Source organism: Actinocatenispora rupis, from assembly GCF_016861975.1.
Taxonomy (GTDB): Bacteria; Actinomycetota; Actinomycetes; order Mycobacteriales; family Micromonosporaceae; genus Actinocatenispora; species Actinocatenispora rupis.
In genome coordinates this window covers 1-325,008 of the sequence record NZ_BOMB01000023.1, presented here as the reverse complement: position 1 = coordinate 325,008, position 325,008 = coordinate 1, and the positions used below count along the sequence as shown (strand labels likewise).

General features: G+C 72.4%; 308 protein-coding genes, 3 tRNA genes and 2 pseudogenes. 156 read left to right on the top strand and 157 right to left on the bottom strand.

What is annotated here, in order from left to right:
- Nucleotides 1-413: 413 nt before the first annotated feature.
- From Aru02nite_RS21270 to Aru02nite_RS21255, 4 genes are all read right to left on the bottom strand, one after another.
- Nucleotides 414-1,037 carry an HNH endonuclease gene (locus tag Aru02nite_RS21270; protein WP_203660324.1) on the bottom strand — a complete coding sequence of 208 codons (624 nt, stop codon included), beginning with the start codon at nucleotides 1,035-1,037 and terminating at the stop codon, nucleotides 414-416.
- Between the two features lie 858 nt (nucleotides 1,038-1,895).
- A complete protein-coding gene (locus Aru02nite_RS21265) occupies nucleotides 1,896-2,156 on the bottom strand; it encodes a site-specific integrase (RefSeq protein WP_239076841.1) in 261 nt (86 codons plus the stop codon).
- Nucleotides 2,157-2,224: 68 nt separating this feature from the next.
- Nucleotides 2,225-3,349 (bottom strand): serine hydrolase domain-containing protein, encoded by a 1,125-nt coding sequence (locus tag Aru02nite_RS21260; RefSeq protein ID WP_203660322.1) that lies wholly within the window; start codon nucleotides 3,347-3,349, stop codon nucleotides 2,225-2,227.
- Nucleotides 3,350-3,358: 9 nt separating this feature from the next.
- Nucleotides 3,359-3,964: a TetR/AcrR family transcriptional regulator gene (locus Aru02nite_RS21255; RefSeq protein ID WP_203660320.1), complete on the bottom strand. Its 606-nt coding sequence runs from the start codon at nucleotides 3,962-3,964 to the stop codon at nucleotides 3,359-3,361.
- Between the two features lie 1,091 nt (nucleotides 3,965-5,055).
- Between Aru02nite_RS21255 and Aru02nite_RS21250 the strand changes: the two genes are divergently transcribed.
- Together Aru02nite_RS21250 and Aru02nite_RS21245 are read left to right on the top strand one after the other, a co-directional pair.
- Complete coding sequence (locus tag Aru02nite_RS21250; RefSeq protein WP_203660318.1) at nucleotides 5,056-6,036, top strand: ATP-binding cassette domain-containing protein; 981 nt, start codon at nucleotides 5,056-5,058, stop codon at nucleotides 6,034-6,036.
- A complete protein-coding gene (locus tag Aru02nite_RS21245) occupies nucleotides 6,033-6,824 on the top strand; it encodes an ABC transporter permease (RefSeq protein WP_203660316.1) in 792 nt (263 codons plus the stop codon). The genes Aru02nite_RS21250 and Aru02nite_RS21245 overlap by 4 nt, the downstream gene beginning before the upstream one ends.
- A gap of 11 nt (nucleotides 6,825-6,835) precedes the next feature.
- Here the strand turns inward: Aru02nite_RS21245 and Aru02nite_RS21240 are convergent, their stop codons facing one another.
- Together Aru02nite_RS21240 and ddaH are read right to left on the bottom strand one after the other, a co-directional pair.
- The gene (locus tag Aru02nite_RS21240; protein ID WP_203660314.1) at nucleotides 6,836-7,498 is read right to left on the bottom strand and encodes a tetratricopeptide repeat protein; all 663 of its coding nucleotides are present in this window, start codon (nucleotides 7,496-7,498) and stop codon (nucleotides 6,836-6,838) included.
- A 67-nt stretch (nucleotides 7,499-7,565) separates the two neighbouring features.
- Nucleotides 7,566-8,390, bottom strand: coding sequence for a dimethylargininase (gene ddaH, locus Aru02nite_RS21235; protein ID WP_345710119.1), 825 nt, complete (start codon nucleotides 8,388-8,390; stop codon nucleotides 7,566-7,568).
- A gap of 130 nt (nucleotides 8,391-8,520) precedes the next feature.
- Between ddaH and Aru02nite_RS21230 the strand changes: the two genes are divergently transcribed.
- On the top strand, nucleotides 8,521-8,979 hold the full coding sequence (locus Aru02nite_RS21230; protein WP_203660312.1) for an Lrp/AsnC family transcriptional regulator: 459 nt from the start codon (nucleotides 8,521-8,523) through the stop codon (nucleotides 8,977-8,979).
- Nucleotides 8,980-9,131: 152 nt separating this feature from the next.
- The gene (locus Aru02nite_RS21225) at nucleotides 9,132-9,740 is read left to right on the top strand and encodes a superoxide dismutase (RefSeq protein WP_239076840.1); all 609 of its coding nucleotides are present in this window, start codon (nucleotides 9,132-9,134) and stop codon (nucleotides 9,738-9,740) included.
- Nucleotides 9,741-9,898: 158 nt separating this feature from the next.
- Here Aru02nite_RS21225 and Aru02nite_RS36785 read toward each other — a convergent pair whose 3' ends face one another.
- The 4 genes from Aru02nite_RS36785 to mobA form a co-directional block, all read right to left on the bottom strand.
- The gene (locus Aru02nite_RS36785) at nucleotides 9,899-13,003 is read right to left on the bottom strand and encodes a helix-turn-helix transcriptional regulator (RefSeq protein ID WP_239076839.1); all 3,105 of its coding nucleotides are present in this window, start codon (nucleotides 13,001-13,003) and stop codon (nucleotides 9,899-9,901) included.
- A 49-nt stretch (nucleotides 13,004-13,052) separates the two neighbouring features.
- Nucleotides 13,053-14,105: a T3SS (YopN, CesT) and YbjN peptide-binding chaperone 1 gene (locus Aru02nite_RS21215; RefSeq protein WP_239076838.1), complete on the bottom strand. Its 1,053-nt coding sequence runs from the start codon at nucleotides 14,103-14,105 to the stop codon at nucleotides 13,053-13,055.
- 303 nt (nucleotides 14,106-14,408) lie between these two features.
- Nucleotides 14,409-14,660, bottom strand: a complete 252-nt coding sequence (locus Aru02nite_RS21210) for a DUF6457 domain-containing protein (protein ID WP_203660310.1) — start codon at nucleotides 14,658-14,660, stop codon at nucleotides 14,409-14,411.
- 7 nt (nucleotides 14,661-14,667) lie between these two features.
- Nucleotides 14,668-15,297, bottom strand: coding sequence for a molybdenum cofactor guanylyltransferase (gene mobA / locus Aru02nite_RS21205; protein WP_203660308.1), 630 nt, complete (start codon nucleotides 15,295-15,297; stop codon nucleotides 14,668-14,670).
- A 92-nt stretch (nucleotides 15,298-15,389) separates the two neighbouring features.
- Here mobA and fdhD point away from each other — a divergent pair, with 92 nt between their 5' ends.
- Nucleotides 15,390-16,214, top strand: a complete 825-nt coding sequence (fdhD, locus tag Aru02nite_RS21200) for a formate dehydrogenase accessory sulfurtransferase FdhD (protein ID WP_203660306.1) — start codon at nucleotides 15,390-15,392, stop codon at nucleotides 16,212-16,214.
- 50 nt (nucleotides 16,215-16,264) lie between these two features.
- On the opposite strand, the gene Aru02nite_RS21195 is transcribed toward fdhD, so the two are convergent.
- The gene (locus Aru02nite_RS21195) at nucleotides 16,265-17,260 is read right to left on the bottom strand and encodes a DUF4192 domain-containing protein (protein WP_203660304.1); all 996 of its coding nucleotides are present in this window, start codon (nucleotides 17,258-17,260) and stop codon (nucleotides 16,265-16,267) included.
- Nucleotides 17,261-17,417: 157 nt separating this feature from the next.
- The gene (locus Aru02nite_RS21190) at nucleotides 17,418-17,951 is read right to left on the bottom strand and encodes a GNAT family N-acetyltransferase (RefSeq protein ID WP_203660302.1); all 534 of its coding nucleotides are present in this window, start codon (nucleotides 17,949-17,951) and stop codon (nucleotides 17,418-17,420) included.
- 120 nt (nucleotides 17,952-18,071) lie between these two features.
- On the opposite strand from Aru02nite_RS21190, the gene Aru02nite_RS21185 reads away from it, so the two are divergent.
- On the top strand, nucleotides 18,072-18,938 hold the full coding sequence (locus tag Aru02nite_RS21185; protein ID WP_203660300.1) for a fructosamine kinase family protein: 867 nt from the start codon (nucleotides 18,072-18,074) through the stop codon (nucleotides 18,936-18,938).
- Nucleotides 18,939-18,986: 48 nt separating this feature from the next.
- A complete protein-coding gene (locus Aru02nite_RS21180) occupies nucleotides 18,987-19,718 on the top strand; it encodes an alpha/beta hydrolase (protein WP_203660298.1) in 732 nt (243 codons plus the stop codon).
- Between the two features lie 21 nt (nucleotides 19,719-19,739).
- On the opposite strand, the gene Aru02nite_RS21175 is transcribed toward Aru02nite_RS21180, so the two are convergent.
- Nucleotides 19,740-20,930, bottom strand: a complete 1,191-nt coding sequence (locus tag Aru02nite_RS21175) for a DUF8462 domain-containing protein (protein ID WP_203660296.1) — start codon at nucleotides 20,928-20,930, stop codon at nucleotides 19,740-19,742.
- 110 nt (nucleotides 20,931-21,040) lie between these two features.
- On the opposite strand from Aru02nite_RS21175, the gene Aru02nite_RS21170 reads away from it, so the two are divergent.
- Nucleotides 21,041-21,904, top strand: coding sequence for a GNAT family N-acetyltransferase (locus tag Aru02nite_RS21170; RefSeq protein ID WP_203660294.1), 864 nt, complete (start codon nucleotides 21,041-21,043; stop codon nucleotides 21,902-21,904).
- Between the two features lie 28 nt (nucleotides 21,905-21,932).
- On the opposite strand, the gene Aru02nite_RS21165 is transcribed toward Aru02nite_RS21170, so the two are convergent.
- Genes Aru02nite_RS21165 through Aru02nite_RS21150 form a run of 4 tightly spaced genes read right to left on the bottom strand, consistent with a single transcriptional unit; the run spans nucleotide 21,933 to nucleotide 24,452 of the window.
- A complete protein-coding gene (locus Aru02nite_RS21165) occupies nucleotides 21,933-22,508 on the bottom strand; it encodes a TetR/AcrR family transcriptional regulator (protein ID WP_203660292.1) in 576 nt (191 codons plus the stop codon).
- Nucleotides 22,501-23,301 carry an alpha/beta fold hydrolase gene (locus tag Aru02nite_RS21160; protein WP_203660290.1) on the bottom strand — a complete coding sequence of 267 codons (801 nt, stop codon included), beginning with the start codon at nucleotides 23,299-23,301 and terminating at the stop codon, nucleotides 22,501-22,503. Before Aru02nite_RS21160 ends, Aru02nite_RS21165 begins: the two co-directional genes overlap by 8 nt.
- A gap of 19 nt (nucleotides 23,302-23,320) precedes the next feature.
- Entirely contained in the window at nucleotides 23,321-23,773 is a 453-nt protein-coding gene (locus Aru02nite_RS21155; RefSeq protein WP_203660288.1) for a cytidine/deoxycytidylate deaminase family protein, read from the bottom strand.
- Nucleotides 23,766-24,452, bottom strand: coding sequence for a RibD family protein (locus Aru02nite_RS21150; protein WP_203660286.1), 687 nt, complete (start codon nucleotides 24,450-24,452; stop codon nucleotides 23,766-23,768). Before Aru02nite_RS21150 ends, Aru02nite_RS21155 begins: the two co-directional genes overlap by 8 nt.
- Nucleotides 24,453-24,538: 86 nt before the next feature.
- Between Aru02nite_RS21150 and Aru02nite_RS21145 the strand changes: the two genes are divergently transcribed.
- Together Aru02nite_RS21145 and Aru02nite_RS21140 are read left to right on the top strand one after the other, a co-directional pair.
- Entirely contained in the window at nucleotides 24,539-24,877 is a 339-nt protein-coding gene (locus Aru02nite_RS21145) for a hypothetical protein (RefSeq protein ID WP_203660284.1), read from the top strand.
- 56 nt (nucleotides 24,878-24,933) lie between these two features.
- Complete coding sequence (locus tag Aru02nite_RS21140) at nucleotides 24,934-25,158, top strand: cold-shock protein (RefSeq protein ID WP_203660282.1); 225 nt, start codon at nucleotides 24,934-24,936, stop codon at nucleotides 25,156-25,158.
- 358 nt (nucleotides 25,159-25,516) lie between these two features.
- Here Aru02nite_RS21140 and def read toward each other — a convergent pair whose 3' ends face one another.
- From def to Aru02nite_RS21105, 7 genes are all read right to left on the bottom strand, one after another.
- Entirely contained in the window at nucleotides 25,517-26,053 is a 537-nt protein-coding gene (def, locus tag Aru02nite_RS21135) for a peptide deformylase (RefSeq protein WP_203660280.1), read from the bottom strand.
- Nucleotides 26,050-26,826 (bottom strand): winged helix-turn-helix domain-containing protein, encoded by a 777-nt coding sequence (locus tag Aru02nite_RS21130; RefSeq protein ID WP_203660278.1) that lies wholly within the window; start codon nucleotides 26,824-26,826, stop codon nucleotides 26,050-26,052. Before Aru02nite_RS21130 ends, def begins: the two co-directional genes overlap by 4 nt.
- A gap of 632 nt (nucleotides 26,827-27,458) precedes the next feature.
- On the bottom strand, nucleotides 27,459-27,890 hold the full coding sequence (locus tag Aru02nite_RS21125; RefSeq protein WP_203660276.1) for a DUF6314 family protein: 432 nt from the start codon (nucleotides 27,888-27,890) through the stop codon (nucleotides 27,459-27,461).
- Entirely contained in the window at nucleotides 27,887-29,113 is a 1,227-nt protein-coding gene (locus tag Aru02nite_RS21120; protein WP_203660274.1) for an MFS transporter, read from the bottom strand. The genes Aru02nite_RS21125 and Aru02nite_RS21120 overlap by 4 nt, the downstream gene beginning before the upstream one ends.
- Nucleotides 29,114-29,181: 68 nt before the next feature.
- Nucleotides 29,182-29,913 (bottom strand): LppU/SCO3897 family protein, encoded by a 732-nt coding sequence (locus Aru02nite_RS21115; protein WP_203660272.1) that lies wholly within the window; start codon nucleotides 29,911-29,913, stop codon nucleotides 29,182-29,184.
- Between the two features lie 117 nt (nucleotides 29,914-30,030).
- Nucleotides 30,031-30,858, bottom strand: coding sequence for an LppU/SCO3897 family protein (locus Aru02nite_RS21110; protein WP_203660270.1), 828 nt, complete (start codon nucleotides 30,856-30,858; stop codon nucleotides 30,031-30,033).
- 173 nt (nucleotides 30,859-31,031) lie between these two features.
- A complete protein-coding gene (locus tag Aru02nite_RS21105) occupies nucleotides 31,032-34,427 on the bottom strand; it encodes a UvrD-helicase domain-containing protein (RefSeq protein ID WP_203660268.1) in 3,396 nt (1,131 codons plus the stop codon).
- A gap of 127 nt (nucleotides 34,428-34,554) precedes the next feature.
- Here Aru02nite_RS21105 and Aru02nite_RS21100 point away from each other — a divergent pair, with 127 nt between their 5' ends.
- Entirely contained in the window at nucleotides 34,555-35,139 is a 585-nt protein-coding gene (locus tag Aru02nite_RS21100; protein WP_203660266.1) for a GNAT family N-acetyltransferase, read from the top strand.
- A gap of 6 nt (nucleotides 35,140-35,145) precedes the next feature.
- Here the strand turns inward: Aru02nite_RS21100 and Aru02nite_RS21095 are convergent, their stop codons facing one another.
- The 9 genes from Aru02nite_RS21095 to Aru02nite_RS21055 form a co-directional block, all read right to left on the bottom strand.
- Nucleotides 35,146-36,057, bottom strand: a complete 912-nt coding sequence (locus Aru02nite_RS21095) for a hypothetical protein (protein WP_203660264.1) — start codon at nucleotides 36,055-36,057, stop codon at nucleotides 35,146-35,148.
- A 60-nt stretch (nucleotides 36,058-36,117) separates the two neighbouring features.
- Nucleotides 36,118-36,636: a hypothetical protein gene (locus tag Aru02nite_RS21090; RefSeq protein ID WP_203660262.1), complete on the bottom strand. Its 519-nt coding sequence runs from the start codon at nucleotides 36,634-36,636 to the stop codon at nucleotides 36,118-36,120.
- 124 nt (nucleotides 36,637-36,760) lie between these two features.
- A complete protein-coding gene (locus tag Aru02nite_RS21085; RefSeq protein ID WP_373324931.1) occupies nucleotides 36,761-38,164 on the bottom strand; it encodes a HAMP domain-containing sensor histidine kinase in 1,404 nt (467 codons plus the stop codon).
- 37 nt (nucleotides 38,165-38,201) lie between these two features.
- The gene (locus Aru02nite_RS21080) at nucleotides 38,202-38,882 is read right to left on the bottom strand and encodes a response regulator transcription factor (protein WP_203660260.1); all 681 of its coding nucleotides are present in this window, start codon (nucleotides 38,880-38,882) and stop codon (nucleotides 38,202-38,204) included.
- A 61-nt stretch (nucleotides 38,883-38,943) separates the two neighbouring features.
- On the bottom strand, nucleotides 38,944-40,026 hold the full coding sequence (locus Aru02nite_RS21075) for a 3-deoxy-7-phosphoheptulonate synthase (RefSeq protein WP_203660258.1): 1,083 nt from the start codon (nucleotides 40,024-40,026) through the stop codon (nucleotides 38,944-38,946).
- Nucleotides 40,027-40,221: 195 nt separating this feature from the next.
- Nucleotides 40,222-40,668 carry a hypothetical protein gene (locus Aru02nite_RS21070; protein ID WP_203660256.1) on the bottom strand — a complete coding sequence of 149 codons (447 nt, stop codon included), beginning with the start codon at nucleotides 40,666-40,668 and terminating at the stop codon, nucleotides 40,222-40,224.
- Nucleotides 40,669-40,732: 64 nt separating this feature from the next.
- Entirely contained in the window at nucleotides 40,733-42,439 is a 1,707-nt protein-coding gene (locus Aru02nite_RS21065; protein WP_203660254.1) for an IlvD/Edd family dehydratase, read from the bottom strand.
- 102 nt (nucleotides 42,440-42,541) lie between these two features.
- Complete coding sequence (locus Aru02nite_RS21060) at nucleotides 42,542-43,627, bottom strand: hypothetical protein (RefSeq protein ID WP_203660252.1); 1,086 nt, start codon at nucleotides 43,625-43,627, stop codon at nucleotides 42,542-42,544.
- A gap of 178 nt (nucleotides 43,628-43,805) precedes the next feature.
- Nucleotides 43,806-44,636, bottom strand: a complete 831-nt coding sequence (locus tag Aru02nite_RS21055) for a maleylpyruvate isomerase N-terminal domain-containing protein (protein WP_203660249.1) — start codon at nucleotides 44,634-44,636, stop codon at nucleotides 43,806-43,808.
- A gap of 300 nt (nucleotides 44,637-44,936) precedes the next feature.
- Between Aru02nite_RS21055 and Aru02nite_RS21050 the strand changes: the two genes are divergently transcribed.
- From Aru02nite_RS21050 to Aru02nite_RS21040, 3 genes are read left to right on the top strand one after another with little or no spacing between them, the layout of a single operon-like run.
- Nucleotides 44,937-48,626 carry a hypothetical protein gene (locus Aru02nite_RS21050; protein WP_203660247.1) on the top strand — a complete coding sequence of 1,230 codons (3,690 nt, stop codon included), beginning with the start codon at nucleotides 44,937-44,939 and terminating at the stop codon, nucleotides 48,624-48,626.
- Nucleotides 48,623-51,655, top strand: a complete 3,033-nt coding sequence (locus tag Aru02nite_RS21045; RefSeq protein ID WP_203660245.1) for a GTPase — start codon at nucleotides 48,623-48,625, stop codon at nucleotides 51,653-51,655. Before Aru02nite_RS21050 ends, Aru02nite_RS21045 begins: the two co-directional genes overlap by 4 nt.
- A 55-nt stretch (nucleotides 51,656-51,710) precedes the next feature.
- Nucleotides 51,711-52,973, top strand: a complete 1,263-nt coding sequence (locus tag Aru02nite_RS21040; protein ID WP_203660242.1) for a hypothetical protein — start codon at nucleotides 51,711-51,713, stop codon at nucleotides 52,971-52,973.
- Nucleotides 52,974-53,123: 150 nt separating this feature from the next.
- On the opposite strand, the gene Aru02nite_RS21035 is transcribed toward Aru02nite_RS21040, so the two are convergent.
- Entirely contained in the window at nucleotides 53,124-54,311 is a 1,188-nt protein-coding gene (locus tag Aru02nite_RS21035) for a hypothetical protein (RefSeq protein ID WP_203660240.1), read from the bottom strand.
- Between the two features lie 803 nt (nucleotides 54,312-55,114).
- Between Aru02nite_RS21035 and pdhA the strand changes: the two genes are divergently transcribed.
- The 7 genes from pdhA (at nucleotide 55,115) to Aru02nite_RS21000 (ending at nucleotide 64,636) form a co-directional block, all read left to right on the top strand.
- Nucleotides 55,115-56,296: a pyruvate dehydrogenase (acetyl-transferring) E1 component subunit alpha gene (gene pdhA / locus Aru02nite_RS21030; protein WP_203660237.1), complete on the top strand. Its 1,182-nt coding sequence runs from the start codon at nucleotides 55,115-55,117 to the stop codon at nucleotides 56,294-56,296.
- Nucleotides 56,296-57,309 carry an alpha-ketoacid dehydrogenase subunit beta gene (locus tag Aru02nite_RS21025; RefSeq protein WP_203660235.1) on the top strand — a complete coding sequence of 338 codons (1,014 nt, stop codon included), beginning with the start codon at nucleotides 56,296-56,298 and terminating at the stop codon, nucleotides 57,307-57,309. The genes pdhA and Aru02nite_RS21025 overlap by 1 nt, the downstream gene beginning before the upstream one ends.
- Nucleotides 57,310-57,318: 9 nt before the next feature.
- Nucleotides 57,319-58,713: a dihydrolipoamide acetyltransferase family protein gene (locus Aru02nite_RS21020; RefSeq protein ID WP_203660233.1), complete on the top strand. Its 1,395-nt coding sequence runs from the start codon at nucleotides 57,319-57,321 to the stop codon at nucleotides 58,711-58,713.
- Between the two features lie 218 nt (nucleotides 58,714-58,931).
- Nucleotides 58,932-59,069, top strand: a complete 138-nt coding sequence (locus Aru02nite_RS21015) for a hypothetical protein (protein ID WP_203660231.1) — start codon at nucleotides 58,932-58,934, stop codon at nucleotides 59,067-59,069.
- A 724-nt stretch (nucleotides 59,070-59,793) separates the two neighbouring features.
- Nucleotides 59,794-60,375: a hypothetical protein gene (locus Aru02nite_RS21010; protein WP_203660229.1), complete on the top strand. Its 582-nt coding sequence runs from the start codon at nucleotides 59,794-59,796 to the stop codon at nucleotides 60,373-60,375.
- 254 nt (nucleotides 60,376-60,629) lie between these two features.
- Nucleotides 60,630-62,468, top strand: a complete 1,839-nt coding sequence (locus tag Aru02nite_RS21005) for an NHL domain-containing thioredoxin family protein (RefSeq protein WP_203660227.1) — start codon at nucleotides 60,630-60,632, stop codon at nucleotides 62,466-62,468.
- Between the two features lie 182 nt (nucleotides 62,469-62,650).
- Nucleotides 62,651-64,636, top strand: a complete 1,986-nt coding sequence (locus tag Aru02nite_RS21000; RefSeq protein ID WP_203660225.1) for an elongation factor G — start codon at nucleotides 62,651-62,653, stop codon at nucleotides 64,634-64,636.
- A gap of 16 nt (nucleotides 64,637-64,652) precedes the next feature.
- On the opposite strand, the gene Aru02nite_RS20995 is transcribed toward Aru02nite_RS21000, so the two are convergent.
- From Aru02nite_RS20995 to Aru02nite_RS20985, 3 genes are read right to left on the bottom strand one after another with little or no spacing between them, the layout of a single operon-like run.
- A complete protein-coding gene (locus Aru02nite_RS20995; protein WP_203660223.1) occupies nucleotides 64,653-65,408 on the bottom strand; it encodes a LamB/YcsF family protein in 756 nt (251 codons plus the stop codon).
- The gene (locus Aru02nite_RS20990; RefSeq protein ID WP_203660222.1) at nucleotides 65,399-66,268 is read right to left on the bottom strand and encodes a 5-oxoprolinase subunit C family protein; all 870 of its coding nucleotides are present in this window, start codon (nucleotides 66,266-66,268) and stop codon (nucleotides 65,399-65,401) included. The genes Aru02nite_RS20995 and Aru02nite_RS20990 overlap by 10 nt, the downstream gene beginning before the upstream one ends.
- Complete coding sequence (locus Aru02nite_RS20985; RefSeq protein ID WP_203660220.1) at nucleotides 66,265-66,882, bottom strand: 5-oxoprolinase subunit B family protein; 618 nt, start codon at nucleotides 66,880-66,882, stop codon at nucleotides 66,265-66,267. Before Aru02nite_RS20985 ends, Aru02nite_RS20990 begins: the two co-directional genes overlap by 4 nt.
- Before the next feature lie 82 nt (nucleotides 66,883-66,964).
- On the opposite strand from Aru02nite_RS20985, the gene Aru02nite_RS20980 reads away from it, so the two are divergent.
- A complete protein-coding gene (locus tag Aru02nite_RS20980; protein ID WP_203660218.1) occupies nucleotides 66,965-67,315 on the top strand; it encodes a hypothetical protein in 351 nt (116 codons plus the stop codon).
- Between the two features lie 9 nt (nucleotides 67,316-67,324).
- Here Aru02nite_RS20980 and Aru02nite_RS20975 read toward each other — a convergent pair whose 3' ends face one another.
- From Aru02nite_RS20975 to Aru02nite_RS20940, 8 genes are all read right to left on the bottom strand, one after another.
- On the bottom strand, nucleotides 67,325-68,011 hold the full coding sequence (locus Aru02nite_RS20975; protein ID WP_203660216.1) for a GNAT family N-acetyltransferase: 687 nt from the start codon (nucleotides 68,009-68,011) through the stop codon (nucleotides 67,325-67,327).
- A complete protein-coding gene (locus Aru02nite_RS20970) occupies nucleotides 68,008-68,460 on the bottom strand; it encodes a histidine phosphatase family protein (RefSeq protein WP_203660214.1) in 453 nt (150 codons plus the stop codon). The genes Aru02nite_RS20975 and Aru02nite_RS20970 overlap by 4 nt, the downstream gene beginning before the upstream one ends.
- A gap of 43 nt (nucleotides 68,461-68,503) precedes the next feature.
- Nucleotides 68,504-68,818 carry a DUF6458 family protein gene (locus Aru02nite_RS20965; RefSeq protein WP_203660212.1) on the bottom strand — a complete coding sequence of 105 codons (315 nt, stop codon included), beginning with the start codon at nucleotides 68,816-68,818 and terminating at the stop codon, nucleotides 68,504-68,506.
- Between the two features lie 119 nt (nucleotides 68,819-68,937).
- Nucleotides 68,938-70,788 carry an acyl-CoA dehydrogenase gene (locus Aru02nite_RS20960; RefSeq protein ID WP_203660210.1) on the bottom strand — a complete coding sequence of 617 codons (1,851 nt, stop codon included), beginning with the start codon at nucleotides 70,786-70,788 and terminating at the stop codon, nucleotides 68,938-68,940.
- Between the two features lie 482 nt (nucleotides 70,789-71,270).
- The gene (locus Aru02nite_RS20955; protein ID WP_203660208.1) at nucleotides 71,271-72,389 is read right to left on the bottom strand and encodes a PP2C family protein-serine/threonine phosphatase; all 1,119 of its coding nucleotides are present in this window, start codon (nucleotides 72,387-72,389) and stop codon (nucleotides 71,271-71,273) included.
- Between the two features lie 126 nt (nucleotides 72,390-72,515).
- Nucleotides 72,516-73,073, bottom strand: a complete 558-nt coding sequence (locus Aru02nite_RS20950; protein ID WP_203660206.1) for a septal ring lytic transglycosylase RlpA family protein — start codon at nucleotides 73,071-73,073, stop codon at nucleotides 72,516-72,518.
- Nucleotides 73,074-73,351: 278 nt separating this feature from the next.
- The gene (locus Aru02nite_RS20945) at nucleotides 73,352-74,149 is read right to left on the bottom strand and encodes a polyprenol monophosphomannose synthase (RefSeq protein WP_203660396.1); all 798 of its coding nucleotides are present in this window, start codon (nucleotides 74,147-74,149) and stop codon (nucleotides 73,352-73,354) included.
- A gap of 187 nt (nucleotides 74,150-74,336) precedes the next feature.
- Nucleotides 74,337-75,374, bottom strand: coding sequence for a S66 family peptidase (locus Aru02nite_RS20940; RefSeq protein ID WP_203660204.1), 1,038 nt, complete (start codon nucleotides 75,372-75,374; stop codon nucleotides 74,337-74,339).
- A 108-nt stretch (nucleotides 75,375-75,482) separates the two neighbouring features.
- On the opposite strand from Aru02nite_RS20940, the gene Aru02nite_RS36780 reads away from it, so the two are divergent.
- The 4 genes from Aru02nite_RS36780 to Aru02nite_RS20920 all read left to right on the top strand — a co-directional run bounded on the left by Aru02nite_RS36780 (nucleotide 75,483) and on the right by Aru02nite_RS20920 (nucleotide 79,269).
- On the top strand, nucleotides 75,483-76,913 hold the full coding sequence (locus Aru02nite_RS36780; protein WP_239076834.1) for a questin oxidase family protein: 1,431 nt from the start codon (nucleotides 75,483-75,485) through the stop codon (nucleotides 76,911-76,913).
- Nucleotides 76,914-77,636: 723 nt separating this feature from the next.
- Nucleotides 77,637-78,155, top strand: a complete 519-nt coding sequence (locus tag Aru02nite_RS20930; RefSeq protein ID WP_239076833.1) for a GtrA family protein — start codon at nucleotides 77,637-77,639, stop codon at nucleotides 78,153-78,155.
- Nucleotides 78,152-78,769 (top strand): nucleotidyltransferase family protein, encoded by a 618-nt coding sequence (locus tag Aru02nite_RS20925; RefSeq protein ID WP_239076832.1) that lies wholly within the window; start codon nucleotides 78,152-78,154, stop codon nucleotides 78,767-78,769. The genes Aru02nite_RS20930 and Aru02nite_RS20925 overlap by 4 nt, the downstream gene beginning before the upstream one ends.
- Complete coding sequence (locus Aru02nite_RS20920; protein WP_203660202.1) at nucleotides 78,766-79,269, top strand: DinB family protein; 504 nt, start codon at nucleotides 78,766-78,768, stop codon at nucleotides 79,267-79,269. The genes Aru02nite_RS20925 and Aru02nite_RS20920 overlap by 4 nt, the downstream gene beginning before the upstream one ends.
- Before the next feature lies 1 nt (nucleotide 79,270).
- On the opposite strand, the gene Aru02nite_RS20915 is transcribed toward Aru02nite_RS20920, so the two are convergent.
- The 4 genes from Aru02nite_RS20915 to Aru02nite_RS20900 form a co-directional block, all read right to left on the bottom strand.
- Nucleotides 79,271-79,954: a GOLPH3/VPS74 family protein gene (locus Aru02nite_RS20915; protein WP_203660201.1), complete on the bottom strand. Its 684-nt coding sequence runs from the start codon at nucleotides 79,952-79,954 to the stop codon at nucleotides 79,271-79,273.
- Nucleotides 79,951-80,970 (bottom strand): acetamidase/formamidase family protein, encoded by a 1,020-nt coding sequence (locus Aru02nite_RS20910; RefSeq protein WP_373324932.1) that lies wholly within the window; start codon nucleotides 80,968-80,970, stop codon nucleotides 79,951-79,953. The genes Aru02nite_RS20915 and Aru02nite_RS20910 overlap by 4 nt, the downstream gene beginning before the upstream one ends.
- Before the next feature lie 145 nt (nucleotides 80,971-81,115).
- A complete protein-coding gene (locus tag Aru02nite_RS20905) occupies nucleotides 81,116-82,495 on the bottom strand; it encodes an APC family permease (protein WP_203660197.1) in 1,380 nt (459 codons plus the stop codon).
- 309 nt (nucleotides 82,496-82,804) lie between these two features.
- Nucleotides 82,805-84,019: a lipase gene (locus Aru02nite_RS20900; RefSeq protein ID WP_203660195.1), complete on the bottom strand. Its 1,215-nt coding sequence runs from the start codon at nucleotides 84,017-84,019 to the stop codon at nucleotides 82,805-82,807.
- A gap of 247 nt (nucleotides 84,020-84,266) precedes the next feature.
- Between Aru02nite_RS20900 and Aru02nite_RS20895 the strand changes: the two genes are divergently transcribed.
- Entirely contained in the window at nucleotides 84,267-85,229 is a 963-nt protein-coding gene (locus tag Aru02nite_RS20895; RefSeq protein ID WP_203660193.1) for a ketopantoate reductase family protein, read from the top strand.
- A 4-nt stretch (nucleotides 85,230-85,233) separates the two neighbouring features.
- Here Aru02nite_RS20895 and Aru02nite_RS20890 read toward each other — a convergent pair whose 3' ends face one another.
- From Aru02nite_RS20890 to Aru02nite_RS20855, 8 genes are all read right to left on the bottom strand, one after another.
- Complete coding sequence (locus tag Aru02nite_RS20890; RefSeq protein WP_203660192.1) at nucleotides 85,234-86,592, bottom strand: metallophosphoesterase; 1,359 nt, start codon at nucleotides 86,590-86,592, stop codon at nucleotides 85,234-85,236.
- Between the two features lie 48 nt (nucleotides 86,593-86,640).
- On the bottom strand, nucleotides 86,641-87,363 hold the full coding sequence (locus Aru02nite_RS20885) for a DUF4232 domain-containing protein (RefSeq protein WP_203660190.1): 723 nt from the start codon (nucleotides 87,361-87,363) through the stop codon (nucleotides 86,641-86,643).
- Nucleotides 87,364-87,406: 43 nt separating this feature from the next.
- Nucleotides 87,407-87,928: an RNA polymerase sigma factor gene (locus Aru02nite_RS20880; RefSeq protein ID WP_203660188.1), complete on the bottom strand. Its 522-nt coding sequence runs from the start codon at nucleotides 87,926-87,928 to the stop codon at nucleotides 87,407-87,409.
- A 262-nt stretch (nucleotides 87,929-88,190) separates the two neighbouring features.
- Nucleotides 88,191-88,430, bottom strand: a complete 240-nt coding sequence (locus Aru02nite_RS20875) for a MoaD/ThiS family protein (RefSeq protein ID WP_203660186.1) — start codon at nucleotides 88,428-88,430, stop codon at nucleotides 88,191-88,193.
- Between the two features lie 3 nt (nucleotides 88,431-88,433).
- The gene (gene moaA, locus Aru02nite_RS20870) at nucleotides 88,434-89,444 is read right to left on the bottom strand and encodes a GTP 3',8-cyclase MoaA (RefSeq protein WP_203660184.1); all 1,011 of its coding nucleotides are present in this window, start codon (nucleotides 89,442-89,444) and stop codon (nucleotides 88,434-88,436) included.
- Nucleotides 89,441-90,469 (bottom strand): alpha/beta hydrolase, encoded by a 1,029-nt coding sequence (locus Aru02nite_RS20865; protein ID WP_203660182.1) that lies wholly within the window; start codon nucleotides 90,467-90,469, stop codon nucleotides 89,441-89,443. Before Aru02nite_RS20865 ends, moaA begins: the two co-directional genes overlap by 4 nt.
- 123 nt (nucleotides 90,470-90,592) lie before the next feature.
- Nucleotides 90,593-90,802, bottom strand: coding sequence for a hypothetical protein (locus Aru02nite_RS20860; RefSeq protein ID WP_203660180.1), 210 nt, complete (start codon nucleotides 90,800-90,802; stop codon nucleotides 90,593-90,595).
- 227 nt (nucleotides 90,803-91,029) lie between these two features.
- Nucleotides 91,030-91,791 (bottom strand): GAF domain-containing protein, encoded by a 762-nt coding sequence (locus Aru02nite_RS20855; protein WP_203660178.1) that lies wholly within the window; start codon nucleotides 91,789-91,791, stop codon nucleotides 91,030-91,032.
- A 119-nt stretch (nucleotides 91,792-91,910) separates the two neighbouring features.
- On the opposite strand from Aru02nite_RS20855, the gene Aru02nite_RS20850 reads away from it, so the two are divergent.
- Both Aru02nite_RS20850 and Aru02nite_RS20845 read left to right on the top strand, forming a co-directional pair.
- The gene (locus Aru02nite_RS20850; RefSeq protein ID WP_203660176.1) at nucleotides 91,911-92,420 is read left to right on the top strand and encodes a DoxX family membrane protein; all 510 of its coding nucleotides are present in this window, start codon (nucleotides 91,911-91,913) and stop codon (nucleotides 92,418-92,420) included.
- Nucleotides 92,421-92,475: 55 nt separating this feature from the next.
- Complete coding sequence (locus Aru02nite_RS20845; RefSeq protein WP_203660174.1) at nucleotides 92,476-92,925, top strand: NUDIX domain-containing protein; 450 nt, start codon at nucleotides 92,476-92,478, stop codon at nucleotides 92,923-92,925.
- Between the two features lie 43 nt (nucleotides 92,926-92,968).
- On the opposite strand, the gene Aru02nite_RS20840 is transcribed toward Aru02nite_RS20845, so the two are convergent.
- The 5 genes and pseudogenes from Aru02nite_RS20840 to moaC form a co-directional block, all read right to left on the bottom strand.
- Nucleotides 92,969-93,280 carry a hypothetical protein gene (locus Aru02nite_RS20840; protein ID WP_203660172.1) on the bottom strand — a complete coding sequence of 104 codons (312 nt, stop codon included), beginning with the start codon at nucleotides 93,278-93,280 and terminating at the stop codon, nucleotides 92,969-92,971.
- Between the two features lie 433 nt (nucleotides 93,281-93,713).
- Nucleotides 93,714-94,142 (bottom strand): molybdenum cofactor biosynthesis protein MoaE, encoded by a 429-nt coding sequence (locus tag Aru02nite_RS20835; protein WP_239076831.1) that lies wholly within the window; start codon nucleotides 94,140-94,142, stop codon nucleotides 93,714-93,716.
- Nucleotides 94,139-95,335 (bottom strand): molybdopterin molybdotransferase MoeA, encoded by a 1,197-nt coding sequence (locus Aru02nite_RS20830; RefSeq protein ID WP_203660388.1) that lies wholly within the window; start codon nucleotides 95,333-95,335, stop codon nucleotides 94,139-94,141. The genes Aru02nite_RS20835 and Aru02nite_RS20830 overlap by 4 nt, the downstream gene beginning before the upstream one ends.
- Nucleotides 95,336-95,386: 51 nt before the next feature.
- Nucleotides 95,387-95,854 (bottom strand): annotated as a pseudogene (locus Aru02nite_RS20825) (MogA/MoaB family molybdenum cofactor biosynthesis protein); the annotation flags it as partial.
- A gap of 2 nt (nucleotides 95,855-95,856) precedes the next feature.
- Entirely contained in the window at nucleotides 95,857-96,351 is a 495-nt protein-coding gene (gene moaC, locus Aru02nite_RS20820; protein ID WP_203660170.1) for a cyclic pyranopterin monophosphate synthase MoaC, read from the bottom strand.
- 1,451 nt (nucleotides 96,352-97,802) lie between these two features.
- Between moaC and Aru02nite_RS20815 the strand changes: the two genes are divergently transcribed.
- From Aru02nite_RS20815 to Aru02nite_RS20795, 5 genes are all read left to right on the top strand, one after another.
- Nucleotides 97,803-100,286: a putative bifunctional diguanylate cyclase/phosphodiesterase gene (locus Aru02nite_RS20815; RefSeq protein ID WP_203660168.1), complete on the top strand. Its 2,484-nt coding sequence runs from the start codon at nucleotides 97,803-97,805 to the stop codon at nucleotides 100,284-100,286.
- Nucleotides 100,287-100,574: 288 nt separating this feature from the next.
- Nucleotides 100,575-101,936 (top strand): glycosyltransferase 87 family protein, encoded by a 1,362-nt coding sequence (locus Aru02nite_RS20810; RefSeq protein WP_239076830.1) that lies wholly within the window; start codon nucleotides 100,575-100,577, stop codon nucleotides 101,934-101,936.
- 9 nt (nucleotides 101,937-101,945) lie between these two features.
- Complete coding sequence (locus Aru02nite_RS20805) at nucleotides 101,946-102,608, top strand: phosphoribosyltransferase (RefSeq protein ID WP_203660166.1); 663 nt, start codon at nucleotides 101,946-101,948, stop codon at nucleotides 102,606-102,608.
- A 17-nt stretch (nucleotides 102,609-102,625) separates the two neighbouring features.
- Nucleotides 102,626-102,943, top strand: a complete 318-nt coding sequence (locus tag Aru02nite_RS20800) for a TFIIB-type zinc ribbon-containing protein (RefSeq protein ID WP_203660164.1) — start codon at nucleotides 102,626-102,628, stop codon at nucleotides 102,941-102,943.
- 47 nt (nucleotides 102,944-102,990) lie between these two features.
- Nucleotides 102,991-103,674 (top strand): FadR/GntR family transcriptional regulator, encoded by a 684-nt coding sequence (locus Aru02nite_RS20795; protein WP_203660162.1) that lies wholly within the window; start codon nucleotides 102,991-102,993, stop codon nucleotides 103,672-103,674.
- 157 nt (nucleotides 103,675-103,831) lie between these two features.
- On the opposite strand, the gene Aru02nite_RS20790 is transcribed toward Aru02nite_RS20795, so the two are convergent.
- Nucleotides 103,832-104,698, bottom strand: coding sequence for a helix-turn-helix domain-containing protein (locus Aru02nite_RS20790; protein ID WP_203660160.1), 867 nt, complete (start codon nucleotides 104,696-104,698; stop codon nucleotides 103,832-103,834).
- Between the two features lie 154 nt (nucleotides 104,699-104,852).
- On the opposite strand from Aru02nite_RS20790, the gene Aru02nite_RS20785 reads away from it, so the two are divergent.
- Both Aru02nite_RS20785 and Aru02nite_RS20780 read left to right on the top strand, forming a co-directional pair.
- The gene (locus tag Aru02nite_RS20785; protein WP_239076829.1) at nucleotides 104,853-105,920 is read left to right on the top strand and encodes an aldo/keto reductase; all 1,068 of its coding nucleotides are present in this window, start codon (nucleotides 104,853-104,855) and stop codon (nucleotides 105,918-105,920) included.
- A gap of 366 nt (nucleotides 105,921-106,286) precedes the next feature.
- Nucleotides 106,287-107,408 carry a Cmx/CmrA family chloramphenicol efflux MFS transporter gene (locus Aru02nite_RS20780; protein ID WP_203660158.1) on the top strand — a complete coding sequence of 374 codons (1,122 nt, stop codon included), beginning with the start codon at nucleotides 106,287-106,289 and terminating at the stop codon, nucleotides 107,406-107,408.
- A gap of 17 nt (nucleotides 107,409-107,425) precedes the next feature.
- Here Aru02nite_RS20780 and Aru02nite_RS20775 read toward each other — a convergent pair whose 3' ends face one another.
- Both Aru02nite_RS20775 and polX read right to left on the bottom strand, forming a co-directional pair.
- Nucleotides 107,426-111,451 (bottom strand): replicative DNA helicase, encoded by a 4,026-nt coding sequence (locus Aru02nite_RS20775; protein ID WP_203660156.1) that lies wholly within the window; start codon nucleotides 111,449-111,451, stop codon nucleotides 107,426-107,428.
- Nucleotides 111,452-111,831: 380 nt separating this feature from the next.
- Complete coding sequence (gene polX / locus Aru02nite_RS20770; protein WP_203660154.1) at nucleotides 111,832-113,583, bottom strand: DNA polymerase/3'-5' exonuclease PolX; 1,752 nt, start codon at nucleotides 113,581-113,583, stop codon at nucleotides 111,832-111,834.
- A 138-nt stretch (nucleotides 113,584-113,721) separates the two neighbouring features.
- On the opposite strand from polX, the gene Aru02nite_RS20765 reads away from it, so the two are divergent.
- Nucleotides 113,722-115,203 carry a vWA domain-containing protein gene (locus Aru02nite_RS20765; protein ID WP_203660152.1) on the top strand — a complete coding sequence of 494 codons (1,482 nt, stop codon included), beginning with the start codon at nucleotides 113,722-113,724 and terminating at the stop codon, nucleotides 115,201-115,203.
- Here the strand turns inward: Aru02nite_RS20765 and Aru02nite_RS20760 are convergent.
- Entirely contained in the window at nucleotides 115,187-115,933 is a 747-nt protein-coding gene (locus Aru02nite_RS20760; protein ID WP_203660150.1) for a metallophosphoesterase family protein, read from the bottom strand. The two genes, Aru02nite_RS20765 and Aru02nite_RS20760, sit on opposite strands and share 17 nt — an antisense overlap.
- A gap of 127 nt (nucleotides 115,934-116,060) precedes the next feature.
- On the opposite strand from Aru02nite_RS20760, the gene Aru02nite_RS20755 reads away from it, so the two are divergent.
- From Aru02nite_RS20755 to Aru02nite_RS20740, 4 genes are all read left to right on the top strand, one after another.
- On the top strand, nucleotides 116,061-117,575 hold the full coding sequence (locus tag Aru02nite_RS20755) for an FGGY-family carbohydrate kinase (RefSeq protein WP_203660148.1): 1,515 nt from the start codon (nucleotides 116,061-116,063) through the stop codon (nucleotides 117,573-117,575).
- Nucleotides 117,572-118,195: a histidine phosphatase family protein gene (locus Aru02nite_RS20750; protein ID WP_203660145.1), complete on the top strand. Its 624-nt coding sequence runs from the start codon at nucleotides 117,572-117,574 to the stop codon at nucleotides 118,193-118,195. Before Aru02nite_RS20755 ends, Aru02nite_RS20750 begins: the two co-directional genes overlap by 4 nt.
- A gap of 18 nt (nucleotides 118,196-118,213) precedes the next feature.
- Nucleotides 118,214-118,993 (top strand): DeoR/GlpR family DNA-binding transcription regulator, encoded by a 780-nt coding sequence (locus Aru02nite_RS20745; protein WP_203660143.1) that lies wholly within the window; start codon nucleotides 118,214-118,216, stop codon nucleotides 118,991-118,993.
- Nucleotides 118,994-119,103: 110 nt separating this feature from the next.
- Entirely contained in the window at nucleotides 119,104-120,099 is a 996-nt protein-coding gene (locus tag Aru02nite_RS20740; protein ID WP_239076828.1) for an NAD(P)-dependent oxidoreductase, read from the top strand.
- 28 nt (nucleotides 120,100-120,127) lie between these two features.
- On the opposite strand, the gene Aru02nite_RS20735 is transcribed toward Aru02nite_RS20740, so the two are convergent.
- The 6 genes from Aru02nite_RS20735 to Aru02nite_RS20710 form a co-directional block, all read right to left on the bottom strand.
- Nucleotides 120,128-120,952: a hypothetical protein gene (locus Aru02nite_RS20735; RefSeq protein ID WP_203660139.1), complete on the bottom strand. Its 825-nt coding sequence runs from the start codon at nucleotides 120,950-120,952 to the stop codon at nucleotides 120,128-120,130.
- A 205-nt stretch (nucleotides 120,953-121,157) separates the two neighbouring features.
- On the bottom strand, nucleotides 121,158-121,607 hold the full coding sequence (rplI, locus tag Aru02nite_RS20730) for a 50S ribosomal protein L9 (RefSeq protein ID WP_203660137.1): 450 nt from the start codon (nucleotides 121,605-121,607) through the stop codon (nucleotides 121,158-121,160).
- An 11-nt stretch (nucleotides 121,608-121,618) separates the two neighbouring features.
- Entirely contained in the window at nucleotides 121,619-121,858 is a 240-nt protein-coding gene (gene rpsR / locus Aru02nite_RS20725; protein WP_203660134.1) for a 30S ribosomal protein S18, read from the bottom strand.
- Between the two features lie 45 nt (nucleotides 121,859-121,903).
- Nucleotides 121,904-122,410 (bottom strand): single-stranded DNA-binding protein, encoded by a 507-nt coding sequence (locus Aru02nite_RS20720; protein ID WP_203660130.1) that lies wholly within the window; start codon nucleotides 122,408-122,410, stop codon nucleotides 121,904-121,906.
- Between the two features lie 116 nt (nucleotides 122,411-122,526).
- Nucleotides 122,527-122,817, bottom strand: a complete 291-nt coding sequence (rpsF, locus tag Aru02nite_RS20715) for a 30S ribosomal protein S6 (RefSeq protein WP_203660128.1) — start codon at nucleotides 122,815-122,817, stop codon at nucleotides 122,527-122,529.
- 237 nt (nucleotides 122,818-123,054) lie between these two features.
- A complete protein-coding gene (locus Aru02nite_RS20710; protein ID WP_203660126.1) occupies nucleotides 123,055-123,918 on the bottom strand; it encodes a hypothetical protein in 864 nt (287 codons plus the stop codon).
- A gap of 320 nt (nucleotides 123,919-124,238) precedes the next feature.
- Here Aru02nite_RS20710 and Aru02nite_RS20705 point away from each other — a divergent pair, with 320 nt between their 5' ends.
- Nucleotides 124,239-125,027: a deoxyribonuclease IV gene (locus Aru02nite_RS20705; protein ID WP_203660124.1), complete on the top strand. Its 789-nt coding sequence runs from the start codon at nucleotides 124,239-124,241 to the stop codon at nucleotides 125,025-125,027.
- A complete protein-coding gene (locus tag Aru02nite_RS20700) occupies nucleotides 125,024-127,171 on the top strand; it encodes a hypothetical protein (RefSeq protein ID WP_239076827.1) in 2,148 nt (715 codons plus the stop codon). The genes Aru02nite_RS20705 and Aru02nite_RS20700 overlap by 4 nt, the downstream gene beginning before the upstream one ends.
- 64 nt (nucleotides 127,172-127,235) lie before the next feature.
- Here the strand turns inward: Aru02nite_RS20700 and Aru02nite_RS20695 are convergent, their stop codons facing one another.
- The 3 genes from Aru02nite_RS20695 to Aru02nite_RS20685 form a co-directional block, all read right to left on the bottom strand.
- Nucleotides 127,236-128,195 (bottom strand): aminoglycoside phosphotransferase family protein, encoded by a 960-nt coding sequence (locus tag Aru02nite_RS20695; protein ID WP_203660122.1) that lies wholly within the window; start codon nucleotides 128,193-128,195, stop codon nucleotides 127,236-127,238.
- A gap of 169 nt (nucleotides 128,196-128,364) precedes the next feature.
- Complete coding sequence (locus Aru02nite_RS20690) at nucleotides 128,365-129,831, bottom strand: glycosyltransferase family 87 protein (protein ID WP_239076846.1); 1,467 nt, start codon at nucleotides 129,829-129,831, stop codon at nucleotides 128,365-128,367.
- A 199-nt stretch (nucleotides 129,832-130,030) separates the two neighbouring features.
- Nucleotides 130,031-132,319: a transglycosylase domain-containing protein gene (locus Aru02nite_RS20685; RefSeq protein WP_203660118.1), complete on the bottom strand. Its 2,289-nt coding sequence runs from the start codon at nucleotides 132,317-132,319 to the stop codon at nucleotides 130,031-130,033.
- A 31-nt stretch (nucleotides 132,320-132,350) separates the two neighbouring features.
- Between Aru02nite_RS20685 and Aru02nite_RS20680 the strand changes: the two genes are divergently transcribed.
- Complete coding sequence (locus Aru02nite_RS20680; RefSeq protein WP_203660116.1) at nucleotides 132,351-132,722, top strand: hypothetical protein; 372 nt, start codon at nucleotides 132,351-132,353, stop codon at nucleotides 132,720-132,722.
- A gap of 406 nt (nucleotides 132,723-133,128) precedes the next feature.
- Here the strand turns inward: Aru02nite_RS20680 and Aru02nite_RS20675 are convergent, their stop codons facing one another.
- On the bottom strand, nucleotides 133,129-133,536 hold the full coding sequence (locus Aru02nite_RS20675) for a DUF5318 family protein (protein WP_203660114.1): 408 nt from the start codon (nucleotides 133,534-133,536) through the stop codon (nucleotides 133,129-133,131).
- A gap of 236 nt (nucleotides 133,537-133,772) precedes the next feature.
- On the opposite strand from Aru02nite_RS20675, the gene Aru02nite_RS20670 reads away from it, so the two are divergent.
- Nucleotides 133,773-134,450, top strand: a complete 678-nt coding sequence (locus Aru02nite_RS20670; RefSeq protein ID WP_203660112.1) for a PadR family transcriptional regulator — start codon at nucleotides 133,773-133,775, stop codon at nucleotides 134,448-134,450.
- A 79-nt stretch (nucleotides 134,451-134,529) separates the two neighbouring features.
- Entirely contained in the window at nucleotides 134,530-135,609 is a 1,080-nt protein-coding gene (locus tag Aru02nite_RS20665; protein WP_203660110.1) for an inositol-3-phosphate synthase, read from the top strand.
- A 104-nt stretch (nucleotides 135,610-135,713) separates the two neighbouring features.
- Here Aru02nite_RS20665 and Aru02nite_RS20660 read toward each other — a convergent pair whose 3' ends face one another.
- Nucleotides 135,714-136,241: a methylated-DNA--[protein]-cysteine S-methyltransferase gene (locus Aru02nite_RS20660; protein ID WP_373324923.1), complete on the bottom strand. Its 528-nt coding sequence runs from the start codon at nucleotides 136,239-136,241 to the stop codon at nucleotides 135,714-135,716.
- Between the two features lie 151 nt (nucleotides 136,242-136,392).
- Between Aru02nite_RS20660 and Aru02nite_RS20655 the strand changes: the two genes are divergently transcribed.
- Entirely contained in the window at nucleotides 136,393-136,956 is a 564-nt protein-coding gene (locus tag Aru02nite_RS20655) for an NfeD C-terminal domain-containing protein (RefSeq protein WP_203660106.1), read from the top strand.
- 33 nt (nucleotides 136,957-136,989) lie between these two features.
- Entirely contained in the window at nucleotides 136,990-138,504 is a 1,515-nt protein-coding gene (locus Aru02nite_RS20650; protein ID WP_203660104.1) for a flotillin family protein, read from the top strand.
- Nucleotides 138,505-138,573: 69 nt separating this feature from the next.
- Here Aru02nite_RS20650 and Aru02nite_RS20645 read toward each other — a convergent pair whose 3' ends face one another.
- Nucleotides 138,574-140,148 (bottom strand): multicopper oxidase family protein, encoded by a 1,575-nt coding sequence (locus tag Aru02nite_RS20645; protein WP_239076826.1) that lies wholly within the window; start codon nucleotides 140,146-140,148, stop codon nucleotides 138,574-138,576.
- The gene (locus Aru02nite_RS20640; protein ID WP_203660102.1) at nucleotides 140,145-140,570 is read right to left on the bottom strand and encodes a hypothetical protein; all 426 of its coding nucleotides are present in this window, start codon (nucleotides 140,568-140,570) and stop codon (nucleotides 140,145-140,147) included. The genes Aru02nite_RS20645 and Aru02nite_RS20640 overlap by 4 nt, the downstream gene beginning before the upstream one ends.
- A gap of 160 nt (nucleotides 140,571-140,730) precedes the next feature.
- Here Aru02nite_RS20640 and Aru02nite_RS20635 point away from each other — a divergent pair, with 160 nt between their 5' ends.
- The gene (locus Aru02nite_RS20635; protein WP_203660100.1) at nucleotides 140,731-142,065 is read left to right on the top strand and encodes an MFS transporter; all 1,335 of its coding nucleotides are present in this window, start codon (nucleotides 140,731-140,733) and stop codon (nucleotides 142,063-142,065) included.
- On the top strand, nucleotides 142,062-142,718 hold the full coding sequence (locus Aru02nite_RS20630) for a cyclase family protein (protein WP_203660098.1): 657 nt from the start codon (nucleotides 142,062-142,064) through the stop codon (nucleotides 142,716-142,718). The genes Aru02nite_RS20635 and Aru02nite_RS20630 overlap by 4 nt, the downstream gene beginning before the upstream one ends.
- 4 nt (nucleotides 142,719-142,722) lie before the next feature.
- Here Aru02nite_RS20630 and Aru02nite_RS20625 read toward each other — a convergent pair whose 3' ends face one another.
- Complete coding sequence (locus tag Aru02nite_RS20625; protein WP_203660096.1) at nucleotides 142,723-143,394, bottom strand: hypothetical protein; 672 nt, start codon at nucleotides 143,392-143,394, stop codon at nucleotides 142,723-142,725.
- A 12-nt stretch (nucleotides 143,395-143,406) separates the two neighbouring features.
- Nucleotides 143,407-144,906, bottom strand: a complete 1,500-nt coding sequence (locus Aru02nite_RS20620) for a CCA tRNA nucleotidyltransferase (RefSeq protein WP_203660094.1) — start codon at nucleotides 144,904-144,906, stop codon at nucleotides 143,407-143,409.
- A 125-nt stretch (nucleotides 144,907-145,031) separates the two neighbouring features.
- Here Aru02nite_RS20620 and Aru02nite_RS20615 point away from each other — a divergent pair, with 125 nt between their 5' ends.
- A complete protein-coding gene (locus Aru02nite_RS20615; RefSeq protein WP_203660092.1) occupies nucleotides 145,032-145,982 on the top strand; it encodes an NUDIX hydrolase in 951 nt (316 codons plus the stop codon).
- 7 nt (nucleotides 145,983-145,989) lie between these two features.
- Complete coding sequence (gene murJ / locus Aru02nite_RS20610; RefSeq protein ID WP_203660090.1) at nucleotides 145,990-147,960, top strand: murein biosynthesis integral membrane protein MurJ; 1,971 nt, start codon at nucleotides 145,990-145,992, stop codon at nucleotides 147,958-147,960.
- A gap of 15 nt (nucleotides 147,961-147,975) precedes the next feature.
- Here the strand turns inward: murJ and Aru02nite_RS20605 are convergent, their stop codons facing one another.
- Together Aru02nite_RS20605 and Aru02nite_RS20600 are read right to left on the bottom strand one after the other, a co-directional pair.
- On the bottom strand, nucleotides 147,976-148,263 hold the full coding sequence (locus tag Aru02nite_RS20605) for a hypothetical protein (protein ID WP_203660088.1): 288 nt from the start codon (nucleotides 148,261-148,263) through the stop codon (nucleotides 147,976-147,978).
- A gap of 147 nt (nucleotides 148,264-148,410) precedes the next feature.
- Nucleotides 148,411-149,955 carry a helicase HerA-like domain-containing protein gene (locus Aru02nite_RS20600; RefSeq protein ID WP_203660085.1) on the bottom strand — a complete coding sequence of 515 codons (1,545 nt, stop codon included), beginning with the start codon at nucleotides 149,953-149,955 and terminating at the stop codon, nucleotides 148,411-148,413.
- A gap of 466 nt (nucleotides 149,956-150,421) precedes the next feature.
- Between Aru02nite_RS20600 and Aru02nite_RS20595 the strand changes: the two genes are divergently transcribed.
- The 6 genes from Aru02nite_RS20595 (at nucleotide 150,422) to Aru02nite_RS20570 (ending at nucleotide 156,291) form a co-directional block, all read left to right on the top strand.
- The gene (locus Aru02nite_RS20595) at nucleotides 150,422-151,867 is read left to right on the top strand and encodes a protein kinase family protein (protein ID WP_203660083.1); all 1,446 of its coding nucleotides are present in this window, start codon (nucleotides 150,422-150,424) and stop codon (nucleotides 151,865-151,867) included.
- Nucleotides 151,868-151,900: 33 nt separating this feature from the next.
- A complete protein-coding gene (gene sigM / locus Aru02nite_RS20590; protein ID WP_203660081.1) occupies nucleotides 151,901-152,521 on the top strand; it encodes an RNA polymerase sigma factor SigM in 621 nt (206 codons plus the stop codon).
- Nucleotides 152,518-153,411, top strand: coding sequence for an RsmA family anti-sigma factor (locus tag Aru02nite_RS20585; RefSeq protein WP_203660079.1), 894 nt, complete (start codon nucleotides 152,518-152,520; stop codon nucleotides 153,409-153,411). The genes sigM and Aru02nite_RS20585 overlap by 4 nt, the downstream gene beginning before the upstream one ends.
- 130 nt (nucleotides 153,412-153,541) lie before the next feature.
- Nucleotides 153,542-154,468, top strand: coding sequence for a thioredoxin-disulfide reductase (trxB, locus tag Aru02nite_RS20580; protein WP_203660077.1), 927 nt, complete (start codon nucleotides 153,542-153,544; stop codon nucleotides 154,466-154,468).
- A 24-nt stretch (nucleotides 154,469-154,492) separates the two neighbouring features.
- Entirely contained in the window at nucleotides 154,493-154,810 is a 318-nt protein-coding gene (gene trxA, locus Aru02nite_RS20575; protein WP_203660075.1) for a thioredoxin, read from the top strand.
- A gap of 338 nt (nucleotides 154,811-155,148) precedes the next feature.
- Nucleotides 155,149-156,291 carry an N-acetylmuramoyl-L-alanine amidase gene (locus Aru02nite_RS20570; protein ID WP_203660073.1) on the top strand — a complete coding sequence of 381 codons (1,143 nt, stop codon included), beginning with the start codon at nucleotides 155,149-155,151 and terminating at the stop codon, nucleotides 156,289-156,291.
- 4 nt (nucleotides 156,292-156,295) lie between these two features.
- Here the strand turns inward: Aru02nite_RS20570 and Aru02nite_RS20565 are convergent, their stop codons facing one another.
- Entirely contained in the window at nucleotides 156,296-156,928 is a 633-nt protein-coding gene (locus Aru02nite_RS20565) for a GNAT family N-acetyltransferase (protein WP_203660378.1), read from the bottom strand.
- Nucleotides 156,929-157,112: 184 nt separating this feature from the next.
- On the opposite strand from Aru02nite_RS20565, the gene Aru02nite_RS20560 reads away from it, so the two are divergent.
- From Aru02nite_RS20560 to Aru02nite_RS20550, 3 genes are all read left to right on the top strand, one after another.
- Nucleotides 157,113-158,420 (top strand): aminotransferase-like domain-containing protein, encoded by a 1,308-nt coding sequence (locus Aru02nite_RS20560; protein WP_203660071.1) that lies wholly within the window; start codon nucleotides 157,113-157,115, stop codon nucleotides 158,418-158,420.
- Nucleotides 158,417-159,415, top strand: coding sequence for a D-alanine--D-alanine ligase family protein (locus Aru02nite_RS20555; RefSeq protein WP_203660069.1), 999 nt, complete (start codon nucleotides 158,417-158,419; stop codon nucleotides 159,413-159,415). Before Aru02nite_RS20560 ends, Aru02nite_RS20555 begins: the two co-directional genes overlap by 4 nt.
- Before the next feature lie 165 nt (nucleotides 159,416-159,580).
- Nucleotides 159,581-160,711 carry an alpha/beta hydrolase gene (locus Aru02nite_RS20550; protein WP_203660067.1) on the top strand — a complete coding sequence of 377 codons (1,131 nt, stop codon included), beginning with the start codon at nucleotides 159,581-159,583 and terminating at the stop codon, nucleotides 160,709-160,711.
- Here the strand turns inward: Aru02nite_RS20550 and Aru02nite_RS20545 are convergent.
- The 11 genes from Aru02nite_RS20545 to rpmH form a co-directional block, all read right to left on the bottom strand.
- Nucleotides 160,686-161,441: a methyltransferase domain-containing protein gene (locus Aru02nite_RS20545; protein WP_239076825.1), complete on the bottom strand. Its 756-nt coding sequence runs from the start codon at nucleotides 161,439-161,441 to the stop codon at nucleotides 160,686-160,688. The two genes, Aru02nite_RS20550 and Aru02nite_RS20545, sit on opposite strands and share 26 nt — an antisense overlap.
- 17 nt (nucleotides 161,442-161,458) lie before the next feature.
- The gene (locus tag Aru02nite_RS20540) at nucleotides 161,459-161,977 is read right to left on the bottom strand and encodes a GNAT family N-acetyltransferase (protein ID WP_203660065.1); all 519 of its coding nucleotides are present in this window, start codon (nucleotides 161,975-161,977) and stop codon (nucleotides 161,459-161,461) included.
- 56 nt (nucleotides 161,978-162,033) lie between these two features.
- On the bottom strand, nucleotides 162,034-162,555 hold the full coding sequence (locus tag Aru02nite_RS20535; RefSeq protein ID WP_203660063.1) for a GNAT family N-acetyltransferase: 522 nt from the start codon (nucleotides 162,553-162,555) through the stop codon (nucleotides 162,034-162,036).
- A 772-nt stretch (nucleotides 162,556-163,327) separates the two neighbouring features.
- On the bottom strand, nucleotides 163,328-164,368 hold the full coding sequence (locus tag Aru02nite_RS20530) for a ParB/RepB/Spo0J family partition protein (protein WP_203660061.1): 1,041 nt from the start codon (nucleotides 164,366-164,368) through the stop codon (nucleotides 163,328-163,330).
- Complete coding sequence (locus Aru02nite_RS20525) at nucleotides 164,365-165,657, bottom strand: ParA family protein (RefSeq protein WP_275408677.1); 1,293 nt, start codon at nucleotides 165,655-165,657, stop codon at nucleotides 164,365-164,367. Before Aru02nite_RS20525 ends, Aru02nite_RS20530 begins: the two co-directional genes overlap by 4 nt.
- Before the next feature lie 245 nt (nucleotides 165,658-165,902).
- On the bottom strand, nucleotides 165,903-166,604 hold the full coding sequence (rsmG, locus tag Aru02nite_RS20520; RefSeq protein WP_203660372.1) for a 16S rRNA (guanine(527)-N(7))-methyltransferase RsmG: 702 nt from the start codon (nucleotides 166,602-166,604) through the stop codon (nucleotides 165,903-165,905).
- A 304-nt stretch (nucleotides 166,605-166,908) separates the two neighbouring features.
- Nucleotides 166,909-167,490 carry a Jag family protein gene (locus Aru02nite_RS20515; protein ID WP_203660059.1) on the bottom strand — a complete coding sequence of 194 codons (582 nt, stop codon included), beginning with the start codon at nucleotides 167,488-167,490 and terminating at the stop codon, nucleotides 166,909-166,911.
- 180 nt (nucleotides 167,491-167,670) lie between these two features.
- Entirely contained in the window at nucleotides 167,671-168,843 is a 1,173-nt protein-coding gene (gene yidC, locus Aru02nite_RS20510) for a membrane protein insertase YidC (protein ID WP_203660371.1), read from the bottom strand.
- Nucleotides 168,844-168,886: 43 nt separating this feature from the next.
- Complete coding sequence (gene yidD / locus Aru02nite_RS20505; protein WP_203660369.1) at nucleotides 168,887-169,171, bottom strand: membrane protein insertion efficiency factor YidD; 285 nt, start codon at nucleotides 169,169-169,171, stop codon at nucleotides 168,887-168,889.
- Nucleotides 169,172-169,188: 17 nt separating this feature from the next.
- A complete protein-coding gene (rnpA, locus tag Aru02nite_RS20500; RefSeq protein ID WP_203660057.1) occupies nucleotides 169,189-169,596 on the bottom strand; it encodes a ribonuclease P protein component in 408 nt (135 codons plus the stop codon).
- A gap of 23 nt (nucleotides 169,597-169,619) precedes the next feature.
- A complete protein-coding gene (rpmH, locus tag Aru02nite_RS20495; protein WP_203660055.1) occupies nucleotides 169,620-169,757 on the bottom strand; it encodes a 50S ribosomal protein L34 in 138 nt (45 codons plus the stop codon).
- A 570-nt stretch (nucleotides 169,758-170,327) separates the two neighbouring features.
- Between rpmH and dnaA the strand changes: the two genes are divergently transcribed.
- The 12 genes from dnaA to Aru02nite_RS20440 all read left to right on the top strand — a co-directional run bounded on the left by dnaA (nucleotide 170,328) and on the right by Aru02nite_RS20440 (nucleotide 184,034).
- The gene (dnaA, locus tag Aru02nite_RS20490) at nucleotides 170,328-172,208 is read left to right on the top strand and encodes a chromosomal replication initiator protein DnaA (RefSeq protein WP_203660053.1); all 1,881 of its coding nucleotides are present in this window, start codon (nucleotides 170,328-170,330) and stop codon (nucleotides 172,206-172,208) included.
- Nucleotides 172,209-172,997: 789 nt separating this feature from the next.
- Nucleotides 172,998-174,134: a DNA polymerase III subunit beta gene (dnaN, locus tag Aru02nite_RS20485; RefSeq protein WP_203660051.1), complete on the top strand. Its 1,137-nt coding sequence runs from the start codon at nucleotides 172,998-173,000 to the stop codon at nucleotides 174,132-174,134.
- A 150-nt stretch (nucleotides 174,135-174,284) separates the two neighbouring features.
- Nucleotides 174,285-175,160, top strand: a complete 876-nt coding sequence (gnd, locus tag Aru02nite_RS20480; protein WP_203660049.1) for a phosphogluconate dehydrogenase (NAD(+)-dependent, decarboxylating) — start codon at nucleotides 174,285-174,287, stop codon at nucleotides 175,158-175,160.
- A 41-nt stretch (nucleotides 175,161-175,201) separates the two neighbouring features.
- Complete coding sequence (recF, locus tag Aru02nite_RS20475) at nucleotides 175,202-176,371, top strand: DNA replication/repair protein RecF (RefSeq protein ID WP_203660048.1); 1,170 nt, start codon at nucleotides 175,202-175,204, stop codon at nucleotides 176,369-176,371.
- Nucleotides 176,361-176,930 carry a DciA family protein gene (locus tag Aru02nite_RS20470; RefSeq protein ID WP_373324922.1) on the top strand — a complete coding sequence of 190 codons (570 nt, stop codon included), beginning with the start codon at nucleotides 176,361-176,363 and terminating at the stop codon, nucleotides 176,928-176,930. The genes recF and Aru02nite_RS20470 overlap by 11 nt, the downstream gene beginning before the upstream one ends.
- Before the next feature lie 803 nt (nucleotides 176,931-177,733).
- Complete coding sequence (gene gyrB, locus Aru02nite_RS20465) at nucleotides 177,734-179,683, top strand: DNA topoisomerase (ATP-hydrolyzing) subunit B (protein ID WP_203660046.1); 1,950 nt, start codon at nucleotides 177,734-177,736, stop codon at nucleotides 179,681-179,683.
- A 79-nt stretch (nucleotides 179,684-179,762) separates the two neighbouring features.
- The gene (gene gyrA, locus Aru02nite_RS20460; RefSeq protein ID WP_203660044.1) at nucleotides 179,763-182,243 is read left to right on the top strand and encodes a DNA gyrase subunit A; all 2,481 of its coding nucleotides are present in this window, start codon (nucleotides 179,763-179,765) and stop codon (nucleotides 182,241-182,243) included.
- A gap of 3 nt (nucleotides 182,244-182,246) precedes the next feature.
- Nucleotides 182,247-182,870, top strand: a complete 624-nt coding sequence (locus Aru02nite_RS20455; protein ID WP_373324920.1) for a DUF3566 domain-containing protein — start codon at nucleotides 182,247-182,249, stop codon at nucleotides 182,868-182,870.
- A 353-nt stretch (nucleotides 182,871-183,223) separates the two neighbouring features.
- Nucleotides 183,224-183,297: transfer RNA gene (locus Aru02nite_RS20450), tRNA-Ile, on the top strand.
- Nucleotides 183,298-183,326: 29 nt separating this feature from the next.
- Complete coding sequence (locus Aru02nite_RS36775; protein WP_239076824.1) at nucleotides 183,327-183,455, top strand: DLW-39 family protein; 129 nt, start codon at nucleotides 183,327-183,329, stop codon at nucleotides 183,453-183,455.
- 138 nt (nucleotides 183,456-183,593) lie between these two features.
- A tRNA-Ala gene (locus tag Aru02nite_RS20445) sits at nucleotides 183,594-183,666 on the top strand.
- A 119-nt stretch (nucleotides 183,667-183,785) separates the two neighbouring features.
- Nucleotides 183,786-184,034, top strand: coding sequence for a hypothetical protein (locus Aru02nite_RS20440; protein WP_203660042.1), 249 nt, complete (start codon nucleotides 183,786-183,788; stop codon nucleotides 184,032-184,034).
- A gap of 11 nt (nucleotides 184,035-184,045) precedes the next feature.
- Here the strand turns inward: Aru02nite_RS20440 and Aru02nite_RS36770 are convergent.
- The 5 genes and pseudogenes from Aru02nite_RS36770 to Aru02nite_RS20415 form a co-directional block, all read right to left on the bottom strand.
- Nucleotides 184,046-184,393 (bottom strand): annotated as a pseudogene (locus tag Aru02nite_RS36770) (class I SAM-dependent methyltransferase); the annotation flags it as partial.
- Nucleotides 184,390-184,935: a GNAT family N-acetyltransferase gene (locus Aru02nite_RS20430; RefSeq protein WP_203660040.1), complete on the bottom strand. Its 546-nt coding sequence runs from the start codon at nucleotides 184,933-184,935 to the stop codon at nucleotides 184,390-184,392. The gene Aru02nite_RS20430 and the pseudogene Aru02nite_RS36770, both read right to left, overlap by 4 nt.
- Nucleotides 184,936-184,978: 43 nt before the next feature.
- Nucleotides 184,979-186,331: an FAD-binding oxidoreductase gene (locus Aru02nite_RS20425; protein ID WP_203660038.1), complete on the bottom strand. Its 1,353-nt coding sequence runs from the start codon at nucleotides 186,329-186,331 to the stop codon at nucleotides 184,979-184,981.
- A gap of 166 nt (nucleotides 186,332-186,497) precedes the next feature.
- Nucleotides 186,498-187,544 carry an amidohydrolase family protein gene (locus Aru02nite_RS20420; protein WP_239076823.1) on the bottom strand — a complete coding sequence of 349 codons (1,047 nt, stop codon included), beginning with the start codon at nucleotides 187,542-187,544 and terminating at the stop codon, nucleotides 186,498-186,500.
- Complete coding sequence (locus Aru02nite_RS20415; RefSeq protein WP_203660036.1) at nucleotides 187,541-188,287, bottom strand: SDR family NAD(P)-dependent oxidoreductase; 747 nt, start codon at nucleotides 188,285-188,287, stop codon at nucleotides 187,541-187,543. The genes Aru02nite_RS20420 and Aru02nite_RS20415 overlap by 4 nt, the downstream gene beginning before the upstream one ends.
- Nucleotides 188,288-188,342: 55 nt before the next feature.
- On the opposite strand from Aru02nite_RS20415, the gene Aru02nite_RS20410 reads away from it, so the two are divergent.
- Nucleotides 188,343-188,564 (top strand): hypothetical protein, encoded by a 222-nt coding sequence (locus Aru02nite_RS20410; RefSeq protein WP_203660034.1) that lies wholly within the window; start codon nucleotides 188,343-188,345, stop codon nucleotides 188,562-188,564.
- Between the two features lie 44 nt (nucleotides 188,565-188,608).
- Nucleotides 188,609-189,889, top strand: a complete 1,281-nt coding sequence (locus Aru02nite_RS20405) for an amidohydrolase family protein (RefSeq protein WP_203660031.1) — start codon at nucleotides 188,609-188,611, stop codon at nucleotides 189,887-189,889.
- Here the strand turns inward: Aru02nite_RS20405 and Aru02nite_RS37260 are convergent.
- The 3 genes from Aru02nite_RS37260 to Aru02nite_RS20390 all read right to left on the bottom strand — a co-directional run bounded on the left by Aru02nite_RS37260 (nucleotide 189,879) and on the right by Aru02nite_RS20390 (nucleotide 192,461).
- Nucleotides 189,879-190,799: an MFS transporter gene (locus Aru02nite_RS37260; protein WP_203660029.1), complete on the bottom strand. Its 921-nt coding sequence runs from the start codon at nucleotides 190,797-190,799 to the stop codon at nucleotides 189,879-189,881. The genes Aru02nite_RS20405 and Aru02nite_RS37260 overlap by 11 nt on opposite strands.
- Nucleotides 190,751-191,080, bottom strand: a complete 330-nt coding sequence (locus tag Aru02nite_RS20395) for a hypothetical protein (RefSeq protein WP_203660027.1) — start codon at nucleotides 191,078-191,080, stop codon at nucleotides 190,751-190,753. The genes Aru02nite_RS37260 and Aru02nite_RS20395 overlap by 49 nt, the downstream gene beginning before the upstream one ends.
- Before the next feature lie 616 nt (nucleotides 191,081-191,696).
- On the bottom strand, nucleotides 191,697-192,461 hold the full coding sequence (locus tag Aru02nite_RS20390; protein ID WP_203660025.1) for a phosphotransferase: 765 nt from the start codon (nucleotides 192,459-192,461) through the stop codon (nucleotides 191,697-191,699).
- 84 nt (nucleotides 192,462-192,545) lie between these two features.
- Between Aru02nite_RS20390 and Aru02nite_RS20385 the strand changes: the two genes are divergently transcribed.
- The 3 genes from Aru02nite_RS20385 to Aru02nite_RS20375 are packed head-to-tail and all read left to right on the top strand — an operon-like array spanning nucleotide 192,546 to nucleotide 193,991.
- Entirely contained in the window at nucleotides 192,546-193,028 is a 483-nt protein-coding gene (locus Aru02nite_RS20385; RefSeq protein WP_203660023.1) for a GNAT family N-acetyltransferase, read from the top strand.
- Entirely contained in the window at nucleotides 193,028-193,381 is a 354-nt protein-coding gene (locus Aru02nite_RS20380) for a VOC family protein (protein WP_203660021.1), read from the top strand. Before Aru02nite_RS20385 ends, Aru02nite_RS20380 begins: the two co-directional genes overlap by 1 nt.
- Before the next feature lie 52 nt (nucleotides 193,382-193,433).
- Nucleotides 193,434-193,991 (top strand): YbaK/EbsC family protein, encoded by a 558-nt coding sequence (locus tag Aru02nite_RS20375; protein WP_203660019.1) that lies wholly within the window; start codon nucleotides 193,434-193,436, stop codon nucleotides 193,989-193,991.
- A gap of 254 nt (nucleotides 193,992-194,245) precedes the next feature.
- Here the strand turns inward: Aru02nite_RS20375 and Aru02nite_RS20370 are convergent, their stop codons facing one another.
- Together Aru02nite_RS20370 and Aru02nite_RS20365 are read right to left on the bottom strand one after the other, a co-directional pair.
- Nucleotides 194,246-194,950 (bottom strand): DsbA family oxidoreductase, encoded by a 705-nt coding sequence (locus tag Aru02nite_RS20370; protein WP_203660361.1) that lies wholly within the window; start codon nucleotides 194,948-194,950, stop codon nucleotides 194,246-194,248.
- A 51-nt stretch (nucleotides 194,951-195,001) separates the two neighbouring features.
- Complete coding sequence (locus Aru02nite_RS20365; RefSeq protein WP_203660017.1) at nucleotides 195,002-195,421, bottom strand: MarR family winged helix-turn-helix transcriptional regulator; 420 nt, start codon at nucleotides 195,419-195,421, stop codon at nucleotides 195,002-195,004.
- Nucleotides 195,422-195,490: 69 nt separating this feature from the next.
- Here Aru02nite_RS20365 and Aru02nite_RS20360 point away from each other — a divergent pair, with 69 nt between their 5' ends.
- Both Aru02nite_RS20360 and Aru02nite_RS20355 read left to right on the top strand, forming a co-directional pair.
- Nucleotides 195,491-196,570 (top strand): ABC-2 transporter permease, encoded by a 1,080-nt coding sequence (locus Aru02nite_RS20360; RefSeq protein ID WP_203660015.1) that lies wholly within the window; start codon nucleotides 195,491-195,493, stop codon nucleotides 196,568-196,570.
- A 126-nt stretch (nucleotides 196,571-196,696) separates the two neighbouring features.
- Nucleotides 196,697-197,464, top strand: a complete 768-nt coding sequence (locus tag Aru02nite_RS20355; protein WP_275408676.1) for an SGNH/GDSL hydrolase family protein — start codon at nucleotides 196,697-196,699, stop codon at nucleotides 197,462-197,464.
- Here the strand turns inward: Aru02nite_RS20355 and Aru02nite_RS20350 are convergent.
- Nucleotides 197,461-197,700, bottom strand: a complete 240-nt coding sequence (locus Aru02nite_RS20350; protein WP_203660013.1) for a hypothetical protein — start codon at nucleotides 197,698-197,700, stop codon at nucleotides 197,461-197,463. The genes Aru02nite_RS20355 and Aru02nite_RS20350 overlap by 4 nt on opposite strands.
- 48 nt (nucleotides 197,701-197,748) lie before the next feature.
- Nucleotides 197,749-199,320 (bottom strand): FAD-dependent monooxygenase, encoded by a 1,572-nt coding sequence (locus tag Aru02nite_RS20345; protein WP_203660011.1) that lies wholly within the window; start codon nucleotides 199,318-199,320, stop codon nucleotides 197,749-197,751.
- A gap of 64 nt (nucleotides 199,321-199,384) precedes the next feature.
- Between Aru02nite_RS20345 and Aru02nite_RS20340 the strand changes: the two genes are divergently transcribed.
- The 7 genes from Aru02nite_RS20340 to Aru02nite_RS20310 all read left to right on the top strand — a co-directional run bounded on the left by Aru02nite_RS20340 (nucleotide 199,385) and on the right by Aru02nite_RS20310 (nucleotide 207,405).
- Nucleotides 199,385-200,098 carry a TetR/AcrR family transcriptional regulator gene (locus tag Aru02nite_RS20340; protein ID WP_203660009.1) on the top strand — a complete coding sequence of 238 codons (714 nt, stop codon included), beginning with the start codon at nucleotides 199,385-199,387 and terminating at the stop codon, nucleotides 200,096-200,098.
- Nucleotides 200,095-200,640 (top strand): VanZ family protein, encoded by a 546-nt coding sequence (locus Aru02nite_RS20335; protein ID WP_239076822.1) that lies wholly within the window; start codon nucleotides 200,095-200,097, stop codon nucleotides 200,638-200,640. Before Aru02nite_RS20340 ends, Aru02nite_RS20335 begins: the two co-directional genes overlap by 4 nt.
- The gene (locus tag Aru02nite_RS20330) at nucleotides 200,637-201,377 is read left to right on the top strand and encodes a hypothetical protein (protein ID WP_239076821.1); all 741 of its coding nucleotides are present in this window, start codon (nucleotides 200,637-200,639) and stop codon (nucleotides 201,375-201,377) included. The genes Aru02nite_RS20335 and Aru02nite_RS20330 overlap by 4 nt, the downstream gene beginning before the upstream one ends.
- Before the next feature lie 68 nt (nucleotides 201,378-201,445).
- Nucleotides 201,446-202,021: a TetR/AcrR family transcriptional regulator gene (locus Aru02nite_RS20325; RefSeq protein WP_203660007.1), complete on the top strand. Its 576-nt coding sequence runs from the start codon at nucleotides 201,446-201,448 to the stop codon at nucleotides 202,019-202,021.
- A gap of 148 nt (nucleotides 202,022-202,169) precedes the next feature.
- Nucleotides 202,170-204,563, top strand: coding sequence for an ATP-binding protein (locus Aru02nite_RS20320; RefSeq protein ID WP_203660005.1), 2,394 nt, complete (start codon nucleotides 202,170-202,172; stop codon nucleotides 204,561-204,563).
- Nucleotides 204,564-205,141: 578 nt separating this feature from the next.
- A complete protein-coding gene (locus Aru02nite_RS20315) occupies nucleotides 205,142-206,473 on the top strand; it encodes an acetyl-CoA carboxylase biotin carboxylase subunit (protein WP_203660003.1) in 1,332 nt (443 codons plus the stop codon).
- A 17-nt stretch (nucleotides 206,474-206,490) separates the two neighbouring features.
- Nucleotides 206,491-207,405, top strand: coding sequence for a hydroxymethylglutaryl-CoA lyase (locus Aru02nite_RS20310; RefSeq protein WP_203660001.1), 915 nt, complete (start codon nucleotides 206,491-206,493; stop codon nucleotides 207,403-207,405).
- A 35-nt stretch (nucleotides 207,406-207,440) separates the two neighbouring features.
- Here Aru02nite_RS20310 and Aru02nite_RS20305 read toward each other — a convergent pair whose 3' ends face one another.
- The gene (locus Aru02nite_RS20305; protein ID WP_203659999.1) at nucleotides 207,441-208,586 is read right to left on the bottom strand and encodes an ROK family transcriptional regulator; all 1,146 of its coding nucleotides are present in this window, start codon (nucleotides 208,584-208,586) and stop codon (nucleotides 207,441-207,443) included.
- 200 nt (nucleotides 208,587-208,786) lie between these two features.
- Between Aru02nite_RS20305 and Aru02nite_RS20300 the strand changes: the two genes are divergently transcribed.
- From Aru02nite_RS20300 to Aru02nite_RS20260, 9 genes are all read left to right on the top strand, one after another.
- On the top strand, nucleotides 208,787-210,073 hold the full coding sequence (locus tag Aru02nite_RS20300) for an ABC transporter substrate-binding protein (RefSeq protein WP_203659997.1): 1,287 nt from the start codon (nucleotides 208,787-208,789) through the stop codon (nucleotides 210,071-210,073).
- A 63-nt stretch (nucleotides 210,074-210,136) separates the two neighbouring features.
- Complete coding sequence (locus Aru02nite_RS20295; protein WP_203659995.1) at nucleotides 210,137-211,066, top strand: carbohydrate ABC transporter permease; 930 nt, start codon at nucleotides 210,137-210,139, stop codon at nucleotides 211,064-211,066.
- Nucleotides 211,056-211,952, top strand: coding sequence for a carbohydrate ABC transporter permease (locus Aru02nite_RS20290; RefSeq protein ID WP_203659993.1), 897 nt, complete (start codon nucleotides 211,056-211,058; stop codon nucleotides 211,950-211,952). The genes Aru02nite_RS20295 and Aru02nite_RS20290 overlap by 11 nt, the downstream gene beginning before the upstream one ends.
- A gap of 224 nt (nucleotides 211,953-212,176) precedes the next feature.
- Entirely contained in the window at nucleotides 212,177-213,511 is a 1,335-nt protein-coding gene (locus tag Aru02nite_RS20285; RefSeq protein WP_203659990.1) for an alpha-L-fucosidase, read from the top strand.
- 10 nt (nucleotides 213,512-213,521) lie between these two features.
- A complete protein-coding gene (locus tag Aru02nite_RS20280; RefSeq protein ID WP_203659988.1) occupies nucleotides 213,522-214,469 on the top strand; it encodes an asparaginase in 948 nt (315 codons plus the stop codon).
- 157 nt (nucleotides 214,470-214,626) lie between these two features.
- Nucleotides 214,627-215,922: a hypothetical protein gene (locus tag Aru02nite_RS20275; protein ID WP_203659986.1), complete on the top strand. Its 1,296-nt coding sequence runs from the start codon at nucleotides 214,627-214,629 to the stop codon at nucleotides 215,920-215,922.
- 168 nt (nucleotides 215,923-216,090) lie between these two features.
- Nucleotides 216,091-217,383: a chaplin family protein gene (locus Aru02nite_RS20270; protein WP_203659984.1), complete on the top strand. Its 1,293-nt coding sequence runs from the start codon at nucleotides 216,091-216,093 to the stop codon at nucleotides 217,381-217,383.
- 283 nt (nucleotides 217,384-217,666) lie between these two features.
- Entirely contained in the window at nucleotides 217,667-219,226 is a 1,560-nt protein-coding gene (locus Aru02nite_RS20265) for an acyl-CoA carboxylase subunit beta (protein WP_203660353.1), read from the top strand.
- A gap of 99 nt (nucleotides 219,227-219,325) precedes the next feature.
- Nucleotides 219,326-220,474: an acyl-CoA dehydrogenase family protein gene (locus tag Aru02nite_RS20260; protein WP_203659982.1), complete on the top strand. Its 1,149-nt coding sequence runs from the start codon at nucleotides 219,326-219,328 to the stop codon at nucleotides 220,472-220,474.
- Nucleotides 220,475-220,751: 277 nt separating this feature from the next.
- On the opposite strand, the gene Aru02nite_RS20255 is transcribed toward Aru02nite_RS20260, so the two are convergent.
- Together Aru02nite_RS20255 and Aru02nite_RS20250 are read right to left on the bottom strand one after the other, a co-directional pair.
- A complete protein-coding gene (locus Aru02nite_RS20255) occupies nucleotides 220,752-221,717 on the bottom strand; it encodes an ornithine cyclodeaminase family protein (protein ID WP_203659980.1) in 966 nt (321 codons plus the stop codon).
- A 7-nt stretch (nucleotides 221,718-221,724) separates the two neighbouring features.
- Nucleotides 221,725-222,261: a YbhB/YbcL family Raf kinase inhibitor-like protein gene (locus tag Aru02nite_RS20250; protein ID WP_203659978.1), complete on the bottom strand. Its 537-nt coding sequence runs from the start codon at nucleotides 222,259-222,261 to the stop codon at nucleotides 221,725-221,727.
- A 132-nt stretch (nucleotides 222,262-222,393) separates the two neighbouring features.
- On the opposite strand from Aru02nite_RS20250, the gene Aru02nite_RS20245 reads away from it, so the two are divergent.
- Both Aru02nite_RS20245 and Aru02nite_RS20240 read left to right on the top strand, forming a co-directional pair.
- Entirely contained in the window at nucleotides 222,394-223,233 is an 840-nt protein-coding gene (locus Aru02nite_RS20245; protein WP_203659976.1) for an acyl-CoA thioester hydrolase/BAAT C-terminal domain-containing protein, read from the top strand.
- 25 nt (nucleotides 223,234-223,258) lie between these two features.
- A complete protein-coding gene (locus Aru02nite_RS20240; RefSeq protein ID WP_203659974.1) occupies nucleotides 223,259-224,029 on the top strand; it encodes an MBL fold metallo-hydrolase in 771 nt (256 codons plus the stop codon).
- Between the two features lie 3 nt (nucleotides 224,030-224,032).
- Here Aru02nite_RS20240 and Aru02nite_RS20235 read toward each other — a convergent pair whose 3' ends face one another.
- Nucleotides 224,033-225,265, bottom strand: coding sequence for an MFS transporter (locus Aru02nite_RS20235; protein WP_203659972.1), 1,233 nt, complete (start codon nucleotides 225,263-225,265; stop codon nucleotides 224,033-224,035).
- 60 nt (nucleotides 225,266-225,325) lie between these two features.
- On the bottom strand, nucleotides 225,326-226,414 hold the full coding sequence (locus Aru02nite_RS20230) for a serine hydrolase domain-containing protein (protein WP_203659970.1): 1,089 nt from the start codon (nucleotides 226,412-226,414) through the stop codon (nucleotides 225,326-225,328).
- A gap of 100 nt (nucleotides 226,415-226,514) precedes the next feature.
- On the opposite strand from Aru02nite_RS20230, the gene Aru02nite_RS20225 reads away from it, so the two are divergent.
- The gene (locus Aru02nite_RS20225; protein WP_203659968.1) at nucleotides 226,515-227,603 is read left to right on the top strand and encodes an aminotransferase-like domain-containing protein; all 1,089 of its coding nucleotides are present in this window, start codon (nucleotides 226,515-226,517) and stop codon (nucleotides 227,601-227,603) included.
- A gap of 589 nt (nucleotides 227,604-228,192) precedes the next feature.
- Nucleotides 228,193-229,317: a magnesium/cobalt transporter CorA gene (gene corA, locus Aru02nite_RS20220; protein WP_203659966.1), complete on the top strand. Its 1,125-nt coding sequence runs from the start codon at nucleotides 228,193-228,195 to the stop codon at nucleotides 229,315-229,317.
- 2 nt (nucleotides 229,318-229,319) lie between these two features.
- On the opposite strand, the gene Aru02nite_RS20215 is transcribed toward corA, so the two are convergent.
- A complete protein-coding gene (locus Aru02nite_RS20215) occupies nucleotides 229,320-230,519 on the bottom strand; it encodes an alpha/beta hydrolase-fold protein (protein WP_203659964.1) in 1,200 nt (399 codons plus the stop codon).
- A gap of 118 nt (nucleotides 230,520-230,637) precedes the next feature.
- A complete protein-coding gene (locus Aru02nite_RS20210) occupies nucleotides 230,638-231,402 on the bottom strand; it encodes a hypothetical protein (protein WP_203659962.1) in 765 nt (254 codons plus the stop codon).
- A gap of 133 nt (nucleotides 231,403-231,535) precedes the next feature.
- Between Aru02nite_RS20210 and Aru02nite_RS20205 the strand changes: the two genes are divergently transcribed.
- Together Aru02nite_RS20205 and Aru02nite_RS20200 are read left to right on the top strand one after the other, a co-directional pair.
- On the top strand, nucleotides 231,536-232,060 hold the full coding sequence (locus Aru02nite_RS20205; RefSeq protein WP_203659960.1) for a peptidylprolyl isomerase: 525 nt from the start codon (nucleotides 231,536-231,538) through the stop codon (nucleotides 232,058-232,060).
- A 207-nt stretch (nucleotides 232,061-232,267) separates the two neighbouring features.
- On the top strand, nucleotides 232,268-233,164 hold the full coding sequence (locus Aru02nite_RS20200; protein ID WP_203659958.1) for a rhomboid family intramembrane serine protease: 897 nt from the start codon (nucleotides 232,268-232,270) through the stop codon (nucleotides 233,162-233,164).
- On the opposite strand, the gene Aru02nite_RS20195 is transcribed toward Aru02nite_RS20200, so the two are convergent.
- Nucleotides 233,102-233,647 (bottom strand): PH domain-containing protein, encoded by a 546-nt coding sequence (locus tag Aru02nite_RS20195; protein ID WP_203659956.1) that lies wholly within the window; start codon nucleotides 233,645-233,647, stop codon nucleotides 233,102-233,104. The genes Aru02nite_RS20200 and Aru02nite_RS20195 overlap by 63 nt on opposite strands.
- 66 nt (nucleotides 233,648-233,713) lie before the next feature.
- On the opposite strand from Aru02nite_RS20195, the gene Aru02nite_RS20190 reads away from it, so the two are divergent.
- Nucleotides 233,714-234,889, top strand: coding sequence for a thiolase family protein (locus Aru02nite_RS20190; RefSeq protein WP_203659954.1), 1,176 nt, complete (start codon nucleotides 233,714-233,716; stop codon nucleotides 234,887-234,889).
- A gap of 76 nt (nucleotides 234,890-234,965) precedes the next feature.
- Nucleotides 234,966-235,223: a hypothetical protein gene (locus Aru02nite_RS20185; protein ID WP_203659952.1), complete on the top strand. Its 258-nt coding sequence runs from the start codon at nucleotides 234,966-234,968 to the stop codon at nucleotides 235,221-235,223.
- 57 nt (nucleotides 235,224-235,280) lie between these two features.
- Here Aru02nite_RS20185 and Aru02nite_RS20180 read toward each other — a convergent pair whose 3' ends face one another.
- On the bottom strand, nucleotides 235,281-235,520 hold the full coding sequence (locus Aru02nite_RS20180; protein ID WP_203659950.1) for a DUF397 domain-containing protein: 240 nt from the start codon (nucleotides 235,518-235,520) through the stop codon (nucleotides 235,281-235,283).
- A 484-nt stretch (nucleotides 235,521-236,004) separates the two neighbouring features.
- Nucleotides 236,005-236,274 (bottom strand): cell division protein CrgA, encoded by a 270-nt coding sequence (locus tag Aru02nite_RS20175; protein ID WP_203659948.1) that lies wholly within the window; start codon nucleotides 236,272-236,274, stop codon nucleotides 236,005-236,007.
- Between the two features lie 65 nt (nucleotides 236,275-236,339).
- On the opposite strand from Aru02nite_RS20175, the gene Aru02nite_RS20170 reads away from it, so the two are divergent.
- The 4 genes from Aru02nite_RS20170 to Aru02nite_RS20155 all read left to right on the top strand — a co-directional run bounded on the left by Aru02nite_RS20170 (nucleotide 236,340) and on the right by Aru02nite_RS20155 (nucleotide 239,043).
- Nucleotides 236,340-237,140: a DUF881 domain-containing protein gene (locus tag Aru02nite_RS20170; RefSeq protein WP_203659946.1), complete on the top strand. Its 801-nt coding sequence runs from the start codon at nucleotides 236,340-236,342 to the stop codon at nucleotides 237,138-237,140.
- A gap of 91 nt (nucleotides 237,141-237,231) precedes the next feature.
- The gene (locus tag Aru02nite_RS20165; RefSeq protein ID WP_203659944.1) at nucleotides 237,232-238,017 is read left to right on the top strand and encodes a class E sortase; all 786 of its coding nucleotides are present in this window, start codon (nucleotides 237,232-237,234) and stop codon (nucleotides 238,015-238,017) included.
- A 1-nt stretch (nucleotide 238,018) separates the two neighbouring features.
- Nucleotides 238,019-238,240 carry a hypothetical protein gene (locus tag Aru02nite_RS20160; RefSeq protein ID WP_203660410.1) on the top strand — a complete coding sequence of 74 codons (222 nt, stop codon included), beginning with the start codon at nucleotides 238,019-238,021 and terminating at the stop codon, nucleotides 238,238-238,240.
- A 152-nt stretch (nucleotides 238,241-238,392) separates the two neighbouring features.
- The gene (locus Aru02nite_RS20155; protein WP_203659942.1) at nucleotides 238,393-239,043 is read left to right on the top strand and encodes an aminodeoxychorismate/anthranilate synthase component II; all 651 of its coding nucleotides are present in this window, start codon (nucleotides 238,393-238,395) and stop codon (nucleotides 239,041-239,043) included.
- A gap of 212 nt (nucleotides 239,044-239,255) precedes the next feature.
- Here Aru02nite_RS20155 and pknB read toward each other — a convergent pair whose 3' ends face one another.
- The 7 genes from pknB to Aru02nite_RS20120 form a co-directional block, all read right to left on the bottom strand.
- Nucleotides 239,256-241,019 carry a Stk1 family PASTA domain-containing Ser/Thr kinase gene (gene pknB, locus Aru02nite_RS20150; protein WP_203659940.1) on the bottom strand — a complete coding sequence of 588 codons (1,764 nt, stop codon included), beginning with the start codon at nucleotides 241,017-241,019 and terminating at the stop codon, nucleotides 239,256-239,258.
- Nucleotides 241,016-242,671, bottom strand: coding sequence for a serine/threonine-protein kinase (locus tag Aru02nite_RS37475; protein WP_203659938.1), 1,656 nt, complete (start codon nucleotides 242,669-242,671; stop codon nucleotides 241,016-241,018). The genes pknB and Aru02nite_RS37475 overlap by 4 nt, the downstream gene beginning before the upstream one ends.
- A 37-nt stretch (nucleotides 242,672-242,708) precedes the next feature.
- Nucleotides 242,709-244,172, bottom strand: coding sequence for a penicillin-binding transpeptidase domain-containing protein (locus Aru02nite_RS20140; protein ID WP_203659935.1), 1,464 nt, complete (start codon nucleotides 244,170-244,172; stop codon nucleotides 242,709-242,711).
- Nucleotides 244,169-245,647: an FtsW/RodA/SpoVE family cell cycle protein gene (locus Aru02nite_RS20135; protein WP_203660351.1), complete on the bottom strand. Its 1,479-nt coding sequence runs from the start codon at nucleotides 245,645-245,647 to the stop codon at nucleotides 244,169-244,171. The genes Aru02nite_RS20140 and Aru02nite_RS20135 overlap by 4 nt, the downstream gene beginning before the upstream one ends.
- A gap of 16 nt (nucleotides 245,648-245,663) precedes the next feature.
- Nucleotides 245,664-247,073, bottom strand: a complete 1,410-nt coding sequence (locus tag Aru02nite_RS20130; RefSeq protein WP_203659933.1) for a PP2C family protein-serine/threonine phosphatase — start codon at nucleotides 247,071-247,073, stop codon at nucleotides 245,664-245,666.
- A gap of 123 nt (nucleotides 247,074-247,196) precedes the next feature.
- The gene (locus Aru02nite_RS20125; RefSeq protein ID WP_203659931.1) at nucleotides 247,197-247,682 is read right to left on the bottom strand and encodes an FHA domain-containing protein FhaB/FipA; all 486 of its coding nucleotides are present in this window, start codon (nucleotides 247,680-247,682) and stop codon (nucleotides 247,197-247,199) included.
- Nucleotides 247,682-248,476 (bottom strand): FHA domain-containing protein, encoded by a 795-nt coding sequence (locus Aru02nite_RS20120; RefSeq protein ID WP_203659929.1) that lies wholly within the window; start codon nucleotides 248,474-248,476, stop codon nucleotides 247,682-247,684. The genes Aru02nite_RS20125 and Aru02nite_RS20120 overlap by 1 nt, the downstream gene beginning before the upstream one ends.
- 222 nt (nucleotides 248,477-248,698) lie before the next feature.
- On the opposite strand from Aru02nite_RS20120, the gene Aru02nite_RS20115 reads away from it, so the two are divergent.
- Nucleotides 248,699-248,781 (top strand) — tRNA-Leu (locus tag Aru02nite_RS20115).
- Nucleotides 248,782-249,094: 313 nt separating this feature from the next.
- On the opposite strand, the gene Aru02nite_RS20110 is transcribed toward Aru02nite_RS20115, so the two are convergent.
- The 3 genes from Aru02nite_RS20110 to Aru02nite_RS20100 form a co-directional block, all read right to left on the bottom strand.
- Nucleotides 249,095-249,586 (bottom strand): MarR family winged helix-turn-helix transcriptional regulator, encoded by a 492-nt coding sequence (locus Aru02nite_RS20110; protein WP_203659927.1) that lies wholly within the window; start codon nucleotides 249,584-249,586, stop codon nucleotides 249,095-249,097.
- A 245-nt stretch (nucleotides 249,587-249,831) separates the two neighbouring features.
- Nucleotides 249,832-251,463 carry an ABC transporter permease gene (locus Aru02nite_RS20105; protein ID WP_203659925.1) on the bottom strand — a complete coding sequence of 544 codons (1,632 nt, stop codon included), beginning with the start codon at nucleotides 251,461-251,463 and terminating at the stop codon, nucleotides 249,832-249,834.
- A complete protein-coding gene (locus tag Aru02nite_RS20100) occupies nucleotides 251,460-252,362 on the bottom strand; it encodes an ABC transporter ATP-binding protein (protein WP_203659923.1) in 903 nt (300 codons plus the stop codon). Before Aru02nite_RS20100 ends, Aru02nite_RS20105 begins: the two co-directional genes overlap by 4 nt.
- Before the next feature lie 88 nt (nucleotides 252,363-252,450).
- On the opposite strand from Aru02nite_RS20100, the gene Aru02nite_RS20095 reads away from it, so the two are divergent.
- The gene (locus Aru02nite_RS20095) at nucleotides 252,451-252,936 is read left to right on the top strand and encodes a GbsR/MarR family transcriptional regulator (RefSeq protein WP_203659921.1); all 486 of its coding nucleotides are present in this window, start codon (nucleotides 252,451-252,453) and stop codon (nucleotides 252,934-252,936) included.
- A gap of 63 nt (nucleotides 252,937-252,999) precedes the next feature.
- On the opposite strand, the gene add is transcribed toward Aru02nite_RS20095, so the two are convergent.
- A complete protein-coding gene (gene add / locus Aru02nite_RS20090) occupies nucleotides 253,000-253,986 on the bottom strand; it encodes an adenosine deaminase (RefSeq protein ID WP_203659919.1) in 987 nt (328 codons plus the stop codon).
- Nucleotides 253,987-254,053: 67 nt separating this feature from the next.
- Between add and Aru02nite_RS20085 the strand changes: the two genes are divergently transcribed.
- Nucleotides 254,054-254,566: a hypothetical protein gene (locus Aru02nite_RS20085; RefSeq protein WP_203659916.1), complete on the top strand. Its 513-nt coding sequence runs from the start codon at nucleotides 254,054-254,056 to the stop codon at nucleotides 254,564-254,566.
- 50 nt (nucleotides 254,567-254,616) lie between these two features.
- Entirely contained in the window at nucleotides 254,617-255,417 is an 801-nt protein-coding gene (locus Aru02nite_RS20080) for a phosphatase PAP2 family protein (protein ID WP_203659915.1), read from the top strand.
- A 435-nt stretch (nucleotides 255,418-255,852) separates the two neighbouring features.
- On the opposite strand, the gene pdxR is transcribed toward Aru02nite_RS20080, so the two are convergent.
- Nucleotides 255,853-257,253: a MocR-like pyridoxine biosynthesis transcription factor PdxR gene (gene pdxR, locus Aru02nite_RS20075; RefSeq protein ID WP_203659913.1), complete on the bottom strand. Its 1,401-nt coding sequence runs from the start codon at nucleotides 257,251-257,253 to the stop codon at nucleotides 255,853-255,855.
- Nucleotides 257,254-257,299: 46 nt separating this feature from the next.
- Between pdxR and Aru02nite_RS20070 the strand changes: the two genes are divergently transcribed.
- The 3 genes from Aru02nite_RS20070 to Aru02nite_RS20060 all read left to right on the top strand — a co-directional run bounded on the left by Aru02nite_RS20070 (nucleotide 257,300) and on the right by Aru02nite_RS20060 (nucleotide 260,933).
- Nucleotides 257,300-257,764, top strand: coding sequence for a carboxymuconolactone decarboxylase family protein (locus Aru02nite_RS20070; RefSeq protein ID WP_203659911.1), 465 nt, complete (start codon nucleotides 257,300-257,302; stop codon nucleotides 257,762-257,764).
- Complete coding sequence (locus Aru02nite_RS20065; protein ID WP_203659909.1) at nucleotides 257,761-258,516, top strand: isocitrate lyase/PEP mutase family protein; 756 nt, start codon at nucleotides 257,761-257,763, stop codon at nucleotides 258,514-258,516. Before Aru02nite_RS20070 ends, Aru02nite_RS20065 begins: the two co-directional genes overlap by 4 nt.
- Before the next feature lie 410 nt (nucleotides 258,517-258,926).
- Nucleotides 258,927-260,933, top strand: coding sequence for a multicopper oxidase family protein (locus Aru02nite_RS20060; RefSeq protein WP_239076820.1), 2,007 nt, complete (start codon nucleotides 258,927-258,929; stop codon nucleotides 260,931-260,933).
- A 4-nt stretch (nucleotides 260,934-260,937) separates the two neighbouring features.
- Here Aru02nite_RS20060 and Aru02nite_RS20055 read toward each other — a convergent pair whose 3' ends face one another.
- Nucleotides 260,938-261,237, bottom strand: a complete 300-nt coding sequence (locus tag Aru02nite_RS20055) for a hypothetical protein (RefSeq protein WP_203659907.1) — start codon at nucleotides 261,235-261,237, stop codon at nucleotides 260,938-260,940.
- A gap of 111 nt (nucleotides 261,238-261,348) precedes the next feature.
- On the opposite strand from Aru02nite_RS20055, the gene Aru02nite_RS20050 reads away from it, so the two are divergent.
- The 3 genes from Aru02nite_RS20050 to Aru02nite_RS20040 are packed head-to-tail and all read left to right on the top strand — an operon-like array spanning nucleotide 261,349 to nucleotide 262,798.
- Complete coding sequence (locus Aru02nite_RS20050; protein WP_203659905.1) at nucleotides 261,349-261,627, top strand: helix-turn-helix domain-containing protein; 279 nt, start codon at nucleotides 261,349-261,351, stop codon at nucleotides 261,625-261,627.
- Nucleotides 261,624-262,304, top strand: a complete 681-nt coding sequence (locus tag Aru02nite_RS20045; protein ID WP_203659903.1) for an ATP-dependent Clp protease proteolytic subunit — start codon at nucleotides 261,624-261,626, stop codon at nucleotides 262,302-262,304. The genes Aru02nite_RS20050 and Aru02nite_RS20045 overlap by 4 nt, the downstream gene beginning before the upstream one ends.
- 29 nt (nucleotides 262,305-262,333) lie before the next feature.
- Nucleotides 262,334-262,798 carry an RrF2 family transcriptional regulator gene (locus Aru02nite_RS20040; RefSeq protein ID WP_203659901.1) on the top strand — a complete coding sequence of 155 codons (465 nt, stop codon included), beginning with the start codon at nucleotides 262,334-262,336 and terminating at the stop codon, nucleotides 262,796-262,798.
- A 2-nt stretch (nucleotides 262,799-262,800) separates the two neighbouring features.
- On the opposite strand, the gene Aru02nite_RS20035 is transcribed toward Aru02nite_RS20040, so the two are convergent.
- Entirely contained in the window at nucleotides 262,801-263,070 is a 270-nt protein-coding gene (locus Aru02nite_RS20035) for a GlsB/YeaQ/YmgE family stress response membrane protein (RefSeq protein WP_203659899.1), read from the bottom strand.
- 91 nt (nucleotides 263,071-263,161) lie between these two features.
- Here Aru02nite_RS20035 and Aru02nite_RS20030 point away from each other — a divergent pair, with 91 nt between their 5' ends.
- Together Aru02nite_RS20030 and Aru02nite_RS20025 are read left to right on the top strand one after the other, a co-directional pair.
- Nucleotides 263,162-264,085, top strand: coding sequence for a GNAT family N-acetyltransferase (locus Aru02nite_RS20030; RefSeq protein ID WP_203659897.1), 924 nt, complete (start codon nucleotides 263,162-263,164; stop codon nucleotides 264,083-264,085).
- A gap of 91 nt (nucleotides 264,086-264,176) precedes the next feature.
- On the top strand, nucleotides 264,177-265,130 hold the full coding sequence (locus Aru02nite_RS20025; RefSeq protein WP_203659895.1) for a DsbA family protein: 954 nt from the start codon (nucleotides 264,177-264,179) through the stop codon (nucleotides 265,128-265,130).
- A 9-nt stretch (nucleotides 265,131-265,139) separates the two neighbouring features.
- Here the strand turns inward: Aru02nite_RS20025 and Aru02nite_RS20020 are convergent, their stop codons facing one another.
- From Aru02nite_RS20020 to Aru02nite_RS20010, 3 genes are all read right to left on the bottom strand, one after another.
- Nucleotides 265,140-266,618 (bottom strand): glutamate-cysteine ligase family protein, encoded by a 1,479-nt coding sequence (locus Aru02nite_RS20020; protein WP_203659893.1) that lies wholly within the window; start codon nucleotides 266,616-266,618, stop codon nucleotides 265,140-265,142.
- Between the two features lie 418 nt (nucleotides 266,619-267,036).
- Nucleotides 267,037-267,858 carry a right-handed parallel beta-helix repeat-containing protein gene (locus Aru02nite_RS20015; RefSeq protein ID WP_203659891.1) on the bottom strand — a complete coding sequence of 274 codons (822 nt, stop codon included), beginning with the start codon at nucleotides 267,856-267,858 and terminating at the stop codon, nucleotides 267,037-267,039.
- Between the two features lie 112 nt (nucleotides 267,859-267,970).
- Entirely contained in the window at nucleotides 267,971-268,546 is a 576-nt protein-coding gene (locus Aru02nite_RS20010; protein WP_203659889.1) for a YceI family protein, read from the bottom strand.
- A gap of 105 nt (nucleotides 268,547-268,651) precedes the next feature.
- On the opposite strand from Aru02nite_RS20010, the gene Aru02nite_RS20005 reads away from it, so the two are divergent.
- On the top strand, nucleotides 268,652-269,167 hold the full coding sequence (locus tag Aru02nite_RS20005; protein ID WP_203659887.1) for a MarR family winged helix-turn-helix transcriptional regulator: 516 nt from the start codon (nucleotides 268,652-268,654) through the stop codon (nucleotides 269,165-269,167).
- A gap of 22 nt (nucleotides 269,168-269,189) precedes the next feature.
- On the opposite strand, the gene Aru02nite_RS20000 is transcribed toward Aru02nite_RS20005, so the two are convergent.
- Nucleotides 269,190-269,606, bottom strand: a complete 417-nt coding sequence (locus Aru02nite_RS20000; protein WP_203659885.1) for a CBS domain-containing protein — start codon at nucleotides 269,604-269,606, stop codon at nucleotides 269,190-269,192.
- A gap of 99 nt (nucleotides 269,607-269,705) precedes the next feature.
- On the opposite strand from Aru02nite_RS20000, the gene Aru02nite_RS19995 reads away from it, so the two are divergent.
- From Aru02nite_RS19995 to Aru02nite_RS19965, 7 genes are all read left to right on the top strand, one after another.
- On the top strand, nucleotides 269,706-270,155 hold the full coding sequence (locus Aru02nite_RS19995; RefSeq protein WP_239076819.1) for an NUDIX domain-containing protein: 450 nt from the start codon (nucleotides 269,706-269,708) through the stop codon (nucleotides 270,153-270,155).
- Between the two features lie 124 nt (nucleotides 270,156-270,279).
- Nucleotides 270,280-270,999, top strand: a complete 720-nt coding sequence (locus tag Aru02nite_RS19990; RefSeq protein WP_239076818.1) for a phosphocholine cytidylyltransferase family protein — start codon at nucleotides 270,280-270,282, stop codon at nucleotides 270,997-270,999.
- Nucleotides 270,986-271,723 carry a CDP-alcohol phosphatidyltransferase family protein gene (locus tag Aru02nite_RS19985; protein ID WP_373324919.1) on the top strand — a complete coding sequence of 246 codons (738 nt, stop codon included), beginning with the start codon at nucleotides 270,986-270,988 and terminating at the stop codon, nucleotides 271,721-271,723. Before Aru02nite_RS19990 ends, Aru02nite_RS19985 begins: the two co-directional genes overlap by 14 nt.
- Nucleotides 271,720-272,958, top strand: a complete 1,239-nt coding sequence (locus tag Aru02nite_RS19980; protein ID WP_203659875.1) for an MATE family efflux transporter — start codon at nucleotides 271,720-271,722, stop codon at nucleotides 272,956-272,958. Before Aru02nite_RS19985 ends, Aru02nite_RS19980 begins: the two co-directional genes overlap by 4 nt.
- 51 nt (nucleotides 272,959-273,009) lie before the next feature.
- Nucleotides 273,010-273,786, top strand: a complete 777-nt coding sequence (locus Aru02nite_RS19975) for a hypothetical protein (protein WP_203659873.1) — start codon at nucleotides 273,010-273,012, stop codon at nucleotides 273,784-273,786.
- A gap of 87 nt (nucleotides 273,787-273,873) precedes the next feature.
- Entirely contained in the window at nucleotides 273,874-274,650 is a 777-nt protein-coding gene (locus Aru02nite_RS19970) for a hypothetical protein (RefSeq protein WP_203659870.1), read from the top strand.
- Nucleotides 274,651-274,708: 58 nt separating this feature from the next.
- The gene (locus tag Aru02nite_RS19965) at nucleotides 274,709-275,281 is read left to right on the top strand and encodes a YdeI/OmpD-associated family protein (protein ID WP_203659868.1); all 573 of its coding nucleotides are present in this window, start codon (nucleotides 274,709-274,711) and stop codon (nucleotides 275,279-275,281) included.
- A gap of 6 nt (nucleotides 275,282-275,287) precedes the next feature.
- On the opposite strand, the gene Aru02nite_RS19960 is transcribed toward Aru02nite_RS19965, so the two are convergent.
- Entirely contained in the window at nucleotides 275,288-275,629 is a 342-nt protein-coding gene (locus Aru02nite_RS19960) for a SemiSWEET family sugar transporter (protein ID WP_203659866.1), read from the bottom strand.
- 537 nt (nucleotides 275,630-276,166) lie between these two features.
- Nucleotides 276,167-277,369 (bottom strand): glycosyltransferase family 4 protein, encoded by a 1,203-nt coding sequence (locus tag Aru02nite_RS19955; protein ID WP_203659864.1) that lies wholly within the window; start codon nucleotides 277,367-277,369, stop codon nucleotides 276,167-276,169.
- A 103-nt stretch (nucleotides 277,370-277,472) separates the two neighbouring features.
- Between Aru02nite_RS19955 and Aru02nite_RS19950 the strand changes: the two genes are divergently transcribed.
- The 11 genes from Aru02nite_RS19950 (at nucleotide 277,473) to Aru02nite_RS19900 (ending at nucleotide 288,212) form a co-directional block, all read left to right on the top strand.
- Nucleotides 277,473-278,330, top strand: a complete 858-nt coding sequence (locus tag Aru02nite_RS19950; protein WP_203659862.1) for an Fpg/Nei family DNA glycosylase — start codon at nucleotides 277,473-277,475, stop codon at nucleotides 278,328-278,330.
- 152 nt (nucleotides 278,331-278,482) lie between these two features.
- On the top strand, nucleotides 278,483-280,051 hold the full coding sequence (locus Aru02nite_RS19945) for a sugar transferase (protein WP_203659860.1): 1,569 nt from the start codon (nucleotides 278,483-278,485) through the stop codon (nucleotides 280,049-280,051).
- 4 nt (nucleotides 280,052-280,055) lie between these two features.
- Nucleotides 280,056-280,586 (top strand): flavin reductase family protein, encoded by a 531-nt coding sequence (locus Aru02nite_RS19940; RefSeq protein ID WP_203659858.1) that lies wholly within the window; start codon nucleotides 280,056-280,058, stop codon nucleotides 280,584-280,586.
- 349 nt (nucleotides 280,587-280,935) lie between these two features.
- Nucleotides 280,936-282,135 (top strand): LCP family protein, encoded by a 1,200-nt coding sequence (locus tag Aru02nite_RS19935; protein WP_203659856.1) that lies wholly within the window; start codon nucleotides 280,936-280,938, stop codon nucleotides 282,133-282,135.
- A gap of 78 nt (nucleotides 282,136-282,213) precedes the next feature.
- Nucleotides 282,214-283,209 (top strand): LCP family protein, encoded by a 996-nt coding sequence (locus Aru02nite_RS19930; RefSeq protein WP_203659854.1) that lies wholly within the window; start codon nucleotides 282,214-282,216, stop codon nucleotides 283,207-283,209.
- Between the two features lie 82 nt (nucleotides 283,210-283,291).
- A complete protein-coding gene (locus tag Aru02nite_RS19925; RefSeq protein WP_203659853.1) occupies nucleotides 283,292-283,627 on the top strand; it encodes a rhodanese-like domain-containing protein in 336 nt (111 codons plus the stop codon).
- A complete protein-coding gene (locus tag Aru02nite_RS19920) occupies nucleotides 283,602-284,456 on the top strand; it encodes a glycerophosphodiester phosphodiesterase (RefSeq protein WP_203659851.1) in 855 nt (284 codons plus the stop codon). The genes Aru02nite_RS19925 and Aru02nite_RS19920 overlap by 26 nt, the downstream gene beginning before the upstream one ends.
- Before the next feature lie 208 nt (nucleotides 284,457-284,664).
- The gene (locus Aru02nite_RS19915) at nucleotides 284,665-286,110 is read left to right on the top strand and encodes a sensor histidine kinase (protein ID WP_203659849.1); all 1,446 of its coding nucleotides are present in this window, start codon (nucleotides 284,665-284,667) and stop codon (nucleotides 286,108-286,110) included.
- A 14-nt stretch (nucleotides 286,111-286,124) separates the two neighbouring features.
- A complete protein-coding gene (locus Aru02nite_RS19910) occupies nucleotides 286,125-286,517 on the top strand; it encodes an ATP-binding protein (RefSeq protein WP_239076817.1) in 393 nt (130 codons plus the stop codon).
- A gap of 134 nt (nucleotides 286,518-286,651) precedes the next feature.
- On the top strand, nucleotides 286,652-287,530 hold the full coding sequence (locus tag Aru02nite_RS19905; protein WP_203659845.1) for a DUF5926 family protein: 879 nt from the start codon (nucleotides 286,652-286,654) through the stop codon (nucleotides 287,528-287,530).
- Between the two features lie 43 nt (nucleotides 287,531-287,573).
- Nucleotides 287,574-288,212 (top strand): sulfotransferase family protein, encoded by a 639-nt coding sequence (locus Aru02nite_RS19900; protein ID WP_203659843.1) that lies wholly within the window; start codon nucleotides 287,574-287,576, stop codon nucleotides 288,210-288,212.
- Between the two features lie 182 nt (nucleotides 288,213-288,394).
- On the opposite strand, the gene Aru02nite_RS19895 is transcribed toward Aru02nite_RS19900, so the two are convergent.
- Nucleotides 288,395-289,591: an arginine deiminase gene (locus Aru02nite_RS19895; RefSeq protein ID WP_203660343.1), complete on the bottom strand. Its 1,197-nt coding sequence runs from the start codon at nucleotides 289,589-289,591 to the stop codon at nucleotides 288,395-288,397.
- A gap of 171 nt (nucleotides 289,592-289,762) precedes the next feature.
- Here Aru02nite_RS19895 and Aru02nite_RS19890 point away from each other — a divergent pair, with 171 nt between their 5' ends.
- On the top strand, nucleotides 289,763-290,419 hold the full coding sequence (locus tag Aru02nite_RS19890) for a transcriptional regulator (RefSeq protein ID WP_203659840.1): 657 nt from the start codon (nucleotides 289,763-289,765) through the stop codon (nucleotides 290,417-290,419).
- A gap of 6 nt (nucleotides 290,420-290,425) precedes the next feature.
- Here Aru02nite_RS19890 and larC read toward each other — a convergent pair whose 3' ends face one another.
- The 3 genes from larC to Aru02nite_RS19875 all read right to left on the bottom strand — a co-directional run bounded on the left by larC (nucleotide 290,426) and on the right by Aru02nite_RS19875 (nucleotide 294,021).
- A complete protein-coding gene (gene larC, locus Aru02nite_RS19885; protein ID WP_239076816.1) occupies nucleotides 290,426-291,613 on the bottom strand; it encodes a nickel pincer cofactor biosynthesis protein LarC in 1,188 nt (395 codons plus the stop codon).
- Between the two features lie 68 nt (nucleotides 291,614-291,681).
- Nucleotides 291,682-292,497 (bottom strand): nickel pincer cofactor biosynthesis protein LarB, encoded by an 816-nt coding sequence (larB, locus tag Aru02nite_RS19880; RefSeq protein ID WP_239076815.1) that lies wholly within the window; start codon nucleotides 292,495-292,497, stop codon nucleotides 291,682-291,684.
- A 45-nt stretch (nucleotides 292,498-292,542) separates the two neighbouring features.
- Complete coding sequence (locus Aru02nite_RS19875) at nucleotides 292,543-294,021, bottom strand: DUF2326 domain-containing protein (RefSeq protein WP_203659838.1); 1,479 nt, start codon at nucleotides 294,019-294,021, stop codon at nucleotides 292,543-292,545.
- 314 nt (nucleotides 294,022-294,335) lie between these two features.
- On the opposite strand from Aru02nite_RS19875, the gene Aru02nite_RS19870 reads away from it, so the two are divergent.
- Nucleotides 294,336-294,641: a hypothetical protein gene (locus Aru02nite_RS19870; RefSeq protein ID WP_203659836.1), complete on the top strand. Its 306-nt coding sequence runs from the start codon at nucleotides 294,336-294,338 to the stop codon at nucleotides 294,639-294,641.
- Nucleotides 294,642-294,810: 169 nt separating this feature from the next.
- Here Aru02nite_RS19870 and Aru02nite_RS19865 read toward each other — a convergent pair whose 3' ends face one another.
- The 5 genes from Aru02nite_RS19865 to Aru02nite_RS19845 all read right to left on the bottom strand — a co-directional run bounded on the left by Aru02nite_RS19865 (nucleotide 294,811) and on the right by Aru02nite_RS19845 (nucleotide 299,678).
- Nucleotides 294,811-295,593, bottom strand: a complete 783-nt coding sequence (locus tag Aru02nite_RS19865) for a methyltransferase domain-containing protein (RefSeq protein WP_203659834.1) — start codon at nucleotides 295,591-295,593, stop codon at nucleotides 294,811-294,813.
- A complete protein-coding gene (locus Aru02nite_RS19860; RefSeq protein WP_203659833.1) occupies nucleotides 295,590-296,576 on the bottom strand; it encodes a LysR family transcriptional regulator in 987 nt (328 codons plus the stop codon). Before Aru02nite_RS19860 ends, Aru02nite_RS19865 begins: the two co-directional genes overlap by 4 nt.
- A 128-nt stretch (nucleotides 296,577-296,704) precedes the next feature.
- Nucleotides 296,705-297,895 carry a S53 family peptidase gene (locus tag Aru02nite_RS19855; protein ID WP_203659831.1) on the bottom strand — a complete coding sequence of 397 codons (1,191 nt, stop codon included), beginning with the start codon at nucleotides 297,893-297,895 and terminating at the stop codon, nucleotides 296,705-296,707.
- A gap of 397 nt (nucleotides 297,896-298,292) precedes the next feature.
- Nucleotides 298,293-298,730 (bottom strand): hypothetical protein, encoded by a 438-nt coding sequence (locus Aru02nite_RS36755; protein WP_239076814.1) that lies wholly within the window; start codon nucleotides 298,728-298,730, stop codon nucleotides 298,293-298,295.
- Between the two features lie 189 nt (nucleotides 298,731-298,919).
- Entirely contained in the window at nucleotides 298,920-299,678 is a 759-nt protein-coding gene (locus Aru02nite_RS19845) for an IclR family transcriptional regulator (RefSeq protein ID WP_239076813.1), read from the bottom strand.
- Nucleotides 299,679-299,991: 313 nt separating this feature from the next.
- On the opposite strand from Aru02nite_RS19845, the gene pheA reads away from it, so the two are divergent.
- The 3 genes from pheA to Aru02nite_RS19830 are packed head-to-tail and all read left to right on the top strand — an operon-like array spanning nucleotide 299,992 to nucleotide 302,235.
- A complete protein-coding gene (gene pheA / locus Aru02nite_RS19840; protein WP_203659827.1) occupies nucleotides 299,992-300,924 on the top strand; it encodes a prephenate dehydratase in 933 nt (310 codons plus the stop codon).
- A gap of 2 nt (nucleotides 300,925-300,926) precedes the next feature.
- On the top strand, nucleotides 300,927-301,529 hold the full coding sequence (locus Aru02nite_RS19835; RefSeq protein ID WP_203659826.1) for a histidine phosphatase family protein: 603 nt from the start codon (nucleotides 300,927-300,929) through the stop codon (nucleotides 301,527-301,529).
- Between the two features lie 40 nt (nucleotides 301,530-301,569).
- Complete coding sequence (locus tag Aru02nite_RS19830) at nucleotides 301,570-302,235, top strand: class I SAM-dependent methyltransferase (protein WP_203659824.1); 666 nt, start codon at nucleotides 301,570-301,572, stop codon at nucleotides 302,233-302,235.
- A gap of 9 nt (nucleotides 302,236-302,244) precedes the next feature.
- On the opposite strand, the gene Aru02nite_RS19825 is transcribed toward Aru02nite_RS19830, so the two are convergent.
- Both Aru02nite_RS19825 and Aru02nite_RS19820 read right to left on the bottom strand, forming a co-directional pair.
- The gene (locus Aru02nite_RS19825; RefSeq protein ID WP_203659822.1) at nucleotides 302,245-303,657 is read right to left on the bottom strand and encodes a sensor histidine kinase; all 1,413 of its coding nucleotides are present in this window, start codon (nucleotides 303,655-303,657) and stop codon (nucleotides 302,245-302,247) included.
- Between the two features lie 19 nt (nucleotides 303,658-303,676).
- Nucleotides 303,677-304,348: a response regulator transcription factor gene (locus tag Aru02nite_RS19820; protein ID WP_203659813.1), complete on the bottom strand. Its 672-nt coding sequence runs from the start codon at nucleotides 304,346-304,348 to the stop codon at nucleotides 303,677-303,679.
- Nucleotides 304,349-304,553: 205 nt separating this feature from the next.
- Between Aru02nite_RS19820 and Aru02nite_RS19815 the strand changes: the two genes are divergently transcribed.
- Complete coding sequence (locus tag Aru02nite_RS19815) at nucleotides 304,554-305,693, top strand: LolA family protein (RefSeq protein WP_203659812.1); 1,140 nt, start codon at nucleotides 304,554-304,556, stop codon at nucleotides 305,691-305,693.
- Nucleotides 305,694-306,179: 486 nt separating this feature from the next.
- Here the strand turns inward: Aru02nite_RS19815 and Aru02nite_RS19810 are convergent, their stop codons facing one another.
- Complete coding sequence (locus tag Aru02nite_RS19810; RefSeq protein WP_203660335.1) at nucleotides 306,180-306,527, bottom strand: metallopeptidase family protein; 348 nt, start codon at nucleotides 306,525-306,527, stop codon at nucleotides 306,180-306,182.
- A gap of 68 nt (nucleotides 306,528-306,595) precedes the next feature.
- Nucleotides 306,596-307,027: an OsmC family protein gene (locus Aru02nite_RS19805; protein ID WP_203659809.1), complete on the bottom strand. Its 432-nt coding sequence runs from the start codon at nucleotides 307,025-307,027 to the stop codon at nucleotides 306,596-306,598.
- A gap of 652 nt (nucleotides 307,028-307,679) precedes the next feature.
- Between Aru02nite_RS19805 and serS the strand changes: the two genes are divergently transcribed.
- The 6 genes from serS (at nucleotide 307,680) to Aru02nite_RS19775 (ending at nucleotide 314,081) form a co-directional block, all read left to right on the top strand.
- On the top strand, nucleotides 307,680-308,939 hold the full coding sequence (gene serS / locus Aru02nite_RS19800) for a serine--tRNA ligase (RefSeq protein WP_203659808.1): 1,260 nt from the start codon (nucleotides 307,680-307,682) through the stop codon (nucleotides 308,937-308,939).
- A complete protein-coding gene (locus Aru02nite_RS19795) occupies nucleotides 308,936-309,772 on the top strand; it encodes an HAD family hydrolase (RefSeq protein WP_203659805.1) in 837 nt (278 codons plus the stop codon). Before serS ends, Aru02nite_RS19795 begins: the two co-directional genes overlap by 4 nt.
- Before the next feature lie 32 nt (nucleotides 309,773-309,804).
- Nucleotides 309,805-310,575, top strand: coding sequence for an HAD family hydrolase (locus tag Aru02nite_RS19790; RefSeq protein ID WP_203660333.1), 771 nt, complete (start codon nucleotides 309,805-309,807; stop codon nucleotides 310,573-310,575).
- Between the two features lie 75 nt (nucleotides 310,576-310,650).
- On the top strand, nucleotides 310,651-311,490 hold the full coding sequence (locus Aru02nite_RS19785) for a fumarylacetoacetate hydrolase family protein (RefSeq protein WP_203659803.1): 840 nt from the start codon (nucleotides 310,651-310,653) through the stop codon (nucleotides 311,488-311,490).
- Nucleotides 311,491-311,527: 37 nt separating this feature from the next.
- On the top strand, nucleotides 311,528-313,189 hold the full coding sequence (locus Aru02nite_RS19780; protein WP_203659801.1) for an Hsp70 family protein: 1,662 nt from the start codon (nucleotides 311,528-311,530) through the stop codon (nucleotides 313,187-313,189).
- A gap of 88 nt (nucleotides 313,190-313,277) precedes the next feature.
- Nucleotides 313,278-314,081, top strand: a complete 804-nt coding sequence (locus tag Aru02nite_RS19775; protein ID WP_203659799.1) for an HAD family hydrolase — start codon at nucleotides 313,278-313,280, stop codon at nucleotides 314,079-314,081.
- Between the two features lie 2 nt (nucleotides 314,082-314,083).
- Here the strand turns inward: Aru02nite_RS19775 and Aru02nite_RS19770 are convergent, their stop codons facing one another.
- Both Aru02nite_RS19770 and Aru02nite_RS19765 read right to left on the bottom strand, forming a co-directional pair.
- The gene (locus Aru02nite_RS19770; protein WP_203659797.1) at nucleotides 314,084-314,689 is read right to left on the bottom strand and encodes a bacterial proteasome activator family protein; all 606 of its coding nucleotides are present in this window, start codon (nucleotides 314,687-314,689) and stop codon (nucleotides 314,084-314,086) included.
- An 81-nt stretch (nucleotides 314,690-314,770) separates the two neighbouring features.
- On the bottom strand, nucleotides 314,771-315,574 hold the full coding sequence (locus tag Aru02nite_RS19765) for an enoyl-CoA hydratase-related protein (RefSeq protein ID WP_203659795.1): 804 nt from the start codon (nucleotides 315,572-315,574) through the stop codon (nucleotides 314,771-314,773).
- A 258-nt stretch (nucleotides 315,575-315,832) separates the two neighbouring features.
- Here Aru02nite_RS19765 and Aru02nite_RS19760 point away from each other — a divergent pair, with 258 nt between their 5' ends.
- Nucleotides 315,833-316,630, top strand: coding sequence for an alpha/beta hydrolase family protein (locus Aru02nite_RS19760; protein WP_203659793.1), 798 nt, complete (start codon nucleotides 315,833-315,835; stop codon nucleotides 316,628-316,630).
- 691 nt (nucleotides 316,631-317,321) lie between these two features.
- On the opposite strand, the gene Aru02nite_RS19755 is transcribed toward Aru02nite_RS19760, so the two are convergent.
- Complete coding sequence (locus Aru02nite_RS19755; protein ID WP_203660408.1) at nucleotides 317,322-319,655, bottom strand: hypothetical protein; 2,334 nt, start codon at nucleotides 319,653-319,655, stop codon at nucleotides 317,322-317,324.
- A gap of 100 nt (nucleotides 319,656-319,755) precedes the next feature.
- Here Aru02nite_RS19755 and Aru02nite_RS19750 point away from each other — a divergent pair, with 100 nt between their 5' ends.
- Genes Aru02nite_RS19750 through Aru02nite_RS19740 form a run of 3 tightly spaced genes read left to right on the top strand, consistent with a single transcriptional unit; the run spans nucleotide 319,756 to nucleotide 322,189 of the window.
- Entirely contained in the window at nucleotides 319,756-320,751 is a 996-nt protein-coding gene (locus Aru02nite_RS19750; protein ID WP_203659791.1) for a serine hydrolase, read from the top strand.
- Between the two features lies 1 nt (nucleotide 320,752).
- Nucleotides 320,753-321,514: a SecDF P1 head subdomain-containing protein gene (locus tag Aru02nite_RS19745; RefSeq protein WP_203659789.1), complete on the top strand. Its 762-nt coding sequence runs from the start codon at nucleotides 320,753-320,755 to the stop codon at nucleotides 321,512-321,514.
- A 57-nt stretch (nucleotides 321,515-321,571) separates the two neighbouring features.
- Nucleotides 321,572-322,189, top strand: coding sequence for a DUF1707 SHOCT-like domain-containing protein (locus Aru02nite_RS19740; RefSeq protein WP_203659787.1), 618 nt, complete (start codon nucleotides 321,572-321,574; stop codon nucleotides 322,187-322,189).
- A gap of 66 nt (nucleotides 322,190-322,255) precedes the next feature.
- Here the strand turns inward: Aru02nite_RS19740 and Aru02nite_RS19735 are convergent, their stop codons facing one another.
- Both Aru02nite_RS19735 and Aru02nite_RS19730 read right to left on the bottom strand, forming a co-directional pair.
- The gene (locus Aru02nite_RS19735; protein ID WP_203660331.1) at nucleotides 322,256-323,131 is read right to left on the bottom strand and encodes a transketolase family protein; all 876 of its coding nucleotides are present in this window, start codon (nucleotides 323,129-323,131) and stop codon (nucleotides 322,256-322,258) included.
- A 13-nt stretch (nucleotides 323,132-323,144) separates the two neighbouring features.
- Nucleotides 323,145-323,783, bottom strand: a complete 639-nt coding sequence (locus Aru02nite_RS19730; RefSeq protein WP_203660329.1) for a thiamine pyrophosphate-binding protein — start codon at nucleotides 323,781-323,783, stop codon at nucleotides 323,145-323,147.
- Nucleotides 323,784-323,917: 134 nt separating this feature from the next.
- On the opposite strand from Aru02nite_RS19730, the gene soxR reads away from it, so the two are divergent.
- Entirely contained in the window at nucleotides 323,918-324,355 is a 438-nt protein-coding gene (gene soxR, locus Aru02nite_RS19725; protein WP_203660327.1) for a redox-sensitive transcriptional activator SoxR, read from the top strand.
- 43 nt (nucleotides 324,356-324,398) lie between these two features.
- Here soxR and Aru02nite_RS19720 read toward each other — a convergent pair whose 3' ends face one another.
- A complete protein-coding gene (locus Aru02nite_RS19720; RefSeq protein WP_239076812.1) occupies nucleotides 324,399-324,644 on the bottom strand; it encodes a hypothetical protein in 246 nt (81 codons plus the stop codon).
- Nucleotides 324,645-324,761: 117 nt separating this feature from the next.
- A partial coding sequence (locus Aru02nite_RS19715) for a zinc-binding dehydrogenase (protein WP_203659783.1) occupies nucleotides 324,762-325,008 on the bottom strand: 247 nt, incomplete at its 5' end.

Below are 325,008 nucleotides of genomic sequence, written 5' to 3'. Positions count from 1 at the left end.
GGATCAAGGCGCCGCGCAAGCGCGGCGCGGCGCCGGCCCGACGGCGGTAAGGCCCGGCCCCGCCGGCTGACGCCTCTGGGGCCGGAGCGCCGCCGCCGAACCGGCGCCATACCGAGCACGACGAGAAGAACCACGAGACCGATGAGGGTTGCGGCCCACGATCGCCCTGTGCGGTCACCGCGGCCGGTAGTTCCGGGCGATCGACGCCAAGGTGGCCCAACCCCGGGGCCACCTTGCCACCGGACGCTGTCAGGCACCGTCGCCGCCAGCGTGGCGTAAGCCGGGCCGCCCCAGCCAAGCCAGCAGCTACACGATTGCGCCGATCGGCGCTCAGAATCACATCCATGGCCGAGCCGTTCGAGCTTCAGCGCGGCACCTCTCGCTGGCGAATCACGACGACTTTGGAACACGCGCTAGCTAACCAACCAGCTACCCTTGGCGCGATTACAGTCCCCGCACAAGATCTGGATGTTCGCTGCACTGTTACTACCACCGCGAGAGTACGGAATTATGTGATCAAACTGAAGATCACGGGTCGAGCCGCACTTGACGCACTGGCCGCCGTCGCGTTCGAAGACCTCTTCCTTCACCGGGTCAGAGATGTACCTTTTTGGACCAGGTATCTTGCGGTATGGCTTGTACAGAAATTTATGAAAAGCCTCCCTGCTGAGATAACTGATGCGTTGGAGCTCAGCAGACGGATCAGAGTCGTCAGCCACGATATGCCGCGATGCTCCAATTCCTTCCTCATAGAATCGGCTAACCTCGGCGGGCATCCACTGATCCAGGTTCCCCGGCTGCCGCATCGCGGCCTGGCGATCGCGTAACTCACACAGCCAGTCGAGGGTGACCGCCCTGGGTCTCAAGTACTTCCAGCACCTATGACAGAAAGGTGCAGTGTTCTCCGCAGTCGCCTTCTCGCCGAACATCAGGAGCAGGCCCGATTTAAACCGGACGTCACCGCGACCGTAAGGCGACCGATCTTCATCGAGATCATGGCCGTCTTCGGTCCAGGCTTCCCAGACCTCCGGAATCACGCCAAGAAACTGCCCGCATGCGATGCACTCAGGCTCGCCCGAGTCGGAGAACGTGTAGTACCGATAATGGTCGCGGTCTCGACAGGCATGGATGCAGTCGGGAGCTCGGCGACCTTCGCTGTTGGGCGAAGTGTTCTCCCAGCATGTCATACAGGCGAAGGTAGGTGCATCACACTGAAGACAGCGGTTGGCCCAGTAGCGGGCTACTTGAGTGATCGACGGAAGTTTCATAGCTCGCTAAGCTACAGCCCGGTACCGACATTTCAAGCCATGGGCGAGTTGCGGGAGAGGGTTCCTTCGGGAGAGGCAGCAACGGATCCCGGCGAAACAACAGAGGCACCCGCCGTCGGAACCGTCGGTCGATACCAGCGGTGCTCCTACTCGAATGGACACGGCGCGTCCAGGTCGCACCAGTGGCCGAAGAACCGAGCAACCGACGGACCTGACCACCCTGGCTACGCCGTGCCATTAGCGTGCCATTCGGGGTGGCCGCCGAGGGGTAGTCCAGGCCGTTACTGGCCGGTGAACGTGCAGGTCAAGGGTTATGATCGTTGATCTTGGTGCGATTCTCAAGCTGACAGTGCGGGTTCGATTCCCGTCACCCGCTCCACACCGAAAGGCCAGGTCACGGGCACTCCCCGGACCTGGCCTTCGTCGTTCCCAGCCCCCCTGTTGATCTTGCGGGCCATTAGGCCACCGGCACCAGCGCACCGGCCGCGTCCTCGTCCGGGTCGTCGCCCCGCCGGCCAGCCCGCTTCGACGCCGCCTTCTTGGATGACGCGCCACCCTTGCCCGCCGACTTCTTGCCCTTCTTCTTCGCGTCCTTCGTCTTCTTCTGTCGTGCCTTGAGCTGGCTGTTCAGCCCGGCCGCGATGGCGCGTCAGCCTCGCTGGTGGCGTGCTGGTAGATGAGCACGGCGTCCATCGAGTCGTGTCCCATTCGCGCCATCAGGTCCCGCGTACTGGCCCGGGTACTGGCTGCCAGCGTGTTGCCGGTGTGCCGCAGGTCGTGCAGGTGCAGACCGACCTTGCCGAGCGTGGCCAGCTTGTTGAAGTTGCCGCGCCGGATCGGGGCACCCTTCGGCCCGGTGAACACCAGGGCGGACGGCTCCTCGCCCACGTACTCCGACAGGTGACGCCGAAGCTCCGGTACGACCAGCGCTGCACACGCATTGACGGCTCAGGACGCTAGCGGGTCGCCTGCCGGAGCGCCGCCAGCAGCGCCATCGGTCGCTGGTCGGGCGCGGTGCGGGTCTCGTTCATGGCGTACGAGAAGCCGACGGCGTCGCCGGGCCACGCGCCGTGCCGGGAGCCGCCGAAGCCGGCGTGGCCGAAGGCGTCCGGCGCCGGGCCGAACGTTTCCAGCTCGGTGTTCAGCTCGAACCCGACCCCGTACGCCATCGGCGCGCCCCACATCGGGTCGACGCCGCGCCGCCGCTCCCATCGGCCGAGCTCCACTGTGGACGGTGCGAGCACGCGGACGCCGTCCAACTCGCCACCGGCCGCGAGGCACGCGTAGAACCGCGCCATGGACCGGGCGGTGGCGAACGCGCCGACCGCCGGGAGTCCGGCGCGCCGGAACATGGCGCTGTTCCAGAGCGTAGGCGCGTCCGCGACGGTCAGCGGGTTGTGGACCGAAACCAACAGCGGGTCGTCGGTATCCGGCAGCGGACCGGTCAGCACGCCGGGCGCGGCCGACATGACTGCGGCTCGGGCGTGGTGCTCGTCGGGGAGCCCGATCCAGACGTCGAGGCCCAGCGGCCGGGCGAACTCGTCGCCGAAGAACCCGCCGATGTCGCGCCCGTCGGTCCGCTGGACCACCTCACCGACGAGCCACCCGAAGGTGAGCGCGTGGTACATGAATTCCGCCCGCGGGTCGGTCTCCGGCGCCTGGGCGGCGAGCAGCCCCGCCATCGTCTTCTGGTCCATCAGGTCCCCGGTGGTGAACGGGGCGCGCAGGCCGGGCAGCCGGGACCGGTGCGTCAGCACGTCGGCCACCGTAATAGCCTGCTTGCCCTCGGCCGCGAACTCCGGCCAGTAGCGCGCGACCGGCGCGTCCAGGGCGAGCAGCCCGCGCTCGACGAGGAGCAGGACGCACGCGGTGACGAGGCCCTTGGTACCGGAGAAGATGAGCGGCAACGTGTCGGCCTGCCAGGAGCGGCCGGTCGCCGGGTCGGCCTCGCCGCCCCAGAGGTCCACGACAAGCTCGCCGTCGCGATAGGCGGCGAACGCGCCGCCGATCTCGCCCAGCTCAGTGAAATTGCGGTGGAACGCCTCGGCGACGGCTTCGAATCCGGGGGCGGTGAAGGTCAACGCGCCTACTCATTTCTGTCGATAGGTGACGGCGTGCAGCAGGTCCAGCGCCGCCTGTCTGGCGTCCGACGCGGCGGAACCGCGGGCGTCGGTGCCGGCGTGGTCGGCCAGGACCGTGGCGCCCTCGATGAGCATCAACAGTTGCCGCGCGAGGCGGCGCGGGTGATCGGCGCCGGCGCGTTCGGCGATGTCGATCAGCAGGTGCAGGTACCGGTCGAGGTGCCGCCCGGCGACCGCCCGCACCGGCGCCGCGTGGTGGTGCTGCACCGCCGAGTTGACGATGGCGCAGCCACGGAAGCCCGGCTCGGCGTACCAGCCGCCCAACGCATCGAAGATCGCGGCCAGTCGCGCGGCAGGGGCGTCGCCGGCCGCCTCCGCCGCGCCCGTCAGCCATCGGAGCACGCGCTCGCTGCGGGCCTCGAGGGCCGCCTCGATCAGCCCGTCCTTCGATCCGAAGTGGCGGTACAGCGTCTCCTTCGACGCACCGACCGCCGAACACAGGTCGGCCACGCCGGCGCCGTCGAGCCCGCGCTCGTACAGCAGTTCGGTCGCGGAGGCAAGAATCGCGTCCCGCGTGCGCGCTGGGTCGAGCGAGGTTCCCTTGGCCACAGGCATGCGGAAGATAGTACCGATCGGTTCGATGATTGGCCATAGTCTGTCGTAACGATCGGTTCGATCTCTGCGAGCCTTGCGATCACGCTGGTACCCCGTCGGTCCGCCCTCGGCACGGCTTCCGCGCTGGGCCTGGCCCCGGTTCGCGTACAGCCTCTTCGTCCCAGTCATGGGCAGGGCCATGCGCGGCTCGGCGTTCCCGCCGTGCGGCGACTGACACCGGGCCGACGAGGTCAGCTGGTCGCCGCCGTCGAGACGAGCTGATGTGCCCGCTGATACGACACGTCCAGCGCCGCGCCCACATCCCGCAGCGGCAGCCCCGCCTCGTGCAGCTCCTGCGCCGCGGCCCGCAGCTGTCGCGCCGCTTCGGCCTGCGACCGGGCGGGCTCCTGACGCGCTCGACTCTCGCCCGGTCTGCAGTCGTCCGCCCACGGGCGTGGCAGGAGGCTGGGGGGGTCGTCGGCCAGCGCGGATGGCAGGTTCGGCACGCCGGCGGTGTCGTCCGCAGGTACGCGGTGGTGACGGTCCCGGAGAAACGCTCGCTCTCGTTCCGTGTGCGGAACCTGCCCGACGGCCGGGTGACGTCGGGGTGGCGTCAGGCGGGGGTAGGTGGGTGGCGCGCCAGGCGGTGTTGCAGACGCCGTGGTCGCCGGGCCGGATGACGAGGCCGGGCGCGTACGGGATGCCGCTGCACCATCGGGCGTCGGTAGGTGGAACGCAGTCGAGGGCGGTACCGAGGTCGCGGACCATGCGGCCGAGCTGCCGCAGCCTGTCGTCGGCGCGGAGTACGCCGGGCCAGGGGCGTGCGGCGGGTTCGTACGTGTGGATCTTGCGGCCGTGGTCGTCGAGCACGCGCGGGGAGTACGGGAAGCCGGCGGTGAGCAGCGCGTGGACGGCGGGGGTTCAGGGGCCGGTGGCGCGGCGGACGGTGTCACCGGCGCGTACGGACGGAACCGCCGCTCAGCGGGGTCTCGACGGGCATAACTGCCGCTGCTGCCGCGCGGCCCGCGACGTACATGGAGGCCGGTTGACCGATGCCAGGGGCGACGTCATACTGACGTCACATGATGGCATTTCGACGGCAGGGAGATGACATGGTGACGACGTGGGCCGCTGACGGTACGGCGGTGTCCGCCCGCACCGCGATCGGCGTACGGGGTCTGCGGAAGTCGTACAAGGACAAGGTGGTGCTGGCCGGGATCGACCTGGACGTCCGGGAGGGCACGGTGTTCGCGCTGCTCGGGCCGAACGGCGCCGGCAAGACGACCACGGTCCGGATCCTGTCGACGCTGATCCGCGCCGACGGCGGTACGGCGCAGGTCGCCGGGTACGACCTGGACCGCGAGAGCGAGGCGGTCCGTACGGCGATCGGCGTGACCGGGCAGTTCTCGGCGGTGGACAACATCCTCACCGGCGAGGAGAACATGATCATGATGGCCGACCTGTGCCATCTGGAACGGCGCGCCGGACGTCGCCGGGCCGCCGAGCTGCTGTCCCGGTTCGACCTGGTCGAGGCGGCGAAGAAGCCCGTCCAGACGTACTCCGGGGGGATGCGGCGGCGGCTCGACCTGGCGATGACGCTGGTCGGCAGCCCGCGCATCATCTTCCTCGACGAGCCGACGACCGGCCTCGACCCGCGCAGCCGGCACACGATGTGGCAGACCATCCGCGGCCTGGTCGCCGACGGCGTCACGATCTTCCTGACCACCCAGTACCTGGAGGAGGCGGACCAGCTCGCCGACCGCATCGCCGTACTCGACCACGGGAAGCTGGTCGCGGAGGGTACGGCGGACGAGCTGAAGCGGCTGATCCCGGGCGGTCACGTACTCCTGACGTTCGCGGATCCGGTGGCGCTCGACACCGCGGCCGGGCTGGTCGGCGGGCAGCGTGACGACGAGGCGCTGACCCTGCAGGTACCGGGTGACGGGGACGTGCGGGCGTTGCGGGACCTGCTCGCCCGGCTCGACGGGGCAGCCGTCGAGGTCGACGACCTGTCCATCCACACGCCCGACCTCGACGACGTGTTCTTCGCCCTCACCGGGCATCCGACCAGCGACAAGGACGACGCGAAATGAGCACCCTCCCGTACGCGCTGCGCGACTCGACCACGATGTTCCGCCGGGACATGCGGCACGCGCTGCGGTACCCGGTGATGACGATCAGCGGGCTGGCCGTACCGATCTTCATGATGCTGATGTTCGTGTACGTGTTCGGCAACACGATGACCGCCGGGCTCGCGCACGTCAGCCCGGGGCTTCAGTACATCGACTATCTGGCGCCGGCGATCGTGATGATGGCGGTCGGGTCCGGCACCGCGGGCACCGCGATCAACCTGTGTACGGACATGACCGAGGGGATCATCGACCGGTTCCGGACCATGGCCATCACCCGTACGGCGGTGCTCACCGGGCAGGTCGTCGGCGGCGTCCTGCGTACCGCGGTGGCGTCGGTGCTGGTACTCGGGGTGGCGCTGCTGGTCGGGTTCCGGCCGACCGCGACGCCGCTGGAGTGGCTCGCCGCGATCGGCGTGGTCGTCATGTTCGCCGTCGCGCTGACCTGGTTCGCGGTCGCGTGCGGCCTGAACGCCGGCTCGCCGGGCGGCGCGAACAGCACCACGATGCCGGTGCAGTTCCTGTTGCCGTTCACGAGCAGCGCGTTCGTACCGACGGACTCGATGCCGGCGTGGCTGCGCGGGTTCGCCGAGTACCAGCCGTTCACGGCGGTCATCGACACGCTGCGCGGGCTGCTGCTCGGCACCGGCATCGGCGTACACGGGTGGCTGGCGGTGGGCTGGTGCGCGCTGATCACGGCCGTGTCGTACCTGTGGGCGCGGCGGACGTTCACCCGCAGGACGGCCGCCTGACGGTACGGGTGTCAGGTGTCGAGGTCGGTGCGGGCCTCGTCGAGCTGGCGAAGGATGCCGCGGGCGTCGCTGGCCTCGGCGAGTCGTACCCCCTCGTCCAGGTACGCGACGGCCTCGTCGGGCCGGCCCTGCGCCGCCGACACGTACGCGAGGCCGACGAGGTTCGCGGCGACGCCCGGGAGGAAGCCCAGTTCACGGCGGAGCCGGGTGGACTCGGTGAGCAGTTCCCGTGCGGCGTCGAGCCGGCCGGCGGTGTGCTCGGCGAAGCCGAGATGCCGCAACACGTACGACAGGGTGAGGCGGTCGCCGGTCTCGGTGGCGAGCGTCCGGGCCCGTTCCAGGTACGGCAGCGCCGCGTCCCCGTCGTCCCGTACGACCTGGTGGTACGCGCCGAGCCAGAATGCCGCCTCGCCTTCGCCGCGCACGTCGCCGAGCTGGCGGTACAGCTCGGCGGCGCGCTCGAAGCTGGCCGCCTCGCCCGGGTCGTCGCGGCCCTCACCGTGTTCGCGGGCGGCGAGGAACCGGGCGTGCGTGATGCGGCCCCGGGCCAGCGCCAGGTCGGCCTCGACCGCGTCCAGTTCCCGTTCCGCGGCCGGCAGCGCCGCGTCGTCCCCGCCGAACACGGCCGCCTCGTACCAGCCGTTGGCCAGTTCCAGCCTGTCCCGTTCCGTCATGCCCGCATCGTGCCGGGCGCGGGTGCCCGGTGTCAGCCGTTCATCCGGCGCGCCGCGTACGGGTGGGTCAGCGGCGGAGTTCGGCGATGCAGCACTTGACGCTGCCGCCGCCCTTCAACAGTTCGGCGAGTTCGACCGGGACCGGCTCGTACCCGCGGGCGGCGAGCTTGCCGACCAGCCCGGACGCCGCCGAGTTGAGGACGACGTGCCGGGAGTCGGACACGAGGTTCAGCCCGAACGCCAGCGCGTCCGCCTCGTCCGCGATCAGCGCGTCCGGGAACAGCTGCGCCAGCACCCGCTGCGACGCCGGCGAGAACGCGCCCGGCCAGTACGCGACGGTCTCGTCGTCGAGCGCGGCGAGCGCGGTGTCCAGGTGGTAGAAGCGCGGGTCGACGAGGCGGAGCGAGATGACCGGGCGGCCCAGCGCCTCCTGCGCCTCGGCGTGCGCGGCGACCGTCGTCCGGAACCCGTACCCGGCCAGGACCAGCCCGTTCGCGTACGCGAAGTCGCCCTCGCCCTCGTTCGTGTGTTCGGGGATGTGGAAGTCGCTCCACCCGTGCGCGAGGTACCAGGCGCGGTGGTGGGCGGCCTCGGCGCGGCGCTGCTCGTACCGGAAGCGGGCGCCGTAGACGTGCCCGTCGACGGTGAACGCGCCGTTCGCCGCGTACACCATGTCGGGGAGGCCGGCGACCGGGTCGAGGGTGTGCACCGTGTGGCCGAGCCGTACGAGCGTCTCGCGCAGCCCGCGCCACTGTTTGACCGCGAGTTCGGTGTCGACCGGGCGGTCCGTGTCCATCCACGGATTGATCGCGTACTCGACGGTGAACCGCTCGGGCGGGCACATCAGGTACTCGCGGGCGCGGGCGGTCCGGGTCTTGGCGCCGGCCAGCAGGTCGGCGAGCGGCGAGCCGGCCGGTACCACCTCGTACTGGCCGGGTCGTGGCGTCTCGATCACGCTCAGAACGGTAGGTACGCTGGAGCTTCACGGGCAGACGATTCCGTTGCGACCAGGAGGCGCTTCGTTGCGTCTTGACGACCTTGATCGGCGAATCGTTGCGCTGCTCTGCGAGGACGCCCGCTTCTCGTACGCGGATATCGGCGCGAAGGTCGCCCTGTCCGCGCCGGCGGTGAAGCGGCGCGTCGACCGGCTGCGCGCGACGGGCGTGATCCGCGGGTACACGGCGCTGGTGGATCCGGCGGCGCTGGGCTGGACGACGGAGGCGTTCGTCGAGCTGTACTGCACGGGGCGGACCACGCCGGCGCAGATCGAGCGGGCCACCCGGCGGCATCCCGAGGTGGTCGGCTCGTACACGGTGTCGGGCGGGGCGGACGCGCTGGTGCACCTGCGCGCGGCGGACATCAGCCACCTGGAGGAGGCGCTCGAACGGCTGCGCGCCGAGCCGTTCGTGACGCAGACCCAGTCGATGATCGTGCTGTCCCGGCTCGTCGACCGCCCCGCCTCGGGCCCCGCCACCTCCTGACCTTTCCCTTTCGTACCAACGGATCCGCCGTGTCGTGCCGCGGTGTCCGGGGTACGGATTCCGTCGTGTCCACCCCCCGCACCGGCGTGTCGCCCGTACTTGTTGCATAGAGTTTGCAAGAGCAAGGTACAGGCGATTGAAGAGGTGATCCCGTGTCCTACACGCTTCCCGACCTGCCGTACGACTACGGCGCGCTGGAGCCGTACATCTCGGGGCAGATCATGGAGCTGCACCACGCCAAGCACCACCAGGCGTACGTGCAGGGCAGCAACGACGCGATCGAGCAGCTCGCCGAGGCCCGCGACGGCGGCACCATCGGCCGCACGGTGAACCTGCTGGAGAAGAATCTCGCGTTCAACCTCGCCGGCCACGTGAACCACTCGGTGTTCTGGCCGAACATGTCGCCCGACGGCGGCGACAAGCCGGACGGCGAGCTGGCCGCGGCGATCGACGAGTTCTTCGGCTCGTACGACGGGTTCCGCGCGCACTTCACCGCGAACGCGCTCGGCATCCAGGGCTCCGGCTGGTCGATCCTCGCGTGGGACACGCTCGGCCAGCGGCTGATCCTCTGCCAGCTGTACGACCACCAGGGCAACCTGCCCGCCGGACTCCACCCGCTGCTCCTGCTCGACATGTGGGAGCACGCGTTCTACCTGCAGTACCGGAACGTGAAGGCGGAGTACGTGGCGTCCTGGTGGAACGTCGTGAACTGGGGCGATGTCACCGAGCGCTTCACCCGGGCCCGCGGCGTCCTGCTCTGACCCGCGCGGCGGGAGTGGCCCCGGCCGGCGTCGACCAAACGCCGACCGGGGCACCTGATCCGCGACTGCCGCGTCGTACGACCAGGGCCGGCGCGGGGCCGGCGTACGCCAGCCTAACCCCTTGTTGCCAGCAACTTGCAACAAGAGCGATGGGTACGTCAGTCGGCCTCGTCGGCCAGGATCGCCACCAGCGCGGCCCGCGACCGTACGCCGAGCTTGCGGAACATGCGGGTCAGGTGCGCCTCCACGGTCTTGACCGTGACGTGCAGGTGCGCGCCGATCTCGGTGTTCGTGGCACCCGCCGCGACCAGCCGGGCGATCTCGGCCTCCCGGCGCGTCAGCCGGCTCCCCGGAGTACCGCGGCCGGCGGCGCCGGCGAGCCGCCGCTGCTCCGACACGACCAGCCGCCGCAGCCACGCCCCACCCGTACGCTCCGCCAGCCGGCGCGCCTCCACCAGCTCCGGCTCCGCCGCCGACCAGCCCGACAACTCCGCCCGCAACGCCGCCGCGAACAGCCGGGCGTGCACCTCGTCGACGATCCACCCCACGTCCGCGAACCCGCGTACCGCCCGGGTGGCCGGCTCCTCCGCCAGCTTCGGCCGACCCGCCGCCAGCTCGTACCGCGCGCGGGCCAGCGCCAGGTACGCCTCCGAGCCGGTCAGGCCCAGCCCCGCCGCGTGCGCCTCGCCGCGGTCCAGCCAGTGCGCCGCCTCCGCGAAGTGCCCGGCCCGCACCGACATCTCCACCAGTACCGAGCACCAGTACGTCCGGTTGTACAGCTCGACCTCGGCCAGCTCCGGGCCGCCGCACGCGCGCACCATCGCCGCCGTCGGATCGGTCACGTCGTCCGCACTGTGCCGCAGCCGCGCCGCCACCCGCTGCCCGACCAGCGCGAACCAGTCGCCGTGCGGCGCGTCCGCGACCGCCTCCGCCGCCTCGTCCGCCACCGGACCCGCCGCGACCGGGCCACGCAGCCAGCACAGTACGACCGCCTGGAACGTCAACGCGAAGCCCAACATCGGCCGGTTGCCCAACGCCGCCGCCGCGTCCGCGCAGTCCTGCCCGGCGTCCAGCGCCGGCTCCAGCAGGCCCAGCCGACTCGCCGCCGAACACCGCCCCAGGTACAGGTACGGCAACGTGTCCGCCCGCCCGGCGCGCGCCGCCACCGCCAGGCCACGGTCGAAGTGCCGCAACGCATCCGCGTCCCGCTCGAACATCAACTCCGCCCACCCCAGCAGCGGCGTCGCATCGAGTACCTCGGCGAGTTCCGTGTCGCGCAAGGCATCCAGCGCGGCGCTCGCGGCGGCCACCTCGGCGCGCAGCGACGGACCCCCGCCGTACCGGATGCCGACGAACGCGGCGAGCGCGGCGACCAGCGCGTGCAACCCCGCATCCGGTACGCCGGCCACCTCGCGCCGCGCCCGCGCGAGGAACCGCGGCGCCTCCGGCGCACCGCAGAACGCCGCGCAGATCGCCGCCTCCACCGCCAGCGCCGTGATCTCCCGCCCACCCGGCCCAGCGGTCCCCGGCCCCGCGTCGTCCGGCCGCGTGGTCGTCGGCGGCGCGTTCGCCGGCCGCGTGTCGTCCGGGCGCGCGTCGTCCGGCCTCACGGTCGTCGGGCGCGCGTCGTCCGGGCGCGCGGTCGTCGGCCCCGCGGTCGCCGGTCCTGTCGGTACGCGGGCGAGGCCGGCGCCGTGCGGCCCCGAGGTCGCGAGTTCTTCGGCGACTGCGCGCTCCGGCGCGCCGACGGGATCGGTGGAGTCCAGCACGGTACGGGCGCGCTCCGGCGCGCCGACGGGATCGATCGAGTCCAGCACGGTACGGGCGCGCTGGCCGGTGGTGTCCGGGGTTTCGTGGTGCGCGGGACGTTCGGGGACGCGGTCGAGTTCGGCGCCGACCAGGCCGAGCGCCTGCCGGTGCAGGCCACGCAGCCGGTCCACCCGCGCGCTCACCCGCATCTGCCGGTACCGCCAGGGCGCGGCGGCGTCCGCGGGTGCCGGCGCGCGCAGCATCTCCCGGGCCGGTCCGGGCTGGCCGGCGGCCGCCCACGCCTCGGCGAGGCGTACGTCGAGTTCGAAGCGAAGGTCGGCGGGGGAGTCGGCGGGCAGCAGGGCGCGGGCGGCGGTCAGCCGGTCGGCGGCCAGCCGGGGTACGGCGTCGCGCGCGGAGTCCACGAGCAGTTCGGCGGCGGCGAGGTCACCGGGCTCGGCCGACCGCGCGAGATGCCGGGCGAGTACGGCGGCGGTCGCGCCACGGTCGCGGAGTTCGGTGGCGAGGTGGGCGTGCAGGGCCCGGCGCGCGCCCGCCGGCGTGTCCCGGTACACCGCGGCGCGCACCACCGGATGCCGGAACGTGAGGCCGGATCGCCCGTCCCGCAACAGATCCCGCCGGATCAGCGAGTCCAGCGCGGCACCCGCGCGTACGGCGTCGAGGCCGGCGGCGGACACTGCCAGCGACGGTACGACCTCGTCGCCGACGACCGCGGCGGCGGCCAGCAGCGCCCGCTCGTCGGCCGGCAGCCGCGCCAGCTCGGCGCGCAACTCGTACACGACGGTGGGGATCTCGGCCAGCTCCAGCAGTTCCGGATGGGACTCGTGCAGCAGCGCCGGGTCGATCTCGGCCAGCGCCCGCGCGAACTGCGGGTTGCCGGCCGACGCCGCGGACAGCCGCCGCAGCCGCGGCCCCGGCCGGATCCCCAGCAACGAAGCCAGATCCGACTCCGGCAGCGGATCCAGTTCGAGGCGGTGGTGCCAGCCGTCCGGGCGGATCAGGCGGAGCGCGGCGGCCAGCAGCGGCGGCAACTGCCGCCCCTGGTACGCCACGACCAGCAGCGCCGGCGGCGCCTCGTAGCAGAGCTGGCCGAGAAGTTCGAGCGACTCGGCGTCGGCGAGATGCGCGTCGTCCAGCAGCACCGCGTACCGCCGGGGGCCGGTGAGGCGCTCCACCAGCCGGGACGCCGTCGGCGCCGGGTCACCCAGCTCCCGCAGCAGCGGTACGAACAGGCCCGGCCGGTGGTCGGCCGCGGGCAGCGCGCCGGTACCGGTGACGACCCGGTGCCCCGCCTCCCGCGACAGCCGCCCGAACTCGGCCAGCAGCCGCGACTTGCCCATCCCCGGATCGCCCACGACCTCGACGTACGCCGGGCCCGGCGTGTCCAGGCCGGCGCGCAGCACCGCGAGCGCCGACGCCCGGCCGACGATCGCCGGGCCACCCGGCTCCGGCTCGGCCGGCTCGTGGACAGCGTGCGGACTCGTCCCGCTCATGATCACGCTCCGGACACGGTGGGTGTCCGATGCTATCGAGCGGAACGGGTCAGAGGTACATGCCGGTGCGCTCGGTCCGCGGGCCTGTCTTGTCGCCCTCGCCGAAGAACCGCTTGCCGCCGAAGTCGCCCTGCAGCCGGTCGTCCAGCTCGTCCGCCAGCCGGGTCATCACCTGCAACGCCAGCATCAGGTGCGTCGCCTGGAAGTCGCGCCCGAACACCGGCACCGACGCCCACACCGTGCCCTCGGTGCAGTAGAGCCGGCCGATCGGCATCCGGCGGGTGAGCTGCGACAGCCGCTCGTACAGCCGCTCGTCCGGCTCGACCTCCGTCAGGATCGGCGAGTACACGTCGACGAGCTGCGGGTTGTCGTTGATCCGCACGAACACCATCGCGGAACCGGCGCGCACGCTGAACTCGCCGTCCTCGTCGTGCTGCAACGACTCCGGATCCGTCTTCAGGAACCCGGCGACCACCGCCCGCACCTGCTCGTCCAGCGGGATCCCGATGGCCGCGATGGCCGTCGACGCCGACACCGCGCGCCCCGCCGGCAGCACCGTGCCCGCCGCGACCGGCCGCGCCGACGCCAGCGCCGGCACCACGTCGTCCCCCACCACCGTGTACGTCAGGAACGCCGGGTGCGGCGCCCCGTACACGTCGCGCAGGGTGCGGGTGACCACGCTCGCCACGCTCGGCGCGTCGTCCATCGACGCGCGCAGCCCGAACCGGTCCGCCGTCTCCTCGACCACCCCCGGCGGCGACCACCCCAGCGCCACCAGGTCACCCACCGCCACCCGATCCAGCCGGTACTCCTCCGGCAGCCCCGCGTTGCCCACCGCGTCGGCGTGCAGCCCGGTGTCCGAGAGCACCCGCAGGACCAGGTCGTACACCGCCTCGCCGGTGCCCGTGGCGGTCGGGTCGAGGGTCACCGTCAGCCGCGCGCCGACCGGCATCGCCGGCAGCGCGGCCTCCAACGACCGGCGGAAGTCCAGCCACGCCGCGTCGACCTTGGACCTCAGGTCCACGGTGTCCGGATCGTCGAGCAGGCTCGGGCGCCCCGTCACCGGCACGATCTCGCCGGACCGATCGTTCCGCTCCCCCACGTGGTCTCTCCTCCCGAGGCCGGGCACCACGCCGTCCACCGCCGGGCCGGGGCCCGAACGGGACGGTGCACCGCCGGATGGCCGTACCGCCGTTCTGGCGCCCACCCTATCCACTCCGTCGAATCGCCTCCCGTCGATCCACCGCAGCCGTGACGTCCCCACCAAACCCGACATACCGTACGGCCCGGCCTCGGCGCCCGCACCGGGCGTGTCAGCCCGCGGCACGTGCGGCTCGCCGCCCTCTCGGGGTGGGCGCCGGCGCCCGCTGCGCGACTCATGCACGGGCCCAGCCACCCACCGTGATCAGGTGTCGGCGGTTCCGGGCCAGCGTTCGATCAGGCCGCGTACCCGTGCCGCCACCGTCGCCGGCGGCTCACCGCGCCCGACCGCCACCCCCATCAGGTACGCCGTCAGTGGAGCCGCCGGCCGCATCACGCCGTGCGCCACGTCGCGGGCGACGTCGAGCACCGCGTTCCGGTCGATGCCGCCGGTGATGCCCAGCTCGCCGCACGCCGCCTCGACCCAGTCGTCCAGGGTCTTCCGCTCATCCGCCATGCGCCCATCATTCGCCCCCGCGCGCCCGTCGCGGCGCAACGCTCCGCGGAGCGCCCCGGGTACAGGCGGCCCAGTCGGCTTCGGTGTCGCAGTCGTACCAGGGGGGTGTGGTGGCGGTGGAGCGGACGGGGACGTACGGCAGGTCGGCGAAGAAGCGGCGGACCGGAAGGTCGGTGACCCGGTCGAGTTCGGTACGGCGGCGCGCGAGTGCGTCCATCCGCCAGAGCGAGCAGAGCAACTGCGGCCGTCCACCGTCGACGTACGCCGCGCCCACGTACGGCGGTCCCGCGGCGGCGAGCGCCTCGCGCAGCACGGCCATCGCCGCACCGGTGACGTACGGCTGGTCGGCGGCCAGGACCGCGACGTACCCGGGCGTCGGCGTGGGTGTGATCGCGGCGAGGCCGGCGGCGATGGCGGCGGCCGGGCCACCGTACGGCGGGTCCTCGCGGACCACGCGTACGCCGGGCGGGACCGGTTGTGGTGGGCCGACGACGACACGGGGCGCGGCGTCCACGACCGCGGCGAGTACCCGGTGGAGCATCGGGACGCCGTCGACGGGGAGCGCGGGCTTGTGCCGGCCGCCCATCCGTACGCTCCGGCCACCGGCCAGCACGATCGCCGCGTAACGCGGGTCCATGCACCGAGCGTAGGTCGTGGCCGGGCGTACCCGGGGGCGGTCCGGGGCGCGGGAGAGGGGGACGTGCGGCAGTGCGGCGTAGTGTCGGGCGGGTGGGCAGGGTGACCGATCGGCGGCCGACCGTCCGGATCTCGGACGGTGTGGTCGACCGGCGCGCCGACACGCTGGTGGTGGAGGAGCCGCTGGAGGTCCGGGTGGACGGCGCGCCGCTCGCGGTCACGATGCGTACGCCCGGGCACGACGTGGATCTCGCGGTCGGCTTCCTCTGCACCGAGGGCGTGATCGGTTCGACGGCGGACGTGGTGTCGGCGCGGCACTGTGCCGGCGCGGACGGCGAACCCAACACGTACAACGTGTTGGACGTGGTGTTGGCGGAGGGCACGCCGGCCCCGGACGTCGACCCGACGCGGAACTTCTACACCACCAGCTCCTGCGGGATGTGCGGGAAGGCGAGCATCGACGCGGTGCGCACCCGCAGCCGCCACCCGGTCGCCGACGATCCGGTACGGGTCGGGCCGGACGTGCTGACCGTGCTGCCGGACCGGCTGCGGGCGGCGCAACAGGTGTTCGACCGTACGGGCGGGCTGCACGCGGCGGGGCTGTTCACCGCGGCCGGGGAGCCGGTGTGCGTCCGGGAGGACGTGGGGCGGCACAACGCGGTCGACAAGGTGGTCGGCTGGGCCGTACGCGAGGGGCGGCTGCCGTTGGCGGGGCTGGTCCTGATGGTGAGTGGCCGGGCCAGTTTCGAGCTGGTGCAGAAGGCGTCGATGGCCGGGATCCCGGTGCTCGCCGCGGTGTCGGCGCCGAGCACGCTCGCCGTCGACCTGGCCGCCGAGGTCGGCATGACGCTGGTCGGTTTCCTCCGCGGCACCCGCATGAACGTGTACACCGGCCCGGCCCGCGTCGCCACCGGCTGAACGCCGGCGGCCCGCCCACCGGAGACCCGCGCGAAGACCGGTCCACCGGGTCACGGCAGGTCCGGGTCGGCCGGCGCGGGACTCCATGCCTCGGGCGGCATACCGGTGGCGAGCGCCTGCGAGAGCAGCAGCGCCATCCCGTACCCGGGGTCGACGGCGAGCGCCTGCCCGAGTACGAGGAGGCCGAAGCCGGTCTCGCCCTGGCGCCAGCACAGGAACCCGAGCAGCGATGCGGGCGCCGGCAGGTATGCCGGGTCGACGCGGCGGACCACGTCCGTCCACAGTGCACGGTGCCGGTCCGGGTCGCCGGTGTCGGCGAGCGACCACGCCTCGTCGCGGACCCGGGTGACGGACAGCGCCACGCCCAGCCAGGCCACCTCCTCGTCGGTGAGCCGGGCGGCCGGATCCTCCTGGTACCGGCGGATGGCGGTGCGGACCGCGGCGCTGCTCTCGGCGATGACGCGGGTGACGCCGTCGGACGGGTCGGCCGCGTCGTCCACCGTGGCGCGGGCGTGCGCCTCGGCGCCGCGGGTGGCGCGGGACATGGCGGCCCGCTCGGGTCCGGTCACCGGCGCGATCCTGCGGGCGATCTCGGCGCGGTCGGGCAGCTCGGCGGGTCCGGCGCCGAACCGTGCGGTCGACCGGTACGTGCGGCCCTCGGGCGGGCAGCAACCCGGGTCGGCGCACACGTACGACCAGTAGCGGTCGCGGGTGGCGCGCAGGCGGTCGAGGACGTGCTGCCCGGCGCCGGTGAGGATGGTGGCGAGGCGGCGCAGGGCGGGTCCGACGTCCTCGTCCGGGCCGAAGCCGACGAGGACGACACCGGTCAGGACCTGGGCGGACAGCGCGGCGGCGAGCCGGCCGGGGTCGGGGCCGGCGCGCAGGTCGGCGCGGTAGAGGAAGACGATCCGGGCGTCCCGCAGGCCGGCGACGACGAGGCTGTCGGTCGGGTGGAACCCCAGCAGGTACGGAACGAGGGCGAGCAGGTCGGCGGCGCCGTGGGCGCGGAGGGTCGGTGTGCCGCCGGGGGCGGGAGCGCGGGTCATGCGGCAACCGTCCGGGTCGCCGCGACGGTCGTCCAGCAGTACCCGGTGGGCTGTGGACGGGTTGTCCACAGCTGTTACGGCATGATCGGGCGATCCCCGGACCAAATACCCCAGGCGTACACGGAGGGCGACGGCACCGACCGTCCACAGAGGACGGTCAGTACCGGAAGCGCAGGCCGTGCAGGTCGACGCCGTCGCGGCGCGGCGGGGCGGAGTCGGTCAGGTCGAGGGTGAGCGTCACGTGCGCGAGCACGTCGTACCCGGCGCGGCGGAACGACCGGATCGCGGCCATGTTCCGGGTGGACGGCGAGACGGACAGCTGCCGCAGCCGGCGCCGGCGGGCCTCCGCGGCGACCCGGTCCAGCAGGGCGTGCCCCACCCCCGCCCCCCGGTACGGCTCGGCCACGACGATCGGGTCCACCTCGCCCCGCCGGCCGTGCAGTACCAGGCCCACGAAGCCGATCACGCCCGCCTCGGCATGGTCGGCGACCCACATCCCGGACAGGTCGAGCCGCGCCACGAAGTGCTCGAACCCGGCGCCCGGGTCGTTCTCGCGCGGCGCGTCGTAGCGTCGGCGGTCGTCCTCGGTCAGCTCGGCCCACAGCTCGCGGCACGCGCGGTGGTCCAGCGGGCGGAACGGGCGGACCGTGGTCTGGGTGGTGACCGGCGTCCCGGTCGCGGTGTCAGCCATGCCTTCTGCATACTCTTCCGACCGCCTCCGCGCCTCCCAATGCCCGCACCCACCTGCGGGTACGCCCGCGCGGCGGTGCGGTGACCCCGGGCGCCCGGCGCCGGCCAGTACGCTGCCGGGGTGGACCTCGGTTACCTGCGCGAGCACCCGGGCCAGCTCGCCACGTTCCTGAAGCACCAGCGGATCCGTACGACGCCGGTGTCCGGGGGGTCGATCTGCCGGGCCGAGCGCCTGACGCTGGACGACGGTACCGACGTGTTCGCGAAGAGCCGGGTGGCGGCGCCGGACGGGTTCTTCGACGCGGAGGCCGCGGGGCTGCGCTGGCTGCGCGAGGCCGGCGGCGCACCCGTACCGGAGGTTCTGGCGGTCACGCACGACATGCTCGTACTGGCGTGGATTCCGCAGGGCGAGCCGTCGCCGGCCGCGGCGGAGCGGTTCGGCCGGGAGCTGGCCGCGACGCACCGGGCGGGCGCACCACGGTTCGGCGGGGACCGGGACGGTTTCCTCGGCACGCTCCCGCTGGACAACCGCCCCGGGCCGGCGTGGCCGGCATGGTTCGCCGAGCACCGGCTCCGGCCGTACCTGCGGAGGTCGGTGGACAACGGCGCGCTGGACGGCGCCGACGCGGGCCGGGTGGAGGCGGTACTGGCGCGGATCGGCGCGCTGGCCGGGCCGCCGGAACCGCCGGCCCGGCTGCACGGCGACCTCTGGCCGGGGAACGTGGTGTGGGCGCCGGACCGCGCGTGGCTGGTCGACCCCGCGGCGTCCGGCGGGCACCGCGAGACGGACCTGGCGATGCTGCGCCTGTGGGGCGGCTCGCCGTACGTGGACCGGACCCTCGCCGCGTACGACGAGGTCTGGCCGCTGGCCGACGGCTGGGCCGAGCGTGTCCCGCTGCACCAGCTGCACCTGCTGCTCGCGCACACCGCGCTGTTCGGCGCCATGTACCGCGGGGAGGTTCTGGACGCGGTGCGCGCGCTGTCCTGATCCCGTTCCGTGACCGGGGTGCGACCGGGGCGGCCGTACCGTCGGCGGATGCGGAGACTGACGCTCGCGGTCCTCGTCGGGCTGGCCGGCTGCACGCTGACCGCCTGCGGCACGTCCCACCCGTCCACCCGCGCGAACCCGACCGCGACGGTACGGCCGAGTCCGTCGCCGAGCTGCCCGGAGGCGGGCGGCACCCGCATCACGTTCGGTGCCGATCACGCGCACGGCCCGCTGTACGGGTCGGGCACCAGCGGTGTCGTCCTCGTCAACCAGAGCGACCGGGACTGGTGCGGCTGGTTCCCGCTGCCGTCGGCGATCGGCGACGAACGGCATCCGACCCGCCGCTACCTGGGCTTCGACACCGCCCGGGACGGTACGGTCGCGGACGTCGCGCACGCGGTCGCCGAGCTGCGCCGGCGCGGCGTCACGCACGTCGTACTCGTCGGCGCGTCGGCCGGTGCCCGGGACGCGCTGGTCGCCGCCACGAGGATCACGCCGCGGGTCGACGCGGTCGTCGCACTGTCCCCCGAGCGCCGGGCGTACGTGCTGGCCGCGGCGCCGAAGCTGCGCGTACCGGTGCTCGTCGCGAGCGCCGCCACGGACACCTGGGTACCGGCCGCGGACGCACGGGCGATCGCCGCGGCGGTGCCGGCGGAGTACCGGCACGAGGTGGTGGTGCCGGGGTCGCGGCACGGCATCGACCTCGCCACGTACGACGCGCCGGCGGCGGGGCGGACGGCGATCACCGCGTTCCTCACCCGGTACGCGCCGGCCCGGTGATGTTTCACGTGAATCGAACGGTCAGACCGGCTGGGTCCGCAGGTACCGGCCGAAGTGCGGGACGGTGAAGGCGACGGTGCCGCGCTCGCCGGAGTAGATCAGGCCCTTCTTGATCAGCGAGTCGCGGGCCGGCGAGAGGCTGGAAGGCTTGCGCCCCAACGACTTCGCGATGTCCGATGTGGACACCGGGCCGTCCGTGTCGGACAGCTCGGCCATCCCCCGCATGTACTCCCGCTCGGCCGGCGTGGCCCGGTCGTACCGGGAGCCGAAGAAACCGACGGCGAGCTCGGCCTCGGCCTCCGGCGCGGCGACCATGACGTCGGCGGCGGTCACCGGCGACGCGGGCGCGTTGTCCCACGTCGCCTTCCCGTACGCCTGGACGAAGTACGGGTAGCCGCCGGACAGCTCGTACAGCCGGGCCAGCGCGGACGGCTCGAACTCGACGTCCTCGCGCTTCGCCGGCGCGGTCAGCGCCCGGTCGGCCGCGTCCGGCTCCAGCCGGTCGATCCGGGTGTACCGGAACAGCCGTTCCGAGTACGACTTGGAGGCGGAGAGTACGGCCGGGAGGTGCGGCAGGCCGGCGCCGACCACGATCAGCGGCCCGCCGAGCTGCGACAACTCGTGGCACGCCGCGCACAGCGCCGACGCGTCCGCCAGCCCGACGTCCTGCATCTCGTCGATGAACACCGCGATCCCGGTACCGACGTCGGTCGCGATCCCGGCCGCGTCGGTGAACAGCTCCACCAGGTCGATCTCGATGTCGCCGGAGTCCGCCCGCCCCGACGCCGCCGGTACGTCGATGCCCGGCTGCCACCGGTCCCGCAGCTTCGCGTTCGGCGGGTTGGACCGCAACGCGAACGCCTTGAGTACGCCGAGGAAGTCGTCGATGCGGTCCGGCGCGCGGTGCCGCGGCGCCAGCTCCCGCACCGCCATGTGCAGCGCGGAGGACAGCGGCCGGCGCAGCCCCTGGTCCGGCCGCGCCTCGATCTTCCCGGTACCCCACAGGCGGCCGATCGCCTGGCTGCGCAACGCGTTCAGCAGGACGGTCTTGCCGACACCGCGCAGGCCGGTGAGGACCAGGCTGCGCTCGGGCCGGCCGCGCGCGACCCGTTCGAGTACGACGTCGAACGCGGCGACCTCGCGGTCACGGCCGGCCAGCACCGGCGGCCGCTGTCCGGCACCGGGCGCGTAGGGGTTCCGCACCGGATCCACGTCTGGCACCGTATCGCGCGTTCTAGCGCGAACCGTAGATTCGCCCGGCGCGTCGACACCGTGCGCGAAACCGCGTTGCGCGGCGTACCCGGGGCGGCGAGGCTGGCGCGGTGATCCGTACGGACGGCGCGGACCTCCCCGTGATGCAGGCGTTGACGGCGCGGCTGTGGACGCCCGGCGCGCGGTGGCACGTGGGCGACGTGGCGTGGGGGCGCGCCGCGTACCGGGGCCGTGAGCGGCCGACCGCGCGGTGGGAGCGGGACGGCCGGACCGTGGCGTGGGCGTGGCTGGAGGCCGGCGAACTCTGCTGGCTCGCCGACCCGTCCGCCGACGCCGCCGACGTGGTACTCGACTGGGCGCCCGGCGCGCGGGAGACGATGGTGATGGCCGGCGACCGGCCCGCCGTCGACGCGCTGACCCGCCGCGGCTGGAGCGTGGCCGACGGCCCCTGGTTCGACCATCTGGTACGGGATCTGGCGGGGTTACCGCCGCTCGGCGCCGGCCCCGCCGTACGCCCGGTCGACCCGACCGACGACGCCGACGTACTGGCCCGCGCCGCCGCGCACCGCGCCGCGTTCGACCACCTCGTCGGCCACACCCCCGGTACGCCGGGCGAGCCGGACCCCGCGCGGCACCGGGCCGTCACCGGGACCTGGCCGTACCGGGCGGATCTGGATCTGGTGGCCGAGGTGGACGGCACGATCGCCGCGTACTGCCTGCTCTGGTTGGACGAGGCGAACCGGGTCGGGCTGCTCGAACCGGTCGGCACCGATCCACGGTTCCGGCGGCGCGGGCTGGCCCGCCGCGTCTGCCTCGCCGGCCTGCACGCGCTGCGCCGCGCCGGTGCCACGCGCGCGCTCGTCTGCCCGCGCGGCGACCCGGGATACCCGGTGCCGGGCGTGCTCTACCGGGACCTCGGCTTCACGTACGTGGACCGGACGGTCACGTACCTCGCGCCGTATCCGGCTGTCTAGCGTCACCGCTAGATCGGCGTAGAGCGCGCTACCGACCGGCGCGGTCGATGTGCGCGTGCAGGCCGGCGACCAGCGTGTCCACCAGGGCCTGGAAGCTGTCGTCGATCTTCTCCGGCCGCCCGAACCCGCCGCCGATCTCCAACTGCACGAAGCCGTGCGCGGCCGCCCGCAGCCCGCGGATCACGTGGATCGCGTCCGCGCCCTCGACGCCGTACCCGCGGAGCACGGCGGCGAACACCAGCACCACGCTCTCGCCGGCCCGGGTCAGCTCCGGATCGGTACCGGGCCGCTGCGGCAGCGCCGCGTACCGCTGCGGATGGTCCACCGCGTACGACCGGTAGGCGTGCAGGACGGCGGCGAGCGCGTCGTCCCGGCTGCGGCCCATCGCCGCGTCCGCGCAGCGGGCACCCAACTCGTCGAGCACCCGTACGCCGACCTGGTCGCGCAACGGCCCCAGCCCCTTGACGTGCTTGTACAGCGAGGGGGTGGCGACACCGGTGTGCGCGGCGACCGCGGCGAGCGTCAACCCGTCCACCCCGTGCTCGTCGAGTACGGCGAGGGCGGCGTCGACGACCGCGTCACCGTTCAGCCCGGCCCTAGGCATCGAACGCCGCCTTCAACAGCGCCAGTACGGACGGGGCGACGGCGTCGGGCGACTCGGCGGCCGGGTAGTGCTTCACGCCGTCGATGATCTCGACCGTGGCGTGCGGCAGCAACCGGCGGGCCTCCTCGGCCTGCGCGGCCGGGTCGGGGAAGTCGGGGTCCTTCGAGCCGTACAGCACCAGCGTGGGGCAGTCGACCGCGGCGATCGCGGCGTTCGCCTCGGACTTGTCGGCGAGGCCCATCGCCCTCACCGCGGTCATGCCGTTGCGCTTCAGCCCCGCCCGCACCATCCCCCGGTACTCCGCGAAGTCCGCCGGCAGCGTCGCGTACAGCGACTTGTAGTACGTGAGCCAGAGCGGGACGCGGCTCATGACCTGGCCGCTGATCAGGCGCAGCAGCGGGTTCATCGCCGGGTTCGAGGTGAACATGCTGATCAGGACCAGGCCGACGACCTTCTTCGGCTCGCGGGCGGCGGCCCACACCGCGCTGCTCGGCGAGTACGACGTGCCGACGAGGACGGCGGGGCCGCCGAGGTGGTCGACGAGGGCGAGCAGGTCGGCGCCGACGGCCTCCGGCGCGTAGCTGTCCCAGCGGCCGGTGGAGTCGCCGTGGCCGCGCAGGTCGACGGTCGCCACCCGGTATCCGGCGGCGACCAGCCGCGGCGTCAGGAACCGGTACATCTGCCGGATGTCGCCCATCCCGGGCGCGCACACCACCAGCGGCCCGTCGGCCGGGCCCTGCACGTCGTAGCCGAGCCGTCCGCCGGGCACCTCGAGGAACTGCGCGTTCGTCATAGCCATAAAGCTAATGTCATTAGCCAGTACTGTCAAGCCCCGGCAGATGCGCGTTGACCTCCCGTACCAGCGGCGCCAGCTCCGGCAGCTCCACCACCGTCAGGCCCGCCGCCGCCAGCTCCTCCGCGCCGTGACAGTCCACGAACAGCGCCGGCTCCCGCCACGCGAACACCACCCGCGCCGCCCCCGACGCCACGATCAGCTGCGTACACGTGCGCGGCCGCGACCTCCGCCGGCTGCACGGCTCCAGCGAGCTGTACACCGTCGCCCCCGGCGCCGACCCACCCAGCTTCGCCAGCGCCGACTCCTCCGCGTGCACGTGCTCGTCCACCTCCCGGGAGTACCCGCGGGCCAGTTCCGTGCCGTCCGCCGCGACGACCACCGCACCCACCGAGAACGCGCCCGTCGACGGCGGACAGTGCCGCGCCTCCTCGACCGCCACGCGCAGCCAGTACCGGTCCGCGTCACTCATCCGGCACCCCCAGCAGGAACCGCAGCAGTACGACATCGCCCAGCCGGCGCGTCTCCGCCAGCCGCATCCGGTGCTTCGCATCCCACCGGTACTCCCCGGGCCCGACGAACCGCGGCGCGTCCGCGTGCCCCACGAACAGCGGCGCCACGACCAGGTGCAGCTCGTCCGCCAGGCCAGCGGTCAGGAACCACGTGTGCACCGCGCCGCCGCCCTCCACCAGCAGCCGGCCCACACCGCGCGCCGACAGGTCGGCCAGGATCGCGCCGAGATCGACCTCCTCGCCCGCGTCCACCACCGTCGTCGACCCGGCCAGCGCGTCGACAAGGCGCGCCGCGACCGCACTCGGCGCGTACACGAGCTTCGAGGCGGGGCCGGCGGTGAAGAAGCGGGCGTCGGGCGGCAGCTCGCCGCGCCGGGTCACTGTGACCTTGAGCGGCTGCGGCGGCCGACCCTCCGCCGTACGATGCTCGGCCCGGACCGGCGTGACCATCAGCCGCGGGTCGTCCCGGCGTACCGTGTTCGCGCCGACGAGGATCGCGTCGCACTCCGCCCGTACCGCGTCGACCCGGTCCAGATCGGCCTCGCTCGACAGGACCAGCCGGGAATCGCCCGCGTCGTCCAGGTAGCCGTCGACGGACATCGCGGCGCTGAGCACCACGTACGGTCGGGAGTCAGGCATCACGACCACCCTCCGCCGGCAAACTCGGGGTCCTTTCAGGGTGCCAGCACCATGGCGGCACGGCTCCGGGCGCGCACACTGGACTCATGGGCTCCATCATCGACCTCATCGCGACGATCGTTGCCGTTGTCGGCCTGCTGGTCGCGCTCGGCCACGACGGATACCTGCTGGTTCTCGGGTCGGCCGCGAAGAAGCGGACCGGCGGCGAGCCGGTACAGCGGTTCGTACGCGGACGCTGGCCGGTCGCCATCCTCGCCACCGTCGGCGCGATCATCGGACTCGCCCTCACCGGTGGCGGCGCGTTCTCCGACATCGTCGGTCTGCTCGTCGGCGCCGGCAGCGGCTACGCGGCAGCCAAGGCGCTGTCCACCACCCGCAAGAAGTTCCTCGGCGGGCCCGGATACCCGGAGCTTCCCGGCAACTGACCCGTTCGGCGACCCTGGCATGATGCGGGGTCCGGACGGTTCTTGGGGGGTACACCGTGATCGACGGGACCGCGATGTTCTTCGACTCGGAGCAAGGCTGGGGCCTCATCACGGCCGACGCCCTGCCCGAAGGCGAACCCGCCTGGGTGCACTTCTCCGTCATCGAGATGGACGGCTACCGCGAACTGTCCATCGGCCAACCCGTGACCTTCGAGTACGAGAAGGCCGACCAGGACGGCTACCACTACCGCGCGACCCGCGTACTGCCCGGGTCGGGCTGACGCGCGCCTCGGGTGCGGTTCGGCTCGGGGTGCGGTTCGCGAAAACACCCCGTGGACAGCCCCCGCCCTCCCAAAGGGGGGCACCCCGGCGACAAGTCTAGTCGGGTTGGATCCCTTGCTGCACAAGGCTGTGGACGACGCACTGGGCCTGTGGACAACGGGCCCGCGGCACCACATCGGCCTGGGCCGGAGTGCGGGTTGGGGCGCCGCCCCGGGCCAAGGCGCCGCACCGGGGTGGGGCGCCGCTTCGGGTTGCGCCGTCGCCCGGCCGTGGCAGGAGATCAAGCACCTGCATGACCGGGACGGCCTCCGGTGACGAGCCCGAGCCGCCGCCGAGGTGCTGGGTCGAGCGGGAGTGTCAGCCCAGGCGCCAGGGGGCGCCGACCGGCTGCGACATGCCGGGCATGAACCAGTCCGCCCGGCGTACCTCCCGCATGGCGGAACGGCGGACCTGCGGCTCCAGCCGGTCCAGGTACAGCAGGCCGTCGAGATGGTCGGTCTCGTGCTGGAGACACTGCGCCAGCACGTCCACCCCGCGTACGACGACCGGCTCGTTGCGCAGGTCGACGCCGCGGCACACCGCCCGTACCGCACGGCGGGTCGGGAACCACAACCCCGGCACCGACAGGCACCCCTCGTCCAGCTCGTGCCACTCGTCCGACAGCTCGACGATCTCCGGGTTCAACACGTACCCGAAGGCGTCGTCGACGTTGTAGCTGAACGCCCGCACGTTCACGCCGATCTGGTTCGCGGCGAGCCCCGCCCGGCCCGGCTCCTCCACCGTCTCCAGCAGATCCGTGACCAACTCCGCCGTACGCCGGCCGAACGACGTCACCGGCTCGCACGGCGTCTTCAGCACCGGGTCGCCGAACGTACGGATCTCCTGGATGCTCATGCCTCGTCCTTCGTCCTGTTCTCGACGGAGTACTCCCCGGGCCGGCGCCCGGTGTGGTCGTCGTGGTCCCGCGACCGTTCGGCACGCCGCCCCGCGTCCAGCCGCTTCGCCTCGCCATCCGCCGTACGCTTCCGACCAGCGGACAGGCGCTTCGCCTGCTGCTCGCCCGGACGTTCGCGATCCGCGGGCAGGCGCTTGGCGGCGGCGCGGGGACGGTGGCCGGATGTGTCGTCGGCGTGCGGTGCGCCCGCGGTCCGGATCTCCGGTAGCAACGGGAAGAGGCGGGTGACGGCGCCGACCGGGCCGGCGCCGGTGGGCCGGGCGGCGGGATCGTGCTCACGCTCGGAGTACCGGTCGAGGACGGCGCGGATCTCGCCCGCCACCGCCGTCAGCTCGTCCGGCGTCAGGTACAGCACGGCACTGTCGGCCGCGTCCCGCCGCCAGCGACGCGGGGCATCGTCACGCCGAGCCAGCCACCGGCGGTACCCCTCGTCCTCCAGTTCGACGGACAGGGTGCCGAGACCAGCACCGACCGGAGCAGACCGCACCGTACGCAGGCGCCACGGTCGGATCCGCCCCCGGGCCGGCGCCTCCTCGATGTAGCCGAAACGCGCGAGTTGACGCAGGTGGAACGAACAGAGCCCCGTACTGTGCCCGAGCCGCCGCGCCGCCTCGGTCGACGTGACCGTGCCCAGCTCACGCACCAGATCGAGCAGCGCCGCCCGGACCGGATGCACCAGCGCGGCGTCCACCGGGCGGTCCTCCGTCGTCATGGTTTGCAAACGTACCAGCTTTGCAAACACCTGGCCGGCCTGGGCGGTGCCGCGGGCGCACGCCTGGGGGACGTCGCGTCAGCGAGCGGTACGGCACCGGCGGGCTGGGCGGGTAGGCGGGCCGGGCAACGGGCAACGGGCAACGGGCGGATCTAAATTGACACCTATCGATTGTTCAACTGTCCAATTGTTGAACAATTGAACTGTTGAACAATGAGACAATTGAACAATCGGCGGCGCAAGATCAACTCCCGCTCTCGTACCGGGCGCCGTACCCGGCCAACGACGTCCCCTTCGGCGTGGTTGGCCCCACTGTCAGCGACGATCCGACCGACGTCGCTGACGTGCCCGTACACCAGCCGAACGCCGCTGGCCGGCGACCGAGCCGAACGGGCTGGCCATACGTACAAGAGCCGAGAGACGAACATCATGCCGGCGTTCGGGCCGCAGTTCAGCAGCCGCCGAACCGGGCGGCACGCCAAACGAACACGTTTCCGGCCGGACCGCGCTCGGCCGGACCACAAGGCCGGCGACACACCAGACGAACACGGCCACGCGCCCACCGCCGGCCTGGGCGAAACACAGCCGCCCGGACCGCCGAGCCGTACCGCGCAGGGCGGCGGGAGCGCAGGTCAGGCGCGGGTGAACGTGGTGTGCAGGCGGAGGTCCTTCGCCGGGCCGGTGACGCGCCAGTCCTGTACCCAGTGGTCGGCGGACGTCACCCGGAACTCCCCGGCGTACGCGTCGGCGCGGCACGGGTGCGTCACCGTCCATGTGCCGGTACGGAGGTCGAGGTCGTGGAAGTGGCGGCCGTCGTCGAACTCGACGCGCAGCCCGTCGCCGCTGGCTCGGTACGTGAGGGCGCGCCAGGCGGGTCCGACGTGGCCGCCGAAGCGCAGTTCGCCGCGTTCGCTGTACGCGAGGTCGGGGCCGTCGGGGCGGAACTCGCCGATGCCGGTGAACGTGCCGGTGCCGCCGGTGGACAGGTCGGTGATGTGCCGGTCGAGCGTCCACCGCCCGGTGAGGTACGCGATCGGGTCGGCGACCGGGAAGGCTGTGCTCACCCGGCCAGCTTGCCACCGCTGGTGGCGGGGAGTGTCCGCACGTCCCGGCTGGCGAGTACGGCGGCGAGGACGAGGGCGAGCAGGACGGAGCCGGCGAGTACCAGGAGGCGGGGTGGGTAGGTGGCGCCGAGATGGCCGGCGACGACCTGCCCGAGCGGGAGGGCGAGGAGCGACCCGAGCCCGTCGTACGCGGAGACGCGGGAGAGCCGGTCGAGCGGGACGTGTGTGCCGAGCGCGGTCTCCCAGGCGACGTCGAACATGCCGATGCCGAACCCGGCAAGCAGCGACACCGGCAGCAGCACCCAGGTCGTGGGGTACAGCGCGAGGACGGCGAGCTGCGGAACCAGCGCGGCGATGCCGATGAGCCCGGCCCGCAGCGGTCGCGCGAACCGTAGCCGCAGCATGGCCAGCGTGGCGAGGACCAGCCCGATCGACTGGGCGGCAAGGACGAGACCCCACGCGCCGCGGCCGACGGTGTCGTCGGCGATGACGGGGCCGAGCGTGTTCCAGCCGCCGGCCTCGATCGCGTTGAGGACGCCGAAACCCAGCACCACCACCCACAGCCAGGTACGCGACCGGAACTCGCGCCAGCCGTCCCGCAGCTCCCGCAGTACGGTGCCGCCGGGGGCCGGTGCGTCGTCCGCGGGCGGGCGTACGCGGAGGAGCAGGAGCGCGGCCGCCCCGAACGACGCCGCGTCGACGGCCACGCCCCAACCGGATCCCAGTGCCGCGACCAGGATCCCGCCGAACGCGGCGCCCAGCACCATGCCGCCGTTGCGTACGAACCCGCCGAGCGCGCTGGCCTGCTGCAGCAGCCCCCGCGGTACGAGCTGGGGTACGACACCGGCCATCGCCGGCATGATGAACGCGCTGGCCGCGCCGTTGACGGCCTCCGCGACGAGGATCTGCCAGACGTACGCGTGCCCGCCGAGCAGCAGCGCCGCGGCGACGGCCTGCGAGGCGAACGAGACGACGCTGCCGGCGACCATCACCAGGTGCCGCGGCAGCCGGTCCGCCAGCACCCCGCCGAACAGCAGGAACACCACCAGCGGAACGCTGCGGGCGGCGAGTACCAGGCCGAGGTCGGCGGCCGACCCGGTGAGGTCGAGTACGGCGAAGGAGACGGCGATCGGCGCGACCGCGTTGCCCACGACGGCGACCAGCCGGGCCGACAGGTACCACCGGAAGGAGGTGATGCGCAGCGGTCCCCCGGCGTCGGTCACGGCCGGGATCCTACGAGCGGGGCGCGCCGGACGGCGATGCGATTACGGCCGTCGGCGCGCCCGCGCGGTCACTTCTGGGTGGCGAGGCAGAGTACGAAGGACTCCTTGTTGTCCTTCATGTCGTTGAACACGTAGTAGTAGTTCGTCTGCGGGGACGGGCACTTCTTCCGGTCGTTGGTGCCGTCGAGCCGGTCGATCACCTTGAGCGCGCCGCTCGCCGAGCACGCCGACGGCTGCACCGAGTTCTTCGCCTTGTCCGGGACGACGCAGTCGCCCTTCTTGACGGCGGCCGCCTTGCTGGCCGAACTCGGCGTCGGCGACGCCGACTTCTTGCCGTCGCCACCCTTGGCGCTCGTGCTCTTGTCGGACTTGCCGGGGCCGAGGAAGAAGTACCAGCCTGCGCCGCCGGCGCCGAGTACGACGACGACCACGATGATGACGATCGCGATCAGGCCGCCCTTGCCCTTCTTCGGCTCGGGCTGCGGCTGCCACGGCGGCGCCGATCCGGCCGGAGCGCCGGGGCCGTCGAACGGCGGCGAACTGAACGGCGGCTGTCCCGCACCGAACTCGCTCGTCGGGCTGAGACTCGGCACCGGCGAACCGAACGGGTCGCCGCCGGGCGGGGGCGGCGGGCCGCCGAAGCCACCGGCACCGCTCGGCCCACCGGAGCCCGGCGCCCCCGGGTACGGCGGCGGCTGGTCCGGCTGGCCGGGCTGACCCGGCTGCCCGGGCTGGCCCGGCCACGAACCCTCGGGCTGGCCGAACGGGCCGTTACCACCGGGCGGTCCGTACTGCGACATGGATCCTCCTCGCGCGAACAGGACAGCAACGGTAACGGGCCGGATCACGTGGCTGCGCACACACCGCCCGCCGGGGCCGAAACCTCGACGGGCGGTGGTGTGGCGACTACGACGCGGTCACTGCTTCTGCATGCAGAGCACGAAGTCCAGATCCGACATCGACGAGTCGTGCTTCAGGTAGTACGTCGTGTCGGAGCCCGACACGCTGTCGCACTTGCTGGTGTCGGCGGTGCCGTCGTACCGCTTCAGCACCTTGTACGTCCCCGACTTGCACGTGACGATGCGCAGCTCGGGGCTGCTGTCGGTGCCGTCGTTGGTGACGCACTGGCCCTCCTGGACCGTGTACGCGTCGGACGTCTCGCTCGGGCTCGGCGAGTCGGACGGCGACGGGCTGTCCGACGGCGACGGACTCTCCGAGGGCGACTCCGTCGCGGACGCCGACGGCGACGGGTCCGGCTTGTCACCGCCGCTGAAGATCGCGTACGCGCCGATGCCGCAGCCGGCGAGCACGACCAGGACGACGACACCGATGATGATGCCGATCAGCGGGCCCTTGCTCTTCTTCGGCGGCTCCTGGTACGGCCCGCCCTGCCAGCCGGGCGTCCCGTACGGCGGGGGGCCCTGCGGCGGCATCCCCGGGCCACCGGGCCCACCGGACATCGGCGGCCCCGACATGGGACCGCCGGGCGGGCCGGACATCGGGCCACCGGGCGGGCCGGACATGGGCTGGCCGTAGGGATCCTGGCCGTACTGCGGCTGACCGTACGGGTCCTGGCCGTACTGCTGGTACTGCTGGGGCTCCTGGTTGTACTGCGGCGGCTGGGGTTCGCCGTACGGCGCGCCGTAACCGCCGCCGGGGCCGGGCTGCCCCGGCTGCCCGCCCTGCTGCCACGGATCCTGCGGCTGGCCCGGGTACCCGCCGCCGGGCGGACCGTAGTTCGACATCGTTCCTCCTCGATCGGCCGCCGGCCATCGGCGCGGGCGCCTGCTCCGATATGACCGGTACGCCGGGGCGAGGCGTACGGCCGGTCCCGTCACGGTAACGTGGCCTGCCCAGTCCTGATCACTGTGGCCGGGGAACGCACCCGATCGTTCCCGGACCGTCACCGCCGGTCAGTTCAGATCAGACGCAACTGCCGCGCGCGGGGCCTACGGGGCGCCGGGTCCTCGCCGAGCCGGTCGTACAGTCGGGGGTCGATCGCGGACAGGTAGGGCGATTCCGGAGCCGGCTGGGGTTCGGCCGCGCCGCGCCGCTGCCGGCTCGCCGCGTGCGACAGGTAGAGCCGGTCCTGGGCGCGGGTGATGCCGACGAACAGCAGCCGGCGCTCCTCCGCGAGCTGCTCGGGCGTCGGTTCCCGGCCGGGCAGCCGCAGCGGCAGCAGCCCGTCCTCGCAGCCGACCAGGAACACCACCGGGAACTCCAGCCCCTTGCTGGCGTGCAGGGTCAGCAGCGTGACCCGGTCCGCGCGGGGATCCCAGGTGTCGACCTCGGCGCCGGTCGCCAGTTCCGACAGGAACATCGGCAGGTCGGCGCCGCACCGCGCGGCGAGCGGCATCAGCAGTTCGACCGCGTTGTGGATGTCCCCCTCGGTCACCGGCGGCCCCGCGTACGTGTCGTCGCCGGCGCGCATGGCGCCCGCCGCGGCGTGCCCGGCGAGTACCTGGGCGGTGAGGCGGACGCGGGCGGCGATGGCGCCGTCGATGCCCGTCGCGTACCGGAGCTCGTCGGCGATGGCGGCGACGCCGGGCCGGTCCAGCAACCGGTCGTGCGAGCGCTTCTGCACCGGTACGCCCGCCCGCGACAGCGCGTCGATCACCGGCGCGGCCTGCGCGTCCGTCCGGTACAGCACGGCGATGTCGGCGAACCCGACGCCGCCGAGCGGACCGTCCCGGCCGTCGACCCGGCCCGTGTCGATGGCGTGGAACGACGAACCGCCGACCAGCTGGTCGACGGTCCGGGCCACGTACTCGGCCTCGTCGGCCGGACTCGTCGCCACGTACCGCGTGATGCGGGCGCCGTTGATGGCGCCGCGCCGCGCGGGCGCCAACGTACGGTCGGCGACGAGGGTGCCGGGCGCGATCGCCTGCACGGCAGCGGCCAGGATCGGCGCCGTGGAGCGGTAGTTGCGGGTCAGCCGCACCACCGTCGCGGTCGGGAAGTCCTCCCGGAAGCGCAGGAAGTAGCCCACGTCGGCGCCGCGGAACGAGTAGATCGACTGGTCGGGATCGCCGATGGCGCACAGGTTCCCGGTCGGCGGGCACAGCAACCGCAGCAGCCGGTACTGCTGCTCGTCCACGTCCTGGTACTCGTCCACGAACACGTGCGTGAACCGCTGCCGGTACGCCGCGACCAGCGTCTCGTCCGCCGACAGCAGCTGTACCGGCAGGCTGACCAGCTCGTCCACGTCGACGAGGTCGCGCGCCCGCAACGCCTTCGTGTAGTCGATGAGCAGGTCGGTCAGGTCCTCGCCGGGCCGCTCGGCCCCGGCCGGCGCCGGCCGCCGGAACTCGTGCAGCTGACGCAGCAGCCGCCGCGCCTGCACCGTCTCGTCGTCGGGCAGCCCGGCCGCCTCGCCCACCGCGTCCAGCTGCTCGTCCGAGTCGGCGATCCGGAACTCCGGCGTCAGCCCCAGCCGCGGGGCGTGCTCGCGCAGGATCGACAGCCCCAGCGCGTGGAACGTCGACACGGTCGCGCCGTTCGCCTCGACGGCCGCGCGGGACCGGGACTCCGCCGACCGACCCGCGGACGTACCGCCGTCGGCGGCGAACCGGCCCGCCAGCAGGAACCGCAGCCGTTCCCGCATCTCGTCCGCCGCGCGCCGGGTGAACGTCACCGCCAGGCACTGCTGCGCCGGTACGTCGCACTCGGCGATGAGGTGGCCGAGCCGCTGGATCAGCGTCCGGGTCTTGCCCGTACCGGGGCCGGCGATGATGAGCACCGGGCCGTCGGTGACCTGCGCGGCGGCCTTCTGGTCCGGGTCGAGCAGGTCGAGCAGTCCGGTACCGAGACGCTCCATGCCGGTCAGTACCGGCTCGACGTGGCCGAGGCCGGTCAGCGCCTCCGGCGGCGCGGTGCCGTCCTCGGTCAGCAGCTCGTCCTGCTCGGGTACCGGCCGCTGCCGCGGTACGGGCCGGGGCTTCGGCGCGCCGGCGGTGAGCGGGCGGCGTACCCGGGGGCTCGGCGCCAGGTCGAACAGCGCGTCCGTACCGCCGCTCGCGCCGCGCAGCTCGCCCGGCTCGAACAGGGAGATCGTCCCGTACTCCCCGTCGTACCCGCCGGCGCGGTGCACCTCGCCCCGGCGCAGCCGGGACACCGCCTCGCCCAGCTCGACGCCGCCCACCCGCGCCACCTCGTCCACCGGTACCTCGGTCAGGATGGACAGCTCGGAACCCAGCTCGGCGAGCAGCGACACGACCTTGCCGTCGACGGTCTTGCTGCGCGGCCCGACCCCGTGGATCTCGCCCAGGATCTCCGGCAGCGGCACCAGGTTGTGGAAGCCCGCCGCCCCCTCCGGCCGGTACCCGGCGGGCCGGTCGGCGAGCGCCTCGACGCGGTGCAGTACGCCGACGGTCAGGGCCTTGCCGCAGGTCGGGCAGCGACCGTCGAGCCGCTTCGTCTCCGCCGGCTCCAGCCGTACGGCGCACTTGCGGTGCCCGTCCAGGTGGTACTTGCCCTCCTCGGGGAAGAACTCGATCGTCCCCGCCAACCCCTCCCGCGTACGCAGCGCGTCGCGGACCGCGCCGTAGTCGTACCCGGTGGTGAAGGTGGTGGCCTCCCGGCCGAGCGCCGGCGGCGAGTGCGCGTCGGAGTTGCTGACCAGCGCGTACCGGTCGAGGGCGGAGACGCGCCAGTTCATCGCCGGGTCCGACGACAGGCCGGTCTCGATCGCGAACACGTGCCCGGCGAGATCGCCGTAGCAGTCCTCGATCGCGTCGAACCCGGACTTCGACCCGAGCGCCGCGAACCACGGCGTCCACACGTGCGCCGGCACCAGGTACGCGTCGGGGCTGGCCGACAGCGTGACCTCCAGCAGGTCGCGCGGGTCGAGGCCGATGATGGGCCGGCCGTCGGCGGCGAGGTTCTTGCCCATGCCGGACAGCGCGGTGTTGAAGCGTTGCGCGGCGCCCAGGTCCGGCAGGTAGATCAGGTGGTGCACCTTGCGGGTCAGGCCGTCCCGCTTCTTGATGGTCGACACCTCGACCGACAGCATGAACCGGGTCGGCCCCTGGCAGGCCGGCGGCAGCTTCTGGTCGACCGCCCGCTCCAGTTCCGGACGCAGCCGGTACAGGCCGGGCTCGGCCTCGACCAGGTTCTCCGTGAGGTGCGCGTACCAGGCGGGGTGGGTGAAGTCACCCGTACCGAGCAGGCCGATGCCCTTGCGCCGGGCCCACCACGCCAGGTGCTCAAGGTCGCAGTCGCGGCTGCAGGCACGCGAGTACTTCGAGTGGATGTGCAGGTCGGCGTGGAAGCGACCGGCACCCGAGGCGTTCTCGCTGAGCGGCACGCCCGGCATCCTGCCACGAAACCCTCCGATACCACGCAGGGACACCCCGCGTACGAGCAGGTGGCGCCCGCGCCACCGCCACCCGGGGTACCTCGCCCGGTGCGGTACCCGGCGGGGCGTCGGGCACCATGGGCGGATGGACACGCTGGTCGACGGGGAGCTGGCGCTGCGGCCGATGCGCGCGGACGACTTCGCGACGATGGCGCGGTGGCTGTCCGACCCGCGGGTGCTGACCTGGTTCGGCGGGCGGGACCGGCCGATGTCGCTGCTCGACGTGACCGCGAAGTACCAGCCGCGGCTGGCCGCCGACTCGGCCACCACCTGCCTGATCGCCGAACTCGACGGCGTACCGGTCGGCTACGTGCAGTTCTACCGCTGGCGCGACCACGCCACCGACGCCTCCGTACTCGGACTGTCCACACTGGACAATCCGTACGGGCTGGACGTGTTCGTCGGGCGGCCCGAGCTGTGGGGCACCGGCCTCGGCTCCCGGATGGTCCGCCTGCTGCTCGGCCACCTCTTCGGTACGGTCGGCGCCCGCCGCGTCGCGCTCGCCGCCATGGCGCACAACTACCGGGCCCAGCGGGCGTACGCGAAGGTCGGGTTCCGGCGGGTGCGGCTGGTGCCCGGCGCGGAGGTGCACGAGGGCGTGGCGCGCGACGAGTGGCTGATGGTCGCCGACCGCGGCTCGTACTCCCGCGCCGAGGTCGGCACCGCCTGACCGCGCTCAGGAGCAGGCGAGCAGGGTACGGGCCGCGGGCGGGGCGGTGGCCAGGTCACGGCACGGGTACGAGCCGACGGCGACGACCCGCCAGCCGGTCGCCGCGTGCCGCATGACGACCCGTACGGTGCCGGCCTTCGGCGCGACCAGGTCGGCCACCAGGTAGTCGTCCGCGCAGCGCGGCGTACCGACGGTGGTGCCGGCGGGCAGCGAGCCGCCCGAGCGCTGCCTCGCCACCGCCAGGATCTCCCGCGCGGACGGCGATCCCGCCGGGCACGCCGTACTCACCGGCTGCGGCACCGGCTGCGTGACGCCCGGCGCCGGCGCCCCCGGTACGACGGGGTCCTGGCCGAGCGGTACCGAACCCTCCGGCGTACGGCACGGCTGCGCCGTCGTACCGCCGGGCCCCGTCGTGTCCCCGGGCGCTGTCGTGACCCCGGGCGCCGCCGTGTCCCCGGGCGCTGTCGTGTCGCCGGGCCCGAAGGTGGCCGTACCGCCGGGGGTGGCCGGATCGGCGGTGGGGGTGCCCTCGCCGCCCGCACCGCCGCCGGCGGGTCCGCGGAACGGGCCGCCCGTCGTACCGCCGGCGGGGCCGGGGAAACCGCCGCCCCTCGTACCGGTGCCGCCCGGCCGGACCGGTGTCCCGGACGGCAGGCCCGGCGTCGGCGCGGGTGCCGGCGCCGTGGCGGACGGCTGCGGTACGCCGGGGTTCGTGCCCGCGGTCGTCGACGGGCACCCGCCCGCGCTGGCGCTCGGCGCCGGGCTGCCGGTCACCTCGACCGGTTGCGCGAGCCGGTGGCGCGCGCAGCCGGCCACCAGTACGGGAACCGCGGCGAGTACTGCGACGGCGACGAGGCGTGACACGCCGGGGCGGGGCCGGCCGCCGGCGTACGGTGCGATGCGTCGCGGCCTCGGCATGGGTCGTGTCTACCGCATGGCGTACGCGGGGCGGAAGGGACGCCGACCCCGATCCGGCCGTTACTTCTTGATCACGACGACCAGCCGGGCGGTGTCCGTGTTGCCGCTCTGCCGGCCGGCGACGCCGATCTGCTCGCCCTTCGTGATGGCCGACCGGCTCGCGGCCTTCCGGTCCGCGCGCACCTTCGTACCGCCGGTGAGGGTCCACGTCTCCGAGAACCCGTCCGACGACCTCACCGTCATCGACGTGGCGCTGACCGACGTGACCTCGCCCCGCTGCACGGCCACGTCCACCGGGCCCTTCTTCGTCCGTACCGTCACGTCGCCGTGCAGGGTGTGCCGCAGCAGGTACCGGTTCAGCCGCGGATGCCGGTGCTTCCCGTCGTGCGACCTGTTGTCCGGCGACTTCGGCGTGGCCGAGCCCGACGGCTGCGGCTGCCCGGTGTCGGAGATGCCGAGCGCGTGGATCGCCTGGTCCTCCGCGCTGCCGGTCGTGCCCGCCGCGCTCGCCCCGCAGCCCGCGAGTCCGACCAGACCGACCGCACCGACGGCCACCGTCACCGCCCACCGACGCTTCATGTCAACCCCTCCGATCGCGTACGTCAGCGCCGCGTCCGCGCGGCCCCACGTACAGGCTCGTCCGGTTCGGCGCGAACCCCGTCAACGCCGTGTACGAACTCGGTAAGGCTTTCGGCCGGCGGCGTCAGAACGTGACGGTGAAACGGGAGCCGCCCTCGGCGGCGTGGTCGGCGGTGATCCGGCCGCCGAGCCGCGCGACGAGCCGGGCCGCCAGCGCGAGGCCCAACCCGGTACCGACCGGCCGCACCCCGCGGTACTTCGCGTACAGCCGGCCCCGCTCGAACGCGACGGCCAGGTCCTCGTCGGACAGTCCCGGCCCGCCGTCGCGTACCTCCACGGTGCCGGGCGCGCGGACCGCGACGACCAGCGGCGCACCCGCCGGTACCACCCGGAACGCGTTCTCCAGCAGGCCGTCGACCACCTGGCGGAGGCGGCCCGGATCGGTACGCAGGCGTACCGGATGGTCGGGCAGCTCGGCACGCAGGTCGACGCCCGCCTCCGCGCAGCGCGGCCGCCACGCCGTGACCGCCGCGCCGGCCAGCTCCACCAGATCCACGTCCACGACCTCGATCGGGAAGTCCTGCGCGGACAGCCGGGCCAGCGCGAGCAGGTCGGTGACCAGCCGGTCCAGCCGGCCCGCCTCCGCCAGTACGGTCCGGCCCGCCTCGCGGACGGGCGGCTGGTCCGAGCCCGGCAGTACGCCGTCGGCCAGCGCCTCCCCGTACCCGCGGATCGCGGTCAGCGGGGTGCGCAGCTCGTGCGACACCGACAGCAGGAAGTCACGTTGCCGCCCCTCGCTCTCGGCGAGCGCCGCGGCCAGCCCGTTCAGCGCGACGGACAGTTCGGCGACCTCAGCGGGCGCCTCGACCGGCAGGCGTACGGTCCGGTCGCCCGCGGACAGCCGGCGTGCCGCGCCCGCCGCGTGCCGGATCGGGCGGGACAGCCGGCGCGCCAGCAACGCGCCCGCCACCACCCCGGCGACCAGCCCGGCCAGCAGCGCCAGTCCCAACGACAGCACCGCACCGGCCGGGAGTACGCCGGGCGCCCGTTGCGCCAGGACCACACCCGTACCGTCGGCCAGCGGGCGGGCGGCGAGCAGGATGCGGTGCCCGCCGCGTACGCCGGTGGTGTCGACCGCGCGGCCGTCGGACACCGCCCGTGCCACCCGCGCCGGCACCCAGCGGCGGTCCGCCCGACCATCGCTGACCAGCGACAACTCCAGCCCGTACTGGCGCAGCCGGCGCGCCAGCGCCTCGGACCGTACGGGCTGGCCGACGCGCGGGCCGAGCAGCGCGGTCGCCAGGTCGGCCTGCTCCGCGAGGTTGTGCCGGTCCGCCCGGAGCGCGGCCGACCGCGCCAGCGGTACCGCGACGGCCGCGGTGACCAGCACGGAGATCAGCGCGACCAGGCACGTCACCAGCGTCGACCGCCACACGATCCCGCCCCGCGGCGCCGCGGGCCTCGGTCCCACGGCGGCGGGCGCGCGCGGGTTGGGGTTGCCGGCGGGCCGGGGCGGGCCGCCGGTCACGGCGCAACCTCCGCGGCGGGCGGGGGCGGGCCGCCGGTCACGGCGCTACCTCGGCGGCGTACCCGACCCCGCGGACCGTACGGATCGGGCTGGCCGCGCCGAGCTTCGCGCGTACCTGAGCGACGTGCACGTCGACGGTGCGGGTGCCGGCCTGCGCCGCGTACCCCCAGACGGCGGCGAGCAGCTCCTCCCGGGTGAACACCCGGCCCGGTCGCGCCATCAGGTGCGCCAGCAGGTCGAACTCGGTGGTCGTCAGCCGCACGTCCGCGTCGCCCGCGGTGACCCGGTGCCGCTCGGTGTCCACCGTGACCGGACCCACCCGGTACACCCGGTGCGCCGCCTGCGGCCCCGCGGTACGGCGGAGCACGGCGCGCAGCCGGGCCACGAGTTCGCGGGGGCTGAACGGCTTCGTGACGTAGTCGTCGGCGCCGAGTTCGAGGCCGACGATGCGGTCGACCTCGTCGTCGGCTGCGGTCAGGAACAGCACCGGGGTCCAGTCGTCGGCCGCCCGCATCCGCCGGCACACCTCGGTACCGTCGATGCCGGGCAGCCGGATGTCGAGCACCACCGCGACCGGCCGGTCCCGTCGTACGGCGGCCAGGGCGGACTCGCCGTCGCCGCAGCACGTCACCCCGAAACCGTCCCGGCTCAGGTACAGCCGGACCAGCTCGGCGATCGCCGGTTCGTCCTCGACGACGAGTACGAGTCCCTGTGCCACCGTCCCTCCCTGCGCGATCGTGACCGGGCCCGGTCTCGGCCCGGTCACGCCACCGTACGGGTCAGGTCAGGGCACCCGAACGCACCGCGCGGCGGGCCCGGACCGCGGCGGCCAGCTCGCGCAGTACGGGCACGGTCATGTCCCAGCCCATGCAGGCGTCCGTCACGCTCTGACCGTACGTCAGGTCGGTGGTGCCGCCCTCGATCCCGAGCGACTGCCGGCCGTCGACCAGGAAACTCTCCAGCATCACGCCGGCGATGCCGGTCTGGCCGGCGGCGAGCTGGGCGGCGATGTCGGCGGCCACGCCCGGCTGCCGGCGGTGGTCCTTGCCGCTGTTGCCGTGCGAGCAGTCGATGATCAGCCGCTCCGGCAGGCGCGCCGCGCGCAGGTCGGCGAGCGCCGCGTCCACGTGCGCCGCGTCGTGGTTCGGTCCGGACCGCCCGCCGCGCAGGATCACGTGGCAGTCCGGGTTCCCGGTGGTCTGCATGATCGCGGCGACACCGTGCTCGGTGATGCCGGGGAACACGTGCGGCACGGCGGCCGCGCGTACCGCGTCGATGGCGACCGCGATGCCGCCGTCGGTGCCGTTCTTGATGCCGATCGGCATGGACAGGCCGGACGCGAGCTGCCGGTGCACCTGGCTCTCCGCCGTACGCGCGCCGATCGCGCCCCAGCTCACCGTGTCCGCCAGGTACTGCGGCAGGATCGGGTCCAGGTACTCGCAGCCCACCGGCAGGCCCAGCGCCGAGATGGACAGCAGCAACCTGCGGCCGACCCGCAGCCCGGTGTTGGCGTCGAAGCTGCCGTCCAGGTGCGGGTCGTTCAGCAGGCCCTTCCAGCCGACCACGGTGCGCGGCTTCTCGAAGTACACCCGCATCACGATCGCGAGGTCGTCGTCCAGCTCCCGGGTCACCTCGGCGAGCCGCCCCGCGTACTCCAGCGCGGCGGCCGGGTCGTGCACCGAGCACGGGCCGACGATCACGAGCAGGCGGTCGTCCGTACCGGACAGGACGCCGGTGACGGCGCGCCGGCCGGCCCGTACCGTCTCGGCGGCGGCGTCGGTGAGCGGCAGCTCCTCGGCCAGGAGGGCGGGCTGCACCAGCGGGCGCACGGCCTCGATGCGGCGATCTCGGAGCGGTTCCATGGGTCTCGACCTTTCCGCAGACCGCACTGAGTGCCACCCGGCCGGCCTGCTACGGGGAAAGCGAAAGGCAGGGGAGTCGTCCCCTGCCTTCTGCCGGCTCTGGATGGTTGGTGGCGTCAGCCCACGGCGGCGCGCCCGACCCCATCCAGGGCCGGCGAGCTAAACCACCGATACAGACGCGACACGCTGGCGAGTCTAGCCCGCGGCGCGCTGGCGCGGGATCGGGGTCGAGGTGAACACCCGGTGGAACACGCCGGCGAGCCGGTCGAGCTGCCCCGGGTACGGCGCGCGTACCCACAGGTGGTGGGCCCGGTCGTCGGCCCGGAACGTGAAGTCGATCAGCGCGAGACGCTCGCGTACCTGCCAGGTCGCGTCGGACATCTCGGTCAGACCGACCGAGAGGTACGGGCGGACCCGGTCCAGGACGCGGACCCGGCGGGTGACGACGAGCCGGCACCGGGTGAGCAGCAGTACGAGGTCACCCTGGATGAAGCGGTTCGGCTCGGTGCACTGGGCGACCGCGAGCGTGGTGTCGTGCCGGCCGACGTCGCGCCGCAGTACCGGCACGTGCCGGCTCACGGTGATCGTGTCGAGTCCCGCCTCCGCGGCGGCGGGCAGCAGGGAAAGTCCGAACTTGTCCATGATCTCCTCCGGCGGGTACAACGTCGCCGGCGGCGCCACGTCACGCCCCCGTCACCGAACGGGGTCAGTGCGACTGCCGGGCCACCCCCGAACCGGACCCGCCGGCCAGGAAGTCCAGGTCACAGCCCCGATCCGCCTGGAGTACGTGGTCGACGTAGAGGCGCGCGTAACCCCGGTCGTACGACGGCTCGGGCGCCCGCCACTCCGCCCGACGCCGCGCCAGCTCCGCCTCCGGTACGTCCAGGTGCAGCCGCCGCGCCGGCACGTCCAGCTCGATCCGGTCCCCGGTACGCACCAGCGCGAGCGGCCCGCCGACCGCCGCCTCCGGCGCCACGTGCAGCACGACCGTCCCGTACGCGGTGCCGGACATCCGCGCGTCCGAGATCCGCACCACGTCGTCGATCCCCGCGTCGATGAGCCGCTTCGGCAGCTCCAGGTTCCCCACCTCCGGCATCCCCGGGTACCCGCGCGGCCCGGAGTTGCGCAGCACCAGCACGGTGTCCGCGTCGACCGGCAGCTCCGGGTCGTCCTTCGCCGCGTCGTACTCCTCGATCGAGTCGAAGACGAGCGCCGTCCCGCAGTGCCGCAGCAGCCGTTCCGAGGCGGCGGACTGCTTGACGACCGCGCCGTCCGGCGCCAGGTTCCCGCGCAGCACGGCCGTTCCGGCCCCCACCCCCAACGGCTCCGCGTACGGCCGGATGACCTCGCCGTACCGCGGGGCGGTGGCGACGTTGTCGGCGATGCTGCGCCCGGTGACGGTCAGCTGGTCGCCGTCGAGCACGGGCAGCAGCTCACGCAGCACCGCCGGCAGCCCGCCCGCGTAGTAGAAGTCCTCCATCAGGTACTTCCCCGACGGCTGAAGATCCACCAGCCACGGTACGTCCCGGGCCCAGCCGTCCAGGTCGTCCAGCGTGACGTCGATGCCGAGCCGGCCGGCGATGGCCAGCAGGTGGATGATCGCGTTCGTCGAGCCGCCGAGCGCGGCGTTCGCGCGGGCCGCGTTCGCGAACGACGCCCGGGTCACGATCCGCGACATCCGCAGGTCCTCGCCGACCATCGCGACGATCCGCTGCCCCGCGCGCTGCGCCGTCGCGTACCGCCGGGAGTCGACGGCGGGGATCGCCGCCGAACCGGGCAGTTGCAGGCCGAGCGCCTCCGCCAGGCACGCCATCGTGGACGCGGTACCCATGGTCATGCAGTGCCCGTTGCTGCGCGACATCCCGGACTCCGCGTCCAGGTACTCCTCCGGAGTCATCCGACCGGCGCGCAGATCCTCGGTCAGCTGCCACACCCCCGTACCGGAGCCGAGGTCGCACCCGCGGAACTTGCCGTTCAGCATCGGTCCACCGGTGACGACGACGGTCGGCAGGTCCACGCTGGCGGCGCCCATGATGGTGCCCGGGGTGGTCTTGTCGCAGCCGGACAGCAGCACCACGCCGTCGACCGGGTTGCCGCGGATCGACTCCTCGGTGTCCATCGACAGCAGGTTGCGGAACAGCATCGCGGTCGGCCGCAGCAGCGGCTCACCCAGCGACATCACCGGGAACTCGACGGGAAAACCGCCGGCCTGCCAGACGCCCCGCTTGACCGCCTCGGCCACCCGCCGCAGGTGCGCGTTGCACGGCGTCAGCTCGGACCACGTGTTGCAGATCCCGATCACCGGGCGCCCGTCGAACACCTCCGCCGAGAAGCCCTGGTTGCGCATCCACGAGCGGTGGATGAACCCGTTGCGGCCCTGCTCGGCGAACCACTGGTGACTGCGCAACTCCATGCCGACCCCCTCCAGACATCCGATCACCGACGTTAGCCGGTGATCGGATGCCGGGGCAGGGTCGCGCGCGCGGCAGTTGGATCCGTCGCGGCGCGGCGCCGCTCAGTTGCCGCCGAGCTTGTCGAGGGTGCCCTTGGCGGCCTGCTCCATCTGCCCGCGCACCTTGTCCAGGTCGCTGTCCGACCACGACCCGGACCCGGACTTCGTGACCATCGGCGTGAACTTCAGCACCAGGTTGCCGTCCAGCACGATCAGGTCGAGCCGGGAGATGCTGTCGCTCGAACTGCTGTCCTCCACGTACTCGAAGGCCTTCTCGCCGATCTGCACGTCCTTCTTGGCACCGGACTTGACCGAGCTGGAGCCCTGGTCGTGGTAGTAGTCGTACAGCCGGGAGGCGCCGTCGCCGTCGGTGTAGAACGCGCCGACCACGGACACCATCGCGGTGTCCCCGCTGTAGTCGCCGAACGACTGCGTCACCACGAGCAGCTTGCTGTCCCCGGTGGTCGAGTCGTCCTCGATCGGGTTGCCGTTGCCCTTGCCGTACCCGGACTCGAAGGGCGACCAGTCGACCTTGTCGGCGATCTTCGTCGGCGCCGTGTACGTCCCGCCGCCGCCCGAGGGTGCGCTGTCCGACTCGCTCGGCGACGGCGAGGCCGACGCGGACGGCGTCGACGATCCCGCGGCCTGGGTCGGCTTCGGATCCGGCTTGTTGCCACCGGAGAGCGCCACGACCGCGATCACCACGATGACCACGACCGCGAGCACGCCGCCACCGACCAGCCCGCCGATCAGCAGACCCCGGTTCCCACCGGACGGCGCGGGCGGCTGGTACGCCGGGACCGGCTGCTGCGGGTACTGCGGCGCACCGTACGGCGCGGCGCCGGGCTGACCGTACGGCGGGGCGCTCGGCTGCGCGTAGGGATCCGGGGCGGGGGGCTGCGCGTACGGGTCGTTGTAGCCGCCGCCGGAGATCGGGACGCTGGAGTACTGCTGGTTCGCGTCGCCGTAGTACTGCTGGCTCGGGTCGGGCTGCTGCCAGGACTGGTCGGGCTGCCCGTACGCCGGGTCGTAGCCGGGTTGCTGCGGCGGGCTGTAACCAGGCTGGGGCTGCTGACCGTAGCCGGGTTGCTGGCCGTATCCGGGTCCGTTGCCATAACCGGAGTACGGGTCGTACGGGGGTTGTGTCACGGCGGTACAGCCTTCCGGGCGGGTGCCTCGGCTGACGGAGGCGGGGGTGGCGCGAGGTCCGCGCGACTAGACAGTAGCCGCACCGGGCCACCGTCGACAGTCTCCGCGGACCGCCGGGCAGCGACGCGAACCCGTGCCGGCGCACCGATCCGCGCCGCCGATCAGCCGAACAGCGGAATCAGCCGAACAGCGGAAACCGGCTGCCGTCCAGGATCCGTTGCTCCGCCGGGGTCAGCGGCTCCCGCCCGGTGCCCTTCAACGCGTACTCCCGGTCCGGCCAGTCCGGTCGCGGTACGCCGGCGCCGAGCAGCCCGTCGAGCGTGCGCCGCACCAGCGCCAGCGGTACCGGATCGGGGTCGGACGCGTCGGGCAGGTCGACGGTGAGGTCGAGGCGGTGCACGCTGGCCTCGACCGCGAGCGTGGCCAGCAGGTCGGGCAGGGTCAGCACGTGCCGCTGGGTGACCAGCCGACTGTCCGCGGCCGTACTGCGGGCGGCGCGGACCACCGCCGACGACGTCTCGTCCCACAGCTGCACCAGCGTCCGCGGCCGGAACGCCGACGCGGCGATCCGTACGGCGCGGGCGTGCTCGCCGGGGCCGGGACCACCGGGGAAACCCCGCCAGTACGTGATGAAGTCGGTGTCGGCGACCCCGTCGTCGGGGGTGGCCAGGGCGATCAGCGCGCGCTGCCCGTCGAGCAGCACGTGGTAGAGCACGTCGACGACCGACCAGCCGGTGCACCGGGTCGGCCGCATCAGGTCCGCGTCCGGCCGGCCCGCCACCGTCTCCGTCAGCTGCCGGTACGCGGCGGCCAGCGCGGCGAGCCCCTGCTCGCGGGTGACCGCGGTCGGCTCGGCGGCCGGCACGACCCGTGGCGCGGGCCCGGACGCGTCGGTGCCCGCCGACGCGGTGTCGGCACCCGCCGCGGCGGGTACGGGCCCGGTGGGGCGCACCGCGACCGCGGCGTCCGCGACGCCGGAGCGTACCCTCGTGTCTCTTCTACCGTGCATTAGCTACCTATGCCCCGTTGAGATCGGTAAACACCGGTACGTGGAGAATAGTCCACAACTATCGTTCGACTCTCCCATACCGTCCCGTTGCACGATGTCGGCGGCGGGACAATCCGCGTTACCGGGCGGGCAGCGTACCGCCGGGAAAACGGGCCGTCTGGAGGACCCGATGCCAGCCATGCCTGAAAAGTACTCGGATGGGGTTGTTTTTCGGCATCCGAGGTGTTCCTCGGGCGAAACCCGGCCCGCTGTGGGGCGTGTGCGTTGTCGTCCGGATCATCGATCGGGCACCCTTGAGCCGTGACGACGCAGGGGGGTACCGGCGTCGCACCAGCCGGAGATCATCATTCCGCTCCGGGCGGCCGACCCGACCGCGCCCACGACGCGCGCGGCCGACAGGGCGGCCGGCCGGAGGACACCCGGTCGAGGTCCGCGCAGGATTCCGCGCGGTCGACGGAGTCTCCCGGCCTGGCGCGCGCGGTACCTGACGAACAGGAGACGCCGACGGGGCACGAGACCCCGCCGGCGTCCGGTGCTGTCCCCGGTCCACCGGCCGCGTCCGCCGACCTCGACGCCCTCGGTACGGCGGTGCTCGCCGAAGCCCTCCGCGGCGTACGGGACGCGGTGGCGGGCGCGCGCTTCGCCCTGACCACGGCCGGCGCCGAGGAGGCACGGCGGACGGCGCGGGAGATCACCGGGCAGCTCGACGCGTACCTGCGGCCGCGGCTGGACACCCTGTCCGGGCCGCTGCTCGTGGTCGTGTGCGGGCCGACCGGCGCGGGCAAGTCCACGCTGGTCAACAGCCTCGTCCGGGCGCCCGTCAGCCGGTCCGGCGCGCTGCGTCCGACCACCAAGGCTCCGGTACTCGCGGCCAGCGGCGCCGACGCCGCGTGGTTCGGCCGGCCACACCTGCTGCCCACGTTCGCGCGGACCGGCGGCAACCCGCCGGCCGGCCGGCACCTGCAGGTGGTGACCGCGCCGGCGCTGCCGTCCGGCCTGGCACTGCTCGACGCGCCCGACATCGACTCCGTCGTGGCCGGCAACCGGGACATCGCCGCCGAACTCATGGCCGCCGCCGACCTCTGGCTGTTCGTCACCACCGCCACGCGGTACGCGGACGAGACGGCGTGGCAGGTCCTCGACGCCGCGCGGGACCGGGACGTGGCCGTGGCGGTGGTCCTCGACCGGGTGCCGCCGGACGCCGGCCGGGCCGTACGACGGGATCTGCGGTCGTTGCTGGAGGACGCCGACCTCGCCGACGCGCCGGTGTTCGAGCTGGCCGAGTCGGCGACCGACGACGAGGGGCTGCTGCCCGACGACGCGGTCGCCCCGCTCCGCGACTGGCTGCTGCGGCTCGCCGGCGACGCGCACGAGTCGGCCGCCATCGCCCGGCAGACCCTCGACGGCGCCGTCGGTACGCTGCCCGAGCGGCTCGTCGCCCTCGCCGACGAGTCCGACGAGCAGCTCCGCGCGGCCGAGGAACTGCGCGCCACCGCACACGCCGCGCACCGTACGGCGGTGTCCACAATGGACGAAGCGATCCGGGACGGCGGGCTGCTCGGCGGCGAGCTGGCCGCCCGCTGGGAGGAACTCATCGCCGGCGGCGAGCTGCTGCGCGCGGTGCGGTCACGCTCCGGCCGGCTCTGGGACCAGCTCAGCGTGTCGCTCGCCGGGCGCTCCGAGCCGGGCAGCCGGTTCGTCCCCGCGGCGGAGGCCGCGCTGCGCACCCTGTTCACCGACACGCTCACCGACGCCGCGCGGCAGACCGCCGACGCCTGGTCCGCCACGCCCGCCGGCACCGCCCTGCTCCCCGACGTCGGCGACCCCGATCCCGACGACCCCGTGGCCACCTGGTTCGACGACCTGCTCGACTGGGTACGCACCGACTCCGGGCAGCGCTCCGTCGCCCGCCAGACCTCGTACACGTTGCAGGCGGTGCGGTTGCTCGTGCTCGTCGCGGTCCTCGTCGCGCCGGCACGTACCGCGGCGACCGGCACCGAGCGCGCCATGCTCGACACCGTCCTCGCCGACCCGGTCGTCCGGCGGCTCACCACCCGCGCCCGCGAGGAGCTGTCCACCCGCTTCCACGCGCTCACCGACACCCGGCGCAGGCGGTACGACGCGGTCCTCAACCGGGTCACCGTCGACGAGGCCACCGGCGAACGACTCCGTACCGCGGCGGTCGCGCTCGGGCCGGCGCGGACGGCCGCGGCGCTCGCCCCCGCGTACCACCCGCTGCCGGCACCCGTACCTCCGGCGCCGCCGGCACCGGCCGCGTCGTCCGTCGACCTGCCCGGCCCGGACGACCCGATCTTCCACCCCGCCGGTACGGACGACGCCGGGGTGGTCGACGGTGCGGGCACCGCGCCCGATCCCGGCGACGGCGAACGGCGGCGTTCCGAGGTGCTGTCCGACGGCGCCGCCCGTACGGACACGCACGATGCCGGCGTCGCGGATCCGGTGTCGACCGGCACGGCACCGGAGATCCCGGCAGAGTCCGGCTCCGACGGCGGCCCCGTGGCCGCGGCGAGTGCGGGCTCGGGTGACGGGTCCGGCGGTGCGGCGCCCGGACCATCGGCGAGTGCCGGTGCGGGCCGGGACGGCGATCCGGCCGAACCCGAGACCGCGCGTACGCAGCTGCTTCCGCCACGGCGGCCCGTTCCCGGTGCCGAGCCCGCCGGGGTGGCGGCCGATCAGCCGCACGAACCGGCGACGCACGCGGACGGCGACGGTTCGCCTGCCGTACAGGCGAACGAGCCCGACGCGGAACGGGTGACGTCCAGTGCCGGCCGGGCCGGGACTCCCGGTGGTGGCGGCCGGGAGTCGGACCGGGCCGGGACGGAGCCGGCTCAACCGGCGGACGTACCGGAAGGCGGGGCCGACGAGCCTGCGCCAACGGACCGGCCCGCATCGACCCACGAGCCAGAGTCGGCCGACGAGCCGGGAGCGACGCCCGAGCCGGTCGACGATCCGGAGCCGGCGCACGAACCGGACGACGGCCCGCAGGCTGCGCACGAGACCGTCCCGACCGAGAGGTACGAGGCGGCGCGCGATCCTGGGTCGACCGACGACGCAGGATCAGCGCACGAGCCGGACGCTGAGTCCGGAGCGGTACACGAGACCGAGGCCGGGCCGGCCGATGGGCCGGGAGCGGCGTACGAGTCGGAGGCGGCGCAGGGGCCCGGATCGGTTGGCGCAGTACGGAAGTCGGGCGCGGCCGGGGAGCCGCACGACCTCGGCGAGACTCCGAACGGCGACGGTCGGGCCGACGCGCTCGATGTCGACGGCGGGGCGTCGGAGCAGGCTGGGTCGGAGCCGACTCGACCGGCGGACGTACCGGAGGGTGGGGCCGACGGGGCCACGCCGGCGGACCACGACTCTGCCGACGGGCTTGCGGCGGCGGACGACGGTTCGCGCGACGAACCCGTGCCGGCGGACCGCGCTTCGACCGACGATGCTGTGCCGGCGGACCACGGCTCTGCCGACGAGCGCGCGGAGGCGGACCACGCTTCGAGCGACGAGCCTGCGTCAGCGGAACGCGCATCGGCCGACGAACCCGTGCCGGCGGACCAGGCTTCGGCCGACGAACCCGTGCCGGCGGACCAGGCTTCGAGCGAGGACCTCGTGCCGGCGGACCAGGGTTCCGCCGACGGGCCTGCGGCGGTGGACGAGCACGCATCGCCCGACGGGCCTGCGGCGGACGACGGTACTGCCGACCAGCCTGCCGCTGTGAACCGCGCTTCGACCGAGGAGTCCGCGGACGAGCACGTGACGACCGGGAAGCCCGGCGCGGCGCAGTCGGGCGGCGGGGCCGGGGACAAGGCCGAGGCGTACGACGAATCCGTTGTGGCGCAAGGGAACGAGACGGCGCAGCCGCCCGAGGCCACGGTGGACGCGGCGGTACGCGGGACGCAGGAGGCCGCCGAGCCAGCGGTGCGGCGGGACGAGCCGGCCGGTACGGGAGACACGACAGCGCGGGAGGGCGCATGATCCGGCCCGACTCGGCCGCACGCCGGGATGCCGGGGACAGCGACGCCGACGTGAAGGCGTGGCTTCAGCAACTGGCCTCGGACGACCCGATCGACCCGGACGACGCGCCGGCACCCGCGGCGGCGGACTCGACGGGGGGCGTACCGGAGGCTGGCGGTGCCGCGCAGGACGGCCCGTCCGACGACGCGGCGCCACCGGCCCGGCGGGGTTGGCGGGCCCGGCGTGCCAGTCGCCGCGCGGCGAACGAGGCCAGGAGCCAGGAGACCACGGATCAGCCCGACACGGGTGCTGCCGACGACGCCCACGGTACGGCCGACCAGCCTGGCGGTACGGCGGGTCGGGCCGGCGCGGTTGCGGCTCCGGACGGCGAGGTCGCGGGACGGGACGACGCTGACGCCAGCGGTACGCCCGGCGGCGTGGCCGGAGCGGACCACCCCGCCGGCCGGCCCCGCGGCGCGGCCGCGCGGAGCGCCGCACCGGATCCGGCCGGCACCACCTCCGGTCACGCTGGCGGCGCTGCCGGCCACGGCGACGGCGCCACCAGCCGTACCACCGGCGCGGCCCGGCGAGACGGCGTTGCGGGGCAAGGCGGCACCAGCCACGGGATCGACGCGTCGGGGGAAGCCGACACCGCGACCGGCGGGGCCGGACAAGGCGGCCCGACAGGCAACGCCGGTGGAGTACCGGGACGAGGCGACGGCACGGCGGACCACACCACTGCCGGGCAAGGCGACGCGACCGGCCATGTCTTCGACACGCCGGAGCACGGCATCGGCACGGCACGCAACGCCGGTGGTACGGCCGACCACGACATCGGCGCGGCAGGTAACGCCACCCGCAAGCCTGAGCACGGCGTCGGCGCCGCACGCAACGGTGGGCCGGCTGAGCACGGCGTCGGCGCCGCACGCAACGCGAGCCGCACGCCTGAAGATGGCATCGGCGCGGCAGGTCATGTCGGCGGCGCGGTCGAACAGGGCGGGGACGCGGGCGGAAACGGCGCTGAGCCGGGGGGCACCCAGGCAGCCGTACACGAGGCGGGCGGGAGTGACGCAGCGGCCGGGCGTAAGGGCGCGCGGCGGGCGCCCGGTACGCGGCGGGCGTCGAGTACGCGGAAGCCGTCGACGGCGCGGAAGCCGGCACGTACCCGGGACGGTCAGGCCGACGAGCACGTACTGCCGACCGGGCGGGCGGAGACGGGCGAGATCCCGCGCGTCACCGAGCCCGCCGACGCTGGCGCCGCGCCGACACAGACGGCACCGCAGCCGGCACAGACGGCACCGCTACCGGCGGAGACGACAGCGCTGCCGGCGGAGGCGGAGGCGGCGCGGCATGCTGCGTCGGCGGGTGGCGCGCACCGGGCGCCGGACCGCAGGCGGGCACCGGCGGGACCGCCCGCGGACGGTACGCGGGGTGTGGCGGCGCGGTTGGCGGCGCTGTCGGAGTTCGTGTCGGCGGCGGAGGAGCGGGTGCCGGCGCGGCAGTTGGCGGCGGCGCGGGAGCTGGTGGGCCGGGCGGGCGAGCGGCTGGAGCTGACCGACCAGTACACGGTGGTGGTGTTGGCGGGCACGACGGGCAGCGGCAAGTCGAGCCTGTTCAACGCGCTGTCCGGGCTGGACCTGTCCCGGGTCGGGGTGCGCCGGCCGACGACCGGCGAGCTGCACGCCTGCGTCTGGGATCCGGACGGGGCGGAGGAGTTGCTCGACTGGCTGGGCGTACCGGAGCGGCGGCGGACGGTGCGGGAGAGCGTGCTGGACGGCGACGCGCAGAAGGCGCTGCGCGGACTGGTACTGCTGGACCTGCCGGACTTCGACTCGATCGAGGAGGCGCACCGGGCGGAGGTCGACCGGCTGGTGGGCGTGGTCGACCTGGTGATCTGGGTGGTGGATCCGCAGAAGTACGCGGACCGCACGTTGCACGAGAAGTACCTGAGTCCGTTGGTGGCGCGGGAGTCGTCGACGGCGGTGGTGCTGAACCAGATCGACAAGCTGACGCCGGACGACGCGCAGCAGTGCGCGGCGGATCTGGGCCGGCTGCTGGTGGAGGACGGGCTGCGGGCGACGCCGCTGCACCTGACCTCGGCGCGTACCCGGGCGGGTGTGGCGGAGCTGCGCGGCGTGTTGGCGTCGGCGGTGTCCGACCGGCAGGCGTCGGTACGGCGGATCGAGGCGGATCTGGCGGCGGTGTCGGGCGGGCTGGCCGAGCTGACCGGGCCGGACGGTACGGACGCGCTCGCCGCGGAGGAGCGCGCGGGCGCCGAGCTGCCGGACCGGCTGGCGGAGCTGGCGGGCGTACCGGGGCTGCTGGACACGTCGGAGCAGGACTTCCGGCGGCGTGGCCGGCGCGCGACGGGCTGGCTGTTCGTACGGTGGGCGCTGGGTGGGCGCGACCCGAGCCGTCAGCTCGAACAGGAGCGGTACGACCTGGACTGGTTGGAGGATCCGGCGACGAAGCGCGCGGCGGCCCGGCCGGTGCCCGCGGCCGGGTCGGCGGAGCGCCGGGCGTCCCGCCGTCTCGGCCTCACCGGCGTGCTCCGCGGCTATCTCGACGCGGCGGCCGGCACGCTGCCCGCGACGTGGCTCGGCGCCGCTCGTACGGCGGTGGCGACGCACGCGTCGGCGCTGGTGGAGCGGCTGTCCCGGCTGGCGTCCCGGGCCCGCGCGACGCGTCCGGGCTGGTGGCTGGGCATGACGGTGGCGCAGTGGGTGCTGGGCGGCTGCGCGGTGGCGGGCGGTCTGTGGCTGCTGGCGGCCGCGCTCGCCGAGCCCATGGGCTGGCCCACCGTCCCCACGCCGTACGAGCTGCCCCTGCTGCTCCTGCTGGGCGGTCTGGGCCTCGGTGTGCTGCTCGCCCTGGTGTCGGTGCCGCTGGTACGTGCCGGTGCGCGGGAGTACCGGCGGACGACGGAGGCGGATCTGCGGCAGGCGGTGGCCGACGCGGCGACGGAGTGCGTACGGGGGCCGGTGCGCACGGAGCTGTCCGCGTACGAGCGGGCCCGCGCCGCGCTCCGTAACGTCCACAGTGGACAGTGACCGGTTGGCCGGGCCGCCGGTCACCCGGTGACCCGGCCCCGCGTACGCTTTGGTGATGTCAGCCTCACGAGGACGACCCGGCGGCGGCAACACCCGGCCCGGCCAGCCCGGCGCGCGACGCGCCCGGCCGACGCGGCGGGAGCCCCGTTCCGACTTCTTCGCCCCGATCCTCGCTGCCTGTGCCCCGATCGCCGATCTCGACACCGCGTACGACGCGGAACTGGCGGTGTCCGCCCTGCTCGGCGGGGCGTACGCGGCGGCCGACGAGGACCGTGCCGGCGCCGTGGCCCGCTTCTGCGACGACCTGCTCGCCGAGCTGGCCGGCCGGGACGACACGCTGTCCGGCGCGCTGCTCGCCGGCCTCGCCGCGGTCGCGCCGCCCGACGCCCGGGAACGGGCCGCCGAGCTGCTCGCCGGCCGCAAGGGCCCGGCCTGGGCCGCCGCGGCCGGGGCCGTCACGTGCACCAGCGCCTGGGCGATGAGCGACGTGTACGGCGACCAGACCGAATACATCCTCGCCTTCGAGTACGCGGACGGCACGCTCGGCGGACCGCCGCACGCCGTCTGCGTACTGGTCGACTTCAACCTCGGCATCGTGAAGGACTGCTGGGCGTCGCTGCACCCCGACGGCATCCTCGCGGACTGCCGGAAGAGCGCCGCCGAGGACGAGGACCTGCTGCTCGCCGAGGTCGACGCCGCCACCGTCGGGCTGCGCGTCGCCGAGCTGTTCGCCGCCACCGACCGGCTGCCGACACTGCCCGAGGCGCAGGGCCTCGCCGAGGAACGCTGCGCGGTGCTCGCCCGCCTCGCCGTACTGCCCGCGTTCGACGGCACGCCCACCCCGGACGCCTCCGACCTCGCCGGCATCGTCGAGGACTTCCTCGCCTCGCCCGAGGGCGAGCTGGAGGATGCGCCGCGCGCCGTCGTCGAGGCGTGCGCCCGCCTGATCGTCGAGTACTCCCTGGCCGAGCACCGCAACGACCCGCTGCGCTGGAGCCCCATCGCGGTCGAACTGTTCCTGCTCGACTGGGCGCCCCGGTCCGCGGTCATCGACGAGGACTGCACCCGCTGGCTGCCGACCGTCCTCATCGCCTTCGTCACGTACGCCGGGCGCCGCTCCGGCCTCCCCGACCACGCCGTACGGGCGACGCAGGACGCGGTCAGCGAGCACATCCCGGCGTTCGCCGAGTCGATGGTCGGCGCGGACACCGAGCACGTCACCGCCGCCCAGGTCGCCCGCGCCATGATCGCCGACGGCGTCGACCCCACCGACGACACCGCCGTACGCGCCTGGCTCGACGCCCGCATGCGCCCCTGACAGCACCGCGTACTCGCCAGGCGCGGTGCCGCGGCCAAAGATCCGGACCGTGGCCAGCGCCCGCGCGATGCACGGACCCGGTGGCGTACGGGGTGGTGGCTCGGTCAGCGGCGCACGAGATGGTGCGGTCAGGCGCGCAAGGTGGCGCGGTCAGTGGCGTACGAGGTGGCGCGGGCCGCGGGCCGTGGCGCGCCCCGCAGCGGACGCCCCGCCCGACCGCGCGGCCGGTACTGCGGCGTGCGCACCGTTCCGCCCCGCCTCCGCACGCCCCCGCCCGTGAGTACGCACCTGGACCGCGCCCGGCGCCCCGGAACGACCCGCCGCCTCCGCGGAACGACTGCCGGCCGCCGACGGGGACTCGGCCGCGGGCCGCGTCGCGGTACGGACGTTGGCCGCGGACCGCGCGGCCGCACGCCTGTCCGCCACCGACACCCCGACAGAACGGCTCTCGGCCCCAGGCACCGTCACGGAACGGCCCTCGCCCACGGGCACCGTGATGGAACGGCTCTCGCCCGCAGTCGGCGCCAGGGAACGGTCACGCGCCACGGGCGGGATCGCCTCCACGGGGCGCTCACCCCGCTCGGCGGGGCGTACGCGGGGCCTGGTGACCGGCGCGCTCCCGTACGAAGGCGCCGTGGTGACCGGCGCGCTCCCGTACGCGGGCGGGGTCGGGTCCGGCGGAAGCCCGCACGACGCGCCGGTCCCGGGCCCCGGCACCGGGGTGTGGAGGAAGTCGGACCAGTCCGGCAGTCCGGCGGGGGCCGGGATCACGACCGGCAGCCGGTACGCGGGTGCGTCCGGCAGCGGGACCGGGAGCGCGGTGCCGGGCGTACCGGCGGATTCGGGTGGGCGCGGGCCGGCGGGCGGCGGGACCGGGACGGACGGTGCCGGAAAACGCCATCCGGCCGGCGGGACGGGCACGGTACGCGGTGGCACGCGGTGCGCGACCTCCGGCGTCCGGGGCAGTCCGACGGGCCGGACCGCGGGACGGGCGGCGGGCCCGACGGGCGGCCCGACCGGCGGTACGACGGTGGGCCGGTCCTTCCGCGCCGTACGACGGGCCGCGCCGCCGGCGCCGTGTGGTGTGCCGTCCCGTGCCCCGTCGGGTACGACGACCCGTCCGGCACCGGGACGGTTCAGGAACGGTGTGGTGCTGGCGAGCGGCGCGCTGCGCAGCCGGTCCGTACCGGCGGCCATCAGGACGGTGGACGCGGCCACGGTGAGGACGGCGAGGCTGGCCAGGACGAGCGTGATGCGCCGGCCGTCGACCCGGTCGGATCCGCGCTGGACCGTGAGCCGGACGCGGGCGGTACGGACCAGGGCGATCAAGTCCGACATAAGGGGAAGCCGCGAGTCGGCGGCGGGCCCGAATCCGGTGGCGCGGCGTAACCGCGGCGCCTCGTTCGGCTCAGGCACGCCGGTGAGAGTAGCCCCCGATGTCACGTCCGCGGGAGCCCCGGAACGCCGGCTCGCGCGCCCGTACGCTCCGGACGTGGTGACCGTCACCCGCGCCATCGGCGTCTCCCTTCGCGTCGGCGCCGCGGTCCGGCCGGCCCGGGTTGCGGGCGGCCGAGCTGCGGCGCCCGGTTTGTCGCGTGGTCGATCGGCTCGGCCCGCCCGCGTCGACATGCTCGGTACGCACGCGACGCGGCCGTACCGATGGTGTGTCGGCTTGGTCTGGTCGTGTCAGGCGGTGGAGTACATGCCGCCCTACCTGGTCATTGTTGCACTTTGTGTCGACGTTGTATACACACAGTTGCCTAGATGGAGGAGGCTGCCACGGCCGGACAGCGCCGGCAAGCATGGCGATCGACACGCGCCGACCCCAGGCCGCCACCTGAACGCTGGTAAAGAAGGTTACGGTCGCGTAGGTTCTCCCCGGACCCCTGGACGGCCACCGAGCCGGCAGCGGCCGTTCGACCGCTTACCATGGCCGACAGGCTGTGGCCACGGTCACGGCTTCTGCCATGCTGGAAGGCAATCGGCAACGGGGCCGACCGTCGCGGCACACCCGCGATCCGGCCCTCTGCGCCGACGCTCCCGCCGGGCGTACCCCCAACCGGGGTCCGCGCGGCACTACGGACACGTCGCACGTGCGGTGACCCCGCACTGGCGGCACAGCGGAGGGAGAGGGATCGAACATGGGTGACAAACCCTCGACGAGGCCCCGCTCCGGCACCGGGCGCACGCGCCGGGCGTCGAAGCGGGACGACGAGGTGGCCCTCCAGGGGCCCACGCCGGACCCCGAGTTCGTGCAACTGCTCAGCCCCGACGGCGAGCGTGTGGACCATCCGGACTACTCCGTCGACTTCACCGACGAGGAGTACCGGGGGCTCTACCGCGACCTGGTGATCGTGCGGCGACTCGACCTGGAGTCGACGGCGCTGCAACGGCAGGGTCACCTGGCCATCTGGGCCAGCCTGGAAGGCCAGGAGGCCGCCCAGATCGGTTCCGGCCGCGCGCTGCGCAAGCAGGACATGGCGTTCCCGACGTACCGGGAGCACGGGGTGCTGTGGTGCCGTGGCGTCGACCCGACCGCGCCGCACGGGCTGTTCCGCGGCGCCGACCACGGCGACTGGGATCCCAGCGAGCACAACTTCAACCTGTACACGCTGGTCATCGGCGCGCAGACGCTGCACGCCGTCGGCTACGCGATGGGCATCGGGTACGACGGGAAGGTCGGCACCGACGACGGAGAGGCGGTCATCGCGTACTTCGGTGACGGCGCGTCGAGCCAGGGCGACGTGCACGAGGCGTGCGTGTTCGCCGGGGTGTACCACGCGCCGGTCGTGCTGTTCTGCCAGAACAACCAGTACGCGATCTCGGAGCCGGTGGAGCGGCAGACGCGGACGCCGATCTACCAGCGGGCCGCGGGCTACGGCTTCCCCGGCGTACGCGTGGACGGCAACGACGTACTGGCCTGCTACGCGGTGACGCGGCACGCGCTGGACGCGGCGCGGCACGGCCAGGGACCGACGCTGGTCGAGGCGTACACGTACCGGATGGGGCCGCACACGACGACCGACGACCCGACGCGCTACCGGAACGGCAGCGAGGTCGAGACGTGGAAGCAGCGCGACCCGATCGCCCGGGTGCGCACGTTCCTGGAGAAGCAGAAGATCGCCGACGACGCCTTCTTCGCCGCCGTCGACGCGGACGCCGACCGCATCACCGGCCGGCTCCGGGAGTACGTCATCGACATGCCGGACCCGACGCCCGAGATGCTGTTCGAGCACGTGTACGCGGAGGGCTCGCCGCTGCAGGACGCCGAGCGGGCCTGGTTCCGGGACTACCAGGCCAGTTTCGCGGGGGAGGGTCACTGATGGCGAAGCAGCAGATTCCGCTGACCGGGGCGCAGCAGCTCACCATCGGCAAGGCGCTCAACCTGGGGCTGCGCCGCGCGCTGGAGGACGACCCGAAGGTCCTGCTGATGGGCGAGGACGTGGGCCGGCTCGGCGGCGTCTTCCGGATCACCGACGGCCTCCAGAAGGACTTCGGCGAGGACCGGGTGCTCGACTCGCCGCTCGCCGAGTCCGGCATCGTCGGTACCGCGATCGGTCTGGCCATGCGCGGGTACCGGCCGGTCTGCGAGATGCAGTTCGACGGGTTCTCGTACCCGGCGTTCGACCAGGTCACGAACCAGTTGGCGAAGATGCACTACCGGTCCCGCGGCCGGATCACGCTGCCCGTCGTCATCCGCATCCCGTACGGCGGGGGCATCGGCTCGGTCGAGCACCACTCCGAGTCCCCCGAGACGTACTACGCGCACACCGCCGGGCTGAAGGTCGTCACGCCCGCCACCCCGCGCGACGCGTACTTCATGGTCCAGCAGGCGGTGCGGTGCGACGACCCGGTCGTGTTCCTGGAGCCGAAGGCGCGCTACTACGAGAAGGGCGAGGTGGACCTGGACGCGCCGGTCGCCTCCGCCGAGCCGCTGTTCGCGTCCCGGGTGTTCCGGGCCGGCACCGACTGCACGGTCGTGGGGTACGGGCCGACGATCCGGGTTCTGCGCGAGTCCGCGGACGCCGCAGCCGAGGACGGCCGCTCGCTCGAACTCGTCGACCTGCGCTCGCTGTCCCCGCTCGACCTCGACCCCGTGTACGAGTCGGTCCGGCGTACCGGGCGGCTCGTCGTGGTGCACGAGGCGCCGACGAACCTGGGCCCGTCCGCGGAGATCGCCGCGCGTGTCACCAGCGAGTGCTTCTACTCGCTGGAGGCACCGGTGCAGCGGGTCGGCGGCTTCAACACGCCGTACCCGGCGTCGAAGCTGGAGGAGCACTTCCTGCCCGACCTGGACCGGGTGCTCGACGCCGTCGACCGCACCTTCGCCTACTAGGAGCCGCGGATGTCGCGCGTCAAGCAGTTCCCCCTGCCCGACCTCGGCGAGGGGCTCACCGAGGGCGAGATCCTGAAGTGGTTCGTGGCGCCGGGTGACACGGTGTCGCTCAACCAGCCGATCGTCGAGGTCGAGACGGCCAAGGCGGCCGTGGAGATCCCGTCCCCGTACTCCGGCGTCATCGTGGAGCTGTTCCACGGGGAGGGCGCGACGGTCGACGTCGGCGCCCCGATCATGTCCTTCGACACCGACCCGGGTGCGGGTCCGCTGTCGGAGGCGGCTCCCGCCGAGGCACCGGCCGCGCCGACGACCGGGCCGCTGATCGGCGAGGAGTCCGCCGACGGGCGTACCGCTGTGCTCGTCGGGTACGGGCCGAAGGCGTCGGGCGGCAAGCGTCGCCCCCGTCGTACGGCGAACGGGGCGCCGGTGTCCGCGCCGGTCGCGCCGACCGTACCGGCCACGCCGCCCGCGGCCGTCACGCCGCCGGCACCCGTTGCGCCGCCCGTACCGGCGCACGCCGGCCCGGTGCTCGCCAAGCCGCCGGTACGCAAGCTGGCCAAGGACCTCGGCGTCGACCTGCGTACGGTCGCGCCGACCGGGCCGAACGGCACGATCAGCCGGGACGACGTGACCGCCGCACACGCCGCGGCCACGGCAACACCGGCGGCCGCCCCGGCGGTACGGCCGAGCTTCGGGCCGGACCGCGAGCAGCGCGTCCCGATCAAGGGCGTACGCAAGCTGACCGCCGAGAACATGGTGGCCAGCGCGTTCACCGCACCGCACGTGACGGAGTTCCTGACCGTCGACGCGACCCGTACCGTGAAGGCGGTCGAGCGGTTGCGGGCCATGCGCGACTGGCGGGACGTGCGGGTGTCGCCGCTGCTGCTGGTGGCCAAGGCGGTGCTGCTCGCCGTCCGCCGGCACCCGATGGTCAACTCGACCTGGGACGCCGAGCGCGGCGAGATCGTCGTCAAGGAGTACGTGAACCTCGGGATCGCGGCGGCCACCGACCGCGGCCTGATCGTGCCGAACATCGCCGACGCCGGCCGGCTGTCCATGCGGGAGCTGGCGGACGCGATGACCGACCTGGTCGAGACGGCCAAGTCGGGCCGTACGGCGCCGGCGGCGATGCAGGGCGGCACGTTCACCATCACCAACGTCGGCGTGTTCGGCGTCGACACCGGTACGCCGATCCTGCCGCCGGGTGAGGCCGCGATCCTGGCGTTCGGGGCGATCCGGCAGCAGCCCTGGGTACACAAGGGCAAGGTCAAGCCGCGGCACGTGACGACGCTCGGGCTGTCGTTCGACCACCGGATCGTCGACGGTGAGCTGGGTTCCCGGTTCCTCGCCGACATCGGCCGGTTCCTCACCGACCCGGAGGCGACGCTGCTCGCCTGGGACTGACCCACCGCTGTACCGCATCCGACGGCCGCGGCCCCCGCTCAGGGGGTCGCGGCCGTTACGTTTTCCCACGGTGACCGTGGACACAACGGCGCTTTCCCTTGTCGTACTGAATGATCGAAGGCATGTTAGCGACCTCACCGACGATTCGTTGGCATCGAAACGGTCAGTCGAGGTCTAATGGAGTCACACGACGACGAGCCAGCAGACGTGAGGCGGACATGAACACCCTGGTCGAGAAGTACCGGCAGCGGCGCACCGCGCACCGGCGGGCCCGCGCGATCAACCGCGCGCTGGAGCGCTGCCCCTCCCAGGCGATGCGGGACGAGCTCCTCACCATCGCCAACCGCGATTACTGAGACCTCAACTCACTCCCACCCGCTGCCCGGTCGGTCCTCCCGCGATCGACCGGGCAGCGCCCTGTCCGGGTAGCGTGTGGACCCGGATCCGTTGTCCGGTGAGGGAGGCGTGATGAGTCGCGACGGCGACGAGCAGCCGCAGGAAGGCGCCGGCAAGGCGCCGCGGCTAGGCCCGTTCCCGCCGGCCGGCCCGGTTCCGCCCCCCGAGACCGTGCCGACCGCCGACCCGCTCCCCGCACCGGGTCACGCCGCGGCGAACCGTCCACCGGCCCCCGGGTACCCCGCCCAGCCTCCGTACCCGGGGGCGCCTGTTCCCCGTCAGCCGCCGGTTCCCGGCCCGCCGGCGGTTCCTGGTCAGCCGGCGGTTCCTGGTCAGCCGGCGCCCGGGCAGCCGATGCCTGGTCAGCAGGCGCCTGGCCAGCCGGTTGCTCCGGGGCAGCCGGGGTACGCCGGGCCGGCGAACGTCGCGGGGCAGCCTGTGCCGGGCCAGCCGGTGTCCGAGCAACCCGTTCCGGGGCAGCCGGTGGCCGGGCAGCCCGTGCCGGGGCAGGGGATGGCGCAACCCGTTGCGGGACAAGGGTTTCCGGGGCAGCCGGTCACCGGGCAGCCCGGTACGGGTCAGGTTCTTCCGGGGCAGCCGGGTGCCGGGCAACCCGTCGCCGGGCAGGGGTTTCCGGGGCAGGTTCCGCCGGGTTCACCGGCCGGGGTCGTACCGCCGGGTCCGGTGAGCGGGGCGGGACAGCATCCGCCGCAGCCCGGCGCGCCGGTGTCCGGTGGGCAGGCCGGCGCGATGCCGCAGACCGGCGCGATGCCGGTACCCGGTGGGCAGACGGGCGCGCAGCACGTTCCCGGTGGGCAGACCGGCGCGCAGCACGTTCCCGGTGGGCAGACGGGCGCGATGCCGCAGACCGGCGCGATGCCGGTACCGGGTGGGCAGACGGGCGCGACACCCCAGGCTGGCGGGGCCGGTTGGCAGCAGTGGGGTGGGCAGCCGGCGCCGACGCCGCCGAAGGTGAACCGTCGGCCGATCGTGATCGGCGCCGTCGTCGCGATCCTGGTGATCGCGGTGGTGGCGGTCGTGGCCGCTCTGGTACTCAACGGCCGCGGCGGCGACGCGTACCCGGTGGGGTCGTGCGTCACGCAGCACGGCGGCAAGGCGGAGTCGGCGTCGTGCGACTCGCCCGGGGCGTACAAGATCACGAAGAGCGTGTCGGACCGCGGACGGTGCCCCGACCCGAACGGGCCGGTCGTCGAACTGGCCGGCGCGGACGGCAACCGCGTCCGGTGCCTCTCGCCGGCGAAGTGAGGGCGCCCCGTACCTGACGTCCCGTCGCCCGTTGGCCCCGGTCCGGGCGGCCGGCGGATCTGGTGCCTCGTCTCGGCGCAACGAACGTTCCGCACGCCTGAAGTCCCGTGGCGTGCGGTGTGGACGGCGACCGGGGCCGGCGCCGTTCCCGGGCGGAACGCACATCTGACGTCCCGGACAGTACGACCGCGGGTGAGGTGTGGGCCACGTCGGTTCGGGTCGGCGGGGACGGTGCGGCGACGGAGAATGGCGCCATGACCGAGGTACGGCAGGCCAGGGTGCGGGCGCCGGAGCTGCGCGGACGGCGCTGGCTGAACACGGGCGGGCGCGAGCTGACGCTGGCCGATCTGCGCGGACGGATCGTGCTGCTCGACTTCTGGACGTTCTGCTGCATCAACTGCCTGCACGTACTGGACGAGTTGCGGCCGGTGGAGGAGAAGTACGCGGACTCGGTGGTCGTGGTGGGTGTGCACTCGCCGAAGTTCGAGCACGAGAAGGCGCCGGGGGCGGTGCGGGACGCCGTCGAACGGTACGGGGTGGGGCATCCGGTGCTGGACGACCCGGAGCTGGTGACGTGGCAGCAGTACGCGGCGCGGGCGTGGCCGACGCTGGTGGTCGTCGACCCGGAGGGGTACGTGGTGGCGACGATGGCCGGGGAGGGCCACGCGGACGGGCTGGACCGGCTGCTCACCGAGCTGGTCGCGGAGCACACGGCGAAGGGCACGCTGGTCCGCGGCGCCGGGCCGTACGTGGCGGACCGGGACGCGGGTGGCGCGGCGCAGACGCTGCGGTACCCGGGGAAGGTCGTGGCGCTGCCGGGCGGGTCGCTGCTGGTGTCGGATTCGGCGCAGCACCGGCTGGTGGAGTTCGAGGCGGACGGCGCGACGATGCGGCGGGTGATCGGCACGGGCGCGCGCGGCCGGGCGGACGGCGCGGAGCCGACGTTCAGCGAACCGCAGGGCCTTGTCGTACTCCCGGGCGACGTCGCCGCGGCCGTCGGGTACGACGTGGTCGTCGCGGACACGGTCAACCACCTGCTCCGCGGCGTACGGCTGGGTGACGGGGCGGTGCGGACGGTGGCGGGCACCGGGGCGCCGTGGCGGTCCGCGCCGGAGACGGACGACGCGCTCGGCGTGGACCTGTCGTCGCCGTGGGACCTGGCCTGGTACGACGGGGCGGTGGTCGTCGCGATGGCCGGCATCCACCAGCTGTGGCGGTTCGACCCGGTGCGCGGCACCGCCGCGGTGTACGCGGGGACGACGACGGAGAGCCTGCGGGACGGGCCGCTGGCCGAGGCGTTCCTGGCGCAGCCGTCCGGGTTGGCGGCCGACGGGCGGCGGCTGTGGCTGGCCGACTCCGAGTCCTCCGCCCTGCGGTACGTCGAGGACGGCGAGCTGCACACGGTGATCGGTACCGGCCTGTTCGACTTCGGGCACGCGGACGTCGAGGGCACGGCCGGCGACGGTACGGTGCCGCGGGTCGCGGACGGCGCGCTGCTCCAGCACCCGCTCGGCGTCGGCGTGGCGGCGGACGGCGCCGTGCTCGTGGCCGACACGTACAACGGGGCGGTCCGGCGGTACGAGCCGGCGACCGGTGCGGTGTCGACCGTGGCGTCCGGGCTGGCGGAGCCGTCCGACGTACTGGTCGTCGACGGTGAGGTACTGGTCGTCGAGTCGGGCGCGCACCGCCTCACCCGTCCCGTACTCGCCGCACGCCGCGCGGCCGCCGAGCGGTACCGGACGGACCGGCCGGTGACGCCGCTCGCGCCCGGCGCGGTCACGCTCGACGTGGTGTTCACGGCGCCGCCCGGTACGAAGCTGGACGACACGTACGGCCCGCCGACCCGCCTGGAGGTCTCGGCTAACCCGCCCGAGCTGCTGGTCGAGGGCGCCGGCGTGGGCACCGACCTGTCCCGGCGGCTGGTCCTCGCCGACCTCCCCGGCGTACTCCAGGTGACCGCGCAGGCCGCCACCTGCGACGCCGTCGGCGAGAACCCGGCGTGCCACCTGAGCCGGCAGGACTGGGGAGTACCGGTCGCGGTGTCCGCGGGGGCGCCGGACCACCTGGACCTGATCCTCGTCGGCATGACCTGACGCGCCCGCCCCTCCGGCCAGCGCTCCCCCCGCCGCGATTCCGGTACTGCGCGGCTAATCCGGTTGCCGGGGTGGGGGTGCCGGCATAGCGTGCGCGGCAGGTCGACTGAGAGGACGTGTCATGCGGCAGCTTTCCGTTTCGCCTTGGTTCATCGACCGGCCGGACGGAAGGCACCACACGCATGGCACTGCTCAATCTCGGGATCCTGGCGCACGTCGACGCGGGTAAGACCAGCCTCACCGAGCGGATCCTCTTTCATACCGGCGTACTGGCCCGTCCGGGTTCGGTGGACGCGGGCAGTACGGTCACGGACTCGATGGCGCTCGAACGGGAGCGCGGCATCACGATCCGTTCCGCGGTGGTGTCGTTCGAGCTGCCGGACGGGCTGAAGGTCAACCTGATCGACACGCCGGGGCACGCCGACTTCATCGCCGAGGTCGACCGCGCCCTCCGGGTACTCGACGGCGTCGTGCTGGTGGTGTCCGCGGTGGAGGGCGTGCAGCCGCAGACCCGGCGGCTGATGCGGGCGCTGCGCGCGGTGGGCCTGCCGACGGTCCTGTTCGTGAACAAGGTGGACCGCGCCGGTGCGCGGGAGTACGAGGTGCTGCACGGGATTCGGGCGCGCTTGAGCCCGGACGTACTGCCACTGTCCACTGTGGACAACATTGGTACCCGGGGCGCCACGGTGCGCCCGGTGGGGCCCGACGCCGCGGCCGTGGAGCGGCTGGCGGAGCTGCGGGCGGACCACGACGACGACTTCCTCGCGGCGTACCTGGCGGAGGGGTGGCGTCCGTCGGCGGCGGAGGTCGACGCGGAGCTGCGGCGGCAGTCCCGCGCCGGCCGCGTGCACCCCGTGTACTTCGGGTCCGCGATGACCGGGGTCGGCGTCGACGCGCTGCTGGCCGGCGTCTCGGCGTACCTGCCGCGGGCGGGTGGCCGGGCCGCGGATCCGTTGTCCGGCACGGTGTTCGCGATCCGGCGGGGCGCGCGCGGCGAGCGCCTGGCGTACCTGCGGCTGTTCGGCGGAACGTTCCGCAACCGGGTCGCCGTACCGTTCCACCGGGACGACGGTACCCGGCGCGAGGTGCGCCCGACCGCCGTGGAACTGTTGGTACGCGGTGGATCCCGGCCGGTACGCGAGGCGGGCGCCGGCGAGATCGTCCAGGTCACCGGCCTGACCGGGGTACGCATCGGGGACCGTGTCGGCACGCCCGGTGCCGCGGCCGGGTCGCTCGTACCGCCGCCGACGCTGGAGAGCGTGGTGACGGCCGATCCCGTCGGGCTGCCGGTCCGCGGTCGCCCCGGCGGCCACCCGGTCGGCCGCGCCGACCTGTGGGGGGCGCTCGGCGAGCTGGCCGAGCAGGACCCGATGATCGCGGTACGCACCCGCGGCGACGGGATCTCCGTGTGCCTGTTCGGCGAGGTGCAGAAGGAGGTACTGACCGCGACGCTGGCGGCGGAGTACGGGATCGGGGTGACGTTCGCGCCGACCAGCGCGATCTGCGTGGAGCGACCGGTCGGCAGCGGCGCCGCGCACGAGCTGATCACCGACCCCGCCAACCGGTACTTCGCGACCGTCGGGCTGCGCGTCGACCCGATCGACGGCGAGGAGGTCGAGTACCGGCTGGAGGTGGAGGCGGGGAGTCTGCTGCCGGCGTTCCGGCACGCGGTCGAGGAGACGGTGCGGGACGTGCTGCGGCAGGGGCCGTACGGCTGGCGCGTCGTCGGCTGCCGCGTCACGCTCACGCACTCCGGCTACTGGGCGCCGATGAGCGCCGCCGGCGACTTCCGCGGGCTCGTCCCGCTCGTCCTCGCGAACGCCCTGCGCGAGGCCGGAACCGTGGTGTACCAACCGGTCCGGCGCTTCGAGGCGACGGTACCGGTGGACACGGTCGGGGAGGTGCTGGCCGCGTTCGCCGCGGCGGGCGGCACCCCGGGCGACATCACCGCCGACGACGGTACGGCCCGGATCGAGGGCACGATCGGCGCCGACGCGGTGCACACGATCGAGCAGCGGCTGCCGCGCATCACCCGCGGCGAGGGCGACCTGACCACCACCCCGCACGGGTACTCCCCGGCGGTGGGCGCGCCACCGCGCCGGCCGCGTACCGGGCCGGATCCGTTCTCCCGCAAGGACTACCTGCGCGAGGTGATCACGTCGCGCTGATCCGGCGGCGGGACGGTCAGGGGGCGGCGAAGGGGGCGAGGAGCAGGCCGGCGTCGGCGAGCGCGGTACGCAGGCGGCCGGCCAGCGCCACCGCCCCCGGCGTGTCCCCGTGTACGCACAGCGAGTCGACCGCGATCGGGATGGTGGCGCCGTTGACGGCGACGACCTCGCCCTCGACGACCATCCGGAGCGCGCGGGCGACCACCTCGTCCGGGTCGGTGACCAGCGCGCCCGGCTCGCCGCGCGGCACCAGCGACCCGTCCGCCGTGTACCCGCGGTCCGCGAAACCCTCCGCGACCGTACGCAGGCCGGCGTCGGCGGCGTGCCGGAGCAGCGCCGACCCGGGCAACCCCAGCACCGGCAGCGCCGGGTCGTACTCGCGGACCGCGCGGACGACGGCGGCGGCCTGCGCGTCGTCGCGTACCGCGGTGTTGTAGAGCGCGCCGTGCGGCTTCAGGTACGTGACGCGCCCGCCCGCGACGCGGCAGAACCCGTCGAGCGCGGCGAGCTGGTAGAGCACGTCGTCGGTCAGCTCGGCCGGGTCGTACGCGATGTGTCGGCGACCGAAGCCGGCCAGGTCGCGGTAGCCGACCTGCGCGCCGACGGCGACGCCGCGGCCGAGCGCCGCCGCGCACACCCGGCGCATCGTCGACGGGTCACCGGCGTGGAAGCCGCACGCCACGTTCGCGCTGGTCACGACCGTCAGCAGGGCGTCGTCGTCGCCGAGCGTCCAGCGCCCGAACCCCTCGCCCAGGTCACTGTTCAGGTCCATCCCGACACCCCCTCTGTGAACCGTACGGCCGTGCCGGGCCGGGCCTGCGCGACCCGCGGTACGTCGGCCGGGTCGACCACCGCGATCACCGGGTACCCGCCGGTCGTCGGATGGTCGGCGAGGAACACGAGCGGCTGGCCGTCCGCCGGCACCTGCACCGCGCCGAGTACGACACCCTCGCTCGGCAGTTCGGCGTCGACCGCGCGGGCCAGCGCCGGCCCGGTCAGCCGCGCGCCGACCCGGTTGCTCGTCGGCGACACCGCGTACTCCCCGGCCAGCAGCGTCCGCACCGCCGCCGCCGTGAACCAGTCCACCCGCGGCCCCGGATGCACCCGCAGCACCACCGCACCGCCCAGCTCGTACAACGCGGGCACGTCGACCGCCGCCGGCGACCCGTACGGTGGCCCGACGGGCAGCGTGTCCCCGCGTCGCAGCGGCGCCGGCCCCAGCCCGGACAGCGTGTCGGTCGCGCGCGAGCCGAGTACCGGTGGCACGGTCACCCCGCCACCCACCGCCAGGTACGTGCGGAGCCCGGTGCGCGCCGGGCCCACCGCCACCTCCGCGCCCGACGGTACGGCCAGCGGCAGGCCGACGTCGGCGTCGCGGCCGCCGACGCGTACCGGGGCGGGGGCGCCGGTGACGGCGACGGTGAGCGCCGCCTCCGCGCGGAGCGTCACGCCGGTCAGCGTGCACTCCAGCCCGGCCGCGGACTCGTCGTTGCCGACCAGCCGGTTCGCCAGCTCCAGCGCGGGCAGGTCGGCCGCCCCCGACCGCGGCACCCCCAGGTACGCCAGCCCCACGCGCCCGCGGTCCTGCACCGTCGTCAGCAGGCCCGGTTTCAGCACCGTCAGCGCCCTCATGAGCGCATCGCCGTGAACCGCACGCGGGTGCCCGGGACGAGCAGTGCCGGCGGCGACGCGTCCGGGTCGAACAACACCCGTCCGGTACGCCCGATCAGCTGCCAGCCGCCCGGCGACGGCGACGGGTAGACCCCCGAGTACGCCCCGGCCAGGCCGACGGAACCGGCCGCCACCCGGGGCCGCGGCGTGGGCCGGCGCGGTACGGCCAGCTCCGGCGGCAACCCGGTCAGGTACCCGAAGCCCGGCGAGAACCCGCAGAACGCCACCCGGAACTCGGTACCGGTGTGCCGCGCCACGACCCCGTCGACGCTCGTACCCCAGAGGTCGGCGACGTCGGCCAGGTCGGGCCCGTCGTACACGCAGGGCAGCTCGACCGAGCCGGCGTCGGCGATCTCGGCAACCGGCGCGACACGTTGCGCCGCAAGGGTTTCCGCCAACGCGACGGGATCGTCCACGCCGTCCACCAGTACGGTGCGGGCGGCGGGGACCAGGTCGGTCGCGGCCAGTTCGCCGGCGTCCCGGCGCCGCACCAGCTCGGCGTGCCACGCCGCCACCTCCGCGGCGTCCGCGCACTCCAGCAGGACCGCCCGCGGCCCGGCCCGATGCGTCAACATCCCGTCACCCTACGACCCGCGCCGCAGGTCAGCACCCGTGGTCGCCCGCCCCGCGCCGGCCCACAGCCTCTACAGTTCCAGGATGCGGATTCGACTCGTGGCGCTCGCCGCCGCCTGCCTCGCGCTCAGCGCCTGCTCCGGTTCGGGCTCGTCGGGCGGGGACGGCGACAGCCGGGCAAGCTCCGACGCGAAGGCGGCGTGCGCGACGCTGGACCGGATGGGCACGTACGACATGCAGAAGGAGGCGTCGTCCAGCGAGTTCGGCGCCGCGGTCGGGCTGGCGACGGCGGCGGCCGCGCTGGACGCGAAGTACGAGCCGCTCAAGAAGGCGCTCACGCAGGCGTCGAGCGCCGCGGCGCGCACCTTCAAGTCGGACAACCCGACCACCAAGGAGAGCATCAAGAAGGCCAAGGACCTCTGCGCCAAGATCTGACCCGCCTGCTCAGCGCGGCGCCAGCAGTACGTGCCGGTCGACCGGCACGTACCCCAGTCGGCGGTAGATGCCGGCCGCGCCGTCCGCGGCGTGCAGCCACACCGGCCCGGTCGTGAGCCGCCGCGCCACGCCGGTCGCCGCCGCGGACACCGCCGCCCCGATCCCCCGCCTCCGGTACTCCGGCGCGACCGTCACCGCCGACACGTACGCGGTGTCCGCGGCGCGGCGGACCTGCGCGCACGCCACCGTCACCCCGTCGAGCCGCCCCACCAGGAACCGGTACCCGGGGGCGCGCAGGTGCCGGTCGGTGACCAGCGGCGCCAGTTCCGTGCCGTACACGCCGAGGAACTCGGCCGGATCGCGTGGCGCGCCGACCGTCAGCCCCGGTACGTCCGGCGCGGCGACCGGCTCGTCCAGCACGTACACGGGCAGCGTCAGCCACTCCGCCAGCCCCCGGTACGCCGGCGCCGAGACGTCCGCCGCCGACACCTTCACCGTCCACGTACCGGCGCGCGCGGACAGCCACCCGACGACCGGCGCCAGGTCGTCCGGCGGTACCACCGGGCGCGCCCACGTCGCCCACGGCTGGTCGATTCCGTAACTGGCGCAACGGATCCCGGCCACGACGGCACCGTCACCGTCCACATCGGACAGATCGGCCAGCGCCGCCTCCGCGCGCGCCAGCCGCGCGTTCACGCCGGCCACCCCGACACGTACCGCCAGCCGTCCGCGTCGTACTCCACCAGCGCCACGTCGCCGGGCCGGAGCGGCGCCGCGTACACCCGGGCCGGGGTGAGGCCGGTGCACAGCGCCGCCAGCGGCAGCTCCACCGCGCCCGACACCACCGCCACCGTGTACCCCCGGTTGCGTTCGGCGATGTCCGTCAGCGCGTCCGCGAACCGGTCGAGCAACTGCCGGCCCGACACGCCGTCGCCGGACGGCGCGTCCAGATCGCCGTCACGGAGCCAACTCCCGCGCGGTACGCCACCCGGACAGGCCAGCCCGGCGTGCTCCTCGACCGTCACCCCGTACGCCCCGCCGTCACCCGGCGCGACGAACACCCGCACCGGCCGGTACGGCAGCAGCGCCGCGGCGTCGCCGGCCACCAGGCAGGCCACCCGCGCGGGACACATCAGGTCGGACACGGCGCCAGCGTACGACCCGGCGCCGCGCCGCGACCAGCGTCTTTCAGGCCCGCCGGGCCGGCCTGGGCGCCCGCGTACTGCCGCCCGGACCGGTCTCCGGCGCCACCGACGGATCGTTGACGCTGCGCCGTTCCGTCACCGTGGTCGGATGGCCGTCCTGGTACACCTCGCGCTGCGTCACCGTGGTCCCGCGGCGCCGCCGCGACCACACGGCCAGCGTGATCACCAGTTCGACCGCGCCCGCGAGCAGCAGGATCCATCCGACCACGCGTACGTCGAGCCAGCCCAGGTCCGCATGTACGGCGAACGCCAGGATCGCGCCGAGTACCAGCAGGAAGATGCCGATTCCAATACCCATGAGCCACCTCCTGACCCGTACGTACCCGGAACGCGCCGGTCGACACGTTCCGGACACACGAACGGTCCCCGGGCGGGAGGGCCGGGGACCGTTCGTGTCAGGGGGTTTCTCGGATCAGGTCAGAAGGCGGCCTCGGGCAGGTCCATCGCGTCGAGGTTGGCGCCCTCGACGATGGCCTTGTCGCTGGCCAGCCGCGGCAGTACCTCGGCGGCGAAGAACGACGCCGCGGCGACCTTGCCGGTGTAGAACAGCCGGTCGTCGTCGGAGACCTCGCCCGCCAGCTTCGCCAGCGCCACCTCGGCCTGGCGCGCCAGCAGCCAGCCGATGACCAGGTCGCCCATGGCGAGCAGCAGGCGACGCAGGTGCAGCGCTGCCTTGTAGATCGACCGCGGCTCGCCCTGCTGGGCGGCCCCCGCGTACTCGAAGATCTTGCCGAGGATGCCCTGCACGTTGTCCAGGGCCGTACCGACGGCGGCGCGGACGACCTTGAGTTGCTCGTCGCCGCCCTCGGCGTCCACGAACGCCTTGATCTCGCCGGCCACCGCGAGCAGCGCATTGCCCTGGTCCTTCACGATCTTGCGGAAGAACAGGTCCTGGGACTGGATCGCCGTGGTGCCCTCGTACAGGGTGTCGATCTTCGAGTCGCGGATGTACTGCTCGATCGGGTAGTCCTGCAGGAAGCCGGACCCGCCGAACGTCTGCAGCGACTCCGACCCGAGCAGCTCGTACGCCCGCTCCGAGCCGCAGCCCTTCACCAGCGGCAGCAGCAGGTCGTTGACCCGCTTCGCCAGCTCCTCGGCGTCCGCGTCACCGGTCGCGACCGCGATCTTCACCGCGTCCTGCCAGTTCGCCGTGTACGCGACCAGCGCCCGCAACCCCTCCGCGTACGACTTCTGCATCAGCAGCGAACGCCGCACGTCGGGGTGGTGCGTGATCGTCACGCGCGGCGCGGACTTAGACGGGTTGGTCAGGTCGGCGCCCTGCACCCGCGACTTCGCGTACTCCAGCGCGTTCAGGTACCCGGTGGACAGCGCCGACATCGCCTTCGTACCCACGAACATCCGCGCGTACTCGATGATGTGGAACATCTGCCGGATGCCGTCGTGCACGTCGCCGACCAGGTAGCCCACGCACGGCTCGCCGTCACCGAGGGTCAGCTCGCAGGTCGTTGAGACCTTGAGGCCCATCTTGTGCTCGACGTTCGTCACGTACGCGCCGTTGCGCTCGCCCAGCTCACCCGTCTCCGGGTCGAACCGGAACTTCGGCACCACGAACAGCGACAACCCCTTCGTACCGGGGCCGCCGGCGCCCTCGACGCCGACCGGCCGCGCCAGTACGTAGTGGATGATGTTCTCGCTCAGGTCGTGCTCACCCGACGTGATGAAGCGCTTGACGCCCTCGATCCGCCAGGTGCCGTCCTCCTGCTTGTACGCCTTGGTGCGGCCGGCGCCGACGTCCGACCCGGCGTCCGGCTCGGTGAGCACCATCGTCGCGCCCCAGCGCTTCTCCGTGAACAGCTTCGCCCACGCGCGCTGCTCGTCCGTACCGTCGGCGTAGAGCGCGCCGGCGAAGGACGGACCCGCGGCGTACATGAACGCGGCGGGGTTGGCGCCGAGGATCATCTCGGCGGCCGACCACCAGAGGGCGCGCGGCGCGGACGTGCCGCCCATCTCCTCCGGAATGTCCATCCGCCAGTACTCCGCGTCCATCATCGCGAGGAACGGCTTACGGAAGGACTCGGGCAGCTTCACCGTGTGGGTGGCCGGGTCGAACACCGGCGGGTTGCGGTCGGCGTCCGCGTACGACGTGGCGAGTTCCTCGCGGGCGAAGCGGTCGATCTCGGCCAGCAGGCCGCGGGCGGTGTCCTCGTCGATCTCCTCGAACGGCGGCTTGGCCAGCCGGTCGGCCGTGCCGAACACCTCGAACAGGTTGAATTCGAGGTCCCGCAGGTTGCTCTTGTAGTGACCCATGTGCAAGCTCCCCGGACTACCGTCTGGCGCCAGCGTCGGCGGCAGTCTCACCCGTCGCCGACCCGTACTCTTCAGTAACCAACTGTATTACCCATGGGTAACCAGAGGCAAGCCAGCCTTGTCGGATCGCCGACACTCACACTCTCAGTGACGTGCGTCACCGCAGGTCGTGACCGTCGTTGACCCCCACGACGGGCCGCGAGGTCCGCGTCAGCCTGCCGCCCGCCCCCTGCCGCGGGCGGCTGGATGGGAAGGGGCCGGGACATGTTGACCAGCCTGCTGAACAGGTTCGCCAGCAAGAGCCGCTACGTCGGCCGGCACCGCGCCGGGAGTACCGAATCGGGCGGCACGACCACGACCGACGCCGAGTCCGCCGAGAGCTGAGCACCACCGGCAACCACGTCTGAGGGGTACGTGGATGCCGCGCCGTCGGGGCGGCCGGGACGATCCGGCCGCCCCGAGGCGTATCCGGAGCGCGGCGCCTACGTGGCGTTCGCCGCGCCGTCGCCCAGCTCCCAGCTCGGCGTCGACCCGCCCACCGTCCGCGACGCCCCCGTGTACTCCAGCAGTACCAGCGCGATGTCGTCGTCGAGGATCCCGTTCACCCACTCGATCAGCGCGGCCTCCAGCGACGCCAGGCCGTCCTGCACGGTACCGTGCCCCAGCAGCCCCCAGGCGCGCTCCTCGATCGGGAAGAACTCGCCGTTGCGCCGCGCCTCCGCCAACCCGTCCGTGTACAGCAGGATCCGGTCGCCCGGCTCCAGCCGCTGTACCCGCGGGCGCGCCAGCGGCATGAACCCGAGCGGCGGCGCCGGCGCGGGCGGATCGAGCGGGATGGCCTGGCCGCGGCGCAGCAGCAGCGGGGCGGGATGCCCGCAGTTCAGTACGGTCAGGGTGCCGCCGCGTTCCTCCAGCAGGGCCGCCGTGACGAAGTCCTCCAGACCGACCGACCGCGCCACCGCCCGGTCCAGGTCGGCGAGGATCGCCCGCAGGTCCGCCCGCTCGTACGCGACGTGCCGGTACGAGCCGAGCACGATGCTGGCCAGCCGTACGGCGTCGAGGCCCTTCCCGCGGACGTCACCGATCAACAGCCGCACCCCGTACGTCGTGTCGACCGCCTCGTACAGGTCACCGCCGATGTCGGCCTCGGCGCTGGCCGAGACGTACCGGGCGGCGAGGGGGAGGTTGCCGACGCGCGGACCGAGCGGGCCGAGAATCGCCTGCTGGGCCACGGACGCCAGGCGCGACAGCGCGGCGAACCGTTCGACCTGACGTTGTCGTACGGCGCCGACGGCGGCGGCGATGCCGCTCGCGAACAGCACCGCGACCACGTTCACCGCCACCGCGGTGTCCGGGCCGGTCGGCGCGGTCAGCCAGAACATCGTCGCCAGGACGACCGAGACCAGCCCGACGGGCAGCACCGTACGCCAGGAACCGAACGCGGCGGCCAGGAACGGCGGGGTCGCGAGCAGTCCCACGTAACTGGGATTGCGGCCGTCGGCGAGTTCGACCGAGACGATCAGGACGAGCAGGACCAGGGCAGCGCCGAGGCCGGCACGGGCATCGGGGCGCATCACACGACGCGCCGGGTTACGAGGCATCGCTCATCTCAGGTCCCGGGGCGGATCGGATGGACACAGGATGCCCCGTGCCCGCGCGGTACGCGAGGCCCAGGGGGCGTTTCGTGGATCTTCCTGGCCCGGGTGGCGCGGCGCCGCCCCGAATTGTCAGGAGATGACCTGGTACTCGACCTTCACCGAGCTGTCCGACAGCGACGCGATCTTGCCGTACGCGGAGCTGGTGAGGTCGAAGCAGCGGGAGCCCGAGTACGGCCCGCGGTCGTTGATCCGGATCTCGACGGACTTGCCGTTGTCCGGGTTGGTGATGAGGACCTTGCTGCCGAACGGCAGGGTCAGGTTGGCGCCGGTCATCGCGGTCGCGTCGAACGACTCGCCGCTCGCGGTCTTCGTACCGGTGGCGACGTAACCGACCTGGCAGCTGCCGCTGTTCCCGGTGGTGGGCGCCTGGCCCCCCTCGTCGGACGACGAGTCGGCCTTGCCGGCCGCGTCGGACCCGGCGGCACTGCCACCCGCGGCGCTGCCACCCGCGGCGCTGCGCGGTTTGCCCCGCGAGGCGCGCTGCTCGGCCGCCTGACGCTCGGCCGACGTCGCGGCGGCGGACTTGGTGTTCGGCGACTGGGCCTCCGCGTCGTGCCCGGCGAGCGTCAGGGAGACGGTGCCTGCGGCGACGGCGGCCACGACGAGGCCGGCAGCGATGGGGAGCACTGGGCGAGCAAACCGCCGGCGTACGTGCCTGCCGTTCAACGCAGCTCCCCTTCCTGTCGACCGATCCCGCGGAACATAACGAACGGGTTACCCGGCAGGCAACCCCGCCTCCGTGGTCTGTTCACCGCAGCCCGTAAGGATCGCAGGGTATGTCCGGGTAGCGACCCGTCTGGAGGAGCGCGAATGTTCCGTACGTCACGCCCACTCGGGGAAAACTCCCTAGGGGCAGGACGGCCCGCCGTTTCCGGTCGTGACAGGACGACCCCGTACGGTGCGGGTCAGGGGCGCAGGTCGCGCCGGCGCCGACGCAGCCGTAGCGGCATGAGGGCGGACTCCCACTGCACGGCGAAGCTCATCTTCGACGCGCCGCGCTGCCGCTCCTCGAACCGGATCGGCACCTCCATCACCTTGTGCCCGCGCAGAACAGTCCGGTAGTTCATCTCGACCTGGAAGCTGTAGCCGTTGCTGCCGACCGACTCCAGGTCGATGTCCCGCAGCGTCGACGCGCGCCACAGCTTGAACCCGGCGGTCACGTCCCGGATCCGCAGCGACAACAGCCGCTGCACGTAGAAGTTCGCCCAGCCGGACAGCAGCTTGCGGTGCAGGCCCCACTCCTCCGCCAGTACGCCGCCGGTGACGTAGCGGGAGCCGATGACGACGCCGGCGCGGGTGGCGAGCAGCGTGCCCAGCATCTCCGGCAGGTACTCCGGGGAGTGCGACAGGTCGGCGTCCATCTGTACGACGAAGTCGGCACCGGCGTCGAGCGCGCGGGTCATGCCGTCCACGTACGCCCGGCCGAGGCCCTCCTTGGCCGTCCGGTGCACCACCGACAGGCGGCCGTCCAGCTCCTCCGCGAGCTTCTCGGCGACCTCACCCGTACCGTCGGGGCTGTTGTCGTCGACCACCAGGATCCGCAGCGCGGACAGCGGCAGGGCGAGCAGCGCGCGGGTGATCACCGGCAGGTTGTCGGCCTCGTTGTACGTGGGCAGCACGACCGTCACGGCCGAGTCGCACCAGGGCTCGGGCAGCTCGACCGCGCGGGCGGCCCGCTCGATCGCGGGATCAGACGACGACATGTCCTGATCGTCCACCACGTCACTCGCCATCGGCCGCCCTCCTCGATGCACCCCGTACGCTGCCAGCCGGCAGCATCAGTCTCCCACCGAGCGTCACCGACGAGACCGGCAGCGTAGGGCATCCCGGCCAGACGGCGCAGGACGCCCCGCCGTTCTTACCGACGTCGAACCCTGGCCGGGGCGCCGGTCAGTACCGGACGGTGATGCGGCGGGCAGTCGGGTCCACGGTGACCTGGCCGCCGATCGGCACGACGAGCTGCGGGTCCGTGTGGCCGAAGTCGACGTCGAACACCACCGGAACCCCCGGGTGGTACTCGTCGAGCGCGGTGCGGAACGCGTCCCGCTGGGCCTCCGCGTACGCCGTCTTCTGCTCGGGGGTGTTCCGGTTGTCGAGCGCCCAGCACTTCGGGCGGCCGACGAGGACCGCGGCGAAACGCTGGAGCATGCCGCGCTCGCCCATCCCCGACAACACCCGGTAGACGTCCTGCGCGCGGGGCATCTCCTCCGAGGTCTCCAGCAACAGCACGGACCCGTCGTACGCCTCGGGGGAGCGGATCCAGCGGCCGGCGCGCAGGTTCCAGTCGACGATCTCCAGGCAGCCGCCCCACGCCGGGCCGGTCACCGTCGTCGCCGGGCCGTGCCAGGTCCAGCCGCCGGCGGGCAGCATCGGCGGCTCGGTCGCCAGCGTCGCCGGCTCCGTCCACTCCCGGTCCACGTCGGTGTACTCCGCCGCCGGACGCAGCTCGTACTCGTCGTGGGTGAAGAGGGCGGCGCGCAGCGACTCGGTGGTGTGCGGGTTCATCGAGCCGCCACGGCCGAGCGCCGTCATCACCGTGCCGCCGTAGTACGAGACGATGCCGAGGTTCCAGAGGAAGACGTGCAGGTTCGTGTTGTCGCTGAGCCCGAAGAACGGCTTCGGGTTGGCGCGCAACAGATCCGCGTCCAGATGCGGCAGTACCTTGATCTGGTCGGCGCCGCCGATGCTCGTCACGATCGCGGCGATGTCCGGGTCGGCGAACGCGGCGTGCACGTCCGCGGCGCGCTCCGCCGGGCTCGCACCGAACTTCCGCGTCGTCGGGTACTCCACCGGGACCAGGCCGAAGTCGTCCCGCAGCCGCTCCAGCCCCAGCTCGAACGGGCCGGGGAAGATCGCGGGCAGCGCCGCGGCGGGGGACAGCACGGCGACCCGGTCACCGGGCCGTGGCTTCGTCGGGTACGTGTGCACGGGTCGAGACGCTAGCAGCCGGGATCCGCCGCCACATCCGGGATTCACCGCTTGACCTGAAGTCCGGTTCAGCGTGCAGCATCGTGGAACCGAGCCGAGGAGGACACGATGGCCGACGGAATCCTGGACGAGGCGTACGAGCGGCTGCACCGCACCGGACCCGAACGCCAGGGCTGGCTCTCCAACCACGCACCCATGGCCGTCGAGGCACTCGCCCGGCACGGCCACGACACGGACATCCACCGCTGGATCGACTGGTACGCACCGAAACTGGAAGACATGCCCAGCCGGTACGAGCCCATCGACGCCGGCCGGTGGCGGGACGCGCTCGGCGACCCCCGCCGCATCGCCGACTGGGTCGACCTGCTCACCGGCGAGACCACCGAGCGACCCTGGCGCGACGTACTGGTGACCTGGTGGCCACGGCTGCTGCCCGGCATCGCCGCCGGCGCCACCCACGGCGTCATCCGCGTCGGCCACGCCGTCCGTACCCTGCTGTCCGGCGACGAGTCGCCCGCCGCCGTCGCCGAACTCGGCCACGCCCTCGCGTACTGGGCGGCACGCTGGCAGGCCGTACCCGGCGTCGAACTCGGTACCGTCGGCGGCACCCTCACACCCGACGCCGCCCTCGACCACGTCCCCGTACTCCCCGACCAGACCGGCGGGATCCGCGACCGGCTCGCCCGCCTCGACGGACTCACCGGTACGGGACGCGCGGTCCCACCGTCCGTACCGGGACCGGGTTCCGGGTCTACGTCTGCGTCTGCGGCGGGCCTGGGATCGGGTTCCGGGTCGGCGTCAGCGGCGGGGCGGAGGTCGGGGGCGGGTTCGGGATCGGGTTTCGGGTCGGTGTCTGGATCGGAGCCGGGGGCCGGTTCCGGGTCTACGTCTGCGGCGGGGCTGGGATCGGAGTCGGGGTTCGGGGCGGGCCCGGGCCTGGCATCGGGGTCGCGGTCCGGGCCTTCGGGCCATGACTCCGGGATTTCACGTCGGGAACCTGGAGTCTCGGGGGTCGGGGCTTCGGGGGTTGGGGCGTCGGCGGTCGGGCCTTCCGGGGCTTCGGGAGCTGCGGTTTCCTGGCCCGACTCGCTCGCGGCCGGTGCGCCGCCGGACGATCCCGAATGGGCCCGCGACTGGCTCGCCGACCTCGTCGACGCCGCCGTCCGCCGCTATCGGTACTTCGGGTACGGCGAGCCCGTCATGCTCGTACACTCCGCCACCGCACCCAACGCCGTACTGCGTACGCTGCCCGCGCTGCCGCCCGAGCTGTGGGTACCCAGCGTCGGCGCCGCCTGGGCCGCGTCCGCCGCCGTCACCTCCGTGTACACGCCCGACCGGCCCGTACCGGTCGGTGATCTGACGGCGCCGCCGGGCGGGACCGATCCCGTACGCGAGGTGCTGGACCGGGCCGCGGCGCACCGGGGCGAACACGTGATCAAGCTCGTCGACACGGCGGTCGACGTGCATGCGCGTACCGGTGATCCGGACGCGTTGGCGGCGGCCGCGACGGCGATCGAACTGATGAGCGAGGACTCCTGAGCGGCGGGGCTCAGGGCTCCTGACAGTGGGGTTCAAGGCTCCTGACGGTGGCGCTCAGGACTTCTGAGCGTGAGTCCTGACCGGGGGGCTCAGGGCTCCTGGCGGTGGCGCTCAGGACTCCGGAGCGTGAGATCTGAGGGGCTCGTGACAATGGGGTTCAAGGCTCCTGACGCTCGGGCTCGGGGCTCCCGAGCGTGGGGCTCGGGAGCCTGACGGTGCGGCCCGGGACTCCCGAGCGCGGGGCTGTGGATGGTTGTCCACAGGGCGGGGTGGTTGTCCACAGCCCCCTTCAACGGGGTTCGGAGCGGACTATCGTGGTTGCGGGGTCGCCCCCCGGAGAGGGTGGGGGAGTGTTCCGGGGCGGGCGGGCTGTTTCACGCCTTTGGCTCAGTGATGGGGAACTGGTGGGCTGCGGGCCTCGCTCCACCTCCGCCGTCCGAGTCCCGCCGACCGCGTCATGCTTGCGCGGGCGCCGCATCCTTGGCCTGACCCGTTCCGCTCCCGACCGGCCGCCCGCCCCCACGCCACAGCCCACCCACCACGCCCCGGAGACCATGCGTACGAACGAGAGCCCGCCCCGGCCACGACCACCCGTGCCGACCACCGCCCACCCCGCGTACGACGGTGTCCGTTGTGGGTGGTGCATGGTGCCCGGTGGGCATCGGGGGCGGTGCGGTGCGTAGGCTGCGTCGAGTGTTCGTGGTCAACAGTGCGCTGAGGCGCGTGCCGGAGCCGATCCGCTCGCTGCTCATCAGGCACCACGAGTCGCTCAAGTTCCTGATCGTGGGTGGCACGTGTTTTCTCATCACCACGGCGATCAACTACGCGTTGAAGTTGACGATCCTGCATGACAAACCGGTCACGGCCCTGACGATCGCCACGATCATCGCGACGGTCATCTCGTACGTGTTGAACCGGGAGTGGTCGTTCCGTACCCGGGGTGGGCGTGTGCGGTCGCACGAGGCGCTGCTGTTCTTCCTGGTGAGCGGCCTGGCGGTGGGTGTGAACGACGTTCCGCTGCTGATCGCGCGGTACGTGTTGGAGCTGCGTACGCCGGTGGTGAGCCTGTTGACGCAGGAGATCTCGGACTTCACCAGCGGCATGATCCTGGGCACCTTGCTGGCGATGGTGTTCCGGCTGTGGGCGTTCCGGCGGTTCGTGTTTCCGACGGCGGACGCGCGGCCGCGGCCGGAGCGGCGCGCGGAGGTCGCGACGGTGGGCGCGGACGACGAGGTGGCGTGACGGCGGTCCGGCGTGCGGGTGAGTTGCGCGCGCTGGTCGCGGCGAGCCCGTGGCTGATGTCGGTGCTGGTCACGGTACGTGCGGTGGCTCTGCCGGACGCGTGGGTCGGTGCGGGCGTACTGCGTGACCTGGTCTGGTGCGAGCGGTACGGGGACGGTTTCGTTCCGGCGGCCGTACGGGACGTGGACGTGGCGTACCACGAGGCGGCGGAGGTGGGCCGGGACGGTGACGCGCGGGCGACGGCACGGCTGCACGGTCTGCGCCCGGACGTCCCGTGGGAGGCGACGAACCAGGCGGCGGTGCATCTCTGGTACGCGGAGTTCTTCGGCGCGGACGCCCCGGAGCCGCTGGCGTCGACGGCGGCGGGCATCGCGACCTGGCCGGAGACCGCCACCGCCGTCGCCGTACGCCTCAGCGACGGTGACCACGTCGACGTGTGCGCACCGTACGGGCTGGACGATCTGCTCGACGGGGTGTGGCGGCGCAACCCGGCCCGGGTGACGGTGGCGGAGTCGCGGCGGCGGCTGGCGCGGCAGCGGGGCAGGTGGCCGCGGGTCCGGTTCGTCGAATCCGATGGACAGGGCCCGGCGCGGCCGGAACCATCCGGCGCATGACACGTACCGATGTGCCGCCGACGTGGGACGAGCGCGCGATGCTCACCACGTTCCTCGACTACACGCGGGAGACGGTGCACGCGAAGTGCGCCGGCCTGCCGGACGACCTCGCGTGGCGCGCGCCGCTGGCCACGTCCCCGCTGACCACGATCGCCAGCCTGGCCAACCACCTGCGCTGGGTCGAGTACTGGTGGTTCCAGGTGGTGTTCCTCGGCGAGCCGGACGAGGGCCCGTGGACGGACGAGGACCCGGACCGGGAGATGCGCGTCGCGCTGGAGATGCCGCTGGCGCAGATCCTCACCGAGTACGAGGAGCAGTGCGCGCGCTACCGCGAGCTGGTGGCCGCGACGGACCTGGACACCCGTGCCGTCCGGGCGCGGGACGGCGCCGAGCCGGTCACGCTGCGCTGGATCCTGCACCACCTGATCGAGGAGACCGCCCGGCACAACGGGCATCTCGACATCCTGCGCGAGATGGCGGACGGCACCCGCGGCGACTGACCTACTGGTACGCGCCGAACGCGGTGGCGGTGATCGCGGCGTGCGTGGCCGAGACGATGCGGCGTACCGGGTCGTCCATGGCGGCGACGATGACGGTGCGGCGGTGCCGGCGGTGTTCGACCGGCAGGTCCGCGTACGCCGGGGGCGGCGCGCCCATCTCGCGGCCGAGCGAGGCGAGCACCGCGTCCTCCTGACCGAGGTCGTCGGCCCAGGCCAGCGCGTGCGTGAACCACGCCTCGGTACGCCCGAGCACGCTCGGGTCCGCGTACCTGATGCGCACCTCGCGGAACAGCCCGAGCCGGCGCGCGGTGAACCGCCGGCACAGGCCGGCCCGTTCGAGCGACTCACCGGTACGGGCGGACGCGTCCGGGGCGAGCCGCGCGAGCCACTCGTCCACCGCGTACCGCCCGGGGGTGTTGGCGACGGTACGCAGCACCGCGAGTTGCAGGTCACGCACGTTCCGCGGCTCGCCGGCCACGTCGAGGCCGCCGTCCGCGACCTTCAGCGCGCCGGTGATCGTCGGCTCGGCGAGCAGCGCCCCGGCGATCACCATGTCCAGCAACCGCTGGTGGTACCGGGGGCGGCCGGTCTCGTCGTGCCCGAGTACGAACAGGGCCTCGGGCAACGGCAGGTGGCCGCGGGCCGATACGTCCCGCGGGTCGTGCCGGCCCGGCGGGAAGCTCATCGGCCCGACAGGTACCGCCGGCCGAGCGCGCGCAGCCGCTCGTGCACCCCGTCGTACGCCACCGGACCGCCCAGGTACTCCTTGGCGACCTTGGCGACCATCGTGTAGTTGGTGTCGACGACGTTGCCGACCGGCGCCTGCCCCGCCTGCGCGACCAGCTGGTACGCGTCGAGCGTGTCCAGCCCGGTCAGGCCCGCGGTCCAGGTGACCAGGTCGTGCTGGCTGATCCGGAACGCGTCCTCCAGCGGCCGCGCCGACCCGGTCGACATCAGGTGCCCGTCGGACTCCAGCCGCGGCCACGGCGTCCCGACGCCCTTGATGAGGTCGACCGCGACGACGGTGTTCATCGCGGCCTCGACGGCGGCGCCGGTCACCTCGCCCTCGCCCTGCCGGCAGTGCCCGTCGCCGATCGCGAACAGCGCACCGTCCACGTTGACGCCCAGGTACACGGTGACGCCGGCGCGCAGCTCGGGCGTGTCCATGTTGCCGCCGTGCGCGTCCGGCGTGATGGTCAGCTTCGCCTCGCCCGCCGCGGGTGCCACGCCGACGGTGCCGTGCATGGGATCCAGCGGCAGCTCGACGGTGAAGTCCGACCGGCTCGCCCGGTACCGCACCGTCCCCGCCGCCGCGTCCACCTCGTACTTCCAGACGCGTTCCTCCAGCGGCTCCTGAAGGGTCGCCGTGGTGTGCGTGCCGGTCAGCGCGCCGAAGTGCGGCAACGTGGTGGTGACCGCCCAGTCGCGCGCCGGCGCGATCTCCACGAAGTGCAGAGCCAGCGTGTCGCCCGGCTCGGCGCCCTCGACGTGGAACGGCCCCGTCACCGGGTTCAGGTACGGAAAGTTGCAGACGGCCGACGGCAGATCGGTGACGTCCCGGACCACACCGCCGAAGCAGTCCTCCGTGTACAGCGAGACCAGGTCGCCGGGCCGGACCCGGCGCACCGCCGCCCGCCCCCCGAACGTGTACGCGTACTCCTCCGACAAGGGCCGGTACTCGATCAACTCCCCACCGCTCATGCCCATGATTCGCTCCGACCTCCGGCAAGTGGCGCGGCCCCGGGCTCCGGCCGCTGCCTCCGGTCTGCGCACAACAACCCGGATTCGCTCCGACCTCCGGCGGGTGCTGCAGCCCCGGGTCCAGGCCGCCGCCTCCGGTCTGCGCTCATGCCGTCTCCTCTGCGAGGCTCGGGACCGTGGGCCGACGGCCGAGCACGTACAGCGAGGCGAGCACGATCAGGCCGAGGCCGAGCCACACGATACCGAGGATCTGGGCGGAGTGGTCGGCGAAGATCTCGACGACGGCGAGCAGCGCCGCGCCGATGACCGGTACGACGAGGTGCGGCAGGATCCGCTTGCTGCGCTGCCGGATCAGGTAGTAGACGACGACGCTGACGTGCAGCAGCAGGAACGCGGTGAGCGCGCCGACGTTGATGAGCGAGCTGAGCAGCGCGATGCCGTTGGCGCGGGTCGACATGTACAGGCCGACGGCGAGGGTGAGCAGCGCGGTCAGGAAGATCGCGTTGGTCGGCACCATCCGCTTCGGCGACACCCGCGCCAGGAACTTGGGGAACTGGCCGTCCCGGCCCATCGCGAACAGCAGGCGGGAGGTGGCGACCTGCGCGACGAGCGAGTCGGCGAAGCCCCAGGCGATGGCGGTGGTGACGGCGGTCAGGGTGGAGAGCCATGGTCCGCCGGCCGCCTTGGCCGTGTCGTAGAAGGCGTTGTCCACATTGGACGCGACGGCGTGCGGGCTGCTGACGTACATGGAGGCGACCCAGGTCTGCGCCATGAACAGCAGGCCGGCGAGGACGAGCGCGCCGATGACCGCGCGGCCGACCTGGCGTGCCTCACCGCGGTGCTCCTCGGCGAGCATCGAGATGCCGTCGAACCCGAGGAACGACAGCGCCGCGACCGACACCGCCCCGAACACGACCGATCCGGAGAACGTGTGCCCGTTGTACAGCGGGGTGAGGGGGTCGCCGTGCGCCTTGCCGGTGGCCACGCCGTACAGGCCGACGGCGAGGAAGATGGCCAGCACGATCAGTTCGCCGATGAGCAGGATCCGGGTGGTGATCGCGGTGAGCTTGATGCCGAAGAAGTTCACCGTCGTGTTGAACGCCAGGAACACCACGAGCCACACCCACACCGGTACGCCCGGCACGAACGTCGTCATGGCGCTGCCGGCCACCAGGTACAGCAGGCTCGGTACGAGGATGTAGTCGAGCAGCACCATCCAGCCGGCGACGAAGCCGACCGGCGGGGCGATGCCACGCCCGGCGTAGGTGTAGACGGAACCGGCCATCGGGAACGCCTTGACCATCTGCGCGTACGACGCGGCGGTGAAGACCATCGCCACCATGCCGATCGCGTACGCCAGGACGACCATGCCGCCGGACGTCTGGAACACGTTGCCGAAGATGCCGAAGGGGGCGATCGGCACCATGAAGATCAGACCGTAGAACAGCAGGTCGGGGAAGCTCAGCGACCGCCTGAGCTCCTGCTTGTACCCGAACTGGCGGAGGGTGTCCGGCTCGAAGACCACGGCGCGGACAGTAGATGACGCTCGCTCGTCGTCGGGGGCATCGATCCGCCCCGATCGGGTGGGTCGTTGTGTTCCGCAGGTTGCTGTCACGATCGGTGATCGTTTCGGCCGGTTCGGCGGGAAAGCTGGCCCCGTCTGGGCGGTTACTCGTATCGCTCCGTGAGATTTATGATCTAGGCCACACTATGATCACGATGCGATCGGGGCCTCACTCCACGTGTCCCGCCCGGCCCTCCGGCGGTCGTTCGGGCCGGTCACGGCCCCACCCGGGTACGGGCGCGCGACGCCTCCCGTACCCGGGGCGTGTGGTCAGCGCAGCGACGCGAACCAGCGGACGGTGGCCGCCGTCGCCGCGACCGCCGACCCCAGGTGCCGCGACCCCTCGTACTCCGGCGTGCCGAGTTCGACGACCGTCGGGTGCTCGCCGTACGCGGCGAACGCGGTCGTGCAGCGGTCGGTGTTGACCGTGGGGACCTGCTCGTCGCCGGTCGCCCGGTACAGCCGCGTCGGGACGCCGGGGTGCCAGTCGCAGACCGCGTCGGCGACGCGCAGCGCGGCGGCGAACCGCGGGCTCGGGTGCCGCAGCAGCGCGAAACCCTTGTCCGTCAACAGTTCCCGCAGCGAGTCGGGGAGCTGGTCGAGCATCACGTTGCCCGGCGTGTCCCCGTCGAACAGCGCGTCGACCCGCCCCGCGTACGGCGCGCGGAAGATGTCGGCCGGGTCGCGGTAGAGGTGGTGCAGCCGGTTCCACGACACCAGCAGGTACGTGGTGTAGGCGACGGTCGTCTTGTCGTCGCCGGACGACAGGATCGCCGGCAGCTCCACCCCGCTGAAGTCGTACGCGCCGCTGACCGGGGCCAGCGCCGTCAGCCGGAACCAGTCGTCCGCGCCGCCGCGCAGCGCGCGCCCGAGGCCCAGCGCCGCCGACGCGCCCTGCGAGAACCCGGTCGCCAGCACGTCGCGCCGCAGCGTACGGCCGTGTCGGGCGGCGACGTCGCGGGCGGCGCGCAGCAGGTCCAGTGACGCGGTCGTCTCGGACGGCACGTCCATCCACGGGTGCGTGCCGGGCCCCTCGCCCATGCCCAGGTAGTCGGGCGCCACCGCCGCGAACCCGGCCGCCGCGTACGTCACCGGCGGCGACGTCACGAACGGTTCGGTGTTCGTGGACGGCACGTCCGGCCGGAAGCTCTCCGTACCGTGCGCGAAGGACACGGTGCGCAGCGACCGGTCACCGCCGCGCGGGAGTACGAGCAGGCCGCTGGCCGTGGTGGGGCGGTGCCGCGGGTCCACCGTCCGGTACACCACCTGGTACTCGTCCACGCCCCGGCGTACCGCGGACGCGTCGAAACCGTTGGTACGCAAGGAGGTCCGGGTCTGGTCGGCGGACATCCCGGTCAGGTGCCGCACCGACACGACCGTCCCGCGCTGCGCCGAGCTGGCGTACGCGGGGGCCGCGACCGGCACCGCCGCGGCGAGTACCGCGGCCGCCGCCACCGCTCCCACCGTTCTCTTCGTACGTGTCATGCCGCAGACGCTAGGCGCGCGCCGGGCCCGGCACCCGCCGGCCAGCACGCCGAACCGTCCTGGTGCTGTCCCCACCCCACCACCGTCCACTCTGGACGGATGGCGGCCGGATCCCTTGCCGGGCAACACAACCACGCAGTCACGACCACCGGACTGCGCCACCACCGGCGCACCGACCGCGGCCCGCACGCGGGCGTACGGCACCCCGCGGGTGGGGCGGGGTGATCGGCCTGGCAGCCTGCGTGTCATGCGCTTCATCGTGTACGGCGCCGGCGCGATCGGCGGGGTGCTGGGTGGCCGGCTGCACCAGGCCGGCCACGACGTGGTACTGATCGCCCGCGGTACCCATCTGGACCGGATCCGGGACACCGGGCTCACCGTGGAGGACCCCGAACACACCGCCGTACTGCCGATCCCGGCCGTCGCCGGCCCGGAGGAGATCGACTGGCGCCCGGGCGACGTGGTGCTGCTGACCGTCAAGAGCAACGCCACCGCCGAGGTGGTCGGCCGGCTCGCCGCCACCGCACCGCCCGACACCCCGATCCTCTGCGTACAGAACGGGGTGGCGAACGAGCGGACCGCGCTGCGCCACTTCGCCGCCGTGTACGCGGTGTGCGTGATGATGCCGGCGGGGCACCTGTCGCCCGGCGTCGTCCAGGCGTACTCCGAGCCCACGACCGGCATCCTCGACATCGGCCGGTACCCGAGCGGCGCGGACGCGGGCGCGGCCGACCTCGCGAAGGCGTTCTCGGCGGCGACGTTCGTGTCCGAGGCGCGGCCGGACATCATGCGCTGGAAGTACCGGAAGCTGGTCATGAACCTGGCGAACGCGGTGGACGCGATCACCCGGGAGGACGCCGCGCAGGACGAGCTGGTCGACCGGCTGCGCGCCGAGGGCGAGGCCGTACTCGCCGCCTCCGGCATCGACGTGACGCCGCTGGCCGAGGACACCGAGCGGCGGGGCAGCATCATGCGGATCACCCGGTTCGGCGCGCAGCGGCCGGGATCCTCGTCGTGGCAGAGCCTCCAGCGCGGCACCGGCTCCATCGAGGCCGACTACCTGAACGGCGAGATCGTGCTGCTCGGCCGGCTGGCCGGCATCCCCACCCCAGTCAACGAACTGGTCCGCCGGCACGCCAACCGGATGGCCGCGCACGCCATGCCGCCCGGCGGGCTGTCCGCCGACGACCTCCTCGCCCGCCTCGACTGAACGGTCAGGCCGACGTGGTCGCGCGCAACGTCACGACGGTGATGTCGGGCGTCGCGCCGACCCGTACCGGTGGGCCCCAGGCACCCGCGCCGTTGGTCACGTACAGCCAGGTGCGGTCGACGCGGGCAAGGCCGGACAGGTAGCCCTGCTGTGCCCTCGCCGCGTACTGCACCGGCCACATCTGCCCGCCGTGGGTGTGCCCCGACAGCTGGAGATCCACCCCGCGCTTCGCCGCCTCGTGTACCTGGATCGGTTGGTGCGCAAGGAGAAGCACCGGGTTGGCCGGGTCGCGGCCGCGCAGCGCGGCGTCGTAGTTCGGCGCCTCGCGGGCCGACACGGACGCGCCGGTCGCGTCGTTCACCCCGGCCAGGGTCAGCGCCGAACTCTGCCCGCCGAGGATGTCCTGGTGCTCGTTGCGCAGCGGGTGCACGCCCAGCGACCGCACCTCGTCCACCCACTGCGTCACCCCCGAGAAGTACTCGTGGTTCCCGGTCACGAAGTACGCCCCGTGCGGCGCGCTCAGGTGCCGCAGCGGCTGTACGGCCGGCCCCAGGTCGGCGACGCTGCCGTCCACCAGGTCGCCGACGATCGTGATGAGATCCGGGCTCTGCCGGTTGATCTCGGCGACCACCCGCTCGGTGAAGCCACGCTGCAGGATCGGCCCCAGGTGCATGTCCGACACGACCGCCACCCGGAACCCGTCCATCTCCGGACTCAACCGTGCCAGCGGTACGGTCACCCGCTTCACCACCGGCCCGCGCAGCTCCGTCGCCAGCCCGTACCCCACGGTGCCGGCCGCGGCGGCACCCGCCACCAACGCCAGCGAGCGCGCCAGGAACAGCCGCCGCGCCGGATCGATCGGCGTACCGGTCGGCCGGTCCGCGGGCGCCTCCGCGTTCGTGGCCGCCGCCGTCCCGGCCGCGCCGGTGTCCGGGGCGGTCGCCGGGTCCGCGGTCGCACCTGCTTCGCGGCCCGGCCCGGTCTCGGCGGCCGGCCCGGTGTGCGCGGCCGGATTCGGCTCTGTCCCGCCGTTCCCGGTCGCCGGGGCGGGGCGGCACAGCCAGCGGCGGACGAGGGCACGCGGGACCTCCAGTACGGCGACCGCGATCGTCAGGTACAGCAGCAGCGCGATCCACAGGTACCCGGGCCAGGCGAGGACGCGGCCCGCCCCGGCCGGCGACAGCACCCGCGTACCGATGAGCGTCGCCGGCACCAGCAGGCCGAGGACGACGGCGAGCACCGTGCCGACCCGCCGGTACCACCCGCCGGGCCGGGACACGTCGGCGACCAGCCGCCTCCACAGGTACCAGTGCACGGTGGCGACCAGTGCCACGGCGACGACGCCGACGACCACGAGAACCATCCGTGGAACCTAGCCGACCGGCATGCCTGCCGGCCGGTCAGCCCCGCGTCATCCCGCCTGCACGTACCACTGGCTCACCGAGACGCCGCCAGTGCTCTCGAACGGTCCGCCATCGATCAGCGGCTGGGTGTCCCGGTCGATCACGACGCGGACGGCGGAGTACGTCTGCTTCTCTCCGGCGGTCGGTTCGGACACCGTGGCGAGGTCGAAGTACACGGCGCCGCCGGGTTGGACGGTCCCGCCGTACTCCTTCTTCGGGCCGCCGTCGAACCAGGTGCCCCGCCGTGCCGGCAGTACGCAGTGCTTCTCGCCGGTCTGCTCGTTGCCGCCGCAGAGGTAGGTCAGCGTCGGGTACCCGGTGAGCGTGCACGGCTGCGCGCCGGTGTAGCCCAGTCGTACGACGTTGAGGCTGTGGCCCCCGCCGACGCCGCCGTCCACCACCGTGGGGTCACGCAGGTCCCCGAGGCTGCACTGCCGGGTCGACGACGCGCTCCCGGTCGGGTCCGGCGACTCGGGCTGCTCGCTCATGCCGCCGTCGGCGCGGTGCGACGGCGCCGCGCTCCGGCTGGGCGAGGGACTGTGCGACGGCGCGGGGGACCGTGTCGTCCCGGCCGGCGGCGCCGACGACGGTCCCCAGCCCGTCGCGTACGCGGTGCCGCCGAGCCCGGCGACCGCGAGTACGACGGCGGACGCGACGACCGCGATCCTGCGTCGCCGGCGCCGCTCGCCACGGGCCCGTACGTCGTGTGGTCGTTCGATGTCGGTGTTCATCGCGAATCGTGCGGATCCGGCGCGAAGGGCCTGCTCGAAGCGGTCAGCCATGGTGGGCCACCTCCGGCTCGGGCGCGGACAGTTCCGCCGCGTACTCGGACAGGTGCGGGGCGAGGGCCTGTCTGCCCCGGGTGAGGCGGGCCCGGACCGTACCGACGGCGACGCCGGTCTCGGCGGCGATCTCCGCCACCGACAACCCGACCAGGTGGAACAGCACCACCGCGCGCCGCTGCTCGGGCGTGATCAGCCGCAGCGCCGCGACGATCGCCACGTAGTTCGGGTCGGCGCCGGGCAGGCTCTCCGGCGCCCCGTGCCGCCGGTGCGCCGTGAACCGGTTGATCGCCTTGCGCCACGTACTGACCGCGATCCGGAACGCGATCGTCCGTACCCATGCCTCCGGGCTGTCGTACCCGGACACCTTGTCCCAGTACTGCCAGGCCCGCGCGTACGCCTCCTGCACGATGTCCTCGGCGTCCGCGCGGTTGCCCACCATGGCGTACACCTGGCTGGTGACGCGCGGAGCGGTGCCCAGGTAGAAGGAGTCGAAGTCGCGCGGATCGCGCACGCGCTCCCCTCTCAGGACTCGGGCCGGGTCCTCTGGCCGCCGGCCTCACCCCTTGTCACGCCCGGCAGGGGGAGACGCTGCACGCGTCGCGCCATTTTTCCGCCGATCCGCCACCCATCGCCCGATCGGCACCGATCCGTCGCCCGCAGCGCCCGGCCCTCGTCACCCACCGCCTCCGCGGGCGCCGGCCGCGGCACGTCGCCCGACCGCCATCACCCGACGCCTCCGCGGGCGCCAGTCGCGGTGCGTCGCCGGACCGCCGTCACCCGCCGGCGAACGGTGGCAGCACGTCCACCGTCGCACCCGCACCCAGCGGTACCGCACGGTCGTGCGCGGCGACCCCGTCGACCAGGAACGACGCCGCGGACAGCACCCGGGTCAGCGGTGCGCCGTGCCGGTCGGCGAGGTCGGCGAGCAGCTCGGCCAGCGTCCCCGCCGGTACCTGCTCGCTGGAGACGCCGGAGGCGGCGCGGGCGCCCGCGAAGTACCGCACGGTGGCCACGCGTCAGCCGCCGATCGCCGACATCGGCCGCGACGGTTGGAGGAACGACGGGTCGTCGATCGCGTGCCCCGGCGCCTTCCCCCACATCGCGGTACGCCACCGGTCGGCCAGCTCGCCGTCGTCCGCCCCGGCCCGCATCGCGCCGCGCAGGTCGGCCTCGTCCTGGCTGAACAGGCAGGACCGGACCTGCCCGTCGGCGGTCAGCCGGGTCCGGTCGCAGTCCCCGCAGAACGGCCGGGTCACCGAGGCGATGATCCCGACGCGCGCCGGCCCGCCGTCCACCAGCCACGTCTGCGCCGGCGCGCTGCCGCGTTCCCGCGGGTCGGGGGAGAGGCGGTGCCGCGTCGACAGCCAGGCGAGGATCTCGTCGGCGGTGACCATGGTGTCCCGGCGCCAGCCGTGCTGCGCGTCCAGCGGCATCTGCTCGATGAACCGCAGCTCGTACCCGTGGCTCAGCGCGAAGTCCAGCAGCGCCGGCGCCTCGTCGTCGTTGTGCCCGCGCAGCAGTACGGTGTTGATCTTGACTGGTGCCAGCCCGGTACCCGCCGCCGCCTCGATCCCGGCCAGTACGTCCGGCAGCCGGCGCCGGTGCGCCAGCTCGAAGAACCGCTGCTCGTCGAGGGTGTCGAGAGAGACGTTGACCCGGTCGAGCCCGGCCGCGGCGAGCGGCGCGGCCAGCCGGGCCAGGCCGATGCCGTTCGTGGTGATCGCCAGTCGCGGGCGCGGCGTCAGCTCCGCCAGCCGCGCCACGATGTCCACCAGGCCCGGCCGCAGCAGCGGCTCACCACCGGTGAGCCGTACCTGCGTCACGCCGAGCCCGGTCACCGCGATCCGCACCAGCCGTACGACCTCGTCGTCGGTGAGCAGCTCCGCCTTCGGCAGCCACGGCAACCCCTCGACCGGCATGCAGTACGCACAGCGCAGATTGCACCGGTCGGTCAGCGACACCCGCAGATCGGTCGCCATCCGCCCGAACCGGTCGCGCAGCCCGGTCGTCCGCGCCTCAACCGTCACGTCCCGACCGTATCTCGTCCGCCGACCCGCGGCGCCGCTTCGACCGGCACGTACGCGTCGAGCCAGCGCGCGGTCTCCGCGTACACCCGTTCGCGGACCGGTTTGGCGGACAGCACCAGGTCGTGCATGCCGTGCTCGATCCGGATCAGCGTCACCTGCCGGCCCAGCTTCGGCGACCAGCGGGCGATCTGGTCCGCCTCCAACACCGTGTCGAACTGCAGCGCGTCCTCGTGCCAGTTGCGCGGGAAGCGGCTGCCGGTCGAGCACATCACCAGTACCGGGCAGCGGATGTCCAGCCCGTAGTGGATCCAGCGGTGCGCCCGCCGGATCGCGCGGAACCAGCCGGCCCGCACCGGGAACCCACCGAGCGGCTTCCACGTCAGGTCGAAGTCCCACTCGCCATGGTGGTCCCGGTGCAGGCTGTAGCCGTACACGCCGGTGCCGTTCGCCCGGATCACCGCGTTCGGCTTGAGCTTGCCGATCACATCCAGCGCTTCGGTCCCCGGCGTACGCACCAGCCACGAGCCCTGCATGTCCAGCCACGGACTGTTGAGTACGACGGCGTCGACCAGCCCGCGGTCCCGCACCCAGTGCGCCCAGATCGCGCCGATCAGCCCGCCCGTGGAGTGCCCGTTCAGTACGACCCGCCGCGCCCCGTACTCCTCGCGGATGATCCGCACCGCCTCGTCCAGCTCCGCGAAGTAGTCACGCATGTCCGTGACGTACCCCGGGGTCTGGTGCGGCAGCAGCGACCGCCCGTACTTCCGCAGGTCGAGCGCGAAGAACTGGCTGCCGCGCGCGGTGTGGAAGTCGGCCAGCTCGGTCTGGAAGAAGTAGTCGGAGAAGCCGTGCAGGTACAGCACCGCGTCGCCGGTGGGGGGACGCTCACCACTCGGCCCCCGCCGTACGAGGGTGGCGACGACCTCGCCCTCGTCGTCGTCCGGCAGCGGGATCGTCCGCACCTCGTACCCTGGGCCCAGCACGTCCTCGGCCCCGACCCCGTCGCCCTCCGGCACGCCGCTCATGCGCCACATACTGCCACCGCGGGACGACACCGCCCATTCCCCGGCCGTACCCCCGGCGGGCGGATCCCGGACACACCACGAGCCCGCCGGAACCCTGGTACCGACGGGCGCGCGAAACCGTTGCTACGAGCTGAAACCCAGGATGCGCAACAGCGGGGAGCGGCGCGCCGCACGGCGGGCCTGCCTCTCCGACAACTCCTCTTGGACGTCGTCACGTGCCTTGCTGCCGGCCCACCGCCGGGCGTCGGCGAAGTATCCCTTCGGGTCGCGCACCAGCTTGGCGACCCTGTCCCGAGGGCTCGGGTCGGTCGACTCGCGACGTCCGTCGTCCATCCAGTCGTACACGCGTGACGTTCCGATCTGGCTCGACACTGGGGACCCCCATCCAGAACCGGTTCGGCTCCAAGCCTGCCATGAGGTCGGACAGGTCGCCATCGCAAGGAGTTTCGTTACGGGGTTCCAGCGAACACTAATGGACCGTTCTGGATACGACTGTCCGAGATCTGTCAGACCTCGTCCTTGAAATCCGTCCGATCGTGTGAGCCGGTCCCGACGACCGGTCATCGGTTCAGACCGGCGGCCAGCAGCTCACCGAGCAGCCGTACCAGCTCGACGTCCTGCTCGCGGAGCGCGCCGCACTCCTCCGCGTCGATGGTCAGGATCCCGAACTGCTCCCGCTCCGTCACCACCGGTACGACGGCCAGCGAACGGTGCCGGTGCGCGTCGGTGACCCAGCCGGGCGGCGCGTCGACCAGCAGGTCCGGGTAGAACCCGTCGCGGTCCTCGTCCATCAGCCGGAACGCCTCGTCGCCGAGCGGCGTCCCCGCGACGAACTCGATCGTGCCGGGCTCGGCGCGCCCGTAGTAGCCGACGAGCTCCAGGCGGCGCAGCCGGCCGCCGATCGCGCGGAAGAAGCAGGCCCGCACCCCGTCGGCGTCGACCAGCTCGGTCGCCGCGGACAGCACGACCGACAGCGCCTGCCCCTGCAACCGGTCCAGCTCACCGGTGCGGGTCCGCGCGTCCGAGATCTCCCCCAGCAGGTACGCCAGCGGCGTGAGCACGCGGCCGACGACGAGCCGCATCTGTTGCTTGGACCGCTCCGCCACCTGGCGCGCGTCGGCGGCCCGGCCGGACGCGGTCCGCTCGGCGAACATGGGCAGGCCGACCGAGGCGGCGGTGAACACGGCGGCCAGGGCGAGCACCACCCAGAACCACGGCCCCTTCGTACGGCCGGCGAGCGACCCGAAAGCGAAGGCGCCGACCGCACAGGAGACCGCAACGACCCGGTAACGGCGGACAAGCCAGGACGAAAACAGCGACATGGTCCACTTACGGTAGCGGCCCGGTACGACAAGAGTCAGTCCCGAATCGGTGCGACGAGCCTCACTCGTCTTCCGCATTGTGCGAATCGACCTGCACCCATGCGGGTATGAACACAGTTATGAAGCCGGTACGCACACTCGCGCACGCCATGCTCTCGTCGGTCTTCATCACGGGCGCCGCGCACACGCTGCTGCACCCGGAGCACGCCGCGAAGGCGGTGACCGACGTGAGCGACCGACTCACCGTCGCCACCGAGCACGCCGCGCCGTGGCTGCCGACCGGCCCCGTCGCCGTCGTACGAGCCAACGCCGCCGTACAACTCGCCGGCGGCGTACTGCTCGCGACGGGTCGGCTGCCCCGGCTCGCATCACTGGCGCTGGCCGCCACCCTCGTACCGACGACGGTGGTCGGCCATCCGTTCTGGCGGGTGGAGGATCCGGCGCAGCGCGCCAACCAGCGCAACCACTTCCTGAAGAACCTGAGCCTGATCGGCGGGCTGCTGCTGTCCGCGGTCGACACGCAGGGCCGGCCCGGGCTGAGCTGGCGCGCCTCCCGCGCCACCGAACGCGCGGCGAAGAAGGTCGGCGAGGCGCGCCGCGACGCGACCCGCAAGCTGACCGGACACTGACCGCATCGGCCGCGACTCTCGGCAAGGCGCAGTGTTTCGACTACGCTTCGCGGGCATGGCGACAATCGGGCACCGGATCGCGCTGGTGGTGGTCGTCGGCCGTGGCGGCGCGCTGCTGATGCAGCTCCGCGACGCCGACGCCCGCGCCGACCCGAACCGCTGGTCCCCGCCGGGCGGCCACATCGAGCCCGGTGAGACACCCGACCAGGCGGCGCGCCGGGAACTGACCGAGGAGACCGGCCTGGTCGCCACCGGCCCCATGCGGCAGCTCTGGCACGGCACGAGTCCCGACCGCATCCACGGCGAGCGCCTCATCGAGTGGTACGCGTTCGCCACCGCGGTGCCGGCCACCCAGCAGGACGTGACCCTCGGCGAGGGTCAGGCGCTGGAGTTCGTGGCCGCCGACAAGGTGGCGGAGCTGGACCTCACCGACGTCGCCGCCCTGGTCCTGCTGCCGTTCCTCGAATCCGCCGAGTACCAGGCACTCGCCGGTACGACAGAGTGACCGCGACGCCGGTTCGGGCCGCGGTCGAGAAGAGTGTCGAAGGTCAGCTGACCGGGGGTTCCGGGGTCGGCCACAGCGGCGGGAACGCCTTGTCCTCGTCGAGGTAGTCGGCGACCGGACGGTTGGCGCTGCGCAGCATCGCCGCGTAGTCCTGACGGGCCCGACGCTCGCCGTCCATGGTCTGGGTGACCTCGTCGGTCGGCGCGATGCCGACCTCCAGCATGGTGTGCACCTTCTGGACCGACTGCCACCACTTCCGGTACGCGTCCATCAGGCCGCTGGTGATCAGCGGAGTCTCGTCCGATACGGCATTGGCCACCGCGCCACCGGCAGCCTGCGTCGCCACGATGCTCATCTGCGCTCCCCCCACATGCATCCCGATCGTCGGTCGGACCGGGTGATGGTGCCGGTGCAGCTCCGCCCCCGGAACCGCGGGAATCCGGTACACCGTCGCCCGGACACTCTTCCAACACCGAACCATGTGCATTGTTCCGTCGACACCCGGAAGACCCGGGCGACATGCGGCATCGTACGTCGTGCCGACCAGCGCCACCATAGGGCAGCCGACGGCGCGAGAGGTAACACAATGACACTTTGGAGGGAACGGAACGCCGAGTGTCAGATTTCCGACTGATAATGACGTACTCGTGCGATAAAGCGATGCCGCATCGTTATGGCACTAGCAAGGCTAAACGAAACAGCGCCGTACCAGTCGGTAGCGTACCCGGCGCCGACGGTCGCGTTCATCCCACCCACCGTCCGAGTTGGACAGTGCACAGTGGAATGAATCACGGGCAGTTGACCCATTCCTCGGTACCGTCGGCGAACACCTGGTGTTTCCAGATCGGCAGCCGCGCCTTGACCTCGTCCACCAGGCGGCGGCACGCGTCGAACGCGGCGCCCCGGTGCGCGCACGACACCGCCACCACGAGCGCGGCGTCACCGATGGCGAGCGCGCCGATGCGGTGACCGAGCGCCACCGCGTACAGGTGCTTGTCGTCGGCGACGGCGTCGGCGGCCACCTTCGCGAGTACGTCGGGGGCGCTCGGATGCCCCTCGTACGTGAGGGTCCGCACGGTGCGGCCACCGTCGTGATCGCGTACCACACCGGCGAAGGAGACGACGGCGCCGGCGGACCGGTGCGCGACGGCCGCCTCGTACTCGCCGGCCACGAGCGGGCGGTCGGTGACCTCGGCCCGGACCACGACGCCGGTCACGGCCGCTCTCCCGGATGCAGCGGAAACGCAAGCAGCTCAAGGGAATCCCCGGCCCGCGCCTCCGACCCCGGCGGTACGACGAGGAAACCGTCGGCGCGCGCCAGCCCGCGCAGCATGGCGGAACCGTTGTGCGGCAACGGATACGCCAGGCCGTCGAGTTCGATGCGGGCGAGCGCGAGATGGGTGTCGTCGCCGCGGCCGGGGACCGGTGCGCCGGTGCGTACCCGGTGGAGTCGGGGGAGCGGGCGGCCGGTCAGCCCGGCGACCAGCGGCCACACCACGGTCAACAGGCCGATCACCGCGGACTGCGGGTTGCCGGGCAGGCCGGCGACGAAGCGGCCGCCGGGCAGCCGGGCCAGGAGTACGGGGAAGCCGGGGCGGACGGCGACCGTGTTCACCACGTACTCCGCGCCGAGTTCGGACAGGGCGGCGTGCAGGTGGTCGACGGGGCCGCGCATCGTGCCGCCGGTGGTACAGACGATTTCGGCGGTGCCGGCGGCGGTGGCGATCGCGTCGACGTGCGCGGCGAGGGTGTCGGCAACCGGCTCCAGCGGGGCCGGAACCGTTGGTACCGCGCCGATCCGGCGCAACCAGCCGGGGAGCTGCGGGCCGAGCGAGTCGCGTACGTGGCCGCGGCCGGGCACGCCCGAGGTGACCAGCTCGTCGCCGAAGACGAGGACGGTGGCGCGCGGCGGCCGGCGTACGAGAAGGGTGTCGTGGCCGCACTGGGCGGCGATGCCGACGACGCCCGGGGTGACGGGGGTGCCGGCGGGCAGCAGTTCCTCGCCCTCGGCGGCCTCCTCGCCGGGCGTACGCCACTCCGGCGTGTCGCGGCGCGGGCGGCCGTCGACCGTACCGTCGGGGCCGCGGGTGGCGTCCTCGACGCGGACGATCTGCTCCGCGCCGGGCGGCACCACGGCGCCGGTGGCGATCTCGACCGCGGTGCCGGGCTGGCTCGCAACCGGCACCTGACCTGCGAGTACGCGACCGGCGAGGCGCCAGGGGCCGGGGCCGCGCACCGCGTACCCGTCGACGCTGGCGGTGACGAACGCGGGCAGCGCGGTCCGCGTGCGCAGCGGCTCGGCCAGCGTGCAACCGTCCACATCGGACAGTGGCAGGGTGACCGGCTCGGGCGCGTTGGCACCGGCGGCATGCGCGGCGACCCGCGCGGTGTGCCAGTCCGGGCGAGTCAGCGGACCGCGCGGAACCTCTTGTACCGCAACGGTTTCCGTCGGCGCGGGACCGTGGTCGTGGCCGCGCAGCTGGTCGACCGTGTGCGGCAGAATGCCGGCCAGTACGGCGATGCCGTCCTTCGCGGCGCCGCGCGACCCGGCCAGGTTGACCACCAGCGTGCCACCGGCGACCCCGGCGATCCCGCGGGACAGCACCGCGGTGGGCACCTTCGCCGCGCCGAAACTCCGTACGCTCTCGGCGATCCCGGGCACCTGGTAGTCCACCACCCGGGCCGTCATCTCCGGCGTACGGTCCGTCGCGGAGACCCCGGTGCCGCCGCTGGTGACGACCACGTCGACGTGCTCGGCGACGGCCCGGCGGAGCGCGTCCTCGACCGGCTCGCCGTCCGCGACGACGACCGGATCGCCCACCGTGGCGCCCATCGCGCGCAGCCCGTCGACCAGGACCGGCCCGCTGGTGTCCTCGTACACCCCGGCGGACGCCCGGCTGGACGCCACGATCACCCGCGCCGTGAACATCGCTACCCCCTGTCCTCGGGCCGGATCCACGTACCCGTCTTCCCGCCCTCCTTGCGTAACACGCGCACCGCGTCCACGCTCGCCGCGGGGTCGACCGCCTTGACCATGTCGACCAGCGCCAGCCCGGCCGCCATCACCGCGGTCAACGCCTCCATCTCGACACCGGTACGGTCCGCCGTGCGTACCGTGGCGTGAATGTCCACTGTGGACTCATGCGGGGTCAGCTCGACGGCGACGCCGTGGATCGCGATCGGGTGGCAGAGCGGCACCAGGTCCGGTGTGCGTTTCGCGGCCATGATCCCCGCGATCCGCGCCACCGCAAGGGCATCGCCCTTCGGCAGGCCGTCCGCACGGATCAGGTCCACCACCTCCACCGTCGTCTTCAGTACGCCCGCGGCGGTGGCGGTGCGGGCCGACACGTCCTTGCCCGAGACGTCGACCATCCGGGCGGCGCCGGTCTCGTCGACGTGGGTCAACTGGGTACTGCGCTGCGTCACGTGCCGAGCCTACTGAGCCACGCCGGTCGGCGGGCCCGCAGGGACGAACACGCTGCGCGTTCGCCAGCCGTACCGATGGGTGCGGGCCGTCGCCGTCCGCGAATGGCACAGCCGCCGGAGTAATGGGAACCGGTGATACCGGTGCGTACCCGGAAGAACATCGATGCGCGGGAGAATACGCACCCATCGCCAGATTGCCGGCGAGTTCTCCAATGGCCGCCGCATCGACGCCTCTCTATTCTGGCGATGTTCCTCCCACGCACGACGTCGACGCGCCGAGACGTCAGGTCCGGGCACGGCGCCCTGCGTGCATCTCGTTGGAGGCGCGGCTATGGCGGCAGCCGAGTACCACCGCGACCCGCGTACGGCGCCCGGGTTGTGGACGGTCACGGTGCGCGCGCCCGGCACTTACATTCCGCATTCGTCTGGGGGTCGCTCATGCGCGAGCACAACTGGTCCTGAGCCACACCACCCGATCCGTACCACCCGGAAGGAGAACGCGAATGCGCGAGCACAACTGGTCCTGAGTACCGCGAAGGAAACGTGGACGACGAACCCGGAAGGAGAAGCACATGCGCGAGCACAACTGGTCCTGACCGCACCGCACCACCGTCGAACCGAAGTGGAAAGGAGAGCGACATGCGCGAGCACAACTGGTCGTGAGCGACGGGAAACGGTTCCACGCCGCACGGAGAGGAGAACGCACGATGCGCGAGCACAACTGGTCCTGATGCACGCCACCCCGGTCCTACCGCCGGAAAGGAGAACGCAAATGCGCGAGCACAACTGGTCCTGAGTATCGCGAAGGAAACGTGGACGACGAACCCGGAAGGAGAAGCACATGCGCGAGCACAACTGGTCCTGACCGCACCGCACCACCATCGGACCGAAGCGGAAAGGAGAACGCGACATGCGCGAGCACAACTGGTCGTGAGCGACGGGAAAACGGAAGGGCGCACGGAAAGGAGACGCACGATGCGCGAGCACAACTGGTCCTGAGTACGCGACGGCAACCGTTCGGCGACGCACGGAGAGGAGCGCGGGATGCGCGAGCACAACTGGTCGTGAACCGGAGTGTCCGGCGGTCGGAGCGCGAGAAGGGAGTACGCCGGTGCGCGAGCACAACTGGTCCTGAGTCGATGTTCGGCGCGTACGAGAAAGGAGGGTCGGCGATGCGCGAGCACAACTGGTCGTGACCACCGACAGCGGCACACACGAAGCGGGAACACCCGCAGCAGGCGTTTTCCCGATACGCGGCCCGTACCGAGGGGGTGTCATGCGCGAACACAACTGGTCCTGACGGCGCCGGCGGAGCGGTTCCGCAAGCCGGACGGAAAGTACCGGAGGTGCCCGGTGAACCATCGTGACCGGCACGTGTCCCGACGTCCCACCCGCGCGTATAGGATTGCGTCACCTGTCATGCGCTTCCCCTCCCCCGCGGACTGGTCACCGTGAGCACATCCAGTACCGAAGTGCCGAACCGCCGCCTGAGCCGCTACATCAGCGGGTACGGGGCAGTGGCGTTGAGCGTGCTGCTGATCGCCACCGCGAAGCTGCCCGGGCCGTCCCACCTCGCGTGGCAGGCGGCCGGACTGGTCGCGCTGTACGCCGTGGCCGGGCTGGCCAACCTGGAGATCCGCATCCGCAGCCAGGGCATCCAGTTCGCCTGGGGTGAGGCCGCGCTGATCATCGGGTTGGTGATGCTGCCGTCCAGCGAGGTCGTCTGGGCGGCGATGATCGGTCGCCTGATCGCCGAACTGATCGAGCGGCGCGCATTCTCCAAACTCGTACTCAATGTGGGAAAGCAGATCGTCGCGGTCAGTGCCGCCGCCGTCGTCTGCTATTTCGTCGCCGGTAGCCGGGTCGACCCCTTCACGCTCCGCGGCGCGCTCGCACTCGTCGCCGCCGCCGTGGTCTACGCACTGGTCGCGAACATTTCCGTCGGCATCGCCGTACGACTCGCCAGCGGGGCCAAGGTGCCGCTGCTGCCGATGCACCGGGTCGAACTGATCGCCATCTGCGGAAACATCGGCACCGCATTCGTCGCGCTCGCCATGCTGCGATTCGACCCGCGGTTGCTGCTCGCCCTGCCGCCGCTGCTGCTCAGCGTGCGGCTCATTTCCACCAACCGGTTGCGTACCCGGACCGAACGGGCCACGTGGCAGCGGATCGCCGCCGCGACCGACCGGTTCTCCAACGTCGACCTCGAATCGGTCCTGAGTACCGCGGTGACCAGTGCCGCCGAACTGTTCTCCGCCGACCAGGTCGAGGTCCTCGTACGTCTCGGCGACGAGCCCGCCGGCATCGTCCGCGGCGACCAGCAGGGCGTCGACTGGGCCGGTCAGGCCGACGAGGCGCCCGACGCGGCACCCGGCGAGACCATCGCCATCCCGCTCGGCGGCCAGCGCGACCACGACGAAGGCCCCGGCGAGCTGCGGCTACGGTTCCGCGGCCGGGTCCGACTCACCGAACGCGAGCGGTACGCGCTGCGTACGTTCGCCGCCGCGCTCGGTACCGCGCTGCGCAACGCCTACGCGTACGCCGAGGCGCAGCACCGGGCCGCCCGGCACGCGCACGACGCCGCGCACGACCCGCTCACCGGCCTCGCCAACCGGCGGTACCTGCTGCGACAGGGCGAGGAGATCCTGCGCCAGCGGCCCGTCCGCGGCACGCACGCGATGGTGCTGATCGACCTCGACCACTTCAAGGAGGTCAACGACACCCTCGGGCACTCCGCCGGTGACGAGGTGCTGACCGCCATCGGGCGCCGGCTCGCCACCGCCGCCGGCCCCGACGACATCGTCGTACGGCTCGGTGGTGACGAGTTCGCGGTGCTGTTCGTGGCACTCGCCGCGCCGGCGCTGGCCGTGCACCGGGCCCGGCAGATGCTCGCCACGCTCGACCCGCCGATCGAGGTCGACGGCATCCGCATCACCGTCGGCGGCAGCGCCGGCGTCGCGCTCGCCCCCGTACAGGGTGGGGTCGGCGAACTGCTGCGACGCGCCGATGTGGCCATGTACCAGGCGAAACGCGAAGGAGTACGGCTCGCTCAGTACGCCCGGACGCGAGACACCGCCGACGTGACCCGGCTCGCCCTCGGCGGCGACCTGCGCTCCGCCCTCGCCGACGACCAGTTCGCCGTACGGTTCCAGCCGATCGTCGACCTCAACTCCGGCCAGGTCACCGCCGCCGAAGCGCTCGCCCGCTGGCACCACCCGTACCGCGGAGACCTCAACCCGCACCACTTCCTCACCGCCATCGAACGCAGCGACCTGCTCCCCGAGTTCACCGAAGTGGTCCTCGACGCCGCGCTCGACGCCGCGCAGGACTGGGCCGGCGCCGGGTACCCGATCGGCGTGTCCGTCAACGTCTCGCCCCGCAGCCTGCTCGACCCCGGCTTCCCCGACCTCGTGTCGCGGCGGCTCGCGCGCGTCGACGTACCGCCCGAGCGGCTCACCCTCGAACTCACCGAGACGCTCAACCTGTCCCGTCTCGACGTCGTCGACGAGATCCTCCTCGCCCTCCGCGAACTCGGCGTACGGATCGCGCTCGACGACTTCGGTACCGGCACGTCGTCGCTCGCCATGCTCGCCCGCGTCCCCGTCGACGAACTCAAGATCGACCGCAGCTTCGTCGCCGGACTCACCACCTCACCCGAGTCCGCCGCCGTCGTACGCAGCGCCATCGACCTCGGGCGCGGCCTCAACCTCGCCGTCGTCGCCGAAGGCGTCGAAAGCCAACAACAGCGCGCCCTGCTCTTCGAACTCGGCTGCCCCACCGGGCAAGGCCACCTGTTCAGCCGGGCCGTGTCCGCCGAGAAAGTCCGCGACGTACTCGGCGCCGGCGGTGCCCTCGCGCCGTCCATGTCGTCCGACGCTCAGGTCATCCGGATACCGGCGGCGCGGTTGGTACGGGGGAACCGGCACCGGCTCTGAGCCGGGGCGTGTATGGCCGGGCGTGTCGGGTCGGCGTGCGTCGGCTCGGGCACGTGTCGAGTCGGGCGTGTGAGGCCGGGTGCGTGTCGTTCGGGCGTGTGAGGCCGGGTGCGTGTCGAGTCGGCGGGGCGGTTTGTGGATCTTGGGCACCTATCGATTGTTCAACTGTCACATTGTCCAATTGTTGAACAGTTGAACAATGCGACAGTTGAACAATTGGACAATCGATAGCGGCCAAGATCAACACGGGCGCGACAGCCCGTACTCCGCAGTGACACACTCTCCGTCGTGACCTTGACCCGACTCGCCCGCTCGGTACACCGGGCCGGCCGTGGCACCGTCGCCGACCTCGTGCTGTACGCGGGTTCCACCGTGTACGCGGGGATCATCGCGGTGACGTCGAACTTGCCGGCGCACAAGGCGTGGGGCACGATCGCCGTCTTCGGCTATGCCGCCCTGACGGTGTTGTCCCTGGTCCAGCGGCTGACGATAGGCCGGGCAACGGCACACCGCGCGACGACCCACCGCCCAACGGCCCCCGCGGTACGCATGGCCGTGGTGTTCGTGGGTTGGGTGGCGACGACGCTGGTGCCGTTGGTGGTGGAGTCGGCGCAGCGTGCGACGGGGATGCCGGGGCGGGCGCAGGACGAGGTGGGTGTGGTGGAGGTGGCCGCCGCCCGCCTCGTGGACACGGGCAGCCCGTACCTGTCGCATGACGGGATCCTGGCCGCGCTGCCCGCGCAGGGCTACCTGGCGTACGTGCCGTACAACCCGGGGATCGCGGTGTTCGGTCTGCCCCGGCGGTACGGCGGGGACGTCTGGTGGGCGGACGCGCGGGTGTGGTTCGCGGTGGTGACGGCGGTTGCGCTGGTGGCGGCGCTGGTGCTGCTGCGCCGGGTCGCGCCGGCGACCGTCCTGGTACGTGCCGCGCAGGCGGTGACGGTGCTGCCGATCTGTGCGCTCACGTTGGCCACCGGCGGTGACGACATGCCGGTACTGGCGTTGACGTTGCTGGCGCTGGCGTTCGCGGTCCGGGGCCTGCGGGACGGGAGCGGCGGCACGGTGTGGTGGCTGGCGGCGGGGCTGGTCGTGGGGGACGCGGCGGCGATGAAACTGTTCGCCCTGCCGGTACTGGTGATCCTCGCGGTCGTGGTGGCCGTACGGGGCGGCGCCGGGCGCGTCGCGTGGCGTCCGCTGGGCTGGTACCTGCTGCCGGCGCTGGCGATCCCGGTCGTCACGCTGGGCCCGATCACGCTGCGCGATCCGGACGGCGTGGTCGAGAACCTGGTCCGCTACCCGCTGGGCCACGGCCTGGCGAAGAGTCCCGCGGCGAGCAACCTGCCGGGCCACCTCATCGCGGTACTCGTACCGGGTGGTGGGGTGGTGGCGAGCGTGCTGCTCGTCGTCGCCGGCCTCGCCTTCATGGTGTACCTGCTGGTCAGGCCGCCGGTGGACGTGGCGGCGGCGGCCCGGCGCGCGGCGGTGGCGATGCTGCTGGCGATCATGCTGGCGCCGGCGACCCGGTTCGGCTACCTGCTCTACCCGGCGGCGTACGCGGTGTGGTCGGTCGCGTTGTACGCACGGAGTGACGAGACGGACGTCACCGAGGGTGCCGGCGTTCGAGTCGCGGCGGCGTCGGATCTGGCGTAGACAGGAGGGGTGCGCAGCCGAGCGTGGGGACCGGCCGACGCGCAGGTCACCGCCCGGTCGTACCGGGATCGCCGGGAGGCCGGCGCGGCGCTCGCCGCACGTCTCGGCTGGTACGCGGGCCGGGCGGACGTGACGGTGCTGGGGTTGGCGCGCGGCGGTGTGCCGGTGGCGGCGGAGGTCGCGGGCCGGCTGGGCGCCCCGCTGGACGTACTCGTGGTGCGCAAGCTGGGTGTGCCGTGGGCGCCGGAGGTGGCGTTCGGCGCGATCGGCCCGGAGGGGGTCGTCGTCTTCACCGACTACGTCGAGCGTCTGGCGCCGTGGGACATCGCCGCCGTCCGCGCCAACGAGCAGGCCGAACTCGACCGCCAGGACGCCGAGTACCGGGGGGACCGGCCGCCGGCGGACCTCGCCGACCGCGTCGCCGTACTCGTCGACGACGGGCTCGCGACGGGGGCGACGGCGCGCGCGGCGGTCGAGGTGGCGCGACGCCGGGGCGCGGGGCGTGTCGTGCTGGGCGTACCGGTGGGTGCGCGGCAGGCGGTGACGGCGCTGGGCGGGGTCGCGGACGAGGTGGCGTGCCCGCTCGTACCGCGGAGATTCGACGCCGTGGGCCAGTTCTACCAGGACTTTCGGCAGGTTTCGGACGCGGAGGTCCGGGGACTGCTCGGCTGACCGGCTACCGTTGCTCGATGGAACTCATCTGCCCCAAGTGCCAGGGCCGCATGCGCCAGTACGAGCGGAACGGCGTCACGATCGACCAGTGCACCGAGTGTCGCGGTCTGTTCCTCGACCGGGGCGAGCTCGAAAGGCTCGTCGACGCCGAACGCGGCTGGCACGACCAGTCCCAGCGCCACCCCGACCACCGCCAGCAGTACGACCCACGGTACGAGCAGCGCCACGAGCAGCCCAGGTACGACGACCACCGCCGGTACGATGACCGGCATCATTCGGACTACGGCCGCCCGAAGAAGCGTCGCAGTTTCCTGGAGAACCTGTTCGACGACTGAGGACACGTCCCGGAGCGCTCGGCACGGTCGGCATCAGGAGGGCCCGCATGGCGCTGACCGACGAGGCGATCGACCGGATCAAGAGCATGATCACGTCCGGCGAACTGCGCCCCGGCGACAAGCTGCCCAAGGAGGCCGACCTGGCCGAGCGGCTCGGACTGTCCCGCAACTCGTTGCGCGAGGCGGTCCGGGCCCTCGCGCTGATCCGCGTCCTCGACGTACGCCAGGGCGACGGCACGTACGTGACGAGTCTGGAACCGCAGCTGCTGCTGGAGACGATGAGTTTCGTGGTGGACTTCCACCGCGACCACAGCGTCCGGCAGTTCCTGGAGATCCGGCACATCCTCGAACCGGCGGCGACCGAGCTGGCCACCCGCCGGATGACCGACACCGACCTGGACCGGCTCGGCGCGATCCTGGCCGAGCTGCCCGCCGAACCGACCGTGGACGAGCTGGTCGCCAACGACCTGCGGTTCCACCGGGAGATCGCGGTCGGTGCCGGCAATCCGGCGCTGGCCAGCCTGCTGGAGAGCCTGTCCGCCCCGACCGTACGGGCGCGGGTCTGGCGCGGGCGTACGCAGGAGGGTGCGGTCGCGCGGACCCGCGAGCAGCACGCCGCGATCTACCACGCGATGCGCGGGCGGAACGCCGAGGTCGCGCGGTCGTGGGCGACCGTACACGTGGCGGGTGTGGAGGAGTGGCTGCACCAGGCGCTCGCCGAGACGGCCTGACACGCAGGCGGGCGGTGGGCCCGCACACCCGCCGCCCGCGACCCGGCCTCACCGGGCGCGGCGGATGCACTGCCACGGCGCCCCGCTCGCGACGCACCCGAGCTACACGACGCACCCGGCAGGTACACCGGCGGGTGGTGCACGCCGACCCGGTGGGTCAGACGCCGACGGCGCGCAGCCGGCCGGCGTCCAGCGCGACCGCGTCCCGGGCGATCGCGTCCAGCGCGACCTGCGACGGCTCGTCCGCGGCGCGGTAGATGACCAGCCGCAGGTCCGGATCCTGCAACGGGCACAGCACCTCGAACTCGATCGTCACCGGCCCGTACCGCGGGTGGCGCAACGGTTTGCGGCCCCGGCCGTTGACGCGTACGTCGCGCTCCTCCCACAGCCGGGCGAACTCGGCGCTGCCGGCGCGCAGCTCCGCGACCAGCTCCGCCAGCGCCGTGTCGTCCGGATGCCCCGCCCACGCCGCGCGCAGATCCGCGACACCCTCCCGGATCACGCGCTCCCGGTCCCGGTAGAACCCGTGGAACTCCGGCGCGAGCAGGCACAGCCACAGCGAGTTGCGCCGCACGGGCGGCAGTACGGCGAAGTCGACCATCAGCCCGGCCATCTCCGCGTTCCACGCCAGGATGTCGAACCGGTGGTTCAGCAGCATCGCCGGCAGCGGCGACAGGTCCCGTACCAGCCGCGACACCGGCTCGGCCGCCGCCGACTCCACCGGTACGGGCCGGTCCGCGGGACGCTGCCGCGCCAGGTCGAACAGGTACAGCCGCTCGTCGGGGCTGAGCCGCAACGCCCGCGCCAACGCCTCCAGTACGTCGGTGGACGGGCGCAGGCCACGCGCCTGCTCCAGCCGTACGACATAGTCGACGCTGACGCCGGCCAGCTCGGCGACCTCCTCGCGACGCAGCCCCGGAGTACGCCGGCGGGTGCGCACCGGCAGGCCCACCTCCGCCGGCGTCAGCCGCTCCCGCCGGGCACGCAGGAACGCCGCCAGCTCGCCCGCGCCGTCCACACTCATCGCCCCCGATCCTACGGCGCAGCCTGGGAACGCCGGTCCCAGGACAATCCTTCCCTTACCCAGCGCCGTTCCCGCCGGCACGCTGGGTACCGGCGACGCACCGGTCACCCCGGACCCGCCGAGACACCCACGAACCAGCAAGAAGGAGTCCGCCGTGACTGGCAGCCTTTCCCTCGACCGGTACCGCCTGCTCGGGCGCTCGGGCCTGCGGGTGTCGCCGATCTCGCTCGGCACCATGACGTTCGGCCCGGACTGGGGCTGGGGCGCCGACCGCGACGAGGCGCGCCGCATCTTCGACGCGTACGTGGACCGCGGCGGCAACTTCGTCGACACCGCCAACCGGTACACCAACGGCACCAGCGAAACCCTGGTCGGCGAGTTCGCGGCGGGCCGGCGCGACCGGCTCGTCATCGCCACCAAGTACACGATGACCGAGCGGCCGGACGACCCGAACTCCGGCGGCAACCACCGCAAGAGCATGGTCCGCTCCGTCGAGGGCAGCCTCCGCCGCCTCGGCACCGACCACATCGACCTGCTCTACCTGCACGCCTGGGACTTCACCACCCCGGTCGACGAGGTCATGCGCGCCATGGACGACCTCGTACGCGCCGGCAAGGTCCTCTACGTCGCGATCTCCGACACCCCCGCCTGGCAGGTCGCCCGCATGCAGACCATCGCCGACCTGCGCGGCTGGTCCCCGCTCATCGCCCTGCAGATCGAGTACAGCCTGCTCGAACGTACCGTCGAACGCGACCTCATCCCGATGGCCGCCGAACTCGGCCTCGGCGTCGTACCGTGGTCGCCGCTCGGCAGCGGCGTACTGACCGGCAAGTACACCCGGGGCGACCTCGACGCGGACGGCGGCGCCGCGACGCCGGAAGGTACCCGGAAGAACGTGGCCGCCGCCAACGGCGCGCTGACCGCCCGCGGACTCGACATCGCCGACGTCGTCACCAAGGTCGCCGCCGAGATCGGCACCACCCCGTCGCGCGCCGCGATCGCCTGGACACTCCGGAACCCGGCCGTCACCGCACCCATCATCGGCGCCCGCACGCTCGCGCAGCTCGACGACAACCTCGGCGCGCTCGACGTCACGTTCACCGCCGACCAGCTCGCCGCCCTCGACGCGGCCAGCGCCGTCGACCTCGGCTTCCCGCACGAGTTCCTGAACCGGCCGATGACCCGCTCCGTCATCCACGGCACCGTCACCGTCGACCGCTGACCGCTCAGCCCGACCGCTGGTTCCCGCCCGGCAGGCCGTACCCACGACCTGCCGGGCCGCCGCGTGTCGCCGGCAGCCCATCGCTTGTCGGGGGTATCCGCTCGCCCGCCCCTGGCCGGGAAACGCGCTCGACACGGCGTACTGCCGGCGGTTAGCGTGCACGCCATGGCCAGCCCGGAATCCGACAGACTCCGGCCACCGGTGTTCCGGTGGCTGCCCGGGCCCGTACGCCGCGACCGCTGACGTCGCCGCGTCCCTTCGCCGACCACCTGTACACCGGACCGACCCGGCGCCCCCGTGCGCCAGTCCGGTCGCGCGCGCACCGCCGCGCCGACGTACGCCGATCGACGGTCTGCGGAGTCCGCTGTGCCCTACGCTCTCTACCTGCTCGCCCTGGCCGTGTTCGCCCAGGGCACGTCCGAGTTCATGCTGTCCGGCCTGATCCCCGCCATCGCCACCGACCTGCACGTGTCCGTGGCTGCCGCCGGGTCGCTGACGTCGGTGTTCGCGGTCGGCATGATCGCCGGCGCGCCACTGATGGCCGCGCTCGGCCGACGCTGGCCACGCCGCCGCGCGCTGCTCGTGTTCCTCGTCGCGTTCCTGCTCGCGCACGTGGCCGGCGCCGTCACCACCACCCTCCCGGTACTCCTCGCCACCCGGCTCGCCGCCGCCGTGGCCAACGCCGGCTTCCTCGCCGTCGCCCTGTCCGCGGCGACCGCCATGGTCCGGCCCGACCGCCGCGCACGCGCCACCGCCGTACTCCTCGGCGGCGTCACCCTCGCCTGCATCGTGGGCGTACCCGCCGGGGCGCTGCTCGGGCAGTACCTCGGCTGGCGGTCGGTGTTCTGGGCGGTCGCCGCGCTGTCCGTACCGGCGCTGGTCGGGCTGCGGTCCGTGCCGACGGCCGCACCCGACCCCGCCGCCGCGGGCGTACGCACCGAACTGCGCGCCCTGCGCGACCCGCGACTCGCCCGCACCCTGGCCCTCGCCGCGCTCGTCAACGGCGCCACCTTCGGCACCTACACGTACCTGGCGCCCGTCGTCACCGGCGTCGCCGGCCTCGCGCCCGGCTGGGTGCCGGCCGTACTCGCGCTGTTCGGGCTCGGCTCGTTCGCCGGGGTCACCATCGCCGGCCGGGTCACCGCCCCCCTCGCCCCCGCCTGCGCCGTACTCCTCGGCGGCTGGCTCCTGCTCGCGCTCACCGCAGGCGCTCCCGCCGCGCTGCTCGCCCTCGTACCCGTGCAGGCCACGCTGTCGTTCGCGGCCGGCGCCACCCTCATCGCCCGCGTACTCCGGGCCGCGACGACCGCGCCGACCATGGCCGGCGGGTACGCCACGGCGGCGCTCAACCTCGGCGCCGCCGCCGGACCATGGCTCGGCGGCGCCGCCCTCGCCGTCGGGCTCGGCCCCCACGCCCCGCTGTGGACCAGCACCGCACTCGCCGCCCTCGCCCTGGCCCTGGCCGTACGCCGGCGAGCCGACGCGTGACCGCCGGTGGAGACCGGTCAGTCGACCGCCATGTCCACGAACCGCGACAGGTGCAGCTGCGCCGCGACCGTCACCGTGTCCGTCGGCCCGTTACGGTGCTTCGCCACAATGAAGTCCGCCTCGCCCGCCCGCGGCGACTCCTTGTCGTAGTAGTCGTCCCGGTGCAACAACAGCACAACGTCCGCATCCTGCTCGATCGAGTTGTGCACCGCGATGCCGTTCGCGACGAAGTTGTGCGTGCCGAGGACCGTCGCGTCGTACACCGGCTTCTCGCCGAGCGGCACGATGCTCACGACCTCGTCCCAGTACATGTCGTTCGTGGCGAGGATCTCCAGGTCGGCGTCGTCGAGGACGGCGGCGACCTTCGCCAGGCGACCGCGGCTCGGCGCGTGCTTCCAGAGCGTGCTCCCACAGAACTGCGTGCCCATCGACTTCGCGAACTCGCGATGCGACATGCCACGCTCGGCCAGCGTCGAACGCACCCGCGTCCACACCTCGCGCGGAACCGTGTCGCGGTTGGTGTTCCGCTTCCGGCTCTCGACGCCCACGCGGCACTGCGCCGCACCCGCCGCCCGCGCGCCGTGCACCCCGATCTCCCGGAGGAACCGGAGCTGGTCGTCCCCGCCCGAGATGACCAGCTGGTACCCGTCGCGGTACCCGGCCTTGCGGACCGCCTTGATGTGCGTCTGGATGCCGAAGCGCAGCAGCAGCAGGGCGAGCTGGTCGACGAGCCGTCTGCTCGTCGACGCGTAGTAGATGCGCGCCTGGTCGTTCCGCTCGTCCCACCAGGCGCACCCGTCCGTCGCCCAGAGATGGCGCACGAACAGCGCGATCTGCCTCTTGGGCAACGAGAAGACGCCGTCCGGAACGAACTTCTCGTGGCTCCGCAGACCGAACAGGCCGAGTCCGTCGAGCCACTGCGCGATCGGGTTACGGCGCCCTCGGGCGAGCGGGAACGGTGCGGGCAGACGCAGGCTCGTGCACCGCGAGGTGGCGTGGTCGTCCCGCACGGCGGTGATGCCGAAGTGCCGGGCCGCCCGCGTCACCGCGGTGAGGTTCTCCTCGTCGACGCTCGCGTACCGGATGGGCTGCCGGCGCACGAACGAGCCGTCACCGATGAGGTGCGCCAGCATCACGACCTCGTCGTCCGGCCATTCGGTGGTGACGAGTGGGGCCGGCACATGTCGCGGAACCGCCAGGCGGGATCCGGCCGACAGCTCACCGAGCGGCCGCCAGCCGTCGAACGTCAGGAACGGATGGTTCGCCGTCGCCTCCACCGTCCGACCCGACGCCAGCGTCAGCCGGAAGACCTCGCGTACCCCACTGGGAAAGGCGTGGGTCAGTGTCCGTGCGTGGTAGCGCAGCTTCTCGTCGACCGACCACACCGGAACGTCGGTACTTCCTGAGGCCAGCAGCTCACCCAGGCTGATCTCGGCACCGGTGTCCGCACGGAGAATGCGCGTGTCGGCCGTCAGGCAGCCCGACTCACGCAGGTCGGACAGCTGCGGGCGCTTGTCCGTGCGCTGTTCCGGGCCACGGTTGAGCTGACAGGCGGCGATCACCGGGCAGTGGATCTCCTTCGCGAGCAGCTTCAGCCCGCGGGACAGCTCGGCGACCTCCTGCTGCCGGCTCTCCGCCTTCTTCGGGCCGCTCATCAGCTGCAGGTAGTCCACCACGATCAGTTTGATGTCGTGCCGCTGCTTGAGCCGGCGCGCCTTCGCCCGTACCTCCATCAGCGTCATGTTCGGCGTGTCGTCGCAGAACAGCGGCGCCTCGGAGATCTCGCCCATCCGCCGCGCGAGCTTCGTCCAGTCGTCGTCGGACAGCTGGCCGGACCGCAACGTGTGCAGCGGTACGCGCGCCTCCGCGGACAGCAACCGCATCACGATCTCGACCTTGCTCATCTCCAGGCTGAAGATGACGCTGGCCATGTTGTTCTTGATCGAACACGCCCGCGCGAAGTCCATCGCGACGGTCGAGTTGTGCGTCGGGATCCAGGACTCGCTCGCCAGGTACATGTGGTCGACGCTGTCGACCTGTACGCAGCGCACCGGCACGCTCGGCACCGGCCGCACGGCCACGACGTACCGCGGGCGGGTCGTGACGCGTCCGGTGGTCACCTGGCGGGAACGCTTGCGGGACAAGCGAAACACCGGGTCCGCCGGCGTGAACGTCAGCACGTGGCAGGTCGAACTGCCATCGGTGCGCCCCTTGACCCGCGTGGTCGTCAGCGAGACCTGGTACCCGAGGCTCAGGATCAGCTCGCGGGTGTCCATCGCGAGCCGCCGGTTCGTGACGGCGAACTGCACCGTTCCGTCGGGCATGGCGTACCCGTCGGTGTCGAGCAGGCCGGCGAGCAGCGCGCGCCGCTGCCGCTCCGACGCGCGCAGGTACCCGGTCGGGATGTGCTTGTCGTCGAGGACGCCGAGGTCGCGGAGCACGGTGGTGAGCGCCGGTCGTCCGGTCGGGTCGGCCCACGTGACGGCGTACACCATGGGGCCGGCGCCGGGGACCATGCGGAAGCCGTCGCGCTCGATGCCGGTGACGATCTCCGCGTCGGCGGTGGTGATCCGGGGGCCGGCGCTGTGCCCGTCGCCCAGCCACGCGCCCAGCGTGTACGCCGGGATCGGCAGGTCACGGTCGGGCAGATCGGCCGGGCCGGCGACGTCGACGGCGTGGTTGGGCCGCCCGTCGGGGCACCGTACGGTCGCGGCGATCTGCTCGGTGGTGACGATCGGCCGATGTACCGCCGTGGTCGCCGCGTTCACGGGCCGGAGCGCAGGGTCGACCAGGGCGCCGAGCAGCGCCTGGCGCGAGTACGTGGGGATCTGCCGGGTCCAGGGCTGCCCGCGCCGCACGTACTCCCGGGGCACGGTGCCGGTGGCGCCGACGGCCTTCCCGACCGTGTGCAGGACGTGCCGGACCTCTGCGCCCGCCTCGTCGGGCATGGTCACCGCGCGGTCGGGGCCGGCACACACCGCCGCGTACGTCGCCCGGAGCCGGTCGGCGGAGCCGTCCGCCCAGTACCGCCGGGTGCGGGTCTCGGACTGCTGCCGCCGGCTCGCCCGGGTACTCGTCCGCCACTCGTGCTGCGCGTCGGCGACGATGACCGTGCCGTCCGAGAACTCCACCTCGTAGCAGGGGCGGTCGTGCATGACGTCGGTCGCGGCGACGACCCTGGTGGGGCGGCCGTCGGCGCCGATGAGCCGGTCACCGGGCCGGACCTCGCCCATCGTGGTCCAGCCGGTCGGCGTGGGCAGCGGTGTGTCGAGCGCGAGCGCCTTGCCGAGGCCGGGTCGGCCGGCCACGATCACGAGTTGGCCCGCGTGCAGGCCGTTCAGGAGGCGGTCGAGGTCGGTGAAGCCGGTGGGTACGCCGGTCATGACGCCGCCCGCGGCGCCGATCGCCTCGATCTCGTCGAGGGTCGGCTGGAGCAGTTCGTTGAGCGCGGCGAAGTCCTCGCTGACGCGACGCTCGGTGACGTCGTACACGGCCTGCTGGGCCATGTCGACGATGTCGTCGATGTCGCGGCCGGCGCCGTTGGCCGCACCGTACCCGAGCTGGGTGACGCGGGTGCCGGCCTCGATGAGGCGGCGCAGGACGGCGCGGTCGGCGACGATGCGTGCGTAGTACGCGGCGTTGGCGGCGGTGGGGACGGTGGCGGCGAGGGTGTGCAGGTACGGCGCGCCGCCGACCTTGTTGATGTCGCCGGAGTCGATGAGCGCGGCGGCGACGGTGACGACGTCGGCGGGCTCACCCCGCCCGTACAGGTCGAGGATGGCGTCGAAGACGATGCCGTGTTTGGGCTGGTAGAAGTCGTTGGTCTTGAGGATCTCGACGACGTCGGCGATGGCGTCCTTGCTCAGCAACATGCCGCCGAGGACGCACTGTTCGGCCGCGACGTCCTGCGGCGGGGTGCGTTCGAAGTCGCCGCCGGGACCGCCGGCGCCGCCGGAGTTCCTGCCACCGCCGGGCGGGCGGGAGCGCCCCGGCTCGTCCTCGTCCGGGCCGCCGGGCGGTCGGACTTCCTCGGAGATCGACATTCAGCCCCCCTGCTGCGCGATCACCCGCAGCGAACCACACACCTCCGACAACCTGCCGGGCGACGCGCGGGTCGCCAGACGACCTTAGAAACCCACCTGCCCGGGTACCAAATCCACCGGTGGACAAGCCGGGGGACAACCTGTGGATAACTGGCCGGTGCTTGTGCACAGGGCTGTGCACAGCCTGGGGACAACGACTGGGGATAACTGTCCACAGGGTGTTGACCTGCGATAACACCGTGAACAGGTGTGGACGGCAAGAAACTTGGGGGTGAACCTCCGAAGACCCGGGAGGTCCGCCGGCGCCGTCCACAGGCAACCGCTGTCCACAGCCCGTACGGTCACGGGGCCCGGCGTAAGGGAAAGCGCTCGCCGAACGGTCAGGTGGCGGTGAGGAACGCGAGGACCTTCTCGTACGGCCAGGCGTTGAGGACGCGGTCGGCGGTGAGCCAGCCGCGTTGCGCGGTGAGCGTGGCGTACCGGACGAAGTCGAGTTGCGGGACGGCGTGCGCGTCGGAGTCGATGACGAACGTGACGCCGCGCTCCTTCGCCCACAGGATGTGTTCGTCGCGGAGGTCGAGCCGGTCCGGCCCGCCGTTGATCTCCAGCGCGGTCCCGGTACGCGCGGCGGCGTCGAACACCGCGGGCAGGTCGAGGTCGATCGGTTCGCGGCGGCCGATGAGCCGGCCGGTGGGGTGCCCGATGACGTGCACGTACGGGTTCTCGCAGGCGCGGATGAGCCGGCGGGTCTGTTCGTCGCGGGACAGCGTGAAGTGGCTGTGCACGCTGGCGACGCAGATGTCGAACTCGGCGAGCACGTCCTCGGGCCAGTCGACGGATCCGTCGGGCGCGATGTTCAGTTCGGTGCCGTGCAGCAGCCGCATCGACCGGTACGTCCGGCGCAGCTCCTCGATCCGCGCGCGTTGGGCGAGCGCCTTGTCGAGGGTCATGCGCTGCATGAAGAGTTCGGGTGCGTGGTCGGTGACGGCGTAGTACTCGTAGCCGCGGGCGGCGGCCGCGGTGAGCATCTCGTCGAGCGTGGACACGCCGTCGGTGAGGTCGGTGTGGGTGTGGAGGTCGCCGCGCAGCGACTCGACGGTGACGAGGTCGGGCAGGTCCCCGGTACGCGCGGCGGTGACCTCGCCGCGGTCCTCGCGCAGCGTCGGCGGTACCCAGTCGAGGCCGAGCCGCCGGTACACGTCCTCCTCGGTGGCGGCGACGATCAGCTCGCCGGTGTCGGCCTCGAACAGCCCGTACTCGGAGAGCTTGAGGCCGGCGTGGACGGCCATCTCGCGGGTGCGGACGTTGTGTTCCTTGGATCCGGTGAAGTACTGGAGGGCGGCGCCCCAGACCTCGACGGGGACGACGCGCAGGTCGACCTGGAGGCCGGCCGACGTACTCCCCTCCGCGGAGGCCGCGGTGGGATGGGCGCGGGTGCGGATCGAGGTCTTCTTGTCGCCGCGTACGAGGACGCTGTCGACCTCGGGCATCTCGACGAACGCGGCCATCAGCGGCCCGGAGTCGGGGGAGGCGGCGAGGATGTCGATGTCGCCGACGGTCTCCCTGCCGCGCCGCAGCGACCCGGCGTACGTGCAGCGGTCGGCGAGCGGGGCGAGTCTGTCCACGATGGACTCGGCGAGTTCGAGGGCGGTGGCCATGAGGACGCGGCCGGCGCCGCCACGGACGAGCGCGATGCCGGTACGGATGACTTCCTCGGTACGTTCGCCGAAGCCCTTGAGTTCGCGGAGCCGGCCGGCGTCGACGGCGGCGAGCAGCTCGTCGGTGGAGCTGATGCCGAGCTCGCGGTACACGGTGAGGGCCTTGGCGGGGCCGAGGTTGGGGATGCGCATGAGGTCGAGGACGCCGGCGGGGATCTTCGCGCGCAGCTCCTCCAGCTGCGGGAACGTGCCGGTCCGTTGCGCCTCGACGACCTTGCCGGCGATGGACTTGCCGACGTTGGGGATCTGCTGCACGCCCGCTTCGTCCAGTGTGGACAGATCGGTGGCGTGACCGCCGACCGCGCGGGCGGCCTTCTCGTACGACCGGATCTTGAACCGGTCGCCGCCGGTGATGGACAGCAGCTCGGCGTACTCGGAGAGCAGGCCGGCCACGACGTCGTTCGCCCGTGCCACCCGGCCGAGTCTATGCCGGATTGGCCGTCACTGTCCGTACCGACACGGGGTGATGGCGGTACGGCCACGACTCGGCCACGTACGGATCCGGGCCGGGGCGTGGCGCGTCGGAGGGGGAACCGACGCAGGGAGGTTCCGATGCGGATCAGACGGAGCGTCACGATCGTGGCCGGAGTGGCCGGTCTGGCGCTGCTCGCCGGGTGTACGGCCGCGCAGCACTCGTCGAGCAACGGCGGCGCGGCGCAACCCGTACGGCCGGCGGGCCCGACGGGTGCGGCGACGGAGGCGCCGGCCGAGGCACCGCCGGTGGACGCCCGGACCACGCCGAAGTCGACGTTCGCCCTGGATGTCGACACCGCCTCGTACTCGTACGCGCGGCAGCGGTTGCGGGCGGGCGCGCTGCCGGCCGCGGCGACCGTACGGCCGGAGGAGTTCGTGAACGCGTTCCGGCAGGACTACCCGGAGCCGGCCGGGTCGGGGTTCACGGTGAGCGCGGACGGGGCGCGGCTGCCCGCGGCGGACACCCGGCTGGTACGGATCGGGCTGCGCACCCGGGGTGAGGATGCGGCGTCGCGGCGGGACGCGGCGCTGACGTTCGCGATCGACACGTCGGGGTCGATGGCCGAGACGGGCAAGCTCGACCTGGTCAAGGACGCGCTGCACACGCTCGTACGGCAGTTGCGGCCGACGGACCGGGTGGCGATCGTGGCGTACGCGGACGAGCCGAGGGTGTTGCGGGAGTTGACGCCGGCGCGGGACCGGGACGCGCTGGACGGCGCGATCGACGACCTGTCCGCGGACGGCAGTACGAACCTGGGCAGCGGGGTGGAGACGGCGTACCGGGTGGCGCGCGAGGGGTACCGGTCGGGGGAGACGAACCGGGTGGTCCTGCTGTCGGACGGGCTGGCCAACCAGGGCGACACCGATTCGAGGACGATCCTGCGGAAGGTGTCGGAGCAGGCGGGCGACGGGATCACGCTGCTGTGCGTGGGGGTCGGCGGCGACTACGGCGACGCGCTGATGGAGCAGCTCGCCGACCACGGCCACGGCATGGCGGTGTACGTCGGGGACCGCGCCAACGCCCGTCGCGTGTTCACCACCCAGCTCCCGGCGAACCTGGAGGTACGGGCGCGGGCGGCGAAGGCGCAGGTCACGTTCGATCCGAAGCAGGTGCGGCAGTACCGGCTGATCGGGTTCGACGACCGGCGGCTGGCCGCGAACGACTTCCGGAACGACGCGGTCGACGGCGGCTGGGTCGGTCCGGGCCACAGCGTGACCGCGCTGTACGAGGTGACGCTGGCGCGGGGAGCGTCCGGCCGGCTGGCCGAGGCGCGGGTGCGGTGGCAGGACCCGGGTTCGGGCCGGGCGAGGGAGGCCGCGCGTACGGTGTCGGTGTCCGATGTGGACGGTCCGTTGGCGGACGCGGCGCCGCGGTTGCGGGCGGACCAGGCGGTCGCCGCGTTCGCCGAGTGGCTGCGCAACGGCCGCTACGCCGAGGGCGTACGGCCGGACCGGCTCGCGGACACCGTGGCCGCCGTGGCCCGGTCGACCGAGGACGCCGACCTGCGCGAACTGGCCGGGCTGATCCGTACCGCGGCGCGGCTCAGGCCAACGCGGTGAACACCTCCAGCGCCTCCGCGTCGGACGGGGTCGCGCGCACGTTCTCCCGGACGAAGTCCTCGATGCCGGGGTACTCGGGGGCGGCGGCGAGCAGCTGCGCCGCCGCCCGCTCCGTGTCGTACGGGGTGTGGCGCAGGACGACGGTGGGCCCGAGCACCACCCAGTACGCACCGGTCCCGCCGTACGGCATGCCGACGCTGCCGGGGTTGACGAAGCGGCGCCGGTCGGCGAGCCGGTCGAACGGCATGTGCGTGTGCCCGAGCACCACGGTCGGCGCGGTCCGCCCGTCGAACGCCGCCCGGTACTTCTCCATCGGCGAGTCGACGAGCAGCATCTCGGTGTCGCTGCGCCCGGTGGCGTGGCAGAACGTGACCCGGCCGAGCCCGTCGACGTCCAGGTCGACCGTCAGCGGCAGCCCGTCGATGAGGTCGCGGTGCCGCCGGTCGAGCCGACCCGCCCCGTACTCGGTGGGCAGTCGTACGAGGTCCGGCAGGGTCGGGTCGAGCCGCCCGTCGTACGCCGCGACGAGTTCGCGCTCGGCGTTGCCGTGTACCCAGACGGCGCGGTCGCCGAGGTCGGCGAGGCGGTCGAGGGTCTCGGCGGGCATCGGGCCGGTGGCGATGTCGCCGTTGAGCACGATGCGGTCGATACCCTCGCGGTCGATCTCGGCGAGGACGGCGTCGAGGGCGGGCAGGTTTCCGTGGATGTCCGCGAGGACGGCGGTACGCATATCAGAAACGCTATACCGACGAGGGCGGCTGCGACCAGCGGCCCATATCTTCACCTCTTGTTTGCATTGATCTGTGTTAAGTTCACATCGTCAATCGCATGAACGTCGAGGCGGAGGCGCCGTACCGATGGGCGACACGCAGACGGGCCCGGACGGCCTCTGGGCCGGCGTCGACGTCGGCACGCAGAGCGTGCGGGTCACGCTGGTCGACGGCACCGGCACCACCCGCGGCACCGGCAGCGCACCGCTGACCAGCAGCCGCGCCGACGGCCGGCACGAGCAGGACCCCGAGTCCTGGTGGCGCGCGCTCGGCGACGCCTGCCGCGCGGCGGTACCGGCCGGCGGTGCCCCGGTGCGCGGCCTCGCCATAGACAGCACGTCCGGCACGTTCCTGCTGACCGACCGCGACGGCCACCCCCGCACCACCGCCCTCATGTACGACGACGCCCGGGCCGGCGACGAGGTCCGCGACGTGCTCGACGCCGGCGACGGGCTCTGGGCCACCCTCGGGTACGCGATGCAGCGGACGTGGGCGCTGCCCAAGCTGGTGTGGCTGCTGCGGCACGACGCCACGCTGCGCGCGGACGCGGCGGCCGGCCGGCTGCGGTTCGCGCACCAGGCCGACCACCTCGCCGCGCGGCTCACCGGCGGACCGGTCGCCACCGACTGGAGCCACGCCCTCAAGACCGGGTACGACCTGGACGCCGGCGACTGGCCCACCGCCGTACTCGACCGGCTCGACGTACCGGGTTCGCTGCTGCCCGCGGTCGTACGGCCGGGGACGGACCTCGGCGTGCTGAGCGCCGAAGCCGCCGAGTACACGGGGCTGCCGGTGGGGATTCCGGTCCGCGCCGGCATGACCGACGGGTGTGCCGCGCAGCTCGCCGCCGGTGCGCTCACCGAAGGCGCCTGGAACGCCGTGCTCGGCACCACCCTCGTACTCAAGGGCGTCACCGCGCAGCGCCTCACCGACCCCGGCGGCGCCGTGTACTCGCACCGGCACCCCGACGGCGGGTGGCTGCCCGGCGGCGCGTCGAGTGCCGGCGCGGGTGCGATCGCCGCGGCGTACCCGGGGCTGGGGCACGCGGAGTTGGACGCGCTCGCCGACCGGGCCCGGCGGTACGAGCCGGCCGGCGCGCTCAGCTACCCGATCGCGGTGCCGGGGGAGCGGTTCCCGTTCGTCGACCCGGCCGCGGAGCCGTTCGTCGTCGGTGACCTCGCCGACGACGCCGACCGGTACGCCGCGCTGCTGCAAGGCGTCGCGTTCGTCGAACGGCTCTCCTACGCGTACCTGCGTGCGCTCGGCGCGCGCACCGACGGGCCGATCACGCTCACCGGCGGCGGCGCGCGCAGCACGTACTGGAACCAGCTGCGTGCCGACGTACTCGGCCGGCCGCTCCGGGTACCCGACGGGGCGGAACCCGCCGTGGGAATGGCGGTACTGGCCGCCGCCGGCACCGGTTCCGTCGCCGCGACCGCCGCGCACATGGCCCGGCCGTACGTCGAGGTCACGCCGCGGGACGGCGGACCCGAACGCTTCGCCGGTGCGTACGCGGGATTCGTGCGGGAACTCGCGCGGCGCGGCTCCATCGACGGCACCCTCGCCGACGCCGCGCTCCGCGACGCGGAGGTGTCCGCGTGACCACCGTCGTCCTCGCCCGCCACGGGCGTACCGGATGGCACTCGCCCAACCGGTACACCGGATCCAGCGACATCGACATCGACGACGTCGGCACCGGGCAGGCCGCCCGGCTCGCCGAATGGGCCAGTACCGCCGGGATCACCAGCCTCGCCTGCACCGACCTGCGACGTACCCGACAGACCGTCCGGCCGGTCGCCGCCGCCGTCGGCCTCACCCCCACCGTCGAACCGCGGCTGCGCGAACTGCACTTCGGCATCGCCGAAGGCCACACCCTCGACGAACTGCGCGCCAGCCACCCCGACGCCGTCGACGCGTTCCTCCGCGACCCCGTCACCCACCACTTCCCCGACGGCGAACACCCCGCCGACGCGGTACGCCGGGCCCGCGCCGGACTCGCCGACCTCGTCGCCGCCGACCCCGACGGCACCATCCTCGCCGTCGCACACTCCACCCTGATCCGGCTGCTCGTCACCGACGTGATGGGCGCGCCGCTGAGCAGGTACCGAGCCCTGCTGCCCGACCTGGTTCCCACCTCGCTCACCACCTTTCTGGTACGACCGGGAAACATTGCCCTGGCGGCGTTCAACGTGCCGCCCGTGCCGTACCGACCCGAACCGTGACCCGGCAGCGAGGAAGCCATGACCACAGATGAGCGGAGCCGGCCAGCCCAACGGCAGTCCGAGATCGCCGAACACGTCCTGGCACACGGCTCCGTCTCGGCCGCCGACCTGGCCGAGATGTTCCACGTCAGCCTCATGACCATCCACCGCGACCTCGACGAACTCGAACGCCAAGGCGTCGTACGCAAGTTCCGCGGCGGAGTCAGCTCCCAACCGTCCAGCGTCTTCGAAAGCAACGTCGCGTACCGGATGCGTGCCGCCCACCAGGAAAAGCAGGCACTCGCCCGGCACGCCCGCGACCTCGTCGAACCCGGCATGGCGATCATGCTCGACGACTCCACCACCACCCTCGAACTCGCGCGCCTGCTCACCGACATCACGCCGCTCACCGTGGTCACCAACTTCCTGGAGACCATCAAGCTGCTCACCACCAACCCCGGGATCCGGCTCATCTCCCTCGGCGGCGAGTACTACCCGACCCACGACTCGTTCCTCGGCGTGCCCTGCATCGAAGCCATCGAATCCGTACGGGTCGACGTCCTCTTCGCCTCCACGTCGGCGGTCTCCGGCGAGTACGCGTACCACCAGGAGCAGGAGATCGTACTGGTCAAGCGCGCCATGATGCGCTCAGCGCAGCGCTCCGTACTGATGGTCGACCACACGAAGCTGCGGCGCGTCGCCCTGCACCGGCACGCGCACGTCACCGACTTCGACCGGATCATCACCGACGACCAGGCCACCGAAGCCGAACTGGCCGACCTGGCCGAGCACGGCGCGCGCTACGAGGTAGCGAGTTGATCTTGTGCCTATCGATTGTTCAATTGTCGCTTTGTTCAACTGTTCAACAATTGGACAGTTGAACAATCGAACAATCGATAGTGCGTCCCAAAATGCGAGAGGAGCAGTCCGTGAGTCCGACCCAGGTACTGATCGCCGGGGACCACTTCGTCACCGACGCCCTGGTACTCGATGCGCTGCGGGCCGAGCTGGGCCCCGACGCGGTCACGCCGTCGGTGCTCACGCTGCCCTGGCCGTACGAGCCGTATGGTCCGATCGCGGAGGTGGACGAGGCGTCCGGGGACGAGGACGAGCTGATCGCGGCGTTGTCGGGGGTGGAGGTGGCGATCACGCAGATGGCCCCGTTCACGTCCCGCGTACTGGCCGCCGCGGACTCGCTCAAGTTGATCGTGTGCTGCCGCGGCGGCCCGGTGAACGTCAACGTGGCGGCGGCCGCGGAGCGCGGCATCGAGGTTCGCACCACGCCGGGTCGTAACGCGGTGGCGGCGGCGGAGCATGCGGTGGCGCTGCTGCTGGCGGCGCTCCGTCAGCTCCCGGCCCGTCACGCCTCGGTACGCGCGGGCGAGTGGCGCAGCGATCTCTACGCGCTGTCCGAGTGCGGTACGGAGCTGGGCGGCGCGACGGTCGGCCTGGTCGGGTACGGCGCGATCGGCAGTCGGGTGGCGCGGATCCTGCGCGCGTTCGACGCCGAGGTGCTGGTGCACGACCCGTACTTGACGGATCCGGCGGAGACGTCGGTGCCGCTGCCGGAGTTGTTGTCACGGTCGACGGCGGTGAGCCTGCACGCGCGTCTCACGGACGAGACGCGCGGCATGATCGGTGCGGCGGAGTTGGCGCGGATGCCGCGCGGCGCGACGCTGGTGAACACGGCGCGCGGCGGCCTGGTGGACTACGACGCGGTGGTGGACGCGTTGGAGAGCGGCCAGTTGGGCGCGGCCGCCTTCGACGTGTACGAGACGGAGCCGGTCGCCACCGACTCCCGCCTGCTCTCCGCCCCGCGTACGGTGCTGACGCCGCACCTGGCGGGGGCGACCGTACAGACGGCGGAGCGTGCGGCGCGGCTCGCCGCCGAGGCCGTGGCGTCGTACCTGAAGGCGAACGCCTGACGGAGCACCGTGCGCGCCCGGCGCCGGCTCACCTGCTGGCGCTGGGCGACGGGCTGCCGGACGACCCGGGCGTCGGCGCGAGCACCGTGTAGAGCTGCTGCGGCGCGTCGCGCACCGTGCCGGCGGGCGGCGCGCTGACGCGCACCGGCGTACCGAAGTCGTGGTACCGGGTGGTCACGGTGGTCGTCGCGGTGCTGCCCTTCGGCGTCACCGTGACGGACAGCTCGGTCAGCCGTCCCGCGCCGTCCACGGTCGCCTCGAACGTGGCCTTGTCCGGGTCGTTTCCGAGCAGCGTCAACAGTTCCTGCGCGCCACGGTCGGACCGCGCGGCGCGGGTCAGCTTCGCCACGTCGACACTCCCCGCGTACTGCCCGGGTCCGGTGCGGCGCGCGGACTCGACGAGCGCCAGATACCCCGTCGGTACGGTCGGGTCGGTCGCCTCGGACAGCACGTTGCCGGGCGCCAGCCGGGTGGTGTCGATGCGCAGCCACACGTCGGGATCCTCGGCGACACCCTTGACGTACAGCGTCGTGCCGATGACCAGGGCCTGGCCGGCACCGATGCCGAACGACCCGTCGAACGTCCCGGTGCGGTGGACCGGGTCGTACGCGCCGGTGACCCGGGCGATGCCGGACCCGCCGTCGAACTGGAAGCTCGTCGTACCAAGCTTGCGGACGGCCGCGGCGAGCGTGGCGGTGGCCTGCCGGGTCTGCGCCCGGCCGGTGGTCGGTCCGGGCTGGGCGCTCGTGGCCGCCGGGCCGGGAGTCGGGGCGGAACTCGGCGCCGATCCCTTGCAGCCGGTCAACGCCAGGCCGGCGGCACACACCGCGGCGGCGGCGATCATGCGGCGCATGACGGTCCCCTCGTGGGGCCCGGAACGTCGGGGGTGACCGGTCCGTACCCACTTGGTTGGTTGGTGGTGCATCCACCCGGAGCCTAGTCAGCCCGAGCCGGATGGAACAGCGGCGGAGTCCCGCGAAGTGTTGAACCACCCGCGGCGTCCGGGCCGGGTCACCGCCCGGCCCGGACGCACGACCGCGTCACCGCGGCCACGGGTACTACTTGTCGGCCACCACGTCGAGGGTCACCGTCGCGGCGACCTCGGGGTGCAGTCGCACCTGGACCTGGTAGCTGCCCAGCGACTTGATGTGGCCGGCCAGCTGCAGCCGGCGCCGGTCCAGCTCGGGACCGCCGGCGGCCTTCACCGCGTCGACGATCTCGGCCGGGGTGACGGAGCCGAACAGCCGGCCACCGTCACCGGCACGCTCCCGCAGCGTGACCTTGAGGGCCTCGATCTGGGCCTTGACCTCCTGGGCCTGGTCCACGTTGCGGATCTCGCGCGCCGTACGGGCCCGCTTGATCGACGTGATCTGCTTCTCGGCACCCTTGGTCCACGGAATCGCGAAACCCTGGGGCAGCAGGTAGTTACGGCCGTAGCCGTTCTTCACGTCGACGATGTCGCCCGGCTCGCCGACACCGGAAACGTCCTGAGTGAGGATGATCTTCATGTCACGCCCCCTCAGCGGTTCTGCGCGGTGTACGGCAGCAGAGCCATCTCCCGGGCGTTCTTGATGGCCCGGGCGATCTGCCGCTGCTGCTGGGCGTTGACACCGGTGACCCGGCGCGCCCGGATCTTGCCGCGGTCCGAGATGAACTTCCTCAGCAGCGCGGTGTCCTTGTAGTCGACATAGGTGATCTTCTCCTTGTCGAGAGGATTCACCTTCTTCTTCGGCTTGCGCAAAGACGCAGGCTTCGCCATTTTAGTGTTGCCTTTCACGTACGTGTGCCGGGCGCGGACGTCCGGCTAGAACGGGGGCTCGTCGTCAAAGCTGCTGTTGTTACCGCCGCCGGAGCGGGCGCCGGCCGGAGTGGCCGAGGCCCACGGGTCGTCGGCCGGTGCACCGCCGCCGGAGGCGCCGAACCCGCCGCCGCCACCGCCGCCGCTCCGCGACATCTTCTGCACCTTGGCCGTCGCGTACCGCAGGGAGGGGCCGATCTCGTCGACCTCCATCTCGATGACGGTGCGCTTCTCGCCCTCACGCGTCTCGTACGACCGCTGCTTGAGGCGGCCCTGCACGATGACCCGGCTGCCCCGCTGCAGCGACTCGGCGACGTTCTCCGCCGCCTGGCGCCACACGGAACAGGTCAGGAACAGCGCCTCGCCGTCCTTCCACTCGCCGGACTGGCGGTCGAAGGTGCGGGGCGTCGACGCGATGCGGAAACTGGCGACCGCGGCGCCGGAGTTGGTGAAACGCAGCTCAGGGTCGTTGACGAGGTTGCCGACGACCGTGATGACGGTCTCTCCTGCCATGACTCACTCCAGAAAACTCGTACCGTTCGCGATCTCCGACGACCGTGGTCGTCCGAGCTGGCTCGCACCGAAGGATCGCACCGGAGTGCGACACAAACGGCCAGAGTCGGTACTTCTCAGTGAAGTTCGGGGCGGAGGACCTTCGTACGCAGGACCGACTCGTTGAGTCGGAGCTGCCGATCCAGCTCGGCCACCGCGGCGGGCTCGGCCTGCAGGTCGATGACGGCGTAGATGCCCTCGGTCTTCTTGTCGATCTCGTACGCGAGGCGGCGGCGGCCCCACACGTCGGTCTTCTCGACCGATCCGCCCGACGTGCGGATCACGTTGAGGTACTGGTCGAGCGACGGTGCGACGGTGCGCTCCTCAAGATCAGAATCGAGGATCACCATGACTTCGTAGTGACGCAAGACAGCTCTCACCCCCTGTGGACTCAGGCGGCCACGGACTTTCCGTGGCAGGAGGTCTGCGCGTCGTCCGGTGACGAAAAACCGCGGGGATCGACCCCGCGGCGAGGTACCGAACTCTGGAACGATAACAGCCGCGGGGCGCCCGGTCCGAATCCTTACCTGGGTGGGACCTGGGGAGGAACGACCACACCGATGAGGTGGGAGCCGGAACGCCCCGCGGAGACTATGTGAGTTGGATCAAGCTGCCGACCCCTGGTGGCGCTGGGCCAGCACGGTGCGGACGGCGGCGGCACCGACGCCGACCAGGCAGACCGCCGCGATCAGCGCGAGCACGCTGGTCGCGCTGGACGGCCCGTTGTCGCTCACCGGCTTGGCCGCGACCGGCTGCGGCGGCTCGGGGATCGAGGTGCCGGAGATCTCGCCGCCACCGCCGCTGGTACCGGAACCGGCACCCGGCGCGGCGGCCTCCGACGGTACTGCGCCGCGGGCCACCGGCTGGTGCACCTTCGGCACGGTCCCGCCGTTGGGCTGGTGGCCGGGGACCGGGGCCTTGGTGTCCGTGCCGCCGGTCGAACCGCCCTGGTGGCCGGACGACCCCGAGCCGCTGGTACCGGAGCCGCCGGACGACGAACCGCCACCCGAGGACGAGCCGCCACCCGTACTCGGCTGGCTCGGCTTGGCCGCGGTGACCGTCACCGTCGCCGCCTTGAACCCGGTCTCGTTGCCGCCGAGGAGGCCGCACTGCGGCTCCATCTTCGGGTGCACGGTGCCCTGGTCCATGGTGACCGACTTGCCGTCACCGGGCGCGATGTCCTTGTACGTGTCCTGGCCGATGACCAGCGTCGCCTTGACCGACATCTTGTTGACGAACACGACCGAACTGCCGTCGGGGACCGTCACCGGGTCGGTGGTGTCCGGCTTCGACTGGCTCAGCAGGCCGGCGACGCCGCAGTTGCCCGTGTAGTTGATCGTCGCGGCGGGCGACGGGCCGGCGCTGGCACCGGAGGCCAGGACCAGCGCCGCGCCGACGCCGGCGACACCGGCGGCCAGCGCCGTGACGGCGACGAACGGGCGGCGGAATGGTCTCGACTTGATTCGCACGTTTCTGATCTCCCCAGGTCGATGAGGCGTCCGCGTCGCGCGCGAACCTACCTTGTCAACGAAGCTCATCACGGTCAGTGACGCGGGTTCTCGTGAATTTCGGCCGTCGAAGCCGACGCGGGCGCTCCCACGACGCCGGGTCGGCTCGGCAAGATTTCCCCTATCTTGCTACCCCGCGGTAAGCCACACAACCCGGTGCCTTTCCCCTTTTCCGTACGCGACGGCGACACTCGCCGCGCGTGACCGGCACCCGACCGTACGGATGCGGTGGGGTCGGTTCGGAGCGCGCGATGTCGGACCGACGCCGTAGGCTCGCCCCCATGCGTATCGGGGCACATGTGGAGTCCGACGATCCGTTGGCCGCGGCGAAGGCGGTCGGTGCGGACGCGGTGCAGTTCTTCCTCTCCGATCCCCAGGCGTGGGAGACGCCCCAACCGCACCCGAGAGCCGCGGAGCTGCGGGCGGCCGCCGACGCCGGCGAGATCGAGCTGTACGTGCACGCGCCGTACCGGATCAATCTGGCGTCGACGAACAACCGGCTGCGGATCCCGAGCCGGAAGCTGCTGGCCGAGCACGCCGAGGCGGCCGCGGCGATCGGCGCGAAGGGGCTCATCGTGCACGGCGGGCACGTGACCGCCAAGGACGACATCCAGGTCGGCTTCGACAACTGGCGCAAGGCGTTCCAGGGTGCGGCGAAGACGGGTGGATACCCGCTGCCGATCCTGATCGAGAACACCGCGGGCGGCGATCACGCGTGCGCCCGGCGGTTCGAGAACCTCGCCCGGTTGTGGGACGCGATCGGCGAGTTCGAGCCGGGCTTCTGCCTCGACACCTGCCACGCGTACTGCGGGGGCGAGGACCTGACGGGCATCGTGGACCGGCTGCGCGGTATCACCGGCCGGGTGGATCTGGTGCACGCCAACGGGACCAACGACGGGTTCGACTCCGGCCGGGACCGGCACGCCAACATCACCGACAGCGCGCTCGACCCGGAGCTGGTCGTCCACGTCATCGGATCGTCCGGCGCCACCGCCGTCGTCGAGAACCCGAACGGCGCGGCCGCCGTCACCGCCGACGTGGCGTACCTGCGGGAGAGACTGGCCTCATGACCGACGACCGGACGGCGGGGCCCGCGTCCCGGGACGGCGACGGCTCGGGCCCGACCGGGCCGGCGCGGGCGAACCCGGGGCTCGCGGCCAACCTGACCCTCCGCAAGGCCGCGCCGGACCAGGACGACGACGCGCCCGTTCCCGGTCGGGACTCCGAGACGTTGCGCGACGGTACGGCCGTGCGTCCGGGCACCGACCGGGACGGTGGCGTCTCGACGCCGGACACCGACCGGGACGGGTCCGTCGCGGAACCGACGCGCGCGGACTCGACCGCACAGCCGGCGACCGCTCAGCCAGCGACCGGGAAGACGGACGCCGGGAAGGTGGACTCCGGGAAGGGCGGGGGCGGCGCGGATCCGGAGGGGCGGTGGTCGCGCTTCGCCCCGGTGGAGCCGAAGCAGCCCGGCCGGGGCCGGCGGGTCGGCGCGGCGCTCGCGCGTTTCGCCGGGCACGAGTGGACGGTGGTGAGCGTCGCCGGGCTGCTGCTGGCCGTGGTGCTGACCTGGCCGACGATGCTGCACCCGGCGAGTACGGTCCCGCAGGACATCTACGATCCGCTGCTCCAGACCTGGCAGGTCGCCTGGGACGGGCACGCGCTGCTGACCAACCCGCTGCACCTGTGGGACAGCAACACGTTCTATCCCGAGCACGACACGCTGGCGTACTCGGACAGTCTGTTGGGGTATGCGCCGCTCGGGATGATCGGGAGCGGTCCGGTGGCCGCCCTGGTCCGCTACAACGTGCTGTACGTGCTGGTCCACGCGCTGGCGTTCGTCGGGACGTACGCGCTGTGCCGGCAGGTCGGGGCGCGTCGGGCGGCCGCCGCGATGGCCGCCGCCGCGTTCGCGTACGCGCCGTGGCGGCTGGCGCACGGCGGTCACCTCAACATCCTGTCCACCGGCGGGATCGCGCTCGCGCTGGCGATGCTGGCCCGCGGGCACGGCGTGACGCTGCGCCGGGACGCGCCGCCGCAACGCCGGATCCGGTGGGGTTGGGCGCTCGGCGGCTGGCTGGTCGCCGCCTGGCAGGTCACCCTGGGCTTCGGCCTCGGCCTGCCCTTCGCGTACGTGCTGGGCTTGGTCGTGGTGGTCGGCTGCGTGATCTGGCTGGTGCGGCGGATCCGGCGGCGCGCCGGCGCGTTCCACGTGTCGCTGCTGGTCGGCAACCTGGTCGGCCTGGTCGTGTTCGGCCTGACCTGCCTGTACATGGGGCTGCCGTACCTGCGGGCGGTGAACGCCCACCCGTACGCGCGACGCGGTGCGGCCGAGCTGGCCTGGTTCTCGCCGCCCTGGCAGGGCTACTTCATCGCGCCGGAGCAGTCGTCGCTGTGGGGTGACGCGCACGCGAAGGCGCGCGAGGCGCTGCCGTTCCAGCCGGAGATGACGCTGCTGGTGGGCATGGTGCTGCTGGCGTTCGCGCTGCTCGGCGTGGTGCTGTCGACGTGGTCGGTGCGTACCCGGGTGCTGCTGGTGGCGGGCGTCGCGGTGAGCGTGGTGCTGGGCATGGGCACCCGCTTCCCGGGCGGCGGGAGGTACACGTACCTGCTGCTGCACGACCATCTGCCCGCCTGGGACGCGATCCGTACGCCGGGGCGGCTCGTGGTGTGGACGACGCTGCTGCTGGCGCTGCTGGCGGCCGGCGCGGTCAGCGCACTCGGCGACCGGGCCGGCGAGGTCGCGCTGTCCCGCGGACGCAACCCGCGCCGGCTCGGCCCCGCGCTGCGGGTGCTCGTGGCCGTACCGCTGCTGCTGGTGCTGGTCGAGGGCTGGAACCGGACGCCGCACCCGGTCGTACCGCCGGAGCCGCACGAGCTGCGCGGCGTCGCCGGCCCGGTGCTGATCCTGCCGACCGACCAGCTCACCGACGAGCGCTACATGTACTGGTCGACCGACGGCTTCCCGACGATGGTCAACGGCGGCAGCGGGTTCCAGCCGGCGCGGCAGGACCAGATCCGCAAGGTGGCCACCGCGTTCCCGGACCAGAGCAGCGTCGCGTACCTGCGGGATCTCGGGGTGCGGACGGTCGTGGTGTTCCGCGACGGCCTGCCCGGCACGCCGTACCAGGACGCGATCTCCCGGCCGGTCGCCGGCCTCGGCGTGTCGGTACGTGACACCGGCGCGGCGGTCGTCTTCACGCTGCACTGACCGATCGGGGTGCCGGCACCGGCACCCCGACGGATCAGCGGCTCCACTCCGCGGGCGGGCCGGATCAGGTGGCGGACAGGGCGGCCGCGCCATCCGCGTACGGCTGGGCGACGCCCGCGGCGTACGCCCACGAAATGTTGTCGACGGCGCGGATCAGCGCCCAGCCGCGGACGCGTTCGGCGTCGACGGCGAGCCCGTCGGCGATGCGGTCGACGAGGTACCGGGCGCGCGTCCGGGTCGGTTCGAACCGGAGCAGGTCCCAGAGCAGGTGCCCGGCGTCGAACGCGGCGTCGCCGACCATCGGCTTCGGGTCGATGAGCAGCCACTCCCTGCCACCGCGGCCGGACAGTACGTTGCCGGTGTGGCCGTCCCGGTTCACCAGTACGTCGGGGCCGTCCGCCTCGGCGTACTCCGCGCACAGCCGCGCCGCCTCGGCGAACAACCGGTGCTCGAACGGGCGGCCCAGCTCGTCGTGGCGGCTCTCCAGGGTGGCCGCCCAGCGCCGGGCCAGGTCCCGTACCCGCGGAAACGGCACGCCGGGGGCGAGGGTGCCGGTGCCGTTCGGCGGCGGACAGCTCAGGTCACCGGTCGGCGGGCGACGCAACCGCCGGAGTACGCCGGTGGCCAGGTCGACGACCTCGCCCAGCTCCCGGCCGCCCCCCTCGTACTCGGCGAGGAGGGCGTGGCCGGGGTCGGCGCGTTCGAGCAGCAGGGCGCCGGTGGTGAGGTCGGCGCGGTGCAGGCGTACGGCACCGTCGCCGGCGTAGCAGCGCAGCGCCGCGCACTCGGCGAAGTTCTCGTCGTCCAGTACCGGCACCTTCAGCACGTACGTGGTGCCGTCGTGGCGCACGGGCGCGACGTACGAGTGGGTGCCGCCGGGGAGGGCGGGGCCGGCGACGGTGAGATCCCAGGCGGCGCAGGTGTCGGCGACGAGCGCGGGCAGGTCGGCGACCCAGTGGCGGCCGCGGTCGCCGAAGATCTCGGCGACGTTCGCCGCGAGGTCGGGCGGAAGCAGTGTGTCCATGGGCTTTCGGTACTCCTCGGGTTGCGACGGATCCGGATCGGAACGGTCGGCAGCCCGGCGGCGCCCGCGCCCGTACGGCCCCGGTGCGTGCGCGTGTTCCCGACCGTGGACGTACCGCGGCCGGGGGAGCCGCGCGGCCGGTCGACCGGCCGCGCGAACGTCGGCAAGGTCAAGAAGGCACGGGCACGTGGAACCTGTCGACGCGACGCCGGTTCGGCAGCCACGCCGCGTCCGGCGCACCGTCGAGTACGCCGCCGTCGGGGTCGTCGGCGCCGTCGGCGCGGACCGCGTCACGGTCGGGGCGCAGCACGTCGCGCACCACGTACCCGACGAGGACGGCGAGGGTGATCAGCCGCGCGACCGCGAAGAACACGAACACCCACTCCGGGATGACGCCCTTGCCGCTGGCGCCCATGAGTTCCGCGTAGAACGCCAGGAAGTAGCCGACCTCGGCGAGCTGCCACGCCAGGAACGCGCCCCACCGCGGGCGAGCCAGTACGGCGAGCGGGATCAGCCACAACACGTACTGCTGGGACCAGACCTTGCCGGTCAGCAGGAAGCACGCGACCACCAGGAACGCGAGCTGCGCCAGCCGCGGCCGGCGCGGCGCCAGGATCGCGAGCGCGGCGATGCCCAGGCAGCACACCGCGAACAGCACGCCGTACAACAGGTTCAGCGCCGGGATGTGCGTGCTCAGCCACGTGAACGGGAAGAAGCCGGCACCGTCCCGGCCACGCGGGAAGTGCGCCCCGATGTACCAGAAGGTGCCCCAGTCGACCCCGCGCGTCGAGTTCAGCCGGAAGAACTCCAGCCACGCGTCCCGGAAGAAGACCGCGAACGGCAGGTTGACGACGAGCCAGGTCGCCGCGGCGGTCAGTACCGTCATGCCCGCCTGGCGCAGCTTCCCGGACCGCAGCGCCAGCACCAGCAACGGCCCGAGTATCAGCAGCGGATAGAACTTCGCGGCCACGCCCAACCCGAGCAGCAGGCCGGCGAGCGCCGGTTTTCGCCGCGCCCACGCCACGAGCGCGCCGACCGTCGGTGCGATCGCGAGCAGGTCCCAGTTGACGGTCGCGGTGAACAGCATCGCCGGCGCCACCGCGAGCAGCAACGCGTCCCACGGTCGTCGGCGCCGCAACGCCAACACCATCGCGACCGTACCGACACCGAGCCCGCACAGGATCAGCGCGTTCGCGTCGTAGAACCACTTGCCCTGGTTGAACGCCGGGCCGAGCGCCTGCCCGACCGCGTGCACCGGCAGCCCCACCGCACCCATGAACAGACCCGTCAGCACCGGGTACTCGACCTTGTGGTCGGCGTACGGCACCTGGCCCTCGCCAAGCCCCTCCGCGTAGTACAGCGCGACGACGTCCGTGTAGCACAGATCCTTGTACTGCTTCAGGTTCACCCACGCGCCGTCCCGGCACGGCGACTTCTGCACCCAGTGCAGCGCGAACAGCAGACACGCCAGCGCCAGTACGATCCGCACCGGAGTCCAGAACCCGCGCCGCGGCGGCCGTACCGCGTGGTCACCGAGCGGCCCGCCGACCGCCTCCGACACACCGCGGACGAACCAGTCCTCCCGGGCCGGCTCGTCCGCGTACGGATCGATCCGCCCGGCCCGGGCGACGGCCACCTGACCGCCGCCCCCGGCCACGGGCAGCCGCTCCCCGGCGACCACCGGATCCCCGGGTACGGGCCGCTGCCTCCGGTCTGCGCCCGACACGCCCCGCTCGCTCCGACCTCCGGCGACCACCGGATCCCCGGGTACGGGCCGCTGCCTCCGGTCTGCGCTCATAGCGACCCATCCTGCCCGATGACCGCGGGGCCGCGCGCTACCCGGTGGCTGTCGGTTGGACGTTGTTCGGCTGGACGTTGCCGTTACCGGGTTTCGTCCGACAGGTCGGATCCCACGGGCTGCACGAACTCTGGCCCGGGTTCGGCGAGTTGGGGTCGCCACCCCAGCCGCCCGGGATCGAGTTCGACGGGCTCGGGCCGCTCGGCGTCGGCGACGGCGACGACGGGGTCGGCGACGGCGACGGGGACGGGGAGTGCATCTGCCCCTTGTCGACGGAGCCGCTGAACGTCGGCGTCGGGAAGTTCTGCGCCGGCTTGTTCATGTCCCGCAACGCGTTGCTCATGAACCGCGCCCAGATGTCGGACGGGAACTCCGAGCCGTACAGCGGGGCGCCCCAGTCGTTGTAGATCGGACCGTCCTTGTCCTTGCGGCCCATCCACACGACGCTCGCGAGCTGCGGCACGTACCCGCACATCCAGGCGTGCGAGTTCTCGTTCTTGTTGTCCTTGTTCGGGAACTCCCAGGTACCGGTCTTGTTCGCCTGCTGCCGGTACGGCTGGATCATCTGGCTGCTCTTGGTCGCGACCTTGCGGAGCACCCAGTCGACGTCGGCGGCGGTCGTCTTGCTGAACACCTGCCGGTGCTCCCGCTTCGGCGTGTACGCGACGTTGCCGTCCTGGTCGGTCATCTTCTTGACGAACGTCGCCTGCGTGTACCGGCCCTCGTTGGCGAAGGTCGCGTACCCGTTGGCGTGGTCGAGCGGCGTCACCGGGTACTGGCCGAAGCCGATCTCGTTGCCGATGCCGCCCTTGTCGACGATGTCCTGCGCGGACTGCTCGTCCGTCACGTTCGCCAGGCTGTACTTCGTCGGCGCGTTGCCGTTCACGCCGTCGCTGGTGATCGAGTTGATGCCGGCATCGTGCGCCAGCTTCAGCACGTTCGCCTTGCCGACCTTGTCGGCGAGCGCGTAGAAGACGGTGTTCAGCGACATGGCGGTGGCGTTGTACAGGGTGCAGACGTTGTGGCCGTCGATCTTGCCGGCGTCGTGGCAGACCTCGCCGTCGGAGTTGTGCACCTTGCCGTCGCCGCCGCGGTCCGGGAACGCCTCGTCCGCGTCACCGTTCCAGTACGACTTGACCGAGACGCCGGAGTCGACGCCCGCGGCCAGCGTGTACACCTTGAACGACGAACCGGGCTGGTGCGGGTTGCCGGCCATGTCGTACCCGGTACCGTTGTCGCCGCCGTAGTACGCGATGACGTTGCCCGTGCCGGGCTCGACCGCGACCAGCGCGGCGGCCATCTTCGGGTTTCTCGCCTTCGCTTCCTTCAGGCCGTAGTGCGCGGCCTCGATGGCGTCCTTCTGCGCGGCCGGGTTGATCGTCGTGGTGATCTTGTACCCGCCGGTCTCCAGCGCCTGCTTGGTCTGCTCGTACCGCTTGGTCGGGTCCGGGTCCTGGCTGAGCGCCTTGTTGTTGGACAGCTCGCGGATCACCTGCTGCACCACGAAACCGGTCGACTTGTCCAGGCCGAACGTGGCGCCGTGACTGTTCGGATCGTCCGGATAGACCTTGGGATAGTTCTTGACGCTGATGGGCTTGTCGTACACGCCGAGCTTCTTCATGCCCTCCAGCACGTACTCCCAGCGCCCCTCCGCGGCCTTCTTGTTCACCGAGGGGTCGAAGTTCGTCGGGTCCTTGATGACCGCGGCGACGACGGCCGCCTCCTCGGGCGTCAGCTTGGTCGCGTCCTTGTGGAAGTACGCCCGCGCCGCGGCCTGGATCCCCGTCGCCCCGCGGTTGAAGTACACGAGGTCGAGGTAGAAGCCGAGGATCGTGTCCTTGTCGTACTTCTGGTCGAGCTTCATCGCGATGACGGTCTCTTTGAGCTTCTCCGTGTACGTCCGGTTGCTCTGCAACCGGTCCTGGATCAGCTTCGCGTACTGCATCGTGATGGTCGACGCGCCGCCGGCGTCCTCGTTGCCGGTCACGTGACCCCAGGCGGCCCGCAGGATGCCCTTGAAGTCGACGCCGGAGTTCTTGTAGAAGCTGCGGTCCTCCGCCGACACCACCGCGTACTTCACGTACTTCGGCAGCTTGCTGACGTCCACGTGGCTGCCGTTCGACGCGCCGATCCGCGCCATCTGGCTGCCGTTGCTGTAGTAGAAGGTGCTGGGCACCTGCGCCTTGATCTCGTTCGGCAACGGCACCGACGTGAAGTAGTACGCCCCGCCGATCGTGCCGATTCCCGCCAGCAGCAACAGAACCGCGATGCCGGCGATGATGCGGCGGCGCCGGGCCCGCTTCTTGCCGCTCGGCGACTTCGCCACGCGGCGGCGCTCGGAACGGTCGCGACGCTCGATGTCGTCGAAGCTGTCGGAGAAGAAGTCGCCGCCACCGTCGCCGCCGCCCGGACCGGCCGGTCGCACCGACGCGCGCCCGCTCGGCCCGCCGACCGACGCGCTGCCGACCGACGCGGAGCCCACGGACGCCGAACCGACCGACGCGCTGCCGACCGAGGCGCTGCCCATCGATCCGGTACGCGGGCCGCCGACGCGGGCGCTGCCGGTCGCGCCGCCCGGTACGCTGTGCCGCCCGGTGCCCGGCTCCGGTACGGAGTGCCGACCGCTCGGCGGCTCGTCCGTACGAGAAGGTCCCGACCCGTACTCGGATCGGGACCGTCCCCGGGACGGCTCGCCACGGCGGGGCGGGGCGGACTCGGGTGCCGGGTAGCGGTCCGGGGACGCCGGACGCGCGCGGCCGGAACCGGTGGGCTCACCGTACGATCCGGCGCTGTGCCGGCCCGTCCGCTCGCCGCCGATCGGCGCACCGGGGCTCCGGTAGGGCGAGGAGCCCTGGTCGGGACTGCCGTGCCGGCCGGTGCCGTAGTCGCTGGACCCGTGCTGACCCGACCGGTGTCCGCTGGGTTGGCCCGGCTCGCGGGCACCACCGGGACCGTCGGGAGTCGGCCCGGGAACACGGGCCGAGCCGCGCGGGCGGTTCGGGGGGCTCGTCATTCGTCACACCATGCCGTCGGGGACGGCGAGAACCAAGCCGCCGTCCGGTTCGTGTGAGCTTCGCCGCACCATGTAACGCGCCCACTCCGCTTGCACACCGCCGTGTTCAGCGGTATGCGCGCTCACTCCGCCGCCTCACGACGGTGCTGTGGGTCGGGGTCCGTCACCCCGTCGCGACCGAGCAGGAACTGCTCGGCGAGATGGTTCCAGCCGCAGCCCCGGCAGACCTCCACCACGTACACACTGAACTCGCGGTAGGTCATCGCCAGCACCGGCAGCTCGGCCCTGCGTCGGGCCTGGCCGGCGGACTGCTTCAGCTCGTCGCCATATATGTAGTGCACGTGCCAGAGGTTCTCCCGGGAACACACCGGGCACCGCTGGTCCGTCTGCTCCCCGTGGTAACGCGCGGCATTCATCAGGTACGGCGAGGCGTCGCACGCCTCGTACGTCCCGATCCGGCCGGTACGCAGCTCGCGCAGGGTCGCTCGCTTCTGAAGCGAGTAGTCGACGACCTGCCGCTGCGTGCGCATGGGCACGAGAGTACGCGCCGACGACCGGACCGCACAGTCGTGCGAGGTTAAATCGGTCGTTACTCGGCGTAATTCCGCTGCGGAGCCCGATCGGCGACAAAGCGGCCCGCGGTCCGGACGCTTCCCGCCTGCCAACGCTGCTGTTATGGTTGCGATGTATCGGGCCGATACATCGCGGCAACCCGTCGCGGATCGCTCCGAGTGATTGACGTGCGGATCGGGACGGAGGTGGCGGGGTGCTGGAGCTGGCGATCCTCGGCCTCCTGCACGAGTCCCCCATGCACGGGTACGAGTTGCGCAAGCGGCTCACCACGATGCTCGGCGCGTTCCGGGCCGCGTTCAGCTACGGCACGCTCTACCCGACGCTCCGCCGCCTCCGCGAGGCCGGCTGGATCGAGGACGCACCGGACTCGGCGGCGTCGCCGACGACCGGGGAGGTGCCCGCGGCCAGGGCGCCGCGCGTCAAGGGCACCGGGCTCGGCAAGCGCGGCAAGGTGGTCTACCGCCTGACCGCCGAGGGCAAGGAACGCTTCGGCGAACTGCTCGCCCAGGCCGGTCCGGAGACGTGGGAGGACGCCACGTTCGGCGTGCACTTCGCGTTCTTCGGGCGTACCGACGCGGCGACGCGGCTGCGGATCCTCGAAGGGCGACGGCGCCGGGTCGAGGAACGCCGGGAGGGTCTGCGCGATGCGCTCGACAGAGCCGCCGAGCGGATCGACGCGTACACCCAGGAGTTGCAGCGGCACGGCCTCGAAGCGGCGGACCGGGAGGTCCGTTGGCTGGAGGAGCTGATCGCGCACGAGCGGACCGGTCAACCGCCCACCGTCACCACGCAACGACCCGAGACCCGGGCCGGTGACAGCGCACACCCCGCCACCGGGGCCGACCGGGACGGCGACCGCCGCACCGACTAGGCCCTGACAAGCAAGTACCGCCCCGGGCGCCACGTCGTGGCACCGAGACCCGGTGCGGCCGTGAGAGAAGGAGGCAGACATGGGTTCTGTCCGCGTTGCGATCGTCGGAGTCGGCAACTGCGCGGCGTCCCTGGTCCAGGGCGTGCACTACTACCGCGACGCCGACCCGAACGACCGCGTTCCGGGACTCATGCACGTCCGGTTCGGTGACTACCACGTCGGTGACGTGGAGTTCGTCGCCGCCTTCGACGTGGACGCCAAGAAGGTCGGCCGCGACCTGTCCGAGGCGATCGTCGCGAGCGAGAACAACACGATCAAGATCTGCGACGTACCGCCGTCCGGCGTGACCGTTCAGCGTGGCCACACCTTCGACGGCCTCGGGGAGTACTACAGCGAGACGATCGAGGAGTCCGACGAGGCGCCGGTCGACGTGGTCTCTGCGCTGCGTGCGGCGAACGTCGACGTGCTCGTGTCGTACCTCCCGGTGGGGTCCGAGGAGGCGGACAAGTTCTACGCGCAGTGCGCGATCGACGCCGGCGTGGCGTTCGTGAACGCGCTGCCCGTGTTCATCGCCTCCGACCCGGTGTGGGCGAAGAAGTTCACCGACGCGGGCGTACCGATCGTCGGCGACGACATCAAGTCGCAGGTCGGCGCGACCATCACGCACCGCGTACTGGCGAAGCTGTTCGAGGACCGCGGCGTCCGGCTGGACCGCACGTACCAGCTGAACTTCGGCGGCAACATGGACTTCATGAACATGCTGGAGCGCAAGCGGCTGAAGTCCAAGAAGATCTCGAAGACGCAGGCCGTGACGTCCCAGATCCCGCACGAGATGCGCACCGCGGACGTCCACATCGGACCGTCCGACTACGTGCCGTTCCTGGAGGACCGGAAGTACGCGCTGGTCCGGCTGGAGGGCTCGGCGTTCGGTGACGTGCCGCTGCAGCTGGAGTACAAGCTGGAGGTCTGGGACTCGCCGAACTCGGCCGGCATCATCATCGACGCGCTGCGCGCCGCGAAGATCGCCAAGGACCGCGGCATCGGCGGCCCGATCCTCTCCGCCTCCTCGTACTTCATGAAGTCGCCGCCGGAGCAGTACGACGACTCGACGGCGCGCGACGCGGTCGACAAGTTCATCGCCGGCGAACTGGAGCGCTGACCTCCCGCACCTCCGACGACGGTGGCCGCCCCGCGCGGCCACCGTCGTCTGCGTACCGGGGCCGGATCGTCCGCCGGTGTCGCCGGCCGGAATCGTGGCCCGGCTCAGGGGGCGAAAAGGCCGGCGGTGGTGAGCTGGACGCGGGCCTCCAGTTCGAGCAGGAAGACCTTGCGGTCCAGGCCGCCGCCGTACCCGACGAGCTTGCGGTTGGCGCCGACGACCCGGTGGCACGGGACGATGACCGCGACCGGGTTGTGGTTGTTCGCGATGCCGACCGCGCGGGAGGCGCCGACGTCGCCGGCCACCGCGCGGGCGACGTCCCCGTACGACCGGGTCTCGCCGTACGGGATGCGGGACAGTTCGGCCCAGACGGCGCGCTCGAACTCCGATCCGGCCATCGACAGCGGCAGGTCGAACTCGGTGAGCCGACCCGCGAAGTACGCCTGCAGCTGTTCGGCGGCGGCGGCGAGGACCGGCTCGTCCGGGCTCGGCGGGCCGACGACCCGCGGACCGCGCCCGCCGGACTCGCCCGCCCGGCGCTGCCGGGCACCGAACTCCAGCCGGCTCAGCCGCCCGTCGTCCGCCGTGAGGACCAGATCGCCGATCGGGGAAGGCACACTCATCCACCGCACCCGACCATCCTCCCAGCCGGCTCCGACATTCTCTGGCGAGAATCGGACCAGGACGGCGCCGGGTGGCGGTCGTCGCCAGTGGCGTTGCGGCGCAACGGATCCGACGTTTCACCACGGAATGGACGGGTGCGCGGCACGGCTACGCTTGATCATGCCGGTACGAGGCGGGGAGGCCGCGGTGGACTGGGTGACGATCACCTTCCTGGTCGTCGGCGCCGTCGGCGTGGTGGTGCTCGCCGCGTCCCTGCTGCTCGGCGACCTGCTGCACCTCGGCCACGCCGACGCGGACGGGCCGTTCTCGGTGCCGGCGATCGCCGGTTTCGTGGGCGCGTTCGGGTTCGCCGGGCTGATCGTCGCGTCCCTCGTACCGGGTGGTGTCGTGGTCGAGGCCGGTGCCGGGATGCTCGGCGGGCTTCTCGCGGCGCTGCCGACCGGGTGGCTGGCGCTCCGGCTGACCCGGGCGGTGGCCGACATGCCGACCGACGCCACCCTCTCCAGCGCGGACCTGATCGGCGTCACCGGCGTGGTGATCACCCCGATCCGGACCGGTGGGTACGGCGAGGTCAGCCTCACCGTGTCCGGGCAGCGCCTGAAGTACAACGCGCGGGCGGACGCGCCGCTCGCCACCGGCACCCCGGTGCTGGTCATCGAGACACCGAGCGCGACCAGCGTGGTGGTCGAGGAGACCGCCGCGCTGCCGCCCGAGCTCGGCTGAGATCCCCACCAACCCTCCACAAAGGACGGATTGATGACTCCCATCCTCATCGGGATCGCCGGCATCGTCGTGCTGGTGATCCTGATCGTCGCCCTGATCCTGTCCCGGATCAAGGTCGCCGGGTCGAACGAGGCGTTCATCGTGACGGGCCGCAAGGGCAAGTCGACGACGAGCGCCGACGGCCGGCGTACCACGGATCTGTCGGGCCAGAAGGTCGTCATGGGCGCGTCGGTGTTCGTGATGCCGGTCGTGCAGCGGCTCCAGATCCTCGACCTGTCGAGCCGGCGGATCCCGGTGACGGTGACCGGCGCGATCAACAAGCAGGGCATCACCTGCAACCTGGACGCGGTGGCGATCGTCAAGGTCGGCGGCACCGAGGACGCGATCCGCGCGGCCGCCCAGCGGTTCCTGGACCAGCAGGACGAGATCGAGAACTTCACGAGCGAGGTGCTCGCCGGTGCGCTGCGGTCGATCGTGGGCCGGCTGACGATCGAGGAGATCGTACGGGACCGCGCGGCGTTCGCGTCGGAGGTCGCGGAGGAGGCGGAGAACTCCCTGACCAACCAGGGCCTGGTGCTGGACACGTTCCAGCTGCAGGACATCCGTACCGAGGGCGACTACCTGAAGAACCTGGGTCGGCCGGAGGCGGCGCGCGCGGTCAAGGAGGCCGCGATCGCCGAGGCGACCGCGCGGCAGTCGGCCGAGCAGGAGCGGCTGCGCGCCGAGGAGGTCATCGCCGAGTCCGAGCGGAACCTGGCGCTGAAGAAGGCCGGTATCCAGGCCGAGATCGACGCCGCGACGCAGAAGTCCGCCGCCGCCGGCCCGCTGGCCAAGGCGGAGCGCGACCAGGCGATCCTCGCCGAGCAGCAGAAGGTGGCGCAGCGCAACGCGGAGCTGAAGGAACGCCAGCTCGACACCGAGGTACGCAAGCCGGCGGACGCCGCCCGGTACAAGGTGGAGCAGGAGGCGGAGGCGGCGAAGAGTGCGGCGATCGCCCGCGCCGAGGCGGAGCGGCGGGCGACCGTCGAGGCCGCGCACGCCGACGCCGAGCAGGCGCGGCTGACCGGTGAGGGTGACCGGGCCCGCCGGGCGGCCCTCGCCGAGGCGGACGCGATCGAGGGTGCGAAGCGCGGTGAGGCGGAGAAGCTGCGCCGGCAGGCGGTCGCCGACGCGGTGCAGCGCGAGGGTGAGGCGGAGGCGTCCGCGATCCTGGCCCGCGGTAAGGCGGACGCCGAGGCGATGCGGCTCAAGGCCGAGGCGTTCGACAAGTACGGCGAGGCTGCCGTACTGGAAATGCTGGTGAAGATGCTGCCGCAGGTGGTCGAGGCCGCCGCGAAGCCGATCGCGGGCATCGACAAGATGACGGTGATCTCCACCGACGGGGCGAACGCGGTGACCAAGTCGGTCGCGTCGACGGTGGCGCAGGGCCTCCAGCTCGGTACCGACCTGACCGGGATCGACGTGGGCGCGCTGCTGGCGAAGCTGGGCGCGAAGGCCAACGGCGGCAACGGTACGGCGCAGATCGCCGAGGCCACGCCGGAGTCCTGACGTACCAACGGATGACGGTGCCGCGCCGACCCACCCGGGCCGGCGCGGCACTGTCGTTCCCGCCCCGGGTCAGACGATCCGGAAGTTGGCCATCATGGCCATGTCCTCGTGTTCCAGGTTGTGGCAGTGCAGCATGTACCGGCCGCGGAAGCCGCTGAACCGTACGAGCACCTCGACCACCTCGTACGGGCGGACGTCGACGGTGTCCTTCCAGCCGGCGTCGGTGGGCGCCGGGTCCTTGCCGTCGCGGCTCACCACCTGGAAGTGCGCCAGGTGGGTGTGGATGGGGTGGTGGAAGTCGCTGGAGAACCGCCACAGTTCCACGGAGTTCAGGGCGGGCCGGGCGAGGACCGTACTCGGGCTGAAGTACTCCTTGTTGACGGACCAGCCGCCGTCGGTGAGCCGGAAGTCGAACTGCCGGGTCACGCGCGCCTCCGACCGCCGCAGCGTCCGGTACGTCGACAGGTGTGTCGGGATGCGGCTGTCGTCGGACGCCCGGCGCGTCACCCGGAACCGCATGACGCTGCCGGTACGGCCGGCGCCGAGCGCGTTCGTCATGGTGACCGTCGAGCCGGGCTTGTGCCCGGAGAAGTCGATGACGACGTCGAAGCGTTCGCCGGGGGTGACGAGGATCGAGTCGTGGCGTACCGGTGCGGTGAGCAGCCCCTGGTCGCTGCCGACCTGCACGAACCGCGCCCCGCCGGTCAGCCCGAGCTGGTAGCGCCGGGCGTTGGAGGCGTTGACGATGCGGAACCGGTACCGGGTGGCGGTGACCTCCATCTCCGGCCACGGCGCGCCGTTGACGAGGATGACGTCCCCCTGCACCCCCTGCATGTACCTCGCGGTCACGCCGGGCGTCATGGTGAGCGACGGATCCTTTGCGGGGTAGGCGAAGGAGCCGTCGGCGGTGAACGACCGGTCGCAGATCAGCAGCGGCACGTCGCGCTCGCCCTTCGGCAGCGGCAGCGCGTCGTCCTCGTCGTCGCGTACGACGAACGCGCCGGCGAGGCCGCGCCACACCTGCGGCGCGCTGAAGTCCATCCGGTGGTCGTGGTACCAGAGGCTCGCGGCGCGCTGGCCGAGCGGGTACCGGTAGCTCTTCTGTCCTTTGTGGAGGGTCCAGTCGCCGGGCCGGACCGTCATCTTCATGCCGGACGAGTGGTGCATCGACGGATCGAACGTGCCGCCCACCGGTACGACGAGGTCGGTGGGGTAGCCGTCGGAGTCCGGCGGCGTGACCCCGCCGTGCAGGTGGGTGGACGTCGGCTGGGGGAGTTCGTTGCGGATCGTCACGGCGATCTCGCGCCCGGCGCGCGCCTCGAACGTCGGCCCCGGGAACGTCCCGTCGTACCCCCAGACCTTGGTACGGGTGCCGGGGACGATCTCGGCGGTACCGATCCGCTCGGTGATCTCGTACCGGTCGACGCCGCCGTCGGTGCCGACCGGCCGGGCGACCCGCGGGACCGGCAGCGGCACCCGGAACTGCGGCGGCAGCGGCGCCGTACTCGGCAGCGTCACCGCCGAACTCTCCTTGCCGCAGCCGGCGAGCGTGCCGCCGGCCGCGACCGCCACACCCGCCACGCCGACCAGCCCGAGGAACCGGCGCCGGTCCACCCCGAACGTCCCGCGCCGCGCCGTACTCACGACTCCGCCCGGCGGGCCGCGGCGGGCGTGCACGCCCACACGGCGTACAGGAGGGTGACGCCGAAGAGGGCGACGCCGAGCGGGATGTGCAGGCTCAGCGCGCGGCTGGCACCGAGGCCGGCCTGGGCGACGACGAGGACGACCTCGACGACGGCCATGAGTACGGGCTGGCTCGTACCGCCGCCGGGCTTCCAGCGCAGGACGGCGGCGACGAGCGTGGCGATGACGAGCAGGCCGGCGAGCATCGCCCCGTATCCGTGCATGTCCAGGAACGAGACCTGTCCGGTGACGAACAGCCCGGCGGAGACCGCTTGCAGCAGCACCACCACCGAGGTGGCGACCGCCACGATGCGCAGTGCGGTGATGAGGCCGGGTCGGATCCTGGCCGGCGCGACGGCGCCGGCCCGTGTCGTGGTGTCCACGTCTGATTCCCCCTGTGCGGTCCCGTGACGGCCCTCATCATGTCGGTACGCGGCGCCCGGGTCGTCCGCCGCCGGAGGGCACGTGAGCTGCGTCCCGCGCGGTAGGCGCTGCGCGCCCGCTACCGCCGCTGCGGTACCGGCAACGGATAGGCTCGCTGTCGTGTCGGGCAAGCGGAACGTGCGTACCCTGCTGGCCAGTCGGGGGTTCCGCAGGCTCCTGGCGGCGCGGCTGACCAGCCAGTTCTCGGACGGGCTGTTCTCCGGCGCGCTGGCCGGATCGATCCTGTTCAACCCGGACCGGCAGGCGAACCCGGTCGCCATCGCCACCGGCTTCGCCGTGCTCCTCCTGCCGTACTCGGTGCTCGGCCCGTTCGTCGGCGTGTTCCTGGACCGCTGGCCGCGCCGCAACGTCCTCGTGTACGCGAACCTGGTGCGTACGCTGCTCGCGCTGCCGGCCGCCGCGCTGCTCGCCACCCGGCACGACGGTGTCGCGTTCATCCTGTTGGCACTGCTGGTGATCGGGATCAACCGGTTCATCCTGGCGGGGCACTCCGCGGCCCTGCCGCACGTGGTCGACGGCCAGCGCCTGATCACCGCGAACGCGCTCGCCCCCACCCTCGGTACGGTCTGCACGTCGCTCGCGCTGGGTGTCTCGGCGCTGGTGCAGTTCGCGGTCCTCACCGGGCCGCACGCGTACGGGGCGCTGGCGTGTGCGGCAGGCGTCGGCTTCCTGATCGCCGGGCTGCTCGCCCGGGCGTACTTCCGGGTTCCGGAGCTGGGGCCGGACGCGTCGACCCGGCGTGGCGGCTCGGTACCGGCGGAGCTGGTGATCGTGGCGCGCGGGATGGTCGCCGGCGCCCGCCACCTGCTCGCCCGGCCGAACGCTGCGACCGTGCTCGCCGCCCAGTCCGCGTACCGGGTGCTGTACGGGGTGCTCACCGTCGCCGCGCTTCTCCTCTACCGGAACTACTTCGCCGCCGGCGCGCACTTCACGCACTCGATCGTCGGCCTGGCGCAGGTGGTCGTGGCGGGCGGCGCGGGTTCGTTCGTCGGCGCGATGGTCACCCCGCCCGGCGTACGGCGGTTCGGCGGTCGGGCCTGGGTGACGCTGCTGCTCACCGCCGCCGGCGTCCTCGTGGTCCTGCTCGGCGCGCCGTTCGCGCAGCCGCTGCTGGTCCTCGCGGTCTTCGCGATCAACATCGCCTCGCAGGGTACGAAGATCGTCGTGGACACCACGCTGCAACGCGAGTGCACCGACGAGTTCCGCGGGCGGGTGTTCAGCGTCAACGACACCACGTACAACGTGTGCTACGTGCTGGGCCTGTTCGTCGCGGCCCTCGTACTCCCGGCGGACGGGCACTCGCTCGTCATGGTCTTCGTCATCGGCCTCGGGTACGCCGCGGTCGGCCTCGGCTACCGGGTACTGTCCGGCGCCCTGGCGCACCGCGACCCGGCCACGACCGGTACCCCTTCTGTCCACAGTGGAGAGTCATGAGCAGGTTCGTCGAGCTGTCGCACGGCATCCGGGACGGCATGGTCACCTACCCGGGCATGCCCGAACCCCGGCTGTCCACGTACAAGTCGCGCGCGCAGAGCGGCGCCGAGTTGGGCACCGGCGTGTCGTTCGACATCGCCCGGATCGAGCTGGTCGCCAACACCGGCACGTACCTCGACGCGCCGTACCACTACCACGCCGACGGCGCGGACGTCGCCGCACTGCCCGTCGAACGGCTCGCCGACGTACCGCTGGTGGTGGTCCGGGCGGTCGACGCGCCGCACGTCGACGCCGCCGCGCTCGGCGATCCCGGGCGGTTCTGGGGCCACGCCGTCCTCATCGAGACCGGCTGGTCCCGGCACTGGGGCACCCCCGCGTACCTGACCGGCAGCCCCTACCTGACCGCCGACGCCGCCCGCGTCCTCATCGACGCCAACGCCGCGCTCGTCGGCGTCGACACCCTCAACATCGACGATGTCACCGACCCGCACCGCCCCGTACACGACGGGTTGCTGGGGGCCGGCATCCCGATCGTCGAGCACCTGACCAACCTCGCCGCGCTGCCCGACACCGGCGCCCGGCTCACCGCGCTCCCGGCTCCGGTGCACGGCATGGGCACCTTCCCGGTCCGCGCGGTGGCCCGGCTCGCCTGACCCGTCAGTACTGCGGGTTCTGGTTCGGGTACTGCTGCCCGGGAACGCCGGGCTGGCCGGGCTGCGTCTGGCCGGGCTGGGCCTGGCCGGGCTGGGCGCCGTACCCGGGCTGGGTGGGGCCGCCGGGCTGGGCGGCGCCGGGGAAGCCGGGCTGCGCGGGCTGTACCGGAGCGGCCGGCTGGCCCGCCGCGGGCGCCTGGCCGGGAGCCGGGGCCTGGCCGGCGGGCTGGGCCGGGAACCCTTGCGGCGTACCGAATCCCGGCTGCGCCGGAGTGCCGGGCTGCGCGCCGAACCCGGGCTGCGCCGGGGTGAACGCCGGCTTCGGCGTCGCCGGTGCGTCGCCGGTCTTCTTGAAGATGCCGACGAGCAGCAGCGCCCACCCGACGAGTTCGAACAGGGTACGCACCGCGCCGGTGATCCCCAGGTACGCGGAGATCTGGCCGTAGCTCATGTGGTTGTCGGCGGCGATCGACGGCATGAACGCGGTCAGCGCGGACGTGACCACCGCCGCGATCGCGGCGAGCAGCATGGCCACGAACCCGAGAAGGGTGAACAGGGAACGGTTCCCCAGCCGTTTCCGGAGGACCAGCGACAGCACCAGGCCGACGCCGATGATCAGTGCCTGGGGGATGGTAAGCAGCAGGTTGACGATCAGGGACGTGGCCGCGCTGTCCATAGGGCGGTCCTCTCAGTTCTCCGGTGGCAGGAGGCCATTGTCCCGGGCCCACCGGAACAGTTCGGCCTCCGCCTCGTCAGGGGGCAGGGGACCGCGCTCCAACCGCAACTCCTTCAGGTACTTCCACGCGGCACCCACGGCGGGGCCGGGTGGGATCCCCAGCAGCTTCATGATGGCGTTCCCGTCCAGATCCGGGCGTACCCGGGCGAGGTCCTCCTCGGCCTGGATGCGCGCGATCCGCTCCTCCAGCGCCTGGTAGTCGGCGGCGAGCGCGGCCGCCTTGCGCCGGTTACGGGTGGTGCAGTCGGACCGGACCAGCTTGTTCAGCCGCGGCAGCAGCTCGGCCGCGTCCGTCACGTACCGCCGGACGGCGGAGTCGGTCCACTCGCCGCGGCCGTACCCGTAGAAGCGGAGGTGCAGCGCGACGAGCCGGGAGACCTGCGCGATCGTCTCCTTCGGGTACTTCAGGGCACGCATCCGCTGCCGGGTGAGCCGCGCGCCGACGACCTCGTGGTGGTGGAAGGACACGCCGCCGTCCGGGCCGACCGCCTTCGTCGCCGGCTTGCCGATGTCGTGCAGCAGCGCCGCGAGTCGGAGGATCAGGTCGGGACCGTCGGACTCCAGCCGCACCGCGTTCTGTACGACGGTGAGGGTGTGCTCGTACACGTCCTTGTGCTGGGCGTGCTCGTCGATCTGCATCCGCAGCGCCGGCAGTTCCGGCAGGAACGTCTCGGCGAGTCCGGTGTCCACCAGCAGCCGCAGCCCGGCCACCGGGTCGGCGCCGATCATCAGCTTCGACAGCTCGTCCCGGATGCGCTCGGCGGTGATGCGGCCGAGGTCGCCGGCCATCGCCGTCATCGCGGCCCGGACGGCCGGGTCGACGGCGAACCCCAGCTGCGCGGCGAACCGCGCGGCCCGCAGCATCCGCAGCGGGTCGTCGGCGAACGACTCCTCCGGCCGCCCCGGCGTACGCAGTTGCTTCGCGGCCAGGTCCACGAGCCCGCCGTACGGGTCGGCGAACTCGTGCCCCGGTACGGAGAACGCCATCGCGTTCACGGTGAAGTCGCGGCGTACCAGGTCGTCGTCGAGGCTCGTCCCGTACCGGACGATCGGGTTGCGGGTGACCCGGTCGTACGCCTCCGCCCGGTACGTGGTGATCTCGATGCGCAGGCCGCGCCGCATCGCACCGATCGTGCCGAACGTGATGCCGGTGGTCCAGGTCGTCTCGGCCCAGCCGGTGAGGATCTCCAGCGTCTGGTCCGGATGCGCGCTGGTGGCGAAGTCGAGGTCCTGGTCGGTGAGCGCGGTACCGCCGGCGAGCAGCGCGCCGGGGCGGCGCAGCAACGCGTCCCGGACGGAACCGCCCACCAGGTACAGCTCGTGGCCGGCGGCGGCGAAACGGCGGCCGAGCTCGTCGGCGAGCGGTGGCACGGTGATCAGTTCGGCGACGGCCCGGCGCTGCGCCTCGGTGGGTTCGCGTCGCTGCACGGCGTACGGTGTGGACTCGGTCATGGCCCGGCCAGCCTAGCGAGCCGACCGCGACGCGGGGTAACGGGCAGGTCGGCGCCCGGGTCGTGAGCCGCACGACCCCGGCGTTCCCGTCAACCCGCCCCGGGGGCGGGCGCTAGGGTCGTCACATGTCAAGCCATGACCGCTCGCCCTCCGCCGAGCAGGGTTCCCCTGCCGAGGGTTCGACCGCGCGGCCAGGCAACGGGACAAACCAGCCCAACGCGTCGGGCGCCGGCCCGGCCGAGTCCGGTGGTGGCCGCCGCAGGCGTCGCCGTCGCCGCCGCTCCGGCCGCCGCCCCGGCGCGACCGCACCCACCGCCGACAGTCCGGACGTACCGGCCGGCGAGGCACCGGCCCAGCCGGACGCGACCCGTACCAACGGGTCGGCTCCTGCCCACACCACGGGGCCCGAGCCCGCCGACAAGCCCGCGACCAGCGAGGACACCGGTGGGAAGGCACGCCGGTCCCGGCGCCGTCGCCGCCGCGGCGGCAGCGGTACCAGCGCGCACGCCGGTACGGAGGGCGCTGCCGAGGCGCCGGCGCGTACCGAGGAGGCGGCGCGACCGAAGCAGGCCAAGCGGCGCAAGCGTCGGGTGGAGACGCCGCCACCGGGCCAGATCCGCGGCCGCCGGCGTACCCGGTCGGGTCGGATCGAGGAGGTCTCGTCGGGCGGGCTGGTCATCGACGACAGCGGCGCCGAGGTGCGCGGCGTGCTGATCGGCAAGCACGACCGGCGCGGGCGGCTGGTGTGGTCGCTGCCGAAGGGTCACGTGGAGCTGGGTGAGACCCTGGAGCAGACGGCCGTACGGGAGATCGAGGAGGAGACCGGGGTCCGCGCCGACGTGCTGCACCGGCTCGGCGAGGTCGACTACTGGTTCATGCTGCACGGCGAGAAGATCCACAAGACCGTGCACCATTTCCTTCTCCGGTTCACCGGCGGCGAGCTGTCCGACCGGGATGTCGAGGTAGTGGAGGTCGCGTGGGTGCCGCTCGACGAGATCCCGACCAGGCTGGCGTACCCGGACGAGCGCCGGCTCGTCGCGCAGGTGCCCGGTCTGCTGTCCCGTCGGTCGGCGTGAGCGCCCGATGAGCGAGCCGCAGGGCCGCGTCTACCGCAGCGGCGACGACCCCCGCATCCAGCACCCGGCGCCCACCGCCGACGACCCTTCCCGGTACGAGCCGGCCACCGACGACCGCACCGCCGCGTACTCCCCGGACGGTCACGCCGAGCCGACCGCGGCGTACGGCGAGCCGACCGCGGCGTACCCGGGGGTGGTGGAGCCTGTGCCGCCCGCGCCGACCGCCGCCGGCGACGGGCTGTACCGGTCGTCGTACGCGGCGGCGCGCGAGGCGACGGGCCTGATGGCCCCGGTGTCGACGACGGTCGCCGACCCCGCCGCCACCGGTACGCTGCCGCCCCAGGCCGGCGAGCCCGACATCGACGAGGGCGGCACGGACGCGGGCGGCCGCGCCGGCGTGTTCCGCAACAGCGCGGTGATGGCCGGGTTCAACCTGCTCAGCCGCCTCCTCGGGTACGGCCGCACGGTGGCGATCGGCGCCACCCTGGGCCTCACCATCGGCAACGCGTACACGACGGCGGTCTACTCGCCGCAGATGCTGTACGAGCTGCTCATGGGCGGCACGCTGACGAGCGTCGTGGTGCCGCTGCTGGTCCGGGCGCGCAAGCGCGACGCGGACGGCGGCGAGGCGTTCACGGAGCGGTTCGCGACGCTCGCGGCGACGATGCTGCTGCTGGTCGCCGGGCTGGTCACGCTCGCCGCCCCGGCCATCTCCTGGTACCTGACGCGCGGGCTGCCGATCCACGGTGTCGTCACGTCGCTCAGCTACGTGATGCTGCCGGCGATCTTTCTGATGGGCATGTCGGCGCTGTTCCAGGCGATCCTGAACACGCGCGGTTCGTTCGCGGCGCCGACCTGGGCGCCGATCCTCAACAACCTCGTCATCATCGGCTTCTTCCTGACGTTCGGCTGGATCTGGCCGGACGAGCCGACCGTCGACTCGATGACGACGCCGAAGATCCTGGTGCTCGGCCTCGGCTTCACCATCGCGATGGCGGTACAGGTCGTGGCGCTGGTACCGGCGCTGCGCAAGGTGAAGTTCCGGTTCCGGCCGCGGTTCAACTGGCGCGGCATGGGTCTGCGGCACATCGCGAAGCTGTCCGCCTGGGCCCTCTGCTACGTCGCGATCAGCCAGATCGGCATGACCGTCGTCATCCAGATCGCCGGCTACGCCTCGAAGTCCCACGCCTCCGGCACCATCGTGTACGACTACGGCTTCCTGCTGATGATGACCGTCAACGGGATCGCCGCCGTGTCGGTGATGACGGCGCTGATGCCGCGGATGTCGGCCGCCGCAGCCGACCAGCGGTACGCCGACGTCGCCGCCAACCTCTCCCTCGGTACGCGGCTGTCGTCGGTGCTGCTCATCCCCGGCACCGCCCTGCTCGCCGTACTCGGGCCGGACATCGCCATGGTGCTGTTCCGGTACGGGCACTTCGACCACGCCGCCACCGTGTCGACCGGCCTGGCCGTCGCGATGGCCGGCTTCGGCCTCGTCCCGTTCGCGGTCAGCCAGCTCCAGATCTTCACCTTCTACGCCCTGCCCGACACGCGTACGCCCGCGCTGGTGAACGTGCCGGTCGTCATCGTGAAGGTGGCGTTCGACCTGCTGGCGTTGCAGTTCGCCCCGCTCGACTGGCTGGTTCCGCTGCTGTTGCTGGGCAACGCGGTGTCGTTCGTGGTCGCCGCCGTCGTGTCGTACGCGCTGCTGCGGCGCCGGATCGGCCCGCTCGGCCTCCGCCAGGTGGCGAGCACCCTGGTACGGCTGACGGCGGCCGCCGCGATCGCCGCGGTACCGGCCTGGCTGGTGGACCGGCTGCTCAGCGACGCGCTGGGGACGGGCCGGCTGGCGAGCCTGGCCGCGATCGCCGCGGGCGGCGCCGTCCTCGGCATCGTCTACTTCGTGCTCGCGTACCTGTTCCGGGTGCGTGAGGTGAGCGAGGTCGTCGGGATGGTGCGCCGCAAGCTGGGCCGCTGACCGCCGTCGGTGCGGTCAGTTCGCGTGGTAGGTGGCGCGCAGCAGGTCCTCGGTGCCGGCGTACATCTCGCGGACGACGGCGCCGTCGTGCCGCATCAGATAACCCCGCCCCGTACGGCGGACCAGCAGGGCGTCGGAGCGCGCGTCCGGTGCGGGCCGCAGCGCCTCGGCGTCCGGGTACGCCAGCCACGCCTCGTACACGGAGGTGCCGAGGCCGACGCCCTCGACGGTGCGGTCGGCCGGACCGAACGGCCAGAGCAGCACCAGCCGGTCGTGCCTGAACACCGTCCTCCCCGGAACCATGCGGCCAAGCATGCCGAGTCACCGACCCGACTGCCATCCGATTTGCCGCGTTACCGTCTGGTAGTACTGTTTCCCCGCCGGCTATGGGCGACTATCACCGCATTGACGGACGCTTCGATGGAGTGAGAGGCGCGCCACAGACGGCGATCAGCGCCGCCGCCGGGCCGTACCGAAGAGGCTGCGCATGACCTCGCGCCCGGCGCTGGACGCCGCCGACCGCAGGAAGCTCTTCACCTCGCTACGCCCCAGCACCTGCTGGACGAGCCCCTGGTCCTCGTGCTCCTTCGCCGCCGGCCGGCGCTTCCCCGCCGCCTCGTCCTCGGCCTTCTCCTCGTCCGGCGCGGGTGCCAGCCTCGCCGCGAGCATCTCGTACGCGGACTCGCGGTCCACGGCCTCCGCGTACCGGGGCCAGAGCGGTGAGCGGTGCACGCGGTCGGTGAGGTCGGCGGGGTCGAGCGGCCCCATCCGGGAGGTCGGCGCGGCCAGCCGGGTCCAGGCGACGGGGGTCGGCGCGCCGGTCTCCGACAGCACCGTGACGACCGCCTCGCCGATGCCCAGCGTCGTCAGCAGCTCGGCCAGGTCGTACGACGAGGTCGGGAACGTGGAAACGGTGGCGCGCAACGCTTTCGCGTCGTCCGGCGTGTACGCCCGCAGCGCGTGCTGCACCCGGTTGCCGAGCTGCCCGAGTACGTCGGGGGCGACGTCCTTCGGGGTCTGCGTCACGAAGAACACACCGACGCCCTTGGACCGGATCAGCCGTACCGTCTGCGTGATCGAGTCGAGGAACGCCTTGCTCGCGCCGTCGAACAGCAGGTGTGCCTCGTCGAAGAAGAACACCAGCTTCGGCTTGTCCACGTCGCCCACCTCGGGCAGATCGTGGTAGAGGTCCGCCAGCAGCCACATCAGGAACGTCGCGAACAGTCGCGGTTTGCCGGCCAGTTCGGACAGTTCCAGCACGCTGACCACACCGCGCCCGTCCCCCTCGGTACGCAGCAGGTCACGCGTGTCGAACTCCGGCTCGCCGAAGAAGTCCTCGGCGCCGTCGTCGGCGAACGCGACGAGCTTGCGCAGCAGTACGCCCGCGGTCTGCTTGGAGAGCCCGCCGAGCGCCGCGAGTTCGGCCGCGCCCTCCGGCGACGTCAGGTACGTCACGACGCTGCGCAGGTCCTTCAGGTCGAGCAGCGGCAGCCCGTGCTCGTCGGCGAAGTGGAACACCATCGACAGCGACGACTCCTGCACCTCGTTCAGGTCCAGTACGCGGGACAGCAGCAGCGGCCCGAACGCGGTGACCGTCACCCGTACCGGCACGCCCGTCCCGCGTCCGCCCAGGCTGTAGTACTCGCCGGGGGTGCCGGCAGGTCGCCAGTCCTGACCGATCGACTCGGCCCGCGCGGTGAGCTTCGCGTTCGCCTCGCCCGGCTCGGCGATCCCGGACAGGTCGCCCTTCACGTCCGCCAGGAACACCGGTACGCCGGCGGCGGCGAGCTGCTCGGCGAGTACCTGGAGGGTCTTGGTCTTGCCGGTACCGGTGGCTCCGGCGACGAGGCCGTGCCGGTTGAGCATGCCGAGCGGGATCCGTACCTTGGCCTCGGTCGCGACGGTGTCCGGACCGGTGAGCAGGGCACCCAGGTCGAGGCAGGGCCCGTCGAACGCGTACCCCGCGGCGACGTCCCGGACGTGGTCGGCCGTCATGTCGCACCCCCCAGTGACGTTCGCCTCGGGTTCGTAACGAAGCGTAGGGAGTTCACGACGGTTGTGCGTGGGAGATCACGAAGTCCGCGGAACGCCGCAACCACCGGCCGTCCGGCCGCGTGTATGGCTGTCGGTGCCGTCGTCGGTGCGACGTCGGGAGAGTTCGTGGGCGACGTGCCGGTCACCGCGAGTGGTCGCGGAGTTTGACAAACAGGGAAACCGGCAACAAAAGACATCTCATCCATCGAGTACTGAACAGAGACGCGATACGGTGGCACGGGCCCGGACCACCGCCCGTCACGGCGGTGCGTTACGGGTCGTAGTGGCCGGGATTACCGACACATCATCAACACGCTGGAGTTGAGCAGGGTGCTGCTTGCGCGCGTCCCGGAGGACCTAGGCTGTGAGTGAACGTCGGGTCGCACTTGAGCCTGCCGTTGTCGAAGGCCCCGGAGGGAGGACTGGGTTGACCCAGGTCGGAGCCCCCGCGGTCGGCGAGGTGCTGGCTGACAGGTACCGCCTTGAGGAGCACATTCACGACGACTCCACGGGGCGGCAGGTCTGGCGCGGGGTCGACGTCATCCTCCGGCGCGCGGTCACCATCGTCCTGAAGTACCCCGGCGGCGCGGACGCCGAGGACATGTTGCAGGCCGCCGTCGCCGCCAGCCGCGTCGTCCACCCGCACACCGTCGGCGTGTACGACGCGGTCGACGAGGGCGACCGCGCCTACGTGGTCCGGGAGTACGTGGACGGGCGGTCGCTGCGCGAGATCGTGCAGACGGACGGGCCGCTCACCGCGGAACGTGCGACCGGTGTCGCCCACGCCATCGCCGACGCGCTGGCCGCCGTACACGAGACCGGTGTGGCGCACGGGAACGTGCACCCCGGCACCGTGCTGCTCGGCGGGCCGGACGACCGGATCGTACTGGCCGACGCCCGCGCCAGCGACGAGGCCAGCCCCGAGGCGGACATCCGCGGACTCGGCGGCGTGCTGTACGCGGCGCTCACCGGCTACTGGCCGGAGGACCTGCCCGGTGACTACGGTCTGCCGGCCGCGCCGCGGGTCGACGGCAAGCTCGCGCCGCCGCGCCAGGTCCGCCCCGGCGTACCGAACTATCTCGACGCGCTGACCATGGACCTGCTGGACGACCAGCTCCCGCCGCCCACCGCGGCCGAGCTGTCCGCCGAGCTGGGCCGGCTCAACGTGGCGAACGAGGTGAGCGGCCCGCTCGACCTCGTCACCGTGGAGCCGCCGAGCCAGCAGGAGCGCCGCCCGGTCTGGAAGAAGCTGGCCGTCGGGATCGCCGCGCTCGCCGTGATCTCGCTGGTCGGCCTGCTCCTCGGGACCAAGTGGGTGAGCAGCAACACCAACGACGGCGGCGGGCCGGACAGCACGCCGACCGGCCAGAGCACCCAGGCGTCCGCACCGACCGCGATCAAGCCGGTCGGCGTCCGCGTCGTCGACCCGAAGGGCGGCGACCGTACCGAGCTGGACGGCGCGCAGAGCACCGTCGACAGCAGCCAGACGACGCTGTGGAAGACCCAGGCGTACAACGACGCGCGGTTCGGCCGGCTCAAGGAGGGCATGGGCATCCTGCTCGACCTGGGCAAGGCGCACGACGTCAACACCGTCTCCGTGGTACTCACCGACAGCGGCGCGACGCTCGGCCTGCGGATGGGCAGCAGCGACCCGGCCAACGGCGGCGCGGGTACGACGGACACCGACACCACCGTGATGGACACGTACAAGGCGGTGCCCGGGGCGGGTCAGCAGCAGGTGCAGGTGACGAAGTCGTGGACGCTGAGCGGCGTCAAGACGCGCTACCTGATGGTCTGGATCACCGGCCTCCCGCAGAACTCCGACGGCAAGTACCAGATCGGCATCAAGGACATCAAGGTTCGCGGGCAGTGAGCCGGCCCGGTTCGGCAGGCAGGTAGCGGCACCGTGCGGCATGACCCCTCCGTCGCTGGTCCCACGGACCCGCGGGACGACGCCGAACTGCTGCGCGCGCACGTCGCCGGTGACCCCGCCGCCTTCGAGACCCTGGTACGCCGGCACGCGGACCGGCTGTGGGCCGTGGCCCTGCGTACTCTCGGCGACCGGGAGGAGGCGGCGGACGCGGTCCAGGACGCGCTGCTGTCGGCGTACCGGAAGGCGGACCGGTTCCGCGGCGAGTCGGCGGTCACCACCTGGCTGCACCGGATCGTCGTCAACTCCTGCCTCGACCGGGCGCGGCGCCGGCAGGCCCGCCCGACCGTTCCGCTGCCGGAGCAGGGCGCGGGGGAGCCGGTCGCCGGCGGCGAGGACCGCGACACCACGCTGACCGTACGGGCGGCGCTCGCCGAACTGCCGCCCGACCAGCGCGCCGCCCTCGTCCTCGTCGACGTGTACGGGTACCCGGTGGCGGACGCGGCGCAGATCCTCGACGTGGCACCGGGCACGATCAAGAGCCGGTGCGCCCGCGGCCGGGCGAGACTCGCCGCACGTCTGGGTCACCTTCGGAACCAGGAGCCGTCCCCGGACGTCACATCGGGGACGGCACGCCCGCGAAAGGAGGCCCCGTGAGCGACACCGCGCGCCCCGACGACGCCTCCACCGGGGTGGACGTCGATCTCGTCGCCGACTACCAGGCCGGCGTCCTCGCCGGTACGCCGGAGGAGGCTCGGGTCGCCGAGCTGATCGCGACCCGGCCCGAGTGGTCGGACGCGGCGCAGGCGCTCGCCGACGCCGACCGTGTCGTACTGGAGGATCTGGCGGGGTTGGGTGCCGAGCCGGCGCCGATGCCCGCGGACGTGCTGTCCGGGCTGGTCGAGGCGATCCGGGCGGAGCGGTCGGCCCCGTCGTCGGCTGCGGCCGGCGGCGCGGTGGTCGGGTTCGACGCCGCCCGACGCCGCCGCGTACGGCGGGCCCGGTGGGTGCTGGGCGCCGCGGCCGCGGTCGTGGTGGTGGCGCTGCTCGGCCTGGTCGGTACGAGCGTGCTGCACGACGACTCGGCGAAGCAGGCGAGTTCCGCGAGGTCCGGCGCCGCGCCGACCAGTACGGCGCCGCATCCGGACCTGGGCCCGAACAACCAGCCGCGCCCGGGTCTCGCCGGCCCGACCCTCGGCGCCAGCGGCACCGACTACACGCCGGCGACGGTGGTCCGGGTGGTGCGGGCGTCGGGCGGCTCGTCGCTGGGGGCGGCGGCCCGCGGCCAGGTCCCGGCGCAGCTCGACCGCCTGACCCGGCCGGACCAGCTCGACGGGTGCCTGCGCGCGATCGCCGCCGGCCATCCCGGTACGCCCCGGACCGTGGACTACGCCCGGTTCCGCGGCGCCCCGGCGATGGTGGTGTGGCTGGTACAGAACGGGTCGTCGGGCATGATCGTCGCGGTCGGGCCGGAGTGCGGCCCCGACGACCCGCACCTCGTGTACGAGACGGTCGTCCTCGGGGCCCACGAGACCACGCCGAAGTAGGCGGGTGCGCCCGGGGTGACACGCACCGCAACCGGGAATCCTGGTCCGTACGATGGCGTTCTGCCGGCTGAGAGCACCGGCCGGGGCCGTCAGGTCCCGCACCGTACGGAGCAAGGAAGAGGGTCGTGTGGTGGCAGACGTCCGTAACCTGATCATCGTCGGGTCCGGGCCGGCCGGATACACCGCAGCCGTGTACGCGGCGCGGGCCAACCTCAACCCGTTGGTCATCGAAGGTGCCCAGTCCGGCGGTGCGCTGATGACGACCACCGAGGTGGAGAACTTCCCGGGCTTCCCGGACGGCATCGACGGTCCGGACCTCATGGACAACATGCGCAAGCAGGCGGAGCGCTTCGGCGCGGAGCTGCTGACCGACGACGTGTCCCGGGTGGAACTGTCCGGCGCGGTCAAGCGCGTCTGGGTCGGCGACACCGAGTACCAGGCGAAGGCCGTGATCCTGGCGACCGGCTCCGCGTGGCGTCCGCTGGGCGTACCGGGGGAGCAGGAGCTGCTGGGGCACGGGGTGTCGTCCTGCGCGACCTGTGACGGGTTCTTCTTCCGCGGGCAGCACATCGCGGTCGTCGGCGGCGGCGACTCGGCGATGGAGGAGGCCAGCTTCCTGACGAAGTTCGCCGACACGGTGACGATCGTGCACCGGCGCGACGAGTTCCGGGCGTCGAAGATCATGGCGGACCGCGCCCTGGCGAACCCGAAGATCAAGGTCGTCTGGGACTCGGTGGTCACCGAGGTACTCGGCAAGGACAAGGTCGAGGGTGTCCAGCTCAAGAACCTGAAGACCGGCGAGACGTCCACGCTGGACGTGACCGGCCTGTTCATCGCGATCGGCCACGACCCGCGCAGCGCGCTGTTCGAGGGCGAGGTCGACCTCGACGACGAGGGGTACGTGCGGGTCGACGCGCCGACCAGCCGTACGAACGTGACCGGTGTGTTCGCGTGCGGCGACCTGGTCGACCACACGTACCGGCAGGCGATCACGGCCGCGGGCACCGGGTGTGTCGCGGCCCTCGACGCCGAGCGCTTCCTCGCCGCCAGCGAGTGAGTTTTCCCAGAGAGGGGTAGGTAGATGGGCAAGGCTGTCACGGACGCGAGCTTCACCGCCGACGTCCTGCAGGCGGACAAGCCGGTACTGGTCGACTTCTGGGCCGAGTGGTGCGGTCCGTGCAAGAAGGTCGCCCCGGTGCTCGACCAGCTGGGCGCGGAGTACGCGGACCAGATCGAGATCGTCAAGCTGAACATCGACGAGAACCCGAACGTGACGCGGGAGTACGGGGTGATGTCGATCCCGACGCTGACCGTGTTCAAGGGTGGCAAGCCGGTGCAGTCCGTCGTCGGCGCGCAGCCGAAGAGCCAGCTCACCAAGCTGATCGAGTCGGCGCTGTAACGCTTCATCTGTTTCGTACTAAGTCGTAGTTGGGACCGGGTCGCCAGTAGGGCCGGTCGGGGTCACGTGGACGGGCGCCCTGTTGTCTTGGCCACGTGATTCCGAGCGGGGCACCCGGTCCCGACCGCGTTTCCGGCCGGCTGTGTCGTCACGACGCACCCGGGTACGGAACGGGCAGGCGGGAACGGCCGATCCCGTACTGGACCAACCTGGGCCACGGAGTACGCTCCGATGTCTGTGGTGCTCACGGCACGTGGTTTCCGCCGTCGACGCTGGGCACCCGCGGCCGGGTCCTTCCGAGCGCCTGCCGTCCAACCGCCGTGAGGGAGGCACCACGTATGCGTCCGATCCGACCGGGTGATCGCGGTCCGGCCGTTGCCGAGATCCGCTCCGTCCTCGCGAGGCTCGGGCTGCTGGGTGATACCACCTCCGACGAGTACGACTCGTCGACCGTGCACGCGGTCCGTGCGTTCCAGCAGTCCCGCGGGCTGACCGCGGACGGCGTCGTCACCGACGAGACCTGGCACGTACTGGACGGTGCGCGCTGGCAGCTCGGCGACCGTACGTTGTTCGCCGCCCGCCCCGAGCAGCTGACCGGCGACGACGTCCGGCAGCTCCAGGAGCGCCTGCTGGAGATGGGGTACGACGTGGGTCGCGCCGACGCCGTCTTCGGCGACCGGACCGCGCACGCGCTCGGCCAGTTCCAGCGGGAGGTCGGCCTGACGTCGGACGGCGCGTTCGGGCCGGCGACGATGGCCGCGCTGCGCCGCCTCGGCCGCAAGGTGACCGGCGGCCGGCCGCAGCTGCTCCGCGAGTCCGCCGCGCTGCACCACGCCGGCCCCGCGCTCGTCGGCAAACGGATCGTGATCGACCCGGGCCACGGCGGCGACGACCAGGGCGTCGTCGTACCGGACGGGATGCTCCGCTGGACCGAGGCCGACCTGGTGTACGACCTGGCCTCGCGGCTGGAGGGCCGGCTCGCCGCGGCCGGCGTACAGGTGCATCTGACGCGGAGCCGGGAGACGTGGTTCTCCGAGCGGGACCGGGCCCGCTTCGCGAACGAGCTGGGTGCCGACCTGCTCGTGTCGCTGCACGCCGACGGCCACCCGAACCCGGCCGCGCAGGGCGTCGCCACGTACCACTTCGGCGGGGCGCACGGCGTCGCGTCGACGGTGGGGGAGCTGCTCGCCGGGCTGGTCGAGCGCGAGGTGGCCGCGCGTACCGGGATGCTCGACTGCGGCAGCCACGCCAAGGGCTGGGACCTGCTGCGACTCACCCGGATGCCCGCCGTACGGGTCGAGGTCGGCTACCTGACCTCCCCGGAGGACCGCGCCCGGCTGATCGACCCGGTCTTCCGGGACCGCGTCGTCGAGGCGATGGTCGCCGCCATCCAGCGCATGTACCTGACGAAGGAGTCGGACTACCCGACCGGGACGTTCGACGTCAGTTCGCTGCGTGCCGCGGTGGCCGCGGCGCACTGACCGGTCAGACCGCGGCGTGGGTCGCCGGACGCAGCAGCGACTCCGGCGACATCGAGCCGAGCAGCTTGTCCAGCGCGGCCTCGACGTCCGACTTCCACGACAGCGCGGTCCGCAACTCCATCCGTAGCCGCGGGAAGCGGGGATGCGGGCGCACGGTCTTGAAGCCGACGGCGCGGAAGTAGTCGGCGGGCGCGACGCAGTGCGGCTGGTCCCACTGCGCGTCGCCGAACGCCTCGATCGCCTTGATGCCGCGCCGGGTCACGTCCCGCGCGACGCCCTGGATCAGCATCCGGCCGAGCCCGCCGCCGGCGAAGTCCGGCACCACGTGCGCCGCCATCAGCAGTACCGCGTCGGGGCTCACCGGACTCGTCGGGAACGCCACGGACCGCGGCACGTACGCCGGGGGCGCGAACATCACGTACCCGGCGGGGGCGGAGTCGACGTAGATCAACTTGCCGCAGGAACCCCACTCCAGCAGGGTCTGCGAGACCCACGCCTCCTTCTCCAACTCGGTGTCGCCGCTCGCGCGGGCCCGGTCGGCAGCGACGGGGTCCAGCTCCCAGAACACGCACCCGCGGCACCGCCGCGGCAGGTCCTCCAGCGTGTCGAGGGTGAGACTCACCAGGCGCCGGGACACCACACCCCCTGGTACGTCGGTCGTCACGGGCCAAGGGTGATCGTACGCGTTCTGCGTCACGAACCGGCGCGATCGCGGTTGACCTGCCGGTACACTCGGCCGAACCCGTGCGCCGCAGGTGCGGACCCGCCATCGCCGCCGTCGTTCGTGCCGCACCGGCGCCGTTTCCGGCAGAGGGGGCGCCGTGTCCGGCACGACACTGGACGACTACACCGATCTGTATGCGCAGCGGGTCCACGGCATGAAGGCCTCCGAGATCCGCGCACTGTTCTCCGTCGCGAACCGTCCCGAGGTGGTCTCCCTCGCCGGCGGCTCGCCGTACACGGCGGCTCTGCCGCTCGACGCGATCGGCGAGATGGTCGCCGAGCTCATCCAGCGGGAGGGCGCACCGGCGCTCAACTACTGCGTCGGGCAGGGCGAGGCGGCGCTGCGCGAACAGATCTGTGCGGTGATGGCCGAGGAGGGCGTGGACGCGTCCGTCGGTGCGTCGCCGGACGACGTGGTCGTCACGACCGGTTCGCAGCAGGCGCTCGACCTGGTCGCGCGGGTCTTCCTCGACCCCGGTGACGTGGTCCTCGCCGAGGCCCCGAGTTACGTGGGGGCGCTGGGTGTCTTCCAGGCCGCCGAGGCCGACGTGGTGCACGTACAGATGGACGACGACGGTCTCGTACCGGAGGCGTTGGAGGAGGCGATCGCCGCGGTCGCCGCGTCCGGCCGCCGCGCCAAGTTCCTGTACACGGTGCCCGCGTTCCACAACCCGGCCGGCGTGACGCTGGCCGAGGAGCGGCGCGAGCGGATCCTGGAGATCTGCCAACGTCACCATCTGCTCGTACTCGAAGACAATCCGTACGGGTTGCTCGGGTTCGAGGAGCAGCCGCCGGCGCCGCTGCGTTCCCGGGCCCGGGACGGGGTGCTCTACCTGGGCACGTTCTCGAAGACGTTCGCCGCGGGCATCCGGCTCGGCTGGATCCTCGCGCCGCACGCCGTCCGCGACAAGATCGTGATGGCGTCCGAGGCGTCGATCCTCTGCCCGCCCACGTTCAACCAGCGCATCGCCACGCGCTACTTCACGACCATGCCGTGGCGCGAGCAGCTCAAGGTCTTCCGCGAGCTGTACCGGGAGCGGCGGGACGCGACGCTCGCCGCACTCACCGACTTCATGCCCGACGGCGTCCGCTGGACGCACCCCGGCGGCGGCTTCTACGTGTGGCTCACCCTGCCCGAGGCGCTCGACTCGAAGGCGATGATGCCGCGCGCCATCAACGCCCGCGTGGCGTACGTGCCGGGCACCGGGTTCTACGCGGACGGATCGGGCACCTCGCACCTGCGCCTGTCGTACTGTTTCCCGCCGCCGGAACGGCTGCGCGAGGGGGTCCGTAGGCTCGGGCACGTGATCGAGGAAGAACTCTCCCTGCGCAGCACGTTCGGCGCGACCGGCTCGGCCGGCGCGCCCCGGCGCGTGGCCGGCGACGTACCGCCGGGCATCGCATGAGCGCAGAGCGCGGGCAGGCTCCGGCAGCGCCCGCCGACTCCACCAGCGGTACGCCGACGCGCGTGCTCGTCCTCGCCGGCGGCCTGTCGTACGAGCGGGACGTGTCGTTGCGGTCCGGGCGCCGGGTGCTGGACGCGCTGCTGGGCGCCGGGTTCGAGGCCGAGCTGCGCGACGCCGACGTGACGCTGCTGCCGACGCTGACCGCGGACCCGCCGGACGCGGCGTTCATCGCGCTGCACGGCAGCCCGGGGGAGGACGGCTCGCTCCAGTCGGTACTCGACCTCGCCGGCGTGCCGTACGTGGGGTCCACGCCGCACGCGGCGCGCCTCGCCTGGGACAAGCCGACCGCGAAGACGATCCTGCGCGAGGCCGGCATCCCCACCCCCGACTGGGTGACGCTGCCGCAGACCACGTTCTCCGAGCTGGGCGCCCAGTCCCTCCTCGACCATGTCGTACGGCGGCTCGGCCTGCCGCTGATGATCAAGCCGGCGCACGGCGGGTCCGGCCTGGGCGTCCAGCGGGTGACGTCCGCCGACGCGCTGCCGGCCGCGATGGTCGGCGCCTTCGCGTACGCGCCGACCGCGCTGATGGAGCGGTTCGTACCGGGGATCGACGTCGCGGTCAGCGTGGTCGACCTGGGCGACGGTCCGCAGGCGCTGCCCGCGGTGGAGATCGTCCCGCCGGACGGCAACTACGACTTCGCCGCGCGGTACACGGCGGGCATCACCACCTGGCACTGCCCGGCCCGCCTGCCGGAGAAGGTCCTGGACGAGGCGGCCCGGATCGCGGTCGCCACGCACACCGCGCTCGGCCTGCGCGACCTGTCCCGCATCGACCTGATCGTCGGCCCCGACGGCGACATCCAGGTACTCGAAGCGAACGTCGCGCCCGGCATGACCGAGACGTCGCTGCTGCCGATGGCCGTCGAGGCCGCCGGACGCAAGCTCGGCGCCGTACTCGAACGGCTCGTCTCGGCGGCGACCGCCCGCGGCTGACCCGCCACCCCGTCCGGCCCGGCCTGTACCTACAGGCCGGGCCGCGTACTTTCCGAGGTTCGTCACGCCGCCCGCGGTCGGTCCTCCGTACCCGGAAGCGCCTGACAGCGGGATCACAGGATCTTGGCGACGGGCGCGACGTAGCGTGGAGTGCGGGGGGAACGCATGCTCGACGCGGAACGGGTCGGTCCGAGCGCACCGCTGGAGTCCTGGTGGGTGCCGACCAGTGTGCTCGCCGGCACGGCAATCCTCGTGACGCTGATCCTGGTCGCCCGGCGCCGCGGCTGGCTGCGCCGGCGTACCGGGGCGCTCGCGGTGGGGGTGGTGGGCGGGCTGCTCGGCCTGCTGACCGGGCTGAACAGCTACGCCGGCTACCTGCCGACGCTGCGGTCGCTGCCGGCGATGGTCGGCTACCCGGGCGACACGCGGGTCAGCGGCGACACGGACCTGCCGCGCGGCAGCGGTTCGCTCGTGGCGTCGATCCGGCTCGGCTCGTCGGCCCTCCGCGTCCCCACCCAAACCGTCTACCTGTACCTGCCGCCCGGCTACCGTTCCGGCGCGACCCTCCGGTACCCGGTGCTCTACCTGTACGGCGGCTGGCCGGGCCGGAGTACGGACTGGCTGGCGGCGGGGCGGCTGCCCGAGATGATGGATGCGCTGATCGCGCAGCACCGGATCCAACCCATGATCGTCGTCATGCCGGACACCACGCTCGGCGGCTTCCGCGACACCGAATGCCTCGACGCGGTCGGCGGGCCGCGCCTGGAGTCGTTCCTGACCGGCCCCCTCGTCAAGTACGTCGACAGCCACTTCCGTACGGTCGCGGACCGGTCCGGGCGGGCGCTCGGGGGCATGTCCTCCGGCGGTTTCTGCGCGCTCAACCTCGGCCTGCACCACACCGGTCAGGTCGGCGCGATCGCCGCGCTGGAGCCGTACCCGTCGCCCGGTGGCGGTCCCGAGTCGTCCGCGCTGCACAACGACCGCACCCTGGTACGCCGCAACACCGTCACCGAGTACCTGCCGACGATGCGGTTCGCGGGTCGGGTGCCGGTGTTCCTCGACTGGCCAGGGCGCGCGTCCGGCTCCGAACGCGCCGACAACCTGCGCATCGCGGCGCTGCTGCGGCAGCGCGGCCAGCCGGTCGTCACCACGACCGAGCCGACGTTCCACACCTGGCGCGAGGCGCAGTACGCGGAGCCGGCGATGCTCACGTTCGTCGGCGGGCACCTGGGCCAACCGACCCGTACGCCGGTGTCGGCGGCCGGGTCCGCTACCCGGCCCGGCGCGCCGCGGTGACCACGTAGCTGACCTCGTACCGGAAGGGGCCGTGCAGGGCGGCCTCCCACGCGGCGCGCTCGGCGGCGGTGATTCGGCCCGCCGCCTCGATCAGCTCGCCCCAGCCGGTCACCCCGAATGCCAGCGCCGGATCCGTCAACACCAACCGGTACGCGTCGCTGACCACGTCCACCAACCCGAGCGCGGTGAGTCGACCGGCGAGCCGCCCGGCCAGATCGGGGTTACGGATGCTCCGCCGACGGAACGCGACGACCTCGGCGACCAGCGCGGCGCCCGACCGTACGCCAACCGGCTCCGCCTCGATCGTCAGCGTCGACTGGTCCGGATCGGCGAACACCAGCCGGCCGCCGGGACGTACCACGCGGGTCGCCTCGGCGAGGGCGGTGTCCGGGTCGGGCACGTGTTGCAGCACCCGGTCGGCGCGCACCGCGTCGAACGACCCAGCCGCGAACGGCAGGCGCCCGGCGTCCGCGACCACCGCCACCCGACCGCGGTCGTACGCCCGGCGCGCCATCGCCATCGAGTTGTCGACCCCGACGTACGTCGTCTCGCCGCCCGGCCCGGCACCCACGTCCAGCGCGCGACCGCCACCGACCAGCTCCCGCATCCGCTCCCGGTACGCCCGGACCACCGGCCACCGTTCGAGGTCCTGCTGGACCGTGACCATCTCGTCGGGGTCCTCGGTGTCGTCCACCCGGTCCCACACGTACGGCTCCTGCGGCTCGGACACGGCGGCCTCCGGAACGGTCAGGCGACAGGCAACCACATGATGATCTCGTCCCGGTCGTCGTCCGCGCCGACCCGGATCGCCGCGGGCAGCCGCCCCACCTCCCGGTACCCGTGCCGGCGGTAGAACTTCTCGATCCCCGTACCGCCGCGGACCGCCAGGTGCAGCGCGGCCAGGCCGAGATCGCGGGCCACCTCCCCGACCGCCCGCATCAGCCGGTCGCCGAGCCCGGTGCCCTGACGTTCCGGATCGACCTGGACGCGGACCACGGTGCGCCAGTGCCGCCGCAACCCGCTCGACCCCTCTTCCAGTACGCACCAGGCGAGGACACGGCCGTCCTCCACCAGCGCCACGAGCACATCCGTACCGGCCGCGACGGCGGCCAGGGTGCGCTCGGCGGTCGGCCGGATGTCGTCCACGGTGACCGGCGGTACGAAGCCGACCGCCCCGCCCGCGTTCGTCACGCGCACCCAGAGTTCGGCGATCTCGTCGACCAGGTCGGCGGTCACGGTCGGGTTCACCCGCGTCTCGATGGCCATGCGGTCATCGTCCGGGTGCCGCGCCGGCTCCACTCGCCCGGGCGCCCCGGAGTACCTCAGGCCACACCCACCCCGCGCTCCAGCCACAGCACGTCCCAGTACCGGCCGAACTTGCGGCCCACCTCCCGGAAGGTGCCCACCGGCGTGAACCCGAAGCGGAGGTGCAGCCGCTCGGACGCGGCGTTCGGCAACGCGATCCCGGCGTACGCCCGGTGCACGTCCTCCGTGGCGAGCGCCGCGAACAGCGCCTCGTACAGCCGGCTCCCGACACCGCGCCCCACCGCGTCGGGGGAGAGGTAGACGCTCGTCTCCACCGACGGCAGGTACGCCGGTTTCGGCCGGAACCGGCTGCTCGTCGCGTACCCGAGGATCGTGCCCGCCTCCTCCGCGACGAGCAGCCGGTGCGGCCCGGTCGGCGGATGCGCGTCGAACCACGGCCGCCGCTCCTCGACCGTCGACGGCGTCAGGTCGAACGTGATCGGCGTCGACGTGACGTAGTGGTTGTAGATCGCGGTCAGCTCCGGCAGATCCGACTCCTCGCCCGTACGGATCCGCCCGCTTGCCCCGGTACTCGACATGCCCCCACCCCACCACGCCGATGTGTCCCGCACATTTCCTCGTATGTGCTGGCGCCCGTGTCATGGGGCGCTTGTTTCACGTGAAACGGGACGCGGTGGGTGCGAGGTCCCAGACATGTTGGAGCACCCCCACACCCTCGCGTCGGTACGGATGCGGCGGCTCCGCTGTGCTCGTCGCCGTTCGAGCTGCTCGGGTGTGGCGCCCGTTGTTGAGCCGCCCGCCCTGCGGTCAGTTAATGGATCGGCCGAGCATTCTCGCTCTCGGCCTCGCCGACACTCGGCTGCGCCCCTCGCGTTCTGGCCCCGAGTTCAACGGGCTCAGGTCCGCCGGGCGCAGGATCGCTCGGTTCGGGTTCACTCGCTCGGCAGCCACCGGGCTCTGGGGGTTCGCCGGGCTCGCCGTACGCGGGCGTGGGCTACCAAGGTGGCTTGGGAACAGACGGCGGGCGCGCTCGGGCAACGCCATGAGTCGGACGTGGTGGCTCGTGACTCACGCGCTCCCGCGCACGAGGAGCCGTGCGTGTGTGGCAGCGCCGCCGAGTCGACCGACCAGGGGAGCGTGGATGCCGCTGCTGTCCGCCGTCACGACCCTCGTCCAGCATCGGACGGCCAGGGAAGCCGCGGCGGCTCACCCGCGCTAACCGACACCCAGTCCCGCCGTCGGCGGCGCCTTCACCCGCCGCCCGTGGTACGCCAGCGCGGCGCCGATGTTTCCCGTGAAACGGCGGAGCGGCGGCCCACCCGGGCCGCCGCTCCACCGTGCGGGTCGTACTCAGTCGTCGGCGCGGCCGGCGATCCCCATGACGCCGACGATGCGCTCCAGGTCGTCGACGGTCGCGAACTCGACGACGATCCGGCCCTTGCGCCGGCCGAGGTCGACCTTGACCCGGGTGTCGAACTTGTCGGAGAGCCGGTCGGCGAGCTCGGACAGCGCCGGCGCGTGTGGCTTGGCCTTGCGGGCGGCCGGCGCCTTCGCCTTCGGCTCGTCCTCGTCGGTGAGGTTGACGATCTCCTCGGTGGCGCGTACCGAGAGGCCCTCGGCGACGATCCGCTTCGCGAGGTCGAGTTGGCGGGTGGCGTCGGTGAGGCCGAGGAGCGCCCGCGCGTGCCCGGCGGACAGTACGCCGGCGGCGACCCGGCTCTGCACAGTGGGCGGCAGGTTCAGCAGGCGGATCGTGTTGGAGATCTGCGGGCGGCTGCGGCCGATCCGCTTGGCCAGTTCCTCGTGCGTCGCCCCGAACTCCTCCAACAACTGCTGGTACGCCGCGGCCTCTTCCAGCGGGTTGAGGTTTGCGCGGTGGATGTTCTCCAGCAGGGCGTCGCGGAGCATGTCGTCGTCGCGGGTGTCCCGGATGATCGCGGGGATCGTCTCCCGGCCGAGCGCCTGCGCAGCGCGCCAGCGACGTTCACCCATCACCAGCTCGTACGCCCCGGCGGACAGTTCACGCACCACGATCGGCTGCAGGAAGCCGACCTGGTCGATCGAGGTCTTGAGTTCCTCCAGCGCCTCCTCGTCGAACACCTGGCGCGGCTGCTTGGCGTTCGCCTCGATCGCGTGCACCGGGATCTCCCGGAACCGCGCCCCGGGTACCGGCGCGAGCGTGTCCTCGTCGGGCGACGGCGCGGCCTGCGCGGGTACCGGTGTCGGAGCGGGCGCCGGCGCGGCGGCGGCCGGCGGGGGAGCCGTCGGCGCGGCTGCCGGTTCGACCGGCGCAGCAGGCTGATCCGGTACCACCGCGGGCGCGGCGTCGGTCAACCCGGTGGGGATGAGGGCCCCGAGCCCGCGCCCCAGTCCGCCTCGGCGATTCTTCATGCTTCCCCTCCCGCGGCTGCACCGCGCTGCGCCAACTGCTTGGCGGCATCGAAGTAACTCGTTGCTCCCCGCGACCCGGGGTCGTAGGTCATCACCGACTGGCCGTACCCGGGTGCCTCGGACACCCGCACGCTCCGCGGGATGACCGCCTCCAGTACGACGTCGCCGAAGTGCTCGCGTACCTCCTGCGCCACCTGGTCCGCCAGCTTGGTACGCCCGTCGTACATGGTCAGCAGGATGGTGGAAATCCAAACCGCCGGGTTGAGGTGCGCCTTGACCAGCTCCACGTTGCGGAGCAGCTGCCCCAGCCCCTCCAGCGCGTAGTACTCGCACTGGATCGGGATCAACACCTCTTCGGCCGCGACGAGCGCGTTGACCGTGAGGAGCCCGAGGGACGGCGGGCAGTCGATGAACACGTAGTCCAACGGCTCTGGGTACGACTCGATGGCGCGCTTGAGGCGCTGCTCGCGGGCGACGACGGAGACGAGTTCGATCTCCGCGCCGGCGAGGTCGATCGTCGCCGGTACGCACCAGAGGTTCGGGATTCCCTCGACCTGCTGGGTGGCCTCGGCGAGCGGGAGTCCGTCGGTGAGGCAGTCGTACACGCTGTTGAGTCCGGTGTGGTGCTCGACGCTGAGCCCGGTCGACGCGTTGCCCTGGGGATCGAGGTCGACCACCAGTACACGGCTGCCGTGGAGCGCCAGCGCGACCGCCAGGTTGACCGCCGTGGTGGTCTTGCCGACGCCGCCCTTCTGGTTGGCGATGCACATGACGCGCCGCTTCGCCGGGCGGGGGATCAGCGCCGCCCCCGACGGGTTGAGAATCTCGACCGCCCGCCGAGCCTCCATGGCGAGCGGCAGATCGTCCTCGGGTTCGGTTTCACGTGAAACCGGCGCCTCGTCCGGCGCGGTCACCGGTACCGCAGTGGTCGTGTCGGCGGCCAGTGGCGCCGGTCCGGTGGCCGCCGCCCGACCCGGCGGAGTCGCCCCCAGTACGGGCGCGGCCTGACCACTCGACGGGTCGTCGTACTCATCCGGCCGGCGTCGGGTTCCGTACACCGTGCCGGTGGAACGTGGCCTCTCCCGTTCCCGTTCCCGTTCCTGCGACACTCGCTCGGCCTCGACGGACTCGGTTTCACGTGAAACCGGTACCTCGGCCAGCGCCTGTCGGATCCTCTGCTGGCTCACGTCGTACCCGGCCGTCGGCTCGGCAGGTCGGTCCTCGCGCACCATGCTGCCCTCGTCTATTCGGTTGGGGGAATCACCGGTACCAACCGAGGAGACTGCCACAGGGTCGCCACTTCGCCGGGGTGCCGGCGTCCTTCTCCGGCGCGAGGCGCGGGAAGCCCGTCGCGTGGAGCCCCCCGCCGCGGTCCCGCGGTCAGTCTCCGTCGATTCGGTGTTCGTTCCGGTGTGCGGCAAGCCTACGGCGGTCCGATCGATGGAGCCATGGCGGGACTCCGTATCGTTCGTGACAACCTGTCCGAGTGGGCGATGACCCAACCCGCCCCCGGCTCCCGCGTGCCCCCCGGCATTCATGTCCTGACCCGCCCCCGTTTCTTCGCGGAACCTCCGGCCCGACTCCGGACCACCTCGATCACCGTGGTCGCCGGCTCCACCAGGCCGACCCCGCAGCGCAGAACCTGCGGCTGTTCACCGCCGGCTCGTCGTACCTCCTTCTCGTGCTCGGCGACCTCTTCGGTGGCCGACGCACCCTTCATCGCCAGCAGCCTTCCGCCCACGGGCAGCAGTGGAAGGCACCACCGAGCGAGGCGATCGAGTGGAGCAACGGCGCGAGCCGTCACGACGTCCACCGGGCCGAGCCGACCGACCAGTTCCTCGGCGCGCCCCCGCACCACGGAAACCTGGATCAGTTCCAACTCGTCGACCACCTCATCGAGGAAGGTGGTACGTCTGGCCAGCGACTCGATCAACACGACCCGCAGATCAGGTCTGGCCACTCCGAGCACGATACCGGGCAGACCCGCGCCGGACCCGACATCCGCCACAACCGACCCCGACGGGAGCAGCTCACCCAGTACGGCGCAGTTCAGCAGGTGCCGGTCCCACAGGCGCGGCGTCTCGCGCGGGCCGACCAGGCCCCGTACCGTGCCTTCGGTCGCCAGCAACTCGGCGTACCTCTCGGCGAGCGGGAGGCGGTCGCCGAAGACGCGGCGGGCGGTGTCGGCGAGTTCGACCGGCAGCGCGGCGGCACCGGGATCCGTGGAATCAGCCATGTAGAGATTTTCGGCAACGCCACCGCCGACCGCTCGACGCCGTGCCGGGGGAGTCGGCAACATCTCAACGCGTCTTCGGGGCCGGATCAGGCCCGTCGTACGTGATCGGAACCGTGGTCGAGCCGTACCGGCCAATGGTGACGAATCGGGCGCGTAGTTGCTGCATACCGACCTATGGGCGTTGGATTCGACACTGACGAAAGTCCTCAGCCCGAAATGTCAACACCCACCAAGCCCCAAGTACGAAAAAGGCGCCGGCCCGGAGCTGCTGCCCCTGGCCGGCGCCCACGAACGGCGCGGTCGCCTACTCCACCGCGCGGACGACGATCTGGCGGTGCGGCTCGACGCCCTCCGACTCGCTCTCGACGTCGTCGAGCTCGTTGATCACGTCGTGCACGCACTTGCGCTCGAACGCGGTCATCGGCTCCAGCTTGATCGTGCCGCCGTGCTCGCGGATCTTCTCCACCGCGTTCTTGGCGATCGCGGCCAGCTCCTTGCGACGCGCGGCGCGGAAGCCGCCGACATCCAGCAGCAGCCGGCTCGGCGAACCGGTCCGCTGAAACACCGCCAGCCGCGCCAGCTCCTGCAGCGCCTCCAGCGTCGCGCCGCGCTGGCCGATCAGCGGATCGAGCCCGTCGCCGACCAGCTCGACGAGCGGGCGACCGCTCTGGACGAGTTCGTCGATGTCGCCGTCGTAGTCGAGGATGTCGAGGAGGCCCTCGATGTAGTCCGCGGCGATCTCGCTCTCGCCGAACAGCGCCTCGGAATCGCGCGAACCCGCGGAACCCCCGCTGGCGCCCGCGGTCTCCTTGGTACCGGCCTCGGTCTCGGTCTCGTCGCCGGACGTCTCGCCGGCGTCCACCGGGTTGGTGCTCGTGTCGGTCACGGCTGTACTACTCCAAGATCCAGGGCGTCCCGCCCGGAACGCCGGTCACAGTCTCATTATCGACGGGCCGTCGTGTGCTGCGTCCGCATTCGGACCGCGTCGACGTCGCCCGCCCGCCCCCTCACAGATACCGCCGGACCCTAGTCCAGGATCCGGCGGTACTTGCCGGCGGGCTCAGTCTCACGACCCGCCTTTCCGCTTGCCGACACTGCCGGCCTGCGAACCCGACGATCCGGGTAGCTTCTTCGCTCCGTTCGCGGAGCCCTTCGCGGTCCCCGTCGTACGTTTCGCCGGGGTGGCCTTCTTCGCCGCCGTCTTCTTGGCCGGGGTGGCCTTCTTCGCCGGTGCCTTCTTCGCCGGGGTGGCGCCGGCGGCCGCGGGCTTCTTGCCGTTCGCCGCGACCTCCGAACTGGTCGTACCGGCGGCGTCGGCAGCGGTGCGCTTGCGTACCGGCTTGGCGCCGGGCTTCGGGGCGAGCGCCTTCGCGGCGGCGGCACGCTCGGAGGCAGCCTTCCGCGCCTCCTCGGCGGCCTTGCCCTTGAGCGGCTTGCCAGCGGCCTCGGCGGCCTTCGCGGCGTTCGGCGGCGGCGGGTACTTGTGCAGGATCCAGCTCTGCTGGCCGAGCGAGAAGAGGTTCGACGTCACCCAGTAGATGACCACACCGATCGGGAAGATCGAGCCGGACACGAGCAGCATGACCGGGACGCCGTACAGCATCACGCGCTGGATCATCTTCTGCTGCGGGTCCGTCGCGTACCCGGTGCGGGCGATCATCTGGCGCTGGGTCAGGAACGTCGTGATGATCATGATCGCGATCAGGATGCCGGCCACGATCTTGACGTGCAGCGACGACGAGCCCAGCACGCTCAGCATGGCGCTGTCGGACTTGAAGCTCGCGGCGATCGGCGCGCCGAACAGGTGCGCGTGCGACGCGCTGTCGAACAGCGGCACGGTCCAGCCGTACAGCTCCTTGAACGCCGTGCTGTGCTCGCCGGTGACCTTGCTCAGGTGGCGCAGCACGTGGAACAGGCTCAGCAGTACCGGCGCCTGCAGCGCGAGGGGGAGGCAGCCCATGATCGGGTTCGCCTTCTCCTTGCGGTAGAGCTCCATGAGCTCCTGCTGCATCGCCTGCTTGTCGCCGCCCTTGTACTTGGCCTGCAGCTCCTTGATCTTCGGCTGCAACGCCTGCATCGCCCGCTGCGACTTGATCTGCTTCACGTACAGCGGGAAGAGGACGACGCGGATCGTGATGACCAGGAAGATGATCGAGAGGACCCAGTCCCAGTTGGTACCGAGGAACTCGTTGTCCCCGCCGAGCCCGATGTACACCCACAGGTCGTGCCAGCGCAGCATGACCCACGAGATCGCCGTGTAGAGAAAGTCCAGACTCACAGCTTCAGGCTCCAGTCACATCGGCACGGCGCCGCGCCGGCGGCACCGGGTCGTACCCGCCCGGGTGGAACGGTTGACAACGCAGCAGCCGCCAGATCGCCAGGCCGATCCCACGGACCGCGCCGTGCACGGCGATGGCCTGGAGGGCGTACGCACTGCACGAGGGGTAGAACCGACAGCGGGCCGGCAGTGCCGGGCTTATCCATCGACGGTACGCGACGATCGGGCCGATCAGCAGCCGGCCCACCCTGCCGGCCGGCTGGGAACCGCCCGAACTGTCGGCGATCATGACCGTGTCGGCCGCGTTCATGATGCTCCGCCCGATCGACGCGCCTTCATCCCGGTACGCCCCGGTTGGCGGGGGCCGCCGCGGCGGGGTTCGCGGGCCGCGGTGAGGGCGGCGTCGAGGTCTCGGGCCAACTCCTGAAACGTACGCTCAGCGGCGGCCGGGAGCGCGCGGACCACCAGCGTCGAGCCGTCCGGAAGGGTGTCGAGCCGGTCGCGGACCAGGTGCCGGAGCCGCCGTCGTACCGTGTTGCGGACCACCGCATTGCCGACAGCCCGCGACACCGCGAATCCGACACGCGGCACAGTCGCGTCGCCATCGGGCGGCGCCAGGTGTACGACGAGGGAACCCCGGCCAGCACGACGCCCGCCGCGGGTGGTCGCGGCGAACTCGGCGCGGCGACGCAGCCGCGCGGCGGGCGGCAGCATGATCGGCTCGGCGTGATCCGGCGTCAGGCCGAGAGGCGGGCGCGGCCCTTGCCGCGGCGGGCCGCGAGGATGGCGCGGCCGGCGCGCGTGCGCATGCGCAGCCGGAAGCCGTGGGTCTTGGCGCGCCGACGGTTGTTCGGCTGGTAGGTGCGCTTGCTCACGTCACGTTCTCCAAGATCAGTATGGTCCGGGGTGCAGGTCCGCACACCGTCGCCGGATCCGGCCCGGCCGACTCGCCCCCAACCCGCCGACGGCCCCGGACCGAGGCCGCGCCACGAGGCCGGGCGCAGACATGCTTTCCTACCGTACCAAACGGCCAGGGCAGGCCCGCGGACGCTACGCCCCGGCCGGAATGCAGTCAACCACCCGTGTGTCGACACGCCGCGAGGTCACGCTCCACCTCGACCATCTCGCTGCCGGTATCTTGTACCGGTACCGCCCGCGCTGTTAGCGTCGCCGGTTACCGGTACACCCGGGCCGGTGTCGGGGCACGGCGGTGTGCGACCGTGTATGCGATGTGACCGTCGTGCGGCGGCGCGGTGTCTCACCCGGCTCCGAGGATCCGCACTCGTACGGTTCGTCCCTGGTTGATACTGGAAGCTTCACTGTATCCACAGGCTGTGGACGGTCCTGTGGATAACCCGCGGGATCGCTGGTCGCCGACCGGCTGTCGCCAGCAGGTACGAGGCGCGGCGTGGGGTTGGCGCGGGGAGGCGAGGGGGTGCGCGACGGTGACCGATGATGCGGTCAACCTCGCGGCGGTCTGGGTGGCGGCCACCGAGGAGCTCGCCAACGAGACGCTCTCCCCCCAGCAACAGGCATGGTTGAGACTGACGCGGCCGCTGGCCCTCGTCGAGGACACCGCGTTCATCGCGGCACCGAACCCGTTCACCCGGGACGCGATCGAGTCGCGGCTGCGGCCGGCGATCACCGAGGCGCTGTCCCGCCGGCTCGGCCGGTCCATCCAGCTCGCCGTCGCGGTCCAGCCGTCCGACGACGGTGACCAGCTCGCCGGCGAACCCGTCCCGGGAGTACCGGCGCCGGTGTCGGCGGCGCCGCCGGTGGAGTACCGGATGGGGGAGAGTCCGGACTATCGGGAGAGCGTCGACTATCGGATGACCGACCCGGCGGAACCGCGCGACACGGCGGGGCGCGGCGAGTCGGGCCCGCGGTACCAGCCGGCGGAGTACCCGGCGCAGGGCTACCCGACGTTCTCCGAGACCTCCTTTCCGGGAACGCCGTTTCCGCGCGCGGACGGCGCGGAGTACGCGGCGCGGCAGGGCACCGGGGTCCGCCCGGCGGACGGGCAGCTGCCGCTCGGCGAGATGCCGGCGCCGCCGCTGCCCGGACTGGACATTCCCGTCGCGCCGCAGCAACCGCCGCGGCACCGGGGTCCGGCCGAGCCGCTCCGGCGGGTGGAGGTGAACGAGCCGGCGCCCGTGGACAACGGCCCGAGCCGGGTGGGCAACACGCGGGGCGACGCCGGGCGTCCGGTGTCCCGCCCCGACACCAACGACCGCGTCGACACCGCGCCGGTACGGCCGGCGGGGCCGGTGCGCGAGTTCGGCGGGGCACGTACCGACAGCCGGTTGAACCCGAAGTACACGTTCGAGACGTTCGTGATCGGGTCGAGCAACCGGTTCGCGCACGCGGCGGCGATCGCGGTGGCGGAGTCGCCGGCGAAGGCGTACAACCCGCTGTTCGTGTACGGCGGGTCCGGGCTCGGCAAGACGCACCTGCTGCACGCCATCGGGCACTACGCGGCGAGCCTCGGCAACGCGCGCAGCGTGCGGTACGTGTCGACCGAGGAGTTCACGAACGACTTCATCAACTCGCTGCGGGACGACAAGACGCAGGCGTTCCAGCGGCGGTACCGGGACGCGGACATCCTGCTGATCGACGACATCCAGTTCCTGGAGAGTCGCGAGCGGACGCAGGAGGAGTTCTTCCACACGTTCAACACGCTCCACAACGCCAACAAGCAGATCGTCATCACGTCGGACCGCTCGCCGAAGCAACTGTCCACTTTGGAGGACCGGCTGCGTACCCGGTTCGAGTGGGGGTTGCTGGCCGACATCCAGCCGCCGGACCTGGAGACGCGGATCGCGATCCTCCAGAAGAAGGCCGCGCACGAGCGGCTGTACGCGCCGCTCGACGTGCTGGAGTTCATCGCGTCCCGGATCCAGAACTCCATCCGCGAACTGGAGGGCGCGCTCATCCGCGTCACTGCGTTCGCGAGCCTGAACCGCGCGGCGGTCGACCTCGGCCTGGCCGAGGAGGTCCTGCGCGACCTCATCCCGGACGGCGCCGGGCCGGAGATCAACTCCGAGCAGATCATGACGCTCACCGCCGACTACTTCGGCGTCAGCATGGACGACCTGCGCGGCCACTCCCGTTCCCGAGTACTCGTGAACGCGCGGCAGGTCGCGATGTACCTGTGTCGGGAGCTGACGGACCTGTCGTTGCCGCGGATCGGGCAGGCGTTCGGCGGTCGGGACCACACGACGGTCATGCACGCGGACCGGAAGATCCGGCGCCAGATGGCGGAGCGACGCTCGCTGTACAACCAGATCGCCGAGCTGACGAACCGGATCAAGCAGCAGGAGCCGTAGACCGAGCGGTACGTCGAGGGCCGGGGCCGGGTGCTCCGGCCCTTTTTCGTACCTGTGGACGGGTGTGGACACGCCGTTCTGAGCGTCGGATGGGGTGGGCGACGAGTCTCACACCCCCGAAATCCACAGGCGTTGTCCCCATCCTGTGCACAACCATTGTGGACAAACCGGTGGATGACCTGTGGTCAACGGGCGGTTTTCTGGGGACGGCGTGTGGACGGGCCGTGGATAACCATCCGGAGGGGTCTGGAGGGGTCCGATCGCCCTGGGGACAACCCTGGGGATTACCGGTGGACGAGCCCGTGGATAAGCCGGTTTCCCTCTGGACAGAGAGTGGACAACGGTGGTGGACGACGGGGCCCTGTGGACGACTCGCCGGTTCATCAACCGATGGCCACACAGCTTTCCCACACCCGCACAACCTGGTCCACCTGGGAAAACGAGGGTTCTCCACAGTTTCCACAGGCCCTATGACGATGATGGTTTGGATCTTCTAAGAGAACAAAGACCAATCGTCTGGTTGCCGGGTCGGGTCGGGTCCGGGTCGACATGGGAAGCTGTGCACCCACAGCGGGGAGAACCGTCCGCGACCGTTCGGCCGGGCACCTAGAATCAGACGCCCAAGGCAACCCGTACCGGATCAGGTGAGGGTTCGCCGACTGTCGGACGGTCCCCGTATGGTCTGACCGAGTCCGCGATCGGCGGGCCGACCGAGCCTGACCGCCGGCCCGCCGCGGCGCCGGCAACCGCCGCCGCCACGCACACCGACGTTCTCCCAGGGGGGATCGCATGAAGTTCCGGGTCGAGCGGGACGCGCTCGCCGACGCCGTGGCGTGGACCGCCAAGAGCCTGCCGAACCGGCCGCCGGTGCCGGTGCTCGCCGGCGTGATGCTGGAGGTGGGCGACGGTCGGCTGACCGTGTCCGGGTTCGACTACGAGGTGTCGAGCCAGGTCCAGGTCGACGTGCAGGCCGACGCGGACGGCACGGTGCTGGTGTCGGGCCGGCTGCTCGCCGAGATCACCCGGGCGCTGCCGGCCAAGCCGGTGGACGTGGCGACCGAGGGTTCGCGGGTCGAGATCACCTGCGGCAGCGCGCGTTTCACGTTGCCGACGATGCCGGTCGAGGACTACCCGACGCTGCCGGAGATGCCGCGTTCGGCGGGACGGATCGACGCCGGGCTGTTCGCCACGGCCGTCGCGCAGGTCGCCGTGGCCGCCGGCCGGGACGAGACGCTGCCGATGATCACCGGCGTCAAACTGGAGCTGGAGCGCAACACGCTGACCCTGCTCGCCACCGACCGGTACCGGGCGGCCATGCGCGAGCTGGAGTGGCAGCCGGACGAGGCGGACACGAGCCTGACCGCGCTCGTACCGGCGCGGACGCTGAGCGAGACGGCGCGGGCGCTCGGGCCGCTGGGCGGTTCGGTCGGGGTCGCGCTGTCCGCGGCCGGTGCCGGCGAGGGGATGATCGGGTTCACCGGCGGCGAGCGCCGCACCACCAGCCGCCTGCTGGAAGGGGAGAACTACCCGCCGCTGCGGTCGATCTTCCCGCCCGAGTTCGTCGCGCACGCGCGGGTTCCCGCCGCGGCGCTGGCCGAGGTGGTCAAGCGCGTCGCGCTGGTAGCCGAGCGGAACAACCCGGTCCGGCTGTCGTTCTCGACCGACGGGCTGGTCGTCGAGGCCGGCGCGACCGAGGACGCGCGCGCCTCCGAGGCCCTGGAGTGCGAGTACTCGGGGGACGAGATGACCACGGCGTTCAACCCGCAGTACCTGCTGGATGGGTTGGGGCAGTTGGGGAAGCCGATCGCGCGGCTGTCGTTCGTCGACCCGATGAAGCCGGCGGTCATCTCGGGCAGCACCGAGGACGGCGAGGACGACACGTCGTACAAGTACCTGATCATGCCGGTGCGGTTCGCGAACCAGTAGCGGTCGTGGCGCCCGCCATCCGTTTCCGGGTCGCGGCCCGGCCGGTTGGCGGCGCGCGTACCGTCATCGCTGGGCGGGCGGGGCGGTTCGCGGGGGCCGCCACGTGACCGCACACCGGACGTACGACCAAGGGTCGAATCGGGAGGGGACATGCAACTCGGGCTCATCGGTCTCGGCAAGATGGGCGGCAACATGCGCGAGCGTGTGCGCCGGGCCGGGCACGAGGTCGTCGGGTACGACCGGAACCCGGAGGTCGCCGACGTGGCGAGCCTGGCCGAGCTGGTCGAGAAGCTGTCCGCGCCGCGGGTGGTGTGGGTGATGGTCCCGGCCGGCGACCCGACCCGGGAGACGGTCGAGCAGCTCGGCGAGCTGCTGTCGCCGGGCGACGTCGTGGTGGACGGCGGCAACTCGAAGTTCACCGACGACAAGCTGCACGCCGATCACCTGGCCCCCAAGGGCATCGGGTACGTCGACTGCGGTGTCTCGGGCGGCATCTGGGGCCTGCAGAACGGGTACGCGCTGATGGTCGGCGGCAGCGACGAGGACGTGGCGAAGGTGCAGCCGGTCTTCGACGCGCTGAAGCCGGAGGGCGAGTTCGGCTTCATCCACGCCGGCGGCGTCGGCGCGGGGCACTACACGAAGATGGTCCACAACGGCATCGAGTACGGGATCATGCAGGCGTACGCCGAGGGCTACGAGCTGCTGTCCAAGTCGGAGATCGTGGACGACGTGCCGGGCACGATCAAGTCGTGGCGCAAGGGCACGGTCATCCAGTCGTGGCTGCTGGACCTGCTCGACCGCGCGCTCGACGAGGACCCCACGCTGGCGAAGATCGCGGCGTACTCGGCGGATTCCGGCGAGGGTCGGTGGACCGTGGACGAGGCGGTCCGGCTGGCGGTGCCGCTGCCGGCGATCTCCGCGTCGCTGTTCGCCCGCTTCGCGTCCCGGCAGGACGACTCGCCGACGATGAAGGCGGTTGCGGCGCTGCGCAAGCAGTTCGGCGGGCACGCGGTCAAGGCCGAGTGACGCCGGGGTACGCCCGGGACACGACACCGTAGGGGACGAGGATGTACGTCCGGCAGGTCGAGCTCGTCGATTTCCGCAGCTACCCGCAGGTGTCGGTGACGCTCGACCCCGGCCCGAGCGTCTTCGTCGGGCCGAACGGGCAGGGCAAGACGAACCTCATGGAGGCCCTCGGCTACCTGGCGACGCTGGGCAGCCACCGGGTCTCGTCGGACGCCCCGCTCGTCCGGGCCGGCGCCGAGCGGGCGGTGGTCCGGGCCGTGGTCGTGAACGACGGCCGCGAGCTGCTGGTCGAGCTGGAGTTGGTGCCCGGCAAGGCGAACCGGGCCCGGCTCAACCGTTCGCCGGTGCCGCGGGCCCGCGAGATCCTCGGCGCCCTGCGTACGGTGCTGTTCGCGCCGGAGGACCTGGCGCTGGTGCGCGGCGACCCGGCCGAGCGCCGGCGCTACCTGGACGAGTTGCTCGTCGCGCGCTACCCGCGGTACGCCGGGGTCCGCGCCGACTACGAGCGGGTTCTCAAGCAGCGCAACGCTTTGCTGCGCACGTCGTACCTGGCGCGGCGGGCCGGCGGGCGGCGCAAGGTGGACTCGGGTGACCCGGCGGTCGCCGCCGACCTGCGCACCCTGGACGTGTGGGACAGCCATCTGGCCCGGCACGGCGCCGACCTGGTCGCCGGCCGGCTGGAGCTGGTCGCCGGGCTCGTCCCGCACCTGGAGAAGGCGTACGACGCGGTCAGCCAGGGCAAGGGCCGCGCGCGGGCGGCGTACAAGTCCACTGTGGACGGTGATGGCAGTGGGGAGCTGACCCCGGACCGGGACGTGTTGACGGCGCGGCTGTCCGCGGCGCTGGCGAAGGCCCGGCCGAGCGAGGTCGAGCGCGGCACCACGCTGCACGGCCCGCACCGCGACGAGCTGCTGCTGACCCTCGGCGACCTGCCCGTCCGCGGGTACGCGAGCCACGGTGAGTGCTGGTCGTTCGCGCTGGCGTTGCGGCTGGCGTCGTTCGAGTTGCTGCGCGCGGCGGGGGCCGAGCCGGTGCTGATCCTGGACGACGTGTTCGCCGAGTTGGACGCCGGCCGGCGGGAGCGGCTGGCCGATCTGGTGGCCGGCGCGGACCAGGTGCTCGTCACCTGCGCGGTGGCCGCCGACGTACCGGAAGCGTTGCAGGGCGGGCGATTCGACGTCGCCGCCGGGGAGGTGCGCCGTGTCGTCTGAGCCGACCGAGGAGCCCGACAAGTCCACTGTGGACGGTACGGCGGGGGACGGGTTGCCGGACGGGCTGACCGGCCCGGACCTGGCGCGCGCCGTACTCGACGCGGCGAAGGCGAGGCGGACCGAGCGGGGCCGGTCGGGACGGTACGGCGACGGAGATCCGCGCCGCTACCGCAGGCGGGGATACACCGGGCCGGGGCCGGATCCCCGTGACCCGCAACCGTTCGGGAACCTGCTGAGCAAGCTGGTGAAGGACCGCGGCTGGCAGCGCCCGGCCGCGGAGGCGACCGTGTTCGGCGCGTGGGAGAAGGTCGTCGGCGCGAGCATCGCCGACCACTGCCGCCCGGTGAAGTTGACCGACGGCGAGCTGACGATCGAGGCCGAGTCGACCGCGTGGGCGACGCAGTTGCGCCTGCTCAGCGGGAAGATCCTGGCCCAGATCGCCCGGGAGGTACGCCCGAGTCCGGTCAAGAAGCTCCGCATCCACGGTCCCGCGGCGCCGTCCTGGCGGCACGGTCCGCTGCGCGTACGCGGCCCCGGCCCCGGCGACACGTACGGCTGAGCGCCGCCGAATCTGTTGGTACGCAAGGGATCCGGCGGCGCAACGGCTCAGCGCCGGAACGGGTCGGTTCGCCAGCTGTACTGGTCGGCCGGGTCGCCGAACACGTCGACCTGCCCGGCGGGCCGTTCGGCGTGGCCGCCCGGATCGCTCACCTGGAGTGTGGGTCGTACGCCCCGACCCGGACGTACCCCTTGTACTGCTGGTGTCGGTCGCCGTCCATCCGTCCTCCCCGATGGCCGGTCACCCGTTATGGGCGGGTCGGCTGGCGGTCGGTTGGGTACCTGCCCGAAGTGCCCGTACTCGTGGCCGATGCGGGCGCGCTCGCCGGATTGTCGTGTCCCGTGAACGGCACGTGCTCACGCGTCGTATTCTTGCCAGCGGCGTACGCGTGCGTGCGTGTCGCGCGGCCGTCGTGCGGCGCGTCGGAGCGTCTTCCGGTGGCCGGTGTCGCCGGGCGGGCTGGTGTCGGGCGCGTGAGCGCCGCGGGTCGCCGGACCCGTAGGGGGGTGCGTCCCGGGGGATTTTCTCGTCTTCTCGGCCACTACAGGGGTGCCGGACCGCGGTTATGTCGGTCGGGCCAAGTAAGATTGACACGGAGTTCAGCCGTTCGACCCGCAATCGCGGGGGTCGACCGGCACGCCTCCGGGGCTCGTCGGCCCGCTGCCGGCGTTCGTCCAGGCCCCGGGGTCATTCCCGGCCCGCTTCCGGGCGGGCAAGTGCGTGCCGTTCGCCGTCCCGTGTGCGCCCGATCCCGCGGCCCGGCAACCCAGCTCCACTGCCGGCCACGGAGAAAGTGACAGAGGGTGGCAGCCCCCAAGCAGAATCAGAGCGATTACACGGCAGCCTCGATCCAGGTACTGGAAGGGCTGGAGGCCGTCCGCAAGCGGCCCGGTATGTACATCGGCTCGACCGGTGAGCGCGGCCTGCACCACCTCGTCTGGGAGGTCGTGGACAACGCCGTCGACGAGGCGATGGCCGGCTACTGCGACACCATCACGGTGAGCCTGCTGTCCGACGGTGGGGTCCGGGTCGAGGACAACGGCCGTGGTTTCCCCGTCGACCTGCACCCGAAGCTGAAGAAGCCGGGTGTCGAGGTGGCCCTGACCGTCCTGCACGCGGGCGGCAAGTTCGACGGCAAGGCGTACGCGGTGTCGGGCGGTCTGCACGGCGTCGGCGTCTCGGTGGTCAACGCGCTCTCCAACCGGATGGAGGTGGAGATCCGTACCAAGGGCCACGTCTGGCGGCAGCGGTACGAGCACTCGAAGCCCGGTCCGTTGGAGCAGGGCGAGAAGACCACGGACAGCGGCACGATCGTGTCGTTCTGGCCGGACGGTTCGATCATGGAGACCGTCGACTTCAACCACGAGACGATCCACCGTCGCCTGCAGGAGATGGCGTTCCTGAACGGCGGGCTCAAGATCGTCTTCCGGGACGAGCGGATCGACGACGACCACCCCGAGGTGCGCGTCGAGACCTTCCACTACGTCAACGGCATCGCCGACTTCGTCAGCCACATCAACGCCAAGAAGACGCCGATCCACAAGTCCGTGGTGGCGTTCGACGGCGAGGCCGAGGGCATGTCGCTGGAAGTCGCCATGCAGTGGAACGAGTCGTACGGCGAGAGTGTCTACACGTTCGCCAACACGATCAACACCCACGAGGGCGGTACCCACGAGGAGGGCTTCCGCTCCGCCCTGACCACCGTCATCAACCGGTACGGGACGGACAAGAAGCTGCTCAAGGGCGACGACAAGCTGTCCGGCGAGGACATCCGGGAGGGCCTGGCCGCGATCATCTCGGTCAAGCTGGCCAACCCGCAGTTCGAGGGCCAGACGAAGACGAAGCTCGGCAACACCGAGGTCAAGTCGTTCGTGCAGAAGGTGTCGAACGAGTGGCTGGCCGACTGGCTGGAGCGCAACCCCAGCGAGGCCAAGACCATCATCAGCAAGGCGTCCGCCGCCGCCCGTGCGCGTGCCGCGGCCGCGCAGGCCCGCAAGCTGGCCCGGCGCAAGAGCCTGCTGGAGGCCGGCTCGATGCCCGGCAAGCTGGCCGACTGCCAGTCGACCGACCCGCGCGAGTGCGAGATCTTCATCGTGGAGGGCGACTCGGCCGGCGGCTCCGCCAAGCAGGGCCGCAACCCGCAGATCCAGGCGATCCTGCCGATCCGCGGCAAGATCCTCAACGTGGAGAAGGCGCGCATCGACAAGGTGCTGCGCAACAACGAGGTCCAGGCGATCATCACCGCCGCGGGCACCGGCATCCACGAGGACTTCGACATCTCGAAGCTGCGGTACCACAAGATCGTGCTGATGGCCGACGCCGACGTGGACGGCCAGCACATCTCGACGCTGCTGCTGACCCTGCTGTTCCGGTTCATGCGGCCGTTGGTCGAGATGGGCCACGTGTACCTGGCTCGTCCGCCGCTGTACAAGATCAAGTGGAACAAGAAGGGCGACGACGTCCAGTACGCGTATTCGGACCGGGAGCGCGACGGGCTGATCGCGATGCGGCAGGAGAAGCGGCCGAACGCCAAGCCCGACGACATCCAGCGGTTCAAGGGTCTGGGCGAGATGAACTACCACGAGCTGTGGGACACCACGATGAACCCGGCGACCCGGATCATGTCGCAGGTGACCCTGGACGACGCCGCAACCGCGGACGAGTTGTTCAGCGTGTTGATGGGTGAGGACGTGGAGTCGCGCCGGGAGTTCATTCAGCGCAACGCCAAGGACGTCCGGTTCCTCGACATCTGACTCGTGGCGACGAACTGGCGACGCTGAGTAGCAGACAATCCACAGTATCCACAGCGATATCCACAGCGAGAGGTAATTCGTGACCGAGACGACGGTGCCGCCGGGCGGCGGAGACCGGATCGAGCCCGTCGGGCTTGAGGTCGAGATGCAGCGTTCGTACCTCGACTACGCGATGAGCGTGATCGTCGGTCGGGCGCTCCCCGAGGTCAGGGACGGTCTCAAGCCCGTCCACCGCAAGATCCTCTACGGCATGTACGACGACGGCGTGCGCCCCGAGCGGGGGTACGTCAAGTGCGCCAAGGTCGTCGGCGCCGTCATGGGCAACTACCACCCGCACGGCGACTCGGCGATCTACGACTCGCTCGTACGGCTGGCGCAGCCCTGGTCCATGCGGTACCCGCTGATCGACGGGAACGGCAACTTCGGCTCACCGGGCAACGACCCGGCCGCGGCCATGCGGTACACCGAGTGCCGGCTGGACCCGTTGGCCATGGAGATGCTGCGGGACATCGACGAGGACACCGTCGACTTCTCGCCGAACTACGACGGCACCACGCAGGAGCCCGACGTCCTGCCGGCACGGTTCCCGAACCTGCTGGTCAACGGTTCCGAGGGCATCGCGGTCGGCATGGCCACCCGCATTCCGCCGCACAACCTGCGCGAGGTCGCGGCCGGCGTGCAGTGGTGCCTGGAGCACCCCGACGCCACCGAGGAGGAGGCGCTTGAGGAGCTCATCGGCATCGTCAAGGGCCCCGACTTCCCGACCAAGGGCGTGATCGTCGGCAGCCAGGGCATCCTCGACGCGTACCGGACGGGCCGTGGCTCGATCCGGATGCGCGCCGTCGTGGACGTCGAGGAGGACGCCAAGGGCCGCACCATGCTCGTGGTGTCCGAACTGCCGTACCAGGTGAACCCGGACAACCTGTCCGAGCGGATCGCCGAGCTGGTCAAGGAGGGCAAGCTCTCCGGCATCGCGGACATCCGCGAGGAGTCCTCCGGCCGTACCGGCATGCGGCTGGTACTGGTGCTCAAGCGCGACGCGGTCGCCAAGATCGTGCTGAACAACCTGTACAAGCACACGCAGCTACAGGAGACGTTCGGCGCGAACATGCTGGCCCTGGTCGACGGCGTGCCGCGCACGCTGAACCTCGCCCAGTTCATCCAGCTGTACGTCAAGCACCAGATCGAGGTCATCGTCCGGCGCACCCGGTACCGGCTGCGCAAGGCCGAGGAGCGGGCCCACATCCTGCGCGGTCTGGTCAAGGCGCTCGACCAGCTCGACGAGGTCATCGCGCTGATCCGGCGCTCGCCGAGCGCGGACGCGGCGCGTACCGGGCTGATCGAGCTGCTGGACGTGGACGAGGTGCAGGCCACCGCGATCCTCGACATGCAGCTGCGCCGGCTGGCCGCCCTGGAACGGCAGAAGATCATCCAGGAACTGGCCGACATCGAGGCGACGATCGCCGACCTGCAGGACATCCTGGCCAAACCCGAGCGGCAGCGGAAGATCGTCAGCGAGGAGCTGGCCGAGGTCGTCCGGAAGTACGGGGACGACCGGCGCACCAAGATCGTTCCGTTCGACGGGGACGTGTCGATCGAGGACCTGATCGCCCGCGAGGACGTGGTCGTCACGATCACCCGCGGCGGCTACGCCAAGCGCACCAAGTCCGACCTGTACCGCACGCAGCGGCGCGGCGGCAAGGGCGTACAGGGTGCGGCGCTGCGGCAGGACGACATCGTCAGCCACTTCTTCGTCTGCTCGACGCACGACTGGATCCTGTTCTTCACGAACAAGGGCCGCGTCTACCGGGCGAAGGCGTACGAGCTGCCCGAGGCGAGCCGCGCGGCCAAGGGCCAGCACGTGGCGAACCTGCTGGCGTTCCAGCCCGACGAGCACATCGCCCAGGTCATCGAGATCCCGAACTACGAGGTCTCCCCGTACCTGGTGCTCGCGACGAAGGCCGGCGTCGTCAAGAAGACCAAGCTGACCGACTTCGACTCGAACCGGTCGGGCGGGGTCATCGCGATCAACCTTCGCGACGAGGACGAGGTGGTCAAGGCCGCGCTCATCGGGCCCGAGGACGACCTGCTCCTGGTCAGTGCGAACGCGCAGGCCATCCGGTTCAAGGCGACCGACGAGTCGCTGCGGCCGATGGGACGCGCCACAGCCGGGGTGATCGGCATGCGGTTCACCGACGGGGATGTTCTCCTGACGATGGAGGTCGTCCGGGAGGGCATGGACATCCTGGTGGCGACCGACGGCGGTTTCGCGAAGCGGACCCCCGTCGAGGAGTACCCGACGCAGAATCGGGGCGGCAAGGGCGTACTCACCGCGAAGATCACGACCCGTCGTGGTCAACTGGTGGGCGCACTGGCCGTCAGTCCGGACGACGAAGTGTTCGCTATCACGTCGAACGGTGGAGTCATCCGGACTCCGGTGAAGCCTGTACGGCGGACCCGCGATCGGAACACAATGGGTGTCAAACTGATGGACCTCCCAGCGGGCGTCACGCTGGTGGCGATCACGCGCAACGCCGACGAGCCCGAGGAACAGGACTGACGTATGACTGAGGCCAAGACGCACGAGACCGCGGCGGCGCGCTCCGGCCCCAATTCACAGGGGCAGAACCGCACCGTCGGCCGGGCCGCCGTGCAGTCGGCCGACCCGTCGGCCACCAGCAAGTTCGTCCGTCCGCCGGGTATGAACCCACCGCCAACCGATCCGGCCGGCCAGGCCAACACCGGTGCGGCCAAGGCCCAGGTGGCCGAGGCGGTACGGGCGGCGCGGGCCACCGTGTCGGCGGCGGCGTCCCGCGGACCGCGGCGCGCGCGTCTGCACCTCAAGCGCATCGACCCCTGGTCGGTGATGAAGTTCGCGTTCGCCGTGTCGCTGGTGCTGTTCATCGTGATGGTCGTCGCCACCTCGGTGCTGTACCTGGCGCTCGACACCATGGGCGTCTTCGACAGCGTGAACAAGACGCTGACCTCGCTGATCGGTTCCGCCGGATCCGGCAGCAAGGGCTTCAACCTGCAGATCACGGCCAAGGGCGTGATCGGTGTCGCGGCCCTGCTCGGCGTGGTCAACATGGTCCTGTTCACGGCGCTGTCGACGCTCGGCGCGTTCATCTACAACGTGTGCTCCGACCTGGTCGGCGGCATCGAGGTCACGCTGTCCGAGAAGGACTGACGCGACGTCACCACGAAGGACCCGGGTCCTCGACCCGGGTCCTTCGCCGTCCCCACCCGACCCCGCGAGAACCCCGCAGCCCTGGTACTCGGGCCGGCGACGTCGCGCCGGTGGTACCCGGGAGACGTGGGGCGCGGGACCGGGTCGTGGCTGGTCACGGCGGTACGCGTCCACCGTCCCGGGGGGTCGGAACGGCGGTGCGGGGGAATTGCCGGCCGTACCGGGTGGGCCTGCTGGTACCGTCGGCGTTGCGTCCGAGGTCCGTGCCTCAGACGCGTGGTGTGCCTCGTCTCTCCACCCACCCCGGGTGGAGTCGGCTGGGCTCCGATGGGGTAATCTTCAGGCTCGCACGCGGGGCTATAGCTCAGTCGGTTAGAGCGCATCGCTGATAACGATGAGGTCGCTGGTTCGATTCCAGCTAGCCCCACTCCCTACCAATGGTTCTAGGGGGATCCAATGGTGAAGAAGCTTCTGATCATCGCCGCGGTCGTCGGCGTTGCCGCACTTGTCGCCAAGAAGGTCAAGGACGCGAACGACGAGCGGGCGCTGTGGCACGAGGCCACCACGTCCCCCGACCTTCGCTAGTCGTACCTTCGGCGGCCAGGAGCGGTCGCCAGCGCACACGGGCCCGACGGACAAGTACTTCCGTCGGGCCACGATGCCGTTTACGAGCCTGGTCGGGGCCGACCGGGTTTCCCGCGCGGGCACGGGTGCCCGCCGCTCGGGGCTGTAGCTCAACTGGCAGAGCATCGCCTTTGCAAGGCGGAGGTTAGGGGTTCAAGTCCCCTCAGCTCCACTCGTACCGACTGATGGTGTTGCCGTCGCGTGACGTGACCGTGTGGCCGCCATCCTCGCCGCGGATCCCGTGCGGCGCAACGGTGCCACGGTCGGGTGGCCCGGACGATGGTGCCGCGCTTGGTGAGCCAGAGCGGCACCGGGGCGGTCTCCGCGCGTTCGGCGGGGATGAGGTTGTGCCGGCAGTACGCGCGGATCTCGTCGCGGGTGTCGAGCGGGAAGTACCTGCTGTCCCAGGGTTCGGCGGTGACGTGGGGGAAGACCGAGCCGACGATCGCGGCGGCGTCCTCGGCGTCGAACGGCGACGGCGGGTACCCGTCGGGCAGCGGTTCGGGGTCGTTGGTCCGGGCGGCGGTGCAGGCGTGGTAGTGGCCGCCGGGCCGCAGCACCCGGTACGCCTCGCGGATCGCGGGCCGTGGATCGGCCAGATGGTAGAGGCACCACAGGTGGGTGACCTCGGCGAACGTACCGTCCGGGAACGGCAGGGCGAGCATGTCGGCGCGCACGACCGGCCGGTACGGGTTGGCGGCGAGCTGGGTGGGCGACGAGTCGACGCCGATCCACCGGACGCCGGGGCGCAGGGCGCGGGCGAGCCGTCCGTCCCCGCAGGCGACGTCGAGTACGGGGCCGGTCAGGTGGGTGGCGACGGTGTCGTGCGCGTCCCGCGGTGCGGTCCACGAGCGCCAGCGGCCCGGGTCCGTGTCGTAGTCGGGTGACAGCTCGGTCACGGCGTCGGTTGCGGGCCGGCGGCGTAGAGGGCGAAGGGTGCGTCGTCGTGGACGCCGGGGCGGCCGGGGAGCAGGCCGGGCCGGCGGATCTCGCCGACGTACGTCATGGCGAGGCGCCGCATCACCGCGCGCGACCGGTGGTTGTGCCGTTCGGTGAACGCGACGACCTCGGTCGCGGCGAGTTCGCCGAACGCGTGGGCGAGTCCGGCGCGGCCGATCTCCGTGGCGTACCCGCGGCCCTGGTGGGGGGAGCGGACCGCCCAGCCGACTTCGAGCCGCCGGCGGCCGTCGACCTCGGCGTACGAGAGGCCACCGCGGCCGACGAGTTCGCCGCTGTCCCGCGCGTACGCGAGCCACTTGTGCACGCCGTCGTCGTGCCAGGCGCGGCCCATCGCGGCGGCGGCGCGTTCGGCCTCGTCGCGGGACCAGCGCCCGGCGTACCAGCGGGCGACGTCGTCGTCCTGGTGCGCGAGCCACAGGTCGCCGGCGAGGTCGGGGCCGATCGGCAGGAGCCGCAACCGATCCGTGAGTACAGGCGGCATGGGCGGATGGTAGGGATCCGGGTTGGCGGCGGCAACGGGGTTGTCAGGCGGCGGGCACGAGGGCGTGGCCGTACCGGAAGCGGTTGGCCGGGTCGTACTCCCGCTTGATGTCGAGGAGGCGGCGGTGCACGGGCGCCGGCCAGCACTCGGACATGTCGGCGGCGCTGCGGGGCCGGCCGTGGAAGTTGACGAAGTCGCCCGAGGTGTACCCGGCGAGCGCGGTGGGCACGGCATCGACCGCGGCCGGTACGGCGTCGGCGACCGGCGGCATCAGCACACCCAGCGCGAACACGCAGTACGCGGCGCCGCGGGCACCGACCGCGTTCGGTACCTCCGGTGGGCGGGCGAGCGCGCCGCCGAGCTGGCGTACCTCCAGCATGAGGATCGGGGTGCGCACGCCGGGACCGGTGAGGTCGAGGATGCGGTCGTCGACCTCGGGCGGCAGGTCGGGCAGCAGCGCGCCGCGCTCGTAGAACGGCAGCGGGAACGTGGGGTCCTGGTGGATCGCGTCGACCGCGGTGTACGGCATCTCGCCGACGGCGTCGACGACCGGCGTCGCGGCCCGCCGCATCGGGTCGAGCAGCAGCGCACCGACCTCGGGATCGCCGACGTGGGCGTACCGGACGTGCGTGAGGAACTTGCCGCGCAACGGTTCCGGCACCTCGGGAATCGGCGGCAGGCGCAGCAGCGCGATCGACGCTGACGTGGTCTCCGGCAGCATCGGCGCCCACTCGCGGAACAGTCGCAGCAGCCGCGGCGCGTCGGCGCCCGGGTGGAAGATCGCCCCGCCGTACAGGGTGGTGACGGGGACGAGGTCGATGGTCATGCGGGTGACGATGCCGAAGTTGCCCTTGCCGCCGCGTACCGCCCATAACAGGTCGGGTTCGGTGCCGGGCTCCACCTGCCGTACCGTGCCGTCGGCGGTGACCAGCTCGAACGAGCGGACGTGGTCCGCGGCGAACCCGTACGCGCGGCCCAGCACCGGGAGCCCGCCGCCGGTCGTGTACCCGACGGCGCCGACGTCGGAGGCGGAGCCGTTGAGCGGGGCCAGACCGTACCGGGCGGCCTCGTCGATGACCTGGCGCCACCGTACGCCGGCGTCGATGGTGGCGGTCCGCGCCGCGGGGTCGATGGTCAGGCCGGTCATCCGGTGGGTGGCGACGAGTACCCCGCCGATGGTGGCGACCGCGCCGTGCCCGGTGGCCTGCACGCCGACGGGCAGGTCCGCGTCCGCGGCGTACCGGACGGCGGCGGCGACGTCGGCGGTGCACGTCGCGCCGACCGCGATGTCCGGACGGTGGGTGACGGCGAGGTTGAACCCGCTGGTCTCGGTGGCGTAGTCGGCGTCGTCGGCGGTGAACACCGGGCCGGCGACACGGTCGAGCGAGGTTGTCATGATCTCTCCCGGGTACGCGCGTCATCCGCCACCGTGCGCGCCCCGGCGTACGGCTGTCATCACCCGAACCGGCACCGCGCCGTGGGTCTACCGACCCGTACCGCAGGTCCCGGCCGGCGCCGGTGGACAGCGCCTTTTCGTACCGGGACCGCGCATACCGGTCGGGTCAGCGGCGGTGGACGACGGCGCCGCGGAGTACGACGGCGCGGGGGTGGTCGAGCTGGGCGAGGTCGGTGCGCGGGTCCTCGTCGTACACGACGGCGTCGGCGGGCGCACCGGGCACCAGCCCCGCCAGCCCCAGGTACGCGCGGGCCGTCCAGGACCCGGCGCCGAGCGCGTCGTGCACCGGTACGCCGGCGGCGGCGAGCGCGCGCACCTCGTCGGCGATCCGCCCGTGCGGCCGCGAGTCCGTACCGGCGAGCAGCGTCACGCCCGCCTCGGCCGCGGCGGCGGCCAGCCCGGGGTGCGCCGCGCTGCCCGACAGGTACCACCGGCGGCGGGGGCCGTCGGGTCGGGCGGCGAGGTGCTCGCGGCTGGCGGTGATGACCGACAGGGTCGGGGTGAGCGCGGTGCCCTGTTCGGCCATTCGGCTCAACAGAGCCGGATCGAGGCACATGCCGTGTTCGAGGGAGTCGACCCCGGCGGCGACGGCGGCGGCCCCGCCGGCGGCCTGCTGACTGTGTACGGCGATGCGACCGCCGGCCGCGTGCACCTGCCGTACGGCGTCGGTCAGGACGTCGATGGGGACCGCGGAGTCGTCCGGGCCCCAGTCCGCGATGATCTTCGCCCAGCCGGACGCGGCGGCCTGCGCGGCGGCGACCCGGGGCAGGTCGGCCAGGTCGGCACGCCGGCCCCAACCGTCGAAGAACGTGTCGTGCTGCGCGATCCACAGCCCGGCGTGCACCGCCCGCGGTACGTCCGGGTCGCGTCCGAACCAGGCCGGCGGCTCACCCGCCAACCCGGGCGAACGGATCATGGTGACCCCGCTGGCCACGTGTTCGTGCAGGTCGTCGCGGAGCATCCGGTCGTCGAGGGGCGCGCCGGGCAGCTCGGCACCGGGATGGGTGTGCGCGTCGACGAGGCCGGGCAGCAGCCAGCCCTCGGCGACCAGGTCGGCCCCGCGTACCGGGTCGGTGGTCCAGCGGTCGCCGTCGGCGTACAGGTCGGTCCACTCGCCGGTGGGCAGCGCGTACCCGCGGATCCGGGCGGTCACCAGCGGTCCCGCAGCAGGTGGATCGGCCCGGTGGAGACGCCGCCGTCGACGGGCAGCGTGACGCCGGTGATCCAGCCGGCGTCCGGCGACGCCAGGAACGCGACGGCGTTGGCCACGTCCGCCGGCTCACCGACCCGACCCAGCGGGTACATCGGGGCGAGGCGGTCCGGGCCGCCCTGCCCGTCCCACACCCGGGTACGGATCGTGCCCGGTGCGACCAGGTTGACCCGGACGCCCCGCGGCCCGTACGACGCGGCCAGGTTTTGTACGAGGACGCCGAGGCCGGCCTTGGCCACCGAGTACGGCTCGCTGCCCCAGGCGGCCAGCCCGTTCACCGAGCCGACGACCACCACCGACCCACCCTCGCCCAGATGCGGTACGGCGGCGCGGACGCACCGGACCACGCCGAGCAGGTTCAACTCGTACGCGGCGGACCAGTCGTCGTCGGACATCTCCGCGAACTCCGGCGTCTCCCGGTCCCCGCCGGCCGTACTGACCAGGCAGTCGAGCCGGCCGAAATGCTCGACACAGCGGGCGATCCCGGCGTCCACGGAGGACCGGTCGGTCACGTCGAGCCGGACCGCGAGTACGCCGTCGGTGTCGTCGGCGACCGCCCGCGCGGCGGCGAGGTCGACGTCGGCGGCCGCAACGAGCGCGCCCTTCGCCCGTAGCGCCGCCACCGTGGCTCGCCCGATCCCGTGCCCGCCGCCGGTCACCAGCGCGACCCGTCCCGTCATCGACATGCCCGCATCAAACCACGGCGTACGCGGCGGTCGCCTCGGGTGCGAGACTGGGCGCGTGACGGGGCGGGGACGGATGGCCGTCGGCGGGGGCGTGGCGCTCGGGATCGGGCTCGCGGCGCTGGGTTTCGTGGTGGCGGCGCTGGTGGGCGGAGCGCCGGGCACCGTCGCCGGGTACGTCTGCTTCGGCCTGGTCGCGCTGGTGTTCGGCGGTTCCGGGGTGGCGATGCTGGCCGGCAGCCGGGTGATGCCGCCGGACTGGCCGCCGCGCGACGACTGACATCGGTGGTGGTCCGGCCGGGGCACTCGGCTAGATTCCGGCGCATGTGGCTCACCGACGCGTGCTACCTGCGGCCCGACGGCACCTTCGGCCGCGCCGACCTCCTCGTACGTGACGGGGTGGTCGCCGAGGTCGCGCCCGCCGGCTCCCGACCGTCCGATGTGGACTGTTCCGGGTACGTGGTGCTGCCCGGCCTGGTGAACGGGCACTACCACAGCCAGGCGACGCTGATGCGGGGCATGGAGGCCGGGCTGGAACTGTTCGACTGGTTCGGCGACAGCCCGGGCGGGCGGGCGCAGTCGAGGGTCGGCGGCTGGCTCGACGACCCGGCGAACCTCACCGAACTCGCCGACGTCGTCCGCCACGAGTACGTGACGCTGCTGCGGCACGGTGTCACCACGGTCGCCGACTGCGGCTCGTCCGAGGCCGCGTCCCCGACACTGCTCGCCGACCTCGGCGACGAGGTCGGCGTACGGGTCATCGCGCAGGCGTACGACGACTGGATCGAGCGGGTCGACGATCCCGCGCGGTACACGGTGAACATCGAGTCGGAGGAGGACCTGACCCGCGAGTTCGTCGAGCGCGCGGTGGGCTGGCGCGACCGGTACCGGCCGGTGTTCGCCGGGCACTCGCTGGAGACCGTGGCCCGCCGGGAACTCGCGCTCGCCGCCTGGGGCCGCTCCTCCATCGCCGTACTCGACGAGCACGGGCTGCTGTCGCCGCGCACCGTACTGTTCCACGGCTGCGAGATGGACGCCGACGACGTCGCCACGCTGGCCCGTACCGGGGCGGCGGTGATGCACTGCCCGGTGTCGAACCTGAGCCTGCACGGCCGCATCCCGCCCGCCGTCGAGTGGCGCCGCGCCGGCGTGACCGTCGGGCTCGGCACCGACTGGGGCGACACCGACATGTGGGGTACGGTCCGCGCCGCGTGGCTGCTCCAGCAGCGGCTGCCCGACCAGCCCGCGTACCGGGGGGCGGACGAGCCGGGGCCGCTGTCCACCGACCGCGCCACCCACGCCGACGTCCTGCGGATGGCGACCCGCGGCGGCGCCCTCGGGTACTCCCGCGACGACCTCGGCGAGATCGCCCCCGGGCGTACCGCCGACCTGGTGTTCCTCGACGCGGACCGGCTCCGGCCGTACGTCGACGGGCCGGAGCTGTCGACCCTGGCCGCCGCGGTCGTCACGAGCGCGGGCCCGGGCGTCGTCCGGCACGTCCTCACCGCCGGCGAGTGGGCACTCCGCGACGGCGCCCCGGTACGCGTGGACGCCGACGCGCTGGCCGCCACGTACCACCGGATCGCGGCCGCCGTCACCGCCTGACCCGCGCGGCGACCAGCACTGCCGCGACCGCCGCCGCACCCGCCGGTACGAGGAAGCCGGAGTGTGGTGCGGTGCCGACGATCCGGCCGGTCACCGCGGTACCGGTGGCCACCCCGACCGCCGTCGCCGCGCTGAGCCACGCGTACGCCTCGGTGCGCTGAGCCGGCGGGGCGAGTTCGGTGGCCAGCGTGGCGCCGGTGATCAGGGTCGGCGCCATCGCCAGGCCGGGCAGCAGGATCGCCGCGGCCAGCGCGGGCAGCGAACCCGCCGCTGCCAGCAGGGCGCACCCGACCGCGAGCGCGCCGAACCCCGCGACGACCCGGCGCGCCGGCGCCACCTGCCAGTGCACCGCCCCGTACGCCAGGCCGGACACCATCGACGCGACCCCGAACCCGCCGTACACGGGGCCGGCCGCCGCCGCATGCCCCGCCGCACCGGCCGCCGCCGTGACCCCCACCTGGAGCCCGCCGAACACCACCCCGGTCGCCACGTACGCCGCGGTCAGCACCCGAACCCCCGGTACCGCCAGCGGCCCGGCGACTCCCCGGAGCCGCCTCGCGCGGGGTCGACGCGGTGTGCCGGCGGAGCGGGCGGCCATCACGACCGCGCCGGTGAGCACCAGCGCGACCGTCGCGAGTGGACAGACGGCCGGCGCGACCGCACCCAACACCGTCGCGAGCACCGGCCCCACCACGTACGACAGGTCGTCGGTGAGCGACTCGATCGAGAACGCCGAGCCGAGCACCGTACGGTCCGGCGCCAGCGCCGCCCACCGCGCGCGCGTCAACGACCCGACCGGCGGAACGGCCAGCCCGGCCAGCGCGACCGGCGGATACCAGGTGGCGGCCGGCGCGCCCGCGGTCACCACGACGAGCAACACCACCACCCCCACCGCGTACGAGACGGCCACCGGCGGCAGGACCCGGCGCGCACCGTACCGGTCGGCGAGGCGGGCGGTGAGCGGCCCGCCGACCGCACCAGCCAGGGCGGCGGTCCCGCGAGCGCGCCAGCCGCCGCGTACGAGCCGGTCGCGGAATGGACCAGGACGAGTACGCCCAGGCTGAGCATGGCGGCGCCGAGCCGTACCGGCAGCGACGCGAGATAGTAGGCGACAGCACCCGACAGTCGCAGCGCAGCCCGGTAGCGCAGCACGGCGTCAGGTACGGGTCGCCGACCGGATACGGCCGGCACGGTGCGGTCCTCTCCGCTGCCGGCGGGCCCACCCGTACGGGCGGCGAGGCGGCGGGCCGCGGGCGTCCGCGGGCTCGACCCGTGCCTCGATGGCCTGTAGCCGTCCAGAGCGACGCGACCGGGGACGCTCGGTCCACGTCGACCACACCCGGCAGATCAGTGCCTTCTCGGTACCCGCACCCTAACCGCGCCGCCGCGGGTCGCATCAACGCCCTGGTCGGGTACTGCGCGAGGGAAAGCGGTTGCCGGGCGTTGGGTTCGTGGCGTTGCCGGCTTGGTACGTGGGCTGGTTCGGGTTGGCTTGGGGGATTGCCGGTGACGTGGGCGGCGGGTGCGGATGCGGGGACGGCGGGAGGTCACAAATCGATTGTCCAATTGTTCAACTGTGCACTCGTCCAATTGTTGAACAGTTGAACAATGACATCGACGGACAATTTGCCCGCTCCCGCTCCCGCTCCCGCTCCCGCGCCACCCACCTCACTGCCGCCGCCGGCCGCCACGGCACCGCACGCGACTCCTCAACTCCCTGCTCCCTGCGCCGACCGCATCCAGGACGACCCGCCCACGACGCCGCCGGCCGCGAGTTCCGGGCGAACACGGACCCGAGTACGCCGGGTCAGCCGAGCAGCGCGGTGAGCCAGTCGGCGCGGCGCGCGGCGACGAGGTCGGTGTCGGCGCGCCAGACGGCGCCGTGGCCCTCGTCCCAGAGCCGCGCCCACGGCTGTGTACCGGTGGTGGCGCCGTCGGCGAGCAGGTCGTACATGGCGGCGAGTGGTACGGGGAGCATGTCGACGAGCGCGCGCCGGTCGTCTTCGCCGAGCCGGTACGCGTCGGCGGCGACGCGTAGCCGGTGTCCGAATCCGACGTCCGCCCAGCGTGGGTCGGCGGACAGCGGTACGAACCCGTGCAGCGCGTACGCGAGGTCCCAGAGGCGGGTGCCGGGTGCGGCGCCGTCCCAGTCGATGAAGGTCCAGGGGTCGCCGAGGACGAGGTTCCAGGGCGCGAGGTCGTGGTGGGCGATGATTTCGTCGCCGTGCGGCGGCCACAGGGTGCGCCAGCGCGCGTCGTCCGGCGGCCGGAACCCGGCGACCGCGTCGTGGTACTCGCGGATCAGCCGGAACACGGCGGCGAGCGCGTCGTCCGGGTCGAGCCGGTCGAACCGTTCCGGCCACGCCATCTCGCCCGGCAGGTACTCCAGCACCTCCCGCCCCTGCCGGTCCAGCCCGTACGCCCGGGGCGCGCCACGGAAGCCGACCTCGTACAGGTGGTCGAGCAGCGCGTGTACGGCCGGGGTCCAGGGTCCGGCGGGCCGCCGCACCGTGTCGCCGACGCGTACGACCTGGTCGGAGACGTTGCCGCCGGCCAACGGTTCCTCGGTCACACGGCGAGCCTGGCCACCGTACTCCCGCCCCGCCACCGATTTCCGGTGTCGTACCAGCGGGTCCGCGGCGGCATACTCGGGCGCATGGTCGAGATCCGCCGGCTCACGCCCGACGACTGGGAGCTGTTCCGCGGGGCGCGGCTCGCCGCGCTGGGCGACGCTCCGTACGCGTTCGCGTCGACGGTGGAGCGGGAGGCGGCGTTCGACGAGTGGCAGTGGCGGAGCCGGGTCGAGTCGGCGACCTGGTTCGCGGCGGTCGACGGGGCGCGCGGGGTCGGGCTGGTCGGCGGGTTCGTCGAGGAGTCCGGTGACCTGCACCTGATCGGCATGTGGGTGGCGGAGCCGCTGCGTGGTGCGGGCGTGGCGGCCCGGCTGGTCGAGGCGCTGCTGGCGTGGGCGCGGCACCGCCCGTTCCCCGGCGTACTCCTCTGGGTCGCGGACGGCAACGACCGTGCCCGCCGCTTCTACCGGCGCTTCGGCTTCCGCGGTACCGGCGTGCGCCAGCCGCTGCCGAGTGATCCGTCGGTCGGTGAGGAGCAGTACCGCCTGGCGTTGGAGGAGTCGTGATGCGCGTCGTCGTCGCACTGGACTGCCGTGACCCCGAGTCCCTGGCGCGCTTCTGGGCGCCGACCCTGGGGTACCAGGTCGCGGGGCCGATGGCCGGGGCGTACCTGGCGCTGGTGCCGCACACGGGCGACGGCCCGCAGCTGCTGCTCCAGCGCGTACCGGAGGAGAAGGCCGGGAAGAACCGGATGCACCTGGACCTGCGCGTGTCGGACCTCGCGGCCGAGGTGGCGCGGGTGGTGGCGCTCGGCGCGCGGCGGCTGACGGACGAGCCGCTGAGCGAGGACGGCTGGACATGGCACGTGCTGGCGGACCCGGAGGGCAACGAGTTCTGCGTACTCACGCCGGCCGGGTAGGACGGCGCCAGGTCGGCGTCGGCATGGACCGGTGGCCTGCCACGATGGGCCGATGACGTCGACGTTGCAGACCACACCCGCCCCGGACCGGCTCGACCTGCTCGCGGATCCGGTCGCCGCGGCGGTACGAGACTGGGCGGTGCCGGGCGTACCGGCGGGCGAGCTGCTGGTCGCGGAGATCGATCCGGACATGGCCGACACGGCCGAGTTCTGCGCGCGGTACGGCATGTCGTTGGACACCTCGGCCAACTGTGTCGTGGTCGCGGGCAAGCGCGGCGGTGAGATCCGGTACGCGGCGTGCGTCGTGCTCGCCACCACCCGCGCCGACGTCAACGGCCTGGTACGACGCCGGTTGGAGGCGCGGAAGGCAAGCTTCGCGCCGATGTCCGACGCGGTGTCGGCGACCGGTATGGAGTACGGCGGGATCACGCCGCTCGGTCTGCCGCCCGAGTGGCCGGTACTCGTGGACCCGGCGGTCGTCGGTACGCAACAGGTGGTGATCGGCTCGGGGCTGCGCCGGAGCAAGCTGCTGGTACCCGGCAAGGCGCTCGCCGGACTGCCGAACGCCGAGGTCACCGAGGGTCTCGGGGTACCCGTGTCCACCGATTGAGGGGTACTTATCCACACCTCGGATCGTTGTCCACAGCGGAATCCACAGGGGGTGTGGATCAACCTGTGGATAACCCTGTGAGTGTCAATGACCTCAGAAAACGCACCGTTTCTGAGCTGTTGGCCGCCTGGGTGTCGATGTTGCACGTGAAACATCGCCAGGGAGTGCGACCGTCCACAGTCGAGCCTGTGGATAAGTCGGTGGATAACTGGAACGGCCCGCCCGGAGACCGGGCGGGCCGTTGTCGTACGGAGTCAGATCGCGCAGGAATCGTCCGTACACGCGTCCTTGTCGGTGGTCGCATCGCCACCGATAGTGGTCAGAACGGACGTCGCGGACTCGCGGCGACGTACCTCGTCGAGTACCTCCAGGAGGGTGTCGGCCTCCTGCGCGCCGGACACCGCGTACTTGCCGGCGAAGACGAAGGTCGGCACACCCGTGATGCCCAGCTCGCGGGCCTCGTCGAGTTCCGCGTCGACCTCGGCCACGCCGTCGTCCGAGGCGAGGAACGCGGCGAGCGCGTCGCGGTCCAGCCCCGCCGCGACACCCACCTCCAGGAGTACGCCGGGATCGGCCACATTGCGGCCTTCAGTGAAGTACGCGGAGAAAAGTCCCTCGGCGACCTCGTTGCCGCGACCCTCCCGACCCGCGTACCAGGCGAGCCGGTGCGCCGGACGGGTGTTCACGTGCTGCGCGTCCTCGAAGCGGTAGTCGAGGCCGGCCGCGGCGCCCATCTCGGTGAGGCGCGCGTTCATCTCGCGCACCCGGTCGAGCCCGCCGAACTTGGCGGCCAGCGCGGGCTGCAACGGCGTCGGCTCGCTCGGCGCCGAGGGGTCGAGCTGGTACGGCCGCCAGCGCACGGTCACGTCGCCGTCGTACCGGTCGAGTGCCTGTTCGAGGCGGCGTTTGCCCAGGTAGCACCAGGGGCAGGCGATGTCGGAGAAGATCTCGATGTCCACGTGCACCACAACACCGCGCCGCCGGTACTTGATTCCGCAATGAAGCGGACCTCACGCGGAGTTGTAGCGCTCCAGGTACGAGGCGAACCGGGCGAGGTCGGCGTCCGGCCAGTCGGTGAGCCGGTCGGCCATCGCCCCGACGGCCTGCTCGCGCGCGACGTCGAGGTGCCGGCGGCCCTTCGCCGTGACCCGGAGTACCCGGGAACGGTGGTTGCGGGGGTCGGCGACGCGTTCGAGCAGGCCGCGGTCGGCCAGTTCGGCGAGCTGCCGGCTCACGGTCGACTTGTCCAGTACGTAGTGCTCGGCGAGGTCGGCGGCGCGGGTCTGCTCGTGCCGTTCCACGTGTGTGAGCAGCGTGTACGCCACCAGCGACAGTCCCGGATGGCTGCGCGCCGACACGCCGCGGGCGCGCCGGGCGAACTCGATCAGTTCGCGCTGGATGGTCTCGACCGCCTGTGACCGCTTCGACATCGCGCCTCCCGCCAGATGGTTGTAGAGTACAACTCGTTGTCAGTTGTAGATAGCAACCGAGGGACGGGGATGGGCAGCACACGGGCCGAGGCGGCCGCCGGCGTACGACACCTGCTCGGGCACCTGCTCATGCCGCTGCTGATGTGCGTCGGCATGGGCCTGGCGTACCTGGGCGGGTTCCACCACCCGGAGCCGAACGGGCTGCGCGTCGTCGTCGTGGGCGACCAGGCCGCGACCAAGGTGCTCGCCCAGACGCTCAAGGACACCGCCGGCGACGCGCTCGACGTCCGCACCGTCCCCGACCGGACCGCCGCGGTACGCGAGCTGCGCGCCGACACCATCTCCGGTGCGTACGTGCCGGATCGGCGGCACCCCGAGCTGCTCGTCGCCTCCGCCGCGTCGGGTACCACGGCCGACGCCGTCAAACAGGTCTTCGGTACTGTCGCGCTCCGCCAGGGCGCGCCGCTGACCGTCACCGACGTGGTCACCCCAGCGCGCGGCGACCCGACCGGACAGGGCCTGTTCTTCCTGCTCGTGGCCATCTCGATCGGCTCGTACACGGGGGTCGCGGCGATCGGCGCGGCCGGTGCGCGGCTGCGGATCGGGCTGCGCGCGGCGTTCGGGCTGGGGTTGTCGCTGGTGGTCAGCCTGCTCGGGGCGCTGTTCGCCGGGCCGGTCTTCCACCTCGTCGACCACGACCTGCCCGCGCTGTGGGCGCTCGGCTGGCTCTACTCCGCCGGCGTACTCGCGATCGGCATCGGACTGCACACGTTCCTCAAGCGGTGGACGACGCTCGCGCTGATGGTGCTGTTCGTGATGCTCAACTTCACCACCGCGGGCGGCGTGTTCCGGCCCGAGCTGCAGCCGCGGTTCTTCGGCGCCCTGCATTCCTTCTGGAACGGTGCCGGCTTCGTCGAAGGTCTCCGCGCCCTCCTGTACTTCGACGGTCACGGCGCCGGCGGCCGCATCCTCGCCCTCGTCCTGTGGTTCGTCGCGGGACTCGCCGTACTCGGTGTCGCCGCGGTCGCCGAACACCGCCGCGCGTCTCGTACGCCGGAGGTCGGGTTTCGGGCGGTTCCGGAGCGGTCGGCCGGGAGTGACCGGGCCGCCGCGGAGGACGAGGAGATCGAGGAGGCCGTGCCGGCGTGACGCCGCGCGGACCCCGGCCGTACCCGTCAGTACCTGCGGGTAACGTGGGCGCGGATCTTCGAGGTCCCGGTCGGACGGACCGCCGCGATCGGCCCCGTACCACCGGGTGAGGGGAGGCGGCCGACCGTGGCAACCGAGCAGTTCGCGAGCTACGTCGCGCTGGGGGACAGCTTCACCGAGGGCATGGACGACCCGTACGGTGACGGCACGTTCCGCGGCTGGGCCGACCGGGTCGCCGAAGTACTGGCCGGTCTGCACCCCGGATTCCGGTACGCGAACCTCGCCGTACGCGGGCGGCTGTTCAAGGCGATCGTCAACGAACAGGTGCCGACCGCCATCGCCATGCGCCCCGACCTGGTCAGCTTCGTGGCCGGCGGAAACGACGCGCTGCGGCCCGGCTTCGACCTCACCACGATCGGCCCGCGCCTCGACTGGGTGGTCGGCCGGCTCGGCGAGACCGGCGCGACCGTACTGCTGCTGACCGGTGGCGACCCGACGTTCCTGCTGCCCGGACAGCGCGTCGTACGACCCCGCGCCGAGGCGTACAACGAGGTCATCCGGGAGATCGCCGAACGGCGCGGCGCGGTGCTCGTCGACCTGTGGCAGGACGCCGCGTTCCGCGACCGCCGCATGTGGAGCATCGACCGGCTGCACCTGTCCCCGGTCGGACACCGGCGCGCCGCGGCCAAGGTACTCACCGCGCTCGGCGTACCGGTGGAGCCGGAATGGTTGGCCGAACTGCCGCCCGCCCGGCCCCGCCCCTGGCTCGCCGACCGCGGCGACGACCTGCGCTGGGCCGGCCGCTACTTCGCGCCGTGGATCAGGCGGCGCCTCACCGGCCGGTCGTCCGGCGACGGGATCACCCCGAAACGCCCCACCCTGGACGTGTTCTAGCGGAGCTGCCGCCGGTCCGAACCGCCCACCGACTTCCGCACCCTGCCGGCGATGAAGACCACGCCGCCGACGATGAGCGCGCCGATCAGCACGTAGAACAGCACGCCGAACAACGCGTGCAGGGCCCACACGACCAGCGATCCGGCGACGAACAGCCCGACCACCACCAGTGCCGCCATCACGAGCGCCTTCACGTCTCCCGCCCCCTCGTCATGGGCGGTCGGTGACCGCCGCATACACCCATGGTGCAGCGTCGGACCGCCCGCGACCATCGGGTGAGCCCCCTAATGCCGACTGAGCAGCATGTCGTACGCCCCGGCCAGCGTGCCGGCGTCACCCGCGCCCACCGACCGCCACGCCACGACGTGGTCGGGACGTACCAGCAGGGCGCCGTCCGGGGCGATGCGGGCAGCCGCCGGCCACTCCGGCCTCGGATCCGCCACCGCGATGCCGTACTCCGCCGCCGCGCGCCGCCACCCGTACGCCGCCGGCCCCGGCAACAACGTCAACCCCGGCCCGGCCAGATCCAGCGTCGAACCGCCGTCGAGCGGCACGTGCGGCATTCGCGTACCCGGACGGCCCGACAACTCCAGCCGGTCCCGCGGCTGCGCGCCAGCCCCGTCGTCCACCACCGCCCCACCCGTGTACTGGAAGCCCGCCACCAGCGCGAACGGGTGATCCAGCACTGTGTCGCCGCCGGCGGCTGGCGGGGGACCGCTGCGCAGCGCCGACTGCACCGCCGCATGGGTACCCGCCGCATGCCGCTCCACGTGGTACGTCTCCAGCAGCCCGGACCCCGCCGTACCGGCGCGCACCGCGGCGATCTTCCACGCCAGGTTCGCCGCATCCTGGATGCCGGTATTCGCGCCCATCGCCGCGTACGGCGTCATCACGTGCGCCGCATCCCCCGCCAGGAACACCCGACCCACCCGGAAACGCTCCGCCACCCGCGTCGCCGGCCGCCACCGCAGCACACTCGACACCTCCACATCCACACCCGGCACACCGATCGCCCCGCGTACCACCGCGGGCCAGTCCGGATCCGCCGGCGGCTCCGTCGTCAACAGAATCCAGCGGTACCGGCCGTCGACCGACGCCAACGCCGCCGGGATCGGCTCGGTCACCTGACACAGGTTGAACTCGCGGCCCGCGGTGACCGCGCCGAGGTCGGCCCGGAAGTACACGGTGACGGCGGTGGTGGGGGGTGGGGTGGTCGGGCTGGGGCTGCGGTCGGGGAAGGGGATGCGGAGGAGGTCGCGGATGGTGCTGTGAGCGCCGTCGGCGGCGATGAGGTGGCTGGCGTGGATGCGGAGGCGCGCAAATTGTCCATCGGTGTCATTGTTCAATTGTTCAACTGTGCACTTGTCCAACTGTTGAACAAGTGCACAGTTGAACAATCGATTTGTGACCTCCGCCGTCACCCCACCCCCTTCCTCCACCACCCCCGTCAACGTCGTCCCGAACCCCACCGGGATCCCCCGCTCCCGCACCGCTCGCAGCAGTACCGGCTCCAGTACGTCCTGCGCGACGAGGCAGGAGGACTCGGGGCTGACGGCGAGCAGTTCGCTGTAGTCGACGTACGGCGGTGGAGGGAGCGCTGCGGAGTCGGCGAGGGTCCGCCCTGCGCGCATGGCCTGGTGTGCGGCGAGTCCTTCGGCGGCGGCGTACACGGCGTCGGCGATGCCGATGGACCGGAGGATCTCCATGGTGCGGAAGTTGAAGCGGCGCGCCTTGGGCTGGGTGGACGTGCTGGCGTGCTTGTCGATGACGACGGCGGGTACGCCGTGGTGGTGCAGGGCGAGCGCGGTGCTCAGGCCGACGAGTCCGGCGCCGACGATCAGGACGGGCTGGGGCACGACAAGCTCCTCGTGTACGTCGTACATGGCGTGTACAACGTACACGATGGCTTAGGGTGGGGGGATGGAGCTTGTCTGGGACCTGCCCGAGCCGGCGGGACGGTCCGGGGGACCGACGCTCAGCCGCGAGCGGATCGTGCGCGCCGCGCTGGAGATCGCCGACGCCGACGGCACCGCCGCGGTCACCATGCGCCGCGTCGCGACCGCGCTCGGCTCGTCCACCCCGATGTCCCTCTACCGGTACGTGGGCGGCAAGGACGGCATCCACGACCTGATGCTCGACGCGGTGTACGCGGAGATCGACCTGCCGGCGGAGCCGAGCGGCGACTGGCGCGCGGACCTGACCCTGTTGGCGCGCAACGGAAGGAGGGCGCTGCGCCGGCACCGGTGGTTCGCGGCGCTGTCCCACCACCGGCCGACGTTCGGGCCGAATGCCTTGCGGCACAACGAATGGGCGTTGCGCGCGCTGGACGGTCACGGCCTCGACCCGGCCACCGCGATGAGCATCGTCGGCATGGTCTTCGGCTACGCCGTGTCGTACGCGCAGGGTGAGGCGGAGGAGTCCCGGATGCGCGACAGCATCGGCGTACGGACGGACGCGGAGCTGCGCGACTCGGCCCGGGAGTACGTGGACCGGATCGTCGCGGATCCGCGCTATCCGTTGCTGTCGCGGTGGATCACGGAGGCGGCGCCGGTCGATCCGGACGCGCAGTTCGCGCTCGGTTTGGACTGCCTGCTCGACGGCATCGCCGGCCGGGTGCTGGCGGACGCCGGGTGACCGCGGTCTGGTCCGCGTACGCTCCCGTTCTGGTCGGCACCGCCGCCGCCCTGCCGATCGCGATTCTGTTGGTACTGCTGCGAATGCGGCATACCAGCGTGCGTCGCGCCGTCGCCGAGGTCGGCGCCGTGTACGGGACGCTGCCGTGGCTGGCGATGACCCTCACCCCCGATCCCGGTGGTGCCCGGCGCCTGGATCTGGTGCCGTTGCGGGATCTCGCGCAGCTGGCCGGCGCGCCGCTCGACGTGGTCGTCGTGCAGCTCGTCGGTAACCTGCTCGTGTTCGCGGCGGCCGGTGCCCTGCTGCCCCTCCGGTACGCCTGGTTCCGTTCGCTGCCAAGGGTTCTGCTGCTCGGCGCCGTCGGATCCACCGTCATCGAGACCCTTCAGTACGTGCTGGGTCTGGGGCGGGTGTCGGCCGTCGACGACGTACTCGTGAACGCGGCCGGCGCGGTGCTTGCCGCGGCGCTGACGCGACCGTGGTGGTGGACGGAAAACGGGGCGACGGAAGGGATCGCGGGCGGCTGGGGTCGCCGACCGTGACGACACGAGTGGTGGTCTGCGGCGAGCGACCGGACTGCGCCGAGCAGATGCGGGGCCCGGGGTTCGCCGGCGGCTGGCCGGAGTTCATCTTCCACGACCCGACCGCGAAGCGGTACAGCGCGCGGCGCGCCGAGTACTTCGGGCACCTGGATCTGTTGCTGGTCGACGAGGACGACCGGGTACTCGCGGGCGGCTGGGGTGTGCCGGTCCGGTGGAACGGCGATCCCGCGACGCTGCCCGGCGGGTACACCCCGGCGAACGTGCTCGCGGTCGAGCAGTACGAGGCCGGCGAGGTGCCGGACACGCTGGTCGTACAGGCCGCGCAGGTGCGTGGTGACCTGCGGGGACGCGGGCTCGCCGAGGCGATGCTGACGGGTCTGATCGAGACCGCGGCCGGGCACGGGCTGACCCGCGCCGTCGCGCCGGTACGGCCCACGCTGAAGCCGAAGTACCCGCTGACGCCGATGGCGCGGTTCGTGACGTGGACGCGCGACGACGGGCTGCCGCTGGACCCGTGGCTGCGCACGCACGTAGGGATGGGGGCGCGGATCCTGGGCGTGGCCGAGCGTTCCATGGTGATGACGGGGACGGTCGCCGAGTGGGAGTCCTGGACCGGCCTCGCTTTCCCGGATTCCGGCGACTACGTCGTCCCCGACGCCTTCGCCCCGGTACGCATCGATCGCGCCGCCGACCGTGGTGAGCTGGTCGAACCCAACGTCTGGGTACGGCACCGCTGACGCCCGGCTGGCTCACATCGCGGGACGGTACGGGTCGCGCCACCCCGCCGGGTGGATACGCTGTCGCGATGACCGCCGAGCAACCGAACGGGCGCCGGTCACGGCGCGAGGAGATCCTGGACGTCGCCGTCGACCTGTTCGCGCGCCGCGGCTACCACGGTGTCTCGATGGATGAGATCGGCAAGGCGGCGGGCGTGACCGGACCCGCGCTGTACCACCACTTCTCGGGCAAGGAGGCGATGGTCGCCGCCGCGCTCATCCCGGTCAGCGAGCAGCTTCTCGCCGCCGGGCGGGCCCGCATCGCCGAGGCCGCCGACCCGGCCGCCGCGCTCGACGCGCTGCTCGACTTCCACGTCGAGTTCGCGCTGGAGAACCCGGCGGTCATCACGCTGCACCTGCACGAACTGGACCGGCTGCCCGCCGAGCCGCGCCGCGAGATCCGCCGCCTCCAGCGGCTGTACGTGGAGGAGTGGGTGGAGACCCTCGGCCAGCTCCGGCCCGACCTCAAGCCGGCCGAGGCCCGGGTACTCGCGCACGCCGCGTTCGGCCTGATGAACTCGACACCGTTCATCGGCGCGGAGATCGACACCGACCGCCGCGCCGAACTGCTCCGGTCCGCGACCCGCGCCGCCCTGCTCTCCTGACGCCCGCCGATGTCCTGACGCCGCCGGCACGGACGGTGACGTGGCCGGAGACGTACCGTCTGGGGTGTTCGTGACCAGCGTGAATTCGCTGGCGGAAGTCCGACAGACGGCACGTTGATCATGAAGCGTGAGCCCATAATCTCCCTCCGTGGAGACCGATTCGCCGGCGACCACGACCTTTGCCCAGGTCCTCGCCCACACCCGAGCCGCGGCCGGCCTCACCCAGGAGGAGCTGGCCGAGCGGGCGGAACTGAGCGTCCGGGCGGTCAGCAACCTCGAACGCGGTGAGGCGTCCCGGCCGCGCCGCGGCACCATCGACCGGCTCGTCGCCGCGCTGGGGCTGACCGGCGGGGACGCCCGGCGGTTCACCGACATCGCGCGCGGCCGGCCCGCCGCCGCGCTGCCGGACGGCCCGCCCGAGCCGGCCGGTCCCGCCCAGCTGCCCACCGACCTGCCCGACTTCACCGGCCGTACGGGCGAGTCGGCGCGGCTGGCGGAGCTGCTTTCCGGCGACGGCACCGGCGTACGGATCGTGGTGGTCGGGGGCGGCGGTGGCGTCGGCAAGACCGCCCTCGCCGTACGGGTCGCGCACCGGCTCCGGCACCGTTTCCCCGACGGCCAGCTGTACGTGGACCTCGCCGGCTCGCGGGACGCCGAGGTGGCGCCGGCGACCGCGCTGGCGGCGTTCCTCTCCGCGTACGGCGGGGAGCCGCGGGAGGGCGAGGACACCGCGCGCCGGGCCGCCCGGTACCGGAGCGTGCTGGCCGGGCGCCGGGTCCTCGTGGTGCTCGACGACGCCCGCGACGCCGCCCAGGTACGCCCGCTGCTGCCCGCCGGTGCCGGCAGCGCGGTGCTTGTGACCAGCCGGAACAGGCTGCCCGACCTGGCCGGCGCGCGGCACCTGATCGTCGGCGAGCTGGCCGCCGGGGACGCCACCGACCTGTTCGCGCGGATCGCCGGCCCGGACCGGGTGGCGCGGGAGGCCGAGGCGACCGCGCGCGTCGTCGCCGCCTGCGACCGCCTGCCCCTCGCCGTACGGATCGCGGGTGCCCGGCTCGCCGTACGCCCGGAGTGGTCGGTCGCGGCGCTCGCCGACCGGCTCGCCGCCGCCCGCGGCACGCTGGACGAGCTGCGCGCCGGCGACCTCGCCGTACGGTCGTCGTTCCGGCTCAGCTACGACCGGCTCACGATGTCGTCGGCCCGGATGTTCGCGCTGCTCGGGCACTGGCCGGGGCACGACCTCGGCGTACCGGCGGCGGCCGCGCTCGCGGGCACCGACGAACCCACCGCCGAACGGCTGCTCGAACTCCTCGTCGACGCGCACCTGCTGGAGAGCCCGGCGCCCGCCCGGTACCGCCAGCACGACCTGCTGCACGCGTTCGCCGGTGAGCTGCTCGCCGGCGAGATCGGCGCGGACGCCTCCCGCGAAGCCCTCACCCGACTCTTCTCGTACCTGACGGCCACCGCGTACGAGGCGGATCTGGCGCTGTGGCCGGCGAGCGGGCCGCCGTTCCCGGCCGAGTCGGTCGCCGACCCGCGCGCCGCCCCGTTCACCGGCTACGAGGCCGCCATGCGCTGGTACGCGGCGGAGTGGCCGGCGCTGGATGCGTTGCTGCGCAAGGCTTCCGCCGACGACTCGGTACCGGCAGCGCTGGCCGCGCGGTTCGCCGCGCTGGTGACGCTGTTCCCGTTCGTACGGGAGGATCTGGTGGGGTTGGAGCGCGGCTCGCGGCACGCCGCGACCCTCGCCGAACGCGCCGGCGACCACCTCCTCGCCGCGAACGCGCACAAGCGACTCGGGTTCGCGCTGGCGCAGCTGCACCGGACGGACGAGGCGGCGGAGCACCAGGAACGCGCGCTCGCCGCGTTCCGCGCGGCGGGCGACCTGGAGGGCGAGGCCGGGATGCTCAACAGCATCGGCCGCCGCCTGCTCACCGACGCACACACCACCCCCGGGTACGACGTCGCCCGCCGGTACCTGCGCGACGGGCTGGCCGCCGCCCGCGCGACCGGACGCGGCTCCGCGCAGGTCACCGCACTCGGCAACCTCGGACGGCTGGAACACCGCGCCGGCCGGTACGTCGAGGCGCACGAGTACCTGACGGAAGCGTTGGCGTTGAGCCGGAAGCTGGGCGCGCGCCAGCTGGAGGCGGCGGTCGCCGGCAGCCTCGGTACGGTGCTCGCCGCGCTCGGGCGGCCCGCCGAGGCGGTCGGCCGGCACGACCACGCGCTGCGCGTCAGCCGCGCGCTGTGCGACCGGTCCGGCGAGGTGGTGGCGCTGCGCGAACTGGCCGAGACGTACCGGGTGACGGGGCGGGCGGACCGCGCCGCCGAGTACGCCGGGCAGGCCCTCGACCTGCACCGGGAGTACGGCGGGAGCGACGATTCCGGCGCCGCGGTACTCGTCACGCTCGGGCGGGCGCTCGCCGCGCTGGGCCGTACCGGGGAGGCCCGGGAGCACTGGTCGCGGGCGCTGTCGACGCTCGCGGACCGTGACCCGGCCGCCGCGGACGAGGTACGCGGGCTGCTCGGTCCGGCCTGAATCGGAGGACCTGGATCGCCGCCACACCAACGGATTCGGCCGTTTCCGGCCGTCCTGGGAGCCTGGCCTGGTGATGGTGCGGCCAGCCGGGTCGTGACGGTGGCGGTGGCCAGGTCACGACCCGGCTGGCTGGCACGTCCGCATCCGCGTGGCGGACCGTCGCCGGCCCGGATCGTCGGCCCGGTGGGGGCCGCGAGGTGGGCCGTGCCGTGCCTCCCCGGTTGGCGTGCGACGGATCGGCGGATGTGCTGCGGTTGTCGTCGAGGCCGGAACAAGGGCCCTCAGACCGCCCCCCGTTCGGTCCGAGGGAGGGGCATCCCAACACCGACGGCAACCGCACACAGATCGTGCGTGGGCCTGCCGACAGGGACCATGAAGAACGACATGCAGTTTCGTAGCGGTGCGTAGTTTCCGGCCGGTATCGACCGATCGGTACCGGTGCGGCGCCCGGCGGTACGGCGACCGTGCCGTGACCCCGCGTACGAGTCGGCCATCGGGGGAGGAACCGGCCCGGGTGGTACCCGTCGCGGCGGCGCGCACGAGTACCCTAACGATCGTTCGGGAGACTGGGAGGGCACGTGATCGAGTCGCTGCTCGTCGCCAACCGCGGGGAGATCGCCCGGCGGATCATCCGCACCGCACGCCGGCTCGGGGTGCGCACCGTCGCGGTGCACTCCGAGCTGGACGCGGACCTGCCGTACGTGCGGGAGGCGGACGAGGCGGTAGACATCGGGCCGGCGCAGGCGTACCGGAACGCGGAGGCGGTGCTGGCCGCGGCGCGCAAGACCGACGCCGCCGCGATCCACCCCGGATACGGCTTCCTGTCGGAGAACGCGGAGTTCGCCCGCGCCGTCGAGGCGGCGGGGCTGGTCTGGGTCGGCCCGCCCGCCGACGCGATCGACCAGATGGGCGACAAGATCAACGCGCGGAACCTGATGGCCGCCGCCGGCGTCCCCGTCTCCCCGGGTACGACGACGCCGATGGCCAGCGCCGAGGAGGCCGTCGCCGCCGCCGCGACCATCGGGTACCCGGTGATGGTGAAGGCGGCGGCCGGCGGGGGCGGCATGGGCATGGCGTCCGCCGCGGACGCCGCCGAGCTGGCCGCGCAGTACGAGAAGGTGCGGGCTTTCGCGGAGCGGATGTTCGGCGACGGCAGCGTCCTCGTCGAGCGGTACTTTCCGCGCGTGCGGCACGTCGAGGTGCAGATCCTGGGCCTGGCGGACGGCCGGGTGGTGGCGCTCGGCGAGCGGGAGTGCTCGGTGCAGCGGCGCAACCAGAAGGTCGCGGAGGAGGCGCCGTCGCCGGCCGTCACACCGGAACTGCGGGCCCGGCTGCTCGGTGCGGCGCAGCTGGCCGGCGAGGCCGTCGGCTACCGCAACGCCGGTACGGTCGAGTGCCTGCTCGACCCGGACGGCGGCGAGTTCTTCTTCCTGGAGATGAACACGCGGCTCCAGGTGGAGCACCCGATCACCGAGGCGACGCTCGGCATCGACCTGGTCGAGGCACAGCTGCGGATCGCGTCCGGCGAGGAGCCCGGGTTCGACCCGGCGGCGCTGGAGATCACCGGGCACGCGCTGGAGTTGCGGGTCAACGCCGAGGATCCGAAGCGGTTCCTGCCCGGCCCCGGCGCGGTCCGTACGTGGGTGGAGCCGGTGGGGGAGGGCGTCCGCGTCGACTCCGGGTACGCCGAGGGCACGACCGTGACCCCGGCGTACGACGCGCTGATGGCGAAGCTGGTCGTGTCCGGCCCCGACCGCGAGACGGTACTGGCGCGGGCGCGGCGGGCGGTCGCCGGGTTCGAGATCGTGGGGCCGAAGAACAACCTGCCGTTCTTCACCGAACTGCTGGACGACGCCGAGTTCGTGTCCGGCGAGTACGACACGGGCATCATCGGCCGGATGCGGTCGTGACATCAGGAGGTGGCGGGATGGGTGAGCTGCCGGCGGCGGTGTCGATCCGCGAGGTCGGCCCGCGGGACGGGTTGCAGAACGAGGACCCGGTGCCGACCGCGGACAAGGTACGGCTGCTGGATGCGTTGCCGCGCACCGGAATCCGGCGGATCGAGGCGGTCAGCTTCGTACACCCGAAGGCGATTCCGCAGATGGCGGACGCCGACGAGGTGTGGTCGCGCGTCACCCGCGACCCCGCCGTACGCTACTCGGCGCTCGTACCGAACAGCCGTGGTGCGCGGCGCGCGCTGGACGCCGGCTTCACCGACATCGAGGTCGTCGTGTCGGCCAGCGACACGCACAACCGGAAGAACGTGAACCGGTCCACCGCCGAGTCGCTCGACGACATCACCGAGCTGATCTCCTTGCTGCACAAGGAGAACGCGCGGGTCGAGGTGATCGTCGCGACCAGCTTCGGCTGCCCGTACGAGGGGGACGTGGCGCCGGAGCGGGTGGCGTCCATTGTGGACAGAGCGGTGGCGGACGGGGCGGACCGCGTCGCGTTCGGCGACACGACGGGGATGGCGACGCCGCGCCGGGTCACCGACCTCGTCACCGCCGTACGGTCCCGGCAGCCGGACGTGCCGGTGCTGCTGCACTTCCACAACACCCGCGGTACCGGGCTGGCGAACATCCTGACGGCGATGGAACTCGGCGTCACCGAGTTCGACGCCAGCGTCGGCGGCCTCGGCGGCTGCCCGTACGCGCCGGGTGCCACCGGCAACGTGGCGACCGAGGAGGTCGTACACATGTTGTCGGACATGGGGATCGAGACGGGCGTCGACCTCGACGCGCTGGTCGAGGTGGCCGCGATGGCGCAGGACATCGTCGGCCGCGAGCTGCCCTCCGGCGTACTCCGGGCCGGGCCGCGCTACCGCACCATCCCGGCCTGAGCCGCGGATCCCTTGTGGCGTAAGGATTTCTTGGGTCAGGTGAGCAGGCTGCCGCGGGTCAGGACGAGGCTCGCGGCGCCGCGCGCGTGCGCGCTGTCCTGCCACGGCCGCACGATGACCTCCAGGCCGCGCAACGGCGGCAGCACGCTGCTGTCGATCGCCGCCGCGAACCCCGGCTCCAGGTACGGCCACAGCACGTGGCTCTCGCCGATCACCGTGACCGCGCGTACGGCGAGGAGGTTGACGACGCCGGCGACGGCCCGGCCGAGTACGGTGCCGGTCTCGGTGAGCAGCTCGCGTACGCCGGCCGAGTCCGCCGCCGCGGCGAGGAGATCGGCGAGCGTGGCGCCGGCCGGCAGGAGGCCGCGTTCCGTTGCGGCGCGCAGGATCGCGGGCTCGCTGGTGTAGGCGTCGACACAGCCGTACGCGCCGCAGATGCACAGCGGCCCGTCCGCCGACACCGGCGTGTGCCCGAACTCGCCGGCCACCCCGTCCGGCCCGCGGTGCACCTGCCGGCCCAGCACGATGCCCATGCCGACACCGTCACCGATCCCGAGTACGAGGAAGTCGTCGTGGTCGCGGCCGGTGCCGAACAACAGCTCCGTCGTCGTACTGGCGCGCAGGTCGTTGTCCACCAGCACCGGTACGCCGAGGTCGGCGGCGAGACGTTCGCCGAGGGGCAGCTCGGTCCAGCCGAGCCGCGGCGCCATCCGTACGACGCCGGTCGCGGGGTCGATGATGCCCGGTACGGCGAGGCCGACCCCGCGGATGCGTTCGCCGGTGTCCGGGTCGGCGAGGGCCTCCCGGACGATCGCGGCGAGTTGCCCGACCGGGTCGTCGCCCGCGTCGAACGTGTGGTGCCGCTGCGCGGCGATGGTGCCGTCCAGCCGTACGACGACGCTGACGACGAGGCCCACGTTGATCCGCAGGCCCAGCGCGTACGCGGCGTCGGGCACGACCTCCAGCGGTACGCGGGGGCGGCCGACGCCGTTGACCTCGGGCGGCAGTTCTCGCAGGTACCCGGCGGCGACGAGGCGGCGGGCGTGGTCGGTGACGGTGGCGGGGCCGAGGCCGAGCCGGCTGGCCAGCTCGGACCGGTTGAGGGGCCCGGCGGCGCCCAGCTCGGCCATGATCTCGATCCGCGTCAGCTCGTCGCGGTGCGCGGTACGTCGCGGTGACACGGCGATCATCCTCGCGCGTCGGGTGCCGAATCCGGAAATGCCGGCCGCCGCGACGTCCTGCTGAACCCCGGGTTGACGGACACCGTGAGCACCTCCTATGGTCTGACCGCCGATATTTTCGGCTTCGAATTTATACCCGGCCGGCCCCGGTACGCATCCCGGGCCACGGGCGTCGATCTCTACGGACAGCGGGAGGGCAGATGCGCCTGCGGAAGACCGCCCTGGTGGCGGCCGGGCTGGTGGCGGTACTCGCCGCCGCGGCCGGGTGTGGCAGCGGCAGCGGCGCCGGCGGAGGTACCAAGAACTCCGACGGCTCGGTGACCATCGACTGGCAGATGTGGGCCGGCAGCAGCGACGAGCAGAAGCAGCTCGACCACCTGACCAAGCTCGTACACCAGAAGTACCCCAAGATCAACCTGAAGCTGCGCACCGCGCCCTTCAAGGACTACTTCACGAAGCTCCAGACCGAGATGTCCGCCGGCAAGCAGGCGTGCCTCGTGTCGATGCAGAGCCTGCGCCTGCCCGGGTTCGCGGCCAACCTCGAACCGCTCGACCAGCTCGCCAAGGACGCCGACCTGTCCGGGTTCGACCCGGCCGCGCTGAAGGCCCTCAAGGCCGACGGCAAGCAGTACGCGCTGCCCATGGACCTCGGCGCGCTGATGATGTACTACAACGCGGACGCGTTCAAGAAGGCCGGGCTGAAGGCGCCGGCCAAGGGCTGGACGATCGACGAGTTCGTCGCGGATGCCAAGGCGCTCAAGGCGAAGAGCGGCAAGCCCGGCTTCGGCATGTCGTTCTCCGACCTCAACCTGATGTCCCTGCTGTACGCGTACAACGGGGCGCAGCCGGTGAGCGGCGACAAGCTGACGCTGACCGGCAAGAAGATGCAGGACGCGATGACCTGGTACACGGAGCTCGCGACCAAGGAGAAGGTCGGCAGCGTACCGGCCAGCTCGTCCGAGGGCGGCTGGGGCGAGACGCAGTTCGCCAACGGCAACGCCATGATGGCCGTCGACGGTACGTGGAACATCGGCTCCACGATCGGCCAGGCCAAGTTCAACGCCAGCGTCGCGCCGCTGCCCGTCGGCTCCGCCGGCGCCCGCACGTACGTGGCGAACTCGGGCTACGGCATCTCCACCAACTGCGCGTACAAGAAGCAGGCGTTCCAGGCGCTGAGCGTACTGACCGGTGACGAGGCCGAGGGGTACCTGGCCGACCAGGGTCGCGCGTACCCGGCGCGGACGTCGCAGCAGCCGAAGTTCGGCGAGTACCTGGCGAAGCAGGACCCGAAGAAGGCCGACCTGGTCAAGAACGCCCTCGCCACCGTCAAGGACGGCCTGGACGGGTCCGTGCCCTTCACCACCACCCAGAACTGGGACCAGGTGAACCAGCTGTTCAGCCAGTACCTGCTCCAGGCGTACACGGGGGCCACGTCGCCCAAGAACGCGCTGGACACCGTGCAGCAGCGCGCCCAGCGCGGCGCCTGAGCCACGCCGGCGGCGGTCCGCGGGCGCGGGCCGCCGCCGGAACGGTACGAGAGGGAGGTCGACATGGCCGTCGCCGAGGCGACGCGGACGCCGGCACCGGCGAAGCGCCGGCGCAGCAGATCCGCGCGGCGCGAACAGTGGCACGCCACCGGCTTCATCACGCCGAGCGTGGTGGGACTGGGGCTGTTCACGCTGTTCCCGGTCGTCATGGCCGTGGTGATGAGCTTCTACAAGTGGCCGATGCTCGGCACCCACGAGTTCGTCGGCTTCTCGAACTTCAGCTACCTGTTCGGCGGCGACCCCGACTTCCTCGCCGCCGTACGCAACACGTTCGTGTTCACGGGGCTGTTCGTACCGCTGAACATCATCGTGGCGCTGGGGCTGGCGTTCTGGATCTCGACGTCGCGGTTCCAGCAGCTGTTCCGGGTGCTGTTCTTCATCCCGTCGATCACGCCCGCCGTGGCCAACGCGGTCATCTGGAAGCTGCTCTACCAGCCCGACGGCGTCATCGCGTACTACACCGAGAAGCTGTTCGGGGTGCACGCGCCGAACTTCCTCGCCGACGGGCACACCGCGCTGCTCGCAGTCGTGGTGATGAGCGTCTGGCAGGGCTTCGGGTACAACATGATCATCTTCTCGGCGGCGATCAACGAGATGCCGCCCTCCGTACTGGAAGCGGCCAGCATCGACGGTGCGACCGGGATCCGGAAACTCCTCCGCATCCAGCTGCCGCTCATCTCGCCGTCGCTGTTCTTCGCGACGGTCATGACGATGATCAGCTCACTACAGGTGTTCACGCAGGTCTTCATCATGACCGGCGGCGGCCCCGGCAACTCCACCGAGACGATGGTCATGAACGTGTACCAGGCCGGCTTCGTCTCCCGCGACCTCGGCCTCGCCGCCGCGTCCGCCTGGATCCTGTTCGCGCTGATCCTCATCATCACGGCCGTGCAGTTCGTCGGCCAGAAGCGGTGGGTGCACTATGAGCACTGATACGCTGCGCCGCACCGCGGCCCACGACACCGGCGCCGACCGCATCCAGCGACGCCAACGCAACCGGCGCATCCGCCAGACCATCTCCCACGTACTGCTCGTGCTGGTCGCGCTCGCGTTCCTGTTCCCGCTGATCTTCACGGTCGCGACCGCGCTCAAGCCGGCGGGCGAGACGTTCTCCACGCCGCCGAGCCTGGTCGGCTCGTCCATCCGCTGGCAGAACTTCGTCGACGTCTTCACGTTCGTGCCGTTCCACCGGTACATCCTCAACGGGATGTTCGTCGCCGGCGCCGGCACCATCGTCACGCTCATCGCCTCGGCCCTGTCCGCGTACGCCTTCGCCAGCCTCAAATGGCGCGGCCGCGACAGCCTCTTCCTCGTCTTCCTCGGCACCATCATGGTTCCCCAGGAAGTACTCATCGTGCCGATGTTCATCCTCATGCAGCGCTTCGGCTGGGTCGACTCGTACGCCGCGCTCATCTTCCCGTGGGCGTTCACCGCGTTCGGTACGTTCCTGCTCCGGCAGTTCTTCAAGGCCGTGCCGTACGAGCTGCAGGAAGCGGCCCGCATCGACGGGTGCGGGCCGCTCCGGACGTTCCTCCAGATCATGCTGCCCATGGCCAAGCCGGCGCTCGGCGTACTCGCCGTCTTCACCTTCGTGAACTTCTGGAACAGCTTCCTGTGGCCCCTCGTCATGATCAACGACGTGAACGCGCGCGGCACCGTGCCGCTCGGCCTCGAACTGTTCTTCGGACAGAACGGCAACCAGTGGCACCTCGTCATGGCCGCGTCCGTCATCTCGATCCTGCCGACCCTGATCCTGCTGCTGTTCCTGCAGAAGCACCTCGTCAAGGGGGTCGCGACGAGCGGCCTCGCGGGGCGCTGATGATCTTGGTCCGCCTATCGATTGTCCAATTGTTCAACTGTCGCCTTGTTCAACAAGTCAACAGTTGAACAATCCGGGTCGGGCGACACGCCCACCCCGCCCCAACACGCCCACCCCACCACAAACCCACCCGCGCCGCCCGTACCGTGCCCGCGCCCACCGCACCCCGGCGCCCGGCACGTACCTCCCGGCCGATTCCCTTACGTACCAAGGCAAGGACCCTCATGCTCCTCTTCGACCGACGGACCGGACCCGACTTCGGCGTGACGTACCCGAGTGAGCGGGTGCCTGACTGGTACCGGGACGCCAAGCTCGGTGTGTTCGTCCACTGGGGCTTGTTCTCGCTGCCGGGTTGGGCGGTGACCCGAGCGCCGGGCGAGGCGGTTCCGGCGGAGTTGGAGTGGAGCCACCACCAGTACGCGGAGTGGTACGCGAACACGTTGCGGATTCCGGGTTCGCCGACGCGGGGGTTCCACGAGGAGACGTTCGGGGTGGGCACGTCGTACGAGGATCTGGCGGATCTGTGGCGGGCGGAGCGGTTCGATCCGGCGGGGTGGGTGCGGGAGTTCGCGGACTGCGGTGTGCGGTACGTGGTGCCGGTGACGAAGCATCACGACGGTTTCTGCCTGTGGCCGACGGAGACGACGGGGTTCAACAGCGTGGCGCGGGGTCCGCGCCGGGACGTGGTGGGCGAGCTGTCGTCGGCGGTGCGTGCCGCGAACCTGCGCCTGGGCCTCTACTACTCGGGCGCGCTCGACTGGCACGTCACGGACTTCCCGCCGATCGAGTCGCTGCGTGACCTGTTCACGTACCGCCGGAACGACCGCGCGTTCGCCGACTTCTGCCACGCGCAGGCGCGGGAGCTGATCCAGCGGTACTCGCCGGACGTGCTGTGGAACGACATCGACTGGCCGGACGCGGGCAAGGACGCGGGGCCCACGAGTCTCGCCGCCCTGTTCGAGGAGTACTTCGCGGCGGTGCCGGACGGCGTGCTGAACGACCGCTGGGGCGTGCCGTACCTCGGGTACCGGACGCGGGAGTACCTGAACGAGGAGGCGGTGACGGCGCACGTGTGGGAGGCGTGCCGCGGGCTGGGCGCGTCGTTCGGGTACAACCGGGCGGAGGACGACCGGCACCTGGTGGGCGAGACCGAGCTGGTGCACCTGCTGGTGGACACGGTCGCGAAGAACGGCAACCTGCTCATCAACATCGGTCCGCGCGGTGACGGCACGCTGCCGGCGAACCAGCTGGACCGGTTGCGGTTCCTGGGCGCGTGGCTGCGGGACAACGGTGACGCCGTCTACGGCACCCGCCCGTGGGTACGACACGGCGAGCCGGTCGGGGATCCGGTCCGCTACACCGTCCGGGATGACACCCTGTACGTGCTGGCACTGGACCCGGCGCGGGGTGAGCTGCGGCTCGCGCCCGACGTGGCCGCCGCCGGCCGTGGGTACTGGTTGGGTGGTGCCGGCGTCGACCTGTCCGCGGGCACGGTCCCCGTACCGGAGGCGCTCCGGAAGTCCGCGGCGGCAGTGCTCGCGGTGCCCGGGATGCGCTGAGGGGGAAGCGATGGCGGCCGAGCTGGCCCGCGTGGTACGCAACGGCTTCGTGGAAAGTGTCCACTATGGACACGTCGTCGTACTGCGGGGCGGGGCGGTCGCCTTCGCCGCCGGTGATCCGCACCTGGCGATGCTGCCCCGGTCGAGCCTCAAGCCGGTACAGGCCGTCGCCACCCTCGCCGCCGCCCCCGCCCTCGCCCCCGTACTGACCGGCGAGCGGTTGGCGGTGGCGTGCGGCAGCCACACCGGCGAGCCGTTCCACCTGGCGGCGGTGGACGCGATCCTCTCCTCGGCCGGCCTGTCCCGCGCGGACCTGCGCAACGTCGCATCGTGGCCGGAGGACGAGTCCGCCCGCGACGACGAGATCCGCGCCGGCGGTACGCCCGCCCCGGTCTTCATGAACTGTTCGGGCAAGCACGCCGCGATGCTCGCCGCCTGCGTCGCGAACGCCTGGCCCACCGACTCGTACCTGGTGCCGGACCATCCGGTACAGCGGGGTGTGGTCGACGCGACCGAGCGGCTGACCGGAGTACCGGCGGCGACGGTGGCGATCGACGGCTGCGGCGCGTGCTGCCCGTCGACGACGCTGGCCGGGCTGGCGCACGCGTTCGCCCGGATCGCCACCGGTCCGGACGGCAGCGCCGAGCAGGCGGTCGCCGCCGCGATGCGCGCGCATCCCGAGTACGTGGGCGGCACGGGGCACGTCAACACCCGCTTCATGCAGCTCGTACCGGGGGCGATCGTGAAGGGTGGGGCCGAGGGCGTGCTCGTCGCGGCCACCGCCGACGGTACGGCGGTCGCGGTGAAGTGCCTGGACGGCAATCCGCGTGCCACGACCGCGGTCGCCCTGGCGGCGTTGCGCGCGGCCGGCGCCGGCGTCCCACCCCTGCCCGACCTGGAGCAGCTCCCGGTACTCGGCGGCGGCGTACCGGTGGGCCGGATCCTCGTGACGGTCTGATCCGCAATTCGGTGGTGGATTCGCGTGTCCTTGATCGAACGCCCTCGTTGAAGACTACGGATCGTGCTTCAGCGCGTACAAAGGGTTGCGCACGAGCCAGCAATGAGGCAGAATTCGCTACGAGGCGGATAAAAGCCTCAAAAGCTAATGAAAGGGCATGGGGCGCATGGGTCAGGTGTCGCAGCACGAGGAGCGCGGTCAGCGCTTCCCGATGCGCGCGACCCGCCGTCGCCCCGCCGGCGCGGAGAAGCGTTCCCGCCTCCTGCGGTACGGGCTGCGGGCCCTCGTCGTCGCCGGCGCAGCCGGTGCCGCCTGGCTCGTCGGCAGCCAGGTCGCCAGCGCGTCCGCCGCGCACGACACCGCCACGCCCGGCCACACCGCCCCCGTCCACTGCTCCGACCAGGCGTCGGAGGGTGGCCGCGGCCTCCTGCCCACCGCGACGCACGCGGTCGGCTCCGTGACCGAGGCCCTCGGCGGCCCGGGTACGGCACACCAGACTTCCGGCGGGGCTTCCGCCGGGGCACAGACGTGCGGGCGGCCCTCGGCCGGCCCGCATGACGAAACGGTCCGGTCCGCACCGGTCGCCAACTCCACGCGCGCCGGCGAACCAGCCGCGCGCAGTGCGGCGCCCGCGACCGTTTCCGCCGGTGACACCGCCGGCAGCCGGTCTCCTCGTCCGTCGACGAACACGACCGGCCGTACCACCGGACAGTCGCCGCTCGGCCCGCTGGCCGACGCGGCAGCTCCCGTACTCGGACCGGTGACGGACGCGACGCGTCCGGCGACCGGGCCACTGACCGACGTCGTACGGCCGACCGGTGTGCTCAGCCAGAGCCCGGTCTCGTCCGTACTGACCGGTGTCGGTCGGCCCGTCGTCGGCACGATCGCCGACACCACCCGGCCCGTGACGGGGACTCTGACCGCACCGCTCGCCACTGCCACGCGCCCGGTCACCGGGCTGCTGGGCGCTGCCGTACACCCGCTCCCAGGGGTCGCCGGCTGCGTCACGGCACCGTTGACAGGCGTGCTGACGGGCGGCAGCGGTCCGCTGTCCGGCACCACCGTGCCCACCGGGCATGCGGCGCCCAGCCAGGCGTCGCACTGGCCGTACGGTGCGGTGGACCAGGCACTGTCGCTCTGCCGGCAGGCCGACCCGGTCCACAGCTGGTCCGGACGTACTCCCGCGACCTGGGCGGACGGTTCCGTCAGCGCCGACCGGTCCTCCGGACACCACGTGCCGGGGGCACCCGAGCCGACGCCGCTTCCGGCTGGTTCGGGCCTGTCCAACGGGGGTTCCGCCTCCTCGTCGGCGTCGCACGCCGACACCGGGGCGTTCGCACCCGCTGGCTTCTCCGCAGTACGCGCCGACGACCCCACGGGGGTCCGGCCCGGTACCGCGGCACCCGGTCTGCCTCGCTTGTACGAGGTCGACCCGGTCGTCACACCTGACTGAGCGGGACCGTTCCCGCCGCGACGTTCACCGCCGATCGTCTCCGACGGGTACCGCACGCACCATTTCCCGCTCGAATTCACCGATGAGTAATTCCGTCGGGTGAACCCTGCCCGACAGCAATTCCTGTATGCATTCATTCGCAGCAATTCGGAAAGGCACCCAAACCTCATGAAGACATGGGTTCGTCGTACCGCCCGGGTCGGCATTCTGTCCGCGGGTTTCCTGCTGGCCGGCGCCAGCATCGCGCACGCTGGCCCGAACGCGGTGTCGGCCGGTAACTCCGGCATCGGAAACGGCACCCAGGTGGTCGCCCCCGTCCAGGTTCCGGTGAACGTGGCCGGCAACGGTGTCGGCGTCGCCGGCGTCGGGCTGGGCGTGAACGGCAGCAGCACGGCGGTCGCGCACCGCGCCGAGTCGGCCCGTACCACCGAGGGCGCCAACCTGGTGTCCGCCGACAACAAGGGCATCGCCAACGGGACGCAGGCGTACGCGCCGATCCAGGTCCCGGCGAACGTGGCCGGCAACGGGGTCGGCGTGGCCGGCGTCGGCATCGGCGTCAACGGCAGCAGCACCTCGGTCGCGCACCGCGCCGAGTCGGCCCGCACGACCGAGGGCGCGAACCTCGTGTCGGCCGACAACAAGGGCATCGCCAACGGGACGCAGGCGTACCTGCCGATCCAGGTGCCGGTGAACGTCTGCGGCAACGGCGTGGGCGTGCTGGGCGCGGGCATCGGCGTCAGCGGCTCCTGCACCTCGGTCGCCGCCGCGCAGGAGTCGGCCCACACCACCGAGGGCGCGAACCTGGCGTCCGCCGGCAACGCCGGGATCCTGAACGGCACCCAGGTGTACGCGCCGATCCAGGTCCCCGTGAACGTCTGCGGCAACGGCGTGGGCGTGCTCGGTGTCGGGGCGGGCGTCTCCGGTGCGTGCGACAGCGTCGCCGCGCGCCAGGAGTCGGCCCGTACGACCGAGGGCGCGAACCTCGTGTCGGCCGGCAACCAGGGCATCCTGAACGGCACGCAGGTGTACGCGCCGATCCAGATCCCGGTCAACGTCTGCGGGAACGGCGTGGGCGTGCTGGGCGCGGGCATCGGCGTCTCCGGCGACTGCACCTCGGTCGCGGGCAGCCGTGAGGGTGGCAACGGCGGCTACCACTCGATGGCCTCCTCGGAGGGCGCCGAGGCCGCGCACGTCAAGAAGCACGGCGCGAAGCACATGAGCAAGACCGCGGACACCACCAAGCCCGCCAAGGTCGCGCAGCCGCAGCACGTGGCCGCCCCGCAGCACGACAGCGCCGGCCCGAACCTGGTGTCGGCCGGCAACTCCGGCATCGGCAACGGCACCCAGGTGTACACGCCGGTGCAGGTTCCGGTGAACGTGGCCGGCAACGGCGTGGGCGTGCTGGGCGTGGGCCTGGGCGTCAACGGTGCGAGCGACGCGGCGGCGCTGAGCCAGAGCTGAGTACGTCTGAGCCTGCCCCCGGCGTACGACCGGGGGCAGGATCGAACGCCCCGGGGCAGTCACCCACTCCCCGTCTCACATAGATAGGCACGGGCCCTCGCGGGCGATCCGCGGGGGCCCGTCCGCGTACGGATGGTGCGCGGGCGTCCGCTGAGATAGCCTAACGATCGTTCAGTAGCGTCGTGAGTGGGTCAGCTCGGGACGACGTCGGACGGCCGAGCCCGTGGCGCCGACAGGCCGTCCCGAGCTGAGTTCTGAGGTGGGTCGGGAGGAAACGGTGTCCATGCCCGAGGATCCGGCGGTCGCCGGCGAGCCCGCGGCCCCGGCCGCCGTCGAACTGGAGCAGCTGCGCAAGCGCGTCCGCGCCGGCGGTGCCGAGAAGTACCACGAGGCGAACCAGGCGCGGGGCAAGCTGTTCGCCCGGGACCGGATCGCGCTGCTGGTCGACGAGGGCAGCTTCACCGAGGACGGCATGCTCGCCAACGCGCTCGCCGACGGGCTGCCCGCGGACGGCGTCGTCACCGGTCGCGCCACCGTCGACGGCCGGCCGGTCTGCCTGATGGCCAACGACTCCACCGTCAAGGCCGGCTCCTGGGGCGCCCGTACGGTCGAGAAGATCATCCGGATCATCGAGCGGGCGTACGCGGAACGGGTGCCGATGATCTACCTGGTCGACTCGGCCGGGGCCCGGATCACCGACCAGGTCGAGCTGTTCCCCGGTCGGCGCGGCGCCGGGCGGATCTTCCACGAGCAGGTACGCGCGTCCGGCTCCATCCCGCAGATCTGCGCGCTGTTCGGGCCGAGCGCCGCCGGCGGTGCGTACATCCCGGCGTTCTGCGACGTGGTGGTCATGGTCGACGGCAACGCGTCGATGTACCTCGGCTCGGACCGGATGGTCGAGATGGTCACCGGCGAGCGCACCACGCTGGAGGAGATGGGCGGCGCCGCCGTGCACTGCAAGGAGTCCGGCGTCGGCCACTTCCTCGTCAAGGACGAGCCCGCCGCGCTCGACGTCGTCCGCAGCTACCTCGGGTACCTGCCGTCGAACTGGCGCGACCAGCCGCCCGTCGCCGAACCCGTCGCCGCGCCCGACGTCGACCTCGGCAAGCTGGTACCAGTCTCCGAGCGCCAGGCGTTCGACATGCGCCGGTACGTGAAGGGGCTGCTCGACGCGGGCTCGTTCTTCGAGATCCAGGCGCTGTGGGCGCGGGAGGTGACGATCGGGTTCGGCCGGCTGGACGGGAAGGTCGTCGGCGTCGTCGCGAACAACTCGATGTTCAAGGGCGGCGTGCTGTTCATCGACTCCGCCGACAAGGCGACCCGGTTCATCACGCTGTGCGACGCGTTCAATGTGCCGTTGCTGTTCCTGTCGGACGTACCGGGGTTCATGGTCGGGTCGGCGGTCGAGCGGGCCGGGATCATCCGGCACGGCGCCAAGATGATCAGCGCGGTCGCCGAGGCCACCGTGCCGAAGATGTGCGTCGTCGTCCGCAAGGCGTACGGCGCCGGCCTGTACGCGATGGCCGGCCCCGGCTTCGAACCCGACGCAACCATCGCGCTGCCCACCGCGAAGATCGCCGTGATGGGCGCCGAGGCCGCCGTCAACGCCGTGTACGCCAGGAAGATCGCGGCCCTGCCCGAGGACGAGCGCGCCGACTTCGTCGCCACCAAGCGCGCCGAGTACGAGGCGGACATCGACGTCGTACGGCTCGCCGGCGAACTCGTCGTCGACACCATCGTCGAGCCGGGCGAACTGCGCGCCGAACTGATCCACCGGTACGCCGCGGCCGCGCACAAGCCGCGCCGGTTCTCCGACCGTCGCCGCGGGGTGACCCCGGTATGAGCGGTGGCGGCACCGGACGCGGCGTACCGACGGACGACCGGCGCCGCACCGTCCACATCGGACTGTCCACAAGGTACCGTCCAGCAAGGAGTGTCCACGATGGAGTTCAGGCTCACCGAGGAGCAGTCGGCGCTCCGCGAATCGGTACGGGAGTTCGCGACCGAGGTCGTCGCCCCGGTGATCGGAGACCACTACGAACGCGGCGAGTTCCCGTACGGGATCGTCAAGCGGATGGGCGAGATGGGGCTGTTCGGCCTGCCGTTCGGTGAGGACGTCGGCGGGATGGGCGGCGACTACTTCGCGCTCTGCCTCGCCCTGGAGGAACTCGCGCGGGTCGACTCGTCGGTCGCCATCACCCTGGAGGCGGGCGTTTCCCTTGGTGCGATGCCGATCCACCGCTTCGGCACCGACGCACAGAAGAAGCGCTACCTGCCGCGACTCTGCCGCGGTGAGGCGATCGCCGCGTTCGGCCTGACCGAGCCGGGCGGCGGATCCGACGCCGGCGCAACGAAGACCCGCGCCGTACTCGACGGCGACACCTGGGTCATCAACGGCACCAAGTGCTTCATCACCAACTCCGGCACCGACATCACCGACTTCGTCACCGTCACCGCCGTCACCGGCACGCGCGAGGGCGGCAAACCCGAGATCTCCGCCATTCTCGTACCGGCCGGCACGCCCGGCTTCACCGTCGGCCCCGAGTACTCGAAGGTCGGGTGGTGCGCGTCCGACACCCGCGAACTGTCCTTTGTGGACTGTCGGGTACCGGCGGAGAACCTCGTCGGCGAACGGGGCCGGGGATACGCGCAGTTCCTGCGGATCCTCGACGAAGGACGCATCGCCATCGCCGCCCTCGCCGTCGGCCTCGCGCAGGGCTGCGTCGACGAATCCGTCAAGTACGCCAAGCAGCGCGTCGCGTTCGGCCACCACATCGGCGACTACCAGGCCATCCAGTTCAAGATCGCCGACATGGAACTGCGCGCCCACACCGCCCGCCTCGCCTACTACGACGCCGCCGCGCGGATGCTCGCCGGCGAACCGTTCAAGAAACAGGCCGCCATGGCCAAGCTGTACGCCTCCGAATCGGCCGTCACCAACGCCCGCGAGGCCACCCAGATCCACGGCGGGTACGGCTTCATGAACGAGTTCCCCGTCGCACGCATGTGGCGCGACTCCAAGATTCTGGAGATCGGCGAAGGGACCAGCGAGGTGCAGCGGCTGCTGATCGCGCGCGACCTGGGGTTGTAGGGCGCGGGGAAGTGTTGCGCTGCAAGGGATTGCGGCGGGGGTGAGGTGGTCCGCGCGGCACCTCGGGGCTGCGGTGTGGAGTGTGTTGGTGCTGCGCTGCGGAGCGTGTTGGTGACTGTGCGGCAGATTGTCCAATTGTCTCATTGTTCAACTGTGTCATTGTTCAACAGTTGAACAATGACACAATTGAACAATCGGCGTACGCCAAGATCAACATCGCGACCGCCCCGCCCCCACCCCCGGTCGCGGCCCACACCCAAACCGCGCCCCCACACCTTCAAGCCAGCAGATCGAACCGCGGCGCATCGGCCCCGACCGCGTGGTACACGGGCCAGGACAGCGCGAGGTCCTGCCACGGCAGCCCGATCGGCGCGTACACGGTGGTCTGGTCGGGGGAGGTGCGGCCGGTGCGTACGCCGGCGAGGACCTGGCCGAGGTCGGCGTGGGCGTCGCCGGGGAGCATGCCGACGTTGCCGAGTGCCCCGGTGCGGCCGACGAGTTGCGCGTCGTCGACGACGACGACGGACCGCCGGAGTACGCCGGCGGAGAGTTCGACCTTGCCGGGTTCGTCGGCGCCGAGCGAGGTGAGGTGGTGTCCGCCGGGTACTTGGCCGCGTTCGAGCAGGGGCCGGGTGGACCAGGTGGCGAGGACGGTGATGTCGGCGGCGCGTACGGCGGCGACGGCGTCGGGCACGACGGTGACGGGCATCCCGTACCGGCGGGCGGCGCGGGCGGCGAACCGTTCGGCGCGCAGGGGTACGAGGTCGCACACGGCGAGCGCGTCGACGTGCCGGAGTGCGGTGAGTCCGGCGAGGGTGATCCAGGCTTGGACGCCGGCGCCGACGATGGCGACGCGGCTGGCGTCGGCGCGCGCGAGGGTGTGGGTGCCGAGCGCGGCGGCGAGTCCGGTGCGCCAGGCGGTGAGCTCGGCGGAGTCGCCGATCATCAGGAGCTCGCCGTCGTCGAGGGCGTGCAGGCAGACGACGCCGCGCAGGGCGGGTTGCGCCTGCGGAAACTTGGCGTTCGTCTTGACCGTGTACGCGGGCACGCCGGGGACGACGCCGGGCAGCAGCGCGGTGGCCGTACCGGCGTCGCCGGGGAGGTTGGTGCGGGCGCGTACCGCGGCGGGCAGGTCGTCGCGCGGCGCCACGAACCCGGCGCGCAGCGCGTCGACCGCACCGGTCAGGCCGACCGGCCCCAGGATGGCCTCGCGTACCCGGGACCGGTTGGCCAGCACCGTCACCGGCGGATCAACCCTTGTTCTCGTACGTCGCGGTCAGCAGTCCTCGCGCCAGCGTGTGGCTGAACATGTTGAACCCGACGAACGCCGGCGGCGCGCCCGGGTCGGGCCCGAGCACCGGTACGTCGAGCGCGTGCACCGCGAAGATGTACCGGTGCGGGCCGTGTCCGGGTGGCGGCGCGGCACCGCCGAATCCCTGCTGGTTGTAGTCGTTGCGGCCGTGTTTCGCGCCGGCGGGCAGGCCGGCGAAGTCGCCGGATCCGGCGCCGCGCGGCAGTTCGGTGACGTCGCCGGGGATGTCGAACACCACCCAGTGCCAGAAGCCGCTGCCGGTGGGCGCGTCCGGGTCGTAGCAGGTCACCGCGTAGCTGCGGGTGCCGGCGGGCGCGCCGGTCCAGGACAGTTGCGGCGACACGCTGCCGTGTTCGTCCTCGACGTGGTCGACCGCCAGTACCGCGCCGTCGGCGATGTCGGTACTCGTCACCGTGAACCCCGGTACGGGCGGCAGGAAGTCGTACGGCACCGGCGGACGTGCTCGGTCGGTCATAGCCGCCTCTCCTTCGACTCGTTCGGTCCAGGCCAGAACCTACTCTCCGTACCTGTCAGCCGGTGCCGCTTGTCGCTTCCCGTCGCCGACACCCGTACTGAGCTGGGATGATCGCCATCGGAGGTGGTGACGATGCCGACCGAGCAGGCTCTCCCGGACGGCCTCGACGGCGTCCTCTGGCTGCCGGACGAGGCGCCGCGCGCGGCGGTTCTCGTCGTCGCCGGTTCGAGCGGCCGGATCGACCACGACCGCACCCGGGTACTCGCCGAGCACGGTGCGCTGGCCGCGTCGATCCGCTGGTTCGGCGGGGTCGGGCAGTCGCCGGGCATCTGCGAGATCCCGCTGGAGACGTTCACCGCCGCCCTCGACGAGCTCCGCCGGTACGATCCGCCCCGGCTGGCGATGGTCGGGGTGTCGAAGGGCGCCGAGGCCGCGCTGCTCGTCGCCGGGCGGTACCGGCTGGATCACGTGCTGGCGGTGTCGCCGTCGTCGGTGGTGTGGGCGAACGTCGGGCCGGGCGCGGACGGGTGGGGCACGCCGTACCGGTCGTCGTGGACGTGGCGGGGCGAGCCGCTGGCGTTCGTGCCGTACGACGACACGTGGCCGGAGCCGCAACCGCCGGTCGCCTGCCGCTCCCTGTACGAGCGGAGCCTCGCCGCGTACCCGGCGGAGGTGGCGGCGGCGGCGATCCCGGTGGGGCACATCGACTGCGACGTCACGCTGGTGGCGGGCGCGGACGACGAGATGTGGCCGTCGGACCTGTTCGCGCGGCAGCTCGCCGCGCGCCGCCGGGCGGCCGGTCGTCCGGTCACGGTGCTGGCCAGCGACACCGCCGGCCACCGGCCGTACTTTCCGGGTGAGCCGGAGCCCGCCGCGTCCCCGCGCTTCCGGTACGGCGGGGATCCGGCGGCCGACGCGGAACTGGGCGCCCGCGCGTTCGACCGGCTGCGTACCGCGATCGGGTTGGACTGACGGCCCCGGTCGCTACCCTGCCGAGGTGGACGACCCGCAGATCACCGTACTGGGCAGCGCGACACCGTACCCGCGGCCGGACAACGCCTGCTCGGGGTTCCTGGTGACCGGCGCCGGCACCCGGCTGTGGCTGGACGCCGGCCCGGGTACTCTCGCGCAGCTCCAGCGCCACGCCCGGCCCGACGAGATCGACGCGGTCTGGATCTCGCACCTGCACGCCGACCACTGCGCCGACCTGCTCCCCGCGTACTACGCGCTGCTGTTCGCGGATCTCAGCCCCGCTGCCCCGATCCCGCTGTACGGCCCGCCCGGCATCGCCGACCGGCTCGCCGCGTTCCTGACGAACGGGCCGCGGCGTAGCCCGGTCGAGTCCGCGTTCGAGGTGCACGAGCTGCGCGACGGGCACGAGGTCCGCGTCGGCGGCCTGACCCTGCACTCCCGCGCCGTCGACCACGGCATGCCCGCGTACGCGGTGCGCATCGGCGCCGCCGGCCGTTCCCTCGTGTACTCGGGGGACACCGCCCCGTGCGCGGCGCTCGACTCCCTGGCCCGGGCCTGTGACCTGCTGGTCTGCGAGGCGGACAGCGACACGGTGCCGGCCGGTGAGCCGCCGGTGCACCACACGCCGGAGGAGGCGGGCGCGACCGCCGCACGGGCCGGCGCGACCCGGCTGCTGCTCACGCACGTCGGCCCGGCCATCGCCCCGGACCGGGCCGTCGCGCGCGCCGCGTCCGCGTTCCCGGGCCCCGTCGCGTACGCGGAGCCCGGCGGCACGTACCCGGTGGTGCCGGGCTGACGGTCAGCCCGCGGACGCGGGTTCCGTGGCCGGGGAGGACACCAGCACGGCACCCCGCTCCGGTACGAGTCGCGCCAGTACCGTGGCCGCGACGATCATCAGGGCGGCGAAGCCGGCCGCGGCGGCCGGGCCGAGGTGGTCGAGCAGCGCGCCGATCGCCGGTGAGGTGACCGCGCCGCCGGCCGTACACGCGGTCGTCATCCACCCGAACGCCTCGCCGCGCCGGTCGTCCGGCGCCAGCGCGCCCAGCCGCGAGTTGCTCGCCGCGATGGCCGGCGCGATCGTCGTACCGCCGAGGGCCAGGACGGCGCCGATCAGCCACGGCGACGGGTGCCCGTACACCGGTGGCAGGACGGGGACCAGCAGCGCGAAGCCGGCCGCGACGAGCCCGATGCGTACGGGGAGGCGGTGGGAGCGGCCGGCGATGAACAGGCCGCCGAGGCCGGATCCGACCGCCCACACGGCCCCGAGTACGCCGGCCAGCGACGGGGTGCCGTTGTGCCGCGCCCACGCCACCAGCACCATGTCGCCGGCGGCGAGCGCGCCGACCAGCAGCGCCATCGTCACCAGCAGCGGTACGACACCGCGCGCCCCGAGCACCGTGAACAGCGACCCGCGGCGCTGCTCGGCGGGCTTGGCGGGAGCGTTGGCCGTCAGCCCGGAACGCCGCACCACCAGCGCGAACGCGACCGTACCGAGCAGGGCCAGGCCGGCGCAGCTGGCCACCGCGGCGCGCGGGCTGACCGTGGCGACGAGGACCGCGGCGAGCATCGGCCCGACGACGAACAGCACCTCCTGGAGCGTCGCCTCCACCGCGTACGACGCCTCGCGCGCGCCCGGGTCCGGCAGCCGCGACCACAGCGACCGGGCGACCTGGTTGGCCGGCGGCTGCGACAGCCCGGCCAGCAGCCCGAGTACGGGCGCGAGCAGCCACCACCGGGCCGGCAGTACGGCCATCAGCCCGACCGCCGTCGAGTACCCGAGGGCGGTGAGGACGAGGATCCGCGGCGCCGGCTTCCGGTCGACCGTACGGCCGCGGAGCGGTCCGCCGATCCCGCTGCCCACCACCAGCGCCGCCGTCGCCACCCCCGCCGCCGTGTACGACCCGGTCCAGCCGGCCACCAGGAACGTCACCGCCAGCGCCATGCCCGTCGCGTACAACCGGGCGAGGAGGGACACGGCGAGCAGCAGCGGCAGGTGCGGCGTGGCGAGGATGCGACGGTAAGGAGCGAGCACGGACCCGAGCCTGACGGATCGGCGCCGCCGCCCGCTACGGGATTCCGCTCACACCGGCGGTCAGAGGCTGGCCGCCCAGGCGGACACGGCGGCGCGGCTCGGGTTGATGTCGGTGTCGCGGGTCGGGTGGACCCGGTTGGTCAGCAGTACGACGGTGAGCCGCCGCGCCTGGTCGACCACCAGCGACGTCCCCGTGAACCCGGTGTGCCCGAACGCCCCGGTCAGCGGCCCCATGAACTTCACGTCGTCGATCCGCGCCCCGACCCCCTGCCCGTACGGGTGGTCGACGCCGGCCGGGATCTGGTCCGTACGCATCTGCGCGACGCTCTCCGGCTTCAGCAGCGTGACCCCGTCGAGCGTGCCGTCGCCGCGCAGCATCTCGCCGAACCGGGCCAGGTCGGCCGCGGTGGAGAACAGCCCGGCGTGCCCGGCCACCCCGCCCAGCCCGTACGCGTTCTCGTCGTGCACGCGGCCGTGGATGACACCGGTCTCCAGGTCGTCGCGCTGTTCGGCGGCGGCGATCCGGGGCAGCAGCGTCACCGCCGGGTTGTACCCGGTGTCGGTGAGCCCGAGCGGCGTCAGGATCCGGTCCTCGACCAGCGCCTCCAACCGCTGCCCGGTCACCAGCTCGGCCAGGAACCCCGCCGTCTGGTACCCGATGTCCGAGTACTGGAAGCCACTGCCCGGCTCGCGTACCGGTTCGGCGGCGAGCAGCATCCGGCGGCGGCGCCCGACGTACGCGGACTCCCGCCAGACGGGGCGGCCGGGCAGGTAGCCGCCGATGTGGGTGAGCAGCATCCGCAGCGTGGTGCGTGCCTTCGACCCCGTCCGGTACTCCGGGAACCAGCGCCCGACCGGCTCGTCCAGGTCGAGCAGGCCCTCCTCGACCAGCCCCAGTACCAGCACCGAGGTGAACATCTTGGTGATCGACGCGATGTCGTACAGCGTGTCGGGGCGGGCCGGGATGCGGCGCTCCGGCGGCAGCAGCGTGTAGTCCCGCGCCGCGTACCGTACGGCCTCGCCGACGGCCTCCCGCGCGACGACCTCGCCGTCCCGCAGTACCAGCGCCACCGCCGACGGGTACACCCCCGGTCCGTCGGCGTCCGGCAGTCCCGACTCCAGCACCGCCCGCAGGCCGCTCGCGCTCATGTCGTCCGAGAGTACGGGTCGGGCGCAGCCGCGCGACCAGATGGTGAGCCGCACACAGGGTGTGCGTCGGCGCGTCGGGGCGGCGGCCTAACCTTGTCCCATGGCCGACACGATTTCGTTCGCACGTGGTGCCCCGTCCCTGGACATCGTGAACGTCGAGGGGCTGAAAGCGGCAGCCGCGCGCGCCTTCGACTCCGATCCCGGCGGCATCACGGCGTACGGGACGTCCGTCGGATACGTACCGCTGCGCAAGTGGATCGCCGAGAAGCACGGCGTCGCTCCCGAGCAGGTCCTCGTCACGAACGGGTCGCTCCAGGCGGACGCGTTCCTGTTCGACGCGCTGGTCGGGCCGGGCGCCGACGTCGTCGTCGAGAAGCCGACGTACGACCGCACCCTGCTCGGCCTGCGTAACCGTGGCGCGAACATCCACGCGGTGACGCTGGCCGAGGATGGCATCGACACCGACGAGCTGGCGTCCCTGCTGGCCTCCGGCGTACGGCCGGCGCTCGCGCACGTCATCCCGAACTTCCAGAACCCGGCCGGCGTCACGCTGTCCGCGGCGAAGCGCGAGCGGCTGCTGGCGCTGGCCGACGAGTACGGGTTCACGATCTTCGAGGACGACCCGTACCTGGACATCCGGTTCGCCGGCGACCCGCTGCCGACGATGCTGGAGCTGGACCGCAACGACCGCGTGGTCTACGCGTCGTCGTTCTCGAAGACGATCTGCCCCGGTGTCCGGGTCGGTTACCTGATCGGCTCGACCGAGATCATCTCGAAGATCGCGAAGTCGGCGACCAACACGTACATCTCGCCGAGCATGGTCGCGCAGGCGATCGTGTACCAGTTCGCGGTGTCCGGCGACATCGACGCGTCGATCAAGACCGTACGGGCGGCGCTGTCCGAGCGGGCCACGACGCTGGCCGAGGCGTTGCGCGCCGAGCTGCCGGAGGCGCGGTTCTCCGTACCGGACGGTGGCTACTTCCTGTGGGTGGAGCTGCCCGAGGACGTGCACGTGGACCGGCTCGCGCCGGCGGCGGCCGAGCGTGGCGTCGCGGTCGTCAAGGGCTCCGACTTCCTGCTGGAGGGTGGCGAGCACGCCCTGCGCCTGGCGTACTCGGCGGTCCCGGCGGCGCAGATCGGCGAGGGCGTGAAGCGGCTCGCCGAGGCGGTCCGCGCGGTCCGCGGCTGACCCCGTACCGGTGGGCGGGCGGCCCGAACGGACCGTCCGCCCAGATCATGGGAACGCCTGCTCGACACGGCGTCGCTTTTGTGTCATGACGCAAACCCGCCAGACTGAAACCGTTCCCAGGGCGGGGTGGCCGGTCCTAGATTGGCGTCGGCCGCTGACCGTGAGTATGAACTTGCGGACAGCCGCATAGAGGCTTTACCCCCGCCCCCGGAGGCGCCGGGTGGAGTCACCGGCTGAACCCCCCGTAGCCGGTGGCCCACCCGGCGCCTCGCTTTATGCACCGGGTTCCGTGCCGTTCACGGGCGCGATGCCCACGGTTGTCCCGCGACGTACCGGAGTGACCGGAGTCGCGGTCCCGCACGGCGGTGGCGACAACGCCCGGTAGTACAGTTTCCTTCGGACCCGCTGAGAGCGCGCTTGGCCGCTGCCCTCGTGAGCATTTCTCGTGTGTACCTGAATGCCCTGCGCGGTCGTCCGCATCGGGAAAGCGTCGGCCGGTGGTGCCGGCGATCAGACTGGGAGTGAGGACCCGCGGCAGCTTCGTGCCCTGACATCGGCCGCTGCCGTGCGTGCGGGAAGGGGGCGGACGATGGCAGATCAGCACCGTGGGAACGGGCGTGGACTGAGTCGGGCGTTCACCGCTCCCGTCCGGGTCGTCTCGAAAGTACTTCCGCGCAGCGGAGCGGTCAGCCCGCCGCGGCCGCCGCGCCCCCGGCGTAGCGCGATCATCGACTGCGGGCTGTACGTCGAGGGCATCCGGCAGCCGGGCGAGTGGGACTACGTCGACGCGCTGGCCGAGGCGCAGCGCCGGGACGACGCGTTCGTGTGGCTCGGGCTGCACGAGCCGGACGCGGACGAGTTCGCCGACATCGCGCAGACGTTCGGGCTGCACGAGCTGCCGGTGGAGGACGCGGTCAAGTCGTACCAGCGGCCCAAGGTCGAGCGGTACGGCGACATCACGTTCGCCGCGGTCCGCACCGCGCGGTACGTCGAGCACGCCGAGCTGACGGAGACGAGCGAGGTCGTCGAGACCGGCGACGTGATGCTGTTCATCGGCCCGACGTTCGTGATCACCGTGCGGCACGGCGACGCGTGCCGGCTCGCCCCCGTCCGGCTCGAACTGGAGGGCAAGGAGGAGCTGCTCGCGCAGGGCCCGTGGGCGGTGTTCCACGCGGTCGTGGACCGGGTCGTCGACCTGTACCTGGACGTGGCGGCGGCGATCGAGCAGGACATCGACGAGGTCGAGGCCGGCGTGTTCGGCCGGTCCGGCGGCGGCCGGATCCAGCGGATCTACCAGCTCAAGCGGGAGCTGGTCGAGTTCAAGCGGGCGGTGATCCCGCTGGCGCGGCCGCTCAACGCGCTGGTCAGCGGCCGGATCCCGGGCGTACCGAGCGAGATCCGGCGGTACATCCGGGACGTGGCGGACCACCTGTCCCGTACGGTGGAGCAGGTCGTCACGTTCGACGACCTGCTGAACTCGATCCTTCAGGCGCGGCTCGCGCAGCTGTCCGTCGACATGAACGACGACATGCGCAAGATCGCGGCGTGGGCGGCCATCCTGGCCGTACCGACGGCGATCGCCGGCATCTACGGCATGAACTTCAAGAACATGCCGGAGCTGCACTGGGCGTACGGGTACTACGTGGTGCTCGTGGTGATGGCCGCGGTGTGCTTCGGGCTGTACCGGATCTTCCGCCGGTCCGGCTGGCTCTGACGTCAGTCGCCGAGCAGGTCGGTCAGGCCGTCGGCGAGCGTCTCGCGCCAGCACACGTAGTCGTGCCCGCCGACGAACTCGGTGTACCGGAGGGGCCGGCCGAGGCCGGTCAGTACCTGGCGCAGGTGGCGGTTGGCTTCGAGGATGCTGGTCGGGAAGCCGCCGCGGTCGGTCTCCAGCAGCCCGGCCTCCAGGTACCAGCGGGCGGACGTGTCGGGGTGTGCCGCGACCAGCGCCGGCAGCCCGTCGGGGAACTCGGCCGACGGCTGCTGGAACGCGCCGGACTGGGAGAGTACGAGGCCGAAGCGGTCGGGTGCGGTGAGCGCGGCGTACGCGGCGCAGGTGCCGCCGAGGCTGGATCCGCCGACCAGGGTGCGGGCCGGGTCGGCGGTGACCGGCCAGCGTCCGGCCACCCACGGCAGCAGCCGGTCGGTCAGGAACGAGACGAACGCCGGGTTGCCGCGCAGCTCGTCGGTACGCGTCTCGCCGACGCTGTCGACGAACACGCCCAGCGTCGGCGGGATCCGGCCGGCGGCGATCAGGTTGTCGAGGATCCGCGGCGTCGGCACCAGCTCCGCCACGTACACGTCGCCGTCGAAGAACACCGCCACCGGGTACGGTCCGGTGCCGGCCGGCTCGTACACCCAGACGCGGTGGTCGCAGTCGAGTCCGGTGTCGGCGGCGCGGAACCAGTGCATCGTGACCTGCCCGGTCGGTACGGCCGGGTCGGGTGCGGTCCAGCGGCTCGGGCCGGTGCCGGGGAGTTCGAGGACGGACTCGGTGTGGGCGTTGGGGTCGGGCCCGATGCCGGTGCCGTCGCACTCCCGGCGGAACGTCCGGCGGTTGAGCGGATCCGTACGCCAGCGCCGCACGGACTCCGACCAGTTCCCGCCGCTCAGGTCGTCGTGCGGCTCGTCGATCGCGTACGCGTAGCCGGCGCGCAGCCCGGACGGCAGCAGCAGGGTGAGGTGCCACAGGTCGGTGCCCGGCACCCGGGTCAGCTCGGTACGGCGCAGGTCGGTGTGGTCGATCGGGCTGCCCACGAGTACCACGCGGTCGTGGTCGCCGCGCCACAGGAACGTGACCGCCTCGCAGCCGTCGCCGGCCGGTACCGCGACCGGGCCGCCGCCGCGCTCGGCGCGCTGCCACAGCCGCTCGACCTCGGCCCGGTCGAGCCCACGCTCGCCGTACCTGATGTCCATGACCGCCCCCCGTTCGTCGTCTGACCGGAGTATCCGACTCTGGTCAGTGCCGGGAGAGCTGTCAACACGACGGTGCGCCGGTACCGTCCGGCACCGGCGCACCGTTCGTGCGTACTGATCAGGGCTTGTGCCCGTTGGACGAGTGACCCGTACTGTCGGTCGCCTCGGCGACCTGGTCGGCGGCCTCGCCCGTCTTGTCCGACGCGACGTGCAGCGTGTCCTTCGCCTTGTCGCGTACGGCGCCGGCGGCGTGGCTGGCCTTCTCCTTCGCCGTACCGACGGCTCCGGCGGCACGCTCCCGGGCGGCCGAGAACGCGCTGCTCGGCTCCGCGAACTCGTGCTCCGGCTCGTACTCGTCCCAGTGCGGCTGGTTGCGGCGCGAGACGACCGCGGCGACCACGCCCGCCGCCACACCCACGCCGAGAATGCCGACGACCCACGGCCACCTGCGCCGACGGGTGCGCTCACCCTTCAGCGCGCGGGCGGCCTCCTTCGCCCGTACGGCTGCCTCCTTCTTCGCCGCCCGGCCCTTCAGTTCGGCCTTGGCGGCCTGCTTGCGTGCCTCCTCGGTGGCCTGCCGGGCGCTCTCCGCGGCCGCGGCGACGATCGGTGCGACCGCCGACACCGTGGTGCCCCAGGACTTCGTGGCCGCCGTACGGGCCGCTTCGACCCGCGGTGCCATGACGTCCCGCGCCGCACCCACCCGGGGTACGACCGCGTCGCGGGCGGCGCCGAACCCCGGCGCCAGCACCTCACGCGCGGAGTCCACCCGGGGCGCTACCGCCTCGGCCGCACGTTCCGCAGCGATCACGGCCGCCGACCGGAAGTGACCGAGCCCGTCCGTCAGCTCGTCACCGAACTGCTGTGCACGTGTCTTCTCCACGCGTCGACGCAGCGACAACTGTCCCACCTCCCGTGAGTACTACCGCTCATCCTCCCTGTTCCCGCACCCCCGTACCACCGAAACCGCCGCATGGCACGATTGCGTGATTGGCCACCACCAGCAAGGAGGACCGATGGCCGAGAAGCTGTACGCGACTCTGCACACGAATGCCGGCCCGATCCGGGTCGAACTCTTTCCGAACCACGCGCCCAAGACGGTGAAGAACTTCGTCGGGCTCTCGGACGGCTCCCAGGAGTGGACCGACCCCGCGACCGGCCAGCCGGGCCAGGGCCCGCTGTACAACGGGACGATCTTCCACCGGGTCATCGAGGGCTTCATGATCCAGGGCGGCGACCCGCTGGGTAAGGGCTTCGGCGGGCCGGGCTACAAGTTCGGCGACGAGTTCCACCCGGAGCTGCAGTTCACCAAGCCGTACCTGCTGGCCATGGCGAACTCGGGGCCCGGCACCAACGGCTCGCAGTTCTTCATCACGGTGGCGCCGACGGCGTGGCTGAACAACAAGCACACGATCTTCGGTGAGGTCGCCGACGAGGCGTCGCAGAAGGTCGTCGACGCGATCGCGACCACCAAGACCGGCGGGCAGGACAAGCCGGTCGAGGACATCGTGATCGAGCGGATCGACATCACCCAGGAATAACGGGTACGGCATCGGGCCCGTGGGTCGCGGTACGCCGGCGCTCCGGCGGCCACCCACGGCCCGGTCCACACCTGCTTCGGGCCTGCCCGGAGGCTGCGTCCGGACCCGCTCCGGCCCCGCGTGGGGCGGTGCGGAACGGGCGGCGCGGCAGCCCGTGGTGCGGTGCGGCATTCTTGAAGCCCCCGCACACTTCGGAGGCTGTCGACCATGACCGAGCCGCAGACCACGGGAAGCCCCACGGTGCCGGTCTGCTACCGCCATCCCGGCCGGGAGACGTACGTCCGCTGCGTCCGCTGCAACCGGCCGATCTGCCCGGACTGCATGAACGAGGCGTCGGTCGGTTTCCAGTGCCCCGAGTGCGTCGCCGAGTCCCGGCGTACGACGCGGTCCGCGCAGGGCGCGTTCGGCGGCCGGTTCCGCGGCGGCGACCGGGGGTACGTGACCATCGGCCTGATCGCCGTCAACGTCGTCGTGTACGTGTTGATCCTGGCCGCGGGCGGGTTCGGCGCCGCGCTCGGCCACGGCGGCAGCTTCCTCGCCGGGACGACCACGCACCTGGAGGTCCAGCTCGGCGTCTACCCGCCGGCGATCGCCTCAGGCGAGTACTACCGGCTCGTCACGGCGATGTTCGTGCACTTCAGCATCCTGCACCTGGCCATGAACATGTACGTGCTGTGGGTGCTGGGCCGGTACCTGGAGCGGGCGCTCGGCCCGGCCCGGTTCGCCGCGCTCTACTTCGTGTGCGGCATCGGCGGCAACGTCGCGTGCTACCTGTTCACCGGCAACCAGCTCTCCGGCGGCGCCTCGACCGCGGTGTTCGGCCTGTTCGCGGCGATGTTCTTCATCAACCGCAAGCTGGGGCTGTCCAGTTCGAGCGTGGTCGTACTGATCGTGGTGAACCTGGTCTTCACGTTCCTGGTGCCGGGCATCTCGATCGTCGGCCACCTGGGCGGGCTGATCACGGGTGCCGCCGCCGGTCTCGGCCTGGCGTACGCGCCGCGGGCCAACCGGACGATCGTGCAGGTCGCGGTACTCGGTGGGCTACTGCTGATCTTCGTCCTGCTCACCGTCGGCAGAACCGCGCAGATCCTCAGCTACGCCTGACCGTAGCGCCGCCAGCCGGCCTACCACGTCCGCGCAGGGTGTGCCGCCGAGCTGGTTGGCGCTGAACAGGTACAGCTCGGTGTCGCAGTCGATCTCCACCGCCTCGGTACGTACGCCGAGGCGGGAGCGGCGGTCGACGCGGACCCGTTCGACCTCGTCCCACGGGATGTGCCGGTGCCCGGCGAAACCGGTCCGCACCCGCACGCCCGTCGCGTCCGCCGCCAGCGGTACGCCGGCGACCAGGTCGCGGACGGCGAGCGCGGCCAGCACCACGAACCCGGCGACGCCGACCGCGAGGGCCACCCGGTCCGCGGCCGCCCACACGCCGGCGGCCAGGAACAGCACCGCACCGATGCCCTTGAGTACGGTGCCGAGCGGGCGGATCCGCCACCGGTACACCCCGTCCGCGGGTGGCGCGGGCGTCGGCCCGACGGGCGCCGCCGGGACCGACGGGCTCGCGGGCCGTACGTCGAAGGGTTCCATCCGCCCAGTGTGCCGCGGGCCGCCCGCGGAGTACGCTTCGGGCAAAAGGCTACCGGGGAGTAACAGATGCGCGACGCGGTCATCGTGGCAGCCGTACGGACGCCGGTCGGGCGGCGCAAGGGCACCCTGTCCGGCGTACATCCGGTCGACCTGTCGGCGCGGGTACTGACCGCGCTGGCCGAGCGCACCGGCATCGACCCGGCCGTGGTCGACGACGTGGTCTGGGGCTGCGTCAGCCAGGTCGGCGAGCAGTCGTGGAACATCGCGCGCAACGCCGTGCTCGCCGCCGGGTGGCCCGAGTCGGTGCCCGGCACCAGCATCGACCGGCAGTGCGGCTCCAGCCAGCAGGCCGTGCACTTCGCCGCCGCGGCCGTGGTCAGCGGCCAGTGCGACGTCGTCGTCGCCGGCGGCGTCGAGGTCATGACCCGGGTACCGATGGGCTCGTCGGTCGGCCACGACGTCGGCACGCCGTTCGGCCCCGCCGTACTCGCGCGCTACGCCGGGCGCGACGGCGTCACCCCCGGCCCGCTGCCGTTCAACCAGGGCGTCGGCGCCGAGCTGATCGCCGCACGCTGGGGCTTCGGCCGCACCCAACTCGACGAGTACGCGCTGGAGAGTCACCGGAAGGCCGCCGACGCGCAGGACGCCGGACTGTTCGCGGACGAGATCGTGCCCGTACCGGTGGAGGGTGGGGTGTTCGCGGCGGACGAGGGCATCCGGCGGGACACGTCGCTGGCGAAGCTGGGCGAGCTGCCCACCCCGTTCCGGCCGGACGGTGTGGTCACGGCCGGCACAGCGTCGCAGATCTCCGACGGGTCCGCCGCCCTGCTGGTCACCACCGGCGAGAAGGCGCGCGAGCTGGGCCTCACCCCGATCGCCCGGATCCACGCCACCGCGATCGCCGCCGACGATCCGGTACTCATGCTGACCGCGCCGATGCCCGCGACCCGCAAGGTACTCGACCGGGCCGGCCTCACCGTCGACGACATCGGCGTGTTCGAGGTGAACGAGGCGTTCGCGCCGGTACCGCTGGCGTGGCTGGCGGAGACGGGCGCCGACCCGTCCCGGCTGAACCCGCGAGGTGGCGCGATCGCGCTCGGCCACCCGCTCGGCGGTTCCGGCGCCCGGCTGATGACGACGCTGCTGTCGCAGATGCGCGCCGGCGGCCACCGGTACGGGCTGCAGACGATGTGCGAGGGCGGCGGTATGGCCAACGCGACCGTCCTGGAACTGCTCGGCTGAGCGGCGTTGCGTCCGCCCCGCACACTCGGGCGGACGCGGCGCCCGCCGGGCGCCGCCGCGGACGAGGGGCGGTCGGATGGTCTCCCGGCGGATGCTGTTCACGGCCGGTGGCGCGCTGGTGGTCGGTGCCGCGGTCGGTGCCACCGTGGGATTCCCGGCCGACGCCCCGGTGCCCACCCCGGGACGCCTCGACCTCACCACCCCGTCGTACGACGGGTTCCGTGGGCTGCGCCGCGCCGTACGGTCGTTCGCGTTCGACAGCGTTCCCCGGCGGCTGCTGGTCGCGCAGTTCGCCAGCGACGGCACCGTTCCCACCAGGAACGCCCTGGCCTGAGCGCGCCCGCGGCGGGGCCTCCGCACCCCGCCGCCCGCGGTCTCACTGCATCGGGTCTCACTGCATCGGCAGGTCGAACTCGCCGTCCTTGGCGCCCTCGACGAACGCGTCCCACTCGCCCTTGGTGAACACCAGTACCGGGCTGTCCGGGTCCTCGCCGTTGCGCATGCAGATCTTGTCCTCGACGAACGCGATCTCGATGCGGCCGCCGCCCTGCGGCGTCTCCACGTCGCTGCCGCGCCAGACCGCGCCGGTCAGGTCCGGGCGTTCCTTCTTCTGGGACTCGGGAGCGGTCACAGCTCACTTCCTTCGTACTCGACGTCGTGGGTGTCGTACGTGCGGGTCACGTCGGCCCGTGTTTCGGTGTCCGAAGGTAGATCCCCCGGGCCCGGATATCCACAGGCACGCGCACCGGCGCGTGGTACGCATTCGGCAACGAACCGGACGGCGTCCGGTGACCAACTCCACACCGCCGCGTTCCGTCCACATCCCGGGAACGGACACCCGGCGCGGCGGGCCGCACCGCGACCCCGTGAGGTGCGCTGACACCGCGTACCAACAGGGTTATCCACAGTTGTGGACAACCCTTGGGGAAAACCACAGCGGTGTAGTTACCGACGTCGCACCGAACCGCTGAATCCGCGTACCCGCGCCATGCGTGTCCACGTTGAACCGGCAGGACAGCCCGTCGTACGGAGGAACCGGCCATGCCAGACCAACGCGACAGCTTCCGGTACGGACACGGTGGCGCGGCGGGAACAGCGGCGGTGACCCGGGCGGGTCAGCGCCAGCGGGACAGCACGAGCAGGCTGGCGACCAGCGCGCCGAAGCCGATCGCGAGGTTCCAGTACTGCCAGGAGCCGATCGGGTACTGCCCGCCGGACAGGTAGAAGGTGACGAGCCAGCCGATGCCGACGACGATCAGCACGAGCGCCGTGATCGGCACCCATGTCGGACTCGGCTTCCGCTTCGCCTTGGCGGTCCGCTCCTGCGGTCGCAACTCGGCCGGCGCCGTGTAAACCTTCTTGGTACGAACTCGGGACTTGGGCACGGTCTCTCCTGACAACGGTCCGGAAGCTAGCGTAATCAAGGTCGCGCAGACCGCAAGGAGGCGGCGTGGCGGAATCGAGCACACCGGGGTCGGAGCCGGGGCTGCTCGCCCGGTTCCTGGTGCCTCGCCGGCGTCCGGGCCGTCAGCGCGGTTGGTCTGTCATCGTGCCACTTGTCGTACTCCTCGCGGGGTTCCTGTTCGCGACGACCGCCGCGACCGCCCGCGGCACCCAGCTCCGAGAGGACCGCCGGGTGCAGCTCGGCGACGCGATCCGGCAGCGGCAGGCCGACGTGCAGCGGGCCGAGAAACAGGCCGCGGGGCTGCGCGGCGACATCGAGCGCGACACCGGCCGCGCCGCCCGCTCCGACGACCGGGTACGCGCGCAGCAGGACCGCGGGAACGCGGAGAAGGCGGCGGCCGGGCTCACCGCGGTCCACGGGCCGGCGCTGTCCGTCACGTTGGACGACGCGCCACGCCGTCCGGACCGCCAGCTGCCGGCCGGCGCGACCGCGGACGACGTGGTCGTGCACCAGCAGGACGTACAGGCCGTGGTGAACGCGCTGTGGGCGGGCGGCGCCGAGGCCATGTCGATCATGGACGTGCGGGTCATTTCCACCAGCGCGGTACGCTGCGTCGGCAACACGCTGCTGCTGTCCGGCCGGGTGTTCTCCCCGCCGTTCCGGATCGTGGCGATCGGCGACCGGACGGCGATGCGGGCCGCGCTGGACGCGGCGCCGGCGGTCCGGGCGTACCGGGCGGCCGCGCGTGACTGGGGCCTCGGGTACGAGGTCAGGGAGGAGCGCGACGTGCGGCTCAAGGCGTACGACGGCTCGGTTGCCCTGTCCGACGCCCGGGTGCCACAGTAGGCGCGATGCGACCCCAGGAGGGACGGGCGGAAAGCCGGCGGAAAGCGGGCCCCGCCAACAATTGCCGGGCGGCGACGTACCGGGAGGCGGCGTGAGTTTCTGGGGTCCGGATCCGGACGAGACCGTCGTCATGCCCGCGCTGCCGACCAAGATCAGATCGCACCGGCGCAACCGCCGACGGCCCTTCCGCAACATGCCCGAGGCTTACCAGCCGCCGTTGTCCGACGGTCCGGTACGCAAGGCGGTCCGTGCCGTCGGCGAGGTGTTCATCACCTTCGGTCTCGTGGTCCTGCTGTTCGCCGGCTACGAGGTGTACGGCAAGCAGCTCATCATCGGCCACCAGCAGGACAAGTACGCGCAGCAGTTGGACAAGGCGTGGGCGGCGCCGCCGAAGAAGGCCGAGGACTCGCCGCCGCTGCCCGGCGAGGCGCTCGCCCGGCTGTACATCCCGCGGTTCAACATCAAGCTGATCGTCGTGGAGGGCGTCAGCCCGCAGGACATCATGAACGCGCCCGGCCACTACCCCAACTCGGCGATGCCCGGCCAGATCGGCAACTTCTCCGTCGCCGGCCACCGCGAGGACGCGATCTTCCCCCGGAACTTCGACAAGCTCCAGATGGGCGACGACATCATCGTCCAGACGCGTACGACGTGGTTCATCTACAAGGCGTACCAGCAGGAGATCGTCAAACCGACCCAGGTCGACGTGGTCAACCCGGTGCCCGACCAGCCCGTCGGCGCCAAGCCCACGAAGGCGCTCCTCACGTTGACGACCTGCAACCCGTGGTGGGACAACTACCAGCGGCTGATCTACCACGGCAAGCTCGTCCGGCAGCAGCCCAGCAGCGAGGGCAAGCCGAAGGAACTGGGGGGCTGACGTGTACGGCTGGATCTGGCGCAAGCTGCCCTTCGGTACGCCCGGCAAGATCATCGGATCGCTGCTGCTCATCGCCGCCGTCGCCGCCGCCCTCTGGTACTGGGTGTTCCCGACCGTGGATCCGTTGCTGCCGTTCAACGACGTACAGGTCGGCAACCCGACCAACGGCGCGTCGCACAGCCCCAGCCCGAGTCCGAAAGGGCACGGCCTGCCCGGCAACTGAGGCCGTTCGCTCGCGCCGGCCGACGCGCACGGTGCCCAGTGCTCCTCTGCGCGGTGCCCAGCGCGCCCCTGCGCATCCGCCCGCGTCGGCGCCCGGTCCGGCGTCGAATCGCCGTGGACGGGCGGGACGCGGCAGCGCCTAGACTTGCCGCCATGCGTACCCGGGTGCTGGTCGTGGACAACTACGACTCGTTCGTGTTCAACCTCGTGCAGTACCTGGGGCAGTTGGACGTCGACTGCGTGGTCCGCCGCAACGACGAGCTCACCGTCGACGAGGCCCTCGGGTACGACGTGGCCGGCATCCTGCTGTCGCCCGGACCCGGCACCCCGGCGCGCGCCGGCATCTGCGTACCGCTGGTGCGGGCGGCGGCGGGCCGGGTGCCGCTGTTCGGCGTCTGCCTCGGCCACCAGGCCATCGGCGAGGCGTACGGGGCGACCGTGGTGCGCGCGCCCGAGCTGCTGCACGGCAAGACCAGCGAGGTCCATCACGACGGCCTCGGCGTACTCGCCGGCCTGCCCGACCCGTTCACCGCCACGCGGTACCACTCGCTCACGGTGGACGAGGCGACGCTGCCGCCCGAGATCGAGGTGACCGGGCGTACCGCATCGGGTGTGGTGATGGCGATGCGCCACCGGGAGCTGCCGATCGACGGGGTGCAGTTCCACCCCGAGTCGGTGCTGACCCAGGGCGGTCACCGGATGCTGGCGAACTGGCTGGCCACCTGCGGTCAGCCGGCCGCGCTGGACCTGGCGCCGCGCCTGGCCGAGCAGGTGGAGCAGCGCCGGCTCGCCGCCATCGGCTGACACCACCGCCGGTACGCGCCGGTCGGCCCGGTGGAGACCGCCCGGACCGGTGCGCCCCCGCGTGAGTGCGCCACCCTCGACCACCGGTGTGCCGTGATCGGCCCAGGCCGCCGATGTGCCGTTGCGGCCGCGCCGATCGAGCGCCGCGTGGGCCGAGGCCGGCGGGGCGCCGCCTGCCGGACCGGCCGGGATCGTCGGCAGACGGTACGGGATCAGTCCGTCTTGCCGGGGGTCGGGATCGGCCAGCTCGGCGAGTCGGACGGGGTCGGGCTCGGCGATGCGCTCTCCGACTCGGACGGCGTGGGCGACGGAGATGCCTTCTGCGCCACGATGATCGTGACGGACTTGTCCTTCGTCGTCGTGTTGCCCGCCGGGTTCTGGTTGACGACCTGGCCGGCCGGGCTGTCGCTCGTCTGGTACTGCACGGACACGTCGAAGCCGGCGGACCGGAGCGTCTGCTCGGCGTCGTCCTTGGACCGGCCGACCACGTTCGGCACGGTCGACAGGTTGCCGCGCGACAAGTACACGATGACGGTGCTGTTGAGCGGAACCTGGGCGCCGATGCCGGGCTTGGTCTCGACGACCGTGCCCTCGGTCTCCGCGCTGTCGATCTCCTCGAACTGCGCCTTCAGGTGCCACTGCTCCAGCGCGTTCTGCGCGCCGGCCCTGCTGAAGCCCTTGATCTCCGGTACCTGCACCGTACGCGGGCCGCTGCCGACGGTCAGCGTGATCGGCTCGTTCGTCCGGTACTCGCGGTTCGGGGTGGGCCGCTGGTCGACGACCTTGCCCTTGTTCGCCTCGGACGACACCTGCGGCTGGGTGTGGACGTCGGTGAAGCCGGCGTCCTTGACCGCCTTCACCGCGACAGCGCTCGGTTTGCCCTTGACGCTCGGCAGCGTCGCGGTCGGGTTCTGCGAGGACGACAGGTAGAGCCCGATGCCGGTCGCGGCCACCGCCAGCACGACCAGCAGCGCCAACGAGATCAGTACCCACATGGCACGGCGCCGGCGCGCCGGATCGGTGACCCGCGCCGCCGGCTGGGTGCTCGTGTTGCCGCCGCCGCTGAGCGGGACACCACTCACCACCTGCGTACGCTCGTCGGCGGGCAGCACGGGCGTCGCCTGCACCGGCCGCCCGTTCGCGGCGCGCAGCAGGTCGGACCGCATCTCCGCGGCGCTCTGGTACCGGTTGGCGGGGTTCTTCGCCAGCGCCTTGAGGGTGACGGCGTCCACGTCCGGGATGACGTCCGGGTTGCGCTCGCTCGGCGGCTTCGGCTCCTCCCGCACATGCTGGTACGCCACGCTGACCGGGCTGTCGCCGGTGAACGGCGGCTGTCCGGTCAGCAGCTCGAACAGCACACAACCCGTCGCGTACACGTCGGAGCGGGCGTCGACGGTCTCGCCGCGCGCCTGCTCCGGCGACAGATACTGCGCGGTGCCGATGACCGCGCTGGTCTGCGTCATCGTCGCCGTCGTACTCGCGACCGCGCGGGCGATGCCGAAGTCCATCACCTTGACCTGGCCGGCCGAGGTCAACATGATGTTGCCCGGCTTGATGTCGCGGTGGATGATGCCGTGCTTGTGCGAGAAGTCCAGCGCGGCGCACACGTCCGCGGTGATGTCCAGCGCCCGCTTCGGTTCGAGGTGCCCCTCGGCGGTCAGGACCTCCTTGAGGGTCCGCCCGTTCACGAACTCCATCACGATGTACGGCAGGGACTCCCCGTCGGAGCCCTTCTCCTCGCCCGTGTCGTACACCGCGACGATGGCCGGGTGGTTGAGCGAGGCGGCGTTCTGCGCCTCGCGCCGGAACCGGGCCTGGAACGTGGCGTCCCGGGCCAGGTCGGTACGCAGCATCTTGATCGCCACGTCCCGGCCCAGCCGCAGGTCACGGCCCTGATGGACCTCCGCCATGCCGCCGTAGCCCAGCAGCTCGCCGACCTCGTACCGGCCGCCGAGTGTCCGGTCCTCCGCGGTCACTGGTACGCCCCCAGCCCGGTGCCGTCGAAGCTGGACTGCCGGGCGTTGGTGCCGTTGCCGTTGCCGCCGTCACTCGGCGTCGGGGACGCGGGCGACTCAGGGTTCGTCGGCTGCGTGCTCGGCTCGGTCGACGGCGACGAGTGGCTCTGCCCCGGGAACGGCAGCCCACCGTTTCCGTTGCCGTTCCCGTTATTGTCGCCGTTTCCGTTTCCGTTCCCGTTTCCGTTGCCGTTGTTGTTCCAGTCGGGCTGGACGAAGACCTTGACCCGGTCGCCCTTGTGCAGCGGCGTCTCGTACCGGACGCGGTTCACCTCGCCGGGCTGGTAGTTGTCCTGGGCCTGGCCGTCGATCCGGACCGGTGTCAGGCCCTTGTTGACGAGGTCGTTGGCCACATCCTGGTACGGCTGGTGCAGGTAGCCGCGGCCCTCGTTCGGGATGGTGATCACGCCGTTGTCGTTCTTGCTGGCGCTGGCGCTCGGGGTGGGTGTGCCGCCGGCTCGGTTGTCGTCCTTGCCGGACGTCAGCGCGTATCCGATGGCGCCCAGCCCGACGACGACGACGAGTACGGCGATCACGATGCCGGCGACCATCAGCCCGCGGCGCTTGCGCGGCTGGTTCTGCCCCGAGTAGTCGTAGTCCTGGTACGGCGCGCCGGAGGCCGGCGGTCCCGAGGCCGGTGGCGCCGACGGCACCGCCGCCGCACCCGCCCGGTAGCCGCCCGGACCGCTGGTCGGCGCGCCCGGCATGACCGACGTACGGTCCGGGCCCGGCGGGCGCATCGCCCCAGTACCGCCGCCGAACGCCGCGGTGGTCAGGCCGCCGCCGTTCACCGACCGGCGGGACGCGTCGGCCATCGCCGCCGCGCTCGCCCACCGGGCCGGTACGTCCTTGGCCATCGCCCGCTCGATCACCTCGCGCACCGGACCCGGTACGTCCGCCGGCAGTGGCGGCGGCGTCTCCCGGATGTGCTTCATGGCGACCTGGATCGGGTTCTCACCCTCGAACGGCCGGTGCCCCGACATGCACTGGTACCCGACCACGCCCAGCGAGTACACGTCGCTGGAGGCGGTGATGTTGCCGGTGCCGGTCGCCTGCTCGGGCGACACGTACGACGCGGTGCCGAGGATCGAACCGGCCGTGGTGAGCTGGCCGGACATCGCGCTGCGGGCGATCCCGAAGTCGGTCAGCACCAGCCGCCCGTCCGGCCGGACGAGCAGGTTGCCGGGCTTGACGTCGCGGTGGACGATGCCGTGGTCGTGGGCGGCCTGGAGCGCGTCGGCGGCCTGCGCGAGCAGGTCCATCGTGCGGTCCGGGGTCAGCCGCCCGACCCGGCTCAGCGTGTGCGCCAGCGACTCACCCTCGACGTACTCCATGACGAGGTAGGCCATCTGGCCGCCGCCGTCCACGTCGGTCTCGCCGTAGTCGTACACCTTGACGACGCCGGGGTGGTTGATCGTGGCCATGACCCGGGCCTCGGCGCGGAAGCGCTCGACGAAGCCTGGCTCCTCCAGCAGAGCCGACTGCAGGATCTTCACTGCGACGACGCGGCCGAGGACCGTGTCCTCCGCTTTCCAGACGTCCCCCATGCCACCGGTGGCGATCCGCTCGCTCAACCGGTAACGGCCGCCCAGTGTGCCCCCGGGCGTCAGCATCTGCTCTGTCCCTTCTTCGTCGCGGGAGGGGTGTTCGTCACTTGCCCAGCACCGCCTTCATGATGTCGCCGCCGATCTGGGTGGCGTCGGCGCTGCCACCTTCGCCCGCCGACTCAAGAAACACGCCTACGGCCACCTTCGGGTCGCCGTTGTCCCGCGCATATCCCATGAACCAGCCGTGCTCGGGCGCACCGTCGCCGTGCTCGGCGGTACCGGTCTTGCCGCCCACCTCGATGCCCGGGATCTGCGCCCGGCGCCCCGTACCGTCCGAGACGACGGCGTTCATCATCTCGCGCAGCTTGCCGGCGGTGTCCGAACTGATCGGATGCCCGAACTTCTGCTCCTGCGCGGTGCGCAGGGTCGAGTAGTCGCTGCCCTGGATCTCCTGCACCAGGTACGGCTGCATCTCGGTGCCGTCGTTGGCGACCGCCCCGGCGATCATCGCCTCCTGGAACGGCGTCTCGGCCACGTTGAACTGGCCGATCGACGACTGCGCCACCTGCGACGCGCCCTTCGGGTCGCCGGTCACGCTCTTCGCGACCGGCAGGCCCTGGTCCTGGCCGAGCATCGGGATCGTCATCGCCTTGTTCAACCCGAACGCCTCGGCCTTCGACACGACCGTCTGCGCGCCGAGCTTGACGCCCAGCTTCGCGAACCCGGTGTTGCACGAGTCGCGCAGCGCGACCAGCATCGTCACCTGGTCCTGCGGGCAGATCGAGTCCACGTCGTTGTGGATCTCCTGCCCACCGTCCTCCGGCTGGTACGACCTGCCGGCGGGGATGCTCGTGCTCGGGTCGTACCCGTTCTCCAGGGCCGCGGCCGACACGACGACCTTCATCGTCGAACCGGGCGGCCACGGGCCACCGCCGCCGAGCGCCCGGTTCGCCATCGGACCCGAACCGCTGGACGGGTCGTAGCTGTTCCACGCGTCGGTGACGGTCTTGGTCTGGTGGCTGGCCAGCGGGTTCGGGTCGAAGCTGGGCGAGGTGGCCATCGCCAGGATCTTCCCGGTCTTCGGGTCGACCGCGACGGCCGCGCCCTTCCGGCCCTTCAGCGCGTTCCACGCGGCGTCCTGGGCCTTCGCGTTGATGGTCAGCAGCACGTTCGCGCCGGCGGTCTTCTTACCGGTGATCGTGTCCGACAGCTTCTGCGTGAACAGGATGTCGTCGGTACCGTTCAGCACCGAGTTCTCGTACCGCTCGACGCCGGTGCTGCCGTACACCTGGGACATGTACCCGGTGATCGGCGAGTATTCCGCGCCCTTCGGGTAGAACCGCTGGTAGCGCAGCTCGCCACCGGTGTCCTTGCTGTACGCGATGGGGTCGCGGCCGACCATGATCGCGCCGCGCGGCGTGCTGTACGCGTCCTTCAGGATGCGCGGGTTCGCCGGGTTCTCGGCGTAACTCTTGGCCTGGATGAACTGCACCCGGGTCAGGTTGCCCAGCAGTGCCAGGAACATGACGAAGATGACCAGGGACGAGCGTCGCAGGGTCGGGTTCACAGCTTGATCACCTCCGTCGCGGCGCTCTGCAACTGGGGCGGCGGGCCACTCGGCCCCCCGGCGGTACCTGCCGGGCTCGGCCGGCGCGCGTCGTTCGAGATGCGGATGAGCAGGCCGATCAGGATCCAGTTCGCCACCAGCGACGACCCGCCGTACGACAGGAACGGTGTGGTCAGGCCGGTCAGCGGGATCAGGTCGGTGACGCCGCCGACGATCACGAACACCTGGATCGACATCGAGAACGCCAGCCCGCCCGCGAGCAGCTTCCCGAACGGGTCGCGCACCACCGTGCCGGCCTTGACCCCGCGCAGCGTGATCAGCAGGTACAGCAGGAGGATCGCGGCCAGGCCGAACATGCCCAGCTCCTCGCCGATGGTGGCGATGATGAAGTCGCTCCGGGCCAGCGGCACCGACGTCGGGTCACCCGCACCCGGGCCGGCGCCGAACAGCCCGCCGACGCCGAGGCTGATCAGCGACCGGGACAGCTGGTACGTGGTGTTGAGCGGGTCGGACATCGGGTTGAGCCAGATGTCGACCCGGTCGTGGAAGTTCCGGAACGGGCCGAGCCAGGTGCCCAGCGAGTATGCCGCGAACGCGCCGAACGCGAACAGCACGAAGCCGATGACCAGCCACGACTTCCGCTCGGTCGCGATGTACAGCATCACCACGAAGGTGCCCAGGAACAGCAGCGACGAACCCAGATCCTTCTCGAACACCAGGATCAGGACACTCATGATCCAGACCACGATGACCGGACCCAGGTCGCGCGGGCGCGGCAGCGCGATGCCCAGCACCCGCTTGCTCGCCAGCGACAGCACCTCGCGCTTGCGGACCAGGTAGTACGCGAAGAAGACGAAGAGGGCGAGTTTGGCCAGCTCACCGGGCTGGATCGCGAAGAACGGCAGCCGGATCCAGACCTTCGCGCCGTTGACCTCGCTCATCGAGCCGGGCAGCACGGCCGGGATCGCCACCAGCACGATGCCCGCCAGCCCGAACGTGTACGCGTAGCGCGCGAGCGTGCGGTGGTCCCGGATCACGATGATCAGCGCGCAGCAGAAGATCACCGCCAGACCGGTCCACATCACCTGCTGGATGCCGAGCCCGTCGGTCGCGCCGATCGAGGCGAACTTGTGGTAGTCGCTGTCGGTCTCCGTCGGTACGTCGACCCGGTGGATGAACACCACCCCGACGCCGTTGATCAGCGTCGCGAGCGGCAACAGCACGGGATCCGCGTACGGCGCGAAGATCCGGATCACGACGTGCGCCACCAGCCCGAGCATGAGCACCAGTACGGGCAGGACCAGGCAGTCCACCCGTACGGTGTTGATCAGGGCGGCCTGGGCCGCGGCGGACAGCAACGCGGTGACCACGAAACCGAACAGCAGCAGGGCCAGTTCGGTGTTGCGCCGCGTGGGCACACGCCGACCGGCCGTCGCACCGGGCGGCGCGGCGGCGGGTTGGGCGAAGGTCGGCATGCTCACGAGCGGTGTTTCACCTGCCTGGCCGGCAATCACCGGAACTCGGGGCGACGGCCGACGGGCTCGTCGACGGTACGGACGGGCTCGGGCTCGCCGTCTTGTGCGACTTCGGCGTCGGGGACGGCGTGCCCCCCTTGGACTTCGTCGGGGTCGGCGACGGCGTTGCGCTGTGGCTCGGCGTCGGGGTCGGCGTCGCGCACACCGGCAGCAGGTTCGAGTTGGACGCGCTGTCGTCGGTCAACTCGCGCAGCGTACTCAACGCCTGCTGGCGGTTGCTGCTGTCGATGCCCTGCTCGACCCGGTTGCGTACCAGCTTCGTCAGGTCGCTGACCTTCGTCTCGCTCTTGACGTCCACACTGGACAGTCGCAGACCCACCACGTCACCCGGTACGCCCCGGAACACCGCGACATATCCGTCGTCGGTCGCACCCACGAAGTACTGAGCCTGCGTGTACTGCCAGACGCCGAAGCCGGCGCCACCGACCACCACCAGGGCGAGCAGCACGATCAGGGTGTTACGGACCGGGTGCCGGCGGCGCTCCTCCGGCTCGTCCGGCTCCTCCGCGGGCTCCGGCTCCGGCGGCGGCTGGCTGCGCTGCTGCGCGAGCGCCGCCCGGGCGGCCGGACTGTTCGGATCGGCCACCGTGGTCATGCCCCGGTCGCGCGCGGCCGCACCGCCGACGATCGGCTGCTGCTCGGCGACGTTGCCGTCCACCACGTCCGCGATGATCACCGTGACGTTGTCCGGGCCACCGGCCCGCAACGCCAACTGGATCAGCCGGTCCACGCACTGGTTCGCGTCCGGCGTGGTCAGCATCGTCTCGGAGATCGTCTCGTCGCTGACGAACCCGTGCAGACCGTCGCTGCACAACAGGTAGCGGTCGCCGGACCGGGCCTCGCGTACGGAGAACTCGGGTTCGACGTCCTCGCCCTGCAACGCCCGCGTGATCAGCGAACGCTGCGGGTGGTTGTTCGCCTCCTCGGGCGTGATCCGGCCCTCGTCCACGAGCATCTGCACGTACGAGTCGTCCTTGGTGATCTGGACGAACTGCGCGTCGCGCAACTGGTACGCCCGGGAGTCGCCGACGTGCACCAGGCCGAACCGCGTGCCGGAGAACAGCATCGCGGTCAGCGTGGTGCCCATGCCCTCCATCTGAGGGTTGGCCTGCACCGTCTCGCGCAGATGCTGGTTTGCCGCGGACACCGCGTTACGCAACGCGTCGACCAGATCCGGCCCGGGTACGTCGTCGTCCAGCGGGGCCAGCGCGCCGATCACGATGTTGCTCGCCACGTCACCGGCGGCCATGCCGCCCATGCCGTCGGCCACGGCCAACAGCCGCGGCCCGGCGAACACCGAGTCCTGGTTGCCGTCCCGGATCAGTCCGCGGTCGCTGTGCGCGGCGAAACGGAGGGTGAGAGTCATGAGGTGGCCTCCGCGTCGAGACGCCGGGAGGAGCCACCGGGGGGTCGGGTCATGAGGCGACCTGCCGTCGCGTCGTGGTGATCACCGGTACGGGGGAGTGTGCGGGAACACCGGAAGTCATAGTCACGGCCGTAGTTCGAGTGCGGTGCGACCGATTCGTATCGGTACACCCAGAGGGACAGGAGTTGGTCCGGTGACCTTAGCGCGATCCAGATACGTGCCGTTGGTCGATCCGACGTCCTCCAGGAACCATTCGCCGTTGCGTGCCACCAGCCGGGCGTGCCGGGTCGACGCGTAGTCGTCGGTCAGCACCACAGTGGAGTCCTCGGCTCGGCCCATGGTGATCGGCCGGTCGGTGAGGGTGATCGTGGTGCCCGCCAGCGCCCCCTCCGTCACCACGAGTATCCGCGGAGATTGACCACGACGCGGCCGCGCCGGGGCCGGCTGCGGCGGGCCGGCGGCAGGCACCCCGCGGGGCGCCGCCACCAGCCGGTTACTGCGCGAGCCCGTCCACAGGTCACGCCGGACGACCCCGGCGACCGCGAAGACGAAGATCCACAACAGCGCCAGGAAGCCGAACCTGGCGACGGCCAGGACGATCGAGGGCATCAGCCGTCCACGTGGAACGTCAGCGAAGTCGTACCGAACTGGACGACGTCACCGGGTCGCAGCGCCACCGCCGAGATCCGCTGGCCGTTGACCACCGTGCCGTTGGTCGAACCCAGATCCGTCAGCACCACCCGCGTGCCGTCGAAGTCCAGCCGGGCGTGTCGGCGGGAGATGCCGACGTCCGCCAGCCGGAGCTGCGCCTGCTCGCCGCGGCCGATGATCGTCGACCCGATCGCCAGCGCGAACTGGCGCCCGTCGTTCGACACCATCCGCGCGTTCGGCGTCTGCTGCTGCATCGGCGGAGCCGGCGGCCCCGACGTGCTGTACGCCTCCGGGCCCGGCGCGGGCGCACCCGGCGGCGGACCCTGCTGGTACTGCTGCTGTTGGTCGTAGCCCTGCTGGGCGGGCTCCGGCTGCTGACCCCCGGTGTACACCTCAGCGGTGACCCGGAACATGCCGGTGTCGAGACCTTCGCCACGCTCGATCTCGACGATGACGTCCCCGTACACCGTCCAACCCTGTTCACCGATGAACTCGGCCTGGGTCTGCGCCAGCTCCTGCGCCAGGGCCGCCGCGTACGGCGCGAGCCGGCTGTGGTCGTAGGGCGAGAGATCGATCACGTACCGGTTGGGCACCAGGGTGCGGCCACCCGCCAGGATCGCCTTGTGCGCCTCAGCTTCCCGCTGCATGGCACTGGCGATCTCGACAGGGTGCACGACCCCCCTGAAGACCTTGGCAAAGGTGCCCTCCACCAAGTTCTCCAACCGCTTCTCGAAGCGTTGCAGAACGCTCACCGGCTCCTCCTCGGCTTCCGTGACCCCGATGGTATCGGGCGGGACCACTCCCGTCGGCAGGAGCGTTCCTCCTCGTGCTAGGCTTTCGCCGCTGTCCGAGAGCTTGCACCATGCGACTCGGAGAGCGGGGCAGGGGCCATCGGCTCCCGAGCCCGGCGGGCACTGTAACCTATGTACCCGCAAACACTCCCGCGATCCTCATCGGGTTGCGGGCGTGGCCACGGGGAAGTGGCGGAATGGCAGACGCGCACGGTTCAGGTCCGTGTGCCCGAAAGGGCGTGGGGGTTCAACTCCCCCCTTCCCCACCCAGATGGTCGGACTGTGTCCGCGGAGAGCGCGGACCGGTCTGGGTGTGAATCATTCCCGGGGGGCCGAGCCCCCCGGACCCCCGCGTTCCTGGTTCCTTGCGGATTCTGCGTGGGCGCTGTGCGCCACACCAACGCCGCGTTCGGTGGGCCGGCTTCGCCGAGCCCACTACTGGTATCTCGGGCCGGCTTCGCCGAGCCCTGCGTGGTTCATGGGGCGGCTTCGCCGAGCCCTGTGGTGGTCTCTTGGGTCGGCTTTGGCGGGCGCTGTTCGGGCGTTCGGTCGTAAAGCTGCTGGAGGTGCGGTGGATCCTCAGTTGGTCCCTTGCGGCCCCTGGTACTTGGGCGGGTGGGGGTGGTTCGGGGGGTCGGGGGTGGTGGCGTGGGTGAGGGTGTCGAGGATGCGGGAGAGGTGGGCCCGGTCGGGCGGCGGGAGGGCCTGGAACAGGTCCTCGGCGGTACGGCGGCGGGCGTCCTGGAGCTCGGTGACGAGGGTGTGGCCGGCGTCGGTGAGGGTGAGGAGTACCGAGCGGCGGTCGGCGGGGTCGGACTGGCGGGTGACGAGGCCGGCCTGTTCGAGGGCGTCGACGACGGTGGTGGCCGAGCGGGGGACGATGTCGAGTCGCGCGGCGAGCGTGACGATGCGGAGCGGCGCGTCGCTGCGGGAGATCACCCGGAGCGCGCGGGCCTGACCGGGCGTCAGGCCGAGCGGTGCGAGGTGCTCCGCCGAACGGGTCCGGATCCGCTTGCTCAGTTGGAAGAACAGGTCGGCCAGGTGTGCGGCCGAGTCGTCAGGGCTGGTCACGGCGGTGCTCCCCGGGCTTCGGTGGTGAGAGTTTACCGGTCCCGCGGGGCGTGGCGGGGTGGTGGCCGGCCGGGCGCGGCGGTGCGGTGCCGTCGATCGACCGCGCCCGGACGTACCTGGCGGGCCACCGTTCGGGGAGTGCCGGGCTCGCGTACTCGGCCGCTGGGGTGGCGGAAACCGTTGGTGTACAAGGGGATGCGGCGGGCCGCGGTGCGGGGATCCGTACCGCGGCCCGGGGTGTGGGGTCAGCCGATGTCGCGGCGGCGCAGGCCGATCAGGCCGGCGGCGGTGAGGACGACGGCGACGAGCAGCAGCGCCACGATCGGCGTCGCGGTCACGTCGGCGCCGGGCAGCCTCGGCGTGTGCGTGAACGGCGAGACGTCGAGTACGCGCTGGTTGAGCTTGAACAGCCCGCCGAACTCGCCGAGCAGCAGGAACGCGCCGAGGACCGCCCACGCGGCCGTGCTGAGCCGGGGGAGTACGCCGATGAGGAACATGGCGATCGCGGCGACCAGCAGCGCGGCCGGCGCCTGGACCAGGCCGGCGGCGAGCAGCCGCGGTACCTGACCGCCGACGTCGTGGGTGCGCAGGCCGTGCGCGAGCCCGGCGACCACACCGCCCAGCGCGAGCAGCCCGACGACGCCGACCGCCGCGACGGCCAGATGGCTTGCGGCCCAACGGATCCGGCCGACCCGGGTGGCGAGCAGCGGTTCCGCCCGCAGCGACGTCTCCTCGGTACGCAGGCGCAGTACGGTCTGCGTGGCGTACACGGCGGCGAGGATGCCGGCGGCGCTCATCGCGAACGACAGGTACGCGTCGACGAGGTTCTGCTCGCCGCCGAGCTTCGTGATCATGTCGCGTACCTGCGCGGTGCTGGCGAAGTCGGCGATGCCGGCGGCGACGCTGCCCAGCGCGGCGCTCACCGCCACGAACGCGACCGCCCAGCCGAGCAGCAGCCCGCGGGACAGCCGCCAGGCCAGCGCGAGCGGACTGCGCAGCAGCGGACCACCGACCGCCGGACCCGGCCGCGGCGGTACGAGGCCGGCGCCGATGTCGCGGTGCCCGGACAGCGCGTACCCGGTGGTGAGGAGGACGGCGGTGGCGACCAGCGCGAGCCCGAGTACCCAGAAGTGGGGGTGCGCGGCGAACGCGCGGACCTGGAGGGTCCAGCCCAGCGGCGAGATCCACGACAGGAACGACACCTGGTGGGTGGTGTCGCCGACGGCCCGCAGCAGGTACGCGGCGGCGAGCGTGGCGGCGGCCATCCCGTTCGCGGCGCGGGACGCCTCGGTGAGCTGCGCGGTGACCGCGGCGATCCCGGTGAACACGAACCCGGCCGCGGCGACCGCGAACCCGAACGCGAACGCGCCGCTCGCCGCGATGCCGCCGGACATCAGCCCGACCCCCACGACCGGTACGGCGACCAGGTTGGCGGCCAGGGCGACGATCACGCCGGCGGTGAGCGCCGCGTACCGGCCGACGACGCCGGCGCAGACGAGTTCGAGCCGGCCGGGCTCCTCGTCGCCGCGGGTGTGCCGGACCAGGGTGAAGATGCTCATCAGGGCGAGCAGGGCGGCACCGTACACGCCGAGTTTCCAGGTGGCGAGGCCGCCGAGGGTGGCGAGGTCGGTGGACGGGCCGTACATGGCGACGGTGGCGGGGTTGTTCCCGGCGGTCGCGGCGAACGCCTCGCGTGAGGCGTCCGTGGCGTACAGGCCCTTGACGCTGCTGGCGCTGCCCGCCGCGAGCAGGAACTGCACACCCAGCCAGACCGGCAGCATGACCCGGTCGCGCCGCAGCGCCAACCGGACCAGCGCCCCGGTCCCGACCAGCCCGGTACCGCGGGCCACCGGTGCGGGCGCGGCGACGGCGGTCATGCCGACACCGCCGGACGGTCCGCCTCGTAGTGGCGGAGGAACAGCTGCTCCAGCGTCGGCGGCTGGCTCGTGAGACTGCGTACGCCGACGGTGGTGAGGCGGCGCAGCAGCTCGTCCAGCCGCGCCGTGTCGACCTCGCAGGTCAGCCGGTTGCCGTCGGCGACCAGGTCGTACACCCCGGGCATGGCGGCGACGCCGTCGACCGGCCCGGCCAGCTCGGCGCTGACCGACGTACGGGTCAGGTGGCGCAGCTCGGCGAGCGTCCCGGTCTCGACCGTACGGCCGCCGCGGATGATGCTGACGCGGTCGCACAGCGCCTCGACCTCGGCGAGGATGTGGCTGGACAGCAGCACCGTACGGCCGCCGCGGCGCTCCTCGGCGACGCAGTCCCGGAACACCTCCTCCATCAGCGGGTCCAGCCCGGACGTCGGCTCGTCGAGTACGAGGAGCTCGACGTCGGAGGCGAGGGCGGCGACCAGCGCGACCTTCTGCCGGTTGCCCTTGGAGTAGCTGCGGCCCTTCTTGCGCGGGTCGAGGTCGAAGCGGTCCAGCAGCTCGGCGCGGCGCTTCGGGTCGAGTCCGCCGCGCAGCCGGCCGAGCAGGTCGATGACCTCGCCGCCGGTCAGCGTGGGCCACAGGTTCACGTCACCCGGCACGTACGCCAGGCGGCGGTGCAGCGTGGTCGCGTCGCGCCACGGGTCGCCGCCGAGCAGGCTCGCCGTCCCGCCGTCGGCGCGGAGCAGGCCGAGCAGGATCCGGATGGTGGTGGACTTGCCTGCACCGTTGGGGCCGAGGAACCCGTGCACCTCGCCCGTCTTCACGTGGAGATCCAGCCCGTCGAGGGCCTTCGTACGGCCGAACGACTTGAACAGTCCGGTCACGGAGATGGCATCGCTCATGCCATCGACGCTACATTGAATTCACAAAATCGTGAAGTTAGTAAATCGTATAAAGTTGGCGGGGCGGTTGACGGCGAGGGAGGCGACAGTGGCGGAGACCGACGGCGAAGGCCGTGACGAGGAACGCACCATCCGGTACCGGGAGCGGCTGGCCGCCACGCTGACCGCCGTCGGGCTGCCGCGGATGCCCGCACGGGTGTGGGCGGCGCTGTTCGTCGCCGACTCCGGCCGGCTCACCGCAGCCGAGGTGGCCGAGACGCTCAAGGTCAGCCCCGCCGCCGTCTCCGGCGCCATCCGGTACCTGCAGCAGGTGAAGATGGCGTTCCGGGAGCGGGAGCCCGGCAACCGGCGCGACCACTACGTGGTCCGGGACGACATGTGGCAGGCCGCGATCACCGGTCGCGACCAGATGCTGCTCCAACTTCAGGACACCCTGCGCGAGGGCATCCCGGTGCTCGGCGCGGACACCCCCGCCGGCGCGCGCATCACCGAGTCCGTCGACTTCATGGACTTCCTGATGGCCGAGATGCAGGAGATGCTCAAGCGCTGGCAGGAACACCGCGCCACCCGCTGACCGCACGGGTGGCGGGCGCGGGCGTCCGTGGGTGCCCGCACCCGCCTGCCGGTGGGTACGACCTCAGGCGGTGGGCCAGGTGTCGGCGGCGATGGCGCGCAGCCGGTCCCGGGTCGGCTCGTCGCAGGCCGCACCCGCGACACCCGCCGCGAACGCCGACGCCGGCGTCACCCCCAGCTTCTCCGCGATCTCGTACTCCCGGCCCAGGTCCGTACCGAACATGGCGGGGTCGTCGGTGTTGACCGTGCACAGCGCGCCGGCCCGGAGCAGCGTCGGCAGCGGGTGGTCCGCCAGGTCGGTGACCACCCGGGTACGCAGGTTCGAGGTCGGGCACACGTCGAGTACGGTGCCGGCCGCGACGATGTCGGCCAGCAGCGCCGGATCGTCCGCGGCGCGGATGCCGTGCCGGATCCGGTCCGGCCGCAGCAGGTCGACCACCTCGCGGATCGACTCCGGCCCGGCCGACTCGCCGGCGTGTGGCACGACCGCCAGCCCGCCGTCGCGTGCGATGTCGAACGCCCGCACGTACGGCCGGACCGAGCGGCCCGCCTCCGCGCCACCGATGCCCAGCCCCACCACACCGCGGTCGGCGTACCGGACGGACCAGCGGGCGCACTCCTCGGCCAGGTCCACCGGGCAGCCGTTGCGGTACAGGTCGGGCGTCAGCCGTACCTCCACGCCGTGCTGCTCGCGGGCCGCGACCACGCCGTCGGCGTACCCCTCGTACATGGTGTCCCAGGCGATGCCGCGCTGGACGCGCTCCGGCGGCGAGAAGATGCCCTCCACGTACACCGCGCCGTGCGCGGCGGCCTCGGCCGCGTAGTCCACCACCACCTGCGTGAAGTCCTCCGCGGTACGCAGACAGTTCGTGGTCAGCAGCCACACCTTGATGAAGTGGTCGAAGTCGGTGAACTCGTACAGCTCGGCGAGGCCCTCGACGGTGTCGGCGGGCAGCGTCTCGCCGTTGCGGCGCGCGATGTCGAGCAGCGTGCGCGGCCGGATCGCGCCTTCCAGGTGGACGTGCAGTTCGATCTTCGGGTACGTCGTCACGCACCGAACCTAGCGAGCCGGCAGGCCAACGGCACGCCGGCCCGGCCGCGCGCCGTAACCTGGCGCGATGCACCCCCCGTACGGTTTTGCGCCCACCAGACCGACCAAGCCGCCCGCCATCACCACCGTCGTACTGATGGAGGCGCTCGCGATCGTCTTCTGCCTGGTCGAGACCGCGGTCGGGCTCTACATCATGGTCAAGACGCTCTCGCAACCCGGCGACCCCACCAGCCTCGTCGTCATGACCTGCGTCGACGCCGGCATCAACGTACTGCTCGTCGTCGGCCTCGGCGCCGCCGCGATCCTCCTCCACCAGGGCCGCCCCGCCGGCCGCATCCTCTCCTGGGTCACCTGCATCGGGTACACCGTCGCCAGGTGCGGCTGCGGCGGCTTCAGCAGCCTCATGGGCATCCTGTACCGCTCCGGCGAGATCGAACGCAGCGACTTCAACTTCGGACCCTCGGTCTGGTACGTGCTCGGCGCACTCGAACTGGTCGCGATCGCGCTCGCCATCGTGATCGTCGTGGTACTGCTCACCCGTCCGGTCCGCCAGTACTTCACGGCACTGCGCCAGGCGTGAAATTCGCCATTCCGAGCCGTACCGGATGATCTCAGTACCAGGATGGAGCGGTGACGGCGGTCGACGAGCGGGCAACGGAGGGAACCGGGCCGACCCGTCGGCAGCCGTGGTGGCTGGCGCCGGCGCGGTGGTGGCGCGAGATCCTCGTCATCGTCATCGGGTACGGCGTGTACACGGTGATCCAGCACCACCTCAACGTCTCGCCCGCGCCCGCGTACCGGAACGCGGCGGCACTGCTCGCCCTCGAACACCGGCTCGGCATCGCCGCCGAACACCCCCTCAACCAGCTGTTCGCCGCACACGCGTACCTCGCCACCGCCGCCAACTGCTGGTACGTCGCCATGCACGAAGCCGCCACCCCGGCCGTCCTCCTCTGGATCTTCATCCGCCGCCGCGCCGCCTACCCGTACGCGCGGTTCCTGCTCGTCGTGCCCACCCTCCTCGGCTTCGTCCTCTACTACGTCGTTCCCGTCGCCCCACCCCGACTCCTGCCCGGCCTCGACATGATCGACACCATGGCCCGGTACCCCGGACTCGGTGACTACTCCACCGGCGCCATGTCCCACACGGCCGCGCAGTACGCGGCGTTTCCGAGCCTGCACCTCGCATGGGCGCTGTGGAGCGGCGCGATGGTGTGCTGGCTCGCCCGGCACTGGTGCATCCGGGTACTTGCCATCTGCTACCCGGTCGGCACCGCCCTCGTCGTACTCGGAACCGCCAACCACTACGTACTCGACCTGGTCGGTGGAGTACTCGTCACCGCGTTCGGGGTGTGGCTGCTGTGGTTGCTGCAACCGGCCGGTGAACCGTTCCGGTCGTTGGAGTCGGCCACGGATACGCCGGGGGCCTGACGGGGCGGGTGGTTTTGTCGCACCCTTTGTTTGTCCAATTGTTCAACTGTGTTATTGTTCAACAGTTGGACAATGACACAATTGGACAATGCCTGGTTTGCGGCTTTTGTCCACACCACGTGCCTGCCGGCCCGCCCCGCGACCCGCCTGCCGGGGCCACCCCGCGAGCCGCCCGCCCCCCGGCGCGCCGCCCGCGCCACCACGACCCGCCCGTTGCTACCCGCTCTCGATCACCCGCGAGATCCCACCGCCCGGACGATCCGCCCCACGAGATCCGCCCTACGCGATCCCCCCGCGATCCCCCGCGATCCCGCTCCGCAGTCCCGCCCCGCGAGATCCCACCGCCGCACGGGATCCGCCCACGCGATGCGCCCAATGCGATGCGCCCCACGCGATGCGCCCGACGGGATCCGCCCCACGTCGGGCCGTCACCCCTCAACCGCCCGACGTGAGTACCGCGCACAGTTCCCGTACTGCCGGCCCGTACGCGTGGTCGGGCGGCGTGCCGTACCCGAGGACGAGTTGCGGCTGTCGTACGACCCGGTCACCCCGGTACGTGGAGAGCCCGGTCAGCCCGAGTGAGCGCCGCTGCCCGGCGGCGACGACCGCGCTCTCGCGGTACCCGGGCGGCAGGGCGACGAGTGCGTGGAGTCCGGCGGCGATGCCGGTGACGGTGGGTGGGTGGGGGAGCGCGGCGAGGGCGGCGACGAGGTGGTCGCGGCGCCGGCGGTACCGGGCGCGGCTGCGTCGTACGTGGCGGTCGTAGGCGCCGGTGGCGACGAGTTCGGCGAAGGTGAGTTGGTCGAGGATGCCGGTGTGCCGGTCGGTGGTGTCGCGGCGGTCGGTGAGGGGGTCGACGAGGTCGGACGGGAGGGCGAGCCAGCCGAGGCGTAGGCCGGGGGCGAGGGTCTTGCTGGCGGTGCCGGCGTAGACGACGCGGTCGGGGTCGAGGCCCTGGAGCGCGCCGACGGGTTGCCGGTCGTAGCGGAATTCGCCGTCGTAGTCGTCTTCGATGACGAGGCCGTCGACGGCGCGGGCCCAGTCGAGGAGCGCCATCCGCCGGTCGGGTGCGAGCGGTACGCCCATGGGGAACTGGTGGGCGGGGGTGACGACGACGGCGCGGACGTCGCGGAGCGCGTCGACGACGATGCCGTCGGCGTCGACGGGCACTCCGACGGTACGCAGGCCGGCAGCTTCGGCGATGCGCCGGTATCCGGGCAGGTAGGGGTCTTCGACGGCGAGGGTGTCGATGCCGCGGTCGCGGAGTACGGCGCAGAGCAGGGCGAGTCCGTGCGCGAAGCCGGCGCACACCATGACCTGTCCGGGTTCGGTCTGTACGCCGCGGACGCGTCCGGCGTACGCGGCGAGTTCGGTGCGGAGGGTGGGGTGGCCGCGGGGGTCGCCCCAGCCGAGTGCGGCGTGGTCCATCCGGCCGAGTGCGGTACGTGTGGCGGCGAGCCAGTCGCGGCGCGGGAACGCGGACAGGTCCGGGAGGCCGGGCCGCAGGTCGTACCGGACGGGTGGTCGGGTGTGGCCGCGGGCGGGGCGGCCGGCGCGGGCGGGTGGGGTGCCGCGCGGCGCGACGACGGTGCCGGCGCCCTGCCGCGCGACCAGGTAGCCTTCCGCGGCGAGCTGCCGGTACGCCTCGGTCACGGTGCCGCGGGCGATGCCGAGGTCGGCGGCGAGGGTACGGCTGGCGGGCAGGCGGGTGCCGGGGGCGAGCCGGCCGGAGCGTACGGCGTCGCGCAGGGCGGCGGTGAGCGCGGCGCCCCGGCGGCGGGTGGCGTCGAGGTCGACGTACAGGTCGACGCCGGCAATGGACCACTGATCAGCCATCGGATTGGACCATATCCGGGTCCATTTCCTGGCTACTGTCGAGCCCATGGAACCGCGTATGAACATCGCCCAGGCACAGCCGGAGATCTACCGCGCGATGCGCGAGCTGAACCGTACGGTCGAGGGGGCGGGGCTCGACCCGAAGCTGCTCGAACTGATCAAGATCCGCTCGTCGCAGCTCAACCACTGCGCGTACTGCATCGACATGCACACGAAGGACGCCCGCGCGATCGGCGAGACCGAGCAGCGGCTGTACGCGTTGAGTGCCTGGCACGAGGCGCCGTTCTTCACGGACCGGGAGCGGGCCGCGCTGGCCCTGGCCGAGGCGGTGACGGTGCTGACCGACGGTTTCGTCCCGGACGAGGTGTACGCGGCGGCCGCGGAGCACTTCGACGAGAAGGAGCTGGCGCTCGTGGTCTGGGCGACCACGGTCATCAACGGCTGGAACCGGGTCGCCGTGGCCACCCGCATGCAGCCCGGCGAGTACGTGTCGCACCGGACGCCGGCGTGACGGGGCCCGCCGCGCTCGCCGGTGCGGCCGAACGGTTCCGCGCGATGCACCGCCCCGGCGACCCGGTCGTACTGCCGAACGCGTGGGACGTGGCGAGCGCGCGAATCGTTGCGGCGCAAGGGTTTCCGGTGATCGCGACGAGCAGTGTCGCGGTCGCCGAGTCCCTCGGGTACGCGGACGGCGGTGACGCGTCGCCGGACGACATGTTCGCCGCGGCGGCCCGGATCGCGCGTGCCGTCGAGCTGCCGCTGACCGTCGACGCCGAGAACGGGTACGGTCTCGCGCCCGAGGACCTGGTCGGCCGGCTGGTCGCCGCGGGCGCGGTCGGCTGCAACATCGAGGACTCCACCGCCGGTGCACTGTCCGATGTGGACACCCACGCGGTCCGGCTCGCCGGGGTACGCGAGGCCGCGGTGGCCGCTGGCGTACCGCTGGTGTTGAACGCCCGGGTGGACGTGTTCGTGCGGCGCGGTGACGTACCGGAGGAGGACGTGGTGGACGACGCGATCGCCCGCGCCAACCGGTATCTGGCCGCCGGCGCCGACTGCGCGTACCCGATCGGGGTGCGGTCGGAGGCGGCGGTGGCGCGGCTGGTCGCGGGGATCGACGGGCCGGTGAACGTGCACTGGCGTCCGGAAACGCCGGTGTCGCAGCTCGCCGCGCTCGGTGTGGCGCGGGTGTCGGCCGGCGGCGCGCTGTGGCACACCGCGATGGCCGCGTACGAGTCGGCGGTGTCGTCCCTGCGGGACTGACCGGCGTCTCAAGGCGATCCGTGGCCGACACCCAGGTTCGTCCCAGGATCGGTCGGTAGCTTCATCACCGCGGAGCACACCGCCGGATCCCGGCGGATGGCCCGGGGTTCGGGGGATGCCCCGGGCCGCTGCTCCGTCCAACACCCCGACTCCCGACCGACCGCACCACCCCTAGGGGTGTCTTCGCAGGTTGCTGGCGGGCTGCGCCAGGCCCGCGCGCCGCCTTGCCGCATTGTTGGCACGAGCGCATACGACACCGGTACGCACTCGTACCTCCGTCCTGCGAGACGACGATTGCACTCCGGCTCGCTCGACCGAACCTACGAAGTCACGCCCTAGGTGTGATGTCCGGGGCCGGGTGGGGTCGCGCCCCGATGTGGTCCGGCCGTCGCCGCCCGCACGATGTGGCCATGGTCGTCGGACTCGGCATGCTCGACATCTTCGCCGCCCTCGTACTCGCCGGGCTGTGGCTCGCCGCCGGACTCGTCGCCGGCACCCTGCCGTACGCGGAAAGGGCGTCGCGGGGACGGATCGTCGCCGTGCTGTTCTGGCTGGGGGTCGGCGCGCTCGCGGCGCGGATCGCGCTCACCGCCGGAGTCGCGGGCGCCGGCTGGTGGTTCGTGCAGGACCGGGTCGTACTCGTGCTGCCGCTGCAGATCGCGGCGGTCGCGGCCGTGGCGTTCGTGGCGCGGCCCCGGTGGCGGGCGCTGCGCCGGCCCCACACCCGCCGGGACGCCGCGCATCCGGCCCTGATCGCGCCCGTGCAGGTGGCGTCGTTCGTCGGCCTGGCCGGGGTGTACGCGGCGCTCGGGCTGACGTACCCGGTGCGCGTGGGGGACGGGTTCGTGCTCGCCGGCGCGACCGTACTGGTCGGTGCGCTGTGCTGGATCCGGCATGCGATGCGGTGGCGGCGACTCGCCGACACCGCGGCCCGGCCCGGCCCCGCTCTGCCGCTGCGCCTGCTGCGTACGACCGGTGGCGCGCTGCTGGCGGTGGTCGTCCTGTGCGGCATCGGCGTCGGCTCCGCCCTCGGTACGTCGCTGCCCGCGAGCGCCGACATGGCCGGCGGCCCGATGGACTGGGGCGGCGGCCCGGTGCCGGCCGGGCACCACGGCGCCGGGCACGCGGTGTCCGTCCGCGACCTGACCGGGCCACGCCCGGACGACGGCGCGACCGTACGGCGGTTCACGCTGACCGCGCGGGAGCGGACCGTCACCATCGGCGGGCGGCGGGTCGCCGCGCTCACGTTCAACGGGCAGGTACCGGGGCCGGCGCTCCGCGCGTACCAGGGGGACGTGGTGGAGGTGACGCTGCACAACGCGTTGCCGCACGACGGGGTCACCGTGCACTGGCACGGCTACGACGTGCCCAACGCGGAGGACGGTGTCGCCGGCGTCACCCAGGACGCGGTACGCCCCGGCGGCTCGTTCACCTACCGCTTCCGCGCCGACCAGGTCGGCACCTACTGGTACCACTCGCACGAACTGGCGAGCGAGGAGGTCGCGCGCGGCCTGTTCGGCACCCTCGTCGTACTGCCGCGGCGGGAGCGGCCGGCCGACCTGGACCTGACCCTGCCGGTGCACCAGTGGGGGGAGCGGCGGGCGGTGACGCTCGGCGCGGACACCGGTCGTACCCGGCGCGCGGTCGACCCGGGCACCACCGTACGGCTGCGCCTGGTGAACACGGACTCGGAGAGTCACCGGCCGCGGCTGACGGGCGTGGCGTACCGGCTGGTCGCGGTGGACGGGACGGACCTGCACGGGCCGGCGCCGACCCGCGACCGGCTGCCGACCCTTCCCGCCGGCGGCCGGTACGACCTGGCGTTCACGATGCCCGCCACGCCCGTACTGCTCGACACCGGCGACGGCGCGAGCCTGCTGCTCGGCGACGGCCCCGCACCCACCGGCCAGCGCGGTACGCCCACGCTCGACCTGCTGCGCTACGGCACGCCGGCGCGCACCCCGTACGGTGCGGGCAGCCGGTTCGACCGGGACTTCACGCAGGTGTTCGACTCACGCATCGGCGCGTACGACGGGAAACCGACCGTCGTGTATACCGTGAACGGCCGCACCTACCCGGACGTGCCCGCGCTGGGCGTGCGGTACGGCGACCTGGTCCGGATCACGCTCGTCAACCGCGGCACCGAGAGTCACCCGATCCACCCCCACGGCCACCACATGCTCGTACTGAGCCGGAACGGCGCGGCGCCGCAGGGCAGTCCACTGTGGATGGACACGGTCGACGTCGGGCCGGGCGAGGTGTGGCAGGTGGCCGTCAAGGCGGACAACCCCGGGATCTGGATGGACCACTGCCACAACCTGCACCACGCGTCCGCCGGCATGATGTTCCACCTGATGTACGCCGACGTGACCAGCCCGTACCGGGTCGGCGACGCCGCCGGCAACCACCCCGAGTGAGCGGTCAGCGGGCGCGGTCGGCGTAGAGCAGCTCCATGCAGGCGCGGGCGGCCTCCAGCCAGCGGTCGAGCCAGCCGTCCGGGAGCGCGCTGCCCCGGGCCGGCAGTTCCACCAGCAGCCCCTGTACGAGCGGGTGTTCGGCGATCGCGGGGTCGGTGGCGACGCGTTCGGCCACCTCCTCGGCGGCCGCCGCGTCCTGCGCGCGGTGGTGCGCGGCACCGTTCACCGGCCCCTGGGCGGGCACCGTGTTACGGAAGGCGAAACCGTCGTCGTTGCGTCCGACGCTGTCCGGCACGAGATCCATGCCGGACAGCCTGCCGTGCCCGACCGGCTCCCGCCACCGGGGGGTCGTCCGTCCGTCAAGGTGGCGTGGCAGGGCTGGGCGGTGCCCCGGAGTCGGTATAGCATTTCTGGTATGGCGGAGGACCAGGACGACGAACTCCCCGTGTTCCCCGGGTTCCGGGGGATGGCGGAGCGGCGCCGCGGCCTGCTCACCGACCTGATCGAGGAACGTCGGCGGGCGGGCCTGTCGCAGACCGAGGTCGCCGAACGGATGGGCACCTCGCAGTCCGCGGTCGCCCGGCTGGAGACCGGTGGCGTGGACGTCCGACTGTCCACCCTGGAGCGGTACGCCGACGCCGTGCACCGACGACTGGAGGTGCGGTTGCGCGCACCCGAGGAGGGCGACAGATGACAGCGACGGCGACCGCACGGTACGGCGCGTGGCCCGGGAGTACGCCGGAGTGGCAGGTGCCCGGGGGGCCGACGCCCGGTCCGGGGCGTCCGGAGCGGCGGCCGGCGGTGTCCGAGGCCGGCGTGGCGCCGTGGCTGGAGCAGCGGATGTTCGAGCAGCAGCTCGTCGCGGTGTCCGGCCCGGTGACGGCCGAGCTGGCGTCGCGGGTCGGCTCGCAGCTGATGACGCTGGACGCGCTGGCCGGGCCGCGCGGTGGCCGGATCACCATGCAGGTGTCGAGCGTCGACGGTGACCTGTCGGCCGCGTTCGCGCTGATGGACGTGCTCGACCTGATGCGTACGCCGGTGCGGGCGGTCGCGCTCGGCACCGTCGGCGGCGCCGCCCTCGGCGTGTACGCGGCGGCCACCGAGCGCGTCGCGTACCCGCATGCCCGGTTCGTGGTGTCGGAGCCGCGGGTGGACCGGCTGGCCGGTACCGCCGACCAGGTGACCCTCGCCGCCGGCGCGCACCTGCGCCTGCTGGAGGACCTCGCCGTACGGCTGGCGGAGCGGACCGGGCGCACCCGGGCGCAGATCGAGCGGGAGCTGTCCGATCGGCACGAGATGTCCGCTACCGAGGCCGTCGAGTACGGCTTGGTGGAGCGTCTCACCAGCGACGATTCCGGCCCGGCCCGCTAGGCCGATCGACGGCGGGCGATAATCGGGGCATGCGGTTGTCCGCCCGGGTCGATTACGCACTGCGCGCCGCTGCCGAGCTTGCCGCCGCCGCCGAGGGGCCGGTCACGTCGGAGCAGCTGGCGCGTTCCCAGGAGATCCCTCCGAAGTTCCTCGAACACATCCTCAACCAGTTGCGCCGCGCCGGGCTGGTGCGCAGCCAGCGCGGCCCCGTCGGCGGATATTGGCTGGCCCGGCCGGCCGAGCAGATCTCGCTGGCGGACATCATCCGCGCCGTCGACGGCCCCCTCCTCGGCGTCCGCGGGGAGCGGCCGGAGCGGGTGGACTACACCGGCGCGGCCCGGCCGTTGCAGGAGGTGTGGATCGCGCTGCGGGCGAGCGAACGCTCGATCCTGGAGACGGTCACCCTCGGCCACGTCGTCGCCGGTGAGCTGCCGCCGGACGTCCGGGCGCTCACCGAGGACGAGCGCGCCTGGATCACCATCGGCCAGACCTGACCTCAGCGGTCGGCGCGGCGTCGGCCGAGGACGCTGAGCAGCAGTACGCCGGCGACGGCGATGCCGAACTGTACGAGATGCTTCTTCCAGTCGATGCCCGGCGTGTCACGGAAGCCCAGGATCTCGGCGAGTCCGGTACCGATGAACACGGCGACGACCCCGACACCGACGGTGGCCCACCACGGCACCCGCTGCCGCCCGGGGATGACCAGCCTGGCCAGCATGCCGATGACCGCGCCGCCGATGACCGCCCACAGGATCGTGCCGAGCATGCCCCTCCTCGCGTACGTTCCCGCCACGGTGGCACGGCGACCTGTGTGCCGGCCGCGTGGCGACTGTCCGTCCGCACGGTAACGTGCCGGCGTGCCGACCGACATCAGGGTGCTGGACCCCGCCCGCGACGTCACGGGCGCCGTCACGGTGCTCCGCGCCGCCCACCCCTACCTGGTACTTTCGCCGGCCGCGCTGGCGTACCAGGTGGGCAGTGCGCCGGTGCGGCAACGGTTCCGGGCGTTCGTCGCCGTCGACGGTGACCGGGTGGCGGGGCTCGTACGCTGCGGCGTCGACTGGGAGACGAGCGTCCCCGGCCAGGGCTTCGCGAACCTGTCCGTCCACCCGGACGAGCGTGGGCACGGCGTGGGTGGCGCGCTGCTCGCCGCGGCCGAGGAGTACCTGGGGGAGACGGGCGTCACGCACGTGCACGCGTGGGTGTCCGCGGACGACGCGTCGCTGCGCTTCGCCGAGCGCCACCGGTACGTGCGGCGCCGGCCGGCCAGCTTCCTGCGCCTCGACCTCGGCGTACTGCCGGATCTGCCGGAGGTGCCGGACGGTGTGGAGCTGCGGCCGTGGACGGACTTCGCCGCGGACCCGCGCCCGCTGTGGTCGGCCGACGCGGACGCCAGCCGGGACGAGCCGGGCGACGTACCGGTGGACGGGATGGACTTCGACGGGTGGCGGCTGTCCTGCTGGGACCGGCCGGACGTGGACCGCGCGCTGAGCGTCGCCGCCGTCGTCGACGGTACGGTCGCCGCGTTCACGCTCGCCCAGACCGACACCCCCCGGTACTGGTCGGGCATGACGGGCACGCGCCGGGCGTACCGGGGGCGGGGGTTGGCGCGGCTGGTGAAGCTCGCGTCCCTGCGCCGCGCCCGGGACGCCGGGTTGACCGTGGCGTACACCGGGAACGATGCGGAGAACGCGCCGATGCTGCACGTCAACGCCGCGTTCGGCTACCGGCCGTACGCGACGCAGTGGCGTTGCGTCCGGGAGTTCGGCGCCGCGGGGTGAGCCGCGCGCGTCCGGCCGCGCCGCCGCGTTCCGGTGTCCGGACCACCCCGTATGGTGCGAAGGTCGGATCGGCGGTGGGACGGAGTACGCGATGAGCAACGGTTGGCAGCCCGGGCAACCGGGCGGGGACGAGGTCAACCCGTTCGCCCATCGGGACACGCCGCCGCAGGACCCCTCCTGGCAGCCGGGATACGGTGCGCCGCAACCGAACCAGCCCGGCGCTGCGCAGCCACAGCCCGGGTACGGCCCGCCGCAACCGAACCAGCCGCAGCCGGGATACGGTGCGCCGCAACCGAACCAGCCCGCGCCCGGGTACGGCCCGGCGCAGGGCGGGCCGGAGTGGCAGCCGGCGCCGGGCGCGCCGAGGAAGAAGGCGAAGTGGCCGATCTTCCTGGTACTCGGCATCGTCCTCGTGGTGCTGTGCGGCGGCGGCGCGACCGGCGGCTACCTGCTGTACCGGAAGTTCGGCACGACGCACACCAGCAAGGGTGACGTGTCGGCGGGTGCGCCGGCGGCGGCCGGCGGCGACGGCAAGGGCATCCAGGTCGGCAAGGCCGGTGCCAGCAAGAAGATCGAGGTGTACCTGGACTTCGGGTGCCCGCCGTGCAAGTCCGTGCACACCGCGGTCCAGCCGGCGATCGACAAGGCGGTCGCGGCCGGCGACACCCAGGTGCTGCTCTACCCGGTCGGCTTCACCGGCGAGCCCGCGAAGCGCGCCGCCAACGCCCTCGCCTGTACGAGTGTCGCCAAGGCCACCCCGTCCGACGTGCTGAAGTACGAGGGAAGTCTGTTCGACCACCAGCCGTCGGACGAGAGTTCGGGGTTCTCCGCCGACGACCTGGTCGGCTACGCCCCCGCCGCGGTACGTGACGCGGACGCGTTCGCCGGCTGCGTACGGTCGGACCTGTACAAGAGCTGGGTGGGGTCGGTCGGGACGGCGGCGCAGAAGCGCGGGATCACCGGCGTACCAACGGTTTTCGTCAACGGGAAGCAGCTCGACCAGAACGACCTGACCGCCGACGCGGTCACCAGCGCGCTCGGCTGAACCCCCGGCTCAGCCGATCGGCCAGGTGTGCACGGGGCTGCCGGCGCGCATGTGCTCCACGTACCGCTGGAGCATGGCGTGCAGGGCGGGGACGCGGTCGAGCTGCCGGTCGTCCTGGAGTTTGGTGACGGTCTCGGCCTGCCACTGCGCGCCGTTGAGGCCGGTGATGCAGCGGCCCTCGATGATCCCGAGCAGCCTGTCCCGTACGCCGGGGTCGACGCCGAACCGGTCGAGCCCGTCGTACGCCGCGGGCAGCAGGTGCTTGAGGACGAGGTCGGTGACGGACACCTCGCCGATGCCGGGCCAGTACAGCCGGGACTCGATGCCGTCGCGCGCGGCGGTGTGGAAGTTCTCCTCGGCGGCGCTGAACGTCATCTGTGTCCAAATAGGACGGTCCTGTTCGCTGAACGCTCGGACCAGCCCGTAGAACAGCGCGGCGTTGGCGACCATGTCCGCGACGGTCGGCCCGGACGGCAGCACCCGGTTCTCCACGCGCAGGTGCGGCCGGCCGTTCATGATGTCGTACACCGGGCGGTTCCACCGGTACACGGTGCCGTTGTGCAGCCGCAGCTCCGCCAGCCTCGGTACGCCGCCGGACTCCAGTACCTGGCGGGGATCCTCGTCGTCGATGACCGGCAGCAGCGGCGGGAAGTAGCGCACGTTCTCCTCGAACAGGTCGAAGATCGAGGTGACCCACCGCTCCCCGAACCACACCCGCGGCCGTACGCCCTGGGCCTTCAGCTCGGCCGGCCGGGTGTCCGTGGCCTGCTCGAACAGCGCGATCCGGGTCTCCGCCCACAGTTCCCGCCCGAACAGGTACGGCGAGTTGGCGCCGAGCGCGCACTGCACGCCGGCGATGGCCTGCGCCGCGTTCCAGTAGTTCGGGAAGGTGTCGGGGGAGACCTGCAGATGGAACTGGAGGCTGGTGTTCGCGGCCTCGGCGACGATCGAGTCGGTGAACATGCTCAACCGCTCCATGCCGCGGATGTCGATGATCAGGTCCTCGCCGCGCGCGGTCAGGATCTGCTGGTTGAGCTGCTTGTACCGCTCGTCGCCGGACAGCGCCTCCGGCCCGGCCTGCTCCTGCCGCAGCGTCGGCAGCGTGCCGACCAGGCACAGGTGCGCGCCGACCCCGGCGGCCGCGGCCTCCGCGCGGTCCAGCCGCGCCCCGATGTCCCGCTGGTACTCCTCGAATCCGGAGCCGGCGATCAGCCGCGGCGGCACGTTCAGCTCGATGTTGAACAGGCCCAGCTCGGGCTGCATCATCGGATCGTCGACGCGGGCGAGCACCTCGGCGTTCCGCATCGCGGGTGCCGCGGTGTCGTCGATCAGGTTGATCTCGATCTCCAGCCCGGTCAACGGCTTGTCCGCGTCGAACGTGAAGTCGTTGAGCATCAACGCGAACACGTCCAGGCAGCGGCGGACCTTCTCCCGGTAGCGCTGGCGGTCCTCGCGGGTGAACGCGTGGCTGTCGAGCTGCTTACCCATCGGTCCTCCCGCGTTGCCCGATGTGGTGAACACCAACCGTATCCGTGTCGCAGCCGGCTGTGCCAGGGCCGACCGGTCGAACCCGGCACCTCACATACCGGTCATTCACGGAGTGCGATCCCCGCACCGGTTGGTGCCCACCTCCCTGCCCAGGTACACCCGTACCCGCCCGCGGCGCCCGGTCACCGTACGCGTCGGGTGACTGTCGCCACGCGGACAGAACGGACGACGTCCGACGTGTCGTACGCCGGGCGCCGTCGCGGGACACCGGTCAGCCGCGCGGACTGCCGACCGGGTGGTACGTGTTCGGGTGGCCGGCCGCGGCGAAGTCCTCCGGGCCCGGCTGCGGCTGCTTCGGCTTCAGGTCACCGAATCCGGCCCACGGCAGCGGACCGACCGACGGCGCCGTGCGCCCCGCCTACCGACCGGTGGGGCCCGTCGGCGGGGTCGGCCCGGCACCGCCGAGGACGTTGCCGGTCACCACGTTCGTACCGGTGTTGCAGTTGGCGGTCGGCCCGAAGACGTTGACCGGACACTGCGCCATGTCGCGGTCGGACACGTTGCCGGTGACCGTGTTGTCGTGCTGGCTGGTGGTCCAGATCGACAGCCAGTCGTGCGCGTTGCGGACGACGTTGCCCCGGGCCGTGTGGTACCCGGTGCCCTCGTCCAGGTAGATGCCGTTGCTGACGCTGTCGCTGTCGTGCCCGACCCCGTCGATCACGTTGCCGGTGATGACGCTGCCCGGCTGGTCGCTCAGCGTGTGGATGCCGCCCATGTCCCAGAGCGTCTGGCCGGCGTTCCGGATCACGTTGCCGGTGATGCTGTTGCTCGTCGCGTACGACGCCTTGCCCCAGCCCCAGCCGATCGAGATGCCGGTGTGCGACAGGTCGGCCAGGTCTTTGTGCGCGATCGTGGCCGAGTCCGAGTAACCGAACCAGATCCCCGCCGCGTTCGGGTACTCGGCGCCGATGTCGCGCAGCACGTTGTCGCTGACCGTGGTGCGCGCGTTCTGCTGGCCGGGGTCGGTCTGCGCCGAGTCCTCGGAGTCGCCGACCTGGATGCCGCTGTGCGACGTGTCGGCGACGACGTTGCCGACCACCGTGTCGTCCTGCGAACCGGTGTCCAGCGTCAACCCCGCCGCACCCAGGTGCACGAACGTGTTGCCCTCGATCCGTACGTGCTTGGCGTGCGCGAAGCTCACGTTCGCCGGGGTCTTCCGCCAGACCGGAACGCCTTCCACCGGTAGAGCCGAGGATCTCGACGTCGCGCGGGTTGCGCCAGCCGGCCATGGCGAACGAGACAGCGGCACCCCGGAACCTCTCCGGGGTGCCGCTGTCTCGCAGGTGGTGGCGTCAGGCGCGGACGGCCTCGCCCTCGATCTCGATCTTGACCTTCTTGCCGACCAGGACGCCGCCGGTCTCCAGGGCCTGGTTGTAGTTCAGGCCGAAGTCCTCGCGGTCGATCTCGGTGGTGGCGGTGAACCCGAACACCTGCTGCCCGTACGGGCTCAGCGCGGTGCCCTCCAGCTCGACGGTCAGCTCGACCGGCCGGGTCACGTCCTTGATCGTCAGCTCGCCGGCGACCGTGAACGTGTCGCCCTTGTGCCCGCTGATGCCGGTGCTCGTGAACGACATGGCCGGGAACTTCTCGGTCTCGAAGAAGTCGCCGGTGCGCAGGTGGTTGTCGCGCATCTCCTGACCGGTGTCGACGCTGCCGGTCTTGATGTTCGCCGTGACCGAGGACTCCAGCGGGTTCTCCGCGATCGTGATGGTCGCCTCGTACTCACCGAAGTGGCCGCGGACCTTGCTCACCATCATGTGCTTGACGACGAAGCCGACCCGCGTGTGTGCCGCATCCAGGGTGTACGTCCCCGGCGCCGGGATGGTGAGGCCGTCCCAGTCGCGTACCGCCAGCGTGCTCTCGCTCATCTCGTGATCCCCCTCCGTGGTGTCCTGCCGCCTCGGCAGTACTTGCTTGAACAACAATCTACACGGCAATTATTTCAGCCGTCAACTACCTGGTAGCCTGGAGGCATGACGAAGGAGCTCTTCACGGACCCGCGCATCACCGTGATGGGTCTGCTGAGTGAGGTGTACGCGGGGCTCAACGAGCGGTTCCAGCCGCTGCTGGCCGAGCACAAGCTGTCCCTGGCCGAGTTCGACGTGCTGATCCGGTTGTCCCGGTCCCCGAAGTACCGGCTGCGCATGAGCGACCTGGCGGCCCAGACGATCCTGTCCACCAGCGGCGTCACCCGCGTCGTCGACCGGCTGGAACGCGACGGCCTGGTGACGCGTGAGGCGTGCCCCAGCGACCGCCGGGGCTACTTCGCGGTACTGACCGACGCCGGTGTGCAGCGCGTCGAGGCGATCCTGCCCGCGCACCACGAGATGATCGAGCGCTGGTTCACCGGGCTGCTCACCCCCGAGCAGCTCACGTCCATGGAAGAGATGCTGCACACGATCCGGGACGCGGTCCGTCCGCGGTCCACCGCCGGGGTCAGCGGCGAGGTCGAGTCACGCTGCCTGGAGCGCCCCGCCGCCACCCACTGACCCGGCCGCGGGGCCTCGGGCGTCAGGAGCTGGCGCGAGCGCCGGCCCTCGGGCGCAGTTCGGCGGCCGCCTTCGACCAGACGCGGATGATGTCGCGTACCGAGAGGATGCCGATCACGTCGTCGTGCTCGATGACGATGAGGTGGCGGAACCCGCCCCGGATCATCGCGTCGGCGGCGTCGGTGAGCGTCCACTCGGGGCCGGCGAAGACGAGTTCGCTGGTGTGGTGCGATTCGGCGCGTTCGACGTCGGGGTCCAGTCCGGCGCCGATCGCGCGGAGGATGTCCCGCTCGGTCATGATGCCCAGCCCGTACGAGTCGGGGTCGATCACGACGGCGGCGCCGACGTTGCGCTGCGACATCAGGGCGGCGGCCTGGCGCAGCGTATGGCCGGGACCGATCGATACGACTGCCGGGCTCATCGCCTCGCGTACCTGCATGGCACCTCACCCCCGGTTTCCCACGGTACGGACATCCTCCCGCTAAGTGGCCCGAGTCACAAACTTTTCGTACCGGTCGGGTCGCGTAGCCTCGGCCGGGTGGCGGACGAACTGCGGTGTGTCGGGGCCCTGATCGCCGACGGGGCGGGGCGGATGTTCGTGCACCGGCGCTCGCCGACCCGCGCGCTGTTCCCGAACTGCTGGGACATCGTCGGCGGGCACGTCGAGGCGGGCGAGACGCCGCTCGACGCGCTGGCCCGGGAGATCACCGAGGAGACCGGCTGGAAGCTGGCCCGCGTCGTCACCGTGGTCGGCGAGCACCGCTGGGTCGGCAACGACGGCCCCGCCCGGTACGAGACGGACTACCTGGTCGAGGTGACCGGTGACCTGGCCGCGCCCCGGCTGGAGGCGGGCAAGCAGGTGGAGTACCGGTGGCTGGCGGAGGACGAGCTGGACATGCTGTCTGAGCACCGGGAGACGGGCGACATCCTGACCCGGCAGATCGTGGCGGCGGGGTTCGCGGCGGCCCGCAGGCACCGGGCGGGATGACGTACCCGGTAACGTCGGGTGAACTCCGGGCGGAAGCGCGCGCCGAGAGCGGACAGAAGGTCACGGACCCGGCGGGCTATCCTGCGACGGACGTGACTGTCAGGAGTCGAGAGGAGTGCGGGTCGTGTCGCTGAACGTCGTCATTCTTGCTGCGGGTATGGGCACGCGGCTGGGCCGACCGCACCCGAAGCCGTTGACCCGGCTCGCGGACGGTCGGACGATCCAGCAGCAGCAGCTGGACCACATCGAGGCGACGTTCGGCGCCGAGGCGCACGTGACGGTCGTGGTCGGGTTCAAGAAGGACCTGATCATGGAGGAGTCCGGCGGCCGGGCGAGCTTCGTCTACAACGAGTCGTACGACCAGACGAACACGTCGAAGAGCCTGCTCAAGGCGCTGCGGCTGTCCCCGCCCGGCGGCGTGCTCTGGCTGAACGGCGACGTCGTGTTCGTACCCGGGCTGCTGGAGGAGCTGCGGCCGGCGATCGAGGCGGACCGCAACTTCGTCGCGGTGAACACCGACAGCGTGGCCGACGAGGAGGTCAAGTACACGCTGGATGCGAGCGGGCACATCGCGGAGCTGTCGAAGAAGGTCGTCGGCGGGCTCGGCGAGGCGGTCGGCATCAACTACATCTCCAGCGCGGACAAGGCGACGCTGATCGAGCACCTCGACCTGGTCGACGACCAGGAGTACTTCGAGGGCGGCATCGAGGGCGCGATCCGGAACGCGGGCGTGCAGGTGTCGGCGATCGACATCTCGGCGTACGGGTGCGTCGAGGTGGACTTCGAGCCGGACCTGACCAAGGCGAACGAGCTGGACTCGGCCGAGCCCGGTGTCCAGGGCTGAGGCACCGGTGGCCGCGGGCGGGTCGGTCGACGAGCCCCGCCCCGCCGACTTCTACCGGGCGAACCGCGGCGGCGGGCTGTTCTCGGAGACGCTGAGCCAGCGGGCCGCGTCGTACCTGGCGCTCGGGGCGTACCGGCTGGGGTTGCGGCCGACCGTGGTGAGCGCGGTCAACCTGGTGCTCGGGCTCGCCGCGTCGGTGTTCGTGGTACTGACGGCGCGACCGGTGGCCGCCGGGCACCTGCCGGCGTGGCTGGTCGGGGTGCTGGCGTTCGTGGTCTGGCAGCTGGCGTACTGCCTGGACTGCGCGGATGGGCAGCTCGCCCGCGTCGCCGGTACGGGCAGCGCGGCGGGCGCCCGGGTGGACGTGCTGATCGACGTGGCCGTGCAGATCTCGATCGTGGCGGCGGTCGCGACGGTCGCGGTGGCGCAGCGGCCGTCGACGCCGGCGTGGCTGGTGGGCGCGTTCGCCGGGAGCTGGATGGTCAACCTGGTGACCTCGGTGATGGCCAAGGAGGGCACCAACGAAAGCCTCGTCACGTCGTCGTCGCTGCCGGTACGGGTGGTCAAGCTGGTCCGCGACTACGGCGCGATGATCACCCTGATCCCGCTCGTACTCGCGGTCGCACCGGCGTGGTCGGTCTGGTTGATGGCGCTGTTCACCGCGGTCAACGGGCTGTTCCTGCTGGCCAGCATCGTCGCGGCGGGGCGGGCCAGCCTGCGGTGAGCGGGCTGCGCGGCCGTACCCTCGCGGGCCTGGCCGACCAGGCTCTCGTCGCCGTCACGACCGCCGGCACCGGCCTCCTCGGTACGGCGGTGCTGGCGCCGCGCGAGGCCGGCGTGATGCTGTACACGATCGCGATCCTGGTGTTCGTGCAGGGACTCGGGCGCGCGTTCGTCGGTGACGTGATGCTCGCGCACGTCCCGCGGTACGCGGCGGGTCCGGCGCGGCGCGGCCAGTTCGCGAACGCGCACGCCACCAGCGGCACGCTCGCCGCGGCCGCCGCGGTCGTCCTGCTGCTGGTCTGGGCGCTCGGCCCCCGCCGGTACGTGGGGGACCTGGTGTGGGGTGTGCCGTTCGTGCCGTCGATCCTGTTGCAGGACCTGGCGCGGTACACGTACCAGACGGAGGGGCGGCAGCCGCGGGCGCTGGTCATCGACGCGTGCTGGGTGGTCGTGCAGGGCGCGTGCCTGGCCGTACTGCTGGGGACCGGGCATGCCGCCGGTGGACCGATCGTGGCGTGCTGGGGGATCGGCGCGACGGCGGGCGCGGCGCTGTTCTACGCGCGTACCCGGATCAATCCGTTGGCGGGGCGGCCGGCGCGGTGGCTGTCGGACACCCGGCGGCTGCTCGGCTGGTTCACCGCCACCGGGGTGTTGGCGCAGCTCACGACGCTGCTGATCGCGAGCCTGGTGCAGGGCATCCTCACCCAGGCCGCGTACTCGGGGCTGCGGCTGGTGCAGACCGTCGTGCTGCAACCGGCGCAGAGCTTCACGATGGCGCTGAACGGGCTGCTCGTCCCGCGGGCGTCGGCGCTGGCGGGCGCGGGTGACGTGGCCGGGCTGCGCCGCCAGACCCGTACGGTGCTGGCCGTGAACGCGGCGATCGGCGCGTGCATCGTGGCCGTCGCCGTACCGCTGGCGCACCCGGTGCTGGACTGGTACCACGGCGGGGCGTACGCGGCGGTCGCGGCGATCGCGCTGCCGGTGTCGGTGCAGGCCGGGGTGTACCTGCTGCAGATCCCGTTCACGGTGGCGATCCGCGGGATGCACCGGGCGCGGCTGCTGTTCGCGCAGTACGCGATCTTCGCGGTGACGACGCTGGGCGGGCTGGTGCTGGGCGCCGTGCAGGGGCAGCTGGTCGGCGCGGCGTGGGGGCTGATGGCCGGCGCCGGCGTCGGCACCCTCGTCCAGGCCGGCATGTATTTGGCGGCGTCGCGGGCGATGGCGCGCGCCCGCTGAGCCCCGCTAGCGTCTCCGGAGTCACGTGTCGGCCGCGGGATCGGAGCGGGGATGGGACGGGTACGGCCCCGGGTGGTCGTGGTGTCGCTCGTCGCGGTACTGGCGCTGGGCGCCGCGCTCGTCGCCGTGCCGTACGTGGTGCTGCCGGGGGCGGCGGCGATGCCGGCCGCGGCGCTCGCCGCGTACCGGTCGGCGGGGTCGGTGCGGGTCGGGCTGGTCGCGGACGAGTCGGTGCGGGTGTCCGGCGAGGGCCTGGTTCCCATGTACGTCAAGGGAAGCGCGGCGCGCAACACGGCCGGCCGGCCGCGCGTCGACGCGCGGTTCGACCGGCTCCAGGTGACCCGTACCGGGGACGGCACGGACGTGCGGGGCCGCGTCGTCGACGGCCGCACGTACTCGCGGAACTTCGGTGGCGGCGGGCCGTGGCGGGAGCTGACCACCAGCGGGGACGACGACCTGAGCGTCGCGATGGGGATGACCGACCCGTCGCCGCTGCTGCGCTTCGCCCGGGAGAACGACGCGCGGGTCGCCGACGCGCGCGACGGCTGGTTCGGGCTGCGGTACACGGTGGACTGCTGGGACTGCGGGTTCCCGCTCACCGCACCGATCGACGACGGTACGGCCGACACGAGCGTGCTGCCGAGCGCGGTGCACGTGGCCGTGACGTACACGCTGGACGTGCGGGACCGGCCGACGGAGATCGTGCTGACCGCCGCGTCCGGTACGGCGATCGTGAAGGTCACGCTGCTGCTCCACGGGTACGGGGAGCGCGTGCCGGCGCCCGTACCGGCGGGTGCGTCGCCGTCGCCGGCGCCGACGTTCCGGTGACGGGGCGGAGGTGGCGCGGCGCGGACCGTACCGCCAGGATGGGGTGCGCCGCGGGCGGGCCGCGGTGTCGACGGGCGGGGAGTGGTGATGAGGCGCAGCCGCGTGGTGATCGGGGTGGCGGTCGCGGCGGTACTGGCCGCCGGGATCGTGGTCGCGGCCCTGCCCGAGATGCTGCTGCCGGACGCGGCGTCCGGCGCCGACGACGCCCTGACCGCGCTGAAGGACGCGCGCACCGTCACCGTCACCGCGACCGCCACCAGCGACGACGCGCCGTTCTTCGGTGCCTCGGTGCGGCGCACCACCACCGGCGAGGACCGGGTCGTCGGCGACTTCCGCCACCTGGCCATGACCGCGACGTACCCGTACGTGCAGGTGCGCGAGGTCGGGCCGACCGTGTACGCGAAGAACTACAGCGAATCGGGCACGACGCCGTGGGTACGGCTGGACACGACCGGCGGGGACGACCTCAGCCTGGCGATGGCCGCGGTCGACCCGACCGCGTTGCTGCGCTTCGCCGGTACCAACGCGGAGAACGCGCTGGCCTCCCGCGACGGCATGTTCGGCATGAAGTACTCGGTGTTCTGTGCGGACTGTACGGATCCGCTGCTCGGCGCGGCCGACGACGGCACCACCGGTACCACCGGGGACGACACGGCTGCCGACCCTGGCCTGCAGTACGAGATCCACCTGGACTTCGTGGTCGACCTGCGCGGCCGGCCCACGTCGATCACCCTGCGGGTCACCGCCGGCAACACCGTCGACCGGCGGATGACGTTGCGGTTGAGCGACTTCGGCGCCCCGCTGACCGTACGGGAACCGGCCGGCGCCACCCCCAGCCCGGCCCCCGGCGCGATGACACCCTGACCCGCAGGCGCCGACCACCCGCCCGGACCTGTCGTACCCCGCGGATACGGTCGTGGGCATGGATGACGAGCCGGTGCTGGAGTTCGCGTCGCGGGCCGAGTGGGCCGCGTGGCTGGCCGCCGAGCACTCGTCGGCGCGCGCGGTGTGGATCCGGATGCCGAGGAAGGCCACCGGCATCCCCACGGTGACGTACGCGGAGGCGCTGGTGGAGGCGCTGCGCTTCGGCTGGATCGACGGCCAGTCCCGCGGCATCGACGACGAGTGGCACAAGCGCCGCTGGACCCCGCGTACCGCGCGGAGCAAGTGGTCCAAGCGGAACGTGTCGCTCGCCGAGGAGCTGATCGCCGCCGGCCGGATGGAGCCGGCCGGGCTGCGCGAGGTGGAGCGGGCGCGCGCCGACGGCCGCTGGGCCGCGGCGTACGACGCGGCCAGCACGGCCACGGTGCCCGACGACCTGGCCGCCGCGTTCGACGCCGAGCCGGCCGCCCGCGCGTTCTTCGACACGCTCGACAGCCGCAACCGGTTCTCCGTGCTGCACCGCATCCAGGACGCCAAGCGGCCGGAGACCCGGGCCCGCCGCATCGAGAAGTACGTCGCGATGCTCGCCGCGGGCGAGAAGATCCACCCCTGACCCGCGTCAGGCGGCCGGTTCCACCGCGAGCGGATCGGCCGTCAGCGGCGACGGTTCCGGCGTCGGATCCGGCACCAGCGTCAGCGTGCGCGCCGGCCGCAGCTGGCTGTGCACCTTGGTCGCGACGATCACCGCGGACAGGACCGCGCACACCGCGTTCGCGCCGATGACGGCGACGTCGCGGGTCGCGATGCCGTAGCCGAGCCAGGCGAAACCGCCGGCGAGCATGGCCACCAGGTATCCCCAGGCCAGGTCACCGGTACTACGGGTCCGGACGGTACGCCAGACCTGCGGTACCAGGGAGCAGGTGGAGAGGGCAGCAGCGAAGAAGCCCAGAAAGGCAATCACGGCGGGAGGTCTTTCGAACGAGGCACGGAAAGAGGCCCCGACGGTGTCGCGTCGGGACCTCCGAGTACGAGGAGAATCTAGCGACCGCCGGCCCCGTACGACAGCGTGATTGCGGACACTCTCCGGTCGGGCGGATCCCCTTCGGCCCCAAGGGTTTTCGCGCGTTTCGCGCCCGGGATTTTCGCGCCTTCCGCATCGTACTTCCGCGCGTTTCGCGCCCGGCCAGGGCCGCCTCTCGCGCCGGTCTCCGGCCGCGGTTTCGTGCCGTTCCCGAGCCGCGTTTCGCGCCCGCCCGGACCAACGTTCGCGCCACCGTGGTCGCCGCTCCGGAAGTTGATCTTGGTGGATGTCCAATTGTTCAACTGTCCCATTGTTGAACAATTGGACAAGATCGTCTTGTTCAACAATGGAACAAGAAAGTGCACCGACGACACCGACCAGCGGACCGCCCGTCCGACATCAACGCCACCCGCCCGTGCGGCGGTCAGGTCTCCGGCCCGGCGCGGACCACGGTCGACCACCGGGCCGCTGGGCGGGTCAGGTGGTGGCGGCGCGGGCGTCTGCGGCGAGCTCCTCGTACACGCCGATCAGGCGGCGCAGCAACACATCCGGCGCGAAGACCGTCTCGTACCGGCGGCGGGCGAGCGGCCCGAGGGTGTCGGCGCGCAGCTTCGCCAGCCCGAACGTCTCGGCCAGCGCGCCGGGCTCCGGCGGCACGACCCACCCGGGCGGCGTCTCGGCCGGATCGTGCCCCTCGTCGAGACCCAGCAGGTACGGTGTGCCGCCGACGGCGGTGCCGAGCACCGGGCGCCCGTTGGCGAACGCCTCCAGGATCACGGTGGGCAGCGCGTCGGCGTACGTGGAGGGGACGACGACGACGGACGCGGCGCGGATCACCCCGGGGATCTCCGCGTGGTCCACGAGCCCCAGGTACTCCACGTCGGCGCGGGCGGCGGCGACGGCCTCGACCCGACCGCGGAGCGGCCCGTCGCCGGCGATGCGCAGGGTGCCGAACTCGCCGTCCGCGTGCCGTTCCCAGGCGTCGAGGAGCAGCCCGACACCTTTCGCGTCGACCAGGCGCCCGAAGTACAGGAAGCCGTCGCCGGTCTCGTCGTGGCGGCCGGGATCGGGGATGCCGTTGGGTTTGATCGCGACCTGCGCGTCGGTGATCCCGAACGTGCGCAGGTGGTCGGCGATGTGCGGGGCGAGCGCGATGTACCGGTCGACGGTGCGCCAGGTGGAACGGTGCACGGCCAGCGTCGTCGCCATCACCACGGACTGCGCGCGCGACCCGCGGTAGCAGGAGTGCCGCACCGCCGGGAGCGGGAACGCCTTGCCGAGGCAGTCGTGACACGGGTGCCCGTCCCGGAAGTACGTCGAGTCGGCGCAGACGTGCCGGTAGTTGTGCACCGTCTGCACGACCGGTACGCCGTGCTTGTGCGCGGTGCGCACCACCCACGGCGACAGCAGCGGGTACGGGTTGTGCAGGTGCAGGACGTCGGGGCGTTCGCGGCGGATCAGCTCGGTCAGCTCGCGCTGCGCGCCACCGTTGTACATCGGGGACAGCGGCAGCGTGGCCTTGGCGAGCGGCGACAACGACCCGATCGAGTCCGAACTGCGCAGCAGTGGGAGCACCGTCACGCCGGCGTCGGCGAGCAGCGCCGACTCGGACTCGACGATCTGGTTCTCCCCGGACGGCTGTGCGGAGGAGTACAGGTTGTGCGCGATGACAACCTTCATCCCGGTTCCCCTGCCGCTCGCTCCGACCTGTCGCCGCACACAGTACTGGTCCGGTCCGCCGTGGCAGTTGGACGCCGCCGCCCGGACCTGCTGAACTGAACGGATGCCGGAGTTGCCGGAGGTAGCGGCGTTGGCCGCGTATCTGAGCGACCGCGCCGCCGGTCACCTCGTCGACCGGGCCGACGCCGCCGCCATCAGCGCACTGAAGACGTACGATCCGCCGCTGTCGGCGGTGGTCGGCCGGGCCGTGACGGGCGCCGGCCGGCACGGGAAGTTCCTGGACGTGGGCATCGACGGGGGTCTGCACCTCGTCGTCCACTTCTCCCGGGCCGGCTGGCTGCACTACCGCGACTCGCTGCCGTCGACCCCGCCGAGGCCGGGCAAGGGCCCCATCGCGGTCCGGGTACGCCTGGACGACGGGTCCGGTTTCGACCTGACCGAGGCCGGTACGCAGAAGCGGCTCGCCGTCTACCTGGTGACCGATCCGGCGCAGGTACCGGGGATCGCGCGGTTGGGGCCGGATCCGCTGGAGCTGTCGCGCGACGAGTTCGCCGCCCGGCTCGCCGGCCGCCGCCACCAGGTCAAGGGGGTACTCACGGACCAGACGGTGTTCGCCGGCATCGGCAACGCGTACTCGGACGAGATCCTGCACGCGGCGAAGATGTCGCCGTTCGCGCTCGCGGGGAAGCTGTCGGACGAGGAGGTCGACCGCCTGTACGAGGCGACCCGCTCGGTACTCGGTGCCGCGGTGACCCGCGCGGTCGGGCAGAAGGCGGCGACGTTGAAGGGCGAGAAGCGGTCCGGCCTGGCGGTACACGCCCGGGCCGGGCTTCCCTGCCCGGTTTGCGGTGATACTGTCCGGACGGTGTCGTTCAGCGACTCCAGTCTCCAGTACTGTCCGACCTGTCAGACCTCCGGTCGCCCGCTGGCGGACCGTCGGATGTCCAAGTTGCTCAAGTGACGACGAGCAGGGACGGGCAGGAGCACACCGCCGACGGGCGGCGCGCGCCACGCACCCGCAACCGACTCGGCCGCCACGGGGCGACCGACGGCGCGTGGCAGACTGAGGACCCCGGATACGACGGTGCGCGCGGCGCGGGAGGACAGACTGAGGTGACCACGAGCCTCGAACGTCCGGACACCACCCGGCGCGGGCGTACCGGCAGGCGCGGCGGCGGCCCGTCGCCGACCGGAGAGCAGCGGCCCGACGGCCGCAACAACGGCATCACCCGTTCGGCCTGGCTGCGCGCCAAGGTGCGCCGCGGCGGCCGCTGGGACCGGTGGTACGCGGGCGGGCTCGCCGGGCTGGAGTTCGTCCTCACCTCGCTCGCCGGCCTCACCTCGATCCTGATCTCCGACCATCCGTACGTGGGGTTCAGCGACGGGTTCACCGAGCACCCGCCGTCCATGTACGTCTGGGGCTGCCTGCTGCTGCCGCTGGGCTGGTCGGTCACCCTGTGGGGCAGCCGGGCGTACGAGCGGCGCTACCTCGGGATCGGCACCGAGGAGTTCAAGCGGGTGTTCCGCGGCGGCCTGATCGTGGTGGCCGTCGTGTCGTTCATCGTCATGGCCTTCAAGTACGACCTGTCCCGGCTCGCCGTGGGCACCGCCCTGCTGTGCGCCTTCGGGTACGTGCTGGCCGCGCGCGCCATCGCCCGCTTCGTGCTGTACCTGGCGCGTCGCAGGGGGCTGGCGTCGCAGCGCATCATGCTGGTCGGCACGCTGCCGGAGGCGATGGAGGTCTACCGGGCCATCACCCGCAACCCGAACGCCGGGCTCGTACCGATCGGCATCTTCCTCACCGAGGGCCGCTCCGGTGCCCGCGGCGTCACCGCCCCGGTGCCGCTGCACGCCGGCCGCGACCTGCTCGACGTCGTACGCGAGATCGGCGCGGACACGATCGCGGTCTGTGGCACGGCCCGCGACGAGCAGGGCGGCCTGCGCCGGCTGGCCTGGCAGCTGGAGGGCACCGGCATCGACCTGGTGGTCGCGCCGCAGCTCACCGACATCGCCGGCCCCCGCGTACACATCCGGCCGGTGGAGGGTCTGCCGCTGCTGCACGTCGAGGAACCGATCATCTCGGGCCTCGGCTGGGTGGCGAAGAACCTGCTGGACCGGATCGCCGCGGCCCTCGGCCTGCTGGTCCTGACCCCGCTGTTCGCGGTGATCGCCATCATGATCAAGGTGTCCGACCCGGGGCCGGTGTTCTTCCGGCAGCCGCGGGTGGGGCGCGAGGGCGACCAGTTCCACGTGTGGAAGTTCCGCACCATGTACACGGACGCCGAGGAGCGGCTGGCGCACCTGGTCGACCAGAACGAGACCGACGGGTTGCTGTTCAAGATCCGTAACGATCCGCGGGTGATCCCGATCGGCCGCTTCCTCCGGCGTACGTCGCTGGACGAGCTGCCGCAGCTCATCAACGTACTCAAGGGTGAGATGTCGCTGGTCGGGCCGCGTCCGCTGCCGGCGGAGGACGGCGACTTCCTCGGTGACGTACGGCGGCGGCTGCTGGTGCGGCCCGGCATCACCGGCCTGTGGCAGGTGTCCGGCCGGTCCGACCTGTCCTGGGACGACGCCGTCCGCCTCGACCTGTACTACGTGGACAACTGGTCGCTCACGTTCGACCTGCTCATCCTGTGGCGCACGCTGGGCGTGGTGTTCGCCCGGCGCGGGGCGTACTGAGGGCATGGACGCGGGCGCCGAGATCCACGGCGAGAACCCGTACGTCGCGCCCGCCGAGCTGCGCGACCCGGTACGCCGGCTGCGGGGTCGGCTCACCGCCCCCGTCACCCTGTGGACCGCCGGCAGCGGCGCCGGGCGCGCCGGCCTGACCGTCGCGTCCGTACTGGTGGTGGCGGGTGAGCCGGGTGTCGTGGTGGGGATGCTCGACCCGGACAGCGACCTGGCCGACGCGATCGAGGAGCACGGGCGGTTCGCGGTGACGCCGCTCGGCTGGGAGCAGCGGCTGCTGGCCGACCGGTTCGGGCTGCTCGCGCCGGCGCCGGGCGGCCTGTTCGCGCAGGAGTCGTGGACGGACACCGACTGGGGCCCGGTCCCCGCCGGCGCCGGTACGTGGCTGGGCTGTCGCGTGACGGGTACGGCCGGGGCCGGGTGGAGCCGGCGGGTGGACGGCGAGATCGAACACCTGGAGCTGGGCGACGACGAGCCGGCGCTGGCGTACCGGCGGGGTCGGTACCACCGGATCGACCCGACGTGACTGTGAGCTTGGCCAATAGGGACTTTGGTCCCTGCGTGACGCCCGCGGGCGCTGGTTAGGTTCGTACTGGCACGAGGGGGGATCCCGGGTCGGATGTCCGGTCCGGGACGCGTGCACACGTCGTCGCCATTGGCGGTCGGGCGGGGGGGACACCGCGAGCGGTGCGTCCGGCCGCCGGCGGCGACGTTCGAATTCAGGGTCAACTCCCAGACTCACCCGTCCGGTGTGCCGTTCTCGCCGGTCGTTCCCGGAATGGACGCACCTCGTACGGCGTCGGCCGTGCCCGATCTGTCGGTACTGTCGCCGTGGCGCGATTCGCGTACCGCCGGTTGGCCTTACCCTGGGGCGCATGGCGGCTTCGAATCCCCCGAATCCCCGCGGCACGGCCCGGGTCCGCTCCGGTGTGACACCGGGCCGCTCCGGCATGTCCCGCGGCACGGTGCCCCGCGCGTACCTGGGCGGCGAGCGTGAACCCCGCACGGGTGGTGGCGGTCCCGGCGGACCGCGCGGCCCGCGGCGGCCGTACGGCGGGGGCGGTGGCGGCGGCAACAACCAGTACCGGGGCAAGCGTCGGCCACGCTGGGGCCGCATCGTGCTGGTGTCCCTGCTGGCGCTCGTACTCCTGGCCGGGATCGGCGCCGTCGGCGTCTGGGCGTACGCCAGCTCGCTGGACGACAAGCTGCACCGCACCGACGCGTTCGCCGGGCTGACGGGTGGCCGGCCGGCGAAGAAGGTCGACGGTGCGCAGAACATCCTGCTCCTCGGCAGCGACATGCGGACGAGCTGGAAGAAGAGCGGCGAGAAGCCGCGTACCGACACGATCATGCTGATGCACATCGACGCCGACCACAACCACGCGTACGTGGTGTCCATCCCGCGTGACACGTGGGTGCACGTACCGGCGATGAAGGGTGCGGACGCCAGCGACCAGGACGCGAAGGTCAACGCCGCGTTCGCGTGGGGCGGCGCGCCGCTCATGGTCAAGACGGTGGAGAACTTCACCGGCGTCCGGATCGACCACGTGGCGATCATGAACTTCCAGGGCTTCCAGTCCGTCACCGACGCGCTCGGCGGCGTCCGGATGTACGTGGACCAGACGATCAAGTCCATCCACCCGCCGTACCGGACGTTCACGAAGGGCTGGCACAACTTCAACGGCGCCCAGGCGCTGGACTACTGCCGCCAGCGGTACCAGTTCGCGCAGGGCGACTTCGCGCGGCAGAAGCACCAGCAGCAGTTCCTCAAGCAGCTGCTGAACAAGGCGGCCAGCACCGGCACGCTGTCCAACCCACAGAAGCTGAACGCCTTCCTCCAGGCGGTCGTGAAGGTCATCCAGGTCGACAACGACTTCAACCTGGTCGACGAGGCGGTCCAGTTCCGCAACCTGCGGAGCAAGGACGTCACGTTCATGACCAGCCCCAACCAGGGCACCGGCACGATGGACGGGCAGAGCGTGGTGCTGTCCGACAAGGAGAAGGCGTCCTCGCTGTATGAGGCGATGAGCAATGACCAGATCGCCGACTGGGTGAAGAAGAACCCACAGAAGTAGGAGTTCTCCCACCACCCCGCGTACGACACTGGGTACGCGGGGTGGTCCGTGTCTGGGCATCCCCGTACAGGAGGGCGGATGCGCAGGTCGCGGAGCCGGTCACCGCTGTGGGCCCGGCTGTTCGTGTGGATCGGCGCGGCACTGATGGTGCTCAGCGGCGGGTCGCTCGCGGGCGCGACGATGCTCGTCCACCGGTACGAGGACTCGGTGAACCAGGTGAACCTGATGCCCGGTACGCCGACGCCGGGTGACGTCGTGTCCGGGCCGTTCACGTACCTGCTGCTGGGGTCGGACAAGCGACCGACGGACACCACGGGCGCGCCGGGCCGGTCGGACACGATCATGCTGGTGCACGTCACGGCGGACCACCGGCACGCGTTCCTGGTGTCGATCCCGCGTGACCTGTGGGTACGGATCGACGACTGCGGCCAGGGCACCGCCTGTACCGCCAAGATCAACGCCGCGTACGCCTGGGGCGGGCCGACGCTGACCGCGCGTACCGTCGCGTCGTTGACCGGGGTGAAGCTCGACGGCATGGCGATCGTCAGCTTCCTGGGCTTCGACAAGATCGTCGACACGCTCGGCGGCGTACGGATGTGCGTCGACGAGCAGACCCGCTCGATCCACACCGGCCGGCTGTTCACCGTCGGCTGCCACCAGTTCACCGGCGCCGAGGCGCTCGACTACGTACGCCAGCGCGAGAACCTGCCGCACGGCGACTTCGACCGGCAGCGCCACCAGCAGCAGCTCATCAAGGCGGTGGCGGCGAAGGTGCAGGACACCGGGCTGCTCGGCGACCCGGTCGCGCTCGACAAGGTCATCCGGCTGATCGGCTCGGACGTCACCGTCGACACCAACGGCGTACCGCTCGCCGACCTGGTCTTCTCGCTCCGGTACATCCACACCACCGACATCACCATGCTGCGCATGCCCCAGAACGACGGCACGTCCAGCGACGGCCAGTCCATCGAGGTACTCGACTCCGTCGGACGTAGCCTGTTCGCCGCGATCCGCGGGGACGACCTCGCCGCGTGGGCGGCCGCGCACCCCACGCTGGTGAATCCCAACGCGTGAAACACGTCGCGGTGCGGGTGACCGCCGCGCACCCCACCCTGGGGTATACGTAGCGGAAGACCACCGTCGTCAGGAGGCTTCCGTGTTCCCGCCAGACGTACCGAGTGCCACGCCCCAGGACGTGCCCGCCGAGGCGTACCTCCTCGACGTGCGGGAGGACGACGAGTGGGCCGCCGGCCACGCGCCGGCCGCCCACCACCTGCCGATGCAGGAAGTACCGGCCCGGATGGGCGAGGTGCCGATGGACGGCGCCGTGTACGTGGTGTGCCGCGCCGGCGGCCGGTCCGCGCAGGTCACCGCGTACCTGCAGGCCAACGGCTGGGACAACGTCACCAACGTGGACGGCGGCATGCGCGCGTGGGCGGCGGCCGACCTCCCGCTGGAGTCGGCCGATGACGCGCCGCCGCGGATCATCTGACCCCCGCCCGGCCGGTACCGGCGCCGCCGAGTACCGGCCGCTCGTGGTGGCGCACCGGGGCGCCAGCGAGGACGTCGCCGAACACACCCTCGGCGCGTACCGGCGGGCCATCGACGACGGCGCCGACGCCCTGGAATGCGACGTACGGCTGACCCGTGACGGTCACCTCGTCTGCGTCCACGACCGGCGCGTCGAACGCACCAGCAACGGGCGCGGCGTGGTCAGCGAGTTCGCCCTCGACGAACTGTCCACGCTCGACTTCGGCTCCTGGCACCCCGGCCTGCCCGACTCCGCCGACCGCCTCGTCGACCCCGACCCCGATCCCGAACGCCAGAGCGTCCTCACGTTCGCCGAACTGCTCGCCCTCGTCGTCGACGCGCCCCGCCCGCTGCGCCTCCTCGTCGAAACCAAACACCCCACCCGGTACGCCGGGCTCGTCGAACGCGCCCTCGTCACCGAACTGCGCCGGTTCGGCCTCCACGACCCGCCCGACCCCGACACCGCGCCCGTCACCGTGATGTCGTTCTCGCTGCTCGCCGTACGCCGGGTCGCCGAACTCGCGCCCCGACTCCCCACCGTCCTGCTCCTCAACGGGATCCCCGTCTGGCTGCGCACCGGCACCCTGCCCGCCGGCGTACGGATCGCCGGGCCCGGTGTCGCCGCCGTCACCGACCAACCGCACTTCGTCGAACGCGTCCACGACACCGGCCGCAAGGTGTACGTGTGGACCGTCAACGACCCCGCCGACCTCGACCTCGTGACGTCCCTGCGCGTCGACGGCATCATCACCGACCGGCCGGGGTACGTCCTTCGGCGGTTCGGTCGGTAGGGGTCTCGGCGGGACGTTCGTGACGGGCTGGGGGCGCTAGACCGGACAGTGGCTTCGTTCGGTGGCCGTACGCGTTCGCTGCGCGACGATTCGACCCACCTTTTTGTTCAATTGTTCAACTGTTGAACAATGACACAATGCGACAGTTGAACAATTGAGGTGACTCGTGGTTGCCGAAGCCTGACCGGTACGGGAAGACTCGATCGTGATGACCAACGTCGACTATCCGGTTCTGGTGGCCGGTCTGCTCCGCTGTACGCAGGGCGACCGGCGGCCGGCGGCCGTCCACGGGCTGCTGTCGACGCTGGTGGCGGCGGTGGGCGCGGACGCGGCGACGTACGCGGAGTACACGGGGACGGTCGGTCGGGTGCTGGCGGCGACGTCGGGTGCGGAGTGGACGGTCGGCCGGCCGGTGGACGGCGCGCAGCCCGCGGTGGTGCGGCTGGCGGACGGTTCGTGTGTCGACGTGGACGTGCGGGCGGATCTGGTGACGGAGCTGGCGGACCAGTTGGCGGCGCGGGGTGTGCTGCGGTTGGCTGCCGCTGGCGTACTCGTCGACGGTCGGGTGGCCGGGTCGGTGCACCTGCACTTCCGGGCCGCCGGTGAGCTGAGCGAGGCGCAGCGCGCCGCCGTACTGCTGGGCGTCCGGGTGCTGGACCCGGTCCGTACGGCACGGCCGGCCGAGGATCCGCTGGCCACCGCGCTCGCCGACGGCCTCGCCGTACTGGGGGCCGATGGTCTGGTTCGGGCGTGGAACCCGGCGGCGCACGCGTTGACGGGGGTTCCGGCGGGGGCGGCGATCGGCCGGCCGGTGCCGTTCGCGGTGCCGCGGGCCGGTGAGGTGGGCGAGTACGAGCTGCCGGACGGCCGCTGGATCGAGGTGGTGTCGTCGCGGCTGAGCGGTTCGACGGACCGGGTGGTGACCTTCCGGGACGTGTCGGCGGCGCGGCGGCGGGCGCAGGTGAAGGACCTGTTCGTCGCGACGACGAGCCACGAGCTGCGCAGTCCGGTGACCGCGGTGCACGGCCACGCCGACACCCTGTACCGCCGGTGGGACCAGCTCGACGACGAGACCCGGCGCGATTCGGTACGGCGGATCTGGGAGCGTTCGGGACAGTTGTCGACGCTCGTGGACCGGCTGCTCGCGGCCGACGACACGGCCCGCATCGATGCACTGCTCTCCTCGCGTACGTTCGACCTGGTGGGGGCGTTGCGCCGGGCCGTACGCGGGCTCGGTACGGAGGAGGCGGCGCGGCTCCGGGTCGACCTGCCCGAAACCCTGCCGGTCGTACTCGGTGACGCCGGCAGCGTGCCGACCGTCCTCACCGAGCTCGTCCAGAACGCCCACAAGTACTCCCCGGGTGGTGGCGAGATCACGCTGACCGCCGGCGCCGACGAGCGCACCGCGTACTTCCGGGTCGCGGACAGCGGGATCGGCATCCGCCCGGAGCACCAGGAGCTGGCGTTCGCGCCGCGGTGGCAGGCGGAGGGCACCGACCGGCGCCGGTTCGGTGGCGTCGGTCTGGGCCTCTACCTGGTACGTCGGATCGTCGAGGGGCAACACGGCTGGGTGTCGTTACGACGGCGTAATCCGGACGGAACGGTCGCTGAGGTACGGTTGCCACGCGCAGGCGTGACGTCTGGGGAGGCGTGAACGTGTTTGCTGGCGTGAGCGAGCGGGCCTGGGGCATTGCGGTGCCGCACCATGCCCGCGGCGCCGGCCTCGCCCGCAGTCGCCTGCGCGGTGGGCTCCGCGATGTCGGGGTGGACCGGGAGCTCGCCGCCGACGCCGTCACCGTGGTCTCCGAGCTGGTGGGTAATGCCGCCCGGCACGCGCGTCCGTTGCGCGGCGGAGTGATCAGCGTGTCGTGGACGGTCGGCCGGGACCGGGTCGAGGTGTCGGTGACCGACGGCGGCGCGGCGGAGATGCCGCGACTGCGTTCCGCGGACTGGGATTCGGTGGACGGGCGCGGCCTCCAGATCGTCGCGGCTCTCGCCGACCGGTGGGGTGTGGAGATCGAGGGCCGGCAGCGCCGCGTCTGGGCCGTACTGTCACGCTGAGCGCGCGGCCGCCGCTCGCGTCCCTGGTGACGACCGTCCCGCTGTTCTGCGTCGGGTGACGGACGGTGCGGGCGGAACCCCGGTGGGTGTACCGGGTGTGAGTGACCGGCGGTAACCGCCTAGGCTGCTGTGCCGTGAGCAAGCGTCGCCGAAACAGTGCCTCCCGCGCCGAGCGCCGGGAGAAGGTGCGTGACGTCTTCGTCGCGCGTCCGTTCGAGGGTCTCGCCAGCGAGGCCGAGTGGGTGGCCCTGCGGGAGCTGGTCCCCGCGGCGACCGCGCCGCTGCAGCTGTCCGAGGAGTACGCGCAGAAGTACCCGGATCGGTCGGTCACGCTGGCCACGGTGCTGCCGATGGCCTGGCCGGCGATGGTCCGGCAGGACGGCGGGGTACTCGTCGGGCTGCAGCGGCAGTTCCAGTCGGGTGACGTCAGCCGGGACATCGCGGCGTCGTTGCTGAGCGCGCTGGACACCGAGGTCGGCCAGACGGTCGGCGTACCGGCGCTGCCGGGTCCGGGGCCGCGCCTGCAGGACGTGCTCGCCGACGGCGCGTTGGACGTGTCGATCCGGACCGGGTTCGACTTCTGGCTGGCCGAGGGCGCCGCCGACGATCCGAACGTGGCGGCCAGCCTGGAGCGCGCCAACGACTCGATCTACCCGACCGAGCGGCTGGCCGCGGCCCCCGCCGCGTACTGGTGCCAGGTGCCGGACAAGGCGCACGTGCGCTGGGTACTCGCCGAGGACGAGGACGCGGCGCTCGCCGGCCTCGCCCGGCTGTCCGCGTCGGGCGCGCTGACGCTCGGCGACGGCACCCGGTTCGCCGGCATGTTCCGGGCGCACGGCCTGCTCGTACCGGTGTGGGACGTGCCGATGGACGCGCCGGCGGCGGACTGGGAGCAGCCGTTGGCGGCGGTGCGCGACGCGTACCGGGCGGAGGTCGGGTCGGACGCGCCGCTCACGCCGGAGCAGCGACGGGCCCGCGAGGGTCTGCTTGGCCGGCAGCTCACCCTGCGCTGACCGTACGGTTCTCCGATGGTTCTGGGGCGGACATACTTGCCCCATGAAGGTCATCGGAGCAGGTTTCGGTCGTACCGGCACGGCGTCGTTGAAGGCGGCGCTGGACCGGCTGGGCGTCGGCCCGTGTTTCCACATGAGCGAGGTGTTCGAGCACCCCGACCGGGTGCCGTACTTCCGGGCGGCGGCCCGCGGGGAGGCCGTCGACTGGGACGCGGCGTTCGCCGGGTACGAGTCGACGGTGGACTGGCCGGGCGCGGCGTTCTGGCGCGAGCTGGCCGCCCGGTACCCGGAGGCGAAGGTGCTGCTGTCGGTCCGGGATCCCGCCCGCTGGCACGCGAGCATGCGCGACACGATCCTGCCCGCGGCCGACGCGGCGCCGGAGCGGGCGCGCCAGCTGCCGGAACTCGTCGCGCCGATGCAGATGCTCCAGGACGTGGTGTGGCAGGGCACGTTCGACGGCCGGGGCGGCGACGAGGCGTACGCGACGCGGGTGTTCACCGAGCACAACGCCGCGGTACGGCGCGAGATCCCGGCCGACCGGCTGCTGGAGTACGAGGTGGGGCAGGGGTGGGGGCCGCTGTGCGCGTTCCTCGGCGTGGACGTACCGGATGAGGATTTTCCGCACCTGAACGACGGGGCGAGCTTCCGGCAGCGGATCGCGGACCGGCTCGCGTCCAGCTGACGCGTGGTCGGTTGCCCACAGGCAGTCCACCGGGGCGGTCCGGCTGTACACAGGACCGCCCCCTCATCCACATGGACGGGCCCACCGTCCACAGCCTCTGTCCACAAGTCCTGTGGATAACTTCCGGCTGTGGACGGCGCCGCCTGTGGACAACGTCCGGTGTCCTGTGGACAACGCGTCGATCAGGACGGCAGCGGATCCCGGTCGACCGGGCAGGACATGCACCGCGGTCCGCCCCGCCCCGAACCCAGCTCCGAGCCGGCGATCCGGATGACCTCGATGCCCGCGTCCTCCAGCCGGGCGTTCGTCTCCGTGTTCCGCTCGTACGCCACGCACAGGCGCGGCGCGATCGCGAGCGTGTTGTTGCCGTCGTCCCACTGCTCGCGCTCGGCGGTGACCGGGTCGAGGCCGGTGTCGATCAGCCGCAACGTGTCGATGCCCATCGCCTTGGCCGCCGCCGGCAGGAACGGCTCCGGCCCGGTCACCGACACCTCGTCCGGCCCGGCCGCCGTCACCGTGTACGCCACCAGGCTGTCCGCGACGTTCGGGTACATGACGACGGCGTCGACGTCGACCATCGTGCAGACCGTGTCCAGGTGCATCGTCGCCCGGTCCTGCGCGATCGGTACCGCGAGCACCGTACGGGCGAGGCCGCGGTCGAAGCAGCGCCGGGCGAGCCGTTCCGCGCCCGCCGGGGTCGTACGCTCGCCGACGCCGACGGCGACCACACCGGGCGCGAGCAGCAGTACGTCGCCGCCCTCCACGTGCTCCAGCGCCGGCTCGTACAACAGGGGGGCGCCGGCGAAGCGCGGGTGGTGCCGGTAGATGGCGCGGGTGATGGTCGTCTCGCGGGACCGCGCCGGCATGGCCAGGCTCGTCACCGCCACGTGGTCGCCGACCCAGGCGCTCGAATCGCGCGTGAACAGCAGGTTCGGCAGCGGGTCGATGACGAAGTCGTGCCGGTCCATCAGCGCGTACACCAGGCCGCGGCCGGACCGCAGCTCCTCGTGCGCCAGCCCGGCCGTCAGTACGGTGGCGAGGGCGGCGGGCGCCAGGTCCGCCAGGTACGCGGCGACGCGGCCGCGCAGGGTGTCGCCGAGCCGGTGGTCGGCGAGTACCGCGTCGGTCAGCTCGGCCCGGGCCTCCGCGTCGGCGAGGGTCTCGGCGAGCAGATCCGCCAGGTACAGCACCTCGACGCCGCGGCCGGCGAGCGCCGCGGCGAACGCGTCGTGCTCGGCCTGCGCCCGGCCCACCCACGGGATGCCGTCGAACAGCAGCGAGTCGTTGTTGCGCGGGGTCAGCCGGGTCAGCTCCGGGCCGGGCCGGTGCAGCAGGACGGTACGCAGCCGCCCGACCTCGCTGTCCACCCGGTGCCGCACGGCGTTGTGCGCGCTCGTCAGGTCAGTCACGTACCCGAGCCTACGGGCGCCCGGGGCGGTGGCCACCTGGCCTGCTGTGCGGGGGTCTGTCCGGAAACGGACCGCTAGTGCCGACTGTCGACTCTTTCGCTTACTGTTATCCGCGGTACGCAGAGGGTCAGGGGAGGCACCGTGCGCGTCGATCTGTCGCTCAACCAGCCCGACCCGTCCCGCGGCGTACGCGGGGACGAACGCACCGGGCGGTCGTCCCGCAACGCCGACGGTGCCGCCACGCCACGCGGTACGGACTCGCGCCCGCCGACCGCCGCCGGTACGGTTCCGCCGACCGGCGACACCGCGTCCGGCCGTAACGGTGCGGCGCAGAACGCAGACGGCGCGGACCACGGCGGTGACGCGGCAGCCGGGGAGCACGGCGGGAACGGGGCGCGGGTGGGGCCGGCGCCGCTCGACGTGGCGTTGCGCGGCTGGGCGGCGATGGTCGACGCCGCGTACGACGCGTGCCTGGTGCTGGACCGTTCGGCGCTGGTGGTGGCGTGTTCGGCGGGCGCGCTGACGCTGCTCGGCATGCCCGGCCGGGACGGTACGATCGGCCGCGGCCTGCTCGACGGCATCCTGTACCCGGTGGACTTCACGGCGGTCGGGCACCGGCTCGCCGACTGGGAGGTCGCGAAGTTGCCGCCGCTGGCCGCGCTCACGACCGGCGGCCTGTCCCGCAGCCTGATCCGGATCCGGTACGGCCACGGCATCCGTACGGTGGACGCGGTGGCGACGCCGCTGCGGGACGCGAGCGAGCTGATCGGCTCGCTCACCTTCTTCCGCGAGATCTGACCGCGGTCAGTAGAGCGCCTGGGCGGCGGCGGTCGCGCGCGCCAGGACCTGCTTCGCCGGTACGCCAAGGGTTTCCGCCGCCGCCACCACGTCCTCGTACTCGACGGACACGTTGACGACGGTGCCACCGTCGCGCGCCACCTTGAGCCGTACCGGCTGGCCGTCGACGGTGACGACCTCGCCGGCCCGGTCCAGCGGGAACTTGTCCACCCGGTACGCGCGCAGCCCAATCGACGTGGTCTCGGCGAACACGACCGCGCGTACCGCGTCGAGGCGGTCGGGGCGGCACAGTACGTGCAGGGTGTGCGCGGGGCGGCCCTTCTTCATGAGGATCGGCGTGAGCCAGGCGTCGGCCGCGCCCGCCGCGAGCAGCCGGGTGAGTACGGCGGGCCAGAGCCGCGGGTCGAGGTCGTCGACGTTGCATTCGAGTACGAGGGCGTCCTCGGTGGCGGGGCGGGTCGGTTGGGGCTCGCCGAGGACGAGGCGCAGCACGTTGGCGGTCTCGTCGGGGTCGCGGCCACCCGCACCGACCCCGACGGTACGCACCCGCATCGGTGGCAGGGGTTCCCACGTGTCGACGTGGGTGGCGAGCAGGGCGGCGCCGGTCGGCGTGCACGCCTCGTACGGCAGGCCGCCGCCGGTGACGGGAATGTCGGCGGCGGCGACGATCCCGAGCACGGCGGGCCCGGGTACGGGGATGGAGCCGTGCGCGCCGCGGGCCCGGCCGCCGCCGAGGGTGAGGGTGCCCGCGGAGAGCGCGGTGAGGCCGCGGTGGGTGCGCAGCCAGTCGATGCCGGCGCAGGTGCCGACGATGTCGGCGATCGCGTCGAGCGCGCCGACCTCGTGGAAGTGCACCTCGTCGGGCGTCGTCCCGTGTACGGCGGCCTCGGCCTCGGCGAGCCGGGCGAACGCGTCCAGCGCGGTGTCACGTACCGCCGGGGGGAGGGCGCCGCCGGTGACGATCTCGCGGACGTCGCGCCAGGTGCGGTGGTGGTGGCTCTCGACCTCGGCGACGTGCACCCGGGTCGCGGCGAGCGCGTGCCGGCTGGTGCGTTCCGCGGTCAGCGGCACCCGTTCCACCGGCAGACTGTCCACAATGGACTGAAGGTGCTCCACCGGTACGCCGGCGTCGACCAGCGTGCCGAGGAACATGTCACCGCTCGCCCCGGCACCACAGTCCAGCCACCCGATCACGTACGCGTTTCCTTCCGTGCGTCGTCCAGACCGCGACCGCGTACTGCGGCCGCCGGGGTTCGAGCGGGTCAGCGGGGGAGTTCGGTGACGGTCGCCCCGGTCGAGGCCGCCGCACGCCGGGCGACGCGTGCCGAGTACACCCCGGCGCCGAAACCGTTGTCGATGTTGACGACGGCGACACCGGGGGCGCACGCGTTCAGCATCGTCAGCAGCGGCGCGAGACCACCGAACGCCGCGCCGTACCCGACGGACGTGGGCACGGCCACGATCGGTACGCCGGTCAGCCCCGCCACCACGCCCGGCAGCGCGCCGTCCATGCCGGCCACGACGACCACGCAGTCGGCCCGGTCCAGCGCCGGCCGCGCCGCGAGGATCCGGTGGATGCCCGCCACGCCGACATCCGTGACCTGCTCGACCGTCGCGCCGAACACCCGCGCCGTGAACGTCGCCTCCGCCGCCACCGGCAGGTCCGACGTACCGGCGCAGACGACCGCGATCCGGCCCCGGGTACCGCGCGGGAGCGGCCCGAGCGCCACGCAGCGGCCGACCGCGTCCTCGACCAGCGGCTCGTCCGGGCACGCCGTACGCACCGCGGCGCGGCACTCGTCACTCGCCCGCGTCACCAGGATCGGGTGCGTCGCGTGTGCCGACCGCAGCTGCTTCACGATCGCGACGACCTGCTCGGACGTCTTGCCCGCCGCGTACACCACCTCGGGGTCACCGGTACGCAGGACCCGGTGCGTGTCGACCCGCGCGAACCCCAGGTCGGCGAACCCGGCACCGTCCCCGAGAACGCCACTTTCCAGGCGCGACAGCGCCTCGTCCACTCCGGTCGCCCCACCGGCCACCGCGGCGAGCAAGCGCCGAGCCTCGTCCCGATCCACGACGCCCACAGTACGGCGCCCCGGCGGACACGCCGGGCACCCGGGTCACGTCTCCGCGAGCACCGCACACTCGTGGTACGACAGCGCCGGGTCGTACCGGGTGACCGCGGTGAGCTGCGCGCGGTCCACGACCGCCACGTACTGCATGTCCTCGGCGGCGCAGGTCCGCGCGGCCAGGTCGAGCGCGGCCGCGGCGAACTCCGTCGGAATCCGTTCGTACAGGGCCGAATCGTGCACGAGGAAGTCGGGCCCGGTGCCCGCCCGGTGCGCCGTCACCGCCATCGCCAGATCGAAACAGAACAACGTCATCCCCGGTACGCCCGGCCCCGGATCACCGCCCAGCACCGGATAGAACGCGTACCCGCTGTCGCGCGCCGCGACCGTCAACGCCGCCGGCCGCCCCGGCCCGAACATCTCGTACGCGAAGCGCGTGAACAGCGCACTCGCCGCGGTCAGCCGGTCGTGCCGGCCCCGCAGATCCGACCGTACGCTGTCGCGCAGTTCCAGCGCCTGGCGCTGCAACTCGGCATGGGCATCCGCGTACCGGGCGAGCGCGGCGCGGCGGGCCATCAACTCCGCCAGCCGGGCGTCCAGCGTGGCGGTCGCCAGCGCCGGATCGGTCGCCAACCCGCCCCCCGCCACCCGCGTACTCCGCCAGCTCGCGGCCGCCGCCGCCTCCGCGCGCTCCAGTTCGAGGGTGGCGATCTCGGCGGTGAGGTTGGCCAGGTCGCGGCTGGCGCTCGGATCGGACAGCCGCTGCCCGCTCGGCAGGTCGCCGTCGCCGCGCTGACTCGTCCGCAGGTGGCGCCGCGACTGGTGCAGCGTCTTCGCCGCCTCCACCAGCGCCGGATCCAGCCCGAACAGGTGCGCCAGCGGCGGCAACGACTCCACCGTCGGCTGCCGCGCGTGGTGCCGGATCGGGTCGCTCATCCCGCCGTGGTCCGCGTCGCGCACGTAGTACCCCATGAGCGACCGGTACGACGGCTCGTCCTCCGCGTCCGTCAGCCCGAACAACGTACGCCCGAGCCAGCCGCGCCACTCGTCCAGCGGCAGCGCCCACGGCGCCGCGTCGGTACCGCTGCTGTGCACGGTCAACCGCGCCGGAGTGGCACCAGCGCGGGTCGCCGTCACCGTCTCGCCCGCACCAGTCAGCCGTACCGTCGTGGTCGACTCGGTCAACTCCTGCCGGCGCCCCGGATGCCGCGGCAGACCCGTACTCCCCAGCGCGAAGTCCAGCGCACACACCAGCCGGGTACGCCGCGACGTGTGCCGGCCGCTCTCGTCCGCGGCGGCCTCCGCCGCCCGTTCCCGCTCCCGCGCCCACTGCTCGCCGAGCGGCGTGAACCCGATGCGCGCGTTCGGCTTGATCGGGATGACCGACTGCTCGATCTCCGGCAGCGCATGCCGCGGCCCCGGCGAACCGACCGGGTTCTCGCCGGTGTCGTCCACGACCGCCACGTTCAGCCCCGGCGCGAAACGGACAGGGCGGAATCCGGGGAGGTCGCTGGCGAGTTCGCGTAACACGGTCGTACTCCGTACCCCGGGAGATCACGTACGCTGCGCCGGATTGTGCCAGCCCAGCACCTTGACACGCGGTGGCAGGGTGACTGCGCGCGCGCCGGACGTTCCGGTGCGGATACGGCAAAGCCGAGCAACTACGCTTAGTATTGCAGCATTCGCTGACAGCTCGACAACCTACCCTGCCCGGTACGACGCACCGCACGGACGAATCCCCAGCTACACGGTGATGTTCGTCGATCTTGCCAGGGTCCGCCCCGTCCCGCCAGTACTGTTTGCGTCGTAGATGGCAACGCGAGGTAACGGAACTGACTGTGTGCGTGGAACAGGTACGGGGGTCCTTTGTGGACCGCGCGATCGCCGCACTCACCGCGGCCGGCACATCACTCACCACCGGGCAGCTCATCGCCCGCGCCGCCCCCGCCCCGACCGTACGCAGCGCCGTACAGAAACTCGCCGCCGACCAACGGCTGATGCGTACCGGGCTCAACCGGTGGGGGCTCGCGGACACGGGGGCCGCGCCGTACCGGGCGTTGGATGTGGCCGCTGCGGCGCCAGTACGGCGATCGCGGGGTGGTGGGGCGCGGTGGTCGGGGGCTGAAGGGTTGCTGCGGCCACCGGGGTGAGGTGGGGCGACGCGCCGGTGGTTGGGGTGGGGTTCGGCGTGTCGCACCTGATTGTTCAATTGTCTCATTGTTCAACAGTTCAACAATTGAACAATGCGACAGTTCAACAATTGGACAATCGATAGCTGAACCAGACCGTCCACTGTGGACGATCAAGACGGCGCTGCCGTCACCCCCGCCGCGCCACCACGAACACCCGATGGAACGGCAGCACCGTCCCGTACGACTGGGGCGGGTACGCCTCCCGTAGCGCCTCCGCCACCTCCCGCTCGAACGCGTCCCGCCGCGCGGGCTCCTCCGCCAAGGCGTCCAGGTACGGCCGGAGTCCGGTCCCCCGGAACCACTCCAGTACCGGGTCCGGCCCGGTCAGCACGTGGTAGTACGTGGTTTCCCAGGCGTCGACGTCGCAGCCCATCCGCGCGAGTTCGTCGACGTACGACTCGGGGTGCTTGACGGGGTTGGCGGTGCGGGGCCCGGTTTCGGCGGCGACGGGGTCGAGCCGGTCCCTCCACTGTGGACGGCGTACGACGGCGCGGACGGCGGGCACCTCGCCGCCGGACGGTACCTGGAAGGCGAGGGTGCCGCCGGGGCGCAGCGCCGCGACCCAGCCGCCGAACAGCGCGGTGTGGTCGGGCACCCATTGCAGCGCGGCGTTGCTGACGATGACGTCGACGGGTTCGGGCTGCCAGGTGCGGATGTCGGCGACGGCGAACGTGAGCCGGTCGGTGCCGAGTGGTTGCGCCGCTTCGACCATCGCGGGTGACGAGTCGAGGCCGAGCACCCGCGCCCCCGGGTACCGCTCGGCGAGGGTGGCGGTCATGGTGCCGGGCCCGCACCCGAGATCGATCACGTACGCGGGGTCGGTGGTGGGGATGCGGTCGACGAGGTCGTGGAACGGCCGGGCGCGTTCGTCGGCGAACCGCAGGTACTGTCGCGGGTCCCAGCTGGTCATGCGGTCACGTCGTCGCCGACGACCCGGGTGAGTTGCCGGTGGGCTTCGGGGTGCGTGTCCCACCAGCGCTGGTAGTCGGGGTTGCGGTCGAGCTGCCGCACGTACGCCAGCGCCGCGCACCGGTACACGTCGGCGGCGTGCTTGGCGTGCGGCCCGGCCGGGTTCCAGGCGAGCCACCGTTCGAGGATGATCGGGTCACCGGCGAGCGGCCGTACGACGATGCCGGCGCCGCTGCGCGAAGTGGGCTGGGCCAGCGCGACGGCGCCGGCGGCGACGAGTTCGCGGGAGGTGGCCGGTTCGTTGACCTCGTGCCGTACCCGGGGGCTGAAGCCGGCGGCGGCGCACGCCCGGGACAGGACGACCTGGTCGTTGCCGTCGCGGATCGGCGCGACGACCCAGTCCTCGTCGGCGAGGTCGGCGAGCTTGACGGCGGACTCGCCGCTCAACCGGTGGGTTTCGGGCAGCGCGACGAACACGGGTTCGGCGACGAGCTGCCGGATGTCGAGCCGGTCGCTGGTCGGCAGCGGGAACCCCGCACACTCGTCGAGTACGGCGAAGTCGAGTCGCCGGGTCTCCAGGTCCTGCGCGAGCTGCCCGATGCCGGCGACCTCCAGCGTCACCTGGTCGGTCGGCAGCATCTCGGTGACGTGGCGGGCGAGGCCGGGCCCGATGGCGCCGGGGCACGCGCCGATGCGTACCTCGCCGGCGGCCTTGCGGGTGCGCGCCGCCGTACCGGCGAGCAGGGTGTCCATGTCGGCCAGTACCACCCGGGCCGAACTGACCAGGAACGCGCCGAGTTCGGTGACGCGCATGCCGGTGCGTTCGCGTTCGAACAGCCGGCCGCCGACGCGCCGTTCGATCCGTTGCAGCGTGGCGGACAGCGAGGGTTGGGAGACGCCGAGCCGGGCCGCGGCGCGGGTCAGGCTGGGTTCGTCGGCGATGGCGCACACCAGACGCAGATGCCGCAGTTCGAGTTCGGCCATAGACCACATGTTATGGCCTGATTTGGTCCGAGTACCAATGGGTAACACGACGGGGTGTCAACGTGACGCGGCCGTGGTCACCAGCTTCTGCTGATGACCACGGCCGCAAAGGGGCGGTCGGCGCCGGTTCAGCCCGCGGGCTTGAAGGCGTCGGTGCCGTTCGGGGTGCCGAGGCCGGTCGGGCCGTCCCAGCCGTCACCGGCGTTGCACAGCTGCTTGATGTCGCAGCTGCCGTTGCTGCCGCTGGTCACGTCGTTCAGGCCGGTCGTGGCCTTCCACGGGTACGACGCGGGCATGTCCTGGTCGCCCGGCGTACCGGCGTCGGCGTAGACACCGGCGATGATCGGCGACGAGGCCGAGGTCCCGCCGTACACGACCCAGCCGGCCTCCTGGTACGAGTCGTACACCGCGACACCGGTCGCCGGGTCGGCGACGGCCGCGACGTCCGCGATGCCACGCTTCGAGGTACCGGTCGCGTCGGTCTGCCACTCCGGCTTCGCGTCGTACGCGGACTCACCGGAGCCGGCGCCGTCCCACGCCTTCTCCGACCAGCCGCGGTCGGACGAGTCCTTCGTCAGCGAGGTACCGCCGACGGAGGTGACGTACTGCGAGGCCGCCGGGTACTCGGCGCCGTAGCCCGAGTCGCCGGAGCTCACGGTGATCGCCACGCCCGGGTGCTTGAAGTACTTGTCGTCCGCCTGCGTGTCGCTGGCGTCCTCGGAACCGCCGTAGCTGTTCGAGATGTACTTCGCGCCCATCTTCACCGCGGTGTTCACCGCGGTGCCCAGGTCGTCCATGCTGGGCTGGTCGGCCTCGACGAGCAGGATCTTGGCCTTCGGCGCGACGGCCGAGACCATGTCGAGGTCGAGCGAGATCTCGCCGGCCCAGCCGGAGTCGGCGGTCGGGAGCGGGCTCGCCTCACCGTTCTGGTTGACCTTCTGGAAGTCCGCGGCACCCAGCCCGTACTGGTCCCGGTACGCCTTGAGGTCCGCCTCGGCGTTCGGGTCGTCGTACGCGTCGATGATGGCGACGGTCGCGCCCTCCCCGCCGTCCTTCGGCAGGTTGTACGCGGCCTGCAGGTCGGCCGGGCCCAGGCCGGACGGGTCGGCGTGCCGACCGATCTTGTTGGGCTGGGTGACGTGCAGGCGCTTCAGGGCCAGGCAGGCCATCTCGCCCGGCTTGTCCGGCCGCGCGCACTGGTGGGCGACGGTCGAGCCGGAGGCGGCGCTCTCCTGTGCGTGCGCCGGGGCTCCGGCGAACGACAGGGCGAGCGCGCCGCCGATGGCGACGGCCGCACCGGCGAGGGGCTTCTTTCGCATTCCGTCCTCCAAGCAGTAGGGGTCGGCGGGAGGAATGCGATCAGTATTCAGGTAGGTAGATATCTAAATCTCATCCCGAAAGTTGATAACTCCGACATTATGGGAGCAGGCAGCGATATCGGAGTGGCGCTCGGTGTATGACGGGCGGGGCCGTACCCGCAGCTCGCGGGGGAACGGTGGGGTACGCCCCGCCCGTCCGGCAGGTCTCCCGCAGTACTCGTGCACCGCCGGGCCGTGCGGTGCGACGTGCGGAGACGCTGCCGACCTCGCGGATGTGCACCGGCGCCGCGCGTACCCGGGTTTCGACGGCGGAAGAGTACGCCCGGCGCGGGTGGGGCCGCGAGGGTGGAGGCCGTTCGGACGCCAGCGGAACAGCCTCCCGGCACACGTGTGTCGCTCAGCGCGCGAACGGTCGCCGTACCGCGGGGCGCTGGGCCGGTGGCCTCGCCGCCCGCCAGCCGGGCAGGGCGAGTACGGCGTTCAGGTCGTGTCGGGTGGTCCAGCCCTCGCGCCACGGCAGCCGGGCGGCGGCCTCGGCGCGGCGGGCGAGCCGGGTCGCGGTGCACGGCCACGCCGCCCCGCAGTACGCGCAGGTGTCGTCGCACTCGTGGTGCCGCGCCAGGATGTACTGCGCGTCGCGCCAGAGCAGTCGGTCGACGACGTCGTCCGGCACCGTCTCGGCGGTCGGCGCCGGCCCGGCTCTGTGCGTACCGTCCTCGTCGGCGCGCGTCCCGGCCGACGTGCCTGCCGCCTCGGCCGCGGCCCCGGACGGGTCGGCCGTCGCGCCGTCCGTACCGGTGGTCTCGGTGGGGCGTTCGATCACGTTGGCGGTCACTTGGTCCACCTCCCCTTCACGATCCCGGGGGTCGGGATCGATGAACTGAAAGTTATGACCGCGTGACGGTATGCCGACGGACGACGTGTGCGACTTGCAGAAAGCGACCACACGTACGGGTGATGCAAAGGCGCGGTGCCCGATTCGTCCAGATCGAATCGGACACCGCGCCGGAAAGCTCTGCCAGTACTAGAGCGGCAGTGCCGGTGGTGTCGGGTTGTTCGAGACCGCGGCGGCGATGCTCCGGGCCACCCCGGAGAGCTGGGTGAGCACGGTCGGTTCGTTGCGGGTGAAGTCGTCCAGCGACATCGAGCAGGCGAGCACCATGTTGGCCCCCTGGTCGTTGCCGGTGGAGATGACCGTCGCCGCACACGCCACGTTCTCGTGGTACTGACCGCGCTCGACGTACACCCCGCGGCGCTTGTACCCCGCCAGGTCGTACTCCAGCTGCTCGCGGTCGACGATCGTGGAGCGGGTGTAGGGACGCATGCCGACCGCCTGCAGGTACCGCTTGCGGCGGCTCACGTCGAGGGTGGACAGCAGTGCCTTGCCGATCGCCGTGGCGTGGGCCGCGTCGTCGAAGCCGACGACGAGGTCCTCCAGGTGTGGCGACCGCGGACCCTCCGCGACGCCGGTGATGGCGACCTTGCCGTTGATGAACCGGGCCAGATAGTGGCTGTACCCGGTGGTACCGGCGGCGCGTCGCAGACCGGCGATGGTGTCGGGTGGCCGGATGGCCGCGCTGAACTCGCGGAACCGGTCGGCGACCTCAAGGCCGGGCAGATACGTCCCGTCGGTGCACCGGATCAGGTATCCCTCGAAGGTGAGGGTCCGGACCAGGTGGTAGGCGGTGGACAGGCCGAGTTCGCAGCGTCGCGCGATCTGCTTGACGGTGAGACCGCGCTGCGAGCGGCCGACCGTCTCCAGGATCCGCAGTGCTCTGGACACACTTTGGATCAGGTCCGAGGGTGCCTGCGAGCCGTCTGTACGCACAACAAACCTCCGCTGCTGATCCGCTCCGTACCTGAGCGGATCTGTCCACGATAGGTATTGCCGCACATACTGAGAAGACCTGGTTACACCTCGCAACTCTGCGTACCGAGTTCTGTGGAGGGAATCGCCGATTTATCCGGGGTTCGGTCACGATCTGTAATGAACATCGCTACCAGGTCGGGGCGACGCGTTTCTGCCCATACCGCCGGCCGGCCGGAGTCGGCGGCACCCGGACGACGCCGCCGGGCGTACCAATAGGCTCGGTGGCATGACGGGCACCCGCTACAGCTACCTCGGGCCGGAAGGGACGTTCAGCGAGGAGGCGCTGCGTACCCTGCCGGACGCCGCGGACGGCGCGCTGCTGCCGGCGCGTACGGTGCCGGAGGCGCTCGACGCGGTCCGGACCAACGACGCCGACGCGGCCCTCGTACCGCTGGAGAACTCGGTGGGCGGGGCCGTGCCGGTCACCATCGACGACCTGGCCGCCGGCAGCCCGCTGCAGATCGTGCGCGAGGTCGTGCTGCCGATCCGGTTCGTGTTCGCCGCCCGCCCCGGTACGGCGCCGGCGGACGTACGGTCGGTCGCCGCGCACCCGCAGGCGTCCGCGCAGTGCCGCGAGTGGCTGCGGCGTACGGTGCCGGACGCGACCGTGGTCGACGTGCTCTCCAACGCCACCGCCGCCGTCCGCACCGCCGCCGGTGAGTACGACGCGGCGCTGTCGACGCCGCTCGCCGCCCGGCGCAACGGGCTGGAACTGCTGGCCGAGGGCGTCGCCGACCACCCGGACGCGATGACCCGGTTCGCCGTGGTGACGCGGCCCGCGCCGCCGCCCCCGCCGACCGGCAACGACGTCACCACCCTCGCCGTGTACATCCGGCACGACCAGGTGGGTGCGCTGCTCGCGGTGCTCACCGAGCTGGCCGTACGCGGGATCAACATGACGCGGATCGAGTCCCGGCCGACCGGCGAACGGCTCGGAAGGTACTGCTTCTTCCTCGACTGCACGGGGCACGTGGCCGACGAGCGGATGGGCGCGGCGCTCGCCGGGCTGCACCGGATCTGCGCCGACGTCAAGTTCTTCGGGTCGTACCCGCGGGCCGGCGGGGAACCACCCGTACCGCCGCCGGCCGGGATGGCCGACCGCGACTTCGCGGACGCGACCGCCTGGCTCGACCGTATCCGCGCCGGTAAGCCGGACTGACCGTGCCGCGACACCTGATCCTCGTCCGACACGCGGAGAGCACCGCGAACGTCGACGGCTCGCTCAACTGCGCCATCCCGGGCGTACCGCTGTCGGCGCGGGGGCGGGAGCAGGCCGCCGCGCTCCGGCGTACGTGGGAGTGGGACGGGTCGGCGCCGGTGGCCCTGTGGTCGTCGCCGATGCTGCGCGCCCGGCAGACCGCGGCGGAACTGGGCGAGCGGCTCGACCTGCCGGTCCGGGTACACGAGGCGGCGCACGAGGCGCTCATCGGCGACCTGCATGGGAGTACGGATCCGGCGGACGCGCGGCGGGTGGCGACGACGTTCGCGGCCTGGCGTACGGATCTGCGCGGGCGGGTGCCGGGTGGGGAGAGCGGCGCGGACCTGGTCGCGCGGCTGCGTACGGTGCTTGCCGACGTACTCGGCGCGCTGCCGCCGGACGGTACGGCGGTGCTCGTCGGGCACGGCACGCTGTTCGTGGTGGGGGTGCCACGGTTGGCGACCGGACTGTCGCCGCACGTACCGGAGCTGCCGAACGCGGGGCGCGCGGTGCTCACGGACGGGGACGACGGGCTGCGGGTGCGGTCCTGGGACGCCCCCGGGTGACCGCGCGGCCGAGGCCGCGGCCTCGGGTAGCTTCGCGGCCATGACGACCGACGAACAGCGGGCGTACGCCCGTCACCTGGCCGCCGAGGCGGTCGCTGCCGGCGACGACACCGGCTGGTTCGAGCGGCTGTACGCGGCGGCGAACAGCGGCGACGCCGTCGTGCCGTGGGCGGACCGGGTCGCCAACCCGATGCTGCTCGGCTGGCTCGACACGCACCGCCCCGCCGGTACGCGGGCCGCGGTCGTCGGCTGTGGCCTCGGCGACGACGCCGAACACCTCGCCGCCCTCGGGTACGAGACGGTCGGGTTCGACGTGGCGCCGAGTGCGGTCCGCGCGGCGCGGGAGCGGTTCCCGGACTCGGCGGTGACGTACCGGGAGGTGGATCTGCTGGCGCCGCCGGCGGACCTGGCCGGGGCGTTCGACTTCGTGTTCGAGGCGTACACGGTGCAGACGTTGCAGGGGGACGCGCGGCGGGCGGCCATCGCGCGGTGTGCCCAGCTGGTCGCGCCGGGCGGCACGCTGCTCGTGGTCGCGCGGGCCCGGGACGAGAAGGACCCGCCCGGCCGGATGCCGTGGCCGCTGACCCGGGTCGAGCTGGACGCGTTCGCCGACGGGCCGCTGCGGCCGGTCGAGGTCGAGGACCTGCTGGACACCGACGACGACCCCCCGGTACGACGCTGGCGCGCCACGTTCGTGCACTCCTGACCGTCGCGGTCAGTCGTGCGCCGGTGGGTCGGCGGCGGGCAACCGCACCTCGGCCCGTACGCCGGGGCCGCCGCGACCGCCGGTGTTCGGGTCGCGGTGGTGTGCGGCGCTGAGCGTGATCGTGCCGTGGTGCAGCCGTACGAGGTCGGCGACGATGGCGAGGCCGAGGCCGGAACCGCCGGCGTCGCGGGCCCGCGCGTCGTCGAGCCGGGTGAAGCGGTCGAACACCCGCTCCCGGTCCGGTACGGGGATGCCCGGACCGTCGTCGCACACCGCCACCGACGCCTGCCCGTCCACAGTGGACACCGCGAGGGTGACCTCGGTGGTGGCGTGGCGTACCGCGTTGTCGACGAGGTTCGCGACGACCCGGCCCAGCGCCTCCGGGTCGCCGTCCGTCCACACCGGACGGTCCGTGGTCACCCGTACCGGCACGCGGGCGTCGGCGTAGCGCTCGGCGAGTTCGGTGACGAGCAGGTCGAGGTCGAGGCGTTCGCGGCGGCGGGCGAGCCGGGCGGCGGCCGCGTCCGCGTCCCCGGTACGCGCCAGCAGCAGCAGGTCCTCGGTGAGCCGGGACAGCCGCTCGGTGTCCGCGAGTACGTCGGCGACGACGTCCGGCCAGTCGGCCCGGTCACCCAGCCGCTGCGCCACCTCCAGCTGCGTACGGATGCTCGCGACCGGGCTGCGCAGCTCGTGCGCGGCGTCCGCGACGAACGCCCGCTGCCGGTCCTGCCCCGCCTCCAGCTTCGCCAGCATCCCGTTCAGCGTGGTCGCCAGCCGCGCCACCTCGTCCGTCCCCGTCGGTACGGGCAGGCGCGCCGCGGCCGACCCGGAGCCGGCGATCGCCTCCGCGCCCCGGCGCAGCGACTCCACCGGGCGCAACGTCCAGCCGACCGCGCGCCAGGCCACCACCCCCAACCCCGCCACGATCAGCGGGTACGCGATCAGCAGCACCGTACGCATCAGCCGGACCGTCTGCGTCAGCTCACCCGCCGGTACGGCCACCAGTACGGTCTCGGTGCCCACCGGTACGCCGACGACGCGCAGCGGCCCCGGCAGCCCCGCCCGATCCCCCGGCACGTACGCACGGGTGCCGGTACGGGCGGCGCGCAGCTCGTCGCCGTGCAGTACCGGGACGAGACGGTCGGCGCCGACGGACGCGGCGACGATCCGGTCGCGCGCGTCGACCACCTGGATCACCGCGCCGCCCTGCCCGGCCGGGATCGGGTCCACCAGCCGGTCCGCGCGCACCAGCGCGGCGACCTCGTTGCCGCTCTGCAGCGCGGTGCTGTCCAGGGCCCGGACGAGCGTCGCGTTCAACGCGTACACCAGCAGGCCGCCGCCGAGACCCAGCCCGACGGCCAGGCCCGCGACGCCGATCAGGATCAGCCGCCCGCGCAGACTGAGCCGCGCCCACCACCGCATCGTCCGTCCTCCCGGCCGCTCAGTCGGGGACCAGACGATAGCCCGCGCCCCGCACGGTACGCAGGGTCGACCGGCCGAACGGGGTGTCGATCTTGCGCCGCACGTACCCGACGTATACCTCCACGACGTTCGGGTCGGTGTCCTCGGGGGCGTCCCACACGTGGTCCAGCAGCTCGATCTTCGACACCACCGCGTCACCCCGCCGCATCAGGTACTCCAGCAGCGCGAACTCCCGCGGCGTCAGGTCGATCGTCGCGCCGCCCCGTGCCACCTCCCGGGTCGCCGGGTCCAGCGTCAGGTCACCCACCGACAGCACCGCCGGCCGCTCCCGTACGCCCCGGCGCAGCAGCGCGCGCAGCCGCGCCAGCAGCACCACGTACGAGAAGGGCTTGGTCAGGTAGTCGTCGGCGCCCGCGTCCAGCCCGTCGGACTGGTCGTACTCGCCGTCCTTCGCGGACAGCACCAGCACCGGCACCCAGTTGTTCTCCGCCCGCAGCGTCTCGACGATCTTGTACCCGTTCAGGCCGGGCAGCATGATGTCCAGCACGACCGCGTCGTACTCCCCGTGCCGGGCCGCGTCGAGCCCGCCCGGCCCGTCGTGCACCACGTCGACCGTGAACCCCTCGGCCGACAGGCCGCGCTTCAACGCGGCGGCCAGCCGTACCTCGTCCTCCACCACGAGCAGGCGCACCCCACACCTCCCTTGCCGACGCCATCGTCGCGCACCGATGCTGAGAAGTACTCAGGCTGGCTCAGGTTGCTCACAGGGCCCCCCGGGCACCCTGATAACCAGGCCGGGCAGTACGCCCGCCGGACCTCCCGCTCGGCGGGGCGCCGATCCGGCCGTACCGGACCATCGAAGTCCACTGGGGGCAGTGGGTACGAAGGGGGTAACGATGTCGGCACTCGCATCACGACCCGCGCTGCGCTGGGCGATCCCGGCCGCCGCGCTGGTGGCCGTGATCGGCGCCGGGAGCGCCGGCCGCATGATCGTCGCGAACGCGTCCAGCGGCCTGCCCGAGCGCAGCCCGCAACAGCTGCTCATGGACGTCGCGCAGGCCAAGGTCAACAGCCTGTCCGGCACCATCGTGCAGAAGTCCGACCTGGGCCTGCCGAGCCTGCCGCAGCTCAACGGCACCGACCTGAACGCGCTGGTCACCGGCAACCACACCGTCAAGTTCTGGTACGACGGGACCAACCGGGTGCGCGTCTCCGCCCAGGGTGACGGCACCAGCGAGACCGACCTGATCCGCAACGGCACCAACGTCTGGACGTACGACAGCGCCGCCAAGTCCGCGACGCACCGTACGTTGACCGGCAAGGCCGCCGGACAGCACACCGCACCGCCGTCCGTGATGCCCAAGGGCGGGCCGTCCGGCATGCCGACCAGCCTGTCCGGCGGGGTCGGCCAGCTGCTCACCAGCCTCGCGCCCACCACGAACGTCACCACCGACGGCACCGCCAAGGTCGCCGGCCGCCAGGCGTACGAGCTGGTCGTGTCGCCGAAGGACAACGCGTCCCGGATCCAGCAGATCCGCATCGCCGTCGACGGCGAGAAGCACATCCCGCTCCGCCTCCAGGTGTACGCGCGCGGCTCCGACACCCCCGCGTTCGAGGCCGGCTTCACCCAGGTCGCGTTCACCAAGCCGGACGCGTCCGAGTTCACGTTCAACCCGCCCGCTGGTACCAAGGTGACCGAGGCCAAGGGTGACGCGCACGCGCCGTCCGCGAAGCCGCACCGTACGCCGGCCAAGAAGGGCGCCGAACCGCAGATGGTCGGCAAGGGCTGGACCACCGTCGTCGTCGCCAAGGGCGTCGACACCAGCGTCCCCGCCGGCACCACCGCCGAGCAGAAGAAGGCCGCCGCGGCCGCCACCAAGTTCCTCAACTCGCTGCCCAAGGTCAAGGGCAGCTGGGGCACCGGCCGGCTCATCCAGACCAAGCTCTTCTCGGTACTCCTCACCGACGACGGGCGGCTCGTCGCCGGCGCCGTCGACCCGTCCGCCCTGTACCAGGCGGCCGGGCAGGTCAAGTAACCCCACGGCACGGGGCCGTACGAGCCCCGTCACTGGCGGGATCTGGTGCCGCATGTGCGGCGGTGGAACCTGCGAGGCGCGCCGTCCCAACTGGTCTGGGGCGGCGCGCCGCCGTGTGTGGGGAGTGGGGTGGGCGGCGTCCGGGGGTGGGGTGGGCGGTGTACGCGCGCGAACTTGATCATGGCCGCCGCGGGCGAAGTTGATCATGGCGGCGCAGATTGTTCAATTGTTCAACTGTCTCATTGTTCAACTGTTGAACAATTGAACAATGACACAATTGGACAATCGGCATTACGCGTAACTTGTCCGCTTCGTGGACAGTCTCTACCAGCCCGGCTTGAGCCCTCGCCGCGCCTGCCGCGCCCGCCGCATCCGCGTCGCCTGCCGCATCTGCGTCGCCTGCCGCGCCCGCCGCGTCTGTCCGCCACGCTCGCCGCGCCTGCGTCGCCCGCCGCGCCGCCGCGTACGTCCGCAGCGCCTCCCGCGTCAGCCCCAGCCGAGTTCGTGCAGGCGGGCGTCGTCGATGCCGAAGTGGTGCGCGATCTCGTGCACGACCGTCACCCCGACCTCGCGTACGACATCGGTTTCGGTGGCGCAGACGGCGAGGATCGGGTTGCGGAAGATGGTGATGCGGTCGGGGAGGACGGCGCCGTAGTCCCAGCCGCGGTCGGTCAGGGCGTAGCCCTCGTACAGGCCGAGCAGGTGCGGGTCGTGGGTCGGCGGGTCGTCCTCGACGAGGATCACGACGTTGCTGAGCAGCTTCATCAGCCCGGCCGGTACCGCGTCGAGCGCGTCCGCCACGAGGTCCTCGAACCGTTCCCGCCCCATCGCCACGCCCACCTGCCGATTGTCCCGCGCCGCCGCGCCGCCTCCGGTACTCCCGGGGCGGCGCGGCGCTGGGTTCAGGCGGAGAACTGCGCGTCGAGCTCGATGGGGGTGGCGGCGAGGGCGCGGGAGACCGGGCAGCCGGCCTTCGCCTTCTCCGCGTACCCGCGGAACGTCTCGGCGTCGATGCCGGGCACGTTGCCGACGGTGTGCAGGACGATCTTCGAGATGGTCTGCTGGCCGTCGACGGGCTCGATGGTGACCTCGGCGGTGGTCTCGACGGCGGTCGGCGGGTGGCCGTCGGTGGCCAGCATGTTCGACAGGGCCATCGAGTAGCAGGCGGCGTGCGCGGCGCCGATGAGTTCCTCGGGGTTGGTGCCGCCGGCTCCGTCGCCGAAGCGCGAGCGGAACGAGTACGGGCCTTCGTAGGCGCCGCTGCCGAGGGCGACCGTGCCGCCACCGTCCTGCAACCCGCCCCGCCACACCGCGGCGCCCTTCCGTACCGACATCGCTCGGAACCTCCTGGTGGTCGGTCGTTTGCTGGGTAGACCGTAGCTCGCGGTCCGTACCGGGCGGACCGGTTCGGGGCGGGCCGGGCGTACCGCGCGGGGCGCGCGCGTACCGGGAGGGGGGTCGAAACGTTGCGGCACGAGACAGATCTCTCGAACCGTTGAGACGGGCTGGATCCGGCTCCTACGCTCGGGTCGCCGAACGGCGAGGGCGTGGGACCTGGGGAGGTCTGCCATTCCGGCGACACGTCCACCGGCCGGTACGGTGGTCGCCGCGGCGGGGGTCCTGTCGGCGGCGGGCGTGCCGGCGGCGGGCAGCACCTCGGGCTGGGCGCACACGCCCGGCGAAACGTCGACCGCAACGGCCGCCCGGGACACAGGCGACGAGTACGGCGTGGTGGGCTTCGGGTGGTGGACGGACCCGGGCGTCACCGCGGTCGTGTCGCACCGCGACCCGTCGAACAGCCACGGTGCCTGCTGCGCGACGAAGACGTTCGCGGTGGAGAAGCCGCTGCACGTGCGGAGGGCGGGACGGACACGAAGCGCCGGCACGACCGCGGCGCGACGAGGAGCGCGGTGTCCTGACCGGAGTGTGGTGTCCGGCCGCGATATGCCGTCGAGCCGGACGCGGCCGGACGGGTAGGCTCGCAGCGTGATTGACCTGCGATTGCTGCGTGACGATCCGGATGCCGTACGAGCGAGCCAGCGGGCGCGGGGCGAGTCCGAGTCGTCCGTCGACGAGCTGCTCGCCGCCGACGCGCAGCACCGTGGCGCGCTGGTCCGGTTCGAGTCGCTGCGGGCGGAGCAGAAGCAGCTCGGCAAGCAGGTCGCGCGCGCGAAGGGCGACGAGAAGCAGGAGCTGCTGGCGCGTACGAAGCAGCTCGCCGCGGACGTGAAGGCCGCCGATCTGACCGTCACGGAGACGGCCGAGGCGTTGCGTGCCGCGCACCTCGCCGTACCGAACCTGGTGGAGGACGGTGTCCCGCCGGGCGGTGAGGACGACTTCGTCGTACTCAAGGAGGTCGGGCTGCGGCCCGAGCTGGACACCGTGCGCGACCACCTGGAGCTGGGTGAGCTGCTCGGCGCGATCGACATGGAGCGCGGCGCGAAGGTGTCCGGCGCCCGGTTCTACTTCCTGACCGGGGTCGGCGCGCTGCTGCAGATGGGGCTGTTCCAGCTCGCGATGGCGCAGGCCGTGGAGTACGGGTTGACGCCGATGGTGACGCCGTCGCTGGTGAAGCCGGAGTCCATGGAGGGCACCGGTTTCCTCGGTTCGCACGCGAGTGAGGTGTACCGGCTGGAGGCCGACGACCTGTACCTGGTCGGTACGAGCGAGGTCGCGCTCGCGTCGTACCACTCGGGGGAGATCCTCGACCTGGCCGAGCCGAGGCGGTACGCGGGCCAGTCGTCGTGCTACCGGCGGGAGGCCGGCAGCTACGGCAAGGACACCCGCGGCATCATCCGGGTGCACCAGTTCGACAAGATCGAGATGTTCTCGTTCTGCCGGCCGGAGCAGTCGGTGGAGGAGCACCGGCGGCTGCTGGCGTGGCAGGAGGAGATGCTCGCCAAGGTCGAGGTGCCGTACCGGGTGATCGACACGGCGGCCGGTGACCTGGGCTCCAGCGCGGCGCGCAAGTTCGACATCGAGGGCTGGGTGCCGAGCCAGCAGCGGTACCGGGAGCTGACGTCGACGTCGAACTGCACGACGTTCCAGGCGCGGCGGCTGGCCGTGCGGTACCGGGACGAGGACGGGAAGCCGCAGGTGGCGGCGACGCTGAACGGCACGCTCGCGACGACCCGCTGGCTCGTCGCGATCCTGGAGAACCACCAGCAGCCGGACGGCTCGGTGCGGGTGCCGAAGGCACTCCAGCAGTACCTGGGGCGGGACGTGCTGGAGCCGGTCGCCCGGTGAGCGCCGGGCTGCCCGGTCTGGTCGTCCTGGACCTCGACGGCACCGTCACGCCGTACAGCAACTCGACCGACCAGCCGTCGGAGCGGGTACGTCGGGCCATCGCCGGCGTACGGGCGGCCGGGGTGCCGGTGACGGTGGCGACCGGCCGGGCCGTCTGGGGTGCGCTGCGCGGGGTGCACGCGCTGGGTCTTGCCGACGGCGCGCCGCTCGACATCGTCTGCTCCAACGGCTCCGTCGTGTACGACGTGGAGCGCGCCGAGACCACCCATCGGGTACTGATCGACCCGGGTCCGGCCATCCGGGCGGTTCTGGCGGTGAATCCGGCGGCCGGGCTCGCCGTGGAGGACGGCACGGACGGATACCTCTACAACGGGGCCTTCGAGCTGAATTTCGAGAGTAGTTTTGTCGGTCCGGCGGACGTCCCGACACTGATGTCGACGCCGACGCCGCGGCTGGTGTGCCGGATCCCGGGCGACGAGGGGTACGTCTCGTGGCACGACGGCCGCCGCGTCGAGGCGGCGGCGCTGGCCGAGTCCGCCGGGCTGGCCGGCCTGGGGTACTCGGTGGAGATCGGGTTCTCGGGCTGGATCGACGTGGCCGCCGGTGGCGTGTCGAAGGCGACGGGTGCCGCGATGGTCGCGGCGGACCTCGGCGTCGACCCGGCGGACGTGGTTGCCGTCGGCGACGGGAACAACGACCTGCCGCTGTTCGCGTGGGCGGGTCGGGCGGTGGCGATGGGGCAGGCGGCGGACCGGATCCGGGCCGCCGCGGACGAGGTGACCGGCACGGTCGAGGAGGACGGCGTGGCGCAACTGCTGGAGCGGTGGCTGTGAGGAGTTCGCTGCCGAAGCTGGTCGCGACGGACATGGACGGCACCCTCGTCCGTTCCGACGGTACGGTCAGCGAGCGGTCCCGCGAGGTGCTGTCCCGGCTGCGCGCCAACGGTGTCGTGGTGGTCGGCGCGACCGGCCGCGGCCCCCGGCTGATCGAGCTGACCCGCCGCGACCTCGGCCCGGCCGACTTCCTCGTGATGGCGCAGGGCGCCCGCATCTACGGTGTGGCCCAGCCGGTCGCCGAGCTGCTGCACCAGGTGACGCTGCCCGGCGCGGCCCTCGCCCGAGTCGTACGGCTGGTCGAGGCGGAGGCGGGTCCGGTGCACCTGGCCGTCGAGGCGTTGGACGCGCCGTGGGCGCCGCTGTGGCGCGACGAGGACGTGGCCTGGCCGTACCCGGAGGTGACGGAGGCGCGGCCACGGTCGGAGGCGCTGCGCGGGCCGCTCATCAAGGGCATGTTGTGGTCGACGTCGATGGACATGCCGGAGCTGCTGGCGGTGTGCCGGCGGGTGATCCCGGCCTGGCTGTGCGAGGCGAGTTCGTCCGGCGAGATGGTCGAGCTGGCCGCCCCGGGCTGTACGAAGGCGACCGGGTGCGCGTTCGTGGCGGAGGCGCTGGGCGTCGACCCGGGTGACACGCTCGTGTTCGGTGACATGCCGAACGACGTACCGATGTTCCGGTGGGCGGGGCACGCGGTGGCGGTGGCCGGCGCGCATCCGGAGGTGCTCGCGGTTGCGGACGAGGTGACCGGCCGCAACGATGACGACGGGGTGGCCGACTACCTGGAGCGGCTGCTCTCGTAGGGGTCGGCCCGGACCCCGCAGTCCGTCCGCCGGGGTCCGCGTGCGCGGCGCCGGCGGCGTCCGTGAGGAGCGCCCATGCAGGTCGTACGGTTCATCCATCCGCAGTCGGGGCAGCCGGTGGTCGGCGTCGCCGCGGACGGCGCGGTCACCGCGCTGCCCGGCGTGACGCTCGCCGACCTGCTGGCCCGCGGCGCCGACGGTTTCCGGGACGCGGTGACCGGCGCGTCCGGCCCGGTCCTCGCCGCGGACACGCTGGCGTACCTGCCGCCCGTGGACGGGGTGACCGAGGTGTGGGCGGCGGGCGTGACGTACCGCCGGTCGCGGGAGGCGCGCGTCGAGGAGTCCGGCCAGGCCAGCGTGTACGAGCTGGTCTACGAGGCGGACCGGCCGGAGCTGTTCTTCAAGGCGCCGGCGTGGCGGGTCGTCGGCCCGGACCAGCCCGTCACCGTACGCGCGGACTCCGGCAACGACGTACCGGAGCCGGAGTTGGGGCTGGTGCTCGACCACGCCGGCGTGGTCGTCGGCTACACGGTGGGCAACGACATGACGTCCCGTGCGATCGAGGGACGCAACCCGCTGTACCTGCCGCAGGCGAAGATCTGGCGCGGTTCGTGCGCGCTCGGCCCCGGCATCCGGCCGGCGTGGGAGGTCGGCGACGGCACCGGGCTCGGCATCCACATGACGATCCACCGGGACGGCGGCGTCGCGTTCGCGGGGAAGGCGAGCACCGACCAGCTCAACCGCACCCTGCCGGAGCTGGCGGGCTGGCTGTTCCGGGAGCTGGACCACCCGGCCGGCGCGGTCCTGCTCACCGGTACGTGCGTGGTGCCGGAGCTGGCATTCACGCTGCGGTCCGGCGACACGATCGAGATCACCGTCGACGAGGTCGGTACCCTGTCCAACCAGGTTGCCTGATTCCCCTGCCGGGCAACGGTTCTGGCGGAGGTTGCCGGTGGCGGAGAGCCTGGTGCTGTCGATCGACTTCGGCAGTTCCAACACGGTCGCGGTGCTGCGCGCGGACACCGGCCGTGCCCGGATCCTCCTGTACGACGGGTCGCCGTTGCTGCCGTCGGCGGTGTTCGCCGGCGACGCCGGGCTGACCGTCGGCCGGGACGCGGCGCACATGGCGCGCAACGAGCCGGGCCGGTTCGAGCCGTACCCGAAGCGGCGGATCGACGACGGTGACGTGCTGCTGGGCGACCGGGTGGTGCCGGTCGTGGACCTGGTCGCCGCCGTACTGCGCCGGGTGGCGGACGAGGCGCGGCGGGTGGCCGGTGCCGTACCGCCGGTGGTGTTGACGCATCCGGTGGCGTGGGGCCAGGCCCGCCGCGGCGTACTGGCGGAGGCGGCTCGCCGGGCCGGGCTCACCGTGGCCGCCCTGGTCGCCGAGCCGATCGCCGCCGCCTCCTACTTCACCGCCGTACTCGGCAGCCGGTTGCCGGTCGGCGGCGCGCTGGCGGTGTTCGACTTCGGCGGCGGCACGCTGGACGTCGCCGTGGTCCGGAGTACCGGTGAGGGGCCGGTGGTGGTGGCGACCGGCGGACTGGACGGCGTCGGCGGTGTCGACCTGGACGCGGCCGTCATCGTCCACATAGGACAGTCCATCGGTACGGCCGCGCCGCAGGTGTGGCAACGGTTGTCCGCGCCGCCGGACGACACCGCGCTGCGTGACCGGGCCGCCGTGTGGCAGGACGCGCGGACCGCGAAGGAGATCCTGTCCCGGTCGGCCAGCGCCGCGGTGCACGTACCCGGCCTGCCCGGCGGTACGCACGTGACGCGGGCCGAGTTCGAGGCGGTGGCCGGGCCGATCGTCGGCCGCGCGGTCGCCGAGACGGTGGCGACGATCCGCCGCGCCCGGATCGCCCCGGGCGACCTCGCCGGCGTCTTCCTCGTCGGCGGATCGAGCCGGATTCCCTTGGTGGCACACGAACTCCACCGCGCGCTCGGCGTCGCCCCGACCGTACTCGAACAGCCGGAGACCGCCGTCGCCGAAGGTGCCCTGTACGCGCCGTCCGCGCCGCGCATCTCGCCGCGGCTGGCCGGCGCCCTCGACCGCCTCGACCCCGGCATCCGGTACGGGACGGAGCCCGAGCCGGGCACCCGTCCCGTACGGAGGCGTTGGGTGGCCCCGCTGGTCGCCGCCGTGTCGTTCCTCGCCGCCGCCGGTCTGGTCCTCGGGCTGCTCCGGCCCTGGCAGCACGACCAGCCCGGCGCCACCGGCGGGCAGGGCGCCGACACCGGCCGCTCCGCGTCCCCGACGCCCTCGCCGAGCCCGTCCGCGCCGTGCCCGACCAACACCGACCTGCAGAAGGCCGTGTCCCCGAGTACGAACGGTGGTGGGGACACGACCGACGGCTCCAGCCTCGCCGTACACGGGGAGATCACCTGCGACGCGGGCTACGCGACGGCCACCATGTACGGGCAGAGCAACGGGCAGGCACTCGACCCGGTCACCGTGATCGTGCGGTACCGGAACGGGCGCTGGGTGCAGGTGATCCTCGGCACCGACGTCTGTGCCCCGGAGGAGGACGGCAGCCGGCCCAAGCAACTCGTCGGCGTACCGGACAAGGTGATGGAAGCCGCCGGCTGCAAGCTCTCGTACTACACGAAATGACCGTCGTGCCGGGAGTGCCCGCAGCGGTGGGTATGGCCGTGGCCACAGCGTGCGGTGTCGCGGCGCGCGGTCCGGCATTGTTGGGGGGATGACGGCTCCAGCACTGGTCGCGAGCGACCTCGACGGCACACTCCTGCGTACCGACCGCACGGTCGGGCCGCGCACCCTCGGGACGCTGGATCGCCTGCGGGAGCAGGGGATCCCGTTCGTGATGGTGACCGGGCGGCCGATCCGGTGGCTCGCCGAGGTGCTGCGCTTCACCGGCCCGCGCGGCCCGGTGGTCTGCTCCAACGGCGCCGTGGTCTACGACCCCGAGTCCGGCACCGTACTCGACGACCGGCCGCTCCGGCCCGACCTGCTCGCCGAGGTCGCCGAGCGGCTGCGCGCCGAGTACCCGGGGGTGGCGTTCGCGGCGGAGACGGCGGACGGTCTGGCGCACGAGCCGGCGTACCCGATCCGCGAGGTGTCACCGGCCGTACGGGTCGCGGACCTGCCGCGGGTGGTCGCCGAACCGGCGGTGAAGCTGCTCGCCTGGCTGGACCACCCGGTACCGACGCAGCTCGCCGCGGCGATGACCGACAGCCTGCGCGGCGTGGCCGAGGTGACCCGCTCGTCCGAGGACAGCCTCATCGAGATCTCCGCCGCCGGCGTCACCAAGGCGACCGGCCTGGCCCGCGTCGCCGAGCGGTACGAGGTGGCGCCCGCCGACATCGTCGCGTTCGGCGACATGCCCAACGACCTGCCCATGTTCGCGTACGTCGGGCACAGCGTCGCGATGGCCAACGCCGAGCCCGCCGTACGGGCCGCCGCGCACACCGTCACCACCAGCAACGACGACGACGGCGTCGCCCAGTACCTGACCGGCCTGCTCGACGCCGCCCCGATCGCCTGACCCTAGAGGTACTGGCCGGTCCGGGTGTGCTGGTCGCCCTGCTGCGCCGCGTGCTCCGGGTCCATGCCGGGCATCACCACGCCGCCCGGTCCGACCGGCAGCGCCGGCCGCTGGCCGCGGATCTGTTCGAGCTGCACCCGGGCCGCCATCTGCTGCGCCATCAGCGCCGCCTGGATCCCGTGGAACAGCCCCTCCAGCCAGCCCACGAGCTGCGCCTGCGCGATCCGCAGCTCCGGCTCGCTCGGCGTGATCTCCTCGTTGAACGGCAGGGACAGCCGGTCCAGCTCCTCGCGCAGCTCCGGCGCGAGGCCCTCCTCCAGTTCGACGATCGACCGGGCGTGGATCTCCTTCAGACGCTGCCGGCCCGCCTCGTCCAGCGGCGCCGCCCGTACCTCCTCAAGCAGTTGCTTGATCATGCTGCCGATGCGCATGACCTTCGCGGGCTGCTCGATCTGGCTGGCCGGGTCCTTCGCCGCGTCGTCGCCGTCGACCGTGGCGTCGACGTCGACGGTGCCGACGGGCCGGCCGTCGGGCCCGACCACGACCACGGTCCGGCCCTGCTGCTCGGCGGCCTGCTGCTCGTCCTCGTCGCGCGGTGTCTCCGTCATGCCTCCATCCTGACGCATCGGCCGCGGCACCCTCCAACCCGCGGCCCGGTCCGGTGGATCTTGGGCTGGAGTACCGGCCGGTCAGGAACGGCGAAACCGGGTGAAGTCGGGAGGACGCTTCTCCGCGAACGCCTTCGCGCCCTCCATGCCCTCCTCGCTGTGCGCGTACAGGTCGAGGCCCGCGAACGCGAGGTTGGACAACCCGGCCATGTGGTCCGAATCGGCATTGAACGAGTGCTTCAGGAACCGGATCGCGGTCGGCGAGTACGAGGCGATCGTGCGGCCCCACGCGAGCGCCGTGTCCAGCAGCTCGCCCGCCGGTACGACGGCGTTGACGAGACCCCAGCGTTCCGCGGTCGCGGCGTCGACGGTCTCCAGCAGGAACCACATCTGCCGGGCCCGCTTCTCCCCGATCACCCGCGCCAGGTACGCCGAGCCGAAGCCCGCGTCGAAGCTGCCCACCCGCGGCCCCGCCTGCCCGAACGTCGCGTGCTCCGCCGCGATGCTCAGGTCGCACAACACGTGCAGCACGTGCCCGCCGCCCACCGCGACCCCGTTCACCGCGGCGATCACCGGCTTCGGGATGTCACGGATGATCCGGTGCAGCCGCTCCACCTCGAACGTGCCCCACTCGGTCTCCCCGTACCCGCCCGTCTCGGCGCGCTCCTTCACGTCCCCGCCCGCGCAGAACGCCCGGTCACCGGACGCCGTCAACACCACCGCGGCCACCTCGCCGTCGGCCCACGCGTACTTGAACGCGCTGATCAACTCGTCGACGGTACGGCCGCGGAACGCGTTCATCCGGCGCGGGCGGTCGATCGTCACCACCGCCACCCCGCCCGGCTCGACCCGGTACCCGACGTCCGTGAAGTCTTCTCGTCGCACGGCACCTCCCTGGGGCAGATGACCGAACCGTACCGCGGCTCGCCCCACCGTTCCGTCCGTCCACGCCTTCCCTTGCGTACTCCCGGCCCAGCCGCGGTCCGTCGCTGCGGTCGGGTTGGTCCAGGCGAGTCGGGGCGTGGCGGGGTGCCGTCATGCGTTGGTGTCGGGGCTGGCGGTGGCTGGGATGCGGCGGGGCGGGCCGTAGGGTCTGAATCCGGTACCGCCGGCCGCGGTGGTGTCCGGCCGGAGGGAGTACGGATGGCCGAGCGACGCGACGTCCTGACCAGGTCCGCGCCACCCCCGGACCACACCGTCCGGTACGGCCCGCTGCCCGACCACGTCGCCGACGTCTGGCTCCCCTCCGGCGGTACTCCCCGGCCGCTGGTGCTGTTCCTGCACGGCGGGTACTGGCGCGCCGCGCACGACCGGCACCACGTCGCGCCGCTCGCCGCGGATCTCGCCGGACGGGGCTGGGCGGTCGCGTGCCCCGAGTACCGGCGGACGGGTGGTGGCGGCGGGTGGCCGGCGACGTTCGAGGACGTGGCGGCGGCGGTGGACGCGGTACCCGGGCTGGTCGAGGCCGCGGCGCCGGGACGCCTCGCGCCGGGACCGGCGTACCTGGCGGGGCACTCGGCGGGCGGCCACCTCGCCCTCTGGTCCGCCGTACGCCACCGGCTGCCGGCCGGCGCGCCCGGCGCCCGCACCCGGCCCCCGGCCGTACGCGGGGTTCTCGCGCTTGCGCCCGTCTGCGACCTCGCCGAGACGTACCGCCGGCGGCTGGACCTCGACGCCGCGCGGGCCCTCATGGGCGGCGGCCCCGGCCAGCTGCCCGAGCGGTACGCCGCCGTCGACCCCGCCCGGCTGCCCGCCCCCGACGCCCCGACCGTCATGCTCCAGGGGCCGGGCGACGGGCGCGTCCCGATCGTCCTCACCCGCGAGTACGCCCGCACCCACGACGTACCCCTGATCGAACTCGACGGCGCCGACCACTTCGCCGTCATCGACCCGGAGTCCGCCGCCTGGCCCGCCGTGGTCACCGCCCTCACCCACCTCTGACCCGCCACGCCGACCGCGGCAACGAACACCGTTGCCCGAACGGCCGCCACCCGAGACCGAGCCGCCCCGGTCCGCCCGTCCCACGGAGCCGCGGAATCGGTGCTCGCCGCGGGCTTCCGTGGAGCCGGCTCCAGCCGCCGCATCGAGCCGTCCTCGGGGCCGACCCCTCAAGCGCTTTCGGTTGTACCGCAACGTTTTCCGCGGCACTCGACGATCTCTTCGGTACGGTCCACGAGTCACGTGCCGTGCCGCGGCGCCGAGCCGTTCCCGGGACGCCGCGCCGCTCGTACGGCGTGACGTGGTTCCTGTGACATGGTGTGGGCATCGTGCCACTTCCGTTGCGCCGCAATGCTTGTCACCGTTCGTTGTGACGTCCGGGACCATGGTGTGGAGATCGTGCCACTTCCGTTGCGCCGCAACGATTTCACCGCTAGGTCGTTCGTATGGTCGCGTCGATCCCGTCCCACCAAGCGATCCAGCGCGACTCCGCGACCCAGCGCGATTCGACGGAGCGGTGCGGTCGCACAGCGCGGAGCGACTCCACGATTCAACGCTCGTTCACGACGCGGCGCCGCTTCCGCGGTACGCAGCCGCTTCCGCGACAGCGAACCGGTTCTGCGGCGCCGTGTCGTCGTGCTGTGCCCGGCGACAGGGCCGGTTGAGTGCCGAGCCGGTGGCGGGCGAGGCTGGGTCAGCCGTGCGCCGGAGGTCGGCCGGTCTCGCCGTCCGCCTGCGGATCCGGCGCACCCGGCGCCTGCTGAGCGCGGCCACCAGTCGTTGTCGTACCGGGCGCCCCGGGTTGCGGGGTTCCGGAGGCTCCGGGCGGCGGCGCGCCCGGCCCACCCGCGAACCCAGGTACCGGGCCGCCCGGTGCGCCGGGCCAGCCCGTTCCGCCGGGAGCGCCACCCGGGGGAAGCCCGCCGAGGTGCGGGCCACCGGGTCCAGCCGTACCACCAGCCCCCGGTACGCCCGGCGCAGGTGGTGGCGCGCCCCAGTTCGGGCCGGGCTGTGCCCACGGCGCTTGTGGCGCGCCAGGAGCCTGAGCCGGCGGAGTGGCCGGCGTCTGCCCGCCCGGCGACTGCCACGGCGCCTGCTGCCCGGCCACCCCGCCCGACGGACCGTTGCCCGCCTGGCCCGGGAAAGCCGTAACGCCCTGCTGTCCCGGAGAAGCCGGTTGGCCACCCGAAGGTTGTCCCGGATACGCAGCGCCGGACGGCCCCGAGAACTCCGCACCTGGCTGCCCCGGGAACGCCGCACCCGGTTGACCACCCGCGCCAGGCTGCCCCGGGTACGCAGCACCCGGTTGCCCCGGGAACTGGCTCTGCCCCGGGAACTGGCCCGTGCCCTGCTGTGGCCCGGCCGGTACGCCGGTGCCACCGGCCGAACCGGCGCCCGCGGGGGCGGGGTCGCCGAGCCGGATTGCGAGGCGGTCGACGTACACGAGTTGGAGGGCGATGAGGGCGACGAGGGCCGGGATGGCGAGGGGTGCGGCGGAGAGCAGCAGGCCGATGCTCGGCGACTGGCTGACGTACTGGCCGAGCAGTTGCAGCAGCAGCGTGGACGCGGTGCGGCGGCCGGTGAGTACGAGGAGGCGCCACAGCATGGAGTGCGCCTCGACGAGCAGGATGGCGGTGCCGACGAGGGCGACGAGCGGGAGCGACGGCAGGAGTACGGTGCGGGCGAAGCCGCCGGCGATCCGGTCCCGCCAGCGTTGCGCGTGCCCGCTGCCGAACAGCGCGAACACCACCATGGCGGGGATGCTGACGAGGATCGGTGACATGGCGCCGAGCCCGGTGTCGAGGGTGTCGGCGGCCCGCGCGGACTGCCAGTACGTGGTCATCAGCGGGGTGACCGTGACGAACAGCCAGGGCGCGAACGGCAGCAGCAGCCAGCGGCTGTGCGCGCCGAGGGGCCGGAACGCGCCGATCCCGATGCCGGCCGGGTACGCGAGGACGACCTGCACGATCGTCGTCAGTACGGCGGGGAGCAGCGTGTAGAGCAGCGTTTCGGTGGCGGTGTCGGGGGTGCGCGCGGGGTGGCCGCCGAGCAGGCCGAGGCGCGGGACCAGTTCGACGGCGACGAGCAGGAGCGAGCCGACGAGGGCGACGACGCCGAGTCCGACGGCGCGTCCGCGGTTGAGGCTCGGCGCGGGGGCGGTGTCGCGCGGGGTGAGTTCGATCCGGGCACGGGACAGGATGAGGATGAGCGTGGCGGCGACGCCGAGCAGCATCACCGGTACGAGCAGGACGGTGCCGGCGCTGGCGCCCGCGCCGAACGCGAAGTACCGGAAGGCGTTGTTGTAGCTGAGGATGCCGAGGGTGGTGGTCTTGACGCCGGGGCCGCCGCCGGTGAGGCCGATGATCATGGTGATGGCCTGCATGGCGACGGCGAGCGTGCCGAGGACGAGGACGCCCCAGACGGCGAGTCCGGCGCCGATCCGGCCGCGCGGCGCCTCCCCGGTACGCCGGCGCAGCGCGGAGAGCAGAGCGCTGACACCGATCCCGGCGACGAGCCCGAGTACGGAGAGGCCGGCGATGACGCTCAGTTTCGGCAGGGCGGTGCCGGCGTCGAACGGCCGCAGGAACGACAGCGCGCCGTCCGCCGGCATGACGAGCCCGGCGTACGCGGAGACGGCGACGGCCGGGGCGAACCCGGCGACTGGCACGGTGAGGACGACCCGGACGGCCTTGCGCAGCGGGCTGCCGGCCTCCGCCGCCGCGAACGACAGCAGCGGCACCACCACCAGCATCACGAGGGTGGGCAGCAGCGCGAGCACGAGAGTACGGCCGAGCGCGTCGCCGGTGCCGGTGAACGAGCCGGGCCGGTGCGACGCGTAGACCCGGCCGTCGCCGGCGATCATCGGTGCCTTGCCGGTGAAGGCCTGCACGATCGTCTGCACCGTGGGCACCGCCAGCCACCAGATCGTGCCGGCGAACATCGGCAGCGCGAGCAGCAGGCCGATCCAGCCGGGCGGTCCGGTACGGGCGGGTCGGACGGGGGCCGGCTCCGGTCGCGGTGGCGCCATGGAAGCCATCCCTCACCTCCGTGGGGGGTTCGTGGGGTATGGGGATTCTCGCGCGCCGGCGCAATCGGCCCTCGAACCGATGCGGTACCGTCCGGGCGTCATGAGCGGTCGACACCACGGCAGTCACCGGTACCGCGGGGCGGGCGCCCGGCGGTGGGTGGTCGTGTCGGTCGTGGCGGTGGCCGTCGTGGCGTTGCTCGGTGCCGGCGGGTTGTGGTGGACGCACGGCCGTTCGGCGGCCGCTCCGACACCGTCGCCGCAGCGTACCGGGGCGCGCGAGGCGGCGTCGGCTTCCGCGTCGCCGACGCCGTCCTGCAATGCCGACTGCACCCAGCGGAAGCGGTACGCGGCGGCTGCGGCGTACATCGACAGGCACGGTGCGACGAACGCGTACCTGAGCGTGGTGGTGACCGACCGGAGTACCGGGAAGACGTGGCGGCACGGGCCGACGACGCACCCGGGCTGGACGGCGTCGACGATCAAGCTGGCGATGGCGACCGACATCCTGCGCCGCCAGCGCGCCGGTGAGATCAGCCTCACCGCGGCGAACCGGCACGACCTGGACACCATGCTCAACTTCTCCGACGAGAACGCGTCCGACCGGCTGTGGAAGGCGTTCGGCGGGGACGACCAGCTCGCGCGGTTCCGCGACGTGTTCGGGATGACCGGGCTGCACTTCGTACCGGGCTTCACCGACGGGACGTACTGGGGCTTCGTCAAGTGCACGACCGACGACCTCGGCCACCTCATGCACTACGTACTGACGAGGTCCGCGCCGGACGACCGGGCGTACCTGGTGGCCGCGATGCGCGGGGTCGCGCCGAACCAGCAGTGGGGCGTGTGGGCGGCGGGCGCGGCGAACCGGCCGGGCGACAAGGACGGCTGGTCGTTCGAGACCGACACGTACGGCAAGCACTGGGTGCTCAACACGGTGGGCTTCGCGGGCGCCGACGAGCGGTTCGAGGTGGCCGTGATGTTCCAGGTGCAGCCGCACAGCACCATCGCGTACGGCGCGCACACCGTGTCGGACGTGTGCGGGCTGCTGTTCGGGGTGCCCGCCCCCGCGAAGATCACGGTTCCCACCCCGGACGGATGAGATGACCGAGCTGCCCGCGCCGGAGCCGAGGAAGCGGCACACCGGTCTGGTCGTGGCCCTCGCGGTCTGCGTGGTCGTCGCCGTCGCCGGCTGCGGCGTCACCGGTGTCCTCCTCTACCGGCTGTACGGGCCGGACCGGCACGATCCGCTGTGGCCGGCGGGCTGGGCGACCGCCCGGTTCGCGGTGTCCGGCAGCGACGAGGTCCGCGACGAGACCGGCCAGCTCCTCGTACTGCTCAGCGGCACGGACACCCGCTACGCGGTCCGGTCGTACGGGGTGGAGCTGGCGGCCCGGCCCGGTCAACGCGCCACGCTCGACCGGCTCACCCGCGCGCTCCCGCTGCGGGCCGCCCTGTACCTGGGGCCGGTGGTGTCGGCGACCCGCGCGTCCGGCCCCTGCACCCCGGTGAACCGGTACGGCGCGGCCTGCGATCCGGGCACCGGCCAGGCGTACACGCTGAACGCGGCGCTGATGGACGGTGGTGGCATCGCTGATGCCACGGTGACGCGGGTGTCCGGACAGTGGGCGGTGAACGTGACGTTCACGGCGTCGGGGCAGCGGGCGTTCACCAACGCGACCGGACGGTACGTGGGGAAGCAGGTGGCGATCGTGGTGGCCGGGGTGGCGTTGACCGCGCCAACGGTCAACCAGGCGATCAGCGGCCCGATGCAGCTGGCCGGCGGTTTCACCGGGAACCAGGCGCGGGAGATCGCCGCGGCGCTGCGACTGTCCCGCCACCCGGTCACGATCTCGCACGCATGACGTCGCATTGGCGTCACGTGCCTTCACGGTGACGTCGTCGGTTGGTACGGTGGGGGCATGGAGCCAGAGCGTGTGATCCGCCCGGTGCCGGCACCGGCCGTGACGGACGACGAGCGCGAGGCCGCGGTCGAGCTGTTGCAGCGAGCCTGCGGCGAGGGTCGGATGACGCTGGAGGAGTTCAGCGAGCGGGCGGGTGTGGCCTGGGCGGCCGAGAGCCGGGAGGAGCTGGCCACCGTCACCGAGGGGCTGTCCGCGCCGCCGCCGGTCGGTACGAGCCAGCCGGTGAGCGACATGTCGGCCATCTTCAGCGAGCACAAGCAGTACGGGCGGTGGCGGTTGCCGCGGCGGATGCGTATCCGGTCGATCTTCGGCGCGTCCAAGATCGATCTGCGGGAGGCGACGATCGACGCCGAGGCCGTACGGGACGGCGTCGTCGACATCACCGTGCGCGTGCTGTTCGGCGAGGTGAAGCTGATCGTCCCGGAGGGCGTCGAGGTCGAGATGTACGGCGGGGCGGTGTTCGGTTCGCGCAAGGCGAGCCTGAACCCGGTGCCGCGGCGGCAGGGTACGCCGACGGTCCGGTTGCACTGCAAGGTCACGTTCGGCGAGTTGAAGGTGAGCAGCGCGCCGATCGGTCAGCGCGACCGCGTCGACCGCCTGTTCGACCGCCTCTGACCCGCACCGACGCGGTACGGTCCGGCCGGAGGGAGCCGGCCCGTACCGCGGGTCCGGTGTCGCCGGTCAGCCGCCGAAGTCGACGATCGAGCGGCGGAGGCCGGCGGGGTCGAGGCCGTGCGCGGGGTCGTGGTCGGCGGGCGTGCCGTACCGGCGGAGGTCGTTGCGGGTGACCCCGAGGCACAGTGTCCGATGTGGACGGTCGCCGAGCGCGTCCGCGACGATCCGCGCGGACGTACCGGCGAGGTAGGGCTCGACGAGGACGACGGTCTCGCCGGCCAGCGCGCGCAGTCCGGCGGTGTCGAACGGCCGCACCGTGTTCGTGTACGCGACGCGTACGTCGAGGTCCCTGGTCGCTTCGAGGACCGGGTCGAGCATCGGGCCGACCGCGACCACGAGCACGTTCCCGTTGGTACGCAAGGGAACCAGGGAGCCGTCGGCGCCGGCGTGCGGGGCGGAGTTGGCGCGGGTGGAGAGCCGGAGGTAGCCGGATCCGTCGCCGGTGACCGATTCGCGCAGCAGCGCCGGGACCTCCGCGGGATGGCCCGGCACCCGTACGGCCCAGCCCGGCAGGGTGTCGACGAGCGCGACGTCGCCGGGCGAGTGGTGGGTGCGGCCGGCCTGCGCCGCGTCGTACGAGGCGCCGATGCTGACGAGTACGCCGGTGGCGGCCTGGTGCGCGAAGTCCAGCTTGACCTGCTCGAACGCCCGCTCGATCAGGAACGGCGCGTACGAGTGGGCGATCGGCCGCAGGCCGGTGAGCGCCAGCCCGCCGGCGACGCTGACCATGAGCGACTCGCGGATGCCGACGTTGAGTACGCGGTCGGGGTGGCGGTGCTCGGCTTCGGCGAACGCGGCGGCCGAGATGTCGGCGAGGACCAGCGCGGTACGCGGGTCGTCGTCCAGCAGCGCCGAGGTCTCGGCGACGAACGTCTCTCGCATGTCCATTGTGGACTCAGCCCTTCTCCTCGACGACCGCCACGACGACGTGCGGCTTGCCCGGCAACGGTGTGGTGAACGCGGACCGCAGCGCGCGGTGGTCGCGGCCGTCGACGGTGGCGGTGGACCAACCGTTCGCGGCGAAGCGGGCGCCGATGCCGCCCGGCCACCCGTGCGTGGCCGAGCGGTTGTCGACGACCACGGCGGTCAGCGTGTCCAGCCCGGTCGCCCCCGCGTACGCGATGGCCTCGTGGTTGCTGCCCTCGTCCAACTCGGCGTCCCCGACCAGCACGTACGTCCGGGTGTCGGTGAGGCCCTGGGCGCGCAGGCCGAGCGCGACGCCGACGCCGAGCGGCAGCCCGTGCCCGAGCGAACCCGACGAGATCTCCACCCCCGGTACGAGCGTGCGGTCCGGGTGGTACCCGAGGGGCGAGTCGTACGCGCCGAACGTGTCGAGCCAGTCCGGCGGGATGAAGCCCTTCGCGGCGAGGACCGCGTAGTACGCCATGGGGCCGTGGCCCTTGGACAGCAGGAACCGGTCGCGCGCCTGGCTGTCGACGGTGTCCGGGCCGATCCGGAGCACCTGGTCGTACAGGACCCAGAGGACGTCGAGGGTGGAGGTGGCGCTCGGCCCGTGCTTCTCGTCGCCGGTCATGCGGGTGAGCAGCGCGGGAAGATCCGCGTACCCGAGCCGGCGTTCCGTCGCGGCAGTCATGTGGGTAGCCTGCAACTTGAAGTAAGCTTCAAGTCAACCGATCCCGAGATGTGAAGCTGGGCACGATGAGCGAGTTGCCGGACACCCTGACCATCGGCGAACTGTCCGCGCGCAGCGGCATCGCCGCCTCCGCCCTGCGGTACTACGACCGGCTCGGGCTGCTGGAGAGCGATCGTAGCTCCGGCAACCAGCGGCGGTTCCCGCGCAGCGAACTGCGCCGCGTCGCGTTCATCCGGATCGCGCAGCGGGTCGGCCTGAGCCTGGACGAGATCCGCGAGGCGCTGTCCATGCTCCCCGAGGGGCGTACGCCGACGCGCGGTGACTGGGCGCGGCTGTCCCGGGCCTGGCGGCAGCGCCTCGACGACCAGATCCACCTGATGGAACGGCTCCGCGACAAGCTGGCGAGCTGCATCGGGTGCGGGTGCCTGTCCCTCAAGCGGTGCGAGCTGTCCAACGCGCACGACGTCGCCGCCGCCGAAGGACCCGGCCCGCGCTTCCTGCTGCGCGAGTGACGGCGGTGGGGCACCACGTCCGGTGCCCCACCCCGTTGGTACGTCACGTGACCGGCGCCTCGGCGTACGTGTCGAAGCGCATGGTGTGGCTGGCGCGGCCGCGCGTCCGGGACCGCGGATCGCCGACGTAGCCGAACATCCCGGCCACCGGTACGGCGGCCGTCACCACCCGCCAGCCGCCGCGCGTGGCGGTGCCGCGGATCGTGCCGCGCGGCAACGTTGCCACGTCGATCACCACCTTCGCGTACTGGCCGCGGCCGCTGTTCTGCTTGCGGTACAACGATTCCACGCCCGTCACCCGCGCGTCTGGTACGCCGGCATCGTAGGAGACGCCCGCCGGTGCGCGAACGGTTCTGCCGGAAGCCCGCCGGGATCAGTTGTGTGGCAACGAATCCCGGCACCCGAGTCAGGGGGTGAGGAGGATCTTGCCGATGTGTTCGTTCGACTCCATCAGCCGGTGCGCCTCGCCGGCGTCCGCCATCGGCAGCCGGCGGTACACGACCGGGCGGATCCGGCCGTCGGCGACCATCGGCCACACCGTCTTACGGACGCCGGACACGATCGCGGCCTTCTCCGCCGCCGGCCGCGCGCGCAGCCCGGTCACCGACATCGAGGCGCAGCGGGCCATCAGCAGCCGCAGGTCCACCTCGGTC

Coding starts and splice junctions, on each gene's coding strand:
- Aru02nite_RS21255 (WP_203660320.1), bottom strand. CDS start 3,964: ATGCCTGTGGCCAAGGGAACCTCGCTCGACCCAGCGCGCACGCGGGAC.
- Aru02nite_RS21250 (WP_203660318.1), top strand. CDS start 5,056: ATGGTGACGACGTGGGCCGCTGACGGTACGGCGGTGTCCGCCCGCACC.
- Aru02nite_RS21245 (WP_203660316.1), top strand. CDS start 6,033: ATGAGCACCCTCCCGTACGCGCTGCGCGACTCGACCACGATGTTCCGC.
- Aru02nite_RS21240 (WP_203660314.1), bottom strand. CDS start 7,498: ATGACGGAACGGGACAGGCTGGAACTGGCCAACGGCTGGTACGAGGCG.
- Aru02nite_RS36785 (WP_239076839.1), bottom strand. CDS start 13,003: ATGAGCGGGACGAGTCCGCACGCTGTCCACGAGCCGGCCGAGCCGGAG.
- Aru02nite_RS21210 (WP_203660310.1), bottom strand. CDS start 14,660: ATGGCGGATGAGCGGAAGACCCTGGACGACTGGGTCGAGGCGGCGTGC.
- mobA (WP_203660308.1), bottom strand. CDS start 15,297: ATGGACCCGCGTTACGCGGCGATCGTGCTGGCCGGTGGCCGGAGCGTA.
- Aru02nite_RS21195 (WP_203660304.1), bottom strand. CDS start 17,260: ATGACCCGCGCTCCCGCCCCCGGCGGCACACCGACCCTCCGCGCCCAC.
- Aru02nite_RS21190 (WP_203660302.1), bottom strand. CDS start 17,951: ATGGCTGACACCGCGACCGGGACGCCGGTCACCACCCAGACCACGGTC.
- Aru02nite_RS21180 (WP_203660298.1), top strand. CDS start 18,987: ATGCGGAGACTGACGCTCGCGGTCCTCGTCGGGCTGGCCGGCTGCACG.
- Aru02nite_RS21165 (WP_203660292.1), bottom strand. CDS start 22,508: ATGCCTAGGGCCGGGCTGAACGGTGACGCGGTCGTCGACGCCGCCCTC.
- Aru02nite_RS21160 (WP_203660290.1), bottom strand. CDS start 23,301: ATGACGAACGCGCAGTTCCTCGAGGTGCCCGGCGGACGGCTCGGCTAC.
- Aru02nite_RS21155 (WP_203660288.1), bottom strand. CDS start 23,773: ATGAGTGACGCGGACCGGTACTGGCTGCGCGTGGCGGTCGAGGAGGCG.
- Aru02nite_RS21150 (WP_203660286.1), bottom strand. CDS start 24,452: ATGCCTGACTCCCGACCGTACGTGGTGCTCAGCGCCGCGATGTCCGTC.
- Aru02nite_RS21145 (WP_203660284.1), top strand. CDS start 24,539: ATGGGCTCCATCATCGACCTCATCGCGACGATCGTTGCCGTTGTCGGC.
- def (WP_203660280.1), bottom strand. CDS start 26,053: ATGAGCATCCAGGAGATCCGTACGTTCGGCGACCCGGTGCTGAAGACG.
- Aru02nite_RS21130 (WP_203660278.1), bottom strand. CDS start 26,826: ATGACGACGGAGGACCGCCCGGTGGACGCCGCGCTGGTGCATCCGGTC.
- Aru02nite_RS21115 (WP_203660272.1), bottom strand. CDS start 29,913: ATGTCGCAGTACGGACCGCCCGGTGGTAACGGCCCGTTCGGCCAGCCC.
- Aru02nite_RS21110 (WP_203660270.1), bottom strand. CDS start 30,858: ATGTCGAACTACGGTCCGCCCGGCGGCGGGTACCCGGGCCAGCCGCAG.
- Aru02nite_RS21105 (WP_203660268.1), bottom strand. CDS start 34,427: ATGCCGGGCGTGCCGCTCAGCGAGAACGCCTCGGGTGCCGGTCGCTTC.
- Aru02nite_RS21100 (WP_203660266.1), top strand. CDS start 34,555: ATGGACACGCTGGTCGACGGGGAGCTGGCGCTGCGGCCGATGCGCGCG.
- Aru02nite_RS21095 (WP_203660264.1), bottom strand. CDS start 36,057: ATGCCGAGGCCGCGACGCATCGCACCGTACGCCGGCGGCCGGCCCCGC.
- Aru02nite_RS21090 (WP_203660262.1), bottom strand. CDS start 36,636: ATGAAGCGTCGGTGGGCGGTGACGGTGGCCGTCGGTGCGGTCGGTCTG.
- Aru02nite_RS21075 (WP_203660258.1), bottom strand. CDS start 40,026: ATGGAACCGCTCCGAGATCGCCGCATCGAGGCCGTGCGCCCGCTGGTG.
- Aru02nite_RS21070 (WP_203660256.1), bottom strand. CDS start 40,668: ATGGACAAGTTCGGACTTTCCCTGCTGCCCGCCGCCGCGGAGGCGGGA.
- Aru02nite_RS21065 (WP_203660254.1), bottom strand. CDS start 42,439: ATGGAGTTGCGCAGTCACCAGTGGTTCGCCGAGCAGGGCCGCAACGGG.
- Aru02nite_RS21055 (WP_203660249.1), bottom strand. CDS start 44,636: ATGCACGGTAGAAGAGACACGAGGGTACGCTCCGGCGTCGCGGACGCC.
- Aru02nite_RS21045 (WP_203660245.1), top strand. CDS start 48,623: ATGATCCGGCCCGACTCGGCCGCACGCCGGGATGCCGGGGACAGCGAC.
- Aru02nite_RS21040 (WP_203660242.1), top strand. CDS start 51,711: ATGTCAGCCTCACGAGGACGACCCGGCGGCGGCAACACCCGGCCCGGC.
- Aru02nite_RS21035 (WP_203660240.1), bottom strand. CDS start 54,311: ATGTCGGACTTGATCGCCCTGGTCCGTACCGCCCGCGTCCGGCTCACG.
- pdhA (WP_203660237.1), top strand. CDS start 55,115: ATGGGTGACAAACCCTCGACGAGGCCCCGCTCCGGCACCGGGCGCACG.
- Aru02nite_RS21025 (WP_203660235.1), top strand. CDS start 56,296: ATGGCGAAGCAGCAGATTCCGCTGACCGGGGCGCAGCAGCTCACCATC.
- Aru02nite_RS21020 (WP_203660233.1), top strand. CDS start 57,319: ATGTCGCGCGTCAAGCAGTTCCCCCTGCCCGACCTCGGCGAGGGGCTC.
- Aru02nite_RS21015 (WP_203660231.1), top strand. CDS start 58,932: ATGAACACCCTGGTCGAGAAGTACCGGCAGCGGCGCACCGCGCACCGG.
- Aru02nite_RS21005 (WP_203660227.1), top strand. CDS start 60,630: ATGACCGAGGTACGGCAGGCCAGGGTGCGGGCGCCGGAGCTGCGCGGA.
- Aru02nite_RS21000 (WP_203660225.1), top strand. CDS start 62,651: ATGGCACTGCTCAATCTCGGGATCCTGGCGCACGTCGACGCGGGTAAG.
- Aru02nite_RS20995 (WP_203660223.1), bottom strand. CDS start 65,408: ATGGACCTGAACAGTGACCTGGGCGAGGGGTTCGGGCGCTGGACGCTC.
- Aru02nite_RS20990 (WP_203660222.1), bottom strand. CDS start 66,268: ATGAGGGCGCTGACGGTGCTGAAACCGGGCCTGCTGACGACGGTGCAG.
- Aru02nite_RS20985 (WP_203660220.1), bottom strand. CDS start 66,882: ATGTTGACGCATCGGGCCGGGCCGCGGGCGGTCCTGCTGGAGTGCGCG.
- Aru02nite_RS20980 (WP_203660218.1), top strand. CDS start 66,965: ATGCGGATTCGACTCGTGGCGCTCGCCGCCGCCTGCCTCGCGCTCAGC.
- Aru02nite_RS20965 (WP_203660212.1), bottom strand. CDS start 68,818: ATGGGTATTGGAATCGGCATCTTCCTGCTGGTACTCGGCGCGATCCTG.
- Aru02nite_RS20960 (WP_203660210.1), bottom strand. CDS start 70,788: ATGGGTCACTACAAGAGCAACCTGCGGGACCTCGAATTCAACCTGTTC.
- Aru02nite_RS20955 (WP_203660208.1), bottom strand. CDS start 72,389: ATGCCTCGTAACCCGGCGCGTCGTGTGATGCGCCCCGATGCCCGTGCC.
- Aru02nite_RS20945 (WP_203660396.1), bottom strand. CDS start 74,149: ATGTCGTCGTCTGATCCCGCGATCGAGCGGGCCGCCCGCGCGGTCGAG.
- Aru02nite_RS36780 (WP_239076834.1), top strand. CDS start 75,483: ATGGCCGACGGAATCCTGGACGAGGCGTACGAGCGGCTGCACCGCACC.
- Aru02nite_RS20920 (WP_203660202.1), top strand. CDS start 78,766: ATGACACGTACCGATGTGCCGCCGACGTGGGACGAGCGCGCGATGCTC.
- Aru02nite_RS20915 (WP_203660201.1), bottom strand. CDS start 79,954: ATGAGCTTCCCGCCGGGCCGGCACGACCCGCGGGACGTATCGGCCCGC.
- Aru02nite_RS20910 (WP_373324932.1), bottom strand. CDS start 80,970: ATGAGCGGTGGGGAGTTGATCGAGTACCGGCCCTTGTCGGAGGAGTAC.
- Aru02nite_RS20900 (WP_203660195.1), bottom strand. CDS start 84,019: ATGACACGTACGAAGAGAACGGTGGGAGCGGTGGCGGCGGCCGCGGTA.
- Aru02nite_RS20895 (WP_203660193.1), top strand. CDS start 84,267: ATGCGCTTCATCGTGTACGGCGCCGGCGCGATCGGCGGGGTGCTGGGT.
- Aru02nite_RS20890 (WP_203660192.1), bottom strand. CDS start 86,592: ATGGTTCTCGTGGTCGTCGGCGTCGTCGCCGTGGCACTGGTCGCCACC.
- Aru02nite_RS20885 (WP_203660190.1), bottom strand. CDS start 87,363: ATGAACACCGACATCGAACGACCACACGACGTACGGGCCCGTGGCGAG.
- Aru02nite_RS20865 (WP_203660182.1), bottom strand. CDS start 90,469: ATGAGCGGCGTGCCGGAGGGCGACGGGGTCGGGGCCGAGGACGTGCTG.
- Aru02nite_RS20860 (WP_203660180.1), bottom strand. CDS start 90,802: ATGGACGACGGACGTCGCGAGTCGACCGACCCGAGCCCTCGGGACAGG.
- Aru02nite_RS20855 (WP_203660178.1), bottom strand. CDS start 91,791: ATGTCGCTGTTTTCGTCCTGGCTTGTCCGCCGTTACCGGGTCGTTGCG.
- Aru02nite_RS20850 (WP_203660176.1), top strand. CDS start 91,911: ATGAAGCCGGTACGCACACTCGCGCACGCCATGCTCTCGTCGGTCTTC.
- Aru02nite_RS20845 (WP_203660174.1), top strand. CDS start 92,476: ATGGCGACAATCGGGCACCGGATCGCGCTGGTGGTGGTCGTCGGCCGT.
- Aru02nite_RS20840 (WP_203660172.1), bottom strand. CDS start 93,280: ATGAGCATCGTGGCGACGCAGGCTGCCGGTGGCGCGGTGGCCAATGCC.
- Aru02nite_RS20800 (WP_203660164.1), top strand. CDS start 102,626: ATGGAACTCATCTGCCCCAAGTGCCAGGGCCGCATGCGCCAGTACGAG.
- Aru02nite_RS20795 (WP_203660162.1), top strand. CDS start 102,991: ATGGCGCTGACCGACGAGGCGATCGACCGGATCAAGAGCATGATCACG.
- Aru02nite_RS20790 (WP_203660160.1), bottom strand. CDS start 104,698: ATGAGTGTGGACGGCGCGGGCGAGCTGGCGGCGTTCCTGCGTGCCCGG.
- Aru02nite_RS20775 (WP_203660156.1), bottom strand. CDS start 111,451: ATGTCGATCTCCGAGGAAGTCCGACCGCCCGGCGGCCCGGACGAGGAC.
- Aru02nite_RS20765 (WP_203660152.1), top strand. CDS start 113,722: ATGCGGATCAGACGGAGCGTCACGATCGTGGCCGGAGTGGCCGGTCTG.
- Aru02nite_RS20760 (WP_203660150.1), bottom strand. CDS start 115,933: ATGCGTACCGCCGTCCTCGCGGACATCCACGGAAACCTGCCCGCCCTC.
- Aru02nite_RS20755 (WP_203660148.1), top strand. CDS start 116,061: ATGGGCGACACGCAGACGGGCCCGGACGGCCTCTGGGCCGGCGTCGAC.
- Aru02nite_RS20745 (WP_203660143.1), top strand. CDS start 118,214: ATGACCACAGATGAGCGGAGCCGGCCAGCCCAACGGCAGTCCGAGATC.
- Aru02nite_RS20735 (WP_203660139.1), bottom strand. CDS start 120,952: ATGCGCCGCATGATCGCCGCCGCCGCGGTGTGTGCCGCCGGCCTGGCG.
- rplI (WP_203660137.1), bottom strand. CDS start 121,607: ATGAAGATCATCCTCACTCAGGACGTTTCCGGTGTCGGCGAGCCGGGC.
- rpsR (WP_203660134.1), bottom strand. CDS start 121,858: ATGGCGAAGCCTGCGTCTTTGCGCAAGCCGAAGAAGAAGGTGAATCCT.
- Aru02nite_RS20720 (WP_203660130.1), bottom strand. CDS start 122,410: ATGGCAGGAGAGACCGTCATCACGGTCGTCGGCAACCTCGTCAACGAC.
- Aru02nite_RS20705 (WP_203660124.1), top strand. CDS start 124,239: ATGCGTATCGGGGCACATGTGGAGTCCGACGATCCGTTGGCCGCGGCG.
- Aru02nite_RS20700 (WP_239076827.1), top strand. CDS start 125,024: ATGACCGACGACCGGACGGCGGGGCCCGCGTCCCGGGACGGCGACGGC.
- Aru02nite_RS20695 (WP_203660122.1), bottom strand. CDS start 128,195: ATGGACACACTGCTTCCGCCCGACCTCGCGGCGAACGTCGCCGAGATC.
- Aru02nite_RS20680 (WP_203660116.1), top strand. CDS start 132,351: ATGTCGTCGAAGCTGTCGGAGAAGAAGTCGCCGCCACCGTCGCCGCCG.
- Aru02nite_RS20675 (WP_203660114.1), bottom strand. CDS start 133,536: ATGCGCACGCAGCGGCAGGTCGTCGACTACTCGCTTCAGAAGCGAGCG.
- Aru02nite_RS20665 (WP_203660110.1), top strand. CDS start 134,530: ATGGGTTCTGTCCGCGTTGCGATCGTCGGAGTCGGCAACTGCGCGGCG.
- Aru02nite_RS20655 (WP_203660106.1), top strand. CDS start 136,393: ATGCCGGTACGAGGCGGGGAGGCCGCGGTGGACTGGGTGACGATCACC.
- Aru02nite_RS20650 (WP_203660104.1), top strand. CDS start 136,990: ATGACTCCCATCCTCATCGGGATCGCCGGCATCGTCGTGCTGGTGATC.
- Aru02nite_RS20630 (WP_203660098.1), top strand. CDS start 142,062: ATGAGCAGGTTCGTCGAGCTGTCGCACGGCATCCGGGACGGCATGGTC.
- Aru02nite_RS20625 (WP_203660096.1), bottom strand. CDS start 143,394: ATGGACAGCGCGGCCACGTCCCTGATCGTCAACCTGCTGCTTACCATC.
- Aru02nite_RS20620 (WP_203660094.1), bottom strand. CDS start 144,906: ATGACCGAGTCCACACCGTACGCCGTGCAGCGACGCGAACCCACCGAG.
- Aru02nite_RS20615 (WP_203660092.1), top strand. CDS start 145,032: ATGTCAAGCCATGACCGCTCGCCCTCCGCCGAGCAGGGTTCCCCTGCC.
- murJ (WP_203660090.1), top strand. CDS start 145,990: ATGAGCGAGCCGCAGGGCCGCGTCTACCGCAGCGGCGACGACCCCCGC.
- Aru02nite_RS20605 (WP_203660088.1), bottom strand. CDS start 148,263: ATGGTTCCGGGGAGGACGGTGTTCAGGCACGACCGGCTGGTGCTGCTC.
- Aru02nite_RS20600 (WP_203660085.1), bottom strand. CDS start 149,955: ATGACGGCCGACCACGTCCGGGACGTCGCCGCGGGGTACGCGTTCGAC.
- trxA (WP_203660075.1), top strand. CDS start 154,493: ATGGGCAAGGCTGTCACGGACGCGAGCTTCACCGCCGACGTCCTGCAG.
- Aru02nite_RS20570 (WP_203660073.1), top strand. CDS start 155,149: ATGCGTCCGATCCGACCGGGTGATCGCGGTCCGGCCGTTGCCGAGATC.
- Aru02nite_RS20555 (WP_203660069.1), top strand. CDS start 158,417: ATGAGCGCAGAGCGCGGGCAGGCTCCGGCAGCGCCCGCCGACTCCACC.
- Aru02nite_RS20550 (WP_203660067.1), top strand. CDS start 159,581: ATGCTCGACGCGGAACGGGTCGGTCCGAGCGCACCGCTGGAGTCCTGG.
- Aru02nite_RS20540 (WP_203660065.1), bottom strand. CDS start 161,977: ATGGCCATCGAGACGCGGGTGAACCCGACCGTGACCGCCGACCTGGTC.
- Aru02nite_RS20535 (WP_203660063.1), bottom strand. CDS start 162,555: ATGTCGAGTACCGGGGCAAGCGGGCGGATCCGTACGGGCGAGGAGTCG.
- Aru02nite_RS20530 (WP_203660061.1), bottom strand. CDS start 164,368: ATGAAGAATCGCCGAGGCGGACTGGGGCGCGGGCTCGGGGCCCTCATC.
- rsmG (WP_203660372.1), bottom strand. CDS start 166,604: ATGGCTGATTCCACGGATCCCGGTGCCGCCGCGCTGCCGGTCGAACTC.
- yidC (WP_203660371.1), bottom strand. CDS start 168,843: ATGCTGCGCTGGCACGACCTGTGGGTGTACATCGGGCTCGGCGGGGAC.
- yidD (WP_203660369.1), bottom strand. CDS start 169,171: ATGATCGCCGACAGTTCGGGCGGTTCCCAGCCGGCCGGCAGGGTGGGC.
- rnpA (WP_203660057.1), bottom strand. CDS start 169,596: ATGCTGCCGCCCGCCGCGCGGCTGCGTCGCCGCGCCGAGTTCGCCGCG.
- dnaN (WP_203660051.1), top strand. CDS start 172,998: ATGAAGTTCCGGGTCGAGCGGGACGCGCTCGCCGACGCCGTGGCGTGG.
- gnd (WP_203660049.1), top strand. CDS start 174,285: ATGCAACTCGGGCTCATCGGTCTCGGCAAGATGGGCGGCAACATGCGC.
- recF (WP_203660048.1), top strand. CDS start 175,202: ATGTACGTCCGGCAGGTCGAGCTCGTCGATTTCCGCAGCTACCCGCAG.
- Aru02nite_RS20455 (WP_373324920.1), top strand. CDS start 182,247: ATGACTGAGGCCAAGACGCACGAGACCGCGGCGGCGCGCTCCGGCCCC.
- Aru02nite_RS36775 (WP_239076824.1), top strand. CDS start 183,327: ATGGTGAAGAAGCTTCTGATCATCGCCGCGGTCGTCGGCGTTGCCGCA.
- Aru02nite_RS20430 (WP_203660040.1), bottom strand. CDS start 184,935: ATGCCGCCTGTACTCACGGATCGGTTGCGGCTCCTGCCGATCGGCCCC.
- Aru02nite_RS20425 (WP_203660038.1), bottom strand. CDS start 186,331: ATGACAACCTCGCTCGACCGTGTCGCCGGCCCGGTGTTCACCGCCGAC.
- Aru02nite_RS20415 (WP_203660036.1), bottom strand. CDS start 188,287: ATGTCGATGACGGGACGGGTCGCGCTGGTGACCGGCGGCGGGCACGGG.
- Aru02nite_RS20405 (WP_203660031.1), top strand. CDS start 188,609: ATGTGGCTCACCGACGCGTGCTACCTGCGGCCCGACGGCACCTTCGGC.
- Aru02nite_RS20385 (WP_203660023.1), top strand. CDS start 192,546: ATGGTCGAGATCCGCCGGCTCACGCCCGACGACTGGGAGCTGTTCCGC.
- Aru02nite_RS20380 (WP_203660021.1), top strand. CDS start 193,028: ATGCGCGTCGTCGTCGCACTGGACTGCCGTGACCCCGAGTCCCTGGCG.
- Aru02nite_RS20375 (WP_203660019.1), top strand. CDS start 193,434: ATGACGTCGACGTTGCAGACCACACCCGCCCCGGACCGGCTCGACCTG.
- Aru02nite_RS20365 (WP_203660017.1), bottom strand. CDS start 195,421: ATGTCGAAGCGGTCACAGGCGGTCGAGACCATCCAGCGCGAACTGATC.
- Aru02nite_RS20360 (WP_203660015.1), top strand. CDS start 195,491: ATGGGCAGCACACGGGCCGAGGCGGCCGCCGGCGTACGACACCTGCTC.
- Aru02nite_RS20350 (WP_203660013.1), bottom strand. CDS start 197,700: ATGCGGCGGTCACCGACCGCCCATGACGAGGGGGCGGGAGACGTGAAG.
- Aru02nite_RS20340 (WP_203660009.1), top strand. CDS start 199,385: ATGGAGCTTGTCTGGGACCTGCCCGAGCCGGCGGGACGGTCCGGGGGA.
- Aru02nite_RS20325 (WP_203660007.1), top strand. CDS start 201,446: ATGACCGCCGAGCAACCGAACGGGCGCCGGTCACGGCGCGAGGAGATC.
- Aru02nite_RS20310 (WP_203660001.1), top strand. CDS start 206,491: ATGGGTGAGCTGCCGGCGGCGGTGTCGATCCGCGAGGTCGGCCCGCGG.
- Aru02nite_RS20300 (WP_203659997.1), top strand. CDS start 208,787: ATGCGCCTGCGGAAGACCGCCCTGGTGGCGGCCGGGCTGGTGGCGGTA.
- Aru02nite_RS20295 (WP_203659995.1), top strand. CDS start 210,137: ATGGCCGTCGCCGAGGCGACGCGGACGCCGGCACCGGCGAAGCGCCGG.
- Aru02nite_RS20290 (WP_203659993.1), top strand. CDS start 211,056: ATGAGCACTGATACGCTGCGCCGCACCGCGGCCCACGACACCGGCGCC.
- Aru02nite_RS20285 (WP_203659990.1), top strand. CDS start 212,177: ATGCTCCTCTTCGACCGACGGACCGGACCCGACTTCGGCGTGACGTAC.
- Aru02nite_RS20280 (WP_203659988.1), top strand. CDS start 213,522: ATGGCGGCCGAGCTGGCCCGCGTGGTACGCAACGGCTTCGTGGAAAGT.
- Aru02nite_RS20275 (WP_203659986.1), top strand. CDS start 214,627: ATGGGGCGCATGGGTCAGGTGTCGCAGCACGAGGAGCGCGGTCAGCGC.
- Aru02nite_RS20270 (WP_203659984.1), top strand. CDS start 216,091: ATGAAGACATGGGTTCGTCGTACCGCCCGGGTCGGCATTCTGTCCGCG.
- Aru02nite_RS20265 (WP_203660353.1), top strand. CDS start 217,667: ATGCCCGAGGATCCGGCGGTCGCCGGCGAGCCCGCGGCCCCGGCCGCC.
- Aru02nite_RS20260 (WP_203659982.1), top strand. CDS start 219,326: ATGGAGTTCAGGCTCACCGAGGAGCAGTCGGCGCTCCGCGAATCGGTA.
- Aru02nite_RS20250 (WP_203659978.1), bottom strand. CDS start 222,261: ATGACCGACCGAGCACGTCCGCCGGTGCCGTACGACTTCCTGCCGCCC.
- Aru02nite_RS20245 (WP_203659976.1), top strand. CDS start 222,394: ATGCCGACCGAGCAGGCTCTCCCGGACGGCCTCGACGGCGTCCTCTGG.
- Aru02nite_RS20230 (WP_203659970.1), bottom strand. CDS start 226,414: ATGAGCGCGAGCGGCCTGCGGGCGGTGCTGGAGTCGGGACTGCCGGAC.
- Aru02nite_RS20225 (WP_203659968.1), top strand. CDS start 226,515: ATGGCCGACACGATTTCGTTCGCACGTGGTGCCCCGTCCCTGGACATC.
- corA (WP_203659966.1), top strand. CDS start 228,193: ATGGCAGATCAGCACCGTGGGAACGGGCGTGGACTGAGTCGGGCGTTC.
- Aru02nite_RS20215 (WP_203659964.1), bottom strand. CDS start 230,519: ATGGACATCAGGTACGGCGAGCGTGGGCTCGACCGGGCCGAGGTCGAG.
- Aru02nite_RS20205 (WP_203659960.1), top strand. CDS start 231,536: ATGGCCGAGAAGCTGTACGCGACTCTGCACACGAATGCCGGCCCGATC.
- Aru02nite_RS20200 (WP_203659958.1), top strand. CDS start 232,268: ATGACCGAGCCGCAGACCACGGGAAGCCCCACGGTGCCGGTCTGCTAC.
- Aru02nite_RS20195 (WP_203659956.1), bottom strand. CDS start 233,647: ATGGAACCCTTCGACGTACGGCCCGCGAGCCCGTCGGTCCCGGCGGCG.
- Aru02nite_RS20190 (WP_203659954.1), top strand. CDS start 233,714: ATGCGCGACGCGGTCATCGTGGCAGCCGTACGGACGCCGGTCGGGCGG.
- Aru02nite_RS20185 (WP_203659952.1), top strand. CDS start 234,966: ATGGTCTCCCGGCGGATGCTGTTCACGGCCGGTGGCGCGCTGGTGGTC.
- Aru02nite_RS20155 (WP_203659942.1), top strand. CDS start 238,393: ATGCGTACCCGGGTGCTGGTCGTGGACAACTACGACTCGTTCGTGTTC.
- Aru02nite_RS37475 (WP_203659938.1), bottom strand. CDS start 242,671: ATGCTGACGCCCGGGGGCACACTGGGCGGCCGTTACCGGTTGAGCGAG.
- Aru02nite_RS20135 (WP_203660351.1), bottom strand. CDS start 245,647: ATGCCGACCTTCGCCCAACCCGCCGCCGCGCCGCCCGGTGCGACGGCC.
- Aru02nite_RS20130 (WP_203659933.1), bottom strand. CDS start 247,073: ATGACTCTCACCCTCCGTTTCGCCGCGCACAGCGACCGCGGACTGATC.
- Aru02nite_RS20125 (WP_203659931.1), bottom strand. CDS start 247,682: ATGCCCTCGATCGTCCTGGCCGTCGCCAGGTTCGGCTTCCTGGCGCTG.
- Aru02nite_RS20105 (WP_203659925.1), bottom strand. CDS start 251,463: ATGACCGCCGTCGCCGCGCCCGCACCGGTGGCCCGCGGTACCGGGCTG.
- Aru02nite_RS20100 (WP_203659923.1), bottom strand. CDS start 252,362: ATGAGCGATGCCATCTCCGTGACCGGACTGTTCAAGTCGTTCGGCCGT.
- Aru02nite_RS20085 (WP_203659916.1), top strand. CDS start 254,054: ATGCACCCCCCGTACGGTTTTGCGCCCACCAGACCGACCAAGCCGCCC.
- pdxR (WP_203659913.1), bottom strand. CDS start 257,253: ATGGCTGATCAGTGGTCCATTGCCGGCGTCGACCTGTACGTCGACCTC.
- Aru02nite_RS20070 (WP_203659911.1), top strand. CDS start 257,300: ATGGAACCGCGTATGAACATCGCCCAGGCACAGCCGGAGATCTACCGC.
- Aru02nite_RS20060 (WP_239076820.1), top strand. CDS start 258,927: ATGGTCGTCGGACTCGGCATGCTCGACATCTTCGCCGCCCTCGTACTC.
- Aru02nite_RS20055 (WP_203659907.1), bottom strand. CDS start 261,237: ATGGATCTCGTGCCGGACAGCGTCGGACGCAACGACGACGGTTTCGCC.
- Aru02nite_RS20050 (WP_203659905.1), top strand. CDS start 261,349: ATGGCGGAGGACCAGGACGACGAACTCCCCGTGTTCCCCGGGTTCCGG.
- Aru02nite_RS20045 (WP_203659903.1), top strand. CDS start 261,624: ATGACAGCGACGGCGACCGCACGGTACGGCGCGTGGCCCGGGAGTACG.
- Aru02nite_RS20040 (WP_203659901.1), top strand. CDS start 262,334: ATGCGGTTGTCCGCCCGGGTCGATTACGCACTGCGCGCCGCTGCCGAG.
- Aru02nite_RS20035 (WP_203659899.1), bottom strand. CDS start 263,070: ATGCTCGGCACGATCCTGTGGGCGGTCATCGGCGGCGCGGTCATCGGC.
- Aru02nite_RS20025 (WP_203659895.1), top strand. CDS start 264,177: ATGAGCAACGGTTGGCAGCCCGGGCAACCGGGCGGGGACGAGGTCAAC.
- Aru02nite_RS20020 (WP_203659893.1), bottom strand. CDS start 266,618: ATGGGTAAGCAGCTCGACAGCCACGCGTTCACCCGCGAGGACCGCCAG.
- Aru02nite_RS20010 (WP_203659889.1), bottom strand. CDS start 268,546: ATGAGCGAGAGCACGCTGGCGGTACGCGACTGGGACGGCCTCACCATC.
- Aru02nite_RS20005 (WP_203659887.1), top strand. CDS start 268,652: ATGACGAAGGAGCTCTTCACGGACCCGCGCATCACCGTGATGGGTCTG.
- Aru02nite_RS20000 (WP_203659885.1), bottom strand. CDS start 269,606: ATGCAGGTACGCGAGGCGATGAGCCCGGCAGTCGTATCGATCGGTCCC.
- Aru02nite_RS19975 (WP_203659873.1), top strand. CDS start 273,010: ATGGGACGGGTACGGCCCCGGGTGGTCGTGGTGTCGCTCGTCGCGGTA.
- Aru02nite_RS19970 (WP_203659870.1), top strand. CDS start 273,874: ATGAGGCGCAGCCGCGTGGTGATCGGGGTGGCGGTCGCGGCGGTACTG.
- Aru02nite_RS19965 (WP_203659868.1), top strand. CDS start 274,709: ATGGATGACGAGCCGGTGCTGGAGTTCGCGTCGCGGGCCGAGTGGGCC.
- Aru02nite_RS19955 (WP_203659864.1), bottom strand. CDS start 277,369: ATGAAGGTTGTCATCGCGCACAACCTGTACTCCTCCGCACAGCCGTCC.
- Aru02nite_RS19950 (WP_203659862.1), top strand. CDS start 277,473: ATGCCGGAGTTGCCGGAGGTAGCGGCGTTGGCCGCGTATCTGAGCGAC.
- Aru02nite_RS19940 (WP_203659858.1), top strand. CDS start 280,056: ATGGACGCGGGCGCCGAGATCCACGGCGAGAACCCGTACGTCGCGCCC.
- Aru02nite_RS19935 (WP_203659856.1), top strand. CDS start 280,936: ATGGCGGCTTCGAATCCCCCGAATCCCCGCGGCACGGCCCGGGTCCGC.
- Aru02nite_RS19930 (WP_203659854.1), top strand. CDS start 282,214: ATGCGCAGGTCGCGGAGCCGGTCACCGCTGTGGGCCCGGCTGTTCGTG.
- Aru02nite_RS19920 (WP_203659851.1), top strand. CDS start 283,602: ATGACGCGCCGCCGCGGATCATCTGACCCCCGCCCGGCCGGTACCGGC.
- Aru02nite_RS19915 (WP_203659849.1), top strand. CDS start 284,665: ATGACCAACGTCGACTATCCGGTTCTGGTGGCCGGTCTGCTCCGCTGT.
- Aru02nite_RS19900 (WP_203659843.1), top strand. CDS start 287,574: ATGAAGGTCATCGGAGCAGGTTTCGGTCGTACCGGCACGGCGTCGTTG.
- Aru02nite_RS19865 (WP_203659834.1), bottom strand. CDS start 295,593: ATGACCAGCTGGGACCCGCGACAGTACCTGCGGTTCGCCGACGAACGC.
- Aru02nite_RS19860 (WP_203659833.1), bottom strand. CDS start 296,576: ATGGCCGAACTCGAACTGCGGCATCTGCGTCTGGTGTGCGCCATCGCC.
- Aru02nite_RS19855 (WP_203659831.1), bottom strand. CDS start 297,895: ATGCGAAAGAAGCCCCTCGCCGGTGCGGCCGTCGCCATCGGCGGCGCG.
- pheA (WP_203659827.1), top strand. CDS start 299,992: ATGACGGGCACCCGCTACAGCTACCTCGGGCCGGAAGGGACGTTCAGC.
- Aru02nite_RS19830 (WP_203659824.1), top strand. CDS start 301,570: ATGACGACCGACGAACAGCGGGCGTACGCCCGTCACCTGGCCGCCGAG.
- Aru02nite_RS19825 (WP_203659822.1), bottom strand. CDS start 303,657: ATGCGGTGGTGGGCGCGGCTCAGTCTGCGCGGGCGGCTGATCCTGATC.
- Aru02nite_RS19815 (WP_203659812.1), top strand. CDS start 304,554: ATGTCGGCACTCGCATCACGACCCGCGCTGCGCTGGGCGATCCCGGCC.
- Aru02nite_RS19805 (WP_203659809.1), bottom strand. CDS start 307,027: ATGTCGGTACGGAAGGGCGCCGCGGTGTGGCGGGGCGGGTTGCAGGAC.
- Aru02nite_RS19790 (WP_203660333.1), top strand. CDS start 309,805: ATGGACGGCACCCTCGTCCGTTCCGACGGTACGGTCAGCGAGCGGTCC.
- Aru02nite_RS19785 (WP_203659803.1), top strand. CDS start 310,651: ATGCAGGTCGTACGGTTCATCCATCCGCAGTCGGGGCAGCCGGTGGTC.
- Aru02nite_RS19775 (WP_203659799.1), top strand. CDS start 313,278: ATGACGGCTCCAGCACTGGTCGCGAGCGACCTCGACGGCACACTCCTG.
- Aru02nite_RS19770 (WP_203659797.1), bottom strand. CDS start 314,689: ATGACGGAGACACCGCGCGACGAGGACGAGCAGCAGGCCGCCGAGCAG.
- Aru02nite_RS19760 (WP_203659793.1), top strand. CDS start 315,833: ATGGCCGAGCGACGCGACGTCCTGACCAGGTCCGCGCCACCCCCGGAC.
- Aru02nite_RS19755 (WP_203660408.1), bottom strand. CDS start 319,655: ATGGCGCCACCGCGACCGGAGCCGGCCCCCGTCCGACCCGCCCGTACC.
- Aru02nite_RS19750 (WP_203659791.1), top strand. CDS start 319,756: ATGAGCGGTCGACACCACGGCAGTCACCGGTACCGCGGGGCGGGCGCC.
- Aru02nite_RS19745 (WP_203659789.1), top strand. CDS start 320,753: ATGACCGAGCTGCCCGCGCCGGAGCCGAGGAAGCGGCACACCGGTCTG.
- Aru02nite_RS19740 (WP_203659787.1), top strand. CDS start 321,572: ATGGAGCCAGAGCGTGTGATCCGCCCGGTGCCGGCACCGGCCGTGACG.
- Aru02nite_RS19735 (WP_203660331.1), bottom strand. CDS start 323,131: ATGCGAGAGACGTTCGTCGCCGAGACCTCGGCGCTGCTGGACGACGAC.
- Aru02nite_RS19730 (WP_203660329.1), bottom strand. CDS start 323,783: ATGACCGGCGACGAGAAGCACGGGCCGAGCGCCACCTCCACCCTCGAC.